The sequence below is a fragment of the Streptomyces gossypii genome (assembly GCF_025165795.1).
GTDB classification, from domain to species: Bacteria; Actinomycetota; Actinomycetes; order Streptomycetales; family Streptomycetaceae; genus Streptomyces; species Streptomyces gossypii.
Window position 1 is genome coordinate 57,179 of the sequence record NZ_JAJAGO010000008.1, and the last position, 331,613, is coordinate 388,791.

General features: G+C 71.0%; 288 protein-coding genes, 1 tRNA gene and 4 pseudogenes (1 of these 293 cut by a window edge). 128 read left to right on the top strand and 165 right to left on the bottom strand.

What is annotated here, in order from left to right; translation table 11 throughout:
* Together LHJ74_RS18015 and LHJ74_RS18020 are read right to left on the bottom strand one after the other, a co-directional pair.
* Positions 1-607, bottom strand: the 5' portion of a protein-coding gene (locus LHJ74_RS18015) for an SDR family oxidoreductase (protein WP_260219095.1). 347 nt of this gene lie to the left of the window's left edge; only the first 607 of its 954 coding nucleotides appear in the window; the start codon lies at positions 605-607; its stop codon lies beyond the left edge, outside the window.
* A complete protein-coding gene (locus LHJ74_RS18020) occupies positions 604-2,076 on the bottom strand; it encodes an MFS transporter (protein WP_260219096.1) in 1,473 nt (490 codons plus the stop codon). The genes LHJ74_RS18015 and LHJ74_RS18020 overlap by 4 nt, the downstream gene beginning before the upstream one ends.
* 136 nt (positions 2,077-2,212) lie before the next feature.
* On the opposite strand from LHJ74_RS18020, the gene LHJ74_RS18025 reads away from it, so the two are divergent.
* Entirely contained in the window at positions 2,213-3,265 is a 1,053-nt protein-coding gene (locus LHJ74_RS18025; protein ID WP_260219097.1) for an AraC family transcriptional regulator, read from the top strand.
* A gap of 111 nt (positions 3,266-3,376) precedes the next feature.
* Positions 3,377-4,252 carry a glycosyltransferase family 2 protein gene (locus LHJ74_RS18030; RefSeq protein WP_260219098.1) on the top strand — a complete coding sequence of 292 codons (876 nt, stop codon included), beginning with the start codon at positions 3,377-3,379 and terminating at the stop codon, positions 4,250-4,252.
* A 164-nt stretch (positions 4,253-4,416) separates the two neighbouring features.
* Here LHJ74_RS18030 and LHJ74_RS18035 read toward each other — a convergent pair whose 3' ends face one another.
* Positions 4,417-6,192 carry an NAD-dependent epimerase/dehydratase family protein gene (locus LHJ74_RS18035; protein ID WP_260219099.1) on the bottom strand — a complete coding sequence of 592 codons (1,776 nt, stop codon included), beginning with the start codon at positions 6,190-6,192 and terminating at the stop codon, positions 4,417-4,419.
* Between the two features lie 347 nt (positions 6,193-6,539).
* Here LHJ74_RS18035 and LHJ74_RS18040 point away from each other — a divergent pair, with 347 nt between their 5' ends.
* The 3 genes from LHJ74_RS18040 to LHJ74_RS18050 are packed head-to-tail and all read left to right on the top strand — an operon-like array spanning position 6,540 to position 9,084.
* Positions 6,540-7,583, top strand: coding sequence for an NAD-dependent epimerase/dehydratase family protein (locus tag LHJ74_RS18040; protein ID WP_260219100.1), 1,044 nt, complete (start codon positions 6,540-6,542; stop codon positions 7,581-7,583).
* Complete coding sequence (locus LHJ74_RS18045) at positions 7,580-8,074, top strand: NUDIX domain-containing protein (RefSeq protein ID WP_260219101.1); 495 nt, start codon at positions 7,580-7,582, stop codon at positions 8,072-8,074. Before LHJ74_RS18040 ends, LHJ74_RS18045 begins: the two co-directional genes overlap by 4 nt.
* The gene (locus LHJ74_RS18050; protein ID WP_260219102.1) at positions 8,071-9,084 is read left to right on the top strand and encodes a mevalonate kinase family protein; all 1,014 of its coding nucleotides are present in this window, start codon (positions 8,071-8,073) and stop codon (positions 9,082-9,084) included. The genes LHJ74_RS18045 and LHJ74_RS18050 overlap by 4 nt, the downstream gene beginning before the upstream one ends.
* 52 nt (positions 9,085-9,136) lie before the next feature.
* Here LHJ74_RS18050 and LHJ74_RS18055 read toward each other — a convergent pair whose 3' ends face one another.
* From LHJ74_RS18055 to LHJ74_RS18070, 4 genes are all read right to left on the bottom strand, one after another.
* Positions 9,137-10,234: a radical SAM protein gene (locus LHJ74_RS18055; protein ID WP_260219103.1), complete on the bottom strand. Its 1,098-nt coding sequence runs from the start codon at positions 10,232-10,234 to the stop codon at positions 9,137-9,139.
* Between the two features lie 206 nt (positions 10,235-10,440).
* Positions 10,441-11,208, bottom strand: coding sequence for a carbohydrate ABC transporter permease (locus LHJ74_RS18060; RefSeq protein WP_375546781.1), 768 nt, complete (start codon positions 11,206-11,208; stop codon positions 10,441-10,443).
* A gap of 74 nt (positions 11,209-11,282) precedes the next feature.
* Positions 11,283-12,236: a carbohydrate ABC transporter permease gene (locus tag LHJ74_RS18065; protein WP_260219105.1), complete on the bottom strand. Its 954-nt coding sequence runs from the start codon at positions 12,234-12,236 to the stop codon at positions 11,283-11,285.
* Positions 12,237-12,360: 124 nt separating this feature from the next.
* A complete protein-coding gene (locus LHJ74_RS18070) occupies positions 12,361-13,650 on the bottom strand; it encodes an extracellular solute-binding protein (protein WP_260219106.1) in 1,290 nt (429 codons plus the stop codon).
* Positions 13,651-13,951: 301 nt separating this feature from the next.
* Between LHJ74_RS18070 and LHJ74_RS18075 the strand changes: the two genes are divergently transcribed.
* Together LHJ74_RS18075 and LHJ74_RS18080 are read left to right on the top strand one after the other, a co-directional pair.
* Complete coding sequence (locus LHJ74_RS18075; protein WP_260219107.1) at positions 13,952-15,115, top strand: serine/threonine protein kinase; 1,164 nt, start codon at positions 13,952-13,954, stop codon at positions 15,113-15,115.
* Between the two features lie 7 nt (positions 15,116-15,122).
* On the top strand, positions 15,123-15,875 hold the full coding sequence (locus LHJ74_RS18080) for an HAD family hydrolase (RefSeq protein ID WP_260219108.1): 753 nt from the start codon (positions 15,123-15,125) through the stop codon (positions 15,873-15,875).
* Here LHJ74_RS18080 and LHJ74_RS18085 read toward each other — a convergent pair.
* The gene (locus LHJ74_RS18085) at positions 15,814-17,352 is read right to left on the bottom strand and encodes a N,N-dimethylformamidase beta subunit family domain-containing protein (protein WP_260219109.1); all 1,539 of its coding nucleotides are present in this window, start codon (positions 17,350-17,352) and stop codon (positions 15,814-15,816) included. The genes LHJ74_RS18080 and LHJ74_RS18085 overlap by 62 nt on opposite strands.
* A 235-nt stretch (positions 17,353-17,587) precedes the next feature.
* Between LHJ74_RS18085 and LHJ74_RS18090 the strand changes: the two genes are divergently transcribed.
* Positions 17,588-18,433, top strand: coding sequence for a class I SAM-dependent methyltransferase (locus tag LHJ74_RS18090; protein WP_260219110.1), 846 nt, complete (start codon positions 17,588-17,590; stop codon positions 18,431-18,433).
* Complete coding sequence (locus LHJ74_RS18095; protein WP_260219111.1) at positions 18,430-19,236, top strand: GNAT family N-acetyltransferase; 807 nt, start codon at positions 18,430-18,432, stop codon at positions 19,234-19,236. The genes LHJ74_RS18090 and LHJ74_RS18095 overlap by 4 nt, the downstream gene beginning before the upstream one ends.
* A 62-nt stretch (positions 19,237-19,298) precedes the next feature.
* Here the strand turns inward: LHJ74_RS18095 and LHJ74_RS18100 are convergent, their stop codons facing one another.
* The 6 genes and pseudogenes from LHJ74_RS18100 to LHJ74_RS34460 form a co-directional block, all read right to left on the bottom strand.
* Positions 19,299-20,489, bottom strand: a complete 1,191-nt coding sequence (locus tag LHJ74_RS18100) for a hypothetical protein (RefSeq protein ID WP_260219112.1) — start codon at positions 20,487-20,489, stop codon at positions 19,299-19,301.
* A gap of 117 nt (positions 20,490-20,606) precedes the next feature.
* Positions 20,607-20,795, bottom strand: coding sequence for a hypothetical protein (locus LHJ74_RS18105; protein ID WP_260219113.1), 189 nt, complete (start codon positions 20,793-20,795; stop codon positions 20,607-20,609).
* Between the two features lie 292 nt (positions 20,796-21,087).
* On the bottom strand, positions 21,088-21,498 hold the full coding sequence (locus LHJ74_RS18110; RefSeq protein ID WP_311203320.1) for a MarR family winged helix-turn-helix transcriptional regulator: 411 nt from the start codon (positions 21,496-21,498) through the stop codon (positions 21,088-21,090).
* Between the two features lie 225 nt (positions 21,499-21,723).
* Entirely contained in the window at positions 21,724-22,662 is a 939-nt protein-coding gene (locus LHJ74_RS18115; RefSeq protein WP_260219115.1) for a nitroreductase/quinone reductase family protein, read from the bottom strand.
* A gap of 129 nt (positions 22,663-22,791) precedes the next feature.
* Positions 22,792-23,622 (bottom strand): pyridoxal-dependent decarboxylase, encoded by an 831-nt coding sequence (locus LHJ74_RS34455; protein ID WP_260219116.1) that lies wholly within the window; start codon positions 23,620-23,622, stop codon positions 22,792-22,794.
* Between the two features lie 61 nt (positions 23,623-23,683).
* Positions 23,684-24,190: pseudogene (locus LHJ74_RS34460) on the bottom strand (pyridoxal-dependent decarboxylase); the annotation flags it as partial.
* A gap of 180 nt (positions 24,191-24,370) precedes the next feature.
* Here LHJ74_RS34460 and LHJ74_RS18130 point away from each other — a divergent pair.
* From LHJ74_RS18130 to LHJ74_RS18195, 14 genes are all read left to right on the top strand, one after another.
* Entirely contained in the window at positions 24,371-25,387 is a 1,017-nt protein-coding gene (locus LHJ74_RS18130) for a DUF5954 family protein (RefSeq protein WP_260219117.1), read from the top strand.
* A gap of 120 nt (positions 25,388-25,507) precedes the next feature.
* Entirely contained in the window at positions 25,508-26,311 is an 804-nt protein-coding gene (locus LHJ74_RS18135) for a peptidoglycan recognition protein family protein (RefSeq protein WP_375546782.1), read from the top strand.
* A 150-nt stretch (positions 26,312-26,461) separates the two neighbouring features.
* On the top strand, positions 26,462-27,325 hold the full coding sequence (locus LHJ74_RS18140) for an ABC transporter ATP-binding protein (RefSeq protein ID WP_260219120.1): 864 nt from the start codon (positions 26,462-26,464) through the stop codon (positions 27,323-27,325).
* Between the two features lie 37 nt (positions 27,326-27,362).
* Complete coding sequence (locus LHJ74_RS18145; protein WP_260219121.1) at positions 27,363-27,725, top strand: hypothetical protein; 363 nt, start codon at positions 27,363-27,365, stop codon at positions 27,723-27,725.
* A gap of 186 nt (positions 27,726-27,911) precedes the next feature.
* The gene (locus LHJ74_RS18150) at positions 27,912-28,325 is read left to right on the top strand and encodes an SH3 domain-containing protein (protein WP_260219122.1); all 414 of its coding nucleotides are present in this window, start codon (positions 27,912-27,914) and stop codon (positions 28,323-28,325) included.
* A 334-nt stretch (positions 28,326-28,659) separates the two neighbouring features.
* Positions 28,660-29,607 carry an AurF N-oxygenase family protein gene (locus tag LHJ74_RS18155; RefSeq protein WP_260219123.1) on the top strand — a complete coding sequence of 316 codons (948 nt, stop codon included), beginning with the start codon at positions 28,660-28,662 and terminating at the stop codon, positions 29,605-29,607.
* A gap of 60 nt (positions 29,608-29,667) precedes the next feature.
* A complete protein-coding gene (locus LHJ74_RS18160) occupies positions 29,668-30,405 on the top strand; it encodes a TetR/AcrR family transcriptional regulator (RefSeq protein ID WP_260219124.1) in 738 nt (245 codons plus the stop codon).
* Between the two features lie 32 nt (positions 30,406-30,437).
* On the top strand, positions 30,438-30,938 hold the full coding sequence (gene soxR / locus LHJ74_RS18165; protein WP_260219125.1) for a redox-sensitive transcriptional activator SoxR: 501 nt from the start codon (positions 30,438-30,440) through the stop codon (positions 30,936-30,938).
* Between the two features lie 4 nt (positions 30,939-30,942).
* Positions 30,943-31,251: a DUF8847 domain-containing protein gene (locus LHJ74_RS18170; RefSeq protein ID WP_260219126.1), complete on the top strand. Its 309-nt coding sequence runs from the start codon at positions 30,943-30,945 to the stop codon at positions 31,249-31,251.
* A 156-nt stretch (positions 31,252-31,407) separates the two neighbouring features.
* Positions 31,408-32,604 (top strand): chitinase, encoded by a 1,197-nt coding sequence (locus LHJ74_RS18175; RefSeq protein ID WP_311203321.1) that lies wholly within the window; start codon positions 31,408-31,410, stop codon positions 32,602-32,604.
* A 157-nt stretch (positions 32,605-32,761) separates the two neighbouring features.
* Positions 32,762-34,942 carry a serine/threonine-protein kinase gene (locus LHJ74_RS18180; RefSeq protein WP_260219127.1) on the top strand — a complete coding sequence of 727 codons (2,181 nt, stop codon included), beginning with the start codon at positions 32,762-32,764 and terminating at the stop codon, positions 34,940-34,942.
* Between the two features lie 114 nt (positions 34,943-35,056).
* Complete coding sequence (locus LHJ74_RS18185; protein ID WP_260219128.1) at positions 35,057-37,555, top strand: outer membrane protein assembly factor BamB family protein; 2,499 nt, start codon at positions 35,057-35,059, stop codon at positions 37,553-37,555.
* 15 nt (positions 37,556-37,570) lie between these two features.
* The gene (locus LHJ74_RS18190) at positions 37,571-39,937 is read left to right on the top strand and encodes a serine/threonine-protein kinase (RefSeq protein WP_260219129.1); all 2,367 of its coding nucleotides are present in this window, start codon (positions 37,571-37,573) and stop codon (positions 39,935-39,937) included.
* Between the two features lie 304 nt (positions 39,938-40,241).
* Positions 40,242-41,513: a C40 family peptidase gene (locus LHJ74_RS18195; RefSeq protein ID WP_260219130.1), complete on the top strand. Its 1,272-nt coding sequence runs from the start codon at positions 40,242-40,244 to the stop codon at positions 41,511-41,513.
* A 15-nt stretch (positions 41,514-41,528) separates the two neighbouring features.
* On the opposite strand, the gene LHJ74_RS18200 is transcribed toward LHJ74_RS18195, so the two are convergent.
* Positions 41,529-42,065, bottom strand: coding sequence for a roadblock/LC7 domain-containing protein (locus LHJ74_RS18200; protein ID WP_260219131.1), 537 nt, complete (start codon positions 42,063-42,065; stop codon positions 41,529-41,531).
* Positions 42,062-44,764: a nitrate- and nitrite sensing domain-containing protein gene (locus tag LHJ74_RS18205; protein WP_260219132.1), complete on the bottom strand. Its 2,703-nt coding sequence runs from the start codon at positions 44,762-44,764 to the stop codon at positions 42,062-42,064. The genes LHJ74_RS18200 and LHJ74_RS18205 overlap by 4 nt, the downstream gene beginning before the upstream one ends.
* A 574-nt stretch (positions 44,765-45,338) precedes the next feature.
* Here LHJ74_RS18205 and LHJ74_RS18210 point away from each other — a divergent pair.
* Positions 45,339-46,205, top strand: coding sequence for a protein phosphatase 2C domain-containing protein (locus LHJ74_RS18210; protein ID WP_260219133.1), 867 nt, complete (start codon positions 45,339-45,341; stop codon positions 46,203-46,205).
* A 3-nt stretch (positions 46,206-46,208) separates the two neighbouring features.
* Here the strand turns inward: LHJ74_RS18210 and LHJ74_RS18215 are convergent, their stop codons facing one another.
* Positions 46,209-46,631, bottom strand: coding sequence for a MarR family winged helix-turn-helix transcriptional regulator (locus LHJ74_RS18215; protein WP_260219365.1), 423 nt, complete (start codon positions 46,629-46,631; stop codon positions 46,209-46,211).
* 427 nt (positions 46,632-47,058) lie between these two features.
* On the opposite strand from LHJ74_RS18215, the gene LHJ74_RS18220 reads away from it, so the two are divergent.
* On the top strand, positions 47,059-47,916 hold the full coding sequence (locus LHJ74_RS18220) for a lysozyme (RefSeq protein WP_260219134.1): 858 nt from the start codon (positions 47,059-47,061) through the stop codon (positions 47,914-47,916).
* 352 nt (positions 47,917-48,268) lie between these two features.
* Here the strand turns inward: LHJ74_RS18220 and lon are convergent, their stop codons facing one another.
* Positions 48,269-50,695, bottom strand: coding sequence for an endopeptidase La (gene lon, locus LHJ74_RS18225; protein WP_260219135.1), 2,427 nt, complete (start codon positions 50,693-50,695; stop codon positions 48,269-48,271).
* A 117-nt stretch (positions 50,696-50,812) separates the two neighbouring features.
* Between lon and LHJ74_RS18230 the strand changes: the two genes are divergently transcribed.
* The 5 genes from LHJ74_RS18230 to LHJ74_RS18250 all read left to right on the top strand — a co-directional run bounded on the left by LHJ74_RS18230 (position 50,813) and on the right by LHJ74_RS18250 (position 58,426).
* On the top strand, positions 50,813-51,391 hold the full coding sequence (locus LHJ74_RS18230) for a hypothetical protein (RefSeq protein WP_260219136.1): 579 nt from the start codon (positions 50,813-50,815) through the stop codon (positions 51,389-51,391).
* Between the two features lie 37 nt (positions 51,392-51,428).
* Positions 51,429-52,130, top strand: coding sequence for a spermidine synthase family protein (locus LHJ74_RS18235; RefSeq protein WP_260219137.1), 702 nt, complete (start codon positions 51,429-51,431; stop codon positions 52,128-52,130).
* 80 nt (positions 52,131-52,210) lie between these two features.
* The gene (locus LHJ74_RS18240; RefSeq protein WP_260219138.1) at positions 52,211-53,029 is read left to right on the top strand and encodes a response regulator transcription factor; all 819 of its coding nucleotides are present in this window, start codon (positions 52,211-52,213) and stop codon (positions 53,027-53,029) included.
* Between the two features lie 6 nt (positions 53,030-53,035).
* Positions 53,036-54,148: a HAMP domain-containing sensor histidine kinase gene (locus tag LHJ74_RS18245; RefSeq protein WP_260219139.1), complete on the top strand. Its 1,113-nt coding sequence runs from the start codon at positions 53,036-53,038 to the stop codon at positions 54,146-54,148.
* Between the two features lie 333 nt (positions 54,149-54,481).
* On the top strand, positions 54,482-58,426 hold the full coding sequence (locus tag LHJ74_RS18250) for a multifunctional oxoglutarate decarboxylase/oxoglutarate dehydrogenase thiamine pyrophosphate-binding subunit/dihydrolipoyllysine-residue succinyltransferase subunit (protein WP_260219140.1): 3,945 nt from the start codon (positions 54,482-54,484) through the stop codon (positions 58,424-58,426).
* 102 nt (positions 58,427-58,528) lie between these two features.
* Here LHJ74_RS18250 and fxsT read toward each other — a convergent pair whose 3' ends face one another.
* The 7 genes from fxsT to LHJ74_RS18285 all read right to left on the bottom strand — a co-directional run bounded on the left by fxsT (position 58,529) and on the right by LHJ74_RS18285 (position 70,627).
* Positions 58,529-61,552 carry an FxSxx-COOH system tetratricopeptide repeat protein gene (gene fxsT, locus LHJ74_RS18255; RefSeq protein WP_260219141.1) on the bottom strand — a complete coding sequence of 1,008 codons (3,024 nt, stop codon included), beginning with the start codon at positions 61,550-61,552 and terminating at the stop codon, positions 58,529-58,531.
* Positions 61,553-61,676: 124 nt separating this feature from the next.
* Entirely contained in the window at positions 61,677-62,963 is a 1,287-nt protein-coding gene (locus tag LHJ74_RS18260) for an aKG-HExxH-type peptide beta-hydroxylase (protein ID WP_260219142.1), read from the bottom strand.
* Between the two features lie 83 nt (positions 62,964-63,046).
* Positions 63,047-63,310: a hypothetical protein gene (locus LHJ74_RS18265; RefSeq protein WP_260219143.1), complete on the bottom strand. Its 264-nt coding sequence runs from the start codon at positions 63,308-63,310 to the stop codon at positions 63,047-63,049.
* Between the two features lie 106 nt (positions 63,311-63,416).
* On the bottom strand, positions 63,417-66,551 hold the full coding sequence (locus tag LHJ74_RS18270) for an SAV_2336 N-terminal domain-related protein (RefSeq protein ID WP_260219144.1): 3,135 nt from the start codon (positions 66,549-66,551) through the stop codon (positions 63,417-63,419).
* A 6-nt stretch (positions 66,552-66,557) separates the two neighbouring features.
* The gene (locus LHJ74_RS18275) at positions 66,558-67,622 is read right to left on the bottom strand and encodes an AAA family ATPase (protein ID WP_260219145.1); all 1,065 of its coding nucleotides are present in this window, start codon (positions 67,620-67,622) and stop codon (positions 66,558-66,560) included.
* A 109-nt stretch (positions 67,623-67,731) separates the two neighbouring features.
* Positions 67,732-69,831, bottom strand: a complete 2,100-nt coding sequence (locus LHJ74_RS18280) for a VMAP-C domain-containing protein (RefSeq protein WP_260219146.1) — start codon at positions 69,829-69,831, stop codon at positions 67,732-67,734.
* A 208-nt stretch (positions 69,832-70,039) separates the two neighbouring features.
* The gene (locus tag LHJ74_RS18285) at positions 70,040-70,627 is read right to left on the bottom strand and encodes a CU044_2847 family protein (protein ID WP_260219147.1); all 588 of its coding nucleotides are present in this window, start codon (positions 70,625-70,627) and stop codon (positions 70,040-70,042) included.
* A 146-nt stretch (positions 70,628-70,773) separates the two neighbouring features.
* Here LHJ74_RS18285 and LHJ74_RS18290 point away from each other — a divergent pair, with 146 nt between their 5' ends.
* Entirely contained in the window at positions 70,774-71,736 is a 963-nt protein-coding gene (locus LHJ74_RS18290; RefSeq protein ID WP_260219148.1) for a zinc-binding dehydrogenase, read from the top strand.
* 20 nt (positions 71,737-71,756) lie between these two features.
* Here the strand turns inward: LHJ74_RS18290 and LHJ74_RS18295 are convergent, their stop codons facing one another.
* From LHJ74_RS18295 to LHJ74_RS18320, 6 genes are all read right to left on the bottom strand, one after another.
* Positions 71,757-72,710 carry a PadR family transcriptional regulator gene (locus tag LHJ74_RS18295; RefSeq protein WP_260219149.1) on the bottom strand — a complete coding sequence of 318 codons (954 nt, stop codon included), beginning with the start codon at positions 72,708-72,710 and terminating at the stop codon, positions 71,757-71,759.
* Between the two features lies 1 nt (position 72,711).
* On the bottom strand, positions 72,712-73,593 hold the full coding sequence (locus LHJ74_RS18300) for a DUF4097 family beta strand repeat-containing protein (RefSeq protein ID WP_260219150.1): 882 nt from the start codon (positions 73,591-73,593) through the stop codon (positions 72,712-72,714).
* A 122-nt stretch (positions 73,594-73,715) separates the two neighbouring features.
* Positions 73,716-73,907 carry a DUF6104 family protein gene (locus tag LHJ74_RS18305; RefSeq protein ID WP_260219151.1) on the bottom strand — a complete coding sequence of 64 codons (192 nt, stop codon included), beginning with the start codon at positions 73,905-73,907 and terminating at the stop codon, positions 73,716-73,718.
* Positions 73,908-74,032: 125 nt separating this feature from the next.
* Positions 74,033-74,785: an amino acid ABC transporter ATP-binding protein gene (locus tag LHJ74_RS18310; protein WP_260219366.1), complete on the bottom strand. Its 753-nt coding sequence runs from the start codon at positions 74,783-74,785 to the stop codon at positions 74,033-74,035.
* A gap of 5 nt (positions 74,786-74,790) precedes the next feature.
* The gene (locus tag LHJ74_RS18315) at positions 74,791-75,714 is read right to left on the bottom strand and encodes an amino acid ABC transporter permease (protein WP_260219152.1); all 924 of its coding nucleotides are present in this window, start codon (positions 75,712-75,714) and stop codon (positions 74,791-74,793) included.
* A 13-nt stretch (positions 75,715-75,727) separates the two neighbouring features.
* Complete coding sequence (locus LHJ74_RS18320; protein WP_260219153.1) at positions 75,728-76,681, bottom strand: ABC transporter substrate-binding protein; 954 nt, start codon at positions 76,679-76,681, stop codon at positions 75,728-75,730.
* Positions 76,682-77,043: 362 nt separating this feature from the next.
* Here LHJ74_RS18320 and LHJ74_RS18325 point away from each other — a divergent pair, with 362 nt between their 5' ends.
* The gene (locus LHJ74_RS18325) at positions 77,044-78,240 is read left to right on the top strand and encodes an NAD(P)-dependent malic enzyme (protein WP_311203322.1); all 1,197 of its coding nucleotides are present in this window, start codon (positions 77,044-77,046) and stop codon (positions 78,238-78,240) included.
* Between the two features lie 110 nt (positions 78,241-78,350).
* On the opposite strand, the gene LHJ74_RS18330 is transcribed toward LHJ74_RS18325, so the two are convergent.
* On the bottom strand, positions 78,351-79,148 hold the full coding sequence (locus LHJ74_RS18330) for a class I SAM-dependent methyltransferase (RefSeq protein WP_260219154.1): 798 nt from the start codon (positions 79,146-79,148) through the stop codon (positions 78,351-78,353).
* 143 nt (positions 79,149-79,291) lie between these two features.
* Between LHJ74_RS18330 and LHJ74_RS18335 the strand changes: the two genes are divergently transcribed.
* The gene (locus LHJ74_RS18335; RefSeq protein WP_260219155.1) at positions 79,292-79,933 is read left to right on the top strand and encodes a CGNR zinc finger domain-containing protein; all 642 of its coding nucleotides are present in this window, start codon (positions 79,292-79,294) and stop codon (positions 79,931-79,933) included.
* Here the strand turns inward: LHJ74_RS18335 and sodX are convergent.
* Entirely contained in the window at positions 79,846-80,289 is a 444-nt protein-coding gene (gene sodX / locus LHJ74_RS18340) for a nickel-type superoxide dismutase maturation protease (protein WP_260219156.1), read from the bottom strand. The genes LHJ74_RS18335 and sodX overlap by 88 nt on opposite strands.
* A 144-nt stretch (positions 80,290-80,433) precedes the next feature.
* Here sodX and sodN point away from each other — a divergent pair, with 144 nt between their 5' ends.
* Together sodN and LHJ74_RS18350 are read left to right on the top strand one after the other, a co-directional pair.
* Entirely contained in the window at positions 80,434-80,829 is a 396-nt protein-coding gene (gene sodN, locus LHJ74_RS18345; protein WP_260219157.1) for a superoxide dismutase, Ni, read from the top strand.
* A 221-nt stretch (positions 80,830-81,050) separates the two neighbouring features.
* Entirely contained in the window at positions 81,051-81,764 is a 714-nt protein-coding gene (locus tag LHJ74_RS18350; protein ID WP_260219158.1) for a maltokinase N-terminal cap-like domain-containing protein, read from the top strand.
* A gap of 189 nt (positions 81,765-81,953) precedes the next feature.
* Here LHJ74_RS18350 and LHJ74_RS18355 read toward each other — a convergent pair whose 3' ends face one another.
* Complete coding sequence (locus tag LHJ74_RS18355) at positions 81,954-82,916, bottom strand: LysR family transcriptional regulator (RefSeq protein ID WP_260219368.1); 963 nt, start codon at positions 82,914-82,916, stop codon at positions 81,954-81,956.
* A 288-nt stretch (positions 82,917-83,204) separates the two neighbouring features.
* On the opposite strand from LHJ74_RS18355, the gene snpA reads away from it, so the two are divergent.
* Positions 83,205-83,876: a snapalysin gene (gene snpA / locus LHJ74_RS18360; RefSeq protein ID WP_260219159.1), complete on the top strand. Its 672-nt coding sequence runs from the start codon at positions 83,205-83,207 to the stop codon at positions 83,874-83,876.
* A gap of 317 nt (positions 83,877-84,193) precedes the next feature.
* Here snpA and LHJ74_RS18365 read toward each other — a convergent pair whose 3' ends face one another.
* Together LHJ74_RS18365 and LHJ74_RS18370 are read right to left on the bottom strand one after the other, a co-directional pair.
* On the bottom strand, positions 84,194-85,411 hold the full coding sequence (locus tag LHJ74_RS18365) for a methyltransferase (protein WP_260219160.1): 1,218 nt from the start codon (positions 85,409-85,411) through the stop codon (positions 84,194-84,196).
* Positions 85,412-85,484: 73 nt separating this feature from the next.
* A complete protein-coding gene (locus LHJ74_RS18370) occupies positions 85,485-86,477 on the bottom strand; it encodes an EamA family transporter (RefSeq protein ID WP_260219161.1) in 993 nt (330 codons plus the stop codon).
* A 241-nt stretch (positions 86,478-86,718) separates the two neighbouring features.
* Here LHJ74_RS18370 and LHJ74_RS18375 point away from each other — a divergent pair, with 241 nt between their 5' ends.
* The 5 genes from LHJ74_RS18375 (at position 86,719) to LHJ74_RS18395 (ending at position 90,346) form a co-directional block, all read left to right on the top strand.
* On the top strand, positions 86,719-86,949 hold the full coding sequence (locus LHJ74_RS18375; RefSeq protein ID WP_260219162.1) for a hypothetical protein: 231 nt from the start codon (positions 86,719-86,721) through the stop codon (positions 86,947-86,949).
* Positions 86,950-87,202: 253 nt separating this feature from the next.
* On the top strand, positions 87,203-88,222 hold the full coding sequence (locus tag LHJ74_RS18380; protein ID WP_260219163.1) for a 1-aminocyclopropane-1-carboxylate deaminase/D-cysteine desulfhydrase: 1,020 nt from the start codon (positions 87,203-87,205) through the stop codon (positions 88,220-88,222).
* Positions 88,219-88,701: a GNAT family N-acetyltransferase gene (locus tag LHJ74_RS18385; RefSeq protein WP_260219164.1), complete on the top strand. Its 483-nt coding sequence runs from the start codon at positions 88,219-88,221 to the stop codon at positions 88,699-88,701. Before LHJ74_RS18380 ends, LHJ74_RS18385 begins: the two co-directional genes overlap by 4 nt.
* A gap of 260 nt (positions 88,702-88,961) precedes the next feature.
* Positions 88,962-89,375, top strand: a complete 414-nt coding sequence (locus LHJ74_RS18390; protein ID WP_260219165.1) for an ATP-binding protein — start codon at positions 88,962-88,964, stop codon at positions 89,373-89,375.
* Entirely contained in the window at positions 89,372-90,346 is a 975-nt protein-coding gene (locus LHJ74_RS18395) for an RNA polymerase sigma factor SigF (RefSeq protein ID WP_260219166.1), read from the top strand. The genes LHJ74_RS18390 and LHJ74_RS18395 overlap by 4 nt, the downstream gene beginning before the upstream one ends.
* A gap of 136 nt (positions 90,347-90,482) precedes the next feature.
* Here the strand turns inward: LHJ74_RS18395 and LHJ74_RS18400 are convergent, their stop codons facing one another.
* On the bottom strand, positions 90,483-90,896 hold the full coding sequence (locus tag LHJ74_RS18400) for a hypothetical protein (protein ID WP_260219167.1): 414 nt from the start codon (positions 90,894-90,896) through the stop codon (positions 90,483-90,485).
* A gap of 62 nt (positions 90,897-90,958) precedes the next feature.
* On the opposite strand from LHJ74_RS18400, the gene LHJ74_RS18405 reads away from it, so the two are divergent.
* On the top strand, positions 90,959-91,927 hold the full coding sequence (locus tag LHJ74_RS18405) for a diacylglycerol/lipid kinase family protein (RefSeq protein ID WP_260219168.1): 969 nt from the start codon (positions 90,959-90,961) through the stop codon (positions 91,925-91,927).
* Positions 91,928-92,244: 317 nt separating this feature from the next.
* The gene (locus LHJ74_RS18410) at positions 92,245-92,508 is read left to right on the top strand and encodes a WhiB family transcriptional regulator (RefSeq protein ID WP_027747983.1); all 264 of its coding nucleotides are present in this window, start codon (positions 92,245-92,247) and stop codon (positions 92,506-92,508) included.
* A 123-nt stretch (positions 92,509-92,631) separates the two neighbouring features.
* On the opposite strand, the gene LHJ74_RS18415 is transcribed toward LHJ74_RS18410, so the two are convergent.
* The 6 genes from LHJ74_RS18415 to LHJ74_RS18440 all read right to left on the bottom strand — a co-directional run bounded on the left by LHJ74_RS18415 (position 92,632) and on the right by LHJ74_RS18440 (position 100,528).
* The gene (locus LHJ74_RS18415; RefSeq protein WP_260219369.1) at positions 92,632-94,113 is read right to left on the bottom strand and encodes a sensor histidine kinase; all 1,482 of its coding nucleotides are present in this window, start codon (positions 94,111-94,113) and stop codon (positions 92,632-92,634) included.
* A 381-nt stretch (positions 94,114-94,494) separates the two neighbouring features.
* Positions 94,495-95,568, bottom strand: coding sequence for an SIS domain-containing protein (locus tag LHJ74_RS18420; protein WP_260219170.1), 1,074 nt, complete (start codon positions 95,566-95,568; stop codon positions 94,495-94,497).
* A gap of 44 nt (positions 95,569-95,612) precedes the next feature.
* On the bottom strand, positions 95,613-97,181 hold the full coding sequence (locus LHJ74_RS18425; RefSeq protein ID WP_260219171.1) for a glycoside hydrolase family 3 protein: 1,569 nt from the start codon (positions 97,179-97,181) through the stop codon (positions 95,613-95,615).
* Positions 97,182-97,201: 20 nt separating this feature from the next.
* A complete protein-coding gene (locus LHJ74_RS18430; RefSeq protein WP_260219371.1) occupies positions 97,202-98,014 on the bottom strand; it encodes a carbohydrate ABC transporter permease in 813 nt (270 codons plus the stop codon).
* Positions 98,015-98,112: 98 nt separating this feature from the next.
* Positions 98,113-99,102: a carbohydrate ABC transporter permease gene (locus LHJ74_RS18435; RefSeq protein ID WP_260219172.1), complete on the bottom strand. Its 990-nt coding sequence runs from the start codon at positions 99,100-99,102 to the stop codon at positions 98,113-98,115.
* 154 nt (positions 99,103-99,256) lie between these two features.
* Positions 99,257-100,528, bottom strand: a complete 1,272-nt coding sequence (locus tag LHJ74_RS18440) for an extracellular solute-binding protein (protein WP_260219173.1) — start codon at positions 100,526-100,528, stop codon at positions 99,257-99,259.
* A gap of 293 nt (positions 100,529-100,821) precedes the next feature.
* Between LHJ74_RS18440 and LHJ74_RS18445 the strand changes: the two genes are divergently transcribed.
* The 4 genes from LHJ74_RS18445 (at position 100,822) to LHJ74_RS18460 (ending at position 104,247) form a co-directional block, all read left to right on the top strand.
* Complete coding sequence (locus LHJ74_RS18445) at positions 100,822-101,637, top strand: GntR family transcriptional regulator (RefSeq protein ID WP_260219372.1); 816 nt, start codon at positions 100,822-100,824, stop codon at positions 101,635-101,637.
* 126 nt (positions 101,638-101,763) lie between these two features.
* Positions 101,764-102,042, top strand: coding sequence for a DUF3311 domain-containing protein (locus LHJ74_RS18450; RefSeq protein ID WP_260219174.1), 279 nt, complete (start codon positions 101,764-101,766; stop codon positions 102,040-102,042).
* Complete coding sequence (gene mctP / locus LHJ74_RS18455; protein WP_260219175.1) at positions 102,039-103,670, top strand: monocarboxylate uptake permease MctP; 1,632 nt, start codon at positions 102,039-102,041, stop codon at positions 103,668-103,670. The genes LHJ74_RS18450 and mctP overlap by 4 nt, the downstream gene beginning before the upstream one ends.
* Before the next feature lie 76 nt (positions 103,671-103,746).
* Positions 103,747-104,247, top strand: a complete 501-nt coding sequence (locus LHJ74_RS18460) for a GNAT family N-acetyltransferase (protein ID WP_260219176.1) — start codon at positions 103,747-103,749, stop codon at positions 104,245-104,247.
* A 206-nt stretch (positions 104,248-104,453) separates the two neighbouring features.
* On the opposite strand, the gene LHJ74_RS18465 is transcribed toward LHJ74_RS18460, so the two are convergent.
* The 7 genes from LHJ74_RS18465 to LHJ74_RS18495 all read right to left on the bottom strand — a co-directional run bounded on the left by LHJ74_RS18465 (position 104,454) and on the right by LHJ74_RS18495 (position 110,180).
* On the bottom strand, positions 104,454-104,960 hold the full coding sequence (locus LHJ74_RS18465) for a hypothetical protein (protein WP_260219373.1): 507 nt from the start codon (positions 104,958-104,960) through the stop codon (positions 104,454-104,456).
* 239 nt (positions 104,961-105,199) lie between these two features.
* Positions 105,200-105,832: a peptide deformylase gene (def, locus tag LHJ74_RS18470; protein WP_260219374.1), complete on the bottom strand. Its 633-nt coding sequence runs from the start codon at positions 105,830-105,832 to the stop codon at positions 105,200-105,202.
* An 84-nt stretch (positions 105,833-105,916) separates the two neighbouring features.
* Positions 105,917-106,918 carry a tetratricopeptide repeat protein gene (locus LHJ74_RS18475; protein WP_260219177.1) on the bottom strand — a complete coding sequence of 334 codons (1,002 nt, stop codon included), beginning with the start codon at positions 106,916-106,918 and terminating at the stop codon, positions 105,917-105,919.
* A gap of 384 nt (positions 106,919-107,302) precedes the next feature.
* Positions 107,303-107,698, bottom strand: coding sequence for a mycothiol system anti-sigma-R factor (gene rsrA, locus LHJ74_RS18480; protein ID WP_260219178.1), 396 nt, complete (start codon positions 107,696-107,698; stop codon positions 107,303-107,305).
* Positions 107,695-108,402, bottom strand: a complete 708-nt coding sequence (locus LHJ74_RS18485; protein WP_375546783.1) for a sigma-70 family RNA polymerase sigma factor — start codon at positions 108,400-108,402, stop codon at positions 107,695-107,697. The genes rsrA and LHJ74_RS18485 overlap by 4 nt, the downstream gene beginning before the upstream one ends.
* Positions 108,403-108,696: 294 nt before the next feature.
* On the bottom strand, positions 108,697-109,353 hold the full coding sequence (locus LHJ74_RS18490; protein WP_260219180.1) for an alpha/beta hydrolase family protein: 657 nt from the start codon (positions 109,351-109,353) through the stop codon (positions 108,697-108,699).
* Positions 109,353-110,180 (bottom strand): SOS response-associated peptidase, encoded by an 828-nt coding sequence (locus LHJ74_RS18495; protein WP_260219181.1) that lies wholly within the window; start codon positions 110,178-110,180, stop codon positions 109,353-109,355. The genes LHJ74_RS18490 and LHJ74_RS18495 overlap by 1 nt, the downstream gene beginning before the upstream one ends.
* A gap of 127 nt (positions 110,181-110,307) precedes the next feature.
* On the opposite strand from LHJ74_RS18495, the gene LHJ74_RS18500 reads away from it, so the two are divergent.
* The 4 genes from LHJ74_RS18500 (at position 110,308) to LHJ74_RS18515 (ending at position 113,941) form a co-directional block, all read left to right on the top strand.
* Complete coding sequence (locus LHJ74_RS18500) at positions 110,308-111,021, top strand: M50 family metallopeptidase (protein WP_260219182.1); 714 nt, start codon at positions 110,308-110,310, stop codon at positions 111,019-111,021.
* Positions 111,022-111,103: 82 nt separating this feature from the next.
* A complete protein-coding gene (gene aroA, locus LHJ74_RS18505) occupies positions 111,104-112,519 on the top strand; it encodes a 3-phosphoshikimate 1-carboxyvinyltransferase (protein WP_260219183.1) in 1,416 nt (471 codons plus the stop codon).
* 16 nt (positions 112,520-112,535) lie between these two features.
* Positions 112,536-113,543 carry a ribosome small subunit-dependent GTPase A gene (rsgA, locus tag LHJ74_RS18510; protein WP_260219184.1) on the top strand — a complete coding sequence of 336 codons (1,008 nt, stop codon included), beginning with the start codon at positions 112,536-112,538 and terminating at the stop codon, positions 113,541-113,543.
* A gap of 74 nt (positions 113,544-113,617) precedes the next feature.
* Positions 113,618-113,941: a DMT family transporter gene (locus LHJ74_RS18515; protein WP_260219185.1), complete on the top strand. Its 324-nt coding sequence runs from the start codon at positions 113,618-113,620 to the stop codon at positions 113,939-113,941.
* A gap of 97 nt (positions 113,942-114,038) precedes the next feature.
* Here the strand turns inward: LHJ74_RS18515 and LHJ74_RS18520 are convergent, their stop codons facing one another.
* Positions 114,039-114,632 carry a TetR/AcrR family transcriptional regulator gene (locus LHJ74_RS18520; protein ID WP_260219186.1) on the bottom strand — a complete coding sequence of 198 codons (594 nt, stop codon included), beginning with the start codon at positions 114,630-114,632 and terminating at the stop codon, positions 114,039-114,041.
* 161 nt (positions 114,633-114,793) lie between these two features.
* Between LHJ74_RS18520 and hisN the strand changes: the two genes are divergently transcribed.
* Positions 114,794-115,588: a histidinol-phosphatase gene (gene hisN, locus LHJ74_RS18525; RefSeq protein ID WP_260219187.1), complete on the top strand. Its 795-nt coding sequence runs from the start codon at positions 114,794-114,796 to the stop codon at positions 115,586-115,588.
* A gap of 87 nt (positions 115,589-115,675) precedes the next feature.
* Positions 115,676-116,143, top strand: a complete 468-nt coding sequence (locus tag LHJ74_RS18530) for a CBS domain-containing protein (protein ID WP_260219188.1) — start codon at positions 115,676-115,678, stop codon at positions 116,141-116,143.
* Positions 116,144-116,239: 96 nt separating this feature from the next.
* Here LHJ74_RS18530 and LHJ74_RS18535 read toward each other — a convergent pair whose 3' ends face one another.
* The gene (locus LHJ74_RS18535; RefSeq protein WP_260219190.1) at positions 116,240-117,706 is read right to left on the bottom strand and encodes a catalase; all 1,467 of its coding nucleotides are present in this window, start codon (positions 117,704-117,706) and stop codon (positions 116,240-116,242) included.
* Between the two features lie 136 nt (positions 117,707-117,842).
* Between LHJ74_RS18535 and LHJ74_RS18540 the strand changes: the two genes are divergently transcribed.
* Positions 117,843-118,283: a Fur family transcriptional regulator gene (locus tag LHJ74_RS18540; RefSeq protein ID WP_260219191.1), complete on the top strand. Its 441-nt coding sequence runs from the start codon at positions 117,843-117,845 to the stop codon at positions 118,281-118,283.
* Between the two features lie 136 nt (positions 118,284-118,419).
* Here LHJ74_RS18540 and LHJ74_RS18545 read toward each other — a convergent pair.
* The 3 genes from LHJ74_RS18545 to LHJ74_RS18555 all read right to left on the bottom strand — a co-directional run bounded on the left by LHJ74_RS18545 (position 118,420) and on the right by LHJ74_RS18555 (position 123,394).
* Positions 118,420-118,493: transfer RNA gene (locus LHJ74_RS18545), tRNA-Met, on the bottom strand.
* Between the two features lie 77 nt (positions 118,494-118,570).
* Positions 118,571-120,298 carry a tetratricopeptide repeat protein gene (locus LHJ74_RS18550; RefSeq protein WP_260219192.1) on the bottom strand — a complete coding sequence of 576 codons (1,728 nt, stop codon included), beginning with the start codon at positions 120,296-120,298 and terminating at the stop codon, positions 118,571-118,573.
* A gap of 183 nt (positions 120,299-120,481) precedes the next feature.
* Entirely contained in the window at positions 120,482-123,394 is a 2,913-nt protein-coding gene (locus LHJ74_RS18555) for a UPF0182 family membrane protein (RefSeq protein WP_260219193.1), read from the bottom strand.
* Positions 123,395-123,515: 121 nt separating this feature from the next.
* On the opposite strand from LHJ74_RS18555, the gene LHJ74_RS18560 reads away from it, so the two are divergent.
* Complete coding sequence (locus LHJ74_RS18560) at positions 123,516-124,091, top strand: PPA1309 family protein (protein WP_260219194.1); 576 nt, start codon at positions 123,516-123,518, stop codon at positions 124,089-124,091.
* A gap of 67 nt (positions 124,092-124,158) precedes the next feature.
* On the opposite strand, the gene LHJ74_RS18565 is transcribed toward LHJ74_RS18560, so the two are convergent.
* From LHJ74_RS18565 to LHJ74_RS18580, 4 genes are all read right to left on the bottom strand, one after another.
* Positions 124,159-125,259 carry a YlbL family protein gene (locus tag LHJ74_RS18565; protein WP_260219195.1) on the bottom strand — a complete coding sequence of 367 codons (1,101 nt, stop codon included), beginning with the start codon at positions 125,257-125,259 and terminating at the stop codon, positions 124,159-124,161.
* Positions 125,260-125,284: 25 nt separating this feature from the next.
* Positions 125,285-125,560 (bottom strand): hypothetical protein, encoded by a 276-nt coding sequence (locus tag LHJ74_RS18570; RefSeq protein ID WP_260219196.1) that lies wholly within the window; start codon positions 125,558-125,560, stop codon positions 125,285-125,287.
* A 257-nt stretch (positions 125,561-125,817) separates the two neighbouring features.
* Complete coding sequence (locus tag LHJ74_RS18575) at positions 125,818-126,276, bottom strand: molybdenum cofactor biosynthesis protein MoaE (RefSeq protein ID WP_260219375.1); 459 nt, start codon at positions 126,274-126,276, stop codon at positions 125,818-125,820.
* Between the two features lie 114 nt (positions 126,277-126,390).
* Complete coding sequence (locus LHJ74_RS18580) at positions 126,391-127,485, bottom strand: SDR family oxidoreductase (protein ID WP_260219197.1); 1,095 nt, start codon at positions 127,483-127,485, stop codon at positions 126,391-126,393.
* Positions 127,486-127,631: 146 nt separating this feature from the next.
* On the opposite strand from LHJ74_RS18580, the gene LHJ74_RS18585 reads away from it, so the two are divergent.
* Together LHJ74_RS18585 and LHJ74_RS18590 are read left to right on the top strand one after the other, a co-directional pair.
* Positions 127,632-129,152: a zinc-dependent metalloprotease gene (locus tag LHJ74_RS18585; protein WP_260219198.1), complete on the top strand. Its 1,521-nt coding sequence runs from the start codon at positions 127,632-127,634 to the stop codon at positions 129,150-129,152.
* Positions 129,149-129,676 (top strand): NUDIX hydrolase, encoded by a 528-nt coding sequence (locus LHJ74_RS18590; RefSeq protein ID WP_260219199.1) that lies wholly within the window; start codon positions 129,149-129,151, stop codon positions 129,674-129,676. Before LHJ74_RS18585 ends, LHJ74_RS18590 begins: the two co-directional genes overlap by 4 nt.
* A gap of 76 nt (positions 129,677-129,752) precedes the next feature.
* Here LHJ74_RS18590 and LHJ74_RS18595 read toward each other — a convergent pair whose 3' ends face one another.
* The 4 genes from LHJ74_RS18595 to LHJ74_RS18610 all read right to left on the bottom strand — a co-directional run bounded on the left by LHJ74_RS18595 (position 129,753) and on the right by LHJ74_RS18610 (position 133,493).
* Positions 129,753-130,511, bottom strand: coding sequence for an AIM24 family protein (locus LHJ74_RS18595; protein WP_260219200.1), 759 nt, complete (start codon positions 130,509-130,511; stop codon positions 129,753-129,755).
* Positions 130,512-130,527: 16 nt separating this feature from the next.
* Positions 130,528-131,211, bottom strand: coding sequence for an AIM24 family protein (locus LHJ74_RS18600; protein ID WP_260219201.1), 684 nt, complete (start codon positions 131,209-131,211; stop codon positions 130,528-130,530).
* Positions 131,212-131,222: 11 nt separating this feature from the next.
* Positions 131,223-132,872 (bottom strand): TerD family protein, encoded by a 1,650-nt coding sequence (locus tag LHJ74_RS18605; protein ID WP_260219202.1) that lies wholly within the window; start codon positions 132,870-132,872, stop codon positions 131,223-131,225.
* Between the two features lie 69 nt (positions 132,873-132,941).
* Entirely contained in the window at positions 132,942-133,493 is a 552-nt protein-coding gene (locus tag LHJ74_RS18610; protein ID WP_260219203.1) for a M48 metallopeptidase family protein, read from the bottom strand.
* A 157-nt stretch (positions 133,494-133,650) separates the two neighbouring features.
* Between LHJ74_RS18610 and LHJ74_RS18615 the strand changes: the two genes are divergently transcribed.
* Together LHJ74_RS18615 and LHJ74_RS18620 are read left to right on the top strand one after the other, a co-directional pair.
* Positions 133,651-134,772 carry a ThiF family adenylyltransferase gene (locus LHJ74_RS18615; RefSeq protein WP_260219204.1) on the top strand — a complete coding sequence of 374 codons (1,122 nt, stop codon included), beginning with the start codon at positions 133,651-133,653 and terminating at the stop codon, positions 134,770-134,772.
* A gap of 87 nt (positions 134,773-134,859) precedes the next feature.
* On the top strand, positions 134,860-136,263 hold the full coding sequence (locus tag LHJ74_RS18620) for an ABC1 kinase family protein (protein ID WP_260219205.1): 1,404 nt from the start codon (positions 134,860-134,862) through the stop codon (positions 136,261-136,263).
* A gap of 225 nt (positions 136,264-136,488) precedes the next feature.
* Here LHJ74_RS18620 and LHJ74_RS18630 read toward each other — a convergent pair whose 3' ends face one another.
* The 4 genes from LHJ74_RS18630 to LHJ74_RS18645 all read right to left on the bottom strand — a co-directional run bounded on the left by LHJ74_RS18630 (position 136,489) and on the right by LHJ74_RS18645 (position 140,121).
* The gene (locus LHJ74_RS18630; RefSeq protein WP_260219206.1) at positions 136,489-136,812 is read right to left on the bottom strand and encodes a putative WhiB-interacting protein; all 324 of its coding nucleotides are present in this window, start codon (positions 136,810-136,812) and stop codon (positions 136,489-136,491) included.
* A complete protein-coding gene (locus LHJ74_RS18635; protein ID WP_260219207.1) occupies positions 136,809-137,171 on the bottom strand; it encodes a WhiB family transcriptional regulator in 363 nt (120 codons plus the stop codon). Before LHJ74_RS18635 ends, LHJ74_RS18630 begins: the two co-directional genes overlap by 4 nt.
* Before the next feature lie 135 nt (positions 137,172-137,306).
* Entirely contained in the window at positions 137,307-137,597 is a 291-nt protein-coding gene (locus LHJ74_RS18640; RefSeq protein ID WP_260219208.1) for a hypothetical protein, read from the bottom strand.
* A gap of 148 nt (positions 137,598-137,745) precedes the next feature.
* On the bottom strand, positions 137,746-140,121 hold the full coding sequence (locus tag LHJ74_RS18645; protein ID WP_311203323.1) for an ATP-dependent DNA helicase UvrD2: 2,376 nt from the start codon (positions 140,119-140,121) through the stop codon (positions 137,746-137,748).
* A 194-nt stretch (positions 140,122-140,315) separates the two neighbouring features.
* On the opposite strand from LHJ74_RS18645, the gene LHJ74_RS18650 reads away from it, so the two are divergent.
* Complete coding sequence (locus LHJ74_RS18650; RefSeq protein WP_260219209.1) at positions 140,316-140,579, top strand: glutaredoxin domain-containing protein; 264 nt, start codon at positions 140,316-140,318, stop codon at positions 140,577-140,579.
* A gap of 99 nt (positions 140,580-140,678) precedes the next feature.
* Here LHJ74_RS18650 and nudC read toward each other — a convergent pair whose 3' ends face one another.
* The 5 genes from nudC to LHJ74_RS18675 all read right to left on the bottom strand — a co-directional run bounded on the left by nudC (position 140,679) and on the right by LHJ74_RS18675 (position 151,109).
* Positions 140,679-141,617, bottom strand: coding sequence for an NAD(+) diphosphatase (gene nudC, locus LHJ74_RS18655; protein WP_260219210.1), 939 nt, complete (start codon positions 141,615-141,617; stop codon positions 140,679-140,681).
* An 89-nt stretch (positions 141,618-141,706) separates the two neighbouring features.
* Positions 141,707-143,107 carry a dipeptidase gene (locus LHJ74_RS18660; RefSeq protein ID WP_260219211.1) on the bottom strand — a complete coding sequence of 467 codons (1,401 nt, stop codon included), beginning with the start codon at positions 143,105-143,107 and terminating at the stop codon, positions 141,707-141,709.
* A 33-nt stretch (positions 143,108-143,140) separates the two neighbouring features.
* Positions 143,141-146,608, bottom strand: a complete 3,468-nt coding sequence (locus LHJ74_RS18665; RefSeq protein ID WP_260219212.1) for an ATP-dependent DNA helicase — start codon at positions 146,606-146,608, stop codon at positions 143,141-143,143.
* Positions 146,609-146,691: 83 nt separating this feature from the next.
* The gene (locus LHJ74_RS18670) at positions 146,692-150,459 is read right to left on the bottom strand and encodes an ATP-dependent helicase (protein ID WP_260219213.1); all 3,768 of its coding nucleotides are present in this window, start codon (positions 150,457-150,459) and stop codon (positions 146,692-146,694) included.
* Positions 150,460-150,626: 167 nt separating this feature from the next.
* Positions 150,627-151,109: an MGMT family protein gene (locus LHJ74_RS18675; protein ID WP_260219214.1), complete on the bottom strand. Its 483-nt coding sequence runs from the start codon at positions 151,107-151,109 to the stop codon at positions 150,627-150,629.
* Between the two features lie 128 nt (positions 151,110-151,237).
* Between LHJ74_RS18675 and LHJ74_RS18680 the strand changes: the two genes are divergently transcribed.
* Entirely contained in the window at positions 151,238-154,144 is a 2,907-nt protein-coding gene (locus LHJ74_RS18680; RefSeq protein ID WP_260219215.1) for a lysylphosphatidylglycerol synthase transmembrane domain-containing protein, read from the top strand.
* Positions 154,145-154,194: 50 nt separating this feature from the next.
* Here LHJ74_RS18680 and moeZ read toward each other — a convergent pair whose 3' ends face one another.
* The 6 genes from moeZ to LHJ74_RS18710 all read right to left on the bottom strand — a co-directional run bounded on the left by moeZ (position 154,195) and on the right by LHJ74_RS18710 (position 163,128).
* On the bottom strand, positions 154,195-155,373 hold the full coding sequence (gene moeZ, locus LHJ74_RS18685; protein ID WP_260219216.1) for an adenylyltransferase/sulfurtransferase MoeZ: 1,179 nt from the start codon (positions 155,371-155,373) through the stop codon (positions 154,195-154,197).
* Between the two features lie 186 nt (positions 155,374-155,559).
* A complete protein-coding gene (locus tag LHJ74_RS18690; protein ID WP_260219217.1) occupies positions 155,560-156,483 on the bottom strand; it encodes an NAD-dependent epimerase/dehydratase family protein in 924 nt (307 codons plus the stop codon).
* Between the two features lie 233 nt (positions 156,484-156,716).
* Positions 156,717-158,405: a hypothetical protein gene (locus LHJ74_RS18695; RefSeq protein WP_260219218.1), complete on the bottom strand. Its 1,689-nt coding sequence runs from the start codon at positions 158,403-158,405 to the stop codon at positions 156,717-156,719.
* Positions 158,402-160,384, bottom strand: a complete 1,983-nt coding sequence (locus LHJ74_RS18700; RefSeq protein ID WP_260219219.1) for a DUF3492 domain-containing protein — start codon at positions 160,382-160,384, stop codon at positions 158,402-158,404. The genes LHJ74_RS18695 and LHJ74_RS18700 overlap by 4 nt, the downstream gene beginning before the upstream one ends.
* A 270-nt stretch (positions 160,385-160,654) precedes the next feature.
* Positions 160,655-162,145 (bottom strand): DUF3152 domain-containing protein, encoded by a 1,491-nt coding sequence (locus tag LHJ74_RS18705; RefSeq protein WP_260219220.1) that lies wholly within the window; start codon positions 162,143-162,145, stop codon positions 160,655-160,657.
* Complete coding sequence (locus tag LHJ74_RS18710; protein WP_260219221.1) at positions 162,145-163,128, bottom strand: alpha/beta fold hydrolase; 984 nt, start codon at positions 163,126-163,128, stop codon at positions 162,145-162,147. The genes LHJ74_RS18705 and LHJ74_RS18710 overlap by 1 nt, the downstream gene beginning before the upstream one ends.
* A gap of 158 nt (positions 163,129-163,286) precedes the next feature.
* On the opposite strand from LHJ74_RS18710, the gene LHJ74_RS18715 reads away from it, so the two are divergent.
* The 4 genes from LHJ74_RS18715 to LHJ74_RS18730 all read left to right on the top strand — a co-directional run bounded on the left by LHJ74_RS18715 (position 163,287) and on the right by LHJ74_RS18730 (position 165,192).
* A complete protein-coding gene (locus LHJ74_RS18715) occupies positions 163,287-163,550 on the top strand; it encodes a hypothetical protein (protein WP_260219222.1) in 264 nt (87 codons plus the stop codon).
* 196 nt (positions 163,551-163,746) lie between these two features.
* Complete coding sequence (locus tag LHJ74_RS18720; protein ID WP_260219223.1) at positions 163,747-164,373, top strand: TetR/AcrR family transcriptional regulator; 627 nt, start codon at positions 163,747-163,749, stop codon at positions 164,371-164,373.
* 124 nt (positions 164,374-164,497) lie between these two features.
* Positions 164,498-164,725 (top strand): DUF3107 domain-containing protein, encoded by a 228-nt coding sequence (locus LHJ74_RS18725; RefSeq protein ID WP_260219224.1) that lies wholly within the window; start codon positions 164,498-164,500, stop codon positions 164,723-164,725.
* Between the two features lie 176 nt (positions 164,726-164,901).
* Positions 164,902-165,192: a hypothetical protein gene (locus LHJ74_RS18730; protein WP_260219225.1), complete on the top strand. Its 291-nt coding sequence runs from the start codon at positions 164,902-164,904 to the stop codon at positions 165,190-165,192.
* A gap of 72 nt (positions 165,193-165,264) precedes the next feature.
* On the opposite strand, the gene LHJ74_RS18735 is transcribed toward LHJ74_RS18730, so the two are convergent.
* Positions 165,265-166,014 carry a ferritin-like fold-containing protein gene (locus LHJ74_RS18735; RefSeq protein ID WP_260219226.1) on the bottom strand — a complete coding sequence of 250 codons (750 nt, stop codon included), beginning with the start codon at positions 166,012-166,014 and terminating at the stop codon, positions 165,265-165,267.
* Between the two features lie 509 nt (positions 166,015-166,523).
* On the opposite strand from LHJ74_RS18735, the gene LHJ74_RS18740 reads away from it, so the two are divergent.
* Together LHJ74_RS18740 and LHJ74_RS18745 are read left to right on the top strand one after the other, a co-directional pair.
* Positions 166,524-168,101, top strand: a complete 1,578-nt coding sequence (locus LHJ74_RS18740) for a DEAD/DEAH box helicase (protein WP_260219227.1) — start codon at positions 166,524-166,526, stop codon at positions 168,099-168,101.
* 167 nt (positions 168,102-168,268) lie between these two features.
* Entirely contained in the window at positions 168,269-169,168 is a 900-nt protein-coding gene (locus LHJ74_RS18745; RefSeq protein WP_260219228.1) for an alpha/beta fold hydrolase, read from the top strand.
* On the opposite strand, the gene LHJ74_RS18750 is transcribed toward LHJ74_RS18745, so the two are convergent.
* The 4 genes from LHJ74_RS18750 to LHJ74_RS18765 form a co-directional block, all read right to left on the bottom strand.
* A complete protein-coding gene (locus LHJ74_RS18750; RefSeq protein ID WP_260219229.1) occupies positions 169,165-169,773 on the bottom strand; it encodes a MarC family protein in 609 nt (202 codons plus the stop codon). The genes LHJ74_RS18745 and LHJ74_RS18750 overlap by 4 nt on opposite strands.
* 146 nt (positions 169,774-169,919) lie before the next feature.
* Positions 169,920-170,765, bottom strand: coding sequence for a PHP domain-containing protein (locus tag LHJ74_RS18755; RefSeq protein WP_260219230.1), 846 nt, complete (start codon positions 170,763-170,765; stop codon positions 169,920-169,922).
* Positions 170,766-170,903: 138 nt separating this feature from the next.
* On the bottom strand, positions 170,904-171,542 hold the full coding sequence (locus LHJ74_RS18760) for a DUF6758 family protein (protein WP_260219231.1): 639 nt from the start codon (positions 171,540-171,542) through the stop codon (positions 170,904-170,906).
* Between the two features lie 75 nt (positions 171,543-171,617).
* Positions 171,618-172,208: a suppressor of fused domain protein gene (locus tag LHJ74_RS18765; RefSeq protein ID WP_260219232.1), complete on the bottom strand. Its 591-nt coding sequence runs from the start codon at positions 172,206-172,208 to the stop codon at positions 171,618-171,620.
* Between the two features lie 468 nt (positions 172,209-172,676).
* Here LHJ74_RS18765 and LHJ74_RS18770 point away from each other — a divergent pair, with 468 nt between their 5' ends.
* Entirely contained in the window at positions 172,677-173,789 is a 1,113-nt protein-coding gene (locus tag LHJ74_RS18770; RefSeq protein ID WP_260219233.1) for a magnesium and cobalt transport protein CorA, read from the top strand.
* Positions 173,790-173,798: 9 nt separating this feature from the next.
* Positions 173,799-174,386: a hypothetical protein gene (locus LHJ74_RS18775; protein ID WP_260219234.1), complete on the top strand. Its 588-nt coding sequence runs from the start codon at positions 173,799-173,801 to the stop codon at positions 174,384-174,386.
* A 5-nt stretch (positions 174,387-174,391) separates the two neighbouring features.
* Here the strand turns inward: LHJ74_RS18775 and LHJ74_RS18780 are convergent, their stop codons facing one another.
* A complete protein-coding gene (locus LHJ74_RS18780; protein WP_260219235.1) occupies positions 174,392-175,126 on the bottom strand; it encodes a hypothetical protein in 735 nt (244 codons plus the stop codon).
* Positions 175,127-175,332: 206 nt separating this feature from the next.
* Between LHJ74_RS18780 and LHJ74_RS18785 the strand changes: the two genes are divergently transcribed.
* The 3 genes from LHJ74_RS18785 (at position 175,333) to LHJ74_RS18795 (ending at position 178,482) form a co-directional block, all read left to right on the top strand.
* The gene (locus LHJ74_RS18785; protein ID WP_260219236.1) at positions 175,333-176,655 is read left to right on the top strand and encodes a magnesium transporter MgtE N-terminal domain-containing protein; all 1,323 of its coding nucleotides are present in this window, start codon (positions 175,333-175,335) and stop codon (positions 176,653-176,655) included.
* A complete protein-coding gene (locus LHJ74_RS18790; protein ID WP_260219237.1) occupies positions 176,655-177,182 on the top strand; it encodes a DUF1003 domain-containing protein in 528 nt (175 codons plus the stop codon). The genes LHJ74_RS18785 and LHJ74_RS18790 overlap by 1 nt, the downstream gene beginning before the upstream one ends.
* A gap of 112 nt (positions 177,183-177,294) precedes the next feature.
* Positions 177,295-178,482, top strand: a complete 1,188-nt coding sequence (locus LHJ74_RS18795) for an Mrp/NBP35 family ATP-binding protein (RefSeq protein ID WP_260219238.1) — start codon at positions 177,295-177,297, stop codon at positions 178,480-178,482.
* A gap of 72 nt (positions 178,483-178,554) precedes the next feature.
* Here the strand turns inward: LHJ74_RS18795 and LHJ74_RS18800 are convergent, their stop codons facing one another.
* The 5 genes from LHJ74_RS18800 to sigE all read right to left on the bottom strand — a co-directional run bounded on the left by LHJ74_RS18800 (position 178,555) and on the right by sigE (position 183,727).
* On the bottom strand, positions 178,555-179,238 hold the full coding sequence (locus LHJ74_RS18800; RefSeq protein ID WP_260219239.1) for a hypothetical protein: 684 nt from the start codon (positions 179,236-179,238) through the stop codon (positions 178,555-178,557).
* Between the two features lie 151 nt (positions 179,239-179,389).
* Positions 179,390-179,899, bottom strand: coding sequence for a sec-independent translocase (locus LHJ74_RS18805; RefSeq protein ID WP_260219240.1), 510 nt, complete (start codon positions 179,897-179,899; stop codon positions 179,390-179,392).
* 124 nt (positions 179,900-180,023) lie between these two features.
* Positions 180,024-181,808: a S1C family serine protease gene (locus LHJ74_RS18810; protein ID WP_260219241.1), complete on the bottom strand. Its 1,785-nt coding sequence runs from the start codon at positions 181,806-181,808 to the stop codon at positions 180,024-180,026.
* A 183-nt stretch (positions 181,809-181,991) separates the two neighbouring features.
* Positions 181,992-182,957, bottom strand: a complete 966-nt coding sequence (locus LHJ74_RS18815; RefSeq protein WP_260219242.1) for an anti-sigma factor family protein — start codon at positions 182,955-182,957, stop codon at positions 181,992-181,994.
* A complete protein-coding gene (gene sigE / locus LHJ74_RS18820) occupies positions 182,954-183,727 on the bottom strand; it encodes an RNA polymerase sigma factor SigE (protein ID WP_260219378.1) in 774 nt (257 codons plus the stop codon). Before sigE ends, LHJ74_RS18815 begins: the two co-directional genes overlap by 4 nt.
* Positions 183,728-183,858: 131 nt before the next feature.
* Here sigE and LHJ74_RS18825 point away from each other — a divergent pair, with 131 nt between their 5' ends.
* Complete coding sequence (locus tag LHJ74_RS18825; RefSeq protein ID WP_260219243.1) at positions 183,859-184,545, top strand: O-methyltransferase; 687 nt, start codon at positions 183,859-183,861, stop codon at positions 184,543-184,545.
* A 115-nt stretch (positions 184,546-184,660) separates the two neighbouring features.
* On the opposite strand, the gene LHJ74_RS18830 is transcribed toward LHJ74_RS18825, so the two are convergent.
* The gene (locus LHJ74_RS18830) at positions 184,661-184,828 is read right to left on the bottom strand and encodes a DUF3117 domain-containing protein (protein WP_106965600.1); all 168 of its coding nucleotides are present in this window, start codon (positions 184,826-184,828) and stop codon (positions 184,661-184,663) included.
* Between the two features lie 309 nt (positions 184,829-185,137).
* On the opposite strand from LHJ74_RS18830, the gene LHJ74_RS18835 reads away from it, so the two are divergent.
* Positions 185,138-185,926 carry an enoyl-CoA hydratase-related protein gene (locus LHJ74_RS18835; protein ID WP_260219379.1) on the top strand — a complete coding sequence of 263 codons (789 nt, stop codon included), beginning with the start codon at positions 185,138-185,140 and terminating at the stop codon, positions 185,924-185,926.
* A 147-nt stretch (positions 185,927-186,073) separates the two neighbouring features.
* Here LHJ74_RS18835 and LHJ74_RS18840 read toward each other — a convergent pair whose 3' ends face one another.
* Together LHJ74_RS18840 and LHJ74_RS18845 are read right to left on the bottom strand one after the other, a co-directional pair.
* On the bottom strand, positions 186,074-186,751 hold the full coding sequence (locus LHJ74_RS18840; RefSeq protein WP_260219244.1) for a DNA-3-methyladenine glycosylase I: 678 nt from the start codon (positions 186,749-186,751) through the stop codon (positions 186,074-186,076).
* Positions 186,738-187,118: a DivIVA domain-containing protein gene (locus tag LHJ74_RS18845; protein WP_260219245.1), complete on the bottom strand. Its 381-nt coding sequence runs from the start codon at positions 187,116-187,118 to the stop codon at positions 186,738-186,740. The genes LHJ74_RS18840 and LHJ74_RS18845 overlap by 14 nt, the downstream gene beginning before the upstream one ends.
* Positions 187,119-187,323: 205 nt before the next feature.
* On the opposite strand from LHJ74_RS18845, the gene folP reads away from it, so the two are divergent.
* On the top strand, positions 187,324-188,190 hold the full coding sequence (folP, locus tag LHJ74_RS18850; protein WP_260219246.1) for a dihydropteroate synthase: 867 nt from the start codon (positions 187,324-187,326) through the stop codon (positions 188,188-188,190).
* A gap of 50 nt (positions 188,191-188,240) precedes the next feature.
* Here the strand turns inward: folP and LHJ74_RS18855 are convergent, their stop codons facing one another.
* Together LHJ74_RS18855 and dapE are read right to left on the bottom strand one after the other, a co-directional pair.
* Positions 188,241-188,987 (bottom strand): LOG family protein, encoded by a 747-nt coding sequence (locus LHJ74_RS18855; RefSeq protein WP_260219247.1) that lies wholly within the window; start codon positions 188,985-188,987, stop codon positions 188,241-188,243.
* A 110-nt stretch (positions 188,988-189,097) separates the two neighbouring features.
* Positions 189,098-190,177 (bottom strand): succinyl-diaminopimelate desuccinylase, encoded by a 1,080-nt coding sequence (dapE, locus tag LHJ74_RS18860; RefSeq protein ID WP_260219248.1) that lies wholly within the window; start codon positions 190,175-190,177, stop codon positions 189,098-189,100.
* A gap of 41 nt (positions 190,178-190,218) precedes the next feature.
* Here dapE and LHJ74_RS18865 point away from each other — a divergent pair, with 41 nt between their 5' ends.
* Both LHJ74_RS18865 and LHJ74_RS34465 read left to right on the top strand, forming a co-directional pair.
* Positions 190,219-191,193 (top strand): VldE C-terminal domain-containing protein, encoded by a 975-nt coding sequence (locus tag LHJ74_RS18865; protein ID WP_260219249.1) that lies wholly within the window; start codon positions 190,219-190,221, stop codon positions 191,191-191,193.
* Between the two features lie 332 nt (positions 191,194-191,525).
* Positions 191,526-191,798 (top strand): ATP-binding protein, encoded by a 273-nt coding sequence (locus LHJ74_RS34465; RefSeq protein WP_375546773.1) that lies wholly within the window; start codon positions 191,526-191,528, stop codon positions 191,796-191,798.
* Positions 191,799-191,935: 137 nt separating this feature from the next.
* Here LHJ74_RS34465 and dapC read toward each other — a convergent pair whose 3' ends face one another.
* Entirely contained in the window at positions 191,936-193,078 is a 1,143-nt protein-coding gene (dapC, locus tag LHJ74_RS18875; protein WP_311203324.1) for a succinyldiaminopimelate transaminase, read from the bottom strand.
* Between the two features lie 140 nt (positions 193,079-193,218).
* The gene (fdxA, locus tag LHJ74_RS18880) at positions 193,219-193,545 is read right to left on the bottom strand and encodes a ferredoxin (protein ID WP_260219250.1); all 327 of its coding nucleotides are present in this window, start codon (positions 193,543-193,545) and stop codon (positions 193,219-193,221) included.
* 137 nt (positions 193,546-193,682) lie between these two features.
* Between fdxA and LHJ74_RS18885 the strand changes: the two genes are divergently transcribed.
* Together LHJ74_RS18885 and LHJ74_RS18890 are read left to right on the top strand one after the other, a co-directional pair.
* On the top strand, positions 193,683-194,774 hold the full coding sequence (locus LHJ74_RS18885; protein WP_260219251.1) for a GNAT family N-acetyltransferase: 1,092 nt from the start codon (positions 193,683-193,685) through the stop codon (positions 194,772-194,774).
* Between the two features lie 92 nt (positions 194,775-194,866).
* On the top strand, positions 194,867-195,763 hold the full coding sequence (locus tag LHJ74_RS18890; protein ID WP_260219252.1) for a transglutaminase-like domain-containing protein: 897 nt from the start codon (positions 194,867-194,869) through the stop codon (positions 195,761-195,763).
* Between the two features lie 267 nt (positions 195,764-196,030).
* Here the strand turns inward: LHJ74_RS18890 and LHJ74_RS18895 are convergent, their stop codons facing one another.
* From LHJ74_RS18895 to LHJ74_RS18910, 4 genes are all read right to left on the bottom strand, one after another.
* Positions 196,031-198,211, bottom strand: coding sequence for a peptidoglycan binding domain-containing protein (locus tag LHJ74_RS18895; RefSeq protein ID WP_260219253.1), 2,181 nt, complete (start codon positions 198,209-198,211; stop codon positions 196,031-196,033).
* Between the two features lie 256 nt (positions 198,212-198,467).
* Positions 198,468-198,890, bottom strand: coding sequence for a DUF6113 family protein (locus LHJ74_RS18900; RefSeq protein WP_260219254.1), 423 nt, complete (start codon positions 198,888-198,890; stop codon positions 198,468-198,470).
* Positions 198,887-199,777 (bottom strand): N-acetyl-1-D-myo-inositol-2-amino-2-deoxy-alpha-D-glucopyranoside deacetylase, encoded by an 891-nt coding sequence (mshB, locus tag LHJ74_RS18905; protein ID WP_260219255.1) that lies wholly within the window; start codon positions 199,775-199,777, stop codon positions 198,887-198,889. The genes LHJ74_RS18900 and mshB overlap by 4 nt, the downstream gene beginning before the upstream one ends.
* A gap of 35 nt (positions 199,778-199,812) precedes the next feature.
* Positions 199,813-200,007 (bottom strand): hypothetical protein, encoded by a 195-nt coding sequence (locus LHJ74_RS18910; protein WP_260219256.1) that lies wholly within the window; start codon positions 200,005-200,007, stop codon positions 199,813-199,815.
* Positions 200,008-200,215: 208 nt separating this feature from the next.
* Here LHJ74_RS18910 and LHJ74_RS18915 point away from each other — a divergent pair, with 208 nt between their 5' ends.
* Positions 200,216-202,378: a S9 family peptidase gene (locus tag LHJ74_RS18915; protein ID WP_260219257.1), complete on the top strand. Its 2,163-nt coding sequence runs from the start codon at positions 200,216-200,218 to the stop codon at positions 202,376-202,378.
* Between the two features lie 99 nt (positions 202,379-202,477).
* On the opposite strand, the gene LHJ74_RS18920 is transcribed toward LHJ74_RS18915, so the two are convergent.
* From LHJ74_RS18920 to LHJ74_RS18940, 5 genes are all read right to left on the bottom strand, one after another.
* Positions 202,478-203,617, bottom strand: a complete 1,140-nt coding sequence (locus tag LHJ74_RS18920; protein WP_260219258.1) for an ABC transporter ATP-binding protein — start codon at positions 203,615-203,617, stop codon at positions 202,478-202,480.
* A gap of 12 nt (positions 203,618-203,629) precedes the next feature.
* The gene (locus LHJ74_RS18925; protein ID WP_260219259.1) at positions 203,630-204,697 is read right to left on the bottom strand and encodes an ABC transporter ATP-binding protein; all 1,068 of its coding nucleotides are present in this window, start codon (positions 204,695-204,697) and stop codon (positions 203,630-203,632) included.
* Between the two features lie 11 nt (positions 204,698-204,708).
* Positions 204,709-205,686 carry an ABC transporter permease gene (locus LHJ74_RS18930; RefSeq protein ID WP_260219260.1) on the bottom strand — a complete coding sequence of 326 codons (978 nt, stop codon included), beginning with the start codon at positions 205,684-205,686 and terminating at the stop codon, positions 204,709-204,711.
* A gap of 163 nt (positions 205,687-205,849) precedes the next feature.
* Complete coding sequence (locus LHJ74_RS18935) at positions 205,850-207,649, bottom strand: ABC transporter substrate-binding protein (protein WP_260219261.1); 1,800 nt, start codon at positions 207,647-207,649, stop codon at positions 205,850-205,852.
* Between the two features lie 96 nt (positions 207,650-207,745).
* A complete protein-coding gene (locus LHJ74_RS18940) occupies positions 207,746-208,780 on the bottom strand; it encodes an ABC transporter permease (RefSeq protein ID WP_260219262.1) in 1,035 nt (344 codons plus the stop codon).
* A gap of 462 nt (positions 208,781-209,242) precedes the next feature.
* Between LHJ74_RS18940 and LHJ74_RS18945 the strand changes: the two genes are divergently transcribed.
* Positions 209,243-210,286: a hypothetical protein gene (locus tag LHJ74_RS18945; protein ID WP_260219263.1), complete on the top strand. Its 1,044-nt coding sequence runs from the start codon at positions 209,243-209,245 to the stop codon at positions 210,284-210,286.
* 175 nt (positions 210,287-210,461) lie between these two features.
* Here LHJ74_RS18945 and typA read toward each other — a convergent pair whose 3' ends face one another.
* The 3 genes from typA to LHJ74_RS18960 form a co-directional block, all read right to left on the bottom strand.
* Positions 210,462-212,345, bottom strand: coding sequence for a translational GTPase TypA (typA, locus tag LHJ74_RS18950; protein WP_260219264.1), 1,884 nt, complete (start codon positions 212,343-212,345; stop codon positions 210,462-210,464).
* A 172-nt stretch (positions 212,346-212,517) separates the two neighbouring features.
* Positions 212,518-214,938: an ABC transporter family substrate-binding protein gene (locus LHJ74_RS18955; protein ID WP_260219265.1), complete on the bottom strand. Its 2,421-nt coding sequence runs from the start codon at positions 214,936-214,938 to the stop codon at positions 212,518-212,520.
* Positions 214,939-215,139: 201 nt separating this feature from the next.
* Positions 215,140-215,991, bottom strand: coding sequence for an SAM-dependent methyltransferase (locus LHJ74_RS18960; protein WP_375546774.1), 852 nt, complete (start codon positions 215,989-215,991; stop codon positions 215,140-215,142).
* Between the two features lie 185 nt (positions 215,992-216,176).
* Here LHJ74_RS18960 and LHJ74_RS18965 point away from each other — a divergent pair, with 185 nt between their 5' ends.
* The 6 genes from LHJ74_RS18965 to LHJ74_RS18990 all read left to right on the top strand — a co-directional run bounded on the left by LHJ74_RS18965 (position 216,177) and on the right by LHJ74_RS18990 (position 223,243).
* Positions 216,177-216,473, top strand: coding sequence for an Rv0250c family protein (locus LHJ74_RS18965; RefSeq protein ID WP_260219267.1), 297 nt, complete (start codon positions 216,177-216,179; stop codon positions 216,471-216,473).
* A gap of 208 nt (positions 216,474-216,681) precedes the next feature.
* Entirely contained in the window at positions 216,682-217,440 is a 759-nt protein-coding gene (gene sdhC, locus LHJ74_RS18970) for a succinate dehydrogenase subunit SdhC (protein ID WP_260219381.1), read from the top strand.
* 81 nt (positions 217,441-217,521) lie between these two features.
* The gene (locus LHJ74_RS18975) at positions 217,522-219,456 is read left to right on the top strand and encodes a fumarate reductase/succinate dehydrogenase flavoprotein subunit (RefSeq protein ID WP_260219268.1); all 1,935 of its coding nucleotides are present in this window, start codon (positions 217,522-217,524) and stop codon (positions 219,454-219,456) included.
* Positions 219,453-220,253 carry a succinate dehydrogenase/fumarate reductase iron-sulfur subunit gene (locus tag LHJ74_RS18980; protein WP_260219269.1) on the top strand — a complete coding sequence of 267 codons (801 nt, stop codon included), beginning with the start codon at positions 219,453-219,455 and terminating at the stop codon, positions 220,251-220,253. Before LHJ74_RS18975 ends, LHJ74_RS18980 begins: the two co-directional genes overlap by 4 nt.
* A gap of 149 nt (positions 220,254-220,402) precedes the next feature.
* Positions 220,403-221,419: a formylglycine-generating enzyme family protein gene (locus tag LHJ74_RS18985; RefSeq protein WP_260219270.1), complete on the top strand. Its 1,017-nt coding sequence runs from the start codon at positions 220,403-220,405 to the stop codon at positions 221,417-221,419.
* A gap of 123 nt (positions 221,420-221,542) precedes the next feature.
* On the top strand, positions 221,543-223,243 hold the full coding sequence (locus LHJ74_RS18990) for a serine/threonine-protein kinase (RefSeq protein WP_260219271.1): 1,701 nt from the start codon (positions 221,543-221,545) through the stop codon (positions 223,241-223,243).
* Between the two features lie 57 nt (positions 223,244-223,300).
* Here the strand turns inward: LHJ74_RS18990 and LHJ74_RS18995 are convergent.
* The 5 genes and pseudogenes from LHJ74_RS18995 to glpX form a co-directional block, all read right to left on the bottom strand.
* A pseudogene (locus LHJ74_RS18995) lies at positions 223,301-225,055 on the bottom strand (ATP-binding SpoIIE family protein phosphatase); the annotation flags it as partial.
* A gap of 220 nt (positions 225,056-225,275) precedes the next feature.
* The gene (locus tag LHJ74_RS19000; protein ID WP_260219272.1) at positions 225,276-227,852 is read right to left on the bottom strand and encodes a SpoIIE family protein phosphatase; all 2,577 of its coding nucleotides are present in this window, start codon (positions 227,850-227,852) and stop codon (positions 225,276-225,278) included.
* Positions 227,853-228,080: 228 nt separating this feature from the next.
* Positions 228,081-228,218 (bottom strand): annotated as a pseudogene (locus tag LHJ74_RS34470) (SPOR domain-containing protein); the annotation flags it as partial.
* A 150-nt stretch (positions 228,219-228,368) separates the two neighbouring features.
* Positions 228,369-229,121, bottom strand: a complete 753-nt coding sequence (locus LHJ74_RS19010; RefSeq protein WP_260219274.1) for a GntR family transcriptional regulator — start codon at positions 229,119-229,121, stop codon at positions 228,369-228,371.
* Positions 229,122-229,243: 122 nt separating this feature from the next.
* Positions 229,244-230,275: a class II fructose-bisphosphatase gene (gene glpX / locus LHJ74_RS19015; RefSeq protein ID WP_260219275.1), complete on the bottom strand. Its 1,032-nt coding sequence runs from the start codon at positions 230,273-230,275 to the stop codon at positions 229,244-229,246.
* 165 nt (positions 230,276-230,440) lie between these two features.
* Here glpX and LHJ74_RS19020 point away from each other — a divergent pair, with 165 nt between their 5' ends.
* The gene (locus tag LHJ74_RS19020; protein WP_260219276.1) at positions 230,441-231,049 is read left to right on the top strand and encodes a DUF4245 domain-containing protein; all 609 of its coding nucleotides are present in this window, start codon (positions 230,441-230,443) and stop codon (positions 231,047-231,049) included.
* A 59-nt stretch (positions 231,050-231,108) separates the two neighbouring features.
* On the opposite strand, the gene LHJ74_RS19025 is transcribed toward LHJ74_RS19020, so the two are convergent.
* The 3 genes from LHJ74_RS19025 to LHJ74_RS19035 are packed head-to-tail and all read right to left on the bottom strand — an operon-like array spanning position 231,109 to position 234,144.
* Positions 231,109-231,396 (bottom strand): exodeoxyribonuclease VII small subunit, encoded by a 288-nt coding sequence (locus tag LHJ74_RS19025; RefSeq protein WP_260219277.1) that lies wholly within the window; start codon positions 231,394-231,396, stop codon positions 231,109-231,111.
* Positions 231,397-231,453: 57 nt separating this feature from the next.
* Entirely contained in the window at positions 231,454-232,710 is a 1,257-nt protein-coding gene (gene xseA, locus LHJ74_RS19030; protein WP_260219278.1) for an exodeoxyribonuclease VII large subunit, read from the bottom strand.
* A 9-nt stretch (positions 232,711-232,719) separates the two neighbouring features.
* Positions 232,720-234,144 (bottom strand): APC family permease, encoded by a 1,425-nt coding sequence (locus LHJ74_RS19035; RefSeq protein WP_260219279.1) that lies wholly within the window; start codon positions 234,142-234,144, stop codon positions 232,720-232,722.
* A gap of 105 nt (positions 234,145-234,249) precedes the next feature.
* Here LHJ74_RS19035 and LHJ74_RS19040 point away from each other — a divergent pair, with 105 nt between their 5' ends.
* Positions 234,250-235,281: a 4-hydroxy-3-methylbut-2-enyl diphosphate reductase gene (locus LHJ74_RS19040; protein WP_260219280.1), complete on the top strand. Its 1,032-nt coding sequence runs from the start codon at positions 234,250-234,252 to the stop codon at positions 235,279-235,281.
* Positions 235,282-235,308: 27 nt separating this feature from the next.
* On the opposite strand, the gene LHJ74_RS19045 is transcribed toward LHJ74_RS19040, so the two are convergent.
* Entirely contained in the window at positions 235,309-236,067 is a 759-nt protein-coding gene (locus LHJ74_RS19045) for a DUF6542 domain-containing protein (RefSeq protein ID WP_260219281.1), read from the bottom strand.
* A 191-nt stretch (positions 236,068-236,258) separates the two neighbouring features.
* Between LHJ74_RS19045 and LHJ74_RS19050 the strand changes: the two genes are divergently transcribed.
* The 3 genes from LHJ74_RS19050 (at position 236,259) to LHJ74_RS19060 (ending at position 240,138) form a co-directional block, all read left to right on the top strand.
* The gene (locus LHJ74_RS19050) at positions 236,259-236,789 is read left to right on the top strand and encodes a Uma2 family endonuclease (protein ID WP_260219282.1); all 531 of its coding nucleotides are present in this window, start codon (positions 236,259-236,261) and stop codon (positions 236,787-236,789) included.
* A gap of 66 nt (positions 236,790-236,855) precedes the next feature.
* Positions 236,856-237,944, top strand: coding sequence for a redox-regulated ATPase YchF (gene ychF / locus LHJ74_RS19055; protein WP_260219283.1), 1,089 nt, complete (start codon positions 236,856-236,858; stop codon positions 237,942-237,944).
* Between the two features lie 1,054 nt (positions 237,945-238,998).
* Positions 238,999-240,138 (top strand): hypothetical protein, encoded by a 1,140-nt coding sequence (locus LHJ74_RS19060; RefSeq protein ID WP_311203325.1) that lies wholly within the window; start codon positions 238,999-239,001, stop codon positions 240,136-240,138.
* Here the strand turns inward: LHJ74_RS19060 and LHJ74_RS19065 are convergent.
* On the bottom strand, positions 240,059-242,188 hold the full coding sequence (locus LHJ74_RS19065; protein WP_260219285.1) for an ATP-binding protein: 2,130 nt from the start codon (positions 242,186-242,188) through the stop codon (positions 240,059-240,061). The genes LHJ74_RS19060 and LHJ74_RS19065 overlap by 80 nt on opposite strands.
* A 420-nt stretch (positions 242,189-242,608) precedes the next feature.
* Here LHJ74_RS19065 and LHJ74_RS19070 point away from each other — a divergent pair, with 420 nt between their 5' ends.
* The 5 genes from LHJ74_RS19070 (at position 242,609) to LHJ74_RS19090 (ending at position 246,863) form a co-directional block, all read left to right on the top strand.
* The gene (locus LHJ74_RS19070) at positions 242,609-243,286 is read left to right on the top strand and encodes a HemK2/MTQ2 family protein methyltransferase (RefSeq protein ID WP_260219286.1); all 678 of its coding nucleotides are present in this window, start codon (positions 242,609-242,611) and stop codon (positions 243,284-243,286) included.
* Entirely contained in the window at positions 243,240-243,539 is a 300-nt protein-coding gene (locus tag LHJ74_RS19075; RefSeq protein ID WP_260219382.1) for a CDGSH iron-sulfur domain-containing protein, read from the top strand. Before LHJ74_RS19070 ends, LHJ74_RS19075 begins: the two co-directional genes overlap by 47 nt.
* Positions 243,536-244,582, top strand: coding sequence for an iron-containing redox enzyme family protein (locus LHJ74_RS19080; protein WP_260219287.1), 1,047 nt, complete (start codon positions 243,536-243,538; stop codon positions 244,580-244,582). Before LHJ74_RS19075 ends, LHJ74_RS19080 begins: the two co-directional genes overlap by 4 nt.
* Positions 244,583-244,741: 159 nt before the next feature.
* Positions 244,742-246,016, top strand: coding sequence for a preATP grasp domain-containing protein (locus LHJ74_RS19085; protein WP_260219288.1), 1,275 nt, complete (start codon positions 244,742-244,744; stop codon positions 246,014-246,016).
* Between the two features lie 274 nt (positions 246,017-246,290).
* On the top strand, positions 246,291-246,863 hold the full coding sequence (locus tag LHJ74_RS19090) for a GNAT family N-acetyltransferase (protein ID WP_260219289.1): 573 nt from the start codon (positions 246,291-246,293) through the stop codon (positions 246,861-246,863).
* 48 nt (positions 246,864-246,911) lie between these two features.
* Here the strand turns inward: LHJ74_RS19090 and LHJ74_RS34570 are convergent.
* Positions 246,912-247,070 (bottom strand): annotated as a pseudogene (locus tag LHJ74_RS34570) (IS982 family transposase); the annotation flags it as partial.
* 247 nt (positions 247,071-247,317) lie between these two features.
* Positions 247,318-247,803, bottom strand: a complete 486-nt coding sequence (locus LHJ74_RS19095) for a carboxymuconolactone decarboxylase family protein (RefSeq protein WP_260219290.1) — start codon at positions 247,801-247,803, stop codon at positions 247,318-247,320.
* A 264-nt stretch (positions 247,804-248,067) separates the two neighbouring features.
* On the opposite strand from LHJ74_RS19095, the gene LHJ74_RS19100 reads away from it, so the two are divergent.
* A complete protein-coding gene (locus tag LHJ74_RS19100; protein ID WP_375546775.1) occupies positions 248,068-248,994 on the top strand; it encodes an RNA polymerase sigma-70 factor in 927 nt (308 codons plus the stop codon).
* A 109-nt stretch (positions 248,995-249,103) separates the two neighbouring features.
* On the opposite strand, the gene LHJ74_RS19105 is transcribed toward LHJ74_RS19100, so the two are convergent.
* Positions 249,104-250,183 carry an alpha/beta fold hydrolase gene (locus LHJ74_RS19105; protein WP_260219291.1) on the bottom strand — a complete coding sequence of 360 codons (1,080 nt, stop codon included), beginning with the start codon at positions 250,181-250,183 and terminating at the stop codon, positions 249,104-249,106.
* Positions 250,184-250,357: 174 nt separating this feature from the next.
* Entirely contained in the window at positions 250,358-250,774 is a 417-nt protein-coding gene (locus tag LHJ74_RS19110) for a VOC family protein (RefSeq protein ID WP_260219292.1), read from the bottom strand.
* 94 nt (positions 250,775-250,868) lie between these two features.
* Between LHJ74_RS19110 and LHJ74_RS19115 the strand changes: the two genes are divergently transcribed.
* Positions 250,869-251,501, top strand: coding sequence for a TetR/AcrR family transcriptional regulator (locus LHJ74_RS19115; protein ID WP_260219293.1), 633 nt, complete (start codon positions 250,869-250,871; stop codon positions 251,499-251,501).
* A gap of 84 nt (positions 251,502-251,585) precedes the next feature.
* Here the strand turns inward: LHJ74_RS19115 and LHJ74_RS19120 are convergent, their stop codons facing one another.
* A complete protein-coding gene (locus LHJ74_RS19120) occupies positions 251,586-251,948 on the bottom strand; it encodes a WhiB family transcriptional regulator (RefSeq protein WP_260219294.1) in 363 nt (120 codons plus the stop codon).
* A 343-nt stretch (positions 251,949-252,291) separates the two neighbouring features.
* The gene (locus LHJ74_RS19125; RefSeq protein ID WP_375546776.1) at positions 252,292-253,002 is read right to left on the bottom strand and encodes a DUF1707 SHOCT-like domain-containing protein; all 711 of its coding nucleotides are present in this window, start codon (positions 253,000-253,002) and stop codon (positions 252,292-252,294) included.
* A 116-nt stretch (positions 253,003-253,118) separates the two neighbouring features.
* Between LHJ74_RS19125 and LHJ74_RS19130 the strand changes: the two genes are divergently transcribed.
* The 9 genes from LHJ74_RS19130 (at position 253,119) to LHJ74_RS19170 (ending at position 264,916) form a co-directional block, all read left to right on the top strand.
* Entirely contained in the window at positions 253,119-254,816 is a 1,698-nt protein-coding gene (locus tag LHJ74_RS19130; RefSeq protein ID WP_260219295.1) for a fumarate hydratase, read from the top strand.
* A gap of 144 nt (positions 254,817-254,960) precedes the next feature.
* Complete coding sequence (locus tag LHJ74_RS19135; protein ID WP_260219296.1) at positions 254,961-256,409, top strand: class II fumarate hydratase; 1,449 nt, start codon at positions 254,961-254,963, stop codon at positions 256,407-256,409.
* Positions 256,410-256,575: 166 nt separating this feature from the next.
* Positions 256,576-257,358, top strand: coding sequence for a cytidylyl-2-hydroxypropylphosphonate hydrolase (gene fomD / locus LHJ74_RS19140; RefSeq protein ID WP_260219297.1), 783 nt, complete (start codon positions 256,576-256,578; stop codon positions 257,356-257,358).
* A 153-nt stretch (positions 257,359-257,511) separates the two neighbouring features.
* Positions 257,512-258,192, top strand: a complete 681-nt coding sequence (locus tag LHJ74_RS19145) for a class I SAM-dependent DNA methyltransferase (RefSeq protein ID WP_260219298.1) — start codon at positions 257,512-257,514, stop codon at positions 258,190-258,192.
* A 328-nt stretch (positions 258,193-258,520) separates the two neighbouring features.
* On the top strand, positions 258,521-260,935 hold the full coding sequence (locus LHJ74_RS19150; protein ID WP_260219299.1) for a SpoIIE family protein phosphatase: 2,415 nt from the start codon (positions 258,521-258,523) through the stop codon (positions 260,933-260,935).
* A gap of 34 nt (positions 260,936-260,969) precedes the next feature.
* Positions 260,970-261,101, top strand: a complete 132-nt coding sequence (locus LHJ74_RS19155; RefSeq protein WP_260219300.1) for a hypothetical protein — start codon at positions 260,970-260,972, stop codon at positions 261,099-261,101.
* Positions 261,102-261,279: 178 nt separating this feature from the next.
* Entirely contained in the window at positions 261,280-261,804 is a 525-nt protein-coding gene (locus LHJ74_RS19160) for a helix-turn-helix transcriptional regulator (RefSeq protein ID WP_260219301.1), read from the top strand.
* A complete protein-coding gene (locus LHJ74_RS19165; RefSeq protein ID WP_260219302.1) occupies positions 261,801-262,490 on the top strand; it encodes an ABC transporter ATP-binding protein in 690 nt (229 codons plus the stop codon). Before LHJ74_RS19160 ends, LHJ74_RS19165 begins: the two co-directional genes overlap by 4 nt.
* The gene (locus LHJ74_RS19170; RefSeq protein WP_260219303.1) at positions 262,487-264,916 is read left to right on the top strand and encodes an FtsX-like permease family protein; all 2,430 of its coding nucleotides are present in this window, start codon (positions 262,487-262,489) and stop codon (positions 264,914-264,916) included. The genes LHJ74_RS19165 and LHJ74_RS19170 overlap by 4 nt, the downstream gene beginning before the upstream one ends.
* Before the next feature lie 145 nt (positions 264,917-265,061).
* On the opposite strand, the gene LHJ74_RS19175 is transcribed toward LHJ74_RS19170, so the two are convergent.
* From LHJ74_RS19175 to LHJ74_RS19190, 4 genes are all read right to left on the bottom strand, one after another.
* On the bottom strand, positions 265,062-266,636 hold the full coding sequence (locus LHJ74_RS19175) for an AI-2E family transporter (protein WP_260219304.1): 1,575 nt from the start codon (positions 266,634-266,636) through the stop codon (positions 265,062-265,064).
* Positions 266,637-266,857: 221 nt separating this feature from the next.
* Positions 266,858-267,595 carry an aggregation-promoting factor C-terminal-like domain-containing protein gene (locus tag LHJ74_RS19180; RefSeq protein ID WP_260219305.1) on the bottom strand — a complete coding sequence of 246 codons (738 nt, stop codon included), beginning with the start codon at positions 267,593-267,595 and terminating at the stop codon, positions 266,858-266,860.
* 402 nt (positions 267,596-267,997) lie between these two features.
* Complete coding sequence (gene phoH2 / locus LHJ74_RS19185; RefSeq protein ID WP_260219306.1) at positions 267,998-269,320, bottom strand: RNA 5'-3' helicase PhoH2; 1,323 nt, start codon at positions 269,318-269,320, stop codon at positions 267,998-268,000.
* A 337-nt stretch (positions 269,321-269,657) separates the two neighbouring features.
* A complete protein-coding gene (locus LHJ74_RS19190; RefSeq protein WP_260219307.1) occupies positions 269,658-270,419 on the bottom strand; it encodes an isoprenyl transferase in 762 nt (253 codons plus the stop codon).
* A 199-nt stretch (positions 270,420-270,618) separates the two neighbouring features.
* Here LHJ74_RS19190 and mgrA point away from each other — a divergent pair, with 199 nt between their 5' ends.
* A complete protein-coding gene (gene mgrA / locus LHJ74_RS19195; RefSeq protein WP_260219308.1) occupies positions 270,619-271,665 on the top strand; it encodes an L-glyceraldehyde 3-phosphate reductase in 1,047 nt (348 codons plus the stop codon).
* A 156-nt stretch (positions 271,666-271,821) separates the two neighbouring features.
* Here mgrA and LHJ74_RS19200 read toward each other — a convergent pair whose 3' ends face one another.
* Together LHJ74_RS19200 and LHJ74_RS19205 are read right to left on the bottom strand one after the other, a co-directional pair.
* Entirely contained in the window at positions 271,822-272,550 is a 729-nt protein-coding gene (locus LHJ74_RS19200) for a prepilin peptidase (protein WP_260219385.1), read from the bottom strand.
* A gap of 15 nt (positions 272,551-272,565) precedes the next feature.
* Entirely contained in the window at positions 272,566-273,018 is a 453-nt protein-coding gene (locus tag LHJ74_RS19205) for a winged helix-turn-helix transcriptional regulator (protein ID WP_260219309.1), read from the bottom strand.
* 123 nt (positions 273,019-273,141) lie between these two features.
* Here LHJ74_RS19205 and LHJ74_RS19210 point away from each other — a divergent pair, with 123 nt between their 5' ends.
* Entirely contained in the window at positions 273,142-274,092 is a 951-nt protein-coding gene (locus LHJ74_RS19210) for an NADP-dependent oxidoreductase (RefSeq protein WP_260219310.1), read from the top strand.
* A gap of 121 nt (positions 274,093-274,213) precedes the next feature.
* On the opposite strand, the gene LHJ74_RS19215 is transcribed toward LHJ74_RS19210, so the two are convergent.
* The gene (locus LHJ74_RS19215) at positions 274,214-275,269 is read right to left on the bottom strand and encodes a Gfo/Idh/MocA family protein (protein ID WP_260219311.1); all 1,056 of its coding nucleotides are present in this window, start codon (positions 275,267-275,269) and stop codon (positions 274,214-274,216) included.
* Between the two features lie 130 nt (positions 275,270-275,399).
* On the opposite strand from LHJ74_RS19215, the gene LHJ74_RS19220 reads away from it, so the two are divergent.
* On the top strand, positions 275,400-276,461 hold the full coding sequence (locus LHJ74_RS19220) for a helix-turn-helix transcriptional regulator (RefSeq protein WP_260219312.1): 1,062 nt from the start codon (positions 275,400-275,402) through the stop codon (positions 276,459-276,461).
* A gap of 26 nt (positions 276,462-276,487) precedes the next feature.
* On the opposite strand, the gene LHJ74_RS19225 is transcribed toward LHJ74_RS19220, so the two are convergent.
* Complete coding sequence (locus LHJ74_RS19225) at positions 276,488-276,700, bottom strand: hypothetical protein (RefSeq protein WP_260219313.1); 213 nt, start codon at positions 276,698-276,700, stop codon at positions 276,488-276,490.
* Between the two features lie 261 nt (positions 276,701-276,961).
* Positions 276,962-278,017, bottom strand: a complete 1,056-nt coding sequence (locus tag LHJ74_RS19230) for a GlxA family transcriptional regulator (RefSeq protein ID WP_260219314.1) — start codon at positions 278,015-278,017, stop codon at positions 276,962-276,964.
* Between the two features lie 51 nt (positions 278,018-278,068).
* Between LHJ74_RS19230 and LHJ74_RS19235 the strand changes: the two genes are divergently transcribed.
* On the top strand, positions 278,069-278,539 hold the full coding sequence (locus tag LHJ74_RS19235) for a cupin domain-containing protein (protein WP_260219315.1): 471 nt from the start codon (positions 278,069-278,071) through the stop codon (positions 278,537-278,539).
* A 98-nt stretch (positions 278,540-278,637) separates the two neighbouring features.
* Here the strand turns inward: LHJ74_RS19235 and LHJ74_RS19240 are convergent, their stop codons facing one another.
* The 3 genes from LHJ74_RS19240 to LHJ74_RS19250 are packed head-to-tail and all read right to left on the bottom strand — an operon-like array spanning position 278,638 to position 280,617.
* Complete coding sequence (locus tag LHJ74_RS19240) at positions 278,638-279,471, bottom strand: alpha/beta fold hydrolase (protein WP_260219316.1); 834 nt, start codon at positions 279,469-279,471, stop codon at positions 278,638-278,640.
* 41 nt (positions 279,472-279,512) lie between these two features.
* Entirely contained in the window at positions 279,513-279,776 is a 264-nt protein-coding gene (locus tag LHJ74_RS19245) for a DUF397 domain-containing protein (protein ID WP_260219317.1), read from the bottom strand.
* Positions 279,777-279,789: 13 nt separating this feature from the next.
* The gene (locus LHJ74_RS19250; protein ID WP_311203326.1) at positions 279,790-280,617 is read right to left on the bottom strand and encodes a helix-turn-helix domain-containing protein; all 828 of its coding nucleotides are present in this window, start codon (positions 280,615-280,617) and stop codon (positions 279,790-279,792) included.
* Positions 280,618-280,815: 198 nt separating this feature from the next.
* On the opposite strand from LHJ74_RS19250, the gene LHJ74_RS19255 reads away from it, so the two are divergent.
* Positions 280,816-281,250: an ATP-binding protein gene (locus LHJ74_RS19255; protein WP_260219319.1), complete on the top strand. Its 435-nt coding sequence runs from the start codon at positions 280,816-280,818 to the stop codon at positions 281,248-281,250.
* Positions 281,251-281,372: 122 nt separating this feature from the next.
* Positions 281,373-281,948, top strand: a complete 576-nt coding sequence (locus LHJ74_RS19260) for a Uma2 family endonuclease (protein WP_260219320.1) — start codon at positions 281,373-281,375, stop codon at positions 281,946-281,948.
* A gap of 15 nt (positions 281,949-281,963) precedes the next feature.
* On the opposite strand, the gene LHJ74_RS19265 is transcribed toward LHJ74_RS19260, so the two are convergent.
* The 13 genes from LHJ74_RS19265 to LHJ74_RS19325 all read right to left on the bottom strand — a co-directional run bounded on the left by LHJ74_RS19265 (position 281,964) and on the right by LHJ74_RS19325 (position 295,046).
* Positions 281,964-282,701 carry an OmpA family protein gene (locus tag LHJ74_RS19265; RefSeq protein WP_260219321.1) on the bottom strand — a complete coding sequence of 246 codons (738 nt, stop codon included), beginning with the start codon at positions 282,699-282,701 and terminating at the stop codon, positions 281,964-281,966.
* 9 nt (positions 282,702-282,710) lie between these two features.
* On the bottom strand, positions 282,711-283,313 hold the full coding sequence (locus LHJ74_RS19270; RefSeq protein WP_260219322.1) for a hypothetical protein: 603 nt from the start codon (positions 283,311-283,313) through the stop codon (positions 282,711-282,713).
* Between the two features lie 32 nt (positions 283,314-283,345).
* Positions 283,346-283,882, bottom strand: coding sequence for a hypothetical protein (locus LHJ74_RS19275; protein WP_260219323.1), 537 nt, complete (start codon positions 283,880-283,882; stop codon positions 283,346-283,348).
* Between the two features lie 53 nt (positions 283,883-283,935).
* Positions 283,936-284,136 (bottom strand): hypothetical protein, encoded by a 201-nt coding sequence (locus tag LHJ74_RS19280; RefSeq protein ID WP_260219324.1) that lies wholly within the window; start codon positions 284,134-284,136, stop codon positions 283,936-283,938.
* Between the two features lie 169 nt (positions 284,137-284,305).
* On the bottom strand, positions 284,306-285,277 hold the full coding sequence (locus LHJ74_RS19285) for a response regulator (protein ID WP_375546777.1): 972 nt from the start codon (positions 285,275-285,277) through the stop codon (positions 284,306-284,308).
* A gap of 86 nt (positions 285,278-285,363) precedes the next feature.
* Positions 285,364-286,944, bottom strand: a complete 1,581-nt coding sequence (locus LHJ74_RS19290; protein ID WP_260219325.1) for a sensor histidine kinase — start codon at positions 286,942-286,944, stop codon at positions 285,364-285,366.
* Positions 286,941-287,831, bottom strand: coding sequence for a DUF5936 domain-containing protein (locus LHJ74_RS19295; RefSeq protein WP_260219326.1), 891 nt, complete (start codon positions 287,829-287,831; stop codon positions 286,941-286,943). Before LHJ74_RS19295 ends, LHJ74_RS19290 begins: the two co-directional genes overlap by 4 nt.
* Before the next feature lie 11 nt (positions 287,832-287,842).
* Positions 287,843-288,787 carry a type II secretion system F family protein gene (locus LHJ74_RS19300; protein ID WP_260219327.1) on the bottom strand — a complete coding sequence of 315 codons (945 nt, stop codon included), beginning with the start codon at positions 288,785-288,787 and terminating at the stop codon, positions 287,843-287,845.
* A gap of 92 nt (positions 288,788-288,879) precedes the next feature.
* On the bottom strand, positions 288,880-290,262 hold the full coding sequence (locus tag LHJ74_RS19305; protein WP_260219328.1) for a TadA family conjugal transfer-associated ATPase: 1,383 nt from the start codon (positions 290,260-290,262) through the stop codon (positions 288,880-288,882).
* Between the two features lie 56 nt (positions 290,263-290,318).
* Positions 290,319-290,744 (bottom strand): TadE family protein, encoded by a 426-nt coding sequence (locus LHJ74_RS19310; protein ID WP_260219329.1) that lies wholly within the window; start codon positions 290,742-290,744, stop codon positions 290,319-290,321.
* Between the two features lie 2 nt (positions 290,745-290,746).
* Complete coding sequence (locus LHJ74_RS19315) at positions 290,747-292,687, bottom strand: AAA family ATPase (protein ID WP_260219330.1); 1,941 nt, start codon at positions 292,685-292,687, stop codon at positions 290,747-290,749.
* An 8-nt stretch (positions 292,688-292,695) separates the two neighbouring features.
* On the bottom strand, positions 292,696-293,415 hold the full coding sequence (gene cpaB, locus LHJ74_RS19320) for a Flp pilus assembly protein CpaB (protein ID WP_260219331.1): 720 nt from the start codon (positions 293,413-293,415) through the stop codon (positions 292,696-292,698).
* Entirely contained in the window at positions 293,412-295,046 is a 1,635-nt protein-coding gene (locus tag LHJ74_RS19325; protein WP_260219332.1) for a hypothetical protein, read from the bottom strand. The genes cpaB and LHJ74_RS19325 overlap by 4 nt, the downstream gene beginning before the upstream one ends.
* A gap of 598 nt (positions 295,047-295,644) precedes the next feature.
* Between LHJ74_RS19325 and LHJ74_RS19330 the strand changes: the two genes are divergently transcribed.
* Complete coding sequence (locus LHJ74_RS19330) at positions 295,645-297,288, top strand: chitinase (RefSeq protein WP_260219387.1); 1,644 nt, start codon at positions 295,645-295,647, stop codon at positions 297,286-297,288.
* Positions 297,289-297,485: 197 nt separating this feature from the next.
* Here LHJ74_RS19330 and LHJ74_RS19335 read toward each other — a convergent pair whose 3' ends face one another.
* The 6 genes from LHJ74_RS19335 to LHJ74_RS19360 all read right to left on the bottom strand — a co-directional run bounded on the left by LHJ74_RS19335 (position 297,486) and on the right by LHJ74_RS19360 (position 304,026).
* A complete protein-coding gene (locus LHJ74_RS19335; protein WP_260219333.1) occupies positions 297,486-298,799 on the bottom strand; it encodes an Nramp family divalent metal transporter in 1,314 nt (437 codons plus the stop codon).
* A 148-nt stretch (positions 298,800-298,947) separates the two neighbouring features.
* A complete protein-coding gene (locus LHJ74_RS19340) occupies positions 298,948-299,817 on the bottom strand; it encodes a S1 family peptidase (protein ID WP_260219334.1) in 870 nt (289 codons plus the stop codon).
* Between the two features lie 191 nt (positions 299,818-300,008).
* Positions 300,009-301,478, bottom strand: coding sequence for a GntP family permease (locus LHJ74_RS19345; RefSeq protein WP_260219335.1), 1,470 nt, complete (start codon positions 301,476-301,478; stop codon positions 300,009-300,011).
* A 177-nt stretch (positions 301,479-301,655) separates the two neighbouring features.
* Positions 301,656-302,066: a RidA family protein gene (locus LHJ74_RS19350; protein WP_260219336.1), complete on the bottom strand. Its 411-nt coding sequence runs from the start codon at positions 302,064-302,066 to the stop codon at positions 301,656-301,658.
* Between the two features lie 89 nt (positions 302,067-302,155).
* Positions 302,156-302,902 carry an IclR family transcriptional regulator gene (locus LHJ74_RS19355; protein ID WP_260219337.1) on the bottom strand — a complete coding sequence of 249 codons (747 nt, stop codon included), beginning with the start codon at positions 302,900-302,902 and terminating at the stop codon, positions 302,156-302,158.
* Positions 302,899-304,026, bottom strand: coding sequence for a sugar kinase (locus LHJ74_RS19360; protein WP_260219388.1), 1,128 nt, complete (start codon positions 304,024-304,026; stop codon positions 302,899-302,901). Before LHJ74_RS19360 ends, LHJ74_RS19355 begins: the two co-directional genes overlap by 4 nt.
* A 260-nt stretch (positions 304,027-304,286) precedes the next feature.
* On the opposite strand from LHJ74_RS19360, the gene LHJ74_RS19365 reads away from it, so the two are divergent.
* Entirely contained in the window at positions 304,287-305,597 is a 1,311-nt protein-coding gene (locus tag LHJ74_RS19365) for an alanine racemase (protein WP_260219338.1), read from the top strand.
* A 66-nt stretch (positions 305,598-305,663) separates the two neighbouring features.
* Positions 305,664-307,271 carry an N-acyl-D-amino-acid deacylase family protein gene (locus tag LHJ74_RS19370; RefSeq protein ID WP_260219339.1) on the top strand — a complete coding sequence of 536 codons (1,608 nt, stop codon included), beginning with the start codon at positions 305,664-305,666 and terminating at the stop codon, positions 307,269-307,271.
* A 36-nt stretch (positions 307,272-307,307) separates the two neighbouring features.
* Here the strand turns inward: LHJ74_RS19370 and trhA are convergent, their stop codons facing one another.
* A complete protein-coding gene (trhA, locus tag LHJ74_RS19375) occupies positions 307,308-308,018 on the bottom strand; it encodes a PAQR family membrane homeostasis protein TrhA (protein ID WP_260219340.1) in 711 nt (236 codons plus the stop codon).
* 328 nt (positions 308,019-308,346) lie between these two features.
* On the opposite strand from trhA, the gene LHJ74_RS19380 reads away from it, so the two are divergent.
* Positions 308,347-310,170 carry a phosphoenolpyruvate carboxykinase (GTP) gene (locus LHJ74_RS19380; protein WP_260219341.1) on the top strand — a complete coding sequence of 608 codons (1,824 nt, stop codon included), beginning with the start codon at positions 308,347-308,349 and terminating at the stop codon, positions 310,168-310,170.
* A 108-nt stretch (positions 310,171-310,278) separates the two neighbouring features.
* Here the strand turns inward: LHJ74_RS19380 and LHJ74_RS19385 are convergent, their stop codons facing one another.
* Both LHJ74_RS19385 and LHJ74_RS19390 read right to left on the bottom strand, forming a co-directional pair.
* Complete coding sequence (locus tag LHJ74_RS19385; protein WP_260219342.1) at positions 310,279-310,689, bottom strand: SCO4983 family protein; 411 nt, start codon at positions 310,687-310,689, stop codon at positions 310,279-310,281.
* 113 nt (positions 310,690-310,802) lie between these two features.
* Positions 310,803-312,014 (bottom strand): pyridoxal phosphate-dependent aminotransferase, encoded by a 1,212-nt coding sequence (locus LHJ74_RS19390; protein ID WP_260219343.1) that lies wholly within the window; start codon positions 312,012-312,014, stop codon positions 310,803-310,805.
* A gap of 179 nt (positions 312,015-312,193) precedes the next feature.
* Between LHJ74_RS19390 and LHJ74_RS19395 the strand changes: the two genes are divergently transcribed.
* Positions 312,194-312,811, top strand: a complete 618-nt coding sequence (locus LHJ74_RS19395) for a TetR/AcrR family transcriptional regulator (RefSeq protein ID WP_375546778.1) — start codon at positions 312,194-312,196, stop codon at positions 312,809-312,811.
* Positions 312,812-312,872: 61 nt separating this feature from the next.
* Here LHJ74_RS19395 and LHJ74_RS19400 read toward each other — a convergent pair whose 3' ends face one another.
* Entirely contained in the window at positions 312,873-314,924 is a 2,052-nt protein-coding gene (locus tag LHJ74_RS19400) for a thioredoxin domain-containing protein (protein ID WP_260219345.1), read from the bottom strand.
* Positions 314,925-315,108: 184 nt separating this feature from the next.
* The gene (locus LHJ74_RS19405; protein WP_260219347.1) at positions 315,109-315,963 is read right to left on the bottom strand and encodes an NAD-dependent epimerase/dehydratase family protein; all 855 of its coding nucleotides are present in this window, start codon (positions 315,961-315,963) and stop codon (positions 315,109-315,111) included.
* A gap of 191 nt (positions 315,964-316,154) precedes the next feature.
* Between LHJ74_RS19405 and LHJ74_RS19410 the strand changes: the two genes are divergently transcribed.
* Positions 316,155-316,985, top strand: a complete 831-nt coding sequence (locus LHJ74_RS19410; protein ID WP_260219348.1) for a helix-turn-helix transcriptional regulator — start codon at positions 316,155-316,157, stop codon at positions 316,983-316,985.
* A gap of 274 nt (positions 316,986-317,259) precedes the next feature.
* On the opposite strand, the gene LHJ74_RS19415 is transcribed toward LHJ74_RS19410, so the two are convergent.
* The gene (locus tag LHJ74_RS19415; protein ID WP_260219349.1) at positions 317,260-317,862 is read right to left on the bottom strand and encodes a Chromate resistance protein ChrB; all 603 of its coding nucleotides are present in this window, start codon (positions 317,860-317,862) and stop codon (positions 317,260-317,262) included.
* Between the two features lie 332 nt (positions 317,863-318,194).
* Between LHJ74_RS19415 and LHJ74_RS19420 the strand changes: the two genes are divergently transcribed.
* The 8 genes from LHJ74_RS19420 (at position 318,195) to LHJ74_RS19455 (ending at position 325,531) form a co-directional block, all read left to right on the top strand.
* Positions 318,195-318,569, top strand: coding sequence for a hypothetical protein (locus LHJ74_RS19420; RefSeq protein WP_260219350.1), 375 nt, complete (start codon positions 318,195-318,197; stop codon positions 318,567-318,569).
* Positions 318,570-318,587: 18 nt separating this feature from the next.
* Positions 318,588-320,162 (top strand): MFS transporter, encoded by a 1,575-nt coding sequence (locus LHJ74_RS19425; RefSeq protein WP_260219351.1) that lies wholly within the window; start codon positions 318,588-318,590, stop codon positions 320,160-320,162.
* A gap of 319 nt (positions 320,163-320,481) precedes the next feature.
* Complete coding sequence (locus tag LHJ74_RS19430; RefSeq protein WP_260219352.1) at positions 320,482-321,105, top strand: methyltransferase family protein; 624 nt, start codon at positions 320,482-320,484, stop codon at positions 321,103-321,105.
* A gap of 592 nt (positions 321,106-321,697) precedes the next feature.
* The gene (locus LHJ74_RS19435) at positions 321,698-322,069 is read left to right on the top strand and encodes an ArsR/SmtB family transcription factor (protein WP_260219353.1); all 372 of its coding nucleotides are present in this window, start codon (positions 321,698-321,700) and stop codon (positions 322,067-322,069) included.
* 293 nt (positions 322,070-322,362) lie between these two features.
* The gene (locus LHJ74_RS19440) at positions 322,363-322,755 is read left to right on the top strand and encodes an ArsR/SmtB family transcription factor (protein ID WP_260219354.1); all 393 of its coding nucleotides are present in this window, start codon (positions 322,363-322,365) and stop codon (positions 322,753-322,755) included.
* Positions 322,756-323,132: 377 nt separating this feature from the next.
* Positions 323,133-323,837, top strand: a complete 705-nt coding sequence (locus tag LHJ74_RS19445) for a PIG-L deacetylase family protein (protein WP_260219355.1) — start codon at positions 323,133-323,135, stop codon at positions 323,835-323,837.
* Between the two features lie 39 nt (positions 323,838-323,876).
* Complete coding sequence (locus LHJ74_RS19450) at positions 323,877-324,623, top strand: maleylpyruvate isomerase family mycothiol-dependent enzyme (protein ID WP_260219356.1); 747 nt, start codon at positions 323,877-323,879, stop codon at positions 324,621-324,623.
* 47 nt (positions 324,624-324,670) lie between these two features.
* A complete protein-coding gene (locus tag LHJ74_RS19455; protein WP_260219357.1) occupies positions 324,671-325,531 on the top strand; it encodes a class I SAM-dependent methyltransferase in 861 nt (286 codons plus the stop codon).
* 252 nt (positions 325,532-325,783) lie between these two features.
* On the opposite strand, the gene LHJ74_RS19460 is transcribed toward LHJ74_RS19455, so the two are convergent.
* The 4 genes from LHJ74_RS19460 to LHJ74_RS19475 form a co-directional block, all read right to left on the bottom strand.
* Positions 325,784-327,079 (bottom strand): styrene monooxygenase/indole monooxygenase family protein, encoded by a 1,296-nt coding sequence (locus LHJ74_RS19460; RefSeq protein WP_260219358.1) that lies wholly within the window; start codon positions 327,077-327,079, stop codon positions 325,784-325,786.
* A 26-nt stretch (positions 327,080-327,105) separates the two neighbouring features.
* A complete protein-coding gene (locus LHJ74_RS19465; RefSeq protein WP_260219359.1) occupies positions 327,106-327,927 on the bottom strand; it encodes a thioesterase II family protein in 822 nt (273 codons plus the stop codon).
* 31 nt (positions 327,928-327,958) lie between these two features.
* Positions 327,959-330,691, bottom strand: a complete 2,733-nt coding sequence (locus LHJ74_RS19470; protein WP_260219360.1) for a beta-ketoacyl synthase N-terminal-like domain-containing protein — start codon at positions 330,689-330,691, stop codon at positions 327,959-327,961.
* A partial coding sequence (locus LHJ74_RS19475; protein ID WP_260219361.1) for a beta-ketoacyl reductase occupies positions 330,691-331,613 on the bottom strand: 923 nt, incomplete at its 5' end. The genes LHJ74_RS19470 and LHJ74_RS19475, both read right to left, overlap by 1 nt.

Consider the following 331,613-nt stretch of genomic DNA (forward strand, 5'->3'; position numbering starts at 1 on the left):
CTGCGTCCTCCGCCTCCAGAGCCGCCGCCACCACGGCCGCGAGGTCGGTGTGCGGCATCCACGCCACCCGCTCGCCGGCGGGAAGCGGATAGGCGAGCACTCCGTCATCGACAAGCGCCGGGCCGTTCCAGGGGCTGAAGAGGTTGTCGAGGTAGACGGGCGGGCGCACCACCACGGTGGGTACCCCGCTCCCCCGCAGCACCTCCTCGGCCGCCCGCCGCGTCTCGAAGCCGGGACGGCGCGTCGCCACCTCTGGCAAGGGGGTGTTGGTGTTGCAGACGAGCCGCTGGACACCCGCCTCATGGGCCGCACGGGCGAGGTTGCGGGCGTAGCGGAGGACGGTCGCCTTGTCGTAGACCAGCGGCAGCGTCACCGCCGCGTGGGTGACGCCTTCGAAGGCCCGGCGCATGTCCTCGGCGCTGCCCAGGTCCCCACGGACCGTCGGCACCGCGGGGCCCGGCCGATCGGGGGCGGGGCCCGGCGGGTTGCGGGCGAGACCGGTCACGTCCTCGCCCCTCTGGGCGAGTAGCCGTGCGATTGCTCCGCCCTGGAAGCCGGTGGCTCCGGTCACCAGGAATCGCTTCGGGCGCTGCTCGTTCTCGGTCATCTGCGCATGCCTCTCTGAGGAGTTCGGGCGGGAGGTGGGAGTGGAAGGCGCAGCCGAAGCGTCAGCAGCGCGCCGATCGCCGCGAGGGCGGCGCCGACCAGGAACGCGGTGCTGAAGCCCGCCGTGAGAGCCGCCTCGGTGCCCGCCGCGCCCGCCGTCCCCGTACCGGCCGCCACCCCGGTGCCGGCCACCGCCTCCGTGCGCGCCGCCGCGACGCCGGACAGCACCGCCAGACCGAGCACCGAGCCGAACTGCAGTCCGGTGTTCACCAGGCCCGAGGCCAGTCCCGCCTCGTCCCGCGAGGTACCCACCGTGGCAGCGATGTTGGTGGTGACGGCGACCAGCGGCAGGGCGACCCCGAGGAGCAGACTCGGCGGCAGGACGTCGGCGGCGAAGGAGCCGGTGACCGACAGCCTCGACTGCCAGGCCATGCCGAACGCCACGAGTACGAACCCGGTGCACATGACGGCCCGCAGCCCGTATCGCCCGATCAGCCGATCGGCGACGGCGGCGACCGCCACGACCACCAGCGACAGCGGCAGCAGCGCGAGTCCGCTGCCGACCGCTCCGTAGTCCAGGACCTGCTGGAGGTAGAGGCTCACCAGGAAGAACATCGGGAACAGCGACATCTGCCACATCACGGCGAGTCCGTTCGCCAGCCGCAGCGTGCGGCGCCGGAAGACGGCGAGTGGCACCAGCGGGAAGGGCGCCCGGCGCTCGATGTGCACGAACAGCGCCAGCAGCGCCATCGAGGCTGCGGCCGTGAGCAGGGTCCGCGGCTCGTCCCAGCCCGCCTCCCCGGTACTGACGAGCGCGTACGCGAGCAGGGCCAGTCCGAGGGTCACGGTGACGGCGCCCGGCAGGTCGAAGCCGGGTGCCCGCCCCGCGTATGCGGCCCGGCCCGGCGGCAGCAGCCGGAGGGCCGGGACGATGAGCACCGGTACGGCGGCGGCGTTCATGGCGAATGTCGCCTCCCAGCCGAGCCAGCTGGTCAGTACGCCGCCCAGCACGGTGCCCACCGCGCCGCCCGCCCCGGCCATCGCCGCGAAGACCCCGAGCGCCCGGTGGCGCTCGGGGCCGTCGGCGAACAGCGTGAGCAGCAGCGCGAGGCTGGCGGCACCGGCCATCGCGGCGCCGACTCCCTGGACCGCGCGTGCGGTGATCAGCAGCGCGGCGCTGTCCGCGAAGGCACCGGGCAGTGAGCCGACGGCGAGGGTGGCGAGTCCGGCGACGAACAGCCTGCGCCTGCCGAGCAGATCGGCGGCACGGCCGCTCAGCAGGAGCAGGCCGCCGAAGGAGACGAGATAGGCGTTCGCCACCCAGGAGAGTGCGGCGGGTGATATGTCCAGATCCCTGCCCATGGAGGGCGCCGCCACATTGATCACCGAGGTGTCCAGGATCAGGAGGAACTGGGTGCAGGCGAGCAGCGCGAGCGCGCGTCCACGGTTGCCGGGGCCACTGCCGGTCATCTCGCTGCTTGCCGCCTTTCCGACAGGGGTGGGGTGAGGACACGGGGCGGCATGGGCCCGCCCGGCCCCTGCAAGGATTCAGCGCCGGGCAGCTACGATCAATTAACGGAACACCCTCATGGTTTAAGGATCGTCCGTGGACCTCGCACCGATTTCCGCGCCCGCGGATGTGCTCAGCGAGCTGCTGAAGCCGCTGCGCCTGACGGACATCTACTCCAGCAAGTGGCTGGCAGGCGGCACTTGGGGCGTCGTCGGTGAACAGGACAGCCACGCCGTCCTCCACTACATGGTGCGCGGCAGCTGCTTCGTCACCCTGGACGAAGCCGAGCCGGTTTCACAGGCCAGACAGACCGGACAGGCCGAGCGGGTCGGGCCGGGCCGGCTGGTCCGGTTGGAGGAGGGGGATCTCGCGCTCTTCCCGCACGGCACCGCCCACACCTTCTCCTCCGCCCCCGGCCGCGCGACCGCCGGCCTGCGCACCTTCCTGCCCGACCTGCCCCCGGGCGGCTCGGGCGTCGTCACCCTCGGCAGCGCAGCCCCCGACACCGAACTGCTCTGCGCGAGCCTCCACTACGACCCCGGCACCGAACCGGGCCTCTACCGCGCGCTCCCCCGCGTACTCGTGCTGCGCGCCCACCTGCTGCGGGGCGAGACGCTGCTGCTGCGTACGCTCGACTCGCTGAGTGCGGAGATCGGCCGTACGGCGCCCGGCGCCCGGCTGGTTTCGCTGCGCGCCTTCGAGATGGTGTTCGTACTGTCACTGCGGGCCGCCATGGAGCGGCTGACGGACACCTCGCCCGCGCTGCGGGCGCTGCGGCACGCGGGGGTCAGCAAGGCTCTGACGGCCATCTACAGCGCGTTCGCCCAACCGTGGACGGTGGGGACGCTGGCCCGTGAGGCGGGCATGTCCCGCTCCGTCTTCTCCCAGGTCTTCCGGGAACTCGTCGGTGAGCCCCCTGCCCGCCACCTGCTGTTGCGGCGGCTGCAGGAGGCGCGGCTGCTGCTGGCCGACGGTGCGGTGGCGCAGCGGGACATCCCCGGACGTGTCGGTTACGAGAGCCGGGTGGGCTTCCATCTGGCCTTCCGCAGGGAGTTCGGCATGACCCCGGGCGAGTACCGCGCGCTGCGGTGTGGAGGTGCGGCGTCCGCCCCTGTGGAGTCTTCGCCGCGCGACCACGTGACCATGTGATCGTATGACTGGGTGACCGGTGCTCGCCTGCCGTCCGGGGCGGCCGGGTCGGGGTACTGATGTCCGGACCGCTAGCATCGCATTCCGGCATCAGGAACGGAGTGTTCATCTGTGCGTCATCTTCGCGTCGGCGTGGCCATCTTGACCATGGGGAACCGGAACGACGAACTGCAGAAACTACTCGACTCCGTTGCGGCTCAGAAAGTCCCCGCGACCCAGATCGTGGTGGTCGGGAACGGCTCACCGCTGCCACCCCTCCCCGCCGGTACGACCGAGGTCGAACTGGAGGAGAACCTGGGCGTCTCCGGCGGCCGCAACGCCGCGCTCGACAAGCTCCGGGAACTGGGTGACGTCGACCTGGTCGTCAACCTGGACGACGACGGGCTGCTGATCAGCCCGGACGTCTTCGGCCAGCTCACCGACCTCTACGCGGCTGATCCGAGCCTGGGCATCGTGAGCTTCCGCATCGCCGACGAGCGGGGCCGTACGCAGCGCAGGCACGTGCCCCGGCTGCGCACCAGCGACCCCGCGCGCGGCGGACTCGTCACCACCTTCCTCGGCGGCGGACACGCCCTCTCCATGGAGATGCTGGAGCAGACCGGCGGCTGGCCCGACGAGTTCTTCTTCGCCCACGAGGAGACCGACCTCGCCTGGCGGGCACTGGACGCGGGCTGGCAGATCCGCTACGAACCGGAACTCGTACTCCAGCACCCCTGGACCTCCCCGGCCCGGCACGCGGTCTACTACCGGATGGTCGCCCGCAACCGCGTATGGCTGGCCAAGCGGCATCTGCCCGCGCTGCTGGTGCCGCTCTATCTGGGCACCTGGGTGGCCCTGACCGCCGCGCGGACCCGGTCCCCCGCCGGACTGCGGGCCTGGGCGGGCGGCTTTTCCGAGGGGATACGGAATCCCTGCGGGCCGCGGCGGCCGATGCGGTGGCGCACGGTGTGGCGTATGACGAGGCTGGGGCGGCCCCCGATCATCTAGGGTCTCTCGTTTGGATCTCGCTGGGCTCGCGTGCCCTGGTGCCGCACCTCGCCGCGTTGTCGGAGTCGCCCGAGTACGCCCGGTACGAGGACGTTCCTCCGCCTTGCGATCCGTCCCCTGCCTGCGACGGGGAGACCCCCGCACCGGACGCCGCAGGGTGATCCTCAAAGACCGCCCGGACAGGGCCAAGTGCTTGTCGGGGAGAGGTGGATGCCCTCGTAGGCGAGCCACTGGGCGAACGAGTGGAGGCCGAGGCGCAGATCGGTGGACGGCTTCCAGCCAGGCGGTGCGGGCCAGGCTCGCGCCGCTTCCGGTGCGGACTCGCCGAGCCGCGCCGGTGACAGCTCCTCACCGGCGGCCAGCGGGACCGGCCGGACGGCCTCGCGGACGGCCGCCGCCAGACCGGCGACCGTACACGGCTCGCGGGCCGCGAGGCAGAACTGCCGCTTTGGCGGCGGATCGTGCAGCAGCCGGGAGAGAGCCTCCGTCAGATCGGCGGTGTGCAGCGGGCGCACGGGTGCGCCCGGGGCGGGGTACAGGTGCAGGGGGCGGCTCCGCAGCGCGTCCCACACCAGGCGCCCGATGGGTGATTCCCGCGAGCAGCCGGGGCCGTAGAGGTCGCCCACCGCAAGGGTGTACGAGGCCGGGGTGCTCGGGGTGCTCGGGGTGGCTGGGGTGCCGGTCAGGATGCGCACGGCGATCGTGGGCTGCCCGCGCCCGTCCGGTCCGTTCAGGCCACGCAGGTCGAGCAGCGCGTCGAGGCCGCCTTCGGCCGGGGCGCCTGAGCCGAGGACGGTGACCCGGTGGCCCCGGTCCGTCAGCCCCCGCACGACGTGTTCCCCCAGCGGGGTCGCCGCGCCTCGCACGCCGACCCGCCGTAGCCGGGCCGGGCGGGCCGCCCCGCCCGCCGCCGACTCGCCTTCCCGTGCCCCCGCTTCGAGACCCGCTTGCAGGCCCGCCCGGACGATCCGGGCGAACGCGTCGCGACGCTCCTCGATCTGCTCCTCCGTGGCGGCATGGCTGATGCCGCCTGGCCCCAGCGTCGCCAGCGACTCGTCCAGCACCGCCTCGTCGACAGCACCGCCCGCGCACCGGTGCCGCTCGCGCAGGGACACGAAGCCCATGGTGAAGGCGGTGAGCCAGGCCGCGTGCCCGCCGTCCGGCACGCCCGCGCCGAGGGTGCGGGCGGGTGACAGCCGTTCGGGCCGCAGCCCGGCGCCTTCGAGGTACTGCTCGCATCCGAGGTGGAGCCAGCGCTCCGGCCCTGGGCCGTCCTGCCGGACGGCACACTGCGCGAGACCCTGCTTGAAGAACGGCACGACCCGCAGACCGGTGAGCCGCGCGCCCTCGTGCGCCGGGGCGTACGACGGCAGGAAGCACACCGAACGGCGCGGCCCGCGGAAGGCGTTGCCGGAGATGCTGCCGTGGTCCTCGTGTTCGGCGAAGCTGGGGACCGACACGTAGGCCGGGATGCCACGGGCTCGCAGGTAGCGGCTCATCAGGATGTCGTCGGGCCAGCCGTCACCCACCCGGCGTCTGCCGTACGCCACGAATCCGGCGGCGATCTGCCGGGGCAGGATGAGCGCGACGCAGGGGAAGTACTCCCCCACGGCTCCGACCCAGCGGGCACCCGCCATGGCGCCGAAGCGTGCCGCCGCGCCGTTCCGCGAATCCCACAGGGCGAAGAGCGCGAGCGCCGCGTCCGGCATCTCCTCGACCGCCCGGCGGGCCCGCGCGAAGAAACTTTCGGACAGGATCATGTCGTCCTGAACGACCAGATGGTGGGTGGCGCCCTCCTCGATGGCCGACCACGCGGCCAGCGCGGTGCGCAGCACCGAGGGTGTGCCGGCCGGGTCCGGGTCCATGACGACGCGTAACGCTCCCGGCGGGGCTTGTGAGGCCAGCCGTTCCGCCGCGGGGAGACGCTTCGGATGAGTCATCACCGCACCGCTCAGCATGGCGTGCCCGACACGGCGCCGCTCGACCGCTCACGCGTCACAGATCCTCCGTCTTCCGGTACGGGCGCAACTGGAATCGGACAGTACGGCGGCCGGTCCCGGAGCCGCAAGACTGCCGAAAGGCCCTCTGGCACAGACCAATGACACTCGCCATGATGACTTCACGGGCACATCCCGTCACACAAGGGCACCAGACTCCCTCGGAGTCCGACGAGAGGCTTCCCATGTCACAGGTATCGGAGCAGCACGGCGGCACCACGAGCCACGTCGGCACCACCGCAAGGACCACGAGTGGGGGCGAGGGGCCGACGGAAGCCGGAGCCGGCCCAGTGGCCGGCGCTACGGTCCTCGCACGGCTGGAGAGCCTGCGCGGCGCGCGTGTCGTGGTCACCGGGGGCGGCGGGCTGGTCGGCAGCCGGTTAGCCGGGCTGCTGCACCGCGCGGGCGCCGAGGTGACCGTGCTGGACCGGATGGACGCCTACCCGGGCCCCGTCCACGCGTTGTTCGGTGTCGACGGGCTCGGCGTGAAGGTGGTGCGCGGCGACATCCGCGACCGTGAGGTGGTGCGCCAGTTACTGGCCGGGGCGGACCATGTGGTCCACGCGGCGGCGTACGCGGACGTCGCCGCGTGCACCAGGCATCCTGGTACCGCCTTCCGGGCGAATCTGGAGGGCACCGAAGTGGTGCTGGAGGAGACCGCCGCCGCCGGGGTGCGGCGACTGGTGCTGGTGTCCTCCGCCGCCGTGTACGGGAACGGGGAGGAGCGGCCGGGGCAGGAGCCGCAGGAGTTCCACGAGGACCACACCCCCCGCCCGCTCTCCGTCTACGCGAACTCCAAGCTGTGGGCGGAGCACCAGACGAGGCTGCTGCTGGGCGGATCGGCGGGCACCGAGTACGCGGTGCTGCGCTACTTCTCCGTCTACGGCGATCCGCAGGTCCCCAAGCCCGGCAGCCACTCGTGGATGGTCCCGTGGCTGACCATGCAGGCCCGCCTCGGCCGCCCGATGCGCCTGAACGGAGGCGGTGTGCAGGTCCGGGACCTGGTCCATGTGGAGGACGTGGCGGCGGCCACCGCGCTGGCCCTGACGGAGGAGCGGATGGCCGGGCAGACGGTCAACGTGGGTACGGGCACGCCGACGTCCGTGCGCGCGGTGGGCGAGCTGATCGCCGCGCACTTCCCCGGCTCCCGGTTCGTCACCACTCCCCTGCCGCCCGGCGACCCGCTGGGCGGCTTCGCTTCGACCCGCCGCACCCGCGAACTGCTGCGCTGGTCGGCCGGCATCGGCATACGTGAAGGGGTCGACCGGTACGTGCGCTGGCTGGCCGACACCCCTGCGGCCCTGCCGGACTGGCTCAGCGAGTCGGCCGCATGAGTTATGTCGGGTCCTACGTCTGGTCGCTGCGCCAGACGGTGGGCAGCCAGCTGCTGCTGGTCCCCGGCGCACAGGTCCTGTTGCTGGACGAGGACGGGCGCGGCCTGTTCCAGCAGCGCGCCGACTCGGGGGTGTGGGAGCTGCCCGCCGGGGCGTGCGAGGAGGGCACCGATTTCGCGGGCACCGCCATGCGGGAGCTGCGGGAGGAGACCGGGCTGCTGGTCCAGCGGGAGGACCTGACCGCCTTCGGCACGCTCTCCGATCCGGCAGTCCACACCCTCACCTACCCCAACGGCGATGTCACCCACTGTTTCGCGCTGTGCTTCGTGGCCCGGCGGTGGTCCGGCGAGCTGGCGCCCGATCCGGAGGAGGTGCGGCGGGCGGAGTTCCACGCGCTCTGTGACCCGCCCGGTCCCCTGCACGGACCGACCCCGGTCGTGCTGGGTATGTTCCAGGAGTACGACTCCACGGGAAGGTTCCAGGCCCGGTGACGGCGAACGGAAGGACGGCCCGCCCCCGTGCGCGCGCGGCGGTGCCCTGCCGGGCTTGCCTCTCGGGCGAGGATCTGGACTGGCTCGGCGGCCGGTCCGTCAGCCTTGCCCTGGACTTGAGGACGACGGTGGAGATACCCGCTGAGCCACCAGCTGAGCCGGGCCTGCCTGGCCCACCTGGCCCGCCGGGCCCGCCACGTCCGTCGGCCCAGGAGGCGGAGAGCGGCTGGCCCGCGCAGGTGTGGGCCTGGCTGCGGCGGCGGCTGCCGGACGCGGGGCTGGCCGCGCGGCCCCCAGCCGTGACGGTGCACAGCGACGCGCCTGCCGCCAGCGGGCTGTCCTCCTCCACCGCGTTGATCGTGGCGCTCTTCCGCGCCTTCACCGACGCGTGCGCCCCGGAGCCGCGCATCTCGGCCCGCACGCTGGCGCAGTGGGCGTACGAGTTCGAGTTCGCCGTCTTCAACGGCGGCGGCATGGATCACCTCGCGGTCATCGCCGGGGACGCGCTGCTCATCCAGGGCCGGACGACCGGGCTGCCCCTCATACGGGAGCAGGCGCGGTTCCCGGACGAGTGGGCGGTGCTGGTCGTCGATTCGGCCACCCGGAAGGACACCGGGGACCACATCCGCACCGTACGGGCGCGGCTCGCGGCCGGAGATCCACGGCTGTCCGCCTACACGGCACGCACCGACGAAACCTCGGCGGCGGTGTGGGAGGCGCTGGGCGCGCGTGATCTCGGTGCGCTGGGCGCCGCGATGAGCGGGGCACACGGCGCCATGCGCGATCTGCAGGGCATGTCGACGGAGGTGCTCGAGGAGCTGCGCGTGCTGGCGCTGCGCGCCACCGGTCTGCCGCTGAAGCTGAGCGGGGCCGGGGGCGGCGGGGCGCTGGTGGGGGTGTGCCGGGCTGCCGAGCGGGAGACGATCGCGAAGGCGCTGCGGGAGGCGTACCGGCCGGTGCGGCCGGGGGCGCGGGTCATTCCGGCCGAGGCCGCGCCGGGTCTGGACTGAGGACCGCTGCCCGGCCGTCGCGGCCGGGCAGCGGACTGGACCGTGGCAGACCCTAGATGAACGGGTCGCCGTCGGTTCCGGGCTCCGGGGCGGGCACTCCGTCGCCGATCCTCTCCAGCTCCAGGTTGGAGGGGTGCCGCGCGCAGTGGAAGCGGCAGTCCCGGCTCGGGTCGACGATGCCCCGGTCGGAGTCGCGCCAGATGTCGGCCAGGCTCTCCGTGACCGCGTCCCCGATCTTCGCGGCGTCGTTTCCGCGGTGGTAGGAGCAGACATACACCCCGGACGGGGTGACCAGGGTGCGCAGTTCGGCCACCGAACAGCGGTGGTAGTCCTTGGGCTGTACCGGCCCGACCCGGTTCCGCAGGGAGGTCAGGGTGGAGGAGTTGACGATCTGGAAGGTCTCGTCCTCCAGTCCTGCCGCCTTCTCCAGCTGGGCGTCCACGGAGTCCAGGGTCTCCTGCGGCACCTGCACGACGTGGTGCCCGTCGTCGAACATGGCTTTGGTCTCGAAGTAGTCGCAGCCGATGTCGTGGGCCAGCTCCGCCGCCTGCAGCACCTCGTGGTGATTGCTGACGACGCTGCCGTCGGACTCCTGGCGGCTCATGATCAGATACGAGTAGCCCAGCGCCCCCTTCTTGGCGGCGGCCAGCATCCGCATGTTGGCGACCACCTTGTCGAAGACGCTCCGCCCCTTGCGGTCGGGCCGGAAGAGCCGGTAGGTGCCGCTGGTACCCGCGTCCATGGAGACCCGCACCCAGCTGGCGTACTCCGCGAGTTCGGCCAGGTTCTGGTTGATCAGCGTGCCGTTGGTGACGACGCCGACGGCGATTCCCGCCTCGCCGAGCACGCGCAGCACCTTGCGGGTGCCGCGGTGGGCGAGCGGTTCGCCGCCGCCTATCAGGACGACGGCGCGGACGGACATCTCCACCAGTTCTCCGGCGAGTTCGGCAAGCCGTTTTGGAGTGAAGCGTCCCTGGTTGAGTAACTTTCCGCTGATGCACTCCGGGCAGGCGAGATCGCAGAAGGTGGTGGGGTCGAGGTCCACCACGAGTGGGCCGGAGGTGGGGACGCCGGAGGCCGCGTCCAATACCCTCGGCCAACCCGACGGCTGGTACAGCTTGGACACCAGGTCCAGGCGGTCAATCTGCACAGTGTTCTCCATCGTTCCATCAGTGCTGATTCGCTGATTCGCTGTTTCGCTGTTTCGCTGTTTCGTCGAGGCTCGCTGTGGTCCGCTGAGCTACCGCTGATGGGGGTCCCGGTCCGCAGGAAGGGGTGGAGGTGCGCGTCCGTGCCCGCAGCCCCAGCCCCAACACCAGCCCCAGCCGCGGGTGTCTCCCGAAGGCAGCGCTGCCGTCATCCCTTGACGGCTCCCGCCGCGAGGCCGGCCGCGACCCGGCGCTGCACGAGCATGAAGAAGATCAGCACGGGCAGCGCGGTGAGGGTGGCGCCCGCCATCATGCCGCCGTAGTCGGTGCCGAAGCTGGTCTGGAAGGACACCAGCCAGATGCTCAGGGTCTGCTTGTCGTTGCTGGACAGCAGCACGTACACCAGCACGTACTCGTTCCACGCCTGCACCAGCGAGTAGATGGAGGTGGCGACCAGCCCGGGAGCGAGGAGCGGCAGGACGACCCGGCGGAACGCGCCGAAGCGGGTGCAGCCGTCGACCATCGCGGCCTCCTCCAGCTCCACCGGGATGCCTTGGATGAAGCCGCGCAGCAGCCAGACGGTGAAGGGCAGCATGAAGACGAGATAGGTGACGATGACGCCGGTGAGGCTGTCGGTCAGGCCCAGGTCGCTGAGCAGCAGGTAGATCGGGATGATCAGCCCGGCCAGCGGGATCATCTGGATGCAGAGGATCGCCATGACGAAGGCCCGGCGGCCGACGAAGCGGAATCTCGCCACGGCGAAGGCGGCGAGGGTGCCGATGAGCAGGGAGACGACGACGGTGCCCAGGCCGATGATCACACTGGAGCGCACGTTGGACCAGAAGGTCGGGGTCTCCATCGCCCGTTGGAAGTGTTCCAGGGTGAGCTGGCTGGGCCAGAACCTCGGCGGCGAGTGGCGGATCTCGGAGGCGGGGCGGAGCGCGGTGAGGAGCATCCAGTAGAGAGGGAAGGCCATCAGTGCGCTGAAGAGCAGCCCCAGGGTGTTGGCGAGCCTGCGGCCCCTGCGGCCCTGACGGGTGGCGGTGCCGCTCACTCGACTTCCCCCATCCTCAGCAGCTGACGCAGATAGACGACGGCGCCGACCAGCAGCAACAGCACCGTGATGACCGCGATTGCCGCCCCGGAGCTGTACCGGTTGACGGCGAAGGACTCGGTGAAGGAGTAGACCCCGAGCAGGTAGTACTCCTTCTCCGGCTGGCCACCGCGCATCAGCCAGATCTGGTTGAACACCCCGAAGTCCCAGATCGCCATCAGCGCCGTGACCATCACGAAGGCCGGTTTGATGACGGGGAAGGTGACACAGCGGAAGAGCTGCCAGCCCCGGGCGCCGTCCACCCGCGCCGCCTCCTCCAGCTCGGCGGGCACCTGGGTGAGCGCCGCGTGCAGGGTGATCGTCGCGAACGGGACGGCGCCCCACACGACGACGAGCACGATCACCGTGAAGCCGTGCCAGGGGTTGGCGAACCAGTTGTGGCCGGTGAAGTCCGCTCCGGGCAGCAGGCCGAGGGCCCAGTTGACGACCCCGTAGTCGGTGTCGGTCAGCCAGCGGAAGACCGCCGCCGCCACCATGATCGGCATCGCCCAGACGGCGACGAGCACCCCCGCCATCGTCACCCGTACCCACGGGTCGACCTGGCGCATCAGCAGGGCGACACCCATCGCCACCCCCATGGTGAGGCCGACGCAGACAACGGTGAACAAGGCGGTGCGGCCGACGACTTCCCAGAAGAACGCGTCGGTGAAGATCGACCGGTACTGCTTGAAGCCGACCCAGGGCGGGTCGGTGCCCGCGAACAGCTCCTTTCGGGTCATGTCCTGGAACGACAGCAGGACCAGCTTGACCAGCGGATAGCCCAGCACCGCGGACAGTGCCAGCATGGTGGGGGCGATGAGCAGATAGGGCAGCGCCCTGCGGCGGTGGGCACCGGGCGCACCCGGGCGCTTCGGCCGGGTGCGGGGGCGCGGCGGGTCCGCGGTTTTCATGCAGGCGAACTCCTCGAATCTTCGTCCGCACCGGGGCAGGCATGGGCAGGCGTACGCGCTCAGCACTCAGCTCTCAGCGCGCAGCACTCATGCCGTACTCGACCGGTCCCTCTGGAGCCTGAGGTCAGTTCTCGTTGATCACTTCGTCGATGAGGCGGTCGGCCTCCTCGGCGGCGTCCTGTACGGACTTCTTGCCGGTGGCGATGGACTGGAGCATCTCCTGCATGATGTTGGACTTCTCGACGGCCACCCAGCCCGGTGCCAGCGGCGTGACCCAGCCGCGCTCGGCGGCCTTCGCGGCCGGCCCGTTGACGCCGTCGGCGGGCACCTCGTCCAGCTGGGCGCTGTTGTTGGGCAGGGTGTCGACCTCGATCAGCTTCCGCTGCGAGGTGCTGTCGGTGAAGAGGCCGATCCACTCGGCGGCCATCTCCTGCTTCTTGGACTTGGCCGGGACCGCCAGCGTGGAGCCGCCGAGGAAGGGCGGCAGCAGCTCACCCGAGGGGCCGGGAAAGGCGAACGTGTCGAACTTTCCCTTGAGTTCGGGGTTGCCGCCGGAGCGCTTGTCGGCGGCGGCCATCGCCTCCCAGGTGTTGCCGTAGAACATCCCGACGTGGCCCTGGCCGACGACTGCCGGCTCGTCCGCGTTGTCCTTCGTGCGGTCGCCGACGTGGTAGGTGTCGAGCAGTTCGTACCAGGCGGTGAGGCCCTTGACCGACTTGGGCGAGGACATCGCTCCGTGCCAGCGGCCGTCGCGCTCCACCGCCATCTCGCCGCCCGCGTCCTTCACGAAGGCCATCGCCGCGTACCAGTAGCGGCCGGGCATGTACATCGCGGAGAACTTCTCGTCGTCGGCGCCGTGCTTCTCCTTGAGCGCTTCGAGGTCCGCGAGCAGCTGAGGGTACGTCTTCGGCGGCTCCTCGATCCCGGCCTTCTCGAACAGGTCGGTGCGGTAGATGCCGACCCGGGCGCCCACGTAGTAGGGGACGCAGTAGGTCTTGCCGTCCAGCTGGCAGGCCGTCGAGAGGGCGGGCAGCCAGTCCTTCGAATTGTCGTAGTCCTTCGGATCCACCTCGGCGAAAGCGCCGTTCACGATGTAATTCGTCGTTTCGCTGTTGCCCATCTCCACGATATCGGGCACGTCCTCGCCTGCGAGCGCGGCATCGATCTTCTGGTTCTTACTTGTCCACTGCTGGTACTGAACCTTCACCTTGACGTCGGGATACTTCTTGGCGAAGCGCTTGTTCGTCGATTCCACCAAATCCGGCCAGCTCTCCCGGGCGTCCACGGTGAGCCACACCGTCAGATCACCGGAGTCCGCCGCCGAATCCCCTGAGTTATCGCTGCATCCCGCCAATGTGGTGACCAGGGCGAGAACTGCCAAGCCTGCGGAGATACGAGATGTGCGCTGTGCCATGGTGCGCTCCGTCCCGAGGGGGGTCAACGCCGATCGGCTATCTACCCCGCCGAATACGGAAATCCACCCCGGGGGTTTGTTCCAGCCATATGGTGCGGGCCCCCAGGCACCACTGGTCAGGCGCCCGCCCCTTGCGGGCATTGGTCTATACCATGATCACAGGCCGGAGGCATGAGCCACCGGCCACCGAGACTTGACGCAAACAGTGCGGTGCGTGACCGAGTCACCCTTGACGGTGATATCCCCCCTGCCCCAGGTTGACTCGCGTGTCTCCCACGTTCCCGATCGAAGGGTGTGGCACGTGACTGAGTACGACACGACGCAGGCGGAACCGGACACCGGCCCCGTGCGGGTCAATTCATGGAACGGCTGGGATCCGTTACGCCACGTCGTCGTCGGGCGTGCCGACGGGGCGGTGGTGCAGGCGCCCGAACCCGCCGTCCAGCGGGACTTCCCCGACGACGGCTACCCCCTGGGCACGTACGGCCCGATGCCCGCCGACATGACCGCAGAGGCCAACCAGCAGCTGGACGACTTCACCGCGATGCTGCGCGGGCGCGGCATCCGGGTCGACCGCCCCACCCCCGTCGACTTCAACCGGCAGGTCTCCACACCCGACTGGACGCAGGAGACCATGTCGGGCTGCATGCCGCCCCGCGACCTGCTGCTGACGGTGGGCAACGAGGTGCTGGAAGCCACCATGTCCTACCGCAGCCGCTGGCACGAATACCTGTGCTACCGGCCGCTGCTGCAGCGGCTGTTCGACGCCGATGAGCGCATGCGCTGGGAGGCGGCGCCCAAACCCCGCCTGACAGAGGCCAGTTACCGCCCCGGCTTCTGGGACACCTACAACACGCTGACCACCGAGGAGCAGCTCGCCAGGGTGCGCGATTACGACCTCGTGCTGACCGAGGAGGAACCCCTCTTCGACGCGGCCGACGTCGCCCGTTTCGGCAAGGACCTGTTCGTCCAGCTGTCGTTCGTCACCAACCGCAGCGGTTACAAGTGGCTCAAGCGCCACTTCCCCGACCACCGGGTGCACGCGGTGACCTCGACCAACACCCATCCGCTGCACATCGACGCCACCTGGGTGCCGCTGCGGCCCGGCCTGGTGCTGCACTGCGGTGAACGCCTCGCCGACGCCGAGCTGATGGAGTTCTTCAAGCTCAACGACTGGGAGATCGTCGAGGCGGTGCAGCCCGCCAGTTGGGAGCACCCGCCCAAGCTCTCGTACTGCAGCCCCTGGCTGGCGGGGAACATGCTCAACCTCGACGCCAACACGCTGTGCGTCGAGGAGAAGGAGGTCCGCCTCGCCGAGCAACTGGCGGGGTACGGCTTCGAGGTGGTACCGGTGCCCTTCCGCGCGGTCGGACCGTTCGGCGGCGGACTGCACTGCGCCACGGTCGACATCGAGCGCGAGGGGACGGTGGAGGACTACTTCCCGCGCCGGTACGGACGGTTCTGATGCCGTGGTGAGCGGCGCCCGGGTGGTGGTCTTCGACTTCTACGGCACGCTGGTGCGGATGGTGCCGCCGCTCCCGGCCAGCCACCGGTCGGTGTTCCTCCGCAGGGGCCTGCACGCGGCTGCCGACCACTGGGGCGACCAGTGGTCGGTGGGCCCGGCGGACGGCGAGGAGCACGCCGCCCACTCGGTCAGCGAACAGGCTTATCTGGCCTGGGAGCTGGAGCGCCTGCGGCGCAGGGCGCGCGCCGCAGGCGTGCCCGAGGGCGAAGTCGAAGGGCTCGTCACCGAGATCGACCGGACGATGAAGAGCCTGCGGCTGGCGCTCTTCGACGACACCCTGGAGGTGCTGCACGCGCTGCACGCGCGGGGCGTACGGATCGCGGTGTGCTCCAACTGGTACTGGGACCTGGAGCGGACTCTCGACTCGGTCGGGCTGGCCGGGCTGGTGAGCGTGGCGGTCGGCTCGGCACAGGCGGGGGCACGCAAGCCGCACCCGCGCATCTACCGGACGGTGCTGGAGCGGTGCGGTGTGCCCGCGGCGCGGGCGGTGTTCGTCGGGGACATGTGGGAGGCGGACGTGGCCGGGCCGCTGGCCGCCGGGATGCGGGCGGTGCATCTGTGGCGCACCGACCGGGCGGTGCAGGGTGCGGCCCCGCCGCTGGTGGACGGGGCCGCGCGGATCAGTACGCTGCACGGCCTCAGCGGCCTGCTGGACGACTGGGATCGCGTCGGCCGAGGCGGTCCAGGACGTTGCGGGTGACGCGGACGACCGCGGGGTCCGTCTCCCTGCCGCACACCACCGGCCAGTCGGTCGTGCCCGCCGTGAACACCGTGCCGCCGCCGGGCTCATCGGAGGTGTGGATGCCCATCGTCGCCGCGCGCGGACCGGTGATCTCCCGTTCGCGCGCGGGGCAGTTCCAGTGGCCCCACTTCAGTTGGTGGAAGTCCTCGTGCACCGGGTCCAGCAGATACAGGCCCAGGATCAGGAAGGAGCCGGGCGTGCCGTCCGCCCCGGTGGCGCGGGCCGTACCCGTCTCGTCGTAGGCGAAGGCAGCGCCGTCGCACTCGTAGCCGATCAGCGGTGTTCCGGCGCCGAGCGCGTCCGGCCGGCCGCCGTCGGAACCGTCGCGCAGCCCGGTGCCCTCGAACACCCAGTGGCCGGCGTGCTGCACCGTGTAGCCCGCACGGGGCCGGTCGCCGGGCCACTCGCCGGGCCACATGCCGCCGTTGCGGAAGCTGACGCCGGTCAGGGTGTTCTCCGGTTCCCCGACCCCGTCGGGGGCGGGCTGCCACCACAGATCGGTGGCCGGAAGATGGGGGTAGGCGTCGCCGACCTGGTGGTCGGTGTCCGAGACGAACGCGGTGTCCCCGTCCACCGGATGCACACGCCACCAGCAGGTGTTCGCGCTGAAGAACGCGACGTTCCCGCCGCCGCGCGTGAAAGCGGCGACGCGTTCGCGCATCGCCGCGCTCCAGTACTCGTCATGGCCGACGCTCAGCAGCAGGTCGTAGGGCGCGAGCAGCTCCGGGTCGGCGTGCAGATCCAGATCGGTGCAGTACTCCACGTCATAGCCGGCGCGCTCCAGCCAGGCGATGAACGGGGCGTCCCAGTAGGCGAGATCGATGACACCGCCGGGGCGGTGCATGCTCAGCTTGTGCCCGCGCGGCTCCCCGGCGGGGCCGTCTCCGCCCTCCTGGTAGACGGGGTGCTCGTAGAGGCTGCTGGCGCGGACCAGACCGGTGCGGTTCGACTGGTTGTACGCGTGCCGGGTGAAGGTCGACTTCTTGTACAGGATGCGGGCGGTGCGGCCCGGCATCCGGGGCCGTACGACGAAGAACTCCCGCTCGAAGCCCTCGATGCCGTCGATCTCCCCGCCGCTCTCACCGCTGGCTGCGGCGCTGTCTGCCGCGCTGTCTGCGGTGCCTTCTGCGGTGCCGCCCTCGACGAGGTGGGCGAGGTGGGCGAGATAGATGCCCGGCGGCCAGTGCTCCGGTACCGGCAGGCCGTAAGCGGGCCAGCCCCACGCCTCAGCGGGCGAGGCGTGCTCCGGATCGCCGTCCGGATGCGGGGGCGGCGGGCTCCACACACCGGAATAGGGACCCGACTCACCCATGAACACCAGCTCGCGGCCCAGCCGGTAGCAGCGTATCCGGAAATCGGCGGCGTCCGTGGAGACATGCATCCGCAGCGTACTTCCGGCGATGACGCTCTCCCGGTGCACATAACCCTCAATCATCGCGAACGGCCCCTTCCATGGGACTTGCGTACGTCAGAATGCCCGTATGACGCGGGCTGTTGTCGCGCGAATGCTAGATGCTTCCCCAGCCGCCGACAATCGCCGCGAAGAATACCGGCCCGGCCTGGGCCAATTCTGGACAACAACCCCGGCCCGCCGAATATCCGCAACGACGCACGGGTAGCGCGGAGCGTGGACGGAAAACCGTCCGGCGCCCGAGTCACAAGGGAATCGAATGGACAGTGAATTCCGAGTCCGCGAGCTGGTCCTGGGCATTGAGGGACTGGCTCTGCTGCGGCACGCGATCCATGGTGACGAGAAGTTCCTGGCGCGGCGGGTGGAGGAGATCCGAAGATTCGCCGACGGCTCAGGAGAGGGCCTTCCGGACGGCGGGGCGAGCGTGCGGGAACTCACCCCGGCGGCCGGGTACGCGGCCTGGTCCTCGGTCTACGACTCGCTGCCCAGTTCCTTCATCGAGGTCGAAGAGCCCCTCGTCCACGAACTCCTCGACCAGGGCCCGGTGGGCGACGCCCTGGACGCCGCCTGCGGCACCGGCCGCCAGACGGCCGCCCTGACGGCGCGCGGATACCGTACGACCGGGGTGGACCAGTCGCCGCACATGCTGGACAAGGCCCGGCAGAAGGCACCGGCGGCACAGTTCCGGGAAGGGAACCTGGAGCAACTGCCGCTGAAGGACGACTCCGTCGACCTCGCCGTCTGCTCCCTCGCCATGACCCATCTGCCCGACCTCACGGCGGGCGTGGCCGAACTCGCCCGGGTGGTGCGCCCCGGCGGCCGGATCGTCATCTCGGACCTGCACCCGTTCGTCGTCTCGCTTCAGGGCCAGTGCCTGTTCGTGGCCGGATCGGAACGGCTGGCGTACGTACGCAACCATGTCCACCTGCCCAGCGACTACTTCGCGGCGTTCCGGGCCGCAGGGCTGAGCGTCCGTGACTGCCGGGAGCCGGTGTTCAACGGGCGGCTGGCGCCGGGCGGTTACGAGGAGTTCATCGCCGACGCCGCGCGCGCCGCCTGGGACGGCATCCCGCTGGTGATCATCTGGGAGGTGGTGGTCCCGTGAGCGCCGGGGGAAAGCGGGCCGAGCCCGCCTCTCCGGCGTTCTCCGTGGTGCTCCACAGCGAACGGCCCGAGCTGTGGGACCGGATACCCGCGCTGTTCGCCGGAGTGGTGCCCGAGTACAACCTGCACGGGGACATCAGCGACGGCGAAGGCGACTACTGGAACCGCCTGTTCAAGGATTTCCCGGAGTACCAGTTCGTGCTGTACGACGAGGCGCGCGACGACATCCTGGGCGCGGGCCGCTCCGTGCCGCGTAGCTGGGACGGCACGGCGGAGGGCCTGGGCCCCGGGCTCGACGACTCGATCGCCGCCGCCTTCCGTGACCTGGACGCGGGCCGTGCGCCGGGCGCACTGTGCGCGCTGGGCGTGGAGGTCGCTCCCGGTCACCAGGGCAGGGGGCTTTCCGGGCCGCTGCTGCGGCAGTTGGTGGAGACAGCGCGCGACGCCGGTCTCTCCCGGGTGATCGTGCCGGTGCGGCCCACCTGGAAGGACCGGTATCCGCTCGTGCCCATCGAGCGGTACGCCGCGTGGCAGCGTGCCGACGGGGCGCCGTTCGATCCGTGGATCCGCACCCAGGTGCGCGCCGGGGGCACGCTCTCGGCCGCGAGCGGACGGTCGTCGCGGATCACCGGCACGGTCGCCGAATGGGAGTCCTGGACGGGCATGGCCTTCCCGGACGACGGGGATTACGTGTTTCCGCACGGGCTGGCCACCGTACGCATCGATCACGCGCGCGATCTGGGCGCGTACTGGGAGCCCGGGGTCTGGATCCTGCACGACGCGGCCCCGGCACGGGAGCCGTAGCCGGGGCGCGTCGAGCCGGGAGAGCGGCGGCCTGGACGCCGCGGACGGGGCGGCGCCCCGCGTCAGCCCAGCGGGTACGCCCCCCGGCGGACGGCGCTCCAGGCGTGCGCCGTGAGCAGGTGGTTGTGCTCCGGGCGCACGTCGGGGCGGCGTTCGGGCGGCAGGCCCGCGATGCCGACCGTGGACAGCGCGGCCGAACGTACCCGCGCGACGGACCGCTCTTCTTCACTCAGCCCGTCTTCGACGATCCCGCCGTCCACGGTCCGGCCACCGGCGATTCGCTCGGCCGCTGCCAGATCGGCCACTGCCGGCTCCCCGGCCGCCAACCCGTGCGCCTGCCGGGACGCCACAACCGCCTGTCTGCCCAACAGCAGGCAGTGCGTCCACAGTTCGTTCGCGAATCCGGCGCCGAAGAGCCAGCTCACCTCCGTGGCGGTGAACGGGCGGTTTTCGCCTGCCAGATACCGCAGCCGCTCCTCCGTCAGACCGGTGCCGGGCAGCGCCTCCTGCCAGCCGACGTGCGGGCGCGTCCCGTCGCTTTCCGGCTGCCGGGCGCCCTCGCGCAGATAGCCCGCGCCGTAGCGCATGTAGGGGAGCCAGTCGATGTCCTCCAGCACCCATCCTTCCGGCAGCAGCCGCGCCGCGTCGGCGATGTCCACCGGACAGGCGACCCGCCGTACGCCCTGTGCGGCATGGCCGTTGATGCTGCTGGTGCCGATGTGCTCCACCACGCCGGGGACGGCCAGCAGCGCCGGGCGGCCCCTCCGGCGCAGGAACTGGGCGAGCACCTCGTCGTCGTGCCGCTCCTCCTCCACCCTCCCCCGCGCGAACTCCCGGAACTCCCGCACCAGCGCGGCCGGCAGACAGGTCGCCAGCGTCGGAGTGAACTCCTCCGGCACGGCACGCACCCAGCCCGCCCCCGCCAGTGCGGCCAGCCGTACGGCAGCACCGTTGCGGGCATGCCAGTTGGTGTAGAAGACGAGGGCCTCGTCCGGGAACCGGGCGGCACAGCGGGCGACGAGGGCGGGGAACTCCGGCGGGGCGGCGACGTCGTCCTGCATCACCAGTTGGTGGGTCGCCCCCTCGGGCATCGCCGACCAGGCGACCAACGCCGTCCGCAGGGCGGATGCCTCCTCCTGTGGCGCCGGGTCGAGCGCCAGTCCGTCCAGGCCCAGCCGGGCGACCAACTCCTCGGCCTGGGCCTTGCGCAGCGGGTGGGTCATCACAGCGGAACTGATGCGTACACCGGTCATCGGCACTCCTTGTCGCGACGGCGGGAGGCCCCTGGCACTTCATCGTGGCAGATGCCACAGCACGCCACGTCGAGGAGAAAGGATCAAGAGCGGGAACCGGACAGATCCCAAATCCGGTCAGATCCAGTGCGAGGAATGGCGGCGCGAGCGCGTCCGGAACTCCCGGTCCCCGGCGTACCGGACAGCCGGCGGGTCCGCGAACCGGCTCTCGGTCTCGCTGCTTTTCCAGCGGACGGCGATCCCGATGCCGACGGCCCAGGAGATTCCCACCACGATGTCCACATACATCCGCATGACGAGATGCACCCCGCTGATTGTGTGCACCGCGATGACGAGCCCCGCGGATAAGAGCAAGGGCAGGGAAAGAAGCAGATATCGCCTGGCTCGGCGCATGGTGAGACCTCCGCCGGACTCTTCGCAACGCTTCAGAACCCTGACAGTGTGCGGCATGCACGCCGGATCGCTCCTGCGCGGTGAGCCGCCGAAAGGAATTGGCATATGCCTGCACCGAGGCGTCGGCCGAATTCACGGTATTCGAAGAACCTTGCGAAATTCGGGCTCAGCCGGCGGGGAAGGGGCCAGCCACTGGGACCGCCGCTCAGTCGGCTTCTGCGGAAGTCGCGTTCTCGTACGCCTCGAGGGTCCGCACGAAGAGCGCGCGCTCCTCGGGGGACAGCGGATCGAACGCCTCCCGCCAGGCGTCGGAGCCCCTGGCCAGCCAGTGGTTGACGGCCTTTCGGGTCTCCGGGTCCTGGGTGAGCGAGACGATGGTGCGGCGACGGTCGGAGGGATCGGCCTGCCGCTCCAGGACCCCCGCCCGGCTGAGGTCGCCGACCATCAGGCTCACCGTCGTCGGGGCGACCTCCAGCCGGGCGGCCAGTTCGTTCACCAGTGCCGGGCCGTCGAAGACGAGATGGGCCAGGAGGGAGAGGTGCCGGGGCGCCAGGTTCATCGACCGGAGCCGCTCGGGGACGGTGGTCCGCTTCACGCGCTGCACCAGCCGTGGCATCAGCACCAACATCGCACGGACCGCGTCGTCCCTGCTCAGACCAGCCTGATCGGAGGACTCAGAGGGCTCAGAGGACTCAGGAGGCTCTGCGGGCTTTGCCGACATCCGCCCAAGCCTCCTCGCCGCTTTGCTTTCAAAGCAAAGTTCCCCTGCGCCGCTCACGATACCGCAGGGGCTCAGCCGCTCAGCCTGCTCGGGCGCGGCATGACCAAGGGCCGGTCAGGGTCACGGGGACGGCGGCGACGGCGACGGCGACTGATCGAGCGCCGGGAGGAGCACCCTCTCCTCGTAGGCGAAATGGTCTTCGAGGCCGCCCGTCACCTTCTCCAGTTCGTCGTGGACCGCCGCCGCGTCCGTCTCGCCGTTGCGCGCCTGCTCCAGCAACTCCTCGAACCCGGCCAGCGCCTCCTCCACCACCCGGTGCTCCGCCCGCAGCCGCTCGATGGCGGGGCCGAGCCATGGCCACTGCCTCTCGAAGGCGGAGAAGGCGCCGTCCTCCCGGATGTGGTGCAGCTGCAACCCGTAGCAGTAGGTCAGGCAGCGCCGCCGCAGTTCTTCGGTCAGACCGGCGGCAGGTGGACGCACGCCCTCCGGACCGTCCCCACCGGTGAGGGCCCCCTCGATCTCGGCGCGTACCCGGGCAAGCTCCGCCCGGAGGTCCTGGTGATGGGCGATCAGCTGCTGCCCGATCGGCCGGGTGCGCTCCGACTCCGCGGAGAGGTCCAGCGGATACAGGGCCACGACGGGGATCTCCCGGTCGGTCTGCTCCTCGTAGCGGCGGAAGGGCGGGGCGAGGGAACACTGCAGCTCCCAGTAGTGGTGGCGCTCCTCCCCCTCCAGCGGTACGGCCCGGGTGGCGAAGGGTTTCACCGCGCCGTCCTCGGTGCCGATCTCCATGGTGACCTGGGGGCTGGCCAGCAGATTGTGATACCAGTCCGGGTGCTTGTCGCTGCCCGCGTTGGATCCGAAAACGAGGTGGCGCTCACCGTCCCGGAGGTGGATCACGGGATTGGTGTGCGGCTTCCGCGACTTCCTGCCCACGGTGGTCAGCAGCACCAGGGGGGCGCCCTCGAACATGCCGCCCACCGCACCGTTGTTCTCCCGGAACTCCTTGATGACCTGCTCGTTCCAGCTCAGGCCGCGGTCCGCTCGCTGCTCGCTCATGGCGATCCTCCGTCAGGGTGTCCAGGCAGGGCAGCCTGGCAGAAACTCTTTGCTTTGAAAGCAAATGTAGTTCAACCGTAGGCACGCCCTGGCGAACCCGTCAACCACGGGATTCGCCGCCTCGCAGCCTCAGTGGTGGAAGGCGACCCGGCCCCGGGGCCCGCCCTCGGCGGTGGTGAGCGCGGACACGCTGTGCCGCAGATCCCGCAGGAAGAGCTCCATCCGGTCGTCGCTGCAGTCGTGCCTGATCAGCACGCGGTGGATCACGGTCTCCGACCGGTCGGCCGGCAGCGGATAGGCCGGGACCTGCCAGCCGCGCTGCCGCAGCTGGTCCGAGAGCTGGTACAGATCGAACGGCGAGTCGGCCGGGCGCCGGAGGGTGTACGAGATCGCGGGCAGCGCGCCCCGCCCGTCGTAGAGGAGCTGGAAACACTCCATTGCCGCCACCTCCGCGCCGACCCGTACGGCCGTTTCCAGACACCTCTGCTGGACCTGCCGGTAGCCCTCGCGGCCCAGCCGCAGCAGCAGGAAATACTGTGCGACGACCCCGTTGCCGGGGCGGGAGAAGTTCAGCGCGAAGGTGGGCATATCGCCGCCCAGATAACTGACACGGAAGACCAGCTCCTCCGGCAGCTCCCTTTCGTGCCGCCACACCGCCCAGCCGACACCGAGCGGGGCCATTCCGTACTTGTGTCCGGACGCGTTGATCGATTTCACCCGCGGAATGCGGAAGTCCCAGACCAGACCAGGCTGGACGAAGGGAGCGACGAATCCTCCGCTCGCGGCGTCGACATGCAGCGGCACATCGATTCCCGTATCGCTTTCGATCGCGTCGAGTTCGGCGGCGAGCGCCTCCACCGGTTCGTAGTCGCAGGTGTAGGTGACGCCGAGGATGGCGACGACGCCGATCGTGTTCTCGTCCACATAGCCGCGCAGTTGATGCGGGCGGATGCCGTTCACCCCCCCGCTCCAGGGGAATGCGGCGGAGTTCGACGTCGAAATACTGGCAGAATTTCTCCCAGCAGACCTGGACCGGGCCGCAGACGAGGTTCGGCCGTCCGGTCTCCTTCCCGGCGGCCTCGCGCCGCTGCCGCCAGCGCCACTTCAGGGCGAGCCCGCAGAGCATGGACGCCTCGCTCGACCCGGTCGTCGAACAGCCGGTCGCCGAGCTGCCGTCCGGGGCGTCCGGGGCGTCCGGGGCGTTCCACAGGTTGGCGAGGATGTGCACACAGCGGTTCTCGATCTCCGCCGTCAGCGGGTACTCGTCCTTGTCGATCAGGTTCTTGGCGAGGTTCTCGTCCATCAGCCGGTGCACCTGGGGCTCGCTCCAGGTGGTGCAGAACGTCGCGAGGTTCTGCGAGGCGTTGCCGTCCAACTCCAGCTCGTCGCGGAGCAGCTGGTAGACGGTGAACGGATCCGCCGGACCGTCGCCGATCCGGCGCCGCGGCAGCGGGCCGGCGCTCATGGGCCGCGCGTAGACATCGGTCGGCTCGCTACCCGTGGCGGCGGAGACGGCGTGCAGTGGCATGGTCCCTCGTCCCTTGGCGGTTCATTCTCACCCGTACGCCCGAACACCGGTACGTCTCCTCCAGCGAACGGCGACAGGACGCATCCGGCAAAGCATGGGCGGCCATTCAGGCGGCCCGCTCGGGGCCGGAAGATTCCGGGACCGCCTGACGGAGGGGCACCGAGCGGCCACAATGTGTGCATGGACGGACAGCCAAGGAACCCGGCGGACCACCTGACCGTGAACGTCGTCCAGCGGGACGATCCCGTCTCGCAGGTAACCGAAGCGGACGCCTGGGAGTCGGCACGCCGCTATCCGAACGTCGTCCTGCGCGGACCGGTCTTCGGCTTCGCCGCGCAGCACCCGTCGGACGGGAGCCGCTGGCGGCTGCTGAGCGAGATGCACGGCGGCTATCCCCAGGACGCCCGGGACGGGCTCAACTCCCATTTGTGGTTCCACGCGAAGGACGGCACGGACGACCCCGTCGTACGCCGCGAACTCCTGGCCGCAGTCGCCCTGCTGGAGACCGAACCGGTGAACGAGGTGACGGCCGACTCCGTCCGCTACCGGGTGGTGCGCGGCGACGAGTTCGCCCGGATCGGCCCCGACGGCCTGGAGCCGCCCCGCCCCACCGACCCGGAGCCGTCGGACCACTCCTGGGATCCGGGCAAGGGCTCACCCTCGCGCGTCAAGGGGTTCGTCATCGACCATGCCGAGGCCACCGGTCTGGCCGAGAGCCTGCACCGCATGTCGCTGCTCACCCTGCGCTACACCGCCGACCGCTACCCGAAGGACGTACGCGAGGACTCGGCCCGCGCGGTGCGGACCCACCCCGGCGTGGTCCTGCTCCCCACGGGCTTCACCTACGCCGAGCAGAAGGAAGCCTCCTGGGAGCCGATGGCCTCGGTCCAGCCCACCCCGCACGACGCCCGGCGGCTGATGGCGAACGCGATGGAGGAGTTCTGGCCGCAGGTCTACCACTTCACCGAGGAGCAGCGGAGCGACTACGCGCAGGCGGCACGGCAGTTCCGGGAAGCCGGACGGAGCAACACGCTGCGGGTGCGGGGCCGCCACTTCGAGATCGTCCGGGTGGAACGGATGCTGCGGATCGGACCGGACGGCCCGGAGCGGCCGCGTCCGTCCGACGTGGACGAGATCGAGCCGATGAAGATGCACCCGACCATGGACGAACACGGCAAGATCACCCACGGCGACTGACCCACGCCCCCTCCGGCGGGAGCTCCACTCACCCGAACGGCCCCGCCCGTGTGGGCCCCCGGGCCGGGCGGGCGCACGGTGTGATCTGTGCGGCCGACCAGGATCGCACCCCTGGCAGCGATGGCGATGCTGCTGGCGGTGCTGACGCGATGGGACGCCCCGGCAGAGGAACGACAGCCGGAGCCACGGCCGAACCAGGCCCGGAACCAGGCCCCCGCCGGACCGGCGGCTCCGCGCCCGGAGTTCGTACGCCGCGCCGACTGGGGGGCGGACGAGCAGCTCGTACGGGAGCACTCCGCCTACGCGGACGGCAGGGCGCGGGCCGTCTTCCTCCACCACACCAACCACCCCAACGGATACGACTGCGCCGACGTGCCGGGCATGATGCGCACGCTGCAGGCCACCCACATACGGAACATGGGCTGGGACGACATGGGCTACAACTTCGTCGTCGACCGCTGCGGCACCATCTACGAGGGGCGCGGCGGCGGCGCGGACCGCCCGGTCAAGGGGGCCCACACCAAGGGGTTCAACGCCCGGAGCGTGGGCATAGCCGCGCTCGGCAACTTCGGTGCGGGCCAGCCGGTGCCCCGGGCGATGCTCCGTTCGATAGCCGCCGTGGCCGCTTGGAAGCTGCGGCCCGGCACCGACCCGCACGGCAAGGTACGGCTGGTCTCCACGAACGGCGGCAGCCGCTATCCGAAGGGTGAAGACGTGCGGCTGGAGGTGGTCTCCGGCCACCGGGACGGCTTCGAGACCAGCTGTCCCGGCGACGCCCTCTACGCGCGCCTGCCGCAGTTGCGTGACGAGGTGGCCGCGCTCCGCACGGACGCGGCGGCGGAGCAGCAGCGGACGGCGAAGGACGGGCAGCGGGCGGACGGGCGGGCCGGGGGTGGGCAGACGAGGGGCGAGCCGCCCCGCTGAACGGGCCGTCCGCCGGGGCTACGGCACACACCGGTGGGGTACACGAAAGTCCACCCTCACCCCGGTGCGTACGGCCCTCGTGGCGGCTCCGCGCGCTCCGTAACGTCATTCCCCACGGCGCATCCAGCGCACCGAGAGGGAGTGAGCGAGATGTTCCGAGCGCACGACGCGCGTACGGGCGCGAGCGCCGAGGCGCTGCGACTGGTCTCCGTACGCAAGGTTTACGGAACAGCGGAGAACCAGGTGACCGCACTCGACGGAGTCTCCCTGAGCCTGCCCGCCGGGACGTTCACCGCGGTGATGGGGCCGTCCGGCTCCGGCAAGAGCACGCTGCTCCAGTGCGCCGCCGGGCTGGACGACCCCACCAGCGGCATCGTCGCGGTGGACGGCGCCGAGCTGTCGGGTGGCGGCGAGGCGGAGCTGACGAGGTTCCGCAGGCGGCGGATCGGCTTCGTCTTCCAGCAGTTCAACCTGCTCGACACGCTGACCGTGCTGGAGAACGTCACCCTGCCGCTGCGGCTGTCGGGCAAGCGGGTGCGGCGTGGCCGGGCCGAGGAGACGCTGGCGCGGGTCGGCCTGGGAGAGCGGCTGCGGCACCGTCCTTCGGAGCTGTCCGGGGGCCAGCAGCAGCGGGTCGCCATCGCACGCGCACTGGTCACCGAACCGAACGTGATCTTCGCGGACGAGCCGACCGGCGCGCTGGACACCGCCGGCGCCCGGAACGTGCTCGGTCTGCTCCAGGAGGCCGTGCAGGCATACGGCCAGACGGTGGTGATGGTGACGCACGATCCGGTGGCCGCGGCGTACGCCGGTTCGGTGCTCTTCCTGGCGGACGGGCGGCTGGCCGGCCGGATCGACGGACCGACTGCGGAGACGGTCGCCGCACGGATGGCGCATCTGGGCGACGAGGCCCAGCCGGGAGTGCACGCGGAGGAAGGAGTGCACGCGGAGGCTGGAGTGCGCGGCATACCGGCCGGTGTCGGAGAGTTCCCCGTGCGGCACAGTGTGCGGTGACCGGAGTAGCGGCGGGCGGCGAGAGGGCGGACGGACGATGCGCGTGGGCCTGGTACGGACGGTGGGCGTGGCGACGGCACTGTACGGGGCGGCGGTGACGGCGCGGCCCGATCTGCTGGCCAGGCCCTCCGGCCTCACGGACCCGGCCGGACGAGTGGCCCCCGCGACGGGGATCTGCCTGCGGCCGCTGGCGCTGCGGGACATGGCGAGCGGACTGGCGATGGCGACCGCGCCGGAAGGCCCAGCGCTGCGGACGGCCGTGCTGGTCCGGATCGCGGCGGACTTCGGAGACGCCGCGCTACTCGGGGCGACCCTGCCGGACCGGGACAAGCGGATCAAGGCGGCGGCTGTGTCGGTCGGCTGGGGAGCGCTGTCCGTGGCGGGGCTGCTGCTCTCCTGAGCCCGGAATCAGCACGCCGGGACGAACAGCCGGGAGGGAGCTGCACAGGGTGACGAGTTGCGCGCACAAAGTAGGACATTTAGCGTGATGAAGGCATGAGGGTAACCGGCCCGCTACGGGCCGTGCCCCGCGTCCTTCCCAGGGCCCACGTCACCGGGTCCGCTCCCCCTCCACAGGAGGCAGAAAGTGCTTGAGTCCAAATTCACCAAGGTCGCCATGTGCGCCGCCGGTGGTGCAGTGGCTGCCATGACCGCCACCGGCGCCGCGATGGCCAACGACACCACGCCGGTGCCCGCCCCGGTCCCCGCGAAGCAGTCGATCTCCGCCGAGCAGACACCGCTGGTGGCCGACGCCAGGACCTACTGGGGCAAGGTGATCGCCCGTTCGGGCCTGAAGGTCCGCTCCGGGCCGAGCCAGAGCTACCGCCAGATCGGCTTCCTGAAGTACGGCCAGACAGTCAAGATCGAGTGCAAGGTCAACGGCCAGTGGATCAACGGCAACCCGCGCTGGTACAAGCTGAAGGACGGCAGGTGGGCCTGGGCGTCCGCCCGCTACATCGCCAACATCGGTGCGGCACCGCACTGGTGCAAGTTCCGCTGACCGCGGCTCTACTGACCGCGACTCTACTGACCACAGCTCCACCGACCTCCTGACGCGCGAACGGCCCCGCGGCCGTTGCCCCCGCGCCGACGCGAGCTCAAGCCCACCGTGCCCCCAGCCGCCCGAGCGGCCTGGGGGCACGGTGCCGTCCACCTGCCGCGATCACCAGCACCCCACCCGCCCGCCGGGCGGATCCGGCCATTCCTTACTGCCGGGTCAGGAAATGCGGCGCAGGGGATTGACGCGACTGCTGACACGCAGTCTCATAACAGTCAAGCAGTTGTAACCACTGGTAACACCTGTTCGGTCACTCCCCAGTGAGGTGCGCTCAGCCATGACGACGACGATCCGGAACTCCCCGACCGCCGAGAACGAAGTCCTGCGGGACGCGCTCGGCCTGCTCAAGGACCGCGAGCAGGTCGCCGAGCGCCTCCTGGAGTCCTCCCGCAAGCACTCCTTCGACCCGGACACCGAGCTGGACTGGGAGGCTCCGCTGGAGGACGGCAAGTGGTTCTGGCCGCCGGAGCTGGTCTCCCTCTACGACACCCCGATGTGGAAGCGGATGTCCGAGGAGCAGCGCTTCGAGCTCGCCCGGCACGAGGCGGCCTCACTGGCGTCCCTGGGCATCTGGTTCGAGGTCATCCTCATGCAGCTGCTGGTCCGGCATATCTATGACAAGCCGCTGACCAGCGCGCATGTGCGGTACGCTCTCACAGAGATCGCCGACGAGTGCCGCCACTCGATGATGTTCGCGCGCATGATCACCAGGGGCGGCGCACCCGCGTACCCGGTCACGCGGCTGCATCACAACCTCGGCCGGATCCTGAAGACCTTCTCCACCACCCCGGGCTCCTTCACCAGCACCCTGCTGGGCGAGGAGATACTCGACTGGATGCAGCGGCTGACCTTTCCGGACGAGCGGGTCCAGCCCCTGGTGCGCGGCGTCACCCGCATCCATGTGATCGAGGAGGCGCGGCACGTGCGGTACGCGCGGGAGGAACTGCGCCGCCAGATGGCGACCTGCCCGCGCTGGGAGGCGGAGCTGACCAGGCTCAGCTCGGGCGAGGCGGCCCGCGTCTTCTCCATCTCCTTCGTCAACCCTCAGGTCTACGAGGCCGTGGGGCTGGACCGCCGGGAGGCCCTCGCACAGGTGAAGGAGAGCGGCCACCGCCGCGAGGTGATGCAGCAGGGAGCCAAACGGCTCACCGACTTCCTGGACGAGATCGGCATCCTGCGCGGTCCGGGCCGCAGGCTGTGGAGGAGTTCCGGCCTGCTGGCCTGACGCAGGCCGCAGGGCGTCGGGGCCCGCTCCCTGTCGCGGGGGAGGTCGTAAGCTTCCGGCATGACCGCCCCGGCGTACCGAAGGCTCAGCGTCGAGCAGCGCCGAAGGCAGCTGATCGAGGCCGCACTCCGACTCTTCGCACACAGCCTTCCGGAGCACGTGTCACTGGACGGAGTCGCCGCGCTGGCCGGGGTCTCGCGCCCGCTGGTATACCGCTACTTCCCGGGCGGCAAGCAGCAGCTGTACGAGGCGGCGCTCCGCTCCGCCGCCGACGAGCTGAAGCAGTGCTTCGCGGAAGCCGGGACCGGGCCGCTCAGTGAGCGGCTCTCACGGGCCCTGGGCCGCTATCTGCGCTTCGTCGACGAGCACGACGCCGGGTTCATGGCGCTGCTGCAGGGCGGCAGCGTGGTCGAGACCTCCCGTACGACCGCCATCGTGGACGAGGTACGGCGCACCGCGGCCGAGCAGATCCTGCTGCATCTGGGTACGGAGGCCCCCGGGCCGCGGCTGCGGGTCATGGTGCGGACCTGGATCAGCGCGGTCGAGGGCGCCTCACTGATCTGGCTGGACGAGGGGAAGCAGCCGGAGCTGGAGGAGCTGCACGGCTGGCTGCTGGACAACTTCGTCTCCTTGATGGTGGCGACGGCGGCGCGCGACCCGCAGACCGCGGAGGCGGCACAGCGCGCACTGGACAAGGAGCAGGAGGCGGGGCCGGTGGGCGATCTGGCGCGCCGGCTGGTGCCGGTCGTGTCCGATGCCGTACGTCTGACTCTCCCCCCGGCGACACCGGAGACTTAAATCTGACTTCAAGGTCACGCTAAGCTGCTCATATGTCCACTCAACTGACCTGGAACGCCAAGGAAGCCACCGTCGGCGAGCTGGCTGAGCGCGCCGGTGTCGCCACCTCCGCGCTGCGCTTCTATGAGCGGGAGGGCCTGATCCGCAGCAGGCGCACCTCCGGCAACCAGCGGCGCTACAGCCGTGACACGCTGCGGCGCGTCGCCTTCATCCGGGCGTCCCAGCGCCTGGGGATGCCACTGGCCGCCATCCGCGAGGCGCTGGCGCTGCTGCCGGACAACCGCACACCCACCCGCGAGGACTGGGCCCGGGTCTCCGAGGGCTGGCGCAGCGATCTCGACGAGCGGATCCGGCTGATGCAGCAGCTGCGCGACAACCTCACGGACTGCATCGGCTGCGGCTGCCTGTCGATCGACGTCTGCGTGCTGACCAACCCGGAGGACCAGCTGGGCCATGAGGGTCCGGGAGCCCGCCGTCTCGCACAGCCCTCGGCCTACCCCTCCTGCTCGCCCAGCTGCTCGATGGGGGAGTGACGGCGTGCGGAGCGAGGACACCGCCTTCAGCGGCGGCCCGCTGGACGGCCGGGTACTGCCGGTGCTGCTGGGCGCGACGGGACGGCCGCCCAAGACGTACGAGGTGCCGGTGCCGGGCCCGGAGGGCGGCCGGAGCGTGGTCCATGTGTATCGGCTGGAGCCCGCGGCGCTGACCAAGCGGCTGCGGCTGCCGCGCGGGTGGCGGTATGTGTACGACCCGGAGGGACGTCCGGACGGAGGGCCCAAGTGGCCCTGGAGCCGCCCTGGTTCGGGTGGTGTGAAGAATCCGGATGGCTCTGGTCCGGACCATTGACAACACTGGTCTAGTCCTGTTTGCTCCCAGACCAGGGACGCCGCCCGGGATGCCTCCCAGATCGTCATGACTTCCGGGCGGCGGACCAATCAGCCTGACAGCTCGCCGCACAAGCGTCCGCAGGTCCCGTACCGCATTCGATTCGGGAGCGACCCCATGCGCCAGCGACTCCGCCGTACCGTCCCCCACCCCCCATCCCCCCACAGAGCCCGCCGGGCCTTCCCCCGGCGCCTGCTCACCGCCGCCCTCACCGGCCTGCTCGCCGCAGGCATGCTCGTGACCAGCGCCCACGCCGGCCCGCAGGCCGAGGGCGCCGAGCGCACCGGCACCGCCGCACTTCCCGAGCACGCCCTGGTGGGCTATCTGCACACCAGCTTCGCCAACGGCTCCGGCTACACGCCGCTTTCCGAGGTGCCCGACAGCTGGGACATCATCCAGCTCGCGTTCGGTGAACCCACCTCCACCACCTCCGGTGACATCCGCTTCGAACTCTGCCCGCAGAGCGAGTGCCCCGGCGTGGAAACGGAGGAGGAGTTCAAGGCCGCGGTGGCGGAGAAACAGGCCGCGGGCAAGAAGGTCCAGCTCTCCATCGGCGGCCAGAACGGCCAGGTCCAACTGGCCACCACCGCCGCGCGGGACAAGTTCGTGCAGTCCGTCAGCGCGATCATCGACCGCTACGGACTCGACGGGCTGGACATCGACTTCGAGGGCCACTCACTCTCGCTGAACACCGGTGACACGGATTTCAGGAACCCGACGACTCCGGTCATCGTCAACCTGATCGACGCGCTCAAGACCCTCAAGGCCCGGTACGGCACCGACTTCGGGCTGACCATGGCACCGGAGACCTTCTTCGTACAGCTCGGCTACCAGTTCTACGGCTCCGGCAAGTGGGGCGGACAGGACCCGCGCGCGGGCTCCTATCTGCCCGTCATCCACGCGATGCGGGACGACCTCACCATGCTGCACGTGCAGGACTACAACTCCGGCCCGATCATGGGCCTCGACAACCAGTACCACCACATGGGCGGCTCCGACTTCCACATCGCGATGACCGACATGCTGCTCACCGGATTCCCGGTCGCGGGTGACCCGGACAAGGTGTTCCCGCCGCTGAAGCCCTCCCAGGTCGCCATCGGCATGCCCGCCTCCCCCTACGCGGGCAACGGACACACCCCGCCCGCCGAAGTGACGAAGGCGCTCGACTGCCTGCACAAGGGCACCAGCTGCGGCTCGTACCAACCGCACGGCAGCTGGCCCCAAATGCGCGGCCTGATGACCTGGTCCATCAACTGGGACAGGTACAGCGGCTACGGGTTCATGAGGAACTTCGACAGCTACTACGGCTCCTGACGGAGCGGCACCGCCGTCCTCCTGGCCCGGCCCCCCTCCCAGCACGCCTCCGTTCCGCCCCAGTCGGTACGGTCACCTCAGAAACGGTGACGGCGAAACCGTCACGGCAGGACGGTGACCGTGCGGCAGGCGCGTACGGCGGGGATCGGGGGGTCCGATGGAGACACTGCGCCCGGAGGACCCGGCACGACTGGGCCCCTACCGGCTGGTCGGCCTCCTCGGCAGCGGCGGCATGGGCCAGGTGTATCTGGGGCGGGACGACCGTACGGGCCGCGCCGCCGCCGTCAAGGTGCTGCGCGCGGAACTCGCGGACGACACCGGGATGGCACAACGGTTCCTGCGCGAGGCGGAGTCGGCGGCGTCCGTGCGCAGCGCAGGCGTGGCCCGGGTGCTGGGGTCGGGCACCGAGGCCGGACGGCAGTGGATCGCCACCGAGTTCCTCGCCGGACCCACCCTCGACCGGGCGGTGGAACGCTACGGGCCGCTCGGCGCCACCCCCGTACGGGCCCTGACCGCCGCCCTCGCCCGCACGCTGCGCGACATCCACGCGGCCGGTCTGGTGCACCGGGACCTCAAACCGGCGAACATCGTGCTCACCTCCCAGGGCCCACGCGTCATCGACTTCGGCATCGCCCGCCCCGAGCACGGGCTCACCCTCACCGCCACCGGCCAGACCCCCGCCACCCCCGGCTACGCACCGCCCGAGCAGGTGCTGGGGCGGCGCACCGGCCCGGCGGGCGACATGTTCTCGCTGGGCGCCGTGCTCGCCTTCGCGTCCAGCGGGCAGCGGGCGTACGACGGCGGGCATGTGGCCGCCGTGCAGTACCAGGTGGTGCACGGTGAACCGGAACTCGGCGCGGTGCCGCTCGAGTTCCGTGAGCTGGCGCGCTCGTGCCTGGCGGGAGACCCCGCCGAGCGGCCCGGACCGGCGCAGGTGGCGCGGACGCTGGCGGCACCGCGCCGCGACCGGCGCGTATGGGGCACCGGACCGCTGGCGGAGGACATCGCGGAGCGGGAGCACACGGCGGCCCGACGGCTGGCCGCCGCACCGCCGTCGGTGGAGCCGCACTCGGCCGGGCCGGTGCCGGAGGGCCCCACCCGGCGCCGTGTCGCCGCCGCCCTGGCGGGGGGCGGGACGCTGGTCGCGGCGGGCGGCGGCGGGCTCGCCTGGTGGCTGCTGCGCGGGCGCGGGACGGAGGGCGGCGACGGTGGCGACGGCGACGCGCCGTCCGGACAGCGCCCCTGGGACGCCGAGCCCTTGGCCGACTACACCGAGGGCACCGCGCCCCAGCCGCTGTGGGGTCCGCTGGACGTGGCGGCGGCCGGGGCCCCCGCCCCGCTGCCCGTACGCGACATGGTCGTGGTCGCCGCTGCCGGAGGCGGCCTGGCGGCGTACGGCGTGCGCGACGGGAAGCGGCGCTGGCGCCGCTCGGACGCGGACCCGGCAACCCGCGTGCTCGCCCCCGCGCAAGGGCTGGTACTCACCGCCGACGGCGAGGGAGCGCTGGTGGCACTGGGCACCCGGGACGGCACGCCGGAGTGGACGGCCGCACGAGCCGACGCCGCGGTGCTGCTGGCGGCGGACCGTACCGCCGTCTACCTCCTCACCCGGCAGGGCGAACTGCGGGCGGTCGGGCTGAAGTCGCGGCGCGCGCTGTGGACCGTACGGACCCCGGTGCGCGCCTCCCCCGAGAACCCCGCGGCAGCGGCGGTGGCGGAAGGACGGCTGGTGCTCTGCGGCTCCGACGGCAAGGTCGCCGCACTGGACACCGCGGACGGCCGACGCGCCTGGGGACCACGGGAGGGCGGTCCGGACGTCCTCGCACCGGCACTCGCCGACGGCACCGCGTTCCTGGGCGGGAGGGAACTGACCGCGATCGGCCTCACGGACGGCCGCGAGAAGTGGTCGCAGGCCGCCGCGAGCGAGAAGGGCTGGGGCGCCCCGTCGCTGTCACCGGCATCCGGCGGCGGAAGTGACGGCAGCAGTGCGGGCGGCAGTGCGGACGGCAGTGACGGCACCGGCGGTGACGGACGGACGCTGTACGCGGTGGACGGCACCGAGTTGTACGCACGCGCCGCCTCCGACGGCGGCGACGTCTGGACGCTCTCCCTCAACTTCGAGGACCTGCCCCGCGACGCCCCGGTGGTACAGGGCAACAGCGCCTGGGCCGTGGCGGACACCTCCGGAGATGCCGGAGTGGCCGCCGCGGACACCCGGATCGGCAAGACCGCCTGGGTGTACACCCAGCAGGGCGACGGCCGCGCCCGGATGGCCGGTGCGGGCAACCGGATCTTCCTGACCCAGGCAGGACAGCTGACGGCGATGCCGGTGTGCTGACGCCTGCCCCAGCGGGTCATCCAGCGTGTGTGCGAGCCGGGCGCTGCGGGCCCGAGTACACCCGCAGCCGTTATGGTGCTCCTCGCACACGGCGATCGGGGGAGTTGGACAACCGTGGCTGAACAACAAGACGACTCGTTCCGTGCACACCTGCGCGGACAGCCCCTGGACGCGGCGGATCCCCGCACCCTGGGCGGCTTCCGGCTGCTGGAGAGCACAGAGGAAGCGGAGGGCACGCAGGGCACGGGCAGCGCGGGTGAGGGGCGCGAAGACGGCCTCCGGCGCTATCTTGCCCGCTCCCCGCGCGACGCGCGCACCGTGTCCCTGACCGCCGTACGCCCCGGCATGGCCGGTGACCCCGCGCTGCGCGAACGGCTGCGCCGGGAGGCGGAGGCGACGGCGGCGGCCGCCGGCCCCTGGGTGGTGCCGCTGATCGACGCGGACCCGGACGCGGCCGTGCCGTGGCTGGCCTACGCCTATGTGCCGACACTCCCGCTGACCGGACTCGTACGGGACCACGGGCCACTGCCCGAAGCCGCCGTACGCGCGCTGGGCACGGCGCTCGCGGACGCGCTGGGCACGCTCCACGAGGCCGGATGGGCACACGGCGGCCTCGGCCCCGAGGCGGTGGCGCTGGCGGCCGACGGGCCCCGGCTCGGCGGACTGGGCACCGCACGGCCCGCCACCCCGGAGACGACCGAGGCGGATGTGCACGCGCTGGGTGCGGTGCTCGCCCACGCGGCGACGGGCCGGGACGGTACGGCCCTTGAGGGGGCACCGGCGGCGCTTCCGCCACCGCTGGACGAAGCGCTGCGCTCGGCGCTCGGCGAGGGCACGACCGGCGGACGGTTCGCGCGGGGTGCGCGGGGCACGCGGGGCACGCGGAAGGGGCAGTCCCGGCTGTCGAAGCTGCGCTCCGCGCTGCGCGCGCCGCTGGCGGCGGACGGGCCCGTCGTACCGCTGCCCGCAGGGGTGGTGGCCACGCTCGCGGCCCGCGCGTCCGAGGTGCTGGCGCTGGAGTCCCCGGACGGGGTGCCCGCCGGGGAGGACCGGAGCACCCGGATGCTGCGCGTGCCGGGCCCTCGTACGGACGGCGCGGCACCGGCGGGCGACCACCCGACGTTGACGCTCCAGGCCCGCCCCGGCACCCAGCCGCAGGAGCAGGCGGATGAGCGGGCGGAGCCCGACCAGGACACCGAGGCGGAGGCCGTCCCGGCGTCCGAGGGCGACGGCACGGGCACCCTCCCCATCGTCTCCAGGTCAGGTTCGGGATCAGGACCGGCCGCCTTTGGACCCGCCCGCTCCCGGCGCTCGCTGCTGCGCTCCGGCGCGGCCGGGGCCGCCGGTGTGCTGGTGGGGGCCGGAGCGCTGGCGGGCTGGGTGACCGGGCGCGGCGGCGGCCTGGACGCCCTCACCAGCCCCGGCAGTTCCCCGTCCGGCACCTCCGGCGCCTCCGCACGGAAGCCGCCACGCGGCACCGCGCCCCGAGCCCTGTGGCGCTACGACCTTCCGGGCGGCATCTCGGTCAAGAACGAGCCGCTGGTCTGGCGGGACGAGATCGCGATCATGATCGGTACGGACGGCTCCGTCGGTATCGACATGAGCACCGGCAAGACCGTCTGGTCCCGCAACGACCTGTCCAGCGTCCACGCTTCGCGGTTCATCAGCTCCGAACTGGCGGTAGTTGTCGACAAGGGCAAGCTGGTGGCCTTCTCGGCCCGTACGGGGCAGCGGCGCTGGGACACGGACGTCTACCGGGCGGGCACGGCCGACTACAGCGGGCGCAGCGCCGACGAACTGCTCCATGCCACCGCCGACGGCCGGGTCGCCTTCCTCACCGCCTTGAACGTCGCCGCCGACGACGACGACGCCCGCAAGGTGCTTACCGCCTACGACCTCCGTGAGCGCCGGGAACGCTGGTACGTGCCCTTCCCGGACGCTCCCCTCGGCAGCTCGACGAGTCTGCGGGAGACCGGCTCGTCCCTCGTCCTCGTGCGGTCGGCGGAGGACCATCCCCGACTGGCCTCCTACCGTCTCTCCGACGGCAGGCGCCGGTGGCAGCGCACGCTGGAGGACCTGGAGGCCGATGCCCCGCTGGCCCTCTCCCCGTCCGCCGCCACCCTCTACGCGGCCCAGAGCGACGAACTGCGCGCGCTGACCGCCGAGTCGGGCAAGAAGAGCTGGGCCAGGCCGCTGGTCAGCGACGGCGAGAGCAGACTCGGCCCGATCGCCCACCGTCCCGCTCCCCCAAGTGGCAAGAAGGGCAAGGGCGGTGCGGACGGCAGGAAGCGGCAGAGCCGCCTCTATGTGGCCGACAGCGGTCGCACCGTCTTCGCCGTCGACCCGGACGACGGCCGGGAAGTGTGGCGCAGGGCGGTGGATGCCGACTCCGTCTGGGGGGACCAACCCGTGCTGGAGACCAGTGCGTCGGGCAGGACCCTGCTCGCGGCGTCGAGTTCGGGCGTGGTGGCGATGGACGCCCGCACCGGAAGCCTGCTCTGGCGGTTCCGGCAGACCGAGGGCGATTCCCTGCAGAAATACCGGGTGTACCCGGCGGGCGACCGGATCCTCGTGACGCACAGCGCCTCGGCCTTCGCCTTCCCCGTCGACTGAGAGGAGATCCGCGGCATGCACACCACCGCACGCCCCAAGCCGCTGCTCCCGCACGACCCGGAGAGCCTCGGCCACTGGCGGCTGCTCGGCCGGCTCGGCGCGGGCGGCATGGGCACCGTCTACCTGGCCCGCTCCCCCGGCGGCCGTACGGTCGCGCTCAAGGTCGTGCACCCGGCCCTCGCGCGGGAGGCCGAGTTCCGCGCCCGCTTCCGCGAGGAGGTACGCACCACCCGGGCGCTCCTGAACCAAGCCGCCCCCGGCGCCAGGCACTTCGCAGCCGTCGTCGACGCCGACACCGAGGGGCCGCGCCCCTGGCTGGCCACCGAATACCTGCTGGCCCCGACCCTCCAGGACGCGGTGGAGGCGTACGGCGCCTGGTCGCCCGCAGCCGTACGTGCGCTGGGCGGCGGACTGGCCGGGGCGCTTGCCGCCGTGCACCGGGGCCAGCTGGTCCACCGCGACCTCAAACCGTCGAACGTACTGGTGACCGCCGACGGCCCACGGGTGATCGACTTCGGGATCGCACTGTCCGAGGGAGGCCGGCGGCTGACCCGTACCGGCTATGTGCTGGGCTCCGCCGCCTACATGGCGCCCGAGCAGGCGGACGGCCGCGCGTCGACGCCGTACTCCGACGTGTTCGCGCTCGCCGGGGTCATCGTCTTCGCCGCGACCGGTCGCGGCCCGTTCGGGCACGGCACCTCCGAGGAACTGCTCTACCGGGTGGTCCACGGGCAGCCGGAGCTCGCGGAGCTGGCGGCGGCAGATCCGGACGGCTCGCTGCACCGGCTGCTGGCACGCGCCCTGGCGAAGGACCCGACCGAGCGGCCCAGCGCCGCCGAACTCACCCGGCTGCTGTGCCCGGAGGACGTGGACGCGCCGCCCTTCTCCGCGCTGCTCCCGGCGCCGGTCCTCGCCGACATCGCCGCCCGTACGACCCTGCGCTGGGACGTCCCGGACAGCCACCAGGTCCCGGAAGCCGCGCCCGCGGACGCGCCGCGGCCCACAGGGGCCGACGCGGGGCAGCGCACCGCGAGCGGGAGTGGCGGCACCGGCGCCGGCGCCCGGCCGGGCCGCCGCGCGCTGCTTCTCGGCGCGGCCGGGACGCTCGCGCTCGCCGCGGCGGCGGGCACGGCAGCGTACGCCGCAGGCCGGGCCGCCCGGCCCGGAGCACCGGCCTCGGCGGGCCCGAGCGCGGACGGCTCGCCGTCACCGTCCCAGGGTGCGGGAGGGCGCCGGGCCAAGGGCACCGCCCCTCGCCCGCTGTGGGAGTACCGCGGCGGGCTGCTCTCGCTCGGCCGGCCCGAGCTGGCGGGGGACGTGCTGGCGGCGCGTACGGAGACGGCCGGCGAGATGTACGGCATCGACGTCGCGAGCGGCAGCGTGCGCTGGTCCGCGCAGGGCGTGGCCGGAAATCATCCGGTCGCCACCCCGGACGGTGCGACCGTCGTGCTGTCGGCTCTGTACTCCCAGGACGAGGACCGCCTCGCCTTCGTCGCCACCGCCGACGGACGCACCTGGTACTCCGACCCGCTCGGCGTCCGCTTCGACCGGCTCGCGGGCTCCCCGGCCGTCGCCTTCCACGGCCGTACGCTCTTCGCCGTCGGGCAGCGCACGCCCCGGAGCGGCCTGCCCGGCGGCGGCGACGGCACGACCGAAGGTCCGCTGGACCGGTATCTGTTCGCGTACGACATCGACCGCGCCCGGATGCTGTGGCAGCGCGCCATCGCGCCCGGCGCGGCCGGTTCCACCAGCGGAGTCGTGTCCGGTCGGCGGCTGCTGCTCTGCGAGGCGGACACGCTGCGGGCGTACGACCTCAAGGACGGCTCCCGGCTCTGGGAGACGGAACTGCTCGCGGTGCGCGAGGACGACGACTCGCTGAACCGCGCCGTGGTGTCCGCAGGCAAGCACGGGGTGCTGGTCTCGGGCCGGGAGCTGCTGCTGGTCGACCCCGCCGACGGCCGGGCGAGGTGGCGCCTCGGCGAGAAAAGCGTGCGGCCCGGCAAGGACGACCCCGAGGACCGGCACCAGGGCGACGCCGTGTTCGGCGCCCCGGCGGTTTCCGGCGGCAGCGTGTACGCGACGACACCCGGGCAGTCCGTGACGGCGTTCGATCTCGCCACCGGACGGCGACGGTGGCGCTGGCGCTCGGACGGGCAACTCGGACAGCCACCGGCCCCGGTGACGGTCGCGGACGGCCTGGTCTTCCCGCCGCTTCCGGGCGGCAGGATCGTACTGGCCGCACTCGACGCCCGCACCGGTAAGGGGACCTGGCGGATCAGGGAGAACGAGTACAGCGGATCGGACACCCACCTCGCCGCCGACGGAAAACGGCTGTACGCGGCCCGCGGCCCCCATGTCCTCGCGCTGCCCCTGGGCCGCTAGGGCGTGTTTCGAAAGTAGCGCCGGTAAGGCCCGCGGCGTCTGGTGCGTGCGCTCGCAAGGCGGAGGATCGCCCTCGTAATGGGTTACTCGGGCGACTCCGACAAACGCAGCGAGCGTGCGTGCCAGACGCCGCGGGCCAGGCGGGACTTTCGAAACACGCCCTAGGGCAGTCCGGGGATGCCGAGCGGGCCGGTCGGGTGACGGCGCTCCCCCAACGAGTGACCGGGTTGGGCGGACTCGCCCAGTCCAGCGCGCGGGGCGGCCCGCGAGGTGCTCACGATCACCGGGATACCCCTTCCCGGAGGTGAGTCAGCTGAAGTCCGTACGGTCCGCAACCGCGTTGACGGTGGCCACGGCAACGGCGGTCGTCCTGGCCGCGCAGCCCGCGCTGCCCGCACAACCCTCGCTGCCCGCGCTGCCCGCAGAGCCCGTACTCCGACTGGAACCCGCCGAGCCTGCTGAACAGGCCGAACCCGCCGCCCGAGCCGCCCTCGCCGACCGGCCGGTCAGCGAGCTGCTGACCGAACTGGACACCCTCTACCAGCGGACCGAGGCAGCCGCCGAGGCGTACAAGAGCGCCGGGCAGAAGCTGGCGACCCAGCGGACCAAGGCCGAGAAGCTCGGCCGCCAACTGTCACGCACCCGCAGCTCGGTGGACGAGGGCCGTGACGAGGCGGGCCGCCTCGCCCGCAGCCAGTACCGCAGCGGCGCGCTGGTGCTTCCGGCGGACGCACAGCTGATGCTGGCCGACGACCCGGCGCGCGCGCTGGCCAACGCCCACGCGCTGGAGCGCGCCGTCAGCCGCCAGGCCCGCACCGTGAAGCGGCTCACCAGTGCCGAGCGCCGCGAACAGGCGCTGGCCGCCCGCGCACAGCGCGCGTTCGACCGGCAGCGGCGGCTCGCGGACGGACGGAAGGCACACCGCGACCGGGCACGCGCCAGGCTGCGCCAGGTGGAGAAGCTGCTGACCTCACTCCCCCCGAGCAAACTCGCACAGTTGCGCGAGCTGGAGGACACCCGGACGGCACGCTCCCAGGACGCGTTCCTGGCCGAAGGGACACTCGGCGGTGCGGCGGGCGCCGCGCGGACGCCGACCCGGCAGGGCGCACGCGCGCTCTCCTACGCGCTCGCCCAGCAGGGCAAGCCGTACGCGTGGGGCGCGGAGGGCCCCGGATCGTTCGACTGCTCGGGTCTGACCGCGCGCGCCTGGGAGCAGGCCGGGCACTCCATCCCGCGCACCAGCCAGCAGCAGTGGCGGCAGCTGGAACAGGTGCCCCTGCATGAGCTGCGCCCCGGTGACCTGGTCGTCTACTTCACCCGCGCCACCCACGTCGGCCTGTACGCGGGACGCGGCATGATCGTGCACGCGCCACGGCCCGGCGCGCAGGTCAAGGTGTCGCCGATCGCCGCGAATCCGGTGCTCGGCGCGGTGCGGCCGGACCCGGAGTCCCGGCCGCTGCCCTTCTACGACCCGCCCCCGCTGCCGACCGGCGACGAACGGGGCGGCCAGGGAAACCAGGGAGGTCAGGGCGCCGGCGACGACGCGGGCTACGACGCCGCCGCGCCGTCCGGCTGAGCGCGCACCGATCCGCTACCCGTCCACCGCCGACCGGCGCAGCTCGGAACGGATCTCCGGCGAGAGGACGTGCCCGGCACGGCCCACGAACCGGGCCATCTGATAGGCGATCACGCTCATGTCGCAGTCCGGCATGGCGTGGACGCCCAGCAGTGAGCCGTCACTGATCGCCATCACGAAGAGGCTGCCCTCCTCCATGGCGACCATCGTCTGCTTCACCTCGCCGGCCTCCATCAGACTGGCGGCACCCGCCGTCAGCGAGGCGAGCCCGGAGACGATGGTGGCGAGGTCGGCGCTGGAGCCACGAGGGCCCTGGCCGTGGTCCTGGCCGGGCTCCTGGCCGGGCTCCCCGTCCTGGTCCTGGCCGGGCTCCGCCTCCGGGCCGGACTGCGGATCCGACTGCGGATCGGAGGAGATCAGCAGCACACCGTCCGACGACACGACGGCCACGGAGCGGACTCCGGGTGCCTCCTCGACAAGGTCCGCCAGCAGCCAGCGCAGGCTGCGCACCTCACCGCTGTCCGTCGCGTCCCGTGCTGTGGGAGCGTTCACGGGCGTGCCTCCTCGTCCTCAGCGTCCTGAGTGTCCTGGGCGTCTTGAGTGTCCTGAGCGTTCTCTGCGTTCGCCTCGTGGCCTACGAGGGCGGTCTCCTCCGCCGCGTCCCGGTGTCCGTCCCGTGATCCGCGCTGGAACCCGCCCAGCTGTCTGCGCAGCGCCTCCGCGTCCACCCCGCCCTTGCGGGGCGGTGGTGTGGGGCCGGGCGCGGCCGTACCCGGCACGCGCACCGGCAGCCCCGTCCCGGTCCGCTCCTGCCCGGGGGCGGGGGCGGCAGTCCCGGCCTCGCCCGCAGGCTCGGGCGCGGACACCTCGGGCTCGGGCGCGGACACCTCCGCCTCGGCCGTGCGTGTCTCCGCACCCGGCGCCGTATGCCCCGCCCGCTCGTGCTGGTCCCGCTCGTGCTGATCCGGGTCGTACGAGCCCGGCAGGTACTCGTCCGGCAGATACGCGTCCGGCAAGTGCTCGTCCGGGTCCGGCGTCGGGACCGGGCTGCCGAGCACCGCTCCCGGAGGCGCCGCTTCGCCACGGGACGCCGGCCTCCGCGGCCCCGGTACGGCCGCCGTGTCCCGGTCGGCGGGCCGCCGCCGTACGGGCAGCGCGCCCGGCACGGCCTCCCGCAGCGACGCGGACGCGTCCGGTGCCGTCCCGTGTCCGGCGTCGCTCGCGGGCTCGGGCTCCACGTGCTCCGGCACGGCGTGCCCGGTCAGCAGGGCGCGGGGCAGGGTCACCGCCGCCGCGATGCCGCCCCGGGCCTGCTCTCGCAGCTGCACCCGCACCCGGTGGCGGGCCGCCAGCCGGGCGACGAGTTCGAGCCCCAGCCCCATTCCGGGGCTGCCACCTGGTTCCCTGGACTCCAGGGCGTCCAGCTGCGCGTTGAGCTCGGCCAGCCGCTCCCCCGTCATGCCGCTTCCGCCGTCCTCGACGGAGAGCGTGATCTCACCGCTGCGCAGCGTCCGCCCGCTCACCCGCACTTCGGAGTCCGGGACGGAGAACGCGGTGGCGTTGTCCAGCAGTTCGGCGACGAGGTGGGTGATGTCGTCCGCGGCGATGCCGGACACCTGCGCGCCGGGCGGCAGCGAGTCCAGCCGGACGCGCTCGTACTGCTCTATCTCGCTCACCGCGGCTCGCAGCACGTCCAGCAGCGGCACCGGACCGGCCCCCAGAGCCGTGGAGTTGGGGGCACCGGCGAACAGCAGCAGGCCCTCGCCGTGACGGCGTATCCGGGTGGCCAGGTGGTCGAGGGCGAACAGCTTGCCGAGCCGGTCCGGATCGGCTTCGTCCGCCTCCAGCGACTCGACGACGCGGAGCTGCCGTTCGACGAGTCCGAGCGTGCGCCGGCCCAGCTCCTCGATGGCGCCGCCCGGCACGCGGGACGCCTCTTCGAGCCGCCTGGCGAGGATCTCGCACTCGGCCTGGAGACGCTCGTGCTCGGCGGTCAGCTCGGCCTTGGCACCGGCCAGTTCGATGCTGTCGGTCTCAGCCCCGACCGCGCGCTCCTGGAGGTCGGCGACGCTCTCACGCAGCTGGTTCAGTGCGCGTACGGCGTCGGCGAACTCGTCGTTCCGGCCGCCGCGCAGCTCCACCGGCTCGCCTCCGGCCGGTTCTCCGGCCAGCCGCTCCGCACCGCGCCGCAGTACGGCCAGCGGGCGGGCCACCGAGCGCGCCGTCTGCACGCTGATTCCCACCGCCACCAGCAGACAGGCGGCCACCAGCGCGAACCGGATTTCGAGCGCCGTCACTTCCTCGTCCCGGAGCTGCTCCAGACGGCTCAGCTCGTCGGCGGCGAGGGAGGAGTGGACGCTGCGCATCGCGGCGAGGCGGGCGGAGAGAGCGGAGCGCACCCTGTCGGCGTTCACCGTGCGGTCGGCGGGCGTGAGCGCGGGGCCGTCGGTGAGCCGGGCCAGATAGCGCTGTGCGGTGGTGATCTCGGCGCCGGTCAGCGTCTCCTCGTAGGTCTCGCGGGCCGGTTCACCGGCGAGCTGGTCGAAGTCCGCGAGCGCGGCCTCGGAGCGCAGGTGCGAGTGCTGTGCCGCGGTGGTCAGTTGCCGCTGGGAGCCGCCGGCCGCCAGCGCGCCGCGCAGCAGGCCGCGGGTGGCCGACGCCTGCTCGACGGCCCGGCCGAGGTCGGGCAGCGCCTCGGCCGTCGCGGCGGCGGCGCCGGAGTCCGAGCGGGCCGCGGCGCGCGAGATCTCCTGGAGCCCGCGCACCGCCTCGGTGTAGTTCTCGTACGTGTCGTGGGCGCCTCCGGCCTTGGCGCTCTTCGCGCTGGCAAGGGCCCGCTGCCGTGTCTCCGGCACCGCCCCGAGCTTCCGGCGCACCCCGGCCGGTACGGCGTCGGAACCGAGCACGTCGCCGATCTGCCGGTCGACCCGGGCCCGCCGCGAGGTGCTCACGCCCTTCTCGCCACCGCCACCCCGCGCGGCCGCATACGCGACCATGTCGTCCCGCTCATCGGCGAGGGAATGCGCCAGGGCGAGGGCACGCTGGTTCAGCGCGGCGCGGTCGACGCGGTCCTGGGAGTCGGAGAGCTCTCCCCAGGCGGCGAAGACGCCCGGCGCCCCCGCGCCGACGACGGCCAGCGCGCACAGTGTGACGGAGACGAGCAGCCGGTTGCGTACACGCGCCCGCCGTGGCGTAGGGGTCAGCGGGGCGGCTGCCGTGCCGCCAGGTTTCCGAAGTCGCTTCGTCCGCACTCGCTTCGTCCGCACCCGTGCTCGCAATCTCGTCCCGCCCGGCCGGGGTCGGGCCCCGGAGGCGACAGTCCAACTCGAGTCCAGCTTGCCGGACATCTCGTCCGGCCGACCCGCGTAGCCAATCTCGCATGACCGGCCCACCACCCGATGCGTACGGCGTCCGACGCGTACGGCACACAACCGGTTCGTACGGCGCGAGAAGGGCCCGCCCCGGACTCACGACGTCCGACCTTTCCAGGATCGAAATGGGATGGGCGCGTTTCCTCCACCGCACCATCCGAAGGAGTGAACATCAACCGGGAGTTGGCGTACAACTCGCGCCGGTGCCTTCACCGGGGCCCGGCGCTGGGCGGGTTGGAAATCCCGGCGAGCGCCTGGCAGTATGCCCGCCCGCAGCTTCAGGGAGCGTCCCCCATCGGCTCACCGAAGCGGCCGGCGGCACGCTGAGCCGCCGGCCAAGCCGCTGGTCCGACGGCTGGGCCGGTTGATTGTCCAGACCACTCGGCCGCCACCCGCCCTGACTCGGTGACTGCTGAGTGACCGGTCCGACGACGGCTCCGGCAGTATTGGGCCCATGCGGATCGAAATGGCGAGCGAGCCGGGCAACCCCCAGCGCCCCAACGAGGACTACACATCGGTGGCGCTACCCGCGTCAGGTGACGGCGGCACTCTCGTGGTGCTCGACGGGGTGACCCCGCCCCCGGACGAGGACGGCTGCGTGCACGGGGTGCCATGGTTCACGGCCCGGCTGGGCAGCGCGCTCCTCGAACTCTGCACCGCCCGCCGGGATCTGGCGCTTGCCGACTGTCTGGCCGGGGCCGTCTTCCGCACCGCCGAGACACACCGTCCGACCTGTGACCTTTCTCACCCGCGCACTCCGCAGGCGACGGTGGTCATCGCCCGCTGGAACGACAAGTGGGTCGAACACCTGGTGCTCTCGGACTCCACCCTGCTGCTGGAGCACTGGGACGGCTCGGTGACACCCGTGCTCGATCCCCGTCTGGACGAGCTGCCGCCCGAGGTGAGCGCCATGCGCCGCGAGGTCCGCGCGATGCCGCGCGGCTCCACCGAGCGCGCCACGGCCGGGGCGGCATACGCCCGCGCCGTGGAGGCGCTGCGCAACGCGCCCGACGGCGACGGCTTCTACACGGCGGCTGCCGATCCGGCGGTCGCCGCGCGGGCGGTCACGGGCAGCACACCGCGGCCCGAGGTCTCCGCGCTGGTCGGCCTCACCGACGGGGCGACCCGCTGGACCGAGACCTTCCATACGGGCGACTGGGCGGCGCTGGCCGCCCTCGTACGGAAGGAGGGCCCGCACGCACTGATCTCCCGGGTCCGCTCGTCCGAGGCCGCGGACCCGGGCTGCACGGCCTTCCCCCGCGGCAAGCGCCACGACGACGCGACGGCCGTACTGGCGGAGCTGGCTCCCCAGGGTCTTTGAAGATCACGGGAGCGGGGCTCTCTCCTCCTCGCCGCCCGCGAGGCTGTTGAGGCGGTGCAGCAGGCGGGCGAGTTCGGCGATCTCTCCCCGCTCCCAGGCCGCCAGCTTGCGGCGGTACTCGGCGCGCCGGGCACTGCGTACGCGGGTGAAACGGGTACGGCCCACCTCCGCCAGCTCGACGAGCGAGGCGCGCCCGTCGGCCGGGTCCCTGGTGCGGGATACGAGGCCGAGCCGTTCCAGGGCGGACAGCTGGCGGCTCATCGTGGCCTTGCCCACGCCGAAGTAGGCGGCCAGGTCGGTCGCCCGCTGCGGCCCGGCGTCCTCGAGCCGTACGAGCAGGCCATAGGCGGCAGGCTCCAGATCCGGGTGGACCTCGCGGGCCATCTCGCCCGAGGAGGCACGGGCACGCCGCAGGAACACCGTCAACTCGCGTTCGAGGTCGAGATACTCCGGTCCGTAGGAACCGCCCTCCCCGGGACCGCTCTCCCCCGAGCGGGGGAAGGCCCTCTCCGCTCCGCGGGTCACACCACTGCGTGGGCTGTTCGGCGCGTCGTCCTCGGTTACGGGCTCGTGCACGTCAGCACCCCCTCCGGCTTTCTCCAGCATGAAAGTTTCTGCCAGCGCTCGCGATCGTCGCAGCTAGGCCAGTATTTCGCAGGAGTAGACCAACGGCGGCGCCCGGTCCCCTTCCGCTGGGCGTGTCTACGCGCGTATCTTCGCCCTGACATGCTCACACCAGGTCAAGAACACAAGAGAATACGGCACACGTAGAGGAATGTGTTCGCGGACGAGCATGCCGAGGCGACGACCCCCCACGGTCCCCCCCACCCCACTGAGATCTCCGGAGGCAGCGATGCCCAGCTACAGATCCGGTACCACCCCCCGTCTGCGCTCAACAGCGACCGCGGCCGCACTTCTCCTCTCCGCGCTCGCGCTCGTCCTCGCCCTCCCGGGCGCCGCATCAGCCGCCCCGGGCGAGGGCGACAAGGGCCCGGTCAAGCGCGGTGACGCGTACATGGGTATGACCGTCGAGGAGAACGAGGGCGGCGAACCGTACAGCGGACCGCCGCAGAGCCTCGCGGCGACCGTGGAAGGGGTCGACGTCGCCAGTCACCAGGGCAACGTCAACTGGAGCAGTCTCTGGAACAGCGGGGTCCGCTGGGCCTACGCCAAGGCCACCGAGGGCACCTACTACGAGAACCCCTACTTCGCCCAGCAGTACAACGGCTCGTACAACGTCGGCATGATCCGCGGCGCGTACCACTTCGCGAACCCGAGCGACTCCAGCGGCGCGGCCCAGGCCAACTTCTTCGCCAGCAACGGCGGCGGCTGGTCCAAGGACGGCAAGACCCTGCCGGGCGTGCTGGACATCGAGTACAACCCGTACGGAGCCACCTGCTACGGCAAGAGCGACGCCGCGATGGTCAGCTGGATCCGCGACTTCACCACCACCTACAAGGCCCGCACCGGCCGGGACGCGGTGATCTACACCACGACCAACTGGTGGAGCCAGTGCACCGGGAACAACAGCAGCTTCGGCAACACCAACCCGCTGTGGATCGCCCGCTACGCGTCCTCCCCGGGGACACTGCCGAACGGCTGGGGCTTCCACACCTTCTGGCAGTACACCTCCACCGGACCGATCGTCGGTGACCACAACGTCTTCAACGGCTCCTACGACCGGCTGAAGGTCCTCGCCAACAACGGCTGACCGGGCAGAGCCTGCCCGCCTGTCATCCACGGACCAGGAGTGGTCCCCTCCACCAGGGCGGGAGGGGACCACTCCTCTGTGCGCGTCCTGCGGCGTGCAGCCCCGCGGGAGGAGGACACGCCCCCTCGGGTACCTGACTGGGCGGGCGACGGTTCGGCACCATGGGGCCATGGAGGACGAGCTCACTGATGAGACAGGCGACGCGCTCCGTGATGAGGAGCGGGAAGTCGACTGGGACGACGAAGAGTCCTACGGCTGGGGCGACCACTGACGGTCCCCGGAGCACCGCACGCAGCGCGGTCCCCTCCCGCCGGGCGGGAGAGGACCGGACCCTCAGGCACGCTCACTGCGCTCAGGCCGCCACCGGGACCTCCGAGGACGCGGGCGTGAGCGCCAGCTCCAGCACCCGCCGTACGTCGGAGACCGCGTGGACGTCGAGCCCGGCCAGCACGTCCGCCGGGACGTCGTCCAGATCCGGCTCGTTCCGCTTGGGAATGATCACGGTGGTCACTCCGCCACGGTGTGCCGCGAGCAGCTTCTGCTTCACTCCGCCGACCGGCAGTACCCGCCCGGTCAGCGAGACCTCGCCGGTCATCGCCACATCCGTGCGCACCTGCCGCCCGCTCAGCAGCGAGGCCAGAGCGGCCGTCATGGTCACACCCGCGCTCGGACCGTCCTTGGGCACCGCGCCCGCCGGTACGTGCAGGTGGACCCCACGCTCCTTCAGGTCCGCGACCGGCAGCTCCAGTTCGGCACCGCGCGAGCGCAGGTAGGAGAGCGCGATGTGCGCGGACTCCTTCATGACGTCCCCCAGCTGGCCGGTCAGCGTGAGCCCGCTGCCGCCCGTCTCCGGATCGGCCAGCGACGCCTCCACGAACAGCACGTCACCGCCTGCCCCCGTGACCGCCAGCCCGGTGGCGACACCCGGCACGGCGGTACGCCGCTCCGCCGGATCCTGAGCCGACTCGGGGGTGTGGTGCGGGCGGCCGATGAGCCTGCGCAGCGCGTCCGGATCCACCGTGAACGGCAGCTCGCGCTCGCCCAGCTCGTGCTCGGCGGCCACCTTGCGCAGCACCCGGGCGACTGCCCGCTCCAGGTTCCGTACGCCCGCCTCGCGGGTGTACTCGCCCGCCAGCTTGCGCAGTGCGGCGTCGTCCAGGGTCACCTCGTCGGAGCCCAGCCCGGCGCGCTCCAGCTGGCGCTCCAGCAGGTGGTCGCGGGCGATGGTCACCTTCTCGTCCTCGGTGTAGCCGTCGAGCTGGACGACCTCCATCCGGTCGAGCAGCGCCTCCGGGATCGCCTCCATGACGTTGGCCGTGGCCAGGAAGACCACGTCGGAAAGGTCGAGCTCGACCTCCAGGTAGTGGTCACGGAAGGTGTGGTTCTGGGCCGGGTCCAGCACTTCGAGCAGGCCCGAGGCGGGGTCGCCCCGGAAGTCGGAGCCGAGCTTGTCGATCTCGTCCAGCAGCACGACCGGATTCATCGAACCGGCTTCCTTGATCGCCCGTACGATCCGGCCCGGCAGCGCCCCGACGTAGGTACGCCGGTGGCCGCGGATCTCCGCCTCGTCCCGGACGCCGCCGAGCGCGACCCGGACGAACTTCCGCCCCATCGAGCGGGCGACGGATTCTCCGAGTGAGGTCTTTCCGACGCCGGGCGGGCCCACGAGTGCCAGCACCGCGCCGCCGCGACGGCCACCGATCACTCCGAGACCGCGGTCGGCGCGCCGCTTGCGCACCGCCAGGTACTCGGTGATCCGCTCCTTCACGTCCTCCAGCCCGGCGTGGTCGGCGTCCAGTACGCCCTTGGCGCCCGCGATGTCGTAGGCGTCGTCAGTGCGTTCGTTCCACGGCATCTCCAGCACCGTGTCCAGCCAGGTGCGGATCCAGCTGCCCTCCGGGCTCTGGTCGGAGGACCGCTCCAGCTTGTCGACCTCCTTGAGGGCCGCCTTGCGCACCTCGTCGGGCAGCGCCGCCGCCTCGACGCGGGCCCGGTAGTCCTCGCCCTCGTCCTCAGGGTCGCCGTTCAGCTCGGACAGCTCCCTGCGCACGGCCTCCAGCTGGCGCCGCAGCAGGAACTCACGCTGCTGCTTGTCCACGCCTTCCTGGACGTCCTTGGCGATCGACTCGGCGACCTCCTGCTCCGCGAGGTGCTCGCGCAGCGACTCGACGGCGAACCGCAGCCGCTCGACAGGATCGGTCGTCTCCAGCAGGCGCACCTTCTGGGTGAGGGAGAGGAAGGGTGAATACCCGGCGTTGTCGGCGAGCTGCGCGACATCGTCCATCTGCTGGACGCGGTCCACGACCTCCCAGGCGCCGCGCTTGCGCAGCCAGCTGGTGGCGAGGGCCTTGTACTCCTTGACGAGCTCGGCCACCACGCCGGGAGCCTCGGACTGCTGCCGGTCCGCGGAACCCGCGCCGGGCTCCGCCCCTTCGGTCACCTCGCTGCCCTCCACCCACAGCGCGGCACCGGGACCGGTCGTACCGGAGCCGATGCGGACCCTGCGCAGGCCGCGGATCAGCGCGCCGGGGTCGCCGTCGGCGAGGCGCCCCACCTGCTCGACCCGGCCGAGGACGCCGATGCCCGCGTAGCTGCCGTCGACCCGGGGCACCAGCAGCACCTCGGGCTTCTTCCCCTCGGATGCGGCGGCCTGCGCGGCCTCCACGGCGGCGCGGACCTCGGCGTCGGACAAGTCGAGGGGCACCACCATGCCCGGCAGCACCACCTCGTCGTCGAGGGGCAGCACCGGCAGGGTGAGCGAGTTGGACGTCGAAGCCATGATCTCTCCCTAGGCAGGTAAGTTGAGCTGTATCGACTCAATGCCGGGGAGCCGCCAAATGTTCCCCGCCGGCCCGGAGAGGGTTGTTCGCTTACAGCGATCAGGCATAATCCCGGCATGCCGCCCCTCCCGGGGCCCTCCCGGCCTCTCACTCGGCGCACCGTGGCCGCCGCTCTGCTGCTGGGCGGCGGCGTCGCAGCCTGCTCGGAGGGCGGTGCGGCAGCGGGGCCGACGGCCGGAGGCTCCGACGCAGCCCCCACCAGGGGATCGCCGTCCACCGGATCGCCCCCCGTACAACCCCCAAAGGCGCGGTCTTCATCCCCGGATGCCGCGCCAGATGCCTCACCGAATGCGGCGGAGCTGGTATCGCTGCAGATCAGCGGCGGCTACGCGGGGGTCGACCGGAGGATCCACGTCCGGACGGACGGCAGGTACACGGCCACCGAGCGCGGCAGTCAGGGCACGGCAGAGGGCCGCAAGGGCCGGCTGACGGACGCGCGGCTGGCCCGGCTGCGCGACCTGCTGCGAGACGCGCGCCTCCACCGGCGGTCACCGCAGGCGGTGGATCCCAGCCTGCGCGACCAGTTCCGCTACCGCATCACCTACGGTGATCATGTCGTCGTCACCGATCTGTCCGACCCGGTGAAACCGCTGGCCGAGGCGATCGGCCTGCTGGAGCAGGCGATCGGAGACTAGTGCCGCTCCCGGCTCCGGCCGGAAAGCAGGGGAGAAGATGAACGCGCCCGAGGAGACCGTCGTACTCGACCGCCGGGAGGGCCCGCACGGCGAGGTGGTCCTGCGCCGTCAGGGCGCGCTCCTGCAGATCATCGCCAACGGCTGCTTCCTGATGGACACCTCGGACGGACGCTCCGAGCGGCTGCTCGTACGGGCGGCACTCGCCGAATGGTCCGCGGGCGACGGCGCGGCCGGGCGAGGCGGGCGCCCGAGCCTGCTGATCGGCGGGCTCGGCGTCGGGTTCTCGCTGTGCGAGGCGGCCTCCGAGCCGCGCTGGGGGCGGATCGCCGTCGTGGAGCGCGAGGAGGCGGTCATCGACTGGCACCGGACGGGGCCGCTCGCGGCGTTCTCGGCCCGCGCCCTGGCGGACGAGCGCTGCACCCTCGTGCACGCCGACCTCGTTGCGTACCTGCACGGACACGGCACGGCCGGGCACTTCGACGTGCTCTGTCTCGACATCGACAACGGACCGGACTGGACGGTCACGGACGGTAATGGTTCCCTCTACTCCCCCGCCGGACTGGCCGCCTGCCGGGCCCGGCTCGCTCCGGGCGGCGTTCTCGCCGTCTGGTCGGCTCAGCGTTCCGCCGCGTTCGCGGAGAGATTGCGGAATGCCGGATTCAGTCGGGTCCGTACGGAAGAGATCCCAGTCGTCCGTGGCGTCCCCGACGTGGTGCACCTCGCGACGATACCGGCGTAGCCGCAGCCCACACGGGGCCCTTACGCTGCTGCCAGTACGCAACACTTCAATGCCACGGGGCGACGCAGGGGCGGCACCGAATGGATCAGACCAACAACTCATCGACGCACGGTGGTCACGCCGGAGCGACCACCCCTGGTGCCCAGCGCCGCGTCCTGGTCGTCGAGGACGATCCGACGATCGTGGACGCCATCGCGGCACGGCTGCGTGCCGAGGGGTTCCAGGTGCAGACTGCGGGTGACGGACCCGCCGCAGTGGAGACGGCCGAGGTGTGGCAGCCGGATCTTCTGATCCTCGACGTCATGCTGCCCGGCTTCGACGGACTCGAGGTGTGCCGCCGGGTGCAGGCGCAGCGTCCGTTGCCGGTGCTCATGCTCACCGCGCGTGACGACGAGACCGATATGCTGGTCGGACTGGGAGTCGGCGCGGACGACTACATGACGAAGCCGTTCTCCATGCGGGAGCTGACCGCCCGGGTGCATGTGCTGCTGCGCCGGGTGGAGCGGGCGACCCTCGCCGCGCACACCCCGCGCAGCGGGACGCTGCGGCTGGGCGAACTGGAGATCGACCACGCCCAGCGCCGGGTCCGGGTGTCGGGAATCGACGTGCATCTCACCCCGACCGAGTTCGATCTGCTGGTCTGTCTCGCGCACTCGCCCCGCGCCGTGCTCTCCCGGGAGCAGCTGCTGGCCGAGGTGTGGGACTGGGCGGACGCCTCGGGTACCCGCACCGTCGACAGCCATATCAAGGCGCTGCGGCGGAAGATCGGCGCGGAGCGCATCCGTACGGTGCACGGGGTGGGGTACGCGCTGGAGACGCCCGCTCCGGTCGGTCCCGTGGCCCCGGCGTCATCGGCGTCCGTGGCGCCTGCGGCATCGTCCACGGCCGACGGAGCGTGACCTGAGGTGACCGGTCGCGCTCCGCGCCTGCACGGCGCCTGGAGCCGGTTCTGGGCGCAGACCTGGGAGGGTCTGCGCCCGCTGGATCCGTACCGCTCGGTCAAGGCGGCCCTCGGGGCGCTGGTGATCGTCTCGGTCGTGATCACGACGCTGCTGGCGCTCTTCGCGGTCCACTCGGAGACCGAGCTGCGGGTGATCACGATCCTGTCGATCATCGTCTCGCTGCTGATCACCCAGTTCGTCGCCCAGTCGCTCACCGCACCGCTGGATGAGATGACCGACGCGGCCTGGGCGATGGCACAGGGTGACTACACCCGGCGGGTGCGCGGCGGGCGGCGGGACGAGTTCGGCGAGCTCGCCGTCACCTTCAACCGGATGGCCGCCGATCTGGAGGCCGTCGACCAGCACCGCAAGGAGCTGGTCGCCAATGTCTCGCACGAGCTGCGCACGCCGATCGCGGCGCTGCGGGCGGTGCTGGAGAACGTCGTCGACGGCGTCTCGCAGGCCGATCCGGAGACGATGCGGACGGCGCTCCACCAGACCCAGCGGCTGGGCAAGCTGGTGGAACACCTGCTCGACCTCTCCCGGCTGGACAGCGGGGTGGTGCCACTGCGCTCACGCAGCTTCGAGGTGTGGCCCTATCTGGCGGGCGTGCTCAAGGAAGCCAACATGAGCAAGGGGCAGGGGCACTCCCGCACGGACGTGCATCTGCATCTGGACGTCTCGCCCCCCGAGCTGACCGCGCACGCGGACGCCGAGCGGCTGCACCAGGTCGTCGCCAACCTGATCGACAACGCGGTCAAGCACAGCCCGCCGCACGGCCGGGTGACGGTGCGGGCACGCGGCGGCGGAGCGCCGCAGAGCCTGGAGGTCGAGGTGACGGACGAGGGTCCGGGCATCCCGGCCTCCGAGCGGGACCGGGTGTTCGAACGCTTCAGCCGCGCCACCGGAACGAGCGGCACGGGCGGCTCCCAGCAGGGCGATGGAGGCACGGGGCTGGGGCTGGCGATCGCCCGCTGGGCGGTGGACTTGCACGGGGGCCGGATACGGGTGGCCGAATCGCCCCGCGGCTGCCGGATCCAGGTCACTCTTCCGGGGGTAGCCCGGGTGGCAGGCTGACCGGCTCGGCCGCGGCACGGCTCCGGATCTGCGGGTACGGCACCCGGCGGTACCGAGCTGCGCAGGAACGATACGGGGACAGCGCGCGAACGACAGAGGTACGGTGCAGTGACGGCGGAGATCCCACGGGGTGCTGCGCCGGAGCCCGGCCTCGCTCTGCGCCAAACGGCCAGAACGTCGTGTGTTTCCCGCCAAATGCTGCCCTGAAACCAGGCTGCTGATGTGACTTGCGCGACGACGGGGCCGCCCGGACTGCACCGAGTGGCAATGAAGGCGTAGCCTTTACTTCCGCTGTCCACCATCTTTAGGAAGCGGAAGAGGGCGGTTGTCGCCGTGTCGTCACAGTCCCCCAATAGCTCGAGCATCTCGACCGAACAGGACGGTGAGGGGAAGAACCCCACCGCTGCGTTCGGCCCCAATGAGTGGCTCGTCGACGAGATCTATCAGCAGTACCTCCAGGACCCGAACTCGGTCGACCGAGCCTGGTGGGACTTCTTCGCCGATTACCAGCCAGGCCCCGCCGGGGGGAGTGCCAAGGGCGAAGGCCCCGGCCAAGAGGCACCTGGCAAGCCTGTCGACGACGCCACGGGCGGTGCCGGAGCAGCCGGGACCACCGCCCCGGCGGTAGCCGCACCGGCCCAGCCCCCCACGGGAGGCATCGCGGCTCCGGCCGCCGGCGCCCCGGGCGGTGCGCCCGCCCCGGGCGCCGCCGCACCGCAGGCGGCACCACCTGCCGCCCCGGCGAAGCCCGCAGCGAGCGCCCCCGCCGCTCCGAAGGCGCCGAGCACCCCGGGCGGCACTCCCGCCCCGGCCAAGCCCGCCACGGCCGCACCGGCGCCGAGTACGCCGAGCACCGCAGGCGGGACCGCCGCACCGGCCCAGCCGGCGGCAGGCGCTGCCGAGGAGGCCACCGGCCCTTCGTTCGTGCCGCTGCGCGGCCCCTCCGCCGCCGTGGCGAAGAACATGGCCGCCTCGCTGGCGCTGCCCACCGCGACGTCCGTGCGGGCGATCCCGGTGAAGCTGCTGATCGACAACCGCATCGTCATCAACAACCACCTCAAGCGCGCCCGTGGCGGCAAGGTGTCCTTCACGCACCTCATCGGCTACGCCATGGTGCAGGCGCTGAAGGCGATGCCCTCGATGAACCACTCGTTCACCGAGAAGGACGGCAAGCCCACCCTGGTCAAGCCGGACCACATCAACCTCGGGCTCGCCATCGACCTGGTCAAGCCGAACGGCGACCGCCAGCTCGTGGTGGCCGCGATCAAGAAGGCGGAGACGCTCTCCTTCTTCGAGTTCTGGCAGGCCTACGAGGACATCGTCCGCCGGGCCCGTGGCAACAAGCTCACGATGGACGACTTCAGCGGGGTCACCGCCTCGCTGACCAACCCCGGCGGCATCGGCACCGTCCACTCGGTGCCGCGCCTCATGCCCGGCCAGGGCCTGATCCTGGGCGTCGGCGCGATGGACTACCCGGCGGAGTTCCAGGGCACCTCGCAGGACACCCTGCACCGCCTCGGCATCTCCAAGGTCATGACGCTGACCAGCACCTACGACCACCGGGTGATCCAGGGCGCCGCCTCCGGCGAGTTCCTGCGGATCATGCACCAGATGCTCCTCGGCGAGAGCGACTTCTACGACGAGATCTTCGAGGCGCTGCGCATCCCGTACGAGCCGGTGCGCTGGCTCAAGGACATCGACGTCAGCCACGACAATGACGTCACCAAGGCCGCTCGGGTGTTCGACCTGATCCACTCCTACCGGGTTCGCGGCCATGTCATGGCCGACACCGACCCGCTGGAGTACAAGCAGCGCAAGCACCCCGACCTGGACATCAACGAACACGGCCTCACCCTGTGGGACTTGGAGCGCGAGTTCGCGGTCGGCGGCTTCGCGGGCCGTTCGATGGCCAAGCTGCGCGAGATCCTGGGCGTGCTGCGCGACTCGTACTGCCGCACCACCGGCATCGAGTACATGCACATCCAGAACCCCAAGGAACGCAAGTGGATCCAGGAACGCGTCGAGCGGCCGCACTCCTCCCCGGAGCGTGAGGAGCAGCTGCGGATCCTGCGCAGGCTCAACGCCGCAGAGGCGTTCGAGACGTTCCTGCAGACGAAGTACGTCGGTCAGAAGCGCTTCTCGCTGGAAGGCGGCGAGTCGGTCATCCCGCTGCTGGACGCGGTGATCGACGCCGCGGCCGAGGCGCGGCTGGACGAGACGGTCATCGGGATGGCGCACCGCGGCCGGCTCAACGTCCTGGCGAACATCGTGGGCAAGTCGTACGCCCAGATCTTCCGCGAGTTCGAGGGCAACCTCGACCCGAAGTCGATGCACGGCTCCGGCGACGTCAAGTACCACCTCGGCGCCGAGGGCACCTTCACCGGCCTGGACGGCGAGCAGATCAACGTCTCGCTCACCGCCAACCCCTCCCACCTGGAGGCGGCGGACCCGGTCGTCGAGGGCGTCGCCCGCGCGAAGCAGGACATCATCGGCAAGGGCGGCACGGACTTCACGGTGCTGCCGCTCCAGGTGCACGGCGACGCGGCCTTCGCGGGCCAGGGCGTGGTGGCCGAGACGCTGAACATGTCGCAGCTGCGCGGCTACCGCTGCGGCGGCACCGTGCACATCGTGATCAACAACCAGGTCGGCTTCACCGCGGCGCCCGAGTCGGCGCGCTCCTCGATGTACTGCACCGACGTGGCGCGGATGATCGAGGCGCCGATCTTCCATGTGAACGGTGACGACCCGGAGGCCGTCGTCCGCGTGGGACGCCTGGCCTTCGAGTACCGGCAGGCGTTCAACAAGGACGTGGTCATCGACCTCATCTGCTACCGCCGCCGCGGCCACAACGAGATGGACAACCCCAACTTCACCCAGCCGGTGATGTACAACCTGATCGACAAGAAGCGCTCGGTGCGCAAGCTCTACACCGAATCGCTGATCGGCCGGGGCGACATCACCATGGAGGAGGCGGAGCAGGCGCTCCAGGACTTCCAGGGGCAGCTGGAGAAGGTCTTCACCGAGGTGCGCGACGCGACGACGGCGCCGCCGCCGGCCGAGGCTCCGCACATCACCGCGGAGTTCCCGGTCCCGATGGAGACCGGCATCAGCCAGGAGGTCGTCAAGCGGATCGCCGAGTCCCAGGTCAACATCCCCGACCGGGTCAAGGTGCACCCCCGGCTGCTGCCGCAGCTCCAGCGGCGCGCGGCCCAGGTCGAGGACGGCACCATCGACTGGGCGACGGGCGAGATGCTCGCCTTCGGCTCCCTGGTCATGGAGGGCACCCCCGTCCGGCTGGCCGGTCAGGACTCCCGGCGCGGCACCTTCGGCCAGCGGCACGCGGTGCTGGTCGACGGCGACACCGGCGAGGACTACACCCCGCTGCTGTACCTCTCCCAGGACCAGGCCCGGTTCAACGTCTACGACTCGCTGCTGAGCGAGTACGCGGCGATGGGCTTCGAATACGGCTACTCGCTCGCCCGCCCCGAGGCGCTGGTGATGTGGGAGGCGCAGTTCGGTGACTTCGTCAACGGTGCGCAGACCGTGGTGGACGAGTTCATCAGCTCGGCCGAGCAGAAGTGGTCGCAGACCTCCGGGGTCACGCTGCTCCTGCCGCACGGCTACGAGGGCCAGGGCCCGGACCACTCCTCGGCCCGGATCGAGCGCTTCCTCCAGCTGTGCGCGCAGAACAACATGACGGTGGCGATGCCGTCCCTGCCGTCGAACTACTTCCATCTGCTGCGCTGGCAGGTGCACAACCCGCACCACCGGCCGCTCATCATCTTCACCCCGAAGTCGATGCTCCGGCTCAAGGCGGCGACGTCCACGGCGGAGGAGTTCACCAGCGGCGGCTTCCGTCCGGTCATCGGGGACGACACGGTCAACGCCGAGGATGTCCGCAAGGTCGTCTTCTGCACCGGCAAGGTCTACTACGACCTGGACGCCGAGCGGCAGAAGCGGGGCCTCAAGGACACCGCGCTCGTCCGCATCGAGCGGCTCTACCCGCTGCCGGGCAAGGAGATCCAGGAGACGCTGGCGCCGTACACCAAGGCCCAGAAGTACGTGTGGGCCCAGGAGGAGCCGGCCAACCAGGGCGCGTGGCCGTTCATCGCGCTCAACCTGGTCGACCACCTGGATCTGATCATCGGTGCGGCGCCGGACAACGCGGACCGGCTGCGCCGGGTCTCGCGCTCCTCGTCCTCCTCGCCGGCCGTCGGCTCCAGCAAGCGGCACGCGGAAGAGCAGCGGCAGCTGTGCGCGGAGGTCTTCGACCTCTGAGCCCGGCGCCGACCGCGAGCCGGTCGGCTGCCATCTGACGGAGAGGGCCCCCGCCGAATTCGGCGGGGGCCCTCTCCGTCGGTGCGTGGTGAAGTGCGGGCGTCAGCCCAGGTAGGGCTCGAAGTCCCAGTAGGGGCGCACCCGCTGGCGCGCGGAGAGCGCGTGCGGGTGCTGCGCGCCCAGCGTGCGGGCCAGCCGCTGCAGGGCGTCCTCCTCCAGCTTCCCCGCCTCCGCACCGTCGCGCAGCGCCCGCAGGTCCGCCGCGAGCGCGACCTGGCAGGAGAGGGTGAGCGGGTGGTCCTCGCCCATCACCTGCCGGGAGCGGCGCAGCGTGTCCCGGGACAGCTCGGCGGCCTCCTCCAGCCGCCCGGTGAAGTTCCGCCCGCCCGCGGCGTTCAGCGCGCAGCCGAGCGTCACCGGGTGGTCGTCGCCCAGGAGGGTGCGCAGCCCCGCCAGCGCCTGTTCGAACATGTTGAGCGCGCTGTCCCGAAGTCCCTCGGCCTGGAGGATGAGGCCCACGTTCGTCTGCATGCCGGTCGGCACGGGGTGCGCCTGGCCGAGCAGCCTGCGGTAGCCGTCCTCCGCCTCCGCGATCAAGTCCTTGGCCTGCCGGACGTCGCCGTACTGGCGCAGGTAGTTGCCGTAGTCCGTGAGCACCGCGAGGGTGCTGAAGTGACTCCGCCCGTTCGCCTGCTCCTGCTGCTCGAGCAGGCTGGCCAGCACCGTGCCGGTGTCCTGCTTCGCCGCTCCGGCGCGGCGCTCGCAGAGCACCAGGTTGTGGCGTGCCCAGAGCGTCATGGTGTGTTGCGCGCCGAGCACCTGCACATAGCGCCGCACACCCAGTTCCTGGCGCGCCAGCGCCTCCTGGTAGCGGCCCATCAGCCGCAGGTCGCGGGCGCAGGCGTTCGCCGAGCTGAGGGTGTGGGGGTGACGGGCACGCAGGAGGGTCTCGCGCCTGCGGAGGGTCTGGATGTCGGTCTCGTACGCCTCGGCGTAGTGGCCGATCAGCCGCAGACCGCCCGCCAGGTTGTGAGACGCGAGGAGAGTGGTCGACTCGTCCGGCCCGAACAGCTCCTCCGCGGTGGAGACGACCTCCCGCTGGAGCTGGAGTGCCTCCGCGTACTGACCCAGAAAGCGCTGGTCCGCGGCCAGACAGCTGGTGGCCGTCAGCAGCGCCTCCTCGTCGGCACCAGGCACCGCACGCAACCGCTCCAGCCGGGCACTGTCCAGCGCGTACGCCTCCCGGAAGCGTCCGCTGGCACGCAGGATGTTGCCCTGATGCGTGGTGAGGACGAGCATGGAGGGGTCGTCGGGCCCGGAGCTCTCGGACCACTGCTCCCTGATCCGCTCAGCGAGCTCGGCCCCGACCTGGTATTCGCCGCCGGTGTAGCAGTAGCGGAGGCAGTTGAGCAGCAGGGTCCGCACCCGCGTACCGGTGGAGGACAACGCCCCGGACGGGTCGAGATGCGGGAGGAGTTCGGCGTACCGGGGCCACGTCCTGCTGTCCTCGGGGCGGCGCGGATCGGCCTCGGCCAGCAGGCTGCGCACCACCTGCCGGTACATCTCCCGGTCGTCCCCCTGCGTCAGGTCCCCGACAATTCCGTGCACCAGCCGGTGCATGTGCACCGACTGCTCCTCGGGACCGGCCTCTCGCTTCGTCCCGGCACGGGAGTCCCAGCTCAGCACCGAGTAGTTGACCAGTGTCTCCATGGCACGGGTCCAAGCGGGGAGATCGGAGTTGATCCAGCGCAACCGCTCCGGAAGATCCTCCGTGGAGAGGCCGCGTGCCAGGCCCACCGGGATGCTGCCCGGAGCGAACGCGGAGCACAGGGTAAGGAGTTCAACCGCGTGGGGCTCGGACTTGCGCAGCCTGTTGATCAGTATCGACCAGGAGGTCAGCGAGGACTCCGAGTAATCGATGAGGTAGCGGCTGAGCGCCGCCGTGTCGCCGGGCCGGCTGGTGCCCCCGCGCACCATCCGCAGGTACTCGGCGGCCTCCATCCCCGACTCCCCCAGCAGCGCGGCCGCCTGGGCCATCTGGAGGGGAACGTCCTGGAACTCCGCGGCGACCTGATGAGCCTCCTCGGCGGAGACGTGCGGTGCGCGCCGCATCAGATAGGCGGTGGACTCCGCGCGCACGAATCCGGCGACCTCCACCACGGCCGTACTTGCACCCCAGGACCGGTTGCGCGAGGTGATCAGCACATGGCTGGTGCCGCCCCGGGGGAGAAAGTGGGCGGCTTCCTCACTCTCCTCCCAGCTGTCGAAGATGATCAGGCTGCGCTGGTACGGCTCGCCCCTGCGCAGTGCGTCCCGTACGACTCGAATCCGCTCGCCCGGTTCGGAGCTGCGGGTCAGATCAAGCTCGACGGCGAGTTCGCCGAAGCGCTCGCGCTGGGTGTTGCGCTGGTCGGAGTTGACCCACCACACGACGTCGTAGTCCGGGCTGAAGCGGTGAGCGTACTCCGCCGCGAGCTGTGTCTTGCCGATGCCGGACATGCCGACCAGCGCGCAGACGGACGCGCCTTCGGCAGCGTCGGTCAGCCGCTGCTGGATGGTGTTGAGCAAGTCGTCGCGTCCGGTGAACTGCCTGTTGCGGCGCGGCACGTCACCCCAGACGGCCACCGGGTCGTTGGGGTAGCGGGAGACCGGTCCAGCCATGGGCGCCGGTGACCGTGCCCCGGTGAGATCGAGCCGGGCCAGCAGCCGTCGCTCCGCCTCCTCCTCTCCGACACCCCACAGGTCTGCCGGTTCCAGTACGGCGGTAGCGGGCAGCAGGGTGCGGTTGGTGAGGTTCACTGCGGCGAAGCGCTCCGCACGCGAAGGCACGAAGTCGCGGAGAACCGTGTTCCACTCGGCCTCGCGGCGCGGGCCGAGCTGGAAGAACCAGTCGCTGAGCACCAGCAGCACCCGGCCGGGTGCGAGCAGGAGATCACCGAGTGCCTCGTCGAGGGGCTGGTCGCGGGACGGGTCCCACCGCTGCAGCGTGGCACGGCAGCCATAACTCTCAAGCCGCTGGGTCAGCCAACTGGCCCAGGAGCGGTGGTATCCAGGGAAGACCACCAGGACGCGTTCCGCCCGGTGCGGCGGAGCTGCGCTCGCACCCGGATGCCGCTCGTCGACCATGGGCGTGTCCTCCTCGTCGATCCAGGCGCGCCCCGCACTGCCCTGCGCGCTGCGGTTCCCATGTGGTGCCGCGTCAGAATTCCGGTGGCGCCGGAGTCGTGCGCGGCAGCGAGATTACCTTATGTCACGAGATGATGACTTGGGCTCGACGGCGGGTAGGGACTCGCTCCGATGCGCCCCCGGAACCGCGCGGGGGTGCCAGACTCGTGTGGTGGCGCCGCATGGCGCGGGTGAAAACCTCCCCCGCGAAAGTCAGCTCACCGGAACGCAACAGCAAGACGAGGGCCTCGTCCGTCTGTTCACGGTAGTGCGCGCAGCGGCGGCGGGCCACATCGCGCGCGGCGGGTGACGCTCCCGTGCGCTGGGCCATCCGGTACCAGAGGTCTGCCAGCGCCAGATGCGCGTATGTGCCCTGCAGTACGGCGCCGACCGGGCGCGGGTCGGGCCGCCAGCTCACCTGGTGCACCGCCGGACCTTCCGCCGGATGCAGCGGCACCAGGTCGGAGAGCACCGCGAGCTTGCTGTGCTGTACCTCATGCACCAGCACAGTGGCCATGTCATGTGCGGATTCGGGCAGTCCGGTGAGCACACTCCACGGGGCCGCGCGCAGTGTCGCGCTGACCACCGCGCCCGACTCCCGCTCCAGCGGCACCACCGAGCGCACAAGCGAAGCCACTTCTGTCCGGCGGCCCGGGTCGGCCGACCCCAGCAGCGCCAGAGCGGCCTGCCAGCGGGACCGCCATGCCCGCAGACGTCTGCTGCCAAGCCCGGAGCCGGACTCGGACTGCGCCGATCGGGCGGTGAGAGGGGGGCCGGCCCGGTGCGGATCCAGATCGTCGAGCAGCACAGAGCCACCGGGAAGCGTCCGGAGCCCGCGCCAGCCCGCCGCCGGGCCCTGGGCGCGCCGGCAAGGGGCGTCCGGAACGGTCCGGAGCACGACCCCGCCCCGCCCGCCGGAGGTCAGCCGGAGGCTGCGCGGCCCGGCGACCAGCCGCACTGACTCGGTACGCGCCTCGTACACGCCGATGCCGGGGAGCGTCAGCCGCCCACCCTGTGTGGGCAAGGTCATCCGGAAGCCGGCACCAGCGTGCAGGGCAACCGCGGCGGCGATCGCTCCGAAGCCGTCGAGGAATTCCCCGCGGGCGGAGATGTCCCGGACCGGGACGCTGAGCGCCTGGACGAGCCAGTTGCCGATGGAGGGGTAGGCGAGTGCCTCGCGGGCAGCTACCGGTGCCCGCGACTCCGCCCGCTCCAGTAGGCGCCAGTAGTCGTCCAGACGTTCACGCTTGGGGTGCGGCACGGAGTGCCGGTCCATCTGCGCCAGCAGTCCGCGCAGCAGCACCAGGCGTCGGCTGTGCTGCCCTGCGTGCAGAAGACGGTCGTCGGCCGCCTCGTACCGCGTGTCTGCCACGGAGGCCAGCATCGCAGAGCTGATCTCAAACGGGGCTGCGACGGCCGGCACCGATCCACTCCCCGAGACGAAATATGGCCCGATCACGTTGTTCGACGACTGCTTGCCGACACGGTAGGCACCGAGTGCCTTTCTTGATCGACCCCACCTTCGGTGGTTTCGCCCCCCTCCCACGATTCGGCGAACCGCTCCGGATGGCACAGCACCTCGTCGACCGCGGCCAGCAGCACCGGATCGTCCATCACCCGCAAGGCATGCAGGTCAACCCCTGTGAGGTCGGGCAGGTAGGGTGCTCCCGCCCGTTCACGGCCCGCCTCTGGGTACGGGCCCCGGACCTGCTTCGGCACACGCTTCTCCTCCCTGCCCCGCCCCTCGCAGGAGGCTGTCAACGCCAGTGGAAGGTTCTTCCCGAAGCCCCCGATACGGAAACCCATTCGATCCGGGCACCCTCGTTCATCCGGCCTCCAGCGCGGCGACCCGCTCGCGGGTCTCCCGTACCTCCGCCCAGGGCAGTTCGTGCAGTTCGGAGGCGAGCTGCTGCCATTCGGCCGCGGCGGCACGGTAGTCCGTCAGCGCGGTATGCGTACGGCCCTGCCGCTCGTGGTGGGCGGCGAGCGCGTGGCAGGCGCGCGCGACGGCAACCGAGGCCGCCGCGCGGCCTCTTGCCCGGCGGGCCTCCGCCAGGGAGCGGCGCAGCGTCCGTTCGGTCCTCTCCCGGCGCAGGTGGCTGTCCGGGCGCTGCTGCTCCGCCGAGCCGAGCAGGCGCCATGCCTCGGCCCGCAGCGCGCTGTCCCGCGCCTTCCGGGCCGCCTGCTCCAGCAGATGGCTGCCCTCGTACAGATCCGGCAGGAAGTGCTCGCGGGCGAAGCGGGCCACCAGCGCGCGGCCGAGCAGCAGGGGGAGACGGGCGGCCAGCGGCCCGTCCGGCGGGGCTGCGGTGAGCGCCTCCCGCAGTACGCCCTCGGCGCGGGTGGTGTCATCCGCGCCGTCCAGCAGCATGGTGCCCCATTCGGCGAGCAGTTCACCGCGGTCGGGGCTGTCCCGCTCGGCGAACGCCTCGGCCGCCGCGTACGCGAAGTCCGCCGCCGCCCAGTCCCCGGTGTCCCGGTGCACCCGGGCCCTGGCGCGGGCGCAGCGCAGGCGGAGCGCATCGCTGTCGCCCGCCGCGGCTTCGGCCCGGTCCAGGTTCGCAAGGCGGTCGGCCGGGGTGGCGGCGACCTCGCGGAGCGCACCGCTGAGATCGAGCAGGACGGCGCACAACCGCCGCTCCTCGCCGCCCGCGGACTCCAGCAGGCCGGCAGCCGCGCGCAGTTCACGTACGGCCGCGGCGGCGTGGGTGCGCTGGCCAGTGCCCGCCGCCTGCTCCGAGCGGGAAAGCGCCAGCAGCACGCGGCCCAGCCACAGCCTGCGCCGGACCTCGGTCCCCTCGGGCAGCGGCCGGCCGGAGGCGGCGGCCTCGTCCGCCATCCGGGACAGCGTGCGCCGTGCGGCGTGCAGATGCGCCGGGTCCCCCTCGGCCTCCCACAGGTCGTGCTGGACGGCGGCCAGCGCGAACCGGGTGTCCAGGTCCTGGCCGCTCAGCTGGGCCGCCGCGTCGTGCAGCAGGCTGCGGGCCAGGCGCGGTTCGCGGCGGACCGCGCCGGTCTCGGTGAGGGCGTGCAGCACCTGGCCGAGCACCAGCCGGGCGCGCGAGAGCTCGCCGGTGCCTGCGGGATCGGTGCCTGCGGGATCGGCGGTGCTGGAGGAACCGGCGGTGCCGGAGGAACCGGCGGAAGCCGAACGCTCGAGCGCGGCGATCGCGGCCTCGGCATGCTCCCGGGCGATGCGCAGCAGCTCCGGGTCGCCCTGCTCCCACCAGCGGCGCAGCAGCCGCCACGCCTCCGCCAGCCCGCTGGACGCCGGGGCCTCCGGTGCGTACCAGCGGACCACCTGGGCCGGGACCTCGGCGAACAGGTCGTCGGCCGGGTGGCCGTCCGGCTGCCCCGGAGCGTGCCGGACGGCGTCGGTGACCTCGGTGACGTCGAGGCCACCGGTCGCGTCCGCACCACCGCGCCCCGAGAGCCCAGAGAGCTGGGCCACGGCGAGTGCCGGGAAGTTGCGGGTGCCCTTGCCGAAGCGCCTGGTGACGTACTCCGAGACGTACTTGAGCACCAGCATCGCCGCGCTCCGGTCCAGCGACTGGAACAGCAGCTCCTGCACGCCGGGCACAAAGACGTAGCGCGGGCCGGGCGAGCCGTCGATGCCCGGCAGCCGCTCCAGCAGCCCGCTGAGCAGCACCTCGGCCAGCTCCATCGGCCCGGTGCCCGGCAGAATCGCCTCCTGCACCAGCTGGATGACGGGCAGCACCAGAGGGACAGCCGTCAGATGGACGGCCAGCTGCAGCGCGCCCGGGGAGGCGGAGGCCCGGAAGGCACGCAGCAGTTCGCGGGGGTCCGGCCCCCGGCCCCCGGCCCCCACGGACCCGCCGACCGCCGGTACCGGCATCGCATGGTGCCGGGGCCGCACCCAGGCCGCCGCCCCGCGCGCGCTGCCCGTACCGCCGCCGCCCAGCAGGCTCGCCCAGCTGCCCAGCGCACCCGGGGTGGGCAGCAGCACCGGCACCGGCAGCGCGTCCTCCGGGGGCGGCGGGCCGTAACCGTCCCGCTCGAAGGAGAGCCGGGTGCCCGGCCGCCCCGCCCGCAGCAGCACGCCGGGCTCGGCGGGCAGCGCCGTACGCGGCCATAACCGGGGCGGCAGCGGCTGGACGACGGCCAGCGGCGAACCGGACGACCAGCGGTGCAGCAGGCGCTGCGCGCCGCCGTCCTGCCACAGCGGTCCCACACAGTCGCTGACGATCAGAGTGAGCCGGCGGCCCGTGGTGTCGCGGTACTGATCCGCCGGGCGCAGCCGGGTGGCCTCCCGCTCGGGGCCGGTGCCGATGAGCGGCGTGCCGTCCGGAGCCCGGTGCAGATAGAGCGCCTGCACATCGCGGAAAGCGCCGAGCTGCTCGCAGGTCTGCCGCAGGCAGTCGAAGGTGAGCTGCCACACGGAGGCCGTCGTGGAGGCGTCCATCAGCAGCTGGATCTCGGCGCCGCGCCGCTCGGTCCGCCCGAAGACGGGGCGTACGGCACCGCTGCGCGCGCTCAGTTCGGCGCTCGCGTCCTCGTCCAGCGGTCCGGAGACGGGCGGCAGCTGGGGCCGGTATCCCATCAGCGGCCGGAGGGCACGCTGGAGGCCCAGCAGGCCGGGCAGCGTGCTGGCCGCGGGAGCGTGCACCGGGAAGGCGAGATCCGGGCGGCCGCCGTACCTGTCGGGTGCGTAGAGCGAGACGGGTGCGGACTGCTCGGTCAGGCCGTGCGGCGCCTCCGGCGGCGGGGCGGCGGGCGGGTCGAGAAGCTGCGGTGCGGAGGCGTCCGGCGGGACGGAACCCGTCTGGGGCGGTTCGCCGCCGCGGGCCGGGTCGGCGCCGCCCGCGAAGGGCGCCGTCCGATGGGCCAGCCAGAGGGCCTCCGCCAGCTCCAGCGCCGTGGGTTCGCCGCCCGCTTCACGCAGCCGCTCGATCAGCTCCGCGAGCCCTGCCGGCTGCCGCCTCCTGGGCGGCGTCGACATCTGCCATCACCTCGGGCGGTCCAGGCGGCGCAGCAGCATCTCGGCGAGACGGTTGCGGGTCACCCGCTCGGCGCCCGCTGCGCGCTGGGTGAGGAACAGGGCGTTCAGCAGTTGGTCGGTCGCCACCACCTGGCCGGGGTCACGGGCGAGGAAGCGCTGTATGTACTCCTCGCCCTCGGCCGCGGCCTCCTCGCCGAGGTGCGCGGTGACCATCGCGGCGAGCTGCTTCTCGGTCGGGGGCTTCAGCTCCAGCTGGATGCAGCGGCGCAGCAGCGCGGCGGGGAAGTCCCGCTCCCCGTTGGAGGTGAGGACGATGAACGGGAAGGCCGTACAGCGCACCCGGCCGCCCGTCACCGGCACCTTGGCTCCGTCGTCGGTGAGCACCTCGGTGACCGGATCACGGTCCGCGCCGCGCTCCAGCTCACGGATCGTGAACTCGCCCTCTTCCAGCACGTTGAGCAGGTCGTTGGGCAGGTCGATGTCGCTCTTGTCCAGCTCGTCGACGAGCAGCACCCGGGGCAGGCCGTCGGGGCTGGGCAGCAGCGCGGTGCCGAGGGGGCCGAGGCGGATGTACGAGCCGATGGGCGGGCGGTGGGCGGCGGGCTCGCCCGCGGGGTCGTCCGCCGCCTCCGCCGGACCGCTCCGCTCCACCGCGCGATCCAGCTGGACGTCCTGGAGCCGGCCGATCGCGTCGTACTGGTACAGCCCGTCCTGAAGTGTGGTGCGGCTGACGATCGGCCAGTTCAACACCCGGCCCAGGCCCAGCTCGTGCGCGACGGCGTGCGCCAGCGTCGACTTGCCGGTGCCCGGATTCCCGGTGACCAGCAGCGGACGGCGCAGATAGAGCGCGGCGTTGACCGCCTCGACCTCCTCGGGCCGCGGGTGGAGATTCTCCACCAACTGCCGCTGCACACCGAGTCTCCGGTGCGAACCCGCCTGATCGGCGGCGCCGGCACCGAGCTGGTCGCCGCCCTCCGGGAGGGTGAAGTCCCGCCACGGCGGAGGGTCCGGCAACCGCCGCACACCGTCATGCGGCAGGCCCGCTCCCCGGTAGATACGCCAATCGCTCATGTGGGCTCCTCATGCTCCTCATGGCTGTGGTCGGCCCTGGCTGGTCGGTGTCTCGTCGGCGGGGTCGGGGCGGTCCGGACGGGTGGGTGCGGGTCGGTCTCCTCGGCGGTCACCTGCGGAGCGGCGGTGCGTGCAGCGTGGTCTCGGCGGGCTGTTGCCCATGGGGCGGATCGTAGAGGAGAACGAGCTGCCGCGCCCAGGCCACCTCGGGTCCGGTGCCCTGACCGACGGTCTGATTGCGCAGTGAGCGGACGAGTTCGGGCAGCCGGGGGTTGCCGTTGCCGTGGCGCAGTGAGCGAAGCAGTACGGCCGCGCGGTCGTAGAACTCGGCACAGTCCGTGTGCCGTTCGTCGCAGCGGCGCCACAGTGCGACCGGGTGTCCGGCGGCGAGCGCGACGCCGAGAGCCGCAGCTCCCCGGCCGCTGCCGCCGCGTGAGCAGTGCACCGGGACCGCGTGCAGGGGGGCGTCGAGCAATCGCCCGTAGGCGGCGTCGCCGTCCTCGGGCAGGGCGGCGTCGTGTCCGTGCTCGGGCACCTCGAGGCAGAGCGGGACGGCGTCCAGCGCCCCTCGGGCGATGCCCGTCCAGCGGCGGCGCCATTCGGGGGTGACCTGCTGGAGTCTGCGCTGCGCGTCGCGCAGGGCGACCGGACGGCGCCGCCCGAGCGGCAGGGTGTGCGGGCTGAACGGCTCGTCGGCACGGGGCTCGCGGGCCCGCCAGGTCTCCACCGGCTCGTCGAAGAGCGCGCGCGGCAGGCTGAAGTCGACGGCCGCCAGGTGCTCGCCGATGTCGCCGCGGTCCAGCGCGGTGGCCAGCGCGCTCCGTATGTCGCCCTCCAGCTCCGTGCGGGGCACGCCCAGTTCGCTGTGCCGGACGGGGGTGACCTCGCCGTCCTCCCGGACCAGCTTGATCCGCCACGCGTGCGTGCCGTAGAGGTCCGGGTCGATCTCGACGAGCACATCGGCGTAGGCGTACGCACCGGTGTGCGCGCCCGCGCGCGGGTCGGCGGACGGGTCCGCGCGGGGATCGGCGGCGGGACGGCCGCTGTCCAGGATGCGGGGGACGCGCTGGCGGATCAGGCCGTTCCGCAGGGAGCGGGACATGGTCTCGACCCAGGTGCGCAGTGCGCCCAGCGCGTCCGGGCCCGTCGCGCGGGGACCGTCGGGGGTGGCCGCCGCGCGGGAGAGCGCGGCGCAGACGTGCGCCGCGTAGAGCACTACCGCTTCGCGCTCCAGGTCGCGGGTGCTGCCCGGACCGCTCGGCAGGCCGTCGTGCGGGTCGTAGATCAGCCCGGCGCCCTCCCGCCAGCTGCTCGGCGCGTGCACCTCCACGGCGTACGGCTCCATCAGCACCCCGCGGCGTGCTTCGTCCACGAGCGCCAGCACCTGTCCGGCGCTGGCCGGGGGCGGGAGCTCGGCGAACCGCCCGTACAACTCGGCGCGGTGGTCGGCCGTGAAGCCTTGGCCGCCCGGGGCGAGCTCCACCTGGAGCCGCGGCCAGCTCGGGCCGGAGCCCAGATAGCGGGCCAGGTGGTGCTCGTCGTGGGCGCGCAGCGCCTCCTGCCAGGCGCCCAGCGCGGCGGGCCCCGCGTCGCAGAACGTCCGCAGCGCGGTGATCGGGGTGGCCAGTGCGGAATTGGCCTCGCCCCTGGCCCGGCCCTTGTTGACGCCGATGACGCTGCCGCGCTGCTGGTCGACGACGGGGCCACCCGAGCAGCCCGAGGGGAGATAGCTCCCGCTGAGCATCAGTGGCCCGCCGCTGCCGCCACTGGCCAGCCCGGCACCGCCCGCGAAGACCTGACCGCCTCCGGGCCCGGCCATGTAGCCGTACAGCCCCACCTCGGCCGGGGCGAGGGCCGAGCGGTCACTGAGCCAGAGGCAGGAGGGATCGGTCGCCTCCGGCACCCGGACGAGCGCGAGGTCGGGATCGCCCCAGGGGGAGGGCGGACGCTCGGGGTCGGCGGGCGGGGGCAGCCCGCACACCAGCTCCCCCGCGAACTCCTGCCCTGCCCCCGTGGTGACGCCGATGACGCGCTCACCCCTCCACACGGCACCCCCTCCGCTGCCCACCACGTGTGCGCACGTCAGCACCCAGCCGGGTGCGACGAAGAAACCGCTGCCCCAGAACGCGGGACTGCGTCGGTCATACCCGTCGCCCGGCGCGCCTATCCGCACGACGGCCGCCCGCACGAAGCTCTCGACGGCGCTCACAGCACACACACGGCGCACGAGGGCAGGCTCGGGCGCCACCACTCGGCACGGCTGTCGATCACGCGCAACTCCCGCACCCGTACCCCCTCGTCCCTCCCGTAATCCGATCGCGAGAAGGGCAAGATTAGTGCACGGCGCAAACACCTCGCGAGAGCGGTGTGAAGGAGCGTCAGAAAGCGCCGAGCGTGTCCGGGCGCGCCAGCGGCCGTCAGGGAGCGGTGGGGGCACCCTCACCGGGCGGGCCGGCGGCGGGCCCGGGACCGGCAGTCCCCTGCGACCCGTCCAGTCGCCAGGTGAGGGTGACGGAGATCGACCCCTTGGCCTCGCCGTCGGCAAGCATCGCCACCGCACGGCCCGCCTTCGCCGCGAACTCGACCCCGAAGGTCGCGGCGACCTCGTCGGGCCGGGTGGCGCGGGCGGCTTCCAGCACCGCCGAACCCACGCCGCTCACCAGTTCGTTGAGGCCCTGGACCCGGCTGGCGAGGGTGTCCAGCGCGCCGGTGTCCTCGTACTCGTACCCGCCGTCGCGGTGGTGGGCGCGGTCGTGGGCATGGTCCCGGTGACGGTCGAGTGCGTCCTGGGCGCCGCCGTGGTCCGGCTCCGGGGCCCGTCCGCGGTCGGTCTCCAGGGTGGTCCGCAGATCGCTCACGGAGCTGCCCCCGTCGGTGTACGGCCGCTCGCCTCCCCTGTCCTCACCCTCGCCCCGGTCGGTCGACGGTTCCGGCCTGAGCAGGGTGACTGCGGCGAGCATCCTCTCCCCGCCGGGCAGCTGGATCTCCTGTGTCCTGCGTTCCATCGCTCCCCCTCGAGACTTTCCTCCGGCTCTGGCTCTGGCTCTGGCCGTGCAGCCGGGCAGCCGGGCAGCCGGGCAGCCGGGTGACGTACGTCGCTTCACGGGGCGGGGGCTGGTTGGCCTCGCCCCGTGGCGTTAGCGTACCGATCATGTTTGCTGCCTACGCCGCACACCTCGACCCGGATCAGCCGCTCAACGGACTGGAGTTGGGGGAACGGCCCGAGCCCGAGGTCCCGCCGGGCTGGACGACCGTCGACGTCAAGGCCGCCTCTCTCAACCACCATGACCTGTGGTCGCTGCGCGGAGTGGGCCTGACCTCGGAGTCCCTGCCGATGATCCTCGGCTGCGATGCCGCGGGCGTCGACGCCGACGGCAACGAGGTGGTGCTCTATCCCGTGATCGGCCAGACCGGTCACGGCGTCGGCCCGCGCGAGCCGCGTTCGATCCTCACCGAGAAGTACCAGGGGACCTTCGCCGAGCGGGTAGCCGTACCGCAGTGGAACGTGCTTCCCAAGCCGAAGGAGCTTTCCTTCGAGGACGCGGCCTGTCTGCCGACCGCCTGGCTGACCGCCTACCGCATGCTGTTCACCAACGCACGGGTCGGCCCCGGCGACTCCGTGCTCGTGCAGGGCGCGGGCGGCGGCGTGGCGACGGCGGCGATCGTGCTGGGCGCCGCGGCCGGCCTGCGGGTCTTCGCCACCAGCCGGGACGAGGCGAAGCGGAAGCGGGCCGTGGATCTGGGGGCCGAGGGCGCGTTCGAGAACGGCGAGCGGCTGCCGAGGCGGGTCGACGCCGTGATCGAGACGGTGGGCGCGGCGACCTGGTCCCACTCGGTGAAGTCCCTGAAGCCCGGCGGCACCCTGGTGATCGCGGGCGCGACCAGCGGCCCGAACCCCTCCGCCACCGAGCTGAACCGGGTCTTCTTCCTCGAACTGCGGATCGTGGGCTCGACGATGGGCGGCAAGGAGGAGCTGGCTTCGCTTCTCAGCTTCTGCGCGGCGAAGGGCGTACGGCCCGTCGTGGACTCCACGCTGCCGCTCGACCGTGCGCGCGAGGGCTTCGAGAAGATGCACAGCGGCGACCTCTTCGGCAAGGTCGTCCTCACCAGCTGAGGGGGCCGGGGCCGGTCCGGTCAGCCGCTCGGTGACCGCAGCGCCGCGCCGATGTGCGCGGCGGCGGCGGACAGTTGGCGGCGTACCTCGCGCAGCTGCTCCTCGGTGACGCCGGTGTCGCGGGCGGTGTCGCGCAGCTCGTCGCGGAAGCCGTCCAGCATCCGTTCCAGATCGCGCACCGGGTCGCCGGAGGAGGGCGGTGCCGCAGGCTGGTCCGGTGCCGCAGGCTGATCCGCCGCCGAGGGGTGCTCCGGCCCGGCGTGATCCGCCCTGGAGTGCGAGGTCCATGCCTGGCCGTGGTCGGTGCCCCACCCCATGTCGCCCATCTGGCGTGCCAGTTCGGAGAGCCCCGACTGCATAACCCCCTGCCAGTCACCGGCGTTCGCCTGGGTGCGCAGCTGCTCCTGGACCTGCCGGGTGACGCGCCCGATGTGCCTCACCGCGTCCGCGTGGGCGGCGCGTTCCTGGTCCGCCTGATGACGGGCCTGCCGGGCCTCCTCCTGGGCACGGCGCGCCTGTTCCCTCCACTCCCGCTTGGCGCGCCTCAGTTCCTCCTTCGCCTGGCGCTCGCCTCCCGCACCAACGTCACGGGTGCTCTGGGCCTGCGCCCGCATCTCCTGCCGCAGTGCGCTCGCCGAGCCGCTGACGTCGGCCCTGATCTCGGCGGCGAGCGCGGCGAGCGAGTCCCGGATCTCCAGCTCCAGCTCGGCCAGTTCGCCCTGCCGGGCGGCGAGTTCGGCGCGGCCGCCGTCGGTGATCGAGTAGACCTTGCGGCCGCCTTCGGTGGCGTGCGTGACCAGCCCCTCGGCCTCCAGCTTGGCGAGCCGCGGATAGACCGTACCGGCGGAGGGCGCGTACAGCCCCTGGAAGCGTTCTTCCAGCAGCCGGATGACCTCGTAGCCGTGCCGGGGCGCCTCCTCGAGAAGCTTCAGCAGGTAGAGGCGGAGCCGCCCGTGGGCGAAGACGGGAGGCATGTCAGATGTCCTTACGGAGGAAGGCTGCGTCCGCCGGCGGCTCGTCGTCGAAACCGGCGGGCTCCTCGGCGGGCGGGCGGCACAGCAGGGCGATGGCCCCCGAGACGGAGGTGGCCGTCAGCCTGCCGCTGCCGGCGCCCAGGGTGCCGGTCAGGCGCTTGGCGCCTCGCGGGCCCTCGGAGCGCAGTTCGCCGAAGGCGCTGGAGAGTCTGCCGCCGGTGGTACTGGCCCGCACCCGGGTGTCGGCGGAATGAGCCAGCCGGACGGCGACCGCGCCGGAGACGGTGGTGAGGCTGATGTCGGCCGCCTCGTCCGCCGGGGCCAGGTCGAGGATCATGTCACCGCTGACGGAGCCCGCCTCGATGTCCGCGCCGCTGCCGTCGATGACGGTGAACTCCCCGGAGACGGTGTGCAGGCGGAGCGGCCCCTGCAGGGACTGGGTTTCGACATGGCCGGTGACCGTCTCCGCGTGCACCTCGCCCCGCAGGCCGACGAGGGTGATGCCGCCGGACACGCCTCGCACGTCCGTACGGCCCCGGATTCCGGAGACGACCGCGCTCGCGCCGACGACGCCCACCGTGAGCCGGACGTGTGCGGGCACCGACACCGAGACGACGACCTCGCGCCGCCAGCTCTTGCCGTCGAGCCACTTGAGGAAGCCCTGCCAGGGCAGGTCCTCATAGGCGACGACAAGGCTGCCGCCGACGTGCGTCACCGACAGGGGCGGGCCGTGCAGCTCGGCGATCTCGACGCGGGCGGTGGGCTCGTCCGTGCCGACCACGTTCACCGTGCCGTTGACGACACGGATCTGCAGCTCTTCGACGGGAGCTGAGAAGTCGAGCGTGCTCGGCTCCGTGATCTGCCCTGAGCGGTGGGCGGGCACGGCGGCCTCCCTGGGAGGGACGGAGGAGACGAACGGCGACGTACCACGCCGCCCAGAGACACGATATGTCGCGACTACCCGCTAAGCAAGGAGGGTGTCGCGACATACGCGACCCGCCCCCGTCACTCGTCGTCGTCCTCGTCGTCCTCGTCGTCGAGACGCGCCAGCCAGGTCGCCAGCCGTTCGACCGGCACTTCGAAGTCCGGATTGAGGTCGACGAAGGTGCGCAGCTGCTCGGACAGCCACCCGAGGGTGACCTCCTCCTCGCCGCGCCGCTTCTCCAGCTCCTCGATGCCGCGGTCGGTGAAGTACAAGAGGGCTCCCAGGGGTGCGCGGGGACGGTACGGCTCCAGCGTATGCGGAGGCCCGGCTGCCTTTCCCCGCCCGTCCCCCGCCCGTCCGATGACCGTCCCCCAGCCGTCCGATGACCGCCCGGCGCTCAGAGGACCTTGGACAGGAAGGACTTCGTCCGCTCGTGCCGCGGATGCGACAGCACCTCGCGCGGGTGGCCCGATTCGACGACCGCACCGTCGTCCATGAAGACCAGCGAGTCGCCGGCCTCCCGCGCGAAGCCCATCTCGTGTGTCACGACGATCATGGTCATGCCCTCCTCGGCCAGCCCCCGCATGACGTCCAGGACTTCGCCGACCAGCTCCGGGTCGAGCGCCGAGGTCGGCTCGTCGAAGAGCATCAGCTGCGGCTCCATGGCCAGCGCGCGGGCGATGGCGACGCGCTGCTGCTGACCGCCGGAGAGCCGCGCGGGATAGTGGTCGCCCCTGTCGCCGAGCCCGACCCGGTCGAGCAGTCTGCGGGCCCGCTCCCCCGCGACCGCCTTGGTCTCGCCCTTGACCTGCATGGGCGCCTCCAGGACGTTCTCCAGCGCCGTCATGTGCGGGAAGAGGTTGAAGCGCTGGAAGACCATGCCGATGTCCCGGCGCTGCGCGGCGACCTCGCGTTCCTTCAGCTCGTAGATCTTGTCCCCCTTCTGCCGGTAACCCACAAGGCGGCCGTCGACCCAGAGGCGGCCGGCGCTGATCTTCTCCAGGTGGTTGATGCACCGCAGGAAGGTCGACTTGCCGGAGCCCGAGGGGCCGACCAGGCAGAAGACCTCGCCCGGGGCGACCTCCAGGTCGATGCCCTTGAGGACATGGGCAGCGCCGAAGGACTTGTGCACGCCCTCGGCCCTCACCATCGGGTTCACGGCTTCGCCCCCGACCCGGTGCCATGGCTGAACGTCATCAGGTTCCGTCTCGCCTTCTGCAAGGGGGTGTCGGGCAGCGCGCGGGCGGAGCCACGCTGGAAGTACCGCTCGACGTAGAACTGGCCGACACTGAAGACCGTGGTGAGGACGAGATACCAGATCGTCGCCACCATCAGCAGCTCCATCACGGCGAGGTTCCGCGAGGAGATGTCGGTGACCGCCTTCATCAGCTCGTCGAACTGGATGGCGAAACAGAGCGAGGAGGTCTTGAGCATGTTGATGAACTCGTTGCCCGTCGGCGGCACGATCACCCGCATCGCCTGCGGCAGTACGATCCGCCGCATCGTGCGGCCACCGGTCATGCCCAGCGCGTGCGCGGCCTCCGTCTGGCCCTCGTCCACGGACTGGATGCCCGCCCGGCTGATCTCCGCCATGTAGGCGGCCTCGTTGAGACCGAGCCCCAGCAGCGACGCGAGGAACGGCGTCATGACGTCGTTCATCTCGTCCTTGTAGAAGCCGAGATCCAGCAGCGGGAAGATCAGCGCCAGGTTGTACCAGAGCATCAGCTGCACCAGCACCGGCGTGCCGCGGAAGAACCACACGTAGCCCCAGGCGACGCTGCTGACCACCGGGTTCTTCGACAGCCGCATCACGGCCAGCAGGGTGCCGAGCACGACACCCACCAGCATGCCCAGGACCGTGATCAACAGCGTGTTGCCCGCGCCCCTGAGCACCGTCTCGTAGTCGAGGTAGTCGGGCACGGTCGACCACTGGATCTGCGCGCCGGAAAGCGCCACGCCCAGCAGTGCGAGCAGCGCGAGCACGAGCACGGCGCTGACCCAGCGGCCGTAGTGCCGCACCGGGATCGCCTTGATCGCCTCGGGCGGGACCTTCGCCGCGTTGTCGACGGGATCGGACACGGGTTACCTCGGCTCACTTGCCGGCGTTGACGGTGGCCTCGGAAAGCGCCCCGTTGGTGACGTTCCACTTCTCCAGGACCTTCTGGTACTCACCGTTCTTCATGATCGCGGCGAGCGCCTGGCGGATCGCGCCGCGCAGTCTGGTGTCCTGCTTGCTGACGGCGATGCCGTACGGAGCGGCGTTGATCTGGTCGCCGACGACCTCGAAGTCCTTGCCGCCACCGGAGGTCTTCGCGTTGTAGGCGGCCACCGGGAAGTCGTTGATGTCGGCCACCGCCCGGCCCTGCTTCAGCTGGAGCAGGGCCTCGGTGTCCTTCTCGAAGGCGAGGACCTCGATCGGCTTCTGGCACTTCTTGTTCTGCTGCCGGACCACGTCCTCGTTGGCCGTGCCGCGCTGCAGAGCGACGGTCTCCCCGCACAAGTCGTCCAGGGAGGTGATGCCCTCCGGGTTGCCCTTCTTGACGAGGATCGAGGAACCGGCCTTGAAGTAGTCGACGAAGTCCGCGCCCGCGCCGACCTTCCGGCCCTGCTCGTCCCGCCCCTGCTGGCGCTGCCGGGTGTCGGTCATCGAGGACATGATGATGTCGTGCCGTCCGGTGTTCAGCCCGGTCACCAGCCCGTCGAACGTCCCGTTCGCAAATCTGAAGGGGACGCCGAGCTGCTCGCCGAGGGCCTTGCCGAGGTCCGGGTCGATGCCCGCGACGTCGTTGTCCTCGTTCATGAACTCGACCGGCGCGTAGGCGATGTCCGAACCGACCTTGATCTCACCCGCCCGCTGGACGTCCTTCGGGAGCCGGTCGAAGAGCGGGGCCGCGTCGCCCTCGGTCCGCGTATCTCCGCCGCCGTTCGCGTCGTCGGTCTGGTCACCGCAGCCGCTCAGCAGCAGCACTCCGGCGACCGCCGCTGCCGCGACCGCCGCGATCCGGGATCGGACGGCGGCCGGGCGGCGGGTGGTGCGTGCGGTCATTGCCAGGTCCTCCTGCTGTGCGTGTGGGGCCACACGTCGGGCACGTCTGGGCACATCCGGCCCGTCGCGGGCGTTCCGCCGGCACGCCTCCGGGCGGCTTCGGGCGGCTTCGGCGGCCCTCCGGCGCGGACCGCATCCGCACGCGATCCGGGAAGACGTTCGTCCCGCGCGGTGCTGATCCGGTAGAAAAGACAGTTACACCCCTCACCCGGGGACCCAGGGCGCGTGTGCGGCGCGCCCGGCGTCCGTCACTCCCCCGGGGCAGCGGCCCATCCGCTGCTCCGGCAGCGGACGTGGTGCCCGCCCGCTCCTCACCACCGGGAGCGGCCACCCTCACGAAGACGAATAAGGGGTCCAACAAAGTGGCAGCGGAGATCGTCAATCCGAAGGAAGGGCTGGGCGAGGACGTGATCGACCCGGCCTTCGCGCTCCATCGAGGCGGCAAGATGGCGGTGACCTCCACCGTGCCCGTAAGGGACGCGGACGACCTGTCCCTCGCGTACACGCCGGGTGTCGCCAAGGTGTGCAGCGCCATCGCCGAGCAGCCCGAACTGGTGCACGACTACACCTGGAAGTCGCAGGTGGTGGCCGTGGTCACGGACGGCAGCGCGGTGCTGGGGCTCGGTGACATCGGTCCGGAGGCGTCCCTTCCGGTGATGGAGGGCAAGGCAATCCTCTTCAAGCAGTTCGGCGGCGTGGACGCGGTGCCGATCGCGCTCGACTGCCGCGAGGTGGACGACCTGGTCGAGACCGTCGTCCGGCTCGCACCGTCCTTCGGCGGCATCAACCTGGAGGACATCTCCGCCCCCCGCTGCTTCGAGGTCGAGCGGAAGCTCAAGGAGCGGCTGGACATCCCGGTCTTCCACGACGACCAGCACGGCACCGCCATCGTCACGCTCGCCGCGCTGCGCAACGCCGCGCAGCTGCGCGGGCGGCAGATCGGCACGCTGCGCGCGGTCATCTCGGGCGCGGGCGCCGCCGGGGTGGCCATCGCCAAGATCCTGGTGGAGGCGGGCATCGGCGATGTCGCGGTCTGCGACCGCAAGGGCATCGTCTCGGCCGACCGGGGAGACCTCACCGACGTCAAGCGCGATCTGGCCGGCTTCACCAACAAGGCGGGGCTCAGCGGCTCGCTGGAGAGCGCGCTGGACGGCGCGGACGTCTTCATCGGAGTCAGCGGCGGTACGGTCCCGGAGTCGGCGGTGGCCTCCATGGGCCCCGACTCCTTCATCTTCGCCATGGCGAATCCGAACCCGGAGATCCATCCGGAGGTCGCCCGAAAGTACGCCTCGGTCGTGGCCACCGGGCGCAGCGACTACCCGAACCAGATCAACAACGTGCTCGCCTTCCCCGGCGTCTTCGCGGGCGCGCTCCAGGTGCGGGCGTCCGAGATCACCGAGGGCATGAAGATCGCGGCGGCCGAGGCCCTGGCCGCGGTGGTCGCCGACGAGCTGAGCGCCGACCGGGTGATCCCCTCACCCTTCGACGAGCGGGTCGCCCCGGCCGTGACGGCGGCGGTCGCCGCGGCGGCCCGCGCGGAGGGCGTGGCCCGGCGGTAACCGCAGGCGCGTCAGACGGCGGGCGGTCCGGAGCGGCGCGTGCTCCGTACCGCCCGCCGTGGCGTGCCACCAGGCGCCCCGGAACGGCTCCCGGCGCCCTTGCGGGAGCCCTAGCGCAGCCCCAGCACCAGGGAGTCCGACGGGGAGCACCAGACCGGCCGCGCCTCGGCGAAGCCGTGTTCCCGCAGGGTACGTACATGCCAGTCGGTGGACTGGACCTCGCCGTCCGAGTGGTCCCCGGTGACCGGATCGCCCAGCAGGCGGAACCGCTCGGCCGCCGGGCCGCCCAGCTGCTCGTCGTCGGCCACCAGCTGCCACCAGCCCGCCCAGTCGTGTGCACCCGCCGCCTTCGCCTCCTCACGCCGCGCACGTTCGAACAGGTGCACGGCTCCGTTGACTCGGGGCGTGCTCTCATCCGGCATGTGGTCGGCGTTCATGAAGACACCGCCTTCCCGCACCACCCCGGCGAGCTGCCCGTAGAGCGTGTGCAGCGCGTCGGTGCGCAGCCAGTGCAGCGCGGTTGCCGTGAGCACCGCGTCGTACGACGGGTGCGGCAGGCTCTCCGGCCAGCGCGGGTCGGTCAGATCCACGGTCACGAAACCGGCGCGCGGCTCCTCCGCGAAATGGCCCCGCGCGATGGTGAGCAGCGCGGGGTCGAGGTCGACGCCGGTGGTCCGCGCCTCGGGGAAGCGCTTCAGCACCCGGTCCGAGATGCTCCCCGTGCCGCACGCCAGATCGAGCACCCTGGGTGCGGGGCCGACCAGCGCCTCGACCATGTCGAGCATGACCCGGAAGCGCTCTTCGCGGTCGGGCAGGTACCACTCCTGCTGGCGGTCCCAGCTGTCCTGCCATTCCTGCCAGCTCCGCGCGTCCGCCGGTCCGGACCGCCCTGCCGTCTTGGTCGGCATCGAGTCTCCTCTCCGTTCGTTCACCGCCTGCACAGCGCGCAGGGGAACCCCCGGGGCACCTATCGCTTGTAATACCCTGGGGACCAGTTCATCTATTACGAAATCCAGTAGGGACAATAGACCGTCAGCCGTAAGGATCACAAGTGGAACTGACCTATTACTCGGATTACGCAGTTCGGCTGGTCAACACCGAGGAGCCGGAGCGGGGGGAGGACACGCTCACCTCCGTCGAGGCCGTCCGGGAGCTGTTCGGCCCGAGTCAGCACGCGGCCCGCCGCGCCACTGAGGCCGATGTGACCCGGCTGCGCGGCGTACGGACACGGCTGCGCGCCGTCTTCGGCGCCGCCTCCGAGGGGGACGAGGTCCGCGCGGTGGACCTGCTCAACTCACTGCTGATGGAGTTTCCGACAAGCCCGCAGATCGCCCGGCACAACGAGCGGCACACCGCCAGGCACGACGAGGACAAGGCCGAGGAGCCGCACTGGCACATGCATCTCGCCGACTACCCGGCCAACGCCACCGCGGGTTACGCGGCCACCGCCTGCATGGGCCTTGCCTTCCACCTCACCGACCTCGGCGTCGACCGGCTGGGCATCTGCCAGGCGCCGCCCTGCCGCAACGCCTATCTGGACACCTCGACCAACCGGTCCCGCCGCTACTGCTCGGACCGTTGCGCCACTCGGGCGAACGTCGCCGCCTACCGGGCCCGCAAACGTCTGGAGAGCGGCGCCAGTGGCCGTACCGCCGACACCGTCCAGCCCAGCGCGGAGCGCACGGACGGCTGAACCCCACGCGGCGAACGCAGCCGCAACCAGGCCCGCGCCACCACGAGTTCGTCCGGCACCGCACCGAACTCCCGACTGTCGTTGCGGACCTCGGGGTTGTCGCCACGCACCCACCAGCCGCCCGTGCGCCGCGCGACGGCGCGCTTCACGATGAGCAGGTCGTGCTGGAAGGGGTGGCGCAGCACCACGATGTCACCGGGACGCACCACCCCGCCGTAGTGCACCACCAGATGGTCCCCGGGGCGCAGAGTCGGCAGCATCGACGGGTTGTACACCTCCGCGAGCCCGATCCGCCCCAACAGGCCGCGCCCATACCGCTCGGGCTCGTCCGGCCGCTCCTGCACCCGTTCAGGCATCCGTCGCCTCCGGTCGGTCCGATCCGCCACCAGCCCCACGCTCCCACTGGACTTTTGTCCTAAGCACCACGGGGCACACGCGAAAACACTTCCCCCACGGAGTAATCTCGCACGTGAGAAGACGATCACGAGGAAGGACGCTTTATGCTTTCCCGCCTGTTCGCCCCGAAGGTGCAGGTCAGTGCCCATTGCGACCTCCCCTGCGGCGTGTACGACCCCGCCCAGGCCCGCATCGAGGCCGAGTCCGTCAAGGCCATCCAGGAGAAGTACCAGGCCAACGAGGACCCGCACTTCCGCACCCGCTCAACCGTCATCAAGGAAGAGCGCGCGGAGCTGGCCAAGCACCACGTGTCGGTGCTGTGGAGCGATTACTTCAAGCCGCCGCACTTCGAGAAGTACCCGGAGCTGCACCAGCTGGTGAACGACACTCTCAAGGCCATCAGCGCCGCCAAGGGTTCGACCGACCCGGCAACGGGCCAGAAGGCCCTGGACTACATCGCCCAGATCGACAAGATCTTCTGGGAGACCAAGAGGGGCTGATCTCGCATCAGGCCCTTGACCTGCGATTCCGTTTCGTCTGGTCTTTGTGTCCGCACCCGGTCCGCAGGCCGCTGAGCACGGCGTTCCTGACGGTCCGGGTGCGTTCGCGTTTGTGGAAGCCCCGCGAGCGCTTCAGAATGGCAGCTACAGCTGGCGGCAGGTGGCAGGCGGCTCAGGCGGGGCTGCCCGCCGGCTGCAGAGCAACCGGAAGGTTTTCCCCCATGGCTTTCGTCTACAACACCACCGTGACGCCCAGCAAACTGGAGCTGCTCACCTCGTGGCTGCCGGGCCAGTCCTGGTACCTCGGCAAGGGGGGCGAGCCCTCGCTGACGAAGGTCGGCGGCTTCCGGCTCGACGACCCGCAGGGTGAGGTCGGGCTGGAGTTCATGGTGGTCACCGACGACTCCGGGGGCCAGCGGCACACCTACCAGGTGCCGTTCAGCTACCGCGGCGCACCGCTGGACGAAGCGGGCCACGCACTCATCGGCACCACCGAGCACGGGGTGCTGGGCACCCGGTGGGTCTACGACGGGATTCATGACCCCGTCCTCATCGCCCAGCTGTTCGCCCTCCTCACAGGCGAGGCCGAACCGCAGTCCCAGGGCTTGAGCGACACCCCCGACTTCACGGTAACCGGCTACTTCGCGGGCACCGGCCGTCCGGTGGTGATCACGCCCGCCACCGTGACCAACGGACCGGACGGCACCGACCTCCTCGTACGGACCACCAGCGGCGCCGCCACGCCGGGCACTCCACCGAACGGACAGCTGACGATCCGGGTGCACCGTGTCCTCCAGGACACCCAGGGCGACGCGTCCGACCCGGCTGGTCCGTCCGACCCGGCCGTCGGCCACGTCACCGCCAACTGGCTGCTGCCGGACGGCAGCCACGCGCGCGGCCGGTTCGCCGTCGTCCACAACGCCCCGCCGGAGTAGCCACCGGGCAGACCCTGGGGCCCGTCTGACACATCCCGCCTTGCTGGCGGCGGCTGGCACGCGCATCTGCTGCGTTGTCGCAGCGTCCGGGTAGCCCACTACGAGGACGCTCCTCCGTCTTGCAGCCGCACGCACCAGCCGCCGCCAGCACCGCCCTCCGGGCGGACGGCGCCATTTGCCAGACGGGCCCTAGGCCGCATGGGAGCGCAGCAGCGGGCTGTCGTGGCGCTGGAGCCACTGGCGGTACGCCGCGCTCATCCAGGCCACCTCCCGGTAGGACGCCTCGAGGTCGGCGTACGCGGCGTCGAAGCGCTCGTCCGCCTCCCCCGATGAGGCGGTCTCCGGTCTGACGAGCAGCAGCCGCACCGTCAGCGGGTCTCCGCACAGGGGCCGGATGGCCATCCCGGGCCGAGGCCGGGAGGTCGGCTGACAGGGGCTCACCACCTCACCGGCCGCCACCAGATCCGCACCGGTGAGATAGTCGCCGTGCACCACCCGGGGCTCCAGCCCGGCAGCGGCGAAGACCCGGCGCAGACCGGCCCACTCGCCGTCCACACTCGGATCGACCATCCAGCGCTCGGCCGCGAGCTCGGCGAGGGGCACCTCGGCGCGTGAGGCGGCCGGATGGGTCGCGGGCAGCGCGACGAACTGCGGCTCACGCGCCACGAGCACCCGCTGGCGTACACCGCTGGGCATCTGCAGCGGACATCCGGCCACCTCGTGCACGAAGGCGACATCGAGCTGATTGGCGGCGACCATCTGGAGCAGGGTGTTCGGCGAGACATCGATACGGATGGTGATGTCCGTGTCCGGCAGCCGGGCATGAAGCCTGCGCAGCCACCCTGCCACGGCCCGGTTTCCCGTGCTGCCGATCCGGAAGCCGGCACCGCCGGAGAACGCCACGGCGTCGCGCATCTCGCTGACCAGGGACGCCATCTCGGCGACTATGGGACGCGCCCGGCAGAGCACCGTGAGGCCGAGGGCCGTCGGACGGCTGCCCGTGCGCTCCCGGGTGAACAGCTGTCCGCCGATGGCGCGTTCTATCCGGCTGAGCTGGGTCGTCAGCGAGGGCTGGGTAACACCCAGCTGACGGGCGGCTTTTCGCACACTGCCCGTCTCGGAGATCGCGCACAGTGCGCGCAGATGCCTCACCTCGAGCTCCACGGCCGGAGCATAACGGCGCGTCTGTTCGCCGCACCAGACGGCGGATGGGACCTGTGCGCCCGGCCTGGCGCGGACCAGGGGCGTCCGGGGCTCCCCGGCTGCCGGGCGCACGGCAGGGGTTATAGGTCTTGGCTATCGCGTGCTGACATCATCCCGCCGCCCGGTGACCTCCTCGACACTCTGCGGGACCGAACGTTCATCCGGTGGTCCCGACCGTCACCCCACGCGTGTCTGTCAGCGGTCGCGGTGCCACGGGCGACGAGGAGGAAACCCCCCATGAGACACACCAAGGCGGCATTCGCGGGCGCGCTCGGCTTCGGACTCGCCGCGAGCCTGGCCGCGGTCCCGACCGGCACCGCGGTCGCCGCACCCGCTCCGGACAAGGCGGCCGAGCGCTCGATCTCGGCGTACGCCGGGAGCGAGGCCGAGGCGGCGAACAACAAGGCGTTCTTCGAGGCCGTGATGAAGTCGGCGCTGAAGAAGCAGGCCGCCGAACCGGGCACCCAGGAAGTCACCGTCACCTACAACGCGAGCGCGGCCCCCACCTTCGCCACCCAGATAGCGCGCAGCACCCAGATATGGAACAGCGCGGTCAACAACGTCACCCTGCGGCAGGGAAGCGGCGCCGACTTCACCTACCGCGAGGGCAACGACTCCCGCGGCTCGTACGCCTACACGGACGGCCACGGGCACGGCTACATCTTCCTGGACTACCGGCAGAACCAGCAGTACGACTCGACCCGGGTCACCGCGCACGAGACCGGCCATGTGCTGGGCCTGCCCGACCACTACTCGGGCCCGTGCAGCGAACTGATGTCCGGCGGCGGCCCCGGCCCCTCCTGCACGAACGCCATCCCCAACCAGGCCGAACGCAACCGGGTGGACCAGCTGTGGGCGAACGGCGTGAGCCAGCTGGACCTGAAGACACCCTTCGTCAAGGCCGACTGATCCTCGCGGGCGGCAACGCCCAAGAGCCTCTCGGGTGGCCTCGGACCGGACAGGGCCCTGGCGGACGCGGAGTCGGCACTGACGACAGCGGCTGGCGGCTGACGGCTGACGGCTGACGGCTGACGGCTGACGGCTGACGGCTCGTGCGTGCCAGGGCGTGGCCGTCCGGTCCAGGAGCAACCCGGCAGGCCCCCAGCCTCCCCGGCGCGTGGTGCCCGGCGCCCGGTCCGCCGCTTCGTGCGGCGGACCGGGCGCCGATGCGCGCACCTGGGGCCTGTCGGGTGGGCCCGTCCGGGGCGGCCTGCCCGGGCGGCCTGTCAGACCGGGGCCACGAGCCGCCACAGCGAGGTGACTTCGGCCGAGCGGGCAGCGTGCAGCGGGTCGTCGGCATCGGCGGCACGCGGGTGGCGCGGCGCCGTGTCACTCCGGCCCGCGACCCGCAGCCCGGCCGCCTCGATCCAGCCGGTCAGTTCCTCGCGGGTGCGCAGCCCGAGCCGCTCCGCGAGATCGGAGAGGACCAGCCACCCCTCACCGCCCGGCTCCAGATGCCCCGCGAGCCCGGCGAGGAAGCCGCGCAGCATCCGGCTGCCCGGGTCGTAGACCGCATGCTCCAGCGGCGAGGTGGGCCGGGCCGGGATCCAGGGCGGATTGCACACGACGAGCGGCGCGCGCCCGGGCGGGAAGAGGTCCGCGTGCACCACCTCCACCTCGGTGGAGACGCCCAGCCGGGCCATGTTCTCGCGGGCGCAGTCCAGGGCCCGGGGATCGGTGTCGGTGGCGACGACGTGCCGGACACCGCGCCGGGCCAGCACCGCGCTGAGCACCCCCGTCCCGGTACCGACGTCGAACGCCGGGCCCTCGCCCCGACCGGGCAGCGGCGTACCGGCCACCAGCTCCACGTACTCGCCGCGCACGGGCGCGAAGACGCCGTAGACGGGGTGCACCCGGTCGCCTCCGAGTGCCGGGACGGGCACGCCGTTGCGCTGCCACTCGTAGGCGCCGATCAGCCCCAGCAGCTCGCGCAGCGCCAGCACGGAAGGCTCACCGTCCGGCTCGGGCGGCCCGTACGCGGCGGCGCACGCCGCCTGCACGCCGGGCGCACGGCGCAGCGGAACGGTGTGATCAGCGTCCAGGGGGACGAGCAGCATGCCGAGGATGCGGGCGCGCTGGGCCTGGCGGGCCCGCTGCCGGTGAAAGGCTCCGCCGGGTGGCCCGGCGGGCGGCGGCTCCGCCGACGCGTCGGTGAGCGCCTCGGTGAGCGCCTCAGCCGGCGGCCCTGCCGGCGTGCGCGCGGGCGTGCGCGGCTTGGCGTCCACCCGGCGGGCCATCGCGGTCAGCAGCTGCCGCGCGTTCTGGAAGTCGCCGCGCCACAGCAGCGCCGTGCCCTCGCAGGCCAGCTTGTACGCGTCGGCCGCTTTCGTACGGTCGTCCGCGAGCGCCACCCGGGCCGGTGGACGGGCCCCGCTCTCGGAACGCCAGCGGGCGGAGCGCTGCTCATCGCCCTCGGTCCAACGGATGATCTGGCTTTCGCTCACCAGATCCACCCTACGGCCTGGTGCACGCCCGGGTCCCCGGCGCTCTGCGACTCCGCCACCGCGCGCCGGGCCGTCACGACCCGGGCCGGCGCTCCGGCGCAGCCGACGGTCGCCGTGCTCCCGTACGCACGGCCCCGACGGCGGCCGCGATGACCATCACCAGCGCCAGCACCTCCAGGGGCCCCAGGCTCTGGCCCAGCACCAGGAAACCGGCCGTCGCCGCCGCGGCGGGCATCAGGCTCATCAGCACCGCGAAGGTGGCCTGCGGCAGCCTGCGCAGGGCCAGCAGGTCCATCGCATAGGGCAGCCCGGAGGAGAGCACGGCCACCGCCGCCCCGAGGCCCAGCGTGACCGGATCCAGCAGGGCGGTGCCCGCGCTCGTCACCGCCAGCGGTGCGCTGATCACCGCGGCCACTCCCATGGCGAGGGCCAGCCCGTCCATCTTCGGGAAGCGGGCGCCCGCGCGGGCGTTGAAGAGGATGTAGAGCACCCACATACCGCCCGCCGCCAGGGCGAAGGCCACTCCGGCCGCGTTGAGCTTGTCGAAGCCGCTGCTGCCGAGCAGATACACGCCGCCCAGCGCCAGCGCGGCCCACAGCAGGCTCAGCGCGCGGCGCGCGGCGACGACGGAGAGTGCGAGCGGCCCCAGCAGCTCCAGGGTGACCGCGGGGCCGAGCGGGATCCGGTCGATGGCCTGGTAGAAGAGGGTGTTCATGGTGCCCAGGGCGATGCCCAGACCGACGGCGGCGGCCCAGTCGCCGCGCGAGTGGCCGCGCAGCCGCGGCCTGCACAGCACCAGCATGATCAGCGCGGAGAAGACGAGCCGCAGCCCCACCACTCCGAGCGCGCCCGCACGGGGGAAGAGCAGGGCAGCCACAGCCGAACCGAACTGCAGCGAGAACGCGCCCGCGCACACCAGCCCGACAGCCCCGGCCCGCCCGGCACCACTCCCGGTACGGCGTCCGCCACCGAGCCCGGCACCGGATGCACCACCAGGCCCGGCGGCGCTCGCGGTACGACGGCCCCGGGACCGGGCCGGTGCGACGCTCTCTGCGGGTGTTTCCATGCGGCCCACGCTAACGACCTGGTGCCCGCCCGCTACCGGACAGCCGGCCGCCACGGGCAACGCCGGCCCACGGTCCCGCACTCTCGCCTCGCAGGGACGACGGGAACACGCCGTGCGTCCGCCTGTGGGGAACGCAGTGATCACGGCATACGTTGGCTCGACAGGTACACGTGGAGAGGCATAGGTCGCGCCACCGAGGGCACCAACCTCTCGCATCTCCCCACAGCACAGGAGGCAGACGATGGCAGGGTTCCTGGACAAGGCCAAGGAGCAAGCACAGCGCGGTCTCGCGCAGGGCAAGGAGAAGGTCGGCGAGGTCCAGGCACAGCGGGCAGGGCACGACCTGGTGCGCAAGCTGGGCGCCGCCTACTACGCGGAGCAGCGGGGGAACGGCTCGGCGGCGCAGGTCCAGCAGGCGCTGGCCGCCGTAGAGCAGCACATCGCTCAGCACGGGGACAGCGCGCTGCGCTGAGTCTCCGCGCCGCCAGTGCCGCGTCGGGCAGGGTCCACCCCGCTCGCCGCCCTGGTGCGGCCATCGGCCGCGTTGCCCGACCGGCCGAGTAGACCCACTACGAGACCGATCCGGCGCCTTGCCGCTGACCGCACCAGGACGCCTCGCTACCGGGCAAACCCTGCCCTACGCGGCACTGGCCACCGGCGCGTGTGGGGTGCGCGCCGGGGCGGGCGGTTGCACGGCCCGGCCGCTCCCGCGTCAGAATCGGTGCGTGACCGCACAGACCGCCGCGACCCCGCGACTGCCGGCCCCGCGACTGCCCTCCCCGCTCCAGGAGGTGGCGGACGAGCGATTCGCGCGGCAGGGCGTACGGCTGCTGCTGAAGCGCGATGATCTGATCCATCCGGAGCTGCCCGGCAACAAGTGGCGGAAACTCGCGCCCAACCTCCGGGCCGCGGCCGAGGGCGGCCACCACACGCTGCTGACCTTCGGCGGCGCCTACTCCAATCATCTGCGCGCCGTGGCCGCGGCGGGGCGGCTGCTGGGTCTCGCCACCCTCGGTGTCGTGCGCGGCGAGGAACTCGCGCACCGGCCGCTCAACCCCTCGCTGGAGCGGTGCGCGGCCGACGGGATGCGGCTGCACTTCGTCTCTCGCTCCGACTACCGCCGCAGGGCGGACCCGGAGTGGCTCGCGGAGCTGCACGGCCTCTTCGGCGACTTCCTGCCCCTCCCGGAGGGCGGCAGCAACGCGGCGGCCGTGCACGGCTGCGCGGGGCTGGGCCGGGAGCTGTCCGGGCGCACGGACGTCGCCGCCGTCCCCTGCGGTACGGGCGGCACGCTGGCCGGGCTGGCGGGCGGCCTCACCGGCGGGCGCGCGCTCGGCATACCGGTGCTCAGGGGCGGCTTTCTCGGCGCCGAGGTGGCCCGGCTGCAGCAGGCGGCGTTCGGTGGCCGCCGGGGCGACTGGTCGCTGGACGAGCGGTTCCACGGCGGCGGCTTCGCCCGTACGAGCGAGGAGCTCAGCGCCTTCGCCGCGGAGTTCGCGGCCCGGCACGGGCTGCCGCCGCTCGATCACGTCTACGTCGCCAAGCTGCTGTACGGCCTGTGCGCGCTGGTGGCCGAGGGTGCCTTCGCCAGGGGCAGCACGGTCACGGCGGTCATCACCGGGCCGGTCTTCCCGCCCGCTCCCCCGGCACCCGTGTCCGCAGCCGCCGTATCCTCGCTTCCAGGCACCGGGCCGCACACCGCCGGCCGGGACTCCCCCGCCGCCGACCCCCCGAGGTATCCGTGATCAGAACCGCCGCGCCCGCCGACGTCCCGGTCATCCGGGCCATGGTCCGTGAACTCGCGGAGTACGAGCGTGCGCCGGAGCACGCCCGGGCCACCGACGAGCAGCTGCACTCCGCTCTCTTCGGCCCGCATCCGGCCGTTTTCGCGCTGATCGCGGAGGACGACGGCGGGGCGCCGGTCGGCTTCGCCCTGTGGTTTCGCAACTTCTCCACCTGGACGGGCACTCACGGTGTGTATCTGGAGGACCTCTTTGTCCGTCCGGAGGCACGCGGCGCGGGTCACGGAAAGGCGTTGCTCTCCGCACTCGCCGAGATCTGCGTCGAACACGGCTATGAACGCTTCGAATGGTGGGTATTGGACTGGAACACCCCGTCTATCGGCTTCTACCAGTCGCTTGGCGCCGAGCCGATGGACGAGTGGACGGTCTTCCGGATGTCCGGAGAGCCGCTGCGTGCGCTCGCCGGAGTCAACGCAGCGTAATCGTCTTGGATTTGGCAGCTCCACCCCCTAGCCACGGACAGTACCCGTGTGTTTACTATGGGTTACGCTCCCTGGATGGGTCGGCCCCGGCCGTTCAAGATTCGCGCGGGCGACATCCCGACGCGGATCGCGATAGCGTCGCAGTCGTACCATCCGCCGCGTCGGCCGCGGGCTCCGCACCTGCTCCACGCGGGGTCACGGACCGGCGCGTTGGTAACAGCCGACGAGCCTAACCAGCTTGCGCCACCTTGGAGGTGAGGGTGTCTCAGATCGCAGGCGAGCCCGGGGACAAGGACTTCGTCGAGGTCCGGCTGCCCGCTGCGGGCGCTTACCTGTCCGTGTTGCGTACCGCCACGGCCGGGCTCGCTGCCCGCCTGGACTTCACTCTCGACGAAATCGAGGATCTTCGGATCGCGGTCGACGAGGCGTGCGCGATCCTGCTCCAGCAGGCAGTGCCCGGTTCCGTGCTGAACTGTGTGTTCGAACTCATCGGTGACTCGCTCCGGGTCACCGTCTCAGCACCCACCACGGACGGCCGGGCCCCGGAGCGCGACACCTTCGCCTGGACGGTGCTGTCCGCTCTCGCGGGCGAGGTGGATTCCATGGTGTCGGAGGACCGCACGGTCACGATCAGCCTGCGGAAGCAGCGCGGCGCGAGTCCGGAACCATCGTGACCGAGCACGAGGCACGAGAAGTGTGGGCGGGCCGCCCCGAGGCGGCCGGCCCCGGCATTCCCGAGCAGCAGGCCCGGCCGCATCCCGCCGACACCAGCGGTCCGCGGTCCGGGCAGGCTGCGAGGGGGCAGCGGGCAGGGACGGCGGAGCGGGCGGACTCGATGGACCAGCACCGGCACGAGAAGCACCGGCACAGCCAGTACCGGCAGCACGATCCGCAGGACCGCAGCGGTGCGCGTGCCCTGTTCATCGAGCTGCGCAAGCTGCCGGACGACTCGCCGGCCCGTGCGGAGCTGCGCAATCACCTGGTGCGGATGCATCTGCCGCTGGTGGAGCATCTGGCCAGGCGGTTCCGCAACCGCGGCGAGCCGCTGGACGACCTCACCCAGGTCGCCACGATCGGGCTGATCAAGTCCGTGGACAGGTTCGATCCGGAGCGCGGGGTGGAGTTCTCGACCTACGCCACCCCCACCGTCGTCGGAGAGATCAAGCGGCACTTCCGTGACAAGGGGTGGGCGGTGCGGGTGCCGCGCCGTCTGCAGGAGCTGCGGCTCTCGCTCACCTCGGCCACGGCGGAGCTGTCCCAGCAGCACGGCCGTGCGCCGACGGTGCATGAACTGGCCGAGCGGCTCGCGATCTCGGAGGAGGAGGTCCTGGAGGGGCTGGAGTCGGCGAACGCCTACAGCACCCTCTCGCTGGACGTCCCGGACACCGACGACGAGTCCCCGGCCGTCGCCGACACCCTCGGCGAGGAGGATGACGCACTGGAGGGGGTGGAGTACCGCGAGTCGCTCAAGCCGCTGCTCGAGGAGCTGCCGCCCCGCGAGAAGAAGATCCTGCTGCTGCGGTTCTTCGGAAACATGACGCAGTCGCAGATCGCCCAGGAGGTCGGCATCTCCCAGATGCACGTCTCCCGCCTGCTGGCCCGCACCCTCGCCCAGCTGCGCGACCGGTTGCTCGTGGAGGAATGAGCCTCGCGGAGGAATGATCCGCGCGGGGAGGAGCACCGGGGGAAGTTGACCGGGAGGCCGTGCCCCACGGCCTCCGGCAGCCCGGCAAGCCTTACGTCAGCGCGTCCAGCCCGCGCCAGCCCATCGGCAGGCCGTCCTAGGCGTCCTGCGGCCCGATGCCGAGCGCCTCGGTCGCGGTGGGGTTGACCACACAGGCGAGCACCACGATCGCCGTGAGGGCGATGGCCACTCCACCCAGGATCCAGAAGCCGCCGTTCTGCGCCATCTGCCAGCCGACCGGCAGCCCCAGCAGCTGGATGATCATCGAGGGCCCGCGGCTCCAGCGGCGCTGCCCCCACAGCCCCCGCGCGGCGACCAGCGGCAGCACGGACAGCGCGAGCACCGTCAGGGCCAGTGTGAGGGCCTGGGTCATGCCGTCCGGGTCCCCGGTGAAGAGCAGGACCAGCGAGACCAGCCCGAGCCCGGCGATCACCGCCCCCTCGAGCGCGGTCAGCACGGCCGCCGCGGTGAGGCGGGCCGGGCGGGCTGGGGACGAATCGGTGTCACTCACCCCAGCAGGGTAGCCCGGCACCCGACTGGGCCGGGTACCCCCGCGTGGGTACGCTGCACTCCATGCGCGCACTTCTCGTGGTCAACCCGGCAGCCACCACCACCAGCGCGCGGACCCGTGATGTGCTCTCGCACGCCCTTGCCAGCGATCTGAAGCTGGAGGTCGCGACGACGGAGTACCGCGGACACGCCCGTGACCTGGCACGGAAGGCGGCGGAGGACGGCCAGACCGAGCTGGTGATCGCGCTCGGCGGCGACGGCACCGTCAACGAGATCGTCAACGGACTGCTGCACCACGGGCCCGATCCCACCGCGCTGCCCCGACTCGCGGTGGTCCCCGGGGGCTCCACCAATGTCTTCGCCCGCGCGCTCGGCCTGCCCAATGACGTGGTGGAGGCCACCGGTGCCCTGCTGCACGCGCTGCGCGAGCGCAGCGAACGCACGGTCGGGCTGGGCCTGGCCGCCGGCGTGCCGGGCACGGAGGACTCCGAGGTGCCCGCCCGCTGGTTCACCTTCTGCGCGGGCTACGGCTTCGACGCGGGAGTGATCGGCCGTGTCGAGCAGCACCGCGAACAGGGCAAGCGTTCGACGCACCCGCTGTACGTTCGACAGGTGCTGCGTCAGTTTCTGAACGAACCGCACCGCAGGCGCGGCACGATCGCGCTCGAACGTCCGGGTGAGGAAACGGTGGAAGACCTGGTGCTCGCCACGGTCTGCAACACCGCCCCGTGGACGTATCTCGGCAACCGCCCGCTCTACGCGGTGCCCGGCACCTCCTTCGACACCGGCCTCGACCTGCTGGGACTCGCCCGCCTGACCCTGACGTCCGCCACCCGCTACGGCACCCAGCTGCTCACCTCCACGCCGGATCGCGGGCCGCACGGCAAGCACGCGGTCTCCCTGCACGATCTGACGGACTTCACCTTGCATTCGCAGGTTCCCCTACCCCTTCAGATGGACGGCGACCACTTGGGGTTGCGTACCAGCGTTCAGTTCACAGGCGTACGGCGTGCACTGCGTGTGATTGTGTAAGCCGAAGGGCCTAAAGTCCTTTTACTCGAACGTTTAGGCTGGCTTCCACCCCCTGGAAGTACGGCTGTGAGTGATGCGACGCCAAGGAATCAAAAAAAAGTTGCCGGAAGGGGTTGTATCCGTCGCCGAGGTTTGCGACTCTCTTCATGGCGATCGGGACGGCCCCACAAGCGGCCCCCTTGAGAGCCCGAATCCTCCTCCTCATTCCTGTGGGACCCGCATCACACATTGGCGCGGAGCTCTTCCCCTGTGGGGGGATTCGTGAAAGCGTTCACATTCACAAGCAACGAATCGCCACACGAGGAGAGGTAGCAGCCATGGACTGGCGTCACAACGCCGTTTGCCGCGAGGAAGACCCCGAGCTCTTCTTCCCCATCGGCAACACAGGTCCCGCGCTGCTGCAGATCGAGGAAGCCAAGGCCGTCTGCCGCCGCTGCCCCGTCATGGAGCAGTGCCTGCAGTGGGCCCTGGAGTCCGGTCAGGACTCCGGTGTCTGGGGTGGCCTCAGCGAGGACGAGCGCCGCGCGATGAAGCGCCGCGCCGCCCGCAACCGAGCACGGAACAACGCCGCGACCGCCTGAACGGCGGCCACCCGGCCACCCGGCAGCTGTTATCCCGAGCCGCAGCGCGCAGTGCACTGATACGCACCGCACACGCATCATCCTGAGCCCCGGACCGTGACTTCCATCGTCACCGTCCGGGGCTCAGGGCTTTTCCGCCGCGAGCGGCAGATCGAAGATCACCCGGGTGCCGCCCCCGGCAGCGAGCACCATGTCGAACGTGCCTCCCAACTCCCCCTCCACCAGCGTCCGTACGATCTGCAGCCCCAGGTTGCCGCCACGCCTCGGGTCGAAGCCCTCCGGCAGCCCCCGCCCGTCGTCCTGGACAGTCACCAGCAACCGGCTGCCGCTCGCCTCCCTGCCCGTACCACCGCCGCGCACCGCCCCCACCTCGACTCTGCCGTGCGTCCCTGGCAGGAAGGCGTGTTCCAGCGCGTTCTGCAGCACCTCGGTCAGCACCATGGCCAGCGGGGTGGCGACCTCGGCGTCGAGAATGCCGAAGCGTCCGGTGCGGCGGCCGGTCACCAAGTCCGGAGACATGTCCGTGACCATGGCGAGCACCCGGTCGGCGATCTCGTCGAACTGGACGCGCTCATCCAGGTTCTGGGAGAGCGTCTCGTGGACGATCGCGATCGAACCCACCCGGCGCACCGCCTCGTTGAGTGCTTCACGGCCACGGTCGGAGTCCATCCGGCGGGCCTGGAGACGCAGCAGCGCGGCGACCGTCTGCAGGTTGTTCTTCACCCGGTGGTGGATCTCCCGGATGGTGGCGTCCTTGGTGAGCAGCTCCCGCTCGCGGTGCCGTACCTCCGTGATGTCGCGCAGCAGTACGAGCGAGCCGATCCGGTTGCCCTTGGGCTGGAGCGGGATGGCGCGCAGCTGGACGACGCAGTCGTTGCCCTCGACCTCGGCCGCGCGCGGTGCCCAGCCGCTGGCGAGCTTGACCATCGCCTCGTCCACCGGGCCACGGGACGGGGCGAGTTCGGTGGTGGCCTCGCCGAGATGGAGCCCGACCAGGTCGGCGTTGAGGCCGAGACGGTGGTAGGCGGAGAGCGCGTTGGGGCTCGCGTACTGCACGACACCCTCGGCGTCGAGCCGGATCAGGCCGTCCCCCACTCGGGGTGAGACATCCGTGTCGCCCGGCTGCCCGGGGAAGGGAAACGATCCGGCGGCGATCATCTGTGCCAGGTCGGAGGCGCTCTGGAGGTAGGTCAGCTCCAGGCGGCTCGGTGTCCGCACGGTGAGCAGGTTGGTGTTGCGCGCGATGACGCCGAGAATCCGGCCCTCCCGGCGCACCGGGATCGACTCGACCCGTACGGGGACCTCCTCGCGCCACTCCGGGTCCCCCTCGCGCACGATCCGGCCCTCGTCCAGCGCGGCATCCAGCAGGGGCCTGCGGCCGCGCGGGACGAGGTGGCCGACCATGTCGTCCTGGTAGGACGTCGGGCCGGTGTTGGGGCGCATCTGGGCCACGGAGACATAGCGGGTGCCGTCGCGGGTCGGGACCCAGAGGACGAGGTCGGCGAAGGACAGGTCGGACAGCAGCTGCCATTCGGAGACCAGCAGGTGCAGCCACTTGAGATCGGGATCGCCGAGGGCCGTGTGCTGGCGTACGAGGTCGTTCATGGAGGGCACGCCGCCGAGCCTACCGGCGGCGGGCGGCACTGCCGCAGCGCGGCCATGGACAGGAGTAATGGTCTAGTCCACAATGGAGCGTGAAGTGAAGCACTGCCTCCGCTCCCCCCGCACAGGTGGGCGGAACGAGGCACCGGCGCTCTCTGCCCTGACCGCGCCGGGGCCTCCGGTGCCGATCCAGCTCCGGGCTGCGGTGCCGGACGGGCTGAGGGTCCCGTCCCGGCGCCGCGGCCCGTAGTCGTCCACGGCCGTAGTCATCTGCGGCCCGTAGCCGCCAGCCCCGGCGCCGCAGCGCCACGCACCATGCCGAACGCACGACGGCGCGCCCCTCTCCGCAGGGAGAGCAGCGCGCCGTACGCCGTGCCGGTCAGGTCACTTCGTCTCCGTCACCTTGGCCAGCGCACGGGGCGCGTCCGGGTCCTGGCCGCGGGCGATGGTGACCTCGTAGGCCAGCATCTGCAGCGGGAGGATCTCCAGGATGGGCTGGACCTCCTCCGCCACCCCCTCGGTCGGCAGCACGAAGCCCGCGGAGGCGGCCTCCACCTGCCGCTGCGGGCCGACGACGACCAGGTCCGCCCCTCGGTCCAGCAGCCTGTCGAGGACCGGCTGCAGCGCGTCTCCGCCCTTTCCGTCGGTGACCACGGCGATCACCGGGGAAATGTTGTCCACCATCGCCAGCGGACCGTGCAGCAGGTCCGCGCCGGAGTAGGACAGGGCGGGGATGTAGCTGGTCTCCATCAGTTTCAGCGCGGCCTCCTTGGCGGTCGGGTAGCCGTAGCCGCGCGAGGTGATCACCATGCGTTCCGCGAAGCGGTAGCGGCCCGCGAGTGCCTTGACCTCGTCCTGCCGGGCCAGCACCGCCTCGGCCAGCTCCGGCAGCGCCTTCGCCGTCTCCGAGCCGTCGCCGCCCCGCATGCCCTCGACGAACAGGTAGAGGGCCAGCAGCTCGGCCGTGTACGTCTTCGTCGCCGGGAGGGCCTTCTCCGGGCCCGCCAGCACGTCGATGTGGAACTCGCTGACGGCCGCGAGCGGCGAGTCGGCGTTGTTGGTCACCGCGAGCGTGACGGCACCGGCCTCGCGGGCCGCCTTGGTGGAGGCGACCAGGTCCGGGGAACCGCCCGACTGGCTGACGGTGATCACCAGGCAGTCGGTCAGATCGGCCTTCGCCTCGTAGGCGGTGGTGGTGGACATGGAGGTGAGTCCGCAGGGCTTGCCCAGCAGCACTTCGAGGAGGTACTTGGCGTAGAGCGCCGCGTTGTCGGACGTACCGCGTGCGGTAAGCAGTACGAAGCGCGGGTTCCTGGCAGCGATGCGTTCGGCGGTCTCGCGGATCGCCGGGGCGCCTTCCTCGAGAATGCGCCGCAGCACCGCGGGCTGCTCGGCCATCTCACCGGACATGATCCGTCCCGGCACGCGGGACTGCTGGGACGGAGTCGGTGCGGACATGCGGGGTGCCTCCAGGTGGCTGTGTGCTGTGCGAACCGAGGGGGTCAGCTGCCGGCCCCCTTGCCGGTGATGACCTCCGCGGCGGCGCGACCGCAGACGCGGGCGGCGCCATGTGTGGCGATGTGCAGCGCCCCGGCCGGCGGCGCCTGCGGCAGCCCCATCTCGACCACGACCGTGTCGGGCCGTACGGCGAGCAGGGCGTCCAGTGCGCCGGCCATCCAGGGATGCCGGTGGACGTCGCGTACTACGGCGACGATCCTACGGTCCGCCGCCGCGGCGAGCACATTTGCGAGCAAGCCGGACGCGTCCGCGCCGCTCGTGTCCTCGGGGGCGTAGGTGGCGGTGGTGGTGCCGGGAAGGAAACGTTCCAGCTCCGCAGCGGGTCCCCAGGGCGTCTCGCTGCCCACGGCGATGTTGGCCAGCGGGGTGAAGGCTGCCACGAAGGGCGGCGAGGTCAGCGGTTCGTAGCCGTCCGAGCCGGTCACACGAAGCGCGCGGCGGGCCGCGCGCAGTCCCACATCCGTGCCCGCCCGGCTGTGGGACGAAGGAGCGGGCGCGCTCCCCTCCTGCTGTCGCGGCGCGCCCGCGCCCTCCGTCCAGTGCGCCAGTTCGCGCACCCGTGCTGCGGCGTCGGCGAGCCTGTCCCGCAGTAGCTCGCCGTCGCGGACGGCCCTCACCAGCGCGTCACGCAGCCGCAGCACGGTGTCCTCGTCGGCCAGCCCTCCGCCGACGCAGATCGCGTCGGCCCCCGCTGCGAGGGCGAGCACGCTGCCGCGCTCAAGGCCGTAGGTGGCGGAGATGGCTTCCATCTCCATGCCGTCGGTGACGATAAGGCCCTGGTGGCCGAGGCCGCCCTGGCTCCGCGGTGCCCGCAGCAGGCCGGTCAGCGCGGCGGCGCTCAGAGTGCCGGGCAGCGCCTCGTCCAGCGCGGGCAGCAGGATGTGGGCGCTCATCACGCACTTGCTGCCCGCCTCCACCGCGGCGCGGAAGGGCACCATCTCGCGGTCGTTGAGGGTGCCGAGGTCCACGTCGATGCGGGGCAGCGCGTGGTGGGAGTCGACCGCGGTGTCCCCGTGTCCGGGGAAGTGCTTGACGCAGGCGGCCACGCCCGCGGACTGCATCCCCTCCACGTAGGCGACGGTGTGCCGTGCGACCAGCTTCGGGTCACCGCCGAAGGCACGCACGCCGATCACCGGGTTGTCCGGGTTGGAGTTGACGTCGGCCGACGGCGCCCAGTTGAGGTTGACCCCGCAGGCGGCGAGCCGCAGGCCCAGCGCGTGGGCGACGTCCCGGGTCAGCTCCGGGTCGTCGACGGCGCCGAGCGCGAGGTTGCCGGGGTAGGAGGAGCCCGTACGTGCCTCGAGCCGGGTGACGTCGCCGCCCTCCTCGTCGATGGCGACCAGCACCCCGGGCCGCGCCTCGCGCAGCTGGGCCGTGAGCGCGGCGAGCTGCTCGGCGGATTCGATGTTGCGTCCGAACAGCCCGACGGAACCGAGCCCTTCACGGAGCTGCCGGAGCAGCCAGCCGGGCGCGGTGGTGCCGGTGAATCCGGGCTGGAGGACGGCGAGCGCATCCCGTGTGACGGTGGTGGGCTCACTGGCGAGGGTCGTCATGGCGGTCATTCCCTTCGGGGTCAACCCTTCACCGCGCCGGCGCTCAGACCACTGACGGCACGTCGCTGGAGGAAGAGGAAAAGCAGGAGCACGGGGACGGCGAACAAGGACGAGGCTGCCATCGTGGCACCCCAGTCGTTGCCGAAGGCGGTCTGGAACTGGGTGAGCCACAGCGGCAGGGTGTATGCCTCGGAGTCCTTGTTCAGGACCAGCACCATGGCGAACTCGTTCCAGGCGGTGATGAACCCGAAGAGCGAGGTGGACATCAGACCGGGGGCGAGCAGCGGGAAGATGACGCGGAAGAACGCCTGGGTCCGGCTGCAGCCGTCGATCATGGCGGCCTCCTCCAGCTCCTTGGGCACCGCGGCGATGAACCCGCGCAGCGTCCAGATGGTGAAGGGGAGGACCATCACGAAGTAGATCAGCGTCAGGAAGCCGATGCTGTTGAGCATCTCGGCGTCCCGCGCGATCAGGTACATCACGATGACCATGACTTCCCAGGGCGCCATCTGGGCCATCATCACCGCGAGCACCAGCCCCTTGCGGCCCTTGAACTTCATCCGCACGATGGCGAAGGCCGCGGCGAGCGACACGAGGAGGGCGAGTACCACGGCGCCGATCGTGACGGTCAGACTGTTGCGGACGTACGTCCAGAACATGTCGACGCCGGTGGCACTGCCGTAGTGCTCGAACGTCGGGGTGAAGAGGAAGGTCGGGTCCTTGGTGAGGATCTCGGAGGCCGGCTTGAAGGATGTGGAGAACATCCAGTAGACGGGGAAGAGGAACAACGGCACCAGGAGGAGCGCGACGACGTTGGGCCAGACCTTGCCCATCGTCTTGCGGCGCCTGGCCTTCACGGCCGCCTTGTCGACCTTGCCGACCCTGTCTGCCTTGTCTGCCTTGTCTGCCTTGTCGGCGAGAACGGTGTTACTCACTGCTCCTCCTCCTGCTTGAGCATCAGGCGGAAGTAGAAGGACATCGCGATCAGCAGGATCAGGATCGTCAGTACGGACGCGGCGGCGGCCGTGCCGAAGCTCATCTGGGACATGCCCTCGACATAGGCGAAGACCGGCAGGGTCTCGGAGGCCCGGTCGGGGCCGCCGCCGTTGAGGGCGACGATCTGGGCGAAGGCCTTGAAGACCCAGATGATCTCCAGGAACGTGGTGATCAGGAAGAACGGCTTCATCATCGGCAGGACCACGGAGCGGAAGAGCCGCCAGTTGGAGGCGCCGTCCATGCGGGCGGCCTCGTACAGTTCACCGCTGATCGTGGTCAGTCCGGCGTAGAGGTTCAGCGACACGAAGGGCACCGAGGCCCAGACGATCAGCAGGGTCACGATGGCGAGGGTGGAGAAGCCCGACTCGAACCAGTTGTGCTGCTCGTAGCCTTCGAAGCCCAGTTCCCGCATCACCCAGTTCATGACGCCGAACTGCGTGTCGAACAGCCAGCGGAACACCGTGGCGGAGGCGACGATGGGCATTGCCCAGGCCATCACCAGGGACAGCGACAGGACCAGCCGCATCTTCTTGCCGAGCCGGTTCAGCAGCAGGCCGATCAGAGTGCCGATCACCATGATCAGCGCCACGTTGACGGCCATGAACACGAAGGTACGGACGACGACGGTCCAGAAGTTGTCGTTCGTCAGCAGGTCCGTGTAGTTGCTGAATCCGGTCCATACGGTCGTCCGGGAGATCATCTCCGTACGGCCGAGCTGCTGGAGGGAGATGATGACGTTCCGGACCAGCGGGTAGCCCAGGAAGACCAGCAGAGAGAGGACCGCCGGAGCGATCAGCACGTACGGCAGCCAGTTGACGGGGCGCGTGGGCTTGCCGCGGACTCCCTGACCGGGTTTCCCGGACGCGGGTCCGCCGGGTGGCGGCTCCTTGGCGACCGGAGCCGCTCCCTGGGTGTGCACGGTCATTTTCTACTTCCTCGGGGTGAGGGCCGGGGACGAGGGCAGGGCGGGGCGGGGGCGGCCCGCCCCGGCGCGGCGGGGCGCCCGGGGGGGGGGGGCGGGGGCGGTGGGGTGGGGGGGGCGCCTCCGGCAGCCGCGCTGCCGGAGGCGCCCCGTGGGTTCAGCTCTTGTTGACGCGCTCGGTGATGACCTTGTCGGCGTCCTCGCCGGCGTCCGAGGGGCTCGTGCCCTTGAGGACCTTGGTCATGTACTCCTTGATCGGGTTGGGGTCCGCCTCGACGTTCGCCCAGCCCGGAGTGATCGGCGTGATGTGCCCGGACTCCGCCGACTCGACCATGGCCTCCGCGAAGGAGCCCTTGGCGGGAGTGACCTGCGCGGCCGGGCTGTTGGGCAGCAGAGCGCCCTCGGTGGCCTCGGCGTACTTCTTCATCCACTTCTGCGAAGTGGCCATCTTCAGCCACTCCTTGGCGAGGTCCTTGTTCTGCGAGCGCTCCGAGACCGCGAGGTTGGAGCCGCCCAGGAAGACGCTGCCCGGCTTCTCAGCCGTCTTGCCGGGAATGGGGAAGTAACCGAAGTCGGCCTTGTCGCCTGCCTTCTCGATGGCCTCGATGGCGCCGCCGGCCTCCCAGCCCAGACCGATCCAGGAGGCGACATCACCCTTGGGCACGACCTCCGTGGACTGCTGCGGGGTGGCCTCGTCGGCGTCCTTGGGGCCGGTGGAGAAGGACTGGAGCTCCTTGTAGAAGTTCATCGCCTTCTCGGCCTCGGGGCTGGCCAGCGCGCCCTTCCACTTGTCGCCGTCCTCGACCGCGAGGTCACCGCCCTCGTCCCACAGGAGGCCCGCGTAGACGTACCAGCTCTGGCCCGGCAGGTAGATGGGCTGCTTGTCGCCCTTCTTCTTGAGCTTCTCGAGACCGGCGATCCACTCCTCGCGGGTGGTCGGCGGCTTCACGTCCGCGTCCGCGTAGGCCTTCTTGTCGTAGACGACGACACGGCTCGCCGCGTACCAGGGGGCGCTGTAGAGCTTCTCGTCAAGTTCGGTGGAGGGCAGCATGCCCTTGTTCCACTTGTCGTAGCCGAGTTCGCTCTTCATGTCGGTCAGGTCGGCGAGGCCGCCGGTGACCGCGTAGCCCGCGGTCTGCGTGTTACCGAGCTCGATCACATCCGGCGGGGAGTCCTCGGAGAGCGCGGTCGTGATCTTCTCCTGAATACCGTTCCACTGCTGTACCTTGATCTCGACCTTGACGCCCTTGTTCTTGGCCTCGAACTCCTTGTTGAGTTCCTTGGCCCAGGCATCGGGGGCCGATCCGTCCATGGCCCAGATCGTCAGCGTCTTGTCGCCGCCGTCGCCGCTGTCGCTGTCCGAACCACAGGCTGTGATACCGGCCACCATCGCTGCGGCTCCCACTGCCGCTATGAGTTTGCGCTTCACGCCATCCTCCTCAGGGACACCCAGAAACCCCCCGCCCACCGAGATGACAGAAGACATATGCCGCGTACTGCCCGTGGGTTTGGGTTCGGTCTTTAATGGTTTAGACCAGTGCCCAGAGCTTGGCCTAGACCTATAGGGGTGTCAACGGTGTATAAAGCTCACAGTCGTTTCCGTTACCGGAACGACATCTGAGCTGGGACACCACCCTTGGCGGGGCCCGTGCCACGATGTGACCTGCTACGTACACGGAGGAGCCGGTGACGGCAGCACGACACGAGTCGGGAAGGCGTGCCATGGGCACCGACGGGGTTGCGGCCACGGGGGTCGGCAGGAACAGCGCGAGCGCGGGCGGAAGCACCGGCGCGAGCGCCAACAACGGGCAGGCGGCCACCCGTACCGCGCGCGTACCCAAGTACTACCGGCTGAAGCGGCATCTGCTGGAGATGACCGAAACCCTGCCACCCGGCACCCCGGTGCCGCCCGAACGCACACTGGCCAGTGAGTTCGACACCTCCCGTACGACGGTGCGCCAGGCACTTCAGGAACTCGTCGTCGAGGGGCGGCTGGAGCGCATCCAGGGCAAGGGCACCTTCGTCGCCAAGCCCAAGGTCTCGCAGGCACTGCAACTCACCTCGTACACCGAGGACATGCGGGCACAGGGCCTCGAACCCACCTCACAGCTCCTGGACATCGGCTACATCACCGCCGACGACCGGCTCGCCGCCCTGCTGGACATCCAGACCGGCGGGCGGGTGCTGCGGATCGAGCGGCTGCGGCTGGCCAGCGGCGAACCGATGGCCATCGAGACCACCCACCTGTCCGAGAAGCGCTTCCCGGCACTGCGCCGCAGCCTGGTGAAGTACGCCTCGCTCTACACGGCGCTCGCCGAGGTCTACGGCGTCCACCTGGCCGAGGCGGAGGAGACGATCGAGACCTCGCTGGCCACTCCGCGCGAGGCCGGCCTCCTGGCCACCGATGTCGGCCTGCCGATGCTGATGCTCTCCCGGCACTCACAGGACACCGACGGCGAACCGGTCGAGTGGGTCCGGTCGGTCTACCGGGGGGACCGCTACAAGTTCGTGGCGACCCTCCAGCGCCCGCGCCACTGAGGGGCCCGCGTAAGCGGAATCCCCTCCCCCGACAGATCAGCGTGGTTCGGGGTAGTGACGCGGAGCTGCGACCTCGCTAGATTCCAGCGGATGACGCAGAAGGCGCGCAGAAACGGAGTCGCACGCATGTCCCCACCCTCCGGAACCGCCAGCGGCCCGGTCGTCACGCCCTCACGCGTGGTGGCCGGGCTGTGCCTCTTCGCTCCGTTCGTCTCGATGCTCTGGGTCGGGTCGTACGACAGCATCGACCCGAAGTTCATCGGCATCCCGTTCTTCTACTGGTACCAGATGCTCTGGGTGCCGATCTCGACGCTGCTCACCTGCATCGCGTACGTCCTGGTGCGCCGCGAGCAGGCCGCCCGGAAGCAGGCCACCCGGCCGCCCGAGGGGAGTGAGCCGAAGTGAACGAAGGCGTCAACGTCGTCGCGCTCATCGTCTTCCTCTTCTTCTTCGCCCTGGTCACCATCATGGGCTTCCTCGCCGCCCGCTGGCGCAAAGCGGCGGTTGCCGACAACCTGGACGAATGGGGTCTGGGCGGGCGGAGCTTCGGCACCTGGATCACCTGGTTCCTGCTCGGCGGCGACCTGTACACCGCCTACACCTTCGTCGCCGTCCCGGCGGCGATCTACGCGGCGGGCGCGGCCGGGTTCTTCGCGGTGCCGTACACGATCCTCGTCTACCCGCTGATCTTCCTCTTCCTGCCCCGGCTCTGGTCCGTCTCGCACCGGCACGGCTATGTGACCACCTCCGACTTCGTCAAGGGACGCTTCGGCTCGAAGAGCCTCTCCCTGGCGGTCGCCGTCACCGGCATCCTCGCCACGATGCCGTACATCGCCCTGCAGCTCGTCGGCATCCAGGCGGTGCTCGACGTGATGGGCCTCGGCGGCGGCGAATCGACGCACTGGTTCGTCAAGGACCTGCCCCTGCTGATCGCCTTCGGCGTGCTGGCGGCCTACACCTACTCCTCCGGCCTGCGTGCCCCGGCCCTGATCGCCTTCGTCAAGGACGCGCTGATCTACATCGTGATCGCGGTGGCGATCATCTACATCCCCATCGAACTGGGCGGGTTCGACGACATCTTCAACGACGCCGGGGAGAAGCTCTCGGAAAGCGGCGGTTCGCTGGTGGCCGGGCCGGACGCGCACTGGGCCTACGCCACGCTCGCACTGGGCTCCGCGCTCGCGCTGTTCATGTATCCGCACGCGATCACCGCGACGCTCTCCAGCCGCAGCCGCGAGGTGATCCGCCGCAACACCACGATCCTGCCGCTGTACTCCCTGATGCTCGGACTGCTCGCGCTGCTCGGCTTCATGGGCCTGGCGGCGGGCATCGAGGTCGACAACGGGCAGCTGATCGTGCCGCAGCTGTTCGAGAACATGTTCCCGGCCTGGTTCGCCGGTGTGGCGTTCGCCGCAATCGGCATCGGAGCCCTGGTCCCGGCCGCGATCATGTCGATCGCCGCGGCGAACCTCTTCACCCGCAACATCTACCGGGACTTCCTCAAGCCGGACGCCACCCCGGCCCAGGAGACCAAGGTCTCCAAGATCACCTCACTGGTGGTGAAGGTGGGCGCGCTGGTCTTCGTGCTCACGCTGGACAAGTCGACGGCGATCAACTTCCAGCTGCTGGGCGGGCTCTGGATCGTGCAGACCTTCCCGGCACTGGTCGGCGGGCTGTTCACCCGGTGGTTCCACCGCTGGGCACTGCTGGCCGGATGGGCCGTCGGCATGACCTACGGCACGATCGCGGCGTACAACGTCTCCAGCCCCACGCAGAAGCACTTCGGCGGCAGCAACGACACGATCCCGATGATCGGGGAGATCGGGTACATCGGGCTGACCGCCTTCGTGCTGAACGCGCTGGTGACGGTCGCCATGACCTTCGTCCTGCGGGCGATGAAGGCGCCGGACGGCGTCGATGAGACCACGCCGGCGGACTACCTGGCGGACGCCGGCGACCCGAAGGTGAAGGACCTGCCCCCGCAGAGGGCAGAACCGGAAGCCGAACAGCGGGAGCCCACCTCGGGCAGCTGAGCCCGGCAGCCGACCCAGCGATGCGGCGGCACCCCACCGCAGACAGTCGTCAGTGGGGTGCCGCATGCTGGCAGCCATGGACATCACGATCAGGGCCGCGCGGGAGGAAGAGCTGACGGGCGTCGGCGAGCTGACCGCGCGCGCATTCCTCGACGACGGCCTGCTGACCCACGGGACGGGCGATCCGTATCTTGCCGTGCTGCGCGACGCCCGCCGCCGGGCGGAGCACGCGGAGGTGCTCGTGGCGGTGGACGCGGAGGGCGAGGTGCTGGGCGCCGTGGCCTTCGTCGGCGCCGGCGGCGAGTACGCGGACATCGCGGGGGCGGGCGAGGCGGAGTTCCGGATGCTGGCGGTGCGACCGGAGGGGCGCGGGCGAGGTGTGGGCGAGGCGCTGGTGCGCGAGTGCCTGGCGCGGGCGCGCGGCCTCGGGCTGCGCGCGATGGTGCTCTCCAGCCAGCCGTCGATGGTGGCGGCGCACCGGCTCTACGGGCGGCTGGGCTTCACCCGCACCCCGGAGCGCGACTGGGAGCCCCTGCCGGGCCTCCTCCTCTGGACGTTCGCCCTGGAGCTGCCTTAGAGCCGCTAACAGAATGGGCGGTCGGCTTGCGACGCCTGGCACGCGCGCTCGCCGCGTTGTCGGAGTCGTCCATGTACGCCCAGTACGAGGACGATCCTCCGCCTTGCGAGCGCACGCACCAGACGCCGCAAGCTGATCGACCGCCCATTCTGTTAGGGGCTCTTAGGGCCTGTCCGGCGGACAGGCCCCAAGGTCTGTCGTGCCGGTCAGCAGCCGCCGCAGTTGTAGTAGGTCACGTCCCAGTGGTTGCCCTCGCGGTAGTAGACGTTCCCCGCACCGGACTTCCACTTGGAGCCGCCGATGGAGGTGAAGGCCCCCATGATGTAGTTGTCGAGGCAGCCGGACAGGCTGAAGTCCACCTTGTAGCCGTTCCAGTGGCTGTAGGTGCCGCTCGCGTGGCCGGTCTCGGTGCCGCCGGTGAGGTTGATCGCACAGCCGCTGGCGCTCTTCAGGGTGATCACCCCGTCCACGGTCGCTGAGTTGATCTGGTCGAAGGACGTGCAGTTCGGCTGGTTCCGGTTGGAGCAGCCGCCGCTGGAGGACCAGGAGATCCCGGCCGCCCGGAACTTCGCGGTCGCCTGCGAGTGGCTGAGCTTGGCCAACTGCTGGGCGCCTGCGGCGGGCGCCGTGGTGGCTGCCGCTCCGGTGGTGGCCGATGCGGCAGCGGTGGTGGCAGCGGTGACGGCCGTGACACTGGTGACGCCGGTGACCATCAGCGCCGCCGCGCCCGCGCCGGCGATCAGTCGAACCAGGCGGCGCCGTCCCGCCCGGGTACCGCGACGGCCGTCGCGGGCCGGAATCCTGACCATGATGCCTCCGTACGGTGGGGGAACACCGACATTGGCGGGCGCGGTGCAGCAGGTCAAGTACGCCGGGTAACTGCCAATGGCTCGTCCACTGGCACCCGGAGCACCCGTACCCGCCCGGCGGTCCGCGCGGCAGCGGGCCGAGCTCAGTCGTTCGGGACCGTCTCGTAGCGCGCGGTGCCCTCGGCCATCTGCCGGAGGGCCTCCTTCCGGTCCCGCTTGGAGAGCCGGTCGATGTAGAGATAGCCGTACAGGTGGTCGGTCTCGTGCTGAAGGCAGCGCGCGAAATAGCCGTCGCCCTGGATCACGACCGGCTTGCCCTCGGCGTCCTGTCCGCGGACGACCGCCCGGTCCGGGCGGTCGAGCGAGGCGTAGGCCGTGGGCACCGAGAGACAGCCCTCGTTCGAGTCGTCCAGCGCCCGCTGCTCAGCCGGGAGTTCGTCCAGCACCGGGTTGCAGACGGCGCCCACGTGCCGTACGCCGTCGTCGTCCGGGCAGTCGTAGACGAAGACCTTCAGGTCGACGCCGATCTGGTTCGCCGCCAGGCCGACCCCCTCGGCCGCCCGCTGGCTGGCGAACATGTCGTCGATCAACGCCGCCAGTTCAGGCCCGAATTCGGTCACGTCCGCACACTCCCTGTGCAGAACCGGATTACCGACGACCGTGATCGGATGTACGGTGCCGCGCTCGCAGTGTGCCCGCTCGCGCGCCTCGCAGTCCTCCGTGTCGACGACGAACTCTTCCACGGACTCCGACCGGGTGTCCTGCTGCTGCGCCATTCCGCCGTACGCCTTCCTCATGCCCGGAGTCCGGGATCCGTCTCGCCTCTACGCCCTACAGGGTACGGGTGCGATTGCGCGAGCTCAGCAGACTTCTTCCAGATCCCGCCACTCGCGGGTTTCCGGGCTGTCCGCGACCCAGCCGTCCAACAGCCCCCGCACCAGTCCGCCCGGCGCCGCGAGCCCGCATTCGCGCTCCGGAATCCACAGGTCACCGGGACCGCCCGCGGTCATGTGGCCGAGAGGCCCGGGGTGGCCCGGCGAGCTGTGGTCATGCGGGTCCAGGTGCAGCGAGCCGTCGCCCTCGTCGCTCGGCATCCGGCTCTCCGAGCACGAGCGGCACAGCAGCCGCACCGAGGACGACCAGTCCTCGGCCGCGAACCCGGCCTCGGCCGCGAGTCGTTCCAGCGCGTCACGGTCGGATTCGGACGCCGCCTCCAGCAGCACCACCCAGGTGGGCACGGGCGAGGGCGCCCAGAGTTCGATCTCGTCGAAGACGGGGTAGGACGGCCCGGCGGCGGTGGTGCGCTCGCCGTGCGGCACGCCGTCGTGCAGCACCACCTCGCCCCAGCGGCGGCCGGAGGAGGGCAGCGGAATGCTCTGGATCTCCAGCCGGGCCGGATCGATCCTGCTCCCCCACACCACCTCGGCCTCGCCCTCCGGGGAGAGCCGTACGGCCGCGCTGCCCAGCTGCATCCCGGTCGGCTCACCCGCCGCCGCGGCGGTCTGCGCCTCACCGGGCACCCGCAGCCCGTACGCCTGCCAGCTGCGGCGCGCGAGGGGCCAGTCCTGGAGGGCCGTGGCGGCGATGCCGACGTTCCACCAGTCGGGGGCGCCCGTGTCCCGGTCCAGCAGGGCGACGGCCCGCAGTCCGGCCGCCCTCGCCTGCTCCCAGTCATGGCGGAACTTGTGCAGCAGGGCGAGGTTGAACCACGACTCGGACAGCCACGGCTCCAGATCTGCGGCACGCGTCAGCAGGGCGCCGGCGTCCTCGTAACGTCCGTCACCGATGAGCGTGAACGCGCGGTCGGTCGCCTGCCGCCACGAGGCGGAGGGCCGGTGCCGCACTTTGCCGAAGATCCTCACGATGTGTCGCCTGATTCCCCTGTCGCTCGTCCGACGCGTCGCTTTCACCGTCGGGCGCCGGGTGTCGCCGTGTCTGTGCTTGTCGCTGTCGGTCGCAGCCGGGTCGCTGTGCAACACCGTGTGTACGCCTGTCCCGGGCGCCCGGCATGCGTGTTTCTAGTTCCCTCTTCGCATCCAACCATGCCCACTCGGGTCCGCGCTCACTACCCGTGAGTCAGGGGGGCTTGGACTCCGCGGCGAGCACCGGGAGGGGTGCGCGGTGGAGAAGCCGCCGAGGTGGCGCGCGAGGTGTCGCACACAGGTGCGAGGGAGGGTTCCTTCGGGGCTGGACCGGCACAAGGACGCGGCCTCACCCAATCGGGTGAGGCAGCGAAGTCCCAGAGGTCAGGCGAGGTGCTTACCGGAATCCGGCGTCGGTGCTCCCTCTGCCGCCGTCTCCGACAAGGCCTCCTTCGCCGGCGGCCGCTTCATCACCGGCTGCTTCGCCGAGTGCTGTTCCGTCACCGGCTGCTCCGCGACCGGCTCGCACTCACGGATCTTGTCGATTCGACCCATCACCTTGGACCGCAGGTCGGAGGGGACGTCGTCACGACCGCAGCAGCGCTTGACCAGCTTCTTGACCTCCTGCTCCAGCCCGTACTTCTCCAGGCAGGGGGAGCATTCGTCGAAGTGCTCCTGGAACTTCTCGCAGTCCTTGTCCGGCATCTCCTTGTCGAGATACTCATACAAATGGTTAAGGACCTCGGTGCAGTCCATCTCGTGCGGCTCTCCGCAGCTCATGAGCCCGAGCCTTTCCGGTCGTGCGACTCGTCAACGACTCCCGGCCCTGCCGGGGAAGCCCCGCCCGACGCCGATGCCGCGCCAGCCGGGACCAGGCCGCGCTCACGCGCGTAGTCCTCCAGCATGCCGCGCAACTGCCGCCGTCCGCGGTGCAGACGGGACATCACCGTGCCGATGGGTGTCCCCATGATGTCGGCGATCTCCTTGTACGCAAACCCCTCGACATCGGCGAGGTATACCGCGATCCGGAATTCCTCGGGGATCTCCTGGAGGGCCTGCTTCACATCGGAGTCCGGAAGGTGGTCCAGCGCCTGGGCCTCGGCGGAGCGCAGCCCTGTCGACATGTGCGACTCGGCACGGGCCAGCTGCCAGTCCTCGATCTCCTCCGCCGCGCTGCGCTGAGGCTCGCGCTGCTTCTTGCGGTAGGAGTTGATGAAGGTGTTGGTGAGGATGCGGTAGAGCCACGCCTTGAGGTTGGTGCCCTCACGGAACTGGTGGAACGACGCGTATGCCTTCGCGTACGTCTCCTGCACCAGGTCCTCGGCGTCCGCCGGGTTCCGCGTCATGCGGAGGGCTGCCGAATACATCTGGTCCAGGAAATTGAGGGCGTCCCGCTCGAAGCGCGCGTTGCGCTCCGAGGTGGTCTCCTGCGGCGTGGTCGGTGTGCTCTCCGTGCCGTCGTCGGTCCCGGTGACCGGACCCACCTCCTCCGATGATGTGACGAGTCCGTACGAAGACTCGCTCGAATCGGAGAATAGACGACGACCGCCTACCGGCGCCGCCTGAATCTTCGGGGCACCGGCCAGCGCCAGCGTGGCCCAGTCCAGGTCAGCGGCCTGGTAACGCTGCGGGCAAGCGACAGAACCCATGGGGGCGGCTTCCTCTCATCTGACGTACCGGGTGATCGCCACAACGCTCGTACCCGGAGACGTATTCCCCGGCCTGCCCGCCGCAGCCAGGGCCCGTCCCGTGGCCTGCCCGGGCGGACGGTCCCCCGGCTACGGGACCGTCCGCGCCAGCCAGTCCGCCACCGCGCCCGTCAGTACGGCCAGCACCTCGTCCTGGCCGGCCTCGGCCCGCTTCGGTACGGCGAAACCGTGATCGCCGCCGGGCACCTCGGCAAGCTCCGTATCACCCGGGAGCCCGACCGCCCGGAACTCCTCCGGACGCCCGAACGGATCGCGCCCGCCCTGCACGACGAGGACCGGAAGCCCCGCGCCGGTCAGCTCCCCCGCCCGGGACTTCTCCGGCTTTCCAGGAGGATGGAGGGGAAAGGCCAGCGCCAGCACGGCACGGGCGCCGAGCGCCTCGCCCGTACGGCAGGCCACCCGCGCACCCGCGCTGCGCCCGCCCGCGACGACGGGCAGCCCAGGGGCCGCCAGAGCGGGCCACAGCGCCGTCCAGCCCGCGTCCAGGGTGCGCGGCGCCGGGGCCACCTTGCGGCCCGCCACCCGCCACGGCTGCTCGACCAGCGCGACCGTCACTCCCCTCGCGGGCAGCGCCGTCGCGAGCGCCCGCAGGTCGCGCGCCTCGACGCCGCCGCCGGCGCCGTGTCCGAGCGCGAGCACGAGCCGGGCGCGGTCACCGGCGAACCAGTGGATCCGGGCTTCGCCCGCGGGTGTGAGAACCGTCTCAGCCTTCGGCGTGCCGCTCATCAGAACAGTGTTTCCTCTTCCGGAGCCGGCAGTTCCTTCAGCAGCTGGGCACCGTTGTTGCGCACGTTGCTGACGTCCGTCGAGACCGGGTAGGCGCGCATCCGGCCCGGCGGGGGCGGCACGAGCAGCTCACGCACCTGCCCGGGGTCCGTACGGGCCGGGTCCAGCCAGGCAGCCCAGCGATCCGGTGTGAGCATCAGCGGCATGCGCGGATGGATGTCACCGAGCGACTGCGGGCCCACTGCGCCGGACTCCCCGGTGGCTCCGGCCAGCAACGAGGTCTCCGCCTCCATGGTGATCACCGTGCACGTCGCCCACCAGGCGCGCTCGTGGTCGTCGGGCAGGGTGCTGTCCCGCCAGAACTCGTACAGGCCCGCCATCGCCATCACGCTGCCGTCCGCCGGGGTGACGAAGTACGGCTGCTTGCGCGGACGCTTCTTCCGCCCCTCCTGCTCCAGGTCCAGCTCGCCCTTGGCGGTCACCCATTCGAAGTACCCGTCGGCCGGGAGGAGACAGCGGCGGGTCGTGAAGGGCTTCCGGTAGGAGGGCTTCTCATGCACCGTCTCCGCACGGGCGTTGATCATCTTCGCCGCCGTCGCGGGTGACTTCGCCCACCCCGGCACCAGCCCCCACCTCAGCCGGCGCAGCTGCCGCACCGGACGCGGATCCTCGGAACCGCGCACCGGGCGGTCAAGGACCGCGTACACCTGCTTCGTCGGGGCGACGTTCCAGTCCGCCTCCAGAGCCTCCGCCGGCTCCCACTTCTCGATCCCGAACAGGCCGACCAGATCCTCGGGGCTCCTGCTCGCCGCATACCGTCCGCACATAGGTGCCAGACTGCCACGGCACTCCGCGGCACCGCCGCCCGTTGCAGGGATGGCCGCCTCCGCAGGAGAGCGCGGGGCAGCCGCCGCGGGGCGAGCAGAGGACGAGCTGGGGACAAGTAGGGGAGTAATGGACAACGCGAGCATCACCGACCTGTGGGACCGGATATTCGGTGCCCAGCCCGAGCCCGATTCGTGGCTGGTCCTCGCCACCGGTCTCGTCGCCCTCGCCGTGATCGTGCCGCACGGCCCGTGGCGGCTGGCGCGGAATGCCGTGACCATCGCCCACGAGGGCGGGCACGGGCTGGTCGCACTGCTGACCGGCCGCCGGCTCGACGGCATCCGGCTGCACTCGGACACCTCCGGACTGACCGTCTCGCGCGGCAAGCCGCACGGCATCGGCATGGTGCTGACGGCCGCCGCCGGATACACCGCGCCGTCCCTCCTCGGCCTCGGCGGCGCCTGGCTGCTCGCCGCGGACCACATAACGGCCCTGCTGTGGGGTGCCACCGCGCTGCTGCTGGCGATGCTCGTCATGATCCGCAACGCGTACGGCGTGCTGACGGTCGTCGTCACGGGCGGCGCCTTCCTGCTGGTGTCCTGGCTGACGGACGCGGAGGTGCAGGCGGCGTTCGCCTATGTGGCGGTGTGGTTCCTGCTGTTGGGCGGCGTACGGCCGGTGTTCGAGCTGCAGGGCAAGCGCAGGCGCGGCGGCGCCCCCGACTCGGACGCAGACCAGCTGGCCCGGCTGACCCGGGTACCGGCCGTGATGTGGCTGGTGCTCTTCCACGCCGTATCGCTCTGCTCGCTCATCGGCGGCGGAAGCTGGCTACTGGACCGGTGACCGGCCGGGCGGAAGCAGGCAGGGCCGGAACAGGCAGGAGCGTGACCCGGGCGGGCGCGGTTTCCGCACTAAAGTGGAGCGCATGACCGAACACACCGGACACGCCGTCACGGACCCACTCCACTGGCCCGCGCCGCTCTCCCCCGACCCTGTCGACGCGACTGTCGCCGTGCCCGGATCCAAGTCGGTCACCAATCGCGCGCTCGTCCTCGCCGCCCTCTCCTCCGAGCCCGGCTGGATCCGCCGCCCGCTGCGCTCCCGCGACACGCTGCTGATGGCCGGCGCACTGCGCGCGCTGGGCGTGCGGATCGAGGAGACGGTGCCCTCCAGCACCACCGCGACCGGCGCCGACGGCCCCACCGCCGTGGACGGCGGCACCAAGGCGGCCGGCACCGGCGAGGCGTGGCGCGTCATCCCCACCGGACTGCACGGCCCGGCGACCGTGGAGGTCGGCAACGCCGGGACGGTCATGCGCTTCCTCCCGCCGGTCGCCGCCCTGGCCGATGGACCGGTCCGTTTCGAGGGTGACCCCCGCGCGTACGAACGCCCGCTGCACGGCGTCATCGACGGGCTGCGCACACTCGGCGCCCGTATCGACGACGAGGGGCGCGGCGCGCTGCCGATGACGGTGCACGGCTCCGGCTCGCTCACGGGCGGCCCGGTGGAGATCGACGCCTCCTCCTCCAGCCAGTTCGTCAGCGCCCTGCTGCTGTCCGGACCACGGTTCAACCAGGGTGTCGACGTACGGCACAACGGCGGCCCGCTGCCGTCCATGCCACACATCCGGATGACCATCGACATGCTCCGCGCCGCCGGCGCACAGGTGGACGCCCCCGAGGACGGCGGCGAACCCAACCTCTGGCGGGTCACCTCCGGCGCGCTGCTCGGCCGCGATCTGGTCGTCGAGCCGGACCTCTCCAACGCACAGCCCTTCCTGGCCGCCGCCCTGATCACCGGCGGCCGGATCACCATCCCCGACTGGCCGGAGCACACCACCCAGCCGGGTGACGCGCTGCGCGACATCTTCACCGCCATGGGTGGCAGCTGCGTACGGGACGAGCGCGGCCTCACCCTCACCGGCAGCGGCCGTGTGCACGGCATCGACGTGGACTTGAGCGAGGTCGGCGAACTGACGCCGGGTATCGCGGCCGTCGCGGCGCTCGCCGACTCGGAGTCGGTACTGCGCGGTGTCGGGCATCTGCGGCTGCACGAGACGGACCGCCTCGCGGCGCTCACCGCGGAGCTCAACGGCCTCGGCGGCGACGTCACCGAGACCGAGGACGGCCTCCGCATCCGGCCGCGTCCGCTGCACGGCGGGGTCTTCCACACCTACGACGACCACCGGCTGGCCACCGCGGGCGCGCTGCTCGGCCTGGTCGTCAAGGGGGTCGAGGTCGAGAACATCGCCACCACGGGCAAGACGCTGCCCGACTTCCCCGAGCTGTGGCACGGGATGCTCGGCGAGGGCCCGCCCGGCACTCCCGGAGCGAGAGCTTAGAGGGTCCGGGCTCGCGATGCGCCGCTACGGCAAGCACACCGACGAGGACGACATCCGGATCCGCCCCGGGCGCCGCGGCACCCGCCCGCGCACCCATATCCGGCCGAAACACGAGGACGCGGCGGAGGGCTTCGTGGTCACCGTCGACCGCGGGCGCCTCACCTGCCTGGTGGACGGCCGGACGGTGACGGCCATGCGGGCGCGCGAACTGGGCCGCAAGAGCGTGGTGGTGGGCGACCGGGTCGGTGTGGTGGGCGACCTGTCCGGCGCGAAGGACACCCTGGCGCGGATCGTGCGGGTGGAGAAGCGGGCCTCGGTGCTGCGCCGTACGGCGGACGACGACGATCCGTACGAGCGGGTCGTCGTCGCGAACGCCGACCAGCTCGCCGTCGTCACGGCACTGGCCGACCCGGAGCCGCGCCCCCGGCTCATCGACCGCTGCCTGGTCGCGGCCTTCGACGCCGGGCTCACCCCGCTGCTCGTCCTGACCAAGTCCGACCTCGCCCCGGCGGCCCCGCTGCTGGAGGCGTACGCGCATGTGGGCGTACGCCATGTGGTGACCAGTCAGCAGGAGCTGGCGGCCGGTGAGACGGCGGAGCGGGTACGCGAATTCCTGTACGGCCAGAGCACGGTGTTCGTGGGCCACAGCGGAGTCGGCAAGACCACCCTGGTCAACGCCCTCGTCCCGGAGCACCAGCGGGCCACCGGTGTGGTCAACGCGGTCACCGGCCGGGGACGTCACACGACGACCTCGGCGCTCGCGCTGCCGCTGTCCGACGGGGTCGGCTGGGTGATCGACACCCCCGGGGTGCGGTCCTTCGGGCTGCACCATGTCGACCCCTCACGCGTCATCAACGCTTTCCCCGACCTGGAGCCGGGCACGGCGGAGTGCCCCCGCTCCTGCACCCATGACGAGCCGGACTGCGCGCTCGACGCCTGGGTCGCGGCGGGGCACGCCGAGCCCGCCCGGCTCTATTCGCTGCGACGCCTACTGGCGACGCGCGAGCGGCGGGAAGGAGACTGATCCCGTTCAGGTAGTCGGGTGGGCATACTGCACGCCCGAATCCCGCTCAACCGTTCAATCGGAGGCAGAAGAGCATGGCATGGCTGCTGGTCGTGGTCGCGGGGATCCTCGAAACGGGCTTCGCCGTCTGCCTCAAGCTCTCGCACGGCTTCACCCGGCTCTGGCCGACCGTCGCGTTCTGCGCCTTCGCGCTGGGCAGCTTCGGCCTGCTGACGCTCGCTCTGAAGCGGCTCGACGTGGGGCCCGCCTACGCGGTGTGGACGGGAATCGGTGCGGCGGGCACCGCCATCTACGGGATGGTCTTCCTGGACGACGTGGTCTCCGTGCTCAAGCTGGTCTCGATCAGCCTGGTGATCGTTGGCGTGATCGGGCTCCAGCTCTCGGGTGGGGCGCACTGAGGCTCGACGGGGCGCACTGCGCATCCGGACGCCGCCCGCGCGCGGGGTCGGCACCGCTCCGGCAGCCGTGATCCGGGGTGTCAGATGAGCAGGGGTCTCAGGTGAGCAGTGCCCGTACGACCTCGCCGATCCGTCTGCCCGCCTCCTCGTCCAGCCCCTCGCACGGCGCCTTGACCGGCGCCACCAAGTAGGAGAGCGCCAGCCGCAGGCCCACCTCGCAGGCCCGGCGCAGCGTCTCCGGGTCCGGTGCCATGCCCCCCGGGGTGCCGCCCGCCACCCCGGACACCATGCGGTCGCGCAGCTCGGCGGCGAGTTCGGCCGGTGCGGCGGGCCGGTCGTGCGCGGCCAGTGGCATCCGGGTGCCCCAGCAGCCCGTGAGGGCGGCCCGGACGATCGGCTCGCCCGGTGCGGTGCGCAGCATCCAGGCAGCCGCCGCCGCGCAGCTCGCCGCTGGGTCGCCCCCCTTGCGTGCCGTCTGGGAGGCGACCGCGATCGCGGTGTCGAGGAAGTCCGCCACACGCTTGCTGACCAGCGCGGTGCCGAGTCCCTCCTTGCTCCCGAACTCGTTGTAGAGGGTCTGCCGGGAGACGCCCGCCCTGACGGCGATCTCGACCATACGGACCCCCGTCCAGGGGCGTTCCGCCACGGCGGCGTGCGCGGCCTCGAGCAAGGTCTCTCGTGCAGTCGGCATGCATGCCTCCCGAAGGCCCGACCCGAAGGCCCGACAGCTGGCGTGCCGGACAGAATTGACGCGGAGCCAGAAGGTGTCAAGAGAACCGGCACACCGATGCGGCACGAGGTTGCCGGTGTGGCCGTGTGGTCGGGGGCTGGGCCGGTAGATACTGTTCGGTCATGCCCGACTACCACGATGATCTGCGTTTCGCCCATGTGCTGGCGGACTCCGCCGACGCCACGACCATGGAGCGGTTCAAGGCGCTCGATCTGAGGGTCGAGACCAAACCGGACATGACGCCCGTCAGTGACGCCGACAAGGCGGCCGAGGAACTGATCCGGACTTCACTCCAGCGGGCGCGGCCCCGGGACGCGGTGCTCGGGGAGGAGTTCGGCACCGAGGGGCACGGCCCGCGCCGCTGGGTCATCGACCCGATCGACGGCACCAAGAACTTCGTGCGCGGGGTGCCCGTCTGGGCGACTCTGATCGCCCTCACGGAGCTCGTCGACGGCCAGGACCATCCGGTGGTCGGCCTGGTGTCCGCCCCGGCGCTGAACCGGCGCTGGTGGGCGGTGCGGGGCGGCGGGGCCTACACGGGGCGCAGCCTGTCCCAGGCGTCCCGCCTCAAGGTCTCCCAGGTCTCCCAGGTGCGGGACGCGTCGTTCGGGTACTCCTCGCTGTCGGGCTGGTCCGACCGCGGGATGCTGGACGGCTTCCTCGATCTGTCCCGCGACTGCTGGCGCACCCGTGGATACGGCGACTTCTGGCCGTACATGATGGTCGCCGAGGGCTCGGTGGACATGTGTGCGGAACCAGAGCTGTCGCTGTGGGACATGGCGGCGAGCGCGGTCATCGTCGAGGAGGCGGGCGGCCGCTTCACCGGCCTGGACGGGCGCCCCGGTCCGCACAGCGGCAACGCCGCCGCGTCCAACGCCCTGCTCCACGACGAGCTGTTGAGGTATCTGAACGCCTGACGCCCTTGCCGTCCGCCGGTCGACGTGTGAGCATGAAGCTCCGAGCGCTTGTGACTTTGTGAATTCCTTCCCGAGAGGGGCCGCTCCATGCCCACGCTCGTAGCGGATGCCATGAGCACCCTGGTCCTCACCATCGGGCCCACCCACACGCTGCGGCAGGCCGCCGCGCTGATGTCGGCCCGCAGAGTGGGCGCCGCCGTCGTTCTCGACCCCGACGACAGCGGCGTGGGCATCCTCACCGAACGCGACGTGCTCAACGCGGTCGGCGCCGGGCTCGACCCGGACCGGGAGACGGCACAGGCGCACACCACCACCGACATCGTCTTCGCCAGCCCCGAGTGGACGCTGTCCGAAGCGGCTCGCGCCATGGCCCACGGTGGCTTCCGGCACCTGATCGTGCTGGACCAGCGGGAGCCGGTGGGCGTGATGTCGGTGCGGGACATCGTCCGGTGCTGGTCGGGCATCCCCGACCAGCACGACGAGCGGCGCGGTGACCGGCACGGTGACCGGCACGCCGAGAGTTCCGCCGGCGCCTCTGCCGCCCAGAGCGATTGAGGCTCCCACTCTCGTGCACAGGCCGTGTACGCACGCACCGGAGGGACCGGAGCCCCATGGCGTCCGGTCCCTCCGGCTGGTTACGGCAAGCGGGCGTCAGCCACGCAGGGCCTCCACCGCGGCCTCCAGCCGCTTACCGTAGTCCGCGTCCGCCTTGCGGAAGTTCTCGATGGCCCGCCGCAGGATGTCGTCACGCGTGACACCCGCGAGCGCACCCGCGAGGTTGCTGATCAGACGCGCCTGCTCCGACTCCGACATCAGCCGGTAGAGGTTGCCGGCCTGCACGAAGTCGTTGTCCTCGGCGTGCGAGGGGGCAACCGACTCGGTGGTCGCACCGGAGACGGCGACGTCTGCCCACAGCGGCTTGTCGGTCTGCGCCGGACCGCCGAAGCTGTTCGGCTCGTAGTTCTTCGCGCCGCCGTGGCGGCCGTCGTACATCTGGCCGTCGCGCCCGTGGGTGCGCGCCTCGGCGGCGTGCGGACGGTTCACCGGCAGGTGGTCGGCGTTGATGCCGACGCGGTAGCGGTGGGCGTCGCCGTAGCCGAAGAGACGGCCCTGGAGCATCTTGTCCGGCGACGGGCCGATGCCCGGCACGAAGTGCGCCGGGGAGAAGACCGACTGCTCGACCTCCGCGAAGATGTTCTCCGGGTTGCGGTTGAGCTCCATCTTGCCGATGGGGATCAGCGGGTAGTCCGCGTGCGGCCAGACCTTCGTCAGGTCGAACGGGTTGAAGCGGTAGTCCGCCGCTTCCGACGCCGGCATGACCTGCACGTAGACGGTCCAGTTCGGGAAGTCGCCGGTCTCGATGGACTCCCGCAGGTCGCGCTGGTGGCTGTCCGGGTCCTGGCCCGCCAGCACCGCGGCCTCTTCCTCGGTCAGGTTCTTGATGCCCTGGTCGGTCTTGAAGTGGTACTTGACCCAGAAGATCTCGCCATCGGCGTTCGTCCACTGGAAGGTGTGCGAGCCGAAGCCGTGCATGTGGCGGTACGAGGCGGGGATGCCCCGGTCACCGAACAGCCAGGTCACCTGGTGCGTCGACTCGGGCGACAGGCCCCAGAAGTCGAAGACGTTGTCCGCCTCCTGCGAGCCGGTGTACGGGTCGCGCTTCTGGGTGTGGATGAAGTCCGGGAACTTGATGGCGTCCTTGATGAAGAACACCGGCGTGTTGTTCCCGACGAGGTCGTAGTTGCCCTCTTCGGTGTAGAACTTCAGTGCGAAGCCACGCGGGTCCCGCACCGCGTCCGCGGCACCGAGGTTGCCGGCCACCGTCGAGAAGCGCGCGAAGACCTCGGTCTCCTTGCCCACCTCGGACAGGAAGGCCGCACGGGTGTATCCCGTCACATCGGCGGTCACGGTGAACTTCCCGTACGCGCCCGCGCCCCGGGCATGCACGATCCGCTCCGGAATCCGCTCACGGTTGAAGTGCGCCAGCTTTTCGATCAGGAGCTGGTCCTGAAGCAGCACCGGCCCGCCGACACCTGCGGTCTGACTGTTCTGGTTGTCCGAAACCGGTGCTCCGGACTCCGTCGTAAGCGGTCCGGTGGTCTCGACGTGCGTGCTCACTTGCGCCTCCTGCTGCGTCTGTCGTCCCTTGGCTCTCGCCGGGCCCGATCCTACCTTGGACATTGTCTAAGTCAAGAAGCAGCCGAATTCCGTACGGGTTCTGGCCATAGAACTGCACGCTGCTAGTCTGGTCGTCATGAGTGACCTGCTGCAACGACTCCGTGATCGCGGCTGGCGGCTCACCGCGCAGCGGCGAGTCGTGGCCGAGGTACTCGATGGCGAGCATGTGCACTACACCGCTGACGAGGTCCACGCCCGCGCCACCGCCCGACTGCCGGAGATCGCACGCGCCACCGTATACAACACCTTGAGTGAGCTGGTCACCATCGGCGAGGTGATCGAGGTGAGCACAGCCGATCGCGCCAAACGGTACGACCCGAACGCCCGGCACCGCCACCAGCACCTGGTCTGCTCACGCTGCGGCACGATCCGGGACGTCCACCCCGTGGGCGATCCGCTCGCCGCGCTGCCCGAGGGCGAGCGCTTCGGGTTCAGCATCTCGGACGCGACGGTCACCTACCGCGGACTCTGCCCCGACTGCTCCACCGACTGCTCCACCGACTGCTCCACCGACTGAGCGGTCCGGGCCCGGATGCGGCGCCCGGATACGCGGGCCGTTCAATACGCGGGCCGTTCAACCAGTCACCTGTCAGTCCTGGGTCGGCCGCACAGAAGAAGGGCCCGGATCCGAAGATCCGGGCCCTTCTCTAAAGTAGCGGGGACAGGATTTGAACCTGCGACCTCTGGGTTATGAGCCCAGCGAGCTACCGAGCTGCTCCACCCCGCGTCGTTGTGTGTCTTTACTCTAACCCCGACGCGACGACCAGCGCAAATCCGTCCCCAGAGGCCGCGGCGCGGGACACCTCAGGCCGACAGTTCATCCCGCAGCACGTCCAGCAGCTTCGCCGCACGCTCCGCCACCTCGTCCGGCCCAAGCTCCACCGCACGGGCGCACCAGTACTGCCCGTCGGCCAGCTCGCCCCGCCGGGCGCTGATCAGCGCCAGCCGGAGGGCGGCACGGCCGTGGCCCGCCTCGGCGGCGCGCGTCCACCACAGCGCGGCCTCCGGCTCACTGCCCTCGCGGGCAAGCAGCAGCCCGAGGTTGAACGCGCCGTTGGGGCTGCCCGCCTCCGCCGCCGACCGGTACCAGTGGGCGGCGTCGACGACATCACCACGAGCTGCCGCGGACATGCCCAGCCGCACCTGCGCACGGCGGTGCCCCTGCTCGGCGGCACGCGCGTACCACTCCTCGTGCTCCCCGCCGTCCGGCTCCCCTTCGGCGTCCGCGCCCAGGTCGTCGGCCTCGCCGCCCGTGCTCCCCGCGCCGTGGCGTTCGAGCAGCGCGCCCAGCCGGAAGGCACCCTCCACGCTGCCGCCGTCGGCCGCGCAGCGCAGTTGCCGCTCGGCTTCCGGGACCTCGCCCGCACGCAGCGCGATGATGCCCATCTGCAGTGCGGCCTCGGCGTGACCGGCCGAGGCGGCGCGCTCGTACCAGACGCGGGCCGCCTCGCCGTCACCCCGGCTGATATGCAGGATGCCCAGGTTGAAGGCGGCGTCGACGCTGCCCGCCTCTGCCGCCTTGGAGAACCACGGCTCGGCACCCTCGGCGTCACCGCGCTGCAGCAGCAGCACGGCCAGCGCGTTGGCAGCCTCGCGGTGCCCGGCGTACGCGGCACGGCGGTACCACTGCTCGGCCTGCGCGACGCGGCCCTGACCGGCGCTCAGCAGCCCGAGGTTGAACGCGCCGTTGTCGTCGCCCGCGTCCAGAGCCACCCGGTACCAGCGCTCGGCGGTCTGCCGCTCGCCGCGCTCGGCGTGCAGCGCGCCCAGAGCGTTCGCGGCGTTGCCGTCGCCCTCCTCGGCCGCTCTGCGCCACCAGACGGCCGCGCTCTCCTCGTCGCCCGCGTCGCGCAGCAGAAAGCCGAGCGCGCAGGCGGCGCGGTGCTCACCGGCCTTGGCGGCGGAGAGGTACCAGCGACCCGCCTCCTTCAGTTCGCCGCGCCGCTCCAGGATGGCTCCCAGCCGCAGCGCGGCCCGGCGGTGGCCGCGCGCGGCGGCCTGCTGGTACCACTGCGCGGCCTCGTCGGCGGCCTCCGTACCCGTGACGGTGCCCGACCGGGCGCTGATGAGCTGCGCGACGCGGTAGGCGGCCTCCCGGTGCCCCTGCTCCGCGGCGGCGCGGAACCACTCCTCGGCACCGGCCTCGCCCCGGTGCTCCAGCAGGTCCGCGAGCGCGTACGCGCCGAGGGCGTGCCCGCACTCCGCGGACTGCCGCAGCCAGTAATCCGCCGCGGGCTCGTCACCGCGCTCCCGGTGATGGCGGCCCAGTGCGTGGGCCGCCGCGGCGGAACCGGCGACGGCGGCGATCCGCCACCAGCCCGCCGCCTCGTCCGCGTATCCGCGCTGGTGCAGCAGCACGCCGAGGTTGTTGGCCGCAGCCCGGTCACCCTCGGCGATGGCGGCCCGCAGATGCGGCTCGGCTCCGTCGAGATCGCCCCGGCGCAGCAGTTGTGCGCCGAGCACGCTTGTGGCAGCCGCGCCCTGAGCGTGTTCGATCACGCCCGGACCGGCAAGCCTCCCGTTGTCCCCCATAAGCCCCATCGTCGCACCACCCGTAACCCGCGTACACCTGGTATACCGCAGCCAGTGAGGTCACTTCAGCGTTTTGTCGACTTCCCGACAGGAGCTAGCTCAAACGCTTCTGCCGCGAACTCCCCCTCAAAAGTGAAGGGGCCCGAAGTCGGTTGACTCCGGGCCCCTTCGCGTCATCCGCCGCTAACCAGACGACCCTCCCCCGGCTTTCTCAGCCTTCTCAAGGGCCTCCTTGATGTCGTCCTGGGCACGGCCGTACTCCTCCCAGTCGCCCTTCTCCAGGGCCTTCTGGCCCCTGTCGTACGCCTTCTGGAGATCGTCGAGAGCTTCCTGCACCGTCCCGTCGCCGGGCGGAGACTGCTCCTCGTCCTTCTCTCCTTCTTCCTGTCTGTCTCCGTCGCCGGGCGGAGTCGGCTCCTCGTCCTTCTCACCGGTGCCGTCGGTGGCGAAGATGGTGTCCAACGCCTCCTCCAGCGTGTCCTCGTAGGCGATCTCCTCCCCGAAGGTGGCCACCACCTTTCTCATCCGGGGGTAGTTCGTATCCGCACCCCGGATGTAGACCGGTTCGACATAGAGCAGACCGCCTTCCAAGGGCACGGTCAGCAGGTTGCCGTACTCGACCTCGGAGTCGCCTCTCTTGAGGATGTTCAGGTCGTTGGCGATCTCCGGATCAGAGTTGATCTTGCTCTGTACCTGTTGTGGCCCCGAAACCGTCGTGTTCGACGGCAGCTTGAGCATGGTCATGGAGCCGTAGTCCGGACTCTTGGCATCCGCGTTGACCGCCATGAAGGCGCCCAGCGTCTGCCGTTCGTTCGGGTTGAAGGTCGTCGTCAGGGAGAACTGCTGTTGCTTCTCCCCCGGCATCTTCATGCTCAGGTAGTACGGCGGGACCGCGTTGCCCTTGTGCGTCGGGTCGTCCGGGATCTGCCAGCGCTCACTGCCGCTGTAGAACTGCGACGGAGAGGTGACGTGGTAGCGGGTCAGCAGTTCGCGCTGGACCTTGAACAAGTCCTGCGGGTACCGCAGATGCTCCATCAGCGCGTCGCTGATCTTCTCCTTGGGCTCCACCGTGTCCGGGAACGCCTTCATCCAGGTCTTCAGCACCGGATCCTTGGTGTCCCACTCGTACATCTTCACGTCGCCGCTGTAGGCGTCCACCGTCGCTTTGACGGAGTTCCGGATGTAGTTGACGCTGTTCTGCTGCGCCACCACCGCGCGCTGGTCGTCCGTCAGCGCGTCGGCCGTCGTGTCACCCAGAGTGGTGCGCGAGGAATACGGATAGTTGTTCGTGGTGGTGTAAGCGTCCACGATCCACTGGATCCGGCCGTCGACGACCGCCGGGTACGGGTCACCGTCGATGGTCAGCCAGGGCGCCACCGCCTCGATGCGCTCCTTCGGCGTCCGGTTGTAGAGGACCTGCGAGCCCTCGCCGATGGCACCGGAGTAGAGGATGCGCGGCTCGTTGAAGTTCAGCGCGTAGGCCGCGCGGTTCACCGGGTTGGAGAGGTCCACCCCGCTGTCGCCGGTGTAGGTGTACGTCTTCTCACCGGTGTCGTCCGCGTAGTCGAGCTCCTGCTGCGGACCGCCCACGATCGAGTACTCGTTGGTCTTCTCGCCGTAGTAGACCCGCGGCTCGTACTTCCCCAGCTCGCCTCTGGGCGGGAGGTCCTTCTCGGTGAAGACGGGCTCGCCGTCCTCGTCCGTCGCAGTCCCCTTGCCCGCCACCATGCCGTAGCCGTGGGTGTACTTGAAGTGCTCGTTGATCCAGCCCTTCTTCGGAATACCGTCGGTGTTGATCTCACGCAGACCGACGACGGTGTCCTGCTCCTTGCCGTCCTTCGTCGTGTAGCGGTCGACGTCCAGCGTGGCCGGGAACTGGTAGTACCCGCGCACCTGCTGCTTCTGCTGGAACGTCGGCGAGACGACGTTCGGGTCGAGCAGCCGCATGCTGGCGGCGCCGTCCGCCGCGTCCCGCAGGGTGCCCTTCTTCGCCTTCGTCGTGCCAGCGTAGTCGTTCACCTTGGCGTCATCGATGCCGTACGCCTCGCGCGTGGCCTGGATGCTCTTCTCGATGTACGGCGTCTCCTTGGCCTGCTCGTTCGGCTCGACCTGGAACTTCTGCACGATCGCCGGGTAGAGCCCGCCGATCAGGATCGCGGACAGCACCATCAGGCCGAAGCCGATCACCGGCAGCTGCCAGGTGCGGCGCCACAGGGTGGCGAAGAAGAGCAGCGCGCAGATGATCGCGATGATGAAGAGGATCGTCTTCGCCGGAAGGTAGGCGTTCGCGTCGACGTACTTCAGGCCCGTCCAGTTGTCCGTCGCCTTGAAGTCACTGCCCTTGACGGCCAGGCCGTACCGGTCGAGCCAGTAGGCCACTGCCTTGAGCGCCACGAAGACGCCCAGCAGCACCGAGAGGTGCCCGGTGGCCTGGGCCGTCGCACGGGCCCCTGGGCTCGTCACCCGCAGGCCGCCGTAGAGGTAGTGCACCAGGGCGGCTGCCAGGAGCGAGAGAACCGCCGCCGCGAAGCCGAAGCTGAGCAGGAAGCGGTACCAGGGGAGGTCGAAGGCGTAGAACGAGACGTCCTTGCCGAACTGCGGGTCGGTCTTCCCGAAGGAGACGCCGTTGATCCACAGCAGCCATGTCCGCCACTGGCCTGCCGCGGACGCTCCGGAGATCAGAGCGATCAGCGCGGTGACCCCGAGCAGGATCCATTTTTTGTACGGAGCGATACCCATGCGGTAGCGATCGAGGCTCTGCTGCTCCAGCGACATCGCGCTGAGCGGCGGACGCAGTCGGTGGGCGAGCCAGATGTTGAATCCGACGAACCCTGCCATCAGCAGACCGAAGACGGCGAACAGGCCGATCTTCGTCCACAGGGTCTTGGTGAACACCGAGCGGTATCCGACCGAGCGATACCATAGCCAGTCGGTCCAGAACCCGGCGAACATGACGAAGAGCATGGCCAGGACCGCGAGCGCGCCGACCGTCATCAACAGCGTCCGGACGCGCCGCGATGGTCGGCCCACTCTGATCCGTGGCCCGGTGGGACCGCCTGAGCCCCGGTCCGGCATCTGGAAAGCCAAGGTGCGCACCTCGAAGATTCGCAGTGGAAGTAGCTGTGGAGCTGGGTCCGCATCGTAGGGCCCACTAAGGCAACTTAACGAAGCTTTACTCAGTTCCCGTTTCCGGGGTCTTCGAAGGCACGATATGAGCATGGACAACACCCCCAACGACAGCACCCCCCTGGCACCCGGTCCACTGACCCGTGCGGTGCTGGAGATCGACGAGTACGCGGCCGGCCTCGGCTGGGACCAGCCCGCCCGGCTCTTTGCCCTGGTAGAGACGGCGCAGCTGCGTGCCGAAGAGCCCTCACTCGCCGGAGCGCTGGCCTCCGGACCGGCTCCCGGCGGGGCTGCCGGGAAGCCCTCCGAGGCATACACGCCCGTGGAACAGGAGGCGTTGCCGGCCGGTACCGCGCTTGACGAGTTTCTCGGCACCATCGCCTGGCCCGACTCCGTCAGCGGCTGCGCGCTGACGGTGGAGCGGCTGATGCTGCCCGCCTCGGCCGAAGGGTCCGTACCGCAGGGTCTGGACGACACCCGACTGGCGGCCTGGGTCGCCGAGCACCCGGAGCGGCAGGAGGTCCGGATGACGGTCGCCGTGCTGCGGGGCGGGGCCCGGGAGTCGGCCCTGCGGCTGCGCGAGCGGGACACCGCCACCGAGGTGCTCACCGGCGCGGGGCTGGTGCCGGGCCTGGCCGACGCGCTGGCGGCCACTCTCGAGGACTGAGGCGGGGTCAGGAGGACGCAGAAGCGGAGACGCAGGGGCGGGGCGGACCGGGCGGCCCCCGGCTCGCTCAGCCCGTGCTGCAGCGCGCGAGGTCGCCGGTCTCGCCGTTCCGTATCTTCTTCAGCGCGGACGTCGCGTCGTGCATGGTGTCGACCTCCACCAGGGTGAGCCCGGCCGGCTTGTCCGCAGCGGCGGTGGCGCAGTTGTCCTTCGGAGTGAGAAAGAACTCCGCACCCTTCTCCCGCGCCGCGACGGTCTTCATCCGGATGCCGCCGATGGCCCCCACCTCGCCGTCCGCCTCTATGGTTCCCGTGCCCGCCACGAAGGTGCCGCCGGTGAGGTCTTCCGGGGTGAGTTTGTCGACGATGCCGAGTGCGAACATCAGTCCGGCACTCGGACCGCCCACGTCAGCGAGCGTGATGTCGATGCGGAACGGCAGCGTGTGTGCCGTCCCGGAGGCGATCCCGATCACGGGACGCCCGTCGTCCGGTGACTTCTTGGTGGGGACGGAGATCTGCTTGCCCTCGAGGGTCAGCGGGTCCTTCTTGGCCTTCTCCGCGGCGGCGGCCTTCTGCGCCGGGACGATGGTGAAGTCGACCCGCTCACCGACCTCGTGCTTGGTCACCAGATCGCCCACTTCCTGCGGGTTGTCGACCGGCTTGCCGTCCACGGCCTTGATCACGTCACCGGCGTGCAGCTTGCCTTGGGCCGCGCCGCCCTTGACCACCGACTGGACGACGATCCGGGTGGTGACCTTCTTCTTCAGTTCCCGCAGCGCGGCGACCTTCGCGCTCTCCTGGGAGCGGCTGAACTCCTCCGCGTTCTCCTCCTCGACCTGCCGCGCGGACTTGTCCTCGGGATAGAGCGTGGAGCGCGGGACCACTGCGCTGTCGTGGGCGAGCCAGCCGTAGACGGCCTCGAAGAGGTTCATCCGGTACTCGGAGCCGGTGACACGGACCGTCGTCATGTTCAGATTGCCGGTGGCCTTGTTGCCCGCGTCCTCCTTGCCCGGGAAGCTGAGCACCTGCTCACCGTCGACCTTGCCCAGCGTGTTGTACGTCGGGCCGGGCGACATCGCGGCGTACGGCACCTCGATCAGCACCGCGGCACAGAGCACGGCTATCAGGAGCAGCAGAGACGCAAGCATGGACGCGGTGCGGCGTGGCATGCCGAAACCCTACGGGACAGGGGTGTCAGCGGGCTTCCCGGGCCGGTCCGTCCGTGGCGGGGCGGGTCAGCGCGGCGGCCGGTTCGGCGGCTTGGGAGCCACGCCGCGACAAGCGGGAGGAGCGGGAGGAGCGGGGGGAACTGGAGGACGGGGTGCGTTCCATCGCCTCGCGGAAGCGTTCATATCCGGCGACACCGTCCGCGTCGGGCGTGCTGGTGCGACGGCGGGCGGCGAAGCCGCCCCATACGCTCGCCACCAGCCCGGCCGAAACCGGAATGAGCAGCCAAAGGAGTGCCGCCATGGAGACCTCCCGACCCACGTAAGAGCTCATCGACCGGATGACCGGCCGATGAGCAGATTAACCTGCGCGGACTCCCACGCTCGGACCGGGGTGCGGGTCACGCAACCGGAACGGATGTTCTGACCCGATGGCCCTCAGGGTCCGTCGTCTGGATGCCGGGTTCGCGTGTCCGTAGTGACACAGGCCGCTGGCGCGGCGGGCGCGACCTCGCCGCGTTGTCGTCGGTCGCCGATCCAGCCTGACCCGAACGACAGACGCTAGGCCCCCACCCACTCCGCTGAGCCGTTCGTGAAGGTCTGGTGCTTCCAGAGGGGGACCTCGTGCTTGAGGTCGTCGATCAGGCGGCGGCAGGCGTCGAACGCCTCCGCCCGGTGCGCGCAGGAGACCGCGACGACGACGGCCAGATCGCCCACCGCCAGATCACCCACCCGGTGCACGGCCGCCAGCGCGCGGACGGGGAAGTCCGCGGCCACCTTCTCCGCCACCCGTCGCAGTTCGGCCTCTGCGGTCGGATGCGAGGAGTAGCCCAGCCGGGCGACGTCCGTACCGCCGTCATGGTCCCGCACGGTGCCCACGAACAGGGCAGTGCCTCCCGCCGCCGCGTCGCCCACGGCCGCGAAGACCTCATCCAGGGAGAGCGGCGTCTCCCGCACTCCCAGCAGCCGGATCGGATCCTCGGCGCGCTGCTCACCAGGGTGGTCGTACGTCTCTGCCATGGGGTTCATGCTGCCCCACCTCTCCCGGATCCGGAACAGCCGCCCGCGCTCCCGGCGCCGCGCGCTGTCACCGCACGGGCCACCGGTGGCGTCACCGGTGACGCCACCGGCGTGTCACAGCCCGCGCCGCTTGCGTGCCCGGCGGACCAGAGCCGCGGTACCCAGCAGGGCCACGGTCGCGCCCGCTGCCCCCGCTGCCGTGGCGTCCTTGCGCCCGAGGCGACGCCCGGCGAGCGTATGGCGCCCGGAGACCTCCTCCAGCAGCTCCGCGAGGACCTCCTCGTTCGTCCACTCCGGCCGCCAGCCCGCCTCGTGCAGACGCCTGCCGCTGACCACCCACGGATGCATCGTGTAGGCGAGGTCCCCGGCCGGTGACGGGGTGAGACCGAGCCGGTGCAGCCGGGACGCGGCTCCCAGGGCGACCGCCGAGGGGAGCTCCATCCGGCGCATGCCGGTCAGCTCCTCGATCTCCTCCTGCTCCAGCCACCCGTCGCAGCCGACCGCCAGTTCGCCCTCGGCCTTCTCCAGCGCCGCGTACTCCAGCGCGCTCACCAGATCCTCCACGTGACAGAACTGCCAGCAGGGCCGTGACCCGGCGACGACCAGAAGGCGCGGCGACTCGAAGTGGCGTGTCAGCGCGGTGTCCGTACCGCCGACGACGATGGCGGGCCGTACGACCGTCACGTTCAGACCGGGGTGGGCCCGCGGGGCGCGGCGGGCGAGGTGCTCGATCTCCAGCAGGTCGCCCACTCCGGTGGCCTCGGCCGTGGCGCGCAGCTCGGAGTCCTCCGCGAGCGGCACGTCGTTGTCCGGCAGCGCGCCGTAGACCATCGCCGAGGTGCACAGCACCACCCGGCGCACGCCGGCCGCCGCCGCGGCGGTCAGGACGGTCTGGGTGCCGCGGACGTTGTAGGCGGTACGGGCGGCCGGATCGCCGTCCAGGCCCAGGTCGAGGGCGAGGTGCACCACGACGTCGACCGGGTTCTCGTCGCCGCGCAGCCGGTCGGCGATCACCGGGTCGCGTACGTCCAGGATGTGCCACTGGGCCTCGCTCACCTCGCCCCTGCGCTCGTCCATGGCGAGGACCTGCTTCACCTGCGGGGAGGCGGCCAGCCGCTCGGTGAGCAGCGCACCGACCCCCGAGGCAGCGCCGGTCACGGCGATGGTCGGGGTTCGCGCTGCGCGAACGTCAGTCTCGGAGGAACTCACCGGGCGTCTCCAGCGGTTGTTTCTGGTACGAGGTGCGCAGGCTCCATCCTGCCTGACAGGTGTCTAGGCTGGAGGTACAGCCCACCAGAACGCAGGAATCGACCGTCCGACGACATAAAGCCGACGACACAGAGCCGAGGAAACCCGTGAGTGACATCCCATTCGGATTCGGCGTACCTCCCGAGGAGCCCGAGGACGGGGACGAGGGCAGGAAGCAGCAGGGCGGCGAGGGCAGCCAGGGCGGCCAGAGCGGTTCGGGCGGCGGAATGCCCGGCCCGTTCGGGTTCGGCGGAGGCAGCGGCGGCGGGGAGAACCCGCTCGCCGCCATGTTCGGCTCGCTGGGCGGCCCCGGCGGCGGCTTCGACCCGAACGACCTGGGCGCCGCCTTCCAGCGGCTGGGCCAGATGATGTCGTACGAGGGCGGCCCGGTGAACTGGGACATGGCCAAGGACATCGCCCGGCAGACGGTCGCCCAGGGCGGCCAGAGCGGCCAAGGCGGCCAGGGCGCGTCCCAGACCGTCGGCACGCCGGACACCAGCGTCGGAGCGAGCGAACGGGCCGCCGTGGAGGAGGCCGTCCGGCTGGCCGACCTGTGGCTCGACGGAGTGACGGCGCTGCCTTCCGGATCCGCTTCCGCCGTCGCCTGGAGCCGTGCGGAGTGGATCGAGGCGACGCTTCCGGTCTGGAAGGACCTGGTCGACCCGGTCGCGGAGCGCGTCGGCGCGGCGATGGGCGATGTGCTGCCCGAGGAGATGCAGGCCATGGCGGGCCCGCTGCTCGGCATGATGCGCTCCATGGGCGGCGCCATGTTCGGCACCCAGATCGGCCAGGCGCTGGGCGTGCTGGCCGGCGAGGTGGTGGGGTCGACGGATGTGGGGCTGCCGCTGGGGCCGCCCGGTAAGGCCGCGCTGCTTCCGCGCAACATCGAGACGTTCGGCGAGGGTCTGGGCGTGCCGAAGGACGAGGTCCGGCTGTATCTGGCCCTGCGCGAGGCCGCGCACCAGCGGCTCTTCGCCCATGTGCCGTGGCTGCGCTCGCACCTCTTCGGGGCGGTCGAGGGCTATGCGCGCGGCATCAAGGTCGACACCAGCAAGCTGGAGGACGTCGTCGGCCAGCTCGACCCGCAGCACCCGGAGGAGCTCCAGGCCGCACTGCAGCAGGGCATGTTCCAGCCGGAGGACACCGCGGAGCAGAAGGCGGCACTGGCCCGGCTGGAGACGGCACTGGCACTGGTCGAGGGCTGGGTGGACGCGGTGGTGCACAACGCCGCCGAACCGCATCTGCCCTCGGCGGGCGCGCTGCGGGAGACACTGCGGCGGCGCCGGGCCTCCGGCGGTCCGGCCGAGCAGACCTTCGCGACGCTGATCGGCCTGGAGCTGCGCCCGAGGCGGCTGCGGGACGCGGCTCGGCTGTGGGCCTCGCTGGCGGACGCGCGGGGCGCGGACGGCCGCGACGGTCTGTGGGCGCACCCGGACATGCTGCCCACGGCGGCCGACCTGGACGACCCGGACGGCTTCGTGCACCGCGAGCAGCTGGACTTCTCCGAGCTGGACAAGCTGCTGGGTGACGCGGCGGAGGGCCGCCCGGACGACGACGAGGGCGGCAGCGGAAGCACCGGCGACAGCGGTGGCAAGGGGACGGGCGGCGACGGCGGCCCCCGTCCATGACACTGCACGCGGACGCCTCGCTCGCCCTGAAGGAGTGGCAGGCGCCGGAGGACACGCAGGAGCGGCTGCGGCTGGCCTATCTCACCCATCTGGAGGGTCACTCGGACGGCCTGCGCAGGGCGTGCCGGGAAGGCCATCTGACGGCGAGCGCACTGGTGATCGATCCGGCCCGGGGGCAGGTGCTGCTCACCCTGCACCGCAAGCTGCGGATGTGGCTCCAGACGGGCGGCCACTGCGAACCGGGCGACCGGACGCTGGCGGGTGCCGCGCTGCGTGAGGCCACCGAGGAGTCCGGCGTGCCGGAGCTCTCCCTGCTGCCGGGCGGGCCGGTGCGGCTGGACCGGCACCTGACACCGTGCGCCTGGCACTTGGACGTGCAGTACGCGGCACTCGCGCCGCGGGGAGCGGTGGAGTCGGTCAGCGCGGAGTCACTGGAGCTGCGCTGGTACGACTACGACGAGGTGGCGGCGGTGGCCGACGAGTCGGTCGTACAACTGATGGACCGCACCCGCGCCCTGCTCTGAACGGGCGGAGCGGGCGCTGGGTGCGGTCCTGGCTTGCGAGGGAGCCTGCGCGCGCACTGGCGCGCAGGCTCCCTCGCTAGTTGGTCCAGATATTGCCCTGGTTCGCGCCCCGCGCACCCTGCTGCCCCATGCCGTACTGCGCGGCCATGCCCTGCCCGAGCACCGCGTCCTGCGGCGGCAGGAGTTCGCTGGGCTGCACGAGTGCGTAGCCCTGGCCCATGAAGCTCAGCTCCCAGCCCTCGCCGGTGTTGCCGCGCCGCCGCCAGACGCCCGAGGAACTGGTCTGTGCCTGCATCTGGACGCGCAGCGAGCTGGACCAGGCGACGACCGCGTCCGAATCGGCGTTCGTGTACGCGTCCGGAGTGACCGTGAGGACCAGCGGCTGACCTGAGGTCATCAGGGCGACCTTGCCCTGCCCGGAGATGTTCAGGTTGTACTTTCCGGACCCGGAGACGCCGTACTGGCTGTCCACCGAGATCACCTCGTGGTGCAGGTGGGAGTCGAGCGCCAGGACATAGGCGCTGTCCACGGTGAGGCCCTCCTGGTCGACCTCCACGACATGGACGTACTGCGCGAGGTTGGCGAGGAAGACCGTGCCCTGGCCGGAGCAGCGCATCAGGTCGAGGCCCTCACCCGTGCGGGCGCGGGCCTGCTGCTGGCCCGGCGACTGGTACTCGCCGTCGAACTCCAGCATCCCCTGGTAGGCGACCATGCTGCCCTGGCGGGCGAGCACGTCCTCGTGGCCGTTCAGCACGACCCGCAGCAGCCGTTCGTTCTGCAGGCTGTAGCGCTCGGCCGACTGGACCTCGGTGTAGGCGAAAAGCGGACTCTGCATCTTTGTTCCCTCCCCCTCAGCCCCGGGCCCGGAGGCGGTCGGTGCTGTCCTCGCTGGGCTGCACGACGACGAACCCCTGGCCCGAGAAGCCCATCTGGTAGGCCTCTCCGCTGCCCCGGCCGATCATCGACGACGCCTTGAAGCTGCGCTTGCCCTTGGTCTTCAGGTTCGTCGACCAGGCGACGAGCGCGTCCGGGTCGACATAGGTCTCGTCGGCACCGCGCCCGCAGTCGACGACGACGGGTGTGCCCCGGGTGGTCAGCGCCACCCATCCGGTGCCCGTGACGGCGACGTTGAACAGGCCCTGGCCGGAGAACTTCGCCATGCCCTTCACCCGTTGGACGCCCCAGCCGAGGTGGGCGTCGAAGGCGAGGAGATTGCTTCCGTTCACCGAGAGACTGTCCTCGTTAAGATTGAGGACGACCACGTCAGCGCCGTAGTCGGCGAGGTAGAGCAGCCCGTCGCCGTGGCAGCGCATCAGCGGCGCACCCTCGCCGGTGAGCCACTGCGAGGCCATCTGACGTACGGCCGGCGGGTTGGGCTCGTACTGCACGAAGCCCTCGTAGGCGATCATCGATCCCGTACGGGCGAACAGGTCGTGGCCGGTCTGCATGGCGACCTTCAGCATGCTGTTGCCGTGGTTCTCCATGCGCGCGGCGGGGGGTGTCGGGGCATAGCCCGAGAGAAGTTGCTGATCCATGACGGGCTCCTTCAGACCTCGCAGGGCTGGACGACGATGAAATTCCCCGGCGCCCCGCGGAACTGGAGGTTCACGGTCTCCCCGCTGTGACCCGGATACGCCTGCCGGCGCAGCCGGACCTGGCTGGAGACCACGACCTGGGCGGCGGCGGACCAGGCCACCACCGCTTCGGCGTCGGCGAACGTGGTCGGGGTGACCGGGAGGACGACCGGGGTGCCCTGGGTCATGACCACGACCGTCCCGGTGCCCTGGAACTGCATGGTGAACAGGGCGCCGCCGGGAATGCCGTGGCCCTCGATACGGCGCACCTCATACTGGAGCGACTCGTCGAAGGCGAGGACGTTCTCGGCGGAGACGCAGATCGCGTCACCCTGCAGCTCGATCGGATGGAGGCTGGCGGCGTTCTCGGCGAAGAACACCTGGCCCTGGCCGCCGCAGCGCATCAGCTGCATCTCCTGGCCGGTGGCGTTCCCCACGACCCGGCCGCGGAAGCCCGCGCCCTTGTGACTGAAGTCCACCTTGCCCTGGTAGAGCACCATGCTGCCCTGACGGGCGAGGACCGGCTGGCCGTCGATACCGAGATCGACCCGGGCCAGCTGGCCGTTCTGCAGCGTCCAGCGCTGCCCGGTGGGCGCCTCGCGGTACTTCTCCAGCGTCACCGCGACCCCGGCGGCGGGGCCCTGCGGGATCTGCGGCATCTGCGGGGCGCCGGGCTGGCCGAAGGGATTGGGCACGGCCTGACCGGGTGGGGCCTGACCGGGTGGGGCCTGACCGGCACCCGGCGGAGGCACGGGCGGCCCCGGGAACTGGCCCGGCACCGGGCCCTGCTGCGGCCCCGGCGGGGGAAAGCCCGGCGGTGGCTGCGGCGGGCCGGGCTGCTGCGGAGCTCGGGGCGGCGAGACCAGTGGGGCCGCGATGGTGGGTGCCGCGTGCGGCGCCGGTGCCTGAGGCGCCGGTGCCTGAGGCGCGGGCGCCTGCTGGGCCGGTGCCTGCGGTGCTCCGAAGGAGGGCGCGAGCTGGGCCGGCTGCGGAGCGGGCGGCGCACCCTGGCCGCCGGGCGGCGGGGCGAAGCCCGGAGCGGCGCCCTGCGGGGCCCCGAAACCGGGGGCTGCCGCCGGTGCTGCGGGCTCCTCCTCGGCGACCTCGCCGCCGAAGTGGCGCAGCAGCGCGTCCAGCCCACCGTCGAATCCCTGGCCGACGGCGGCGAAACGCCAGACGTCCTTGAGATAGAAGTCGCCGAGCATCACCGCGCGCTCGGTGCTGAACTCTCCGCCGTGAAAGGCGTAGCGCGCGACTTCCTCGCCACCCGCGACGATGCGGACGTAGCCGGGGGCCGCCTGGGACATCTGCCCGGCGCCGTCGAGCGTCGCGGTGAAGGAGAGCTTCTGGATGCCCGCCGGTATACGGTCGAGGGTGACCCGGAAGGACTCCGTGTCGCCCGCCTGGGGTCCGAGCTGCTGGATGGACTCCTCGGGCGACTTCGGCTGGTTGAAGAAGACGAAATAGCGTTCGTCCGACAGCCGTTCGTCCGCGTCGAGCCCGAAGCAGCTGATGTCGAAACTCAGTCCGGGGCCCGAGATCTGCACGCCGACGTACAGATCCGTCCCTGCTGTCAGATCACTTATTTTGGCCTTGTGGCCGCGCTGGAATTCCCTGGCCATACGTAACGACCGTCCCCCATCCGATTTCCATGAGTACGTCGCGCCAGGCTAACGGGTACCGGCGACAGTTCACTCGTCGCGGGCGGCAGGAAGGTAGGGCAGCCGGTCGGCGGCCGAGACACCCTCCAGGAAACCGCGTGCCCGCTCCGTACGCGGATAGCCCTCCAGCAGCCGCCAGAACCGCGGGCCGTGGCCCGGGACGAGCAGGTGTGCCAGCTCATGCAGCAGGACGTAGTCGACGACGTACTCGGGCATTCCCTGCAGCCGGTGCGAGAGGCGGATGCTGCCCTCCGCGGGGGTGCAGGAACCCCAGCGGGTGTTCTGGTTGGTGACCCAGCGCACGGTGACGGGGCGGGCCCGGCCGCCGAGATACTGCCGGGAGAGCTCCTCGGCCCGCTCGACCAGCTCGCCGTCTCCGAGCAGCCGTCTGCCCTCCTGGGCGGCCAGCTTGTCGAGCATGACGCCGATCCAGCGCTCCTCCTCCGCCACCGACATCCGCGCAGGAATCAGCACCACCGTCCGGTCACCCTCACGGTAGGCGGAGACCGTACGGCGGCGGCGCGCACTGCGGCGCACCTCCACCGCACTCCGGCTGGCGCTGCTGCGCGGGTCGGCGGGCACGCTTCGACGTTACCCGCTGACATCGGCGGAAGTCCTGCCTCCGGGCTGGTCTGCACCGGCCCGGGGAAGAATCGCCCCTCCGAGAGTCATACGACTATCACCCACTACCTGTGGACAAGTCCGTGCACGGGCAGCCGCTGAACCGCAAGCTGTCACCATGCATCCGATGATCAAGCCCGCACTGCGGCGCGCCTGGCGCGACCGGCACACCGTGCAGTACGGCGTGGCGCCCGCGCACGCCATCCTGCTGGGGCCGGTGGACGACGCGACGGCCAGCTTCCTCGACTTGATGGACGGCACCAGGAGCATGGAGCAGCTCCGGGCGGAGGCCGCCTCGCTCGGGCTCGCTCCGGAGGAGGCCGATCTGCTGACCGAGCGGCTGTCCAGAGCCGGAGTGCTGGACGACGCCACCGCCGAGCGCCAGGCGGCGGCTGTCATCGGTGAGCAGCTGCGGGCGGATCTCGCCTCGCTGAGCACGGTCCACCCCGAGCCGGGCGCCGGGCCGAGGCGGCTGTCGGCCCGGCGTGCCTCGCGGGTGCTCGTCCGGGGAGCGGGCCGCGTCGGCGCGGCGGTCGCCGCGACGCTGGCGACCGCCGGTGTGGGCCACGTGGAGGTGAAGGACGGCGGAGACGTCGAGCCTTGGGAGACCCTGCCCGGTGGTATCCCCGCACAGCGGGTGGGAGAGCGCAGGGGCGTCGCGGCGCGCCGGGTGGTGAACGGCGCGAAGCCCTGGCGGCAGGGCGGATGCCCACCTGTCGGCCGTGGTCTGGACGGCCTCAACCTGGTCGTCATCACTCCGCGGGACGGCCTGGATGCCTACGCCCCGGACCCTGCGGCGGCCGAACCTTTCCTCCGTGCGGGCGCCCCTCATCTGTACGGCGGTGTGATCGAGGGCACGGGTGTGGTCGGGCCGCTGGTCGTGCCGGGGGTCACTCCCTGCGCGGGCTGCATGCTGCGGGTCCGCACCGAGCGCGAGCCCAGCTGGCCGCTGGTGGTGGGCCAGTGGCGTACGGCGGGGCGCAAGCGCGCGGGGGTGGCCGCGTGCGATTCCGCCCTGGCGGTGATGGTCGCCGGTGCCGTCGCTTCGTACGCGCTGAGCTTTCTGGACGGAGACGGCGGCTGTGCGGCCGGGTACCGGATGCGGTTCGTGCTGCCCTATCTCCTCGCTGATACGGAGCAGATCACCCCGCACCGGGAATGTCCCTGCGGTGCCGATTCAGCGACAACGGGACTCCCCCTCTCGGCCCCCGCGCACGGAGAGGTCACAATGGCCGGGTAGCCGGTCGCCCGGCTCCGGGGGGTGCGGTGGAGCTGTACTGTCCGGTTTGTGCATTTCGCTTGTGCTGTCAGGGAGTTGGAGGGGCGCATGTCTGATCTTCCCCGCAAAGCGGTCACACGCACGGCCAAGCTGGCAGCGCTGCCACTCGGCTTCGCGGGGCGAGCCACCTGGGGGCTCGGCAAGCGCATCGGCGGCTACTCCGCGGAGCTGGTGGGCCATGAGGTGCAGCAGCGCACCGCCGAGCAACTGTTCAAGGTCCTCGGCGAGCTGAAGGGGGGCGCCATGAAGCTCGGCCAGGCACTCTCCGTCTTCGAGTCGGCACTTCCCGAGGAGGTCGCCGGCCCTTACCGGGCGACGCTGACCAAACTCCAGGAGGCCGCCCCGCCGATGCCGGCGAGCACCGTGCACTCCGTGCTGGAGCAGCGGCTCGGCGAGGACTGGCGCGATCTGTTCGAGGAGTTCGAGGACACCCCGGCTGCCGCGGCCTCGATCGGCCAGGTCCACCGCGCGGTCTGGCACGACGGCCGGGACGTCGCGGTCAAGGTGCAGTATCCGGGCGCCGGTGAGGCCCTCGTCTCCGACCTCGCCCAGCTGGGCCGCTTCGCCCGGCTGATGAGCCCGCTCATTCCGGGCATGGACATAAAGCCGCTCATCGCCGAGATGCGCGAGCGGGTGACCGAGGAGCTGGACTACGGCCTGGAGGCCTCGGCACAGCGCGTCTGCGCGGAGGAGTTCGCGGACGACCCGGGGGTGTTCGTCCCCGGTGTCGTGCACCAGAGCGATCAGGTACTGGTGACGGAGTGGATGGGAGGAGTGCCACTCGCACGGGTCATCGCGGAGGGCACTCCGGAGGAGCGCGACCGTGCGGGGCAGTTGCTGGCCCGTTTCCTGTTCTCCGGCGCGGCCCGGACGGGGCTGCTTCACGCGGATCCGCATCCGGGCAACTTCCGGCTGCTGACCGAGGATCCGGCCGGGCCGGGCGAGGGCGAGTGCCCTCCGGAGCGGTGGCGGCTGGGAGTGATGGACTTCGGCACGGTCGACCGGCTTCCCGAGGGCCTGCCGCCGACGATCGGCCTCGCGCTGCGGATGACGCTCGACGGTGACGCCGACGCCGTCTACCAGCTACTCCGTGACGAGGGCTTCGTCAAGGAGTCCATAGAGCTGGATCCGGAGGCCGTGCTCGACTACCTGGTGCCGATCATCGAGCCCGCACGAGCGGAGAGCTTCACTTTCAGCCGGGGCTGGATGCGGGACCAGGCGACGCGGATCGCCGATCTGCGTTCCCCGGCACACCAGTTGGGCAAGCAGCTCAATCTGCCCCCGTCGTATCTCCTGATTCACCGGGTGACGCTCAGCACGATCGGCGTGCTCTGCCAGCTCGGCGCCACCGTCCGGATGCGCGACGAGCTGGAGGAGTGGGTCCCCGGATTCGCTCCCTCACCACCAGACGGGATCGATGCGGCCCTCGATGGCACGGATATAGGTGCGTGAGCACTCTTCGCAGAAGTAGCACCGGCCGCCCTTCTCCACCGAGCAGACCCAGGTGACCGGAATCCCCTCGGCGACCGCGCCACAGCGAGTGCAGACCGTCTCACCCGACTCGTTCTCTTCCACCTTCCCGAAGATAGACCCGGATACGCGAAGGAACCGGGGCGCAACGCCCCGGCTCCTCGCTCGGTCATCAGTGCCGCTTCTAGGCCCTGTGCTGCGTGGCCTTTACTGCATCACCGCCATGGCGATCGCACGGCGGGCACGCAGCGAGGCACGCTCGGCGCGGCGCTGCAAGCGGCGGGCGTTCACCACTCGCAGCGCCCTGCGTTCGGACTCGGCCTCCTGGAGGCGTGAGTGGATATGCGCACGGGTCAGGGATTCTGGCATGAGTTGCATTTCTCTGTTCCTGTTCTGCGTCGGGGTGCCCGCGTCGGTTCGACGCGGGGAGTAGGCGCCTGAGGCCGTATGCCTCATCGCCTGGTGCTGCTTCGCCGGCTGGCGTCGGGGGTCCCGTGAGGACGGGCTGCTGAGAGTGCCCCGGGCATTCATGCCACAACCGGGTTCTTGCGGGGACGGCCACGCGGCCGCTTGCGCGGCACGACGACGCCCTGGACGAAGAGCTCGCCGCCCCAGACACCCCAGGGCTCACGCCGGTCCTTCGCACCGGCGAGGCATGCGTCACGCAGCGGGCAGGTCTGGCAGAGCGACTTCGCGTACTCGACATCAGCGGGAGCCTCGGCGAAGAAGACCTCCGGGTCGTACGAGCGGCACGGCACGGCGACGCCGAGGCGCTCAATTGCCTCGTCGAGCGCGGTGAGAGTGGTGAGCGGGGCGGTCAAGGTGTCCTCCGTGGCGTCGGGCGGGATCAGGTCGGTGGTCGGTGACGTGGCGTGCGTCTCGATCTGCACTGTCGGGTCTTCCTCGTCTTTTGGTCTGTCGTCTGGTCGGCCCGGCTGGTGGCCGGGCGGCTGGGGAAAACAGAAGGGCCGCGGATCCCGATGTGGGTTCCGCGGCCCTGGAAGGTACCGACCTGATCTTGCTGATCAGGCTGGATCTCTCCAGGGATCGTGGCCACGGAAGGCCCACATCGAGTGCTGCTGCGTCTTCTGGCTTCCTTCGCCGGCACCGTTGGCTGCAAATGCAGAGACATAGGACTGCGCCTGTGCCACTGCCGCCGCGGGTGCCTTGATCGGTCGCTCATCGCCGCCGAGCCGCTCATTACCGCCGACGAGCACGACACCGGACACACCGGCGCTGTGCAGGCGGACAGAGGGCAGGCAGGAGGCAATCACCGAGTGACCGGTCAGTTTGGTGGTGTTGATGAGGTCAATCACTGGGCTCGCCTCCTTTCGGCGTCTTGAGGGACCGGTCGAAGCTGGTCCGTGGATGTTCAGCGTTCAGTACAGCATGGAAAGCTCGGTGCGAGTAGCCCCGCCCTGTCCACGTCTGGAAGGCTATGAGGCTGCGTGCCGCTGGCGCAAACTATTTTCCCGTCTGTTCTGTAACAGCCTCTGTGACAGGCTCCGGGTCAGACTCTGCGGCGGCGTCTGTGACGGGCTCCGGGACAGGCGCGACGACTGGTTTCTCGCCCGCTTCCCCGCTTGCTTCCCCGTCCGCCTCAGCGCCGGGCTCCCCGCCCGCGCAGAGGGCCAGTACGTCGGCCCCGAAGCGGTCCAGCTTGCGGGCACCCACCCCGGAGATCCGAGACAGCCCGGCCGCGTCGTCCGGCACCGTCTCCGCGATGGCCATCAGTGTCTTGTCCGTGAAGACGCAGTAGGCAGGCTGGCCGAGCTCCTTGGCCTGGCCCGAGCGCCACTCCCGCAGCCGGTCGTACAACTGCTCGTCCAAATCCGAGGGGCAGCCCTCGCAGCGCATCAGCTTCATCTCTCCGGCATCGGTCAGGGTGCGCCCGCACACCCGGCACAGCACCGGGCCGCGCCGCTTGCGCCCCCGGCCGCCACCGCCGCGCTCGACACCGCCGGCTCCGCCGCCGCCCGCCGTACGGGCACCGGACGTCGAGGAGCCCGGCCGCAGTCCGTTGAGGAAGCGGCTGGGGCGGCGTCCGGCGCGGCCGCCAGGGGAGCGGGAAAGCGCCCAGGAGAGCCCGAGGTGGAGCCGGGCCCTGGTCACCCCCACATACAGCAGCCTCCGCTCCTCCTCGACCTGCTCGTCCGTCTTGGCGTAGGTGATCGGCATCATGCCCTCGGTGAGACCCACCAGGAAGACGGCGTCCCACTCCAGCCCCTTGGCCGAGTGCAGCGAGGCGAGCGTGACGCCCTCGACCGTCGGCGCGTGCTGGGCGTTGGCCCGCTCGTCCAGCTCGGCGACGAAATCCGCGAGCGCGGCCTGCGGGCTGGCCCGGCGGAAGTCCTCCGCCAGCCGCACCAGGGCGGCCAGCGACTCCCAGCGGTCCCGGACCGCCCCCGAACCGGCCGGCGGCTCCGTGGTCCACCCCCGGGAGGTCAGCACCGCCCGCACCTGGGAGGGCAGGTCCACCGCGTCGTCCAGCAGGGTGTCGTTCCCCCCGGCGCGCGCCGCGCCACGCAGTGCGACTCCTGCCTCGCGCACCTCGGCACGCTCGAAGAACCGCTCGGCGCCACGGAGCTGGTACGGCACCCCCGCGTCGGCAAGTGCCTGCTCGTACACCTCGGACTGCGCGTTGATCCGGAAGAGCACGGCGATCCCGCTGGCGGGCACCCCGGAGTCGATCAGCGCGCGGACCCGCTTGGCGGTGCCCTCGGCCTCGGCGGGCTCGTCCGGGTACTCGCTGTAGACCGGGTCGGGGCCCGCCTCGCGCTGGGAGATCAGCTCCAGCCGGTGCTCAGCGGCACGGCCCCGGGCCTGACCGAGCAGTCCGTTGGCGAGGTGCACGACCTGTGGGGTGGAGCGGTAGTCGCGGACGAGCTTCACCACCGTCGCGTCGGGGTGCCGGGTACGGAAATCAAGCAGGTGGTCGGGGGTGGCGCCGGTGAAGGAATAGATCGTCTGGCTGGCGTCGCCGACCACGCACAGGTTGTCGCGGTCGCCCACCCAGAGCTCCAGCAGACGCTGCTGCAAGGGGCTGACGTCCTGGTACTCGTCCACGACGAAGTGCTGATACTGGCCGCGCACCGTCTCCGCGATGTCCGGGCGGTCCTGGAGCACACCGACCGCCAGCAGCAGCACATCCTCGAAGTCGATCACCGAGCGGTCCCGCTTCAGCTGCTCGTAGAGCGCGTAGATCCGGCCGGTCTCCGCCGGGTCGCGCGGGGCTTCGCGGCCGGATTTGGCCAGCGCCGCCGGGTAGTCCTCCGGCACGGCCTGACTGACCTTGGACCACTCGATCTCCGCGGTGACATCGCGCAGTTCGTTGCGGTCGAGCCGGATACGGCAGCGCGCGGCAGCCTCGGCCACCAGCTGGATCTTGCGCTCCAGCAGCTGGGGCAGCTCGCCGCCGACCGCGCGCGGCCAGAAGTACTGGAGCTGGCGCAGCGCGGCGGAATGGAAAGTCCGCGCCTGGACACCGGTGGCTCCGAGCTGGCGCAGCCGCCCGCGCATCTCGCCCGCGGCGCGGTTGGTGAAGGTGACGGCGAGAATGCTCGCGGGCGGCAGTATCCCGGCCCGCACCCCGTAGGCGATCCGGTGCGTGATGGCCCGGGTCTTGCCCGTGCCCGCCCCGGCCAGCACGCACACGGGCCCGCTGAGGGCCGTGGCGACCGCACGCTGCTCGGGGTCGAGCCCCTCCAGCACGGCGTCGGCGTCCTGCGGCGGCAGCACGTAGTCGGAGCGGACCGCGGCCCCGGGGGCAGGCGGGGCGCCGGGATCCTGAGTTGCCTGGGATGCCTGGGGGAAGAGAGTGCTGTCCGTTGCTCCTGTCACCCCTCCATGCTGTCAGGTCCCCCGAGGCTCCTGAGCCCGTCGTCCACAGCCGGGGCGGATTGTTCGTACGATTCCGGCGGCTACGGGACAGCCCATGAGGGCCGGAGAAGACCGGGAGACGGGAATGCCCCGGGAGGTTCGCACGTTCCCTCTTCGCAATCCCCACGATGACGCACGAAGGAGCGCGAGCGCCCATGCCGGGTACCGGAACCGTGACGATGTACAGCACCACCTGGTGCGGCTACTGCCGTCGACTGAAGGGCCAGATGGACCGCGAGGGAATCGCGTACACCGAGGTGAACATCGAGCACGACGCCGAATCCGCAGCCTTCGTGGAGAAGGCGAACGGCGGCAACCAGACGGTGCCGACGCTCCAGGTGATCCCGACCGCCGGAGGCGAGTCGGTAGTCATGACGAACCCGAGCCTGGCCCAGGTCAAGCAGGCCCTGGCCAGCTAGGGCGTCCTGGGCCTGCCGGAGGGGCGAGCCGGCCCGAGCGCCCGGGTGTGACACACCCGGGCGTCGGCGGGCGGCACCGCGGCGCGGCCGCGGGAGCGTCTACAGCGGGCGGGGCAGCGGCTTGCCGTACCAGAGTTCGACGAGCCGGGCGGCGATGGATATCCCCATCAGAGGCAGCACCTCGCCGGATTCGATCCCGGACCGCAGCTCGTCGCGGGTGAACCATCGGGCCTCTTGTATCTCCTCACCGTCCACCTGCACCTCGGGCGAGGTCGCGTGGGCCATGAAGCCCAGCATCAGGCTGGACGGGAACGGCCACGGCTGGCTGGCGACGTACTCCACATCGCCGACGGTGACACCGGCCTCCTCGGCGACCTCGCGGACAACCGCGCGCTCGATCGACTCTCCCGGCTCCACGAATCCGGCGAGCGTGGAGAAGCGCCCCTCGGGCCAGTGCACCTGGCGGCCGAGCAACGCGCGGTCCTCGTCATCGGTGACCAGCATGATCACCGCCGGGTCGGTGCGCGGATAGTGCTCGGCGCCGCACGCCTGGCAGCGGCGGATGTGTCCGGCCGCGGCGATGACCGTACGCTCGCCGCACCGCGAGCAGAAGCGGTGCAGGCGCTGCCAGTTCTCCAGGGCGACGGCGTGCACCAGGAGCTCCGAGTCGCGCTCCGAGAGGAGCGTGCCCGCCTCGCGCAGCCCGGCGGGGCGGGCGGCCTCGTCCATCCGCCCGGGCAGCGAATCCTTCTGCAGCGCGAAATAGCGCACGCCCTCGGCATCGATGCCCAGGAAGTAGCGGTGCTCCTCGGTGACGGGGGCGTCGAAGGAGGGCATGGTCACCAGTTCGGTGCGCCCGTCCTCGGTGTCCTCGACGAGTGCCTGTCCGCCGGATACCACGAACACCCTGGTGGTGGGATGGCTCCAGGCCGCCGCCAGCCATGCCTCGTCCAGCCGGTGGTGGGCGGCGCGGTCGATGGTGCCGGTGCCGGACAGGGTGATCGGCAGCTTGGCGGCACGGTCGGTCCAGGTGGTCACGGCTTCCCGAATCCCCTTGTCATCGGTGTGCGTATCCGAGATGTCCATCGGTGCGGGTACGCGGTGCGCTCGGTGTGCGTTCGTCGGTGTCAGCGCGCGCTCCAGTGTTCGGCGAGGTCTTCCCAGAGGTAGGCGGCGGACTCCGCGCCCTTCATCAGCAAGTCCAGTTCGACCTTCTCGTTCGGCGCGTGCCAGCCGTCCGACGGGACAGAGATGCCCAGGAAGAGCACCGGGACACCGAGCACGTCCTGCAGATCGGCCGCCGGTCCCGAACCGCCCTCACGGGTGAGCCGGATCGGCTCACCGAAGGCGCGGCCCATCGCCCGCAGCACGGACTGGAGCGCGGGGTGGTCGAGCGGGGTGAGGCAGGGACGGGTGGCGCCCCAGAAGGTGATCTCGTGGCGGATGCCCGGGGGCAGCAGCCGCGCGGTCCATTCGCGCACCGCCTGCTGGATCTTCTCGGCGTCCTGTCCGGCGACGGTGCGGAAGGAGAGTTTGAGCTGCGCACGGGACGGCACGATCGTCTTGCCGCCCGGGCCCTGGTAGCCGCCGCTGATGCCGTTGACCTCGGCGGTGGGCCGGGCCCAGACGCGTTCCAGGGTGGAGTAGCCCTCCTCGCCGAGGGCGGCGTGCGAGTGGGCCGTACGAAGCCATGCGCTCTCGTCGAAGGGCAGTTCGGCGAAGAGTGCGCGCTCCCGGGGCGACAGCTCCACGATGCCGTCGTAGAAGCCGGGCACCGCCACGCTGCGGTCCTCGTGGTGCAGGGCGGCGGCCAGCCGTGCGGCCTCGGTGGCCGGGTTGGGGACGGCGCCGCCGAAGGAACCGGAGTGGATGTCCTGATCGGGCCCGTACAGGTCGATCTGGCAGTCGGTGAGGCCGCGCATGCCGGTGCAGACCGTCGGGGTTTCCGCCGACCACATGCCGGTGTCCGAGACGAGTGCCGCGTCACAGGAGAGCCGGTCGGCGCGGGCCCGGATCAGCTCCGTGAAATGCGCGGAGCCGGACTCCTCCTCGCCCTCGATCAGCAGCTTGAGGTGGACGGCGGGTGCGGTGCGGCCGGTGGCCGCGAGATGCGCGCGGACGCCGAGTGTGTGGAAGAACACCTGCCCCTTGTCGTCCGCCGCGCCGCGCCCGTACAGCCGCCCGTCGCGTCGTACGGGCTCGAAGGGCTCGGTGTGCCAGCCGTCCTCACGGGCGGCCGGCTGGACGTCGTGGTGTCCGTAGACCAGGACGGTCGGGGCCTGCGGGTCCTCGGTGGGCCACTCGGCGAAGACTGCCGGATGACCCGGGGTCTCCCACACCTCGACGGTGGGGAAGCCGGTCTCCGTCAGCTTGCCGGCCAGCCAGCCGGCGCTGCGGCGCACGTCCCCGGCATGGGCCGGGTCGGCGGAAACGGAGGGAATACGCAGCCACTCCGCGAGCTCATCGAGGAACGCGTCCCGCGAGAGGTCGAGAAAGCTGCGGACGGCGCTGTCCGGGATGGTGCTCATACGGTGAGCCTATCCGGAGCGGAGCGCGCGTCCTCACGGGTGCGGGTGGCCGCCCTCCTGGGGCCAGTCCTCGTACGGATCCGGCACGGGCTCCGGATCCGGCTCCGGCTCCGGATCCAGCTCCGGCTCGGGCTCCTCTCCCAGCAGGAGCCGCTCCAGGGCGGCCCGGCCCGGCAGCTCCGGCGGGCGCACCAGCTCGCCGGTGCGGATATAGAGGAACGCCGCGCCGACCGCCGACACCGGTACGCCCCGCTGCTCGGCCCAGGCCAGCCGGTAGACGGCGAGCTGGAGCGGGTCGGCGTTCCGGCTGCGGTTGGTCTTCCAGTCGACGATCTCCCAGAGCGTCTCGCCCTCCGGCCCCTCCTCCTGGTAAACCGCGTCGATACGGCCGCGCACCGTACGACCCGCGAGCGTGAGCTGGAAGGGCGCCTCGACCCGGTACGGCGTGCGGCGGGCGTACTCGGTGCGCTCGAAGGCTGCCTTCAGCACGGCCAGGTCTCGCTCGTCCGCGATCTCCGAAGGCTCCTCCTCGCCGACGCCGCCGCTCCCGCCGCCCGCCCCCGGCAGTTCGTCCGGGCCGAGCATCGGCAGGGTCAGCTCCTCGAAGCGGGACTCGACCCACGCGTGAAAGCGCGTCCCGCGCCGGGCGGCGGCCGGCTGCGGCGGACGTGGCATGGGGCGGGCCAGCTCCCGCGCGAAGGTTCCGGGATCGGCCGCCAGCCGTGTCAGCTGCGAGGCGGAGAGCGAGGCGGGCAGCGGGACGTCGCGTACGACCGCGCGCGTACGGCGCAGCTCGGTGGCGAGTGCCTCCAGATCGCGGTCCCAGGAGGCGGTGAGACGGGCCTCCTCGGGAGTGAGCCCGTCCGGCTCCCCATCCGGCTCCGCCCCGGAGGACGCGGGTGCTCCCGGCTCTGCGGGCTCTGCCGGTGCCCGCTGCGCCGGGATGCCGCTCCCGTAACCTCCGGGGTCTCGCGGGTCTCCGGGAGCAGCGCCCGCGCCGCCCTCCTCAAGGTACGCCAGCACCCGCGCCTCCGCCTCCCTGCGCCGCGCCATCGCCCCCTCGTCCAGCGGCAGCGGCCAGGCGCGCTCCTCGGCGGGCTCCTCCAGAGCGGGGTTTCCGGCGCCCTCGGCCGGTGCCTCGGCCCACACCTCCACCTCGCCGTGTGCCTCGTCGGCCTCGCAGTGCGCCCGCAGGGCCTCCAGGAAGGCGGACGGGCCCCGCTGCCGTTTCTGGTCCGGACCCCACCAGTGGCCGGAACCGAGGAGCAGTGAGCGCGGACGGGTGAAGGTCACATAGCCCAGCCGCAGTTCCTCGGTGGCCTGGTGGTCGCGCAGCTCGGCGTCGTACGCCTTGCGCGCCTTCGCCGTCCACTCCCCCATCCGGGGCAGCGTCGCGGCGTCCCCGCGCAGGGCGTGCGGCAGGACGCCGGGCCGGGACAGCCAGGAGTCGCGGCTCTGCTCGCTGGGGAAGTGCCCCGCGACCAGGCCGGGCGCCACCACGACATCCCATTCGAGTCCCTTGGCCTTGTGCGCGGTGAGCACCTTCACGGTGTCCTCCCCGCCCGGCAGCGAGCTGTCCAGGCCCTTCTCGTACTGCACGGCGGTGCGCAGGAAACCGAGGAAGGCGAGCAGCGTCGCCTGGCCGTCCAGATTCGCGAAGCCCGCAGCGATGTCCAGGAAGGAGCTGAGGGTCTCGCGGCGGCGGGCCGCCAGGGCGTGCGGCGAGGCGGACAGCTCGACCTCCAGTCCGGTGACGGCCAGCACCCGGTGCAGCACGTCCATCAGCGGCTCGGCCAGCGAGCGCCGCAGTTCCCGGATCTCCGCCGCGAACCGGGCGAAGCGGACCCGGGCCGCCGCCGAGAAGGGCAGCTCGTCCAGCTCACCTCGGCCTTCCAGGAAGGTGTCGAGGGCGTCGGCCAGCGAGATGACCTCCGTGGTGTCCACCCCCTCCACGGCCGCCGCGAGCCGTCGCTCGGCATCCCGGCTGCCCGGCTCGTCGCGCTGGACGAGCCGCCGCGCGCGCCGCCCCAGCAGGGCGAGGTCGCGGGGGCCGATGCGCCAGCGCGGCCCGGACAGCAGTCGCACCAGCGGAGCGTTGGCGGTCGGGTCCTGGAGGACCTCGCACATGGCCACCAGATCGGCGATCTCCGGCAGGTGCACCAGCCCGGACAGGCCGACGACCTCGACCGGCACCTCGCGCGCGACCAGCGCGCCCTGGATCTCGGCGAAATCCCCGCCGGTACGGCACAGCACTGCGATGCTGCCGGGCGGCGTGCCCGTACGCACCAGATGGGCGACGGAGTCGGCCAGCCACGCCAGCTCCTGGGCGTGCGTCTCCAGCAAGGCGCAGCGCACGACGCCCTCGTGCTCGGCGCCGGGCGCCGGACGCAGCGCCTCGACGCCCTCGTGCCGGGCGCGCAGCGGGGCGGCAAGGGTGTTGGCGAGGCGCAGCAGACGGCCGCCGCTGCGGCGGTTCTCGCTCAGCGCGAGGCGGGGGGCCGGGCTGCCGTCGGCGGCCGGGAAGTGCTCGGGGAAGTCGTCGAGGTTGGCGACGGAGGCGCCACGCCAGCCGTAGATGGCCTGGCAGGGGTCGCCGACGGCGGTGACGGGATGCCCCGCTCCCGCGCCGAAGAGTCCGGCGAGCAGGATGCGCTGGGCGACCGAGGTGTCCTGGTACTCGTCCAGCATGACGACGCCGAACTCGCCGCGCAGCAGACGGCCGACCTCCGGCACATCGCGCGCGAGGGTGGCGGACAGGGCGATCTGGTCACCGAAGTCCAGCAGGTCGCGCTCACGCTTGCGGCGGCGGTACTCCTCGACGAGGCCGAGCAGCTCGCCACGGGCGAGCGCGGCTTCGGGGATCTTGCGCAGATCCTGGTTCGTCAGCTCCGCCTCCGCCAGTTCGGCGAGCAGCCCTGCGTCGTACGCGCGCAGCTCGGCGGGCGGGACCAGGTGCTCGGACAGCTCGCCGTCCAGCGCGAGGAGGTCGCGGACATGGGTGCTCAGGGCGTTGCGCAGCCCCTCGAAGGGGCCGCTGGCGGAGGCGAGTACGCGGGCGGCGAGCTGGAAGCGGGTGGCATCAGCGAGCAGCCGGGTGCCCGGTTCGATGCCGAGCCGGAGGCCGTGCTCCTTGAGGAGGCGTCCGGCGAAGGCGTGGTAGGTGAGGATCTGCGGCTCGCCTGGCGGCTCCTCAGGGAGCACGGCCCCCGGCTCGCCGGGGTCGGTGACCCCGGCACGGACGAGCGCGGCGCGCACCCGCTCGGCAAGCTCCCCGGCGGCCTTGTTGGTGAAGGTCAACCCGAGCACCTGTTCGGGGGCTACCTGCCCGGTGCCGACCAGCCAGACGACGCGCGCCGCCATCACCGTCGTCTTGCCCGAACCGGCTCCGGCCACGATGACCTGCGGTGCGAGCGGGGCGGTGATGCAGGCCAGCTGCTCCGGGGTGAAGGGAATGCCCAGGAGTTCCTTGAGCTGCGCGGGGTCGGTGAGAGGTGCGGGCACGAGGGAGACGCTAACGGTCGCCACCGACAGCGGGCGACTCGTCCGCCCCGTCGCCGACGACCCGGCTCACTCGACGATCCGGCTCACTCGACGACCTGGCGGCCCTCGGGCTGCGCCGAGCAGGAGCTGCGGAAGGCGCAGTGCGCGCAGTGCCGTCCGGTCGCGGGGGTGAATCGTTCATCCAGCACCCGCCCCGCCGCCGTCGCCAGCAGCTCCCCGATCTCTGCCGAGCCCGCCTCGTCCGGCGCGTCCTGCCGCTGCACGGCGGGCAGCGCGTCGCCGCCCTCCCGCTTGGGGGCACCCAGCCGCAGCTGGACGAGTTCGGCGCCACCCGGCGCCGGACGGCGGCCGTCGAACAGTGCGTCGGCCGCGCCCTCGGCCATGGCCAGCTGATAGACGGCGAGTTGCGGGTGCCGGGCGATCTCGGCGCTGCTCGGCTTGACCTTGCCGGTCTTGAAGTCGACGACATACGCGCGCCCCTGCGCGTCCGTCTCGACGCGGTCCATGCTGCCCCGGATCCGGATCGCGTACTCACCGGCGTCCAGCGTGACGTCGAAGGCGTGTTCACTGCCGACCGTACGGCGGCCCGCGCCGCGCTCCATCACATGCCAGCGCAGGAAGCGCTCCAGCGCGGCACGGGCGTTCTCCTTCTCCTGCCGGGACTTCCAGGGCGCGTCGAACGACAGCCCGTCCCACACCGAGTCCAGCCGCTCCATCAGTACGGACAGATCGGCGGGCGTGCCACCGGAGGCGACCTCGTCCGCGAGGACGTGGACGACGTTGCCGAAGCCCTGTGCGGCGGTGGCGGGCGTGTCCGCCTTCACCTCCCGGCCCAGGAACCACTGCAGCGAACAGGTGGTGGCCAGCTGCTCCAGCGCGCTGCCGGAGAGCGCGACGGGCTGCGTCCGGTCCCGTACCGGCAGCTGCGAACGAGTCGGCGCGTAGAGGCCCCACCAGCGCTGCGGATGCGCGGCCGGTACCAGCGGATGGTCCTCGTCGTCCCGCAACGCGGCCAGCCGCGCCAGCCGCGCGGCGGCGGCCTCCCGCAGCGCGGGGGACGCGGCGGGGTCGACGGTGACGGCGCGCAGTTCGGCCACCAGCGCCGCCACGGACAACGGGCGGCGGGGACGGCTGGTGACGACCCGGGGTTCGACACCCAGTTCGGTCAGGAACCGGGACGGCTGGTCGCCGTCGTCGGCCTGGGCGCGCACAGCCGTGACGACCAGCCGCTCCCGGGCCCGCGTCGCCGCCACGTAGAACAGCCGCCGCTCCTCGGCGAGCAGCGCACCCGGCGGCAGCGGCGCCGCCAGGCCGTCGCGGCCGATCCGGTCGGCCTCCAGAAGCGAGCCGCGCCGCCGCAGATCCGGCCACAGCCCCTCCTGCACCCCGGCGACCACGACCAGCCGCCACTCCAGGCCCTTGGAACGGTGCGCGGTCATCAGCCGTACGGCGTCGGGACGCACGGCACGGGCCGCGACGTTGTCGGCCGCGATGTCCTGGGCATCGATCTCCTCCAGGAAGTTGAGCGCACCACGGCCCCCGGTACGCTCCTCGGCCCTGGCCGCGGCGGCGAACAACGCGCACACCGCGTCCAGATCCCGGTCCGCGTTGCGCCCGGCCGCGCCGCCGCGCTGCGCGGAGCGCTCCAGCCGACCGGGCCAGGCGGTGCCGTCCCACAGCTCCCACAGCGCCTCCTCGGCCGTGCCACCGCCGGCCAGCAGCTCCCGCGCCTTGCGCAGCAGCAGCCCAAGCCGCTGGGCGCCTCGCGCGTAGGCCGGGTCGTGGGCGACCAGCCGTTCGGGCTCGGCCAGCGCCTCGGCCAGCAGCGTGTCGGAGGGACGCGGCACGGGGTGGCCCGCCGCCCGCTCCTCGTCCCGCAGCGCACGTCCGAGCCGTCGCAGGTCGGCGGCGTCCATTCCGCCGAGCGGGGACGCGAGGAGCGACAGCGCCGTCGTCGTGTCCAACCACACTTGCGGCTGTGCCGCGCTCTGCCCGTCCTCGCCGGGTGCCGCGTCCGGCCCCGGACCGGGGACCGCAGCGCGTGTGCCGCCGCTCACCGCGCCGGGTGCGGCCTCGGCCCCGCTCGCTGCGGCAGCGGGGGCTTCGCCCTCCGGAGGCAGCGCACCGACGTGCGGGGCGGCACCTCCGGAGGGGGCAGCGCCTGCGCCGGGCGTGTCGCCAGTTGTGACAGGCGAACTCCCGGTGCCCCCGGATCCTGCCCGGGCGTCGGGCCCAGGGGCCGCGGGCGACGCGTCTGGTGCGCCCGCTGCGCCACCCGCTGCGGCGGCGGGAGACCCCGGTGCGGTGGGTGCGCCAGAGGTGGCGGGCTCAGGCGGGTTCGGGGCGGTCGCCGCGGAAGGCTGGGTGGTGCCGGGCTGGGCGAGGGCGTCCGTGCCGTCGGGGGCGGGTGCGGGGTCCAAGGATTCGGCCGTGCCGGGTGGCGGTGGCGGCGTCGTGTCGGCCGTCGCCGCGTCGGCTACCGCGCGCAGCGCGGTGAGCAGGGGTGCGACCGCTGGTTCGTGGCGCAGCGGCAGGTCGTCGCCGTCGATCTCCAGCGGGACGCCCGCCGAGGTCAGGGCGCGGCGCACGGCCGGGATCGACCGGCCGCCCGCCCGCACCAGGACGGCCATCTCGTGCCAGGGCACGCCTTCTTCCAGATGGGCCCGGCGCAGGATGTCCGCGACGGTGTCGAGCTCGGCTCCCGCCGTGGGGCAGGTCATGACCTCCACCCGTCCGCCGCCGCGCGCCGGAGCGAGGGCACGGTGCGCGCGTACGGCGTCGGCGGGGAGTCGGCTGAGCGGCATCCGGCGGGTCAGTTCGCGGGTGGCCTTCAGCAGCTCCGCGCCGGAGCGGCGGTTGGTGCCCAGCACCGCGACGGGCGCGGGGCTGCCGTCAAGCCGCGGGAAGCTGTTGCGGAAGTCGAGGATGCCGTTGATGTCCGCACCACGGAAGGCGTAGACGGACTGGTCGGGGTCGCCGAAGGCGGTCAGCGTCCGGCCGCCCGAGGCCAGCGCGCTCAGCAGCCGTACCTGGGAGGGGTCGGTGTCCTGGTACTCGTCCACATAGATCGCGTCGTACCGGCCGCGCAGTTCTCGGGCGACCTCGTCGCGCTCCGCGAGGAGCACCGCGCGGTGCACCAGTTCGGCGTAGTCGAGTACGCCCTGCGCGTCCAGCACGTCCAGGTATTCGGCCAGGAAGTCCGCCGCCGCCCCCCAGTCGGGACGTCCGGTGCGGTGGGCGAACGCGGCCAGCGCGTCGGGGCCGAGGCCCAGTTCGCGGCTGCGGGCGAGCACCGCCCGCACCTCGTCGGCGAAGCCACGGGTGGTGAGGCAGGCGCGCAGCTCGTCGGGCCAGGCGGTACGGGCGCGGCCCTCGGCCGCCAGCTCCAGCTGTCCCGCGAGCAGCTCGCGGATGTAGAGGTCCTGTTCGGGCCCGGACAGCAGCCGCAGCGGCTCCGCGAACAGATCGGCGTCCTGGTGGGCCCGCACGAGCGCGTAGCAGTACGAGTGGAAGGTGGTGGCCTGTGGCGCGCCGGACCCCCGGTTGCGCGCTGCCATCCGGTCGCGCAGCTCGACGGCGGCCTTGCGGCTGAAGGTCAGCACGAGGATGCGCTCCGGGTCGCCGCCCTGGCGCAGCCGCTCGGTGACGGCCTCGACCAGCGTCGTCGTCTTGCCCGTGCCCGGCCCCGCGAGCACGAGGAGCGGGCCGCCGGGATGGTCAACCACCGCACGCTGCCGTGCGTCCAAAGCAGGGAGATCGACAGGCTTCGGTGGGGTGCGCACCAGGCGGTACACACTGGCCGGCGCGGCTGGCCGGGTCGTCGCGGACGGGATGGAGGAGCTCACGTGCATCGCCTAGGAGAGGGTCCGTGCTGGGTGGTGCAGACGCTACGCCAGTGGACACGCGAGCCGCAGCGCGATACCCCCGTCCCTCGTACGGAGGTACCTCGTACGGACGGCCCCGCACTTGTGATCAGCCGGGATGAAGGAAGCTGGTACCTGTGATGCGCAGCAGGTGGTCAGCCCTCCGTACGCTCTCGGCTCTCCGGTACGGCGCCGTCCCACCGGGCCCGGCGCAGATCAAGCCGGGGTATGTGGCCCTCGGCCGCGGGCGGGGCGGGGCGCAGCGGTGTGCCCTCCTCGCGGTACTGGTCCATCGCGCGCAGCTCGTGGCCCGGCAGCAGCACGCCATCGGCCCGCACGATGCGCCACCACGGCACCGCGCCTCCATACAGCGCGAGCACCCGGCCCACCTGGCGCGGCCCGCCGGACAGCGCCTGCCTGGCACCGGCGCCCGCGCTTCGGCTGCCGCCTCCCGCTCCCCCGCCGGCTCCGGACGCCGCCTCCGCTTCTGCCCGGGCCTCGTCCTTGAGCCATTCCGCGACGTCGCCGTACGTCATCACCCGCCCTTGGGGAATGCGCTCGGCGACATCCAGCACCCGCTCCGCGTACTCCGGCAGTCCGGGGGTCTCCGGCAGCTCCGGCAGTTCACTTCCTCGCATGGTCAACATGGTGCCGTATCCCACCGACAGCACCCGGCGCATGGTGCCATCCACCGTGCGCACCCGGAATGCGCCCTCGTGCCCCCTCGGCCTGTCCCCTCATGTCACCATCGTCCCGGCGGTGACAAGTGATACGAGACCAGGACGAGACGGCGGCCGGGCCGCAGCAGGGGGACGAGCCTCGGGAAGGGGCGCTCCCGGCCGTCGGCGATCCTGACTCCGGTCCCGAGCAGCCGCACGCGGGCGACGAAGAGACCGCCGACGGCGGCGGCGAGACCGGCGGCGGCGAGGACGACGGCGGCGCCCACGGCGGTGACAGCGGCAGCAGCGGTGACAGCGGCAGCAGCCGCGGTGACGAGGGACCGGAGGACGACGGCGGCCAGGGGGACGGCGACTCCACCGACGGCGACCGCACCGACGGCGACCGCACGGACGGCGACCGCATCGAGAGCGACGAGCCGCTGCTCCCCGCCCGCGTGCACCGCCCCTCCGATCTGCTGCGGATGGTGCTCGGGCTGCTCGGTATGGCCGCCGTGCTCACCGTGGCCGCCTTCGCGCACGGCACCACCGCCGGCCTCGAGGACGACGTCACGAAGGGAACGGAGCAGGCGCCCGCGCTGCTGATCAGTCTGACCGGGCTGACGTCCAGCATCGCCGTCCTGCTGGTGCCGGTGGCCTTCGCCATCGAGCGGCTGATCAAGCGGGACGGGCTGCGGATCGCCGACGGCGTGCTCGCCGCCGTACTCGCGCACGGCGCCTCGCTCGCCATGGACCTGTGGGTCACCGAGGTGGCGCCCACCTCGATCCAGGACGCCCTGACCAAGCCCCTCTCCGACGGCATGACCACCCCCGTGCACAGCTATCTGGCCCCGGTCATCGCCTATATGACGGCCGTGGGCATGGCCCGCCGCCCACGCTGGCGGGTGCTGCTGTGGGGCGTGCTGCTGCTCGACTCCTTCTCGGTGCTCATCGCGGGCTATTCGACGCCGTTCTCGATCGCCGTGACGGTGCTGATCGGCTGGACGGTCGCGTACGGGACGCTGTACGCCGTCGGCTCTCCCAACGTCCGCCCCACCGGCCAGAACCTGCTGGCCGGGCTGCGCCGGGTCGGCTTCAGTCCGGTCAGCGCGCTGCGCGTGGAGCGCGGCGGCGTGAAAACCGAGCAGCCGGAGACCGCCGACAGCACCGATCGCGGCCGCCAGTATCGCGTCACGCTGGAGGACGGCCCTCCGCTGGATGTCACAGTCGTCGACCGCGAACGCCAGGCGCACGGCTACTTCTACCGGGTCTGGCGCAGAGTCGCGCTGCGCCGCCTCACCCAGCGCCGCAGTCTCCAGTCGCTGCGGCAGGCCCTGGAGCAGGAGGCACTGCTCGCGTACGCCGCCATCGCCGCCGGGGCGAACGCACCGCGTCTGATCGCGACGTCCGAGCTGGGCCCGGACGCGGTGATGCTCGTATACGAGCACATCGGCGGGCGCAGACTCGACTCTCTTCCGGACGAGGCGGTCACCGATGAGCTGATGTGCGCCGCCTGGCGGCAGGTCCAGGCCCTCCAGTCGCGCCGGATCGCGCATCGCAGACTGACCGGCGAGGCGCTGCTGGTGGATCGTTCCGGCACGGTCATCCTCACCGACCTGCGCGGCGGCGAGATCGCGGCGGGCGACCTGGTGCTGCGCATGGACGTTGCCCAGTTGCTGACCGTCTTCGGCCTCCGTGTCGGCGCCGAGCGCGCGGTCGCGGCGGCGGTCAGTGTGCTCGGGCCGGACGCCGTCGCCGACAGCCTGCCGCTGCTCCAGCCCATCGCGCTCAGCCGCAGCACCCGTACGACCCTCCGCAAGCTGGCGAAAGAGCGGGCGCAGCGGGAGCGGGAGGCGGTGCTGGAGGTGTCCCGCGCGCAGCGCGCGCACAAGGAGCAGCGGGAGGTGCGTGCCAGCCGCGGGGGTCCGAGCGGGACGAGCGACCGCAAGTCGCTGCGCGCCGAGAAGCACGCCGAGAAGCGGGCGATCGACGAGGCGCTGGAGGAGGCCAGGGAGGACGATCTGCTGGTTCAGATCCGGAAGCAGGTGCTGCTGATCCGGCCGCAGGCGCCCATAGAGCCTGCCCGGCTGGAGCGGGTGAAGCCGCGCACCCTGGTGAGTTTCATCGCGGGCGGGCTGGCTGCGTACTTCCTCTTCAGCCAGCTCAGCCATGTCCAGATCGACGAGGTGCTGGCGCAGGCGCAGTGGGGGTGGGTGGCGATGGCGCTGCTCTTCTCCTCGCTCACCTATGTGGCCGCGGCGACCGCGCTGCTCGGCTTCGTGCCGGAGAAGGTCTCCTTCCTGCGTACGGTGCAGGCGCAGGTGGCGGGCTCGTTCGTGAAGCTGGTGGCACCGGCGGCCATCGGCGGCGTCGCGCTCAACACCCGCTTCCTGCAACGGGCGGGCGTACGCCCCGGGCACGCGGTGGCGAGTGTCGGCGCATCCCAGCTCTTCGGCCTGGGCGCCAACATCTCGCTGCTGCTGGTCTTCGGCTATCTGACCGGCACCGAGCACACGCCGACCTTCTCGCCGTCCCGCACGGTGATCGCCGGGCTGCTGACGGCGGCGGTGCTGGTGCTGATCGTCACCGCCGTGCCGACGCTGCGGAAGTTCGTCTCCGAGCGGGTGCGCTCGCTGTTCGCCGGTGTCGTGCCGCGCATGCTGGACGTGGTGCAGCGGCCGAAGCAGCTGGCTTCGGGGGTCGGCGGCACGCTGCTGCTGTCGCTGGCGTTCGTGATGTGTCTGGACGCCTCGCTGCGGGCCTTCGGCTGGAACGAGTTGAGCTATCCGACGCTCGCGGTCGTCTTTCTCGCGGGCAACGCGCTGGGCTCGGCGGCGCCGACGCCGGGCGGCCTGGGCGCGGTCGAGGCGGCGCTGATCGCCGGGCTCATCACCTTCGGGGTGCCGAAGGAGATCGCGACACCGGCCGTGCTGCTGTTCCGGCTGATGACCTTCTGGCTGCCGGTCCTGCCGGGCTGGATCTCCTTCACCCAACTGACCCGCAAGGGCGCCCTGTAGGCATGGCCGGGGGCCCGTACGCGCGTGCGTACGGGCCCCCGTCGTGCGGCTCAGTAGATCGGCCTGTCCGGCTCGATCTGGTGGACCCAGCCGATCACGCCGCCACCGACGTGGACCGCGTCGGCGAAGCCCGCGTTCTTCAGGACGGCGAGCACTTCCGCGGAGCGGACGCCCGTCTTGCAATGCAGGACGATCCGCTTGTCCTGCGGCAGCCCGCCCAGGGCGCTGCCCATCAGGAACTCGTCCTTCGGGATCAGCTTCGCGCCGGGGATGGAGACGATCTCGTACTCGTTGGGCTCGCGGACATCGATGACCTCGATGCTCTCGCCCTCGTCCATCCACTGCTTGAGCTGCTTGGGGGTGATGGTCGCCCCGGCCGCGGCCTCCTGCGCCTCGTCGCTGACGACGCCGCAGAACGCCTCGTAGTCGATCAGCTCGGTGACCGTCGGGTTCTCGCCGCAGACCGCGCAGTCCGGGTCCTTGCGGACCTTGACCTGACGGTACGACATCTCCAGTGCGTCATAGATCATCAGACGGCCGACCAGCGGTTCGCCGAACCCGGCCAGCAGCTTGATCGCCTCGTTGACCTGGATCGATCCGATGGACGCGCACAGCACGCCCAGGACGCCGCCCTCGGCGCAGCTCGGCACCATGCCGGGCGGCGGGGGCTCCGGGTAGAGGCAGCGGTAGCAGGGGCCGTGCTCGCTCCAGAAGACCGAAGCCTGCCCGTCGAAGCGGTAGATGGAACCCCAGACGTACGGCTTGTTCAGCAGCACGCAGGCGTCGTTGACCAGGTAGCGGGTGGCGAAGTTGTCCGTGCCGTCCACGATCAGGTCGTACTCGGCGAACATCTCCATCACGTTCGTGGAGTCCAGACGCTCCAGGTGCAGCCGGACATCCACCAGCGGATTGATGCCGAGCACCGTGTCCTTGGCGGACTCCGCCTTGGAACGGCCGATGTCCGCCTGACTGTGGATGATCTGGCGCTGCAGATTCGACTCGTCGACCTCGTCGAACTCGACGATGCCGAGCGTGCCGACGCCCGCCGCCGCCATGTACATCAGTGCGGGTGAGCCCAGTCCGCCGGCGCCCACGCAGAGCACCTTGGCGTTCTTGAGCCGCTTCTGGCCGTCCATCCCGACATCCGGGATGATCAGATGGCGGGAATACCTGCGAACCTCGTCCACGGTGAGCTCGGAAGCCGGCTCGACCAGGGGTGGCAGCGACACGAAGACCTCAACAAGGGGTTGGTCGGTTGATGTACGAGTGTTCTCGTAACACTGCCACGCCCTGTTTCATTCCGAGACACCCGTCCCGAACCGCGAGACGATATCGTCCCAGTACCCGGGCAGGGGCGGACCAGCAGCTCTGGCAGGCACACCCGGCTCAGCGCACCGGGCACACCCGGCCCGGGCTCACATGCGGCACGCCGCCTCCATCCAGATGTCCGCGAGCGACTCCTCCAGGCCGATCCGGGGCCGCCAGCCGAGCCGGTCGCGGGCCGTCCGTACGTCCGCCTGCTGCCAGCCGCCGCTGCCGTCCGGATACGGATACCCGCCCGGCCCGCCGGAGAGCCCGGCCGCCTGGGTGTCCAGTTCGTGCACCGCACCGGTGTAGCCCGCGACCCGCGCCAGCACGGACGCGGCGTCGCGCAGCCGTACGGCACGGCCGGTGGCGATGTTCACCACACCCTGGGCCGCCGAGAGGGAAGCCGCGTGCACGGCGCGGGCGACGTCCCGTACGTCGACGAAGTCCCGCTGCACGGCGAGTCCCGGCAGCTTCAGCTCACTGTCACCCTGCTGCATCGCGCGGCGCATGGCTTCCGCGAGCCGCCCCAGCGGCGAACCGGCGGGCGTACCCGGACCGACCGGCGAGAAGACGCGCAGCACGACGGCGTCCAGGCCGGAACCCAGCACCAGTTCGGTGGCGGCCAGCTTGCTCACCCCGTACGGACCGCCGGGACGCGGCACCGCGTCCTCGCCGGTGGACGAACCGGTCGGGGACGGCCCGTACTCCGCCGCACAGCCCAGATGCACCAGGCGTGCCCCGCAGCCGCTGCGGCGCAGGGCCTCGCAGACGGTGGCCGCGCCGACGGTGTTGTGGCGGGTCAGATCGCGCGCACCGCCTCGGGTGGCACCCGCACAGTTGATGACGACGCCCGGATGCACGGCGTTCAGAAAGCGGGTGAGGGCACCGGGACTGCCGGTCGACAGGTCGAACCGGACGTCGGAGTCATCACCCCGGCCGAGCGCGGTGAGCTGGACGGCGGGGTCCGCCAGCAGCCGGTCGGCGACAAAGCGCCCGAGGTATCCGTGGGCACCGAGCAGCAGCACTCTCATCGTGCGACCTCCCGGCGGCTGGTGGGGCTCTGGGACGACTGAGCGGTCATCGGTCTTGCTCCTACGGGTGTGAACGGGTTCTGTGTGCGGGTCACGGTTTCGGCATCACGTGCTTCGGCATCACGTGCGCGGGGTGCGTGCGCGGGGTCACGTTTGCGGCGTCACGTTTGCGGCGTCACGGCCTCCTGGGTTCGCGGCGAATGTGCGGCGGGCTTGTCAGTGCGGCGGGCTTGTCAGTGCTCCGTCCTGAGGTAATGGGCCGACGCACCGGCCAGTGCCCGCCAGGCGTACCCGAGCAGGGCCAGGGCGGCGACGGCACAGGCCGACGCCGGAACCACCGCCGTCCCCAGAGCCGAGACGGAGCGCTCCACGGGGCGGCCGAGCCCACCGAGACCGGGCAGCCGTGCGCTGAGCACGGAGCCGAGCGCGGCGGCCTGCACCGCCACGGCGGCTGCCGGGCCCGCGAGCGCCGCACCCGGAAATCCGTGCGCCGACAGCAGCAGCGAGACGAACAGCAGGACGCCGAGCGCGGTGGTCGCCGAGTGCGTCCCCGCAGCGGGGTAGCGGCCGTCGAGTATCAGGGCGGCGGCGCCGTGCAGGCCGGCCAGCGCCAGGAGGAACAGGGCGGCCGAGGCGCCGAGCAGCGGCCGGGCCCGGGACGCGAAATGATCCAGGCTGCGGCTGCCCTCCAGCCGTCGCCGGGACCGTACGGCGAAGAGGTGGGCGCACCAGGCGGCGGGCACCACCGCGTAGGCGAGCGCCAGCGGCACACCGGGCCGGGCGGCCACCGGAGTGAAGGCGTCCGGTCCGGGACCGCCGCTGAGCAGCGCCGTCAGCAGCCAGTCTCCGTAGAGCGCGTAAGCGAGCAGGAGACAGACGGACAGCATCAGGCCCCTGGTCCCCGTGCCGTCCGGCCGGGACGAGCGGAGGACGGGCCGCAGCGCGGGCCGGACCGCGGCCAGCACCGCGACGGCGCCCACCGCGCCGACGCCGACCCGCACGGCCGCGGGCGCCTGGGACGGGAGGTACGCGAAGGCGCCGAACACGGCGGTGCACACAACTCCGGGCAGCAGCGGCGCGGCCACCAGGGGGGCGGCGGCCCGGACGCGCCGTGCACGGCCGGGCGCGCCGGGATCGCTCGACGGCACGTCCCAGGCAAACGATTCGTCCAGGCCCACCGGGTCGACCAGGCCGGGGGCGCTGGAGGTGCCGGAGACGGGCGCCACCGGGGCGTCCTCGGCGTGAGGGACCCGGGCGTACAGCTCCTCGGCGAGGGAGAAGACGTCCCGGTGCCGGAAGCGCGCCGCAGCCGTACGGTCGGTGATCCCGCGCGCTTCCAGCCCGGCGGCGATCTCCAGGGAGTCGACGGCCCGCTCGCACAGCTCCCGGTACCGGCACATCAGCTGACGTACGGGGTCGGCGGACCCCTCAACTCGTCCGGCCTCCGGGGAAGGTGCGGATAAGGGCCCGGACGCCGCAGCGGCAGCGTCTGCGTCTGCCTCCGCCGTGCCCGCCCTGCCTGCCGTGCCCGCGCTGCGCCCCGTTCGCGCGGCGAGCCAGATCGGGGAGGCGGCCTGAGCACGCGCGGACACGCGGCCCGCGACCGGCCACGGCCGGGATCCGGCCCCTGCTCGTGTCCGCACGGGCCCCGTCTGTTCGACGGCGGGGACGCGGGAGGCGTCCAGCGCGGCAACGTCGTTCGCCTGGCCCGCCTCGGGCCAGATCACCCGCTCCCCCGCCTCACCCCGGTCCAGCGGCTCCCCTGACACCCCCTCATCCACGGATCCGAGTCCGGCCCCGGCCCCGACCCCGGCCCAACCGGCAAGGTCAACCGCACCGGGACCGGCCGGGGTGCGGTCGCCCGACGGCCGGTCCGCCGCTGGACGCGGTGGATTCGGCTCACGCTCCGGCCCGTCACTCATCCCGCGTCCTCCTCCCCCTGGCGGCTGGCGGCGACCGGCATCGCCGGCGCCGAGCCATCGTCCGCCCAGCCGGCGGGCCCTGCCCATCCCGGCACGGCACCGGCGCCGCCCTTGGCCAGGGCACCGGTCCCCCGGTCGCCCGTACCGGGCCACTGGTCCGGCCACTGGTCCGGCAGATGCGACTCGGGAGGTCGCGCGAACGGCAGCGGTACGCCGCCGCCGTCCGCCCCGTCGCCGCCTCTGCCGCCCTCCTGCCAGTACGACATCAGCTCCAGGTAGATGCCCCGGAACGCCTCGATGTTCTGCTGCGCGGTGAAGAGTTCCAGTGCCCGCGCCCGCGCAGCCGCGCCCAGTCGCGCCCTGCGCGCCGGGTCACGCAGCAACGAGAGGCAGGCGTCCGAGAGGGCGTGGGAATCGCGCGGCGGCACCACCAGTCCCGTGCCTCCGATGACCTCGCGCACTGCCCCGGCCTCCGTCGAGACCGTCGCGCGGGCGCAGAACATCGCCTCCACCAGCGGGACGGGGAAGCCTTCGACGATGCTGGAGAGCACCACGACGCCGCCCGCCGCATAGGCGTCCGCGAGGCTGGGCAGGCCTGGGCCGCCGACCTCCTCGAAGGAGACGGGGCTGCCGCCCGGAGTCCGGGTGCCGAGTGTCCGGACGCCGGGTGGTTCGGGAGGAAAGAGCTGCGCGGCCAGGGCCCGTACGTGGGCGGTGTACCCGGCGTCACCGGTGTCTTCGGGGCTGCGTCCGCCGCCCGCCGGTGGAGGGCTCGCCGCGATGATGCGCAGCCGCGCGTCCGGGACCGCCCGGCGGATCTCGGTGAACGCGTGCAGCAGTGTGACCAAGTCCTTCGTCGGACCGATCCGGCCCACCCAGACCAGCGTGTGCCCGCGCACACCCGCCCCGGCTCCCGCGCCCCCGCCGCTTGGTTCCGGCGGCTTCTCCCCGACCTCGGTGAAGGGGGCGGCGTCCATGCCCGGATAGACCGTGCGCAGCCGGTCCCGCCGCGCTCCGCAGCGCTCCTGCCAGCGCCGGGCGTGCGCGTTGCCGGGGGTGATCAACCGCGCCCGCGTGTACGTCTCGCGGACCAGCCGCCGCTGGAAGGAGGCAAGCAGCGCGCGGACGGGCGCACCGGCGGCGGCCGGTGCCACCGCGTCGGCGGCGCTGGCCAGGTAGTGCTCGCGCAGCCGCACACCGTACTCGGTGAGGAGCAGCGGAGTGCCGTACCAGCGGCCCGCGAGCAGCCCGGCGAGGGCGGCGGTGCCGCCGCCGACCGCATGGCACAGGTCGGCAGCGGCGAGCCCGGAGCCGCTGCCCCGCTCGCCGTACCAGTCGAGGGAGAGGGGGCGCAGCGCGCGCTCCATCCGGTCGGCGACCGCGAGCAGATCGGCGACCTGGGCGGAGTGCGCCGCCCGCAGCGCACCGGGGGCACGGCAGGCGGCCTCCAGAATGCGTACTGCCTGCTCGGAACGGAGCGCGGCGGGAAGACCGGAACGCTCTCGGGCCAGTTCGGCGAGCCCGTACAGGCCGGAGGCGAACCGGTCCGTCAGCGCTGCGGCAGGAGGAGCGTCGGTGGGGCGCGGCGCGGCGGCCGTGCCATCGTGTGTGCCCCCGCTCGCCGCAGACCCCGCACCCCGCTGCCCCTCCTCCTGGTCCGCGGCGCACACCGTCTCCGCGAGATCGCGGAAATGCCCCTCGAAGCGCCGCCGTTCCCGGCGCCCGAAGCCCGGACGGTCGGGACCGCCGCCGTCGGCCGATTCGGAGGCGGAGGCGGGACCCCAGAGGGGTGCGACGCACACCCGTGCGACGTTGCGGGGGAGATCACACCAGCCCGACTCTTCCTGGCGGGCACTGCGGGTCAGCGCGTAGATCTCGAACTCGTGGTTTCCCAGCCCCCGCAGGAGCCGGTCGCACCACACGACCGACTCACCGCGCGCAGACGGATAACCACCCTCGGTAAGTAGGGCAACTCGCACGGACGCACCCCCGGTCGAACTCCAAGTGGGCCACTGCGGGGTGCGCAGTGGCGTGATGCGGAAGACGGTAGGCGCGCCCTCGCGCACGTGCTGGACGGTTGTCCGTCGCACCACCAGAAGGGGTGAACAGCCGTGACTTTCGGCACCGTTGCGCGTTCCGGTGCGTTAGGGACCGCCGAGCGGAGCGGGACATGCCGACGGAGCCCGGCACGCGGGCGGGCCGACGGCGGGCCCGCGGGCCGCCCGGCCGCCCGGCCGGCTGGGAGGCGGTCAGCCCTTCGGGTGCGGCCAGGCGTTCGGACGGCAGGTCGCCGTACCCGAGGTGAGCGACTTCGTCTGCTGCATCATGACCGGGGCGAGCGCGCCGTCCTCCTTGCAGCCCACATGGTCGAGCCCCAGCCGATGCCCCACTTCGTGGTTGATGAGCATCTCGCGGTACTCCCGCATCAGCGAGTCGCCGAACGTCGGCGAACCCTGAGCCCAGCGGTAGGCATTGATCATGATCCGCTCGGTGGCCGCCGAGTCGCAGGAAACCTGCTGCTCGGTGGTGTCCAGCCCGGACTTCGCACACCACACCCCGGTCGTCCCGGGACTGGCGAGGGTCATGACGAAGTCGACCTTGCCGGAGGAGACCCGCTCGAAGCTGCGCGCGCCGTCGTGCACCCAACTGCGCTCGTCGTTCAGCGTTGTGTGGACGGCCTCCGCGAACAGCTCTCCGTCCAGCGGGAGTTCCTTCTCGACATCCACCCGGTAGCGCAGCACCTCTTCGCCGCCCGGCCCCTTGGCCCCGTCCGGGATGGCGGTGAACGCGTTGGGCCCCTCCAGATCACGGGGCAGCGCATGGACCTCGGAGATCCGGCTGTCGTAGGAGCGGGCGCCGTCCGGTTTGGCGGGCTTCTGCGAGGCGGTGGGCGTCGGCCGGCCGTCGGAGCGCGACGCCTGGTCGGCCTCGCCCCCCCGCCCGGCGTCCGCTCGGGCGGACCGGGAGTCCCGCTCGCCGTTGCCGCCCGCGACCTGCCCGGCGACGACGACGGCCAGCACCGTGGTGACCGCAGCGGCGGCGGCGCCGGTCAACGTACGTCCCTTGCGGGCCTTGCCGCGCAGCGGCGCGATCGGAGCCAGAGGCGCGAGCGGTCCGTCGTCGCCGTCGTCACCTGCGTGCGGCGCCTGCTGGGGCAACCGCGGCTCCGCCGGCGGCGGCTGGGCGCCGCGCTGTGCTGGTATCCGGTGGTCCTGGGAGTTCCGGGCGGCCGCCTGGGCGGGGTGCGGAGGGGGCCCGGCGCGGCCCGTGGGTGTGGACGACCCCGGCTGCTCCGAACCGCCCGTCCCGGGCCGCTGGTCCGGAGCTCCTGCCGCGAAGACGTCGTCGAAAGCGTCCAGATACTCCTGCCGCGGCCCCTCACCCGCACCGACGGGGGCGCCGTGCCCGGCACCGGAGGCACCCCAGCCGCCGCCCGGTTCCCGGTGTTCCGGGTGACCGCCACGGGTGGTCGGCAGTCCGGCAGCCGATGCGGTGCCGCCGAAGAACGACGCGCCGTGCGGGGGTGTGTCCGGCCCGAGGCCGGGCGGGGCGGTGCGCTGCGGCCTGCCGGACGGCGGCGGCTCCTGCCCCCGTTCCGGTCGAGTTCGCCTCTGACCGCGTTGCTGTCCCTGTCCGTCCCCCCCGGGCGCCTCGTGCCCGGTCGGCGGTGCGGCAGGGGCTGCCGGGGCATCCGGTGCCGTACCGGCCGGATCGCGCCGCTTGCGGCTGTGACGTCCCACTAGCTGCCCTTCAGGATCTCGGGTGTCCGCTCCGTGTCCATGAGCAGCTCACGGAAAGCACCCGCGACCACCTCCGGATATTCCATCATTGCCACATGTCCCGCCTCCGGCAGTGTCAACAGCCTCGAGTCGCGGAAAGCCGCGCTCGCCCTGCGCGCCATCCGGAACGAGACGAGCAGGTCACGCCCCCCGTACACCAGAAGGGTAGGCGCGAGCACCCGCTCGGCCTGTCGCCACAACGAGTGTTGTCCATTCAGTGTGTACGCGTTGACGATGCCGCGCGCCGATCGGCTCAAAGAATCCCAGAAGTACGGCAGTTCGAGTCTGCGCTCGTACTCCGCGACCGCTGCGGCGAAGCCCTCCGCGGTGACCCGTGCCGGATCTCCGTAACAAAGGGTCAGCACCTCCCGGGTGCGGCGCTCCGCCGTCCAGTCCCGGGTGAGCTTGCCGAAGAGGGCGGTCACTCCCGGCAGCGCGAGCAGCGCGGTGGGCATGGCGGTGCGCTGAGGCCGCAGTTCCGGAAGGGCGGGGGACACGAGAGTGAGCGTACGCACCAGGTCCGGCCGTACGGCAGCGACCCTGGTGGCCACCGCGCCGCCCATCGAGTTGCCGAGGAGATGCACCTTGCCGCGCCCGGCCGCCTCCAGCTGGCGGATGACGGCGCGTGCGTGGCCGGAGACGGAGTAGTCGCCGTCGTCCGGAGGCGGTGAGTGACCGAAGCCCGGCAGGTCGAGCGCCTCGCCGTCCACCGTGTCGGAGAGCTGCCCCATCAGCGCCGACCAGTTCTGCGAGGAGCCCCCGAGACCGTGCACATACAGCGCCGGAGGCAGATCCGGCCGCCGGACCGCCCGGCCGCGCACCGCCAGTGTCAGCCCGGCGAGCCGTACGGTGCGGAGCGTCTCACCCTTCTGGCTCTGCAAGTTGTCCGGCGGTGCCACCGAGGACGGGGCGGCACGGAGTTCCGGAGGCTCGGTCGACGACATGGAGCAATGTTACGAGACGATCACGTCATGACTCACGTGTTCGGGGTCACGGCCGCGATTCACCCCGTCGCGTCCGGCCGTCCGCACTCCTACGCTCGTAAGGACGGGGCGCGGTTTACGCTCGAATGGAGGGGACTCGTCCTGGAAAGGGGAGTCAGATGCCTGTGGACCCGAGCAACCCCGACACCTTCGAGGACACCCACGATGTCTACGAGGACACCTACGGGGACGCCTACGAGGACGAGCCGGAGGGGGGAGAGGAACGGATCGAAGCCCCCCGGGAGGATGCCGCCGAGCAGCACACCGAGCTGCTGGTTCAGCATCGTGCGCCGATCACCGGCCGCGACGACGTCGAGGTGGACCCGGATGACGTCGCCACGGGGGCGCGTGTGGTGGAGCTGAACGAGGACGAGTACCGCTGACGACCTGGTGCAGGACAGCCAGTGGATCAGGTCGTGAATCATCCCAAATTCGCCCAGTTGTTCGTCCAGTCCGTGAAATTCTCCGCCCGCGACGCGCGCAGCGCTGTTACCCAAAAGTACGATGGCGATCGAGCGCGGACCGCGCGCAGAACCACGTCCCCTGGCTCCGCCGGGGAGAGGTACCAGGGAGGCGAGCGTGACAGCGACCGAGCAGACAGCAGAGGCGCGCCCGCGCGGCACGCGCCTGCCGCGCAGGGCCCGGCGCAACCAGCTCTTGGGGGCTGCCCAGGAGGTCTTCGTCGCACAGGGCTACCACGCGGCGGCCATGGACGACATCGCCGACCGGGCAGGCGTCAGCAAGCCGGTGCTCTACCAGCACTTCCCGGGCAAGCTCGATCTGTACCTCGCGCTGCTCGACCAGCACTGCGAGTCGCTTCTCCAGGCGGTGCGCGCGGCTCTCGCGTCGACCTCCGACAACAAGCAGCGGGTCGGGGCGACGATGGACGCCTACTTCGCGTACGTCGAGGACGAGGGCGGCGCCTTCCGGCTGGTCTTCGAGTCCGACCTGACGAACGAGCCGGCCGTGCGCGAGCGGGTCGACAAGGTGAGCCTCGACTGCGCGGAAGCGGTCAGCGAGGTCATCAGCGAGGACACCAAGCTGCCGCCGGAGCAGTCCATGCTGCTTGCGGTGGCGCTCTGCGGGATGGCCCAGATCACCGCCCGCTACTGGCTGGGTTCGGGCCAGCCGATCCCGCGCGACGCCGCCACCAAGCTGATCTCGTCGCTCTCCTGGCGCGGCATCGCGGGCTTCCCGCTGCAGTGACCGTGCGCGGCTGTTCGCTGACGGCATGGGGACACGATCACCGGTGCCCTCACAGGCGGGCTAACCTGTGCTGCGTACCGCGCGGCTGGCCGCGCACCCAACTGACCGTCGGAGGGACATAGCCGTGGAGGTCAAGATCGGCGTGCAGCACGCGCCCCGCGAGATCGTCATCGAGAGCGGGCAGACCGCCGACGAGGTCCGGAGCGCAGTGGAATCGGCGCTCGCCAAGGACGGCACGCTCCTCTGTCTGGAGGACGAGCACGGTCGCAAGATCCTGGTCCCGTCCGACCGGGTCGCCTACGTGGAGATCGGCGAGCAGGCAGCCCGCAAGGTGGGCTTCGGCGCGATCTGAGCAGGCGATAAGCCCGCAAGGCGATAAACAGGCAAAACGTGCGAGAGCACGGAGGCGGCGGTCCGGCTGAGTCTCTGGGGGTGCGCCCCTCAGAATTCACCCGGTCCGCCGTTTCGTGCTGCCCCACCAGCGGGTAATACCGGATCGACCAGCTTGCACAGCGCTCGGGAGGTCACATGGTCTGGCAAGCGCTCAGCTCCGCGATCGTCGGCTTGGTGCTCGCCGGCGCCGCCGCCCACTGGCTGCCCGGCCGCTTCACGGACCGGACGCTGGTACTGGCCACGGGGCCCGCCGCGGGCCTGTTGGGCGGACTGATCGCCCGCATCGTCATCGGCGCGGGACACCCGGTGCCGACTCTGGTGATCGCTGCGGCTGTGAGTGTGGCAATACTCTCCCTGCTCCTCGGCGGGAACGTCCGGACGTCACCGTTCCGCCCGGAGGTCGCACCCCAGCCCCGCACCCCCTGACGGCGCGGAGCGCGCGCCCTCCGGCGCTGCCGGGTGCGGGGTGCGGTGTGCGGTGCGGCCCCTACCGGCGCCCTACGCGGAGAGGCCGAGCGCGGCCATCCGCTTGGTGTGCGCCTCGGTGATGCGGGAGAACATCCGGCCCACCTCGGCGAGATCGAAGCCGTCCGCCACCCCGCCGACCAGCATCGTGGAGAGCGCGTCCCGCTCCGCGACGACCCGCTGAGCCTGCGAGAGCGCCTCGCCCATCAGCCGTCGCGCCCAGAGTGCCAGTCGGCCCCCCACGCGCGGATCGGCCTCGATCGCGGCCCGTACCTTCTCCACCGCGAAGTTGGAGTGGCCCGTGTCGTCGAGTACCCGCAGCACCAGCGCGCGGGTGTCCGTGTCGAGTCTGGCCGCGACCTCCCGATAGAAGTCGGAGGCGATCGAGTCGCCGACGTAGGCCTTGATCAGGCCCTCCACCCAGTCGGACGGCGCCGTCTGCCGGTGGAACTCGTCGAGTGCCGCGGCGAACGGCTCCATCGCGGCCGTGGGATCCGCATCGATGTCCGAGAGCCGCTCACGCAACTGGTCGAAGTGCTGGAACTCTGCCGACGCCATCGCCGCCAGCTGCGCCTTGTCGGCGAGCGAGGGCGCCAGCTTCGCGTCCTCGGCCAGCCGCTCGAAGGCGGACAGCTCGCCGTACGCCAGCGCTCCCAGCAGATCGACTACCGCGGCGCGGTACTGCGGGTCGGCGGCGGCACGCGCCCAGTCCTGGGCCGCGATCCCGGTGGGCTCCGCGGCGGTGGGCGCCGATTCGGCGGGGGTTGTGTCAGACGTCTCCATAGCTGCACGATAGCCCGCGTCACCTGGACCGGAAGCCCCGTGCCCGCCGCCGGCCCCGCCCCAGGGAACTCGTACACAACAATCGCCCCGGTACACATGCGCGGATCCGGGGTACAGTGATATTGGCCCGCCGACCACCGGTGGGCTCAACGCATACGCGGATGCCCGGTCGGTGGCCCGATCGGCTCCGACCCGCAAGCCCTCCCGCGCGGCTGTGCTCCCCGTACGGCCTGCGGATCCAGAGGGACCGCTCGCGCGAAATGAGCGCTTGAGCGAGAGCTAGTGGTCCCGCACCGTCCGGCGGGCCGAGGCCACCGTGGCCGCCGCCACCCGGTGCGGTACGACCCTCTCCTCGCTCCGCTGGGGAATCTCCCCTTCGCCGCCTCAGCCCGCGTCACACAGAAGAGGACAAGCTCCTGTCCACCACGTTTCGAGATCTCGGAATCCTCTCCGAGACGGCCGAGGCCCTTGAAGCCGTCGGCATCACCTCTCCGTTCCCCATCCAGGAGATGACACTCCCGGTCGCCCTTTCGGGTAACGACGTCATCGGCCAGGCCAAGACCGGCACCGGCAAGACGCTGGGCTTCGGGCTGCCGCTGCTGGAGGCCGTCACCGTCCCCGCCGACGTCGAGTCCGGCAGGGCCAAGCCCGAGCAGCTGACGGACGCGCCGCAGGCGCTCGTCGTCGTCCCGACGCGTGAGCTGTGCCAGCAGGTCACCAACGACCTCCTCACCGCGGGCAAGGTGCGCAACGTCCGGGTGCTCCCCATCTACGGCGGTCGTGCCTACGAGCCGCAGGTCGAGGCCCTGAGGAAGGGTGTCGACGTGATCGTGGGCACCCCCGGGCGCCTGCTCGACCTGGCCGGTCAGCGGAAGCTGGACTTGTCCCACGTCCGGTCGCTCGTGCTGGACGAGGCGGACGAGATGCTCGACCTGGGCTTCCTGCCTGACGTCGAGAAGATCATCCAGCTGCTGCCGGTGAAGCGTCAGACGATGCTCTTCTCGGCCACCATGCCCGGCCAGGTGATCTCGCTCGCCCGGCGCTACATGAGCCAGCCCACCCACATCCGCGCCTCCGAGCCGGACGACGTGGGCCAGACCGTCGCCAACACCAAGCAGCACGTGTTCCGGGCGCACAACATGGACAAGCCGGAGCTGCTCTCCCGCATCCTGCAGGCCGACGACCGCGGACTGGTGATGGTCTTCTGCCGCACCAAGCGGACCGCCGCCGACATCGCCGACCAGCTCGCCCGGCGCGGTTTCGCCTCGGGCGCCGTCCACGGCGACCTCGGCCAGGGGGCACGCGAGCAGGCGCTGCGCGCCTTCCGCAACGGCAAGGTCGACGTACTGGTCTGCACGGACGTGGCAGCGCGCGGCATCGACGTCGACGGCGTCACCCACGTGATCAACTACCAGACTCCCGAGGACGAGAAGACCTATCTCCACCGCATCGGCCGCACCGGCCGGGCGGGCGCGGCCGGCATCGCCGTGACGCTGGTCGACTGGGACGACATCCCCCGCTGGCAGCTGATCAACAAGGCGCTGGAGCTGGACTTCCACGACCCGCCGGAGACCTACTCCACCTCGCCGCACCTCTACGAGGCGATGGACATCCCCGCGGGCACCAAGGGCATACTGCCGCGCGCCGAGCGCACTCGCGCCGGACTCTCCGCCGAACAGGTCGAGGACCTGGGCGAGCCGGGCTCCCGAGGCCGCGGGCGCAAGCCCGTGGAGGAGAAGCCGCAGCGTACGCGCGCCCCGCGCGAGCGCCGCCGCACCCGCAGCGGCAGGACACTCGACGGCGAGGCGGCACCCGCCGCGCAGACCGCGGTGGACACCGCCGCGGGCACCGCACACACAGGCAGCACCACGGACGGCCCGGCCGCCGCCGGCACGGAGGGCGAGGCGTCCGCGCCGCGCGCCCCGCGACGTCGCCGCCGCGCCCGCCCGGCCACCGCGGACGCGGCTCCGGCCACCATCACCGCCGCTCCGGCCGCCGCCGACGCGCAGGGCACCGGGGACGAGGCGGCCCGCAAGCCGCGTCGCCGCCGCCGCGCCCGTACGAAGCCGGAGGCTTCGGACAGCTGATCCGTCCGGTCGAGGGGAGCGCGCTGATCGAGCCGCTCCCGCTCGTCCAGCCGATCCTGCCCGGTTCGCGCCCCATCTCGCGCCCCGGTTCGCGCCGCCCGGTTCCCCTCGCGAGGGACCGGGCTTCGCTCGTTCCCGGCTCGCCGCAGACGGTAGCGTCCTCCCGTATGAGCCGACCGCCGACCCTCGACCTGCCCGACGGCACCCGTGCGTCCCGGATGGCCACCCGGCGCGGTGACTTCGCCGTGCACGACATCGGACGGGCGGAGCACGGCACCGTCCTTCTGGTGCCCGGATACACCGGCAGCAAGGAGGATTTCCTCGGGCTGCTGAAGCCGGTCGCCCAAGCGGGCTTCCGGGCCGTCGCGGTCGACGGCCGCGGCCAGCACGAGTCGGGCGGTCCGCGTGACGAGACCGCGTACGCGCGGGACGAGCTGGCCGACGACCTGCTGGCGCAGGCGGAGGCACTCGGTGGCCGGGTCCATCTGGTGGGCCACTCGCTCGGCGGTCTGATCGCACGCTCGGCGGTACTGCGTGACGCGTCCCCGATCGCCTCGCTCACTCTGATGAGCAGCGGCCCGGCGGCCATCTCACGCTCCCAGCAGCTCCGGGTCAGGCTGCTGCTGAAGGGGCTGGCCGTACTGGACATGGAGACCGTGTGGCGGGCGATGCGGGTGTTCGACAGGTTTTCGGGCCCAGCCGCGAAGAGCCCGCTGGAGCCGGTGAACGAGGCCGTGCCCCCGGCCGTCCTCGCGTTCCTGCACCAGCGCTGGCTCAACACCGTGCCGGAGCAGCTGAAGGCAACCGGCCGGCAGCTGCTCAAGGAGCCCGACCGGGTCGCCGAACTGGCCAGGGTCCCGATGCGGATGCATGTGCTGTCCGGGGAGCGGGACGACGCCTGGCCGGTGGCCTGGATGGACGAGATGGCGCGGCGCCTCCGGGCCCGGCGCACCGTCATCGCGGGTGCGCAGCACTCGCCGAACGCGGACCGGCCACTGGAGACGGCCCGCGAGCTGGTGAGCGGCTGGCACGCGGCAGCCGAGCCGCATCCGCCGGACAGACCCTAACCGTGGCCCTGGATGAACTGGGTGACGCCGTTCGCGATCTGCTGGACCGCGATCGCCGACAGCAGCATGCCCGAGAGCCGGGTCACCAGCACCACGCCGCCGTCCTTGATGACCCGGATGATCAGCAGCGAATACCGCATCACCAGCCACAGCACCACGTGCATGGCCACGATCGCCGTCCACACGGACAGCTGCCCGCCCCAGCCGTCCGCGTGCCGGACCGCGAGGATCACCGACACGATCGCGCCCGGCCCGGCCAGCAGCGGCATCCCCAGCGGCACGAGCGCGGCGTTCACGTCCTTCGTCTGGGTCGGCTCCTCGGTCTTGCCGGTGAGCAGGTCGAGTGCGACGAGCAGCAGGAGAAGCCCGCCCGCGACCATCAGCGCGGGCACGGAGACATGGAGGTAGTCGAGGATCTGCTGCCCGCAGAGCCCGAACACCGTGATCACCCCGAAGGCGACGGTCGTCGCCTGGAGCGCCATCCGGCGCTGCGCCTTGGCGGGCCGCCCGGAGGACAGGGCGAGGAAGACCGGGGTGATCCCGGGCGGGTCCATGATCACAAAAAGGGTGACAAACACGGATCCGAAGACGGCGAACTCGAACACAGCGATGCCTTGCGTGAGGGGAAACGGGAGAACGGGATACGGGAACGTGGGGACACGCCCGGCGCACGCGGACGAGGGGCGGCAGGGCGACGAAGCCGCCGGAAGGCGGCACGGAGCCCGGTGTGCTCTGGGGTGGCGCGGGTCCGTCAGCCGGTGACCGGCGCGACGCCTGAGCCGCGCGCGGCGATCTCGGCGTAGACCTCGGGGGTGGTGGTGTGCTCACCGAGCACACAGGTCTTGTTGCGCCCGTGGTAGTCGCTGGAGCCGGTGGCCAGCAGTCCGAGGTCTCCAGCGATGCCGTGCACCCGCGCGCGGACGGCGGGCTCGTGATCCATGTGGTCGGCTTCCAGGCCGTCGAGCCCGGCGGCGGCCAGTTCGGCGAGTACCGCCTCGGACACGCACTCGCCCCGCTTGGCAGCGAGCGGGTGCGCGAAGACGGAGACGCCCCCGGCGCCCTTGATCAGCCGGATGGCGTCGAACGGGTCCAGCTCGTGCTTCTCCACGTAGGCGCGGCCGTCGTTCGCGAGCCACTCGGCGGTGAAGGCGTCCGAGACGGTCTCCACGACACCCTGTTCGACCATGGCCATGGCGATGTGCGGGCGTCCGACCGCGCCGTTCGAGGCGATCTCGGCGACCCGCTCCCAGGTGACCGGCACGCCCAGCGCCTGGAGCTTCTCCACCATGCCCTGCGCCCGCGGCAGCCGGTCGTCGCGCACCAGCTCGCGCTCGCGGGCCAGGTCCGGCTCGTCGGGGTCGAAGAGGTAGGCGAGCATGTGCAGGCTGATGTCACCGAAGCGGCAGGACAGCTCGGCACCGGTCACCAGGGTGAGTCCGGCGGGCAGCACACGCCTCGCGTCGGCGTGCCCGGCGACGGTGTCGTGATCGGTGAGGGCGACGACGTCCAGCCCGGCCGCCGCGGCGTTGCGTACCAGTTCGGCGGGTGTGTCGGTGCCGTCCGAGGCAGTGGAGTGGGTGTGCAGATCGATGCGCACGGGGCGGGACTCCAGGGCTGCGGCTTCGGACGGCGGACGGCGGACCTCTTCACTCTACCGGGCCCGTCTGAGCCGTCCGGCCCTGCCCGGAGCACCTCCCGGAGCTTGCCCGCTCCGGAATCCCAGCTGCCCGGGGCCTCAGCCCAGGATGCGGGGCGAGAGTGCCCCTATCGGCAGCAGATCGACCTCGGCACCGGCGTCCCGCAGGTCGGTGAGCACCAGTTCGTCGTAGAGCAGCAGCCCGGACTGCTCCGGCCAGACGATCGCCCACAGCCACAGGCCGCGCGCCTCTCCGGCGAAGACGGCACGGTCGTCCGGTGCGTCACCGACATGCCAGAGCGGGGTGGGCCTCCCGGCCGCCAGCACCTTGACGGGCGGGGGCTTGTCGACGCACATGTAGGGGCCCGGGTCGGGGCCGTCGAGACCGGCGTATCTGGCACCGAGCCCGACACCGAGCTCCTCGGCCACCAGCAGCAGTTCGCCGGGACCGCCGAGAGGGCCGGGACCGGAGCAGGCGACCACGGTGGCCCGGCCGCCGCTGCGGTCGTCACCCGCGCACGCCACACCCGTGAACAGCCAGCCGACGGGAAGCGGCCAGGGCATCCACACCGGTACCTTCGTCCGGCCGACGACGACGGCAAGCGCCTCCACGCTGGGCGGGATGACCGGCTGCAGGGGGTGCACGGTGCCGTGCACGTCGCACTGCCAGGAGTCGGCGAAGAGACCGGGCGCCCTGACCCGGCCACCACATTTCGGGCAACTGGGTTCGCCCCTCATGAAGCACCACGGTCCTACCCAGCCGCTCCCGAGTCAAGGACGATCACCTGACTGAACGTCCGGGTGTAATTCACATCAGTCGTTCAGCGGTACGGACCCCCGCTGCGGACTGCGCAGGTCCGTTCCGTGCCGGAGCCAGCGCTCCTCCAGCGCCGCCGCACCGTGGACCCTCTTCCACGCGGCCTCGTTGGGCGTCATCGGCAGCAGCGGCAGGAACCGCACCGGCTCCAGCGGCTCGTCCAGCTCCAAGTCCGCCACGAGACCGCCCCCTGCGGCCACCAGCACCGAGGTGAACGGCGCCGACGGCCACAGCGGCTCCCCCACATCCAGCGAGGCACCGGGGGCCACGACCACGCCCTCCACCTGCGGCGAGGCGGCCAGCATGGCGAGCGCACGCAGCACCTGGTCGACGGCGCCACCGGGCACCACCCGTACGGACAGCAGGAGTTCGGCACGCGGACCGCGATCCGGATCTGCGAGGACGGCGGCCGGATCGGTCATCGGCGCGGCGGACATGCCCAGCGTGGCGTAACGCGCCACGCCCTCGTCCAGGAAGCGCAGGACCTCGATGCGCTCGGTGCCCAGGAAGGTGACCGAAGCGCGCGCGTCGGGCTCACCGAGCGCGGTGCGCAGCCTGGTCTCGACGAGTCGAACAACATCCACCATACGAGGAGCATAGGACGCGTGACGAGTCGGCGAAGGGCAGCACGGCATGGCCGAAACGCCACCTGAGCGCTACGGCGAGTGTTACCGTTGACCGCTGGTCAAGGCTTGTGCAGTTCGTCCCCTACGGGGGACCGGCCGGAGGAGGTGGGGTTGTCATGGATCCGAGTCGACCGTGTAGTACCAACCGCTCTTCCGTAGCGCACCCGCGTTCCCGCGACTGAGATCCTTCCTCCCCCACCGCCTTCGCGGTGAAACTTCTGACAGGGATCTTTTATCTCCGGCTGCGCGTGCCGGAAGAGCGTTGAGCTTCGCTCGCTTCTCCCACCGTCCGTGAAGGCCGTCCCGGCGTTCCGCGCGGTGCCCGCTTTGCAGGCCTCCGAACCCGGGCGACGCCGCCGGCCCGTAGGCCCCCATTCCGGGCAGCGTTGCGCCCGCCGCCGGCGGCTCGGCACCTCCAAGGAGCCCGGCATGTCAATGATCCGAGACCTGCGCGCCGCAGTCCGCCCCGCCCTCCGCAGGGGGGCCCACAAGTCCTTCACCTACGATGCCACCCGTACCGACACGGCCAGCGCCGTCGTCGACTGCGCCGTCTACCGCGAAGGGCGGCGTACGGATGAGCAGTTGAGCCCGGCCGAGGCGCTGCGCAGGGTGCGCAGCGAGGACGGCGCGTTCGTGTGGATCGGTCTGCACGAGCCCACCGAGCAGGAGTTCTCCGGCATCGCCCAGGAGTACGGCCTGCACCCGCTCGCCGTGGAGGACGCGGTGCACGCGCACCAGCGGCCCAAGCTGGAGCGGTACGACGACTCCCTCTTCACCGTCTTCAAGACGATCCACTACGTCGAGCACGCCGAACTCACCGCCACCAGCGAGGTGGTGGAGACGGGCGAGGTGATGTGTTTCACCGGCCGGGACTATGTCATCACCGTCCGGCATGGCGGCCAGGGCTCGCTGCGTGCGCTGCGGCACCGGCTCCAGGACGACCCGGAGTTGCTGGCCAAGGGCCCGTCGGCGGTGCTGCACGCCATCGCGGACCAGACGGTGGACGGCTATCTGGCGGTGGCGGACGCGGTGCAGGACGACATCGACGAGGTCGAGATCGCGGTCTTCTCCGACACCATGGGCGGCAACCGGCGCCGTACCGGTGACGCGGGCAGGATCTACCAGCTCAAGCGCGAGGTGCTGGAGTTCAAGCGTGCGGTGTCGCCGCTGCTGCGGCCGATGCAGCAGCTGAGCGAGCGGCCGATGCGGCTCGTCGACCCGGACATCCAGAACTACTTCCGGGATGTGGCGGACCACCTGGCCCGGGTGAACGAGCAGGTGCTGGGCTTCGACGATCTGCTCAACTCGATCCTGCAGGCGAACCTCGCGCAGGCGACAGTGGCGCAGAACGAGGACATGCGGAAGATCACCTCGTGGGCGGCGATCTTCGCGGTACCCACCATGATCGCGGGCATCTACGGCATGAACTTCGACCACATGCCGGAGACGAAGTGGGAGTACGGCTATCCGATGGTGCTGGCCCTCACCGCCGGGATCTGCTTCGCGATCCACCGGGGCTTCAAGCGCAACGGCTGGTTGTAGCCTGCCTCCATGACTGAGCTGCCCGAGCCGTCCCCAGCCGAGCGCTCGACCGCCGAAGGGCCGGCCGCCGGCGACCGGGCGCTCCTGGAGGAGTCCGCGAAGAAGTCCGGCCTGGTGTGGGTGCGCGGCGCCGGAGGGCCCTCGCGCGCGCTGTGGCACGTGTGGCACGAAGGCGCCGTGTGCCTGGTGGGGGACGGCCCGCTGGAGCAGCCGCTGGACGGCCTGGGCCTCTCCGACGGCGGCACCGCCACCGTCACCGCCCGCAGCAAGGACAAGGGCGGCAGGCTGATCGCCTGGCCCGCACGGGTCGTCGAACTGGCGCCCGGCAGTGAGCCGTGGGAGGCGGCCGTCGGCGAGCTGAAGGGCAAACGGCTCAACGCGCCGGACGCCGACACGGTCGCCGACCGCTGGGCCCGCGAGTGCCGGGTGCTGCGGCTGGAACCGGCGGGCGAGCCGTCCCAGAAGCCCGGCACCATGCCGGACACCTCGCACGCCGCCGTGCCACGCGCCACCCCCGCCACCACCCGCGAGGCCGCCCCGGCGGCCCTTCCGGGACTGCTCCTGCGCGCTCTCCGCGCACGGCGCCGCGACGCTTAGGCGGTTCAGCCGCCGGCCGAGATGCTCTTGCCGTAGTCCACGATCTGTTCCTTCTTCGGCGCCCGGACGGTGAAGCCCTTGTTCCAGTCGTCGAGTTCGACCGTGCCGGTGTCGCCGCCCCGCTCCAGGCGCAACGGGTAGGGCTTGCCCTTCAGCGCGACGTCGATCGTGCCGCCCTTGCCGTCGGCCGCGAGCACCTCGATCGTCCGCGCGGTGCCGACCTCACCGCGCTCGCCGGTCTCGCGGTCACCGTCCATCACCAGCAGGCCGTCCAGCATGACCTGCATCTCGGTGAAGCCGCTCAGCTGTTCGTACGCCGGGTCGCCGTCCGGCACCTTCACGTACATGCCCTCCAGCTTGGCGGCGGCGGTCATGTCCGCCTTGGAGGGCTCCGCGCTGTCCTCCTCCTGCTCCTGATGGGCCCAGAACTCCGAGTTGGCCTTCAGATAGAGGTCCTTCTTCACCCGGAGGAGCTGGAAGGTGTCGCCGCCCTTTGTGGAGACCTCACCGATTCCGCCGCCCCGCTTCAGCCGCATCTCCAGGCGGTAGGTCTGCCCCTTGCTGACGATCGAACCCGACAGCCGTACGGAATCGGCGGCTTCGGCGGCGTTGCGGGCCTTCTTCTCGATCTCCGCGGCGGAGAGCTTCTCCATGCCGTTGGTTTTCTCGGCAGGCTTCTCCTCACCGCCACCGCACGCGGTGAGCAGCACACTCAGACCCAGGCAGATGGCCCCCGCCACCGCGCCACTCCGTCGCGAGCGGGCGCATGCAGTCACGTCGGCTTCCTCCTGAGGTCGGGGGCGGAACCGGACCGCACCCTACCGGTGCCGGGTACCCCTGCCCTCAGGCAGCCGTCCGGACCACGCCACAGCGCGGTCCGCACCCGGTGCACGCTAGCCTTAATCGGGCATACCGCCTGCGCGGTCCGCACAGGGAGGAGACGCCGATGGCAGCAGGTTCCTCCAGGGTCTTCGTCTCTCATCTCTCCGGGATCGCCGTGTTCGACCCCAGCGGCGACCAGGTCGGCCGGGTGCGCGACGTGGTGACGATGCTGCGCCCGGGCGGCCGTCCGCCCCGGGTGCTCGGGCTGGTCGTGGAGGTGGTCAGCCGGCGCCGCATCTTCTTCCCCATGACCCGGGTGACCGGAGTCGAGTCGGGACAGGTGATCACCACCGGCGTTGTCAACATGCGGCGCTTCGAACAGCGCCCCACCGAGACGCTGGTGCTGGGCGAACTGCTCGACCGCAGGGTGAGGCTGGTGGAGACGGGCGAGGAGGTGACCGTGCTGGATGTCGGCCTGGTCCAGCTCCCGGCCCGGCGCGACTGGCAGATCGACAAGGTGTTCGTACGGAAAGGGCGCGGCGGCACCCTCCGGCGGCGCGGCGAGACACTGACCGTCGAGTGGTCCGCCGTGACCGGCTTCGCACTGGAGGAGGCGGATCAGGGCGCGGCCAACCTGCTGGCCACCTTCGAACAGCTGCGCCCTGCCGACCTGGCGAACGTACTGCACCACCTGTCCCCCAAGCGCCGCGCCGAGGTCGCCGCCGCGCTGCACGACGACCGGCTCGCGGACGTACTGGAGGAACTGCCGGAGGACGACCAGGTGGAGATCCTCGGCAAGCTCAAGGAGGAGCGCGCGGCGGACGTACTGGAGGCGATGGACCCGGACGACGCGGCCGACCTCCTCTCGGAACTCCCGGAGGAGGACAAGGAGCGGCTGCTCCAGCTGATGCGGCCGCAGGACGCGGCACCCGTACGGCGGCTGCTGTCGTACGAGGAGGACACCGCGGGCGGGATGATGACCACGGAGCCGATCGTGCTGCCGCCGGACGGCGCCGTCGCGGACGCGCTGGCGCGGGTCCGGCAGGCCGACCTGTCCGCCCCGCTCGCCGCCCAGGTCTTCGTCTGCCGTCCGCCCGACGAGACGCCCACCGGCACCTATCTGGGCGTCGTGCACTTCCAGCGGCTGCTGCGGGAGCCGCCGTTCACTCTGGTGGGCTCGCTTGTCGACAACGACCTGCGCCCGCTGCCCCCCGACACCGGCCTTTCCGTACTGACCAGCTACCTGGCGACGTACAACATCGTCGCGGCTCCCGTGGTGGACGAGGGCGGGCATCTGCTGGGGGCGGTCACCGTGGACGACGTGCTCGACCATCTGCTGCCCGACAACTGGCGCGAGGCGACGGCGCAGGGGGCGACGGAGCTCTACCAGCCCGATGTGGGGGCCACGGCCGACCTGCGGGAGCAGCCGGACACGGACGAGCGCTGATGGCCGCCGAGCGCGAGGACCGGCCGTCCCACGCCGGACGGGTGCGCCTGGACGTACCGCGCGCCCCCCGGCGCAGCCTGCTGCCGGAGTACGATCCGGACGCCTTCGGACGGCTCTCCGAGAAGATCGCGCGCTTTCTGGGCACCGGCCGGTTCATCGTCTGGATGACGGTCATCGTGATCGTCTGGATCGCCTGGAACGTGCTGCTGCCGGCCGGCCTGCGCTTCGACGAGTACCCGTTCATCTTTCTGACGCTGGCGCTGTCCCTGCAGGCCTCGTACGCGGCGCCGCTGATCCTGCTCGCGCAGAACCGGCAGGACGACCGCGACCGGGTCAATCTCGAACAGGACCGCAAGCAGAACGAGCGCAGCATCGCCGACACCGAGTATCTGAGCCGCGAGGTCGCGTCGTTGCGGATGGGGCTCGGCGAGGTCGCGACCCGTGACTGGATCAGATCCGAGCTCCAGGATCTGCTGAGGGAGCTCCAGCAGGGGGACGGCCAGCACCCGAGTGACCGAAGCGGCTGACGGGGCCGCTGGGAGGGGTGGGACCGCCAGTCGCGAAGCGGCCCCGGCGGAGTGACCAAGACAGCCGCCTTGGCCCCTTCGGAGCGCGCCGTACGCCCCGTACCATTTCCGCATGGCTACCGACTCGAGCTCAGACCCCGTCCGGGAGGGGTCCCCGGACTCCTCCCCCACCGAAGAAGCGGTGCGCACAGCGCTTGCTTCGGTGAACGATCCGGAGATCCACCGGCCGATCACCGACCTCGGTATGGTCAAATCCGTCGAGATCGCCCCAGACGGAACCGTCGCCGTGGGGATCTACCTGACGGTCTCCGGCTGTCCGATGCGCGAGACGATCACCTCCAATGTGAGCGAGGCCGTCCAACGTGTGCCAGGTGTCACCGGGGTAAGCGTCGAGCTCGATGTGATGAGCGACGAGCAGCGCCGTGAACTGCGGGATTCACTGCGCGGCGGCAAGACCGAGCGCGAGGTCCCGTTCGCCCAGCCCGGCTCGCTCACCCGGGTCTACTGCGTGGCGTCCGGCAAGGGCGGCGTGGGCAAATCCTCGGTCACGGTCAACATCGCCGCGGCCATGGCGGCGGACGGCCTGAAGGTCGGTGTCGTGGACGCCGACATCTACGGCCACTCCATCCCCCGGATGCTCGGCACGGGCGAGAGCAGGCCGACCCAGGTCGAAGACATGATCATGCCGCCGTCGGCACACGGTGTGAAGGTCATCTCCATCGGCATGTTCACTCCGGGGAACGCCCCGGTGGTGTGGCGCGGCCCGATGCTGCACCGCGCGCTCCAGCAGTTCCTGGCCGACGTCTTCTGGGGCGATCTGGACGTCCTGCTGCTGGACCTGCCGCCGGGCACCGGGGACATCGCCATCTCGGTGGCGCAGTTGGTGCCGAACGCCGAGATCCTGGTCGTCACCACGCCGCAGCAGGCAGCCGCCGAGGTGGCCGAGCGCGCCGGTTCGATCGCGGTGCAGACACACCAGAAGATCGTGGGCGTCATCGAGAACATGGCCGGGCTGCCCTGCCCGCACTGCGACGAGATGGTCGACGTCTTCGGCACGGGAGGCGGACAGCGTGTGGCCGAGGGACTGACGAAGACGACGGGGACACACGTCCCGGTCCTCGGCTCCATCCCGATCGACGTACGGCTGCGTGAGGGCGGCGACGAGGGCAAGCCGGTGGTGCTGAGCGACCCGGACTCCCCCGCGGGCTCCACGATCCGCGCCATGGCGGGCAAGCTCGGCGGCCGGGAGCGCGGGCTCTCCGGGATGTCACTCGGGCTGACCCCGAGCAACAAGTTCTGACCGCGGGCACGCGCCGGAACGCGAGGAGGGGCGTCCCCCGTCGGGGGCGCCCCTCACGCGTGCCACATCGGCTCAGTGCGCGTAGCCGGTGATGTCCCCGACCACCGAGAAGCCCAGCCCGTACGCGCTCATGCCGCGCCCGTACGCGCCGACGAGCACCCCCTCCTGCGCCGCGCCGGCGAGCACCCAGCCGTACTCCGACTCCCGGTAGTGGAAGTCCGCGGGCACGCCGTCCACCGGCAGCGAGAGGCCGGACCAGCCGGGGCCGCCGAGGTCGTCGGCCAGCTCCCAGGCGATCGCCGTCTGCTGGTCCAGCCAGTCCTGGCGCAGACCGCGCTCCATCTCGGTCGGCCAGGTGCAGGAGAGCAGGCCCGAACCGGCGAGCCAGGCGACCGTCGACACCGAGGTGGCGTCCAGCACCCCCGTACCGTCCCCGCTGCGCCGCACCGGGCGGCTGGCCACCGTCACCACCACCGTGAACCGCTGGCCCTCGGGGCTGGCCTCGAGCCGGAGTGACGGGAAGTCTCCATGCCCGGTGGAGCCGTGCTCGACCACGCTGTCCGCCGCCGCACCCACCTGCATGAGCCAGCGGGGGCCAGTGAACGCCTCATCCAGTCCGTACCACGGGAAGTCGGCTCTCAGATAGCCGTCCACCGCCTTGTGCGCGGCGGACGCGCCCCGTGTGGCGGGCGCTGCTCCGTCGGCCTGCGTACCGCCGGACATCCCCTGCGGTCCTACGCGACTCGTCGTCTCCATCTGCGCGACGCCTCCTTGTTGCCCTGCGCCATGGGCGGCCTGCCCCCCTCGGACGGCCCGACCCCGGACACAGGGAGGATAGCTACCCCGCTCCGCGCCATTGGCCATGCCCGGCAATACGCGCCCCCGGACGACCCCGGTGGCCCCGGGCTCAGGTGGCGTCAGAATCGAAAGGAGGCGGTTCGGCGCGGGATTCGCCCCCACCGGCGCCGACTGCGTCGCCCTTGCTGAGATTCGGACGGCCGGCCGCCTTCTCCACACCGCTGTCGGATGCCTCGGCACCCGCGATACCGCCGCCGCGGGAACCACCCGAACCGCTGGAGTCGCCCGCGGGCTCCTTGCCGTTCACCGCATCGGTGACCTCGGCGAGATCCTTGCGCAGGTCGAAGCCGTTACGGATCTCCTTGATGCCCAGATCGTCGTTGTCCAGCAGATGCTTGCGGGCGAAGGTCTTGGGATTGAGATCCTCGAAATCGAAGTCCTTGAACTCCGGCCCCAACTCGGACCGGATGTCCTCCTTGGCACCGTCGGAGAACTGCCGGACTTTACGGATGAATCCGCTCACGTCCTGAATCATCTTGGGCAGCTTCTCCGGCCCGAACACCAGGATGGCCAGAATGATGAGTGCGACCAGCTCGAGGGGTCCTATGTCGAAGAACACCTTGCAGCTCCCTCAGTACGTCTCATCCCGCACGGCCGCCTGTCACGGTACCCCAGCCGGGGGCCCTTGAGCGGTGTCCGGTATCGAGAATGCGACACCCGTACGCCTGCGCGCCGCCGCCCCGTCATTCGCCGCTCGCCGTACCGAGCGTGAGAGTGACGGACTCCTTCTTGCCGTCCCGGGTCAGCGACAGTGTGAGTTTCTCCCCGGGGCGGTGCTTCCGGATCTTCACGATCAGTTCTTCGCTGCTCTGCACCCGCTCGCCGTTCACCTTTGTGATCACGTCTCCGGGCTGGATACCCGCCTTGTCACCGGGGCCACCGGAGATGACGGGCTCGCCACCGGGGCCGCCCTCCTCCGCCACCCGCGCACCGGCGCCCCCGAACTCCGGGTCGAGCCGGACGCCGATCACCGGATGGGTCGCCTTGCCGGTGTTGACCAGCTCCTCGGCGACCCGCTTCGCCTGGTTCACCGGGATGGCGAAGCCGAGCCCGATACTGCCGCCGCCGGGGCCCTGACCAGGCGCGCCGGAACCCTCGTCGGCGCCCCTGATCGCACTGTTGATGCCCACCACCCGGCCCTTGGCGTCGACCAGCGGCCCGCCCGAGTTGCCGGGGTTCATGGAGGCGTCGGTCTGCAGCGCGTCGACATAGCTCACATCGCTGGCGCCCTCACCGCTCGCCGCGATCGGCCGCTCGGTGGCGCTGATGATGCCGGTGGTGACGGTGCCCTCCAGCCCGAAGGGCGCACCGACGGCGACCACCGGGTCGCCGACACGGACGGAGTCGGAGTTGCCCAGTGTCAGCGGGGAGAGTCCGGACACACCGTCGACCTTGACGACGGCCAGGTCATAACCGCTGTCCTGCCCCAGCACCTCGGCCTCGGTCGTCTCGCCGCTGTGGAAGGTGACCTGCACGGCGCCGCCCTCCCCCGCGGCCTCGACCACATGGCTGTTGGTGAGGATGTGGCCCTCGTCGTTGAGGACGAAGCCCGTGCCGGTGCCCTCGCCGCCACCGCCGCGGACATGGATGGTGACCACACCCGGCAGAACCTTCTCCGCGATGCCCGGCACGCTTCCGGGCGCGCGATGACTGCTCTTCTCGGCCGGGGCCTGCGACAGCTCGATCTCGTCGAAGCCGCCGTGCCGCTCGGCGTAGACGCCGACGGCGCCGCCGACCCCGCCCGAGAGCAGAGCCAGCACCAGCGCCCCGGCGACGAGGCGTCCCCGCCCGCGTCGTGCGGGCGGCGGCGCCGAGGGCAGCGGCCCGGCGGCCACGGGGGTGGCCCAGGGGTCGTAACGCAGCCAGCCGGGCTGCGGGTGGGGGCTTTGGGGGTGGGACGGCGCGTGGGCCGTGTGCGGCCCCTGGGGGCCGGGCGGCTGGGACATGCCCGCCGTGACCACTCCGTGCGGCGGGGTGCCGGGAGCCGGGGGTCCCGGAGCCTGGGGTCCGGAAGTCTGGGATCCGGGTGTGCGGGTGTCGTGGCCGGGTGCGCCGTGGGTGGGTGTGCCGTGGGCCGGGGTGCCGGAGAGCAGCGTCCCCTGTGGTGGCGTCACACCGCCGGACGGGGGCGTCGGCACGCCGTGGGCCGGGGTGGAGCCCGGCAACTGCACCGGCGGCGCCGGTGCCCAGGGGCCGGGCCCGCCGTAAGGAGGTGTGCGGTAAGGGTCCTCCGCGTGCAGAGGCTGTCCGGCGGCGGTGGAGGTGTGGGGCGGCGAAGACGTGCCGTCGGCAGCGGCGGCTCCGCCCGCGTCGCCTCCGCTCAGGGTGCTCCCCTGCCTGGCGTCCTCGCCCGCGTCCGCGGCGGCTCCGCCCGGGGTGCCCGGATCGCCGGGCGGCTGGTCGCCGGAGGCTCTGCGCGGGTGGCTCCACCATTTCGGCTTCGGCCGGCTGGCCTTCCCCTCGTCCATGCTCTCCCCATCGTTCTCCGCGCCTGGCAGAGGGATTCAACCAGGTCCACGGGGCTGGGCCGCCGTTGGGATCTCGCCGGGGCAGCATGCCCGGCCGCGACGGCTTCCTGCGCCCTGCGATGTCACGCACCGGACCCGCTCACCCATCCGGCCTGATCCACACGACAGGCTCCGGGCGACCGGTCAGGGTCCTGGAGCGGCCGCCGATGCCGCGGCGGGGCTCGAAGTGGGGGTGGGGCTCGCCGGGACCGCGGCAGGAGTACGCCCGGGAATGGCGCCGAGCGGCGTCCGCTGCTCGGCGGAGAGCGCCCGCGACAGCACCGAAGGCGGCCGTATCAACGAGGGTGTGAACGGCGAGGAGCCGCCCAGCAACGGGTGAACGCGGGTGGGCGCCGGCATACCGGCCAGCAACTGTGTCCGCAACGAGTTGGATGCGGCGGGGGCCGGAGCCGGGCTGCCCGCCCGTCTGCCCGACTCCTCGCCTGCCGCACGGCGCCGGAAGTCCCGTTCCGCCGCAGCGGGGGCCGGCGCGGTGGAGCTGGGAGCCGCCGTACGGGCCTGGCCCGCCGGAGGGCTGCCGCGCTCACCCGCCGCGACCGGGGTACCTCCGGTACCGGAGTTGAGGGCGCCGCTGAGGGCGAGCGCTGCCAGGGAGAAGGCGCCCGCCGCGACAAAGGCGAACCGGCGGCCCCGCGAGGGGGGCCGCTGCGCGTCGGGCACCCGGTGTATGCGGAAGCCGCGTTCCGGCATCAGCGCGCTGGGGCCGCGCCCGCCGGAAAGGTAGGCGAAGGAGAGTGGGGAGCGCCCGGACCGGTCGCCACCCGGCTCTTCCCGGCCCAGCGGGGGAGTGCCCAGCTCTTCGGCGCCGAATCCGGGCCCCAGCCCTGACCCGGAGCCCGGGTCGCTGCACGCGGGCAGGCCCTGCAGGCGCGCGAGCAGCCCGTCCGAGGGCGGCGGCGGGGCGGAGTCCGCGAAGACGCTCTTCAGCTGCCGCTGGGCGTCGGCCTCCGCCCGGCAGCTCCCGCACGTCGCCAGATGGGAGAGCACGCGCTCGCGGGCGTCGTGCCCCAGCTCCCCGTCGACCAGCGCCGCGAGCCGGTCTCCGAGATGCTGCTCGGCGGGCGTGAGCCCGTGGTCCGCGCTGCTCACCCGGCCCCGACCTCCCGTTCCAGACCACCGGGGACCGCCGCGCTCAACGCGCGCTGCTGCTCGGCCCGCGCCGCGGGCGAACGGTGCCGCAGCGCCTTGCGCAGGTGCGAGCGACCGCGGTGGATCCGGCTGCGCACCGTACCGAGCTTGACGCCCAGCGTGGCAGCGATCTCTTCGTACGAAAGACCTTCGATGTCGCAGAGCACGACCGCTGCCCGGAACTCAGGGGCGAGGGTGTCCAGCGCCTGCTGCACATCGGCGTCGAAATGAGTGTCGTTGAAGTGCTGCTGCGGAGTGGGCTCCCGGCTGGGCAGCCGCTCCGCCGCGTCGTCGGCGAGCGCGTCGAATCGGATGCGCTGCTTGCGGCGCACCGTGTCCAGGAAGAGATTTGTGGTGATCCGGTGAAGCCAGCCCTCGAAAGTCCCCGGCGTGTACGTCGAGAGAGAGCGGAACACCCGCACGAACACCTCTTGGGTAAGGTCCTCGGCGTCATGCTGGTTACCGGTCAGACGGTACGCAAGGCGGTACACCCGGGCACTGTGCGTGCTGACAATCTCCTCCCAGCTGGGAGGAGTCCATGACTGGCCATCCGCATCGGTGTCAAAGGTGGCCGTCGTCGCGGAGTCGGCAGCGTGGACATGGTCAGCATTGTTGGTCACAGATTTCGGCTCGCCCGCCGGCCGGCGAAAGCGCCTCAGCACTCCTCGGCCACCGGCCGCAGCCGCACCTCCCCTGTCGGCTCTGGTGGTGTCCAGTGGAACCCCTACCATAGCCACCTCGCCCGTTAGCTCCGGATAAGCAATTTTGACCTGCATTTGGTCAATGCTTCTCGCCTGCCATTCCACTCCCCACAACGCCCGGTCCCATCACCAGGTTCCCCAGTCAGCGGATACAGTCTCGGTTGCGTCGACTACGGGGACAGGAGAGGGCCATTACCGGCAACCAGCAGACGAGCTGGGCGTTCGCCGATGCGTACGGCGCCGGACTCGTCGAGAACGCCGAGAGCGCCGCACTGCGCTGGGCCCGGGAGCGGGCCCGTGAGGCAGGGGTGTCCCCGGTGTCGTCCGGTACCGGAGCCGCGTTGCGGCTTCTGGCCGCCACAGCCGACGCCAAGGCGGTGGCCGAGATCGGGACGGGGACGGGCGTCTCCGGCATTCACCTGCTGCGGGGTATGCGGCCGGACGGCGTGCTGACCACCGTGGACATCGAGCCCGAGCGTCAGCAGTTCGCCCGGGAGGCGTTCCGCGGTGCGGGATTCGCCGCGAACCGAGCGCGTTTCATCCCCGGCCGCGCTCTCGATGTACTGCCCAGACTGACCGACGGAGGCTACGACCTTCTCTTCTGCGACGGCGACCGGATGGAATATCCGAAGTACCTGGGCGAATCGTTGCGCCTGCTGCGTACCGGCGGCCTCGTCTGCTTCGAGGGCGTTTTCGCCGACGGCCGCACGGTCGACTCCGCGGCCCAGCGCGCCGAGGTGCGCAAGCTGCGCGAGCTGCTCCGCACGGTTCGGGAGAGCACGGCGCTGATGCCCTCACTGCTGCCGGTCGGCGACGGACTGCTGTGCGCGGTCAAGCGCGGGCACTGAACGCCTCCCCCCGGTTTCACGTACGAGTGTCACGCACACTCCGAGGGACAGCGGTGCCCCGGGGCGTACGCGACGCTCCCGGGGCAGCCCGATGAAAACTGTGTCAATCGCAGGGTCAGCCGCAGACCTTCTTCAGCTCTTCGCCGAGCGCTACCGCCTCGTCCGGGGTCAGCTCGACGACGAGTCGCCCACCGCCTTCGAGCGGAACGCGCATGACGATGCCCCGCCCCTCCTTGGTCACCTCGAGCGGGCCGTCGCCCGTCCGCGGCTTCATGGCCGCCATGCTCGTTCCCCTTCCTGAAACCAGCTCATCATCAGCCGACGGCCTCACATGGGCACGTGTCACCGGCATCGAACACATTGCTTCCCAGTCATTATCCCGCATCTGACGACCCGATGAGCAACAGCGTTCGGCATCCCTTGCGCAACAGCCTCTCGCAAAACCACCCATATCGGCGATCAAGCCGTGATACTGCGCCGCTTTCCGCCGTAGGCGTATGACCTCGGGTTTGACGCAGGTCACACAGCCGGACGTGGCGGCGGCCCACGAGGCGTCTATCCGAGCCCGATGATCTGGGCCATGCTGGATCGCATGGCCGACACCGTGCTCTATGACCTCACCGAGGGCCTCGCGACGATCACCCTCAACCGCCCGGACGCGATGAACGCGCTCGACGACGAGCTGAAGGGCGCCCTTCGGGACACCCTGCGGCAGGCGGGCGGTGACCCGGCGGTGCGCGCGGTACTGCTCGCCGCGCACGGCCGCGCCTTCTGCGTGGGCCAGGACCTCAAGGAGCACGTCGGCGCCCTGCGGGAGCGTGGCGGCAGCGCCCTGACCACGGTCAGGGACCACTACAACCCCATCACTCTCGCGATCGCCGGTATGCCGAAGCCGGTGGTCGCCGCGGTCAACGGCGCGGCGGCGGGCGCGGGAGCGGGTTTCGCCTTCGCGGCGGACTACCGGATCGCCGCCGACACCGCCGCGTTCAACACCGCGTTCGCCGGTATCGCGCTCACCGCGGATTCGGGCGTGTCCTGGTCGCTCCCGCGCCTCGTGGGCCCGGGGCGCGCAGCGGAACTCCTGATGTTCCCGCGCAGCGTGAAGGCGCCGGAGGCGCTTGAGCTGGGCCTGGTCAACAGGGTGGTACCAGGTGCGGAGCTGGCGGCCGAGGCGGCAGCCGTGGCCCGGCAGCTCGCGCAGGGGCCGACGGCCGCGTACTCCGCACTGAAGGAATCACTCGCCTTCGGCGCGTCTCACTCCCTGGCGGAAACGTTGGAGAAGGAGGCCGAACTGCAACTGCGGGCCGGCTCCTCCGCGGATCACGAGATCGCCGTGGAGGCGTTCGTGAAGAAGGAACAGCCCCGCTACACCGGCACCTGACCGCGCCGGGGACCCCACCCGTCGGCCGGAGGCCGACGCAGCCGTCCGAAGCCCGGACGGCCCCCAGGGCCGGACGGCGCGAGGGCGGCAGACAAGGCCAAGCCACGAGATCGCCGTGGAGGCGTTCGTGAAGAAGGAACAGCCCCGCTACACCGGCACCTGACCCGCGCCGCGGGCCCAGCAGTCGGTGAGGTGGTCGTCGACAAGGCCGCACGCCTGTATCAGGGCGTACGCCGTCGTCGGTCCGACGAAGCGGAAGCCCCTTTTCTTGAGGTCCTTGGACAGCGCGGTGGACTCCGGAGTGATCGCCGGGACGTCGTGGATCGTACGGGGTGCGGCGCGGCCTGCCGGGTCGGGCGCGTGAGACCAGATCAGCGCGTCCAGCCCGCCCTCTCCCATGGCCGCGGCGACCCGTGCGTTCGCAATCGTGGCGCGGATCTTGGCGCGGTTGCGGATGATGCCCACGTCGCCGAGCAGTCGCGCCTCGTCCTCCTCGGTGAACTCCGCCACCTCGGCGATCCGGAAGCCGGCGAAGGCGGCACGGAAGCCCTCGCGGCGGCGCAGGATGGTCAGCCAGGACAGCCCGGACTGGAACGCCTCCAGGCACAGCCGCTCGTACAGCGCGTCGTCCCCGCGCACCGGGCGGCCCCACTCGCCGTCGTGGTAGGCGACGTAATCCGGGGCCGAGAGGCCCCATGGGCAGCGCAGCCGCCCGTCCGGGCCGGGAAGTGCGGCACCGGCGGGCCGGTCGGCGTCCACTGCCCCGGGCTCCGCTCCCGCCGCCTCCTCGGTGGACGACTCAGCGCACGTCTCAGCGCTCACCATGGCGTTCCCCCGCCTCCTTGTAGAGATCCGGGCGGCCCATCGCCGCCGCCTGCGCACCCGCGAGAGCGGATTCCAGCTCCGCGATCCGGGAGTCTCTCTCGGCCAGCTCCGCACCGAGCCGGTCCAGCACGTCGTCGACCTCACGCATCCGGTATCCGCGGGCGGCCATCGGCAGCCGCAGCGTGTCCACATCGGCACGCCCCAGCGGCCGGTGCGGTGCGAGCCGCTCCGTCAGCCGGTCCGGCGGTGCGTCGGTGAGACCGCCGACGGCGATCTGCGGATAGCCTCGCCCGTCGCCGCTGCCCACGACCGCGAGCGTGACCGCGGCTACCACCACGACCAGCGAAATCAGCAAGAACCAGAACACGGTCAACTCCTGGAGGTCCATCCCACTGGCTTACGGCCCGACTGCTTACGACCTGGTGCAGGTCGTTACGGCTGCCCATGCTCCCCGATCGTGCCACGGCCCACTGACAGCCAGCTGAGTGAGTAGGGTCGGAAGGGGTCCCGGCAGGGGCCACCGTGCGCTGACCACCTGGTGGGCGAGGTGAGAAGACCGGAGGGACGGCGACATGCTCCGCCTGGGGAAACACGAGTTCGGCGAGAACGAGCCAGTGATCATGGCGATCGTCAACCGGACCCCGGACTCCTTCTACGACCGGGGTGCCACCTTCGGGGACGAACCGGCGCTTGCCCGCGTCGAGCAGGCGGTGTCGGAGGGCGCTGCCATCATCGACATCGGCGGAGTGAAGGCCGGTCCCGGCGCGGAGGTGACCGTCGCGGAGGAGGTGCGGCGCACGGCTGGTTTCGTCGCCCTGGTGCGGCGGCGCTTCCCGGACGTGGTGATCAGCGTCGACACCTGGCGGCACGAAGTCGGCGAGGCGGTCTGCGCGGCGGGCGCGGACGTGCTCAACGACGCCTGGGGCGGGGTGGACCCTCAGCTGGCCGAGGTCGCGGCGCGCTACGGCACCGGGCTGGTGTGCACGCACGCGGGCGGCGCGCGCCCCCGCACCAGGCCGCACCGTGTGGCGTACGAGAACGGCGAGGTGATGGCGGACATCCTGCGGGTCACGCTCGGGCTGGCCGAGCGGGCCGTCGGTCTCGGTGTGCGGCCGGACGGGATCATGATCGACCCGGGGCACGACTTCGGGAAGTCGACCCGGCACTCGCTCGACGCCACCCGGCGGCTGGGCGAGATGACGGAGACGGGCTGGCCGGTGCTGGTCTCCCTCTCCAACAAGGACTTCGTCGGCGAGACGCTGGACAAACCGGTGCAGGAACGGCTGACCGGGACGCTCGCCACGACGGCGATCTCGGCCTGGCTCGGCGCGCAGGTCTACCGGGTGCACGAAGTCGCCGAGACCAGGCAGGTACTCGACATGGTCGGCGCCATCGCGGGTCACCGGCCCCCGGCCGTGGCCCGTCGCGGGCTGGCCTGAAACAGCCGGGCCGACCAGGTCAGCCGGGCCGGCCGCATCGGTCGGCCCGCTCAGCCCACTTCCTTGGTGACCAGCGCCACCGCTTCCGAGACGTCGTCCGTGACGTGGAACAGCTCCAGGTCGTACTCGGACGCCTTGCCCGTCCCGACCATGGACGCGCGCAGCCAGTCCAGCAGGCCCTGCCAGTACGCCGTGCCGAAGAGGACGATCGGGAAGCGGGTCACCTTCTTCGTCTGCACCAGGGTGAGCGCCTCGAACAACTCGTCCAGCGTGCCCATGCCGCCGGGCAGCACGACGAACCCCCGCGCGTACTTCACGAACATCGTCTTGCGGACGAAGAAGTACCGGAAGTTGACCCCGATGTCGACGTACGGGTTGAGCCCTTGCTCGAAGGGCAGCTCGATGCCGAGCCCGACAGAGGTGCCGCCGGCCTCCAGCGCGCCCTTGTTGGCCGCCTCCATGGCCCCGGGACCGCCACCAGTGATCACCGCGAACCCGGCCTCGGCCAGCCCGCGCCCGACGTCCACCCCGGCCTCGTACTCCGCCGAGTCCACCGGCGTACGGGCGGACCCGAAGACGCTCACCGCCGAGCCGAGCTCGGCGAGCGCGCCGAAGCCCTCGACGAACTCCGACTGGATGCGCATGACCCGCCAGGGGTCCTTGTGGATGAAGTCGGACGGTCCTGTCGTGTCCAGCAGCCGCTGATCGGTCGTCTCGGCCTGCACCTGCCCGCGACGGCGCACCACCGGCCCGAGACGCTGTTCCCGTGGCTTGCGCCGCTGCTCCGGTCCGCCCATGCCGCGCGCTCCCTCCTGCTACTTCCACCGTTCGGTCCGCCCCAGGGTACGCAGGCGCAGGTGGCGGGCAAGGCAATTCCGGGCCACGGCAGACCGTGCGGGCGGGGGCGTCAGCGCGTGAGCCACGCCCGCAGCGACTCCTCGCAGTGCAGCACCTTCGCCGTCTCGACGCGTTCGTCCCGCTTGTGCGCGAGATTCGGATCGCCGGGCCCGTAGTTCACCGCGGGCACGCCCAGAGCGCTGAACCGGGAGACGTCGGTCCAGCCGTACTTCGGCTGCGGCTCGCCCCCCACGGCTTCGATGAACGCCGCGGCCGCCGGGTGCGAGAGTCCCGGCAGGGCGCCGCCGGAGCTGTCGTCGACCGTGAGTTCGTCCACTCCGCAGTCCGCGAAGACCTCGCGTACGTGGGCCAGGGCCTCCGCCTCACCCAGGTCGGGCGCGTAGCGGTAGTTGACCGTCACCGTGCAGACGTCCGGGATCACGTTCCCCGCGACGCCGCCCTCGACGCGGACGGCGTTCAGCCCCTCCCGGTACTCCAGCCCGTCGATCACCTTGCGCCGCGGCTGGTAGGCGACGAGCCTGTCCAGCACCGGCTGGGCGGCGTGAATCGCGTTCGCGCCCAGCCAGCTGCGGGCGGAGTGCGAGCGCCGCCCGAAGGTGCGCAGCTCCACGCGCAGCGTGCCCTGGCAGCCGCCCTCGACGTTCCCGCTGGACGGCTCGAGCAGGACGGCGAAGTCCCCCGCCAGCCAGTCGGGATGTGCCTCGGCGACCAGGCCGAGGCCGTTCAGCGAGGCGGCGACCTCCTCGTTGTCGTAGAAGACGAAGGTCAGATCGCGGTTCGGCTCGGGCACCGTCGCGGCGATGCGCAGCTGCACCGCGACCCCGGCCTTCATGTCGCTGGTGCCGCAGCCCCAGAGCACTCCGTCGTCGTCCAGCCGCGAGGGCACGTTGTCCGCGATGGGAACGGTGTCGATATGGCCCGCGAGAATCACGCGCTCCGCACGGTCGAGCCGGGTACGGGCCACCACGTTGTTCCCGTAGCGGTCGACGGTGAGGTGCGGCAGGGCGCGCAGCGCCGCGTCGACGGCGTCGGCGAGCGGCTTCTCGCCGCCGCTCTCGGAGGGGAAGTCGACAAGCTGTGCGGTGAGCAACGCTGCGTTCTGATGCAGGTCAAGTTCGGTGGGCGACATGGCAGACACCCTACGTTCGGGACACCGGTACCTTGGTCCCCGTGCCAGAGACCTCCACTACTTCGCGCGAGCGGCCCGGCAGGCGTTTCCGGGCCCTCGCGGGCTTCGCCGTGCTGCTCGGGATCGCCGGGTACCTGGTGACGCAGTACGTCATGGGCGGGGCGGGCCCGGCCCGTTGCACGGTACGTGCCGCGGTCGGCGGCGGCGAGGATGGCGGGGACGGCGGGAAGGCCGAGTACGAAGTGCCCCCCGCGCAGGCGGCCAACGCCGCGACCATCGAGGCGGTCGCCTCCGTGCGTCAACTGCCGGAGCAGGCGGTGACGATAGCCCTGGCCACTGCCATGCAGGAGTCCGGGCTGCGCAATCTCAGCCATGGCGACCGCGATTCGCTCGGGCTCTTCCAGCAGCGGCCCTCGCAGGGCTGGGGCACCGAGGAGCAGATCCTCGATCCGGTCTACTCGGCCGGGAAGTTCTACGACCATCTGGTGAAGATCCCCGACTACACCGAGCTCCCGTTGACCGTCGCCGCGCAGAAGGTTCAGCGCAGCGGCTACCCCGACGCGTACGCCAAGCATGAGACGAACGCCTCACTCCTCACCGCTGCGCTCACCGGCCGCCGGGCCGCCGCCCTCAACTGCACCACCGGCCCGGAGGGCGTCAGCGGCCCCGGCGACCTCGCCGAGGTGCGGGAGAAGCTCATGCGGGACTTCGGCGAGGACGTGCTCACCGCGCCGGGCAGCGAGGCAGCGGGCGCCGAGGACGGCGGCGCGGGCAGCGGGGGCGGCCGGAGCAAGCGGCCCACCGACCTGGCCATCCCCGCGGGCGGGAAGCAGCGCGGCTGGGAGCTGGCGCACTGGGCGGTTGCGCACTCGGCGGAGCTGCGTATCGAGCGGATCTCCTACGCGGGCCGGGTGTGGAGCGCGGGGCTTTCCGAGGACGGCTGGCGCGAGTCCGAGGAGCCCGGGGCGGGCGGTTCTGCGGTCGTGCTGCGGCTCGCCACCGCTGCGCAGTCGTAGGCATTCGGACAGACGCCCGGCACCTCACTCTGGAGCGGGAGAGTACGGCCCCCGCGGACTCCGTACGGCGCCGTTCCGGCGGCTCGCGGGAGCCGGTCCCGAACCGTTGGCGAGGCCGGGGTGAGACGTTTCCCCGGACGTTCCGGCGCGGGCGGATTGCCCCGTTTCACCCGAAACAGATAATGCGACTCATTGCCAATCCTTTACCGGAGCGGCCCGCAACCTCGGGCCCGCCCAGGGCGATAGGCAGAGCGCGTCGCGACCAGCAAGCAACGGAAGCCCGGCCGCGGCCCACTTCCGAAGCAGCACCCCACTCCGCCCGAAGGAGCACTATGTCTTCCCTCCCCCTCAGCCGCCGGATCGCTCAGGCCGCGCTGCTCACCGCAGCGGGTGCCGTGGGCGTCATCGGCGCGGCCGGTGCGGCCGCCGCCGCCCCCGCCGCGCCAGTACCGGACAAGGCCGGGCTCTCCCATCCGGACAGCCCGGACGTCCAGCAGGCCCTCGGTGGGACCGAGTCGAAGATGAGCGCGCTGACGGCCACCGACGCCGTCGGTCAGGGGCAGCTCGCCAACCCCCTGGCCACCGGTCAGCTGGGCCCCAACTGAGACGTCCCTGCTGCCGGTGCCGAGGCGGGCCGGCGATTCCGGGAAGGGCTCCGGTGCCAGTCACCGGGGCCCTTCTCCACGCCCGGCCGCCGGACGCTCCCCGTACGCCGTCAACGAGCGGTCCGCGCTGGAGCCTCTCAGGCCGTCAGCCGCCGCACGGCGTCCCGCACCCGCTCGTCCGTCGCCGTGAACGCGATCCGCACGAAACGCTCGCCCGCTGCCCCGTAGAACTCCCCGGGTGCCACCAGGATCCCGCGTTCGGACAGCTCGCGGACCGTGTCCCAGCACGGCTCGTCCCGAGTCGCCCAGAGGTAGAGCGAAGCCTCGCTGTGCTCGATCCGGAAGCCGTTCGCCTCCAGCGCGCCCCGCAGCGCGGCGCGGCGGGCCGCGTAACGCTCACGCTGCCGCGCCACATGCGTGTCGTCCCCGAGCGCCGCCACCGCCGCCGCCTGCACCGGAGCCGGGCTCATCATCCCCCCGTGCTTGCGGATCTGGAGCAGCTCGCCCAGCACGGCGGAGTCGCCGACGGCGAAGGCCGCGCGGTACCCGGCGAGATTGGAGCGCTTGGAGAGCGAGTGGACGGCGACGATCCCCTCGTACGAACCGCCGCAGACCTCCGGGTGCAGCACGGAGACCGGATCAGCCTCCCAGCCCAGTTCCAGATAGCACTCGTCACTGAACACCAGCACGCCGTGCTCCCGGGCCCAGGCCACCGCCTCGCGCAGCGCCTCCTTGCCCTGCACCCGGCCGGTGGGGTTGGACGGCGAGTTGAGCCAGAGCAGGCGCAGACCGCGCGGGTCCAGCTCCACGACGCTCTCGTAGGGGACTGGTTCAGCGCCCGTCAGCCGGGCGCCGACCTCGTACGTCGGGTAGGCCAGCCGGGGATACGCCACCCGGTCTCCGGCGCCGAGGCCCAGCTGCGTCGGCAGCCAGGCGACCAGCTCCTTCGATCCGACGACGGGCAGCACATGGGAGTGCGTGAGGCCGCGGGCACCCAGCCTGCGCCCGCACCAGTCCACGATGGCGTCCCGCAAGGCGGGGGTGCCCCACACCGTGGGGTAGCCGGGGCTGTCCGCCGCGTCCGTGAGCGCCTGCCGGACCAGCTCGGGCACCGGGTCGACCGGGGTCCCCACCGAGAGGTCCACGATGCCGTCGGGGTGCGCCGCGGCCGTCGCCTTGAACGGCTCCAGCCGGTCCCAGGGGAACACCGGCAGCCGGGCCGAAACGGCCGGGTCTGGTGACGCCGGGGCGGGCGTCGGCGCGGGCAGTGACGTGGTCACGGCGGTGGCTCACTCTCTCTCGAACTGCCTCGGTCCCGCAGGCACGGCATGCCGACGGGACCGAGGGCGGCGCCGGACACGCCTGGGCAAGGACCTAGGCGCGCTCCGGGCCGGAAGCTCTCACAGCAGATTTCGCGGAATCACTCGTCGTGGCTCTGCGGCGGGAGCGCGGTGATCACCGGGTGGTCCCGTTCGATCATGCCGAGTTTGGAAGCACCGCCGGGCGAACCGAGCTCATCGAAGAACTCGACGTTCGCCTTGTAGTAGTCCTTCCACTCCTCCGGAGTGTCATCCTCATAGAAGATCGCCTCGACCGGGCACACCGGCTCGCAGGCCCCGCAGTCGACGCATTCGTCCGGATGAATATACAAGGACCGCTGGCCCTCGTAGATACAGTCGACGGGGCACTCCTCGATGCAGGCCTTGTCCTTAAGGTCGACACAAGGCTCCGCGATGACGTAGGTCACGCTGTCGTTCCTCCTCGATAGGGCCGGCGGACCGAGTACGGCTCCGCCGAGGGCGCGCGGGAGCGCGGCGTCGTCGATGCCCGCCTCTAGTATCTCCGTTCCCGGGCACGAGACGAACAGGAGGGGCGATTCCTGACGTGGAATTCACCATCAGCGGACAACTTGAGGTCCGCATCAGCCCCGACGACGTGGGGAAACGCGTGTCGGTGAGGTCTTTGACCGGTCCCGATGAGCCGAGCGCCACCTTCACCGACACGGTCGGCGTGCTCACATCCTGGACAGACGGTGTGTTGAAGATCACCCGCCGCGACGGTACCGGTGTCTCGCTCCAGGAGTCCGCCGTCGTGGCGGGCAAAACCGTGCCTCCACCGCCCGACCGGCGGCGTGGCGTACCGGCGGCGGCCGTCCCCGAACTCCAGGAGGTCGCGGCACGCGGCTGGCCCGCACTGGAGACGGAACGGCTCGGGGAGTGGACGCTGCGCGCCAGCCCCGTCACCCCGCACGGAGCGGACCCCGTGGCCGACCAGCCACGCGAGGGATTCACCGCCCGCGGCAACTCCGTACTGCCACTGGGCAGCTGCGGGCTGGACTGGGAAACCGCCCTGCGAGAGATCGTCCGCTGGTACGCCGCCCGCGGACTCCCCGCGAAGATCCAGGTCACCACGGAGGCCGGGGGAGGCCGCCCCGGAGCCACCCGTACGGACGAAAGACTGGCCGCCGCACTCGCCGACCGCGGCTGGACCGCCGAGCGGCACGCCCAGATGCGCACCGGCGCGCTCGCCCCGCTCGCCGACCGGGAGCCGGACGCCCGGGTGCTGCTGCACCGGGAGCTGTCTCCGGAGTGGCTCAGCCTGTATGGCCGTGCCTCCGATGACAGCCACAGCACGGCAGCGCGGGTGCTGTCCGGCGGCCCCTCGGTGTGGTTCGCGACCGTGCCCCGCACCGGCCCGGAGGCCGCGGAGGCGGACGGCCCGCCCGCCGCGATCGGGCGCTGTGTGGTGGACGGCCGCTGGGCGGGGTTCGCCGCGATAGAGGTGGCCCCGGACCAGCGGCGCCAGGGACTGGCCGAAGCGGTGATGGCCGAGCTGGCCCGGCACGCGCTGGCGGAAGGCGCCTCGGCGGGCTACCTCCAGGTGGAGCCGGACAACACGGCGGCCACTGCCCTCTACGACGGGCTGGGCTTCACCGTCCACCACCTGTACCACTACCGCCGGGCACCGCGGGAGTGACCGCCGCGTGCCGGGAGGCGCGCACCAGGACCGTACGTGAGGCGGGAGTGAGCGCTCCCGCCCAGAGGAACGACCGCGACGGGGAGCGCCGCATGACAACGGACAGCAGGGAGAGATTCCGCAGGGCAGCGACCGAGCAGCGGCCGGATCTGGCTCTGCTGTGCCTGCTGATCGGCACGGAGGCGGCGAAGGCTTCGGCAGGCGAAGCGACAGAGGAGGCGGCGGGCGAGGCGGCGGGCGAAGCCGGGGACTGGATCGACGCGGCGATCGACAGCTCGCAGATGGAACTCGACCGACTCGCCGGGCAGCTGCCCGCCGACCTCCGCCAGAGCGGCGACCCCTGGGCCTGGGCCGAGGCGCTGCGGCGCCTGCTCGGTGAGGAACACGGCTTCCACGGCACGACGGCCGACTACCGGCGGCTGGACTCGTCGCTGCTCCAGGCCGTGCTGATCCGGCGGCGCGGGCTGCCCATCCTGCTCTCGGTCGTCTGGATCGAGGTGGCCCGGCGGGCCGGTGCGCCCGTGTACGGAGTGGCGCTCCCCGGCCACTTCGTCGTCGGCTTCGGCGACCCGTCGGGCAAGCAGGTGCTCGCCGACCCCTTCAACGGCGGTCGGCTGCTCGCGGAGGGCGAGCTGGACCTCCTGGTCACGGCCGCCACGGGCGGGAGCAGACCGGTGTCGCGGGCGATGCTCCAGCCCGCCGATCCGCTGGAGACGGTGCTGCGGGTGCTGAACAACATCCGGGCCTGGGCGGCGGCACGGCCGGAGCACTCGGACGTCCAGCTGTGGGCCCTCGACCTCTCCCTGCTCCTCCCCCACCATCCGGTGCGGCTGCGGCTGGAGCGCTCACAGCTGCTCGTCGAGCGCGGCGACTTCGTCGGCGGTGCGCGCGGGCTGGAGGAGTACGCGGACGTCGTCTCCGCGATGGAGCCCAACGCGGCGGACGCCGTACGCCGTCAGGCGCGTGCAGCTCGGGCGCGGCTCAACTAGGGCGTGTTTGAGAAGCAGCGCCGGTAAGGCCCGCGGCGGCTGGTGCGTGCGCCCGCAAGGCGGAGGATCGCCCTCGTAATGGGTTACTCGGGCGATTCCGACAACGCGGCGAGCGTGTGTGCCAGGCGTCGCGGGCGGGGCGGGACTTTCGAAGCACGCCCCGGGGCGTGTCCAGAGGCCCACGCGACTGCCCCGCCCCCGGCGGGGCGCCGGGGGCGGGGCAGGAACAGGCGGGGCGGAGCGACTCGCAGGCCGTGGGCTCGCGGGCTACTGGCTGCGGGAGCCTTCCACCACGGCCTTGCGCTTCTCGGGCTCCGGGGGCGCCGGCTTCTTCAGTGCCTGGATCATCGCCGCGGCCGCGTGCTTCGGGGTCATCTTGACAGTCCCCGATCCCGCCTCGATCACGACACCGTCGAAGGCCGATCCGTAGGTCTTCTTCAGCGCCTCCATGTCGATCACCGGCTGCAGCTTCCCGCCGCCCGGCTTCATCGTCAGGAAGTCGCCCATCGTCTGCTGGCTGAAGGGCACTTCCACATCGCCCGCTTCCAGCCACACCCAGCCCGACATCGCCGTCTTCCCGAAGCCGCTGACGGCGCTGTCGATCTCCTTCTCGCTGATCGTCGGCTGTTGATTGCTGACGGGCAGCGTGACCGGGCCGTTCTTTCCGGTGGCGGCGCGGTCGCGGTAAGCGCTCTCGACGGCCTCCGACGCCTTGGCGACGTTGACGCCCTTGAACGGCTTGCCGGGCACGCCGACAGCCTTGCCGTTCTCGAACTTGACCATGCCGTCCTTGGCAGCGCCGGAACCCCCCGAGCTTTCCACGTCGGCGGCGAGGGCGGACACCGCCGCCTCCAGTTTCTCCTCGTCGACCTCGAGCGCGGCATCCGCCTCACGGCTGCCGCCGAGGAGCGAACCGATGACGGACACCGGGTTGTAATCCTGCCCCGCCACCTCGCGGACGGTCGCCTCCGTGTCTATCGTCAGGCCCGCGACGCTCGGCTTGAGCTGGGTCTTCTCGCCGTCCACCACGACGGTGAGCGGGGAAGTGCCCCGCTTGCCGAGCGCTGCGTCCAGCGTGTCGATCGCCTCCTGCTTCTGCTTGCCGCCGATGTCGACCCCGAGCACCGTGGTGCCGTTGGGGACGTCGGCGTGGTCCAGGAGGAGCCCGGCGCCGTAGGCGACGCCCAGTATGCCGATCAGGCTCGCGCCCACGAGCATGAGCTTGGAGCGTCCCTTGGACGCGGGCCGGTCGTTGCCGCCGCCGAGGTCACCGCGGTCCGGCACGTCGCCGGGAGCGGGGACGGGCGCGCCGGGCGCTGGTCCCGGGAAGCCGCCCTCGGCTGAGGGAAGCCGCGGGATGCCGCTGATGAGCGTGTCGCTGGAGATCCCCTCGCCGCCCGGAGCGCCCGGAGCGCCCGGAGCGCCGGGAACACTCGGCGCGCCCGGAACACTTGGGGCACCCGGGAAGTCCGTGCCGCCCGGTGCGCCGTACGGCGGTGATGCCGGACTGCCGGACGACTGCGGCGCGCTGGGCTGCGTCATCCCCGAGAACGCCGACGGGCCGGTGCCCAGGCCGAGGGTGGAATTGGCGGCTGACTCCGCCCCGGCCGCCGGCGGCCCGGGGGGGAGAGGCGTCTCGGTGGTGTCACCCGAGGTGCCGAGCGGACCCAGCACACCCATCTGGCCCAGTACGCCGGGAGGGCCCGGCACGGCGGGCGTCGGCGGCGGGGGCGGCGGCAGGGGCATGTCGCCGGTCGCCGGCCCGGAGGTCGGCCCCACCGGGGGACCCGGCGGCGGCACCGCCGGGCCGGCGGTGCCGGAAGCCGGTGCACGCCCTGGCTCGCCCATCAGATCGGCAAGTTCGTCGATGGCGCTGCGCGGCACGTTGCCGGTGGTCTCGCTCAGGCCGATCGCCGGGAAGCCCTCCGGCGGCGTCGGGGGGTGCTCCTGGGCGTCGCTCTCGTCGGGCGGGCCCGGGACGTACGGACGCTCGCCGCCCGGCGGACCAGGTGTTCCCGGCGGCGGGGCGGCAGGCGGTGACCCGTCTTCCCCGGACGCTCCGGACTCCGGCTTGGGCGCCTTGCGCGGAGCGAACCAGTCGCTCGTCCCCTGCGGGGAGTCGCCGCCGGAGCCCCCGGCTCCGCCAGAACCGCCGGTGTCCCCCGAGCCGCCTCCTGAGCCGCCCGCGGACATCGCGGCTGTCTCCGCACCGCCCCCGGCCGCCCCTGAGGCGGCGGCGACTGCGGTTTCCTCCCGCCGGGCGGCGGGCACGGCGGCGCCCGCCTCGGGGCTGCCGCCGGGCGGGCCGGGCTCGGCCCCGGCCACGACGGGCGTACGCATCACGACCGGCGGAATCGGCCGGGATCCGGGGATGTTGATCCGGATCCGGGTGGTCAGCGTGGTCTCGGTTTTCGGTTCGTCCGCTCGCGCGGCCGCGGCGGGGTCCACTCCTGAAGCTCCGCGGTCGGCCGGCTCTCCCGCTCCGTCGGCGGAGCCGTACGGCTCAGTGCCCGGTGCGGGGGCGGGACCGCCGCGCCCGCGGGGCCCGGAGGACGAACTGTCAGTTTCACGGCTCAAAACAGGATCTCCCGGTTGGGTTCGCCGCCGTCATGTTGTCCGAAAGCGGCTCGCCAGCGCGCACCACCATACTTGGGGCCGCTGACACTGGTCCCGGCACCACAGAATCACCACATCAGAGTGGGTATCAGCGGCTCTTGTCGGTCCGCTTGTCCGCTGGCAGCGGCACTGCGGGCAGCGCGATCGTGGCACAGATCACGGCCAGCAGCATCCCACCGAAGAGGAAGACATAGGACCCGAGACCGGTGCCGAACACGAAGTCGCCCTCGGGACGCGGCATGGTCAGCAGCACCACGGCCACCACCCAGCCGCCCGCCGGGGCGATCGCGCCCAGCTTCGTACGGGTCAGCTGGGCACCGCCCCAGAACAGCCCCGCCGCGCCCGCCAGGGCGAGCGGCACTCCTCCGACGGACCAGCCCGCCTGCACCAGTGCGCCCGCCGCGCCGATGAGCAGGCCGAGCACCACCAGCCCGGCGTACGCCGCGATGCGCGCGCCTGTGACCGGCCGGTGAACGGGCCCGGTGAGCAAGCCGCCCAGCAGACCGCTCATGGGATCACCATCCCGGCGAACAGGTCGTCCGCTGGCCCTCCGGGCGGTGCGGACGCGTCAGCGAGACGGTAGTGCTCGGCGCCGAAGAGCGGCTGCCCCAGATCGTTCGACAGGGCGAAAAACGGTCCGTCCACGGCGATCTGGCTCGCATGCGCGCGCATCGCCGCGGTTTTGGCGGCAAAGTGGCGGTCGCCGCCGTCGATGATGACGGCGACCTCGGAGTCGTCGACGACCCCGGGCACGTCATCCGCCCCCGCGATGCCGGGGAAGGGGATGTCCCGGCCCGCCTCCCGCAGTCGGGCGAAGCCCGCCTCTATCGCGGAACGCTGCACACAGTTCCAGTAGATCCGCGCGACGGTGTGCGGTCTGCCCAGCTCCGGCCGGTCGTCCGCGGCCGCCAGCTCGGCAGCTCGCATCGCGACCCGGTGGGCCTGGATGTGGTCGGGGTGGCCGTAGCCGCCATTGGGGTCGTAGGTCACCAGGACCTGGGGGCGCACCTCACGGATCACCTCCATGAGGAGCTCCGCCGCCTCGTCCAGCGGGGCGCGCCAGAAGCAGTCCGGGCGGGCGTTCTGCTCCACGCCCATCATCCCGGAGTCGCGGTAGCGGCCGGGGCCGCCCAGGAAGCGGTGGTCGGTCACGCCCAGCTCACGCATCGCGGCGGCGAGTTCGCCGATGCGGTACGGGCCCAGGGTGTCCTCGCGGTCGGGTGCGAGATGGGCCAGCCCGGGCGGGATCACCTCTCCTTCTTCGCCGAGTGTGCAGGTAACCAACGTGACGAGGGCGCCCTCGGCCGCGTACTTGGCCATGGTGGCGCCGTTGTTGATCGACTCGTCGTCAGGGTGGGCGTGCACGAGCAGCAGACGGCGGTCGGGTGGGTCGGTCATGCCCCGAGCCTACGATGCCCCGGGACCGACCGTCGTCAGAACTGAATGTCACCGATCAGGTTCGCCACGTTCGTCGTCACATCAGTGATCGTCGGCGCGGCGGTCGAGCTGGCGAGATAAAAGCCCAACAGCGTGCACACCAGGGCGTGGCCGCCCTTGAGTCCTGACTTCTTGATGAGCAGGTAGACGATGACTGCCAGCAGCACCACCGCCGAAATCGAGAGCGCCACGGCGGTTCACCTCCAAGTACACGCGGTCGGGAAGCGGTTGGGACAGGTATCGGAGGCTTCATACCCCCGGACCCACCATCCGCAACGGATCATAACTATCGGTAGGCCGACATGGTTCGGTGCACTGGAGCAGATGAGGGGCGCATATTCGATTCAAGCCAGTCCGGCGCCGGTCCGGGCGGCGGCGCTACCCTCTACCCTCAGCACCATGTCTGAGACTTTCCCGCGGCAGTACGCACGCACGAACCGGTTTACCCTGGGCGCCCCGCGTGCCTTCACCGTGGCGCCCGACGGGGAGCGCGTCGTCTTCCTGCGCTCGCGCACCGGCTCCGACCGGGCACACGCCCTGTGGGTGCGGGAGCTGGCCGGGGGCCGGGAGTTCGCCGCGGCCGACTCGGATGTGCTCCTCGGCGGTGCGGCGGAGGAGCTGCCGCCGGAGGAACGCGCCCGGCGCGAGCGGAGCCGCGAGGGCTCCGCCGGAATCGTGGCATATGCCACGGACACGGCGGTCGAATTGGCGGCTTTCGCCCTCTCCGGGCGGCTCTTCGCCGCCGAGCTGCGCGCGGGTACGGCCCGCGAACTCCCCGCCGCCGGTCCCGTGGTGGACCCTCGTCCGTCCCCCGACGGCCGCCGCATCGCCTATGTCTCGGGTGGCGCGCTCCGTACGGTCGCCGCCGACGGCAGCGACGACCGCGCCGTCGCGGTCCCCGAGTCGCAAACCGTGACCTATGGGCTAGCCGAGTTCGTCGCCGCCGAGGAGATGAACCGGTTCCGCGGCTACTGGTGGTCCCCCGAGAGCGACCGGCTGCTGGTTGCCCGCGCCGACGACGCCCCGGTCACGCGCTGGTGGATCTCCGACCCGGCGAACCCGGACCGGGAGCCCGTCGCGGTCCCGTATCCGGCGGCGGGCACCGCGAACGCCGAGGTCACCCTCCAGCTGCTCGACGCGGACGGACAGGGGCGCACGGAGGTCACCTGGGACCGCGCCCGCTACCCGTATCTCGCCCGCGTGCACTGGTCCTCCTACGGACCGCCGCTGGTGCTGGTGCAGGCGCGCGACCAGCGCAGCCAGCTCTGCCTGACCGTCGACACCACCACCGGCGCCACCTCACCACTGCACGCGGAAGATGATCCAGTATGGCTCGAACTCTTCGCCGGAGTTCCCGCCTGGACACCGGACGGAAGGCTGGTCCGGATCGAGGACGAAGGCGGCGCCCGGGTCCTGATGGCAGGCGACCGCCCGCTGACCTCGGCCGCCCTCCATGTCCGCGCGGTGCTGGACATCGGCACGGAGGACATCCTCTTCTCCGCCTCCCCCGGCGACGCCTCGGACCGGATGGACACCGAGGCGGGCGACATCGGCGTCTACCGTGCGTCCTTCCGGGGCAGCGGGGACAAGGGCGGCTGGGAGCGGATCGCCGTCGGCACGGGCCCGCACGTCGCCTCGGCGGTGCGCGGCGGTGACACGGTCGTCCTCTCCAGCGCGCGGCTGGAGAGCCCCGGCTCGGTCGTGAGCGTGCTGCGGCTCACCGAGGACGGCGGCACCGACCCGCGGGGCACAGTCGCCTCGTACGCCGAACGGCCCGTGCTCACCGCGGCGCCGCGCCTGCTGCACGCGGGCGAGCGGGGAGTCCCGGTGGCCGTGCTGCTGCCCAGCGGCTACCGGAAGGGCGACGGACCGCTTCCGGTCCTGATGGACCCGTACGGCGGCCCGCACGGCCAGCGGGTGGTCGCGGCGCACAACGCGCATCTCACCTCGCAGTGGTTCGCCGACCAGGGCTTCGCGGTGGTCGTGGCGGACGGGCGCGGTACGCCCGGCTACTCCCCCGGCTGGGAGAAGGCCATCTCGCGGGATCTTGCCGCGGTCAACCTGGCCGACCAGACCGACGCCCTGCACGCCCTCGCCGAGACCGAGCCGCTGGACCTCGGCCGCGTCGGCATCCGGGGCTGGTCGTACGGCGGCTATCTCGCCGCGCTGGCGGTGCTGCGACGCCCGGACGTCTTCCACGCGGGCGTGGCGGGCGCACCGGTCACCGATCTCCGGCTGTACGACACGCACTACGAGGAGCGCTATCTGGGTACCCCGCAGGACAACCCGGAGGTGTACGCGGCGAATTCGCTGATCACCGACGAGGGGCTGTCCGGGGCCGCCGAGCAGCACCGCCCGCTGATGGTGATCCACGGCCTCGCCGACGACAACGTCGCCGTCGCCCACACCCTGCGGCTGTCCTCCGCGCTGCTGGCGGATGGCCGGCCGCACGAGGTGCTGCCGCTGTCCGGCGTGACGCACATGACGCCGCAGGAGGAGGTCGCGGAGAACCTGCTGCTGCTCCAGGTCGCCTTCCTGAAGCGTTCGCTCGGCATGGTCTGACGCCTGTTCCGGCCCGGGCCGGAACCCGGGCCGAAACCGGCTACGGCGCCGCACCCCGTCCGGGTGCGGCGCCGTAGCCGGTAAACGCAGGCTTGGACGTCAGTCGGTGCTGTCGTGCTTCGCCGCCTTGCCCTCCGCCGAGGCCAGCGCCGCGTCCAGCACGATGTCCGTGCCCCGGTCCGCTATCGTCCCCTCCTCCGGGAAGTGGCAGGCCGTGAGGTGCCCGGCTGCGTTGCCCCCGATCTGGACGAGCGGCGGGGCTTCGCTGGCGCACTTGTCCTGCGCCTTCCAGCAGCGCGTACGGAACCGGCAGCCGGACGGCGGGTTGACGGGCGAGGGCACGTCACCGGCGAGCCTGATGCGCTCCCGCCCGCTGTTGTTCGCCACGTCCTCGTCCAGCGAGGCTTCCGGCACCGCGGAGAGCAGCGCGTGCGTGTACGGGTGCCGCGGGCGGGTGTAGATGTCCTCGCGGGAACCGACCTCCACGATCTTGCCCAGGTACATCACCGCGACGCGCTGCGAGAAGTGCCGGACGATCGCCAGATCGTGCGCGATGAAGAGGAAGGCGATCCCCATCTCGCGCTGCACCTTCTGCAGCAGGTTGACGACCTGTGCCTGGATGGAGACGTCGAGCGCGGAAACCGGCTCGTCCGCGATGATCAGCTTGGGCTCCAGTGCGAGCGCGCGGGCCACCCCGATGCGCTGCCGCTGGCCGCCGGAGAACTCGTGCGGGAAGCGGTTGTAGTGCTCCGGGTTGAGGCCGACCGTCTCCAGCAGTTCGCGGGTCTTCTTCTCCCGCCCGCCGGGCGGGTTGATGCCGTTGACCTCCATCGGACCGCTGACGATCGACCCGACGGTCTGCCGCGGGTTTAGCGACGAGTACGGGTCCTGGAAGATCATCTGGATCTCGGACCGGATGGGTGCCAGCTGCCGCCGCTTGGCGTGGGTGATGTCCTGCCCGCGGTAGGTGATCGTGCCGCTGGTCGGCTCCAGCAGCCGGGTCAGCAGCCGCCCGGTGGTGGACTTCCCGCAGCCCGACTCGCCGACGAGGCCGAAGCTCTCACCCGCGTGCACGGTCAGGTCGACGCCCTCGACCGCCTGGACCGCCCCGACGGTCCGCTTGATGGGGAAGCCGCCCTTGATCGGGAAGTGCTTCGTCAGCCCCTCGACGCGCATCAGGGGCTCGCCCGTGTCCTGCGCGCCACCGCCCGACTTGGTCAGGGTGAGTTCCTCGCTCATGTCTCTTTCTCCCTAACCCAACCTGGGCTTGATCTGCTCGACGAAGATGGTCCGCTTCTGTTCTGCCGTCAGGTGGCAGGCCGCGGCGCGCCCCAGCGGCAGCTCGGGGCGCCGGCTGCCGCACGCGTGCTCGCCGGACACCTGGTCGACGAAGTCGCAGCGCGGATGGAAGGCGCAGCCCGGCGGCGGCGTGAGCAGGCTCGGCGGTGTGCCCTCGATCGGCCGGAGGCCCTCGCTGACATCCGAGCCGATCCGCGGCATCGAGCTGAGCAGGCCCCAGGTGTACGGGTGCTGCGGTGCGGTCAGCACCTCCTTGGTGGTGCCCCGCTCGACAGCCCGGCCCGCGTACATCACCAGGATGTCGTCGGCGACGTTGGCGATCACACCCAGGTCGTGCGTGATGAAGACGATCGCCGAGCCGAACTCCTGCTGGAGGTCCTTGAGCAGGTCCAGGATCTGCGCCTGGACGGTGACGTCGAGGGCGGTGGTCGGCTCGTCCGCGATCAGCAGGTCCGGGTTGCACACCAGCGACATCGCGATCATGGCACGCTGCCGCATGCCGCCGCTGAACTGGTGCGGATAGTCGTTCACGCGCATCTTCGGGTTCGGGATGCCGACCCTGTCCAGCATCTCGATCGCCCGCTGATGGGCTTCCTTCTTGGAGGCGCCCGTGTGCTTGCGGTACGGCTCACCGATCTGCCGGCCGATCGTGTAGAAGGGCGACAGGGCCGTCAGCGCGTCCTGGAAGATCATCGCCATCTTGTTGCCGCGGAGCTGCTCCATCTTCTTCTCGGGCGCTCCGGTCAGCTCCTGACCGTCCAGGATGATCTCGCCGGTGATCTCCGACTGGTCCGGGTTGTGGAGACCGAGGATGGACATGTTGGTCACCGACTTGCCGGAGCCGGATTCACCGACGATGCCGAGCGTCTTACCGCGTTCGAGATCGAAGGAGAGTCCGTCCACCGCCTTGACGATGCCGTCCTCGGTGGAGAACCGGACATGCAGGTCGCGTACCGAGAGGAAGGCGTCCGAGCCGGTCGGGGACGGCACGTTCTCCTCGGTCTTGGTGAGTGTGGTCACGGGTCGATCTCCTAGGACAGCCGCACGCGCGGGTCGATGAAGGCGTACAGAGCGTCCACGACGATGTTGCACGCCAGGATGAAGGCGGCGCTGACGAGCATCACACCCATGGTCAGCGGCAGGTCCTTGTCCTGGACGGATTCCACCGCGAGCCGCCCCAGGCCGGCCAGGCTGAAGGTGAATTCGGTGACGACTCCGCCGCTGAGCAGGGAGCCCAGGTCGACACCGAGAATGGTGACGATCGGAATGAGAGAACCGCGCCACGCGTAGCGGAAGAAGACGTACTTGCCGGACATGCCTTTCGCCTTGGCGGCACGGACATGGTCCTCCTGCAACTGCTCGATCATCGTGGACCGCGCCATACGAGTGTAGTTCGCGGTGAAGATGAGCGACATCACGAACCACGGGATGACCAGGCCGGTCGCCCAGCCGATGGCGTCCTCGGAGATCGGCACGTATTTCGGTGCGGCCAGCAGGCCCGTGTTGTAGACGAGGAGCCCCAGCACGATCGGGCCGAGGAAGTAGATCTGCATGGAGCTGAAGACCAGCGAGGTGGAGCTGACCGTCTTGTCGATCATGGTGCCCTTGGTGCGGGCGGCGACCATGCCGAGGCCGATGCCGATGGTCAGGAAGATGACCAGGCCGCCCAGGGTGAGGGAGACCGTCAGCGGGAGGCGGTCCATGATCGTGTCCCAGATCATGCGCTCGTCGTCGAAGGAGATCCCGAAGCACGGGGCATCGCAGTGGCCGACGTTGAAGTCACGCCCTGCGACGATTCCCTTCATGAATTCCCAGTACTGCATGGGAATCGACTGATCGAGGCCCATGGCTTCGCGGATGACCTTGAGGTTGCCCTCCGTACAGTTCCGGCCGCACGAGAGCATTGCCGGGTCCTGAGGAATGGCGAAGAACAAGAAGAAGGTGAAAGCACTGATCAGGATCAGAATGACTACTGCGCCGAGCATCCGGCGAGTCAGATATTTCAACATAGGAGTTCGCTGCTCTCAGCACGGCTGCCACGACGGGAGAGGAGGGGTGTGTCTCGGAGCCGGTCCCCGGAGGTGCGCGCCTTGTGAACGCGCACCTCCGGGGACCCGGTATGAAGCGGTCTTGCTTACTTCGTGAGGTGTTGCTTACTTCTTCAGGCTGTTCTTACTTCTTCAGGAACAGACGCGTCAGGTCGATGTAGCTGCGCTCGGTGCTGTACCGGGCGCCGCCGATGTTCGAGCCGTAGATCTGCAGCTGCTTGGTGTAGTACAGCGGAGCGGCCGGGTTGACCTTCTCCACGATGTACTTGTGGAGCTTCGTCCACTCCTCAGTCGCCTTCGCCGGGTCCTCGATCTTCAGGATCCGGTCGATCTCCGAGTTCACGTGCTTGTCGTTGATGTGCGAGTAGTTCGACGCACCGTCGGCGATCGCGTCACCGTCGTAGGACGGCGGGATGACGGTGGAGGCACTCGGCCAGTCCTGGCCCCAGCCGGTCATGTAGAGGTCGAAGCCGTTCTTGACCTTGCCCATCTGCTCGTACCAGGTGGCCTGGTCGACGTCCTTCTTCTGGATGTCGAAGCCGATGTCCTCGAGGGCCTTGGTGATGATCTCGGCCTGCTTCTGGCGGTGCGGCTCGTTGGCGTAGGCGTAGACGAGCTTGGTGCCCTTCTTGACGCCCGCCTCCTTGAGCAGCTCCTTGGCCTTCTCCTTGTCACCGTTCGGCTTCTTGAGCTTGCCGTACGGGTCGTAGCCCTTCACGTAACCCGGCACCGTCGGGGCGAGCAGACCGCCGGCCGGCTCACCGGCGTAGGTGCCGCCGTCCGGGCGCAGGATCTGGGCGTTCGGCAGCGCGTAGGTGATCGCGTCGCGGACACGCTTGTCCTTGATGCGGTTCATGTTCATGTTCAGCTGCCACACGTAGGGCTGGTAGCCCTGGACGGTGCGGTCCTCGGCCTCGGTGATGACCTTCTTCACCTTTGTCGAGTCGACCGAGCCGCTGAACTGGGTGGCGTTCTTCGCCTCACCGCGGTCGGAGAGGATCCGCTCGGTCTGGTCCGCCCGGCTGTGGTTGAAGGTGATGTTCCAGCCGTCGACGTACTGGTGACGCTTGGGGTCGGTCTTGGCGTCCCACTCCTCGTTCTTCACCAGCTTCAGCGACTTGCCGGGCTTGAACTCGGAGATCTTGTACGGACCGAGGGCGACGAGTCCCTTGCCCTGGTCGTACTTCTCCTTGGTGTCGTTGTCCTTCGGCACGATGGAGTAGCCGGCCATGGCGAGCGCCTGCGGCAGGTCCGGCTTCTTCGTCTTGAAGTGGAAGATGATCGTCTTGTCGTCCGGGGTCTCCAGGACGTCCTTGGGCAGGTGGTCGCCCTTGTACGGACCGTCGGGGAGCGCCTTGCGGTACGAAGCGCCCTCGCCGGACAGCCACTGCTGGACGAACAGCGGCCCGTCGGTGATGACCTCGGAGTACAGCCGCTCGATGGAGTGCCGGACGTCCTCGGAGGTGATCTCGTCACCCTCCTGGTCCTTGACGCCGTCCTTGAGCGTGTACGTCCAGGTCTTGCCGCCGTCGGACATCTTGCCGGCGTCGGTGGCGAGGTCACCCGCCACGGAGGTGCCGCCCTTGCCGTCCTCGACGAAGGTGGTCAGACCGCGGTGGATGAGACCGGCGAGCTGGCCCGCGTCGCTGACGTAGATCTCACCCGGGTCCAGGTGCGAGAAGTCATCCTCCTGGTAGGAGCGGATCGTGCCGCCCTCCTTGGCGCCCTTGACCTCTTTGGCCGGGCCCTGGGAGGCCGCCGCGTCGAGGTACTCGACGGCGTTGGACTGCGACTTGGCGTCCTTCTGCGAGTTCGACGTGTCCTTGGTGTCGCTGCTGCCGTCACTGCAGCCCGCGAGCACGAGCGACCCCGCCACGAGGGCGATGACCGGCCCCCGCGCTCTGTACGATCCGGTGAGTTTCATTTGGAGAATGCACCTGCCTGTCAGTTGGGATCCGTCTGCTGCCCAGTAGCCTCCGGTGTCCCGGCGCAGGGGTGGCAGCCCCCCTCAGATGGACGATCAGCGTCCGGACTTGGGGTCAAAGGCGTCCCGCACGGAGTCGCCGAGAAGGTTGAAGGCGACTACGAAGATCACCATGGCGATACCGGGGAAGAACATGTACGTGGGGTCGTTCTCGTAGATGCCTCCGGCCGTGGCGAACATCCGGCCCCAGTCGGGCGTCGGCTCCACATAGCCGACGCCGATGAAGGACAGGAACGCCACGCTCAGCATCGCCGAGGGCAGCATGTACGTGCCCTGCACCAGGACCGGGGTGAAGATGTTGGGAAGCAGCTCCTTGCGGATGATCCGCCAGGGCGACGCGCCGGTGACCTTCGCCGCTTCGACGAACTCGCGCTCACGCAGGCTGAGGACCTGGCTGCGGACCAGTCGGGCCATGCTCATCCAGCCCAGGAACCACAGCACCGTGATCATCGCCACCGCGCGTAGATACGTCGGCGTCTCCTCCTGCGGCGACACGAAGACCGATACGACGACGGGCATGGTCGCGATGAAGAACAGCTGACTGGGAAGGGACATCAGGAAGTCGGTGACGCGGCCGAGCCAGTAGTCGACCCTGCCGCCGAAGTAGCCCCCCACCAGACCGACCAGCACGCCGGTGATGACCATCAGGATGGTCACGATGACGGCGGTGTAGAGCGATGTCCGCATTCCGTAGAGCAGCTGCATGAAGACGTCCCGGCCCAGCTCGGGCTCGATGCCGAACCAGTGATCGGCGGACATGCCGCCGTTGGGACCGGTCGGGAACCCGAAGTCGTCCAGCAGGCCGTACTCGTTCTGCCCGTACAGCGTGTACGGGTCCTTTCCGTACAGCCAGGAGACGACTGGCGCCAGTGCCGCGATGGCGAAGAAAAAAATCACTACGCAGGCAGAGATCATGCCGGTACGGTCGCGCTTGAAGCGCGCCCACATCAGCTGGCCGGGTGACCGGCCGGTGTACTGGCCGGGTTTGCCCGACTTCTCCGTGCTCAGACCTTCTGCGTCCGGACCTGGGGTGTCGGTCCCGACCTTCGCAGTCTGGGATGGACTCGTCATCGCGTTGTGCCCCCGCGCTCGTGGTGCTCCGAACCCGTTCTGACTGGCACCGGGGTGTGCCGTGGGTTGAGCGGACTTTTGCAAGTGAATAAGTACGCAGTCAAGGGGTGTTGGTACTGGCATACGGGTCAGACACGCATCTTGAGCGAAGATTTTGCAGATTGACGTGCCAGCGTGCTTGACACCCTCACACTCAGGCAGTCATAACCAGACATTCTGGGAGAAAGCTTCTTAACACACTCGCAACTCAGCTGTCGTTACACCGATATACGGACGGCGGGCTCTGAACTCCGTACGACCTCTCAGCGAACGGCCCAGAACCTTCGCATCGGCCACCTTGATAACAGCGCGTGACACGGGTAAACCTGAGGAGTCGGCGGTGACAACCGCTGTGCACGTATGCCCGGACTCAGCTCCGGGCACGCGTGCACGCACCGCAGCCAGACTCGGGGGGCCGTACATATGGGGCAGGAACAGACACTCGCGCGCGGCGCGCGTGTGGGCGGCGCGGTCGGACTGCTGATCCTCGCCTTCATCAGCCTCGGGTGGATCATCCGGGACTTCACGGAGGCCGCCGAGGTCACCGACGTCTGGTGGATGTGGGCCGGGATGGGCCCCCGCGCGGACGGCGGCCTGTGGGTGAGTTCGCTGCTCGACCCCATCCTCCTGCTCGCCTACGTGATCACGGCCGCCATGACCGTACGGGCGTCCTCCGCCGCCGGCATTCTGGCCTCGGCCGGGGCGCTGACCGCCGCGCTGCGCCTGCCCAGCCTGTGGAATCTGAACGCCGACTGGATGCAGGGCGTCGACGACGGGCTCAAGACCAAGGCGCTGCTGAGCGCGATCGCCGCGGTGGTCATCGGGCTGGGCCTGGTCGTCGCGGCCGTCGCGGGCCGCCGCCCCGCCGACAACGGAGCGTACGGCTACTCGGCAGTGGCCGACCCAGCCGCCCAGCCGCCCGGCAGGCCCTCGCACGGCGCGGCCATCACGGCGTTCCTCATCCTGGGCGCCGCGGGCGCGCTGGTGGCCGTCTGGGAGATCTACTGGTGGAACGAGCGGGGCGGGGAGGTGTACCAGGACCTCTTCACCGGTGAGCGTTCGCTGGTCTCGCTGCTGGCCGCCCCGCACGCGTGGACGGCCTGGGTGATCGCCGTACTGGCCCTCGTCGCCTCCATAGCCGCCGTCAGCCGGGCGACGTTCGCCCGGCCGGTCGGCATGCTGGCGGGCGGCATGCTGACGGGCTTCGGCGTCTTCTACGTCTCGGCGTTCCTGAAGCAGGAGCTCCTCGAGCATTTCTCCGACCTCCCCACCAACGTCCAGCTCAACTTCCTCACTCAGGTGTTCTGCGCCGTGGCGGGCCTGGTCGTGCTCATCGCCCTGGCGCAGCGGGCTCAGCGTGATCAGCAGATGATGCCGCCGCCCGGACCGCCCGGTCCGTACGGAGCCCCGGGCGGGCAGCCGGGCCCGTACGGAGCGCCGCCGCCCGTCCCGCCGCCTGGTTGGTGACGCGCTGGTACCGCTGAGGACCAGATAACACCCTTCATAGGATTGTCCGGCCCCATCCGCTCCGAACCACGGCGAGAAACCCCCGTATGCCAGACATGCCGCAGGGGCGGCACCCTCCGGGAGGTTGCCGCCCCTGCGTGGTGGCCGTCGGCGGGCCTCTGAGCCGGCGAAGGCGTTACCGCTTGGCGCGGGACGCCGCACGCCCGCGCTCCCGCTGGTCCAGCACGACCTTGCGGATGCGAACGGTCTCCGGGGTCACCTCGATGCACTCGTCCTCGCGGCAGAACTCCAGCGACTGCTCCAGCGAGAGCTTCCGCGGCGGCACCAGGTTCTCCGTGGTGTCGGCCGCGGCCGCGCGCATGTTGGTCATCTTCTTTTCCTTGGTGATGTTCACGTCCATGTCGTCGGCGCGTGAGTTCTCACCGACCAGCATGCCCTCGTAGACCTCGGTGCCCGGCTCGATGAAGATCGTGCCGCGCTCCTGGAGGTTCATCATGGCGAAGGGCGTGGCCGACCCGGAGCGGTCCGAGACCAGGGACCCGCTGTTGCGGGTACGCAGGTCGCCGAACCACGGCTCGTGGCCCTCGGAGATGGAGTGGGCGATGCCGGTGCCGCGCGTGTCCGTGAGGAATTCCGTACGGAAGCCGATAAGCCCGCGTGCGGGCACGATCCACTCCATCCGGACCCAGCCCGAGCCGTGGTTGACCATGGTCTCCATCCGGCCCTTGCGGGCCGCCATCAGCTGCGTGATGGCGCCGAGGTACTCCTCGGGGCTGTCGATCGTCATCCGCTCGATCGGCTCGTGCAGCTTGCCGTCGATCTCCCGGGTGACCACCTCGGGCTTGCCGACGGTCAGCTCGAAGCCCTCCCGGCGCATCGTCTCGACCAGGATCGCGAGGGCCAGCTCGCCTCGGCCCTGCACCTCCCAGGCGTCCGGACGCTCGGTGGGCAGCACGCGGAGCGAGACGTTGCCGATCAGCTCCCGGTCCAGACGGTCCTTGACCTGCCGGGCGGTGACCTTGTGCTTGACGCCGCCCTTGGTGCTGCCCTTGCCGACCAGCGGCGAGGTGTTCGTGCCGATGGTCATCGAGATCGCGGGCTCGTCCACCGTGATCAGCGGCAGCGCGACCGGGTTCTCCGGGTCGGCCAGCGTCTCGCCGATCATGATCTCCGGAATGCCCGCGACCGCGCAGATGTCGCCCGGCCCCGCCGACTCGACGGGCTTGCGGGTCAGCGCCTCGGTCATCATCAGCTCGGTCAGACGCACGCTCTGCACGCTGCCGTCCCGGCGCATCCAGGCGACGGTCTGGCCCTTCTTCAGGGTGCCGTTCTTCACCCGGCACAGCGCGATACGGCCGAGGAAGTTGTCCGCGTCGAGGTTGGTGACGTGGGCCTGGAGCGGCGCCTCGTCCTCGTATACGGGCGCGGGCACCGTCTCGAGCAGGGTCGTGAAGAACGGCTCCAGGCTGTCGCTGTCGGCGGGCACGGAGCCGTCGGCGGGCTGGGTGAGCGAGGCGACGCCGTCCCGCGCACAGGCGTAGACGATGGGAAACTCGATCTGCTCCTCGTCCGCGTCCAGGTCCAGGAAGAGGTCGTAGGTGTCGTCGACGACGGTGGCGATCCGGGAGTCCGGACGGTCCGTCTTGTTGATGCAGAGGATCACCGGAAGCCGGGCGTCGAGCGCCTTGCGGAGCACGAAGCGCGTCTGCGGAAGCGGACCCTCGGAGGCGTCGACGAGCAGCACGACCGCGTCGACCATCGACAGGCCGCGCTCGACCTCGCCACCGAAGTCGGCGTGGCCGGGGGTGTCGATGATGTTGATGACGATGGGGTCGCCACCGCCCTTGGGGTGGTACTTGACGGCGGTGTTCTTCGCGAGAATGGTGATGCCCTTCTCGCGCTCCAGGTCGTTGGAGTCCATCATCCGGTCGTCAACCGACTCGAGCTGATGTGCCGCGAAGGCGCCCGCCTGCTTCAGCATGGCGTCGACGAGGGTCGTCTTGCCATGGTCGACATGGGCGACGATGGCTACGTTACGAATGTCGTTACGCGTGGGCATGCTTGGGCGCTTCTCCCGGGATCGTGGATGGCGGCGCGTCCGGTGCGGTACGCGCGCCCGCCGGGCTCATCTCCTGCTCTGCGCCGCGGCCTGTACACCTATCGTACGGGCCTGAGGCTCCGAGAGCCGCCCCGGGCCGTGCCGCACCCCCTCGCAGCGCCTCTGATCCGCGCTACTTCCGGTAGCCGATGTCCTGGTAGCGAGGGGTCTGGAAGCCGAAGGCGCCGGCGTTCACAAGCTTTTTGTCGGCCGCCACCAGTTGGGGGCGCTGATAGAGGGGGATGGACCCGGCAGCGGCCCAGATTCGGGCATCGGCGCTGCTCAGAAGCTCCCGGCGGGCGTTGTCGTCCAGTTCGGCGGTTGCCTCTTCGAACAATTGATCGATGCGGTCGGTGCCCACCCTGGTGTAGTTCTGCTCGACCAGCAGCGTGCCGTCGGGCGCCGGAACGGGCTTGGCGAAGATCGGCTGGGCGTCGGTGGCCGGGTAGGCGCTGGCCGGCCACGAGTACAGGGCGAGATCGAAATCACCAGAAGCGATGTGGTCGCGGAAGTAGCTCTCGTCCTTGACCTTCGTCATCTCCGTCCGGATGCCGATCGTGTTCAGCGTGCGGGCGATTCGTGCGCCGCTCCGCTGGATCGTCTCGGAACCGTGGCCCGAGGGGATCACGAAGCGCAGCGAGAGGGGCGTCCCCTCTTTCGTGCGCACGGCCGCGGCCCGACCGCTGGAGAGCAGCCGCAGCTCGTCGGCCCGGGCCCTCGCCTCCTCGGCGGCCTCGGTCGCCGTGCGCGCCTTCCGCTTGCCGCGGTCGCCGCCGTCGGCGTCCATGTCTCCGTCCGCGTCCCCGGCCGGGCTTCCCGAGTCGCCCTCCGCCGTCTCCTCGTCGGCGCGCACCACGCGGGCGACCTGGGCGAGCAGCCCGGCACGCTGGTCGGCGGTGTGCGGAGCGAGGCTCAGCGGCACGCCCTGGATCCGGGCCGCCTCGCGGGCGGTGACCGGAGCGGCGAGGGTGTCCCCTCCGGAGCTGCCGGACGCGGCGGCCTTGCCCTGCACCGAAACGCCGTCGCCGCCGTCGCCGCGGTCGCCGCCGTGGTCGCGGTTGTCCCGCGGCGCGCGGTTGTCCGTCTTGGCATCCGCCGACCCCTCCACCTCCGGCTCGGTGACCGGCGCGTCCTTCCAGCCCGCCTCCGCCAGCAGCGACTGCGCCGAGGCCACGTCGTGGCCGCCGAGCGCGTCACTGCGGTCCCGGTAGCCCTCCTGGTCACGTACCCGCAGGTGGCTGCCGAGCGGCTTCTCCGGCAGCCGGGCGGGGCGCAGCGCGTGCCGGGCCAGCGCCTCGCGGTCGAGGGCGCGTGCCACCGCGCGGCGCACCCGCTGATCGGCGAGCGGCCCGGAGGCACCGTTCAACGCGAGCTGTGTGTAGGCGGGGTCCAGCGCCCGCCGTACGGAGTAGCCGCGCAGCCGGCGGCGCTCGTCGGCAGCCGTGCCCCGCTGCTCCCCGGCCTCGCGCAGCGACTTCTTGGGCTTGTGCGCCTTGGTCCAGGCACGCATCGCCGCCGTCGCCCGCTCGCGGGTGACGACGCCCGTCCGGGGAAGCGCCACGGTGTCCACCGGCGCGCCAGCCGTGTCCCCGCGCCGCTGCGCGCTGTCCTTGCGCCGCTTGCCGTCCTGCACTGCCCCGCGTCCCGCGGTCCCGGCGGCCTCGATCCGGCCAGCGACCTCCGTGCCGATCGCCGCCAGGTCCAGGTCGCCCGCCGCGAGTGCCGCTTCGCGCCGCTGGGGGGCGACCGCCACCAGCCGGATGCGCTCCAGCTTGGCGCGGGAGCCCCACCAACGGGGATTGCGGACCAGCGTCGCGGTCTCCGCCCCGGTCCCGATCCGCTTGATCCGGAACGGGCCGCCGGAAACGGGCAGCTCCGCCCGTACGCCCTCGTTGAAGGTCTTGGCCCTGCCCATCACCGACTTCGGGTAGAGGGGGGTGAACAGCGACTTCCAGTCGGCGTACGGCTGCTCGAAGGTGACCGTTACCTGATGCGGCTCCGGTCCCTTGGTGACCTTGCCGATCCGCTCGTATCCGGAGTTGCGCGCGGACCAGTACGCGCTGTCCTCACCGCTGAGCGCCTTCCACTGGGCCGCGAAGTCCGCCGCGCCGACGGCCCGCCCGTCGCTCCACCGTGCCTTCGGGTTGAGCGTGTAGACGATGGTCTGCTGAGGTTCGCGTTCGGTGAGGTCGGCGGCCTCCAGATACGCCGGGTTTCGCTGCGGACGGCCACTGCCGTCGAGCGTGAACAGCGCGGGCAGCGTCGCGGCCGCGATACGTGCGGTGGCCTCGGTCGCGTCGGGCTGGAAGGCGTTGAGCGTGGAGGGCATCTTGTCGACGGCCCAGCGGAGCGTGCCGCCGTCGGCGACGCGGGCGCGGGCGGCGGCGGGCACGTCGAGGGCCGCGCCGCTGGCCCCCCGGGCGCCACCGCCGTCATCGGAGGTGCACCCGGCGAGCGGGAGGAGCAGTCCGGTGGCGAGTACGACGGCGCGGCGCCGTCCGCGAGTGCCGCCGCCGACGGCGGGCACGACTGGCTTCGCTGGCACGGCTGGCATCGCTGACCTCCGGGGGCGGCCGCCCACCGCGCCACCCGCGACGGCATTTGCGGCTCATCACATCAATCGTTCGATGGCACCCACTGAAGGCGACCCCGCGCCGCACGGCACGCCGACACGGCGAAACGGCCCAGGCACGCCACCCGCGCGGAGCAGACGGGCGGCGTGCAGGGCGTGCAGGATCTTCCCGAGCCCCGCGCTCTACTTCTTGCGGCCCACGCCACCCGCCTCGTCCAGCGGCTCGAGTGCGGCGGACGGCTCGTCGGGCCGCCAGAGCGGGAGGGTGACGACGCCCGGTTCGAGCAGCTCCAGACCGTCGAAGTACCGGGTCAGCTCCTCCGGCGTGCGCAGCACGTAGGGAAGCGCGCCGCTTTTGTTGTACTGCTGCTGCGCCTCGGCCATACCGGACTGCAGGACGTTCGTGCCGTCGGCGAGCACCAGATGGCTGCCGCTGGGGAGGGCGGACACCAGGCGGTCCGCAATCGACCGCGCCTCCGCGTAGTCGGCGACGTGCCCGAGGGCGTTCAGCATGATCAGCCCGATGGGCTGGTCGAAGTCGAGGGTTTTCGCCGCTTCGGCCACGATCGCTTCCGGGTCGTGCAGATCGGTCTCGACGTAGGTGGTCGAACCCTCGGGGGTGCTGGTCAGCAGGGCACGCGCGTGCACGAGGACCAGGGGGTCGTTGTCGACGTAGACGACACGGCACTCGGGTGCCAGCAGCTGCGCCACCTCGTGCGTGCTGTCGGCCGTGGGCAGGCCGGTGCCGATGTCGAGGAACTGGCGGATGCCCACCTCCCCGACGAGGTGGCGCACGGCACGCCGCAGGAACAGCCGTGAGGACCGCGCGATGTCCACGATCCCCGGCGCGAGCCGGACGTACGCGTCGCCCGCGTCACGGTCCACCAGGTAGTGGTCCCTGCCACCGAGCCAGTAGTTCCAGATCCGCGCCGAGTGCGGCACTGTCGTGTCGATCTTCTGCTGCTGGTCGTACGAATCCGCTGTCACCGAGACCCTCCCGCCCCTGCCCCAACCGCACGGCCCGCGCGCGTGCATGACGGGAGTATCGCGGCTCAGGCGTCAGGCGTCAGCCCGGCGCCGAGACAGCCACCCGCACGAGGTGGAATCGCACTCCTGCGGGGGAATCCGGTGCAGCGCTCTTCACAACGGGGAGTGTGACGCGAAACACTCGCAGCCGCGTGAGCCGAACCACCCGCCCATTCGCGGAGGTGTCGCACAGTATGTCATTGCAGGATGAAATGACCACCGTTCAGCGCTGCTTGGACGAACTCGCACGCAGCGTGACCCGCCTGGAGACTCATGTGGGCAGCGGTCTGGAGATACGACGGATGCGAAGCGACACGGAGCATCTGCGGGAATCCCTCGCGCTACTCAGAGCCTCGGCGCCGGGAGCGTCCGGCCCGTCCGACACACCGCACCGGGAGATGGTCATCGTCCCGGACACCCCTTACGACAGCTCGCTGTGGACGGACGCGGAGGACGAAGGGCTGGGAGCGAAGGACCGGCACGCGCCCTGACGTCTGGCTCCGCTGTCCCGGGAGACGTCACCTCCCAGGGACGGCACACCCACGATCTTTCTCTCCGAGACCTTTTCTCCGACGGAGTTCACCCTTGGCCACCACCACACAGCCCACGGAGCCGGACAGCTCCGACAGCTCAAACAGCCCGGACAGCCCGGGCAGCCACCCCGCGCCCGGCGGCGTCCGCTCCGCCGGGCGCGCCTCCATCGCCGAAGCCCATCTGCGCGTCGACCGCTGGTGGCTCGCCCCCACGGCCACCGCGCTGGGGCTGCTCGCCTTCATCGTCTACGCGACGTGGCGGGCCTTCGCCAACACCGACTACTACCAGGCGCCCTACGTCTCGCCGTTCTACTCGCCCTGCCTGGCGCAGAACTGCGAACCGATGAAGGGCGGCCCCAACTGGGAGATCTTCGGCAGCTGGTGGGGTCTCTCGCCCGCGCTGCTGATCCTGATCCTGCCGCTGGGCTTCCGGCTCACCTGCTACTACTACCGCAAGGCGTACTACCGCGGCTTCTGGGCCTCACCCCCGGCCTGTGCGGTCGCCGAGCCGCACAAGAAGTACACGGGCGAGACGCGCTTCCCGCTCATCATGCAGAACATCCACCGGTACTTCTTCTACGCCGGTGTGCTGGTCGCGGTGATCCTGTCGTACGACACCCTGCTCGGCTTCCGCAACGCGGACTACGAGTGGGGGCACATGGGTCTGGGCACCCTGGTCTTCCTCGTGAACATCGTGCTGATCTGGCTGTACACCCTCTCCTGCCACTCCTGCCGGCACATCGTCGGCGGCAAGCTCAAGCACTTCTCCAAGCATCCGGTGCGCTACCGGCTGTGGGGGATGGTCGGGAAGCTGACCGGACGGCACATGCTGCTCGCCTGGGTGTCGCTGGTCAGCGTGTCCCTCGCCGATCTGTACGTGTACCTGCTGGCCACCGGGGCGTTCGATGACCCGCAGTTCTTCTGAGGCGCGCGCTTCCCGCCCACCAGCTCCTGACACGCGAGCTCCTGACGCGAGCTTCAAAGATGTGAGAGGGATCCACCAGAAATGACGCAAGTCGAACGCCAGCATTGGGATGTCGTCATCGTCGGGGCCGGCGGCGCCGGTCTGCGCGCCGCCATCGAGGCGCGCGCGCAGGGACTGCGTACCGCGGTGATCTGCAAGTCCCTCTTCGGCAAGGCACACACGGTGATGGCCGAGGGCGGCATCGCCGCCAGCATGGGCAACGCGAACGAGAGCGACAACTGGCAGGTCCACTTCCGCGACACCATGCGCGGCGGGAAGTTCCTCAACCAGTGGCGGATGGCCGAACTGCACGCCAAGGAGGCCCCCGACCGGGTGTGGGAGCTGGAGACCTGGGGCGCGCTGTTCGACCGTACGAAGGACGGGAGGATCTCCCAGCGCAACTTCGGCGGCCACGAGTACCCGCGCCTCGCGCATGTCGGTGACCGCACCGGCTTGGAGCTGATCCGCACCCTGCAACAGCAGATCGTCTCCCTCCAGCAGCAGGACTTCCGGGAGCACGGCGACTACGAGGCCCGGCTCAAGGTGTTCCAGGAGTGCACCGTCACCCGGGTCCTCAAGGACGAGGAGGGCGGTCAGGTCACCGGCACCTTCTGCTACCAGCGGGAATCCGGCCGCTTCTTCGTGCTCGAGGCGCCCGCCGTCGTGCTCGCCACCGGCGGCATCGGCAAGTCCTTCAAGGTGACCTCCAACTCCTGGGAGTACACCGGGGACGGGCACGCGCTCGCGCTGCTCGCGGGAGCCTCACTGATCAACATGGAGTTCGTCCAGTTCCACCCCACCGGCATGGTCTGGCCGCCCTCGGTGAAGGGCATCCTGGTGACCGAGTCCGTACGGGGCGACGGCGGGGTGCTCACCAACTCCGACGGCAGACGCTTCATGTTCGACTACGTGCCCGAGGTCTTCAAGGACAAGTACGCCGAGTCCGAGAAGGAGGCCGACGGCTGGTACGAGGATCCGGAGCACAACCGCCGCCCGCCCGAGTTGCTGCCCCGCGACGAGGTGGCACGGGCGATCAACTCCGAGGTGAAGGCGGGCCGCGGCTCACCCCACGGCGGCGTCTTCCTGGACGTCTCCACCCGGATGCCCGCCGAGGTGATCAAGCGGCGGCTGCCCTCCATGCACCACCAGTTCAAGGAACTGGCGGACGTCGACATCACCGCACAGCCCATGGAAGTGGGCCCGACCTGCCATTACGTGATGGGCGGCATCGAGGTCGACCCGGACACCGCCGAGGCCGTCGGCGTCCCCGGGCTGTTCGCCGCCGGTGAGGTCTCCGGTGGTATGCACGGCTCCAACCGGCTGGGCGGCAACTCCCTCTCCGACCTGCTGGTCTTCGGGCGGCGAGCCGGGCTGTACGCGGCCCGCCACGCGGCGGCACGCGGCGCTGCGGACCGTCCGCCCGTCACCGAGGCGCAGATCGACTCCGCCGCCATCGAGGCGCTGTACCCGTTCACCCCCGAGGAGGTCCCGGGGGGAGGCAACGCGGAGAACCCGTACAGCGTGCACCAGGAGCTCCAGCAGTCCATGAACGACCTGGTCGGCATCATCCGTCGGGAGGAGGAGATGGAGGAGGCGCTGGAGCGGCTGGCCCAGCTGCGGGTGCGGGCACGGCGCGCCGGGGTCGAGGGGCACCGGCAGTTCAACCCGGGCTGGCATCTGGCCATCGACCTGCGCAACATGCTGCTCGTCAGCGAGTGCGTGGCACGCGCGGCCCTGGCCCGTACGGAATCGCGGGGCGGGCACACCCGGGACGACTATCCGGGGATGGACCGCGAGTGGCGGCGCTCGAACCTCGTCTGCACCCTCGCCGACCAGACGGACGCGAAGGACGCGAAGAGCGGCCAGATCGAACTCAGCCGCCGCGACATGCCACCGATCCGGCCGGATCTGCTGGCGCTCTTCGAACGGGGCGAGCTGACCAAGTACCTGACGGACGAGGAGCTGACGACCGAGTGACCACGAGCGGAGCCGCGAACAGCGCGGTGAGCAGCAGTTACGACGCGCACTTCCGGGTCTGGCGGGGCGACGCCGAGGGCGGCGGACTCGACGACTACACGGTGGAGGTCAACGAGGGCGAGGTGGTACTCGACATCATCCACCGGCTCCAGGCCACCCAGACGCCCGATCTCGCGGTGCGCTGGAACTGCAAGGCCGGGAAGTGCGGTTCGTGCAGCGCGGAGATCAACGGTCATCCGCGGCTGCTGTGCATGACCCGGATGTCGGTGTTCAGCCGCGAGGACACCATCACGGTGACGCCGCTGCGCGCCTTCCCGGTCGTCCGCGACCTGGTGACGGACGTGTCGTTCAACTACACGAAGGCCCGGGAGATCCCGTCGTTCGTGCCGCCCGCCGATCTGGGGCCGGGCGAGTACCGGATGCAGCAGGAGGACGTGGGGCGCTCGCAGGAGTTCCGCAAGTGCATCGAGTGCTTCCTGTGCCAGGACACCTGCCATGTCGTCCGTGACCACGAGGAGAACAAGGAGGCCTTCGCCGGGCCGCGCTATCTGATGCGGATCGCGGAGCTGGACATGCACCCGCTGGACGCGGCCGAGGAGCAGGGCCTGGACCGCAAGACCAGCGCTCAGGAGGAACACGGACTGGGCTACTGCAACATCACCAAGTGCTGTACGGAGGTCTGCCCCGAGGGCATCAAGATCACCGACAATGCGCTGATCCCGCTCAAGGAGCGTGCCGTGGACCGCAAGTACGACCCGCTGGTCTGGCTCGGCAACAAGATCCGGCGCCGGGAGTAGGGGCAGGCCCGGCGCGGCTCAGCAGGAGCAGCCGCGGTCGGCCGGCACGGGCCGGGTGCGGATTTGTCCCCCGCGCCCGGCCGGGCCGAGCATGGGCGGACGCGCCGGGCCCACCGGACGCGTCCGCCTCCTGGAAGGCCCGCCGCGAGATGACCGCCACACCACCGCCCACGGGCCCGGACGCCCAGCCGCCCCGCGCGTGCTGCGCTCCCGCCCGTACGGCAGCGGCCCCCGGGGACGCCGGGACCGGCAGCCTGGGCGGCGGCTCCAGCGGCGGTTCCGGGGCGGGGGCCTGCACGGGCACCGGGACCGGCTCACGCACGTCGGCCGCCGCCGCTCCGTACGGCGGCTGGCGGCAGCTGGCGGGCGGACCGTTCCTGCGTGGCTGCGCCGACAGCCCGTATCCGGCGGACGGCGAAGGGCCCGTACGGCAGGAGCGGCTCGCGCCTTTCGGGATCGCGGCGACGGCCGTGAGCAACGCCGAGTTCGCACACTTCGCCCGGGAGACCGGCCACCGAAGCGACGCCGAGCGTTTCGGCTGGTCCTTCGTCTTCGAGGGCTTCCTGCCCGACGGCTTCCCGCCGACCCGCGCCGCCGTCGGGACGCCGTGGTGGCGGCAGGTGTTCGGCGCGGACTGGGCACACCCCGAGGGCCCGGGCTCGGACGTGCACGGGCGTGCGGACCATCCGGTGGTGCATGTGTCGTACGAGGACGCGCTCGCCTACTGCGCCTGGGCCGGGGCGCGGCTTCCCTCGGAGGCGGAGTGGGAGTACGCGGCGCGTGGCGGGCTCGCCGGGATGCCGTACCCGTGGGGGCGGGAGCGCGAACCGGACGGCGCCTACCGGATGAACATCTGGCGCGGTTCCTTCCCCGGCCGCAACACCGCCGCCGACGGCTACCGGGGCACCTGCCCCGTCGACGCCTTTCCCCCGAACGGGTACGGGCTGTTCAACACGACCGGCAACGTGTGGGAGTGGTGCGCGGACCGCTTCGGCGGCGCGGCGGCCGATCCGGGTGACATACGGCAGAGTGACCCGCGGCGGGCGCTGCGCGGCGGCTCGTACCTGTGCCACGAGTCGTACTGTCTGCGCTATCGGACCTCGGCCCGGATGGGCAACACGCCGGACAGCTCCAGCGGCAACACCGGCTTCAGAGTGGCGCGTTGACGCGCGGCCAGGACCGGCGAGTCTGTGACACGGTTGTGACTCCCCGCGAGGCACCCTGGGCCCGGGGAGATCGTCCGCGCGCCTATGGTGGTCGTCCGTCGTCCTGGAGGAGCGCAGAGCCAGATGAAGAGCCTGGAAGCCGGGGATCCGGAGCGCGTAGGCGACTATCGGCTGCTGTGGAGGCTCGGCGCCGGCGGCATGGGCCGGGTGTATCTGGCGCGGTCCGCAGGCGGGCGCACGGTGGCGGTGAAGCTCGTGCACCAAGAGCTGGCCGACCAGCCCGAGTTCCGCACCCGGTTCGCGCGCGAGATCCGGGCGGCACAGCGGGTGGGCGGCGACTGGACCGCACCCGTGCTCGACTCGGACACGGAGGCGCCCAGCCCATGGGTCGCCACCGGCTACATCCCCGGGCCCTCACTGCACGAAGTGGTGGCGGAACGGTCCTGGCCGCTGCCGGAGCGCACCCTGCTCATCCTCGCCGACCGGCTGACGCTGGCGCTGCGCGCGATCCACGGCGTCGGACTGATCCACCGCGACCTCAAGCCCTCCAACATCATGATCACCATCGACGGCCCCCGGGTCATCGACTTCGGTATCGCCCGCGCGCTGGAGACCCTCGCGGACGGCCTGATGACACGGACCGGCACGGTGGTGGGCTCACCGGGCTTCATGTCACCGGAGCAGGTGGTCGGCGTACGGGTCACCCCGGCCAGCGACGTCTTCTGCCTCGGCTCCGTGCTGGCGTTCGCCGCGACGAAGCGGACGCCCTTCGGCTCCATGAACACCGCCGGGCACACCTTGATGTACCGCATCGTCCAGGAGGAACCGGATCTGACCGGCCTACCGGAGAGTCTGCGGGAGCTGGTGGCCAGCTGTCTGGCCAAGGAGCCGGAGGACCGCCCGTCGGTGGACGAGATCCTGCGGCGGATCGGCGCAGCCGAGCACTCCGCCGGTATGGGCGCCGCCGGCACGGGAGCGGCGGACGCCCCGCAGGAACCGTGGCTGCCGGGCGATCTGGTCGCCACGCTGGGCAGGCACGCGGCCCAGTTGCTCGACGCGGAGATCCCGGCCGCCGCACCTGCTGCGGCCGAACCGGCCGAACCGGCCGAACCGGAACCGCAGCCGCAGCTGTCCGCCGAGCGCGCGCAGCAGCAGCCCCCGCAGCGGTCCGACGACGGCACGGTGCCGCTGCGCGTCCCGTCCGGCGAGCAGACGCCGCAGCCGTCCGGCGGCAGCTTCGGCCCGCCCCCCGCCTACACCGCCGCCGCCGGCGGCGGCGGCGCCCGCGAGCCGCACGGCCCCACCACAAAGGCCGCCGACGCCGACAAGCTCACCGCGGAAATGCTCGCGCAGATCACCGACGGCCTCGACACGGTCTCCGTGTCCGCCTGGAACGGGACCGCGGCCAAGTTCGCCCGGCTCGTCGTGATCGCCGAAGAACACGGTTACGGCTACGCGGACTCCTCGGCGAGCCTGACCAAGCCGCCGACCCTGATCCTGCACCGCGTGACGGACCGCGCGCCGCAGCAGGCGCCCGCCACGAAGAAGGAACTGCGGGCACGGCTCACGCTGGACAGCATGGGCGGGCACGTCCGGCGGCTGACGCTGCTGGTCCTGGTCCTCATGGGAGGGTTCGGCATAACGTGGGCCGCCACCGCGGGCAGTGTCGTCCTCTACGCTCTGTTCAGCGTCGGCGTGCTGATGTGGCTCAGGCGACGGAAGAGGACGGCGGCCGCGCGGCTGCTGACCGCGGGCTACCGGCCCAGCACCGACCACAAGGGGCGTACCCGCTACCTGCTCGGCGAGGACGCGGTCGGCCCCTGAGCCGGCCCGACGGCCGGGGCAGCCGGGCGCGCGGCCCCCGCTCCGTACATGCGCCGCTCAGAACATGTCGAGCAGTGCCTCCGCCGAGTCCGGCGGCTTCGTCCCGTTCGGCAGCGGCAGTTCGAACCACACCGTCTTGCCCTGCGGTGTCCGCCTGCTCCCCCAGCCGGAGCTGAGCAGCCCGACCAGCTGGAGCCCCCGCCCGCCCTCGTCCGTCGCGCGGGCACGGCGGCGGCGCGGGTGGACCAGCCCCGCGTCCCAGACCTCGCACACGAGCGTACGGTCGAGCAGCAGCCGCAGCCGTATCTCGCCCTCACCGTGCCGCAGCGCGTTGGTCACCAGCTCGCTGACGAGCAGCTCCGTGGTGTCCACCAGGCCGGGCAGGTCCCAGTCGGCCAGCTGGCGGCAGGCCAGCTCTCTGGCGCGCGAGACGGAGCGCGGGTCGGCCGGCAGCCGCCAGTCCCCCACCGCGTCCTGGCTCAGTCCGTGCACCCGGGCCACCAGCAGCGCGATGTCGTCCTCGCCGTGGTGGACGTTGAGGGTGTCCAGCACCCGGTCCGCGACGTCCTCCAGTGCCTGCGGCGCTTCCGTCAGTGCCGTACGGAAGGCGTTGAGCCCTTCGTCGAGCGGGTGGTCCCGCGACTCGACGAGCCCGTCGGTGTAGAGGGCGAGCAGTGCGCCGTCCGGCAGTTCGACCTCGATCTGCTCGAAGGGCTCGCCGCCCACTCCGAGCGGCACCCCGCGAGGCACCTCCAACAGCAGCGCCCTTTCATCCGTTTCGCGCAGAATGGGCGGAAGGTGACCCGCGTTGGCGAAGACGCAGCGGCGGGTGACCGGGTCGTACACGGCGTACGCGCAGGTGGCCAGATACACCTCGGCGAGATCCTCGGAGCCGGCGCGCTGGGAGCGGGCCTGGCGCCCGCCGCGTTCGCCCGGGGGCGCGCCGAGGCCGAGCGCGATCTCGTCCAGCGCGGAGAGCACCTCGGCCGGTTCGAGGTCGAGCAGGGCGAGGGTGCGTACGGCGGTGCGCAGTTCGCCCATCGCGACGGCGGCCCGCAGCCCGCGGCCCATCACGTCGCCGACGACGAGGGCGGTTCGGTGGCCGGGCAGGCCGATGACATCGAACCAGTCGCCGCCGACCTCGGTCGCCTTCGTGCCGGGCAGATAGCGGCAGGCGATGTCCAGCCCCGACGCCTCGGGGTCGCCGGGCGGCAGCAGGCTGCGCTGGAGGATCAGCGCGCGCTCGTGCTCGCGGCGGTACAGCCGGGCGTTGTCGACACACACGGCGGCGCGGGCGGCAAGCTCGGCTGCCAGCGCGGCGTCCCGCTCACCGAACGGCTGGCTTCCCTTGGCCCGGGAGAACTGCGCGAGCCCGAGCACGCGCTCTCTGGCGACCATCGGCACATAGAGGGTGGACTGCACTATCGCGCCGAGCTCGGGTGGCACCGAGGCGTCCCGGCCCCTGTCGTGCTGCACCTGCGCCGTACGCAGCGCCTCCGCGGCCGGCGACTGCACGGCGTAGCAGTGCGTGGCACCCACGGCCACGGGGCTCACCTCGTACGACTCACCCGTGGTCGGCGAGACGGGGGCGTCGGACACGGAACTGGCGAACGCGACCCGGCGCAGCTCGCTGTCACCGGGGCCCGCGGGATGCGGCTCGTCGCCCGCCAGCACATCCTGGTAGAGGTCGACGGAGGCGAGATCACAGAACTGCGGCACGGCGACATCCAGCAGCTCACGGGCTGTGGTCTCCAGGTCGAGGGAGTTCCCGATCCGGGCGCCCGCCGCGTTGAGCAGCGCGAGCGCCCGGCGCACGTCGTCCGGCTTGCCGGCTGCCTCGACTGGGATATCACTCAATGCCGCCCCTTCCGCTACCGGTGTGTCTGCCGGTCAAAGGCAGTGTCGCAGGCCCGCGGCCTGCGGAACATGCCCTTCCCGATCACTGCACGATTTCTCCCGGTCAAGGGAGAAATCGCGCGCTGCCACACCTCCGTGCCTTTCCCCTGCCGTCCCACCAGGGTTCATCTCTCTCCTAACCAGGGAGTGCCAACTCGAACCAGACAGTTTTTCCCAAGGGCCCGTGCCGCGTCCCCCAGCGGCGGGACTGACGGGCGACCATCTGTATGCCGCGTCCCCCTTCGTCCTCTTCGGTGGCGTCGCGCGGGCGCGGCGGGTCGGGCAGCGGATCGGAAACTTCGACGAGGAGTGAGCTGCCGCGCACCATGCGGACGCCGATCGGTCCGTGTGCGTAGCGCAACGAGTTGGTCACCAGTTCGCTCACGAGGAGCAGGGTTTCGTCGATGAGGCCTTCGAGTTCCCAGTCGACGAGGGTCTCCCGTACGGCGAGCCGGGTACGCCGCACCGCGTACGGCTCGGCGGTGAAAGTCCAGGAGGCGGCACTGCCCTCGGGGAGACCGCCGAGCCGGACCACCAGGAGCGCGGCGTCATCGGCGGCGAGGACCGGGTGCGGGGACTGGGCCGACTGGATCGGGTGCGCGGCACCGGTGGAGGAAGCAGCGAGCGGGGCTCCGGGGGCGGCCACGGCGGCGTCGCAGGCGTCTTCGAGCGAGTGCTCCGCCAACTCGCCGACCAGCAGGGTGAGCAGCCGGTCCACGCCGTCGGTGATGGCCTCGCTACGGCTCTCCACCAGCCCGTCCGTGTAGAGCACCAGAACGGAACCCTCGGTGACCTCCAGTTCCCGCGCCTCGAAGTCGACACCGCCCACCCCCAGCGGCGCGCCGGAGGGCAGGTCGAGCGCGGTGCCCCGCCAGTTCCCCGCATCGGTGTCCGGCACCAGCAGCAGCGGCGGCAGATGGCCCGCCTTGGCAAGCGTGCAGCAGCGGGTCGAAGGGTCGTAGACGATGTAGAGGCAGGTGGCCATGAGTGGGTCGTCGGGCCCCAGCGCGAGGTCGTCGGCGAGGTCGTTGACCCGGCGCAGCAGCTGGTCGGGGGGCATGTCGAGCCCGGCCAGCGTACGAACAGCGGTGCGCAGGCGCCCCATTGTCGCCGCGGCGCGCAGCCCGTGGCCCATCACGTCGCCGACGACGAAGGCGACCCGGCCGCCCGCCAACTGGATGACGTCGAACCAGTCGCCGCCCACCTCGGCTCCGGTGCTGCCCGGCACATAGCGGTAGGCGAGGCTGACGCCGGGGGGTGAGGGGACGTGCTGGGGCAGCAGGCTGCGCTGGAGCATCAGGGCTGCCTCGCGCTCCCGGGCGTAGAGGCGGGCGTTGTCGAGGGACGTGCCGGCACGGTCGGCCAGTTCCATGGCGAGGGTGAGGTCGTCCTGGTCGAAGGGGTCCCGGCCCTCGGCGCGGCTGATCACGAGCAGGCCGAGCACGATGCCCCGGGCGCGCAGCGCCACCACCATCAGGGAGTGGACGCCGAGGTCGAGGGCGGCCTGCACCTTGGGGTCACCGGGATAGGTGGCGGCCTTCAACTCATCCTGCGAGCTGATCAGATGAGGGATTCCGGTGGCGAGCGTCCGGCCGAAGGGGGAACCGGCCTCGAAGGCGATGTCCTGTCCGACCCGCAGCATCCGCTTGACGGCCGGGCCGCGGTCCTTGGCGTCGACACCGAGTTGCAGCAGCGGCTGGGCCAGCAGCCCGTCGGCGTCCGGCAGTTCGGTTCCCTGGAGGAGGGAGCTGACCAGCATCACCCCGGAGTAGTCGGCGAACCGCGGCACCAGCGCGGTGGCGAAGGCCTGCGCGATACGGCGTACGTCGAGGATGTCACCGAGGGCGACGCCCACCCGGTCGAGAAGCATGAGCCGCTGCCGCGCGGCCTCGAGTTTCTGCAGGGCGTCCCGGCGCTCCGAGACGTCCATGACGACGGAGCTCAGCCCGAGGACGTTCCCGAAGTCGTCCGTCAGCCTGCTGTACGAGACGGAACGGGCGCCGGCGCCGTCCGGGGAGGGGATGATCACGTCGAGGACGCTCCGGCCCGTCCGCAGCACGCCGGCCTGCAGTTCGTACATCTCCGCCGCCAGATCGGGCGGCAGTATGTCGTGGACGGTGCGGCCGCGGTGATCGCGCGCGGGCAGACCGTTCAGCCTGGCCAGCGCCTCGTTGACGCGGACGAACTTCTGGTCGGTGTCGTAGAGGCCGATGCCGAGCGGGCTGGAGCCGAAGAGGGCGTGCAGCGCGGCGAGATCGTGATCGACCGCGCGCAGGGCGTTGACCTCGGCAAGGCTGGCGACGATGTACCTGGTGCCCTCGCCGTCGGAGACCAGCGAGGCACGGCACTCGATCTCGACGGAGTGGCCGTCGAGATGGCGGGCGCGCAGAATGCCGTGCCAGTTGTGGTCGCGGCGCAGCACGTCGTAGATCCGGCCCGCCTGGGCGTCGGCGCTCTCCCTGGCCGTGTCTTCCAGCAGGCTGTCGATGTGGCGCCCGGCGAGGCGGCTCGGCGGCCAGCCGAGTACCTCCTCGGCGGCCGGGCTCCAGAGCAGCACCTTGCCCCGGGCGTCGAGGATGACCAGGCCGACGTGCAGGGTGGCGAGCAGGGAGGAGACCGCTTCGGTCCGGGAGAGGGAAGGGGGGCCCGAAGGCCCGTCGGAGTCTTTGGCGGTGCGCGGCGCACCGCCCTCCGGTCCAGCGGTCTCTGCCACGCCGCCCACGTCCCTGCTCGGGTACATACCTGGCCGAAACACCCTGCCAAGTAGGACTAATGCCTACATACCCGATTCTGCACGGCGTCAGCCGCGTGCGCCTTCCTCCGGCGCCCGGCACTCGACCAGATAGCTGTCAGTGCCGCCGGCGCGGCCGGAGTCACCGCGCCCGCCTCCGCCTCCGCCGTAACCGCTTCCCTGCCCGCTGCTGCCACCACTGCCGCTGCCGCCACCGAGCCGGTCCGCGATCTGCTGCGCCTCGACCCGGGTGGCAAAGCTTCCTACGCGGTAGCGATTCCCGTGGCCGTCCTGGCGTATGAGGAGCCAGGGCAGCACGGCATTGCTGTCGCCGCTCACACTTCGCATATGCCGGAGCTTACGCGGGAGACTCACGCAGCGCATTCATCTTTGCACAAAGGGCAATTATTTTCGGCCAACTGTTCGCCCCGCCAGCCCCACGGGGCCAGGCGTGTTGCCCACCGGCGCACCAGCCCGCCCGTGCGCGCCGCCGCGCGGCTATCTCACCGGCAGGTGGTAGGCGTATCGGAAGCGGTCCGCAGCCACCACCACGTCCGCCGTCTCGACCGGCTGCCCGCCCGCGAAGTACGTACGCTCCACGACCAGCACGGCGTGCCCCGGCACCCCGCCTATGACCATCGTCTCCTCGGCCAGGCCCGGCCGGGAGCCGACCTCCTCCACGACGTTGTCCACCACCAGACCGATGGCAGCCATCCGCTCCACCACCCCCTGACCCGCCAGCGGCCCCTCCTCCGGCAGCATCACCGGGGTGCGCCCCGTGAGGGACAGCGGCTCCCAGGAGGTGGAGATCATCGACGGCTCGCCGTCCCACCGGTAGACGTACCGGGTGCGCATCACCTTGGCGCCGGGCTCCAGCCGCAGCCGGACGGCCGTCTCCGCCGAGGCGGGCTCCTGGTCGCTGCACGACTCCCAGGTGCCCTTGACCCGCTCGTCGGCCTGCTCCTGCCGGAAGGAGCTGGCATCACCCAGCGCGCGGTAACCCGTACGGACGACACGGCGGCGGAGCCGCTGCTCCCGCACATAGGTGCCCGACCCCGAGCGGCCCTCGACCAGGCCCTCGGCCATCAGCACCTTGCGCGCCTCCAGGGCGACGGTGTCCGAGACGCCGTACTCCTCGCGGATGCGTGCCTGGGAAGGAAGGCGGGTATGCGGCGCCAACTTGCCGTCGGCGATCTTCTGGCGCAGATCGCCGGCCACACGCAGATACGCGGGCTGCTCACCGAAGGACACAAGCCCCTCCCAATAGGTTGACCGTCTGCAACAGCTTGGCAACCGTACGTGTTGAGCGCAATACTCGGCCAACCATTCACCCGAAGTGATGAGTCACTGCTCAGAGCCCGTCGGGTGGGCCGTCAGCGGGCGCGGTCGAAGTCCACGGCGCTGTACGCGCGCAGCTTGGACAGCTGGTGAGTGGAGTCGATCTGGCGGATCGTGCCCGACTTGGAGCGCATCACGAGCGACTGCGTGTGGGCGGTCTCGGGGCCGTAGCGCACACCCCGCAACAGGTCGCCGTCGGTGATGCCGGTGGCCACGAAGAAGACGTTCTCCCCGCCGACCAGGTCGGTGATCTCCAGTACCCGGTCCAGGTCGTGCCCGGCGTCCAGCGCCCGCTGCCGCTCCGCCTCGTCCTTGGGCCACAGCTTGCCCTGGAGCGTGCCGCCGAGGCACTTGATCGCACAGGCGGTGATGATGCCCTCCGGGGTGCCGCCGATGCCCAGCAGCAGATCGACGCCCGTCCCCTCGCGTACCGCCATGATCGCGCCCGCGACGTCGCCGTCCGTGATGAACTTGATACGGGCGCCCGCCTCCCGGATCTCCTTGACGATGCCCTCGTGCCGGGGCCTGTCCAGCACCACCACGGTGACGTCCTCCGGCGCGCGGCCCTTGGCCTTCGCCACCCGCCGCACGTTGACCGAGGCGGGCGCGTCGATGTCGACGAACTCGGCGGCCTCGGGCCCGGTGACCAGTTTGTCCATGTAGAAGACCGCCGACGGGTCGAACATCGCGCCGCGCTCCGCCACCGCCAGCACGGAGACGGCGTTGGCCATGCCCTTCGCGGTCAGCGTGGTGCCGTCCACCGGGTCGACGGCGACATCACACTCGGCGCCCGTGCCGTCCCCGACGCGCTCGCCGTTGAAGAGCATCGGCGCCTCGTCCTTCTCGCCCTCGCCGATGACGACGACGCCGTTCATCGAGACGGTCGAGACCAGGGTGCGCATCGCTTTGACGGCGGCGCCGTCCGCGCCGTTCTTGTCGCCGCGTCCCACCCAGCGGCCCGAGGCCATGGCCCCGGCCTCGGTGACCCGGACGAGTTCCAGTGCGAGGTTGCGGTCCGGCGCCTCCGGGCTGACCTCGAGCGGAGGGGGAAGATGGTGGTCAGTCACGGGACACACCTTTCTGTACGGCGACGGCCGCGCTGGGTGAGGGTACCCATGACTCTATCGAGACTTCGAAAGAATGAGCAGTGCGCCCCACGTTTGAGCGGTCGCCTGACCGGGCCACCTACCCCCTCAGTCAGCCCGCCCGATGCCTTGAGGAAGAATGAGCGTGTGGCAGCAGACAAGAAGCGCGGAGCGCAGACGGTACGGGACATGGTGCTCTCGCTCGCTGTGATCGGCCTCGCCGCCGGAGTCGCCTACCTGTTCATCCCTCACGACGAGGGCAAGGACCCGGTGCGCACCGTGAACTACCAGGTCGAGCTGAGCACGGCACAGCGCGGGGCGCCGTACCCGGTGGCCGCCCCGGAGGGCCTCTCGAAACGGTGGCGTGCGACCTCGGTCGACTATGAGCCCACCGGGAAGAAAGAGGCCGCGTGGCACCTGGGCTTCATCAGCCCCGACGAGGAGTACGTGGCGGTGGAGCAGAGCAACGGCCGGCCGAAGCCCTTCGTCAAGGACGTCACTCAGGGCGCGACGAAGACGGGGAAGTCGGTACGGATCGACGGCGTCGAGTGGACTCGCTACGAGGGCGACAAGTACGACGCCCTGGTGCGCACGGAGTCCGAGGTGACGACCGTGGTCACCGGGACCGCCGGCTTCGGGCAGCTGAAGCAGATGGCCTCCGCCCTCAAGGCCGAGCGGACCGGGCCGGAAGCGGAACCGTCGGCCGACGGGCCGGGTGAGCCCTCGGCCGAGGGGACCACCGGCGAGCAGGTCTGACGGCCCGGGAAACCCAGGCCTGACCGCCCGGAAACCTGCGGCCGCCCCACTCGGCGGCCTCACTCCGGGGCGTCCGCCCCCTCGCCGCCGTTCCCCTCGTCAGCTCCGCCTTCGCCACCGGCGGCCGCCTCCAGCACCGCGTCCAGCCGCGCCCGCGCCCCCTCCAGCCGCTCCCCGCAGATCCGGGCCAGTTCCTCGCCCCGCTCCCACAGAGCCAGCGACTCCTCAAGTGTCGTGCCGCCCGCTTCCAGCCGCTGCACCACCTCGACCAGCTCGCCCCGCGCCTGCTCGTAAGTCAGCGTGGACTGAGCCGACCCCGTGCCCCCAGAAGCTTCATCCGTCGTCATCCCCCCAGGCTAAGCGCCCGGACTGACAGCTCCCTCGGGCGGTCGCCTCCTCGCCGGTCACTCCTCGGCAGCCCCCTTCGCCGCTCCCTCGGCAGGCCCGTCGACAGGCCCGTCGACAGTCACCCCGAACTCGCCCTCGGCCACCCGCGCCCGCAGCCGCCGGCCCGGCTCGGCGTCCGAGGGCTTGCGGATCACCGCGCCGTCAGCCCGCTGCAGCACCGCGTACCCCCGCTCCAGCGTCGCCGCGGGCGACAGCGCGAGGACCCGGGCCCGGGTGTGCACAAGATCGTCCTCCGCTCGGTCCAGCCGGTGCCCGAACGTACGGCGGGCGCGCCCCGCCAGGAAGTCGACGTCCGCCTGCCGGTCCGTGATCGCCCGGTGCGGATCCGCCAGCGCGGGGCGGCTGCGCACCTCCCGCAGCGCCCGCTTCTCCCGCTCCAGCAAGCCGGTCATCACCCGCCAGGAGCGCTCCCGCAGCGCCCGCACCCGCTCGTACTCCTCCCCCACGTCCGGCACCGTCCGCTTCGCCGCGTCGGTGGGGGTCGAGGCGCGCAGGTCTGCCACGTGGTCGAGCAGCGGAGCGTCCCGCTCGTGCCCGATCGCGGAGACCACCGGCGTACGGCAGGCCGCCACGGCGCGCACCAGTCCCTCGTCCGAGAACGGCAGCAGATCCTCCAGGCTGCCGCCGCCGCGGGCCACGATGATCAGGTCGACGTCCGGGTGCTCGTCCAGCTCCCGGACCGCTCCGGTCACCTGCGGCACCGCCTGCACCCCCTGCACCGCGACCTGCCGCACCTCGAAGCGGACGGCGGGCCAGCGCAGCGTGGCGTTACGCAGGACGTCCCGCTCGGCGTCCGAGGCGCGGCCCGTCACCAGGCCGACGCACCGCGGCAGGAAGGGCAGCGGCCTCTTGCGGGCGGCGTCGAACAGGCCCTCGGCCTCCAGCGCGCGCTTCAGCCGCTCCAGCCGTACGAGCAGCTCGCCCACACCCACCGGGCGTATCTCCCGGGCACGGAGCGAGAGGCTGCCGCGCGGCGCGTACCAGGAGGGCTTGGCACACACGACGACCCGGGCGCCCTGCGTCACGACGTCGGCCACGGCCGCGAAGACGTCCGGCGGGCAGACGACGTCGATGGAGATCTCCTGCGAGGGATCGCGCAGCGTCAGATAGACCCAGCTCTTGGCGGAGCGTCTGTTCAGCTGGGTGATCTGGCCCTCCGTCCAGACCGTGCCGAGCCGGTTGATCCACTCGCCGATGAGCTGCGAGACCTTGCCGACGGGGATCGGCGCCTCTGCTGTCGTGTGCAAAGCCATCCCCCGAGGCTACGGCCTGTCACCGACATCGCGCCCACGCCGGCGGCGAAGCGGATACTGCAGGCCCAGCACCAGCAGTCCCGCGGCCAGCCAGGCACAGCCCAGCAGCTGCGCGTCCTGCTCAGCCGTCACGATCACCGCGACCGTGATCGCCAGCCCCAGCAGCGGCAGCGTCCAGTCCCCCAGGAGGCTCACCGGACGATCGCCCAGCCGCCGTACCCCGAAATAGCCCATCACCGACAGATGCAGCATCGCGAAGGCCGTCAGGGCCCCGATGTCCACGATCGAGACCAGTTCGTCCAGCCCGTTCTCCGCGCGTGACGCCCATACCGCCGCACCCATCGTCACCACGGCGGAGAGCAGCAGTGCCCAGCGCGGCACCCTGCTGGTCTCGCCCACCTTGGAGAGCACCCGCGGCAGCCTGCCGTCGCGCCCCATGGCGAACAGCAACCGCCCCGCCGCCGCCTGCCCGGCCAGCGCGGCGAAGGCGGCGCCGATCGCCTTGCTGGCCGCGACGGTGGTGTGCAGCCAGCCACCGATCGCCTCCTCCACGGCCACATAGAAGGCCGCGCCCTGCTCCTGGGGGTTCTCGGCCAGCCGACGCGAGGAGTCCTCGGAGAGCAGCGCCACCAGATAGGTCTGCACGAGGAACAGCACCCCCGCCAGCAGCAGGCACCCCACCAGGGCGCGTGCCACGGGCGAGGCCGTCTTCCCTTCTCCCGTACGGCCGGCGCCCCTGGCCTCCTCCGCGAAGTTCGCGATCGCGTCGAAGCCCAGATAGGAGAGGACCGCCACCGACACGGCGCTGAGCAACGCCCGCGTCGAGAAGTCGCGGTCACCGGTGAAGGGGGTCAGCCAGTCACGCTCCGCCCCGTCCCGCACCAGCACCACCAGCGCCGCCGCCACGAAGAGCAGCAGTACCGCGATCTCCAGCAGCAGCACCACGAAGCCGACGACCGCGGCGGTACGCACCCCGGAGAGGTTGAGCGCCGTCGTCACCAGCACAGCGATGACGATCCACACCCACTTGTCGACCGAGGGCACCAGCTCCTCCATCGCGATACCGGAGAAGAGATAGGCGACGGCCGGGATGAGCAGATAGTCCAGCAGCATCATCCAGCCCGCCACGAAACCCGCGCCCTCCCCCAGACCGCTGCGCGCGTAGGCGTAGACGGACCCCGCCCGGGGCACGACGCGCACCATCCGGGCGTACGAGTAGGCGGTGAAGGACATCGCGATCGTCGCCACCACGTACACCAGCGGCACCACGCCGTGGCTCTTCGCGTCCAGCGCGCCGAAGACGCCGACGGGTGCCATCGGCGCGATGAACAGCAGCCCGTAGACGACGAGGTCCCGAGTGGTGAGTGTGCGCCGCAGACCGCCGGGCGGGGACTTCGTATCTCCAGGCATGGCGTCAGGCATGGCGTCAGGCATGGCGTCCACATTGCCGCAGAAAGCCCCTCTTGCCCCGGAACGGACACACGGACACCCGCACTGCATCAAGACGGAGGACGGGGCACGGCCCGTACGATGGAGCACATGACTGCCACTCCCGCCAGCCGGCCCGCCGCCGCCCCGGCCGGGGACGCCCCGCGTCGCTCCTCCGGCCGCCGTGTCCTGCTCGCCGCCCCCCGTGGCTACTGCGCCGGGGTGGACCGTGCCGTGATCGCCGTCGAGAAGGCGCTTGAGCAGTACGGCGCTCCCATCTACGTACGCCACGAGATCGTGCACAACAAATACGTGGTGCAGACCCTGGAGAAGAAGGGCGCCATCTTCGTCGAGGAGACGCACGAGGTACCCAAGGGCGAGATCGTGATCTTCTCCGCACACGGCGTGTCCCCCGAGGTCCACCGGGAGGCGGAACGCGGCGGGCTCGCCACCATCGACGCCACCTGCCCGCTGGTGACCAAGGTGCACAAGGAGGCGGTCCGCTTCGCCGCCGACGACTACGACATCCTCCTCATCGGCCACGAGGGCCACGAGGAGGTCATCGGCACCAGCGGCGAGGCGCCCGACCACATAACGCTGGTCGACGGCCCGGAGGACGTCGAGAACGTCGAGGTCCGTGACCCGGACAAGGTCGTCTGGCTCTCCCAGACCACCCTCTCGGTCGACGAGACGATGGAGACGGTCGACGCCCTCCAGAGCCGCTACCCCAACCTGCTCAGCCCGCCGAGCGACGACATCTGCTACGCCACGCAGAACCGCCAGACCGCCATCAAGCAGGTGGCCGCCGAATCGGATCTCGTCCTGATCGTCGGCTCCAAGAACTCCTCGAACTCCGTCCGCCTCGTGGAGACCGCCATCCAGCAGGGCGCACGGGCAGGCCATCTCATCGACGACGCCAGCGAGATCGACGAGGCCTGGCTGGAAGGTGTCGGCACGGTCGGCCTGTCCTCGGGTGCGTCCGTCCCGGACGTGCTGATCGACGGAGTGCTGGAATGGCTCAAGGAGCGCGGCTGGGACGACCTGGAGGTCGTACAGCCGGTGGACGAGCACGTGCAGTTCTCGCTCCCGAAGGAGCTGCGCCGCGACCTGCGCACCGAGGCTGCGCAGAAGGCGGCAAGCTAGGCCCTGGGCGATCTGTCCGGCGGCGCCCTAGACCTGGGGGTTGGAGCGGGGAGCGGCCGGGGCCGCGCGCGCAGTGGCACGAGGGTGGCGCGCGGGGCTCCCTGCTACCGGGCCGCCGACGGCCGCCCGGCGCTCGGCCCGCCTCCGGCGCACGTACGCGATCCTGCGGACCAGCGCGATCAGCCCGGCCAGCAGCGTTCCGGCGTACACCCAGCCCGCCTGCAGTGACAGCCCGGAGACCAGGCCCATCAGCGTGCCGCTGAAGCCGTCCGAACCGGGGCTGGTGAAGAACAGCCCGGCGGTGAAGGCGAGCGGCGCCGAGACCGGGGCGGCGATCAGGTCCGCGGGGCGCACCCAGAGCGCACAGAAGGCACTCACCAGCAGGAAACAGACACCGTACGCGGCCGCGGAGTCCAGCAGCAGCGCGTCCAGGCCACCGACCAGCAGCATCGCCAGCACTCCTAGGAGCCCGCTGCCCAGCGCGGTGAGCCGGGGGTTGGGCAGCCGCGACCACGCGACGGCCAGGGCCTGCGCGCGGGGCAGCCGGGCCAGCCTGGACAGCGCCCGGTAGGCCGGGGTACCGCTGCGCACGCTCGCGCTCCCCGTGCTCTCCGTCCCCGTGGGAGCCCGTACCGGATCGGGACGCGGCTTGCGCGGCTGCCGCGCCTCCGCTCCGCCCCGTGCCTCGCGTACCGGGCGCGGAAGCCACGGCGGCCTCGACCGCCGGGCGGCGGGCACCGCCTGCGGCTCGCTCTGCTGGGACACACCTGTGCTGCGCTGCTCCACCGCACCAACCTAGGCCGCCACCCCCGTAAAACCTCGGCATGAACACGCAGGGATTGCCTACTGCCCGTCAGTTCGATGGGCCGTGACCGTGCCGCCATGGCACCGTTGGCTCGGGGAGGAGGTGGTTGACCATATGACTGCAACGCTTCCGGAGGCAGAGGTGGCGACAGCAAGCCTGCGCGAGGTCGCCCATGAACTCCCGGTGCCCGAGGGGACCGGGTGGAGATCATTGGGGGGGGCATCCTCGTCTCACCGACTCCGGTGGAAAGCACGGACGGATCATTCGGGAGGTGGGCAAGGCTCTCAAGCCTTTCCTGCCCGAGGGATACGACCTCGAGGGCAACCTCGGGGTCGACCGCGCTCCCGGGAGCGACGATTTCTCGGTCCCAGACCTCTTCGTGGCACCGCACCACGTACTGGACACCTGGGAAACGGAGATTCCACCGATCGAGGTGATCTTCACCGCGGAGGTGGTCTCGCGTTCGAGTCAGAACACGGACTGGACGTCCAAGCGCAAGCAGTACGCGCAGTCCGGCACCCCGCTGTACCTGCTCGTCGGCCCCTTAGCGGAAGAGATCGTCCTCTTCTCCGATCCGGTCGGCGGAGTGTACCGGGCCCAGCACACCGTGCCGTGGGGCGACAAGCTCCAGCTTCCTGAGCCGCTGCCGGCACTCGTCGACAGCTCCCGGTTCCCGTCGCTTGAGGGCCGACCCCGCCCGTAGACTGGTGGATCGGCCCTCGAACACCGGCCGGTCCACCAAGATCCACTCGCTACGGGAAGTCGCCACGTGTCGCTCACGATCGGAATCGTCGGCCTGCCGAATGTCGGCAAGTCGACCATGTTCAACGCTCTGACCAAGAACAACGTGCTGGCGGCCAACTACCCGTTCGCCACCATCGACCCGCATGTCGGCGTCGTCGGCATCCCCGACGCCCGCCTGACCAAGCTGGCCGAGGTCTTCAACTCCCAGAAGGTCCTTCCCGCCACCCTCGACTTCGTCGACATCGCGGGAATCGTGCGCGGCGCGAGCAAGGGCGAGGGAATGGGCAACAAGTTCCTGGCCAACATCCGCGAGGCCGACGCGATCTGCCAGGTCATCCGGGCGTTCAAGGACGACAACGTCGTGCATGTGGACGGCAGGATCTCGCCCCGCAACGACATCGACACGATCGACACCGAGCTGATCCTCGCCGACCTCCAGACGATCGAGAAGGCACTCCCCCGGCTCCAGAAGGAGGCCCGGGTCAAGAAGGACCGGCAGGCCGAGCTGAAGGCCGTCGAAGAGGCCCAGGCCATCCTGGAGGAGGGCCGCACCCTCTTCTCCGCCGGTATCGCCCAGGGCACCGAGGCCGTCGCCCCCCTGTACGAGCTGCACCTGCTGACCACCAAGCCGTTCATCTACGTCTTCAACGTGGACGAGGACGAACTGGTGGACGAAGCCTTCAAGGACGAGCAGCGGGCCCTGATCGCCCCCGCCGAAGCGGTCTTCCTCAACGCCAAGCTGGAGGCCGACCTCGCGGAGCTGGAGGACGACGAGGCACTGGAACTCCTCCAGACCGTCGGCCAGAACGAGCCGGGCCTGGCCACCCTCGCCCGCGTCGGCTTCCGCACCCTCGGCCTGCAGACCTACCTGACGGCCGGCCCCAAGGAATCCCGCGCCTGGACCATCAAGCAGGGCGCCACCGCCCCGGAGGCCGCCGGTGTGATCCACACGGACTTCCAGAAGGGCTTCATCAAGGCCGAGGTCATCTCCTTCCCCGACCTCGTCGAGACGGGCTCCGTCGCCGAGGCCCGCGCCAAGGGCAAGGCCCGCATGGAGGGCAAGGAGTACGTCATGCAGGACGGCGACGTGGTGGAGTTCCGCTTCAACGTCTAATACGTTCAGCGAAAGGCCGTCTGACCTGCGGTGGAGTGGGTTGGGCGGCCTTTGCGGTCCGCAGCGTGCCGAGTGTGCCGGTGCGGGGGGAGGACAGCGGCTTCGGCCGCCCACCAGGCGCGTCCATGGACCAGCTTCTCGCGGTCGCCAGCCCGTCGGGCCGCAATGACAGGCCGTAGATCAACGCGGGCTGTGGCGGACGTCCCTTCCGCCGGGTGCACCCGGGACGCCGGAGGGCCCGTCGTGACCAACCGACATGTCGGCCCCTTCTGGCGCTCGTCTAGGCTGCTCACTGGGGCGAAGACGGCACGCGGCGGCAGGGGGTGACGAGTGGGACCGGCTGATTCCGTGGCAATTCGGGTCCCCGTCGGAGAGGGCTCCCGACGGTGGTCGAGCAGAGATGCTCCCCGCCGAGTACTACTCGTCGTGCACAACGTCACTTCCGCCGGGCGCCTTCTGGACGTGCTGCCGCTGTTCTACGACGACTTCCGAGTGCAACTGCTGGTCACCTCAACTGGGTCCTCCCCCTTCCAGGCAGGGACCCGCGAGTTGCTCGCCCAAGTCGGCCTACCCGTACTTCCCTGGGAACAGGCGTTGAGGACACCGGTCGACCTGGCTATCTCCGCGAGTTTCGGCGGCCAACTCCACCGAATACAGGGCAATTTGGCTGTTTTGTCACACGGGGTCGGATACACTAAGAAGCTCCGGGAGCCGGGAGCCGGGAGCCGGGAGCCGGGAGCCGGGAGCCGGGAGCCGGGAGCCGGGAGCCGGGAGCCGGGAGCCGGGAGCCGGGAGCCGGGAGCCGGGAGCCGGAGACCGGGAGCCGACGTTCGGGTTGTCGCCGGAGTGGCTACTCGCTGAGGGCGAGCCGTTCGTGGATGCCCTGGTGCTGTCCCACCCGGAGCAGCTGACACGGCTGCGTCACGCATGTCCCGAGGCTGTCGCATCTGCCGTGTTGGGCGGCGATCCGTGTTTCGACCGCATGCTGGCCGCCGGCGCGTTCCGAGAACGGTTCCGGCGTGCTCTCGGCGTACGCCGGGGCCAACGCCTGGTGGTGCTCAGTTCGACGTGGAATCCGGAGGGGTTCTTCGGTGACGGTGGCGAACAGGACGTGCTGCCCGCTCTGCTCACGCGGTTGGCGGCCGAGCTCCCCGCCGACGACTTTCGTGTGGCGGCCGTCCTGCATCCGAACATCTGGTACGGCCACGGGCCGGGTCAGATTCGTGTCTGGCTGGACCGGGCGTGCCGCAGCGGCATGACGTTGATCGATCCTGTGCACGCATGGCGGCAAGCGGTGCTCGCCGCGGACGTCGTGCTCGGGGACTTCGGAGCGGTCACCTACTATGGCGCGGCCTTGGGCGTCCCGGTCACCCTGGCGGCTGCGTCCCAGGAAGGGCTGGACCCGGAGGCGCCAGTCGCTGCGTTCGTCCGGGAGGCCCCACGACTTGATACCGCCGGTCCGCTGCGCGATCAGCTGGAGGAGTTGCTCGCGCGACACCGGCCCCTGGCCGGGCCGGCGGAATTCACCAGCTCCGCACCGGGCGCTTCGGCGAAACTGCTGCGGCGGCAGTTCTACGCGCTGATGGATCTCCCGGAGTCATCGACTGCGGCGTTGCTGGAGCCGCTGCCGCTGCCTCCGTACGACCCTCCGCGACGAACGGCCCCTCTGAACGTACGCACCCGGGTCCGCGGCACGGACGTCTGGATCGAACGCTCCGTCGGTCATCCGTACGGCGCCTCCGGTGTCGCGCACCTCGCCGTGCACGAGGACACCCGGGATCCGGGGGATCTCACCCTGGCCGATGTGATCGTGCGCGAAGGATCGGCGGACGATCCCCGCCTGAGTGGTCCGGCGGGATGGGCCGACGAGGTGCTGCACCGGTACCCGAACTGCACGGTCGCCGCGTACGTGACCGGCCCGCATACCTGCATCGTGCGCGCCCGTGAGCGAGGCGGGTTTGTCCTGACGGCAGGCTCGGAGGCCGATGCCGACCCCGCCGCCTATGCGTCGGCGCTGTACGCCTGGCTGGCTCGTGGCGGACCGGTCCCCGCCGCCGGGGCGAGGCTGCGGGTGCACGCCGCCGGCGGTGTGCACCCGGTGACGGTGACACCCGCTAACGCGTCGCCCGGCAGCGCAGCCGCAGACGCGCCAGATAGTCCAGGTGCGGGCCGACGGTCCCCTCCTCCGGGCTGAGCAGCCGCTCGGCCCGGGCGATGTTCGTCAGCGCCGCGTCGTCCTCGCCGGCTTCATGCAGCAGCTCGGCGAGGTCGGTGAGGGCACGAGCGTGGTTGTACGGCTCGTGCTGTTCGGCGAAGAAGTCGCAGGCGGCCTCCAATCGTGCTCGGGACTCCTCCAGACGACCCATCCCGCGCAGTGCGCGCCCCTGGTGGCGCCCGACCAGGGCGAGCGCACGCTGCATGTCCTCCGCCCCCTCGTGGCCGGGGGCGATGAGCCGGTAGAGACGCTCAGCCTCACCGAACCGTTCGTACGCCTCGTCGTACAGCCACCGGCCTAGACGTAGCAGGCCGAGCAGTTCCACGGCCGACGCCTCTCCCCTCACGTGACCGGCGGCGCGTTCGGAGGCGAGGGCGGCGTGTACTGCCTCGTCCGCCTCCTCCCAGCGCTCCAGCTCCCCGAGGCAGTGGCCCAGCTGGAAGTACAGGGCGCCGGCCATCCGGGATTCCGGGCTGTGCTCGTCGGCACACCGCGTGGCGAACCGCAGCGCCGGCAGCACCTCATCCCAGTACCCGGCCTTCAACTGCAGCGGCCACAGTGCGCGGGCCAGGCGCATCGCCGTATCTGCGTTGCCGTACTCTTCGGCCACCGCGACCGCCCGGACCAGGTTGCCAACGTCTTTCAGCAGCGCGGCGGTTCCTTCGGTCGGCATCTCGAAGGCGTCTCCCGCCGCCGGAGGCGGCTCCGTCCGCCAGCTCTGAGGCAGGGCGGCATGCGCGGCGTGCAGTGCCCGATTCAACAAGGCGTCGAGCACACGGGAAACCGCCGCCGAGCAAACGGGGACGCCGTACTGCGCCGCCGCGTCGTCCGCCAGGCAGTGACGGACCTCGGGGCGGAACCGGAAGCGGCCGTCGCCCAGTGTTTCCAGTAGCTGTGCGTCCGCAGCTTCTGCGAGCATCCGCGCCGCGTCTTCGCGTGTCACGTCGGCCGCTCGCCCCGCGAGCGGAGCGTCCACCGTCGGCCAGCCGCCGAGCGCGCTGAGCCGGCAGAGCCGGGCGGTCTCGGGTGGAAGACCGCCACACGCGGCCTCGACCATGGTGCGCACCGGATGACGTGCGGTGGGCCTCTCCTCGGGGTCCATCGAGGCCGGCTCCGCGACCAGCAGCCTGCTCGCTGCCGCCTTGAGGGCGAGGGTGTTACCGGCACACCGTTCCAGCAGCGCCGACGTCTGTGGCTTGAGCAGTCTCCAGTTGTCCGGGCCCGCCACCCTCTTCAGCATTTCCCTGGCGTCCCGGTCTGCCAGTGGAGGCACGGCGATGCGCCGCGCCTCCACACCGAAGGCGGGCCCGGAGGAGACGACCAGGAGAAAGACCTCGGGTGTAGCGGGCACGAGGGCGCGAACCTGCGCTGCCGAGGTCGCGTGGTCGACCACGATGAGCGCCCTGCTCCCTGCCACGAGCTGGCGAGAGAGCCGTTCGCGCCCGGCCTCGGTAGGGGGCATGTGCTCGGGTTCGACGCCCATCTGCTGCAACAGGCGCGACAGGACCGCGGCTGGCTCCAGACCTCGCTCCCCCGGTGCATCGCGGGCGTCGACATAGAACTGACCGCCAGGAAAGCGGGTGATCTGATCTGCACCCCAGTGCAGCGCCACGGCGCTGCTGCCGATCCCCGGAGGCCCGTGGAGCAGCGCTACCCGCGGCCTCCCCGCCGCTGCGCGTGTCGCCTCCCGCTGCAACTCCTTCAACACACCGCGCCGGTCGGTGAATTCTCTCGTGGCAGGCGGGAGCCCAGGCCCAGGGCGCAGGGTGTGCGCGGAGACCGGCAAACTCTCGAGCAGAGCCGCCCACTCCGCGCTGCGACTCCGATCCCCTCGCAGGACCGGGTGGATCTCGTGGGCGAGCCGCACATAGCCCTCAGACGTGGCAGGCAGAGGCGTCTCCCGTCCCAGCGTTCGTCTGACCTGCGCGCCGGTCGACAGGAGTAACCGTCTGCCCACCTCACCGGCGGCCCCGTTCCCCACGGCGGCGAGGAGCGCGGTGAGCGCCCCCAGCGTCATGACCTCCAGCACGCAAGCCCCCTCAACTGGTCGGTTTCCCGGACCAGACTGTATCTCCGTCCCGGCGCCGGATGGCGTGACTGGCGGCGATGAGAAGTCGTTGGCCGACCGGTTGGACCGCCCGGCCGGCGCAGCATGCTCGGCCGCTGACGTCGGCCACATCGGGCTGCGGTCTGTCCGGTGCGGGCCAGAGGCCTTCGACCGGACACGTGCGGTGACCATGCCGGCGCGACCGCCGGCCTGGAGCTCTCCCGCCCTGCCGCAGAGAACCGGGCCCTGGCCACGTGATCAGCCGTCCCGCTCCAAGACCCTGCGGGGTACGGATGGTCACCGGATGCGTTCCGTGACCGCCGGAGTGGCGGCCCGGCCGCGGGCGGCTCATCCTGGACGGGCGACGGGCAGTCGTCGTCACTACGAGGACGAGAGGCGGCCATGGCCGTATCACCTCGGAGCAGGCCACGGCGGATGCTGAGGATGCCGGGCGTCTACGCTCCGCGGCACGACACGCACCTCCTCATGCGTGCTGTCGGCCAGGAGGACATCAGCCCCGGAACGCGTGTGCTGGAACTCGGGACCGGCAGCGGGGCCCTGGCTGTGCACGCCGCCCAGCTCGGCGCCCGGGTCACGGCCGTCGACATCTCCCACAGGGCGGTGCTCTGTGCCCGGATGAACGCCGCATTCCACCGCAGGCGCGTCACAGTCCGGTATCGCGACCTGTCCACCCTCGACGCGGGGGACTACGACATCGTGATCAGCAATCCCCCCTACGTGCCGGCACCCGCCGCCCTGCCGCCGTTGCGCGGCAGGGCGCGCGCGTGGGACGGCGGCCGGGATGGCCGTGCCGTCGTCGACCGGGTCTGTGCGACCGCCGCGAGCGTGCTGCGTCCCGGCGGAAAACTACTCATGATCCATTCGAAGATGTGCGGAGTCCACGCCACGATCGATGTCCTCGCGCGGGTGGGACTCGAGGCGGAGGTCATCGACCGCGAACTCGTCCCCCTCGGCCCGGTGCTGCGCTCCCGTCTGCCGTGGCTGCGCGATCAGGGGCTGATGGACGACGAACATCAGGACAAGGAGGAACTGGTGGTCATCCGTGCGCGACAAAGCTGACCCCCGCCGTGTCCGCCTCTCACGCGACGGCGGCCCTCTCCTGGTGGAAGGTCCCGTGACCGTCACCGGGGACGACGGCGCGACCGCCACCTCCGAGCGCTTCCTGGTGGCGGTGTGCACCTGCCGCCGCAGCCGCACCTATCCCTGGTGCGACACGAGCCACCGCCGCCGCGCCGCCGCGTCTGCCGCCACCTCGACGGACGTCACCTCGACGGACGCCACCACTCCGGCGGACTCAGGTGAGGCGTCATGACCGCAGCGCCCTACGTCGAAGCGCGTGACACCAGCCCCGTGCTGCCTGCCCCACGCGGTGTTCTCTCCGGCGCCGTCCTGTCGGCCTTGCGGGGCGGCCACGCACCTCTCGTGAATCCGCAGGCCGCGGCGGAGGCCGAGCCGTACGGGGACGACCTTCAGCTGGCGCTCTACCTGCTGTACGAGTTGCACTATCAGGGGTTCGACGGCGTCGGTGACGACCGGGAGTGGGATCCCGATCTCCTGCGGCTGCGCAGCGCGCTGGAACACCGTTTCCTGAACGCCCTGCGAACGGACATACCGCGGAGAGCGAGCGCGCACGACGCCCTGGCCGCAATCCTCGTCGAACCGTCCGTTGACGACGGCACGGGCGTGAGCAACTACCTGCAGAACGAGGGCCTGCTCTGGCAGGTCCGGGAGTACGCGGCGCTCCGCTCCCTCTACCACCTGAAGGAAGCCGACCCGCACGCCTGGGTCATCCCCCGGCTGCACGGCCGTGCGAAGACGGCGATGGTGGCGGTGGAGTACGACGAGTTCGGCGCCGGACGCGCCGAAGACATCCACGCCCGGCTCTTCGCGGACCTGATGGACGACCTCGGCCTGGACCACGCCTACGGCCGCTATCTGGATGCGGCCCCGGCGCAGGTGCTGTGCACGGTCAATGTGATGTCGCTGTTCGGTCTGCACCGGGCGTTGCGCGGCACTCTCGTCGGGCACTTCGCCGCGGTGGAGGTGACGTCCTCGCCCGGATCCCGGCGGCTCGCGAAGGCGATGCGGCGCACAGGCGCCGGGCCGGCCGCCGCACGCTTCTACGACGAGCACGTCGAGGCCGACGCGGTGCACGAGCAGGTGGTCCGGCACGAGGTGATCGCCCCGCTGCTGGCGGTCGAGCCCGGTCTGGACGCCGACGTTGCCTTCGGTATCGAGGCCACCGGCCTGCTCGAGGGCAAGTTGGGCGGGCTCCTGCTGAGGGCCTGGCGGGACGGTCGCTCCGCCCTGCGCATTCCGCTGGCGGCAACCGCACAGCATCCCGGCAGCCCGTGAAGGACCGTCACCCGGCCATCTGATCCCGGCCACGCGGCTCGGTCCTTCGGGCAGCGGCCGCGCTTCCGGTTCGGCAGATCAGGAGCTCTCGCCCCTGGTCTGCAAGCGCCGCCGGGGATCGACCGGTTGGCGGATACGGAATACGGAAGGCGGTTCATCATGATCACCGAGCACGAGGGCCCGGGCGCTCTCGTCATCTTCGCCAATTTCGTATCCCCGCTGGCGATCGATCTCCGTGAGGAGTCGGTTCTCCGCCAGTGGTCAGAGCAAGCACCGCGCAAACTATGGCTCACCCGGTCCGGCGATGTGGTGATCACCCCGGTTCCCCTCAGCGTCGCCTTCCGCCGCTACGTCTTCCACCGGCTGGGCATCCCGGAGGGCTCCGTGGCCGTCATCACCGTGCCGGACACCCCGCACCTGCCGATGGCCGAGGCGCTGGCCGAGCACCGCCTGCTGGAGCCCCTGCGCGCCCTCGTCCGCGAGCGCCCGGGAGCACGCCTGCTCCCGACCGCGCTGGACGAAGCGTCCGTCGCCCTGGCCGCGAGCCTCCGTATCCCCGTCGTTCCCTACGAAGCGGGCGTGCCGCATCCCGGCACCCTGCGGGCGGTGGCCGACATGAACACGAAGTCCGGCTTCCGCGCTGTCGCCCGCCTACTCGGCCTGCGGCTGCCGCACGGCCGGGCGTGCACCGGCGCGGAACTCGGCCAGGTGACCGGCGCGCTGCTGGCCGCGCACGAGCGGGTGGTCGTCAAACCCGACCGGTCCGCAGGCGGCCACGGCCTGTACTTCGTCACCCGCGGCGACCGCCCGGCGCAGCCGGCGCCGCCCCCGGACAGCCGCTGGGTCGTCGAGGGGTACGTGGACCACACGAGAGCCGTCAGCGCTCAGGGACACGCCACCGCCGCCCGGGCCGAGGTGGCGTACGACGGCGAGATGCGCATGAGCAACTGCTCCTTCGCCGGCTACCGCTCGCCCCCGCGCGACCTGCCGGACCCGGCGCGCAGGGAGCTGACCTGTTGGACCCGGGCGCTGGGCGGCCATCTGGCCGCCGAAGGCTACCGCGGGCCATACAGCCTGGACTCGGTGTGCACCCGGGACGGAACTCTGTACGCGCTGGAGTGCAACGTGCGTCGTACCGCGACCACCACGGCTCACGCCCTGGTGAGCCGACTGGCCCGCACGGGCCACCCCACGCCCGCATGGTCCACCGGGACGGCCACCGCCGCCTCGCCGCTGTCCTTCGACACGGCGGTCGCACGCCTGGCCGAGGCGGGATTGGACTTCCAGCCCGGTGACGCAGACGGCGTGCTCCTCTACGCCGACCGCCCGGTCAACGGCAGCGGTTGGCGGTACACGGCCCTCGCCCCCCACCACACCCGGCTCGCCGAACTCGAAGTCCGGCTGGCGGCGGCTCTCGGACACGAGGGCCCCTGATCTCGGCGCGGGCCCGCACGTCGGCCCCCACACCTCGAGCCCCGGCCACGCCCGGACTCCGGTGTCGCCGACATCCTCGGCCACCGCCCCCGCGGCGTACACCGCCCCGGACCCCGCACCGAGCGGATCCGGTCCCATCCGTGTACGTGGAGAAAGGGCGATGGGCGGGCTGCTGTGCGCGTGACGCCGTACTGGACGAGTAGTTCCGATGCGGTGGCGCCGTGTCATCGGGGGTTGAGCGGTGTCACCAGGTACGTCGTGACATCGTGGGTCCATGACCATCGCAGTTCGCTCGGCTTCAGCCTTCGAGGATGTCCGGACCCTGGTCGGTCCGAAGTCACCTGGGGCCAACGTCTGCTGGTGCCTGAGCTACCGGATCCCGTCGAAGCTCAACAACGAGCTTCGCGGGCCGGCCCGCGGTGAGTATGTCGCCGAGCTGTGCCGTGCGGAGCCCCCGCCGGGAGTGCTCGCCTACGACGGCGACGAGCCGGTCGGCTGGGCCGCCGTGGCGCCGCGCTCGGACACCTCCTTCGCGCGCAGCCGTAAGATCCCGCACGTTGACGACCTGCCGGTCTGGTCGCTGTGGTGCATCCGGGTACGCCCTGGCCATCGCAAGAGGGGGATCTCGCACGCCCTGATTGCCGGCGCGGTCGAGTTCGCCCGTGTTCACGGCGCACCGGCGATCGAGGCGTATCCGCTCGACAGCGGTGGCGAAAAGGTCGACGCGACGATGGCGTACGCCGGGATCCGGAAGAACTTCGAGCGCGCCGGGTTCGCCCACGCCGCCGACACCACCTCGGTGCTGGCCGGTCACCCCCGAGTCCTGATGCGGCTCGACCTGCGCTGATAGAACAGCCCGGCGCCTCAACGGCCGACCGGACGGTGGTCAGTGATCGACGGCGACGCCTTCGAGGGTCCGGCCGTCGTGCTGTTCGAGATCGAGCTGGGCCCTTCAACGTGTCGTTGACCGACTCGATCAGCTGCCGCACCGAGTTCAGCGGCGACTCGCCCTGCGGGGCTTCTCCCGCTTGAACGACGGGCGGAGCGACTCCGCGCGCTGGAAGGCGAGGTCGGCCTCTCCTGGGAGGCGAAGCCGCGACCCGTTCCATGCGCGGGAGATCGTCGCTTGGCAAGAGGCGCTGTCCGGCCTTCCGCCCGAGGCCCTGCGGGCTGCGGGCTGCGGCCCGGGACGTCGGCAGAGTGGCTGAGATGTTCGACGAGATGCAGCGGGACCACGCCCGGGACCGCGCGGGCCCGACCCGGATCGAACCATCCCGGGCCAGGCCGCGATTCACCTTCGATCAGTCCGACAGGCTGGCGAACATGCCGGGGTCGTAGGAACCCCCCTGCATGCGCGTGATCACACCGAGCCGATTGGCGGCATTGATCATGGCGACAAGGGAGACCAGCGCTGCGATCTGGTCGTCGTCGTAGTGCTCGCACACCTGGGCCCAGGTCTCGTCGGACACGCCATGGTGGGCGTCGGCGAGGCGGGTGCCCTCCTCGGCGAGTGCCAGCGCGGCCCGCTCGGCGTCGGTGAACACGGTGGACTCGCGCCAGGCGGCGACCAGGTTGATCCGGCCCGCGGTCTCACCAGCGAGGGCGGCCTCCGTGGTGTGGACGTCGACGCACCAGCCGCAGCCGTTGATCTGGCTGGCGCGCAGCTCCACCAACTCCTGGAGGGACTTGGGCAGCGATGCTTCCTGGATCGCCAGGTTGACGTTGTAGATGCGCTTGCTGACCTTGGCGCCGATCTTGTTGGTCATCAGGTTGATACGGGGTTCCATTGTTTCGTCCTCACGCGTGGACTGCGTGCCGCGCGGCCTGTTCGCGCGGCATCTTGACGACCATGGAGAAGCCGCCCGCCCGGCCCCTGTGACAGTGCGGCGATGTGACGTAGGCCACCACATTTGGCTGTCACAGAGCGGCCTGGGGCGGCATCTTGTGCGTGACACGGTCGAGAGTGCCGGCACTGCAGCCCACTAGGGCATCGAGCATCCCCCGGGGGAATTTGTGAAGCCCCAACAAGAGCGAACAGCCAGGAGCCGAGAATGAACGAGGGCAGCGAGCGAACCACTGACACCGCTGAGCACCTTGCTCGCGGTGGCTGCATGGACCCCGCCACCAAGGTGTTCGTCGCCCACCGCAATCTGCTGTTCACCGTCGCCTACGAGATGCTCGGGTCGGCCGCCGATGCCGAGGACGTCCTGCAGGAGACCTGGCTGCGCTGGGCGGGCGTCGACCTCGACACGGTGCGTGACCAGCGCGCCTTCCTGGTGCGGATCACCACGCGCGAAGCGCTGACCCGGCTGCGCACGCTCCGCCGGCGTAAGGAGTCCTACGTCGGCCCCTGGCTCCCGGAGCCGCTGCTGACCGCGCCCGACGTGGCCGAGGACGTCGAGTTGGCCGACAGCGTCTCGATGGCGATGATGCTGGTGCTGGAGACGCTCGCGCCGATCCAGCGGGCGGTGTTCGTGCTGCGCGAGGTCTTCGACCTCGGCTACGACGAGATCGCGGACGCCGTCGACAAGACCCCGGCTGCCGCCCGCCAGATCGCCCACCGCGCGCGCACCCACGTCGCCGCGCGCCGACCGCGTGGGGACTTTTCCCCAACCGAGGCCCGCAACGCGCTCGACGCCTTTCAGCAGGCGGTCGAAACAGGCGACATGCAACGCCTGCTCGACATCCTCGCACCGGACGTCGTCCTTCTGACCGACGGCGGCGGAGTCGCTCAAGCCGCGCTGGCGCCCGTCGTGGGCGCCGATCAGGTGACCCACGTGCTGGGTCGGCTCGTTGCTGCGGCGTCGCTGCGGCCGATACAGGTCAACGGGCACCCCGCGTTGGTCGTCAGGCTGGATGGAGAGGCCGACAGTGTCCTGGCGGTGCGCATCGACGACGGCCTCATCACCGGGCTGTATGCCGTGCGCAATCCCGAGAAACTGGCGCGTATCGACCTTGAGACCGCAGTGAGCCGCTGAGCCACTGGCGCGCGAAGGCCCGGCAGGGTGACCGCAGCGAGATCCAGGCGGGTGTCCATATCGAGGCTGACCTCGCCATAAGGCCGGACGTGGGACCAGAACAGCGGGGTCAGGCCGCGCCCGTCGGCGGGCGTGAGGAGGTCGGCCCACGCCGCTGGGCGGGCAGGGCTCGGAGCCAGTCGGTGAGGAGGCGGTTCACCTCGTCGGCACGTTCCTGCTGGATCCAGTGACCGCAGCCTTCCAGGATGTGTGAGGAGACCAGGCCGGGCAGCGTGGTGGGGTATGCGTTGATGGCGTCGGCCATCCAGGTGGTGGAGGCGTCGAGCCCGCCCCCGAGGAACAGCGAGGGCTGGGTGACCGGTGCGCCGTCCCAGGCGGCCAGGTCCTCCCAGTCCCGGTCCAGGCTGCGATAGCGGTTGAGCGCCCCGGTGAGACCGGTCCGCTCGAATTCGCCCGCGTAGACGTCGAGGTCGGCCTCGGTGAGCCAGGACGGCAGGGTGTCGCTGGTGAAGCGGTCGGAGAGCTTCGCGCCGTCGGGGATGAAGAAGATGCTGCCCTCCTGGGTCGTGGGCATGGTGTCGGCCGAGAGCGCCGCGTAGAACCCGCGCAGCCAGCCCCGCACATCCGGCTCGATGTCATCCTCGGCCCGGCCGGGCTCCTGGAAGTAGCTGACATAGAACTCCTCGTCCCCGCCGATCTGGCTGAACATGTCGGTGGGACGGAAGCCGTTGCGCGGGGCGTAGGGGACGCTCAGCAGCCCGACGGCAGTGAAGATGTCGGGCCTGAGCAGGGCGGTGTCGGCGGCGATGACCGAGCCCACGTCATGGCCCATGATCACCGCGGTCTCGGCGCCGAGGGCCCGCACGACAGCGACGTTGTCCTCGACCAGGTCGAGCATCCGGTACGCCGCCCTGTCGCGGGGCCTGGACGAGCGTCCGTAGCCGCGCACGTCGATGGCGACCGCGCGGAAGCCCGCCTCGGCGAGGGCCGGGAGCTGGTGGCGCCAGGAGTACCAGGACTCCGGGAAGCCGTGGACCAGGAGGACCAGGGGTCCGGCGCCCTGCTCCACCAGGTGGATACGGCCGCCCGGAGTGCTCACCAGCCGGTGCACGGCTTCCGGCTGCGTCGGCACGGCCTGCGGAGGGGTGGACGGCGAATGGGTGGACGGCGAATGGGTGGGCTGTTGCATGTTTCCTCCGGTGCTCCTGGGGGATCGTGGCGGCCCTGCGCCCGCCGGGATGCTTGGCTTCCGCCCGCATTCCCCGTTCCCCGTGATCGTGCAGGCTGCCCGGAGTGGCTGCCAGGTTTTTTGCCAGCGCGGCAAAGTGGCGGTCGCAGCAGCACCCCTGGGCCCTGTCCGGGCCTAGCTGAACTGGGCGGCGAAGGAGGGCGCGGGGTCGATCGGGGTGATCACGTCGATCAGTACGCCGTCGGGTGCCGCGAGGAGGAAGTGGCGCTGGCCGAAGTCCTCACTGCCCAGTGCGAGTTCCTCGGTGAGCCCGGCCGCCCCGATCAGCCGCCGGTGCTCGGCGTCCACGTCCGCCACCTCGAAGTTGAGGATCAGGCCCTGAACGGGCCTGCGGTATGCGGCGGGCAGTGTCGGGTGGGTGTGGTCGAGCAGGGCGAGTTCGTAGTGCGGCGGTTCGGGTCGGCGCAGGCTGACGTACCAGTCTGCTTCGAAGACCACCTCGAAGCCGAAGTGCCGGGTGTAGAAGGCGCGGGATTCGGTGACGTCGCTGGTGCAGATCACCGGGTAGAAGCTGTCGAGCTGGGCGTTCACAGAGTTCCTCCACGAGATTTCACATACCTTGGGTATGTCAATGACGCTAGTAACATACCTCGGGTATGTCAATCGCGAGGAAGGGAGGCCGTACATGGCGAGCAGAGCCGAGCAGCGCGCGGAGACCCGCCGGGCCCTACTGCTGGAGGGACGTCGGCAGTTCGCTCGGGACGGCTACCACGGGGTGGTGCTGGAGGAGATCGCGCGCGCCACGGGGGTGACCAAGGGCGCCGCATACCACCACTTCGGCAGCAAGGCCGGTCTGTTCCGGGCCGTCGTGGCGGAAGCACAGCAGGAGGTGGCCGGACGGGTGGCCGGGGCCGCCGAGGGCCATGACGACCCGTGGGAACAACTGCTCGCGGGCTGCCGTGCCTTCCTCGCCGCCGGCTCCGACCCGGAGATCCAGCGGATCACCCTGGTCGACGGGCCGACCGTACTGGGCTGGAACGAGTGGCGGGCGATGGACGAGGCGTCCTCCGCGCGCCATCTCTCGGAGGCGCTGGAGGCACTGATCGCCACCGGCGCGATCGTCCCGCAACCCGTCGAGCCGCTGACCAGGCTGCTGTCCGGGGCGATGAACGAGGCAGCCGTATGGCTCGCCCGCCCCTCCGCCACCGCGACTGCCACCGCTGCCGCTACCGCGCCGGACGACGCATCGGGCGAAACCCGGCTGGACGCCACGATGGCTGCTCTGCGGCTCCTCCTGGACGGCCTCCGCCCCCGGTGACCGGGAACGGGATGACCGGGAACGGCGCGTGCGGTACTGGTGTCCGTGCCCGTGCCGGCGTCCGACCGGCACGGGCGTGCGCCGTCAGGCGATCCGGCGGACCGGCGCGCTCTCCGCGGCCGCAGCCGCGGCCCGCCGTCTGCGGGCCTGCACCACGCGGCGCTCAGCCGCCGTGAGGCCGCCCCAGACGCCGTACGGCTCGGGCTGGACCAGCGCGTGTTCGCGGCATTCGATGAGCACCGGGCATCCCGCGCACACCCGCTTGGCCGCCTGCTCGCGCGAGAGCCGGGCGGCGGTCGGTTCCTTCGACGGGGCGAAGAAGAGCCCCGCCTCGTCCCGGCGGCAGACAGCCTCCGTGTGCCAGGGGCCAGTGTGATCGCCACGCGCGGATGCGCTCTGGACGGGCACTCTGGCGGCCTGCAGTGACTGATGCGGCGGTTGCAGCACGGTCTACTCCTGACGAGACGCTTCGGCGGGGCAATCTTTCGATTGATTCACCTTCACCCGTCCTGCTGCGCACGGCAGATCGCACTGCCACCGTACGAGAGACGATGCCCGAGCCCTACCCGCTGTGCGCGCGCTTATGCACACCGTGGCCGCCCATGCACACCTCCACGCCGGGGAGTTCACTCTCCCGGGCACCCTTCGGAACGATCCCGAAGCGGCCGACGCCAGCCCCTCGCAAGGGCCTCACAGGGGACCTCACCATGGCTTGAGCGGCGATGACAGTGGAGACGGCAGCGCAGTCGGCGGCGCCCGGCAGTACCCCGGCCCCCCCTCGGCGCGGTGCTCAGCCGCGCTTGCGGAGATCGCGCAGCCGCTTGCCGCGCTTCGGCTTCGCCTCGACCCCGCCGAAGAGCGCCACGCCCTGCACGAGGATGACCGGAGCGTCCGTGTCCGGCGAGTCATTGGTCTTCACATCGAAGCCGCCGAAGATACCCGTGCCCTTGCCGCGCAGCGTGACGTTCTCCGGCACTCTGATCTCGATCCCGCCGAAGATCGCGGTGGCGTTGATCACGATCTCGCGCTGCTCGAAGATCGCCTCGGTCAGATCGATCTCGATTCCGCCGAAGCAGGCGAAGGCGTTGGTCTTGCGGCCGACCCGCCACCGGCCCCTGCGCGTCGCACCGCTGAAGATGGCAATCGCGTTGTCGCTGGCGCCGCCACCGACGGAGGGTTCACTGACCGCGCCACGGACGCCTGCACCCGCGGACGCCTCGGGCAGGTCACGGACGAGGGGCTGCAGTTCACCCATGGTCTTCGCCGAGTAGGCGGCGTCGATCCGCTCGGAGTGCTCCTCCGCGTCCAGCCGCCCCTGGGCAAGGGCCTCCCGCAGGATGTCCGCGACGCGGTCGCGGTCGCCGTCCGACGCCCGTACGTCCGCCGCCGCGGCGCGCCCCGGCTCCGCCACCGGCCCGGCGACGGGCCGGGTCTCGGGAGCCGCCCCGGCCGACTTCTCGAGGCTTGTCGCAGGGCTCTTGTCGAGCGGAGAGTCAGTCACGCGCTCAGCGTACCCAGACGCGATAGATCGCGACTACCCCGGATCCTCCTTTGTCACCCGCCCGTTCTACCCTTCCGTTCTGTGAGATGTGCTCACCGCCGAGAGGAAGATGTCTGATGTCCGCCAGCCCCCGTCCGCACCACCCGGCGTTCGCCTACACGGATCTGCTCCCCCTCGGTCCGGACAGCACGCCGTACCGGCTGGTCACCTCGGAGGGCGTCCGCACCTTCGAGGCGGAGGGGCGCACCTTCCTCAGCGTGGAGCCGGAGGCGCTGCGCACGCTCGCCGCCGAGGCGATGCACGACATCTCGCACTACCTGCGCCCCGCCCATCTCAGCCAGCTCCGCCGGATCCTGGACGACCCGCAGGCCAGCGCCAACGACCGGTTCGTCGCGCTCGACCTGCTGAAGAACGCGAACATCGCCGCCGCCGGGGTACTGCCGATGTGCCAGGACACCGGGACGGCGATCGTGATGGGCAAGCGCGGCCAGCAGGTCCTGACCGGCGGCGGCGACGAGGAGGCCCTCTCGCACGGCATCCACGACGCGTACACCAGGCTCAACCTGCGCTACTCCCAGCTGGCGCCGCTGACCATGTGGGACGAGAAGAACACCGGCACCAACCTGCCCGCCCAGATCGAGCTGTACGCGACCGACGGCGGCGCCTACAAGTTCCTGTTCATGGCGAAGGGCGGCGGCAGCGCCAACAAGTCCTTCCTCTACCAGGAGACGAAGGCGGTGCTGAACGAGGGTTCGATGATGAAGTTCCTGGAGGAGAAGATCCGCTCCCTGGGCACCGCCGCCTGCCCCCCTTACCACCTGGCGATCGTCGTCGGCGGCACCAGCGCGGAGTACGCGCTCAAGACCGCCAAGTACGCCTCCGCCCACTACCTGGACGAGCTGCCCGCCGAGGGCTCCGCCGCCGGGCACGGCTTCCGGGACAAGGAGCTGGAGCAGCAGGTCTTCGAACTGACCCAGCGGATCGGCATCGGGGCGCAGTTCGGCGGCAAGTACTTCTGCCACGACGTGCGCGTGGTGCGGCTGCCCCGGCACGGCGCCTCCTGCCCGGTCGCGATCGCCGTCTCCTGCTCCGCCGACCGGCAGGCCCTCGCCAAGATCACGCCGGAGGGCGTGTTCCTGGAGCAGCTGGAGACCGACCCGGCGCGCTTCCTCCCGGAGACGACGGACGCCGAGCTGGCCGATCAGGCCGCCGACCAGGACGTGGTCCGGGTCGATCTCACCCGCCCGATGGACGAGATCCGGGCCGAGCTGTCCCGGCACCCGGTCAAGACGCGGCTCTCGCTGTCGGGCCCGCTGGTCGTCGCCCGCGACATCGCCCACGCGAAGATCAAGGAGCGGCTGGACGCGGGCGAGGGCATGCCTTCGTACCTGCGCGACCACGCGGTCTACTACGCCGGTCCGGCCAAGACCCCGGAGGGTTACGCCTCCGGTTCCTTCGGACCGACGACGGCGGGCCGGATGGACGCGTACGTGGAGCAGTTCCAGGCGGCGGGCGGCTCCCTCGTGATGCTCGCCAAGGGCAATCGCAGCAAGCAGGTCACGGACGCCTGCGGCACGCACGGCGGTTTCTATCTCGGCTCCATCGGCGGCCCGGCGGCCCGGCTGGCCCAGGACTGCATCAAGAAGGTGGAGGTTCTGGAGTACGAGGAGCTGGGCATGGAGGCGGTCTGGCGGATCGAGGTCGAGGACTTCCCGGCGTTCGTGGTCGTCGACGACAAGGGGAACGACTTCTTCACGGACCCGGGCCCCGCACAGCCGTTCGTCACCTCGATCCCGGTCGGGCCGGGCCGGTAGGGCGGTACGGCCGGCGGCAGGGCGGCACGGCCGGCGGTGGAGCGGTACGGCCGGCGGTGGAGCGGTACGGCCGGGCGGTCGGCCGCGGGCGTGGGGAGTGAGCGTCCGGCGCGAGTGTCGGAGGCAGGCAGTAGATTCGGGGACATGACCGATCACGCCCAGCAGGCCGGGAAGGCCGCGCACCCGGAATCCGCCGTCCCCGCCGAGCCGGGCGGCTTCCGCACGGAGCACGACTCGATGGGTGAGGTGCGGGTGCCCGCGCACGCCAAGTGGCGCGCCCAGACCCAGCGCGCGGTGGAGAACTTCCCCATCAGCGGGCAGCGGCTGGAGCGGGCGCACATCGAGGCGCTGGCCCGGATCAAGGCCGCGGCAGCCGTGGTCAACGCCGAGCTGGGCGTGCTGGACGGCGAGCTGGCCGAGGCCGTGCGCGCGGCGGCCGAGGAGGTCGCCGGGGGCCGATGGGACGAGCACTTCCCGGTCGACGTCTTCCAGACCGGCTCCGGCACCTCGTCGAACATGAACATGAACGAGGTGGTCGCCACCCTGGCCACCGAGCGGCTGGGCGCCCCCGTCCACCCCAATGATCATGTGAACGCCAGCCAGTCGTCCAACGATGTCTTCCCCTCTTCCCTCCATATCGCGGCGACGGCGGCGGTGGCCCGCGATCTGATGCCCGCGCTGGAGCATCTCGCGGTGGCGCTGGAGCGGAAATCCGCCGAGTTCGCCTCCGTCGTGAAGTCCGGGCGTACGCACCTCATGGACGCCACCCCTGTCACCCTCGGCCAGGAGTTCGGCGGTTACGCCGCCCAGATGCGGTACGGCGTGGAGCGGCTGCGCTCCTGCCTGCACCGGCTGGCCGAGCTGCCGCTGGGCGGCACGGCGGTCGGCACCGGCATCAACACCCCGCCGGGCTTCTCGGCCGCCGTCATCGCGGAGACCGCCCGTACCACCGGCCTGCCGCTGACCGAGGCGCGCGACCACTTCGAGGCCCAGGGCGCCCGGGACGCCCTGGTGGAGACCTCCGGGCAGCTGCGTACGGTCGCGGTCGGCCTCACCAAGATCTGCAACGACCTGCGCTGGATGGCTTCCGGGCCCCGCACGGGCCTCGCCGAGATCACGCTGCCCGACCTCCAGCCTGGGTCCTCGATCATGCCGGGCAAGGTGAACCCGGTCATCCCGGAGGCCGCCCTGATGGTCGCCGCGCAGGTCACGGGAAATGACGCGACGGTGGCCGCGGCCGGTGCTGCGGGCAATTTCGAGCTCAACGTGATGCTCCCGGTGATGGCCAGGAACCTGCTGGAGTCGGTGCGCCTGCTGGCGAACGTCTCGCGGCTGCTGGCCGACCGCACGGTCGACGGCATCACGGCGAACGTCGAGCGGGCCCGCGAGTACGCCGAGTCCTCACCCTCGGTTGTCACCCCGCTCAACAGGTTCCTCGGCTATGAGAACGCCGCCGCGGTGGCGAAGAAGGCGCTCGCCGAGCGGACGACGATCCGCGAGGCGGTGCTGGGCGCGGGCCACGTCGAGCGGGGCGATCTGACCCTCGCCGAGCTGGACGAGGCGCTGGACGTGCTGGGCATGACGCGTCCATGAGCCGCTGCCTGTGCGGGAGGCGGCACTCCGGGCACCGGGGTGCCGCGGCGGCGCAGTATCGCAATCGGCCGGACGACGTGCCGTGCCCGCTCTCTTTCCGCACCCGAACGGGTGCCCTGCGGCACAGGTCACGGCGGTCGCGTACGGGTCCAACTAGGCTCTGCCCATGACAGCGGACACGGTGGACCCCCGGGCGAGCGGTCCGGGCGATCCCCCCGGCGATTCCCCGGGCACCCGCTGGGCGCCCGGAGAGCAGATCCTGTGGCGCTACCGTGCCAACGGCTCCCGGTATCCGCACATCTGCCGGCCCGTGACCGTCGTCCAGGACACCCCGGCGCTGCTGGCGGTCTGGCTCGCTCCCGGTACCGCCTGCGTCAAACCGGAGCTGGCGGACGGCACCCCGCTGCACCTGGAGCCGCTGTCCACCCGCTATACGAAGCCGCGCACCACCGCCCTGTCGTGGTGGAGGGGCACGGGGGTGCTGAAGCTGGCCCGCCCCGGTGACGCCTGGTCGGTGTGGCTGTTCTGGGACGGCGACTGGCGGTTCAAGAACTACTACGTGAATCTGGAGGAGCCGCACAGACGCTGGGCGGGCGGCATCGATTCCGAGGACCACTTCCTCGATATCGCGGTGTCCTCGGACGGCCGCTGGGAGCTGCTCGACGAGGACGAGTTCGAGCAGGCCCAGCTCGCCGGGCTGATGGACGAGGCACAGGCGGAGCGGGTACGGGCGGCGGGCCGTGCGGCGGTCGAGGCGATCCGCGCTTGGCGCCCGCCTTTCCCGGACGGCTGGGAGCACTGGCGTCCGGACCCGCACTGGGCGGTGCCGCCGCTTCCGGACGACTGGGACCGCGACCCGGCGGCCATGGAACGCACAGGGCCGCGCGGAGCGGGCGGACGGCCCGGCAAGCCTTTCGTGCCCGCGCCGGCGGAAAGGTCCGAACCATGAGGGGCCTCGTCGATCACAGCCGGGCGACAACCTCACTGCACCTCTTGATGCGGACCCCTGGAGGAAACGTAGGATCAACCTCCGGAAGAAAGCTGCTGCACAACTCCCTTCCCCTCTCGGGGACTTGGCATGTGGCCAGAGAGGAGCCCGCACATGGGCAGCACTGACGGACCGGGAGCGTACGATGAGTACGACCGGTCCGAGTTGGATCGTAGCGGTCAGGCCGAGGCCTTCGACGCGATCGGTGACCGCTATGACGACGCCTTCCCGCACAAGGAGGGCCAGCTCATCGCGGGCGCCTGGCTCGCGAAGCAGCTGCCCGCGGGCTCGCGCGTACTCGATCTGGGCTGTGGTACCGGGCTTCCCACGGCCCGTCAGCTCGTCGACGCCGGACACCATGTCGTCGGCACGGACCTCTCCCCCGTCATGCTGGAGCTGTGTCATCGCAACGTTCCGGAAGCAGAGTTCCACCGCGTCGACATCGCCGATATGGAGCGCCGGGAACTCGGTCCGTTCGACGGTGTCGCCGCCTTCTTCTCGCTGCTGATGCTCCCGCAGGTGGAGATCCCGTACGCACTGCGTATGCTCCACGGTCAGCTGCGTCCGGGTGCCCCGATAGCGCTGGGAATGGTGGAAGCGGATGTGAACGATTTCTCGATACCGTTCCTGGGTAACACGATCCGGGTGTCCGGATATCTTCGGGACGATTTGCGCCGGATCGTACTCGATGCGGGCTTCGAGATCGCGGGGGAGGAATCCTATGCCTTTGCCCCGGCCAGCACGGAAGTACCACCAGAGATCCAGCTCTTCCTGCACTGCAGACGACGCCCCTAGGGGGCGCCGTCGAAGTCCCTCCCCCTGGGCCTGGCGGCCCGGGAGGTACCCGCTTTGCTCGCGGCGCCTGGCACACGTCCGCTGCGTTGTCGAATCATCCGAGTAGCCAACTACGAGGAGGCTCCTCCGCCTTGCAGCCGCACGCACCATGCTCCCCCTGGCTCCGCCGGGAGGTGCCCTCTGCGAGCATCGCCCTCCGAGGGGGTGCGCCCCGGGCCGCCAAGGCCCGGGGGGAGGACGGCGCCATTTTGACGACACCCCCCAGGCCGCGAGCGCCAAGCTCTGGGTGCGCCCGACGCGCAGCCCCGGACGGACGGAAACCCAACGCGTGACGGAGCACGAATCGCCTGCGGCGAGCAGAGCCGAACCGCCGAACCCTTCGACGGGACCGAGCAGCGGCGAGAAGGAGCCGGGCGGCGCCGCCGACCTGCCGCCGCCGGGCCGGGAGGAGGCGGCGCACGCCGCTGTGCCCGACCCTCGTGAGCAGAAGGCCTCCCCCACCCGGGGCAACGGCCGGCGGCGCGGGGCGGACACCGTCGATGCGCCTGCCGCCGAGGCGCCCGCTCCTGACGCCCCCTCCCCCGGCGCGGGGCGCCCGTCGGGCGACGGGCCGCAGAAGCGTGCCGGACGCGGGTCGCGGGGCGGATCAAGCGCTGCGAAGCGCGCTTCGAAGCCACCGGCGAAGAGCGGGGCCAAACCCACTGGCAAGGCTGCGGGCAAGACTGCGGACAAACCCGCCGCCAAGCCCACCTCCAAGCCCACGGCCAAACCCGCCTCCAAGCCCACGGCCCGGAACACCGGACAGGGCACGGCGAAGAGCGCGGCCAAGAACGCTGACAGGAGCGGTGCCCACGAGCCGGTCGATCCCGACCCCGGAGCCGCCACCCGGCGGCGCAGACCGGGCCCCCACCCGCCGGAGGACCCCGCCGCACCCCCGCCCGGCGCGCTCGCCCCACCCGCGGGCACGGCCGTGGCGCTGACGGGACCCACATCCGCCGAGGCGGGCGAGAGTGCCGAGCGCGAGCGCCGGGGCGGTGACCGGCTGCGCTTCGTCGGCGCCGCGACCCGGCGCATCGCACGCGGTGTCGACCTGGACGAGACCGTGCTCGGGCTGTGCCGGGCCAGCGTGCCCGCGTACTCCGACGCGATCCTCGTCTATCTGAGCGACCCGCTGCCCGTGGGCGACGAGCGTCCGGTCAGTCCGGTCGTACTGCGGCTGCGGCGCAGCGACCGCATTCCGGAGGAGCGCAGGGGCAGCGGGCTGCCGCTTGTCGGTCCGGCCCGGGGGGACTCGACGGGAGAGAGCGCGGCGGAGCACACCGAGGTACGGCCGGGCGGTCCACTCGCCGAGGTGCTGCGCGGCGTCCGCCCCGTCTTCGCCGAATCCGACGCGGCCAACGCCGCCCTGCCCGAACTGCTGGGCTCTGGGTGTGACATCCCGGAGGGCTACCGCGCGATCCTCGCCCCACTGCGCGGGCGGCGGCGCGTCATCGGGGCGGCGGTCTTCCTGCGCCGCCCGGAGCGCCCCGCCTTCGACGCGGAGGATCTGCTCGTCGCCGCGCAGCTCGCCACCCACACCGCGCTCGGTGTGGACAAGGCGGTGCTGTACGGGCGCGAGGCGTACATCGCCGACGAGCTCCAGCGGACGATGCTCCCCGACGCCCTGCCGCAGCCCACCGGCTGCACCCTGGCCAGCCGCTATCTGCCCGCGGCCGAGACCGCCCGGGTCGGCGGCGACTGGTACGACGCGATCCCGCTGCCCGGCAGCCGGGTGGCGCTGGTCGTCGGCGATGTCATGGGCCATTCGATGACCTCGGCCGCGATCATGGGTCAGCTGCGGACGACGGCGCAGACCCTCGCCGGTCTCGACCTGCCGCCGCAGGAGGTGCTGCACCACCTCGACGAGCAGGCCCAGCGGCTCGGCAGCGACCGCATGGCCACCTGTCTGTACGCGGTCTACGACCCCGTCGCCCACCGCATCCTGATCGCGAACGCGGGCCATCCACCGCCCGTACTGCTGCACCGGGACGGCCGGGCAGAGGTGCTGCGGATACCGGCGGGTGCGCCGATCGGCGTCGGCGGAGTCGACTTCGAGGCGGTCGAGCTCGACGCGCCCGAGGGGGCCACGCTGATTCTCTACACGGACGGGCTCGTCGAGTCGCGGACCCGCGATGTGTGGACGGGTATCGACTTCCTGCGCCAGAAGCTGGCGGAGACGGCACGGCTTACCCGTCCGGGTACGGCGCCGCCGCTGGAGCCCTTGTGCGACGAGGTGCTGGACATCCTCGGGCCCGGGGACCGCGACGACGACATCGCGTTGCTGGCCGCCCGCTTCGACGGGATAACCCCCAGCGATGTCGCGTACTGGTATCTGGACCCGCGTGCCCAGACCGCGGGACAGGCCCGGCGGCTGGCGCGGCGCGCACTGGCGCGCTGGGGCCTTGAGGAGCTGACCGACGCGGCCGAACTGCTGGTCAGTGAGGTGGTGACCAACGCGGTGCGGTATGCCGAACGCCCGATCACGCTGCGGCTGCTGCGGACGGACATGCTCCGCTGCGAGGTCGGCGACGATGTGCCGCAGTTGCCCAGACTGCGGCAGGCGCGGGCGACCGACGAGGGCGGACGCGGCCTGTATCTGGTCAATCGCATCGCGAGCCGCTGGGGTGCCACCCGCCTGTCGACGGGCAAGGTCGTCTGGTTCGAACTGGCACTGCCCTCGGGGTCGTCCGCCCAGCAGCCCTAGGCAGACCCCAGCCGCAGTCCGCACATACCGCCCGGTGCCCCACCCGCCTGTGGGGCACCGGGCGGACTGGCTCCTGGCCGCGTTCGGGGACGCCGGGATCGCGCTGTCCGTCGGCGAGGCGCTCGCGGCGGGACGCCGCCTGAAGTCACCCCGCACAGCGCTGTGAAGTGCCCGTCCCGGCACTCTTCACCGGCACTCCCCGGGCGGCGTCTGTGCAGGTCGTGTTTCACGCCCCTCCCGCAGGCCCGTACCCGCACCCGCTGAACCGCCGCTGAACGCGGCGGCCGGGCAGCCGCACATCGCACGTATACACCAGGTGTATACCCATGGTGTATAGTCCCCGCATGTCCATCAGCCATACACTCCTCGGGCTTCTCGAATCCGGACCTCGTCACGGATACGACCTCAAGCGCACGTTCGACCAGCGGTTCGGCCACGACCGGCAGCTGCACTACGGGCAGGTCTACTCGACAATGTCCCGCCTGCTGAAGAACGGGCTCGTCGAGGTCGACGGCATCGAGGCGGGCGGCGGCCCCGAGCGAAAGCGGTACGCGATCACCGACGCCGGCGTCACCGACGTCGAGCAGTGGCTCGCCAGTCCCGAGAAGCCCGAGCCGTATTTGCAGAGCGTCCTCTACACCAAGGTCGTGCTCGCCCTGCTCACCGGGCGGGACGCGGCCGAGCTGCTCGACACCCAGCGCGCCGAACACCTGCGGCTGATGCGTGAGCTGACCCGCCGCAAGAAGGACGGCGATCTCGCTGATCAGCTCGTCTGCGACCACGCGCTCTTCCATCTCGAAGCGGACCTGCGCTGGCTGGAGACCGCCGCCGCCCGCCTCGACCGGCTCGCGAACGTGGTGCGCGGATGACGGCCTCGACGAGTGCGCTGCTCACCGCGAGCGGGCTGCACAAGACCTACGGCAGCACCCCCGCCCTGGCCGGGGCCGACTTCGTCATCCATCCGGGTGAAGTCGTAGCCGTGATGGGCCCTTCCGGTTCCGGGAAATCCACACTGCTGCACTGTCTGGCGGGCATCGTGCCGCCCGACTCCGGCACCGTGCACTACCGGGGCAAGGAGCTCTCCGCCCTGTCGGATGCCCGGCGCAGCGCGCTCCGCCGTGCCGACTTCGGCTTCGTCTTCCAGTTCGGCCAGCTGGTGCCGGAGCTGACCTGCACGGAGAATGTCGCCCTGCCGCTGCGGCTGGTCGGCGTCGGCCGCAAGGAGGCCGAGTCCCGTGCCACCCGCTGGCTGGAGCGGCTGGAGATCGACGACGTGCGGCACCACCGGCCCGGTCAGATGTCCGGCGGCCAGGGCCAGCGGGTGGCGATCGCCCGTGCGCTGGTCGGTGCCCCGAGCGTGATCTTCGCCGACGAGCCGACCGGCGCGCTGGACTCCCTCAACGGCGAGCGCGTCATGGGCCTGCTGACGGACGCCGCCCGTGAGACCCGCGCGGCCGTCGTGCTGGTGACCCACGAGTCGCGGGTCGCCGCGTACTCCGACCGCGAGGTCATCGTCCGGGACGGCAGGGCACGGGACATGGCGGGTGCCGTATGACCGGCGCCACCTCCGCCCCGGCGGGGCCTCTCGACGGGCCCTCGGCACCGGAAGCGGCACCGGAAGCGGCACCGGAAGCGCACTGGCTGCGCCGCTGGGTCGCCGACCTGGCGATGGGCGCCCGTTTCGCGCTCGGCGGCGGGCGCGAGGGCTGGACGCGGACGGTGCTGACGTCCGCCGGAGTCGGGCTCGGCGTGGCGGTACTGCTGCTGGCCACCTCGGTACCGCACATGCTCGGGGCCCGTGAGTCCCGTGACCAGGCCCGCGAGAACCATGGCGCGACGGAGACGGAGAAGTCCGACCGGTCGGCCCTCTACACGTACACCGACACCGAGTACCGCGGTTCCGACGTGCGCGGCCGTACGCTCCAGCCGGAAGGCTCGGACCCGCCCGTACCACCAGGGCTGAGCGAGCTGCCGGGGCCGGGCGAGATGGCCGTCTCCCCCGCGCTGAAGGAGCTGCTCGACTCGGCGGACGGCGAGCTGCTCCGAGAGCGGCTGCCCGGCAGGATCACGGCCACCATCGCCGATGAGGGCCTGCTGGATCCGGTCGAACTCACCTACTACGCGGGCAGCGACCAGCTCACCCATGGTGGCGCGGTCTTCCGCGTCGACAAGTTCGCGGAGGTAAGCGAGCCCGCGCCGATCCCAGCGCTGCTGCTGCTGCTCATCATCGTGATCTGTGTGGTGCTGCTGCTGCCGGTGGCCGCGTTCGTGGGTGCCGCCGTGCGGTTCGGCGGCGACCGCCGCGATCGCCGCCTGGCGGCGCTGCGGCTGGTCGGCGCCGACTCCCGGATGACCAAACGGGTCGCCGCCGGCGAGGCGGCGACGGGTTCACTGCTCGGGCTGGCCGTCGGCGCGGCGATCTTCCTGCCGCTGCGGCAGCTTCTGGGCGAGGTGAACCTGTGGGGTATCGGCACCTTCCCCGCAGATGTGCGCCCGAGCGCCGGACTCGTCGTGCTGATCGCATTCGGGGTGCCCGTCGGCGCGGTCCTCGTGTCGCTGCTGGCCCTCCGCGGGGTGATCATCGAGCCGCTCGGGGTCGTCCGCAACGCCGGGGTGCGGCGGCGCAGGCTGTGGTGGCGGTTGCTGCCGCTGGTCGCCGGGCTCGCGCTGCTGGTGCCGCTGCTCGACGGGTTGGAGACCGGGCAGACCTCGGTGGAGACGTACCAGATCGCGGCCGGCGTCACGCTCGTCCTGATAGGCGTCAACGCGCTGCTGCCCTGGCTGGTCGAGTCCGCTGCGCGGCGGCTGCGCGGCGGGGGGCTGTCCGTCCAGCTCGCAGTGCGACGGCTGCAGCTGGACAGCGGTACGGCCTCCCGGGCGGTCAGCGGTATCACGGTGGCGGTGGCCGGGGCGGTCGCGCTCCAGATGCTGTTCTCCGCTGTCGTGGACGACCAGCAGAGGCATACCGGCCAGTCCCCGGAACGTGCGGAGATGCTGGTGACGGTCCCGGCCACGGCCCAGCTCTCCGAGCCCGAGGTCACGGCCGGTCTGGCCGAGACCCGAGGCGTGAAGCAGGTGTTCGGGCAGACTACGGGCTATGCCGTCCGCGCCGACCAGAATCCGGACGACGGTGCTGTGGACAGCGTCACGGTCGCCGACTGCGCGACGCTCAGGGAGCTGGCCAAGATGGGCTCCTGCGAGAACGGCGACGTGTTCGTTACCGAGCGCTCACCCCAGGAGGAGCCGGAGTCCGTCACCGGGGCCAAGCCGGGGGCCGAGGTCAATCTCGCCATGCCCGACTACAGCAGGCCGGAGGGGAAGCAGCAGCGCGAGCCGGTCCTGTGGAAGGTCCCCGAGGACGCCCGCACGGTGAAGGGCCGCACTGACCCGATGGGCGTCGCCTCTGAAGGCATCCTCGCCACTCCGGCGGCCTTGGACGTGTCGCGCATGCCGGGCGCCTCGGTCGACGTCTATGTGCGCACCGATGACGGCGTGGCGGACGCGAAGGAGTTCGTACGCAACACCGCTGCGGCCGTCGGGCCGACGGCTACGGCGATATCGCTGAAGGCCACCAGCACGACCGCTCAGTTCAGGGCGGTCGAGCGCGGTCTGTACGCCGGGGCGACCGGGATTCTGCTGCTGATAGGCGCCAGCATGGTGGTCTCCACGCTGGAGCAGCTGCGGGAGCGCAAACGGCTGCTGTCCGTGCTGGTCGCCTTCGGTACCCGGCGGTCCACGCTTGCCTGGTCGGTGCTGTGGCAGACGGCCCTGCCCGTGCTGGTCGGGCTGGCGCTGGCGGCCGTCGCCGGCGTGGGCCTGGGCACCGTGCTCCTGCGGATGAGCGCTCTGCCGTTCGCCGTGGACTGGGGGAACCTGGCCGGGGTCACCGTCCTCGGCGGCCTGCTGGTGGTGCTGGTGGCCGTGGTCAGCATGCCCGCACTGTGGCGCCTGATGCGGCCGGACGGCCTGCGTACGGAGTGACGGGAGCGGACGCACAATGGGCGCGGCAGCACGAGCAGGTGCTGCCGCGCCTCGACGCGCGGTGCATGACGCGGACAGCACGCAGGACGGCACGCAGAACGAAGCGAAAGACTGGCGGCAGAGCCCGCGGAGCCGCGAGGCGGAGTCAGCCCCTGGGCGGAGGCTCCGGGGAAGCCGGGCCCGGACCGCCATCGCTCTCGCGGTCGCCACCGCCGTCCGAACCGGCATCTGCGGTGCCGTCCGCGCCCGTGCCGCGAGCGGGTGGGGCGTCGGCAGGCGAGGGCGGTGGGGACGCCCCACCCGCCGCTCCCGCCGCCGCCGGGACGGGTTCCGTCGAGAGAGCGGTCGCCCCATGCGGCCCCGGCAGCTGACGTAGCGCCTGTTCCTTCGCGTACACCCGCAGGTAGCCCACCACCGTGTTGGTGACGGCGACCAGCGGCACCGCCACCACCGCGCCCGGGATCCCCGCGATCAGGCTGCCGCCGGTGACGCCGAGCACCACGCCCAGCGGATGTACCCGCACCAGGCGGCCGAGGATGAACGGCTGCAGCACATGGCTTTCGAGCTGCTGCACCACCAGCACCACCGCGAGCACCAGCAACGAGGTGACGACGCCGTTGGTCACCAGTGCGACGACGACCGCCAGCGCCCCGGACATCACCGCACCGACGATCGGGATGAACGCGAAGAGGAAGATGAAGACGGCCAGCGGCACCGCCATCGGCACATCAAGGAAGTAGATGCCGATGCCGATGAAGAAGGCGTCGATGAAGGCGACTATGACCGTGCCGCGCACATACCCGGTGAGCGTGATCCAGGCGCGCGGCCCGGCGCCCGCCACGCCCTCCCGCGCGGAGGCCGGTACGAACTTCAGCGTCCACTGCCAGATCCGCGGCCCGTCGTAGAGCAGGAAGAGCGTCACGAACATCGCGAGCAGCGCGCCGGAGAGGAACTCGAAGACCACCGTCACGCCTTCGAGCCCGGCGGAGGTGACCGCCTTGCTGTTGTCCCCCAGCCAGTCGCTCAGGTTGTTGCCGATGTCGTTGATCTGTTCCTCGGAGACATGGAACGGGCCGTTGACCGCCCAGTCCTGGAAGTCCACGATGCCGTCCTGGACCCGGTTGGTGAGTGTCGGCAGGTTCTCCATCACCTGCCAGACCACGAACCAGCCGACCAGCCCCATGATGACGAAACCGGTGATGAAGGTGACGGCCGTGGCCAGCCCCCGACCGAGGCCGAGGCGTCTGAGCCGGGCGACGGTCGGCTGCATCAGCGCGGTGATCAGCAGTCCGGCGGAGAAGGACATGATGAGCAGGCCGATGGCGCTGACGACCTGCATCAGCACATAGATGACCCCGGCCAGCACCAGCAGCCGCCAGCTTGCCTCGGCGGCGACGCGGAGTCCCCAGGGCACGACTGTCGCGGGCTCGGGCTGCTTGGCTATCGCGGGAGCGTAGGCGGGCGGAGCGGGAACCTGCCCGGGATCGGGCTCACGGGCCGGCGGCTCCGTATCTCCCGCACCACCCGTGTCTTTCGTGGCGCCGCTGCCGCCCCTGCGGGCCTCGCCGCTCGGGCCGCCATGGCCGCCGCCGTCCGCTGCGGAGTCCGCGCCCGCAGGGCCGGTGGAACCGTCGGTCTCTCCGGCCCGTGCCTTGCGCTCGGCCATCTTGCCGGCCCAGCGCTGTACTCCGTACAGGAACTTCTCCACCCTGCCCGCCATCCGCTTCCTCCGCCCCCTTGCCCGCTACGGCTGTGCGCTGCCGTGTGGGGGACGACGTTACCGGCGCGCGAGGTTGCCTGGTTCTCGTACACGCGACGGTGAGATGTCCGGCGCGCGTCCGCGGAGCACACAGCTGCCCCCGGTCCGTCTCCGGTCCAGGGGCAGCTGTGGCAACGCGGTGGTGCGGTGACGCGATGGTGCTGGTGAACGGCTGGGGGCGCTCAGTACCAGTTGTTGGCCTGCCAGAACTCCCATGCGCCACAGGGGCTGTCGTAGCGCTCGTTCATGTAGTTCAGGCCCCACTTGATCTGGGTGGCCGGGTTGGTGCGCCAGTCGGCACCGGCCGAGGCCATCTTGGTGCCGGGCAGTGCCTGCACCAGGCCGTACGCGCCCGAGGACGGGTTCTCGGCCTTGTAGTTCCAGGTCGACTCGTGATCCACGATGTTCGAGAAGCACTGGAACTGCCCGGACCCGACGATCTGCCGGGCCATCGCCTTGACCTCGGCCACCGAGTACGAGCTCTGCTGCGAGAAGTCCGGGGTCTGGGAGGACCCGCCCGGCGTCTCGGCGCGCTCGGCCGAGCGGCTTGCCGCTTCCTTCTTCTCCTTCTCGCGCTCCGCAGCGGCCTTCTTCTCCGCTGCCGCCTGGTCCGCCGCCGCCTTCTTGGCCGACGCGTCCTTGGCGGCCTGCTTGCGGGCCTGTTCCTGCGCGGACTGCTTCGCCGCCGACTCCGCCGCGGAGGACTGCGCGTCCGCCTGCTGCGTCACGGATGCGGTCTGGACCTGGGTGTTGTCACCCGCGGGAATGTCTGCGAGAAGCGTCGTGTCAGCGGCAGTGGCCTCAACGTCGTTTGTCGAGTCATCCTGCTCGCTGCCAGCAGCCACTCCGACGACGGCGCCGACGGTGGTGACCGCGGTGGCAGACGCCACAGCGAATCCCCGAACCGAGATCCGACTCACACAGTTTCCTTCCAGAACCGCCCACTGGGGTGACCTCGCGGGCGCAATCGTGCCCCTGGCACTGACCTCCCTCGTGCATGGCCACGGGAGGTACGGGCCCGGCTGGCTCCCTTGGGAGGAGCCCGCGTGGTAACTCGGGCGGCATACGGCGAACTGCTGTTGACTTGTGGGGTGCTGCACCTATGGAGGCGCGTGTGCCGTATGCGGGGCCTGACAGAAACCACACCCTGCCGGACACGGGTGGGTTGAGGCAATTCCATCCCGAGTGGGAAAGCTCACAGGGGGTTTGGCCCTGGCGGTTTTCGGAAACACGGGCACAGCCGGGATGTGCGCGAGTAGGCTGCTGCGCCCCTCGCGCACATCCCGGCCCTGAACAGCTGTCAGGAATCCCGGGGAATGGCCCTAAATCCGGCCTTCCTCCAGCATCTCGGTCACCAGCGCCGCGATCGGCGACCGCTCGGACCGGGTCAGGGTGACGTGCGAGAAGAGCGGATGGCCCTTCAGCTTCTCCACGACGGCGACCACCCCGTCGTACCGGCCCACCCGGAGATTGTCCCGCTGCGCCACGTCATGGGTGAGCACGACACGCGAATCCTGCCCAATCCGGGAAAGCACCGTCAACAGGACGTTCCGCTCCAGGGACTGGGCCTCGTCGACGATGACGAACGCGTCGTGCAGCGAGCGGCCCCGGATGTGGGTGAGCGGCAGCACCTCGAGCATGCCGCGGCTCACCACCTCCTCCAGCACCTCACGGCCCGCTACGGCCGAGAGGGTGTCGAAGACGGCCTGCGCCCACGGATTCATCTTCTCGTCGTGTGAGCCCGGCAGATAGCCGAGGTCCTGGCCGCCCACCGCGTACAGCGGCCGGAAGACCATCACCTTGCGGTGCTGGCGCCGCTCCAGGACGGCCTCCAGCCCCGCGCACAGCGCCAGCGCGCTCTTGCCCGTGCCGGCCCGTCCGCCCATCGACATGATGCCGACCTCCGGATCCAGCAGGAGGTCGAGCGCGATGCGCTGCTCCGCGCTGCGCCCCTTGATGCCGAACGCCTCCCGGTCGCCGCGCACCAGCCGCACCCTGCCGTCCGGGGTGACGCGGCCGAGCGCCTTGCCCTTCTCCGACTGGAGTACGAGTCCGGTGTGCACCGGGAGCTCCGTCGCCTCGGGTACGAAGAGGCTCTCGGCGGCGAAGAGTTCGTCGATATCCTCGCCTGGCAGGGTCAGCTCCGCCATGCCCGTCCAGCCGGAGTCGGTTTCCGCCAGCTCCGCGCGGTACTCCTCGGCGAGCAGTCCGACCGACGACGCCTTGATACGCAGTGGCAGGTCCTTGGAGACGACCGTGACGTCGTACCCCTCGGCCTGGAGGTTCCTGGCCACGGCCAGGATCCGCGTGTCGTTGTCGTCGAGCCGGAAGCCCGCGGGAAGCACGGTCGGGTCGGTGTGGTTGAGCTCGACCCGCAGGGTGCCTCCCAGATCCCCGACCGGGATGGGTGCGTCGAGTCTCCCGTACTGGACGCGGTGTTCGTCGAGCCTGCGTAGAGCCTGCCGGGCGAAGTAACCGAGTTCCGGGTGCTGGCGTTTGGCCTCCAGTTCGGTGACGACCACCACGGGAAGCACGACTTCGTGCTCCTCGAAACGGGACATGGCCGACGGGTCGGCGAGCAGCACACTGGTGTCGATGACATATGTGCGCCGGCCGGGAGCATTGCGCTTCTTGCTGTTCACCACGGGTGGACGTACCCCCTCAGATGAGGTTGGGGTGCGACGGCGTCGCGGGGGAAGTGACCGGGCCCGGCCCGCGCGCGGGCCGGACTCCGGCCCTCCGCATGGTCCGCCGCGGCGGTGCCGCGACCGTCCGTGGTGTGCAACGGGCCTCCCGGGGCCGGTGCCCTGGGACGGGCACGGCCATCTGGGATATTCCCGCGATCGGGTGCGACCATGCCCCGGCATATGACGGCAGTCCGGTAAACGGGTTACCGACGCGGTACGTCCAGCGTGTTACCCGAACGGGTGAAGGCGCCGCGCGGCGCGTGCTGATGCGGTCGGGGGCTGATGCGGGGAGCGCTCAGTTGCCGTAGCGCCGGTGGCGAGCGGAGTAGTCACGCAGCGCCCGGAGGAAGTCGACCTTGCGGAAGGCCGGCCAGAAGACCTCGCAGAAGTAGTACTCGGAGTGCGCGCTCTGCCAGAGCATGAAGCCGGACAGGCGCTGTTCGCCGCTGGTGCGGATGACGAGATCCGGATCGGGCTGGCCCCGGGTGTAGAGGTGCTCGGAGATGTCCTCGACGGTCAGCGTGTCGGCCAGGTCCTCCAGCGTGGCGCCGTGGGTCGCCCGGTCGGCGAGCAGCGAGCGTACGGCGTCGGTGATCTCCTGTCGTCCGCCGTAGCCGACGGCGACGTTGACGAGTATCCCCTTGTTCTCCCCCGCCTCCTGCTCCGCCTCCTTGAGCACCCTCCGGGTGCTGTCGGGCAGCATGTCCATCTGGCCTACGTGGTGCACGCGCCAGCGGCCGTCCGCCGCCAGATCGCGCACGGTGCCCTCGATGATGCCCAGCAGCGGTCGCAGCTGCTCCTCGGGCCGGTTGAGGTTGTCGGTGGAGAGCATCCACAGCGTGACGACCTCGACGTCCGTCTCGGCGCACCAGCCGAGCAGCTCCTGGATCTTCTCCGCGCCCGCCTGGTGCCCCTGCTCCGTGGTGCCGCCGGAGGCCCGGGCCCAGCGACGGTTTCCGTCCAGGATCACCCCGATGTGCTTGGGCACCCTGTCGTGGTCGAGGCGGTACTCGACACGGCGCGCGTAGAGCCGGTACACCAGGTCACGAAGCTTCATGGGAACGCCCAGTCCCTCCATACCGAATCCGGGAACGCCAGAACCTTACGCCCGGTCGACCAACTGGGCGAAGTCGAGAGACCAAAACGGACACCGGTGGGACCGGTGGGCCGGACAGGACCGGGACGGACGGGGAGGATACGGCGAAGCGGCGGTCCCGCGGCCACCCGGGAGGGGTCGCACTTGATAGGAAAGCGTCATGACTGACGACTCCTCCCCCTTCCGTGCGGCTGACTCCCGCTACGACTCGATGCAGTACCGCCGCACCGGCCACAGCGGTCTGCTGCTGCCCGCCATCTCCCTGGGGCTCTGGCACAACTTCGGGGACGACCGTTCGATCGGGTCCCAACGCGCGATCCTGCGCCGCGCCTTCGACCTCGGCGTCACGCACTTCGACCTTGCCAACAACTACGGCCCGCCCGCCGGATCGGCCGAGACCAACTTCGGCCGGATCTTCGCCGAGGACTTCCGCTCCTACCGGGACGAGCTGGTCATCTCGACGAAGGCGGGCTACCTGATGCACCCGGGCCCGTACGGGGAGTGGGGCTCGCGCAAGTACCTGCTGTCCTCGCTGGACGCCTCGCTCCAGCGGATGGGTCTGGACTACGTCGACATCTTCTACTCGCACCGCTTCGACCCGGACACGCCGCTGGAGGAGACGATGGGCGCGCTGGCGTCCGCCGTCCAGCAGGGGAAGGCGCTGTACGTCGGCCTGTCCTCCTACAACGCGGAGCGCACCGCGGAGGCCGCGCGGCTGCTGCGCGGGATGGGGGTGCGCCCGCTGATCCACCAGCCGTCCTACTCCATGATCAACCGCTGGACCGAGGAGGACGGACTGCTCGACGCGCTGGAGGAGGAGGGCATGGGCTGCATCTCCTTCGCCCCGCTCCAGCAGGGCATGCTCACCGACAAGTATCTGAGCGGCATCCCCGAGGGCTCGCGGGCGGCGCAGGGCAAGTCCCTCAACCCGCAGTGGCTCAACGACGAGGTACGGCGGCGGCTGCGAGGGCTGAACGACATCGCCCAGCGGCGCGGCCAGTCGCTGGCGCAGCTCGCGCTGAGCTGGGTTCTGCGGGACAGCCGGATGACCTCGGCCCTGATCGGCGCGAGCAGCGTGGCCCAGCTGGAGGCCAACGTGGCAGCGCTGGGCAAGCCGGAGCTGACGGCGGAGGAGCTGGCCGAGATCGACGAGTACGCGACCTCGGAGCCGGGCGTGAACATCTGGTCCCGCAGCAGCGAAAGCTGAGGCCAGGGGCTGCGAAAGCGGGCCGGTCCGTGGGGGGATACGGACCGGCCCGAGGGGGGGTTTCCACCCTAGCTCCAAAGTGGCATCGGTCTCTGCATCTCCGGCCGTGTTCACAGAACAATCATGACCGCGCAGGACACTCCCCGCACGGACACGTCAGCCCGCGAGCCCGCCGAGCAGCACTCCCGCCAGCGCGCCGAGCACCATGAAGGGCCCGAACGGCACCGCCGCGCGCCGCCCCGCGCGCCCCGTGACCACCAGCGCCGCCCCGTAGACCGCCAGCAGCAGGGAGCCGAGGAAGGCCCCGGCGAGCAGCACGTCCCAGCCGTACCAGCCCAGAGCGGTGCCCAGGGCGAGCGCGAGCTTGACGTCCCCGAAGCCCAGTCCGCGCGAATTGGCGAGAAACAGGATGAAGTAGAAGAGGCCGAGCGCCACGCCCCCCAGCAGTGCCCGCGGCCAGCTGCCGGCCGCGCCCGGCAGCAGCGCCGCCACCCCGAGCAGGAAACCCGTCCCGGCGGCCAGCGGCACGGTGAGCACGTCGGGCAGCCGGTGCACGGCCCGGTCGACGGCTGCCAGCAGCAGGGCGACGGGTACGGCCAGCAGCCACACCACCAGCTCCGGCCGCACGCCGACCACCGCGGCGAGGCCGCCGCACACCAGCGCGCCGGAGAGCACATAGAAGCGTGCCCGGGGGCCGTACGGCCGCGCGCAGGTGCGGCAGCGCGCCACGCCGAGCCAGCCGCGCGCCGGACCACCCAGCGGGTGGCCCTGGGGACACTGGTCCCGCCGCGGTTCGTCCGGCTCGACCGCGAGCCGGTAGACGGCACGCGGCAGCAGCAGACCGGCCGCGGCGCCGTACCCGGCGGCGAGAACCGTCCACAGCATCAGCACCCGCTGAGCCTACGCGGAGCGGGCGGAGGCCGGGCCCGCGACAGCGCCGCCCGCGGCGGCCGGGCCCGCGGCCTCGTCGTAGCGTTCCCGGGCCGCGTCGACCTCGTCCATGTGCTCCTCCGCCCAGTCCTTCACCGCCGACAGCAGCACGCAGAGGCTCGCGCCCATCTCCGTCAGCTCGTAGTCGACCCGCACGGGCACGGACGGCGTGACCGTACGGGTGACCAGGCCGTCGCGCTCCAGGGTGCGCAGGGTCTGGGTCAGCATCTTCTGGCTCACGCCCGCGACGATGCGGCCGAGGTCGCTGTAGCGCAGCGGCCCGTCCGCAAGCGCGCTGAGCACCAGGCTCGACCAGCGGGCGCCGATCGAGCCCAGCAGTTTGCTCGCCGGGCAGTCCCGCAGGAACGCGTCGTACGCGCTGCGCGCCTGCTCTCGCCGCTGGGCCGCTGTCGTCGTCGGCATTCCCGCACCGCCTGCCTACTTCGCACTCCGTTACGCACCTTGAGGTACGTACTTACCCATGGAGAGTAACCCTCCCTAGCGTGTGCCGGGACAGAGATCGACAGCGATACGGAGGATTCTGAGATGCGTGCTGTAGTGATCGAATCGTTCGGTGGTCCCGAGGTGCTGGAGGTGGCCGAGACCGAGGTCCCTGAGCCGGGGCGCGGGCAACTTCGCATCCGGGTGGAGGCCGCCGCGGTGAACCCGGTCGACACGGCCACCAGTGCCGGATTCATGGCCGAGGTCGGCGCCCGTCCCGACACCCATCAGCCCCGGCTCGGCCTGGGCTGGGACGTGGCCGGTACGGTCGACGCCCTGGGCGCGGGCACCGGCGAGCTCACCGGCCTCGCGCCGGGTGACAGCGTCATCGGCGTATCGACCCGGCTCGACCTTCCCGCCAAGACCCACGCCGAATTCGTGGTGCTGGACGCGGAGTCCGTCACCAGGGCGCCCGAAGGACTGGACCCGGTACACGCCGCGACCCTGCCGCTGAACGGGCTCACCGCGCTCCAGTCGCTCGACCTGCTGGCACTGGAGCCGGGCGAATCGGTGCTGGTCACCGGCGCCGCCGGGGCCGTGGGCGGCTATGTTGTACAGCTCGCCGTGCTGCGTGGGCTGCGCGTCGTGGCACTGGCCGGCGCGGAGGACGAGGCGCTCGTACGGGGCCTGGGAGCGGAGCTGTTCGCAGCCCGTACGGCCGCGCCCTCCGAAGCCGTACGGGCACTGGTGCCCGGTGGCGTCGACGGTGTCATCGACGCGGCGGTGATCGGCGGGCGTGCGCTGGAGGCCGTGCGGGACGGCGGCGCGCTGGTGTCGCTTATCCCGGGCACCGAGCCGGTGGCCCTGCGGGGCACGCGCACCACGGGGGTGCAGATACGGGCGCACCGTGGGCAGCTCGCGCAGGTGGCGACGCTCGCCCGGCTCGGTGTGCTGAGCACCCGGGTGGCCCAGACCTACCCGCTGGCCGAGGCGGCCAAGGCGTACGCACGACTGGGGGAGGGCGGGCTGCGGGGCCGCGTGGTGCTGGTGCCCTGACGGGAGGAGGCATCGGGGCAGGTCGGAGGACAGGGGTGGACGGTCCGCGCCGTCACGGTCCGCGCGAGCACGGTCCGCGCGAGCACGGGGGCGCGCGGACCGGCCGTTCCGCGCGCCCGCGCTACCAGCCCGCCACGTCCGGGAGCCGCACCGTACGGCCGCCCTCGCGCAGCGAGTCGCCCGCACACACGCCCACCAGCGACGCCGCCACCGCCGCCCGGACGGGCACCCGCGGCGGCGCCCCGTCCACCACCGTGTCGCGGAAGGCCGCCATCACCAGTGCGGTGCCCTCCTCCGCCCGGCCGACCTTCAGCCCCCCGAGCCGCAGCCGCGGCGGGGCCTCGGTCTCGTCCACCAAACCGCCGCCGCCGACCCAGGGTTCGACCCTGGTGCGTACGGACCAGGCCGCCTCGCCCGGAGCGCGCAGCGACTCCGTCAGCCCGCGAGTCCCCCGCACGGACATCCATGACCAGTGGCTGTCGGGCTCCCCCTGGAGGAAGGTCTGGCGGGTCACGGCCAGCGCGCCGCTGGAGAGCCTGGTCACCAGTACGACCGCGCCGGGCCGCTCCCCCGGCTGGACCCCGAAGGCCGACACCTCCACCGGCCAGGCCGAGGCCGTGTCGAGGACCGGGGAGAGCGTGTGGGTGCAGTATTCGGTCGGGGAGATACGACCGCGCCAGTGCGCGGGGTCGCCGGTGAGGTCGTGCACGCCGCCGGGCGGGAGGCCGTGGAGGTAGTCGGCCTCGATCAGCTCGATCTCGCCGATCCGGCCCTCGGCTACCAGGCGGCTCATCATCCGGATGTGCGGATGGAGGACGTAGTTCTCGGCGAACGAGTAGCGGGCGGACGAGGCGGCGTCGGCCGCGACCAGCGCCCGCCCCTCCTCCACACTGCGGCAGGCGGTCACCTCACTCAGCACGTGGACGCCGCGCTCCAGGAAGCGCAGCGCGGGCTCCACATGCTGGTCGAGGTCGTGCGCCAGGACCACACCGTCGAGATCCGCGTCCAGCAGCGGCCGCCAGTCATCGTACGTACGCGCGGCGGGGAACTCGGGGGCGACGGCGGCCAACTGCTCCGGATCACGCTCGCACAGGGCCGCGATGTCCAGCCCCACATGGCGGCCCCACCGCGCCAGATACGCGCCCCGACGCAGCCCCACGATCCCGATTCTCGCCATCCGGCCACCCTCTACCGGCCGCCGCCCCGGCACAAGCCGGTTTCCCCGTTCCCGCCCGCGCCCCGACCCGTCGTCCCCGGACCTGCCACCGGCCGTCAGGTATCCGGCCACGCTGAGGCACTCTGAAGAGGTGAAATCCGACCGCCTGCTCTCGCTCCTCCTGCTGCTCCAGACCCGGGCCAAGGTCCCGGCCGCCGAGCTGGCGCAGCGGCTGGAGGTCTCCGCCCGCACCATCTACCGCGACGTCGACTCCCTCTCGGCGGCCGGAGTCCCGGTGTACGCCGAGCGGGGCCGGCACGGCGGTATCGCGCTGCTGCCCGGCTTCCGTACGGACGTCACCGGGCTCACCTCGGACGAGTCGCGCGCGCTGTTCGTCCTGGCCTCGCAGAGCGCACACTCCGCGCTCGGCCTGGAGAAGGCGCTCAGTTCCGCACTGCGCAAGGTGATGGTCGCGCTCCCCGCACCGCACCGGCCCGCGGCGGAGCTGACCAGCCGCCGCATCCTCGTCGACCCCGACCGCTGGATGAGCGGCCCCCGCCCCGACCGGCCCGCGCGGCGCGCTACGGCCGTCGACCTGGACGTACTGCACACCGCCGTCTTCGCCGACCGGCGGCTGCGGCTCCGCTACCGGCACAGCGGGGAAACCGAGCCGCGCACCTACACCGTCGACCCGTACGGCCTCGTCGCCAAGGCCGGGACCTGGTACCTGGTCGCGGACCTGCGCGGGCGCCCGCAGCTCTTCCGCGCCGACCGGATGCGGAGCGCGACCGTCACCGACGCCCCGGTCCGCCGCCGGGAAGGCGTCGAACTGGCCGACGCATGGGAGGTGTTGCGCCGTGAGGTGGAGCACCGCCCGGAGGGGGTACGGGTGCGGGCGCGCGTACGGCGCTCCCGATTCGACCTGTTCGCCCGCATCGTCGGCCCCACGCTCATCTCTCCGGAGCCGGAGGCGGAACCTGAGGCGCGGCCCGAGGCGGAACTTCAGCTGCGGCCTCAGCAGGGGCCGTTCGCGGAATCCGGACCGGAGGCGGCCGAGTGGGTGACCGTCGAGCTGAGCTTCCCCGTCCTCACCGCGGTCCGCCAACTCCTCCAGTTCGGCACGGACATCGAGGTGCTCACTCCTCCCGAGGCCCGCACCGAACTCACCCGCATCGCGACGCAGATCACGACCCTGTACGCACCGGCCCCGTAGGACCGGCCCGGATGCTCCGTGCCGGTTCAGCTGTCCGGCTTCTTGACATAGGACATGGCCGTCATGGCCACCGTGAAGACACCGACTAACGTCCCGGCACCCGCTGCCATCGCGGATCTGGGCGGTACACCGAGCACGGCCATGAACAACCCCCCGAGCAGGCCAGCGATGACGGCCCCCTCCACCACGATGACGACTTCGAAGAGCCGGTGGTTACACACCGACGGCTGAGCAGACAACTGCGATCCTTCCGAGCGCTCAGAACCTGTGGGTTCGGTCTCCTGGACCTTCGACGCGAACGTTGACCCTCCCCGCCGGCCACGGCCAGTCCAGCACCCGAGCAGGCCACCCTGTTGAGTGGTCATCCGGCTGAAGTCACGCACGGGTCCGCCTGCTGTTCGTGCCGAGCATCCGCAGTCCACGATCTGGTAACAGTTTAATAACGACTCACCGTCGCTGTAACCGGGGGTGCAGGCAAAGGTGCTGACGAGTTTCGGCGCCTACACCGCAGGGCCTGTCCGAGCGATGACCGTCCCCGGCCCGAACTGGCGGCGGTAGGCCGTCGGGCTGAGTCCCGTACGGCGCCGCAGCTGCGCCCGCAGGTTGGACGGCGAGCCGAGACCACTCGCGCGGGCGACCACCTCCAGCCGCTGCTCGCCGCGCTCGATCAGCCGACAGGCCAGCGCGACACGTTCGGCTGTGAGCCAGGCCAGCGGCGTCGTGCCCAACTCCTCCTGGAAGCGGCGGTGCAGGGTGGACGTGCTGACGGCCGCCCGCGCCGCCAAGTCCTCGACACTGAGCTGGCCGTCCAGCCGCTCCCGCGCCCAGACGGCCAGCGGGGCGAGCGAGGCGTCCGGCACGGCGGGCAGCGGGCGTACGACGAACTGCCGCTGCCCGCCCTCGCGTTGCCCGGCGAAGACGAGTCGGCGGCTCACCAGGTTCGCCACCTCCGCGCCGTGGTCGCGGCCGATCAGATGAAGCCCGAGATCCAGCGCCGCAGCGCTGCCCGCCGCCGTGAGCACCACGGACGCCCGGGAGCCGTCGGCCCCCATGCCCTCGCCCCCGTCGGTCCCCATTCCCTCGCCCCCGTCGTCCTCCACGAACAGCACATCCGGCTCCAGCCTGACGGCGGGATAACGCTCCGCGAAATACTCTGCCCAGCGCCAGTGCGTCGTGGCCCGGCGCCCATCGAGCACACCGGCGGCGGCCAGAGTGAACGCCCCGCTGCAGAAGCTGACCAGTCGCGCACCACGGGCCGCCGCGCGCCGGATCGCGTCCAGCACGGCGGGCGACGGAGGCACCTCCGGGTCCGGGCGGTTCGGCACGATCAGCGTGTCGGCCGCCTCCGCCGCGTCGAGCCCGGCCAGGCCGGACATGGTGAAGAACCCCTCGTGCATACGTACGGAAGGCGCGGCGGCGCAGACCGTGAGCTGGTACCACTCCCGGCCCAGCTCGGGGCGCCGCAGACCGAAGAGCTCGGTGGCGACGCCCAGCTCGAAGGGGTTGGAGCCCTCATCCACGAGGAGCGCGACACGGTGCGAGAATCCAGGCGGCATATGCGATTCCTAGCACTCGCGCCGACCGTCCGCCAGCGCGACCATAAACGCATGAGCAAGGAACTCACCGAACCAATCGACCTCGCCACCGCCCTCACCCGCTTCGAGCAGCTGTGGAGCCCCCGGATCGTGGGGAGCGTGAACGACTACGACGTCCGCGTCGCCAAGGTCGCAGGCGAGCACGTCTGGCACAGCCACGCGGACACCGACGAGTTCTTCCTGGTACTCCAGGGCGAACTGCACATCGCCCTCCGCGACGGCAGAGCGGGCGACGGCAGGGCGGGCGACGGCAGGGCGGGCGACGGCAGGGCGGGCGACGGCCGTGGAGCTGAGCGAGTGGTGGTCCTCCCCAAGGGCTCCCTCTACGTCGTGCCGCGCGGCGTGGAACACAAGCCGTCCTCACCCGAGGGCGCGTCCATCCTGATGTTCGAGCCCACCGGAACCTCCACCGTCGGCGACCTCACCGACGAGCACGTCCCCGGCCACGTCGACGCCACCACGGGCCACGCCCTGAACAGCTGATCTTCACCGGTCGACGCTTCGACCACCCAGAAGCCCGAATGGTGGGGAAAGCGTCGACCGATCAAGATCCGGAGCCCTGCTCGCCCCTAGCCCCACCCCTACCCCTGCTCGCGGAGGAAAGTGAGCAGGGCGCCCGCCAGCTCGGCCGGAGCGTCCTCCTGGACAAGGTGCCCGGCGCCGGGGATCAGCTCCAACCGCACCCCCGGAATCATCGCCGCCAGCTCATGGGCCTTGGCCACCGGAATCCAGGTGTCGTCGGCGCCCCAGCACACCAGCGCGGGGATACCGATCTCGCCGTACCGCCCCTGCACCTCGTCCGTGTAGCGCTGGTCGGCCTGCGCGATCTGCCGGTAGAAGGCAGCCTGGCCGGCCCCGCCCAGCCAGGGTTCCACCAGCCGGTCGAGAGTTTCCGGATGCAGGCCGGGACTGCTGGCCGAGCTCACATACTCGCGCACCAGAGCGCGGTGCAGAGCGGGCGGGAGCTGCTCGAAAACGGGCGCGTTCTCGCCCACGAGCCGGAAGAACGGGGAGCCCCACGGCTCCAGCGCCACCGGGTCCACCAGCGCGAGCGCCCGATAGCGGGCACCGTGCAGCAGATGCGCGCGCAACGAGACGGCACCGCCGAAGTCATGCGCCACGACGAGGGGCTCGGCAAGATCCCAGTGCGCGAGAAGCTCGGTGAAGACACGCCCCTGTGCCGCCAGCGAGACATCCTGCCCCTCGGACATCTCCGACAGGCCATAACCGGGCATGTCCCAGACGTACACCGGCCGGTCCCGCCCGAGCGAGCGGGCGACGGCCCGCCAGACGTACGAGGAGAACGGCGTGCCGTGACACAGCACGACCGGATGCCCGTCCCCCTCGCCAAGGCGCGCCCAGCGCACCTCGCCCGCCTCGCTCCGAAACCGCTCCCCCAGCTCCCAGCCCGCCATCTGCGGTCCCTTCCGTCGTGCGCCCTGCCGTCCCGGCCAGCTTAGGGGTGGGACACCGCGTCAAGCCCGCCGACCTTGGCAGCCCGCAGCAACGCCCGCAGCCGCGCGGGCGAGGTGACGAGCGCGGTCCCCGGCTCGTCACTCTCCCGGAGGTGAACGTGGGGGGCGGGGTGCGCGCCGGGGGCCAGCTCGATGCAGTTGTTGCCCTCGCTGCTGTAGGAAGACTTCTGCCAGGTGGCGGCTATCTCCAGGCAGTTGCTTGCCTGGCCGCTGTAGGACGATTTCTGCCAGTTCAAAGGGTGCATGGCTGAGGCCCTTTCAGGTATTCGCGATGACGTCGACGAGGAGGTCGCGGGACTCTTGAGGTTCGAGAGCTGCCGCTTCGAAGCGCTGCATGAAGACGCGGTACCTGTCCAGTTGCGCATCTGCGTGCAAGAACACAGACCCATGCTCGGTATCGAGTTGGACGGTGTCCAGTTGTGGCACAGGTCCTTCCGCATAGACGACGGTCTGACCTGAGCCCGGAAATGCTCCAGCCGAGAAGGGGATCACCAGAACCGTCAAGTGCTCGAGTTCGCTCATCTCCACGATGTGGCGCATCTGCCCGCGCGCGACCTCGCGACCGCCGAACTGCATGCGCAGGGCGGCTTCATGGATGATGACCTTGAGCGGTGTCGGATCATCCCCGTAGAAGATCCCCTGCCGCTTGATGCGGAGAGAGGTCAGGTACTCCACTTCCGGCGGCGAAGGGGCAGGGATGTTCTGCCGGAAAATGGACCGCGCGTAGTCGACGGTCTGGAGCTGACCGGGCAAATGCGACACCTGCGCTGTGCAGATGGCAGACGCATGGTGCTCCAACTCGGCGAGGTCGAGCAGCACAGATGGCAGCTTCTCGCGGTACTCCTCCCACCAGCCACGTCCACGCCCCGCCGTCATGCCGGCGAGTGCATCGATGTACGGCTTGTCTGAGCATCCGTAGTTGTGGGCGAACATCCGCACGCGCTCATCGCTCACTCCGAAGCGCCCACCCTCAATGCTGCTGATCCGGGCCGGGTTGACGCTCAGAAGCTCGCCCGCTTCACGCGTGGAGAGGCCCGCACGCTCGCGAAGCTTTCGCAGCTCCGCACCAACGCGCTGCTGTCGCACGGTCGGAGTGGCTCTGGGTGGCATGCCCTCCCCTTCCTGATTCCGGTCAACCGACACACGTGGCGGTATGACTATTCCGCACCGCGTAGCAGTACTACTCCACCTACTATACCGTGTGTCTCCAACCGCTCACCCATCGTGGCGAAGGCGAGCTCCATCATGCACGCACTCCGACCGCGCGACTCAAGGGAGAGTTACGTGACTCTGCACGCCGTGCCCGAATCCGCCCCCACCGTTCCCGCGCCCGAGGGCGACTGGCAGTACGGTCTCCGGCTCCACCACGATGACCGGGCGCCCGGAATCGCGCGGGCCGTCGCGCGGATCGTGCTGCATGAGCGGGGGCTGATCCCACTCATCGACAGTGCCGAGCTGGTGTGCAGCGAACTGGTCACCAACGCCGTCCGCTACTCGACCGGAGACCTGTTCCTCCGCCTCAAGGGAGACGAGGACAAAACCCTCCGGCTCAGCGTCCACGACACCAATCCGCACCCGCCCACGCCTGCCACCCCCGACCAGGACGACACACACGGCCGAGGGCTCCTCATCGTCCGCAGCCTCGCCCACCGCTGGGGCATCTACGACCTCACCCGCACCAGCGGCGGCAAGGTCGTATGGGCTGAGCTGCGTAAGTGAAGCATGCGTGGGTTCAATTACACTTGGTGATCGATACAGCGCAACATGATCGCGGAGTCTTTCCCGCTGGCTCCGTAGCGACCCTGCACAGCAGGACAAAGAGGGGGAATGGGCAGACGACCATGGACTACGAACAGATGCGGAAGTACGCGGACGAACTTGCCGCGCACGCTCCCGACCCCTTCCGGGGGTACGAGATCAGCGGGGACGAGATCATCATGATGATGTCTCCTTCTCGACCCCACGAGTTCATCGCACTGCGTGTGCGGCAGCAGCTCGACCGGCAGCTGCCGACGCATCTGGTCGCACACACAGGTGGGGAGGTGGAAGACCCGTCGATAGGGCGACTGAGGCGGCCTGATCTTCTCGTGGTCCCCGATGAGGTCTTCGCCGAGGACACAATGGCGCCCTTTCACCCTCGTGATGTGGCCCTCGTTGCCGAGATCGTGTCGCCCTCGAACCATTCCACGGACTACGTGGAGAAGATGCACGACTACCCGGCCATGGGCATCCCGCTCTGCCTCCTCGTCGACCCGAGGAAGGGCACCCTCGCCGCTCTGTCCGACCCAGGTCCCGACCCAGCGTGTGAGGGCTCCCGCTACCGCACCCGCAGCGACTACGCGTTCGGCGACACCGTGACGATCGGCGACTGGGTCATCGAAACCGGCGATCTGCACCGCTACCCCGGCGACCGTTGACCGCTGCGCTGCCGGTCACTCCCCGGTGGGGAAGGACACCTCGACTCGGCGGTTCTTCTTGCGGCCTTCCTCGGTGCCGTTGTCGGCGATGGGGTAGTCCTCGCTGTAGCCGCGCACTTGGTAGGTGACGCCCGGGTCCAGCTTGCTGGACAGTTCCTTCTGTACTTCCGTGGCGCGCTTCTTGGACAGTTCTCTGCCGTGCTCGTACGAGCCGAGATCGTCAGTGAAGCCGAAGACGTTCACCTTGGTGGCCTTCTGCTTTTCCGCCTCGGCAGCGATCTCCGCGATGCGGCCCTTCGCCGTGCCGTTCAGCTTCGAGCTGTCCTTCGGGAAGAGCACCTCGGCCTGGAGGGTGAACTTCGTCTTGTTGTTGCTGTCCTCGCGACGCTCCTCGCCGCCCATGTCCTCGGTGACGAACTTGATGTCCAGCACCTTGGACGGCGCCAACTCGGCCCCGTCCGCCAGCTTCAGCCCGGACGCCTTCGCGTCGACCTTGGTGGGCGGCTTGGACCCGCCGATCCCGTCGGGCGCCTCGCTGTACTCCGGCTTCGCACCGTCCTCACCTGGGAGCGAAGGCGCGCCGGTGGGGATGGTGGTGGGGTTGCCGTCGCCGGGGAGGGACGGGCCGGGCGGGGGCGAGGGAGGCGACGTGGGGTCAGCGTGTGCGGTGGTGGCGGCAATGCCGGACAGGATCATGGCGGAGGTCGTCGTACAGGCCACCAGCCGCAGGGTGCGCGTTCGGTTCCGGGGCATGGAGGGCGCTCACCCTTCCGAGATGGTGATGCTGGCCGGGGGCATTTCGGCGATCTGGAAGTCGACTTTGTTGTTCCCCTCGGGCGGGGCGGGAAACTGCGTGTACCACGTGGTCGACTCTCCGGCCTGCACTCCACCCTTGAAGACCGTGCAGAGGCACCGGCCGTCAGTGTCCCTCAGAATGAAATAGCGCTTCCTCCCCGACTTGTCAATCAGATTCGCGCCAGCCATGGAGGCCTCGTTCTTGGCCCTCAGTTCCGATTCTTCTCCGGACCAGGCAAAGTTCAGCCAGAGCTTTCCGCTTCCGTTCTTGACTGTTCCGGAGACGGTGACGAAATCTCCATCGTCACGCGTGGCGGACTTGATGGTGAGGGTGATGTCCTGCCCCCCTTTCACCTCTGCGAGCACCTGATCACCGCCTGACTCGTCGGAACCGCCACCGCCGTCACCGTTCTTGTCGCCGTCCGGCTGCGTCTCTCCTGAGGAGGATTCACTCTCCGGCTTGTCGTCGTCACCACCTCCGCTGCAGCCGACTGCCGCGAGGGCCAAACCCGTGGTGATCGCCACAGCGGTCACTGTCCTACGGGCCTTCATGGTGCGTCGAATGCTCATGGATCGCGTTTCCTTCACTCGTTTCTCGCTCATCAGTCGACCAGCACCACGGAAAAGAGGTCGGCTGGCTCCAAGTCGATCTCGTCACTCTCTGGGTCGATCTCGATCTTGTCGCCGTCACAGTCAAGCTCGATTTCTCCCGCGTCGGCGTCGGCGTCGAAATCACAGCGCGGCTCGACGACCGCTGTGGCTGTGGCCTGCGCATGGCGGCCCTCGGCACCGGGGATGATAGAGCGCCCCGTGTCGAACCGGGTCTCAATTCGGACGGTATAGCCGGGCGAGGATTCCCGTACCACTGCGCCGCATTCCAGGACATCCGAGTCGTTCTTTCCGGCGAAGTCAGATGCCGCGCCGCAACCGTCACCGGTCAGGGGAGCCGTGAGATCCAACCAGTCCTGCCAACTGTCCTCGTCCCCGAGGGCTTCCTTGAGCCCGTCGAAGAACTCATCCCGGTCGTCCCGAGCCGCCGCCAGGGCGGCTGCATCCGCCGCAGACTGCCCGCCATTGCGGACCGTGGCCGCTTGTGCGACGGCAAAGAACGCGAATGCGAGGAAGAGCAGTCCGGCCATCACCGACCCGTACAGGATGACGGTCTGGCCGCTGTCACTTCGAACATCCCTGCTCAGCCGCCTATAACGGCGCTGACCCACCCTGAGATGGCCCCGGAGATCCTTCCGTCCAGCCCCAGACCGCGAATGGCGATGATGATCCCCGCCACCAGGATCACGATGCCCGCGTACTCGATGGAGGACGCGCCTCGGTCGGCTGTGCGGCCTCGCATGCGGGCGATGGTCGTGGTGGTCCAGTTGCGGATGGACTTCATCTCGGGCTCCTCTGGTGTCGGCCGACCCTGTATCCGCCGACGCGCTTGTCTCCATGCCAGTGGCATGCTCCGGAACGTACTGCTCGGTACGCCGTCCGCGCATGGGCCCCTGGGCCCAAACGCGGACCCAACGGCCCCGGTGGCGCCGCCGTTCGGTGTCAGCCATCGCTCACCGTCCCCACCCCGTGCCGTCGCACGGGCGGGAGGTGCCCAGCCAGTGGGCTATGGCTTCGCTGCGGGTGGTCACCCGGAGCTTGGTGAAGATACGGTTGATGTGGTTCTTCACGGTCTTCTCACTGATGAAGCAAGTGGCGGCGATCTGGCTGTTGTTCATGCCGGATGCGATCAGCTCCATGATCTCCCCCTCTCGCTCGCTCAGTAGCTTCGCCATACCGTGCGGACGTCCGGTCGTCGCCCACTGTCGCTGCTCAACTGCTGACTGTTTCATGTCAGTCGACGGCGGCCCAGGGTTTTGCCTCTGCTGCGACGGATTCGATACCCGCCGCAGGGAGTGGGGCAGCCCGCTGCGAGGCGGGGCGGGCGGGCCGACGTCCTCCGGAAGCGGGTAGGGCGCCGGGCGGCTGCGCGCCTGGGCGATCAGTGCGGCGGAGGCGGTGGCGGTGAAGGGGGTGCGGCCCTCGGTGAGGTCCCGTACGGAGCTCACCAACTGGTCGGCGGTGAACTCCCCGTGGACGAGATAGCCGCGTGCCCCCAGACGTAAGGACTCGTGGACCAGGGCGCTCTCCCGGCTGTACGTCAGCATCATCACCGGCGCGAGCCGGGCGAGGTGCGGGAGGGCGGAGATGCCGTCGACGCCGGGCATCCGGACGTCCAGCAGTACGGCGTCGGGCCTGGTCCGGCGGGCGGCCTCGCACGCCTGGTGTCCGTCGGCGGCCTCGGCGACGACCTGGATGTCCGTACGGGACTCCATCAGTGCGTTCAGTCCGGCCCGGACCACGGGGTTGTCGTCGGCGATCAGCACGCGGACGGCGGGCAACGGCGCGCGGCTGGGCGTCGTCTCGACGGAGTGCAGGTCGGCGGAGTGCGCCGAGGTGTGCTGGGAGACGTGCGGCGCGAAGAAGGAGGACGGAGGAGCCACGGCGGGGGGCATGGCGCGGTTACGGGAGACGTGGTCCGGCATCGGGCGTGCTCCTCTCTCGGGGCGGAGACGGGGCGGCCGTACGGGCGTACGGGTGGCACTGCGGGGGACGAGGTGCCGGGGAGCGGTCAGTCGGGCGGCAGCGGCGGGGGTAGGCCGCTGTACGGGGCATCCCCCGGTGGCGGTCGGGTAATCGCGGTCAGCGGCAGTTCGAGCCGTACCTCTGTGCCCGTGCCTTCCCCGCCTCGGCCGATCCGGAGGTGGGCACCGATCTGGGCGGCCCGTTCCACCATGCCCAGCAGGCCGAAGTGGCCCGCTCTGCTGAGGTCTTCGAGTGAGGTGTGCGGGGGCAGGCCGCAGCCGTCGTCCAGGACGCTCAGCCGGTAGACGCCGCCGGTCGGGCCGACCGGGCCCGCTGTCACGGTCAGGCGGGTGGCGTGCGCGTGGCGCTGGGCGTTCTCCAGGGCTTCGGAGGCGATGGTCAGGGCCTGCCGTGCGATCCGGCGGGGTACGGCGACGGGGTGGGCGTCGCCGTCGTCGGCACCTGCCGCACCTGCCGCACCTGTCACGCCCGCCGTACTGCCCGTACTGCCCGTACTGCCCGTACTGCCCGCGCTGTCCCCGCCAAGTGCCCGGAAGACCGCCAGCAGACCCGTACGGGCGCCGAACTCTGCGGTGCAGCGGGCGACTTCCGCCGTGAGGTCGACCACGTCGGCATGCGCGCCGGCACCGCCACCCGGCACCACGCCCGACGCGTCCAACCCCGACGCGTCCAACCCCGCCGCGTCAGACCCCGCCGCATCGAAGTCCGCGTCGTGCCGCAGCCCGGAGAGCAGGTCGCGCGATTCGGCGGCGGCTCGCCGTGCGGAGCGGGCGACGAGTTCGGCCCGGCGTCTGAGCGTCGCCGGGTCGGTGTGGTCGGCGGAGGCAGCCAGGCCGTCGGCGGCCAGTGCCAGGCCGTGCAGGGTCTTGGCCACCGAGTCGTGCATCTCCCGTGCCAGCCGGGCACGTTCGGATGCGACGGCCGCGCCGACCGCTATCCGTGCCCGGGCCTCGGTGAGCGCCTCGCTGGCGGACCCGAAGTGGAACATCAGGTTGCGCAGCGTCACCCCCACCACGCCGACAGCCACGCAGAATCCGGCGAGCAGCAGGGTGGTGGCGGGTGAGCCGAGCCGGTCGCTCCAGGCGCCGTAGGCGGCGGCGAGTACGAGCAGTTGGAGGCCGGTGAAGAGACCCGCACCGCGCCAGCCGTAGAGCAGGCCCGCGAGCATCGGGGTGCTCACCACCGCGTAGCCGACGGGCGAGTTGGGGGTGGCGGTGAGCAGCAGCAGGGCGAGGAAGACGGCGTCTACGGCGAGCAGTACGGGGTGTCTGAGCAGGCGCGGCCCGAAGCGTTCCCAGTCGCGCAGCAGGGCGTACGAGACCAGGACGGTGATGACGATGGCGCCTCCGACCAGCCAGCTCGCGAGACCGTCGGCGGCGCGGGCGAGGGCGAACGGGGCTCCTATGGCGATCATGGCGAGGCGGAAGCCGAGGACTTGGCGGCACAGGGCCTGAAGAGCGCCCCGCTGGACCTGGATGCTGGGTGCGGGGGCGTCGACCGTGGTGAGGCCCGGCGGTGCGTCGTGCCAGGGCGGTGTGGCCGTTGCGGGCGGCGGCTCCGCCTGCGGCCCGGTGGTGCCCTGCTCGCGCGTCCGGTGCCGTCTCATCCGTCGAGGATCGAACCGAAGTCCGTGTCGGAGCCCAGTATGAAGGTGGCAACAATCAGGATCAGGGTGCCCGGGAGCAGAAAGGCGATGGTGGCGATGGTGGCCTTGGGTACGGTCTTGGCCGCCTGGCGGCGGGCGTTCTGCGCGTCGGTGCGTCGCATGTCGGTGGCGATCTGCACCAGGGTGTCGGCGATGGGGGCGCCGAGTTCCTCGCCTTGCTGGAGCGCGGTGACGAACTGGTCGACCTGTTCTGAGGCGTTGCGCCTGCGGAGCTGGTTGAACGCCTCGCGTCGGCTGACGCCCATGTCCATCTGCCGCAGCGTGATGTGCAGTTCGTCGGCCCATGGCCCTTCGTAGCGTTCGGCCACCCGGTCGAGTGCCTGGCGGAAGGAGAGCCCGGCGGAGACGACGACGGCGAGCACGTCGAGGAAGTCCGGCAGGGTGCGTTCGATGACGCGCTTGCGTTCCTTGATGGCCTGGGCGAGGGACAGGTCGGCGGCGATCCAGCCGAAGGCGAGGGTGAGTCCGGCGAACACCAGGCTGTCGGCGGCCAGTCCGACGAGCGCCATCAGGGCGCCGAAGATGCCGTAGACGGCACGGCGGGCGGCGTAGCGGTCCAGGGTGAGGCCGCCGGGGTTGCCCGCCTGGTCGATCTTGCGGCGCTTCTTGTCGATCAGCTTGGGGCCCATGAGCCGCAGTACGGCAGGGGCGAAGCGCATGCCGAGCCGGTCGACCGCCTGTTCCCTGGTCTTGGCGCGGCTGGCGCCGACTTCGAGGGCGAGCGCGAGGTCGCGCGGCAGCTCGGCCTCGGTGCGGTAGAGCCGGATGCCGGTGAGGATGCCGAGCGTCGCGACGGCGGCGAGGAGGCCCAGGAGAAGCGGAACCATTGTGTGTCTCCTCAGACTTCGATCTTGCCGAGGCGGCGGATGACGGCGAAGCCGAGCGCGAAGAGCCCGACGGCGAGAAGCATGGCGATCTGGCCCAGCGGGGAGCCGGTGACCTTGTCCAGGGCGCCCGGCGACATGGAGTTCATCATCAGCATCGCGCCGAATCCGAGCACGGGGATCGTGTAGGCGGTTGCGTTGACCTCGGCCAGCATGGTGCGGACCTCGCGCCTGGTTTCCTTGCGCTCCTCCAGCGTGGTGGTGAGGTTGCGCAGCGAGCTGACGATGGTGCCGCCCGCTCGGTTGGAGAGGACCAGCGTGGTGACGAGGACCACGAGTTCGCGGGAGGGCAGGCGCTCGGCGAGCTCGTTGAGCGCGTCCTCGATGGAACGGCCCACCGCCAGCTGGTTGGTGACGACGGTCAGTTCGTCGCCCGCAGGTGCCTCCAGTTCCTCCGCGGCGATACCGAGGGCGGTGCGCAGCGCGAGCCCGGCCGAGGTGGCGTTGGCGAGGATGCGGGAGAGTTCCGGAAGCTGGTTGATGAACGCCTCGATGCGTTTCTGCCGCTGCCAGTTGAGGAAGGCGTTGGCGGCGACCAGGCCGGTGATGCCCGCGATGGGCCCGAAGAAGGGGGCGAGCAGGGAGGCGCCGACGAACCACAGCCCGGCGGTCGCGGCTGCGACGTAGACGAAGAACTCGCCGGCGCTCAGATCCAGGCCGGTGGCCGCCAGCTTGAGCTGGATGCGGCGGCCCAGGCCGGTGCCGCGCAGCCGCCGGTCGACGGCGGCGAAGTTGCGGCGGCGCCCGTCGGGCAGCGCGATCTCGCCGGTGGTGGTGGAGAGCCGGTCGAGCAGTTCCTGGCGCTGTGCACGGCCGGAGGCGAACGTGTGCACGCCCGCGACGGCGAGCACGCCCGTGAGGAGCGTGGCGCCGAGGGTGATCTGGGCGAGTCTGTCCATGGGGGCGGTCCTTGGGGTTCGGTCCTCGGTGCGTGACGGGGGCCCGGCTGGTGGGCGGGTGCGGGTGGTGCGGCGGCTCGGGCCGGCTGGGGCTAGAGGGTGTTACGAGTGGCGAGCGGCACGTCGTTCACCGCCACTCCGAAGGCGGGCGGCACCGGCTCGCCCGACATGGCGAGCCGGGCGCCCGTACGGCGGGGCAGCGGCAGGTGAGCGAAGGCGCCGTGTACCCGGCCGTCGGGAGACATGGGCTGGGCGTCGAAGCGGCAGACGGGGGCGAGCGCGAAGGTCTCCCGGCCGTGCGAGGCGAGCAGGGCGATCTCCACGATCTTGCGGGAGCCGTCGGCGAGCCGTGCGAGCTGGACGAGGACGTCGACGGCGGAGTTGATCTGGTCCTGGAGCGCGGCGAAGGGCACCTCGACCTCGGACATGGAGGCCAGCGTCTGGAGCCGCATCAGCGCGTCCTCCGCGCTGTTCGCGTGGACGGTGGCGAGTGATCCGTCGTGGCCGGTGGACATGGCCTGGAGCATGTCGAGGGTCTCGCCGCCACGGACCTCGCCGACGATGATGCGGTCGGGCCTCATCCGGAGCGAGTTGCGCACCAGGTCGCGTACGGTGACCCGCCCGTTGCCCTCGACGTTCGGCGGCCGGGTCTCCAGCCTGATCACATGCCGCTGCTGGAGCTGGAGTTCGGCGGCGTCCTCGACGGTGATGATCCGCTCGTGCTCCGGAATCAGGCCGGAGAGGGCGTTCAGCAGTGTGGTCTTTCCGGAGCCCGTGCCGCCGGAGACGATCAGGTTGAACCGGCCCCGGATGAACGACGACAGGAGCAGCAGCATCTGCTCGTCGAGCGTGCCGAGTCCGATGAGCTCGTCCAGCTTGTAGGCGCGGGGGAAGCGGCGGATGGTGAGGGTCGCGCCGGTGAGCGAGAGCGGCGGGATGATCACGTTGACGCGCTCACCGGAGGGGAGCCGGGCGTCCACCATCGGATTGGACTCGTCCACCCGGCGGTTCACGGTGGAGACGATGCGTTCGATCGTCTGCATGAGCTGTTCGTGCGAGGCGAACCGCACGGGGACCTGCTCCACCCGGCCCGCCCGTTCCACGAAGACCTGGTCCGGGCCGTTGACCATGATCTCCGTGATCGAGGCGTCCTCGAGCAGCGGTTCGAGCACGCCGAGGCCGAGTGCCTCGTCCACGACACGGCGGATGAGCAGCTCACGGTCGGGAGTGGAGAGGACCGGGCCCTCGCGGCTGATGATGTGCCCGAGTACCCGTTCCAGCCGGGCGCGGCGTTCGGCGGGCGCGAGGGCGGACATCTCGGCGAGGTCGATCTCTTCGAGCAGCTTGGTGCGGTACGCGGGTACGAGGTGGCCGGTGCTGTCCGGGGCGATCGCCCCGTTGTGCGTGCCGGAGGCGGTGGCCCCGCTGCCTCGGGGGTCACCGTCGGGGGTGGTCATGCGGGAGCGCAGACTCACGGGTCGGTCCCTTCCGGGTCGGGGCTGGGTCTCAGAGGCTGGTGTCGGCCGCTGTGTCAGTCGCTGGGCATGGTGACGGTGCGGGTGGCACTGCCGAGGCTGTCGATGCCGGGGATGATCGAGGGGACGGAGACGGTCGTCGTGACGGTCACCTCCTCGTCCGAGCGGTTGCAGCTGAACGAGGAACGGTTCGCCGTCCAGCCGCTCATGGCCGCCTGTCCCGAGCTGGCGCACTGCCCGGCGAGATCCTCGTGGCTGGCCGTACGGGCGGCGGCGCGGGCACCCGTACCGGCCTGCTGGACCGCGTACCCGGCGACGCCGAGCTGTATGGCACCGAGCGCGACGATCAGCAGGAGCGGGAGCATACCGGCGAACTCGATGCTGGACGCCCCCCGCTGGAGGTCGCGGCGACGGGCCCACCCGCTCACCCGCTGCCGTATCCGCACGGGTGCTGCGGCGCGGTCGGCCCGTACAGGACGCATCGTCAGTCACCTTCCGATTCCAGCGCCGCACCGGCGCTTCCGTGCACCGTGAACGGGAGGTTGGCGGCGCCGGGGAAGAGAACGGGGGTGGCCAGATCCACATCCGCCTTCCAGACGTTGCCGGAGACATAGCAGTTGATCCTCGCTGCCGAGTCCCAGGCGGACGGCAGGTGCTCGCGCGCCGCCGACTCGCAGGCCGCCCCCGGGTCTCCGTACGCGGCGGCCGAGGTGGCGGCACGAGCGCCCTCGTCGGCGGCGTTGCCCGCGAGCGTGAAGGTGTAGCCGATCAGCACGCACTGCCACAGCAGGGCGAGTACGACGGCGATGATCGGCACCATCCCCGCGAACTCGACGGTCAGCGCGCCCCGGTCGTCCCGGAGGGCACGGCGCAGCCGGTCCGGTAACGCGCCGGGGCCGGGCTGGCCGTCCGGCCGCGCGGTCCTCGTGGTGCCGGCTCCAGCGGTGTCGGCTCCGGGCTTCCGGCTTCCGGATGCGCGGCCTGCGGACGGGCGGCTTCCGGACGGGCGGCGGGCCGGAAGGTAGACGGAACCCCGGTCGTCCCACTGACGGCCGCCGGCCCCGGAGCCGCCGGGGGGCAGCGCGGCGGGGCGAGTCCCGCCGTCTATGCCTTGGGCGGGCTTCGACGGCTTCAGCGATTTCGCCGATCTTCCGGACGGCTTCCCGGACTTCCCGGACTTGCCCGCCTTCCCCGGCTTGTCCTGCCTGGCGTGCCTGGAACCCTTGCCGTCCTTCCCCCCTTTCGGGCTCTCCAGGGGTGCGGCGGCGCCCAGTTCGGCGGCCAGTGACCACAACGCCTGCTTGACCGTGCTGCGGTGGTCGAGGTCCTGGATGCGGCCCGCGTCCAGTGCGGTGTGGAGTTCCTTGAAGTTGGCGGGGATGGTGGCGCGGGCAACCGGCGTGCCGACGATGCGGGCGATCAGTGCGGGCTGTATCTCGGTGTGCCGGGAGGCACGGTTGACCGTCGTGACGGTCTCCTCCGCCTTGCGGATCTGGAGCCGGTCCCAGAGCCGGACCATGCGCTTGGCGGCCCGTACGGACAGCACGTCCGGGGTGGTCAGCAGGATCGCCCGGTCGGCGAGTTCGACGGCTGCGGCGTTCGCGGCGTGCATCTGGGTGCCGCAGTCGATGATGACGACCTCGTAGCGGGCGCGCATGGCGCCGACGATCTGCCGGGCGGCGCGGTCGTCCACCTCCTCGCCGCGTTCGCCCTCGCCGGGGGCGAGCAGCAGGGCGAGGCCCGTGTCGTGGGTGTAGACGGCGTCTTCGAGCACGCGCGGGGTCAGATCGGTGATCCCGGCCAGGTCGGCGACCGAGCGGCGGAACTGGACATCCAGGAAGGAGGCGACGTCGCCGGACTGGAGGTTCATGTCGATCAGGGCCGCGTTCCGTCCGGAGGCGCGGGCGGCAAGGGCCAGTTGCACGGCGGTCAGCGTGCAGCCGACGCCTCCCTTGGCGCCGGTTACCGCCAGGACGGTGCCGCCGGGCCCGCCGAAGGTTTCGGGCGCCGCCCCGAGGTGGCGTCGGACGCCCATGGCCCAACTGGCGGCGGCGGCGACACGGATGGCGAGTTCGTCGTAGCCGACCGGGAGTCCGACGACGCCGCGGGCACCCGCGTCCATGGCGGCGGAGTAGAGGGCGGGTGAGGTGTCGCGGGTGAGGAGGATGACGCCGACCGCCGGGAAGCGGAGGGCGATTTCACGGATCAGTTCGAGTGCGGGCACAGGGCCGATCAGCTCGTGCACGACGACGGCCTCGGGCAGGTCGGCGACGGACTCGGCGGCGGCATGCGCCAGCGTGTTCAGCAACTGGGTGGAGTCGGTGGCGGTGGCCAGCGGCTCGCTGTCCGGCAGCTGGCTGAGCAGGGTGGCCAGGACGCGGGTCGCGTCCGGGTCGCTGACTGCCGGGAGAATGCGCGTGACCATGGGGGCGCTCACTTGTCCCGGGCGAGGGTGTAGGTGCGTTCGTCCTCCGGGACGGTCTCACTGCCCGGGGCGATCAGGGCGAGCCGTACGTGCTCGGCGAACGACTCGGCGTAGGCGACGCGCTGGGCGTCGGCGGTGGAGAGGGCGAAGGTGATCGGGACGCCCTCCCGCTCGCGCTGGCGGGTGCTGGCGTCGTCGCCGCCGTCCTTGAAGGGGGTGAGTTTCCCGACATCGATGACCTCTGCGTTGTTGACGATCAGTTTGGACTGGGACGGCTGGGCCTTGTCGCCTTTGGTCTCGCCCTCGAAGGTGGCGAAGATGTTCACCCTGTTCCCCGGATTGATCTTGCCCGCGACGCCGGTCGCAGAGTCGATCATGATGGCGATCTCCTGTTGACCGGGCTCCAGGGCCGGGCGCTCGGCCATCATGTCGCGTTGCAGGAGGGAGCCCTTGCGCAGCGAATTGACGGCGATCTTGCCGCGCAGCTTGCCGAGATCGGTGACGGCGGTGTCGGGGAGCCAGCGCTCCGGCATGGAGATCTTCCTGAACTGGTCGGCGTCCAGCGGCTCATAGGCCGGTATGTCGCCCTTCAGCTCATACGCCGTCGTCTCCGGGCCGACTTTGGACTCCGCGTCCCGGATCACCACCACGACACCCGTGAGAGCCCCGAGGGCGCACAGGGCGGAGATCACGATCAGGATGACGCCGCGGCGCTGGCGTGAGTTCATGGACGGGGGTCCCCTTGATGGACGACGACTGCGGTGTTCGGCGGATACGGGGGGCCCTGCGGGCCCGGGTATGACGGGCCCTGCGGGCCCGGACGCGGCACATGCCGCTCCTGCGGCAAGGGCTGCGACCGCCCCTGCGCGGGGCGCTGCGCGGCTGGCCCCTGGGGGTGGTGCGGTTGTGCGCCCGCACCCGGAGGCGTCCCCAGCGCGGGGAGCGGCCTTGCGGCCGCACCGGGCGCCAGCCCGGAGGGCGGCGCCTGAACATCCCGATCCCCCGCGGACCCCGCCCGCACAGGCGCACCCAGCGGGGCCGGTGCCTGCCCGGACGGCCCCGGCTCAGCGGGCGCCTGCGCGGCAGGGGTGTCCCCGAGCCGGGATACCGCAGCAGGAGGGCGGAAGGACGACGCCTGTGCGCCGGGTGCATCCTCGGCGTCCGCCGCGGACCGCGCCAGCCCCGAGGGCGGCGTGGCGGGCCGGGCCCGGACTGCTCGATCCCCCGCGGGTCCCGCCTGCGCGGAGGGCGGCTGCACGGCCGCATCCGGCGCGGCCGGCGCCTGCCCGGAGGGCCTTGGCTGGGCGGGTGGTTGGGCGGAGAGCGGGCGGACGGTCGCAGTCGGCGTGGGGGGTGCCAGGGCTGAGGGGGGCTGCGGCGGGGCGGGCGGCTGCGCGGCGGGCCGTTGGGGCATCGGTTCAGGGACCGGTGCGACCGGTGGTGCGGCCATCGGGGTGGGGACGTGGCCGGGCCGCCGGGTGGCGGCGCGGGGCGGCGCGGGGTGTGCCGGGGATGGGCCGGGCGGCACCGGGGCGGAGCAGAACGCGCAGCGGTCGCCGATGAGTTCGAGCCCGCACCAGTGGCACTCGTCCCGCCGTACGGAGGCGACGAGCTGGTAGAGGACCGAGGCGTCCGGGATCGCCGCGGCGAACTCGGTCAGCTTGGCCGTGCCCCACCAGCGGGCGGAGTCGTCCGGGAGGTACGCCTCCTGGACTTCGGCGGCCCCCCACTGCTGGGCGAGGGTCTGGGTCACCCAGTCGGAGCCCACCGCTCCGGCGGCCACGGTCAGCCGGGTGCCGTACTCGGGTGCGGGCAGGCCGCCACCGGCGCTCCCTCCGCTCTCGCCGCCGCTGCCGAGCCGGATCAGCCGCGGCGTGGGCACGGCGAGCACCGCGAACTGGGCGCCGGGCATCCAGGACTTGGCGTGCGCGGTGAGCGACACCGGGATCCGGTCGAGCTTGGCGACCGAGTTGAGCACCGCTCCGGCGTGGATGTAGTGCGCCAGCAGCCGGGCTGCCGCGGCCAGTACGCCGGGGCTGAAGTCGCAGAGCGACAGCTGGCGCAGTTGCCGTACGAGCACTCCCGTGGCGAGCGGCGGAAGTCCGGTGGGGAGCAGCGCGATGCGGTCGCTCTCCAGGAGGGCGCGGAGGGTGTGCAGTCGGTGGAGGAAGGGGGTGGGGAGGGAGTCCGGGTAGAGGGCGATGAGATAGCCGTGCTGCTCCAGCAGGGTGTGGATCTCGTCGAGCGCGGCTTCCAGCGGCTGTTCGCCGGGAGGCTTGAGGAGGTGCGCACGGGGTGTGTGCCGGTCGGGCGGCGACAGCATGTGCCCGTGGCTGGTGACCGCTAGGGCGGTAGTCACGTCCCGCTCCCCCCGTCCGTAACGGCGTGTGGACTTGAGCCTGGCTTGTTCCCAAGCTCGGAGGCTCCGAACCCGGAGACCCTGAGCCGCCGCGCCCGGAATCACCGAATCCCGGCCAACTGCCCTGTCCTGGTGTGCTGATGGACCGCCGTCGCCTCCCGGATCCGGAACCTCCGGGGAGCTGACTGACGATATGACACCTTATCGGCGCGGCTCCTGACAGAGAACCAATTCCCGAACAACAGCACCGGACGGAACCGATCCGACACATCAACCCGCGCCCCTGGTCTACCCCGTTCCCACCTGCGGCTAAGCGTTCGGCGGGTGAGAAGCCCGTACGGGAGCGTGCGCGAGGCCTTGACAGACTTATTGGTCTGGACCAGTCTTCCCGCTCAGTAGCGACCTGGTGCACGACGGTGGCCACCGTCATTCCTGTACAGCGTTTCCTCCCCCAACCCCCCGATGCCGGAGGCAGTCAGTGGAACGCAGCACGCATACGAGACGGAAGCGGGCGTCCGGAAACCGACGAGGCGGTGGCCTGCGCCGCGGCCTGCGCGGCGCCAGGCTGGGCGGGGTGGTTCTGACCGCGGTAGCCGCAATGCTCACCAGCGGGCTCAGCGCCGCCTCGGCCGGCGCCGCGGAGGGCGCCACGAAGGCCGCCGCGAATCTCGTGAAGAACCCCGGCTTCGAGACCGGGCTCAGCAACTGGACCTGCTCGGGCGGCAGCGGTACCGCCGACTCCACAGCCGCACACAGCGGTTCGAGCGCCCTGAAGGCCACCCCCGCAGGTCAGGACAACGCCCGGTGCGCCCAAGTCGTCTCCGTACTGCCCAACTCGGACTACGAGCTGAGCGCATGGGTGAAGGGCAGCTATATCTATCTCGGCGCCGGCGGCACGGGCACCACGGACGCGACGACATGGACCAGCTCGGCCGCCGACTGGAAGCAGCTCAGGACCACCTTCAGCACCGGGCCCGACACCACCTCCGTGACCGTCTACACCCACGGCTGGTACGGGCAGCCCGCCTACTTCGCCGACGACGTGAACCTGACCGGGCCGGGCGGCGGTGACCCGGGCGAGCCGCAGCTCCCGGCGAAGCCGGACGGTCTCGCGGTCGGTACGGTCACCCCCACCTCCGTCGAGCTGTCCTGGACGGCGGTGCAGGACGCGGAGGCGTACAACGTCTATCAGGACGGCCGGAAGGTGCAGTCCGCACCGGGGTCGACCGCCAAGCTGACCGGGCTCACCCCCTCCACCTCCTACGACTTCCAGGTCAGCGCGGTCAACGGGGCCGGTGAGTCGGCGAAGTCGGCGACCGTCACCGGGCGCACCTCGGCGGAAGGCGGCGGCGGAGACAACGGGGTGCCCAGGCACGCCGTCACCGGCTACGTGCAGAACTTCGACAACGGCGCCCGGACGCAGCAGATCAGCGACGTACAGGACGCCTACGACATCATCGCCGTGGCCTTCGCCGACTCGACCGCCACTCCGGGCGAGATCGTCTTCAACCTGGACCCGGCGCTGGCTCCCTCGGAAGCCGAGTTCAAGTCGGACATCGCCGCCAAGCAGGCGGCGGGCAAGTCGGTGATCATCTCCGTCGGCGGTGAGCTGGGCAACGTCTCGATCGCCGACGACGCTTCGGCCACAAGGTTCGCCAACAGCACCTACGCGCTGATGCAGGAGTACGGTTTCGACGGCGTCGACATCGACCTCGAACACGGCGTCAACTCCGTCTACCTCAGCAAGGCCCTGCGGCAACTGTCGGCCAAGGCCGGGCCGGACCTGGTGCTGACGATGGCCCCGCAGACGCTGGACATGCAGTCCACCGGCACCCAGTACTTCCAGCTGGCGCTGAACGTGAAGGACATCCTCACCGTCGTCAACACGCAGTACTACAACAGTGGTGCGATGCTGGGCTGCGACCAGCAGGTGTACAGCCAGGGCTCGGTGGACTTCCTCACCGCGCTCGCCTGCATCCAGCTGGAGGGCGGCCTGGACGCCTCCCAGGTGGGCCTGGGCACCCCGGCCTCGCCGCGTGGCGCGGGCGGCGGCCATGTCAGCCCGTCGGTCGTCAACTCGGCGCTGGACTGCCTCGCCAAGGGCACCAACTGCGGCAGGTTCACACCCGCGAAGACGTACCCGGCGCTGCGTGGCGCGATGACCTGGTCCACGAACTGGGACGCGCTGAACGGCAACGCCTGGTCGAACGCGGTGGGTCCGCACGTGCACGGCCTGCCGTAGCCCGTCGCTCCCTTCTCACAGAACCAGGAGCCGGTGCCTCCCGGCGGGGCGGGCTGCACCCCCGTCCCGCCGGGAGACACCTGCCGGACCCCGTCCCTGGTCCGGCACACCCCGGCCCCGCCTCCCGCTGGACGCCTCCTGCTGGACGGGGCCGGGGCCCTTCCCGGAATCAGGTGCGGGCCCGGAGTGCGACTGCCTCACCAGGGCAGTTCGCGGACCTGTTCCACGCAGAGCACCAGGAAGATGACCGCCGACACCGACAGCACCGTGTTGCTGAGCGGGCCGCTGCGCCATTCGCGCGGTGTACGGCTGGTGTTGAGGAGCCACAGCAGGGTGGCGGCGAGGAACGGCATGAAGAACGCTCCGAGCACCCCGTAGGCGATGACCAGGCCGAACGGCTCATCCAGCCAGAGCAGCGTCATCGGCGGGAAGGTGAGCCAGAGGACATAGCCCCGGAACGGGAGCGAGCGCTCCTGCTCCCCGCGCGCGATGGCGTCGACGCTGCCCGCCGCCGAATCCGTCCGCGCCCGTACGGCCTGGATCCGCCCCACGAAGTCCGCGAAGAGCAGGCTGACTCCGTGCCAGACGCCCACCAGCGAGGAGAAGGAGGCGGCGAAGAAGCCGATGAGGAAGAGTTTCGCGGTGAAGCCGCCGAAACGGTTCTCCAGGATGTTCCCGAGGTCCAGCAGACCCCGGCCTCCCTCGGTGAGTGAGACGTTACTCGCGTGCAGCAGCTCGGCACCGATGATCAGCATCGCGACGACGAAGATGCCGGTGGTGACGTACGCCACCCGGTTGTCGAAGCGCATCATCCGCATCCAGCTGGTGTCGGTCCAGCCCTTCGCGTTGATCCAGTAGCCGTACGCGGCCATGGTGATCGTGCCGCCGACGCCGCCGACCAGTCCCAGGGTGTAGAGCAGCGAGCCGTCCGGAAGGACCGGGAGCAGGCCCGCGAAGGAGTCGCCGAGGTGAGGCGACACCCGGATCGCCACGAAGACGACGACGACGAACATCAGCCCGACGAGGACCATCATGACCTTCTCGACGACCGCGTAGCGGTTGAACCACACGAAGCCCAGACCGGCGAGGCCGGTGGCGATCGCCCAGTACTTCAGGTCGGGACCGCCGGGGAAGAGGGCCTGGAGCGGCAGCGCGCTGGAGGTCATGGCGGCAGCGCCGTAGATGAAGCCCCAGGTGACGACGTAGATCGCAAAGTAGACGGTGGTCCACGGGCCGAGGCTGCGCCAGCCGTCCAGCAGGGTGCGGCCGGTGGCCAGGTGCCAGCGGCCCACCGCCTCCGCCAGTGCGATCTTGATGAGACAGCCCAGCACGGCGGCCCACAACAGGGTGTAACCGAACTTGCTGCCCGCCAGCAGGGTCGAGACCAGGTCGCCCGCGCCGACGCCGGTCGCGGCGACGACGATGCCCGGCCCCAGATAGCGCCAGGTCGGCTTGCGTACGACGGGCGCGCCCTCGTCCGCGGCGCCGGGTTCGGTGTGCTCCGTAGCCATGTCCGGCCTCCGCGCTCTTGCCCATTGATGCTCGGCGAATGAAACAGGCAGGGGGTGGTCGCGCACAAGGGTGTGCGGGGACCGTAATCCGGGGGGCTGAACTGGAGCGGAGGTCCCGGGCACGGGAGCCCGGAACCTCCGCATCCGGTTATGGCTTGGGCAGCTCACACTCGGGAAGGCTGAGATCGATCTTGTTCCCGGTGCCTATGCAGTCCGCGAGGAGATACGTCTGCTGGGCGTACCCGATGCCCCGGTGGACGGTGACGTTGCCGTTCTCGTCCACCTCGCACGGGTTGTTCAGGGTGCACCGCTGACCGCTCTCGTTGAGGGTGTTGTTCACCCCGACGACCTTGCCGGTGGCGTCGTCCACGAGCGGTGACCCGGAGGTGCCGCCGATGATGCGGCAGGGGGAGGTGTAGCGGATGGAGTCCTCCATCGTCCACCCGGCCTCCCGCAACTGGTGGGCGAAGCCGTCGATCTGGCAGCTGTAGGTCTGCTTCCAGTATCCGGAGACGACGGTGACATCGGTGCCCGCGGTCGGGTGCTCGGGTGCGATGTCGAGCGGCTGGACGCCGTGCTCGGCCTCGATCTCCGCGTAGGTGGTGTTGAGTTCGTACAGGGACATGTCGGTCTTGGTCATCGTCCCGTACGCGACCTTTGTCGCCCGGAGGGTGCCGAGGTCGTTCGCCCGGGCGCCGAGCAGGGTGAAGGTGCGGCTGGAGGGCTGGTCGGTGATGACCGTGCCCGGGCCCGGCATGCCGCTCTCCAGACAGTGGCCGTTGGAGAGCACCAGCGCGGGATCGTCGGGCTCGGACTGGGGCACCCGTACGACGGAGCCGGAGCAGTTGCTCAGCGCCACCGTCCCGGCGAAGTCCGGTGTCGCCTTGGGCTGTTGCGCGGAGTCCGCGCCGGCCTCCGCCTGGGGGCCGGTGGCCGCGGCGGGGGTCGCGGCGATGCCCGTGAAGGCGGCGGCTCCGAGGAGCGCGGCCGTCAGGGCACCGGCGAGAGGTCTTTTCATGGGGGGAGTTCCTCTCTGAACCGAAGGTTCGTTCGGTTGACGCACCGCATTGTTCGGTTCGGGGAGGCAACTGGCAAGAGGGCGTCGAACGCCCGTCGGACGCCCGCTCGGTCTCCACCGGGCGGCGGCCGTACGGCACTTGGGGGACGCCGTACGGCCGCTGCGGCCCGGCAAGATCTACACGACAGGCCCTACACGACCAGGCTGACCAGCGCGGCGACCGTGAAGCCCGCGACGGAGAGCACGGATTCGAGAACCGTCCACGACTTGAGGGTGTCGCGCTCGGAGATCCCGAAGTACTTCGCGACGATCCAGAAGCCGCCGTCGTTCACATGCGAGGCGAAGATCGAACCCGCCGAGATCGCCATGATGACCAGCGCGGTGCTCGCCTGCGAGTAGTCGCCCTCCGCGAGCAGCGGCGCGACGATCCCGGCCGTCGCCACGATCGCGACGGTGGCCGAGCCCTGCGCCACCCGCAGTACCAGCGAGATCAGGTAGGCGAGCACGATGACCGGCAGGCCCATGTCATCGAACGTGTCCGCCAGGGCGTCGGCGATTCCGCTGCCCTGGAGGACGGCACCGAAGATCCCGCCCGCGCCGACCACCAGCAGGATGTTGCCGACCGGCTTGAGCGAGGCCGTGCAGACGGTCTCCAGCGAGTTGCGGGACCAGCCGCGCCGGATGCCCAGCACATAGAAGGAGAGGAACAGCGCGATCGTCAGCGCGACGAAGGGGTGGCCCAGGAACTCCACGACCGAGCGGAAGGTGGAGGGATCCAGCGCGATGGAGGAGAAGGTCGCGGCGAGGATCAGCACCAGCGGCGTACCGATGATGGCGAGGACGGTGCTCACGGACACCGGCTTCTCGGCGGGCTGGACGCCCGAGGCGCGCTGCTCGGCCGCGATCGCCTTCCTGGACTCCTCGACGGCCTCGACCATGTCGTGCGGCACGTCGACGAAGATCCGGTTGCCGATCCACGCGGAGTACACCCACGCGGCCACCACGGCGGGGATGCCGCAGACGACACCCATCAGGATGACCCAGCCGAGGTCCACGTCCAGCAGTCCGGCCGCGGCCACCGGGCCGGGGTGCGGAGGCAGGAAGGCGTGGGTCATCGAGAGCCCGGCGAGCAGCGGCATCGCGTAGAGCAGAATCGATTTGCCGGAGCGCTTCGCCGCCGCGTACACGATCGGGGCCAGCACGAAGATGCCGACGTCGAAGAAGACGGGGACACCGAAGATGAGACCCGTCAGCCCCATGGCCAGCGGTGCCCGCTTCTCCCCGAACATGCCGAGGAGCCGGGCGGAGAGCGCCTCGGCGCCGCCGGAGACCTCCAGGATGGCGCCGAGCATGGTGCCGAGACCGATGATGATCGCGACATGCCCGAGGATGCCGCCCATCCCGGATTCGAGCAGCGAGGTCGCGTCGGACTTCTGGACGGTTCCGAAGAGCTCGGTGACCGAGAGACCGGCGGCGAGGCCGACCGCGATGGAGACGGCGAGCAGCGCCACGAAGGGCTGCAGGCGGACCTTGATGATGAGGAAGAGGAGGACGGCGATACCGAGGACGGCGACGGTCAGCAGACCGGCGGTGCCGTCTATCAGCAGCAGCAGGCCACCTGTGTGCGGTGGCGCCTCGGGGGACGCAGCGGCTGTCTGCATGCGAAAAACCTCGTTGTTCCGTGCGTGGCCAGGTGTGCGGGCAGGGGGGATCGCGGCACGGCGCCCCGTGCCGGAGACCGGGGGGGGGAGAGCGCGGGTGCGGAGCCGGGAGCGGGATGGGATCAGGGGCGGGGCGGGGTCAGGGGCGGGGCGGGATCAGGGGCGGGATCAGGCGGCTCAGCCGAGGACGGCCAGCGCGTCGATCTCGATGAGCAGGCCCGCGGGCAGGCCGACGTAGACGGTGGTGCGCGCGGCCGGGGGCGCCTGGAGGTCCTGCTCCTCGAAGTAGGCGTTGTAGATCTCGTTCATCTCGGTGAAGTGCGCGGTGTCGGTGAGGTAGACGCGCAGCATCATCACGTCGTCCCAGCTCGCACCGCCCTCCTGGAGGATGGACGCGACGTTGGCGAAGGTCCGCAGGGTCTGCTCGCGCAGGGTGGGCCCGGCCGGGGTCGGTGCCTGGCCCTCGACGGCGGGCAGGAAGCCGACCTGGCCCGCGACCTGGAGGATGTTGCCCTTCCGGACGCCGTGCGAGAACTTCGCGGGCGGTGTGGTGTGGGTGCTGGGAGTGAGTGCCGTCTTGTCGGTCATCGTGTGGTTCCTGGCTTCCGTGTGTGCGAAGGGGCTTCGCGGGGGCGGGAGGGCGGTGAGGGCGAGGGCCTGTCCGGGGTTGCCCCCGGTCACCTGGGTTTTCCGGCGTACTCGGCGCTGACGGCCTCGGCCGTACGGCGTACGAGGGGCAGGATGCTGAGGAGTTCCTCGGCGGTGACCACCACATTGGGCGCGGACACCGACATCGCGGCGATGACCCTGCCGTCGGCGCCCCGGATGGGTGCGCCGACGCAGTTGATGGACTCCTCGTGGCCACCGAGGTCGGTGGCCCATCCCTGTTCGCGTACCTTCGCCAGCTCGGCGAGGAACGCGGCGGCGTTCGGGGTGGAACGCGCGGTGTACATGGGGTAGTCGAGACCCTCGGCGACGGAGCGCCGCTCGGACTCCGGAAGATCGGCGAGCAGCAGCTTGGCGACGGCGGCGACGGTGATCGCGACGGGCTTGCCGATCCGCGAGTACATCCGGACCGGGTAGCGGCTCTCCACCTTGTCGATGTAGAGGACTTCGTTCTCCTCGTACACGGCGAGGTGCACGGTGTGGCCGGTCTTCTCGTTGAGCCGGGCCAGATACGGGTGGGCGATCTCCCGTACGTCGAGGTTCTCGATCGCCTCCTGGGCGAGCGCGAACAGGCGTGCCCCGAGGCGGTAGCGCTGGTCCTGCTGCCGGTGGACGATGCCGTGCTCGTGCAGCGTGCGCAGGAGGCGCAGCGCGGTGGACTTGTGGACGCCGAGCCGCTGCGAGACCTGCTCCAGATTGGCGGGTCCCTCCGCCAGCAGGGGCAGGATGCTCAGGGCTCGGTCGACGGTCTGACTCATGTGGCGTTCGCCTTCTCTGTGGTCCAGCCGGGGCCGAGTCGCAGTGTGCCCCACTCGTCTGGGCTGAGAGCGGCGAGCCGGTCGGCGTGCGCGCGGGCGGGCGGTTCCGCGAGGTCGCCGGGCACGGTGAGGGCGGCGGCGGCCAGCAGGTGCCCGTGGCGCAGCCGCTGGCGGAGCGGCAGTCCGCGCAGGGTCGCCGAGAGGAATCCGGCGGCGAAGGCGTCCCCTGCGCCGACGTGCGCCACCACCTCGACCCGGAGGCCGGGCGCGTACACGGTGCGGTCCGGGGCCGGATTCGGGGCGGGCTCCTGGCCCGGCTCGGTCTGCGGGGTGCTGCCCTGGTCGCGGACGAAGGCGACCGCCCCGGTGGCGCCCTGTTTGACGACCAGTACGTCCGGCTCCGGGAGCGCGGCGCGTATCGCCTCGGGACCGCCGGTGACACCCCAGGCGGCCTCCGCCTCGTCCTCGCCGACGAACACCAGGTCGCAGCCGCGGGCGAGTTCGAGCAGGACGGCGGGGCCGGGGTCGGCGGCCTGGTCGCGCCAGAGGGCGACCCGGTAGTTGACGTCGAAGGAGACCAGCGGCCGGTGGCGGCCGTGACGGCGGGCGGTGAGCGTACGCAGCAGGGCGAGGCAGTCGCCGGAGAGCGCGGGGGTGATGCCGGTGAGGTGCAGGACGCGTCCGGCGAACGCGGCGCCGAGGTCGACCGTACGGGGGGACATGGCGGAGGCGGCTGATCCGGCCCGGTAGTAGGCGACTTCGGCCGTCGTTCCGGCCGGGGGTTCCGCCGAGGGCTCAGGCTGCGGTCCGGGCCGGGCGCCGGTACCGCCCTCCTCGGCGGGAGCCCCGTCGGCGGACGTCGCCCGTTCGCCGTCGGTACGGAAGTAGACCCCGGTCGGACGGTACGGGTCGCGCTGGACGGCCGAGGTGTCCACCCCGGCCGCCGCGATCGTACGGACGAGGTGGTCCCCGAAGCCGTCCGCGCCGACCCGGCTGATCCACCGCGTGGGGTGCCCGGCGCGGGCGAGGGTGCAGGCGACGTTGGATTCGGCGCCGCCGATGCCGCGTGCGAAGGCCGGCACGTCGGCGAGCCGCCCGGGCCGGGAGGGAAGGAACGTGACCATGGACTCGCCCAGGCAGACGGCGTCGACGTGCGGGGTGCTGGTCACGATCTGGGTCGCTCCTCAACCTTGGGGGTGGACTGTGCCGAACCCGGTGCCGTTCCCGGTGCCGCTCCGGCAAGGTCTGCCCGGTCGTGTCGTCCGGCACGGCACTGGTGGACCCTGGTTTTCATTGACCGGGTGTTCGCCGGGATGCTAGACAGCAGTAAGCGTTATGCGCAATGGCTGTTGCATCATACGCAACGAGAACTTCTGGAGCCACCATGCCTCCCTCCTCCGCCGCCGCTGCCTCCGGCACGGACGCCGCCCTCGCCGGCCTCGCCGCCGACGTGGTCGACCACCGCTTCAAGGGCCTCCCTCCGGACGCCACCGGGCGTACGGTCGGCGAGCTGGCCGCCGAGCGCCGCGACCTGTTCACCGGCGGTTTCACCACCCCCGTGATGGCCCTGTCAGCCGAGGCCGTCGAGCACAACCTCCGGCTGCTGGAGACCTACACGCAGCGGCACGGGCTCCGCTTCGCCCCCCACGGCAAGACCCCCATGGCCCCGCAGCTGCTCGCCCGCCAGCTCGCCCACGGCGCCTGGGGCATCACCGCCGCCGTACCGCACCAGGTGCGCGTGTTCCGGGCGTTCGGCATTCCGCGGATCTTCCTCGCCAACGAGCTGGTGGACGCGGCGGCGCTGCGCTGGATCGCCGCGGAGCTGGATGCCGACGACGGCTTCCGCTTCCTCTGCTACGTCGACTCCGTGCGCGGCGTCGAGCTGATGGACGAGGCACTCGGCGCGGCCGGCGCCACCCGCCGGGTCGATGTGGTGGTGGAGCTGGCCGCGGGCGACGGCGCCCGCACCGGGGCCCGTACGGAGGCGGACTGCGCGGCGGTCGCCGACGCGGTGGCGGCCACCTCGACGCTGCGCCTGGTCGGTGTCGCCGGGTACGAGGGCGAGGTGCCCCAGGCCGACAGCGACCGCGTCGGCGCCTGGCTGCGGCGGCTCGTCGCGCTGACAGCCGCCTTCGACGAGGCCGGGCGGTTCGGCCCGGACGTGGACGAGATCGTGCTGAGCGCGGGCGGCAGCGCCTGGTTCGACGCGGTGGCGGACGTCTTCGCTCAGGTGCCCCCGCTGTCACGGCCGGTGCTGAAGCTGCTGCGCTCCGGGGCGTACATCGCGCACGACGACGGCCACTACCGGAAGCTGACGCCCTTCAACCGGGTGCCCGAGGAAGGCGCGCTGCGGCCCGCGTTCACACTCTGGGCGCAGGTGATCTCCCGGCCCCACCCGGATCAGGCGTTCCTCAACGCGGGCAAGCGGGACGCCGCCCACGACCTCCAGTTGCCGGAGGCCCAGCGGGTGCGCTCCGCCCGGGACGGCACCCAGCGGGCGGCGGAGGGCATCACCGTCACCGGGCTGTCCGACCAGCACGTCTGGGTACGTACCGAGGCGGGCGCGCAGCTGGAGGTCGGCGACTGGGTGGGGATGGGCATGTCGCACCCGTGCACGATCTTCGACAAGTGGCAGCTGATCCCGCTGGTCGAGGCGGACGGCACGGTCACCGACTACATCCGCACCTTCTTCTGAGGCTCCGCCCACCCAGCCCAGCAGTCCAGCCCCGCCCGGCGCGGGCGAGCAGAAAGGCAGCGCACCATGGACACCGTGATCCGCGGCGCCCGCGTCATCGACGGCTCCGGCGCACCCGCCCAGCGGGCCGACGTCGGGCTCACTGACGGCCGTATCACCGAGATACGGCCCGAGCGGGAGGGCGGCGGCGCGGCGGCACGGCTCACCGCCCGGCACACACTCGACGCCGAGGGGCTCGCCCTGGCCCCCGGCTTCATCGACATGCACGCGCACAGCGACCTCGCCCTGCTGCGCGACCCCGACCACTCGGCGAAGGCCGCGCAGGGCGTCACCCTGGAGGTCATCGGCCAGGACGGCATGTCCTACGCCCCGGCCGACGACCGCACGCTGGCCGGGGTGCGCCGCGCGATCACCGGCTGGAACGGCGACGGCGGCGACATCGACTTCGACTGGCGCACCGTCGGCGGCTACCTCGACCGGCTCGACCGCCAGGGCATCGCCGTCAACGCCGCCTACCTGATCCCGCAGGGCACCGTCCGGGCCCTCGCCGTCGGCTGGGACGACCGGCCGGCGACGGAGGACGAGCTGCGGCGGATGCGGCAGCTGGTGGCGGAGGGCATGGCCGAGGGCGCGGTCGGCATGTCGTCCGGGCTCACGTACACGCCGGGCATGTACGCGCCGACCGCCGAGCTCACCGAGCTGTGCCGGGTCGTCGCGGAGCACGGCGGCTACTACTGCCCCCACCACCGCAGCTACGGAGCGGGCGCGCTGGAGGCGTACGAGGAGATGGTCGGCCTCACCCGCGAGGCCGGCTGCGCGCTCCACCTCGCGCACGCCACCATGAACTTCGGGGTGAACGAGGGCCGCGCGCCGGAGCTGCTGGCCCTGCTGGACCGGGCGCTGGCCGAGGGCGCCGACATCTCCCTCGACACCTACCCCTACACCCCGGGCTGCACCACGCTGGTCGCGATGCTGCCGAGCTGGGCGAGCGAGGGCGGCCCCGAGAAGGTCCTGGAGCGGCTGGCGGATCCGGCGACCCGCGCCCGGATCCGGCACACGATGGAGGTCGAGGGCGCGGACGGCTGCCACGGCGTGCCGATCGAGTGGGACACCATCGAGATCTCCGGGGTGTCCGATCCGGCGCTGCGGCCGTATGTCGGCAGCACGGTCGCCGAGTCCGCCCGTGCGCGCGGCGAGGAGCCGTTCGTCACCGCCCACCGGCTGCTGACCGAGGACCGCTTGGGCACCACGATCCTCCAGCACGTCGGCCACGAGGAGAACGTCCGCGCGATCATGCGGCATCCGGCGCACACCGGCGGCAGCGACGGCATCCTGCAGGGCGACAAGCCGCACCCCCGCGCGTACGGCACCTTCCCGCGGTATCTGGGCCGGTACGTGCGGGAGCTGGGCGTGCTGTCACTGGAGGAGTGCGTCGCCCACCTCACCTCCCGCCCGGCCGCCCGGCTGCGGCTGCCCGACCGGGGACTGGTGCGCGAGGGCTACCGCGCCGACCTGGTGCTCTTCGACCCGGACACGGTGGCGGCCGGCTCCACCTTCGAGGTGCCCCGCGCCTACCCGACGGGCATCCCGCACGTCCTGATCGACGGCCGCTACGTCGTCCGCGACGGCCACCGCACGGATGTCCTGGCGGGCCGCTCCGTCCGCAGCGCCTGAGAAGCTGCGCCGGTCCGACGCCGGCACCGGCCCGGATCAGCTGTGGCTGTACGCCACCAGGGAGATGCCGACGTAGTGGACGACGAAGGCGGCCAGGGTCAGGGAGTGGAAGACCTCATGGAAGCCGAACCAGCGGGGTGACGGGTTCGGGCGCTTGAGGCCGTAGACGATGCCGCCCGCGCTGTAGAGCATGCCGCCCGCCAGGACGAGGACCAGCACCGCGACGCCGCCCTCGTGCAGGAAGTCGGGCAGGAAGAAGACCGCCGCCCAGCCCATGGCGATGTAGCAGGGCGTGTAGAGCCAGCGCGGGGCGCCCACCCAGAAGACGCGGAAGGCGATGCCCAGCAGGGCCGCCGCCCAGATGCCCCACAGCAGCAGATCGCCACGGCCGCCGGACAGCAGCAGGATCGTCAGCGGGGTGTAGGTGCCCGCGATGATCAGGAAGATGTTCGCGTGGTCGAGGCGCCGCAGCAGCGCCATGGCGCGGGGGCTCCAGTCGCCGCGGTGGTAGAGCGCGCTGACGCCGAAGAGCAGGCAGGCGGTCAGGGTGTAGACGGCGCACGCGATCCGGCCACTGGTGGTTCCGGCCAGTGCGGTCAGGAAGACGCCGGAGACCAGCACGGCCGGGAACATGCCCGCGTGCAGCCAGCCCCGCAGCAGCGGCTTGACCGGCCGGAGAGCCGCCGGGGGCGGATCCGCCCCGGTCACGCCCGTAGCGGTGTCGGATTCGGACACGGCAGCACTCATACCCACAGGCTACCCACGGCACATTCCGGATGCGCGGCATGGCCGGGCGGTCTTCGTCACCCCGGAGACACCTGCGGGCCACGCTCCGGAAGGCGCCCGTGCTCCCGTGCACCGGGCCGTAAGTGGCGATGCTCACCCGAGCGGCCCTCTGGACACATGGGCAACAGCGCGCAATGATCAGATGAGCGAACACGGCACCGGATGAGCGTAGCCACGATTGCATCCGGGTCGTTGCCCCCAAGGGGCGCGCCGAGAGACACGGCAGCAGTTGGATATATGTGCCTGTATCCGTACAACCCAAAACCCTCAACCCTCATCTGGAGCGATCGTGGCGCGCAGCATTGCGGCTCCCACCACCCCACCGACCCGTCACCAGGAGCTGATCTCCTGGGTCGACGAGATCGCCGCCCTCACCGAACCTGACCGAATCGTCTGGTGCGACGGCTCGGAGGCGGAGTACGAGCGTCTCAGCGAAGAGCTCGTGGAGAAGGGCACGTTCAAGAAGCTCGATCCGATCAAACGCCCGAACTCCTACTACGCCGCCTCGGACCCGACCGATGTGGCGCGGGTCGAGGACCGCACCTTCATCTGCTCGGAGAAGGAGGAGGACGCGGGGCCGACCAACCACTGGAAGGCGCCCGACGAGATGCGGGAGGTCTTCGAGGGGAAGAACGGCGTGTTCCGCGGCGCGATGCGTGGCCGGACGATGTACGTGGTGCCCTTCTGCATGGGTCCCCTCGGCTCACCGCTGTCCGCGCTGGGCGTGGAGATCACCGACTCCGCCTACGTCGCCGTCTCGATGCGCACCATGACGCGGATGGGTCAGCCCGTACTGGAGGAGCTGGGCAGCGAGGGCTTCTTCGTCAAGGCCGTGCACAGCGTCGGCGCCCCGCTGGCCCCGGGCGAGAAGGACGTGCCGTGGCCGTGCAACAGCACCAAGTACATCTCGCACTTCCCCGAGGCGCGCGAGATCTGGTCGTACGGCTCCGGGTACGGCGGCAACGCGCTGCTCGGCAAGAAGTGCTACGCCCTGCGCATCGCCTCCGTCATGGCGCGGGACGAGGGCTGGCTCGCCGAGCACATGCTGATCCTCAAGCTCACCCCGCCGCGCGGCGAGTCGAAGTACGTCGCCGCGGCCTTCCCCAGCGCCTGCGGGAAGACGAACCTGGCGATGCTGGAGCCGACGATCCCCGGCTGGACGGTCGAGACCATCGGCGACGACATCGCGTGGATGCGCTTCGGTGAGGACGGGCAGCTCTACGCGATCAACCCCGAGGCCGGTTTCTTCGGTGTCGCCCCGGGCACCGGCGAGCACACGAACGCCAACGCGATGAAGACGCTCTGGGGGAACTCGGTCTTCACCAACGTCGCCCTCACGGAGGACGGCGACGTCTGGTGGGAGGGCATGACCGAGGAGACGCCCAAGCGGCTGACGGACTGGAAGGGCAACGAGTGGACCCCGGAGTCGGGTGTCCCCGCGGCACACCCGAACGCCCGCTTCACCACCCCCGCCGGGCAGTGCCCGATCATCGCACCGGAGTGGGAGGACCCGCGTGGCGTGCCGATCTCCGCGATCCTCTTCGGCGGGCGCCGTGCGAGCGCCGTACCGCTGGTGACCGAGTCGTTCTCCTGGCAGCACGGGGTCTTCCTGGGCGCGAACGTCGCGAGCGAGAAGACGGCCGCCGCCGAGGGCAAGGTGGGCGAACTGCGCCGCGATCCCTTCGCGATGCTGCCGTTCTGCGGCTACAACATGGGCGACTACTTCGCCCACTGGATCAGGATGGGCGCCGACGCCGACCAGGACAAGCTGCCCAGGATCTACTACGTCAACTGGTTCAAGAAGGACGCGGACGGCAAGTTCGTGTGGCCGGGCTTCGGCGAGAACAGCCGGGTGCTGAAGTGGGTCGTGCAGCGGCTGAACGGCGAGGCCGAAGGTGTGGAGACGCCGATCGGCGTGCTGCCCACCAAGGAGGCGCTGGACACCGACGGGCTGAAGCTGTCCTCGGGCGACCTGGACTTCCTGCTGGCGGTCGACAAGGACGTCTGGCGGGACGAGGCATCCCTGGTGCCCGAACACCTGAACACCTTCGGTGAGCACACGCCGAAGGAACTGTGGGACGAGTACCGCGCGCTGGTCCAGCGCCTGGGCTGACCCACACCGCGCACGCCCGGCCACGCGCACCGTGGCCGGGCGTGCGCACGGGGGGCGCGCGTGTGGGGAACGGAACGGCGGTGGACAGAGCCGTGGAGGACGGAGCCGTCAGGCGGACTCGGTGAGACCGAGCGCCGCGGCGTGCGCCTCCAGCCGCGCCGCGGCCAGCTCGGCCGCCGCGTCGTCCTCCCGCGCGGTGGCGATCACCAGCGCCATACCCGCCAGGGTGTGCGCACGCTGATGCAGCCCGGCGAGATGGGATGCGCGGGCGTCACGGGCGGAGGGGACGGCACGGAGCGGAGCACGGCCGCCGCCCAGCCGCGCGGACTGGTCGGCGAGCTGCTGGGCGGCCTTGTCGAAGGCGGGGTCCGGTGTGAGCGCACGCAGTTCGTCGGTGACCGTCAGCAGGGCGGTGAGGTGTCCGGCGAGCCGGATGTCCAGTTCTTCGTCACGGGAGCGTCGCGGCACATCCGTCTCCGCCGTGGTGTGGACCGACGGTGTGCGGATCGATTCGTACATGGATGGCCTCCTGGCACGTTTCAGGAAACCATCCTAGCTTAGACAATGTCTAAAATTGACCCGGCAGCACCGTCTTCCGGCCATTGGTCTGGACTGACGGACTGGGACAGCCCCTAGGGCTGGCTGTAGCCGTCCAGGAACGCGCCGATCCTGGTGACCGCGTCGGCCAGTTCCTGCACCGGCGGCAGCGTGACGATCCGGAAGTGGTCCGGCTCGGGCCAGTTGAAACCGGAGCCGTGCACCACCATGATCTGCTCCTCTCGCAGCAGATCGAGGACCATCTGCCGGTCGTCCTTGATCTTGAAGACCTTCGGGTCGAGCCGCGGGAAGAGGTAGAGCGCGCCCTTCGGCTTGACACAGGTGACGCCCGGGATCTGGGTGAGCAGGTCGTAGGCCGTGTCGCGCTGCTCCAGGATCCGGCCGCCCGGCAGCACCAGCTCGTCGATGGACTGGCGGCCCCCCAGCGCGGTGGCCACCGCGTGCTGCGCGGGCATGTTGGCACACAGCCGCATGTTGGCCAGGATGGTGAGGCCCTCGATGTAGCTCTGCGCGTGCGACTTGGGACCGCACACCGCGAGCCAGCCGCTGCGGTAGCCGGCCACCCGGTAGTTCTTGGAGAGGCCGTTGAAGGTGAGGACGAGCAGGTCGGGTGCGAGGGCGGCGGTGGGCGTGTGCGTCGCGCCGTCGTAGAGGATCCGGTCATAGATCTCGTCGGAGCAGACGATCAGGCCGTGCCTGCGGGCGATGTCCGTGAGCCCGCGCAGCATCTCGTCGCCGTAGACCGCACCCGTCGGGTTGTTCGGGTTGATGACGACGAGCGCCTTCGTACGGTCGGTGATCTTCCGCTCGATATCCGCGAGGTCCGGCATCCAGTCGGCCTGCTCGTCGCAGCGGTAGTGCACCGCCGTGCCGCCCGCGAGGGAGACGGATGCCGTCCACAGCGGGTAGTCGGGCGCGGGCACCAGCACCTCGTCGCCGTCGTCCAGCAGTGCCTGCATCGACATCTGGATCAGCTCGGAGGCGCCGTTGCCCAGATAGACGTCCTCGACGGAGAGATCGATGCCCTTCGTCTGGTAATGCTGCATCACGGCGCGGCGCGCTGCGGGCAGGCCCTTGGCGTCGCCGTATCCATGCGCGTCCCCGACGTTGCGGAGGATGTCCTCGAGGATCTCGGGCGGGCACTCGAAGCCGAAGGCTGCCGGATTTCCCGTGTTGAGTCTGAGGATGCGGTGACCCGCCGCCTCGAGCCGCATCGCCTCCTCGAGCACCGGGCCACGGATCTCGTAGCAGACATTGGCGAGCTTCGTCGACTGGATCACCTGCATGCGGCAACTGTACGGGTGCCACATCAGGGACGCCTGGTGTTTTCGGTCACGGTAGCCCGGTCGGGGACCGATTCGCCCCGGTCGGAGGCTGATCGCGGCAGTCGCGGCCCCCTCAGCAAATCCGTTGGCCGCTGCATGGACATAGCGGCTGTGGACAGGGATACGGGACAATGAAAGCCATGACCTCCGCACACGCGCATCCCGTGGCCGCCCCAAAGCTGGGACTGCGCGAACGCAAGAAGATCCAGACCCGTGACGCGATCCGGCAGGCCGCGTACCGCCTGTTCGCCGCACAGGGTTACGACGCCACGCCCGTGGGTCAGATCGCGGAGACCGCGGAGGTCTCACCGAGCACCGTCTTCCGCTACTTCCCCACCAAGGAGGACATCGTCCTCACGGACGAGTACGACCCGGTGATCGCGGCCGAGTTGCGCAGCCGCCCGTGCGACGAGCCGCCCGTCACCGCGCTGCGGCACGCGCTGTGCACCGTGATGGCGGAGATGTACGAAGTGGAGGGATGCGAGACGATCCAGCGGCTGAACCTCATCCACGACGTGCCCGCCATCCGCGCCCGGATGACCGAGCACGGCGCGGTGACCAGCAAGCTGCTGACCCGGGTCCTCTCCGAGCGCACCGGCCGGCCGGTGGACGACCTGGAACTGCGCGTGGTCACCGGCGCGGCGATGGGCGCGCTGACCGAGGCGTTCTACCACTGGGTGGAGAACGGCACGCCCGACGGCATGGCCGAACTCGTCGACAACGCGCTGCGGGTGCTGGAGCGCGGCCTGACGCTGTGAGCCGCCGCCCCGCCGGCAACCGGCCCGCCGGTCAGCCGTCGGCCGGTCAGCCGTCGGCCGCTCAGCCGCCCAGCGACTGACGCAGCGTCTCCGGGTCCGCCGTGGGCGCGTCGCAGGTGAAGTGCCGGCAGACGTACGCGGCGGGGCGGCCGTCCAGCAGCGGCCGGTCCCGGAGCAGCGGCACCTCCGCCGCCGCCCCGTCCGCTCCCGGATCACCCAGGGCGATCACCGCGCCCGGCGCCGCAGCCAGCAGCGCCGTCCGGTGCAGCTCGCGGGTCACGGGATCGTCGGAGGCGCCGACGACCGCGATCTCACGCGGGCCGTCGAGCGCCGCCTCCGCCACCGCGAGCCCCCAGCCGATGAAGCGCGGCGCCCGCCCGGCCAGCGCGTCCACGATGCCGAGCGCCCGCTCCGCCGCCTCTCGGTGGCGGCTGCTGCCGGTGTACGCGGCGTAGCCGAGCAGCGCGCCCGCGGCGCCCGTCCAGCCGGAGGGGGTGACGTTGTCCGTGGGGTCCTGGGGCCGACGGATGAGCTTCTCGGCGTCGTCGGCGGTGTCGTAGAGGGTGCCGTCCTCGGCGGTGAAGTGGCGCAGTACGGACTCCAGCAGGGTGCCGGTCAGCTCCAGCCAGCTGCTGTCGCCGGTCACGGCGCAGAGCGAGAGCAGGCCCTCGGCGACGCCCGCGTAGTCCTCCAGCACGCCGGTTCCGGTGCCCGCACGGCCGTCACGCGAGGTGCGTACGAGGCGCCCGTGGTCGTCCGTGTGCACGGCGAGCAGCAGATCGGCGGCCGCAGCGGCGGCGTCGACGAGGTCGGGCCGCTCGAAGTAGGCGCCGGTCTCGGCGAGGGCGGCGATTGCCAGCCCGTTCCAGGCGGCGACGACCTTCTCGTCACGCTCCGGGCGCGGGCGCCGCGCACGCGCCGCCAGCAGCCGCTCCCGTACGGATGCGGCCCGCTCGGCGTCGGCGGGCTCCTCCTCGCCGGGCAGTCGGAGCACCGAGGCGCCCTCCTCGAAGGTGCCGTCCTCGGTGACGCCGAAGCAGCGGGCCGCGAACGCCCCGTCCTCCTCCCCCAGCGCCTCGTTCAGCTGGCTGGGCGTCCACACGTAGAACGCGCCCTCCTTGTGCGTCCCCGCCCCCGGCCCGCCCGCCGGCTCCTCGCTGTCGGCGTCCAGCGCAGAGGCGAAACCCCCCTGCGGAGTGCGCAGTTCGCGCACCAGGAAGTCGGCGGTCCCCAGGGCGACCCGGCGCGCCAGTTCGGAACCGGTGACACGCCACAGATGGGCGTACAGGCGGCAGAGCAGCGCATTGTCGTACAGCATCTTCTCGAAGTGCGGCACCACCCAGCCCGCGTCGACGGAGTAGCGCGCGAAGCCGCCGCCCAACTGGTCGTAGATACCGCCCCGCGCCATCGCCTCGCAGCTCGCCTCCACCATCTGGAGCGCGCCCTCCGAGCCGGTACGGGCATGGTGGCGCAGCAGGAACTCCAGCACCATGGACGGCGGGAACTTCGGCGCGCCGCCGAACCCGCCGTTCACGGCGTCGAATTCGCGGGTCAGTCCGAGCAGCGCCTCGCTCAGCACCGCCTCGCCCGGGGGCTGCGGATCGTCATAGGCGATGCCGCGGCCGGCGAGGTCGCGCACGATCCGCCCGGCCACCTCGGCAACCTCCTCCCGCCTGCCGGTCCACGCCGTGCGTACGCCCTCCAGCACCTCGCGGAAGGAGGGCATGCCGTGCCGGGGCTCGGGCGGGAAGTAGGTGCCGAAGTAGAACGGCTCGGCGTCCGGGGTGAGGAACACGGTCATCGGCCAGCCGCCCTGGCCGGTCGCGGCCTGCACCGCCTCCATATAGACGGCGTCCACATCCGGGCGCTCCTCGCGGTCCACCTTGACGGACACGAAGTGCTCGTTCAGGAAGGCCGCGGTCTCTTCGCTCTCGAACGACTCATGTGCCATCACATGGCACCAGTGGCAGGCGGAGTAGCCCACCGACAGAAGGACGGGTACGTCTCGCCGCCGCGCCTCCTCGAAAGCCTCCGCCTCCCAGGGCCACCAGTCGACCGGATTTTCGGCGTGCTGAAGCAGATAAGGCGAGGTCACACCAGCCAACCGGTTCATAAGCCCCAGCCTCTCACAATGCCCCACCCCGTCGACGAGGCCCGCACGGGCTCTGCCTCGCTCGGCCGAACCGCGCTTATGGGTCATGACATGGTGGAGGACCGCTTCACCGCTCGTCACAAGCATTCAACGGCACTATGGACCGCTCCGGGTCAGCCCACCGCCTGAGCGGGGTTACTGCCGGCTAAAGCAACCCCGCATCCCGCGCCATCCACACGGACGGCACCACCGGGCGGTACCCGAGTTCGTGGCGAATGCGGGTCGTCGACATCACGCCGTGCCAAGGGTCCGAGGCATCCTTGTCGTAAGCCTCTTGCGGCACCGGCAGGCCCTGGATCTGGAAGAGATCGACGGTGGTGACCGGGGCGTCGTCGGCGATGTTGTAGACGCCGTGCGCTCCGTGCGCGTACAGCAGCCGCTTCAGGCCCTGCGCCACATCCACATGGTGGCCCATGTGAAGGCGTTGCATGGCGGGCCAGTTCGACGCCCACTTCATGACGTCGACCAGATGCGGGTCCCCGTCCCCGTACACGAAGGGCAGCCGTCCGATCCGGAAATCGTCGAGGCCGTCCAGCTCCCCGAGCGCACGCTCCGCCTCCCACTTGGATTCGGGGTATGCGCCCCAGAGGTGAGCGCCCGGCACGGTCCCGTCGTCCTCGACCAGCGCTCTGCCCCGCCCCGCCCCGTATACGAGTCCGGTGCTGACCTGCACGAACCGCCGTACGCCGGAGGCCACCGCAGCCCGCCCGAGCTCGATGGCGGCGTCCCGGTTGACCGCCCTCGCCTCTTCGTCCGACACCCCGCGGAACGCGGCGGCGGCGTTCACCACCGCGTCCACGCCGGCCGTCGCCTTGGCCAGCACCTCCACGTCACGCAGATCACCTACCAGCACCTGGGCGCCGAGTACGGCGAACTGCTCGCCGCGCGCCGCGTCCCGCACCAGAACCCGCACCTCCTCGCCGGGCCCCGCGCTCTGCAGCAGCCTCGGCACGAACCTCCGTCCGACCTGTCCCGTCGCACCTGTCACCAATGTCAGCATGGCCGCCTCCTCATGTCGTAGCCCTGTGCGTCGTGCTGCTCCGCGTTGGTTCGCGGCGGAGGCCTCGGCCCCCACGAACCAACGCGGGGCAGCACCAGCGTGCGCGAGCAGCGGCGATGGCGGGAGAGACGCGGCTATCCAGGGACAAGCACTCCCTGGATACGAGGCCTGGTCCGAGAGACCCTGACGTCATGGACCGAACCGAACTCGCTGATTACCTGCGCCGTGCCCGCGCCCGCCTGGCCCCTGGCGACGTGGGCCTGAGCGCGGGTCCCCGGCGCCGCACCCCGGGCCTGCGCCGCGAGGAGGTGGCGCAGCTCGCCGGGATGTCTCCGGACTACTACACGCGCCTCGAACAGCGCCGCGGTTCCCATCCCTCGCGACAGATGCTCACCGCCCTCGCGCGCGCTCTGCGGCTCACGGACGGCGAGCGCGACCACCTGTTCCACCTCGCGGGCCAGGAGCCGCCTCGGCCCGGCGGCTCCTCAGATCACGTCCGCCCGGGGCTGCTGCTGATCCTGGACCGGCTGCACGACCTCCCGGCATCGGTGATGAGCGACTGGGGCCAGGTGCTCGCGCAGAACACGATGTCCGTGGCCATGACCGGAGACCACACCGGGATGAACCTCGTTCGGCACTGGTTCATGGTGCCGGGCGCACGGAACCTGGCAGCGCCTGAGAACCACGAGCAGCACGCCCGCGCGCACGTGGCGAGCCTGCGAGCCGTCACCACGGCCCGCCCCGACGACCCGGGCCCGGCCGCCCTGGTAGCTCAACTTCTCTCCGCGTCGGCCGAGTTCAAGGCTTTGTGGGCGGAGCACGACGTCGTCGTGCTCCGCCCGTCGCCAAAGCGGTTCCTGCACCCGGTGGTCGGCGTCCTCGATCTCGACTGCGAGGTGCTGCTCAGCGACGGCCACAGCCAGCAGCTCGTCGTGCACTCGGCGCAGCCGGGGACGCAGACGTACGAGCGGCTCGAACTGCTGCGGGTCATCGGTCTCCAGGACCTCACCCACAGCCCGTAGGACCGGCAGACGCCGTTCGGGCGGATGCTGGCACAGTGCTCCGGCGCCCTTTCAGGTGCCCACACGGGCACTCCCAGCCATCAGACCAGCTCAGGGCTACCAGGTTGCCTCCGCTGAAGCAGATAAGGCGAGGTCGCACCAGCCAACCGGTCATACCGGCATCATTGCAGGCCGGGGACCGTCCAGCCCACCCTGCGGGGCCTGGACCCGGGAGCGGCAAGGTGCACAGGCCGCGGCGAGCGCGATGGCCGGCCGGACGGTCACGGGCGGGGTATCACCCCCGCGGGCGGCGGGGCGGGGCCTTGGACGGTGGCTGTTTCGGCACCCGGGCGGTGTCGCACGCGCGCATCACGACGCGGGCACGCTCCAGTTCGGCGCGGACCTCGGCACCGATCGGCGCATCGAAGTAGTCCCGCGCTTGGATCTTCGCCACCTGGGCTTCGCAGCGGGCCAGGTCAGCCTCGGACTCCTCGGCTTCGGCGAAAGCGGCCCGCCCCTCGGCGGCCTCGGTACGAAACGTGAACAGCTGCTCCAGGGCCTCGCCGTACTCGGTGGTCACGGCCTGACGGAACTCGCCGATCAGACCATCGCGCTCCACGGGGTCGTCGATGCGCATGTGCAGGCAGCGGGCGCTGCCGCCGTCGGTATTGACCTTGGCGACCAGTTGCCGCACGGCGCCGAAGACCTGGGGCCGGTCGGGCAGCAGGCACACCGACTGCTGCAGGTAGACCGCGCCCAGGCCGCGCAGCTTCCGCCACACGTGCACCCGCAGCGAGCCCGCGGCGCCGGCGGTGCTCACCGCCACCAGCAGCCACGTATCGTCGCCGCGGGGAGGTTCCGTGGGCGCTTCGGTCGTCTCGCTTCTGTGTTCCTCCACAGAGCAAGGATACGGGCGTATCCAGCGATGTCCCCATTCAGTCTGCGGTCCGCCGTCTCTTTTGCGGGGTACGACCGGGGAAGGCCCTGCGTCGGCCTGCGGGCGGGCCCTACCGGCATCCGCAACGGCGCAGAGGCGGTCGAGGTTCGTCCGGGTGCGTTGGCGGCAGCTTCCACGATCCGATTCACCAGCGCGGTGCACTCTCCCATAGATATAGTCGCCCACCTCGGCTATCATCGCTCTGCGCCGATGAATGACAGGGCTGGCGGAACAGCTTCTGATGGCCACCGGTGAGGCGGTCGAGCCGTGCCCCGACTGGAAGAGAACGCACGATGACTGACGCATGCGGCTGCGGCGACGCCGAGATGGCCACGGCCGAGGGCGAAGAAGAGCACGAGCCGGAAGAGCTGTGGAAGGTCAGTGAACTGCGGGCCGCCGCGGCCGCCGGTGCGCTGCTGGCGGCTGACCGCATCGACGGCCGCCCGGTCCGTCGGCCGACCCGGCGCCCGAGCAGTGCGGCCGGCAACCCGAGGATGGCGTACTCCTTCACCGCCGACGCCCCCGCCTGCGTCGCGCTCACTCTCACCGGGCTGATCACCGCTGCGAGGGCGGAGGCGTCACCTGCCATCTGCGTGCGAGCTGGTGGCCCGCGTTCAACCTCGCCGACGTCTTCATCGTGTTCGGCGGCATCGCCTTCGTCACCCTGAACTTCCTTGGGAGCGTCCATGTCTCAGACCAGCCGCCCGAGTCCGCCCCCCGTGCTGTCCCCGGCGCGGCGGTGGACGGGGCTGGCCGCCCTGGCGGTTGCGCTGTTGACCGTCGGACTGGACCTGATGATCCTCAATGTCGCGCTGCCCACCCTGGCCGGCGACCTCGAGGCGAGCACCAGTCAGCTGCAGTGGATCGTCAGCGCCTACACCGTGATCTTCGCCGCCCTGATGCTGCCCGCCGGCGGCCTCGGTGACCGCTACGGCCGCAAGAAGCTGCTGCTGGCCGGTCTGGCGGCGTTCACCGGCGCCTCTGCCTGGGCCGCCTACAGCGGCAGTGCCGGCATGCTGATCGCCGCCCGTGCCGCCATGGGCATCGGCGCCGCCATCATCGTGCCGCTGTCCCTGGGGATCCTGCCCGTACTCTTCCCGCCCGAACAGCGTCGGCGCGCCATCGCCGTGTGGGTCGGCGCCCTGGGCGTCGGCCTGCCACTCGGGCCCATCGTCGGCGGCTGGCTGCTGGAGCACTTCTGGTGGGGCTCGGTCTTCCTGATCAACCTTCCCATCGGGGCCGCCGCCCTCCTCGCCTCGGCGGTTCTGCTGCCCGAGTCCCGCGCCCCGGACGCGCCCCCGCTGGATCTGCCCGGCATCGCCACCTCCGTGCTGGGCACCGCCGCCCTGGTCTACGGCATCATCCAAGGTCCTGAGGACGGCTGGTCCGACCCTGGTGTGCTGACCGCGATCGGCGGCGGCATCCTGCTGCTGGCCGCCTTCGTCTACCGGCAGCGTCACGCGGCCCATCCGCTGGTCGACCCGCAGCTGTTCACCAACCCCAACTTCACCTGGCCCGCTCTGGCGGCGACCGCCGGCACCTTCACCCTGGTCGGGGTGCTGTTCGTGGTACCGCAATACCTGCAGATCCTCGGTGGCCACAGCGCATTGGCGACCGGCATCCGACTGGTGCCGCTGGTCCTGGCACTGCTGGTCGCCGCCGGGGCTGTCGACAAGATCGTCACCCGCTTCGGCGCCAAGATCCCCATGGTGGCCGGGCTGGCCATCGCGGCCGCCGCCTTCGCGGTCTACTCCCGCATCTCCCCCGACTCCTCTTACGTCTTCACCGCCACCTGCCTCGCCGCCATGGGCCTGGGCGCCGGCCTGGGCCTCACCCCGGCGGTCGACCTGGTGATGGGCACCCTTCCCGCTGACCGCGCCGCCGTGGGCTCCGGGCTGCTGATGGCCATCCGTCAGATCGGCGCCGCCTTCGCCATCGCCATCCTGGGCACGGTGCTGAACGCCATCTACACCCGCGACCTCGACCCGCATCTGAACAACGTGCCCGAGCCGGCGGCCGAGGCATCCCGCGACCAGATCGCCGGCGCCTACGCTGCGGCCGAACGCATCGGCGGACCGCGCGGGGACGAGCTCGCCACCGCTGCCGCCGACGCGTTCACCCAGGCCATGAGCGGCGTCTTCATCGCCAGCGCAGTCATCTCCGCCATCCTTACCGTCCTCATCGCCCTGCGGCTCCCCGCCTCTGCGACAGGCACCCCCGAGCTCTCCGAGCAGCAGCCCCCTGCCAAGGAGACCGGGTGAGCAGCGGGCTCCCCGACAGCCGTGCCGTTCCCGGCCGCCTGCCGTACCGCCGCCGGGGACGGCCACGCTCACGCGCACGTCCGGCGCACCGATGGATCGTGACGTGACCAAGTGCCCCGAAGAGACTGACCTGGTCCGCGTGGGCTGGTCCTAGCCCAGCTCATCGTTGTCCGGGACTAGTTGGGGTTTTGTCAGGTAGTCGGCCTGGGGCGGGGAATTCGCCGGTGGTTCAAGTCCCGATCACCGCCCTGTCCTGGCGCCGCACAAACCACAATCGCGGCTGGTTCCCAGTCGCCTGAAATCAACGGAGGTGAGTGGCGTGCCGATCCTCGCACTCGTCCTGTTCGTGGCGTTCGTGATGCTGGCTGGTGTGGCCCGGGCCATGATTCAGAAACGCAGCAACAACGACACCGGTATCCGCGCTCGCGCGTCGATCCCGGCTCAGCAGAGAGCACGGCCCGTGCTGCTCCTTGGCACTGTACTGGTGGGGGTTGCCGCGCCGGTGGCCGAACTCCTGGGCCTTGACGCGGTGCCGGTCCTTGACCAGCTGGGCATTCGAATAGCCGGCGCCGTACTCGCCGGGCTGACTCTGGTCGCGGTCCTCGCCGCCCAGAGCGCCATGGGCGCGTCCTGGCGCAACGACGTCGACCCCGACGAGAGCACCGAACTGGTCACCCGCGGGCCGTTCACCGTCGTGCGCAACCCGATCTTTACCGCCACCTTCGCCTGGGTCCTCGGCGTGACCTTCGTCGTGCCCAACTTCCTCGCCCTGGCCGGGGCCTTGGTGGTGGGGATCGGCCTGGAACTCCAGGTGCGGCGCGTGGAGGAGCCCTACCTGCGCCGTGTCCACGGCCGCCCCTACCACGAGTACGCCGCCCGCACCGGCCGCTTCCTCCCCGGCATTGGCCGGGTCCCCACTCCTGACCTGGATCAGTCGGCCTGACCGTGGCCGGTGGCAGACAGGTTTCCGGATTCCAGGAATCGTTGGGAGACAGGTGATCCACTGGCTCTGCCCTGGAGTGTGGTGAGGCGCTCGGCTGGAGTGTTCCAGCCGAGCGCTTTGCGCGGTCAAGGGGGAGTTGGGCAGCGAGGGGCCATAGTCGGCGGGTTGGAGCAGCGAGGGCAGTGCACACCGCCGCGGCCGGACGGCTCGGCGATCACCTCAGCGACCACGATCGACTATGGCGAGACGCCCAACGATATCGCGAGGCCGCCCGGCTTCGGTCCAGTCCAAGGCAGCCCTTGAGTTCCACTTGCTCGTACGGGTGTACATAGCTGGATACGCCCGTATCATGAAATCGGCGTCGGATCGCTGCGGGGGACCTCCGGCCGTCTCGCTCCCGTGTTGACCAGCACGAGGAGACTGGGCTGCTGGTAACGGTCGGCACCGCGGGAGCCGCTGATTTCCCTGCGTGTGTACGTGCGGCGCAAGCTGCATAGCCTCAAGAAGCGGGTAAGAGTTCCGACCCAAGGCAGAGGAACGCCGGGCCGGAGTATCGCCTCTTCTGGCCCCGGCGTGACCGGAAGGAATCCAAATGGCATTTAGTTGGGACCCGGGCGGGGAGTGCTCCAGGGGCGAGAACATGGCTGCGACGGTGTCCTTGTTCCACTCACTGGGGGATACGATCCGGCTGGCAATCCTGCAGCGTCTGGCCTGCAGCGACGCTCTGGTGACCGATCTCGTGGCGACGCTGGGCCTGCCCCGTTCCACGGTCTCGGCACACCTGTCATGTTTAATGGACTGCGGGTTGGTGGACTTCCGCACCACAGAGCTCGACTCGGTTTACTACCTGGCCCAGCCGGAACTAATAGATCTGCTGAACAACGCAGGGCAACTCCTCGCCGCCGCGGGGGCGAACGTGGCGTTCGGCTCGAACCACGGCACCCCGGGCGAGGGTACGCCTTGAGCGACGCGTGCGGATGAGGCGACGACAAGGGGCATGACGACAAAGAGGACGGGGAGCGCGATCCAAAAGACCGCAGCCTGACCAGTCGCGGCACCAGAAAGACCAGGGCGTCGACCAACGGCAGCACGTTCGGCAGTCCAAGGAGGCCACCCGTCGGCGATCGCAAGATCATGCCAACCAATTCCAACTGGGAAAGCCTGAACTGCCGATGGCCCTGCACTTTAACGAATGACGCCGAACGCGTCACAATACCCTATCCCGGCCGAATGTAGCTGAACTGCTATCATTGGCAGATGGCGATCACGAGTGGGGCTTCGTCTTCCGGATTCCGTAAAGAGCTGGCACCCGCGGCGGCGTTGTTCCGAGCCCTTGCGGACCCGACCCGGTTGTCGATTCTGCGACGGCTGGCCGCCGGGGAGGCGCGGGTCGTGGACTTGACAACGGCTATGAACATGGCGCAGTCCTCCGTGTCTGCCCACCTGGCCAGTCTGCGTGACTGCGGTCTGGTGGTGGCGCGCCCAGAGGCCCGGCAGATGTTCTACTCGCTCGCCCATCCCGAACTGCTGGACCTGCTCGCGTCGGCGGAGACGCTGCTCGGGGCCACCGACAGCGCGGTAGCGCTGCGCCCGAACGACGGCATCGCGGCGTCTGCCCGGAAGAACCCCGAGGGTGACGGGGGCGGCTGACGCCTCGGCCTCAGCGAAAGAACGGCCGCCGCGACGAAGCGCGTCGCTCGGCGACGGCCAGACCGCGAGTGGCCGGCAGGACACCCCGCACCAGCGGGCTGGGAGCCTGGCTGTCGTAGCGCCAGGCGGCTGACGGGCGTGATGACCTGGGCATCCCACCGACTGATCTAGATATCATCGCTGTCCTCCGCTAGCATTGTCGCGGCATGGTGATATCCGACAGCACGCCGTCCTCCTGCTCCGGATGACCCGGTCCGTCCCGGGCGGGGCCTCCAAGCTCACTGGGCTCGGCCTGCCACCCCGATCTGCTCGCAACGGTGCTGCACGACAACGCCGCCCGGGTGCGCCGGGCTTACATGATCGCGAAGGACTGAATGATGCTGCCGATACCGGAAGACTGGAACCGCGCCGTCGCCGTCGCCGCTCACCCCGACGACCTGGAGTACGGAGTCGCCGCCGCCGTCGCCCGGTGGGCCCGCCAGGGCAAGGAGATCAGCTACGTGCTCGCCACCCGCGGTGAGGCCGGGATCGCGGGCAAGCATCCGAACGAGGTCGGTCCACTGCGGGTGGAGGAGCAGCAGCGCAGCGCAGCGGTCGTCGGGGTGAGCGAGGTCAACTTCCTCGATCACCAGGACGGCGCGGTGGAGTACGGGCTACCGCTGCGGCGGGACTTGGCCGCCGCGTTCCGGCGGCTGCAGCCCGAGGTGATCATCACCATGAGCTTCGACCTCACCTGGGGAGAGAAGGGCCCGGTCAACCACGCCGACCACCGCGCCCTCGGGCTGGCGGTACTGGACGCATGCCGGGACGCCGCCAACGAGTGGGTGTTCCCCGAGGCCGGGCCGCCGTTGTCCGGCCTTCGGGACGCGTACGTTGCCGCCACCGGCGACCCGACGCACTTCGCCGACGTCACCGCCACCATCGACGCCGGAATCGCCTCGCTGCGCGAGCACCAGGCATACATCGACGGCCTCGGCGGCGACTTCGACGCCGACGACTTCCTCCGGAAGATGACCGGCTACGTCGGCCTGGGCGCAGGCTGCGAATACGCCGTCGGCTTCCGCCGCTACCCGATGGGCTGAGAAAGCAGCTTCAACGGATCGCCGACAAGGAAGGTCACCGTGGCGGACGCGGCAGAAAGTTATCAGCACGTCCAGGAACGCTTGATCGCGGTCGTCACCGACCCCTCGACCACTATGCGGACACGGGTGCCTGCCTGCCCGGCCTGGTCGGTGCACGACGTGCTGGCCCATCACACTGGATATATCGCTGACGTCGCGGCCGGGAACTTTCCCGAGTTCTCCCAGGGGCAGAGCATCCTGAACGAGTGGCGGGACGCTGAGGTCGCGCGGGCCAGGGACGCCATGACCGCTCGGCAGGTCACCGAGCGCGCGGACCGGTCGGTGGAGTCCCTGGTGACCGAATGGCAGAAGGCGACCCCGTCGCTGTTGGAGCTCCTCAGCGGTCAGCGGCCCGAGGCCGCACCGTTCGGTTCCCTCACCGGCAGTATCGCGCTCAATGACCTCGTCGTGCACGAGACCGACATCCGCTCCGCCCTCGGACTCACCCGAGCCGCCGAGTCCCCCGCGCTGTCCATGGCTCTGGCGGGGTACGGGATGAGCCTGAGCCACCGGATCCGCTCCCTTGGACTGCCCGCGCTGGTGCTCGCCTACGCCGGCATGAAGCGCCGGATCGGCGACGGCGAGCCGGGCGCGCAAGTCCGCGCCGACCGCCACGAGTTGCTCCGAGTGATGGCCGGCCGCCGCACCAGGGAGCAGATCCTCACCCTCGACTGGGAGGGCGATCCGCTCCCGTATTTGAGCATCCTGTCCGAGTTCGGTCTTGCGGACACCCCGACCACCGACTGAGCGGCGATCACTCCACGACCAGCACGACCGATCGGACTGGAGCAAACATGCCCACGCCGTCAATTGACCCTCAGCGCTTCAAGGATGGCCAGCGGTCTGCCTGGGACGGGATGAGCGCCGGATGGGAGACCGCGACCGAGATCTTCGAGCGCGGCGGGCTGCCCATGACCGAGCGTCTGCTTGAACTGGGCGGCGTGCGCTCAGGCCATTCGGTCCTGGACCTCGGCACTGGACATGGGGAGCCTGCCCTCAGTGCCGCGGAGGTGGTGGGCCCTGACGGCCGCGTCGTCGGGGTGGACCTTTCACCGGCGATGCTCAAGACGGCTCGCGCTCGAGCCTCCGCCCTTCACCACGTCGAGTTCGTGGAGGGCGACGTGGAGTCGATCGATCTCCCGGCAGGTTCGTTCGATGTGGTGCTGAGCCGATGGGGGATGATGTTCGTCGTCGACCAGCTCGCAGCCTTCAAGGCCAGTCGGCGAGTGCTCCGCTCAGGGGGGGTTCTGGCGGCGGCCGTGTGGGGGCCCCCGTCCTCGGTACCCATGCTTCACACGGCGATCCGTGTGCTCACCGAACGGTTGCAGCTACCCACGCAACCCCCGGAGCAGCCGGGCACGTTCAGCATGTCCGATCGCGGCACGCTTGCCCGGACCTTGACCGAGGCGGGGTTCGCCGAGGTGACGGTCACCGAGTTCATCGTGCCGTTCTGGGTGAACGGCGCCGACGAGTACGCCGCCTTCAGCAGGGCCGTCACCCCCCAGGGAGTGCTCGACCTGATGAGGAATCGCTTCGGTTCCGAAGACGATCCCGGCACCTGGGACGCGGTCGCTGCCGCGGTCGAACCCTATTCGTCGGGCGACGGGAGGATTCTGCTGCCTTCCACGGCGCTGTGCGTCCGGGCAACAGCCTGAGCAGGATCTGTCCCACCCTCCGTCTGCCCGAGGACAGGCGGAGGCGCTCGCAACGCCCAGCGCCCATGCAGAACCGGCCATCCGCACCGGTCGGCCCCGTACAGGGCTGACCGGTGCGGGCGTGCACCCGTGTGCTGTTCGGCGATCCGGGTGGGTGTCACCTCTGCTGGGTGCGCAGCACCGTCGGCAGGTCGATGGGGCCGCTGTCGGTGACGATGGTCAGAACGCCCGCCGGTTCGCGTACTGCCGCCTTCAGCTGCCTCGGGGTGCGCCGGTCACTTCGGACAGGTAGGCGCTGGCCTTGTCCGGGTCCATGAACCAGGCGTGCAGGTCGCTGGGGTTGGCGAAGCCGTTGGCCAAGCGGTCGGCGACCGCGTGGTGTCTGTCGGCCGCGGTGAGGATCCGGGCGACGTGAGGTTGCGGCTGCTGGAGCATCGCGTTGGTCCACGTGGTCGCGGCTTTCCCCGTCGTACTCCAGAACACGTCCCACGTACGCTGCATCCACTCCTCGTCGAACGGCTTGCCTCCCTGGTCGAGGATGGCCTGCAGGTAGACCGCGGCGCAGTGCGCAGCATTGTTGGAGCCCTGGCCGGTGATCGGGTCGTTGGTGAGCACCGCGTCCGCCATGCCGAGGACGGGGCCTCCGTGCTGACCCGGCCTCCCCACGGGATGGCGCACCACGGGCGTGACCGAGCCGGTGAGGAAGCCGCCCCAGTCGGTCAGCTCCACGTCGCGGGCACGCTGGTACACCCGCGGGGTGTGCTGCTTCATCAGCTCCAGGGTGAGCTTCAGATGCTCCGCACCCGTACGTGTGCGGTACGTGAAGCGGTCCAGTTCGCCTCCGGGGATGGCCTCGAAGAACAGGATGTGGCACGGGCCGGTCGTGGTGAGGGCGGGGAGGACCAACAGCTCGCCCAGCCCGGGGATCAGGTTGAAGTTGACCGTGTCGGCGTCGCCGAAGTCGGGGTCTGGCTTCAGGCCGCGCACGTAGGTGACCGACAGATGACGCTGTGGCTTTTTGAAGCAGGTGCGCTCGATGTCGGGCATGAACATGCGCGCCAGCCCACCCCTCCCGGCCGCCACAACGATCAGGTCGTACATCTCGTGGCGGGTCATGTACTCCAGGTCGGAACCAGTTGCGCCGCCGATGATCACACGGCCCCTGCCGTCTTCCCGGGCAGCGCGCCGGGCGAAGTCCAGCAGCCAGGCGCACATCTTGATCCGCTGGTCGACGGACCGGCAGGAACCCTCCAGGCGACCGACGAAGTTCAGGCCCTGGGGGCCGGGCCCGCCGGTCATGGCAGGTATCGAGAAATGCATCCCGCCGATGGTCGGGGCGTCGTCGTCCCAGAAGTTCAGCCCGAGATCACGCTCATGCTGGAGCGCGGGTGCGAACATCGCCTGGGTGGACCTGACCCGCCCGGCGCGAACTTCCTCTGGCGTCTGAGACGTCATCACGGTCACGTCGTAGTCATGCTGCTGCAGTCCGTGAGCCAGCTGCAGCCCGGACTGGCCAGCACCCACGATAAGGATCTTCCGGCGACCCATCGCCAACCTCCGCGTTGAAAGGGGTTCTACACGTCAAGCGGCCCGGACTTGCCGGGCCCGGGGCGTTTCCCTCCCGCCGTGACGGGGCCACCTGGTCGGAAGGCTGCGACATCGGTCGAGATCGCTTTGCAGACCTCGTCGAGGTGATCGGTGATAAAGAAATGGCCACCTGGGAATACGCGGAACTGAACCGCGCCGGCGGTTTGGTCACGCCAGGCTTGGACTTCATCAAGGCTCACCCTGGGGTCAGCATCTCCGGTCAGCACACTGACCGGGCACTGCAACTTGGGCCCCGGCTTCATGCGGTAGGTCTCGATGGCTTTGTAGTCAGTGCGCACCGCCGGGAGGATCATTTGCATCAGCTCGTCATCCTGCAGGAGTCCGCCGTCCGTTCCACCCAGGACCCGTATCTCGGCCAGCAGATCGCGGTCTTCACGAAGATGCAGGTCCTCGTCGTCCTTGATGATCGACGGTGCGCGCCGCCCGGACACGATAAGCCCGGAGACGCCAGTGCTGGTCTCCTGCTCAAGGCGGCGGGCGACCTCGAAGGCGACGATGGCGCCCAGACTGTGGCCGAGCAGTACCAGCGGTCGGTCCCGCCACGCGTTGAGCCTGCTGAAGACCTGGTCCGCCATGTCGGGAATGTTGTCGATCATCTTCTCGGTCCGCCTTTCCTGGCGGCCCGGGTATTGCACGCCCAGGACCTCTACCTGCGACCTGAGCGCTCGGCCGAGCCCGAAGAAGAAGGAAGCGGAGCCGCCCGCGTGGGGGAAGGCCACCAGGCGTGCGGCCGTGTCTCTCGTGTCGTTCAGCCGCAGAATCCACGGATCCGTCGCGGTCGCTGTCACGCCACCACATTCCTCTCGCAGTTACGGAGTATCACGAACGATCTTGCTGGTACCACGACGACAGCGCGGGCAGCACCGTCTTGAGGGCCGAGCGCTGTGCTTCACTGCCGAGGGCAAGGGTGTGCACCAGGGTCTCGATGTCCTCGTGCTCGACCGCCTTCCAGAACGTGGACTGGCCGGACCTCGAACTTGCGGAGTCGGAGGACACCCAGTACCGCTGACGCTGGAACGCGTAAGTCGGCAACTCCGCCGCCTGTACCGGCGGCTCGGTGAACAGTGCCGGCCACCCCACCGGAACCCCGCGCACGAACAGCTCGGCCAGCGCAGTCAGCACGGCGGGGACCTCTGCCTGATCAGGACGCATCGCCGGGACCAGGACCAGCTCGCTGTGATGGGCAGGGGTGTGGTCCGTCCCCATCGAAGTCAGCGGCTCCCCCGGCCCCATCTCCAGGACGGCGGTCACCTCCGCCCCGGCTGCCCATGGGAAGTGGTCAGCGGCTCGCGCCGTTTCGCTGATCTGAGCCACCCAGTACTCGTGACTGCTCAACTGACCGGCCGCTACGTTCTCCCCGGTCAGGTTCGACACGAGGGGGATCCTCGGCGAGGACACCGACAACGTCTCCATCAACCGGCGGATCTCTTCGATGTGCGGGGCCGTGTCCTCACCTCTGGACAGCGTGTGCATCAGGCGGCCACCACTGGCCAGCAGGGCGCAAGCATCCGGCAGCGGCAACGCCCCGGCCACGTGAGCGGCGGCCAGATGCCCGGCTGAGTGCCCGGTCACGACATCGGGCTCGACCCCCCAGGAGGACATCAGCCGGAAGAGTGCCACCTCCACCGCGAACACCCCGGCCTGGGCGCGTACCGCTTCCTCCGGCGTCCCTGCCGCGTCCGGTCCCGGCTCCGCGAAGACCTTTGGCCCCAGCGGCCGGTCCAGGTGCCGGTCGAGTTCTGCGCTCACCTCGTCGAGTGCCTGGGCGAACGCCGGGCAACTCTCGTAGAGGCCCCCGCCCCGCCCCTGCCATTGCGGACCCGCGCCGGAGAATGTCATCGCCATCCGGGCACCACGCCGCGCTGTGCCCGTCACCAGGCCAGGCACCGGTTCCCCGCGAGACAGTGAACCGACCCCTGCCAGCAGTTCGTCCCGGTCCGAGGCCAGGACGACCGCCCGGTACTCGAGATGCGCCCGCGTGGTGGCCAGCGCGTAGCCCACGTCGTGGGCGGCCAGGTCCGGGTTGGCGGACACATGGTCATGAAGCCGCATCGCCTGCTGCGGCAGCGCCTGTCCAGATCTGGCGGAGATCAGGCACGGCACTACCGGCAGCAGTCCCGGACCGTTGCCCATCCCGTCCTCAGCCGGTGCGCGTCGGCTCTCATCCGACGGGGCTTGTTCGAGGACGACGTGAGCGTTCGTACCGCTGATGCCGAATGAGGACACCCCGGCCCGCCGCGGCCGGTCACTGTCCGGCCACGGCTGGGCCTCGGTCAGCAGCGCCACCGCGCCGGACGACCAGTCCACGTGCGGAGACGGCGCCTCCAGATGCAGCGTCCGCGGCAATACTCCATGCCGCAACGCCAACACCATCTTGATGACACCCGTCACACCGGAGGCGGCTCTCGGGTAGCCGATGTTGGATTTGACGGATCCGATCCACAGCGGCTTCTCTGCCGGACGGTCCTGGCCGTAGGCAGCGATCAGGGCTTGCGCCTCGATCGGGTCCCCCAGGGGGGTGCCGGTGCCGTGCGCCTCCACCGCATCGACATCCGCGGGTGCCAGTTGCGCATCCGCCAACGCCTGGGCGATCAGCCGCTGCTGCGACGGGCCGTTCGGCGCCGTCATGCCATTGGACGCACCGTCCTGGTTCACCGCAGAACCACGGATCACCGCCAGCACCCGATGCCCTTGACGCCGCGCATCGGACAGCCGCTCCAGCAGCAGAACGCCTACTCCTTCACCCAACCCGACACCGTCCGCGGCCGCGGCGAAGGGCTTACACCTCCCGTCCCGGGCAAGGATCAACTGCTGGCTCGCCCCGGTGAACAGTTCTGCATGGGCGATCAGCGAAACCCCGCCCACCAGTGCCATCGAGCATTCACCCGCACGCAGGGCCTGGCCGGCCAGATGGACCGCTACCAGGGAGGACGAGCACGCTGTGTCCACCGTCATCGTCGGTCCTTCGAAACCGAACGTGTACGCCAGCCTTCCGGAGATCACGCTTATGGCCCGGCCGGCCATCGCAGCGGCGTCAACTCGGTCGCCCGTCGCCGTGCCCAAGCCGTACTCGGAAGCCATCGCCCCGACATAGACCCCCACCTGTCCGCCCCGCAGCGATGACGGAGAGATTCCGGCACGCTCGAAGGCTTCCCAGGAGGTCTCCAGCAGCAGTCGCTGCTGTGGATCCATCACCGACGCTTCGCCTACGTCGATCCCGAAGAACTCCGCATCGAACTCCGCGGCAGCGCCGACGAAGCCGCCCTCCCGGACGTAGCTCTTTTCCGCCTCGTCTGTTTCCGGGTCGTCGAGTGCTTCGACGTCCCAGCCGCGGTCCTCGGGAAACGCCGACACCTCATCGCGTCCCTCGTCGACCAGGCGCCACAGCTCCTCTGGCGACTCCACGCCGCCTGGAAAACGGCACCCCATCCCGACAACGGCAACAGGTTCGGAAAGGGAGGCCGCGAGCTGCTGGTTCTGCTTGCGGAGCCGCTCAGCCTCCATCATCGAAGCGCGGAGTGCTTTGATGACCTTCTCATTGGAAACAGTCATTACAAGCTCAGCTCATCGTTGGTGTCTTTGAGGGCGAGTTGGACGAGATCCGCCGCGTCCAACTCTGCGAGGGAACTGGACTCTCCTGAATCGTTCGCAGGCGTCTCGCCATCGGAACGCGAAAGCCCGAGGAGCAGGTCCAGCACTCCCGCCTGACGGAGCCGCGTGAGCGGGATGCTGGCCAGCGCACGTCGGACCTCGGCTTCACCGGGTTTGTCGTGGTCGGCCGTGTCGGTCTTCCCCTCCGAGTCTGGAGCAAGCTTGGTGCGGAGGTAGCCCGCCAGAGCCTCTGGGGTGGGGTGATCGAAGACCATCGTGGCCGGCAGGCTCAGTCCGGTGACGATGGAGAGCCGGTTGCGTAGTTCCACCGCGGTGAGGGAATCGAACCCGATCTCCCTGAACGCCCTATCAGGAACCACCGACTCTGACGACGCGTGCCCCAGCACAGTCGCGACATGCGATCGCACCAGCGCGGTCAGAATCCGCTGCTGCTCGGACTCCGACGCCGCAGTCAACTGCCGCACCAGCATCGACGTATCAGCCGCGGCACTCGCGATGCGCCGTGACGGCGTCCGCACCAGTCCACGCAGCATCGCGGGCACCGCACCGCCCTGGGCACGGATCCGACCGGCGTCAACCTTGGCCGCGACCACCAACGCCTCGTCGGCCCTGATCGCCGCGTCGAACAGCGAAAGCCCCTCCTCGTTGGACAGGCCACCCATACCCGACCGCGACATCCGCCCCAGATCCTGCTGATCCAGATGCCCGGTCATCCCACTGGCCTGCTCCCAGACGCCCCAGGCGATGGAGGTACCGACAAGCCCTTCCGCCCGCCGACGCGCCGCCAGACCGTCCAAGAACGCATTCGCCGCCGCGTAGTTGCCCTGCCCCGGAGCACCGAACACCCCAGCCGCCGAAGAGA

Coding starts and splice junctions, on each gene's coding strand:
- LHJ74_RS18085 (WP_260219109.1), bottom strand. CDS start 17,352: ATGATTGAGGGTTATGTGCACCGGGAGAGCGTCATCGCCGGAAGTACG.
- LHJ74_RS18155 (WP_260219123.1), top strand. CDS start 28,660: ATGACGACGACGATCCGGAACTCCCCGACCGCCGAGAACGAAGTCCTG.
- LHJ74_RS19395 (WP_375546778.1), top strand. CDS start 312,194: ATGACCTCCGCACACGCGCATCCCGTGGCCGCCCCAAAGCTGGGACTG.
- fomD (WP_260219297.1), top strand. CDS start 256,576: ATGACAGCGGACACGGTGGACCCCCGGGCGAGCGGTCCGGGCGATCCC.
- LHJ74_RS18565 (WP_260219195.1), bottom strand. CDS start 125,259: ATGCCACGCCGCACCGCGTCCATGCTTGCGTCTCTGCTGCTCCTGATA.
- LHJ74_RS18840 (WP_260219244.1), bottom strand. CDS start 186,751: ATGGTGAGCGCTGAGACGTGCGCTGAGTCGTCCACCGAGGAGGCGGCG.
- xseA (WP_260219278.1), bottom strand. CDS start 232,710: ATGGCTTTGCACACGACAGCAGAGGCGCCGATCCCCGTCGGCAAGGTC.
- LHJ74_RS18730 (WP_260219225.1), top strand. CDS start 164,902: ATGGTCTGGCAAGCGCTCAGCTCCGCGATCGTCGGCTTGGTGCTCGCC.
- LHJ74_RS19040 (WP_260219280.1), top strand. CDS start 234,250: ATGACTGCCACTCCCGCCAGCCGGCCCGCCGCCGCCCCGGCCGGGGAC.
- LHJ74_RS18145 (WP_260219121.1), top strand. CDS start 27,363: ATGCGCGTGGGCCTGGTACGGACGGTGGGCGTGGCGACGGCACTGTAC.
- LHJ74_RS19300 (WP_260219327.1), bottom strand. CDS start 288,787: ATGGACAGACTCGCCCAGATCACCCTCGGCGCCACGCTCCTCACGGGC.
- LHJ74_RS19405 (WP_260219347.1), bottom strand. CDS start 315,963: ATGCTGACATTGGTGACAGGTGCGACGGGACAGGTCGGACGGAGGTTC.
- LHJ74_RS18220 (WP_260219134.1), top strand. CDS start 47,059: ATGCCCAGCTACAGATCCGGTACCACCCCCCGTCTGCGCTCAACAGCG.
- LHJ74_RS18770 (WP_260219233.1), top strand. CDS start 172,677: ATGTCAATGATCCGAGACCTGCGCGCCGCAGTCCGCCCCGCCCTCCGC.
- LHJ74_RS19365 (WP_260219338.1), top strand. CDS start 304,287: ATGCCTCCCTCCTCCGCCGCCGCTGCCTCCGGCACGGACGCCGCCCTC.
- LHJ74_RS19085 (WP_260219288.1), top strand. CDS start 244,742: ATGATCACCGAGCACGAGGGCCCGGGCGCTCTCGTCATCTTCGCCAAT.
- LHJ74_RS19455 (WP_260219357.1), top strand. CDS start 324,671: ATGCCCACGCCGTCAATTGACCCTCAGCGCTTCAAGGATGGCCAGCGG.
- trhA (WP_260219340.1), bottom strand. CDS start 308,018: ATGAGTGCTGCCGTGTCCGAATCCGACACCGCTACGGGCGTGACCGGG.
- LHJ74_RS18060 (WP_375546781.1), bottom strand. CDS start 11,208: ATGGCCTTCCCTCTCTACTGGATGCTCCTCACCGCGCTCCGCCCCGCC.
- LHJ74_RS19275 (WP_260219323.1), bottom strand. CDS start 283,882: ATGGCCGGACTGCTCTTCCTCGCATTCGCGTTCTTTGCCGTCGCACAA.
- sodX (WP_260219156.1), bottom strand. CDS start 80,289: ATGCCTGAACGGGTGCAGGAGCGGCCGGACGAGCCCGAGCGGTATGGG.
- rsgA (WP_260219184.1), top strand. CDS start 112,536: ATGCGCCGCTACGGCAAGCACACCGACGAGGACGACATCCGGATCCGC.
- fxsT (WP_260219141.1), bottom strand. CDS start 61,552: ATGGTCGACGAGCGGCATCCGGGTGCGAGCGCAGCTCCGCCGCACCGG.
- LHJ74_RS18520 (WP_260219186.1), bottom strand. CDS start 114,632: ATGCCGACTGCACGAGAGACCTTGCTCGAGGCCGCGCACGCCGCCGTG.
- def (WP_260219374.1), bottom strand. CDS start 105,832: ATGGCGCAGCAGCAGGACACCCGGTCGGAGTCCGTGGAAGAGTTCGTC.
- LHJ74_RS18375 (WP_260219162.1), top strand. CDS start 86,719: ATGGCAGGGTTCCTGGACAAGGCCAAGGAGCAAGCACAGCGCGGTCTC.
- LHJ74_RS19080 (WP_260219287.1), top strand. CDS start 243,536: ATGACCGCAGCGCCCTACGTCGAAGCGCGTGACACCAGCCCCGTGCTG.
- LHJ74_RS19160 (WP_260219301.1), top strand. CDS start 261,280: ATGTCCATCAGCCATACACTCCTCGGGCTTCTCGAATCCGGACCTCGT.
- LHJ74_RS18800 (WP_260219239.1), bottom strand. CDS start 179,238: ATGGAGACGACGAGTCGCGTAGGACCGCAGGGGATGTCCGGCGGTACG.
- LHJ74_RS19310 (WP_260219329.1), bottom strand. CDS start 290,744: ATGCGTCCTGTACGGGCCGACCGCGCCGCAGCACCCGTGCGGATACGG.
- soxR (WP_260219125.1), top strand. CDS start 30,438: ATGTCCACTCAACTGACCTGGAACGCCAAGGAAGCCACCGTCGGCGAG.
- cpaB (WP_260219331.1), bottom strand. CDS start 293,415: ATGAACTCACGCCAGCGCCGCGGCGTCATCCTGATCGTGATCTCCGCC.
- LHJ74_RS18965 (WP_260219267.1), top strand. CDS start 216,177: ATGTCATTGCAGGATGAAATGACCACCGTTCAGCGCTGCTTGGACGAA.
- LHJ74_RS18295 (WP_260219149.1), bottom strand. CDS start 72,710: ATGCCTCCCGTCTTCGCCCACGGGCGGCTCCGCCTCTACCTGCTGAAG.
- LHJ74_RS19230 (WP_260219314.1), bottom strand. CDS start 278,017: ATGCCGCCTGGATTCTCGCACCGTGTCGCGCTCCTCGTGGATGAGGGC.
- LHJ74_RS19130 (WP_260219295.1), top strand. CDS start 253,119: ATGTCCGCCAGCCCCCGTCCGCACCACCCGGCGTTCGCCTACACGGAT.
- LHJ74_RS19245 (WP_260219317.1), bottom strand. CDS start 279,776: ATGCACCCTTTGAACTGGCAGAAATCGTCCTACAGCGGCCAGGCAAGC.
- LHJ74_RS18650 (WP_260219209.1), top strand. CDS start 140,316: ATGCCGGGTACCGGAACCGTGACGATGTACAGCACCACCTGGTGCGGC.
- LHJ74_RS18590 (WP_260219199.1), top strand. CDS start 129,149: ATGACACTGCACGCGGACGCCTCGCTCGCCCTGAAGGAGTGGCAGGCG.
- LHJ74_RS18035 (WP_260219099.1), bottom strand. CDS start 6,192: ATGACTCATCCGAAGCGTCTCCCCGCGGCGGAACGGCTGGCCTCACAA.
- LHJ74_RS18435 (WP_260219172.1), bottom strand. CDS start 99,102: ATGACCGTGCACACCCAGGGAGCGGCTCCGGTCGCCAAGGAGCCGCCA.
- LHJ74_RS18330 (WP_260219154.1), bottom strand. CDS start 79,148: ATGCCGACCAAGACGGCAGGGCGGTCCGGACCGGCGGACGCGCGGAGC.
- LHJ74_RS18425 (WP_260219171.1), bottom strand. CDS start 97,181: ATGACGACCCTCGCCAGTGAGCCCACCACCGTCACACGGGATGCGCTC.
- LHJ74_RS18740 (WP_260219227.1), top strand. CDS start 166,524: ATGACACTCCCGGTCGCCCTTTCGGGTAACGACGTCATCGGCCAGGCC.
- LHJ74_RS18140 (WP_260219120.1), top strand. CDS start 26,462: ATGTTCCGAGCGCACGACGCGCGTACGGGCGCGAGCGCCGAGGCGCTG.
- LHJ74_RS19210 (WP_260219310.1), top strand. CDS start 273,142: ATGCGTGCTGTAGTGATCGAATCGTTCGGTGGTCCCGAGGTGCTGGAG.
- LHJ74_RS18900 (WP_260219254.1), bottom strand. CDS start 198,890: ATGAGCGGTCTGCTGGGCGGCTTGCTCACCGGGCCCGTTCACCGGCCG.
- lon (WP_260219135.1), bottom strand. CDS start 50,695: ATGGCTTCGACGTCCAACTCGCTCACCCTGCCGGTGCTGCCCCTCGAC.
- LHJ74_RS18960 (WP_375546774.1), bottom strand. CDS start 215,991: ATGCACGCGCGCGGGCCGTGCGGTTGGGGCAGGGGCGGGAGGGTCTCG.
- LHJ74_RS19470 (WP_260219360.1), bottom strand. CDS start 330,691: ATGACTGTTTCCAATGAGAAGGTCATCAAAGCACTCCGCGCTTCGATG.
- LHJ74_RS19355 (WP_260219337.1), bottom strand. CDS start 302,902: ATGAGTCAGACCGTCGACCGAGCCCTGAGCATCCTGCCCCTGCTGGCG.
- dapE (WP_260219248.1), bottom strand. CDS start 190,177: ATGTCGCCCACCGAACTTGACCTGCATCAGAACGCAGCGTTGCTCACC.
- LHJ74_RS19025 (WP_260219277.1), bottom strand. CDS start 231,396: ATGACGACGGATGAAGCTTCTGGGGGCACGGGGTCGGCTCAGTCCACG.
- LHJ74_RS18975 (WP_260219268.1), top strand. CDS start 217,522: ATGACGCAAGTCGAACGCCAGCATTGGGATGTCGTCATCGTCGGGGCC.
- LHJ74_RS18830 (WP_106965600.1), bottom strand. CDS start 184,828: ATGGCGGCCATGAAGCCGCGGACGGGCGACGGCCCGCTCGAGGTGACC.
- LHJ74_RS19145 (WP_260219298.1), top strand. CDS start 257,512: ATGGGCAGCACTGACGGACCGGGAGCGTACGATGAGTACGACCGGTCC.
- LHJ74_RS19070 (WP_260219286.1), top strand. CDS start 242,609: ATGGCCGTATCACCTCGGAGCAGGCCACGGCGGATGCTGAGGATGCCG.
- LHJ74_RS18955 (WP_260219265.1), bottom strand. CDS start 214,938: ATGCCAGCCGTGCCAGCGAAGCCAGTCGTGCCCGCCGTCGGCGGCGGC.
- aroA (WP_260219183.1), top strand. CDS start 111,104: ATGACCGAACACACCGGACACGCCGTCACGGACCCACTCCACTGGCCC.
- LHJ74_RS18890 (WP_260219252.1), top strand. CDS start 194,867: ATGACAACGGACAGCAGGGAGAGATTCCGCAGGGCAGCGACCGAGCAG.
- LHJ74_RS18690 (WP_260219217.1), bottom strand. CDS start 156,483: ATGAGAGTGCTGCTGCTCGGTGCCCACGGATACCTCGGGCGCTTTGTC.
- LHJ74_RS19095 (WP_260219290.1), bottom strand. CDS start 247,803: ATGGAACCCCGTATCAACCTGATGACCAACAAGATCGGCGCCAAGGTC.
- LHJ74_RS18500 (WP_260219182.1), top strand. CDS start 110,308: ATGGACAACGCGAGCATCACCGACCTGTGGGACCGGATATTCGGTGCC.
- LHJ74_RS18990 (WP_260219271.1), top strand. CDS start 221,543: ATGAAGAGCCTGGAAGCCGGGGATCCGGAGCGCGTAGGCGACTATCGG.
- LHJ74_RS18560 (WP_260219194.1), top strand. CDS start 123,516: ATGGACAACACCCCCAACGACAGCACCCCCCTGGCACCCGGTCCACTG.
- LHJ74_RS18020 (WP_260219096.1), bottom strand. CDS start 2,076: ATGACCGGCAGTGGCCCCGGCAACCGTGGACGCGCGCTCGCGCTGCTC.
- LHJ74_RS18495 (WP_260219181.1), bottom strand. CDS start 110,180: ATGTGCGGACGGTATGCGGCGAGCAGGAGCCCCGAGGATCTGGTCGGC.
- LHJ74_RS19260 (WP_260219320.1), top strand. CDS start 281,373: ATGGACTACGAACAGATGCGGAAGTACGCGGACGAACTTGCCGCGCAC.
- LHJ74_RS18515 (WP_260219185.1), top strand. CDS start 113,618: ATGGCATGGCTGCTGGTCGTGGTCGCGGGGATCCTCGAAACGGGCTTC.
- LHJ74_RS18600 (WP_260219201.1), bottom strand. CDS start 131,211: ATGGATCAGCAACTTCTCTCGGGCTATGCCCCGACACCCCCCGCCGCG.
- LHJ74_RS18490 (WP_260219180.1), bottom strand. CDS start 109,353: ATGAGCGGCACGCCGAAGGCTGAGACGGTTCTCACACCCGCGGGCGAA.
- LHJ74_RS18160 (WP_260219124.1), top strand. CDS start 29,668: ATGACCGCCCCGGCGTACCGAAGGCTCAGCGTCGAGCAGCGCCGAAGG.
- LHJ74_RS18630 (WP_260219206.1), bottom strand. CDS start 136,812: ATGAATGCCCGGGGCACTCTCAGCAGCCCGTCCTCACGGGACCCCCGA.
- LHJ74_RS18715 (WP_260219222.1), top strand. CDS start 163,287: ATGCCTGTGGACCCGAGCAACCCCGACACCTTCGAGGACACCCACGAT.
- LHJ74_RS18090 (WP_260219110.1), top strand. CDS start 17,588: ATGGACAGTGAATTCCGAGTCCGCGAGCTGGTCCTGGGCATTGAGGGA.
- LHJ74_RS18615 (WP_260219204.1), top strand. CDS start 133,651: ATGCATCCGATGATCAAGCCCGCACTGCGGCGCGCCTGGCGCGACCGG.
- LHJ74_RS18930 (WP_260219260.1), bottom strand. CDS start 205,686: ATGTTGAAATATCTGACTCGCCGGATGCTCGGCGCAGTAGTCATTCTG.
- LHJ74_RS18710 (WP_260219221.1), bottom strand. CDS start 163,128: ATGTCGTCGACCGAGCCTCCGGAACTCCGTGCCGCCCCGTCCTCGGTG.
- LHJ74_RS18575 (WP_260219375.1), bottom strand. CDS start 126,276: ATGGCAGAGACGTACGACCACCCTGGTGAGCAGCGCGCCGAGGATCCG.
- LHJ74_RS18320 (WP_260219153.1), bottom strand. CDS start 76,681: ATGACCGCACGCACCACCCGCCGCCCGGCCGCCGTCCGATCCCGGATC.
- LHJ74_RS19115 (WP_260219293.1), top strand. CDS start 250,869: ATGGCGAGCAGAGCCGAGCAGCGCGCGGAGACCCGCCGGGCCCTACTG.
- LHJ74_RS18985 (WP_260219270.1), top strand. CDS start 220,403: ATGACCGCCACACCACCGCCCACGGGCCCGGACGCCCAGCCGCCCCGC.
- LHJ74_RS18695 (WP_260219218.1), bottom strand. CDS start 158,405: ATGAGTGACGGGCCGGAGCGTGAGCCGAATCCACCGCGTCCAGCGGCG.
- typA (WP_260219264.1), bottom strand. CDS start 212,345: ATGCCCACGCGTAACGACATTCGTAACGTAGCCATCGTCGCCCATGTC.
- LHJ74_RS18460 (WP_260219176.1), top strand. CDS start 103,747: ATGGACATCACGATCAGGGCCGCGCGGGAGGAAGAGCTGACGGGCGTC.
- LHJ74_RS18790 (WP_260219237.1), top strand. CDS start 176,655: ATGGCCGCCGAGCGCGAGGACCGGCCGTCCCACGCCGGACGGGTGCGC.
- LHJ74_RS18835 (WP_260219379.1), top strand. CDS start 185,138: ATGGCCGACACCGTGCTCTATGACCTCACCGAGGGCCTCGCGACGATC.
- LHJ74_RS19295 (WP_260219326.1), bottom strand. CDS start 287,831: ATGGTTCCGCTTCTCCTGGGCCTCCTCGCCGCCGTCGCGACGCTCGGC.
- LHJ74_RS18115 (WP_260219115.1), bottom strand. CDS start 22,662: ATGAGCGAGCAGCGAGCGGACCGCGGCCTGAGCTGGAACGAGCAGGTC.
- LHJ74_RS34465 (WP_375546773.1), top strand. CDS start 191,526: ATGTCTTCCCTCCCCCTCAGCCGCCGGATCGCTCAGGCCGCGCTGCTC.
- LHJ74_RS19340 (WP_260219334.1), bottom strand. CDS start 299,817: ATGAAAAGACCTCTCGCCGGTGCCCTGACGGCCGCGCTCCTCGGAGCC.
- LHJ74_RS18670 (WP_260219213.1), bottom strand. CDS start 150,459: ATGCACGTGAGCTCCTCCATCCCGTCCGCGACGACCCGGCCAGCCGCG.
- LHJ74_RS18920 (WP_260219258.1), bottom strand. CDS start 203,617: ATGAGCGAGGAACTCACCCTGACCAAGTCGGGCGGTGGCGCGCAGGAC.
- LHJ74_RS18405 (WP_260219168.1), top strand. CDS start 90,959: ATGCGCGCACTTCTCGTGGTCAACCCGGCAGCCACCACCACCAGCGCG.
- LHJ74_RS19370 (WP_260219339.1), top strand. CDS start 305,664: ATGGACACCGTGATCCGCGGCGCCCGCGTCATCGACGGCTCCGGCGCA.
- LHJ74_RS18810 (WP_260219241.1), bottom strand. CDS start 181,808: ATGGACGAGGGGAAGGCCAGCCGGCCGAAGCCGAAATGGTGGAGCCAC.
- LHJ74_RS18230 (WP_260219136.1), top strand. CDS start 50,813: ATGCCGCCCCTCCCGGGGCCCTCCCGGCCTCTCACTCGGCGCACCGTG.
- LHJ74_RS18540 (WP_260219191.1), top strand. CDS start 117,843: ATGAGTGACCTGCTGCAACGACTCCGTGATCGCGGCTGGCGGCTCACC.
- LHJ74_RS18045 (WP_260219101.1), top strand. CDS start 7,580: ATGAGTTATGTCGGGTCCTACGTCTGGTCGCTGCGCCAGACGGTGGGC.
- LHJ74_RS18180 (WP_260219127.1), top strand. CDS start 32,762: ATGGAGACACTGCGCCCGGAGGACCCGGCACGACTGGGCCCCTACCGG.
- LHJ74_RS19200 (WP_260219385.1), bottom strand. CDS start 272,550: ATGCTGTGGACGGTTCTCGCCGCCGGGTACGGCGCCGCGGCCGGTCTG.
- LHJ74_RS19285 (WP_375546777.1), bottom strand. CDS start 285,277: ATGCCGGACCACGTCTCCCGTAACCGCGCCATGCCCCCCGCCGTGGCT.
- LHJ74_RS18570 (WP_260219196.1), bottom strand. CDS start 125,560: ATGGCGGCACTCCTTTGGCTGCTCATTCCGGTTTCGGCCGGGCTGGTG.
- LHJ74_RS19190 (WP_260219307.1), bottom strand. CDS start 270,419: ATGAAGCTTCGTGACCTGGTGTACCGGCTCTACGCGCGCCGTGTCGAG.
- LHJ74_RS19265 (WP_260219321.1), bottom strand. CDS start 282,701: ATGCCCCGGAACCGAACGCGCACCCTGCGGCTGGTGGCCTGTACGACG.
- LHJ74_RS18190 (WP_260219129.1), top strand. CDS start 37,571: ATGCACACCACCGCACGCCCCAAGCCGCTGCTCCCGCACGACCCGGAG.
- LHJ74_RS19100 (WP_375546775.1), top strand. CDS start 248,068: ATGAACGAGGGCAGCGAGCGAACCACTGACACCGCTGAGCACCTTGCT.
- LHJ74_RS19315 (WP_260219330.1), bottom strand. CDS start 292,687: ATGGTCACGCGCATTCTCCCGGCAGTCAGCGACCCGGACGCGACCCGC.
- LHJ74_RS19330 (WP_260219387.1), top strand. CDS start 295,645: ATGCTCACCAGCGGGCTCAGCGCCGCCTCGGCCGGCGCCGCGGAGGGC.
- LHJ74_RS19350 (WP_260219336.1), bottom strand. CDS start 302,066: ATGACCGACAAGACGGCACTCACTCCCAGCACCCACACCACACCGCCC.
- LHJ74_RS19175 (WP_260219304.1), bottom strand. CDS start 266,636: ATGGCGGGCAGGGTGGAGAAGTTCCTGTACGGAGTACAGCGCTGGGCC.
- LHJ74_RS18210 (WP_260219133.1), top strand. CDS start 45,339: ATGCGGATCGAAATGGCGAGCGAGCCGGGCAACCCCCAGCGCCCCAAC.
- LHJ74_RS18445 (WP_260219372.1), top strand. CDS start 100,822: ATGGGCACCGACGGGGTTGCGGCCACGGGGGTCGGCAGGAACAGCGCG.
- LHJ74_RS18940 (WP_260219262.1), bottom strand. CDS start 208,780: ATGACGAGTCCATCCCAGACTGCGAAGGTCGGGACCGACACCCCAGGT.
- LHJ74_RS18420 (WP_260219170.1), bottom strand. CDS start 95,568: ATGTCCGCACCGACTCCGTCCCAGCAGTCCCGCGTGCCGGGACGGATC.
- LHJ74_RS18130 (WP_260219117.1), top strand. CDS start 24,371: ATGGACGGACAGCCAAGGAACCCGGCGGACCACCTGACCGTGAACGTC.
- LHJ74_RS18675 (WP_260219214.1), bottom strand. CDS start 151,109: ATGCGAGGAAGTGAACTGCCGGAGCTGCCGGAGACCCCCGGACTGCCG.
- LHJ74_RS18775 (WP_260219234.1), top strand. CDS start 173,799: ATGACTGAGCTGCCCGAGCCGTCCCCAGCCGAGCGCTCGACCGCCGAA.
- mshB (WP_260219255.1), bottom strand. CDS start 199,777: ATGACCGACCCACCCGACCGCCGTCTGCTGCTCGTGCACGCCCACCCT.
- LHJ74_RS18785 (WP_260219236.1), top strand. CDS start 175,333: ATGGCAGCAGGTTCCTCCAGGGTCTTCGTCTCTCATCTCTCCGGGATC.
- LHJ74_RS18620 (WP_260219205.1), top strand. CDS start 134,860: ATGTCTGATCTTCCCCGCAAAGCGGTCACACGCACGGCCAAGCTGGCA.
- LHJ74_RS19215 (WP_260219311.1), bottom strand. CDS start 275,269: ATGGCGAGAATCGGGATCGTGGGGCTGCGTCGGGGCGCGTATCTGGCG.
- LHJ74_RS18275 (WP_260219145.1), bottom strand. CDS start 67,622: ATGAGCGATTGGCGTATCTACCGGGGAGCGGGCCTGCCGCATGACGGT.
- LHJ74_RS19360 (WP_260219388.1), bottom strand. CDS start 304,026: ATGGTCACGTTCCTTCCCTCCCGGCCCGGGCGGCTCGCCGACGTGCCG.
- sigE (WP_260219378.1), bottom strand. CDS start 183,727: ATGGTAGGGGTTCCACTGGACACCACCAGAGCCGACAGGGGAGGTGCG.
- LHJ74_RS18945 (WP_260219263.1), top strand. CDS start 209,243: ATGGGGCAGGAACAGACACTCGCGCGCGGCGCGCGTGTGGGCGGCGCG.
- LHJ74_RS19280 (WP_260219324.1), bottom strand. CDS start 284,136: ATGAAGTCCATCCGCAACTGGACCACCACGACCATCGCCCGCATGCGA.
- LHJ74_RS18070 (WP_260219106.1), bottom strand. CDS start 13,650: ATGGCACAGCGCACATCTCGTATCTCCGCAGGCTTGGCAGTTCTCGCC.
- LHJ74_RS18410 (WP_027747983.1), top strand. CDS start 92,245: ATGGACTGGCGTCACAACGCCGTTTGCCGCGAGGAAGACCCCGAGCTC.
- LHJ74_RS19400 (WP_260219345.1), bottom strand. CDS start 314,924: ATGAACCGGTTGGCTGGTGTGACCTCGCCTTATCTGCTTCAGCACGCC.
- LHJ74_RS18735 (WP_260219226.1), bottom strand. CDS start 166,014: ATGGAGACGTCTGACACAACCCCCGCCGAATCGGCGCCCACCGCCGCG.
- LHJ74_RS19385 (WP_260219342.1), bottom strand. CDS start 310,689: ATGTACGAATCGATCCGCACACCGTCGGTCCACACCACGGCGGAGACG.
- rsrA (WP_260219178.1), bottom strand. CDS start 107,698: ATGAGCTGCGGAGAGCCGCACGAGATGGACTGCACCGAGGTCCTTAAC.
- LHJ74_RS18270 (WP_260219144.1), bottom strand. CDS start 66,551: ATGTCGACGCCGCCCAGGAGGCGGCAGCCGGCAGGGCTCGCGGAGCTG.
- LHJ74_RS19290 (WP_260219325.1), bottom strand. CDS start 286,944: ATGAGACGGCACCGGACGCGCGAGCAGGGCACCACCGGGCCGCAGGCG.
- folP (WP_260219246.1), top strand. CDS start 187,324: ATGCTCCGCCTGGGGAAACACGAGTTCGGCGAGAACGAGCCAGTGATC.
- LHJ74_RS18745 (WP_260219228.1), top strand. CDS start 168,269: ATGAGCCGACCGCCGACCCTCGACCTGCCCGACGGCACCCGTGCGTCC.
- LHJ74_RS18605 (WP_260219202.1), bottom strand. CDS start 132,872: ATGGCCAGGGAATTCCAGCGCGGCCACAAGGCCAAAATAAGTGATCTG.
- LHJ74_RS19205 (WP_260219309.1), bottom strand. CDS start 273,018: ATGCCGACGACGACAGCGGCCCAGCGGCGAGAGCAGGCGCGCAGCGCG.
- LHJ74_RS19135 (WP_260219296.1), top strand. CDS start 254,961: ATGACCGATCACGCCCAGCAGGCCGGGAAGGCCGCGCACCCGGAATCC.
- LHJ74_RS18935 (WP_260219261.1), bottom strand. CDS start 207,649: ATGAAACTCACCGGATCGTACAGAGCGCGGGGGCCGGTCATCGCCCTC.
- LHJ74_RS18595 (WP_260219200.1), bottom strand. CDS start 130,511: ATGCAGAGTCCGCTTTTCGCCTACACCGAGGTCCAGTCGGCCGAGCGC.
- LHJ74_RS18175 (WP_311203321.1), top strand. CDS start 31,408: ATGCGCCAGCGACTCCGCCGTACCGTCCCCCACCCCCCATCCCCCCAC.
- LHJ74_RS19425 (WP_260219351.1), top strand. CDS start 318,588: ATGTCTCAGACCAGCCGCCCGAGTCCGCCCCCCGTGCTGTCCCCGGCG.
- LHJ74_RS19335 (WP_260219333.1), bottom strand. CDS start 298,799: ATGGCTACGGAGCACACCGAACCCGGCGCCGCGGACGAGGGCGCGCCC.
- LHJ74_RS19105 (WP_260219291.1), bottom strand. CDS start 250,183: ATGCAACAGCCCACCCATTCGCCGTCCACCCATTCGCCGTCCACCCCT.
- LHJ74_RS18285 (WP_260219147.1), bottom strand. CDS start 70,627: ATGGAACGCAGGACACAGGAGATCCAGCTGCCCGGCGGGGAGAGGATG.
- LHJ74_RS19345 (WP_260219335.1), bottom strand. CDS start 301,478: ATGCAGACAGCCGCTGCGTCCCCCGAGGCGCCACCGCACACAGGTGGC.
- LHJ74_RS18240 (WP_260219138.1), top strand. CDS start 52,211: ATGGATCAGACCAACAACTCATCGACGCACGGTGGTCACGCCGGAGCG.
- hisN (WP_260219187.1), top strand. CDS start 114,794: ATGCCCGACTACCACGATGATCTGCGTTTCGCCCATGTGCTGGCGGAC.
- LHJ74_RS19240 (WP_260219316.1), bottom strand. CDS start 279,471: ATGGCGGGCTGGGAGCTGGGGGAGCGGTTTCGGAGCGAGGCGGGCGAG.
- LHJ74_RS18350 (WP_260219158.1), top strand. CDS start 81,051: ATGGCTTTCGTCTACAACACCACCGTGACGCCCAGCAAACTGGAGCTG.
- LHJ74_RS19035 (WP_260219279.1), bottom strand. CDS start 234,144: ATGCCTGACGCCATGCCTGACGCCATGCCTGGAGATACGAAGTCCCCG.
- LHJ74_RS18430 (WP_260219371.1), bottom strand. CDS start 98,014: ATGGGCAAGGTCTGGCCCAACGTCGTCGCGCTCCTCCTGGTGCCGTTG.
- LHJ74_RS19090 (WP_260219289.1), top strand. CDS start 246,291: ATGACCATCGCAGTTCGCTCGGCTTCAGCCTTCGAGGATGTCCGGACC.
- LHJ74_RS19420 (WP_260219350.1), top strand. CDS start 318,195: ATGACTGACGCATGCGGCTGCGGCGACGCCGAGATGGCCACGGCCGAG.
- LHJ74_RS19050 (WP_260219282.1), top strand. CDS start 236,259: ATGAACTCCCGGTGCCCGAGGGGACCGGGTGGAGATCATTGGGGGGGG.
- LHJ74_RS19170 (WP_260219303.1), top strand. CDS start 262,487: ATGACCGGCGCCACCTCCGCCCCGGCGGGGCCTCTCGACGGGCCCTCG.
- LHJ74_RS19235 (WP_260219315.1), top strand. CDS start 278,069: ATGAGCAAGGAACTCACCGAACCAATCGACCTCGCCACCGCCCTCACC.
- snpA (WP_260219159.1), top strand. CDS start 83,205: ATGAGACACACCAAGGCGGCATTCGCGGGCGCGCTCGGCTTCGGACTC.
- LHJ74_RS18065 (WP_260219105.1), bottom strand. CDS start 12,236: ATGAAAACCGCGGACCCGCCGCGCCCCCGCACCCGGCCGAAGCGCCCG.
- LHJ74_RS18415 (WP_260219369.1), bottom strand. CDS start 94,113: ATGAACGACCTCGTACGCCAGCACACGGCCCTCGGCGATCCCGATCTC.
- LHJ74_RS18110 (WP_311203320.1), bottom strand. CDS start 21,498: ATGCCACGGCTGGTGCAGCGCGTGAAGCGGACCACCGTCCCCGAGCGG.
- LHJ74_RS19165 (WP_260219302.1), top strand. CDS start 261,801: ATGACGGCCTCGACGAGTGCGCTGCTCACCGCGAGCGGGCTGCACAAG.
- LHJ74_RS18855 (WP_260219247.1), bottom strand. CDS start 188,987: ATGGGCGGACCGGAGCAGCGGCGCAAGCCACGGGAACAGCGTCTCGGG.
- sodN (WP_260219157.1), top strand. CDS start 80,434: ATGCTTTCCCGCCTGTTCGCCCCGAAGGTGCAGGTCAGTGCCCATTGC.
- LHJ74_RS19460 (WP_260219358.1), bottom strand. CDS start 327,079: ATGGGTCGCCGGAAGATCCTTATCGTGGGTGCTGGCCAGTCCGGGCTG.
- LHJ74_RS18100 (WP_260219112.1), bottom strand. CDS start 20,489: ATGACCGGTGTACGCATCAGTTCCGCTGTGATGACCCACCCGCTGCGC.
- LHJ74_RS19410 (WP_260219348.1), top strand. CDS start 316,155: ATGGACCGAACCGAACTCGCTGATTACCTGCGCCGTGCCCGCGCCCGC.
- LHJ74_RS18760 (WP_260219231.1), bottom strand. CDS start 171,542: ATGAGGGGCGAACCCAGTTGCCCGAAATGTGGTGGCCGGGTCAGGGCG.
- LHJ74_RS18465 (WP_260219373.1), bottom strand. CDS start 104,960: ATGGTCACCGGCGTCACCAGTGTCACGGCCGTCACCGCTGCCACCACC.
- LHJ74_RS19270 (WP_260219322.1), bottom strand. CDS start 283,313: ATGAGCATTCGACGCACCATGAAGGCCCGTAGGACAGTGACCGCTGTG.
- LHJ74_RS18915 (WP_260219257.1), top strand. CDS start 200,216: ATGTCTGAGACTTTCCCGCGGCAGTACGCACGCACGAACCGGTTTACC.
- LHJ74_RS18765 (WP_260219232.1), bottom strand. CDS start 172,208: ATGGTGGATGTTGTTCGACTCGTCGAGACCAGGCTGCGCACCGCGCTC.
- LHJ74_RS19445 (WP_260219355.1), top strand. CDS start 323,133: ATGCTGCCGATACCGGAAGACTGGAACCGCGCCGTCGCCGTCGCCGCT.
- LHJ74_RS18310 (WP_260219366.1), bottom strand. CDS start 74,785: ATGGTGAGGGCCGAGGGCGTGCACAAGTCCTTCGGCGCTGCCCATGTC.
- LHJ74_RS18550 (WP_260219192.1), bottom strand. CDS start 120,298: ATGGGGGACAACGGGAGGCTTGCCGGTCCGGGCGTGATCGAACACGCT.
- LHJ74_RS18235 (WP_260219137.1), top strand. CDS start 51,429: ATGAACGCGCCCGAGGAGACCGTCGTACTCGACCGCCGGGAGGGCCCG.
- mgrA (WP_260219308.1), top strand. CDS start 270,619: ATGACTGACGACTCCTCCCCCTTCCGTGCGGCTGACTCCCGCTACGAC.
- LHJ74_RS19440 (WP_260219354.1), top strand. CDS start 322,363: ATGGCGATCACGAGTGGGGCTTCGTCTTCCGGATTCCGTAAAGAGCTG.
- LHJ74_RS18530 (WP_260219188.1), top strand. CDS start 115,676: ATGCCCACGCTCGTAGCGGATGCCATGAGCACCCTGGTCCTCACCATC.
- LHJ74_RS18135 (WP_375546782.1), top strand. CDS start 25,508: ATGGCGATGCTGCTGGCGGTGCTGACGCGATGGGACGCCCCGGCAGAG.
- LHJ74_RS18290 (WP_260219148.1), top strand. CDS start 70,774: ATGTTTGCTGCCTACGCCGCACACCTCGACCCGGATCAGCCGCTCAAC.
- LHJ74_RS19390 (WP_260219343.1), bottom strand. CDS start 312,014: ATGCAGGTGATCCAGTCGACGAAGCTCGCCAATGTCTGCTACGAGATC.
- LHJ74_RS18795 (WP_260219238.1), top strand. CDS start 177,295: ATGGCTACCGACTCGAGCTCAGACCCCGTCCGGGAGGGGTCCCCGGAC.
- LHJ74_RS18450 (WP_260219174.1), top strand. CDS start 101,764: ATGTCCCCACCCTCCGGAACCGCCAGCGGCCCGGTCGTCACGCCCTCA.
- LHJ74_RS19435 (WP_260219353.1), top strand. CDS start 321,698: ATGGCATTTAGTTGGGACCCGGGCGGGGAGTGCTCCAGGGGCGAGAAC.
- LHJ74_RS18370 (WP_260219161.1), bottom strand. CDS start 86,477: ATGGAAACACCCGCAGAGAGCGTCGCACCGGCCCGGTCCCGGGGCCGT.
- LHJ74_RS18660 (WP_260219211.1), bottom strand. CDS start 143,107: ATGAGCACCATCCCGGACAGCGCCGTCCGCAGCTTTCTCGACCTCTCG.